The sequence below is a fragment of the Nocardia sp. IBHARD005 genome (assembly GCF_052814245.1).
In genome coordinates this window covers 803,883-1,265,255 of record NZ_CP199935.1, presented here as the reverse complement: position 1 = coordinate 1,265,255, position 461,373 = coordinate 803,883, and the positions used below count along the sequence as shown (strand labels likewise).

379 protein-coding genes, 3 tRNA genes, 1 rRNA gene, 5 pseudogenes and 1 riboswitch (2 of these 389 running past the window's edge) are annotated in these 461,373 nt (G+C 67.4%); of the genes and pseudogenes, 166 read left to right on the top strand and 222 right to left on the bottom strand.

All coding sequences use genetic code 11. From position 1 onward, the window contains the following. From ACTWPB_RS05710 to argS, 24 genes are all read right to left on the bottom strand, one after another. Positions 1-36 (bottom strand): 16S ribosomal RNA (locus ACTWPB_RS05710); it reaches 1,481 nt to the left of the window's first position. 437 nt (positions 37-473) lie between these two features. After that, on the bottom strand, positions 474-1,763 hold the full coding sequence (gene murA, locus ACTWPB_RS05705; RefSeq protein WP_446224650.1) for a UDP-N-acetylglucosamine 1-carboxyvinyltransferase: 1,290 nt from the start codon (positions 1,761-1,763) through the stop codon (positions 474-476). A gap of 91 nt (positions 1,764-1,854) precedes the next feature. Further along, complete coding sequence (locus tag ACTWPB_RS05700; protein ID WP_446224649.1) at positions 1,855-2,433, bottom strand: cob(I)yrinic acid a,c-diamide adenosyltransferase; 579 nt, start codon at positions 2,431-2,433, stop codon at positions 1,855-1,857. A gap of 70 nt (positions 2,434-2,503) precedes the next feature. Next, a complete protein-coding gene (locus tag ACTWPB_RS05695; protein WP_446224648.1) occupies positions 2,504-2,932 on the bottom strand; it encodes a DUF2550 domain-containing protein in 429 nt (142 codons plus the stop codon). Positions 2,933-3,114: 182 nt separating this feature from the next. Then, complete coding sequence (locus tag ACTWPB_RS05690) at positions 3,115-3,492, bottom strand: F0F1 ATP synthase subunit epsilon (protein ID WP_358179681.1); 378 nt, start codon at positions 3,490-3,492, stop codon at positions 3,115-3,117. 6 nt (positions 3,493-3,498) lie between these two features. Further along, entirely contained in the window at positions 3,499-4,947 is a 1,449-nt protein-coding gene (gene atpD, locus ACTWPB_RS05685; RefSeq protein ID WP_446224647.1) for a F0F1 ATP synthase subunit beta, read from the bottom strand. A 25-nt stretch (positions 4,948-4,972) separates the two neighbouring features. Further along, on the bottom strand, positions 4,973-5,944 hold the full coding sequence (locus ACTWPB_RS05680) for a F0F1 ATP synthase subunit gamma (protein WP_446224646.1): 972 nt from the start codon (positions 5,942-5,944) through the stop codon (positions 4,973-4,975). Positions 5,945-6,002: 58 nt separating this feature from the next. After that, entirely contained in the window at positions 6,003-7,643 is a 1,641-nt protein-coding gene (atpA, locus tag ACTWPB_RS05675; RefSeq protein WP_446224645.1) for a F0F1 ATP synthase subunit alpha, read from the bottom strand. Between the two features lie 67 nt (positions 7,644-7,710). Next, positions 7,711-8,523, bottom strand: coding sequence for a F0F1 ATP synthase subunit delta (locus ACTWPB_RS05670; protein WP_446224644.1), 813 nt, complete (start codon positions 8,521-8,523; stop codon positions 7,711-7,713). A gap of 19 nt (positions 8,524-8,542) precedes the next feature. Beyond that, entirely contained in the window at positions 8,543-9,097 is a 555-nt protein-coding gene (locus ACTWPB_RS05665; protein WP_446224643.1) for a F0F1 ATP synthase subunit B, read from the bottom strand. A 5-nt stretch (positions 9,098-9,102) separates the two neighbouring features. Further along, complete coding sequence (locus ACTWPB_RS05660; protein WP_056817903.1) at positions 9,103-9,351, bottom strand: ATP synthase F0 subunit C; 249 nt, start codon at positions 9,349-9,351, stop codon at positions 9,103-9,105. A 73-nt stretch (positions 9,352-9,424) separates the two neighbouring features. Continuing rightward, a complete protein-coding gene (gene atpB / locus ACTWPB_RS05655; RefSeq protein ID WP_446224642.1) occupies positions 9,425-10,279 on the bottom strand; it encodes a F0F1 ATP synthase subunit A in 855 nt (284 codons plus the stop codon). A gap of 286 nt (positions 10,280-10,565) precedes the next feature. Continuing rightward, a complete protein-coding gene (locus ACTWPB_RS05650) occupies positions 10,566-11,024 on the bottom strand; it encodes a hypothetical protein (protein WP_446224641.1) in 459 nt (152 codons plus the stop codon). Between the two features lie 28 nt (positions 11,025-11,052). Continuing rightward, positions 11,053-12,183, bottom strand: coding sequence for an MraY family glycosyltransferase (locus ACTWPB_RS05645; protein WP_446224640.1), 1,131 nt, complete (start codon positions 12,181-12,183; stop codon positions 11,053-11,055). Between the two features lie 13 nt (positions 12,184-12,196). Next, entirely contained in the window at positions 12,197-12,862 is a 666-nt protein-coding gene (locus ACTWPB_RS05640; RefSeq protein ID WP_446224639.1) for an L-threonylcarbamoyladenylate synthase, read from the bottom strand. Between the two features lie 312 nt (positions 12,863-13,174). Further along, a complete protein-coding gene (gene prmC, locus ACTWPB_RS05635; protein ID WP_446224638.1) occupies positions 13,175-14,044 on the bottom strand; it encodes a peptide chain release factor N(5)-glutamine methyltransferase in 870 nt (289 codons plus the stop codon). Between the two features lie 150 nt (positions 14,045-14,194). Then, positions 14,195-15,274: a peptide chain release factor 1 gene (gene prfA / locus ACTWPB_RS05630; RefSeq protein ID WP_446224637.1), complete on the bottom strand. Its 1,080-nt coding sequence runs from the start codon at positions 15,272-15,274 to the stop codon at positions 14,195-14,197. A 237-nt stretch (positions 15,275-15,511) separates the two neighbouring features. Next, complete coding sequence (gene rpmE / locus ACTWPB_RS05625) at positions 15,512-15,748, bottom strand: 50S ribosomal protein L31 (RefSeq protein ID WP_301905193.1); 237 nt, start codon at positions 15,746-15,748, stop codon at positions 15,512-15,514. A gap of 290 nt (positions 15,749-16,038) precedes the next feature. Continuing rightward, positions 16,039-18,084 (bottom strand): transcription termination factor Rho, encoded by a 2,046-nt coding sequence (gene rho, locus ACTWPB_RS05620; RefSeq protein WP_446224636.1) that lies wholly within the window; start codon positions 18,082-18,084, stop codon positions 16,039-16,041. Positions 18,085-18,445: 361 nt separating this feature from the next. Beyond that, entirely contained in the window at positions 18,446-19,372 is a 927-nt protein-coding gene (gene thrB, locus ACTWPB_RS05615; RefSeq protein ID WP_446224635.1) for a homoserine kinase, read from the bottom strand. Between the two features lie 25 nt (positions 19,373-19,397). After that, positions 19,398-20,492 (bottom strand): threonine synthase, encoded by a 1,095-nt coding sequence (thrC, locus tag ACTWPB_RS05610; protein WP_446224634.1) that lies wholly within the window; start codon positions 20,490-20,492, stop codon positions 19,398-19,400. Between the two features lie 94 nt (positions 20,493-20,586). Further along, positions 20,587-21,927: a homoserine dehydrogenase gene (locus tag ACTWPB_RS05605; RefSeq protein WP_446224633.1), complete on the bottom strand. Its 1,341-nt coding sequence runs from the start codon at positions 21,925-21,927 to the stop codon at positions 20,587-20,589. Beyond that, positions 21,924-23,345 carry a diaminopimelate decarboxylase gene (gene lysA / locus ACTWPB_RS05600; RefSeq protein ID WP_446224632.1) on the bottom strand — a complete coding sequence of 474 codons (1,422 nt, stop codon included), beginning with the start codon at positions 23,343-23,345 and terminating at the stop codon, positions 21,924-21,926. Before lysA ends, ACTWPB_RS05605 begins: the two co-directional genes overlap by 4 nt. A gap of 34 nt (positions 23,346-23,379) precedes the next feature. Beyond that, positions 23,380-25,041, bottom strand: coding sequence for an arginine--tRNA ligase (gene argS / locus ACTWPB_RS05595; RefSeq protein WP_446224631.1), 1,662 nt, complete (start codon positions 25,039-25,041; stop codon positions 23,380-23,382). Positions 25,042-25,130: 89 nt separating this feature from the next. On the opposite strand from argS, the gene ACTWPB_RS05590 reads away from it, so the two are divergent. The 10 genes from ACTWPB_RS05590 (at position 25,131) to ACTWPB_RS05545 (ending at position 33,434) form a co-directional block, all read left to right on the top strand. Then, positions 25,131-26,018, top strand: a complete 888-nt coding sequence (locus ACTWPB_RS05590; protein WP_446224630.1) for a DUF3105 domain-containing protein — start codon at positions 25,131-25,133, stop codon at positions 26,016-26,018. Beyond that, positions 26,018-26,740 carry a DUF305 domain-containing protein gene (locus ACTWPB_RS05585; protein ID WP_446224629.1) on the top strand — a complete coding sequence of 241 codons (723 nt, stop codon included), beginning with the start codon at positions 26,018-26,020 and terminating at the stop codon, positions 26,738-26,740. Before ACTWPB_RS05590 ends, ACTWPB_RS05585 begins: the two co-directional genes overlap by 1 nt. Before the next feature lie 112 nt (positions 26,741-26,852). Beyond that, positions 26,853-26,925: transfer RNA gene (locus tag ACTWPB_RS05580), tRNA-Arg, on the top strand. Positions 26,926-27,043: 118 nt separating this feature from the next. Further along, entirely contained in the window at positions 27,044-27,604 is a 561-nt protein-coding gene (locus ACTWPB_RS05575; RefSeq protein WP_446224628.1) for an Rv0361 family membrane protein, read from the top strand. 238 nt (positions 27,605-27,842) lie between these two features. Further along, the gene (locus ACTWPB_RS05570) at positions 27,843-28,865 is read left to right on the top strand and encodes an iron ABC transporter substrate-binding protein (RefSeq protein WP_446224627.1); all 1,023 of its coding nucleotides are present in this window, start codon (positions 27,843-27,845) and stop codon (positions 28,863-28,865) included. Next, positions 28,866-30,419: an ABC transporter permease gene (locus ACTWPB_RS05565; protein ID WP_446224626.1), complete on the top strand. Its 1,554-nt coding sequence runs from the start codon at positions 28,866-28,868 to the stop codon at positions 30,417-30,419. Between the two features lie 109 nt (positions 30,420-30,528). Further along, positions 30,529-31,605 (top strand): ABC transporter ATP-binding protein, encoded by a 1,077-nt coding sequence (locus ACTWPB_RS05560; RefSeq protein WP_446224625.1) that lies wholly within the window; start codon positions 30,529-30,531, stop codon positions 31,603-31,605. A gap of 48 nt (positions 31,606-31,653) precedes the next feature. Continuing rightward, positions 31,654-31,725: transfer RNA gene (locus ACTWPB_RS05555), tRNA-Cys, on the top strand. Positions 31,726-31,765: 40 nt separating this feature from the next. Next, entirely contained in the window at positions 31,766-32,353 is a 588-nt protein-coding gene (locus tag ACTWPB_RS05550) for a MarR family winged helix-turn-helix transcriptional regulator (protein ID WP_446224624.1), read from the top strand. 25 nt (positions 32,354-32,378) lie between these two features. Beyond that, the gene (locus ACTWPB_RS05545) at positions 32,379-33,434 is read left to right on the top strand and encodes a hypothetical protein (RefSeq protein WP_446224623.1); all 1,056 of its coding nucleotides are present in this window, start codon (positions 32,379-32,381) and stop codon (positions 33,432-33,434) included. Here the strand turns inward: ACTWPB_RS05545 and ACTWPB_RS05540 are convergent. Continuing rightward, positions 33,431-34,225: an enoyl-CoA hydratase gene (locus ACTWPB_RS05540; RefSeq protein WP_446224622.1), complete on the bottom strand. Its 795-nt coding sequence runs from the start codon at positions 34,223-34,225 to the stop codon at positions 33,431-33,433. The two genes, ACTWPB_RS05545 and ACTWPB_RS05540, sit on opposite strands and share 4 nt — an antisense overlap. Before the next feature lie 179 nt (positions 34,226-34,404). On the opposite strand from ACTWPB_RS05540, the gene ACTWPB_RS05535 reads away from it, so the two are divergent. Further along, a complete protein-coding gene (locus ACTWPB_RS05535) occupies positions 34,405-34,953 on the top strand; it encodes a hypothetical protein (RefSeq protein WP_446224621.1) in 549 nt (182 codons plus the stop codon). Positions 34,954-34,965: 12 nt separating this feature from the next. On the opposite strand, the gene ACTWPB_RS05530 is transcribed toward ACTWPB_RS05535, so the two are convergent. Beyond that, a complete protein-coding gene (locus tag ACTWPB_RS05530; protein WP_446224620.1) occupies positions 34,966-35,925 on the bottom strand; it encodes a DUF2157 domain-containing protein in 960 nt (319 codons plus the stop codon). Positions 35,926-36,061: 136 nt separating this feature from the next. Here ACTWPB_RS05530 and icmF point away from each other — a divergent pair, with 136 nt between their 5' ends. From icmF to ACTWPB_RS05515, 3 genes are all read left to right on the top strand, one after another. After that, positions 36,062-39,271 carry a fused isobutyryl-CoA mutase/GTPase IcmF gene (gene icmF, locus ACTWPB_RS05525; RefSeq protein WP_446224619.1) on the top strand — a complete coding sequence of 1,070 codons (3,210 nt, stop codon included), beginning with the start codon at positions 36,062-36,064 and terminating at the stop codon, positions 39,269-39,271. Between the two features lie 82 nt (positions 39,272-39,353). Continuing rightward, positions 39,354-40,421 carry an amidohydrolase family protein gene (locus tag ACTWPB_RS05520; RefSeq protein WP_446224618.1) on the top strand — a complete coding sequence of 356 codons (1,068 nt, stop codon included), beginning with the start codon at positions 39,354-39,356 and terminating at the stop codon, positions 40,419-40,421. A gap of 53 nt (positions 40,422-40,474) precedes the next feature. Then, the gene (locus ACTWPB_RS05515; RefSeq protein ID WP_446224617.1) at positions 40,475-40,882 is read left to right on the top strand and encodes a DUF3224 domain-containing protein; all 408 of its coding nucleotides are present in this window, start codon (positions 40,475-40,477) and stop codon (positions 40,880-40,882) included. Positions 40,883-40,985: 103 nt separating this feature from the next. Here the strand turns inward: ACTWPB_RS05515 and ACTWPB_RS05510 are convergent, their stop codons facing one another. After that, positions 40,986-41,735 (bottom strand): SWIM zinc finger family protein, encoded by a 750-nt coding sequence (locus ACTWPB_RS05510; protein ID WP_446224616.1) that lies wholly within the window; start codon positions 41,733-41,735, stop codon positions 40,986-40,988. After that, complete coding sequence (locus tag ACTWPB_RS05505) at positions 41,736-44,693, bottom strand: SNF2-related protein (RefSeq protein WP_446224615.1); 2,958 nt, start codon at positions 44,691-44,693, stop codon at positions 41,736-41,738. 199 nt (positions 44,694-44,892) lie between these two features. On the opposite strand from ACTWPB_RS05505, the gene ACTWPB_RS05500 reads away from it, so the two are divergent. Together ACTWPB_RS05500 and ACTWPB_RS05495 are read left to right on the top strand one after the other, a co-directional pair. Further along, the gene (locus tag ACTWPB_RS05500; RefSeq protein WP_446224614.1) at positions 44,893-45,255 is read left to right on the top strand and encodes a hypothetical protein; all 363 of its coding nucleotides are present in this window, start codon (positions 44,893-44,895) and stop codon (positions 45,253-45,255) included. Positions 45,256-45,412: 157 nt separating this feature from the next. Next, positions 45,413-46,099 carry an HNH endonuclease family protein gene (locus ACTWPB_RS05495; RefSeq protein ID WP_446224613.1) on the top strand — a complete coding sequence of 229 codons (687 nt, stop codon included), beginning with the start codon at positions 45,413-45,415 and terminating at the stop codon, positions 46,097-46,099. Between the two features lie 49 nt (positions 46,100-46,148). Here the strand turns inward: ACTWPB_RS05495 and ACTWPB_RS05490 are convergent, their stop codons facing one another. Further along, on the bottom strand, positions 46,149-46,868 hold the full coding sequence (locus ACTWPB_RS05490) for a helix-turn-helix domain-containing protein (protein ID WP_446224612.1): 720 nt from the start codon (positions 46,866-46,868) through the stop codon (positions 46,149-46,151). Between the two features lie 72 nt (positions 46,869-46,940). Here ACTWPB_RS05490 and ACTWPB_RS05485 point away from each other — a divergent pair, with 72 nt between their 5' ends. Continuing rightward, positions 46,941-47,834 carry an alpha/beta fold hydrolase gene (locus ACTWPB_RS05485; protein WP_446224611.1) on the top strand — a complete coding sequence of 298 codons (894 nt, stop codon included), beginning with the start codon at positions 46,941-46,943 and terminating at the stop codon, positions 47,832-47,834. 42 nt (positions 47,835-47,876) lie between these two features. On the opposite strand, the gene ACTWPB_RS05480 is transcribed toward ACTWPB_RS05485, so the two are convergent. Then, entirely contained in the window at positions 47,877-48,683 is an 807-nt protein-coding gene (locus ACTWPB_RS05480; RefSeq protein ID WP_446226244.1) for a sulfurtransferase, read from the bottom strand. Between the two features lie 345 nt (positions 48,684-49,028). Between ACTWPB_RS05480 and ACTWPB_RS05475 the strand changes: the two genes are divergently transcribed. Both ACTWPB_RS05475 and ACTWPB_RS05470 read left to right on the top strand, forming a co-directional pair. After that, complete coding sequence (locus tag ACTWPB_RS05475) at positions 49,029-50,231, top strand: benzoate/H(+) symporter BenE family transporter (protein ID WP_446224610.1); 1,203 nt, start codon at positions 49,029-49,031, stop codon at positions 50,229-50,231. A gap of 209 nt (positions 50,232-50,440) precedes the next feature. Next, the gene (locus ACTWPB_RS05470) at positions 50,441-50,719 is read left to right on the top strand and encodes a CopG family ribbon-helix-helix protein (RefSeq protein WP_446224609.1); all 279 of its coding nucleotides are present in this window, start codon (positions 50,441-50,443) and stop codon (positions 50,717-50,719) included. A gap of 9 nt (positions 50,720-50,728) precedes the next feature. Here the strand turns inward: ACTWPB_RS05470 and ACTWPB_RS05465 are convergent, their stop codons facing one another. Further along, positions 50,729-51,223, bottom strand: a complete 495-nt coding sequence (locus tag ACTWPB_RS05465) for an Lrp/AsnC family transcriptional regulator (protein WP_446224608.1) — start codon at positions 51,221-51,223, stop codon at positions 50,729-50,731. Positions 51,224-51,394: 171 nt separating this feature from the next. Between ACTWPB_RS05465 and pdhA the strand changes: the two genes are divergently transcribed. From pdhA to ACTWPB_RS05450, 3 genes are read left to right on the top strand one after another with little or no spacing between them, the layout of a single operon-like run. Beyond that, positions 51,395-52,477, top strand: a complete 1,083-nt coding sequence (pdhA, locus tag ACTWPB_RS05460) for a pyruvate dehydrogenase (acetyl-transferring) E1 component subunit alpha (RefSeq protein WP_446224607.1) — start codon at positions 51,395-51,397, stop codon at positions 52,475-52,477. Then, entirely contained in the window at positions 52,474-53,448 is a 975-nt protein-coding gene (locus tag ACTWPB_RS05455) for an alpha-ketoacid dehydrogenase subunit beta (protein ID WP_446224606.1), read from the top strand. Before pdhA ends, ACTWPB_RS05455 begins: the two co-directional genes overlap by 4 nt. Positions 53,449-53,487: 39 nt before the next feature. Then, positions 53,488-54,822 carry a dihydrolipoamide acetyltransferase family protein gene (locus ACTWPB_RS05450; RefSeq protein ID WP_446224605.1) on the top strand — a complete coding sequence of 445 codons (1,335 nt, stop codon included), beginning with the start codon at positions 53,488-53,490 and terminating at the stop codon, positions 54,820-54,822. A 308-nt stretch (positions 54,823-55,130) separates the two neighbouring features. On the opposite strand, the gene ACTWPB_RS05445 is transcribed toward ACTWPB_RS05450, so the two are convergent. Beyond that, positions 55,131-55,274 carry a hypothetical protein gene (locus ACTWPB_RS05445; RefSeq protein WP_446224604.1) on the bottom strand — a complete coding sequence of 48 codons (144 nt, stop codon included), beginning with the start codon at positions 55,272-55,274 and terminating at the stop codon, positions 55,131-55,133. Positions 55,275-55,292: 18 nt separating this feature from the next. Here ACTWPB_RS05445 and ACTWPB_RS05440 point away from each other — a divergent pair, with 18 nt between their 5' ends. Together ACTWPB_RS05440 and ACTWPB_RS05435 are read left to right on the top strand one after the other, a co-directional pair. Next, positions 55,293-56,096, top strand: a complete 804-nt coding sequence (locus ACTWPB_RS05440; RefSeq protein ID WP_446224603.1) for an SDR family oxidoreductase — start codon at positions 55,293-55,295, stop codon at positions 56,094-56,096. Between the two features lie 126 nt (positions 56,097-56,222). After that, positions 56,223-56,441 carry a hypothetical protein gene (locus ACTWPB_RS05435; protein WP_446224602.1) on the top strand — a complete coding sequence of 73 codons (219 nt, stop codon included), beginning with the start codon at positions 56,223-56,225 and terminating at the stop codon, positions 56,439-56,441. 443 nt (positions 56,442-56,884) lie between these two features. Here ACTWPB_RS05435 and ACTWPB_RS05430 read toward each other — a convergent pair whose 3' ends face one another. Both ACTWPB_RS05430 and ACTWPB_RS05425 read right to left on the bottom strand, forming a co-directional pair. Continuing rightward, a complete protein-coding gene (locus ACTWPB_RS05430; protein ID WP_446224601.1) occupies positions 56,885-57,301 on the bottom strand; it encodes an acyl-CoA thioesterase in 417 nt (138 codons plus the stop codon). Positions 57,302-57,359: 58 nt separating this feature from the next. Continuing rightward, positions 57,360-58,310 carry an AraC family transcriptional regulator gene (locus ACTWPB_RS05425; protein WP_446224600.1) on the bottom strand — a complete coding sequence of 317 codons (951 nt, stop codon included), beginning with the start codon at positions 58,308-58,310 and terminating at the stop codon, positions 57,360-57,362. Between the two features lie 80 nt (positions 58,311-58,390). Here ACTWPB_RS05425 and ACTWPB_RS05420 point away from each other — a divergent pair, with 80 nt between their 5' ends. Continuing rightward, positions 58,391-59,233 (top strand): NAD(P)H-binding protein, encoded by an 843-nt coding sequence (locus tag ACTWPB_RS05420; protein WP_446224599.1) that lies wholly within the window; start codon positions 58,391-58,393, stop codon positions 59,231-59,233. Between the two features lie 144 nt (positions 59,234-59,377). Next, a complete protein-coding gene (locus tag ACTWPB_RS05415) occupies positions 59,378-60,664 on the top strand; it encodes an MFS transporter (RefSeq protein WP_446226243.1) in 1,287 nt (428 codons plus the stop codon). Here the strand turns inward: ACTWPB_RS05415 and ACTWPB_RS05410 are convergent. Then, on the bottom strand, positions 60,654-60,866 hold the full coding sequence (locus tag ACTWPB_RS05410) for a hypothetical protein (RefSeq protein WP_446224598.1): 213 nt from the start codon (positions 60,864-60,866) through the stop codon (positions 60,654-60,656). The two genes, ACTWPB_RS05415 and ACTWPB_RS05410, sit on opposite strands and share 11 nt — an antisense overlap. A gap of 37 nt (positions 60,867-60,903) precedes the next feature. Then, positions 60,904-62,061, bottom strand: coding sequence for a DUF5925 domain-containing protein (locus ACTWPB_RS05405; protein ID WP_446224597.1), 1,158 nt, complete (start codon positions 62,059-62,061; stop codon positions 60,904-60,906). A gap of 97 nt (positions 62,062-62,158) precedes the next feature. On the opposite strand from ACTWPB_RS05405, the gene ACTWPB_RS05400 reads away from it, so the two are divergent. Further along, entirely contained in the window at positions 62,159-63,724 is a 1,566-nt protein-coding gene (locus ACTWPB_RS05400; protein WP_446224596.1) for an MFS transporter, read from the top strand. A 117-nt stretch (positions 63,725-63,841) separates the two neighbouring features. Here the strand turns inward: ACTWPB_RS05400 and ACTWPB_RS05395 are convergent, their stop codons facing one another. Further along, positions 63,842-64,558 carry a hypothetical protein gene (locus ACTWPB_RS05395; RefSeq protein ID WP_446224595.1) on the bottom strand — a complete coding sequence of 239 codons (717 nt, stop codon included), beginning with the start codon at positions 64,556-64,558 and terminating at the stop codon, positions 63,842-63,844. A 152-nt stretch (positions 64,559-64,710) separates the two neighbouring features. Between ACTWPB_RS05395 and ACTWPB_RS05390 the strand changes: the two genes are divergently transcribed. The 7 genes from ACTWPB_RS05390 (at position 64,711) to ACTWPB_RS05360 (ending at position 70,914) form a co-directional block, all read left to right on the top strand. After that, on the top strand, positions 64,711-65,709 hold the full coding sequence (locus ACTWPB_RS05390; RefSeq protein WP_446224594.1) for an iron chelate uptake ABC transporter family permease subunit: 999 nt from the start codon (positions 64,711-64,713) through the stop codon (positions 65,707-65,709). Next, a complete protein-coding gene (locus tag ACTWPB_RS05385) occupies positions 65,706-66,761 on the top strand; it encodes a FecCD family ABC transporter permease (protein WP_446224593.1) in 1,056 nt (351 codons plus the stop codon). The genes ACTWPB_RS05390 and ACTWPB_RS05385 overlap by 4 nt, the downstream gene beginning before the upstream one ends. 12 nt (positions 66,762-66,773) lie before the next feature. After that, the gene (locus ACTWPB_RS05380) at positions 66,774-67,580 is read left to right on the top strand and encodes an ABC transporter ATP-binding protein (protein WP_446224592.1); all 807 of its coding nucleotides are present in this window, start codon (positions 66,774-66,776) and stop codon (positions 67,578-67,580) included. Between the two features lie 67 nt (positions 67,581-67,647). Beyond that, complete coding sequence (locus ACTWPB_RS05375) at positions 67,648-68,643, top strand: ABC transporter substrate-binding protein (protein ID WP_446224591.1); 996 nt, start codon at positions 67,648-67,650, stop codon at positions 68,641-68,643. Continuing rightward, positions 68,640-69,860: an enterobactin transporter EntS gene (gene entS, locus ACTWPB_RS05370; RefSeq protein WP_446224590.1), complete on the top strand. Its 1,221-nt coding sequence runs from the start codon at positions 68,640-68,642 to the stop codon at positions 69,858-69,860. The genes ACTWPB_RS05375 and entS overlap by 4 nt, the downstream gene beginning before the upstream one ends. After that, positions 69,857-70,696: a siderophore-interacting protein gene (locus tag ACTWPB_RS05365; RefSeq protein WP_446224589.1), complete on the top strand. Its 840-nt coding sequence runs from the start codon at positions 69,857-69,859 to the stop codon at positions 70,694-70,696. The genes entS and ACTWPB_RS05365 overlap by 4 nt, the downstream gene beginning before the upstream one ends. A gap of 2 nt (positions 70,697-70,698) precedes the next feature. Continuing rightward, the gene (locus ACTWPB_RS05360) at positions 70,699-70,914 is read left to right on the top strand and encodes a phosphopantetheine-binding protein (RefSeq protein WP_446224588.1); all 216 of its coding nucleotides are present in this window, start codon (positions 70,699-70,701) and stop codon (positions 70,912-70,914) included. 40 nt (positions 70,915-70,954) lie between these two features. On the opposite strand, the gene ACTWPB_RS05355 is transcribed toward ACTWPB_RS05360, so the two are convergent. Next, positions 70,955-72,610, bottom strand: a complete 1,656-nt coding sequence (locus ACTWPB_RS05355; protein ID WP_446226242.1) for a (2,3-dihydroxybenzoyl)adenylate synthase — start codon at positions 72,608-72,610, stop codon at positions 70,955-70,957. An 87-nt stretch (positions 72,611-72,697) separates the two neighbouring features. Between ACTWPB_RS05355 and ACTWPB_RS05350 the strand changes: the two genes are divergently transcribed. The 5 genes from ACTWPB_RS05350 (at position 72,698) to ACTWPB_RS05330 (ending at position 86,393) form a co-directional block, all read left to right on the top strand. Beyond that, positions 72,698-73,498 (top strand): SDR family oxidoreductase, encoded by an 801-nt coding sequence (locus tag ACTWPB_RS05350; RefSeq protein WP_446224587.1) that lies wholly within the window; start codon positions 72,698-72,700, stop codon positions 73,496-73,498. After that, positions 73,495-74,643, top strand: coding sequence for an isochorismate synthase (locus ACTWPB_RS05345; RefSeq protein WP_446224586.1), 1,149 nt, complete (start codon positions 73,495-73,497; stop codon positions 74,641-74,643). The genes ACTWPB_RS05350 and ACTWPB_RS05345 overlap by 4 nt, the downstream gene beginning before the upstream one ends. 31 nt (positions 74,644-74,674) lie before the next feature. After that, positions 74,675-75,331 carry an isochorismatase family protein gene (locus ACTWPB_RS05340; RefSeq protein ID WP_446224585.1) on the top strand — a complete coding sequence of 219 codons (657 nt, stop codon included), beginning with the start codon at positions 74,675-74,677 and terminating at the stop codon, positions 75,329-75,331. Positions 75,332-75,536: 205 nt separating this feature from the next. Continuing rightward, on the top strand, positions 75,537-85,361 hold the full coding sequence (locus tag ACTWPB_RS05335) for an amino acid adenylation domain-containing protein (RefSeq protein ID WP_446224584.1): 9,825 nt from the start codon (positions 75,537-75,539) through the stop codon (positions 85,359-85,361). A gap of 33 nt (positions 85,362-85,394) precedes the next feature. After that, positions 85,395-86,393, top strand: a complete 999-nt coding sequence (locus ACTWPB_RS05330; protein WP_446224583.1) for an ABC transporter substrate-binding protein — start codon at positions 85,395-85,397, stop codon at positions 86,391-86,393. 307 nt (positions 86,394-86,700) lie between these two features. Here ACTWPB_RS05330 and ACTWPB_RS05325 read toward each other — a convergent pair whose 3' ends face one another. The 3 genes from ACTWPB_RS05325 to ACTWPB_RS05315 are packed head-to-tail and all read right to left on the bottom strand — an operon-like array spanning position 86,701 to position 89,557. Next, positions 86,701-88,119, bottom strand: coding sequence for an NAD(P)(+) transhydrogenase (Re/Si-specific) subunit beta (locus ACTWPB_RS05325; protein ID WP_446226241.1), 1,419 nt, complete (start codon positions 88,117-88,119; stop codon positions 86,701-86,703). Between the two features lie 17 nt (positions 88,120-88,136). After that, positions 88,137-88,439 carry an NAD(P) transhydrogenase subunit alpha gene (locus ACTWPB_RS05320; RefSeq protein ID WP_056818017.1) on the bottom strand — a complete coding sequence of 101 codons (303 nt, stop codon included), beginning with the start codon at positions 88,437-88,439 and terminating at the stop codon, positions 88,137-88,139. Further along, on the bottom strand, positions 88,439-89,557 hold the full coding sequence (locus ACTWPB_RS05315; RefSeq protein WP_446224582.1) for a Re/Si-specific NAD(P)(+) transhydrogenase subunit alpha: 1,119 nt from the start codon (positions 89,555-89,557) through the stop codon (positions 88,439-88,441). The genes ACTWPB_RS05320 and ACTWPB_RS05315 overlap by 1 nt, the downstream gene beginning before the upstream one ends. Positions 89,558-89,960: 403 nt before the next feature. Between ACTWPB_RS05315 and ACTWPB_RS05310 the strand changes: the two genes are divergently transcribed. Genes ACTWPB_RS05310 through ACTWPB_RS05300 form a run of 3 tightly spaced genes read left to right on the top strand, consistent with a single transcriptional unit; the run spans position 89,961 to position 91,965 of the window. After that, positions 89,961-90,488, top strand: a complete 528-nt coding sequence (locus ACTWPB_RS05310) for an HIT family protein (RefSeq protein WP_446224581.1) — start codon at positions 89,961-89,963, stop codon at positions 90,486-90,488. Next, the gene (locus ACTWPB_RS05305; protein WP_446224580.1) at positions 90,485-91,324 is read left to right on the top strand and encodes a maleylpyruvate isomerase N-terminal domain-containing protein; all 840 of its coding nucleotides are present in this window, start codon (positions 90,485-90,487) and stop codon (positions 91,322-91,324) included. The genes ACTWPB_RS05310 and ACTWPB_RS05305 overlap by 4 nt, the downstream gene beginning before the upstream one ends. Further along, positions 91,324-91,965, top strand: coding sequence for a Type 1 glutamine amidotransferase-like domain-containing protein (locus ACTWPB_RS05300; RefSeq protein WP_446224579.1), 642 nt, complete (start codon positions 91,324-91,326; stop codon positions 91,963-91,965). The genes ACTWPB_RS05305 and ACTWPB_RS05300 overlap by 1 nt, the downstream gene beginning before the upstream one ends. Before the next feature lie 33 nt (positions 91,966-91,998). Here ACTWPB_RS05300 and ACTWPB_RS05295 read toward each other — a convergent pair whose 3' ends face one another. Together ACTWPB_RS05295 and ACTWPB_RS05290 are read right to left on the bottom strand one after the other, a co-directional pair. Continuing rightward, complete coding sequence (locus ACTWPB_RS05295) at positions 91,999-92,499, bottom strand: GtrA family protein (RefSeq protein ID WP_446224578.1); 501 nt, start codon at positions 92,497-92,499, stop codon at positions 91,999-92,001. A gap of 65 nt (positions 92,500-92,564) precedes the next feature. After that, positions 92,565-92,876: a hypothetical protein gene (locus ACTWPB_RS05290; protein WP_446224577.1), complete on the bottom strand. Its 312-nt coding sequence runs from the start codon at positions 92,874-92,876 to the stop codon at positions 92,565-92,567. A gap of 352 nt (positions 92,877-93,228) precedes the next feature. On the opposite strand from ACTWPB_RS05290, the gene ACTWPB_RS05285 reads away from it, so the two are divergent. After that, entirely contained in the window at positions 93,229-94,602 is a 1,374-nt protein-coding gene (locus tag ACTWPB_RS05285; protein WP_446224576.1) for an FAD-binding oxidoreductase, read from the top strand. 38 nt (positions 94,603-94,640) lie between these two features. After that, a complete protein-coding gene (locus ACTWPB_RS05280; RefSeq protein ID WP_446224575.1) occupies positions 94,641-94,925 on the top strand; it encodes a GNAT family N-acetyltransferase in 285 nt (94 codons plus the stop codon). Positions 94,926-94,936: 11 nt separating this feature from the next. Here ACTWPB_RS05280 and ACTWPB_RS05275 read toward each other — a convergent pair whose 3' ends face one another. The 7 genes from ACTWPB_RS05275 to ACTWPB_RS05245 form a co-directional block, all read right to left on the bottom strand. Next, positions 94,937-109,000, bottom strand: a complete 14,064-nt coding sequence (locus tag ACTWPB_RS05275; RefSeq protein WP_446224574.1) for an amino acid adenylation domain-containing protein — start codon at positions 108,998-109,000, stop codon at positions 94,937-94,939. Then, the gene (locus tag ACTWPB_RS05270) at positions 108,997-109,686 is read right to left on the bottom strand and encodes a DUF6875 domain-containing protein (protein ID WP_446224573.1); all 690 of its coding nucleotides are present in this window, start codon (positions 109,684-109,686) and stop codon (positions 108,997-108,999) included. Before ACTWPB_RS05270 ends, ACTWPB_RS05275 begins: the two co-directional genes overlap by 4 nt. A 531-nt stretch (positions 109,687-110,217) precedes the next feature. Beyond that, positions 110,218-111,375 carry an acyl-CoA dehydrogenase family protein gene (locus tag ACTWPB_RS05265; RefSeq protein WP_446224572.1) on the bottom strand — a complete coding sequence of 386 codons (1,158 nt, stop codon included), beginning with the start codon at positions 111,373-111,375 and terminating at the stop codon, positions 110,218-110,220. 172 nt (positions 111,376-111,547) lie between these two features. Next, positions 111,548-112,210 (bottom strand): TetR family transcriptional regulator, encoded by a 663-nt coding sequence (locus tag ACTWPB_RS05260; protein ID WP_446224571.1) that lies wholly within the window; start codon positions 112,208-112,210, stop codon positions 111,548-111,550. A 62-nt stretch (positions 112,211-112,272) separates the two neighbouring features. Continuing rightward, a complete protein-coding gene (locus tag ACTWPB_RS05255) occupies positions 112,273-113,139 on the bottom strand; it encodes a hypothetical protein (RefSeq protein ID WP_446224570.1) in 867 nt (288 codons plus the stop codon). A 210-nt stretch (positions 113,140-113,349) separates the two neighbouring features. Then, the gene (gene purE, locus ACTWPB_RS05250; protein ID WP_446224569.1) at positions 113,350-113,856 is read right to left on the bottom strand and encodes a 5-(carboxyamino)imidazole ribonucleotide mutase; all 507 of its coding nucleotides are present in this window, start codon (positions 113,854-113,856) and stop codon (positions 113,350-113,352) included. Between the two features lie 119 nt (positions 113,857-113,975). Further along, the gene (locus tag ACTWPB_RS05245) at positions 113,976-115,199 is read right to left on the bottom strand and encodes a 5-(carboxyamino)imidazole ribonucleotide synthase (protein WP_446224568.1); all 1,224 of its coding nucleotides are present in this window, start codon (positions 115,197-115,199) and stop codon (positions 113,976-113,978) included. Between the two features lie 39 nt (positions 115,200-115,238). Between ACTWPB_RS05245 and ACTWPB_RS05240 the strand changes: the two genes are divergently transcribed. Continuing rightward, positions 115,239-115,787: a GtrA family protein gene (locus ACTWPB_RS05240; RefSeq protein WP_446224567.1), complete on the top strand. Its 549-nt coding sequence runs from the start codon at positions 115,239-115,241 to the stop codon at positions 115,785-115,787. Between the two features lie 51 nt (positions 115,788-115,838). Here ACTWPB_RS05240 and ACTWPB_RS05235 read toward each other — a convergent pair whose 3' ends face one another. From ACTWPB_RS05235 to ACTWPB_RS05225, 3 genes are all read right to left on the bottom strand, one after another. Further along, a complete protein-coding gene (locus tag ACTWPB_RS05235; protein WP_446224566.1) occupies positions 115,839-117,146 on the bottom strand; it encodes a sensor histidine kinase in 1,308 nt (435 codons plus the stop codon). A gap of 6 nt (positions 117,147-117,152) precedes the next feature. Continuing rightward, positions 117,153-117,851 carry a response regulator transcription factor gene (locus ACTWPB_RS05230; RefSeq protein WP_378919890.1) on the bottom strand — a complete coding sequence of 233 codons (699 nt, stop codon included), beginning with the start codon at positions 117,849-117,851 and terminating at the stop codon, positions 117,153-117,155. A gap of 106 nt (positions 117,852-117,957) precedes the next feature. Continuing rightward, complete coding sequence (locus ACTWPB_RS05225; protein WP_446224565.1) at positions 117,958-118,491, bottom strand: PH domain-containing protein; 534 nt, start codon at positions 118,489-118,491, stop codon at positions 117,958-117,960. Positions 118,492-118,618: 127 nt separating this feature from the next. Here ACTWPB_RS05225 and ACTWPB_RS05220 point away from each other — a divergent pair, with 127 nt between their 5' ends. After that, positions 118,619-119,587, top strand: a complete 969-nt coding sequence (locus ACTWPB_RS05220; RefSeq protein ID WP_446224564.1) for an acyl-ACP desaturase — start codon at positions 118,619-118,621, stop codon at positions 119,585-119,587. 35 nt (positions 119,588-119,622) lie between these two features. On the opposite strand, the gene ACTWPB_RS05215 is transcribed toward ACTWPB_RS05220, so the two are convergent. After that, complete coding sequence (locus ACTWPB_RS05215; RefSeq protein ID WP_446224563.1) at positions 119,623-120,411, bottom strand: biotin--[acetyl-CoA-carboxylase] ligase; 789 nt, start codon at positions 120,409-120,411, stop codon at positions 119,623-119,625. A gap of 259 nt (positions 120,412-120,670) precedes the next feature. Between ACTWPB_RS05215 and ACTWPB_RS05210 the strand changes: the two genes are divergently transcribed. The 3 genes from ACTWPB_RS05210 (at position 120,671) to ACTWPB_RS05200 (ending at position 123,486) form a co-directional block, all read left to right on the top strand. Continuing rightward, on the top strand, positions 120,671-122,311 hold the full coding sequence (locus tag ACTWPB_RS05210) for an acyl-CoA carboxylase subunit beta (protein ID WP_446224562.1): 1,641 nt from the start codon (positions 120,671-120,673) through the stop codon (positions 122,309-122,311). Positions 122,312-122,440: 129 nt separating this feature from the next. After that, a complete protein-coding gene (locus ACTWPB_RS05205; protein ID WP_446224561.1) occupies positions 122,441-122,770 on the top strand; it encodes an acyl-CoA carboxylase epsilon subunit in 330 nt (109 codons plus the stop codon). Positions 122,771-122,850: 80 nt separating this feature from the next. Further along, on the top strand, positions 122,851-123,486 hold the full coding sequence (locus tag ACTWPB_RS05200; RefSeq protein WP_446224560.1) for a Maf family protein: 636 nt from the start codon (positions 122,851-122,853) through the stop codon (positions 123,484-123,486). On the opposite strand, the gene ACTWPB_RS05195 is transcribed toward ACTWPB_RS05200, so the two are convergent. Then, positions 123,412-124,176 carry a helix-turn-helix transcriptional regulator gene (locus ACTWPB_RS05195; protein ID WP_446224559.1) on the bottom strand — a complete coding sequence of 255 codons (765 nt, stop codon included), beginning with the start codon at positions 124,174-124,176 and terminating at the stop codon, positions 123,412-123,414. The two genes, ACTWPB_RS05200 and ACTWPB_RS05195, sit on opposite strands and share 75 nt — an antisense overlap. 148 nt (positions 124,177-124,324) lie before the next feature. Here ACTWPB_RS05195 and ACTWPB_RS05190 point away from each other — a divergent pair, with 148 nt between their 5' ends. From ACTWPB_RS05190 to ACTWPB_RS05175, 4 genes are all read left to right on the top strand, one after another. Then, on the top strand, positions 124,325-125,275 hold the full coding sequence (locus ACTWPB_RS05190) for a sulfurtransferase (protein WP_446226240.1): 951 nt from the start codon (positions 124,325-124,327) through the stop codon (positions 125,273-125,275). 188 nt (positions 125,276-125,463) lie between these two features. Further along, positions 125,464-127,263: an acetyl/propionyl/methylcrotonyl-CoA carboxylase subunit alpha gene (locus ACTWPB_RS05185; protein WP_446224558.1), complete on the top strand. Its 1,800-nt coding sequence runs from the start codon at positions 125,464-125,466 to the stop codon at positions 127,261-127,263. A gap of 127 nt (positions 127,264-127,390) precedes the next feature. Further along, a complete protein-coding gene (locus ACTWPB_RS05180; protein WP_446224557.1) occupies positions 127,391-128,362 on the top strand; it encodes a patatin-like phospholipase family protein in 972 nt (323 codons plus the stop codon). A 77-nt stretch (positions 128,363-128,439) separates the two neighbouring features. Beyond that, positions 128,440-128,796 (top strand): hypothetical protein, encoded by a 357-nt coding sequence (locus ACTWPB_RS05175; protein ID WP_446224556.1) that lies wholly within the window; start codon positions 128,440-128,442, stop codon positions 128,794-128,796. A gap of 77 nt (positions 128,797-128,873) precedes the next feature. On the opposite strand, the gene lat is transcribed toward ACTWPB_RS05175, so the two are convergent. Together lat and ACTWPB_RS05165 are read right to left on the bottom strand one after the other, a co-directional pair. After that, entirely contained in the window at positions 128,874-130,214 is a 1,341-nt protein-coding gene (lat, locus tag ACTWPB_RS05170) for an L-lysine 6-transaminase (RefSeq protein ID WP_446224555.1), read from the bottom strand. Positions 130,215-130,280: 66 nt separating this feature from the next. Then, positions 130,281-130,733, bottom strand: a complete 453-nt coding sequence (locus ACTWPB_RS05165) for an Lrp/AsnC family transcriptional regulator (protein ID WP_428393377.1) — start codon at positions 130,731-130,733, stop codon at positions 130,281-130,283. Positions 130,734-130,851: 118 nt separating this feature from the next. Here ACTWPB_RS05165 and amaB point away from each other — a divergent pair, with 118 nt between their 5' ends. Beyond that, entirely contained in the window at positions 130,852-132,369 is a 1,518-nt protein-coding gene (gene amaB / locus ACTWPB_RS05160; RefSeq protein ID WP_446224554.1) for an L-piperidine-6-carboxylate dehydrogenase, read from the top strand. 109 nt (positions 132,370-132,478) lie between these two features. Next, a tRNA-Met gene (locus tag ACTWPB_RS05155) sits at positions 132,479-132,552 on the top strand. Between the two features lie 43 nt (positions 132,553-132,595). Here ACTWPB_RS05155 and ACTWPB_RS05150 read toward each other — a convergent pair. Further along, entirely contained in the window at positions 132,596-133,144 is a 549-nt protein-coding gene (locus ACTWPB_RS05150; protein ID WP_446224553.1) for a histidine phosphatase family protein, read from the bottom strand. Positions 133,145-133,280: 136 nt separating this feature from the next. Between ACTWPB_RS05150 and ACTWPB_RS05145 the strand changes: the two genes are divergently transcribed. From ACTWPB_RS05145 to ACTWPB_RS05135, 3 genes are all read left to right on the top strand, one after another. Then, positions 133,281-138,701 (top strand): Lhr family ATP-dependent helicase, encoded by a 5,421-nt coding sequence (locus tag ACTWPB_RS05145; RefSeq protein WP_446224552.1) that lies wholly within the window; start codon positions 133,281-133,283, stop codon positions 138,699-138,701. 4 nt (positions 138,702-138,705) lie between these two features. Continuing rightward, a complete protein-coding gene (locus ACTWPB_RS05140; protein WP_446224551.1) occupies positions 138,706-139,479 on the top strand; it encodes a DNA-formamidopyrimidine glycosylase family protein in 774 nt (257 codons plus the stop codon). 115 nt (positions 139,480-139,594) lie between these two features. Next, positions 139,595-139,975: a VOC family protein gene (locus ACTWPB_RS05135; RefSeq protein ID WP_446224550.1), complete on the top strand. Its 381-nt coding sequence runs from the start codon at positions 139,595-139,597 to the stop codon at positions 139,973-139,975. 3 nt (positions 139,976-139,978) lie between these two features. Here ACTWPB_RS05135 and ACTWPB_RS05130 read toward each other — a convergent pair whose 3' ends face one another. Continuing rightward, the gene (locus tag ACTWPB_RS05130; protein WP_446224549.1) at positions 139,979-141,763 is read right to left on the bottom strand and encodes a glycerol-3-phosphate dehydrogenase/oxidase; all 1,785 of its coding nucleotides are present in this window, start codon (positions 141,761-141,763) and stop codon (positions 139,979-139,981) included. 324 nt (positions 141,764-142,087) lie between these two features. Between ACTWPB_RS05130 and glpK (ACTWPB_RS05125) the strand changes: the two genes are divergently transcribed. Then, positions 142,088-143,584, top strand: a complete 1,497-nt coding sequence (gene glpK, locus ACTWPB_RS05125; protein ID WP_446224548.1) for a glycerol kinase GlpK — start codon at positions 142,088-142,090, stop codon at positions 143,582-143,584. A gap of 44 nt (positions 143,585-143,628) precedes the next feature. Beyond that, entirely contained in the window at positions 143,629-144,201 is a 573-nt protein-coding gene (locus ACTWPB_RS05120) for a TetR/AcrR family transcriptional regulator (protein ID WP_446224547.1), read from the top strand. On the opposite strand, the gene ACTWPB_RS05115 is transcribed toward ACTWPB_RS05120, so the two are convergent. The 7 genes from ACTWPB_RS05115 to ACTWPB_RS05085 form a co-directional block, all read right to left on the bottom strand. Beyond that, positions 144,160-145,020 (bottom strand): alpha/beta hydrolase, encoded by an 861-nt coding sequence (locus tag ACTWPB_RS05115; protein WP_446226239.1) that lies wholly within the window; start codon positions 145,018-145,020, stop codon positions 144,160-144,162. The genes ACTWPB_RS05120 and ACTWPB_RS05115 overlap by 42 nt on opposite strands. Positions 145,021-145,229: 209 nt before the next feature. Continuing rightward, positions 145,230-145,625 (bottom strand): hypothetical protein, encoded by a 396-nt coding sequence (locus ACTWPB_RS05110; protein ID WP_446224546.1) that lies wholly within the window; start codon positions 145,623-145,625, stop codon positions 145,230-145,232. Then, positions 145,618-146,088 (bottom strand): hypothetical protein, encoded by a 471-nt coding sequence (locus ACTWPB_RS05105; protein ID WP_446224545.1) that lies wholly within the window; start codon positions 146,086-146,088, stop codon positions 145,618-145,620. Before ACTWPB_RS05105 ends, ACTWPB_RS05110 begins: the two co-directional genes overlap by 8 nt. A gap of 232 nt (positions 146,089-146,320) precedes the next feature. Next, positions 146,321-147,496: an aminotransferase-like domain-containing protein gene (locus tag ACTWPB_RS05100; RefSeq protein ID WP_446224544.1), complete on the bottom strand. Its 1,176-nt coding sequence runs from the start codon at positions 147,494-147,496 to the stop codon at positions 146,321-146,323. A gap of 91 nt (positions 147,497-147,587) precedes the next feature. Then, a complete protein-coding gene (locus tag ACTWPB_RS05095) occupies positions 147,588-149,036 on the bottom strand; it encodes a hypothetical protein (RefSeq protein WP_446224543.1) in 1,449 nt (482 codons plus the stop codon). A gap of 69 nt (positions 149,037-149,105) precedes the next feature. Continuing rightward, a complete protein-coding gene (locus ACTWPB_RS05090) occupies positions 149,106-150,185 on the bottom strand; it encodes a hypothetical protein (protein ID WP_446224542.1) in 1,080 nt (359 codons plus the stop codon). A 255-nt stretch (positions 150,186-150,440) separates the two neighbouring features. Beyond that, complete coding sequence (locus ACTWPB_RS05085; protein WP_446224541.1) at positions 150,441-151,841, bottom strand: NAD(P)H-quinone dehydrogenase; 1,401 nt, start codon at positions 151,839-151,841, stop codon at positions 150,441-150,443. Positions 151,842-152,141: 300 nt separating this feature from the next. Here ACTWPB_RS05085 and ACTWPB_RS05080 point away from each other — a divergent pair, with 300 nt between their 5' ends. Continuing rightward, positions 152,142-152,603, top strand: coding sequence for a gamma-glutamylcyclotransferase (locus ACTWPB_RS05080; protein ID WP_056819179.1), 462 nt, complete (start codon positions 152,142-152,144; stop codon positions 152,601-152,603). A gap of 193 nt (positions 152,604-152,796) precedes the next feature. Here the strand turns inward: ACTWPB_RS05080 and ACTWPB_RS05075 are convergent, their stop codons facing one another. The 3 genes from ACTWPB_RS05075 to ACTWPB_RS05065 form a co-directional block, all read right to left on the bottom strand. Then, on the bottom strand, positions 152,797-153,960 hold the full coding sequence (locus ACTWPB_RS05075; RefSeq protein ID WP_446226238.1) for a M20 family metallopeptidase: 1,164 nt from the start codon (positions 153,958-153,960) through the stop codon (positions 152,797-152,799). 125 nt (positions 153,961-154,085) lie between these two features. Beyond that, positions 154,086-155,288: a M20 family metallopeptidase gene (locus ACTWPB_RS05070; protein WP_446224540.1), complete on the bottom strand. Its 1,203-nt coding sequence runs from the start codon at positions 155,286-155,288 to the stop codon at positions 154,086-154,088. A gap of 49 nt (positions 155,289-155,337) precedes the next feature. After that, on the bottom strand, positions 155,338-156,039 hold the full coding sequence (locus tag ACTWPB_RS05065; protein ID WP_446224539.1) for an enoyl-CoA hydratase-related protein: 702 nt from the start codon (positions 156,037-156,039) through the stop codon (positions 155,338-155,340). Between the two features lie 232 nt (positions 156,040-156,271). Here ACTWPB_RS05065 and ACTWPB_RS05060 point away from each other — a divergent pair, with 232 nt between their 5' ends. Further along, entirely contained in the window at positions 156,272-157,051 is a 780-nt protein-coding gene (locus ACTWPB_RS05060; RefSeq protein WP_446224538.1) for a purine-nucleoside phosphorylase, read from the top strand. After that, entirely contained in the window at positions 157,052-158,560 is a 1,509-nt protein-coding gene (locus ACTWPB_RS05055) for a phospho-sugar mutase (RefSeq protein ID WP_446224537.1), read from the top strand. Between the two features lie 29 nt (positions 158,561-158,589). On the opposite strand, the gene ACTWPB_RS05050 is transcribed toward ACTWPB_RS05055, so the two are convergent. Beyond that, complete coding sequence (locus tag ACTWPB_RS05050; RefSeq protein WP_446224536.1) at positions 158,590-159,033, bottom strand: DUF4913 domain-containing protein; 444 nt, start codon at positions 159,031-159,033, stop codon at positions 158,590-158,592. A gap of 41 nt (positions 159,034-159,074) precedes the next feature. Next, a complete protein-coding gene (gene upp, locus ACTWPB_RS05045) occupies positions 159,075-159,698 on the bottom strand; it encodes a uracil phosphoribosyltransferase (RefSeq protein WP_446224535.1) in 624 nt (207 codons plus the stop codon). Positions 159,699-159,844: 146 nt separating this feature from the next. On the opposite strand from upp, the gene ACTWPB_RS05040 reads away from it, so the two are divergent. From ACTWPB_RS05040 to ACTWPB_RS05020, 5 genes are read left to right on the top strand one after another with little or no spacing between them, the layout of a single operon-like run. Further along, positions 159,845-160,177, top strand: coding sequence for a hypothetical protein (locus ACTWPB_RS05040; protein ID WP_446224534.1), 333 nt, complete (start codon positions 159,845-159,847; stop codon positions 160,175-160,177). Beyond that, positions 160,174-161,319, top strand: coding sequence for an NlpC/P60 family protein (locus tag ACTWPB_RS05035; RefSeq protein ID WP_446224533.1), 1,146 nt, complete (start codon positions 160,174-160,176; stop codon positions 161,317-161,319). Before ACTWPB_RS05040 ends, ACTWPB_RS05035 begins: the two co-directional genes overlap by 4 nt. Then, positions 161,316-161,669 (top strand): hypothetical protein, encoded by a 354-nt coding sequence (locus tag ACTWPB_RS05030; protein WP_446224532.1) that lies wholly within the window; start codon positions 161,316-161,318, stop codon positions 161,667-161,669. Before ACTWPB_RS05035 ends, ACTWPB_RS05030 begins: the two co-directional genes overlap by 4 nt. After that, complete coding sequence (locus ACTWPB_RS05025; protein WP_446224531.1) at positions 161,666-162,025, top strand: YbaB/EbfC family nucleoid-associated protein; 360 nt, start codon at positions 161,666-161,668, stop codon at positions 162,023-162,025. Before ACTWPB_RS05030 ends, ACTWPB_RS05025 begins: the two co-directional genes overlap by 4 nt. Before the next feature lie 14 nt (positions 162,026-162,039). Next, positions 162,040-163,278 (top strand): primosomal protein, encoded by a 1,239-nt coding sequence (locus tag ACTWPB_RS05020; protein ID WP_446224530.1) that lies wholly within the window; start codon positions 162,040-162,042, stop codon positions 163,276-163,278. 147 nt (positions 163,279-163,425) lie between these two features. Here the strand turns inward: ACTWPB_RS05020 and ACTWPB_RS05015 are convergent, their stop codons facing one another. From ACTWPB_RS05015 to ACTWPB_RS05005, 3 genes are all read right to left on the bottom strand, one after another. Continuing rightward, positions 163,426-164,523, bottom strand: coding sequence for an adenosine deaminase (locus ACTWPB_RS05015; RefSeq protein WP_446224529.1), 1,098 nt, complete (start codon positions 164,521-164,523; stop codon positions 163,426-163,428). Positions 164,524-165,590: 1,067 nt separating this feature from the next. Further along, the gene (locus ACTWPB_RS05010; RefSeq protein ID WP_446224528.1) at positions 165,591-166,958 is read right to left on the bottom strand and encodes a thymidine phosphorylase; all 1,368 of its coding nucleotides are present in this window, start codon (positions 166,956-166,958) and stop codon (positions 165,591-165,593) included. 19 nt (positions 166,959-166,977) lie between these two features. Beyond that, entirely contained in the window at positions 166,978-167,391 is a 414-nt protein-coding gene (locus ACTWPB_RS05005) for a cytidine deaminase (RefSeq protein ID WP_446224527.1), read from the bottom strand. 290 nt (positions 167,392-167,681) lie between these two features. Between ACTWPB_RS05005 and sdhC the strand changes: the two genes are divergently transcribed. The 5 genes from sdhC (at position 167,682) to ACTWPB_RS04980 (ending at position 171,729) form a co-directional block, all read left to right on the top strand. Continuing rightward, positions 167,682-168,086 carry a succinate dehydrogenase, cytochrome b556 subunit gene (gene sdhC / locus ACTWPB_RS05000; RefSeq protein ID WP_446224526.1) on the top strand — a complete coding sequence of 135 codons (405 nt, stop codon included), beginning with the start codon at positions 167,682-167,684 and terminating at the stop codon, positions 168,084-168,086. A gap of 1 nt (position 168,087) precedes the next feature. Then, positions 168,088-168,522 carry a succinate dehydrogenase hydrophobic membrane anchor subunit gene (locus ACTWPB_RS04995; protein ID WP_446224525.1) on the top strand — a complete coding sequence of 145 codons (435 nt, stop codon included), beginning with the start codon at positions 168,088-168,090 and terminating at the stop codon, positions 168,520-168,522. 16 nt (positions 168,523-168,538) lie between these two features. Beyond that, positions 168,539-170,308, top strand: coding sequence for a succinate dehydrogenase flavoprotein subunit (sdhA, locus tag ACTWPB_RS04990; protein WP_446224524.1), 1,770 nt, complete (start codon positions 168,539-168,541; stop codon positions 170,306-170,308). Beyond that, complete coding sequence (locus ACTWPB_RS04985; protein WP_446224523.1) at positions 170,308-171,078, top strand: succinate dehydrogenase iron-sulfur subunit; 771 nt, start codon at positions 170,308-170,310, stop codon at positions 171,076-171,078. Before sdhA ends, ACTWPB_RS04985 begins: the two co-directional genes overlap by 1 nt. A gap of 141 nt (positions 171,079-171,219) precedes the next feature. Beyond that, a complete protein-coding gene (locus ACTWPB_RS04980; protein ID WP_446224522.1) occupies positions 171,220-171,729 on the top strand; it encodes a DoxX family protein in 510 nt (169 codons plus the stop codon). Between the two features lie 70 nt (positions 171,730-171,799). Here ACTWPB_RS04980 and ACTWPB_RS04975 read toward each other — a convergent pair whose 3' ends face one another. Next, complete coding sequence (locus tag ACTWPB_RS04975; protein ID WP_446224521.1) at positions 171,800-172,690, bottom strand: fructosamine kinase family protein; 891 nt, start codon at positions 172,688-172,690, stop codon at positions 171,800-171,802. A 204-nt stretch (positions 172,691-172,894) separates the two neighbouring features. Between ACTWPB_RS04975 and ACTWPB_RS04970 the strand changes: the two genes are divergently transcribed. Then, positions 172,895-174,124 (top strand): cytochrome P450, encoded by a 1,230-nt coding sequence (locus tag ACTWPB_RS04970; RefSeq protein WP_446224520.1) that lies wholly within the window; start codon positions 172,895-172,897, stop codon positions 174,122-174,124. A gap of 28 nt (positions 174,125-174,152) precedes the next feature. Continuing rightward, the gene (locus ACTWPB_RS04965) at positions 174,153-174,869 is read left to right on the top strand and encodes a TetR/AcrR family transcriptional regulator (protein ID WP_446224519.1); all 717 of its coding nucleotides are present in this window, start codon (positions 174,153-174,155) and stop codon (positions 174,867-174,869) included. A 68-nt stretch (positions 174,870-174,937) separates the two neighbouring features. Here the strand turns inward: ACTWPB_RS04965 and ACTWPB_RS04960 are convergent, their stop codons facing one another. Both ACTWPB_RS04960 and ACTWPB_RS04955 read right to left on the bottom strand, forming a co-directional pair. Further along, complete coding sequence (locus ACTWPB_RS04960) at positions 174,938-175,609, bottom strand: JAB domain-containing protein (RefSeq protein WP_446224518.1); 672 nt, start codon at positions 175,607-175,609, stop codon at positions 174,938-174,940. Between the two features lie 114 nt (positions 175,610-175,723). Continuing rightward, positions 175,724-176,014: a type II toxin-antitoxin system VapB family antitoxin gene (locus ACTWPB_RS04955; protein ID WP_446224517.1), complete on the bottom strand. Its 291-nt coding sequence runs from the start codon at positions 176,012-176,014 to the stop codon at positions 175,724-175,726. Positions 176,015-176,261: 247 nt separating this feature from the next. On the opposite strand from ACTWPB_RS04955, the gene ACTWPB_RS04950 reads away from it, so the two are divergent. Together ACTWPB_RS04950 and ACTWPB_RS04945 are read left to right on the top strand one after the other, a co-directional pair. After that, positions 176,262-177,158, top strand: a complete 897-nt coding sequence (locus ACTWPB_RS04950; protein WP_446224516.1) for a phenylalanine 4-monooxygenase — start codon at positions 176,262-176,264, stop codon at positions 177,156-177,158. Positions 177,159-177,312: 154 nt separating this feature from the next. Next, on the top strand, positions 177,313-177,996 hold the full coding sequence (locus tag ACTWPB_RS04945) for an ester cyclase (RefSeq protein ID WP_446224515.1): 684 nt from the start codon (positions 177,313-177,315) through the stop codon (positions 177,994-177,996). Here the strand turns inward: ACTWPB_RS04945 and ACTWPB_RS04940 are convergent, their stop codons facing one another. Both ACTWPB_RS04940 and ACTWPB_RS04935 read right to left on the bottom strand, forming a co-directional pair. Beyond that, complete coding sequence (locus tag ACTWPB_RS04940) at positions 177,997-178,581, bottom strand: TetR family transcriptional regulator (RefSeq protein ID WP_446224514.1); 585 nt, start codon at positions 178,579-178,581, stop codon at positions 177,997-177,999. It abuts the gene before it with no gap. Further along, entirely contained in the window at positions 178,571-180,082 is a 1,512-nt protein-coding gene (locus tag ACTWPB_RS04935) for an MFS transporter (protein WP_446224513.1), read from the bottom strand. The genes ACTWPB_RS04940 and ACTWPB_RS04935 overlap by 11 nt, the downstream gene beginning before the upstream one ends. Positions 180,083-180,235: 153 nt before the next feature. Between ACTWPB_RS04935 and ACTWPB_RS04930 the strand changes: the two genes are divergently transcribed. Continuing rightward, positions 180,236-181,558, top strand: a complete 1,323-nt coding sequence (locus ACTWPB_RS04930) for a D-alanyl-D-alanine carboxypeptidase family protein (protein WP_446224512.1) — start codon at positions 180,236-180,238, stop codon at positions 181,556-181,558. A 111-nt stretch (positions 181,559-181,669) separates the two neighbouring features. Here the strand turns inward: ACTWPB_RS04930 and yhjD are convergent, their stop codons facing one another. From yhjD to ACTWPB_RS04915, 3 genes are all read right to left on the bottom strand, one after another. After that, complete coding sequence (gene yhjD, locus ACTWPB_RS04925; RefSeq protein WP_446224511.1) at positions 181,670-182,692, bottom strand: inner membrane protein YhjD; 1,023 nt, start codon at positions 182,690-182,692, stop codon at positions 181,670-181,672. Positions 182,693-182,733: 41 nt separating this feature from the next. Then, positions 182,734-183,765, bottom strand: a complete 1,032-nt coding sequence (trpS, locus tag ACTWPB_RS04920) for a tryptophan--tRNA ligase (protein WP_446224510.1) — start codon at positions 183,763-183,765, stop codon at positions 182,734-182,736. A 65-nt stretch (positions 183,766-183,830) separates the two neighbouring features. Further along, positions 183,831-184,808 (bottom strand): oxygenase MpaB family protein, encoded by a 978-nt coding sequence (locus tag ACTWPB_RS04915; protein WP_446224509.1) that lies wholly within the window; start codon positions 184,806-184,808, stop codon positions 183,831-183,833. A 103-nt stretch (positions 184,809-184,911) separates the two neighbouring features. Between ACTWPB_RS04915 and ACTWPB_RS04910 the strand changes: the two genes are divergently transcribed. Then, on the top strand, positions 184,912-185,550 hold the full coding sequence (locus ACTWPB_RS04910) for a TetR/AcrR family transcriptional regulator (RefSeq protein ID WP_446224508.1): 639 nt from the start codon (positions 184,912-184,914) through the stop codon (positions 185,548-185,550). A gap of 10 nt (positions 185,551-185,560) precedes the next feature. Here ACTWPB_RS04910 and ACTWPB_RS04905 read toward each other — a convergent pair whose 3' ends face one another. The 4 genes from ACTWPB_RS04905 to ACTWPB_RS04890 all read right to left on the bottom strand — a co-directional run bounded on the left by ACTWPB_RS04905 (position 185,561) and on the right by ACTWPB_RS04890 (position 187,793). Then, the gene (locus ACTWPB_RS04905) at positions 185,561-185,947 is read right to left on the bottom strand and encodes a hypothetical protein (RefSeq protein WP_446224507.1); all 387 of its coding nucleotides are present in this window, start codon (positions 185,945-185,947) and stop codon (positions 185,561-185,563) included. Between the two features lie 96 nt (positions 185,948-186,043). After that, positions 186,044-186,523, bottom strand: a complete 480-nt coding sequence (locus tag ACTWPB_RS04900) for a barstar family protein (RefSeq protein WP_446224506.1) — start codon at positions 186,521-186,523, stop codon at positions 186,044-186,046. Further along, on the bottom strand, positions 186,523-187,017 hold the full coding sequence (locus ACTWPB_RS04895) for a ribonuclease domain-containing protein (protein ID WP_446224505.1): 495 nt from the start codon (positions 187,015-187,017) through the stop codon (positions 186,523-186,525). The genes ACTWPB_RS04900 and ACTWPB_RS04895 overlap by 1 nt, the downstream gene beginning before the upstream one ends. Next, positions 187,014-187,793, bottom strand: a complete 780-nt coding sequence (locus tag ACTWPB_RS04890) for an exodeoxyribonuclease III (RefSeq protein ID WP_446224504.1) — start codon at positions 187,791-187,793, stop codon at positions 187,014-187,016. The genes ACTWPB_RS04895 and ACTWPB_RS04890 overlap by 4 nt, the downstream gene beginning before the upstream one ends. Positions 187,794-187,860: 67 nt before the next feature. Between ACTWPB_RS04890 and ACTWPB_RS04885 the strand changes: the two genes are divergently transcribed. Further along, entirely contained in the window at positions 187,861-188,715 is an 855-nt protein-coding gene (locus tag ACTWPB_RS04885) for an alpha/beta fold hydrolase (protein ID WP_446224503.1), read from the top strand. Positions 188,716-188,772: 57 nt separating this feature from the next. Here the strand turns inward: ACTWPB_RS04885 and ACTWPB_RS04880 are convergent, their stop codons facing one another. The 5 genes from ACTWPB_RS04880 to glpK (ACTWPB_RS04860) form a co-directional block, all read right to left on the bottom strand. Continuing rightward, positions 188,773-190,002 carry an acyl-CoA dehydrogenase family protein gene (locus ACTWPB_RS04880; protein ID WP_446224502.1) on the bottom strand — a complete coding sequence of 410 codons (1,230 nt, stop codon included), beginning with the start codon at positions 190,000-190,002 and terminating at the stop codon, positions 188,773-188,775. A 287-nt stretch (positions 190,003-190,289) separates the two neighbouring features. Further along, entirely contained in the window at positions 190,290-191,048 is a 759-nt protein-coding gene (locus ACTWPB_RS04875) for an SDR family oxidoreductase (protein WP_446224501.1), read from the bottom strand. Between the two features lie 83 nt (positions 191,049-191,131). Further along, a complete protein-coding gene (locus tag ACTWPB_RS04870; RefSeq protein WP_446224500.1) occupies positions 191,132-191,647 on the bottom strand; it encodes a hypothetical protein in 516 nt (171 codons plus the stop codon). A gap of 69 nt (positions 191,648-191,716) precedes the next feature. Next, positions 191,717-193,408 carry a glycerol-3-phosphate dehydrogenase/oxidase gene (locus tag ACTWPB_RS04865; RefSeq protein WP_446224499.1) on the bottom strand — a complete coding sequence of 564 codons (1,692 nt, stop codon included), beginning with the start codon at positions 193,406-193,408 and terminating at the stop codon, positions 191,717-191,719. 32 nt (positions 193,409-193,440) lie between these two features. Then, a complete protein-coding gene (gene glpK, locus ACTWPB_RS04860; protein ID WP_446224498.1) occupies positions 193,441-194,943 on the bottom strand; it encodes a glycerol kinase GlpK in 1,503 nt (500 codons plus the stop codon). A gap of 133 nt (positions 194,944-195,076) precedes the next feature. Here glpK (ACTWPB_RS04860) and ACTWPB_RS04855 point away from each other — a divergent pair, with 133 nt between their 5' ends. Together ACTWPB_RS04855 and glpK (ACTWPB_RS04850) are read left to right on the top strand one after the other, a co-directional pair. Continuing rightward, a complete protein-coding gene (locus ACTWPB_RS04855) occupies positions 195,077-195,829 on the top strand; it encodes an IclR family transcriptional regulator (protein WP_446224497.1) in 753 nt (250 codons plus the stop codon). Positions 195,830-196,094: 265 nt separating this feature from the next. Continuing rightward, positions 196,095-197,591, top strand: a complete 1,497-nt coding sequence (glpK, locus tag ACTWPB_RS04850) for a glycerol kinase GlpK (RefSeq protein ID WP_446224496.1) — start codon at positions 196,095-196,097, stop codon at positions 197,589-197,591. A gap of 34 nt (positions 197,592-197,625) precedes the next feature. Here glpK (ACTWPB_RS04850) and ACTWPB_RS04845 read toward each other — a convergent pair whose 3' ends face one another. The 3 genes from ACTWPB_RS04845 to ACTWPB_RS04835 form a co-directional block, all read right to left on the bottom strand. After that, entirely contained in the window at positions 197,626-198,528 is a 903-nt protein-coding gene (locus ACTWPB_RS04845) for a hypothetical protein (RefSeq protein WP_446224495.1), read from the bottom strand. A 41-nt stretch (positions 198,529-198,569) separates the two neighbouring features. Beyond that, positions 198,570-199,718: an MFS transporter gene (locus ACTWPB_RS04840; protein ID WP_446226237.1), complete on the bottom strand. Its 1,149-nt coding sequence runs from the start codon at positions 199,716-199,718 to the stop codon at positions 198,570-198,572. 359 nt (positions 199,719-200,077) lie between these two features. Then, entirely contained in the window at positions 200,078-201,295 is a 1,218-nt protein-coding gene (locus tag ACTWPB_RS04835) for an NADP-dependent isocitrate dehydrogenase (protein WP_446224494.1), read from the bottom strand. A 565-nt stretch (positions 201,296-201,860) separates the two neighbouring features. Beyond that, positions 201,861-201,971, top strand: a riboswitch (SAM riboswitch). A gap of 82 nt (positions 201,972-202,053) precedes the next feature. On the opposite strand from ACTWPB_RS04835, the gene ACTWPB_RS04830 reads away from it, so the two are divergent. After that, on the top strand, positions 202,054-203,370 hold the full coding sequence (locus ACTWPB_RS04830) for a bifunctional o-acetylhomoserine/o-acetylserine sulfhydrylase (RefSeq protein WP_446224493.1): 1,317 nt from the start codon (positions 202,054-202,056) through the stop codon (positions 203,368-203,370). After that, the gene (metX, locus tag ACTWPB_RS04825; protein ID WP_446224492.1) at positions 203,367-204,512 is read left to right on the top strand and encodes a homoserine O-acetyltransferase MetX; all 1,146 of its coding nucleotides are present in this window, start codon (positions 203,367-203,369) and stop codon (positions 204,510-204,512) included. Before ACTWPB_RS04830 ends, metX begins: the two co-directional genes overlap by 4 nt. A 270-nt stretch (positions 204,513-204,782) precedes the next feature. Here metX and ACTWPB_RS04820 read toward each other — a convergent pair whose 3' ends face one another. Then, positions 204,783-205,109, bottom strand: coding sequence for a DUF3017 domain-containing protein (locus ACTWPB_RS04820; protein ID WP_446224491.1), 327 nt, complete (start codon positions 205,107-205,109; stop codon positions 204,783-204,785). Positions 205,110-205,155: 46 nt separating this feature from the next. Here ACTWPB_RS04820 and ACTWPB_RS04815 point away from each other — a divergent pair, with 46 nt between their 5' ends. Further along, positions 205,156-205,638, top strand: a complete 483-nt coding sequence (locus ACTWPB_RS04815) for a tRNA (cytidine(34)-2'-O)-methyltransferase (RefSeq protein ID WP_378766625.1) — start codon at positions 205,156-205,158, stop codon at positions 205,636-205,638. 98 nt (positions 205,639-205,736) lie between these two features. Here the strand turns inward: ACTWPB_RS04815 and ACTWPB_RS04810 are convergent, their stop codons facing one another. The 5 genes and pseudogenes from ACTWPB_RS04810 to ACTWPB_RS04790 form a co-directional block, all read right to left on the bottom strand. Continuing rightward, entirely contained in the window at positions 205,737-205,961 is a 225-nt protein-coding gene (locus ACTWPB_RS04810; RefSeq protein WP_446224490.1) for a DUF167 domain-containing protein, read from the bottom strand. Continuing rightward, complete coding sequence (locus ACTWPB_RS04805) at positions 205,927-207,321, bottom strand: DUF4349 domain-containing protein (protein WP_446224489.1); 1,395 nt, start codon at positions 207,319-207,321, stop codon at positions 205,927-205,929. Before ACTWPB_RS04805 ends, ACTWPB_RS04810 begins: the two co-directional genes overlap by 35 nt. 959 nt (positions 207,322-208,280) lie before the next feature. Then, positions 208,281-208,796, bottom strand: a pseudogene (locus ACTWPB_RS04800) (OB-fold nucleic acid binding domain-containing protein); the annotation flags it as partial. Positions 208,797-209,003: 207 nt separating this feature from the next. Then, positions 209,004-212,024, bottom strand: a pseudogene (locus tag ACTWPB_RS04795) (error-prone DNA polymerase); the annotation flags it as partial. A gap of 58 nt (positions 212,025-212,082) precedes the next feature. Continuing rightward, entirely contained in the window at positions 212,083-212,538 is a 456-nt protein-coding gene (locus ACTWPB_RS04790) for a hypothetical protein (protein ID WP_446224488.1), read from the bottom strand. Positions 212,539-212,671: 133 nt separating this feature from the next. On the opposite strand from ACTWPB_RS04790, the gene ACTWPB_RS04785 reads away from it, so the two are divergent. Further along, a complete protein-coding gene (locus tag ACTWPB_RS04785; protein ID WP_446224487.1) occupies positions 212,672-213,622 on the top strand; it encodes an SDR family NAD(P)-dependent oxidoreductase in 951 nt (316 codons plus the stop codon). A gap of 115 nt (positions 213,623-213,737) precedes the next feature. Here the strand turns inward: ACTWPB_RS04785 and ACTWPB_RS04780 are convergent, their stop codons facing one another. The 4 genes from ACTWPB_RS04780 to ACTWPB_RS04765 form a co-directional block, all read right to left on the bottom strand. After that, on the bottom strand, positions 213,738-214,187 hold the full coding sequence (locus ACTWPB_RS04780) for a GNAT family N-acetyltransferase (protein WP_446224486.1): 450 nt from the start codon (positions 214,185-214,187) through the stop codon (positions 213,738-213,740). Between the two features lie 116 nt (positions 214,188-214,303). Beyond that, positions 214,304-215,230, bottom strand: coding sequence for a sucrase ferredoxin (locus ACTWPB_RS04775; RefSeq protein ID WP_446226236.1), 927 nt, complete (start codon positions 215,228-215,230; stop codon positions 214,304-214,306). Positions 215,231-215,349: 119 nt separating this feature from the next. Beyond that, complete coding sequence (locus ACTWPB_RS04770; RefSeq protein ID WP_446224485.1) at positions 215,350-216,921, bottom strand: DNA polymerase Y family protein; 1,572 nt, start codon at positions 216,919-216,921, stop codon at positions 215,350-215,352. Positions 216,922-217,018: 97 nt separating this feature from the next. Then, positions 217,019-217,759 (bottom strand): hypothetical protein, encoded by a 741-nt coding sequence (locus tag ACTWPB_RS04765; RefSeq protein WP_446224484.1) that lies wholly within the window; start codon positions 217,757-217,759, stop codon positions 217,019-217,021. Between the two features lie 207 nt (positions 217,760-217,966). On the opposite strand from ACTWPB_RS04765, the gene ACTWPB_RS04760 reads away from it, so the two are divergent. Then, entirely contained in the window at positions 217,967-218,584 is a 618-nt protein-coding gene (locus ACTWPB_RS04760; protein WP_446224483.1) for a TetR/AcrR family transcriptional regulator, read from the top strand. A 37-nt stretch (positions 218,585-218,621) separates the two neighbouring features. Here the strand turns inward: ACTWPB_RS04760 and ACTWPB_RS04755 are convergent, their stop codons facing one another. Then, positions 218,622-219,155 carry a lipase family protein gene (locus tag ACTWPB_RS04755; protein WP_446224482.1) on the bottom strand — a complete coding sequence of 178 codons (534 nt, stop codon included), beginning with the start codon at positions 219,153-219,155 and terminating at the stop codon, positions 218,622-218,624. Further along, positions 219,137-219,532, bottom strand: a complete 396-nt coding sequence (locus tag ACTWPB_RS04750) for a hypothetical protein (protein ID WP_446224481.1) — start codon at positions 219,530-219,532, stop codon at positions 219,137-219,139. Before ACTWPB_RS04750 ends, ACTWPB_RS04755 begins: the two co-directional genes overlap by 19 nt. A gap of 175 nt (positions 219,533-219,707) precedes the next feature. Between ACTWPB_RS04750 and ACTWPB_RS04745 the strand changes: the two genes are divergently transcribed. After that, the gene (locus tag ACTWPB_RS04745; protein ID WP_446224480.1) at positions 219,708-220,838 is read left to right on the top strand and encodes a serine/threonine-protein kinase; all 1,131 of its coding nucleotides are present in this window, start codon (positions 219,708-219,710) and stop codon (positions 220,836-220,838) included. 20 nt (positions 220,839-220,858) lie between these two features. Here ACTWPB_RS04745 and ACTWPB_RS04740 read toward each other — a convergent pair whose 3' ends face one another. Further along, positions 220,859-221,494, bottom strand: coding sequence for a response regulator (locus tag ACTWPB_RS04740; protein ID WP_378929110.1), 636 nt, complete (start codon positions 221,492-221,494; stop codon positions 220,859-220,861). Between the two features lie 110 nt (positions 221,495-221,604). Then, on the bottom strand, positions 221,605-223,011 hold the full coding sequence (locus tag ACTWPB_RS04735) for an ATP-binding protein (protein WP_446226235.1): 1,407 nt from the start codon (positions 223,009-223,011) through the stop codon (positions 221,605-221,607). 752 nt (positions 223,012-223,763) lie between these two features. Between ACTWPB_RS04735 and ACTWPB_RS04730 the strand changes: the two genes are divergently transcribed. The 5 genes from ACTWPB_RS04730 to ACTWPB_RS04710 all read left to right on the top strand — a co-directional run bounded on the left by ACTWPB_RS04730 (position 223,764) and on the right by ACTWPB_RS04710 (position 231,536). Then, positions 223,764-224,393 (top strand): MspA family porin, encoded by a 630-nt coding sequence (locus tag ACTWPB_RS04730; RefSeq protein WP_446224479.1) that lies wholly within the window; start codon positions 223,764-223,766, stop codon positions 224,391-224,393. Positions 224,394-224,493: 100 nt separating this feature from the next. After that, positions 224,494-228,294, top strand: a complete 3,801-nt coding sequence (locus ACTWPB_RS04725) for an NACHT and WD repeat domain-containing protein (protein ID WP_446224478.1) — start codon at positions 224,494-224,496, stop codon at positions 228,292-228,294. Positions 228,295-228,359: 65 nt separating this feature from the next. Further along, a complete protein-coding gene (locus ACTWPB_RS04720; RefSeq protein ID WP_446224477.1) occupies positions 228,360-230,126 on the top strand; it encodes a PspC domain-containing protein in 1,767 nt (588 codons plus the stop codon). Beyond that, a complete protein-coding gene (locus tag ACTWPB_RS04715; protein WP_446224476.1) occupies positions 230,119-230,331 on the top strand; it encodes a hypothetical protein in 213 nt (70 codons plus the stop codon). The genes ACTWPB_RS04720 and ACTWPB_RS04715 overlap by 8 nt, the downstream gene beginning before the upstream one ends. Positions 230,332-230,735: 404 nt before the next feature. Next, positions 230,736-231,536, top strand: coding sequence for an anti-sigma factor antagonist (locus ACTWPB_RS04710; RefSeq protein WP_446224475.1), 801 nt, complete (start codon positions 230,736-230,738; stop codon positions 231,534-231,536). A 66-nt stretch (positions 231,537-231,602) separates the two neighbouring features. Here ACTWPB_RS04710 and guaA read toward each other — a convergent pair whose 3' ends face one another. Next, positions 231,603-233,177, bottom strand: coding sequence for a glutamine-hydrolyzing GMP synthase (guaA, locus tag ACTWPB_RS04705; protein ID WP_446224474.1), 1,575 nt, complete (start codon positions 233,175-233,177; stop codon positions 231,603-231,605). 131 nt (positions 233,178-233,308) lie between these two features. Here guaA and ACTWPB_RS04700 point away from each other — a divergent pair, with 131 nt between their 5' ends. Further along, positions 233,309-234,109 carry an alpha/beta fold hydrolase gene (locus tag ACTWPB_RS04700; RefSeq protein ID WP_446224473.1) on the top strand — a complete coding sequence of 267 codons (801 nt, stop codon included), beginning with the start codon at positions 233,309-233,311 and terminating at the stop codon, positions 234,107-234,109. Here ACTWPB_RS04700 and ACTWPB_RS04695 read toward each other — a convergent pair. Continuing rightward, a complete protein-coding gene (locus ACTWPB_RS04695; protein ID WP_446224472.1) occupies positions 234,106-235,332 on the bottom strand; it encodes an IMP dehydrogenase in 1,227 nt (408 codons plus the stop codon). The two genes, ACTWPB_RS04700 and ACTWPB_RS04695, sit on opposite strands and share 4 nt — an antisense overlap. 276 nt (positions 235,333-235,608) lie before the next feature. Next, entirely contained in the window at positions 235,609-237,153 is a 1,545-nt protein-coding gene (gene guaB, locus ACTWPB_RS04690; protein ID WP_378921926.1) for an IMP dehydrogenase, read from the bottom strand. 223 nt (positions 237,154-237,376) lie between these two features. On the opposite strand from guaB, the gene ACTWPB_RS04685 reads away from it, so the two are divergent. Continuing rightward, positions 237,377-237,790 (top strand): DUF5319 domain-containing protein, encoded by a 414-nt coding sequence (locus ACTWPB_RS04685; RefSeq protein WP_022567296.1) that lies wholly within the window; start codon positions 237,377-237,379, stop codon positions 237,788-237,790. 183 nt (positions 237,791-237,973) lie between these two features. Here the strand turns inward: ACTWPB_RS04685 and ACTWPB_RS04680 are convergent, their stop codons facing one another. From ACTWPB_RS04680 to ACTWPB_RS04670, 3 genes are all read right to left on the bottom strand, one after another. After that, on the bottom strand, positions 237,974-239,080 hold the full coding sequence (locus tag ACTWPB_RS04680; RefSeq protein WP_446224471.1) for an anti-sigma-D factor RsdA: 1,107 nt from the start codon (positions 239,078-239,080) through the stop codon (positions 237,974-237,976). Beyond that, positions 239,073-239,651 (bottom strand): sigma-70 family RNA polymerase sigma factor, encoded by a 579-nt coding sequence (locus tag ACTWPB_RS04675; RefSeq protein WP_378921924.1) that lies wholly within the window; start codon positions 239,649-239,651, stop codon positions 239,073-239,075. The genes ACTWPB_RS04680 and ACTWPB_RS04675 overlap by 8 nt, the downstream gene beginning before the upstream one ends. Before the next feature lie 156 nt (positions 239,652-239,807). Continuing rightward, entirely contained in the window at positions 239,808-240,641 is an 834-nt protein-coding gene (locus tag ACTWPB_RS04670) for a hypothetical protein (RefSeq protein WP_446224470.1), read from the bottom strand. A 621-nt stretch (positions 240,642-241,262) separates the two neighbouring features. Between ACTWPB_RS04670 and ACTWPB_RS04665 the strand changes: the two genes are divergently transcribed. From ACTWPB_RS04665 to ACTWPB_RS04655, 3 genes are all read left to right on the top strand, one after another. After that, positions 241,263-241,556 (top strand): WhiB family transcriptional regulator, encoded by a 294-nt coding sequence (locus ACTWPB_RS04665; RefSeq protein WP_022567299.1) that lies wholly within the window; start codon positions 241,263-241,265, stop codon positions 241,554-241,556. Positions 241,557-241,703: 147 nt separating this feature from the next. Further along, a complete protein-coding gene (locus tag ACTWPB_RS04660) occupies positions 241,704-242,321 on the top strand; it encodes a sigma-70 family RNA polymerase sigma factor (RefSeq protein ID WP_378921921.1) in 618 nt (205 codons plus the stop codon). Position 242,322: 1 nt separating this feature from the next. Next, entirely contained in the window at positions 242,323-242,574 is a 252-nt protein-coding gene (locus ACTWPB_RS04655; RefSeq protein WP_446224469.1) for an RskA family anti-sigma factor, read from the top strand. Positions 242,575-242,903: 329 nt separating this feature from the next. Here ACTWPB_RS04655 and groL read toward each other — a convergent pair whose 3' ends face one another. After that, positions 242,904-244,514, bottom strand: coding sequence for a chaperonin GroEL (gene groL / locus ACTWPB_RS04650; RefSeq protein ID WP_446224468.1), 1,611 nt, complete (start codon positions 244,512-244,514; stop codon positions 242,904-242,906). Between the two features lie 84 nt (positions 244,515-244,598). Then, positions 244,599-244,898 (bottom strand): co-chaperone GroES, encoded by a 300-nt coding sequence (groES, locus tag ACTWPB_RS04645; RefSeq protein ID WP_056818214.1) that lies wholly within the window; start codon positions 244,896-244,898, stop codon positions 244,599-244,601. 351 nt (positions 244,899-245,249) lie between these two features. Between groES and ACTWPB_RS04640 the strand changes: the two genes are divergently transcribed. Next, a complete protein-coding gene (locus ACTWPB_RS04640) occupies positions 245,250-246,677 on the top strand; it encodes an Hsp70 family protein (protein WP_446224467.1) in 1,428 nt (475 codons plus the stop codon). A gap of 29 nt (positions 246,678-246,706) precedes the next feature. Here the strand turns inward: ACTWPB_RS04640 and tsaD are convergent, their stop codons facing one another. From tsaD to ACTWPB_RS04605, 7 genes are all read right to left on the bottom strand, one after another. Then, the gene (tsaD, locus tag ACTWPB_RS04635; protein ID WP_446224466.1) at positions 246,707-247,753 is read right to left on the bottom strand and encodes a tRNA (adenosine(37)-N6)-threonylcarbamoyltransferase complex transferase subunit TsaD; all 1,047 of its coding nucleotides are present in this window, start codon (positions 247,751-247,753) and stop codon (positions 246,707-246,709) included. Between the two features lie 52 nt (positions 247,754-247,805). After that, positions 247,806-248,300, bottom strand: a complete 495-nt coding sequence (rimI, locus tag ACTWPB_RS04630) for a ribosomal protein S18-alanine N-acetyltransferase (RefSeq protein ID WP_387216822.1) — start codon at positions 248,298-248,300, stop codon at positions 247,806-247,808. A 34-nt stretch (positions 248,301-248,334) separates the two neighbouring features. Then, positions 248,335-249,027 carry a tRNA (adenosine(37)-N6)-threonylcarbamoyltransferase complex dimerization subunit type 1 TsaB gene (gene tsaB / locus ACTWPB_RS04625; protein WP_446224465.1) on the bottom strand — a complete coding sequence of 231 codons (693 nt, stop codon included), beginning with the start codon at positions 249,025-249,027 and terminating at the stop codon, positions 248,335-248,337. 65 nt (positions 249,028-249,092) lie between these two features. Next, positions 249,093-249,548: a tRNA (adenosine(37)-N6)-threonylcarbamoyltransferase complex ATPase subunit type 1 TsaE gene (tsaE, locus tag ACTWPB_RS04620; protein WP_056818220.1), complete on the bottom strand. Its 456-nt coding sequence runs from the start codon at positions 249,546-249,548 to the stop codon at positions 249,093-249,095. Further along, positions 249,541-250,617, bottom strand: a complete 1,077-nt coding sequence (locus ACTWPB_RS04615; protein ID WP_446224464.1) for an alpha/beta fold hydrolase — start codon at positions 250,615-250,617, stop codon at positions 249,541-249,543. Before ACTWPB_RS04615 ends, tsaE begins: the two co-directional genes overlap by 8 nt. After that, positions 250,614-251,777 (bottom strand): alanine racemase, encoded by a 1,164-nt coding sequence (gene alr / locus ACTWPB_RS04610; protein ID WP_446224463.1) that lies wholly within the window; start codon positions 251,775-251,777, stop codon positions 250,614-250,616. Before alr ends, ACTWPB_RS04615 begins: the two co-directional genes overlap by 4 nt. A 511-nt stretch (positions 251,778-252,288) precedes the next feature. Next, positions 252,289-253,740, bottom strand: coding sequence for a bifunctional ADP-dependent NAD(P)H-hydrate dehydratase/NAD(P)H-hydrate epimerase (locus ACTWPB_RS04605; RefSeq protein ID WP_446224462.1), 1,452 nt, complete (start codon positions 253,738-253,740; stop codon positions 252,289-252,291). A gap of 70 nt (positions 253,741-253,810) precedes the next feature. Here ACTWPB_RS04605 and ACTWPB_RS04600 point away from each other — a divergent pair, with 70 nt between their 5' ends. Further along, positions 253,811-254,233, top strand: a complete 423-nt coding sequence (locus ACTWPB_RS04600) for a cupredoxin domain-containing protein (protein ID WP_446224461.1) — start codon at positions 253,811-253,813, stop codon at positions 254,231-254,233. Between the two features lie 37 nt (positions 254,234-254,270). On the opposite strand, the gene glmS is transcribed toward ACTWPB_RS04600, so the two are convergent. After that, complete coding sequence (gene glmS / locus ACTWPB_RS04595; protein ID WP_446224460.1) at positions 254,271-256,151, bottom strand: glutamine--fructose-6-phosphate transaminase (isomerizing); 1,881 nt, start codon at positions 256,149-256,151, stop codon at positions 254,271-254,273. A 36-nt stretch (positions 256,152-256,187) separates the two neighbouring features. Here glmS and ACTWPB_RS04590 point away from each other — a divergent pair, with 36 nt between their 5' ends. Then, positions 256,188-257,042, top strand: coding sequence for a poly(ethylene terephthalate) hydrolase family protein (locus ACTWPB_RS04590; RefSeq protein WP_446224459.1), 855 nt, complete (start codon positions 256,188-256,190; stop codon positions 257,040-257,042). Positions 257,043-257,059: 17 nt separating this feature from the next. On the opposite strand, the gene ACTWPB_RS04585 is transcribed toward ACTWPB_RS04590, so the two are convergent. From ACTWPB_RS04585 to ACTWPB_RS04560, 6 genes are all read right to left on the bottom strand, one after another. Continuing rightward, the gene (locus ACTWPB_RS04585; protein WP_446224458.1) at positions 257,060-258,256 is read right to left on the bottom strand and encodes a protein kinase domain-containing protein; all 1,197 of its coding nucleotides are present in this window, start codon (positions 258,254-258,256) and stop codon (positions 257,060-257,062) included. Positions 258,257-258,427: 171 nt separating this feature from the next. Next, the gene (locus ACTWPB_RS04580) at positions 258,428-258,721 is read right to left on the bottom strand and encodes a hypothetical protein (RefSeq protein ID WP_446224457.1); all 294 of its coding nucleotides are present in this window, start codon (positions 258,719-258,721) and stop codon (positions 258,428-258,430) included. A gap of 73 nt (positions 258,722-258,794) precedes the next feature. Then, the gene (locus ACTWPB_RS04575) at positions 258,795-260,366 is read right to left on the bottom strand and encodes a hypothetical protein (protein WP_446224456.1); all 1,572 of its coding nucleotides are present in this window, start codon (positions 260,364-260,366) and stop codon (positions 258,795-258,797) included. A gap of 48 nt (positions 260,367-260,414) precedes the next feature. Then, entirely contained in the window at positions 260,415-260,729 is a 315-nt protein-coding gene (locus tag ACTWPB_RS04570; protein ID WP_446224455.1) for a hypothetical protein, read from the bottom strand. A gap of 130 nt (positions 260,730-260,859) precedes the next feature. After that, a complete protein-coding gene (locus ACTWPB_RS04565; protein WP_446224454.1) occupies positions 260,860-261,168 on the bottom strand; it encodes a DUF6802 family protein in 309 nt (102 codons plus the stop codon). A gap of 91 nt (positions 261,169-261,259) precedes the next feature. Further along, positions 261,260-261,451 (bottom strand): PspC domain-containing protein, encoded by a 192-nt coding sequence (locus tag ACTWPB_RS04560; RefSeq protein ID WP_063057023.1) that lies wholly within the window; start codon positions 261,449-261,451, stop codon positions 261,260-261,262. Between the two features lie 198 nt (positions 261,452-261,649). Here ACTWPB_RS04560 and ACTWPB_RS04555 point away from each other — a divergent pair, with 198 nt between their 5' ends. Together ACTWPB_RS04555 and ACTWPB_RS04550 are read left to right on the top strand one after the other, a co-directional pair. After that, a complete protein-coding gene (locus tag ACTWPB_RS04555) occupies positions 261,650-263,236 on the top strand; it encodes an ABC-F family ATP-binding cassette domain-containing protein (protein WP_446226234.1) in 1,587 nt (528 codons plus the stop codon). Positions 263,237-263,240: 4 nt separating this feature from the next. Beyond that, positions 263,241-263,666, top strand: coding sequence for a hypothetical protein (locus ACTWPB_RS04550; protein ID WP_446224453.1), 426 nt, complete (start codon positions 263,241-263,243; stop codon positions 263,664-263,666). Here ACTWPB_RS04550 and ACTWPB_RS04545 read toward each other — a convergent pair. The 7 genes from ACTWPB_RS04545 to ACTWPB_RS04515 all read right to left on the bottom strand — a co-directional run bounded on the left by ACTWPB_RS04545 (position 263,663) and on the right by ACTWPB_RS04515 (position 270,909). Next, a complete protein-coding gene (locus ACTWPB_RS04545; RefSeq protein WP_446224452.1) occupies positions 263,663-264,025 on the bottom strand; it encodes a hypothetical protein in 363 nt (120 codons plus the stop codon). The two genes, ACTWPB_RS04550 and ACTWPB_RS04545, sit on opposite strands and share 4 nt — an antisense overlap. A 132-nt stretch (positions 264,026-264,157) precedes the next feature. Continuing rightward, complete coding sequence (glmM, locus tag ACTWPB_RS04540) at positions 264,158-265,495, bottom strand: phosphoglucosamine mutase (protein ID WP_446224451.1); 1,338 nt, start codon at positions 265,493-265,495, stop codon at positions 264,158-264,160. Positions 265,496-265,660: 165 nt separating this feature from the next. After that, positions 265,661-266,185, bottom strand: coding sequence for a 30S ribosomal protein S9 (gene rpsI, locus ACTWPB_RS04535; RefSeq protein ID WP_446224450.1), 525 nt, complete (start codon positions 266,183-266,185; stop codon positions 265,661-265,663). After that, positions 266,182-266,625 carry a 50S ribosomal protein L13 gene (rplM, locus tag ACTWPB_RS04530; RefSeq protein WP_194825954.1) on the bottom strand — a complete coding sequence of 148 codons (444 nt, stop codon included), beginning with the start codon at positions 266,623-266,625 and terminating at the stop codon, positions 266,182-266,184. Before rplM ends, rpsI begins: the two co-directional genes overlap by 4 nt. Before the next feature lie 269 nt (positions 266,626-266,894). Next, complete coding sequence (locus ACTWPB_RS04525) at positions 266,895-268,253, bottom strand: hypothetical protein (RefSeq protein ID WP_446224449.1); 1,359 nt, start codon at positions 268,251-268,253, stop codon at positions 266,895-266,897. Further along, positions 268,250-268,402: a hypothetical protein gene (locus tag ACTWPB_RS04520; protein ID WP_446224448.1), complete on the bottom strand. Its 153-nt coding sequence runs from the start codon at positions 268,400-268,402 to the stop codon at positions 268,250-268,252. Before ACTWPB_RS04520 ends, ACTWPB_RS04525 begins: the two co-directional genes overlap by 4 nt. Continuing rightward, positions 268,399-270,909 (bottom strand): ATP-binding cassette domain-containing protein, encoded by a 2,511-nt coding sequence (locus ACTWPB_RS04515; RefSeq protein WP_446224447.1) that lies wholly within the window; start codon positions 270,907-270,909, stop codon positions 268,399-268,401. Before ACTWPB_RS04515 ends, ACTWPB_RS04520 begins: the two co-directional genes overlap by 4 nt. 107 nt (positions 270,910-271,016) lie before the next feature. On the opposite strand from ACTWPB_RS04515, the gene ACTWPB_RS04510 reads away from it, so the two are divergent. After that, positions 271,017-272,462: a metallopeptidase gene (locus tag ACTWPB_RS04510; protein ID WP_446224446.1), complete on the top strand. Its 1,446-nt coding sequence runs from the start codon at positions 271,017-271,019 to the stop codon at positions 272,460-272,462. A 216-nt stretch (positions 272,463-272,678) separates the two neighbouring features. Here ACTWPB_RS04510 and ACTWPB_RS04505 read toward each other — a convergent pair whose 3' ends face one another. Next, positions 272,679-274,001, bottom strand: coding sequence for an FHA domain-containing protein (locus ACTWPB_RS04505; protein WP_446224445.1), 1,323 nt, complete (start codon positions 273,999-274,001; stop codon positions 272,679-272,681). 211 nt (positions 274,002-274,212) lie between these two features. Between ACTWPB_RS04505 and ACTWPB_RS04500 the strand changes: the two genes are divergently transcribed. The 10 genes and pseudogenes from ACTWPB_RS04500 to ACTWPB_RS04455 all read left to right on the top strand — a co-directional run bounded on the left by ACTWPB_RS04500 (position 274,213) and on the right by ACTWPB_RS04455 (position 285,955). Further along, entirely contained in the window at positions 274,213-275,412 is a 1,200-nt protein-coding gene (locus tag ACTWPB_RS04500) for a DUF7373 family lipoprotein (protein ID WP_446224444.1), read from the top strand. Between the two features lie 83 nt (positions 275,413-275,495). Further along, positions 275,496-275,960: a DUF7373 family lipoprotein gene (locus tag ACTWPB_RS04495; protein WP_446226233.1), complete on the top strand. Its 465-nt coding sequence runs from the start codon at positions 275,496-275,498 to the stop codon at positions 275,958-275,960. A gap of 128 nt (positions 275,961-276,088) precedes the next feature. After that, a pseudogene (locus ACTWPB_RS04490) lies at positions 276,089-276,256 on the top strand (DUF7373 family lipoprotein); the annotation flags it as partial. A gap of 173 nt (positions 276,257-276,429) precedes the next feature. Further along, positions 276,430-277,635: a DUF7373 family lipoprotein gene (locus ACTWPB_RS04485; RefSeq protein ID WP_446224443.1), complete on the top strand. Its 1,206-nt coding sequence runs from the start codon at positions 276,430-276,432 to the stop codon at positions 277,633-277,635. An 8-nt stretch (positions 277,636-277,643) separates the two neighbouring features. Next, a complete protein-coding gene (locus ACTWPB_RS04480) occupies positions 277,644-278,831 on the top strand; it encodes a DUF7373 family lipoprotein (protein WP_446224442.1) in 1,188 nt (395 codons plus the stop codon). Positions 278,832-278,904: 73 nt separating this feature from the next. Further along, positions 278,905-280,113: a DUF7373 family lipoprotein gene (locus ACTWPB_RS04475; protein WP_446224441.1), complete on the top strand. Its 1,209-nt coding sequence runs from the start codon at positions 278,905-278,907 to the stop codon at positions 280,111-280,113. A gap of 78 nt (positions 280,114-280,191) precedes the next feature. After that, positions 280,192-281,784, top strand: coding sequence for a serine/threonine-protein kinase (locus ACTWPB_RS04470; RefSeq protein ID WP_446224440.1), 1,593 nt, complete (start codon positions 280,192-280,194; stop codon positions 281,782-281,784). A gap of 83 nt (positions 281,785-281,867) precedes the next feature. Continuing rightward, positions 281,868-283,415, top strand: a complete 1,548-nt coding sequence (locus ACTWPB_RS04465) for a protein kinase domain-containing protein (protein WP_446224439.1) — start codon at positions 281,868-281,870, stop codon at positions 283,413-283,415. 174 nt (positions 283,416-283,589) lie between these two features. Further along, the gene (locus ACTWPB_RS04460; protein ID WP_446224438.1) at positions 283,590-284,699 is read left to right on the top strand and encodes a DUF7373 family lipoprotein; all 1,110 of its coding nucleotides are present in this window, start codon (positions 283,590-283,592) and stop codon (positions 284,697-284,699) included. Between the two features lie 26 nt (positions 284,700-284,725). Next, complete coding sequence (locus tag ACTWPB_RS04455) at positions 284,726-285,955, top strand: DUF7373 family lipoprotein (RefSeq protein ID WP_446224437.1); 1,230 nt, start codon at positions 284,726-284,728, stop codon at positions 285,953-285,955. 100 nt (positions 285,956-286,055) lie between these two features. On the opposite strand, the gene ACTWPB_RS04450 is transcribed toward ACTWPB_RS04455, so the two are convergent. The 6 genes from ACTWPB_RS04450 to eccCa form a co-directional block, all read right to left on the bottom strand. Continuing rightward, the gene (locus ACTWPB_RS04450) at positions 286,056-286,343 is read right to left on the bottom strand and encodes a WXG100 family type VII secretion target (protein WP_446224436.1); all 288 of its coding nucleotides are present in this window, start codon (positions 286,341-286,343) and stop codon (positions 286,056-286,058) included. Between the two features lie 36 nt (positions 286,344-286,379). After that, a complete protein-coding gene (locus tag ACTWPB_RS04445; RefSeq protein WP_446224435.1) occupies positions 286,380-286,712 on the bottom strand; it encodes a WXG100 family type VII secretion target in 333 nt (110 codons plus the stop codon). Positions 286,713-287,655: 943 nt separating this feature from the next. Next, complete coding sequence (locus ACTWPB_RS04440) at positions 287,656-288,273, bottom strand: hypothetical protein (RefSeq protein ID WP_446224434.1); 618 nt, start codon at positions 288,271-288,273, stop codon at positions 287,656-287,658. Between the two features lie 161 nt (positions 288,274-288,434). Beyond that, a complete protein-coding gene (locus ACTWPB_RS04435) occupies positions 288,435-288,803 on the bottom strand; it encodes a hypothetical protein (RefSeq protein WP_446224433.1) in 369 nt (122 codons plus the stop codon). Further along, positions 288,800-290,239, bottom strand: coding sequence for a type VII secretion-associated protein (locus ACTWPB_RS04430; RefSeq protein ID WP_446224432.1), 1,440 nt, complete (start codon positions 290,237-290,239; stop codon positions 288,800-288,802). Before ACTWPB_RS04430 ends, ACTWPB_RS04435 begins: the two co-directional genes overlap by 4 nt. Next, complete coding sequence (gene eccCa / locus ACTWPB_RS04425; RefSeq protein WP_446224431.1) at positions 290,236-294,273, bottom strand: type VII secretion protein EccCa; 4,038 nt, start codon at positions 294,271-294,273, stop codon at positions 290,236-290,238. Before eccCa ends, ACTWPB_RS04430 begins: the two co-directional genes overlap by 4 nt. 185 nt (positions 294,274-294,458) lie before the next feature. On the opposite strand from eccCa, the gene eccD reads away from it, so the two are divergent. Together eccD and mycP are read left to right on the top strand one after the other, a co-directional pair. Beyond that, a complete protein-coding gene (gene eccD / locus ACTWPB_RS04420) occupies positions 294,459-295,925 on the top strand; it encodes a type VII secretion integral membrane protein EccD (RefSeq protein WP_446224430.1) in 1,467 nt (488 codons plus the stop codon). Continuing rightward, positions 295,922-297,340, top strand: a complete 1,419-nt coding sequence (gene mycP, locus ACTWPB_RS04415) for a type VII secretion-associated serine protease mycosin (protein WP_446224429.1) — start codon at positions 295,922-295,924, stop codon at positions 297,338-297,340. Before eccD ends, mycP begins: the two co-directional genes overlap by 4 nt. A 196-nt stretch (positions 297,341-297,536) precedes the next feature. Here mycP and ACTWPB_RS04410 read toward each other — a convergent pair whose 3' ends face one another. Beyond that, complete coding sequence (locus tag ACTWPB_RS04410; RefSeq protein ID WP_446226232.1) at positions 297,537-298,718, bottom strand: IS701 family transposase; 1,182 nt, start codon at positions 298,716-298,718, stop codon at positions 297,537-297,539. 620 nt (positions 298,719-299,338) lie between these two features. Here ACTWPB_RS04410 and ACTWPB_RS04405 point away from each other — a divergent pair. Then, positions 299,339-299,734: a S8 family serine peptidase gene (locus ACTWPB_RS04405; protein ID WP_446226231.1), complete on the top strand. Its 396-nt coding sequence runs from the start codon at positions 299,339-299,341 to the stop codon at positions 299,732-299,734. A gap of 62 nt (positions 299,735-299,796) precedes the next feature. Further along, the gene (locus ACTWPB_RS04400; RefSeq protein WP_446224428.1) at positions 299,797-300,564 is read left to right on the top strand and encodes a potassium channel family protein; all 768 of its coding nucleotides are present in this window, start codon (positions 299,797-299,799) and stop codon (positions 300,562-300,564) included. Here the strand turns inward: ACTWPB_RS04400 and eccB are convergent. Then, complete coding sequence (gene eccB, locus ACTWPB_RS04395; protein ID WP_446224427.1) at positions 300,561-302,039, bottom strand: type VII secretion protein EccB; 1,479 nt, start codon at positions 302,037-302,039, stop codon at positions 300,561-300,563. The two genes, ACTWPB_RS04400 and eccB, sit on opposite strands and share 4 nt — an antisense overlap. Positions 302,040-302,153: 114 nt before the next feature. On the opposite strand from eccB, the gene eccE reads away from it, so the two are divergent. Continuing rightward, on the top strand, positions 302,154-303,797 hold the full coding sequence (gene eccE, locus ACTWPB_RS04390) for a type VII secretion protein EccE (RefSeq protein WP_446224426.1): 1,644 nt from the start codon (positions 302,154-302,156) through the stop codon (positions 303,795-303,797). Between the two features lie 119 nt (positions 303,798-303,916). Here eccE and ACTWPB_RS04385 read toward each other — a convergent pair whose 3' ends face one another. Further along, positions 303,917-304,477: an NADPH-dependent FMN reductase gene (locus ACTWPB_RS04385; RefSeq protein ID WP_446224425.1), complete on the bottom strand. Its 561-nt coding sequence runs from the start codon at positions 304,475-304,477 to the stop codon at positions 303,917-303,919. 105 nt (positions 304,478-304,582) lie between these two features. Here ACTWPB_RS04385 and ACTWPB_RS04380 point away from each other — a divergent pair, with 105 nt between their 5' ends. Beyond that, on the top strand, positions 304,583-305,566 hold the full coding sequence (locus ACTWPB_RS04380) for a GAF domain-containing protein (protein WP_446224424.1): 984 nt from the start codon (positions 304,583-304,585) through the stop codon (positions 305,564-305,566). On the opposite strand, the gene ACTWPB_RS04375 is transcribed toward ACTWPB_RS04380, so the two are convergent. Continuing rightward, entirely contained in the window at positions 305,567-306,373 is an 807-nt protein-coding gene (locus ACTWPB_RS04375) for an S-methyl-5'-thioadenosine phosphorylase (RefSeq protein ID WP_446224423.1), read from the bottom strand. A gap of 134 nt (positions 306,374-306,507) precedes the next feature. Here ACTWPB_RS04375 and ACTWPB_RS04370 point away from each other — a divergent pair, with 134 nt between their 5' ends. Continuing rightward, the gene (locus ACTWPB_RS04370) at positions 306,508-306,843 is read left to right on the top strand and encodes a metal-sensitive transcriptional regulator (protein ID WP_063004986.1); all 336 of its coding nucleotides are present in this window, start codon (positions 306,508-306,510) and stop codon (positions 306,841-306,843) included. Positions 306,844-306,884: 41 nt separating this feature from the next. On the opposite strand, the gene ACTWPB_RS04365 is transcribed toward ACTWPB_RS04370, so the two are convergent. The 10 genes from ACTWPB_RS04365 to infA form a co-directional block, all read right to left on the bottom strand. Continuing rightward, entirely contained in the window at positions 306,885-307,844 is a 960-nt protein-coding gene (locus tag ACTWPB_RS04365) for a nitrilase-related carbon-nitrogen hydrolase (protein WP_446224422.1), read from the bottom strand. Positions 307,845-308,099: 255 nt separating this feature from the next. Beyond that, entirely contained in the window at positions 308,100-308,582 is a 483-nt protein-coding gene (locus ACTWPB_RS04360; RefSeq protein ID WP_446224421.1) for a helix-turn-helix transcriptional regulator, read from the bottom strand. Between the two features lie 152 nt (positions 308,583-308,734). Continuing rightward, on the bottom strand, positions 308,735-309,547 hold the full coding sequence (truA, locus tag ACTWPB_RS04355) for a tRNA pseudouridine(38-40) synthase TruA (protein ID WP_446226230.1): 813 nt from the start codon (positions 309,545-309,547) through the stop codon (positions 308,735-308,737). Between the two features lie 91 nt (positions 309,548-309,638). Continuing rightward, complete coding sequence (rplQ, locus tag ACTWPB_RS04350; RefSeq protein ID WP_446224420.1) at positions 309,639-310,154, bottom strand: 50S ribosomal protein L17; 516 nt, start codon at positions 310,152-310,154, stop codon at positions 309,639-309,641. Between the two features lie 21 nt (positions 310,155-310,175). Further along, positions 310,176-311,234, bottom strand: a complete 1,059-nt coding sequence (locus ACTWPB_RS04345) for a DNA-directed RNA polymerase subunit alpha (RefSeq protein ID WP_056818293.1) — start codon at positions 311,232-311,234, stop codon at positions 310,176-310,178. Between the two features lie 91 nt (positions 311,235-311,325). Beyond that, positions 311,326-311,931 (bottom strand): 30S ribosomal protein S4, encoded by a 606-nt coding sequence (gene rpsD, locus ACTWPB_RS04340; RefSeq protein ID WP_446224419.1) that lies wholly within the window; start codon positions 311,929-311,931, stop codon positions 311,326-311,328. A 24-nt stretch (positions 311,932-311,955) separates the two neighbouring features. Beyond that, complete coding sequence (gene rpsK / locus ACTWPB_RS04335; RefSeq protein ID WP_019045110.1) at positions 311,956-312,369, bottom strand: 30S ribosomal protein S11; 414 nt, start codon at positions 312,367-312,369, stop codon at positions 311,956-311,958. Positions 312,370-312,378: 9 nt separating this feature from the next. Continuing rightward, positions 312,379-312,750 (bottom strand): 30S ribosomal protein S13, encoded by a 372-nt coding sequence (rpsM, locus tag ACTWPB_RS04330; RefSeq protein ID WP_378598303.1) that lies wholly within the window; start codon positions 312,748-312,750, stop codon positions 312,379-312,381. Positions 312,751-312,962: 212 nt separating this feature from the next. Beyond that, the gene (gene rpmJ / locus ACTWPB_RS04325; protein ID WP_056818299.1) at positions 312,963-313,076 is read right to left on the bottom strand and encodes a 50S ribosomal protein L36; all 114 of its coding nucleotides are present in this window, start codon (positions 313,074-313,076) and stop codon (positions 312,963-312,965) included. A gap of 145 nt (positions 313,077-313,221) precedes the next feature. Further along, positions 313,222-313,443: a translation initiation factor IF-1 gene (infA, locus tag ACTWPB_RS04320; protein WP_003418601.1), complete on the bottom strand. Its 222-nt coding sequence runs from the start codon at positions 313,441-313,443 to the stop codon at positions 313,222-313,224. Between the two features lie 338 nt (positions 313,444-313,781). On the opposite strand from infA, the gene ACTWPB_RS04315 reads away from it, so the two are divergent. Continuing rightward, entirely contained in the window at positions 313,782-317,231 is a 3,450-nt protein-coding gene (locus tag ACTWPB_RS04315; protein WP_446224418.1) for a nucleotide-binding protein, read from the top strand. Positions 317,232-317,328: 97 nt separating this feature from the next. Here ACTWPB_RS04315 and ACTWPB_RS04310 read toward each other — a convergent pair whose 3' ends face one another. Beyond that, entirely contained in the window at positions 317,329-317,829 is a 501-nt protein-coding gene (locus tag ACTWPB_RS04310; RefSeq protein ID WP_446224417.1) for a DUF4254 domain-containing protein, read from the bottom strand. A gap of 170 nt (positions 317,830-317,999) precedes the next feature. Here ACTWPB_RS04310 and ACTWPB_RS04305 point away from each other — a divergent pair, with 170 nt between their 5' ends. Both ACTWPB_RS04305 and ACTWPB_RS04300 read left to right on the top strand, forming a co-directional pair. Continuing rightward, the gene (locus ACTWPB_RS04305) at positions 318,000-318,812 is read left to right on the top strand and encodes a GntR family transcriptional regulator (protein ID WP_446224416.1); all 813 of its coding nucleotides are present in this window, start codon (positions 318,000-318,002) and stop codon (positions 318,810-318,812) included. Next, on the top strand, positions 318,809-319,405 hold the full coding sequence (locus ACTWPB_RS04300; RefSeq protein WP_446224415.1) for a GNAT family N-acetyltransferase: 597 nt from the start codon (positions 318,809-318,811) through the stop codon (positions 319,403-319,405). The genes ACTWPB_RS04305 and ACTWPB_RS04300 overlap by 4 nt, the downstream gene beginning before the upstream one ends. Before the next feature lie 69 nt (positions 319,406-319,474). Here ACTWPB_RS04300 and ACTWPB_RS04295 read toward each other — a convergent pair whose 3' ends face one another. After that, a complete protein-coding gene (locus ACTWPB_RS04295) occupies positions 319,475-319,969 on the bottom strand; it encodes a hypothetical protein (RefSeq protein ID WP_446224414.1) in 495 nt (164 codons plus the stop codon). Between the two features lie 224 nt (positions 319,970-320,193). On the opposite strand from ACTWPB_RS04295, the gene ACTWPB_RS04290 reads away from it, so the two are divergent. Continuing rightward, positions 320,194-321,441 carry an IS256 family transposase gene (locus ACTWPB_RS04290; protein WP_446224413.1) on the top strand — a complete coding sequence of 416 codons (1,248 nt, stop codon included), beginning with the start codon at positions 320,194-320,196 and terminating at the stop codon, positions 321,439-321,441. A gap of 69 nt (positions 321,442-321,510) precedes the next feature. Here the strand turns inward: ACTWPB_RS04290 and ACTWPB_RS04285 are convergent, their stop codons facing one another. From ACTWPB_RS04285 to ACTWPB_RS04275, 3 genes are all read right to left on the bottom strand, one after another. Beyond that, the gene (locus ACTWPB_RS04285; protein ID WP_446224412.1) at positions 321,511-322,053 is read right to left on the bottom strand and encodes a hypothetical protein; all 543 of its coding nucleotides are present in this window, start codon (positions 322,051-322,053) and stop codon (positions 321,511-321,513) included. Positions 322,054-322,124: 71 nt separating this feature from the next. Next, on the bottom strand, positions 322,125-322,871 hold the full coding sequence (locus ACTWPB_RS04280; protein WP_446226229.1) for an alpha/beta hydrolase: 747 nt from the start codon (positions 322,869-322,871) through the stop codon (positions 322,125-322,127). Continuing rightward, entirely contained in the window at positions 322,759-325,740 is a 2,982-nt protein-coding gene (locus ACTWPB_RS04275) for a WXG100-like domain-containing protein (protein WP_446224411.1), read from the bottom strand. The genes ACTWPB_RS04280 and ACTWPB_RS04275 overlap by 113 nt, the downstream gene beginning before the upstream one ends. Positions 325,741-325,961: 221 nt before the next feature. Here ACTWPB_RS04275 and ACTWPB_RS04270 point away from each other — a divergent pair, with 221 nt between their 5' ends. The 5 genes from ACTWPB_RS04270 to ACTWPB_RS04250 all read left to right on the top strand — a co-directional run bounded on the left by ACTWPB_RS04270 (position 325,962) and on the right by ACTWPB_RS04250 (position 330,964). Next, positions 325,962-326,834, top strand: coding sequence for a hypothetical protein (locus ACTWPB_RS04270; protein WP_446224410.1), 873 nt, complete (start codon positions 325,962-325,964; stop codon positions 326,832-326,834). 65 nt (positions 326,835-326,899) lie between these two features. Then, positions 326,900-328,426, top strand: coding sequence for a hypothetical protein (locus ACTWPB_RS04265; protein WP_446224409.1), 1,527 nt, complete (start codon positions 326,900-326,902; stop codon positions 328,424-328,426). 57 nt (positions 328,427-328,483) lie between these two features. Continuing rightward, entirely contained in the window at positions 328,484-328,786 is a 303-nt protein-coding gene (locus ACTWPB_RS04260) for a hypothetical protein (protein ID WP_446224408.1), read from the top strand. 4 nt (positions 328,787-328,790) lie between these two features. Further along, positions 328,791-329,297, top strand: coding sequence for a YbaB/EbfC family nucleoid-associated protein (locus ACTWPB_RS04255; protein ID WP_446224407.1), 507 nt, complete (start codon positions 328,791-328,793; stop codon positions 329,295-329,297). A gap of 167 nt (positions 329,298-329,464) precedes the next feature. Continuing rightward, positions 329,465-330,964, top strand: coding sequence for a hypothetical protein (locus tag ACTWPB_RS04250; protein WP_446224406.1), 1,500 nt, complete (start codon positions 329,465-329,467; stop codon positions 330,962-330,964). A gap of 1 nt (position 330,965) precedes the next feature. On the opposite strand, the gene ACTWPB_RS04245 is transcribed toward ACTWPB_RS04250, so the two are convergent. From ACTWPB_RS04245 to ACTWPB_RS04225, 5 genes and pseudogenes are all read right to left on the bottom strand, one after another. Then, positions 330,966-331,565, bottom strand: coding sequence for a hypothetical protein (locus ACTWPB_RS04245; RefSeq protein WP_446224405.1), 600 nt, complete (start codon positions 331,563-331,565; stop codon positions 330,966-330,968). 302 nt (positions 331,566-331,867) lie between these two features. Then, positions 331,868-333,013 (bottom strand): annotated as a pseudogene (locus ACTWPB_RS04240) (IS3 family transposase). Positions 333,014-333,123: 110 nt separating this feature from the next. Further along, entirely contained in the window at positions 333,124-334,110 is a 987-nt protein-coding gene (locus ACTWPB_RS04235; protein WP_446224404.1) for a DUF7373 family lipoprotein, read from the bottom strand. Then, positions 334,101-334,364: a hypothetical protein gene (locus tag ACTWPB_RS04230; protein WP_446224403.1), complete on the bottom strand. Its 264-nt coding sequence runs from the start codon at positions 334,362-334,364 to the stop codon at positions 334,101-334,103. Before ACTWPB_RS04230 ends, ACTWPB_RS04235 begins: the two co-directional genes overlap by 10 nt. A 155-nt stretch (positions 334,365-334,519) precedes the next feature. After that, the gene (locus tag ACTWPB_RS04225; RefSeq protein ID WP_446224402.1) at positions 334,520-334,732 is read right to left on the bottom strand and encodes a hypothetical protein; all 213 of its coding nucleotides are present in this window, start codon (positions 334,730-334,732) and stop codon (positions 334,520-334,522) included. A 149-nt stretch (positions 334,733-334,881) separates the two neighbouring features. On the opposite strand from ACTWPB_RS04225, the gene dtd reads away from it, so the two are divergent. Beyond that, positions 334,882-335,325 (top strand): D-aminoacyl-tRNA deacylase, encoded by a 444-nt coding sequence (gene dtd, locus ACTWPB_RS04220; RefSeq protein WP_446224401.1) that lies wholly within the window; start codon positions 334,882-334,884, stop codon positions 335,323-335,325. A 5-nt stretch (positions 335,326-335,330) separates the two neighbouring features. Here dtd and ACTWPB_RS04215 read toward each other — a convergent pair whose 3' ends face one another. The 12 genes from ACTWPB_RS04215 to ACTWPB_RS04160 form a co-directional block, all read right to left on the bottom strand. Then, complete coding sequence (locus ACTWPB_RS04215; protein ID WP_446226228.1) at positions 335,331-335,675, bottom strand: type II toxin-antitoxin system PemK/MazF family toxin; 345 nt, start codon at positions 335,673-335,675, stop codon at positions 335,331-335,333. Continuing rightward, positions 335,672-335,890, bottom strand: a complete 219-nt coding sequence (locus tag ACTWPB_RS04210; RefSeq protein WP_446224400.1) for a ribbon-helix-helix protein, CopG family — start codon at positions 335,888-335,890, stop codon at positions 335,672-335,674. The genes ACTWPB_RS04215 and ACTWPB_RS04210 overlap by 4 nt, the downstream gene beginning before the upstream one ends. A gap of 91 nt (positions 335,891-335,981) precedes the next feature. Next, entirely contained in the window at positions 335,982-336,779 is a 798-nt protein-coding gene (gene map / locus ACTWPB_RS04205) for a type I methionyl aminopeptidase (RefSeq protein ID WP_446224399.1), read from the bottom strand. Positions 336,780-336,838: 59 nt separating this feature from the next. Further along, complete coding sequence (locus tag ACTWPB_RS04200; RefSeq protein WP_446224398.1) at positions 336,839-337,384, bottom strand: adenylate kinase; 546 nt, start codon at positions 337,382-337,384, stop codon at positions 336,839-336,841. Further along, entirely contained in the window at positions 337,381-338,703 is a 1,323-nt protein-coding gene (gene secY / locus ACTWPB_RS04195) for a preprotein translocase subunit SecY (protein ID WP_446224397.1), read from the bottom strand. The genes ACTWPB_RS04200 and secY overlap by 4 nt, the downstream gene beginning before the upstream one ends. Positions 338,704-338,858: 155 nt before the next feature. Beyond that, positions 338,859-339,302 carry a 50S ribosomal protein L15 gene (rplO, locus tag ACTWPB_RS04190; RefSeq protein WP_056818375.1) on the bottom strand — a complete coding sequence of 148 codons (444 nt, stop codon included), beginning with the start codon at positions 339,300-339,302 and terminating at the stop codon, positions 338,859-338,861. Positions 339,303-339,304: 2 nt separating this feature from the next. Next, entirely contained in the window at positions 339,305-339,484 is a 180-nt protein-coding gene (gene rpmD / locus ACTWPB_RS04185; protein WP_071931163.1) for a 50S ribosomal protein L30, read from the bottom strand. A 1-nt stretch (position 339,485) separates the two neighbouring features. Next, complete coding sequence (gene rpsE / locus ACTWPB_RS04180) at positions 339,486-340,145, bottom strand: 30S ribosomal protein S5 (protein WP_446224396.1); 660 nt, start codon at positions 340,143-340,145, stop codon at positions 339,486-339,488. A 31-nt stretch (positions 340,146-340,176) separates the two neighbouring features. Then, complete coding sequence (gene rplR, locus ACTWPB_RS04175) at positions 340,177-340,584, bottom strand: 50S ribosomal protein L18 (RefSeq protein ID WP_266296784.1); 408 nt, start codon at positions 340,582-340,584, stop codon at positions 340,177-340,179. Between the two features lie 2 nt (positions 340,585-340,586). Then, on the bottom strand, positions 340,587-341,126 hold the full coding sequence (rplF, locus tag ACTWPB_RS04170; protein ID WP_446224395.1) for a 50S ribosomal protein L6: 540 nt from the start codon (positions 341,124-341,126) through the stop codon (positions 340,587-340,589). A gap of 15 nt (positions 341,127-341,141) precedes the next feature. After that, entirely contained in the window at positions 341,142-341,540 is a 399-nt protein-coding gene (gene rpsH / locus ACTWPB_RS04165) for a 30S ribosomal protein S8 (protein WP_056818383.1), read from the bottom strand. A 269-nt stretch (positions 341,541-341,809) separates the two neighbouring features. Continuing rightward, positions 341,810-342,541: a YoaK family protein gene (locus ACTWPB_RS04160; protein ID WP_446224394.1), complete on the bottom strand. Its 732-nt coding sequence runs from the start codon at positions 342,539-342,541 to the stop codon at positions 341,810-341,812. A gap of 361 nt (positions 342,542-342,902) precedes the next feature. On the opposite strand from ACTWPB_RS04160, the gene ACTWPB_RS04155 reads away from it, so the two are divergent. The 6 genes from ACTWPB_RS04155 to ACTWPB_RS04130 all read left to right on the top strand — a co-directional run bounded on the left by ACTWPB_RS04155 (position 342,903) and on the right by ACTWPB_RS04130 (position 349,947). Further along, positions 342,903-344,462, top strand: coding sequence for an alpha/beta hydrolase (locus ACTWPB_RS04155; protein WP_446224393.1), 1,560 nt, complete (start codon positions 342,903-342,905; stop codon positions 344,460-344,462). 349 nt (positions 344,463-344,811) lie between these two features. Beyond that, on the top strand, positions 344,812-346,644 hold the full coding sequence (locus tag ACTWPB_RS04150; RefSeq protein ID WP_446224392.1) for a sensor histidine kinase: 1,833 nt from the start codon (positions 344,812-344,814) through the stop codon (positions 346,642-346,644). A gap of 85 nt (positions 346,645-346,729) precedes the next feature. Then, positions 346,730-348,304 carry a protein kinase domain-containing protein gene (locus ACTWPB_RS04145; protein WP_446224391.1) on the top strand — a complete coding sequence of 525 codons (1,575 nt, stop codon included), beginning with the start codon at positions 346,730-346,732 and terminating at the stop codon, positions 348,302-348,304. Between the two features lie 157 nt (positions 348,305-348,461). After that, positions 348,462-349,115, top strand: coding sequence for a Uma2 family endonuclease (locus ACTWPB_RS04140; RefSeq protein ID WP_446224390.1), 654 nt, complete (start codon positions 348,462-348,464; stop codon positions 349,113-349,115). Positions 349,116-349,324: 209 nt separating this feature from the next. Next, entirely contained in the window at positions 349,325-349,549 is a 225-nt protein-coding gene (locus ACTWPB_RS04135; RefSeq protein WP_446224389.1) for a type II toxin-antitoxin system VapB family antitoxin, read from the top strand. After that, positions 349,546-349,947 carry a PIN domain-containing protein gene (locus ACTWPB_RS04130; RefSeq protein ID WP_446224388.1) on the top strand — a complete coding sequence of 134 codons (402 nt, stop codon included), beginning with the start codon at positions 349,546-349,548 and terminating at the stop codon, positions 349,945-349,947. Before ACTWPB_RS04135 ends, ACTWPB_RS04130 begins: the two co-directional genes overlap by 4 nt. Before the next feature lie 99 nt (positions 349,948-350,046). Here the strand turns inward: ACTWPB_RS04130 and ACTWPB_RS04125 are convergent, their stop codons facing one another. The 4 genes from ACTWPB_RS04125 to rplN are packed head-to-tail and all read right to left on the bottom strand — an operon-like array spanning position 350,047 to position 351,490. Then, the gene (locus tag ACTWPB_RS04125) at positions 350,047-350,232 is read right to left on the bottom strand and encodes a type Z 30S ribosomal protein S14 (protein ID WP_056818387.1); all 186 of its coding nucleotides are present in this window, start codon (positions 350,230-350,232) and stop codon (positions 350,047-350,049) included. Positions 350,233-350,236: 4 nt separating this feature from the next. Further along, positions 350,237-350,800 (bottom strand): 50S ribosomal protein L5, encoded by a 564-nt coding sequence (gene rplE / locus ACTWPB_RS04120; protein ID WP_056818389.1) that lies wholly within the window; start codon positions 350,798-350,800, stop codon positions 350,237-350,239. Between the two features lies 1 nt (position 350,801). Continuing rightward, positions 350,802-351,119, bottom strand: a complete 318-nt coding sequence (gene rplX, locus ACTWPB_RS04115; RefSeq protein ID WP_056818391.1) for a 50S ribosomal protein L24 — start codon at positions 351,117-351,119, stop codon at positions 350,802-350,804. Positions 351,120-351,121: 2 nt separating this feature from the next. Further along, complete coding sequence (gene rplN, locus ACTWPB_RS04110) at positions 351,122-351,490, bottom strand: 50S ribosomal protein L14 (protein WP_056818394.1); 369 nt, start codon at positions 351,488-351,490, stop codon at positions 351,122-351,124. 303 nt (positions 351,491-351,793) lie between these two features. Here rplN and ACTWPB_RS04105 point away from each other — a divergent pair, with 303 nt between their 5' ends. The 9 genes and pseudogenes from ACTWPB_RS04105 to ACTWPB_RS04065 form a co-directional block, all read left to right on the top strand. Then, positions 351,794-353,827 carry a M13 family metallopeptidase gene (locus ACTWPB_RS04105; protein ID WP_446224387.1) on the top strand — a complete coding sequence of 678 codons (2,034 nt, stop codon included), beginning with the start codon at positions 351,794-351,796 and terminating at the stop codon, positions 353,825-353,827. Positions 353,828-353,909: 82 nt separating this feature from the next. Continuing rightward, the gene (locus ACTWPB_RS04100) at positions 353,910-354,887 is read left to right on the top strand and encodes an ABC transporter substrate-binding protein (protein ID WP_446224386.1); all 978 of its coding nucleotides are present in this window, start codon (positions 353,910-353,912) and stop codon (positions 354,885-354,887) included. Between the two features lie 37 nt (positions 354,888-354,924). Beyond that, positions 354,925-356,274, top strand: coding sequence for a SagB family peptide dehydrogenase (locus tag ACTWPB_RS04095; protein ID WP_446224385.1), 1,350 nt, complete (start codon positions 354,925-354,927; stop codon positions 356,272-356,274). Positions 356,275-356,427: 153 nt separating this feature from the next. After that, positions 356,428-357,888 carry a phospholipase D-like domain-containing protein gene (locus tag ACTWPB_RS04090; RefSeq protein ID WP_446224384.1) on the top strand — a complete coding sequence of 487 codons (1,461 nt, stop codon included), beginning with the start codon at positions 356,428-356,430 and terminating at the stop codon, positions 357,886-357,888. A gap of 25 nt (positions 357,889-357,913) precedes the next feature. Further along, the gene (locus ACTWPB_RS04085) at positions 357,914-358,309 is read left to right on the top strand and encodes a hypothetical protein (protein WP_446224383.1); all 396 of its coding nucleotides are present in this window, start codon (positions 357,914-357,916) and stop codon (positions 358,307-358,309) included. 783 nt (positions 358,310-359,092) lie between these two features. Further along, complete coding sequence (gene rhuM, locus ACTWPB_RS04080; protein WP_446224382.1) at positions 359,093-360,160, top strand: RhuM family protein; 1,068 nt, start codon at positions 359,093-359,095, stop codon at positions 360,158-360,160. Positions 360,161-360,175: 15 nt separating this feature from the next. Continuing rightward, positions 360,176-360,682 (top strand): YbaB/EbfC family nucleoid-associated protein, encoded by a 507-nt coding sequence (locus ACTWPB_RS04075; RefSeq protein ID WP_446224381.1) that lies wholly within the window; start codon positions 360,176-360,178, stop codon positions 360,680-360,682. Next, on the top strand, positions 360,679-360,999 hold the full coding sequence (locus tag ACTWPB_RS04070) for a type VII secretion target (protein WP_446224380.1): 321 nt from the start codon (positions 360,679-360,681) through the stop codon (positions 360,997-360,999). The genes ACTWPB_RS04075 and ACTWPB_RS04070 overlap by 4 nt, the downstream gene beginning before the upstream one ends. Then, positions 361,000-361,392, top strand: a pseudogene (locus tag ACTWPB_RS04065) (WXG100-like domain-containing protein); the annotation flags it as partial. On the opposite strand, the gene ACTWPB_RS04060 reads toward ACTWPB_RS04065, so the two are convergent. Next, positions 361,294-361,917, bottom strand: a complete 624-nt coding sequence (locus tag ACTWPB_RS04060; RefSeq protein WP_446224379.1) for a hypothetical protein — start codon at positions 361,915-361,917, stop codon at positions 361,294-361,296. The pseudogene ACTWPB_RS04065 and the gene ACTWPB_RS04060 overlap by 99 nt on opposite strands. Positions 361,918-362,551: 634 nt before the next feature. Beyond that, on the bottom strand, positions 362,552-362,926 hold the full coding sequence (locus ACTWPB_RS04055; RefSeq protein WP_446224378.1) for a hypothetical protein: 375 nt from the start codon (positions 362,924-362,926) through the stop codon (positions 362,552-362,554). A gap of 358 nt (positions 362,927-363,284) precedes the next feature. On the opposite strand from ACTWPB_RS04055, the gene ACTWPB_RS04050 reads away from it, so the two are divergent. The 5 genes from ACTWPB_RS04050 (at position 363,285) to ACTWPB_RS04030 (ending at position 366,755) form a co-directional block, all read left to right on the top strand. Continuing rightward, the gene (locus ACTWPB_RS04050; RefSeq protein ID WP_446224377.1) at positions 363,285-364,271 is read left to right on the top strand and encodes a hypothetical protein; all 987 of its coding nucleotides are present in this window, start codon (positions 363,285-363,287) and stop codon (positions 364,269-364,271) included. Between the two features lie 23 nt (positions 364,272-364,294). Continuing rightward, positions 364,295-364,684, top strand: coding sequence for a hypothetical protein (locus ACTWPB_RS04045; RefSeq protein WP_446224376.1), 390 nt, complete (start codon positions 364,295-364,297; stop codon positions 364,682-364,684). 405 nt (positions 364,685-365,089) lie between these two features. Continuing rightward, on the top strand, positions 365,090-366,190 hold the full coding sequence (locus ACTWPB_RS04040) for a hypothetical protein (protein WP_446224375.1): 1,101 nt from the start codon (positions 365,090-365,092) through the stop codon (positions 366,188-366,190). Positions 366,191-366,326: 136 nt separating this feature from the next. Next, positions 366,327-366,494: a hypothetical protein gene (locus ACTWPB_RS04035; RefSeq protein WP_446224374.1), complete on the top strand. Its 168-nt coding sequence runs from the start codon at positions 366,327-366,329 to the stop codon at positions 366,492-366,494. 27 nt (positions 366,495-366,521) lie between these two features. After that, positions 366,522-366,755, top strand: coding sequence for a hypothetical protein (locus ACTWPB_RS04030; RefSeq protein WP_446224373.1), 234 nt, complete (start codon positions 366,522-366,524; stop codon positions 366,753-366,755). Between the two features lie 19 nt (positions 366,756-366,774). Here ACTWPB_RS04030 and ACTWPB_RS04025 read toward each other — a convergent pair whose 3' ends face one another. Together ACTWPB_RS04025 and ACTWPB_RS04020 are read right to left on the bottom strand one after the other, a co-directional pair. Next, complete coding sequence (locus ACTWPB_RS04025) at positions 366,775-368,040, bottom strand: ATP-binding protein (RefSeq protein WP_446224372.1); 1,266 nt, start codon at positions 368,038-368,040, stop codon at positions 366,775-366,777. Positions 368,041-368,344: 304 nt separating this feature from the next. Next, entirely contained in the window at positions 368,345-369,493 is a 1,149-nt protein-coding gene (locus ACTWPB_RS04020; RefSeq protein WP_446224371.1) for an RNA-guided endonuclease InsQ/TnpB family protein, read from the bottom strand. A 25-nt stretch (positions 369,494-369,518) separates the two neighbouring features. Here ACTWPB_RS04020 and tnpA point away from each other — a divergent pair, with 25 nt between their 5' ends. After that, positions 369,519-369,965, top strand: coding sequence for an IS200/IS605 family transposase (gene tnpA / locus ACTWPB_RS04015; protein WP_446224370.1), 447 nt, complete (start codon positions 369,519-369,521; stop codon positions 369,963-369,965). Positions 369,966-369,972: 7 nt separating this feature from the next. Continuing rightward, positions 369,973-370,362, top strand: a complete 390-nt coding sequence (locus ACTWPB_RS04010) for a VOC family protein (protein ID WP_446226227.1) — start codon at positions 369,973-369,975, stop codon at positions 370,360-370,362. Positions 370,363-370,600: 238 nt separating this feature from the next. On the opposite strand, the gene ACTWPB_RS04005 is transcribed toward ACTWPB_RS04010, so the two are convergent. Both ACTWPB_RS04005 and ACTWPB_RS04000 read right to left on the bottom strand, forming a co-directional pair. Further along, positions 370,601-371,524, bottom strand: a complete 924-nt coding sequence (locus tag ACTWPB_RS04005; protein ID WP_446224369.1) for a M48 family metalloprotease — start codon at positions 371,522-371,524, stop codon at positions 370,601-370,603. Beyond that, complete coding sequence (locus ACTWPB_RS04000; RefSeq protein ID WP_446224368.1) at positions 371,521-371,919, bottom strand: BlaI/MecI/CopY family transcriptional regulator; 399 nt, start codon at positions 371,917-371,919, stop codon at positions 371,521-371,523. The genes ACTWPB_RS04005 and ACTWPB_RS04000 overlap by 4 nt, the downstream gene beginning before the upstream one ends. Positions 371,920-372,051: 132 nt before the next feature. Here ACTWPB_RS04000 and ACTWPB_RS03995 point away from each other — a divergent pair, with 132 nt between their 5' ends. Together ACTWPB_RS03995 and ACTWPB_RS03990 are read left to right on the top strand one after the other, a co-directional pair. Further along, complete coding sequence (locus tag ACTWPB_RS03995; RefSeq protein WP_446224367.1) at positions 372,052-373,977, top strand: ArnT family glycosyltransferase; 1,926 nt, start codon at positions 372,052-372,054, stop codon at positions 373,975-373,977. A gap of 171 nt (positions 373,978-374,148) precedes the next feature. Continuing rightward, positions 374,149-375,573, top strand: a complete 1,425-nt coding sequence (locus ACTWPB_RS03990) for an ATP-binding protein (RefSeq protein ID WP_446224366.1) — start codon at positions 374,149-374,151, stop codon at positions 375,571-375,573. A gap of 1 nt (position 375,574) precedes the next feature. On the opposite strand, the gene ACTWPB_RS03985 is transcribed toward ACTWPB_RS03990, so the two are convergent. The 8 genes from ACTWPB_RS03985 to ACTWPB_RS03950 all read right to left on the bottom strand — a co-directional run bounded on the left by ACTWPB_RS03985 (position 375,575) and on the right by ACTWPB_RS03950 (position 393,366). After that, the gene (locus ACTWPB_RS03985) at positions 375,575-375,853 is read right to left on the bottom strand and encodes a DNA-binding protein (protein WP_446224365.1); all 279 of its coding nucleotides are present in this window, start codon (positions 375,851-375,853) and stop codon (positions 375,575-375,577) included. 125 nt (positions 375,854-375,978) lie between these two features. Next, positions 375,979-376,248 (bottom strand): hypothetical protein, encoded by a 270-nt coding sequence (locus ACTWPB_RS03980; protein ID WP_446224364.1) that lies wholly within the window; start codon positions 376,246-376,248, stop codon positions 375,979-375,981. 51 nt (positions 376,249-376,299) lie between these two features. After that, positions 376,300-377,250 carry an AraC-like ligand-binding domain-containing protein gene (locus ACTWPB_RS03975; RefSeq protein ID WP_446224363.1) on the bottom strand — a complete coding sequence of 317 codons (951 nt, stop codon included), beginning with the start codon at positions 377,248-377,250 and terminating at the stop codon, positions 376,300-376,302. Positions 377,251-377,620: 370 nt separating this feature from the next. Then, complete coding sequence (locus ACTWPB_RS03970) at positions 377,621-382,486, bottom strand: condensation domain-containing protein (RefSeq protein WP_446224362.1); 4,866 nt, start codon at positions 382,484-382,486, stop codon at positions 377,621-377,623. A gap of 100 nt (positions 382,487-382,586) precedes the next feature. Continuing rightward, positions 382,587-387,881 (bottom strand): amino acid adenylation domain-containing protein, encoded by a 5,295-nt coding sequence (locus ACTWPB_RS03965; protein WP_446224361.1) that lies wholly within the window; start codon positions 387,879-387,881, stop codon positions 382,587-382,589. Between the two features lie 13 nt (positions 387,882-387,894). Beyond that, on the bottom strand, positions 387,895-391,311 hold the full coding sequence (gene nbtC / locus ACTWPB_RS03960) for a nocobactin polyketide synthase NbtC (protein ID WP_446224360.1): 3,417 nt from the start codon (positions 391,309-391,311) through the stop codon (positions 387,895-387,897). Beyond that, complete coding sequence (locus ACTWPB_RS03955) at positions 391,304-392,617, bottom strand: beta-ketoacyl [acyl carrier protein] synthase domain-containing protein (RefSeq protein WP_446224359.1); 1,314 nt, start codon at positions 392,615-392,617, stop codon at positions 391,304-391,306. Before ACTWPB_RS03955 ends, nbtC begins: the two co-directional genes overlap by 8 nt. Continuing rightward, positions 392,614-393,366 (bottom strand): thioesterase II family protein, encoded by a 753-nt coding sequence (locus ACTWPB_RS03950; RefSeq protein ID WP_446224358.1) that lies wholly within the window; start codon positions 393,364-393,366, stop codon positions 392,614-392,616. Before ACTWPB_RS03950 ends, ACTWPB_RS03955 begins: the two co-directional genes overlap by 4 nt. 256 nt (positions 393,367-393,622) lie before the next feature. Between ACTWPB_RS03950 and ACTWPB_RS03945 the strand changes: the two genes are divergently transcribed. Next, positions 393,623-394,285 carry a GNAT family N-acetyltransferase gene (locus ACTWPB_RS03945; RefSeq protein WP_446224357.1) on the top strand — a complete coding sequence of 221 codons (663 nt, stop codon included), beginning with the start codon at positions 393,623-393,625 and terminating at the stop codon, positions 394,283-394,285. A gap of 74 nt (positions 394,286-394,359) precedes the next feature. Here ACTWPB_RS03945 and ACTWPB_RS03940 read toward each other — a convergent pair whose 3' ends face one another. Beyond that, the gene (locus ACTWPB_RS03940) at positions 394,360-395,631 is read right to left on the bottom strand and encodes a SidA/IucD/PvdA family monooxygenase (protein ID WP_446224356.1); all 1,272 of its coding nucleotides are present in this window, start codon (positions 395,629-395,631) and stop codon (positions 394,360-394,362) included. 157 nt (positions 395,632-395,788) lie between these two features. Here ACTWPB_RS03940 and ACTWPB_RS03935 point away from each other — a divergent pair, with 157 nt between their 5' ends. Next, the gene (locus ACTWPB_RS03935) at positions 395,789-396,496 is read left to right on the top strand and encodes a siderophore-interacting protein (protein WP_446224355.1); all 708 of its coding nucleotides are present in this window, start codon (positions 395,789-395,791) and stop codon (positions 396,494-396,496) included. 97 nt (positions 396,497-396,593) lie between these two features. Next, the gene (locus ACTWPB_RS03930) at positions 396,594-397,805 is read left to right on the top strand and encodes a pyridoxal phosphate-dependent aminotransferase (RefSeq protein ID WP_446224354.1); all 1,212 of its coding nucleotides are present in this window, start codon (positions 396,594-396,596) and stop codon (positions 397,803-397,805) included. Between the two features lie 147 nt (positions 397,806-397,952). On the opposite strand, the gene ACTWPB_RS03925 is transcribed toward ACTWPB_RS03930, so the two are convergent. Together ACTWPB_RS03925 and ACTWPB_RS03920 are read right to left on the bottom strand one after the other, a co-directional pair. Continuing rightward, complete coding sequence (locus ACTWPB_RS03925; protein WP_446224353.1) at positions 397,953-399,689, bottom strand: ABC transporter ATP-binding protein; 1,737 nt, start codon at positions 399,687-399,689, stop codon at positions 397,953-397,955. Further along, a complete protein-coding gene (locus ACTWPB_RS03920; protein WP_446224352.1) occupies positions 399,686-401,518 on the bottom strand; it encodes an ABC transporter ATP-binding protein in 1,833 nt (610 codons plus the stop codon). Before ACTWPB_RS03920 ends, ACTWPB_RS03925 begins: the two co-directional genes overlap by 4 nt. Positions 401,519-401,699: 181 nt before the next feature. On the opposite strand from ACTWPB_RS03920, the gene ACTWPB_RS03915 reads away from it, so the two are divergent. From ACTWPB_RS03915 to ACTWPB_RS03895, 5 genes are all read left to right on the top strand, one after another. Beyond that, positions 401,700-401,891, top strand: coding sequence for a hypothetical protein (locus tag ACTWPB_RS03915; protein WP_266296828.1), 192 nt, complete (start codon positions 401,700-401,702; stop codon positions 401,889-401,891). A gap of 141 nt (positions 401,892-402,032) precedes the next feature. Next, on the top strand, positions 402,033-402,974 hold the full coding sequence (locus ACTWPB_RS03910) for an RluA family pseudouridine synthase (RefSeq protein ID WP_446224351.1): 942 nt from the start codon (positions 402,033-402,035) through the stop codon (positions 402,972-402,974). A gap of 128 nt (positions 402,975-403,102) precedes the next feature. Then, positions 403,103-403,837 carry a CPBP family glutamic-type intramembrane protease gene (locus tag ACTWPB_RS03905; protein WP_446224350.1) on the top strand — a complete coding sequence of 245 codons (735 nt, stop codon included), beginning with the start codon at positions 403,103-403,105 and terminating at the stop codon, positions 403,835-403,837. A gap of 183 nt (positions 403,838-404,020) precedes the next feature. Then, positions 404,021-405,976, top strand: a complete 1,956-nt coding sequence (locus ACTWPB_RS03900) for a hypothetical protein (RefSeq protein ID WP_446224349.1) — start codon at positions 404,021-404,023, stop codon at positions 405,974-405,976. Between the two features lie 194 nt (positions 405,977-406,170). Continuing rightward, the gene (locus ACTWPB_RS03895) at positions 406,171-407,301 is read left to right on the top strand and encodes a hypothetical protein (protein ID WP_446224348.1); all 1,131 of its coding nucleotides are present in this window, start codon (positions 406,171-406,173) and stop codon (positions 407,299-407,301) included. 117 nt (positions 407,302-407,418) lie between these two features. Here ACTWPB_RS03895 and rpsQ read toward each other — a convergent pair whose 3' ends face one another. From rpsQ to rpsJ, 11 genes are read right to left on the bottom strand one after another with little or no spacing between them, the layout of a single operon-like run. Beyond that, the gene (gene rpsQ, locus ACTWPB_RS03890; RefSeq protein ID WP_056818470.1) at positions 407,419-407,688 is read right to left on the bottom strand and encodes a 30S ribosomal protein S17; all 270 of its coding nucleotides are present in this window, start codon (positions 407,686-407,688) and stop codon (positions 407,419-407,421) included. Continuing rightward, entirely contained in the window at positions 407,685-407,924 is a 240-nt protein-coding gene (gene rpmC / locus ACTWPB_RS03885) for a 50S ribosomal protein L29 (RefSeq protein WP_056818473.1), read from the bottom strand. Before rpmC ends, rpsQ begins: the two co-directional genes overlap by 4 nt. Beyond that, the gene (gene rplP, locus ACTWPB_RS03880; protein ID WP_056818475.1) at positions 407,924-408,340 is read right to left on the bottom strand and encodes a 50S ribosomal protein L16; all 417 of its coding nucleotides are present in this window, start codon (positions 408,338-408,340) and stop codon (positions 407,924-407,926) included. The genes rpmC and rplP overlap by 1 nt, the downstream gene beginning before the upstream one ends. A gap of 3 nt (positions 408,341-408,343) precedes the next feature. Next, positions 408,344-409,138, bottom strand: a complete 795-nt coding sequence (rpsC, locus tag ACTWPB_RS03875) for a 30S ribosomal protein S3 (RefSeq protein ID WP_266296840.1) — start codon at positions 409,136-409,138, stop codon at positions 408,344-408,346. Then, the gene (gene rplV, locus ACTWPB_RS03870; protein WP_067448312.1) at positions 409,139-409,540 is read right to left on the bottom strand and encodes a 50S ribosomal protein L22; all 402 of its coding nucleotides are present in this window, start codon (positions 409,538-409,540) and stop codon (positions 409,139-409,141) included. Then, the gene (rpsS, locus tag ACTWPB_RS03865) at positions 409,537-409,818 is read right to left on the bottom strand and encodes a 30S ribosomal protein S19 (protein WP_056818481.1); all 282 of its coding nucleotides are present in this window, start codon (positions 409,816-409,818) and stop codon (positions 409,537-409,539) included. The genes rplV and rpsS overlap by 4 nt, the downstream gene beginning before the upstream one ends. A 14-nt stretch (positions 409,819-409,832) precedes the next feature. After that, positions 409,833-410,669 carry a 50S ribosomal protein L2 gene (rplB, locus tag ACTWPB_RS03860; protein WP_378953642.1) on the bottom strand — a complete coding sequence of 279 codons (837 nt, stop codon included), beginning with the start codon at positions 410,667-410,669 and terminating at the stop codon, positions 409,833-409,835. A 32-nt stretch (positions 410,670-410,701) separates the two neighbouring features. After that, entirely contained in the window at positions 410,702-411,007 is a 306-nt protein-coding gene (rplW, locus tag ACTWPB_RS03855) for a 50S ribosomal protein L23 (protein WP_194825858.1), read from the bottom strand. After that, positions 411,004-411,678, bottom strand: coding sequence for a 50S ribosomal protein L4 (gene rplD, locus ACTWPB_RS03850; protein ID WP_378953637.1), 675 nt, complete (start codon positions 411,676-411,678; stop codon positions 411,004-411,006). Before rplD ends, rplW begins: the two co-directional genes overlap by 4 nt. After that, a complete protein-coding gene (gene rplC, locus ACTWPB_RS03845) occupies positions 411,675-412,340 on the bottom strand; it encodes a 50S ribosomal protein L3 (RefSeq protein WP_378915814.1) in 666 nt (221 codons plus the stop codon). Before rplC ends, rplD begins: the two co-directional genes overlap by 4 nt. 17 nt (positions 412,341-412,357) lie before the next feature. Then, positions 412,358-412,663, bottom strand: a complete 306-nt coding sequence (gene rpsJ, locus ACTWPB_RS03840; protein ID WP_040804197.1) for a 30S ribosomal protein S10 — start codon at positions 412,661-412,663, stop codon at positions 412,358-412,360. 555 nt (positions 412,664-413,218) lie between these two features. Here rpsJ and ACTWPB_RS03835 point away from each other — a divergent pair. Further along, complete coding sequence (locus tag ACTWPB_RS03835; protein ID WP_446224347.1) at positions 413,219-413,695, top strand: hotdog fold domain-containing protein; 477 nt, start codon at positions 413,219-413,221, stop codon at positions 413,693-413,695. 182 nt (positions 413,696-413,877) lie between these two features. Further along, a complete protein-coding gene (locus tag ACTWPB_RS03830; protein ID WP_446224346.1) occupies positions 413,878-415,065 on the top strand; it encodes a lycopene cyclase family protein in 1,188 nt (395 codons plus the stop codon). 71 nt (positions 415,066-415,136) lie between these two features. On the opposite strand, the gene ACTWPB_RS03825 is transcribed toward ACTWPB_RS03830, so the two are convergent. From ACTWPB_RS03825 to ACTWPB_RS03815, 3 genes are read right to left on the bottom strand one after another with little or no spacing between them, the layout of a single operon-like run. Continuing rightward, positions 415,137-415,982 (bottom strand): ABC transporter permease, encoded by an 846-nt coding sequence (locus ACTWPB_RS03825; protein ID WP_446224345.1) that lies wholly within the window; start codon positions 415,980-415,982, stop codon positions 415,137-415,139. Further along, positions 415,979-416,788: an ABC transporter permease gene (locus ACTWPB_RS03820; RefSeq protein ID WP_446224344.1), complete on the bottom strand. Its 810-nt coding sequence runs from the start codon at positions 416,786-416,788 to the stop codon at positions 415,979-415,981. Before ACTWPB_RS03820 ends, ACTWPB_RS03825 begins: the two co-directional genes overlap by 4 nt. After that, positions 416,788-417,789: an ATP-binding cassette domain-containing protein gene (locus tag ACTWPB_RS03815; RefSeq protein ID WP_446224343.1), complete on the bottom strand. Its 1,002-nt coding sequence runs from the start codon at positions 417,787-417,789 to the stop codon at positions 416,788-416,790. Before ACTWPB_RS03815 ends, ACTWPB_RS03820 begins: the two co-directional genes overlap by 1 nt. Before the next feature lie 309 nt (positions 417,790-418,098). Here ACTWPB_RS03815 and ACTWPB_RS03810 point away from each other — a divergent pair, with 309 nt between their 5' ends. Continuing rightward, the gene (locus ACTWPB_RS03810) at positions 418,099-419,610 is read left to right on the top strand and encodes an aldehyde dehydrogenase family protein (RefSeq protein ID WP_446224342.1); all 1,512 of its coding nucleotides are present in this window, start codon (positions 418,099-418,101) and stop codon (positions 419,608-419,610) included. A 4-nt stretch (positions 419,611-419,614) separates the two neighbouring features. On the opposite strand, the gene ACTWPB_RS03805 is transcribed toward ACTWPB_RS03810, so the two are convergent. The 7 genes from ACTWPB_RS03805 to ACTWPB_RS03775 form a co-directional block, all read right to left on the bottom strand. Beyond that, positions 419,615-420,853 (bottom strand): TetR/AcrR family transcriptional regulator, encoded by a 1,239-nt coding sequence (locus tag ACTWPB_RS03805; RefSeq protein ID WP_446224341.1) that lies wholly within the window; start codon positions 420,851-420,853, stop codon positions 419,615-419,617. Positions 420,854-420,998: 145 nt separating this feature from the next. Continuing rightward, positions 420,999-422,021 carry an alpha/beta hydrolase gene (locus ACTWPB_RS03800; protein WP_446226226.1) on the bottom strand — a complete coding sequence of 341 codons (1,023 nt, stop codon included), beginning with the start codon at positions 422,019-422,021 and terminating at the stop codon, positions 420,999-421,001. Between the two features lie 244 nt (positions 422,022-422,265). After that, complete coding sequence (locus ACTWPB_RS03795; RefSeq protein WP_446224340.1) at positions 422,266-439,557, bottom strand: amino acid adenylation domain-containing protein; 17,292 nt, start codon at positions 439,555-439,557, stop codon at positions 422,266-422,268. Beyond that, positions 439,554-439,679, bottom strand: a complete 126-nt coding sequence (locus ACTWPB_RS03790) for a hypothetical protein (protein ID WP_446224339.1) — start codon at positions 439,677-439,679, stop codon at positions 439,554-439,556. The genes ACTWPB_RS03795 and ACTWPB_RS03790 overlap by 4 nt, the downstream gene beginning before the upstream one ends. After that, a complete protein-coding gene (locus tag ACTWPB_RS03785; RefSeq protein ID WP_446224338.1) occupies positions 439,680-447,260 on the bottom strand; it encodes an amino acid adenylation domain-containing protein in 7,581 nt (2,526 codons plus the stop codon). It lies immediately after the preceding gene. Positions 447,261-447,401: 141 nt separating this feature from the next. Beyond that, positions 447,402-453,689, bottom strand: coding sequence for an amino acid adenylation domain-containing protein (locus tag ACTWPB_RS03780; RefSeq protein WP_446224337.1), 6,288 nt, complete (start codon positions 453,687-453,689; stop codon positions 447,402-447,404). 62 nt (positions 453,690-453,751) lie between these two features. Further along, positions 453,752-461,373 carry the 3' portion of an amino acid adenylation domain-containing protein gene (locus tag ACTWPB_RS03775; protein WP_446224336.1) on the bottom strand. Its footprint extends 25 nt past the window's final position, so only the last 7,622 of its 7,647 coding nucleotides appear in the window; the start codon falls outside the window, past its right edge; the stop codon is at positions 453,752-453,754.

Genomic DNA, 461,373 nt, shown 5'->3' with positions numbered 1-461,373 from the left:
GCGTTCGTCCTGAGCCAGAATCAAACTCTCCGTTGAAGACTCTTAACTCACTCCCGAAGGAGCAAATCAGAAATATCTAAACTAGAGTCCGAAAACCTAGCAAAGCCAAACACCAGCAAAAAATTTCGCTGTTGTTTTTCAATGTCCAACCTCCCACGACCGGGGGGTACATGAAAGATTGGAACCAATATAAAATATTGGCACTGACATTCATCGACACACTATTGAGTTCTCAAAGAACACACGCACACACTTCCGCCCACAACATCTAGTAGGGGTTTCGGTGAGGCAAGGGTTCAAACTTAGCTCAGACAACCGGCCGGAAGCAAATCCGATCCGAGTTCCTCCGAACACATGATCAGTCAGGCGCTCAACGTCCTACCTCGTGTCCCAGCCAGTGGCTGAGTCGGTGTCCGTGTCGCTCTGACTCGAATAAAGTTACGTGCCGACAAACACGAAGTCAAATCGGCTGGTCAGAGGCCCAATTTTGGCGCATCGACTCGTTCGACCTGTCCCCCGAGCGCCTGCATCTGCTCCACGAACCTCGGGTAGCCGCGGTCGATGTGATAGACGTCGTGCACTTCGGTGACACCGTCGGCGACGAGGCCGGCCAGTACCAGGCCCGCACCCGCGCGGATGTCGGAGGACCAGACCGGTGCACTCGACAACCGCGGGATCCCACGGACCACCGCATGGTGACCGTCGGTGCGGGCGTCGGAGCCGAGCCGGATCATCTCCTCCACGAAACGGAACCGCGCCTCGAAGACGTTCTCGGTGATCATCGAGGTGCCGTCGGCGATGGCGGCCAGGCCGATGGCCATCGGCTGCAGATCGGTCGGGAAGCCGGGGAACGGCAGCGTCGCGAAGTTCACCGCGCGCGGACGCTCGGCCTGCACGACCCGGAAGCCGTTGGGCTCGTAGGAGATTCGCGCGCCGGCCGAGCGCAGCTTGTCCAGCACCAGGGCCAGGTGCTTGGGGTTGACGCCGGTGACCCGGACATCGCCGGTGGTCATCGCGGCGGCGATGCCCCAGGTGGCGGCGACGATACGGTCGCCGATCACCCGGTGCGTGGTGGGCGAGAGGCGCTTGACCCCCTGCACGGTGAGCACCGAGGAACCGGCACCCTCGATCCGCGCACCCATCTGGACGAGCATGGTGCACAGGTCGACGATGTCGGGCTCGCGCGCCGCGTTGTCGATGACCGTTTCCCCTTCGGCCAAGACCGCGGCCATCAGGATGTTCTCGGTCGCGCCGACCGACGGGAAGTCGAGGCGGATCCGCGCGCCCTGCAGCTCGTCGGCGCGGGCGACGACGCACCCGTGCTCGATCTCGCTGGTCGCGCCGAGCAGGCGCAGGCCTGCCTGGTGCATATCGAGAGGACGCGATCCGATCGCGTCACCACCGGGTAGCGCCACCACAGCACGTTTGCAGCGCGCCATCAGCGGACCGAGCACACACACCGACGCGCGGAACTGGGTCACCGCGGGGAAATCCGCGTGGTACTTGGGTTCGGCGGGGGTATCGATGGTCACCACCGAGTTGTCACCGCCGACATCGTCGGAGATCGTCACATCGCAGCCGAGGCCGCGCAGCACCTCCGCCATCAGGGGGACATCGAGGATGTCCGGGCAGTTGGTGATGGTGGTCGTGCCCTCGGCCAGCAACGAGGCAGCCATCAGCTTCAGCACGCTGTTCTTCGCGCCGCCGACCGCGACCTCGCCGACGAGTCGATTGCCGCCGGAGACCAGAAACCGTTCGCTCACCACGCCAGCTTATCGACCGTCTCGCGACGACACGCCCCCCTGCCACGAAAGAACAAGAAACCGACCGATTCTTCGCCTCGGAGAGTCGCTTTCAGCGTGGCAGTCCGCCACCGGGCTGCCACAACACGTCGCCGGCGGGGTTGGTGGCCCGGCTGAGGATGAACAGCAGGTCCGAGAGCCGGTTCAGGTATTTCGCGGGCAGCACACTGGTGTCGTCGGGGTGGGAATCGACGGCCGCCCACGCGGATCGCTCGGCGCGGCGCACCACCGTGCGAGCTGTGTGCAACAACGCAGCCAACGGCGTGCCGCCGGGCAGGATGAACGAATTCAGCGGTGCCAGACCGTCGTTGAACTCGTCGCACCACTTCTCGAGCCGGTCGATATAGGGCTGGGTGATGCGCAGCGGCGGGTACTTCGGTTCGGCGACAACCGGGGTGGACAGATCGGCGCCCGCGTCGAACAGATCGTTCTGGATCTGGAGCAGCACCGTGAGCACCGCGGGTTCGGGCGCACCGAGGGCGACGGCGACACCGAGGGCGGCATTGGCTTCGTCGCAGTCGGCGTAGGCGATCAGCCGTGGATCGTTCTTGGCGACGCGGGAGAAGTCGCTGAGACCGGTCGTACCGTCGTCACCCGTGCGGGTGTAGATCCGGGTCAGGTGCACACTCACACTGTGTCCAATCGGCATGATCGGGCGCCCTGCGTGGTGACGCAAGCTGCCGCCTCCGGGCGCTGACCGCTCATGCGGGGCCTCCACGAGTACGGCGGGCGCGATCGGACGGTCGCGACTCCACCCAGGACAGAAAAGCCGCCATCGAACCGCGGTCGAGGGCTAGCTCGAAACTGCTGTGCGGATCGGTGACGGCTACCACCACGATGTCATCGCTCATGATGTCGAATTCGTCGCCCTGTGGCGCTCGGCGCTCGACGATCTCGAGGCCCTGCCGATGCACCGTGGAGTCGGGACCGAATTTCAGGCTGGTCAGTTTGAAGAAGACGAGGCGATCCTCGTCGTAGCGAATGAGCCCGTGCCGCCAGCCTTGGCCGCCGCGCGCGGGCAGTGTGCGTAGTAGCGCGGCCGTGCCCCCGCGGCGCAACATCACCAGGCGATAGGTCGAGGCACCTGCTACGAACACGAGCGTCAGCACCAGAATGATCAGGAGAACCATCCCGGTTTGCAATGCCGTACGCCCTTTCGCTCTTGCCGGTGGCACAAAACCCCCGCTCCTCCATTCAATCACGCCCGCTGGCCAGCGCTTCGGCCGGATCGTTGAATGTGCACAGACAGCACAAACAACTCTGCCGGCGAGGAACCGAAGTTCCTCGCCGGCAGAGCGTTGTTCTACTGCGATCAGTCGGTCACGGTCGCTTCGACCGCACGCACCTGGCCCTGGGCCGCGCGCAGCTCCACTTCGGTGGCGCTCGCGTCGGCCAGCACCTTGCGTGCCGCGTCGACGTCGACCTCGCCCGCGAGTTCCGCGGACTCGGCCAGCACCCGCACGGTGTCGGCGGTGACCGAGAAGAAGCCGCCGTGCACCGCGGCGACGATCCGCTCGCCGTCGGTCGACACGATGGAAACCGTGCCGCCCTCGACGAGCTGACCGAGCAGCGGCTCGTGGCCTGCCATGATGCCGATCTGACCTTCGGTGGTCTGCGCACTGACGAACGAAGCCTGGCCGGACCAGAGCTTGCGTTCGACAGCTACGAGATCAACTGTCATCTCCGCCATAGTGGACTACTTCCCGAGGATCTTCTTCGCGGCTGCCTCGACGTCGTCGAGACCACCGCAGGAGTTGAACGCCTGCTCCGGGTAGTGGTCGAACTCGCCCTTGCAGACACGGTCGAAGTCGTCGATGGTCTGTTCCAGCGGAACGACCGAGCCGACCTGGCCGGTGAACTTCTCGGCGACGATGAAGTTCTGACCGAGGAACTTCTCCAGGCGACGGGCGCGACCGACGAGGACCTTGTCCTCTTCGGAGAGCTCGTCCATGCCGAGGATGGCGATGATGTCCTGCAGTTCCTTGTACTTCTGCAGGATCCGCTTGACCTCGTTGGCGACCCGGAAGTGGCGCTCGCCGACGATCGAAGCCTCGAGGATACGAGAGGTCGAGGTCAGCGGGTCGACGGCCGGGTAGATGCCCTTCTGCGAGATCGGGCGCGAAAGCTCGGTCGTCGCATCCAGGTGGGCGAAGGTGGTCGCCGGCGCCGGGTCGGTGTAGTCGTCGGCGGGGACGTAGATCGCCTGCAGCGAGGTGATCGAGCGACCCTTGGTCGAGGTGATGCGCTCCTGGAGCTGACCCATCTCGTCCGCCAGCGTCGGCTGGTAACCCACGGCCGAAGGCATGCGACCCAGCAGGGTCGAGACCTCGGAACCGGCCTGGGTGAAACGGAAGATGTTGTCGATGAACAGCAGCACGTCCTGGTGCTTGACGTCGCGGAAGTACTCCGCCATCGTCAGCGCAGACAGGGCGACGCGCATACGCGTGCCCGGCGGCTCGTCCATCTGGCCGAAGACGAGGGCGGTGTCCTGCAGGACGCCCATCTCTTCCATTTCCAGGTGGAGGTCGGTGCCCTCACGAGTACGCTCACCGACGCCCGCGAACACCGAGGTGCCCGAGAACTCGCGAGCGATACGGGTGATCATCTCCTGGATCAGCACGGTCTTGCCGACACCGGCACCACCGAACAGACCGATCTTGCCGCCCTTGACGTACGGGGTCAGCAGGTCGATGACCTTGACGCCGGTCTCGAGGATCTCGGTCTTGCCCTCGAGCTGGTCGAAGCTCGGCGGCTGACGGTGGATGCCCCACTGCTCGCCGTCGCGGCCGAGGCCGGGAGTGTCGAGGCAGTCACCGAGGGCGTTGAACACGTGACCCTTGACGACGTCGCCGACGGGCACCGAGATCGGCTTGCCGGTGTCGGTGACGGTCGCGCCACGGACCAGGCCGTCGGTCGGCTGCATCGAGATGGTGCGCACGATGTTGTCGCCGAGGTGCTGAGCGACCTCGAGGGTGAGGGTCTTGGCCACCGAAGGGAGTTCGATGGCGCAGTGCAGAGCGTTGAACAGCTCGGGGATGGCGCCACGCGGGAACTCGACGTCCACGACGGGGCCGATGACACGGACGACGCGTCCAGCGGTTTCGCCCGCCTTCTTCGCGTTGTCCTGAGTGACAGCTGCGGTCATTAGATTGGTTCTCTTCCTGCGCTACTTAGTCGCTGTCCGAGCTCGACGCCAGCGCGTTGACGCCGCCGACGATTTCGCTGATTTCCTGCGTGATCTGGGCCTGACGCACCGAGTTCGCCTCGCGCTGGAGCACATTGGCCAGCTCGTTGGCGTTATCGGTCGCCGCCTTCATTGCGGTGCGCCGAGCCGCGGACTCGGATGCCGCTGCCTCGAGCAACGATGCGTAGATACGCGTGTTGATGTACTTGGGCAGCAAAGCCCCGAGCAGTACATCGGCGTCCGGCTCGAACTCGTACTGTGCCGTGACAACCACGTTCGGCGAGTCCGACATCATGTCGTCGCCGAGCTCGTAGTTCTCGTCGACGTAGCTGACCTGGATCGGCGCCAGACGGCGCACCTCCGGGTTCTGGGTCAGCATCGACACGAACTTGGTGTACACGATGTGCAGCTCGTCGACACCCTCGATGGTTCCGGTGTCGTCGAGCGAGGCGACCTCGCCGTCGGAGCCGGCCATGAAGGCCTCGACCAGGTGCTTGCACGCGGACGACGCATCGGTGTACTTGGGCTGCTGGGAGAAGCCTGCCCACGATGCCTGGAACGGACGGTTGCGGAACTTGTAGTACGTGATGCCCTTACTGCCCATCACGTACAGAACGGGTTCCTTGCCGTCGCCACGCAGCGAGGTCATGAGCTCCTCGGCACGCTTGAGCACGTTCGAGTTGTAGCCACCGCACATACCGCTGTCACTGGTGATCACCAGGACAGCGGCCCGACGAGCGTTGGGACGCTCGGTCAGCAGCGGGTGCGACAGGTTCTTCGAAGCGCTCGCCAGTTCACCGAGGACCTTGGTGATCTCCTCGGCGTACGGCTTGGCAGCCGCAACCCTGGCCTGGGCCTTGGAAATTCGCGAGGTCGCGATCAGTTCCTGAGCCTTGGTGATCTTCTTGATCGAATTCACACCACGAATGCGGGAGCGCAATTCACGCAAACTTGCCACTAGCGGTTCACACTCCCTTCATTCGCCAGATCGGAAATTGCCGACATCATGACCCGGCTTACTTGTCGACGTGCTTGCGAGTGACCGACAGCGACTCGACCTCTTCGTGGTCCAGATCGCCCGCGCCGGCCTCGTTCACGATGCGGCTGCCGTCGGAAGCCAGGAAGCCCTGCTTGAACTTGTCGGTCTCCGACTTGATCGCGTCGGCGGCCTCGCCCGCGAGCGGCTTCTTGCCACCCTCGAGCGCGTCGAACGAGCTCTGGGTCGCACCGTGCAGGTACTCGAGCAGCTCGGCGGTGAAGCGACGCACGTCGGCGACGGGCACCGACTCGTAGTAGCCGGCGTCGACCAGGAAGATCGAGACGACCTGATCCTCGACCGAGACCGGGGAGTACTGGTCCTGCTTGAGCAGCTCGACCCAGCGGGCACCACGCTCGAGCTGCGCCAGCGACGCGGCATCGAGGTCGGAGGCGAAGGCGGAGAACGCCTCCAGCTCGCGGTACTGCGCCATTTCCAGACGCAGCGAACCGGCGACCTTCTTCATGGCCTTGGTCTGCGCGGCGCCACCGACACGGGAGACCGAGGTACCGACGTTGATCGCCGGGCGGACACCCTTGTTGAACAGGTCGGACTCGAGGAAGACCTGGCCGTCGGTGATGGAGATGACGTTGGTCGGGATGAACGCCGAGACGTCGTTGGCCTTGGTCTCGATGATCGGCAGACCGGTCATCGAGCCGCCGCCCATGGCGTCGGACAGCTTCGCGCAACGCTCCAGCAGACGGGAGTGCAGGTAGAAGACGTCACCGGGGTACGCCTCGCGGCCCGGCGGACGACGCAGCAGCAGTGAGATGGCGCGGTACGCCTCGGCCTGCTTGGTCAGGTCGTCGAACACGATGAGGACGTGCTTGCCCTGGTACATCCAGTGCTGGCCGATGGCCGAACCGGTGTACGGAGCCAGCCACTTGAAGCCGGCGGAATCGGAGGCCGGGGCCGCGACGATGGTGGTGTACTCCATCGCGCCGTGCTCCTCGAGCGCGGTCTTGACGCCCGCGATGGTGGAGCCCTTCTGGCCGATCGCGACGTAGATGCAGCGAACCTGCTTGTCGGCGTCGCCGGTCTCCCAGTTCGCCTTCTGGTTCAGGATCGCGTCGATCGCGACGGCGGTCTTGCCCGTCTTGCGGTCGCCGATGATCAGCTGACGCTGGCCGCGGCCGATGGCGGTCAGCGCGTCGATCGCGGTGATACCGGTGGCGAGGGGCTCTTCGACCGGCTGACGCTCCAGCACGGACGCGGCCTGCAGCTCCAGCACGCGGCGCTCGTCGGTCTCGATCTCGCCCAGGCCGTCGATCGGCTGGCCGAGCGGGTTGACGACGCGACCGAGGAACTTGTCACCCACGGGAACGGAGAGCACGTCGCCGGTGCGACGGACCTGCTGGCCCTCTTCCAGCGAGGAGTACTCGCCGAGGATGACGGCACCGATCTCGGTGTCCTCGAGGTTCAGCGCCACGCCGAGGACCCCGCCGGGGAACTCGAGCAGCTCGTTGGCCATCGCCGAAGGCAGACCGCTGACGTGCGCGATGCCGTCGCCGGTGTCGGTCACGAGGCCGACTTCTTCGATGGAGGTTTCCGGGGTGTAGCTCTGGGTGTAGCTCTCGATCGCGCTACGGATCTCGTCGGAGGAGATCGTCAGCTCCGCCATGTTGTTCCTGCTCTCGCTGTGGTCTCGAATGTCGGGGGTCGGAAAATACTGCGAAGAACTGCCCTTTTCAGGACAGCGCCCGGCGCAGCTTCTCCAGTCGGCCGGTGGCGCTGCCGTCGATCACGTCGTCTCCGACGCGGACGACGACGCCGCTCAGCAGCGTCGGGTCGACCTGCACGTGCACGGTGACCGCCTTGCCGTAGATCCGCTGCAGGGAAGCCGAGAGCTTCTCCTTCTGCTGATCGGTCAGCTCGACCGCCGAGTGCGCGTGGGCGACGATCTGGTCACGACGGGCCGCCGCCAGATCGGACAGGGCGTCGAGGGCGACGCCGATGTTGTTGGTCCGCAGGCGGGTGACCGCCTGCTCGGCCAGCGCCAGGGTGACCGGCTCGACCTTGCCGGTGAGCAGCCGCTCGATCAGTTCGCGCCGCGCCGAGGCGGGCTTGCCCTGATCGGAGAGTGCCTGCTCCAGCTGCGCGTTGTCGGCGACGATGCGTCCGAGCCGGAACAGCTCGTCCTCCACCGCGTCCTGCCGGCCACCGACGGCGGCCGACTCCAGCAGAGCTTCCTGCCCGAGCAGCACCAGGGTGTCGACCAGATCGCGGGTGCGTGACCAGTTCTGCGCCACCGCGGTGGTCAGCACTGCCTGCGTGGCAATGCTGACCTTGCCGCCGAAGACCCGCTCACTGAGTTCAGCGCGCGCCGAACCCGGCACCGAGGCGTCCGCGAGCGCCACACGCAGCGAACGCTGGTCGTCCAGCACGGCGACAACGGCGAACAGTTCCGACCCCGTTGTGGCCGCAACAGTTTCGCTTCCGGTCAGAGCGACCCGAAGCGCCTCGCGAGACCGGGTACTGGCCTCGCGGCTCGCTGCGTACATGCTTCTCACTTTCGCGTCGCTACCTTCCGACCCCGATGGCGTCGGTGTCGTCGAGTTCGCTGAGGAACTTGTCGATCGACGCCGCCTGCTTGGCTTCGTCCGAAACAGACTGACCGATGATCTTCTCGGCCAGGTCGACGGCCGTACGGCCGACCTCGGAACGCAGCTCCGTCAGGATCTGCTGGCGCTGGGCTTCCAGCTGGGAATGACCGGCGGCGACGATGCGGTCGCTTTCGGACTGGGCATCCGTGCGCATCTGCGCGAGGATCTGCTGACCCTGAGTGCGTGCTTCCTCACGGATGCGCGCGGCCTCGAGCCGGGCGTCGGCCAGCTGCTGCTGATACTGCTCCAGCGTCTGCTGTGCTTCGGCCTGGGCTGCTTCGGCCCTGGCGATACCGCCTTCGATCTTGTCTGTGCGGTCTTCGAGTGTCTTGGTCACACGCGGGATCACGTATTTCCAGAAGAGCACGCCGATGATGGCGACACAGACGATCGACCAGACGATGTCGTACGTTGCGGGGAGGAGGGGATTCACATCCTCTCCCTCTGCGGCGAGCGTGATGATTTCGCGCATCGGAATCAGAAGATGAAGCCGGCGACGAGGCCGATCAGCGCCAGGGCCTCGGTGAACGCGATACCGAGGAACATGGTGGTACGGATCTGGCCGGACAGCTCGGGCTGACGAGCGATGCCCTCGATGGCCTTACCGACGACGATACCCACGCCGATGCCGGGGCCGATCGCGGCCAGACCGTAGCCGATGGCGCCGAAGCCCTTGAAGGTGCTCTCGGTGGTCGCGGCTTCCTGGGCCAGGTAAGCGAGGCTCATGAATCTTTCCCTTTCTGTTGCTCACCCGCCGGTCGGCGCGTGTAGCAGGTTTCCGGTAGTTGGTTCAGTCAGGTCAGTGGTCGGCGGCGTGCTGGGCCTCGCCGATGTACACGGCGGCCAGCAGTGCGAATACGTAGGCCTGCAGCGCGATGACCAGCAGCTCGAACAGCGTGAATCCGATGCCTGCCAGCAGCGAGAAGGGCGAGAAGACCTTCATCCACGCGGTGGCGTCGAACAGGAAGTACCAGGTCGCGCTGAAGAACAGCACCAGCATGATGTGGCCGGCCAGCATGTTGGCCATGAGTCGCACGGTCAGCGTGAACGGGCGCAGGATGAAGGTCGAGATGAACTCGATCGGGATCAGCAGCACGTGCAGCGCGACCGGAACGTCGGGAACGACGATGCTGTGCCGGATGTAGGAGAAGAACCCGTACTTCCGGATGCCGACGAAGTTGTAGGTGATGTAAACGATCGCGGCCAGGACCAGCGGCATGCCGATGCGCGCATTGGACGAGATGTTCAATCCTGGAATCACACCGGAGAAGTTCAGGAAGAGAACCGTGAAGAAGATCGTCGCCAGGAGCGGGAGGAACTTCTTACCGTTTTCCTTGCCGAGTACTTCGTCGGCGATCTGCTCCTTGACGAAAACCACACCGGCTTCCATCACGTTCTGCAGGCCGCGCGGCACGATCTTCGGCGAGCGGAAAGCCAGCAGGAACACGATCACCACAACGGCGGTCATCAACAGGCGGACCAGCATCAGACGATCGAGTTCGAACGGCGTACCCTCGAACAGCACTGCTGGAGGGAAGAAGTCGGACAGCGATGGCGCGTGGAACTCGCCCGCCGCCAAAGTGATGACGCTCAGCGTTCTCTCCCGTGTTCGGGCCGCGGGTACGACGGTCATTCCCGCGGTTCGATCGGACATTTACGATCAATGGGGTCGACTCTGGTCGGCTCGAAATTCGACAGCCGCTCGTACGGTGTAACCCGTATCGGCTTCTGTTCGGGCGTCGGCGACATCGTCGACATGCTTCAACCGGGCACATTTCACCCGGATCGGCAGTAAGCATAGCGGCACCGGGCGGGATCGTCATGATCCCCCCTGGTAACTCGAGGCAATGCCCCGAGTTGGTCGGGCCGAGCCTCTAGCTTGGGCGCTTGCTTACCAAGACTTTACCAAGCTATCTACGACAGTGCGTAGCTGGGTGGGATTATTCCTGCTCGGAAGCCGTTTCGCCGTCTCCCGCGCGTGTCGTGACGTACGGAACCTTCTGGCTCACAACGCCGTACGTCTCGGCACCGAGAACGATCAGCAGGGCTCCTACCACCGTAAAGAACAGCGCGGGCCTGCTGTAGAAGTCGAATTGGTTGAGCACCACGATCACCAGCAGCGCCACCAGCATCTTGCCGACCCAGCTGACCAGCATGACCGCGCCCGCCATGGTGGGCGGCAGCTTGGCGCCGAGCAGCACCGCGACGACCGTGGTGAGGATGAACCCACCACCGATCGCGGCGCCCAGCAGCGCGCCCCACAGACCGGGCATCCCGGCCACCGCCGCGGCGATCGCCACGGAGACGACCACGAGCACGCCGAGGCCGATCAGGCCGTAGCGCAGCGCGGCGCGCAGGGGGGCGTCGGGGCCTGGCACGGTTTTGGGTGTAAAGCTCACGGCCCGAACTTTACCTTGCACGCCGAACTCAGTGCTGCGTCGACTCTGTTCTGCGCACGGACGGGATCGCGGTCACTACCAGCGCGAACACCAATCCGCCTGCCACCAGCAAGACAACAAGACGTCTATCCATCAATGAAGTTCCCACCGCGCCGAACGCGAGAACGCCGACCCATAAATAGATCAGCAAGACCACGCGCCGGTGCGAATGTCCGATCTGGAGCAATCGATGGTGCAGATGCATTTTGTCCGGTGTGGAGAAACTCACGCCTGCGCGCACCCGGCGCACGATCGCCAGCAACAGGTCGAGCACCGGAATGAACATCACCGCGCCGACCAGCAACAGCGGCGACAGCAAACCCACAATGTCGCGCGGGCCGTACCCCTGCAGCGGAATTCGGCCGGAGGCGCCGGTGGATACCGCGGCCAAGATCAAACCGATCATCATCGAGCCGGTATCGCCCATAAATATTCGGGCGGGCGAGAAATTGTGCGGCAGAAATCCGAGGCAGGCGCCCGCCAGCGCGGCGGCCAGCAACGCGGGCGGATAGGTGTCGACCGAGCCGCCCTGGTCGTACAGCAAACCGATGGAGAACACGAAAACAGCGGTCGCGCAGATCAAACCGAGACCGGCGGCCAGGCCGTCCAAACCGTCGACGAAGTTCATCGCATTCACGAGGGTGACGGTGATGCCGACGGTGACCAGCCCGCCCTGCAACGCGTCGAGCACGACGGTGGTGTCGTTGAAGGGGTTATAGATCACGTACCAGCTCAGGCCCATCACCGCCATGACGCCCGCCGCGGTGATCTGGCCGACGAACTTGGTGAGCGCGTCCAATCCCCATCTGTCGTCGACGATGCCGACCAGCACGATGATCGTCGCGGCGACCAGCACCGCCGGAATGTCCGGGGCGTAGTCGAAACCTCTTCGCAGCGCAGGCAATTGGTGCGCGAACAACACCGCGGCGACGACGCCGACATACATGCCGACACCGCCCATCCGCGGCACCGGCTTCACGTGCACATCGCGCTCACGTGGCACCGCCACCGCGCCGAACGCGATGGCGAGTACCCGGACACCGCCGGTGGCCAGGAAGGTCACCGTGGCCGAGACGAGCAGCACGAGCAGTAGCTCGCGCAGGGGAACGACTGAGCTCATCAGCGGCGTGCGATCACCGCTGCGCGGAGCTGATCAGGGCTTCCGGCACCATCCCGAGCACCTCCGCGATATCGGCCACCGGCACAGCGCCCTCCCGCAACACCCGCGGCTGATCCGCGGTGAGGTCGACGATCGTCGAGGCGAGGGCGTGCTCGGCCGGACCGCCGTCGAGATACACACTCGCCAGCGACCCCAACTGCTCACGCGCCTGCGCGGCGGTGGTCGCGGGCGGCCGCCCCGACACATTGGCGCTCGAAACCGCCAGCGGGCCGACCTCACGCAACAATTCGAGCGCCACCGGATGCAACGGCATCCGCAACATCACCGTGCCACGGGTATCGCCGAGATCCCACGCCAGTGAAGGCGCTGCCTGCACAACAAGACTCAGCGCACCGGGCCAGAACGCGCGAATCAGCTCCCTGGCCTGCGGCCGCACCGAGAACACCAGTCCATCGATCGTGTGCCACGACCCGACGAGCACCGGCACCGGCATATCCCGCCCGCGCCGCTTGGCGGCCAGCAGATCGCTCACCGCGGCGGAGTCGAACGCGTCGGCAGCGAGTCCGTAGAGCGTGTCGGTAGGCATCACGACCAATCGCCCGGACTTCAACGCGCTGGTCGCCGCCGTAATCCCAGCGGCACGCGAGTCGCTCTCGGCACAGTCATAGACGGTACTCACTGTTCCGCCTCTCCGGGTATTTAGCGGGTCGTAGGTGCGGCAAGAGTGTAGCTGTCGAGGCTCCCCCGCCTCTCCGCGCCTATTGGCCAGACCGGGTGCGAGTCGATTTGCGTTGGCGGCCAGACGATGGTCTGGGCCGGGTCAGCCCGTACCCGGCGAGTTACCCATGTTGGTACGAGATCAGCTATCTCGATAGATGCTCGGAGTGTGCTGGATGAAGGGTCGCTTGTTGGACCTTGGGATTCGACTGCGGCCGGCGTTTGCCGGTCACGAACGACAGAGGTCGACTGACGTCTCGGCGTCGGTCAGGAATCAGCGGCGCGCGACGACGAAGCGGGGCTTGTCGGCGAGGTCGGTGTGTTCGACGATGTCGGTGAAGTCGGCTGCCGAGAGCAGGGCTGCCACTCCCCCGCCGTTGGTGTCGTCGTGTTCGACCGCGGTCGCGCCGCCGGGGCGGAGGAGCCGCGCGATGGTGGGGACCATGGCCCGGATGACGTCGAGGCCGTCGGGGCCGCCGAAGAGGGCGCGGTGGGGATCGTGGTCGGCTACCTCGGGGTCGAGGATCGCGGCTTCGGGGATGTAGGGCGGGTTGGAGACCACCAGGTCGACGCGACCCGTCAGCGGGGTGAGCAGGGCCGGGTCGGTGACGTCGTCGGCGTACAGGGTGATCGGGGTGTCGCCCTCGGCGATGCGGGTGTCGGCGTTGCGGCGGGCCCAGGTGAGGGCGCCAGGGTCGAGCTCGACGGCGTGGACCACTGCGTCGGGGCGAGCGTGGGCGATGGCCAAGGCCAGTGCGCCCGAGCCGGTGCACAGGTCGACGACGATCGGTGCGTGGTTGTGCGGGAGCGTCTCGAGGTAGGCAAGCGCCCACGCGAACAGCAGTTCGGTCTCCGGGCGCGGCACGAAGACCCCGGGGCCCACAGCGAGGTCGATCTCGCCCATGACAGCCGTTCCGGTCAAGTGCTGCAAGGGAATTCGCGCGGCCCGCTGCTCGATCAGCGCGCGATACCGGTCGGCGATCTCGGGCTCGACCATGGGGATCAAGGCCAGCCGCATGCGCTCGGTACCGAGCACATGGGCGGCCAGGCTCTCCGCGTCGGGCAGGGGCGAACCGACGCCCGCCTCGGCCAACCGCGCGGCGGCCTCGACGATCAGCGGCCGCAGCCCAAGGCGTTCGGTCATAGCGCTCCTCCTCGGTGTGCTCGGGCGTGCTGTGTGGTCGCGCGAGCTACTTCCGGCGGGCACTGACCGCTCGTGCGGGGTCCGGACGGCAGGCTCGGAAGCGCTGTGTGGGTACACACGCTGTTGCCTCCGGGCGCGCTCACGCTCGGATTACTCGGCCGCCATGCGCGCTTCGCGGTCGGCCTTGCCGAGCGCGTCGAGCAGGGGGTCGAGATCACCATCGAGGACGGCGTCGAGATTGTGCGACTTGAAACCGATGCGGTGATCGGCGATCCGGTTCTCCGGGAAGTTGTAGGTGCGGATCCGCTCGGAACGGTCGACCGTGCGGATCTGGCTGGCGCGCCCGGCCGCGGCTTCCTGGTCGGCCTGCTCCTCGGCCAGAGCTTGCAGCCGGGCGGCGAGCACCTGCATGGCGCGCGCCTTGTTCTGCAGCTGGGAGCGTTCGTTCTGGCAGGTCACCACGATGCCCGACGGCAGGTGGGTGATACGGACCGCGGAGTCGGTGGTGTTGACGCCCTGGCCGCCCTTGCCGGAGGACCGGTAGACGTCGATGCGCAGGTCGGTCTCGTCGATCTGCACCTGCTCGACCTCGTCGGGCTCGGGATAGATCAGCACGCCCGCGGCGGAAGTATGAATGCGGCCCTGCGATTCGGTCACCGGCACGCGCTGCACCCGGTGCACCCCGCCCTCGAACTTGAATCGCGACCACACCCCGTCGCGCGCGGCGTCCTTGCTCTTGATCGACAGCGTCGCGTCCTTGTATCCGCCCAGGTCGGAATAGGTGACGTCGAGCGTCTCCACCTTCCACCCGTGCCGCTCGGCGTAGCGGATGTACATGCGCGCCAGATCCGCCGCGAACAGCGCCGATTCCTCGCCACCTTCGCCGGACTTCACCTCGAGCACCACATCGTCGCCGTCGTGCGGGTCGCGGGGGGCGAGCAAGTCGGCAAGAGCCTGCTCGAGTTCCACGAGCTGCGTCTCGAGCCCTGGCACCTCCGCGGCGAACGAGGCGTCGTCGGAGGCCAGCTCACGGGCGGCCTCCAGGTCGTCGCGCACGGTCTCGAGCTTGCGATAGGTGCTCATCACCGGCGCCAGCTCGGCGAACCGCTTCCCCACCCGCCGCGCCGCACCCGCGTCGTTGTGCAACGACGGATCGGCGAGCTGAGCCTCGAGGCCCGAGTACTCGGCTAGCACGTCATCGATGGCGGAAGGGGCCGTCTGATCGGCCATGCGTTGAGCTCCTACTGGAATGGACGGCTGGAATATCTCTTGGAATGCACGGCCGGGAGGTCTTTCAGGCCGAAGGCCGTTTCTCGGCCGCCTCGATCTGGACTGAGCGGAGGGTGCGACGAAGGAGTACCCGGAGGGAGGGAAGATCGAGGCCTCGGGGCCGAGAACCGCGGCGCCCGCGCCGCCAAAAGGTGACGCCCGGCCTGCGTGAGCAGTACCGGGCGTCGGGGGAGGTAACTAGGAGGCGTCTTCGGCCTTCTTGGCACCCGCGCGCTTGCCGTAGCGAGCCTCGAAGCGAGCCACGCGGCCGCCGGTGTCGAGGATCTTCTGCTTGCCCGTGTAGAACGGGTGGCACTGCGAGCAGACCTCGACCGAGATCTGGCCGGACTCCTTGGTGGAGCGAGTCTGGAAGGTGTTGCCGCAACCACACACAACGGTGGTGTCGACATACGTGGGGTGGATTCCTGCCTTCATGGGCGTCCTCTCGATAATGGTCGCCGGGTCGTAGCTCCATGGAGTGGAGTACGTGAACCGGAACCGACTAGGCGGGAGTCTGCGAGACCTCGCAGACACACAGCGGTCCAGTATGCCAGATCAGGCCGCACCCCTTCAGAACACCCCCCACCTCCGCTTTGTTCCCTGTTACATCGCGGCTGGCGCCGCGGGTTCTCGGCCTGTTCCCCTCCACTCAGTCCAGATCAAGGCGGCCGAGAACGAGCAAGGGCCCCGCCGAAGCGAGGCCCTTGCTGCTGAATGTCAGACGATCACTCGTCGAGAGCGCTCGGTGCGGTCTTGGAGACCGTCATCAAGAACTCGAGGTTGTTCTTGGACTTGCGCAGACGATCCATCAGCAGATCGATCGCCTGGTGCGAGTCCAGACCCGACAGCACGCGCCGCAGCTTGTGCACGACCGCCATCTCGTCGGGCGAGAGCAGCAGCTCGTCGTGCCTGGTGCTCGACGGGTTGATGTCCACCGCGGGGAACACGCGCCGCTCGGCGATCTTGCGGTCGAGCTTGAGCTCGGCGTTGCCGGTGCCCTTGAACTCTTCGAAGATCACCGTGTCGCCGGTGGAACCGGTCTCCACCATCGCCGTGGCGATGATGGTGAGCGAGCCACCGTTCTCGATGTTGCGGGCCGCGCCGAGGAAACGCTTCGGCGGGTACAGCGCGGTCGAGTCGACACCACCGGAGAGGATACGACCCGATGCGGGCGAGGAGTTGTTGTACGCACGACCCAATCGGGTGATCGAATCGAGCAGCACCACAACGTCTTTGCCCATTTCCACCAGACGCTTGGCACGCTCGATGGCGAGCTCGGCGACGGAGGTGTGGTCACCCGGCGGGCGGTCGAAGGTGGAGGCGATGACCTCACCCTTCACCGAACGCTGCATGTCGGTGACCTCTTCGGGACGTTCGTCGACCAGCACAACCATGAGGTAGCACTCGGGGTTGTTGATCGCGATCGCGTTGGCGATGTCCTGCATGATCGTGGTCTTACCCGCCTTGGGCGGGGACACGATCAGCGCACGCTGGCCCTTACCGATCGGCATGATCAGGTCGATCACGCGCGTGGTGAGCTTGTTCTGCGCGGTTTCCAGGCGCAGCCGCTCGTTCGGGTACAGCGGGGTGAGCTTCTGGAACTCCGGCCGACGACGCGCCGCTTCCAGCTCGCCACCGTTCACGGTGTCGAGGCGAACCAGCGGATCGAACTTCTGTCGCTGGTTGTTCTGCTCGCCGTCGCGCGGGGCGCGCACCGCACCGGTGATCGCGTCACCGCGGCGCAGGCCGTTCTTGCGAACCAGGTTCATCGACACGTACACGTCGTTGGGGCCGGCGAGGTAGCCGGAGGTCCGCACGAACGCGTAGTTGTCGAGGACATCGAGAATGCCCGCGACCGGCTGCAGGACGTCGTCCTCGCGAATGTCGTAATCGCGGGGCTCGGTCTGGCCACCGCCGACGGGACCACCATCGCGGTCACGACCACGACGACGCTCACGGAATCGACGACCCCGGCGACCGCGGCCGCCTTCCTCGTCGTCACCACCGCGGTCGTCGCGGGGACCGCGATTACCGCCGCTGTTGCCGTTCTGGCTCTGATTCTGGTTGCGCTCGTTCTGATTACGGTCGCCACCGGTGCGCTCGCCACGGTCGTTGCCGCCACGGTCGTTACCGTTGCGCTCGCCACGCTCGGCGCCGTTGCGCTCGCCACGATCGCGCCGGCGATCGCCGGAGTCGCCGCCCTCGGCCTTGTCGGCCTGCTTGGTCTCCTCGGCGCGGCTCTCCGCGGAGGCGCGGTTCTCGGCGGGGGCATTGTCGCCACCACCGGAACGAGCCTGGTCACGCCCGCGACGCTGCCTGCCACGACCACGCTGGCCACCATCGCGACCGGAATCCTCGCCTGCGTCGGCGGGGGCATCGGTCTTGACCTGCTCGGTCGCGGCCTGTTCGGCCGGAGCCTCGACGGTCTTGGGCTCGCTGGCCTTGACCTCGGCGGGAGCCTGCTTCTCGGCGGGCGCGGCCTGCTTGTCGGCCTTGGCGGACTTGTCCACCTTCGCGGGCGCTTCGTTCTTGGCAGGCGCGTCGTTCTTGGCGGGAGCGTCGTTCGCGACAGGCGCGGTGGCCGTCACGGCGGCGGCAGGCTTGTCGCCCTTGGCAGGCGCTCCGGATTGATTTTCCTTGATAGCGGCGATGAGATCGCCCTTACGCATTCCGGAGGTACCTCGGATACCGAGCTCCCCCGCCAGTGCGCGCAACTGCGGCAACAGCATTCCAGTCAGCCCCGATCGTGCGACGTCGGTTTGTTCGCTCATTTTCGAAATCTGTCCGGATTCACTTTCGCGGCTGCCCGAGTTCGTAGGGTTGGAATCCACCCCGGGTGTCGCGAGCAGGTCCGTTTCTGTCACGGAAGTCCTTTCCTTCCCTCGAATGCCGTGTGCTGATTCGAGGGTTCCGTTCCGTAGACCCGGCAACATATGCCGAGCTCGGATTATGCGTCCATGTTCGACGCCTGTGCCGTACTACCCGCCGCGGGAGGACCGGAGGCCTTCGCCACCAGAAGACAGTGGTGAGGGGAGCGATTGCCCTGATGAAGCACCGGCGTCTGATGCGCACGATGTACGGACTTGCTCAGAATAGCTGCCTTTTGCGAACAACGGCAAGGCAGGCACGCCGTCAGTCGATCGATACCCCGTCCGCGATGCCGGGTTCGACCACGCGCAGACCGTCCGATTCTGCCTGTTTGCGCAGGTCATCGGGGAATTCTTCGGTGGTCAAGGCGAGAATTGTCGGGCCGGCGCCCGAGACCGTCGCCGCGATACCCGCGGCGCGCAGCCGCTCGATCCACTGGGTTGTCAGCGGTAGCGCGGGGGCACGCTGGGTCTGGTGCAACCGGTCGGCGGTGGCCGACATGAGCAGATCGGGGCGTTCGGTGAGCGCGACGACGGCCAGCGCCGCCCGGCTGACGTTGAACACCGCGTCACCGTGGGGCACCTGCTCGGGCAGCAGCCCGCGGGTGTGGGCCGTGGAGGAGCGTTCCTGGGGGATCAGCACCACCGGGCGCAGCGCGGGCGCCGGGGTGAGCCGCACGGCCCGGTAGGCGCGCGGCTGCGCGGCATCGGTTTCGGTCCACGACACCACGATTGCGCCGAGCACGCTGGCAGCGGCATTGTCGGGGTGGCCTTCGAACTCCGAGGCGAGCTGCACCAGCCGGTCGTCGTCCATGCGCAGTGCCGGGTCGAACTTCGCGGCCAGCCCGGCGCCCGCGGCCAGCCCGCCGACCACGGCCGACGCGCTCGAACCCAGCCCACGCGAGTGCGGAATCACGTTGCGGCACACCACGTCGAGACCGTCGGCCCACACACCAAGCGATTCCAGTCCACGCTCGATCGCGCGGACCACCAGATGTGTTGGACCCCACGGCACGTCGTCGGCGCCTTCACCCTCCACCCGGATGTCGAGTCCCGATTCGGTAGTGCGCACCACGATTTCGTCGTAGATGCCCAATGCCATTCCCAGGCAATCGAATCCGGGCCCGAGGTTGGCCGTGGAGGCGGGAACACGCACGGTCACTTCGAGACCGGCGGGCAGGGTCGCTGTCATCAGCGTGGGCTCGGGTGCGGCCAACTCAGGCCAGCTCGAGTGCACGGGCGATGGCGACCGGGTCGACGGCGATCGGCTTGACCTCGGGCATGCCGGCCAGCGCGTTGTCGGGATCCTTGAGACCGTTGCCGGTGACGGTGCACACGACGGTCAGCCCCGAATCCAGCCAGCCTTCCTTGCGCGCGGCCAGCAGACCGGCCACGCTCGCGGCCGACGCGGGCTCGACGAAGACGCCCTCTTTCGCGGCGACGAGGCGGTAGGCGGCCAGGATCTCCTCGTCGGTGGCCGCGCGGAACGCACCACCGGACTGCTCCTTGGCCTCCATCGCACCGTTCCACGACGCCGGGGCGCCGATCCGGATCGCGGTCGCGATGGTCTCCGGGTCCTTCACCGGCGCACCGTTGACCAGCGGCGCGGCACCGGCGGCCTGCACGCCGAGCATGCGCGGCAGCACCGAGGTGATGCCGTCGGCGTGGTACTCGCGGTAGCCACGCCAGTAGGCGGTGATGTTGCCCGCGTTACCGACCGGAAGCACGTGCACATCGGGCGCCTTGCCGAGCACATCGCAGATCTCGAACGAGGCGGTCTTCTGGCCTTCGATACGCGCCGGGTTCACCGAGTTCACGAGGCCGACCTGCGGGAACTCCGCGGTCACCTTGCGTGCCAGTTCGAGGCAGTCGTCGAAGTTGCCCTCGACCTGGATGATCTTGGCGCCGAGCATCACGGCCTGGGCCAGCTTGCCCATCGCGATCTTGCCCTGCGGGATCAGCACCGCGCACTCCATGCCCGCGCGGGTGGCGTACGCCGCGGCCGAGGCCGAGGTGTTGCCGGTCGACGCGCACAGCACGGCCTTCTGGCCGCGGTACTTGGCGTCGGTCATCGCCATGGTCATGCCGCGGTCCTTGAACGACCCGGTGGGGTTGGCACCCTCGACCTTGAGATACACCTCGCACCCGGTGAGCGCGGACAGGTGCGGCGCGGGGACCAGCGGGGTACCGCCCTCGAACAGGGTGACCGGCTCCCAGTCGGCCGCACCGGCCAAGCGGTCACGGTAGGCAGCGATCAGACCGGGCCAGCGCGAGTGCACGCCCAACTGCGGTGCGATTCCAGTCGTGCTCATGCAATCGCTCCCTGCGTCGCGGCGCAACCACGCGCACACGTGTTGTCTGTATACGATGCGGTGCGAATGTCGGCGACGCCGCGCACATTCCGCGTCATTCTTCGGTGCCTTCCAATCTCAAAACGCTGGTCACAGCTGTGACGGATTCCATCTCGGCCAGTACTGCGACAGTATCTGCCAGCGACGACTCCACCGCATGGTGGGTGACGACCACAAGCCGGGCGCCGTCGCCGTGGCCCTGCTGACGCACGGTGGAGATGCTCACCCCGTGCTGGGCGAAGGTGTCGGCGACCGCGGCGAGTACGCCGGGACGGTCCTCCACCTGCAGGTTCACGTGATAGCGGGTGGGGGTGTCGCCGATCGGCGCGATCGGCAGTTCAGCATAAACCGATTCGCCGGGTGCGCGACCACCGTAGAACTTGTTACGCGCGGCCATCACCAGGTCACCGAGCACGGCCGACGCGGTGGGGGCGCCACCGGCACCCTGGCCGTAGAACATCAGGCGACCGGCGTTGTCGGCTTCGACGACGACAGCGTTGAACGCACCGTTGACCGAGGCCAGCGGGTGCTTGCGCGGGATGAGCGCCGGGTACACGCGCACCGAGACGCGATCCTTGCCGCCTTCTTCCAGTGTCGGCTCGCCCGGACCGGCCGAGACGCGCTCGCAGATGGCGAGCAGCTTCACCGTGCAGCCGACGGCCGACGCGGTCTCCAGGTCCTCGGCGGTGATCTTGGAGATGCCTTCGCGATAGACATCGGCCGCGGTCACACGGGTGTGGAACGCCAGCGAGGCCAGGATCGCGGCCTTGGCGGCGGCGTCGTAGCCCTCGACATCGGCGGTGGGGTCGGCCTCGGCGTACCCGAGGGCGGTGGCCTCGGCGAGCACGTCGTCGTAGGCGGCGCCGGTCTCGTCCATCGCGGAGAGGATGAAGTTGGTGGTGCCGTTGACGATGCCGACGACCTTGTTCACCCGGTCACCCGAGAGCGACTGGATCAGCGGGCGAACCACCGGGATCGCACCGGCGACGGCGGCCTCGAAGTACAGGTCGGCGCGGCTGCGCTCGGCGGCGGCGGCGAGTTCACCGGTGTAGTCGGCCAGCAGCGCCTTGTTGGCGGTGACGACGGATTTGCCCGCGTTGAGCGCGTCGCCGATCAGCTTGCGGGCGGGGTCGATGCCACCCATGACCTCGACGACCAGGTCCACGTCGTCGCGGGCGACGAGCGCGGCGGCGTCGGTGGTGAGCAGCTCGGCGGGCAGACCGCGGTCCTTGCTGAGGTCGCGCACCGCGACACCGCGCAGCACGAGCGGCGCACCGACGCGCGAACGCAGGTCATCGGCGTGCTCGCACAGCACGCGAACCACCTCGGTGCCGACAGTGCCCATCCCGAGCACGGCTACGCCGAGCGGACGCCCCGCATCTTTGGTGCCGTTCATTCTTCCACCTCCAGGCTGAGCAGGTCCGCCACCGTTTCCCGGCGCAGAATCAGTCGCGCCGCACCGTCACGCACCGCGACCACGGCGGGCCGGGTGAGCAGGTTGTAGCGGCTCGACATCGAGTAGCAGTACGCACCGGTCGCCGCCACGGCCACCAGGTCACCGGGGGCCGCGTCGGCGGGCATCCAAGTGTCACGAATGACGATATCGCCACTCTCGCAATGCTTTCCGACTACGCGCGCGACGACCGCATTGGCGTCCGAGGAGCGCGAGACCAGACGGCAATCGTAGTCGGCCTGGTACAGCGCGGGGCGGATATTGTCGCTCATCCCGCCGTCCACGCTGACGTAGCGACGGCGCGCGCCACCGTCGAGTTCGACATCCTTGATGGTGCCGACCTCGTAGAGGGTGACGGTACCGGGGCCCGCGATGGCGCGACCCGGTTCCACGGCGATGGTCGGCTCCGGCAGCCCGGCACGGGCGGCCTCGGCGGCCACCAGGGCGCGCAGGTTGGTGGCGAATTCGCCCAGCGGCGGCGGGTTGTCGCTCGGCAGGTACGAAATGCCGAGACCGCCACCCAGATCCAGGGTCGAGATCTGCGCGGTACGTTCGATGCCGAACTTGTCGATGGCCTCGCGCAGCAGGCCGAGCATGCGGCGCGCGGCGATCTCGAAACCGTCGAGTTCGAAGATCTGCGAGCCGATGTGGCTGTGCAGGCCGACCAGGCGCAGGTTGTCGGCCTCGAAAACGCGGGCAAGCGCCTCCATGGCGTCGCCACCGGCGATCGAGAAGCCGAACTTCTGGTCCTCGTGGGCGGTGGAGATGTATTCGTGGGTGTGGGCTTCGACGCCGACGGTCACGCGGACCAGCACGTCCTGCACCACACCCGCCGCACCGGCGACCGCTTCGAGCCGCTCGATCTCGTAGAGCGAGTCGACGACCACGTGCCCCACACCGGCCGTGACGGCCGCTTCGAGCTCGGGCACCGACTTGTTGTTGCCGTGCAGCGCGATCCGCTCGGCCGGGAAACCGGCGTTCAGCGCGACGGCCAGCTCGCCGCCGGAGCACACGTCGAGGGAAAGGCCCTCGTCGCGGATCCAGCGCGCGATCTCGCCGCACAGGAACGCCTTGGACGCGTAGTGCACGCGGGCGTTGAGCCCGAACGCGGCGACCATGTCGCGGCAGCGCGAGCGGAAGTCGTCCTCGTCGATCACGAACAGCGGTGTGCCGAACTGCTCGGCGAGCTCGGTGACGGGCACGCCCGCCAGCGCGACCACACCGTCGTCAGCGCGCGAGGCATTGCGCGGCCAGACGTTCGCGGGGAGGTCGATCATCTCCCTCGGGTCGGTCGGGCGCTCGGCCAGACTCGGTGCGTGTGCGATCTCTGCGTGCCGGGGACCGGCCGGGTGTGCACTCATTGCGGTGCGTCCTCTCTGAAAAGAATGCCGGTGTTCACATGCGCTCCGGTGCGCTCACGCCGAGCAGAGCGAGGCCGTTGGCCAGCACCTGACGGGTCGCTTTGACCAGTTCGAGCCGGGCGGCGTTGAGCCCGGTGACCGCGTCGTCACCCTTGGGGAGCACGCGCATGTCGTCGTCGGACTGGAACGGGTGGTAGACACCGGCCAGTTCTTCGAGGTAGCGGGCGATGCGGTGCGGTTCGCGGGTATCGGCGGCGGTGGCGACCACGCGCGGGAAGTCGCCGAGGGTGCGGATCAGATCACCTTCGCGACCGGACGTCATCAGCGCGAAATCCGGTTCCACAGAAGCGAATTCGGCGTACTTCGCGGCGTTGCCGATAATGCTGTTCGTCCGCGAGTGCGCGTACTGGACGTAGTAGACCGGGTTCTCGCTGCTCGCCTTGGTCCACAGGTCGAGGTCGATGTCGATGCTCGAGTTCACCGAGGAACGCACCAGCGAGTAGCGCGAGGCGTCGACACCGATCTGCTCGACCAGGTCGTTGAGGGTTACCACGGTGCCCGCGCGCTTGCTCATCTTCACGGCGACGCCGTCGCGCACCAGGTTCACCATCTGCCCGATCAGCACCTCGACGGTGTCGGGGTTGTCGCCGAACGCGGCCGCGGCGGCCTTCAACCGGCCGATGTAGCCGTGGTGGTCGGCGCCGAGCATGTAGATGGCCAGGTCGAAGCCGCGGCCACGCTTGTTCTGGAAGTAGGCGATGTCACCGGCGATGTAGGCGGCGTTGCCGTCGCTCTTGAGAACCACGCGGTCCTTGTCGTCGCCGTATTCGGTGCTGGCGATCCACCACGCACCGTCCTTCTCGTACAGGTTGCCCGAGTTCTTGAGCTGCTCGACGGCCTGTTCGACGGCACCGGAGGCGAACAGTTCGCTCTCGTTGAAGTACACGTCGAAATCGGTGCCGAACTCGTGCAGGTCCGCGCGGATCTGGGCGAACATCTGCTGCACGCCCTCGCTGCGGAACACCTCGTGCCGCTCGTCGGCGGGCAGGGTGAGCACGTCGGGCTGCGCGGCGACGATGCTCGCGCTGATCTCGGCGATGTACTCGCCCGCGTACCCGTCTTCCGGGGTCGGTTCGCCCAGCGCGGAGGCGACCAGCGACTTCGCGAAGCGGTCGATCTGCGCGCCGTGGTCGTTGAAGTAGTACTCCCGGGTCACGTCGGCGCCCTGAGCGGCCAGGATGCGGCCCAGCGCGTCACCGACGGCGGCCCAGCGGGTGCCACCGAGGTGCACCGGACCGGTCGGGTTCGCGGAGACGAATTCGAGGTTGATCTTGGTGCCCGCCAGCGCGAACCCGGTGCCGTAGATCTCCCCCGCGGCCAGGATCTGGCTCACGATCGCGCCCTGCGCCGAGGCGGCGAGGCGGATGTTGAGGAACCCGGGGCCGGCGATCTCGGCCACATCGATACCCTCGGTCGCCGACAGCGCCTCGGCCAGCCAGCCTGCCAGCTCGCGAGGGTTGGTTCCGACCCGCTTGGCCACCTGCATGGCCACATTCGTGGCATAGTCGCCGTGTTCGGGGTTGCGCGGACGCTCCACTGTGACCTGCTCGGGCAGGACCGACGAGTCCAGTCCGCGTTCGACAAGCACCTTCGCCGCGGTGGTACGAAGGAGATCTGCAAGGTCAGCTGGAGTCACGAGTCTCTATCCTATTGGCTGGACCCCTTGCAACCACGACCGCCCGCCATGAACCCACCGATCCACACGTCGAAAGAGCACAACGAGCGATGCCTAGCAGGACCAGCGCCACATCAGCCAAGGCCGTGCGGGCCGCGGGGAAGTCGTCTCCGTCCCGCAAGACCCGCAAGGGCAACCTTCCGGGCAAGCAGCGCGACACCCCATGGGTGCTGCTCGGCGCCGGCGTCGCCATCGTCGCGCTGATCGGCCTGCTGGCCTACAGCCTGGTGCCCAAGTACCTGGACCAGTCCGCGATCCGCGACGCCCAGACCGACCTCAAGGAATGGGTCCCCTCCAAGGAGAACCAGGACCCGTCGGCGAAGATCGACGGCGTGGTGAAGTCGGAGTACCCGGCCGGCCTGCACGTGACCGCCAGCCAGCGCGTGGCCTACGACAAGACCCCCGCCTTCGGTGGTCCGCACGACGGCGCGTGGGCCAACTGCACGGGCACCGTGTACGCCAAGCCGATCCGCATGGAGAACGCGGTGCACTCGCTCGAGCACGGCGCGATCTGGATCGCGTACAACCCCGACAAGGTCGACGCGGCCGGTGTGGAGAAGCTGTCGAACTTCGTCAAGGGCCGTCAGTACTCGCTGATGTCGCCGTACCCGGGTCTGGAGTCGGCGATCTCGCTGCAGTCGTGGGGCCACCAGCTGAAGCTGGACAACGCCGACGACGCGCGGATCAAGCAGTTCATCTCCGCCCTGCGCGAGAACCCCTACGCCTACCCCGAGGTCGGCGCGAGCTGCTCGAACCCGATCTTCGACGCGAACAACCCGCCGCCGTTCGACTCCACGCCCTACGGTCCGGAAGCGGTGCCGATGGACGGTAAGGGCCTGACCCCTGACACGACCGAACTCGGTGGCGGCGGCATCGGCTCCGGCATCCCCGGCCTGCCGAACATCCCCGTGCCGGGCGGCCTGCCCTCGGGTCAGTAGTGAGCGCGCCGGAAGAGAGCACCGTCGAACCCGACGACACCGCACCCGAGCCGAGCGCGCGACGCCCGGCCGGGGCGGTACTCGTCCTCGGCGCGATCGGTCTGCTACTGCTTGGCGCGGTGGCGGGCGTGCTGTTGCGGATGCCGCTGGAGCAGAACTCCGAACCCGAGCCGAGCGCTGTCGACATCGGTTTCAGCCAGGACATGGCGGCCCACCACGCGCAGGCCGTCGACATGGCCGGGGTGGCGCTGATCGCCTCGACCGACAACGACGTGCGCCGCCTCGCCTACGACATCCTGACCACCCAGCAGAACCAGATCGGCCGCATGCAGGCCTGGTTGCAGCTGTGGGGCGAGTCCAACCAGAACGTCGACGGCTACATGGGCTGGATGACCGACGACCACGGCAGTACCGGCCACCACGGCGGCACGACCGAACCGGCGATGTCGGGCCCGATGCAGTCGATGCCAGGCATGGCGAGCCAGGAGGAGATGACCGCGCTCCGCCAGTCCACCGGCCCCGCCCTTGACACGATGTTCCTGCAACTGATGCTGCGCCACCACCAGGGCGGCGTCCCGATGCTCGACTACGCCGCCGAGCACGCCGACACCACCGCGGTCCGCACCCTGGCCGCGACCATGTCGAAAACCCAAGAGGGCGAATCGCAGCTGATGACCACCATGCTCGCCGCGCGCAACGCCACCCCCCTCCCCTTCAACTGACCACCGCGGCCGGACCGGTCCATCCCCCGGTCCGGCACAGTTTTTGGCGCACCGCACTCGATGCGATACGCTGTCGCTGCCCGATCGCCTCACCGCGACCGGCATCTATCCCGCCCTCGTAGCTCAGGGGATAGAGCGTCTGCCTCCGGAGCAGAAGGCCGCAGGTTCGATTCCTGCCGAGGGCACAGATTCGAGGCCCCGTCCGTTCGGTCGGGGCCTCGTTTTTTCGATAGTCAGGTTTGATCTCGCACGGTTCCACACGTTGTGGGGGCAGGCGCCCCCGATGACATCAGGAGCGTTGCCATGACGAATCCACAAGAACCGCCCGTCGAGCCGGGGATGCCGTCCGGGCCGCCGGGGTCCGACTATCCGGGTGGGCCGGATGTGCTCGCGCCGCCGCCCGCGCCGAAGAAGAAGCGGACCGGGTTGTTCATCGCGCTCGGTGTTGTCGCACTGGTGGTGATAGGTGCCCTGGTCATGGGCGTGGTGCTCACGTTGCAGGGGCGTACGCCGTTGTCGTCGGACGAGACGCAGATCGATGTCGCGGTGCGCGATTTCTACGACACGCTCGATTCCGAGGGTTTCATCGCCGCCGCGCAGCTGGCCTGCCAGGCCGACCGCACCGAGATCGACAATCTCACCCCCGAGCAGCGCGAGCAGTTCGACAAGGCGACGGTCCAGGTGACCATCGACGATGTGAAAGACATCGTCATCACCGGTGACGATGCGAAGGCGACGGTGGTCGGCAAGCTGACGCTGTCGGTGGAGGGCGAGCAGCCCAATACCGAGTCGAGCACCGAGGAGCACCTCACCAAGGAGGACGGCACCTGGAAGATCTGCTCGGCACCGGCCAACAAGCACTGACCGAACACCCGATGGCGCTCCCGGTATCGCCCGCAACCGCGGTTACCCTCGTGGGCACTTCGTGACGGAACCGCACCGGACCAGCTACTTGGCACGATGTCCGACCGCAATCACGTCGTCGCACGGGATTTCTCCGGCCCCTGATTCGCCCGTTCGTGCACATCCCCGCACGTCAGGCGGGGTATCTTCCTTAGGTAAGCCTCATCATAGGATGGGGAACCTTGGTGGAAGGACGCGAATGACCTCGCGCAGTTGGAAACCTCTGGCCGGGCTGATGGCGGTCGCTGTGGCGACACTGGGCCTGGGCGCCTGCTCCTCCTCCTCGGGCAGCGCCGACGAGATCACCGTCTACAACGCCCAGCACGAGTCGCTCACCAAGGAGTGGGTCGCGGCGTTCACCGAGGAGACCGGCATCAAGGTCACCCTGCGGCAGGGTGGCGATACCGCGCTCGGCAACCAACTCGTCGCCGAGGGCGCCAACTCCCCCGCCGACGCTTTCCTCACCGAGAATTCCCCCGCCATGGCGCTGGTGGAGAACGCGGGCCTGTTCGCCGATGTCGACAAGGCCACCCTCGACCAGGTGCCGGACCGGTACCGTCCGTCGACCGGTAAGTGGACCGGAGTCGCTGCTCGCGCAACGGTTTTCGTCTACAACAAGGACAAGCTCCAGACCGCTGGGCTGCCCGCCTCCCTGCTGGATCTCGCGCAGCCGCAGTGGCAGGGCCGCTGGGCGGCGGGCACATCCGGCGCCGACTTCCAGGCGATCGTGGCGGGTTTGCTCGCGCTGAAGGGCGAGGACGTCACCCGCGCCTGGCTGCGTGGCATGAAGGCCAACGCGACCAGCCTGCAGAACAATGTCGCGACCATGAAGGCGGTCAACGCGGGCAATCCCGATGGTGGCGTGATCTACCACTACTACTGGTACCGCGACCAGGCCAAGACCAAGGAGGGCAGCGCGAACACGGCGCTGCACTACTTCAAGAACCAGGACCCCGGCGCCTTCGTCAGTGTGTCGGGCGGCGGCGTGCTGAAATCGAGCAAGAAGCAGGAGTCCGCGCAGAAGTTCCTGGCCTTCATCACCGCAAAGAAGGGCCAGGAGGTGCTGCGCGACGGCGATTCGATGGAGTACCCGGTGGCCGGCGATGTCGCCGCGAACCCCGCGCTGCCGCCGCTGGCCGACCTGCAGGCACCCGCGATCGATCCGAGCAAGCTCGACGCGAAGAAGGTCACCCAACTGATGACCGAGGCCGGGCTGCTGTAAGTGCGTGCCGCCCTGGCGAAGTCGACACCTCGGGTCGGTCGGCCCGGGGTGTTCGGCACGCTCCTCGCACTGGTGCTGACGGCGGCGACGTTCGTGCCGCTGGGCTACATCGTCTCGGTGCTGTTCGACACCGGGCTGAGCGAGGCTGCCACACTGGTGTTCCGGCCGCGGGTGGGTGAGCTGCTCGAGAACACCGCGCTGTTGGTGCTGTGCACGGTGCCGGTCTGCGTGGTGCTCGGGATCGGGCTGGCCTGGCTGGTCGAGCGCACCGAGGTGCCGGGACGGGCCTGGTGGGGACCGGTGCTGGTCGCCCCGCTCGCGGTGCCCGCGTTCGTCAACAGCTATGGGTGGGTGAGCGTTTTCCCGTCGATGCACGGGCTGCCGGCCGCCGTGATCGTGGCGACGATGTCGTATTTTCCGCTGGTGTACCTGCCGGTCGCGGCCACGCTGCGCAGGCTTGATCCGGCGATCGAGGAATCGGCGCGTGCGCTCGGCTCGGGGCCGGTGGCGGTCTTCTGGCGGATCACGGTGCCGCAGTTGCGATTAGCGGTGCTCGGCGGCGGACTGCTGATCGGGCTGCATCTGCTCGCCGAATACGGCGCGTTCGTGATGCTGCGTTTCGACACGTTCACCACGGCGATCTTCGAGCAGTACCAGAGCAGTTTCGCCGGTCCGGCGGGCAGCATGCTCGCCGGAGTGCTCGTGCTGTGCTGTCTGGCACTGCTCGGTGGCGAGTCGCTGCTGCGCGGCGATGCGCGCTACGCGCGGCTGGGCGGTGGTGCGGCGCGGGCCGGGCGGCCGATCGCGTTGGGTGGGCTGCGGGTGCCACTGTTCGGCGCGCTCGTGGCGGTGGTCGTCGGCGCGCTCGGCGTGCCACTGTGGACAATCGGGCGCTGGCTGTGGCTGGGCGGATCGGCGGTATGGGATACCGCGGAAATCGGTGCGGCACTGGGCCAGACGATCAGCCTGGCCGCCGTGGCCGCGCTGGTCACCACGCTGTGCGCCTTCCCCGTCGCCTGGATCGCGGTGCGCTCGACGGGCACGTTCGCCCGGCTGATCGAGGGCGCCAACTACATCACCAGTTCGCTGCCAGGCATCGTGATCGCGCTCGCCCTGGTGACCGTCACCATCCGCTGGACACCCCCGCTCTACCAAACGGTGTCGCTGGTCGTGATCGCCTACGCGCTGATGTTCCTGCCCCGCGCGCTGGTGAGCGTGCGGGCCGGACTCGCGCAGGTACCGGTCGGCCTCGAAGAGGTGTCACGGTCGCTGGGCGAATCGGCCTCGACCACCTTCTTCCGGGTTACCCTGCGCATGACAGCGCCCGCCGCCGCTTCGGCCGCCGCGCTCGTATTCGTCGCGGTGTCAACCGAACTCACCGCGACCTTGCTCCTGGCACCCACCGGCACCCGCACTTTGGCGATGCAGTTCTGGGCGAAATCGGGCGAACTCGATTACGCCGCCGCCGCGCCGTACGCCCTGATCATGATCATCGCCGCTGTACCGGTGACGTATCTGCTGTTCACGCAGTCACGCAAGGCGGCGGGCGTATGAGCACGGCGGCGGTAGCAACCACGCACGACGCCCGATCGCGTCGGATGAGCGGTCCGCGTCCGTCCGTCACCGGGCGTGGTGGATCTCGGGCATTCCGAAAGGACGCAGGATGAGCCGGCTTGTCGTCGAAGGGGTTTCGAAGAGTTTCGGTGCCACCAAGGTTCTCGATCACCTCGACCTCGACGTACCCAACGGCACGGCTGCGGCGGTGGTCGGCGCGTCCGGCTGTGGCAAGACCACCCTGCTGCGGGTGATCGCCGGATTCGAGGGCCCCGATACGGGTTCGGTGCAGCTCGGATCGGAAACCGTTGTCCGTCAGGGTCTTTGCGTACCGCCGCAGCGCAGGCGAATCGGTTACGTCGCCCAGGACGGCGCCCTGTTCCCGCACCTGAGTGTCGCCGACAATATCGCCTACGGCCTGCGCACCGGCCTGCGCGGCGCCGTCGACCGCCAACGCCGCGGCCGCGATCGCCCGCGCGTCATCGAACTCCTGGCCATGGTCTCCCTCGACCCGGACTACGCCGACCGCAAACCTCATCAACTCTCCGGCGGCCAGCAACAGCGTGTCGCGCTGGCTCGCGCGCTCGCCCGCAAACCCGACCTCATGCTGCTCGACGAACCGTTCAGCGCACTCGACACCGGACTGCGCGCCACCACCCGCCAGACCGTCGCCGACACGCTGCGCGCCGCGGGCATGACCAGCATCCTGGTCACCCACGATCAGGAGGAAGCGCTCAGCTTCGCCGAACAGGTCGCCGTCATGCGCGCGGGCCGGTTCACGCACGTCGGGCCGCCGCAGCAGGTCTATCACCAGCCCGCCGACCTGTTCACCGCCCGCTTCCTCGGCGATTGCGTCCTGCTCGATGCCCTCTGCGAAGCCGACATCGCCAAGTCCGTGCTCGGTCCCGTTCCGGTCCAGCCAGGCGCCCCCACCGGCGAAGTGACCCTGATGATCCGCCCCGAACAGCTCGCCGCCCAGGTGATCGGCGCCGACGAACCGCACTCCGGCCGCGTCACCGCTGTCGACTTCCGCGGCCCCGACGTCATCTTGACCATCGATCTCGCCGAGGGCGCGGGCACCGTGCGCGTGCGCCGCACCGGCATCGCCGCCCCCATCACCGGCGACCGCGTCCGCCTCAGCATCCACGGCCCCGCCGTCGCCTACTGCCCATTGCGATCACACTGATCCAAACTATCGCCGTGAGCACCGGCGCAGGGCACTATCAATGGCGAGGCGGGCGTGGCTGAGTGGTTGAGGCAACGGTCTGCAAAGCCGTTAACGCGGGTTCAATTCCCGCCGCTCGCTCTGTGGGGAAAAGCGGCTGGGTCGTGGAATGATCGTTTTCATGTCACGGCCCAGACCGCTCTCCCATGACCCGATCGCCGAGGCTTACCGGCAGTGGGTCGCCCACGGCTGGGAGTCGGTCGCCGATGGTATGGCCCTGGTGACCTCGCTGGTTCGGGCGCAGCAGATCGTGATGGCGCGGGTCGACGAGGCGCTCAAACCTTCCGGCCTGACGTTCTCCCGCTATGAACTCCTGCAATTGCTCAGTTTCAGCCGCACCGGCGCCCTGCCGATGGCCAAGGCGAGTGCGCGGCTACAAGTGCATCCGACGAGCGTGACCAACACCGTCGATCGACTCGAAGCCGCCGGGCTGGTGGTTCGCGTCCCGCACCCCAGTGACCGCCGGGCAACTCTCATCGAAATCACCAGCGCGGGAAGGAAATCCGTGGCCGATGCCACGGCGGCGCTGAACACCGAGGTGTTCGCCGAACCCGGGCTGCCACCCGACCAGGGCCGCGACCTGGTACGACTGCTGGCACAGTTCCGGCACGCCGCGGGCGATTTCGACGCCGACGACCCGGAAAACCTCGCATTCCACGCGACTTGGCAAGTGACTGGGGAATCTTCGGCCGATTCCCTTGGCAGCTAGCGCGAAAAGGTCCACGATGTAGCCCATGGTGCTGATCCTCGGGGTATCGGCGGGCGCGGGTGGAGCCCGTGCCGTGCTGACCCATTCCGATCAGCCCCACATGCCGCCCATCGACCGGATCCAGGTGCCGCGCCGGGCCGGGGGGTCAGTGGAGGAATCGGTACTCACCGCGATCCACCGCATGCGCGCGGCGGCGGCAGCACGCGACGAGTACATATCCGGTACCGCTGTCACCTGCCGTAGCGAACTACAGGCCGACGCGATCAGAGCCGCCGCGGGTCAGGCCGACTTCGCGATCGTCGACGAACCACTGGCCCAGTTGCGCTATCTGCGGTTCACCGGCCTGCTACCCGCCACCGAGTCGGTGATGCTCTACGACCTCGGCAGCTCCGGTTTGACCATCACCCACGCCGATTGCCGCACCGAAACCATCCTCGCGGGCAAACACAGCACCGTCCTCAGCGGCAACGGCTACGACGCGCTCCTGCGCTGGCAACTCGCCCGCAGTGGCGTCTGCGCCGACACACACGCCAGCCGCGAACACCGAGAATCGTTGAGCCGCACCAGAGTCGTCACCGCCGCCGATGCCGGCACCGGTGGCCGTGCGGTGCTGACCCGCAGCGACCTGGCCACGCTCTGCGAAGCGGGACTGCATCATTCGGCCTCGTTCGTGCGCCTGCTGATCGAGGAGACGGGGGTGCAGCCGGGAGCGCTGGCACTGCTGGGCGGCTGCACCCGCAACCCGAGTCTGCGCGCGGATCTGGCCCAGCTGATCGGCTTGCCGATCGTGTACGACCCTGAGCCGGAATATGTTTCGGCGCGCGGCGCGGTGCTGCTGTGTGCCCGCCGTCCCTCGGCGCGCTTGCGCATGCCGCGCCGGGGTACGGGTGCGATAGCGGTCCCGCCGCGCGCGGGCAGCCGCCGAAAACTTCTCGCCGCGGTCGCGGTGACCGCCACCCTCGGTGGCACGGTCGCCGGCCTGCTCAGCAACGACAACACCGCGGCGAGGTCCCCTGAACAGGGCACCGCGCCGACGACGGCGGAGTTCCTCGACGGCGCGCCGCGTTGGAAACCGAACTAGCGGTTGCTGAAGTTCGGCGGCCGCTTCTCGACGAAGGCGGCCATGCCTTCCTTCTGATCCTCGGTCGCGAACAGCGAATGGAACACCCGGCGTTCGAACAGCAGCCCCTCGGCGAGGGTGGTCTCGAACGAGCGGTTCACCGCCTCCTTGGCGATCATCGCGACCGGCAGCGACATCGACGCGATGGTCTGTGCGGCCTCGAGCGCGGTGTCGAGCAGTTCGTCGGCGGGCACCACCCGCGAGACGAGCCCGGACCGCTCGGCTTCCTCGGCACCGATCATGCGGCCGGTCAGGATCAGATCCATCGCCTTGGCCTTGCCGATCGCGCGGGTGAGACGCTGCGAGCCGCCGATGCCGGGGATGACGCCGAGCGTGATCTCGGGCTGACCGAACTTGGCGTTGTCGGCGGCGATCAGGATGTCGCACAGCATCGCCAGCTCACAGCCGCCACCGAGCGCGTAACCGGCGACGGCGGCGATGGTGGGCTTGCGGAAGCCGGCCAGGCGGTCCCAGCGGGCGAAGAAGTCGGCCAGGAACATGTCCATGTACGACTTGGGGGCCATCTCCTTGATGTCGGCGCCCGCCGCGAAGGCCTTCGCCGAGCCGGTGATCACGACGGCACCGATGGAATCGTCGCCGTCGAGTTCGTCGAGCGCGGCGATGACGTCGTCGAGGACCTGGGCGTTGAGGGCATTGAGGGCCTTGGGCCGGTTCAGGGTGATCCAGCCGACCCCGCCCTTCCCGTCGGTGCCGCCCTTGCGCTCCAGCAGAATCGTCTCGAATTCGGTCACGGCCACCCTCTTGTCAATCAACGGTCACGGATGGTGCTGACGATACCGAGGCGGATCGCTTTCCGGTGACACGTCCCTCCGGTCATGCGCAACGGCCGACGAATGCGCTCTGCGCTGACACTGTGGCACGCCGTCTGTGACGCATTCCACCACGTGCGATGTGCGGCACAATCGTCGACATGGGCAACGACCACTTCGTGCGGATCACCCGCCTGCGCGCACTGATCGACCACGAGAACACCGGCGAGGGCGAGCGCGCCACCGCGGAGCGCATGCTCGACCGGTTGCTCCGAAAATCTGTGGGCCACAACACTTCCGGTGCCTCGGACCGCGTCTACGGCTCGCGCCACCACCGTGCGGGCAGGCATGCGAGCACCGCGTCGATCGTCGAATCGGTCCGCGAGGACATTGCCTTCGCCCGCACGTTCGCCACCGCGGGCGCGCCCGGCGAGGTCACCGTCCACAGCCCCCTCGCCGCGGCGCCCGCCGAGCTCACCGTCGCCGTCACCACCCCGTTCGCCGACCAGATCGTCGTCACCATCACCGACATACCGCCGTCGTGGGGCTGGGAGCCCGACGAGTTCGACCGCATCACCGCCACCGAGGACCTGCGCCGACTCGCCGACGAACTCGCCGAGATCATCGACAGCTACAACCACGACGGCGCCGATGTGGGCCCCAGATTCTTCCGCACGATCCGAGCGCAGGAAACAACCCTGATCCGCTGATCCGAACCGGGGTCATCGCTTCCTGCCGACCAGCACGACCACCCCGGCAGTGAGCACGAGCGCGCCGATCCCCAGCACCACACAGGCGACGACCGGGCCACCAGCGGTGTAATCGGCCACCACCTGCACCACCGCGACCGCGATCCCGGCCGCCCCACCGAGCACGAGCACGGCGTCGCGCCCAAGCGCGTACAGCACGAAGCAGAGCACCCCGATCAGCGCGGTCAGGCCGGGCCGCCACAGCGATTCGCCGAACGTCACCGACTGCGCGCCGATCACCGCGATCACCCCGCCGAGTAGATATCCGGCCCATTCGGCCACCAGCAGGCGAGCCAACGCGAGGCCGAACCACAGCGCGCCGAACACCATCAGCGCGATCGCCTCCCACGGCGATCGGACGTCGAACAGCTCCGAGCTCACGCTCAGGATGCTCACGACGCCGAAACCGGCCACGGCGACCATGCCGAGCAAGCTTGGCACCAGCAGATACCCGAGCGCCGCGACAAGCAGTCCCGCGATCGATGCCGCGATCGCCGTTTCGTCGCCGTGGTGGGCACCGAACGCCGTCGCCACCGCCCCGGCCGACGCTCCCGCCGCCAGCACGAGCAGCACCGCGGCCAACCGCACCCGCCCGGGCGACGCGATCGGCACCCGCCGGAACACCCCCGCGCACCCTCCGGCCAACGCCACCGCTGCCCACATCGCACATCCGGCCACCACCACCAGCAACACCACCCGCCCCGACTGCGCCACCTGTGCCCACGCTTTGTCGACGAACAACCCCAGACCGGCGGCCACCAGACCGGCCCCCACGTAGGCCACGATCTCGGCGGCCACCCGTCCCCCGCTCGCGCGACCGGCCCGCTCCTGCTCGTCGACCGCCCGCAGCACCGCTGCCCGCTGCTGTCCACTGATCACCCCGGACGCCACCAGCCGCTCCAGCGCCACGTCCACCCGATGCTCGCGAACCATTCGTCGAGTATGTCGACCTGCGGCACGATTCCGCCGAAAATCTGGGTGGGGCGTTTCGCGGCAGAGTGACGCTGTTCACACTAGAATTACTTTGATGTCCTAGTATTGGGCGCTCTATTACATGACGGAGGCAGTCATGAGCCTGCATGTTCCTGTGAATCCGGTGCGGTTCGTGACCTCGGCGGCTCTCTTCGACGGACACGACGCGGCGATCAACATCATGCGGCGGATTCTGCAGGCCCAGGGCGCCGAGGTGATCCACCTCGGGCACAACCGGTCGGTGCGCGAGATCGTCGACGCGGTGATCGAGGAGGACGTGCAAGGCGTCGCGGTCAGCTCGTATCAGGGCGGGCACATCGAGTTCTTCGAATACCTGGCGCAGACATTGCGCGAGGCGGGGGCCGGTGATGTGCGGATCTTCGGCGGGGGCGGCGGGGTGATCGTCGCCGAGGAGATCGAGCGGCTCGCCGCCAGTGGCGTGCGGATCTTCTCCCCCGAGGACGGTCAGCGCCTCGGCCTGCCCGGCATGATCAACGAACTGATCCAGCTCTGCGATATCGACCCCGCGCGAACCGCCCCCGACCTCGACGCGCTCTACACCGGCGATCGAAATACCTTGGCGCGCACCATCACCTGCTTGCAGCAGGGCGCACTGCCGGCCGCCGACCGAGCCGCGATCGTGGCGGCGGCAGCCAAGCGACGCGTCCCGGTGCTCGGCATCACCGGCACCGGTGGCTCCGGAAAGTCTTCCCTCACCGATGAATTGGTGCGCAGACTCCGCACCGATCAGCAGGACAAACTGCGCATCGCCGTCCTCGCGGTCGACCCCACCCGCAGGCGAGCCGGCGGCGCCCTGCTCGGTGACCGCATCCGGATGAACGCCCTCGACGGCGATCACGTGTACTTCCGTTCGCTGGCCACCCGCGGCAATCACGAACTGCCCGACGATATCGACACCATGATCGCCGCCTGCCGGGCCGCCGGATACGACCTGGTCATCCTCGAGACCCCCGGCATCGGCCAGGGTGACGCGGGCATCGTCGACCACGTCGAGGTGGCGCTGTATGTGATGACGCCGGAGTTCGGCGCCGCCTCCCAGCTCGAGAAGATCGACATGCTCGACTACGCCGATGTCGTCGCGATCAACAAGTACGAACGCCGTGGCGCGGCCGACGCGGTCCGCGATGTGGCGCGCCAATTGATCCGCAACCGTGCGGAATTCGGCGCGAGCCCCGCTGACATGCCCGTCTTCGGCACCAGTGCGGCGACTTTCGACGACGACGGCGTCACGGCGCTGTACCAGCACCTCACCGGCCTGCTCACCGAACACGGCCTGACCCTCGAACCCGGCGCGCTACCCCGCGTCGACACCTCGGTCTCCACGCGCTTCGCCCAGCTCGTGCCCGCGTCGCGGGTCCGCTACCTGGCCGACATCGCCGACACAGTACGCGGCTACCACGCCGATACGCAGCGCGAAGCCGCTGCGGCCCAGCGGATTCAACGGCTGGCGCTGGTCCACGACGAACTCCCCGACGACGCGGCGGTCGCCGACCTGCTCACTCGGGCCCGCCCCACGCTCTGCGCGGCCTCGACCACAGCGCTGGCCGAATGGCCGATGGTCGCCGAGAGCTATCGCGGCGACGAACAGGTGGTCCGCATCCGCGATCGCGAACTACGCACGCCGCTGCGTCGCGAATCCCTCTCCGGCACAAGTATTCCCCGCGTCGCGCTTCCCCGATTCACCGACGACGGCGAACTCCTGCGCTTCCTGCGCGCCGAGAACCTCCCCGGCCGATTCCCGTTCACCGCGGGCGTTTTCCCCTTCAAACGCGAGAACGAGGACCCCGCCAGGATGTTCGCGGGCGAGGGCGATCCGGCCCGCACCAATCGTCGTTTCAAGGTCCTCAGCGCCCACGCCGCGGCCACCCGCCTGTCCACCGCGTTCGACTCGGTCACCCTCTACGGCCACGATCCCGCCGAGCGTCCCGATATCTACGGCAAGGTGGGCACCTCTGGCGTCTCGGTGGCCACCATCGAGGACATGCGCAGCCTGTTCGGCGGTTTCGATCTCGGTGCCCCGACCACCTCGGTCTCGATGACCATCAACGGCCCCGCCCCGACCATCCTCGCCTTCTTCCTCAATGCCGCGATCGACCAAGCGCTGCAACGCTTCTCCGAGAGCGAAGGTCGCGAGCCGACATCCGGGGAGGCCGCCGGGATCCGGGCACGCACGCTGTCGACCGTGCGTGGCACCGTGCAGGCCGACATCCTCAAGGAGGATCAGGGCCAGAACACCTGCCTGTTCTCCACCGAGTTCAGTCTGCGCATGATGGCCGATGTGCAGGAATGGTTCGTGCGCAACGACGTCCGAAATTTCTATTCGGTCTCGATTTCGGGATATCACATCGCCGAGGCGGGCGCGAACCCCATCAGTCAGCTCGCCTTCACCCTCGCCAACGGATTCACCTATGTGGAGACCTATCTCGCGCGCGGGCTGGCGATCGACGACTTCGCCCCGAATCTGTCGTTCTTCTTCTCCAATGGCATGGACCCCGAATACACGGTGATCGGCCGGGTCGCCCGGCGGATCTGGGCGATCGCGATGCGCGACCGGTACGGCGCGGGTGAACGCGCCCAGAAACTCAAGTACCACGTGCAGACTTCGGGTCGCTCGCTGCACGCACAGGAAATGCAGTTCAACGACATTCGCACCACCCTGCAGGCGCTGATCGCCGTCTACGACAATTGCAACAGCCTGCACACCAATGCTTTCGACGAGGCGGTGACCACCCCCACCGAGGACTCGGTGCGCCGGGCACTGGCGATTCAGCTCATCATCGCCAAAGAATGGGGGCTGGCCGTGAACGAGAATCCGCTCCAGGGCAGTTTCATCGTCGACGAACTCACCGATCTCGTCGAGGAAGCGGTGCTTGTCGAATTCGAGCGGATCAGCGAACGCGGCGGGGTACTCGGTGCCATGGAGACCGGCTACCAGCGTGGTCGCATCCAGGACGAGTCCATGCGCTATGAGCAGCGCAAACATGACGGATCGCTGCCGATCGTCGGGGTGAACACCTTCCGCGGCCGCGACGACGACACCACGCACGCACCCGTGGAGTTGGCCCGCGGCACCGAAACCGAACGCCGCTCCCAACTGGACCGGCTGCACAGTTTCCAGACCGAACACAGCGAACAATCCCATCGCGCGCTGGCCCGGCTGACCGAGGTCGCCCACACCGACGGCAATATTTTCGATGTGCTGATGGACGCGGCGCGGGTATGCACGTTGCAGCAGGTCACCGATGCCTTCTTCGCGGTGGGAGGGCAGTATCGGCGCACAGTCTGAGCAGCGTAATCCTCTCGCTCTCCGCCGCTGGCGTGTGACAATCGCCGAGAGCTCTGCCAGCGGCGGCGATGGGACGCACAGCATGGATCTGACCGACTTCGACATCATCGATGCCCATATGCACCAGTGGGATCCGCATGCCACGCCACGCGAGTTCAGCAAGGTGGCGAAACTGATGCGCTATCTGCCTGTGCCGGTCGATATCGCGGCACGGCTGGCCTCGCGCGGTGACCGCGAATTCGTCGGCGCCCCCAGCGCCTACCTACAGCCCTATCTGCCTGCCGACTACCGGAACGACCGGGGAAACACACCGGTCGAATCGGTCGTGGAAATGGAGGCGCATTGGACGGGCTGGAAGCCCGACGAGACGCGGTGGGTGGCGAGCCTGCCCTTCGGCGTCGACACACCCGCTCTGGCCACGATCATCGGCTCGGCCGACCCCGCCGCCGGCGACTTCGGTGCGGTGCTCGATGCGCATCAATCGGCGTCGCCGCTGTTCCGGGGTATCCGGACCATGGTCGCCTACCACTCGGATCCCGCCGTGAAGTCGTTCGCCGCGCACGACGGCGCGCTCACCGCCCCGGCCTTCCTGAACGGCTTCGGACAGCTCGCCGAGCGGGGGCTCTCGTTCGACGCGTGGGTGTATTCCGGGCAGCTCCCCCAGGTGACGGCGCTGGCCGAACGGTTTCCCGAGGTACCGATCGTGCTCGATCACCTGGGGACGCCGGCGGGGATCTTCGGGCCGGTCGGCAAGGACACCGGGCACACCGCCAGGCAGCGCGAGGTCGTGTTCGATCGGTGGCGTGCAGACCTCACCGATCTGGCCGCGCAGCCGAACGTGGTGGCCAAGGTGAGTGGGCTGATGATGCCGGTGCTCGGGCATCCGGTACCGCCACGCGACACCCCGACGCCCGTGCCCGCGCTGCTCGGGCGGGTGGGTCCGTTGCTGGCACACGCACTGGCGGTCTTCGGTGCCGACCGGCTGATCTGGGGGTCCAACTTTCCGGTCGACAAGCCGATCACCAGCCTCGGTGGGGCCGCCGAGACGGTGGCCACCGGCCTGAGCGACGCGGGTGCGAGCACCGACGACCTGCGGAAGGTGTTCGGCGGCAATGCCGTCCGGTTCTACCGGATCGAGCCGACCGCGTGAATCGCCACGCCCGCCCGCCGGTTTCTGTCGGTGGGCGGGTCTAGCATCGGCGCATGAAAGCCATCGGCACCTTCGAGGTCACCGCGTTCGATCCCACCGAGCTGACGCCGCAGCCGCCCATCGTCACCGGGATGCCGGTCGGCGTCTCGACCATGACGAAGGCCTACGCCGGCGAGATCGAAGGACTCTCGGCCACACTGTTCACCGCCGCCTTCGACATGAACACCGGTGCGGGCACCTACCTCGCGATGGAGTCGTTCGAGGGTGCGCTCAACGGTAAGACCGGTGCGTTCAACTTCGTCCACTCGGCCACCACCGGCGGCACCGACCGCACCGCCGAGTTCTTCCACATCGTCCCCGCCAGCGGCACCGGGGAGCTCACCGGCATCACCGGAACCGGCGCTTTGTCCGTGGATGCCGAAGGCGGACATCACATCTGGTTCGAGTACGAGGTCAGATAGGTGGCGGCGTGACCGAGGTGGGGCCGGTGAGGTCGCGCCGACTGGGCTGAACCGCGCCGCGTGGACCAGCTCCGCTGATCGGAGCTGCCTTGCCTCGCACGACTCAGTTGTCGAATTCGGTATAGAGCGAGCGTAATTCGCGCAGTCCGGTTGCCGCGGTCGGCTCGTCCTCGGCCGACATGCGGAGTGCGCGACGTAGCACAATCGCGTCGAGGTCCTCGATGACCGCGTGGAATTCGATGCGGGGCAGCTCTGGCAGGACGAGTTCGTCGCCGTAGGGGTCAGCGGAATCGGCGGTGCGCGCGGACTTCTCGACGCCGCCGATGAGGGTGTCGAGGTCGAGCCCGCGCAGGGTGAGGATCTCGCTGGGCTGTTCGTCGAGGCGCTCGGCGAGCAGGTAGCAGACCGCGGCGACGTGCTTGCACGGCCAGCCCATGTCCGGGCAGCTACAGGTGAAGTCCAGTTCCGAGGCGGTGGTCGGTAGCAGGTGCGGGCCGAGCGCGGGTGGGAGCGCACCCGAGGCGATCTCGGCGAGCATGCCGGGTGCCTCCCCGATCTCGGCGAGCAGCAGGTCGATTTCCTCGTCGCGCAGTGGCCGGATCGACAACACCGAGGTGAACGGGCTGGGCTGGCTGCCCTGCACCTCCGCGGTCACCGCGCCGCGTTCGATCCGGTAGTTCACCACCTGCCCTGCCCTGGCGTAGGTGCGTCCGCGCGAGAGTCTGCCGGCGTCGGCCACCTGCTCCACCGCGTCGAGCAGCGACTTGCCCCACCAGGTGCGCCCGAAACCGCCGCGAGCCCGGGCGCCGCCGCGGACCGGTTTGCGCGGACCGAACTGGCTGAAGTCGGCCATCTACTCACCCACCGCCTCGGCGCCGAGGGTGAACAGCTCGCGCAGTTCGTCGGTGCTCATCTCGGTGATCCAGTTCTCCCCCGCACCGACGGCCAGATCGGCCAATTGCTTTTTCCCGTTGATCATCTCGTCGATCCGCTCCTCGATGGTGTCGACGCACACCAGCTTGCGGACCTGCACCGCGCGCTGCTGGCCGATCCGGAACGCGCGGTCGGTGGCCTGGTTCTCGACTGCCGGATTCCACCAGCGGTCCAGGTGGATCACGTGATTGGCGGCGGTGAGGTTGAGGCCGGTGCCGCCGGCCTTGAGTGAGAGCAACATCAGCGGCGGGCCGTTCTCGCCCTGGCTGTTGTCTCCCTGAAAGCGGGTCACCATGTCGTCGCGTCGCTGCTTGGTCACACCGCCGTGCAGGAACGGGATCGGGGTGCCGAAACGTTCGGTGAGGTAGGGCAGGATCAAGTCGCCGAATTCGCGGAACTGGGTGAAGAGCAGGGCTTTCTCGCCCTCGGCGAGCACCGCGTCGAGCACGTCCTCGACCAGGGCCAGCTTGCCGGAGCGATGCCCGCCGCGGCGCAGGATCGGCGAACCGTCGCCCAGATAGTGCGCGGGGTGGTTGCAGACCTGCTTGAGCCGGGTCAGCGCGCCGAGCACAGCGCCCTTGCGCGCAATGCCTTTCGCGTCTTTGAGTTTGTCCAGCATGTCGTCGACAACGGCCTGGTAGAGGGCGGCCTGTTCGACGGTGAGGTTGGCCCGCACCGTCATCTCCAGCTTCTCCGGCAGGTCGCTGATCACCGTCGGATCGGTTTTGAGCCTGCGCAGGACGAATGGATCGGTGATCAAGCGCAGTCGGTCGATGGCTTGCTGGTCGCGTTCGCGTTCGATCGGCACCGCGAACTTGGCGCGGAACGATTGCGGGCTGCCGAGCAGTTTCGGCATGGCGAAGTCGAACAGGGCGCGCAGTTCTTCCAGGCGGTTCTCCACCGGAGTTCCGGTGAGCGCCAATCGATGTCGAGCCGTGAGCGCCCTGGCCGCACGCGCCTGCCTGGTCACCGCGTTCTTGATGTGCTGGGCTTCGTCGAGCACGATCCGCTCCCACCGCTGTTCGTTGAGCAGGGTGATGTCGCGGGCGAGCAGGGCGTAGGTCGTGACAACCAGGTCGCAATCCCGCACCGCGACAGCGAATTCCGCGCCGGACAGTCGGCTCGGACCATGGTGGACCAGCACCCGGAGATCGGGCGTGAACCGCTGTGCTTCCCGCTGCCAGTTACCCACCACCGACATCGGACACACCAGCAATGTCGGCCCGACACCGCCGATCGATGCCACACCCTGGTGGACGACTACGTCTGCGGTGTCCGCCGAACCGCCCTGCTCGGCCGTGCCGACTTCGCGCACCGCCGAGTCACCCACCTCAACTCCCCGAACCCCACCTGCCGTCGACGCACGAGGCGCCCCGGCCTCCGCGGCCTCGCGTTCGTGGGCCAAGAGCGCCAGCACCTGCACGGTCTTACCCAAGCCCATGTCGTCGGCGAGGATCGCGCCGCAGTTCAGTCTGCTCATCGTGGCCAGCCAGCTCAGACCACGCTCCTGGTAGGGGCGGAGCTGGGCTTTCAGGCCGACCGGAACCGCGACCGGCTCGGGTTGGGCTTCCCTGGCGAACAATTCGGCCGCCCAGCCGTCGGCGGTGACCTCGGTGACCGGCACATTGTCGACCCGCTCGGCGGCGAGTTCACCGATCATGTCGGCCAGGGTGATCGGGCTGTCGTCGGCGTGCTGTGCGACGTAGCGGGCGGCCGCGGCCAAGGCGCGATGGTCGGCCTGCACCCACTCGCCGCGCAACTGGACCAGGTCCGATTTGCTGCTGATCAGCCGCGCCATCTCGGCCGGGGTGAGCACCAGATCGCCGAGCGCCAATTCCCAGCGGTAGGACAGCAGTCCGCTGAGGCCGACCGTGGATTCGGCGGCGGCGGGGCTGCTCACCCGCAACCGCATGCTCGGTTCGGCGATGTTCCAGGCGCGCGGCAGGAGCAGTCGGATTCCGGCTTCCTGCAAGGCATGTGCGCCGTGGGCCACCAGGTCGGCGACCACCTCGGTGGGGAGCAGCAGGTCGAGGCCGCGCGGATCGGTCGGCAGGTCACGCAGGCGCGGGTAGGCCTTGCGCGCCTGGCCGAGTTTCTCCGCCGCCGTCCGCACGAGAACCGGATCATCTTCGAAGACAACAGGTTTGGGTGCGTCGTCGACCGGGCGCAGGCACACCTGCAGCCGCCACAGCGCCACCGATTCGTCGGCGGTGCCGAATTCGCCGTCGGGTTCGCACAGGCGCAGCACGAGTTCGGGTTCGTCGGCGGCATAGCCTTCCCGCCACTGCGACAGGGTTTCGGACAGGCGGTAGGAGCCGACGTCCAGCGGGGTATCGGCGACGAGCGCGGCCAGCAGCGGGTGTGTCAGCGTGCGGTGCGCGAGGTATTCGCGGGCGATCGGGTCGGTGAGATGGGTGCACAGGTCATCGAGCACGGCGGCGGGCGGACCGGCGACCCGCAGCGCCGGTGGCATCGCGGCGGCCAGCTCGGCCAGCCACGCCCGTTGACGTTGTCCGCCGACCAGCCGCCAGCGCACCCACCATTGACCGTCGGCCCGCTCGATGTGGGGCACCACACGCCCGGCCCGCACCCATCGTTCGATGCCGCGCGCGACATGGGCGAGGAACCGCAGATCGCCGGAGATGTGCTCGCGCGGCAGTCGGCTGCGCAGCACGACGGCCGCCGTCGGTGGCGCGAGCGCGTGCGCGCGCACCTCGGCGGTCCCGGACTGCCCCGCGGCATCGACGACCAGCACCTGGGCACGGTGCCGGAACCTGGCGCGATCCAAGATGTCGCCGAGCACCGACCCCACGGCGACCGGCTCCGCGTCGTGCCACAGCAGTAGACCCGATTCGGGGGACCACAGACCGTGCAGCATGGGCACCATCCAAGCAGGCGGCACCGACACCGATCGCGGCCGCCATCCCCCTGGATTTCTCGCCGAAACGAGACCATAATTGAATAACCCCTGGTCACGGCCGGAACACCCACCGGCGACAACTTCATACCGACCCAGGCGAACCGGGCTGTATCCGGTTCGGCCGATGACCCCCTTGTAATTCGTGCGGAGGGCAGCGATGACGATTCTGCTCCAGGTTCTCGAGCAGAGCTACACACCCAATACCCCATGGGAACGGCGCAAATTCACCTTCATCGACACCACGAAAATCCTCGGCATGCGACTGGACGGCCAAGCAGGCGTCTGGCTCGATCTGTCGCGGCCCGGCGAATCCCAGCGCCTGGCCCACACCATCGACCCCCGGGAATCCATCACCTTCCTGCTCACCGTCTTCGCCAAGATCGCCGAATGCGAAGACCGTGGCGGTTCCTGGCTGGTCGGCCACGACGGCAGCCATGTCTCCTCGATCGCCGCGACGCGCTTCCCGCCGATCGCCAGCGAACTGGCCGCCGACGACTTGCTGGCCCGAGCCTGGTTATAGACCGGTGCCGCCCCATCCACGGGCGCTGACACGGGCCGTCTCGAACGTCGAGGACACCACCGCAGGACGGCCCGCCTCGCCACGAATGCGGGTCTTGCCCGCCCAGCGCTGACCCATCGACGGTTGTTGTCGGTGCCACCGGCTACAACCTGCGGGTATGGGGAAACGTGCGTGGTTGCTAGTGGTGGTGCTCGCGATTGCCGGGTGCGGGGTGATCGGGCCGGATGAGCCGGTCACACCCGCACCGGGCAGTCCGGCGCGCGCCGAGGTCACCGCCTTGCTCGACACGGTGCGCGTGATCGCCGCGCGTCCTCGGCCGGGCGGCTACGAGCGTGGGTGCAAGGCGGGTCAGGCCTGCGTCTTCGGCCCGGCCTGGACCGACGATTCCGACGCACCGGGCAGCCACGACGGCTGCGACACCCGCAACAACGTCTTGGCGATGCAGTTGCGCGAGGTGGTGCACCGCGGCCGCTGCGTGGTGGTGGAAGGCATCCTCACCGACCCCTACACCGCCACCGATATCCGCTTCAGCAAGTCCGACGCCGGCCGGATCCAGATCGACCATGTGTATCCACTGGCCGCCGCCTGGGACATGGGCGCCGCCACCTGGACCCCCGACAAACGGCGCCGCTTCGCCAACGACCTCGCGGTGAACCTCCTCGCGACCGGCGCCGCCACCAACCAGTCCAAGGGCGACGACACCCCCGCCCAATGGCTGCCGCCCGCGCGCCCCAACCACTGCTTCTACGCCGCCAAGTACCTCACCGCGGCAGTCGACTACGACCTGCCCATCACCGCCGCCGACAACGCGACCCTGCACGACATCGCCCGCCACTGCCCGTGAGGATCGAGCGACCGCAGCTTGCGCGCCGTGCCCTGTGGTGTGCGTACTGTCAGTCCAGGACGTTGATCCGCGCGCCGGCGCTGAGCAGATCACTGGCGGTGAGCCCGCACATGGCGTGGAAAGTGTCGCTGAAGTGTGAGGGGCTGGCGAAGCCCGCGTCGACCGCGGCGGTGGTGAAATCGGCGCCTTCGGCGACGGCACGACCGACCGCGAGCATTCGCGCCCAGATCCGATAGCGACGGAAGGTTGTGCCCGCCTGCTCGGTGAACAGGTGCAATAGCCGAGATTTCGACAGATGCACCTCGGCCGCGAGTTCTCCGGCGGTGATCGATCGAGTCGGGTGAGCGCGCACGATCGCGGTCGCGGCGGCGATCCTCGGATCGAGTCGGATCCGCGTGTGACCGCACGCGATGTCCATCACCTCGGCCGGGTCCATGTCGTCCTGGTCGGCGAGGCGGACCAGAGCGGTTTCGCGATCGTGGTGGACGCCGAATTCGTGCGCGTGCTCGGTCATCTGCTCCCAGCAAGCGTGTGCGCGGGGTGATCCGGGGTCGATGTAGCAGAACAGCATTCGGGTCTGATGCGCGACTACCTGGTGGAGAGTGCGTGGCGGAATCAACGCGCTGCGCACTGTACGCCGACCGAACGAATCGGCGTGCACGGTGAACGGGCCGTCGACGCCGACGGCGAGACAGTGCACCGACCCTGAATGGCGGTCGAGCCGCAGCGACGGACCGCGGTAGACGGCGTGACCGATCCACAACCACAAGTCCGCGCTCGCTGCTGGCGGGTAGCACGTTTCTGGAAGCGGTCGCTCACCCATGCCCACCATGCTTGCACGATGAGTGTTGTCACCGAACTCGGCGAGTCTCGCCTGGTACACCTGCCCCAGGGCACCGTCCGGATCTATGAACGTGGAGAAGGTGAGCCGGTGATGTTTGTTCACGGTTTATTCGCCAATGCGGCGGCATGGCGCAAAGTCGTTCCACGACTGGCTGATTCATATCGGTGTATCACCGTCGACTGGCCTTTCGGAGCACACCGGATTCCGATGGCTCCCGATGCGGATCTGACTCCGCTCGGGATCGCCCACACAATTGCCGATGTGCTCGAGACCGTCGATCTCAGTGCGGTGACGCTGGTCGGCAACGACGGCGGCGGCATGCTCTCCCAACTCGTCGTGACCCACCGACCCGAACGAATCGCCAGGCTGGTCCTGACACCGTGCGACGCCTACGAGAATTTCCCGCCGCCCCTGTTCGACTACATGTGCTGGATGGCCCGGACACCGGGCGCCGGAACACTCACAGGTCGGCTCCTCCGGCTCCCCAAGGTCGGGCAGACGTTCGCGCGCTCGCGGTTCGGATTCGGCGGCCTGTCCATCAACCCGATCTGCGAGGAGTTGATAGACCACTACCTGCACGGGATAACACACGATCGCGGTGTCCTACGCGACAGTCTCAAATTCCTTCGCGCGGTGGACAAGAAGTACACCGTTGATGCTGCCGCTCGTTTCGGGTCAGCCGGTCTCCCGGTTCTCATCGCCTGGGCGGAGCAGGACCGGTTCTTCCCGTTCGATCACGCGCGACGACTCGCCGAAGACTTTCCGAACGCCCGCCTCGAATCGATCACGAACTCGCTGACCTGGGTCGCCGAAGACCAACCCGCTCGCACCGCGGCAGTGATCGATGAGTTCATCAGGACGACACCTCTGCACGCCGAGCAGCCCGGTTAGACGAGTCGAGACCTTGGCTGTTCCCGCGGGTATCGGCGGTGCTCACTCTCCGGTCGCCACGGCCCGTTTCGGGTCGCTCGACCACTGCGAGTACGAGCCCGGGTAGAGGGCGGCGTCGATGCCCGCGACAGCGAGGGCCGCGATCTGGTGGGCGGCGGTGACGCCGGATCCGCAGTACACCGCGACCTGGCCTTCGCCGAATCCGGCGAAGCGCGCACGCAGGTCATCGACGCTCCGGAAATGCCCTGTGTCATCGAGGTTTTCGGCGGTCGGTGCGCTCACCGCGCCAGGGATGTGACCGGGACGCGGATCAATCGGCTCGACCTCGCCGCGATACCGCTCGCCGGCTCGCGCGTCGAGCAGCACGCCCGACCATCTCGCGGCGGCGTCGGCGTCGATCACCGGCAGCCCGCCGGGACGCACCACCAGGTCACCGCCCACCGGATCCGATTCGGCGCCGGTCACGAGTTCCCCACCGGCCGCGATCCAGGCGGGTAGCCCGCCATCGAGGATGCGCACGTTATGCACACCCGCCCACCGCAGCAGCCACCATGCCCGCGCGGCCGCCGTCGCACCGGTCGCGTCGTAAACCACCACCGGATCCCCGGCGCTCAATCCCCAACTGCGCGCGCACTTCTCGAAGGTGCCCGGGTCGGGTAGCGGATGCCTGCCGCGGGCAGGCGACGGCGCACCGGCCAGCTCGGTCTCCAGGTCGACGAACACCGCGCCGGGAATATGCCCGTCGAGATAGTGCTGCGGCCCATTCGGATCACCCAGCGCCCACCGCACATCGAGCAGATGAGTCGCCTTGTCCGCCAGCTCTTCCCGAAGCTCAGCCGAGGAAATCAACACCGCGCCCAATCCCACTCCTCCTGAAGCCCCCGCCTGCGAAACCGTTCCTGACACCCTACGCATCGAACAGACTCCGCGGAACCTATCGGCGCACGGTTTCGCCCCTGCCGAACGCCACTCGGCCGCGATCGCCAGGAACTCGCCTCCGCTCGACAACGCAGGGCATACCCGCCGACAGCATGACGCGCATGCGAGCACGGCGCCCCGCTCGAACGGGACCGCGAAGTGGAGCCGTTCACCGGCCGATCGCACAACTGGACCGGCCCGCATCCCGCGCGAATCAGGCCACTTTCGCGAGACTGGCAGGCGACGGTGACCATTTCGTCGGGCAGGATCGGCACAATGTCGCAGGTCTCCACCACTTCTCCCGATCTTGCCGGCAAACCGGCGGGCATCGGACAGCCGCTCGGTGCGGGTGCGATCACCGCGTTGGTCGGGTTCACCAGTTCGTTCGCGGTGGTGCTGAGTGGTTTGCGCGCGGTGGGGGCAAGTCCGGCGCAGGCCGCGTCGGGGTTGCTGATCCTGTGCTTCACCCAAGGCATCGGCATCTTGCTGTTGAGTTTCCGGTACCGGATTCCGATCACCCTGGCCTGGTCCACGCCGGGTGCCGCCCTGCTCGCGAGCACTGGACTGGTCGCCGGTGGCTGGCCCGGTGCGGTCGCGGCCTTCGCGGTGACAGGGGTGTTGATCGGGATCACCGGGCTGTGGCAACGGCTCGGCTCGCTGGTCGCCGTAATCCCGGTACCGATCGCCCAGGCGATGCTGGCCGGAGTCCTCGTCCCGCTGTGTTTGGCCCCGGTGCAGGCGGTGGGCACCTCGCCCGCCGTGGTCGTCCCGGTCATCGTGGTGTGGCTGGTCCTGCAACGGTTCGCACCCACATGGGCCGTGCTCGTCGCCTTCGCCACGGCGGCCCTCGGTACGGGCATCGATATCGTCGTGAACAACCGGCACCTGGAGTTGTCCGCCATGGTTCCGACGGTGGAATGGACTGCACCCCAATGGCATTGGCAGGCCCTTATCGGCATAGCCGTGCCGCTCTACATCGTCACCATGGCCTCCCAGAACATCCCCGGCGTCGCGGTGATGCGCTCGTTCGGCTTTCAGGTCCCGTGGCGCCCGGCCATGCTCGTCACCGGCATCGGCACCATCATCGGTGCCACGGCGGGTGGCCACGCGATCAACCTCGCCGCCATCAGCGCCGCCTTGGCCGCCGCCCCCACCGCGAGCCCCGACCCCAAGCGACGCTGGATCGCCGCGGCCACCGCAGGCGCCGTCTACCTGGTCCTCGGCCTCGCCTCCGCCGCCCTGGTCACCCTCATCGCCGCCGCCCCCGCGGGCACCATCGAAACCGTCGCGGGCCTGGCCCTGCTGGCCACCCTCGCCGCCGCCCTGACCGGCGCCCTCAGCGACCCCACCCACCGCATGGCAGCCCTGGTCACCTTCCTCGTAGCCGCCTCCGGCACCACCCTGTTCGGCATCGGCGGCGCCTTCTGGGCTCTCGTAGCGGGCCTGGTCGTCCGCCGTTTCCTCCCCACCGGCACCTGACATGGCTACGAATCACTCCTGACCAGGACTTACGCTCACCTCGAGGTCGCGGCGGAAGCCGTGGACCCTCTTGGTGGGAGGTCTTTCACGCAATGATCCTCACACCGAGGGTGGCAACCGAAGTCCGCGTGACATCGGCGGGCATCATCCTGCCCACGATCACCGGGCAACGCCCGTTCAAGCAGTAGGCACGAAAGAGAGGTTCAGCGATGACAAAGCGAAGCGATGATGAGTACGCGGAGCTAGCTGCCGATTTCGAGAACGGTGACTACGCCGTCGTCGGTCCGGTCGAGGTCGGGCCAGGCATGGCATTGGGACGCCCCGCGGGCACCGAACGGCGAGGCAACAGTCCAGTCCGGACAGTTCGGCTCCCCACCGAACTCGACGAGCGACTGGCTGCCTACGCCGCCGAGACCGACACCACACCAAGTGATGTTCTGCGACGCGCAGTAGTCGAATACCTGGCCAGGCATCCGTTGAGTGCGTGACCGAACACCCTAGTTCGGACCAGCCAGTCGATCGAGCAGGGGGCCGGTTCGGGGGCCGACGAGTTCGCGCATGACCAGGGCCATATTGGTGCGCTCCACGCCGGGGATCTTCAGGATCGCGCCCGCGATGCGGTAGAGGTCGTCGGCGTCGCGGGCGACTATGCGGACGGTGAGGTCGGTGGCGCCGGTCATCCCGCAGACCTCGGTGACCTCGGCGACATCGGCCAGCTCGTCCACCACGGCGTCGAGCTGGTGCTGGTCGACCACGACCGCCACGAAGGCTGCCAGTGGGTAGCCGAGGGCACGGGGTTCCACCCGGCGTTCGAAGCTGCCGAGCACCCCACCGCTGTCCCACCGGGCCAGCCGCGCCTGCACCGTGTTGCGCGACAGGCCGAGGCGCGCCGCGAGCTCAACCCCCGTGGCGCGCGGGTTGGCGATCAGTTCACGCAGCAGCCGAGCATCGGTGGCGTCGAGCGTCACGGCGTCGGGTTCGCGACTGGTCATACAACGCAGTATGACAGCGCTGGACCGGCGTAGACCATGCATTCTGCTCATAAGCGCGCGTAGCGCTTGCGCACACCGCGTAATCGTGGATGCTGAGTGATACACATCGCACTCAGCGGAGTGGCGTACCTGCACCGGCTCACAAGGCACGGTGGCGAGGAGGCGATCACGATGTCGCAGAAGCAGACCTACCCGGTCCAGTTGATTCAGCCCGACGGCCGTCGGGTGTTCGACAAGGAGCACGGCGCGCTGGTCGCCGACATCGATGCCGAGCGGTTGCGGCAGTTGTATCGGGACATGGTCCTGACCCGCCGGATCGATGTCGAAGCGACTGCGCTGCAGCGCCAGGGCCAGCTCGGACTGTGGCCGCCGCTGCTCGGTCAGGAGGCCGCGCAGGTCGGCTCGGCGCACGCACTGCACCCCGACGACTACGTGTTCTGCTCCTACCGCGAAACCGCCGTCGCCTTCTGCCGCGGCGTTCCACCCGAGCAGCTCACCGCCCTGTGGCGCGGCGTCTCCCACCACTGCTGGGACGCCGGCGAGGTCAATATGACCAATGCCAATATCGTCGTCGGCTCCCAGGGGCTGCACGCCACCGGCTACGCCTTCGCCGCGCACCTCGACGGCGCCGATATCGCGACCATCGCCTATTTCGGCGACGGCGCGACGAGCCAGGGCGATATCGCCGAGGCACTCGGATTCGCCGCGGTGTGGAGCGCGCCGGTCGTGTTCTTCTGCCAGAACAATCAGTGGGCCATCAGCGAACCGGTCGCGGTACAGAGCAAATTCCCCCTTGTACGCCGTGCCGACGGCTACGGGATTCCGGGCGTGCAGGTCGACGGCAACGATGTGCTCGCCGTCCTGGCCGTCACCCGCCAAGCCGTTGAACGCGCCCGCACCGGCGGTGGCCCCACCTTCATCGAGGCGATGACCTACCGGATGGGCCCGCACACCACCGCCGACGACCCGAGCCGCTACCGGACCGCCGCCGACACCGAGTACTGGGGACAGCGTGACCCCATCGAACGCGTGCGTTTGCTCCTCGAACACGAGGGCCACGTGTCCCCCGAGTTCGCCCAGCAGGTCACCGACGAGGCCGACGATGTCGCCCGCCGCCTGCGCACCGCGACGATCGAGATGCCCGACCCCGATCCCGAGCGGATGTTCGACAACGTCTACGCGACCGAACACCCACTGATGACCGAAGAGCGCCAACAGTTCTCGGCCTACCTCGCCGAAGGAGCGCAGTCATGATCACCACCTTCGCCGCCGCCCTCAACACCGGCCTGCGCAACGCGATGGAAGACGACGCCAAGGTCGTCTTGCTCGGCGAGGACATCGGCAGGCTCGGTGGCGTGTTCCGCGTGACCGACACCCTGCAGAAGGATTTCGGCGACAACCGCGTCATCGACACGCCGCTGGCCGAATCCGGCATCGTCGGAACGGCTTTCGGGATGGCGCTGCGCGGATACCGGCCGGTGGTGGAGATCCAGTTCGACGGTTTCGTCTATCCGGCCTTCGACCAGATCGTTTCCCAGGTAGCCAAGATCCACAACCGTACCGGCGGAAAAGTGAAGGCCCCGTTGACGATCCGCATTCCGTTCGGCGGCGGCATCGGCGCGGTGGAACACCATTCGGAATCACCGGAGGTGTATTTCGCGCACACCGCGGGCCTGCGCGTTGTCTCACCGAGCACCCCCGCCGACGCGTATTCGATGATTCGCCAGGCCATCGCACTCGACGATCCGGTCATCTTCTTCGAGCCGAAACGTCGCTATTGGGACAAAGCCGACGTAGATTTCGAAGGCGAACCGGATCTGCCACTGCACAGGGCCAGGGTCTGCACCCGCGGCGTCGATGCCACCGTCGCCGCCTATGGCGGCACCGTCGCCACCGCGCTGACCGCGGCGAAGATCGCTGCCGAGGAAGGACATTCGCTCGAGGTGATCGACCTGCGCAGTCTCTCGCCGATCGACGTCGACACGATCGCCGAATCGGTGGACAAGACCGGCAGGCTGATCGTCGTGCACGAGGCGCCCGTGTTCGCCGGGCTCGGCGCCGAGATCGCCGCCCGCGTCACCGAACGCTGCTTCTATCACCTGGAGGCGCCGGTGCTGCGCGTCGGTGGCTACGACATCCCCTACCCCCCGGCTAAGCTCGAAAAGCACCACCTGCCCGACCCCGACCGCATTCTGGCGGCGGTCGACCGCTGCCTTTGCGCCTGATCCGTCATGGCCCGGTGGCGGTAGCTTGCCAACAGAGCGATGAAAGGTGCCCTCGTGCCGGAACCAGCCGCCACCGACGACGGTCATGTTCTCGAATTCCGCCTCCCCGACCTGGGTGAAGGCCTGGCCGACGGCGAGCTGGTGTCCTGGGCCGTCGCGGTCGGCGACACGGTGGAACTGAACCAGACCATCGCCGAGGTGGAGACCGCGAAGGCGGTGGTCGCGCTGCCGTCACCGTTCTCCGGGGTCGTGGTGGAACTGCTGGCTCAGCCCGGCGACACCGTGCCGGTCGGCGCGCCGCTGATCCGGGTGCGCAACGACCTCGAGGTGACGGCACCGCCAGCCGCCGAGCCCCGCACGAACGTGCTGGTCGGCTACGGGCCCGAGGCCGAATCGACTTCGCGGAGAGGGAAATCCATGCCGTCGATGGCCGCGAGCACCCCGAGCACCCACCGCGCCGCCGCGACCCCCGCGGCACGCAAACTGGCCAAGGAACTCGGCATCGACCTGTGGTTCGTCGCGGGTTCGGGGCCCGAGGGCGCGGTCACCGTCGAAGACGTGCGCTCTGCCGTGCCGGTGACCCAGCCGCGCACCCCAGCCCGCCTCGGTGACATCGCGCCCGCGCCGTCGTTCGGCCACGTCACCGACGCCGACGGCCTGATCGAGCCGACCGCCCGCGAAGAACGCACCCCCATCGCGGGCATCCGCAAGCGCACGGCCGCTGCGATGCAGGCCAGTTCGCGCACCATCCCGCAGGCCAGCACCTTCGTCACCGTCGACTGCACGGCCTCGATGGAACTGCTCGACCACCTGCGCACCACCAAATCCTTCGAAGGTCTCACCCTCACCCCGCTGGCCCTGGTCGCCAAGGCGACGCTGGCGGCGATCGCGGAGTACCCGGGGATCAATACCGCCTGGGACGAGCAGAACCAGGAAATCGTCACCAAGCACTACGTGAATCTGGGGATCGCGGTCGCCTCCGACCGCGGCCTGATGGTGCCCAATCTCAAGGAAGCGCAGTCACTGAGCCTGCGCGAGCTGTGCCGCGAGATCAGCTGGGCGGCCGATACGGCCCGCTCCGGCAACGCCACCCCCAACGACCTGCGCGGCGGCACCTTCACCCTCACCAACGTCGGGGTATTCGGCGTCGATTCCGGGATTCCCCTGGTGAATCCGGGTGAGGCCGCGATCCTGTGTATCGGCTCGATCCGCAAGCGCCCGTGGGTATTCCGCGACGAGCTGGCGGTCCGCTGGGTCACCACCCTCGGCCTCAGCTTCGACCACCGCATGGTCGACGGCGAACTCGGCGCCCGCTTCCTCGCCACCACCGCGGGCTTCCTCGAAGATCCGCTGACGCTACTCAGCCGCATCTGAGAGCGCCCAGTTCGAGTGGTGATGCTCGCCCTGGCCGCGGCACCGTCGACCGGGCGCTGGATCCGTGCAGCACAGCGGCGACCGAACTACCCGCAGGGCAACTACCAGCGGTATTAACCGTCCGATTGATATATCCGACTTGCTATATCCGACCCGCAACGCCGGCGACCGACAAAGGCGGCTGCTCCCGCCGCACAACCGGCCACCGCGGAACCGGCGGTCACCATCTGACCGGGGTGGGCCGGCTGCCAAGGCAGGCTGGTTGCGCTGCGGATGCGGTCTTCGCAGCGAGCGCGGCGCCGGTGCCGTCACTCCAGGTCAGGGACCTGACCGCGTGTGGTGGTTACGAAGGCGGTCACTCGCAGCTTGCCGACCTCGGTGAACCGGTCGCCGTAGGTGTCAGGATGAGCCCACCGCGCGGCAGTGCGGATCGGGTGCGAGGCCGCGGGCATCGCCGCTAGGGTGCGGGGATGGAAATAGCAGGCAAGGTCGCGATCGTCACCGGCGCGGGTGCGGGTATCGGTGCCGCACTCGCTTATCGTCTCGTCGCCGGTGGCGCGCGAGTTGTCGCCGCCGATCTCGATGCGGACAGCGTGGCGAAGGTGGCGGCCGACCTCGGCGACCAGGCGATCGCGGTGGGTGGCGATGTGGCCGATGAGCGGGTAGTCGCGGAGTTGATCGCCACCGCCGAGCGCGAATTCGGCCCGGTAGACCTGTATTTCGCGAATGCGGGCATCGGCGGCGGGCCCGGTCTCGACAGCACCGAGGCGCAGTGGGCGAGCACCATCGACATCAACGTCATGGCCCACGTGCGGGCCGCGAAACTACTCGTTCCCGGCTGGCTGGAGCGCGGCAGCGGCTATTTCGTCTCCACCGCGTCCGCCGCGGGCCTGCTCACCCAAATCGGTTCTGCCCCTTACTCGGTGACCAAACACGCGGCGGTCGGTTTCGCCGAATGGCTCTCGGTTACCTACGGCGACAAGGGCGTTCGCGTGAGCTGCCTGTGTCCGATGGGTGTGGACACCCAGCTGCTCACCGATGCGCTCATCCCCGACAACCCGCAAGCAGCCGCGCTGGCGATCAAAGCCGTGAAGACGGCAGGCGCGGTGCTCTCGCCAGAGGAAGTCGCCGATACCGTCGTCGAGGCGATGGCCGCCGAGCACTTCCTGATCCTGCCGCACCCCGAGGTACTCCAGATGTACCGCAACAAGGGTTCCGACTACGACCGGTGGATTTCCGGCATGCGCCGGTTCCAGACCATGCTGCGCGCGTGAACACCGGACGGTACGCCCGAAGAAATTCGGCGAGGTAGCGGCGCGATCGCTCGATTCCTGCCACGATGGTCGGTAGCCGCCGGTCACGATCCGCTGACCGGCGGAGGTCTACGCGGAGATCCGGCGATGGCACACCTGATGTATTTCAAGAAGGTTCGCGACGAACTCACCGAGGTCGAGTACGTCTGGGGGCCGAGCCGCGACGAACTCGACTCGTCGGTGGTGATCGACAAAACCACCTTCGCCGCCCTCCCCGGGCCACCGGGCTACTCGCCGACGGGCCAGATCATCCTGCGCGCCCGCCGCGGCAGCGAATGGCCCGAGGTAGGGGTTATCGCCTCCTGAACCCCACACCGCGACGAGCTTCAGAGCAGCCGACTCCCCGAGGTAGGGGTTATCGCCTCCTGAACCCCACACCGCGACGAGCTTCAGAGCAGCCGACTCCCCGAGGTAGGGGTTATCGCCTCCTGAACCCCACACCGCGACGAGCTTCAGAGCAGCCGACTCCCCGAGGTAGGGGTTATCGCCTCCTGAACCCCACACCGCGACAGGCTTCAGAGCAGCCGACTCCCCGAGGTAGGGGTTATCGCCTCCTGAACCCCACACCGCGACGAGCTTCAGAGCAGCCGACTCCACGAGGTAGGGGTTATCGCCTCCTGAACCCCACACCGCGACAGGCTTCAGAGCAGCCGACTCCACGAGGTAGGGGTTATCGCCTCCTGAACGCCACACCGCGACGGGCTCCGGAGCAGCCGACTCCCCGAGGTAGGGGCATAGCCTTCTGAGCGTTAGCCGGTGACTAGCTCCGCGGCGGCCGTGCGCACCACCTCGGGGATCGCCACCGGTTTGCGGGTGTCGGCGTCGACATATACGTGGACGAATTCGCCGGTCGCGGCGAGCTCGAGACCGGCGTCGCCCTCACGGAAGATCGCCAGGTCGTAGGTGATGCTGGAGTTGCCGAGGCGGGCGATCCGGAGCCCGACCTGCAACTGGTCGGGGAAGCTCACCGACCCGTGAAATCGGCATGAAGTCTGCGCTACGACGCCGAGCGCGGGCAGCGCGGTGATGTCGGTGCCGGTGGCGCGCAGCAGCCAGGCGTTCACGGCGGTGTCGAAGTAGGAGTAGTAGGTCACGTTGTTCACGTGGCCGTACTGGTCGTTATCGGCCCACCGGGTCGGCATCGGCCACAAGACGGGATAGCTCATCGGGCCATCATCGCAGCCCTGAGTGATCACGCGAGCGACTCCTCCGGGTGCTGATCGCTCATGCGGACGACGACAACGCGGCCGTGCTCGCCTGCCGGTGGTCGCGCGGACTCACCCCGAAGTGCCGTTTGAAGGCGGAACTGAGGGCGAAGGCGCTCCCGTACCCGACCTGGTGGGCGATGGCTTCCACGGTCGCATCGGATTCGGCGAGTAGGTCGGCGGCCAGTGAGAGCCGCCATTCGGTCAGGAACGTCATCGGGGGTTCGCCGACGAGTTCGGTGAACCGGCGGGCCAGCGCGGCACGCGACATGCCGACCGCCTCGGCCAGCGCGACCACCGTCCACGGATGCGCCGGATTGTGCTGGAGCAGGCGAAGGGCCTTGCCGACCAGCGGGTCGCTGTAGGCGTGGTACCAGGCGGGGGCGTCGTCGCGGGCGAACCACGCGCGCAGGGCGGCGATGAGCAGCAGGTCGAGCAGACGGTCGAGGACGGCGGTCTGCGCGGGCAGGTCCTTGGTCGCTTCGTCGACGAGCAGGTCGAGCAGGCGGGTATCGAGCTCACCGCGCGGCAGCACCGCGACCCGTGGCAGCGCGCGCAGCAACCGTCGGCTCACCGCGCCCGCCGATTCGTAGGTTCCGGTGACCATCAGCGTCTCACCGTCGGGATCGGTGCCCCACTGTCGTACACCGAGACTCAGTGTCTCGCACTGTATTTCGCCATCGGGCGTGGTGGTGACCTGACCCGGCTGGATGACGATCTGGGGTTCGGTCGCCGGATCGTCGGCCACCGTATAGGGCTGTGGCCCACGGAAAACCGCGACATCGCCCGGGCCGAGTTGCCGCGGCGGCATCGAATCCGTACTGACCCAAGCCTTTCCGCGGATCATCGCGAGCACCGTGAGCGGGGCTTCATCCTGCACGCGCAGCGACCACGGCGGGTTCAGCAGCGAACACATGAGGAACGCACCGCGGGCGCGTGGACCTTCGAGCAGACCGGCTAACGCATCCACCCCTTCACAGTAGACGACAACGCATGTTCGTGAGCGGCACGACGATGTCGCCGCGAGCCGGGCGACGGTGTACTTATCTCATGACAAACACCGCTTTTCACCAGCAGCTTTCCCTCATCACCGGCGCTACGGGCAAGACCGGCAGCCGGGTAGCGGCGCTCCTCGAGGCCGCCGGCGCACCGGTCCGCCACGGCTCGCGCACCGCCGCGATCCCCTTCGACTGGACCGACCGCGAGACCTGGGCACCCGCCCTCGCCGGTGTCGGCTCCGTCTATCTCGCCTTCCAGCCCGACCTCGCCGTCCCCGGCGCCCCGGACATCATCCGCGCGTTCACCGCCGCCGCCGGATCCGCGGGCGTGCGCTCGGTGGTGCTGCTGTCGGGTCGCGGCGAACCCGAGGCACTGGAATGCGAAGAGATCGTGCGGAATTCGAGCCTGAACTGGACCATCGTGCGTTGCGCCTTCTTCGCCCACAACTTCAGCGAGGGCGCCTTCGTCGACGACGTACTCGCCGGTGCGGTGGCGCTGCCCAACGGCGATGTGCCGGAGCCGTTCGTGCACGTCGACGATATCGCCGAGGTGGCGGCGGCGGCGCTCACCGACCCGCGCCACGCGGGTCAGCTCTACGAGCTCACCGGCCCACGCGCCCTGACCTTCGCCGACGCGGTCGGCGAGATCGCCGCGGCCACCGGCCGCGAGATCGCCTTCATCCCCGTGTCCCGGCCGGAATTCGTTGCGGCCCTGAGTGAATATCAGGTCCCCGATGACGTGATCAGCCTGCTCGACTACCTCTTCGGCACCATCCTCGACGGCCGCAACACCCCCACCGCGGACGGTGTCCGCCGCGCCCTCGGCCGCGAAGCCCGCGATTTCACCGACTACGCCGAGGAGACCGCCGCCACCGGAGCATGGACACCCCGGTAACAGCAGTTGGACAGTTGATCACCAGGCCATCACGGCAGCGTCGCCCGAGAGGCGATCTACACCAGGGCCTGGTGATCTTGAATTGCCAGGTACCCCGCGATCGGCGCGAAGGCCGGTAGCGTCGACGTGGTGGGTTCAGCGACGATCGACCGCAGGGTTGCGATGGCCAGGGCGGCGGTGTTCGCGGCTTTTACGCTGAACGGGGTGCTGCTGGCGATGTGGGTGGTCCACATTCCGGCGATCACCGACCGGACGGGGGTGTCGGCCTCGACGCTCAGCGTGCTCGTGCTGCTGATGGCGAGCGCCGCGCTCGTCGGCATGCGGCTCGCGGGCCCGGCCGCCGACCGGTTCGGCAGCCGCACCCTGGTGGCCGTGGCCGCATCGGCCATTTCGGTGACGGTACTCGGCCCGGGACTCGCGACCGATCCAGTCACCTTGGCGATTGCCTTGGCCTGCTTCGGGTTCGGGATGGGCGCCCTCGACGTGTCGATGAACACCCAGGCGGTGCACGTGGAACGTGCGTACCGCCGGCCGATCATGTCCTCGTTCCATGCGATGTTCTCGGCGGGTGCCTTCGCCGGCTCCCTGGTGGGCGCGGCTGCCCAGCACGCGGGGTGGACGACGCAGCTGACGCTGCTCTGCTCCGGGATAGGCGGACTGGGCGTCACCGCATTGCTGGTACCGCACTTGCTCGGCGAGAGCCGACCCGAATCACCTTCGCACCCAGAGCATTACGACAGGGTCGGTGCGCAGACCGGGAACAGCGCGAGCCAGCATGCGACAGCTGACGCCCGCACAATCGAACCCGACGCGAGCGACCAGCGACCCGGCGGCGCCGTTCCCACCGACTCGGCGCGGCCGCGCGCCGACCAGCGCGGTGAACGGCGCCGGCGAACACAGAAGGTGTTCGCACTCGGGTGCATCGCGTTCGTCCTGCTGCTCGCGGAGGGGGTGGCGGCCGACTGGAGCGCGCTGCAGGTCCGCGAACACCTCGACACCTCCGAGGCGGGTGCCGCGCTCGCTTTCGGCGCCTTCTCCGCCACCATGACCCTCGGTCGATTCCTCGCCGATCGGGTGAGTGGCGCCATCGGCCCGGTAGCTATCGTCCGCTACGGAACCTTGCTCGCCGCAGCGGGATTCGCGGTGGTCATCGCCTCGCCCTGGTTGCCACTCACCCTCCTCGGCTGGGCGATGTGCGGCCTCGGCCTGGCGGGTGGTGTCCCCCAGATCTTCTCCACCGCGGGCAATCTCGGCGGCACGACAGCCGCCACGGATATGTCGCGCGTGTTCACCATCGGCTACCTCGGCCTGCTCGCTGGCCCCGCGATGATCGGCTGGCTCACCGCCGTGATCCCGCTGACCGCGGCGCTGGCCGTTCCGCTGATGCTCACCCTGGCCTGCGCGGCCGCGGCGCACGTCGTCAGTCGGTGACGGTGATCCGGACCGAGACCGGCGTGCGCTGCAACGCGCGCAAGGTCGCCGCGGTCAGCCTGGCAAGCACCGGATTGGGCGCGAGCGCGCGACGACATCGCCGGCGGGCGCATCTCGGCGGCCCCGGTCTGGCGCCATCGGCCCGGTAGCGATCGTCCGCTACGGAAACCTTGCTCACCGCAGCGAGATTCGCGGTGGTCATCGCCTCGCCCTGGCTCCCCTCCGGGTCTCCTGGAGCACTAGAGGTACATACCGACATCGGTCGAGTGGTCGTTGGTGGCTCGGATCTGGATCCCGCCGTCGCGGTGGGCGACCAGTTCGGCCAGCGTCGCGCCGTCCGGGAAGCTCGACGCGGCGGGGGCACCGTCTTGGCGGGCCAGCCACTCGCCGGCTTCCGCCGCTGACAACCGGCCGACCTCGAGTTGGGCCAGGCAGCGGCCCGGCCGGACGACCGCGGGGTGCAGCCGGGAGAGGTCCTCGTTGGTGGTGATCGCGATCAGCACATTGCGGCCCTGGCCCAGCATGCCGTCGGTGAGATTGAGCAGGCGCGAAAGCTTCTGGCCCGCCGCTTCTTTCGCCTCACCGCGGATCAGTTCATCGCAATCCTCCAGCACGAGCAGCCGCCACCGGCCGTCCTCGTCGTCGCCGTCGGCACCCGCCGCGACTTCCATCAGATAGCCGGGATTGCTGAACAGTTCTTCCGGATCGACGACACAGTCGACCTCACACCATGGCGCCCACGACCGCGCGAGCGCACGCAGCGCGGTGGTCTTGCCGGTGCCGGGCTCGCCGTGCAGCAGCACCAGCCGCCCCTTGATATCGGCGACACCGAGCCCCATCAATCGCTCCATGCCCGCGGCCACCGAGCCGGTGTAGTTGCCACGAATCTCCGCCCACGCGGGCGCCGCGATCTGGCGCCGTCGGCGCGCGGGGCGGCGAACGTCCATGTGCCAGAAGCCCATCTCGACCGTGGCCTCGCTGTCACGTGACAGCGCCGCACCCTCGGTGGCCTGTGCCAACACTTCGACAGCGAGTTCGTCGCTCGCCGCGGTCACTTCGATCGTGGCCGAACCGCTCGCCCATCGCACAGCCCGCAGCGCCCAGCCGTCACCGGCCGCGAGCAACGCACTGCTGTCGTCGTCGGCGACCGCGCGCACGATCCGCGAGTCGGCGGGCAGTAGCGCCGCGTCGGGGCGCACCCGGTCCAGGTGGGCCTGGCGGGCGAACGGCTGATCGCCGCGCAGGAAGGGGGCAAGGGCCAGTGCGTCGATCGCGTCGCGGGTCGAATAGGTGGAGTCGATGGTCGCCGACCACGGAAACGGCTCGCCCTGATCCTGCGGCTGACGCGGCGAATCGACGAGCCTGAGCTGTTCATTGCGTGTGGACACCGAGCCCATGATCGTGGTCGCCTGCCCGGAATGTCCAATGACTTACGGCGAGCGTCACTGGAAAACTCACTGGCACCGGAGGTGAATCCGCCGGTACGGTCGTAGAGTGACGTCCACCCAGCACGACCAGTCCTCGCCCGAATCCACTACACGGGCCGGGATCAGGGAGTGGATCGGGCTGGCCGTCCTCGCCCTGCCGACGCTGCTCATCTCGATGGACCTGAGTGTGCTCTACCTGGCGATCCCCCGCATCAGCGAAGCACTCGAACCGAGCAGCTCACAACTGCTGTGGATCCTCGACATCTACGGCTTCCTGGTGGCCGGTTTCCTCATCACCATGGGCACCCTCGGCGACCGCATCGGCCGCCGCAAACTCCTGATGATCGGCGCACTGGCCTTCGGCGTCGCCTCGGTGATCGCCGCGTACTCGACCAGCGCGAACATGCTGATCGGCACCCGCGCGCTGCTCGGTATCGCGGGCGCGACCCTGATGCCGTCCACACTGGCGCTGATCCGCAATATGTTCCACGACGACCGCCAGCGCACCGCCGCGATCAGTGTGTGGATGACCAGTTTCATGGTGGGCATGGTGATCGGACCGCTGGTCGGTGGCGCGATGCTCGAGAACTTCTGGTGGGGTTCGGTGTTCCTGGTCGCGGTACCCGCGATGGTGTTGCTGCTGGGCAGCGGCCCGTTCCTGCTGCCCGAATACAAGGACCCGAACCCGGGCAAGCTCGACATTCTCAGCGCGGTCCTGTCGCTGCTGTCGGTGATGGCCGTTATCTACGGCATCAAGGAGCTGGCCAAGGACGGCTGGTCGATCGAGGCCGTCGGCGTCCTGCTGGCCGGTCTGGTGCTCGGCGCCGTGTTCGTCCTGCGCCAGCAGCGCCTGACCGATCCGCTGATCGACCTGCGGCTGTTCGGCAATGTCCGGTTCAGCGGGTCGCTGGTGGCGTTGATGGTCGCCATGCTGGCGATGGGCGGGCTGTTCCTGTTGCTCGCGCAGTATCTGCAACTGGTGCTCGGGCTTTCGGCGTTCGAGGCCGGACTGTGGACCGTGCCGCAGGCGGCCGCGATGGTCGTGGCCGCGGGCGTGGTCAGCGCACTCGCGCCCAGGATCCGGCCCGCGTACCTGATGATCGGCGGCCTGCTGATCGCGATGGCGGGGTTCGCGCTGTTCACCCAGCTCTCCGGCAGCGATGATCTCGGGTTGATCGTCACCGGCATGGTGGTGTTCTCCCTCGGCCTGAGCCCGATGTTCGTGCTCGGCCTCGACCTGATCGTCGGCGCGGTCGACCCAGCGCGCGCCGGTGCCGCCTCGGCGATCTCGGAAACGGGTCAGGAATTGTCCACGGCGCTCGGCGTCGCGGTGATCGGCAGCATCGGCACCGCCGTCTACCGCGGACAGATGTCGGAGCAGCTGCCCGCCGAACTGCCACCGGAGATCGCGCATGTCGCCGAGGACACGCTCGCGGGCGCCCTGCACGTCGCGGCGGCACTGCCCGAAACGCTCGGCGCCGAGTTGAGCGCGGTCGCCCGCGAGGCCTACACCCAAGCGCTGCAAGTGAACTCGGTAGTCGGCATCGGATTGACCGCCGTCGCCGCCGGGCTGGTCATCGTCCTGCTGCGACATATCCCGGCACCGAACGAGAAAGCACAAGACACCGACTGACCAACGCGGTTCGGACACAGCGAATCCCGCCCGATGCTGATCGGGCGGGATTCTCTTCTCGCTGAGTTGTCCCCTCCGCGAGGTTCTGATTCGGCCGATTCGGCCGAGGTCTCATCCCTACTTGGCTGCCGGGGCGGGGTTGTTCGGCATCGGGGAGTTGATCGTGGTGAAGTACTGCACGGCGGCCATGATCGCGACGGGAGCGGTGACGAAGATCTGGCCCGCGAGGGTGCCGAGCGCGCCGATAGCCATGATGCCGGCGAGGCAGCCGACGGCCGCGGCCGGGATGAACGGGCCGAACATGCCGACGATGGTGGCCGCGGCGATGGTCGCGCCCGCGAGGCCGCCGAGCACACAACCGACCGCGCCGCCGCCGAGACCGCCGACCAGGGTCGCGATGCCGGCACCGAGGGAGATGGTGCTGCCCAGACGGCTCCAGGCCGCCTGCTCACGGTCGTATTCGCTCTTCCACGGCGCCTTGTCCTCGTAAGGCAGCGCGACCGGCTTGTAAGCGGCGTGCGCCACGTCGAACTGCGGGGTCAGCGTCGCCGTGCGACCCGAGATATCGGCGGCGATCGGGAACACGAATTCGTCTACCCGGAAGGACAATTCGCTACCCGCGACGGTGGCGCCATTGGCGGCCTTGATCTTGAACACACCGTCCTCGACCACCATCGAGCCCACGTCGGTGCCGATGATCGTCGAGGTCTCGGTAGTGGTCGAGGTGAAGTTGATCGGCGCATCCGCGGCGGGTGCTGCGTGGCTGGTTCCGGCAGCGATGCCGAGGGCAACGCTGACGGTGGATGCCAGCAGAGCGAACTTGGTGATTTTCACGGGGTGAACCTTTCGTGTCCTCATCATGAGATGCGCGGCGCGCAGACTGCGGTCCGAACGAGAAGGACCATAGCGAGGTAAGCCTCACCTATCAAGACCTTGCTTAGGCTAACCTCCAAGATGACCGAGTTCGCCGTGAGAGAGAACCCCTGATGAGAAATCCGCGTTGGTGCGGGTGGCTTCTTGCCGTTTTCGTGCTGGTCGCAGCCTGTGCGCTCAGTCTGTTGATCGGCACGAAAGCTATTGCCATCGGCGATGTCTGGCAGGCGCTCTTCGGTTCGAGCACCACCCCCGACCACGTAACAATCACCGAATACCGGGTGCCGCGCACCCTGCTCGGCCTGCTCGTCGGGCTCGCGCTCGGTGTGGCGGGCTGCCTGATGCAGGGACTGACCCGCAACCCACTGGCCGATCCCGGCCTGCTGGGCGTCAACGCGGGCGCGGCCTTCGCGATCACCATCGCGGTGGCGCTGTTCGGTGTGAGTGAGATCACCTCCTACGTCTGGTTCGGATTCCTCGGCGCCGCACTGGTGTCGGTGGTCGTCTACCGGGTGGGCACCGCCGGACGGTCGGGCACCGATCCGGTGCGGCTGACCCTGGCCGGCGTCGCGGCCACCGCGGTTCTCGGCGGCCTGACCAGGGGCTTGATCCTGTTGCACCCCAAGGCTTTCGACGAGATGCGGCACTGGGATTCCGGCGGCCTCGCCGGACGCGGATTCGACATTCTGATCGGCGCGACCCCGTTCATCGCGGTCGGCCTGATCATCGCGATGGTGTGCGCGCGTTCACTCAACGCGGTCGCGCTCGGCGACGATCTGGCCCGCTCACTGGGTGTGCACGTGGGGCGCACTCGCCTGTTCACCGCGCTGGCGCTGGTGCTGTTGTGCGGCACCGCGACCGCCGCGGTCGGCCCGATCGCGTTCGTCGGGCTCGCGGTCCCGCATGTGGCCCGGTGGCTGATCGGACCCGATCAGCGCTGGATCTTCGCCTATTCGCTGGTGCTCGCGCCGATCCTGGTGCTGTCGGCAGACATCCTGGGCCGGCTCATCATTCGTCCGGATGAAGTCCCCGCCGGCCTGGTCACCGCGTTCCTCGGCGCGCCGGTGCTGATCTGGCTGGCCCGTCGCGCGAAGGTCGGTGCCGCCGCATGAGTTCGATGATCGATTTCGGTCGCGCGATGCTGGTGATCCGGCCGCGCGGAGCACGGCTGTCCGCGCGGATCGGCATGCGCACCCTCGTGGTATGCGCTGTCCTGCTCACGATCTCGCTGGTGACAGCGGTACTGGCGCTCGGCAGCGGCGACTACCTGATCCCCCCGCTGCGCGTGCTGCGCGCGCTGGTGATCGGCGACGAACGTTTCGACCGGCTGGTGGTGTGGGACTGGCGGCTGCCGCGCATCCTGCTGGCCCTGATCCTCGGCGCGGCACTGGGCGTGAGTGGCGCCATCCTGCAATCGGTGACCAGGAATCCGCTGGGCAGCCCCGACATCGTCGGGTTCAACACCGGGGCCTACACCGGCGCGCTGATCGCCATCCTCACCTTCGGCGGTGGGCACCTCCAGACCGCGACCGGCGCGCTGATCGGCGGGCTCGGCGCCGCCTTCGTCATCCATCTACTCGCCTTCCGGCACAATGTGACCGGGTTCCGGCTGATCATCGTCGGCATCGGTGTGAGCGCCATGCTGGCCTCGATCAACACCTGGCTGATTCTGCGCGCCGATCTGGACGCGGCGATGTCGGCGGCGGCCTGGGGCGCGGGGACGCTGAACGGACTCTCGTGGCCGCAGGTCGGTCCCGCGGTGGTGATCCTCGCCGTGCTGGCGATCGCGATCGTCCCCGCGGCTCCTCGATTGCAGATCCTCGAACTCGGCGACGACACCGCGCGCGCGCTCGGCATCGACGTCAGCCGGGCGATGCTGTGGCTGATCGTGCTCAGCGTCGCGTTCACCGCGGTGGCGACGGCGGTAGCCGGTCCGATCGCGTTCGTCGCGCTCGCCGCACCGCATCTGGCGCGCAGGCTGGCCCGCACGCCGTCGATCGCGCTCGCGCCCTCGGCGGCGATGGGGGCGATGTTGCTGATCACCTGCGACTGGATCGCCCAGCACGCGTTCGCCCCCACCACCGTGCCGGTCGGCCTCGTCACCGTCTCGATCGGCGGTCTGTACCTGGCGTATCTGCTGGTCGCCGAGGCACGACGGACTTAGGAAAGCGAAAAGATGAACGACACTTCACGCCTGCGCGCCGACCGGGTCCGCTTGGGCTACAAGGGCACCACGATCAGCGACCAGCTGTCGGTGGACATCCCGGACGGCAAGTTCACGGTGATCATCGGCCCGAACGCGTGCGGCAAGTCCACCCTGCTGCGCGCGCTGGCCCGGCTGCTCACCCCCGAATCGGGGACCGTGCTGCTCGACGGCAAACCGATCGGTTCCTACCCGGCCAAGCAGGTGGCCAGGCAGATCGGCCTGCTGCCGCAGACCTCGACCGCGCCGGACGGCATCCGGGTCGCCGATCTCGTCGCGCGCGGGCGCTATCCACATCAGACGCTGTTGCGGCAGTGGTCGAAGGCCGACGAGGAGGCCGTCGCGTCGGCGATGGCGGCGACCAGGGTCACCGAGTTGTCGGCGCGCATGGTCGACGAGCTGTCGGGCGGTCAGCGCCAACGCGTGTGGATCGCGATGGTGCTCGCCCAGGACACCCCGTTGATCCTGCTCGATGAGCCGACGACCTATCTCGACATCGCCTATCAGATCCAGCTCCTGGATCTGTGCCGATCGCTGAACCGGGATTCCGGGCGGACCGTCGTGGCCGTGCTGCACGACCTCAACCACGCCTTCCGCTACGCCGATCACCTCATCGCCCTGCGCGACGGGCGGGTGATCGCGACGGGTACGCCCGCCGACATCGTGACCGCCGAGCTGGTCGAGAAGGTCTTCTCGCTGCGATGCCGGATCGTCGACGACCCGGAAACCGGTACGCCACTGGTGATTCCACTCGCGGAGAACGCCGCCGAAGTGCACTGAGCGCTCGCGGTCGTCGCCGCCCGCCACCACTTTTCCCCGTTAGCCAGAGATGAGGAAATCTCCCTCCATGTTCACCAAGCGATCATCGGGCCGCCTGCGTGCCGCCCTCGCCCTGCTGATCCTCGCGCTGGTCGCGGTGCTCACCGCCTGCGGCGACTCGTCCTCCGAGGCCGCCGACACGGGTCCGCGTGAGGTCCCCTCCGCCAAGGGCCCCGTCAAGGTGCCCGCCGTCCCGCAGCGCATCGTCGTGCTCAACGGCAACCTGGGCGGTTACCTCTACGACCTGGAAGCCCCGGTGGTGGCGGCGGATCCGCGCCTGCTCGGTGTTCCCGCCAAGCCGGGTGAGTTCCCCGCCGCCTGGGCCGAGGACGCGAAGAAGCAAGGCACCAAGGCCGTGCCGTCCGGCGAGAACATCAATCTCGAGTTCATCGCCGCCCAGCGTCCCGACCTGATCATCGGCGGTGGCCAGGGCTACCCCGGCCAGCAGTCGGTGAACGCCTACGACCAGCTCAGCGCCATCGCCCCGACCGTGCTGATGCCGACGGAGACCACCTACTGGCAGGACCAGCTCCGCTTCATCGCCGCGGCGGTGAACAAGCCCGCCAATGTCGACACGCTGATCGCGAACTACCAGGCCACGCTGACCGAGGCCAAGAACAAGATCAAGGCCCCGCAGGGCGGGACCGTCGTCATCCAGTCGATCAAGAGCCAGAAGCCGACCGTCTTCCTGCCGACCGCCGCGCTGCCCACCCTGCTCTCGGAGGTCGGCTTCACCCTCGACACCCAGATCCTGGCCAAGGCGGGTAACCCCACCCTGGAACAGAGCGCCGACTTCATCAGCTTCAGCCCGGAGCTGATCAACACCGTGATCGACGCGCCGGTGCTGTTCACGATTCCGCTCAGCGGTGGCCGTTCCGTCGAGGAGCTGCGCAACGACCCGCTCTACGCCTCGCTGCCCTCGTTCCAGGCGAACAAGGTCTTCGAACTGCCCGCGACCAGCTCGCGGCCCGACTACCGCACCGTCATGACCACTCTCGATCTGATCGTCGAGCGGTTCCGGTGACATCGGGTCTGCTGATCGACATCAGCCCGCTGCGGACCTCGCGCCCCTTCCGATGCGCCTTCGCGGCCCGGCTGGTGTCGGTGCTCGGCATCGGACTGCTGATGGTGGCTCTGCCGCTGCAGGTCTACCAGCTCACCGGGTCGAGCCTGCAGGTCGCCGGGGTCGCCACCACGACCGCCGCGGCGCTGTTCGTGGGCAGTCTCGCGGGCGGGGTGGTCGCCGACCGGTACGACCGCCGCGCGGTGATCCAGTGGTCGCGCAGTGCCGCCGGCGTCGGCTTCCTGCTGCTCGGGGTGAACGCGCTACTGCCGGACCCGATCGTGCCCGTGATCTACCTCGCCGCCGTGATCGACGGCCTCGCGGGTGGGGTGAGCGGTTCGGCGCTGATGGCCATGGTTCCGGCCCTGGTCGGCCGGGAGAAGGTGGCGGCCGCGGGCGCGCTGGTCTCGCTGACCACCGACCTCGGCACGATGATCACCCCCGCGATCGCCGGACTGCTCGTCGCGAAAACCGGTGTGGCCACGGCGTATTTCCTCTGTGCCCTCGCCACCACCGCGACGGTCGGGCTGATCACCGCGATCGGACCGTCACCGCCACCGCAACGCGACCTGCAGAATCCGGTGCGCGAGCTGGCCGCCGGTATCGGCTTCGCGGTGCGCCACGAATCCATCCGGCTCATTCTGCTGACCGGGCTGATCGGCATGCTCGTCAGCGGACCGCTGGTGCTGCTGCCTGCCTTCGCCGACGTCGAACTCGACGCGGGGCCGGGCACGCTGGGCCTGCTCTACGCGGCACCCGGTGCCGGTGCGGTGCTCGGCACGCTCACCAGCGGCTGGATGAGCCGCGTCAATACCGGTCGCGCGCTACTGATCTCGCTCGCGATCATGCCGATCGGGGTGATCGCGGCCGGGCTGTGGTCGCACGCGGCGCTGGTGTTCCTCGGGCTGGCCGGGTTCGGCCTGGCCAGGGCGGTGAACATGGTGCTGCGCTACGCCATGTTGCAGCAGGCCGCCCCCGACCACATGCGCGGACGCATGTCGGGACTGCTGATGGTGCAGTCGGTCACCGGTACCGCGGTCGGCTCCATGGTGGCCGGTTTCGCCGGCCAGATGTTCGCTCCTGGACGCGCGCTCGTGCTCTACGGCGTCGCGGTCCTGGTACTCACCGGCCTGATGGCGCTCGCCGCCGGGCCGCTGCACAGAAAGGAACAGCAGTGAAGGATCGCAGTGACTACGCCGGCAACATCGCCGAGGTACTCGCCGGGGAACACAGCGCGAAGGTGCCGTACCCGATCGGCCTGCAGGAAGTGGAGGTGCTGCGGGTCGCCCCCGTCGGCTCGGCGCTGCGGCGGATCACCTTCGGCGGTCCGGATATCGCGCGATTCCACAGCCACGTGGCGGATGAGCATGTGCGCCTGATCTTCCCGGATGCGAACGGCGTGCTTCGGCTGCCCACGCTCGACGGCGCGATGCTCGACTGGGGTAACCCGCGACCGGTCTCGCGCGAGTACACCGTGCGCCGCCACAGCATCGCCGACGGCGAACTCGACATCGATTTCGTCATCCACCCGGGCGGTCTGGCCTCCGACTGGGCCGCCTCGGTGACCCCGGGCACCAAGGCGCACATCGCGGGCCCGCCCGGTGGTGTCGTGATCCCGCAGACCTACGACGACTACCTGCTCGCCGGTGACATCACCGCGCTGCCCGCCATCGCCCGCCTGCTCGAGCACATGCCGCGCGACACTACCGGCTGGGCGTTCATCGAGGTGGCCGAGCCCAGCGAGGAGATCCCGCTCGACCCACCCGCCGGCGTCAGTGTGCGCTGGCTGCACCGCGGCGACCTCGCCCCCGGCACCAGCGACATCCTCGAGCAAGCCGTGCGAGAGGTGAAAGTGACTGCCGGACACCGTGTTCACGCGTGGGTGGCCGGGGAGGCGGGCTGCCTGCGCGGCATCCGCAAGTTCCTCCGCAACGACCTCGGCATCGGGCCCAAGGACTCGCTCATCGCCGGGTACTGGAAGCGCGGCGTCGCCGACTTCGATCGAGAGGAATGACCATGACCGACGAACAGGTGATCGCCGATGTGGCCACCGCACTGGGTGTCGAGGTGGCCGAGCTGAGCGCCGAGACCGATCTGCTCGACGCCGGACTCGATTCGGTGCGCATCATGTCGCTGGTGGAGAAATGGCGGGGGGCCGGACATGCCGATATCGACTTCCCCACGCTCGCAGGCGATCCCGTCCTCGGGTCCTGGATCGAACTGCTGGCCTGAGCCGTGGGGTGGCGTGTCCGGCACGCCACCCCCGGCGGGGTCAGTTGCCGTGCGCGCCCTCGGCCAGCAACCGCCGCAGCTCCTTGCGACTGGTCTTGCCGACGCCGGTCTCGGGGAACTCGTCGACCACGACCACCGCGTCGGGCATCTTCCAGGCCGCCACGCCGCGGCGGCGCACGAACGAGCGCACCGCGGTCAGGGTGGGCCGTTGCGTGGGGTCGGCGGGCTGGACGAACGCACAGATACGCTGTCCGAGAACGGGATCCGGGGTGCCGACGATCACCGCGTCGCGCACGTCGGGATGTTCGAGCAGATGCGCCTCGAGCTCCTCGGCCGAGACCTTCTCCCCACCCCGGTTCACCCAGTCGCCCGCGCGGCCCGCGACCACCAGGTTCCCGTCGGGCCGGACCGCGACGACATCACCGGTGCGGTACCAGCCCTCGGCGGTGAAGCTGCGGGCGTCGGCCTCGGGGTTGTCGTAGTAGCCGCGAATCGTGTACGGGCCCTGGGTGATCAGGTTGCCCGTCGCGCCCGGTGCGACCTCGGCGTCGTTGTCGTCGACGACCGCGATCTGGTCGAACTCCGACATCGGCCGGCCCTGGGTGCTCACCACCACGTCGATCGGATCGTCGAGCCGGGTGTAGCAGACCAGGCCCTCGGCCATCCCGAACACCTGCTGCAGGGTGACACCGAGCGCGGGCCCGATCCGGCGGGCCAGCTCGTCCTGGCAGCGGGCGCCACCCACCTGCAGCACCCGCAGACTGGTCAGATCGGCCGTCGCGCCCGCTTCGGCGCGCTCAGTCCACAGCCGCGCCAGCGGGGGCACCAGACCGGTGATGGTGACGCCGAACCGCTCGATGAGCGGGAACGCCGTCGCCGGAGTGGGATCGGGGGTCATCGCCACCGCGCCACCGGCCCACAGCGCGCCGAGGATGCCCGGCGAGCTCATCGGGAAGTTGTGGGCGATCGGCAGCGTCGCGAGATAGACCGTGTCGCTGTCGAGTTCGCAGATCTCGGCGCTGCGGCGCACGCTGTAGAGGTAGTCGTCGTGGGTGCGGGCGATGAGCTTCGGTATCCCGGTACTGCCACCCGAGAGCTGCAGGAACGCCACATCGCCCGCCGAGGGACCCGGCAAGTCGACCGGCTCGTCCCGGAATTCGGCGATGTCGAGTGCGCCGTGCGGCAGTTCCTGCCCCGCGTCGAGGACGAGCAGTACGTGGCGCAGGCTCGACACCTCGCCCCGCACGGTCGCCGCCAAGGCCGGATAGTCGAAGCGCTGATGGACCCCGCAGGTGATCATGGCGGTCGCCGACGCGGCCTCGGCGATCGGCACCAGCTCGGCGGCGCGATGCGCAGGCAAGCAGAACACCGGCAGCGCGCCCAGCCGGAACAGCGCGAAGACGACCTCGACGAATTCGGCGCGATTGGGCAGCTGCACCAGCACCCGATCGCCCGGCGCGATGCCGAGGCGGGCCAGACCGGTGGCCAACGACCTCGATCGGTGGTCGAGTTCGGCGTAGGTCCAGCGGTTGGCGGTGTCGAGGACCGCGGTCCGGTCCGGCGTGGCGCCCGCGCGCGCGGCGAGCAGGTCGCCGAATGTCTCACCGGTCCAGAGCTTGTGGTCCCGATAGCGTTGCGCAAGGTCAGCGGGCCACGGCGTGAGGCCGGGCAGCACGGGGTCGGTCAAGTCGAGCACCTCTTTCCAGCGGATCTTCCGGCGTTCCGGTCGGTGGTTGTGAGGGAAGGTAACCAACCGACGCACATTTCAGGTTAGGCTAACCTCATGTCTTATGGGGATTCCAGCGGCCGCATCGTCGTCGTCACCGGCGCGGCCGGGGGTATCGGCGCCGCGATCGCGGCGCGATTCGTGGGCGAGGAGCGGGTCGTCGCGCTCTGGGACCGAGATCCCGCGGTGCTCGAAACTGCAGCAGCCCTTGATAATTCGCAGAAAACCACGGCTGTTCACGGTGCCGTCGTGGATATCACGAACGCCGACGCCGTGCACGCGGAGTTCGACCGGCTCACCGCCGCGCACGGTCGCGTCGAGGTGCTGGTGCACGCCGCGGGCGTGCTGGTGGGCGGCAGCGCGCTCGAGCTCGACCCGGCGGACTGGGCGCGCTGCCTGACCGTGAACGCCACCGGAACCATGCTGGTCACCCAGCGCGCCGCCACCGAGATGGCCGCCGCGGGGAACGGATCGATCGTCGTGGTGTCCTCCAATGCCGCCGCCACACCGCGCGTCGCCATGGCCGCCTACGGCGCCGCCAAAGCCGCCGCCACCGCCTTCACCAGATCGCTGGCCCTCCAGGTGGCGCCGCTGGGCGTGCGGGTCAATCTGGTCTCCCCCGGATCCACCGACACGACCATGCTGCGCGACATGTTCGGCGGCGCACCGCTGGACGACGCCGCCGAGACCGCGCTGCTCGACGGCGATCCCGCCGCCTACCGGCTCGGAATCCCGTTGCGCCGCATCGCCGCTCCCGCCGACATCGCCTCGGCCATCCACTTCCTGGCGTCCGACGGCGCCCGCCACATCACCATGCACGACCTGCGGGTCGACGGTGGCGCGACGCTAGACATGTGACCGAAAGGGTGATCACCATCAGTACCGACAGTTCAGACCCCGCTTTCGTGCTGTCCCGTCCGGATCGGACCGTTTCCGCGTCCGCGGGCGCGACGATCTTCCGTTCGGCGCACGACGCGGTGACCGCGCTGCGCAGTGGGCGGATCAGCCACATCGTCGGCGCACTGCCCTTCACCCCCGGCGCGCCGACCGCGCTGTGGGCGCCGGACTCGGTGACCGTCACCGACTCGCCGTACCTGCCCCGGCCACACACCTCGGTGCCACGATTCGAGGTCGACGCCGCCCTGCCCGCGCCGGAGGAGCACAAGCACCGGGTGGCCACCGCGGTCGAACTGCTCGCCGATCCCGCCCATCCGCTGCGAAAGGTGGTGCTGGCCAGGGCGATTCGCGCGGTGTCGGCACAACCGGTGCGCGCACTCGACATTCTCGACCTGATGGTCGGCTCGGATCCGCACTCCAACGGCTTCCTGGTCGACCTCTCGGCCGCCGGTGGCCGCTATCCGGGCCGTCACCTCGTCGGGTCGAGCCCGGAGATCCTGGTGCGCCGCACCGGCCGCGCGGTGCTGAGTCATCCGCTGGCGGGCTCGGCGCGGCGGGTGCTCGACGACGCCACGGCCGACCGCCTGGCCGCCGATACGCTGCTCACCTCGGCCAAGGACCACGCCGAGCACCGCTATGTCGTCGATCAGGTCGCTGCCGTACTCAGCGACCGGTGCGCCGAAGTGGTCACGCCCGCACCGGAACTCACCTCGACACCGGCGATGTGGCACCTCGGCACGCCCCTTTCGGCGACCGTGCCGCTCGCCGGCCCCTCTGCCTTGGAACTCGCGGTGGCCCTGCACCCGACACCGGCCATCTGCGGCACCCCGACCGGGGCCGCCGCGCGGCTGATCGCCGAACTGGAGGGCGAGCGCGGTTTCTACGCGGGCGCGGTCGGCTGGTGCGATGCCGACGGCAACGGCGAGTGGATGGTGAGCATCCGCTGCGCCGAACTGTCCGCGGCGGGCACCACCCTGCTCGCGCACGCGGGCGGCGGGATCGTCGCCGCGTCCGATCCGGGCGCCGAACTGGCCGAGACCACCGGCAAATTCCAGCGCATCCTCGGTCCGCTCGGTATCGCGGATCTGCCCGTCACCGTCGGCTGACGCCGACTTCCCACCCGAACGAGAGACCGTCATGCCTATCCCCCCGATCGCGCCCTATCCGATGCCCGGCGCCGACGAGTTCACCGCCGACCAGGTCGACTGGACCGCCGAACCCGGGCGCTGCGCGCTGCTGATCCACGACATGCAGCAGTACTTCCTCGACGCCTATGACCTGTATCGCGATCCCGCCCGCACCCTGCTCGCCAACATCGCCCGGCTGCGCGACCGCTGCCACGAGCTCGACATCCCGGTGATCTACACCATGCAGCCCGGCAACCAGCACCCCTCCCGGCGCGGCATCCTCGCCGACTTCTGGGGCAGCGGGATGGCCGAGGGCGCCGACACCCAGGTCATCAACGCCCTCGCCCCCGAACCGCAGGACATCCAGGTCACCAAGTGGCGGTACTCGGCGTTCCAGCGCACCGATCTGCGCGAGCTGCTCGGCTACCACCGGCGTGATCAGCTCCTGGTCACCGGCGTCTACACCCACATGGGCTGCATGCTCAGTGCCGCTGAGGCGTTCATGGGGGACGTGCGCCCGTTCCTCGTCTACGACGCGACCGCGGATTTCAGCCGCGACGAGCACGTGATGGCGCTGAACTATGTCGCCCGGCGGTGCGGTGCGGTCACCGGCACCGACGATCTGCTGCGTCAGCTCGACGCTGCCCGGCTCGAAGCGGACGCCTGATCGGGACCCGCCCCACCGGTACTTCCGATGGCCGAGAACGCCACGGGGGTGCGCTGTTCCGGCTGCGGATCCGGTGAGGCGGGCCACAATCCGCCATTGGAAGCAAAGTTAGGCTAACCTAATTCAGCCTCTCGCCTGCCGGCTCTCATCGAGCCCGGGGAGCACGAGGGAGCGCTCGGAAAACGTTGATAGTGAGGGAGTTGCTGTGGGATCGGTGGAACGGGACGACGTAAGCGCCGACAATCCCGGATTGCCGCTCACCGGAGCACAATTGGGCATCTGGAACGCCCAGCGCCTCGACCCCGACTCGCTCAGCTACATGGTCGGCGAGGTGCTCGAGATCTCCGGGCCCGAGCCCCTCGATGTGGCGTTGCTGGACACCGCGATTCGACGCACCATCGCCGACACCGACACCATGCGACTGCGATTCGCCGACACCGCCGACGGCCCGCGCCAGCGGATCACCGAGCCGGAACCCGAACTGCGCCCGCTCGTCGATCTACGCGGCGAGACCGATCCGGTGGCCGCCGCGCACCGCCTGGTCGCGGCCGAACGCGAACGCTCCGCCACCTACTGCCGAGCAATGGTCGACCGGCAGCTCTACACCTACACCCTGCTGCGCCTGTCCGACAACGACGTGTGGTGCATCCAGCTCTACCACCACCTGATCATCGACGGCTACAGCGCGGCCATGGTGTCGCGCCGGGTCGCCGCCCACTACACCGCGCTGCGGCACGACGCTGACGTGCCACGCCTGCGGTGGGGTTCGATCGAGACGCTCGTGGCCGAAGACCTGGAATACCGTGCGAGCCAGACACATCAGCACGACCGCGACTACTGGCGCGACCGGCTCACGCCGCTGCCGCCGCTGGACGGTCGCGGCCGCGCACCGGAGGGCGTGGTCGAGCAGACGCACGAGGCCCGCGCCGTCCTCGACGCCGACCTGGTGGCCCGGATCAAGGCGGCGGCCACCGCGGCCGACATCACCTGGGCCGACGTGCTCGTCGCCGGATACGCGGGATTCGTGCACCGCGTGCTCGGCGAGACCGACGTGGTGATCGCGCTGCCGGTGATGGCTCGAGTCGGCAAGACCGCGCTCACCACACCGTCGATGGCGGTCAACGTACTGCCACTGCGCATTCCGGTTTCCAGCTCCGATCACCTCGGCGACCTCGGGAAGCGGGTAGCCGACGCGCTGCGCGAGGTGCGCGCGCACCAGCGCTTCCGCGGTGAGGACCTGGCCCGCGAATTCGGCGGTACCCAGACCGGCGCGCTGCTGCACGGCATCGGCATCAACCTCAAGGCCTTCGACTTCGCCCTCGACTTCGACGGTGCCACCGGCACGCTGCGCAATGTCGCCGGTGGACCACCGGAGGATCTGGGCCTGACCGTCACCCCGCTGTCGCAGGACCGCATCCAGCTCGGATTCGAGGTGGACGCGCGGTCCATGGACGCGGTCACGGTCCAGCGGCGGATGAACGCACTGGTCACCCTGATCACCGAACTGGTCGACGCGGCGGACCGACCGCTCGGCGCGATCACCCTGTACCCGACCGAGCTCGACGCGAGCATCGCCGCCGAACGGGCGGGCGCCGCACTGCCCGGTCTCCCCGAGGACACGGTCGAGGTCTTCGACACCATGGTCGCGGCGCGGCCGGACGAGGTCGTGCTCGTCGACGGCGCCGACCGCCTCACCGCCGCCGACCTGGGAGCACGGGTGCACCGACTGGCGCGATACCTGCGCGGCCGGGGCGTTGGCCCCGAGGACATCGTTGGCATCGCGCTCCCGCGCACCGCCGACCTGGTGATCGCGCTACTCGCGGTGCGGCATGCGGGCGCGGCCTTCCTGATGCTCGACATCGGCCATCCCGCCCAGCGCCTCGCCGACATCGTCGACGACGCCGCACCGGCGCTGATCCTCACCGACGACGCGGTCGCGGACACGGTGTTCGCCGATCGCTCCGGATGGCTGGCTCCAACCACCGACCCGACCACGAACCAAGCACCCGCCAACCACTCCGGATCGCCGATCCCAACCGTCGACGCGGCCACAAACCAGGCACCCGCCAACCACTCCGGATCGCCGATCCCAACCACCGACGCGGCCACAGTGCCCGCCAACCGCTCCGAGTCGTCGGCCCCGATCGCCGACGAATCGTCGGGCGGCGGGGTGTCCGCCGACCGGTCGGCCGCGCTGATCCCGCACGCCGGCGCGGTGCCCGACCGTCGGGCGGGTGCACTGATCCGGCTGTCGGACAGCGAGATTCAGGAGGCGGTAGCCGGCCTGGCGAGTGGCCCGTTGACCGCAGCCGAACTCGCCGCGCCGCGCTCGGCCGGGCAGCTGGCCTATGTCGTGTATACCTCGGGCTCCACCGGAAAGCCCAAGGGTGTGCAGATCTCCTGTGGCGCGATGGCTCAGTTGCTCCACCATCACCGATCGACCGTCTACGCCGCGGCCGCCGAGCGAGCGGGCGGGCGGCAACTGCATATCGCGCACACCTACTCCTTCGCCTTCGACGCGGCCTTGGACCAGCTGTTGTGGCTGTGGTGCGGGCATCGGATCCACCTGTACGGCAACGATATCCAGAAGGATGCCGCCGCACAGGTCGCCGCGTTCGGTGCCGACCGCATCGATGTCGTCGACACCACCCCGTCGATGGCAACCGCCCTGATCGACAACGGGTTGCTCGGCGGCGCGCACCGTCCTGGATTGCTGCTGCTCGGTGGCGAGGCGACCCCGCCCGCCCTGTGGTCGGTCATCGTCGAGTCGAAGGTGGCCGCTCGCAATATGTACGGCCCGACGGAGGCCACCGTCGACGCGCTCAGCGCACCGGTAACCGGAGCGTATCCGCATGTGGGCGGCCCGATCCCCGGCACCCGCGCCTATCTGCTCGACGGCGCGCTGCGACTCGTACCGGACGGCGAGATCGGCGAATTGTATTTGTCCGGGCCACAATTGGCGCGCGGCTACCTGGGGCGCGAGGTGGTGACGGCGGAACGGTTCGTCGCCGATCCGTTCGTGGCGGGTGAGCGCATGTACCGATCGGGCGATCGAGCGCGCTGGCTACCCGGCCACGGCTACGACTACCTCGGGCGCGCCGACCAGCAGATCAAGGTGCGCGGGTATCGCGTGGAACTGGGCGAGGTAGAAGCCTCGCTCGGCGCGCTGCCCGGCGTGGCCGCCGCGGCCGCCACCCTCCGCACGTCCGGCGACAGCACCCGATTGGTGGGCTACCTGGTCCCCGAGGCGGGCCGCACCCTCGATGCCGACCAGCTGCGCCACCACCTGACCACCCTGGTCCCCGACCACCTGGTCCCCTCGGCGCTCGTCGTGCTCGATGCCCTCCCGATCACCGTCAACGGCAAACTCGACCGCGCCGCCCTCCCCGCGCCCCAGCTGACCTCGACCGGGCGCGCACCCCGCACCGACCAGGAGCGCGCGCTCTGCGGTGTGGTCGCGGAGGTGCTCGGCGTGGCGCGGGTCAACGCCACCGACGACTTCTTCGGGCTCGGCGGCGACAGCATCACCGCCATCGGCGTGAGCAGTCGCCTGCGCGTGCTCGGCTTGGCGGTGCCGCCGAAAGCCCTTCTGGCCCAGCGTGATCTGGCGACTATCGCGGCGACGGCCCAAGCTGTGGAACACGAGGCCGGACCTTCGACCCCCGATGAGGCCACGGGGCCGGTCCCGATCCCGCCCATGGTCGCCGCACTACTCGCGGCGAACCCCAGCCACCCGGCCATCGCCGGGTACGCCCAGTGGACCGCGCTGACTCTGCACGAGGATCTCTCCCTCGACGACCTGACCAGCGGCCTGCAAACCCTGCTCGATCACCACGATGCGTTGCGCTTGGTCCTCGATGAATCCGACACCGGTCCCACGCTGATGGTCGCGGGAGTCGGCACGGTCCACGCCTCGGACCTGGTCCACGAGATAGCGCTCCACGACCCGCTTTCGAACGGCGCGGCAACCTCCGCGCCTTGCGTGAGTGCGGCAACCTCCGCGCCTTCCGCAAGTGCGGCAACCTCCGCGCCTTCCGCAAGTGCGGCAACCTCCGCGCCTTCCGCAAGTGCGGCAACCTCCGCGCCTTCCGCAAGTGGGGCAACCTCCGCGCCTTCCTCGAGTACGGCGACCTCCGAGCCTTCCTCGAGTGCGGCGCCCGCTGTTCGGTCGGGGGATGCGGTGGCCCTTCCGACCGCTGGTGCGCTGTCGACCCAGGCCCGCACAGGCAGCAGCGCAACAGGTTCGGTGGATTCCATTCATGGCGGCGCGGTCGGTTCAACAGCCGATGTCACGTCGGCGCGTACCGAAACGGCGGGATCGACATCTCGATCACCGCTCGGGGACGCGCTGGAGGTCGACCCGCCTTCTACTGCCCCCCAGTCAGTTTCGGCCGAGACTATGGACACGCTGATCGAGTCGGTGGCGGCCGATCTCGCGGCGCGATTGGATCCTGCCGCGGGTGTGGAGCTTCGCGCCGCGCTGGTGCGGACCACACCGGGAGTGGCCGACCGTTTGGTTCTGGTAGCCAATCACCTGGTGGTGGACGGAGTTTCGTGGCGGATCCTGGTACCCGAGCTGTATGAGGCGTGCGCGGCGGCGCGGGAAGGGCGTGCCCCACGGCTGTCCTCGAAGGGGAGTTCGTGGCGGCGCCATGCCGGCCTGCTCGCCGAATCAGGCACCGCGGGCGATCATCGCGCGGAGCTGGCGCACTGGGAGCACGCCCTCGGTGCCGGGCCGGTCGTACCGCTGGGCGAGCGGGCGCTCGATCACGCGCTCGACCTCGTCGAAAGTGCGCATCGGACAAGAACTTTCGCCGCCCCGGAGATCACCGAGGCCCTGCTCACCACGCTGCCCGCGGCCTATCTGGCCAAGACCGACGAGGTGCTGCTCGCGGCGCTCATGCTGGCGATCAATGCCTGGCGCCAAGAGCGCGGCGAGGCACTCGAATCGGGGCGGCCGGTCACCGTGGAGGGCCACGGTCGCGAGCCGCTGCGCGCCGACACCGATTTCGCCGGCACCATCGGCTGGTTCACCAGCGAGTTCCCGGTGTGGACACCCGCGACCGGCATCGCCGACCCGGACGGGCTCGCCGACGCCATGGCCGGTGGCGCGGCGGCCGGACGGCTGTTGCGCGCGGTCAAGGAGGCCAAGCGCGCCGTGCCCGGCAACGGCGTCGGCTACGGCGTGCTGCGCGGGCTCGACCCGCAGACCTCCCCGCGGTTCACCGGGCGGCGCGCGCCCGAGGTACTGCTCAACTATCTCGGGCGATTCGGCGGTGGCGCGGCGCTCGGCTGGCGCCTGCCCGAGCACGATGCCTTCGCGGTGACGGAGTCGCCGGACAAGGCGCTCACGGAAGTCCTTTCGCTCAACGTCTTCGTGCACGAGCCCACCGCCGCGCAGCCGGGTGCGCCAAGGCTCGCGGTGGAGTGGACCGCGGCGGGCCGGATTCTCGGCGCGCACCAGGTCACCGAACTCCAGCGGCACTTCGCACTCGCGCTGGAGGCGTTCGCCGCCCATGCGCGGTTGTTCGCCGGCGGTCTCACACCGTCGGACTGCCCCGGCCTGTCCGTCGATCAGGAGAGCATCGACGCGCTCGAGGCGACGCACGGCCCGCTGGCCGAGCTGCTGGCGCTGTCGCCGCTGCAGGAGGGCTTGCTGTTCCACGCGATTCGCGATGGCGCGGACGATGTCTACACCCTGAGCGCGCGCGTCGACCTGCACGGCCCGCTGGACGGCCCCCGGCTGTCGGCGGCGTTCGACACCGTCGTGGGCAGGCACCCCACCATGGCCGCGGCCTTCCACTACGCGGGCCTGGATCAGCCGGTGCAGGCAGTGCCCCGGGCGGTCGCGATGCCGTGGCGGGAGGTCGATCTGTCCGGGTTGCCGCTGCGCGCCGCGCAGGCCGCCGCCGACCGGCTCGAAGCCGAGGCGACCCGGCACCGGTTCGCGGTGGATCGGTCTCCGATGTTGCGCGCCACGCTGATTCGCATGCCCGACGACGCGCACCGGCTGGTGCTCAACACCCATCACCTGGTGATCGACGGCTGGTCGACCCCGATCGTGTTGCGCGAGGTGCTGGCCGTCTACCACGGTGACGAGCTACCCTCGCCTGCCCGCTACAGCGACTATCTGTCCTGGATCGGCACCCGAGATCGCGACGCCGTCCGCGCGGCTTGGGCGCGGCGACTGGCCGGTTTCACCGAGCCGACGCTGGTGCGCGCCAACACTTTCCGTGAGCGCGAGTTCCGGCAGTGGCAGGTGCCGCTGCCCGCGTCGCTCGCCACGGCGCTGGCCGAGCTCGGCCGCCGTCGCGGCCTCACGATGAACACGCTGGTGCAGGGCACCTGGGCGCTGACACTCGCCGCGCTCACCGGCCGCACCGATGTGGTGTTCGGCGCGACTGTGTCCGGTCGACCGGCTGAGCTGCCGGGCGTGGCGGGCATGGTCGGCCTGTTCGCCAACACCGTGCCGGTGCGCTGCGCCTTCGACCCGGATCATGCGCTGCTCGAGCAGTTCGCCGAACTGCAGGAACAGCAGTTCGCCATGCAGGAGTTCGACCACGCGGGGCTGGCGGAGATCGAACGGATCGCCGGCACCGGAACCCTCTTCGACACCCTGGTCGCCTTCGAGAACTTCCCGAATTCCGGTGCGCAACAGCCACAGTCGCACGAGTTGCGACGTGGCGAGTTCCACAATCACGGCAACACGCACTATCCGATGACCCTGATCGCCCCGCCGGGAGACCGCCTGGAACTGGTGATCTGGTACGACCGCGCCGCCGTGCTCGACACCACGCTCGCCCGCATCTCCGATCGGATCGGCGCGATCCTCACCACCCTCACGACCGCCACGGACTCCGCCCCAACGATGTTCCTCGAGCCGCTCGCCCCAGCGGTCACAACTACACCGGACTCCGCACCGGGATCAGCCCTCACGAGCGCACCAGCGTCCGCACCGAACCCGACGGGCACGAGCGCACCAGCCTCCGTCCCGAACCCGGCAGGCACGACCGTACCGGACTCCGCGCCAGAACCCCATGCCACGAGCACACCAGCCTCCGTCCCGAACCCGGCAGGCACGGCCCCAGCGGCCTCCGTGGTGGAACCGCCTGTCACGAGCGCACCTGCTCCATCGTCCGCAGCTGGCGCCGCGAGCCTGTCGACCGTCGCCCGACCCAGTACCGAACAGCCCGATCCGCGCGGTAGCACGCTGGCCGACTGGGGTACGCCCGTCGATCCGGCGGCACCGGCCATCACGGCCGAAGCGGTCACGATCGACTTCCGCGAATTCGACTCGCGGACGAATCGGCTGGCACGCTGGCTCGTCTCGCGCGGGGTCGGCCCCGAAACCGTGGTGGCCGTGGCTATGCCACGCACCATCGACTCGGTCGTCACCGCGCACGCCATCTGCCGGGCCGGCGGGGTGTACCTGCCGATCGATCCGCAACAGCCCGCACAGCGCATCGAGCAGATCCTCGAAACAGCTTCCCCCGCACTGGTTCTGCACTCGCTCGACGATGTGGACACCAGTGGGTTCGTCGATGCGCGGCTCACCGACGCGGACCGCGCCGCACCGCTGCGCCCCGCCAATACCGCCTGCCTGCTGTTCACCTCCGGCTCCACGGGTGTGCCCAAGGGCGTGAGCCTGACGCACGCCGCGATCATCTCCACTTTCCGATGGCTGCAACGTGAGTGCCGATTCGGCCCGGGCGACACGATGCTCTACCGCACCCCGCCGATCTTCGACGCCTCGCTCATGGAGATGTTGCTGCCGCTGCACGTCGGCGCTCGGATCGTGCTGACCAGGCCTGGCGGCCACCGCGATCCCTACTATCAGGCACAGCTCATGAGCGCGGAGCGGGTGACCGCGATGTGGATGACCACCTCCATGCTGACCGTGCTCGCGGAAGAGGCCGACTTGTCGGGATGCGTGGATCTGCGCTGCGTCCTCACCGGCGGTGAGGTGTTGCCGCCCGCGACAGCGCACCGCATGCGAGCGCTCACCGGCACGGCCGTCTACAACTTCTACGGTCCCACCGAGGCCGCGATCGGCTTCACCTTCCACGAGACCGTCGACGCCGACACCGCGTCGGTTCCGGTCGGTGCGCCCGCCGATGCCGTCCGCGTTCTCGACGACCGGTTGCGACCCGTCCCCGCGGGAACCATCGGCGAGCTCTACATGACCGGTGTCCGGCTGGCACGCGGCTACCTGGCCCGTCCCGATCTGAGCGCGGGCGCCTTCGTGGCCGACCCGCGCGGTAACGGCGAAAGGATGTACCGCACCGGCGATCTGGTGCGGATGAACCCGCACGGGGAACTCGACTACGTCGGCCGCACCGACTCCCAGGTGAAGTTGCGCGGCCAGCGCATCGAGCTGGGCGATATCGAATCGGCCCTGCTCACCTGCGCCGGGGTGGCCCAGGCGGTGGTGCTGCTACGCGAGGACACACCGGGTGATCAGCGCCTGGTCGCGTATCTCATCGCCAAGTCCGCAGTCGCCCTCGATACCGCGACGGTGCGCGAGGAGCTGCGAAAGATACTGCCCGCGTACATGATTCCCGCCGCCTTCGTGGCGCTGGATCACATCCCGCGCACCGCGACCGAGAAGATCGCCCGCCGCGAGCTGCCCGCCCCGGAGTCCACCGCGGTCTCGGCCCCCGAGCCGCGCTCGGCCACCGGTTCCGCACCCACCGGCGCCGTCACCGCGCCCGAAGCGACCGCAACCGCAACAACGCACGATGGGTCCGCCACCGGGTCCGCCGCCGCGCCCGAAGCGACCGCAACCGCAACAACGCACGATGGGTCCGCCACCGGGTCCGCCGCCGCGCCCGAAGCGACCGCAACCGCAACCACGCACGAGGGGACCCTCACCGGATCCGCACCGGACGCGACCGCGACCGCAACCACGCACGATGGGCCCGTCACCGGATCCGCCACCGCACCCGCACCCGCACCCGCACCCGAAGCGACCATCACCGGATCCGCACCCGCACTCGAAGCGACCGCCACCGGGTACACCGCCACCGCCCACGATGGGACCGTGACCTCAGCGGACGCCGGGCCGCTCGACACCATCCGTGAGGCCATGGCGGCGGTCCTGTCTGTCGCCGAAATCGGCGCCGACGACGACTTCTTCGGCGCGGGCGGGCATTCGCTGCTCGCGGTGCGGCTGGTCGGCCGGTTGACCCGCGCGGGCCTGCCGGTGGTGCTCGACGATGTCTTCACCGCTCCCACCCCGCGTGGCCTCGCGACCCGGATCGGTGCGGTCGATCCCCGAGCGCCGCGACCGGCCGACGGTCTCGCCAGTCTGGGCCGTCGCCTCGACCCGGTCCTGGAGCTGCGCGCCGAGGGTTCGGTCCCACCGCTGTTCTGCATCCATCAGATCGGCGGCACCGCATGGAAATACGCGCCGCTGGCTCGATTGCTGCGCGCCGAGCGGCCGATCATCGGCCTGCAGATGCCGCAGCTGACCGGCCGGGAATTCGATGGGCGCACGCTCGACGATCTGGCCCGCTACTACCTGACCGCCATCCGGCGTATCCAGCCGCAGGGTCCGTACCATCTGCTCGGCTACTCGCTGGGCGGCAATCTCGCCCACTCGGTGGCGGCGATCCTGGAAGCCGAGGGCGAACAGGTCGGCTATGTGGGTCTGCTCGACTCGCATCCGTTGTCGAACCTGACCGACCGGGCCGCCGCGACCCTGGCCGATCCCGCCGGGATGGCTGCCCTGCTACCCGAAATCGGCGAGTACGCACCGGAATTGGCGGCGGTCGTGCGCAATGCCGCGACCGAGCTGCTCCGCATGGTCACGCAGTCGCAGTCCCCACGCTATCGGGGTCCGATGGCCCTGTACTGCGCCGACGCCGGCGACGAGCCCGAACGCGTGCACGCCCAGCTGACCGGCTGGAAGGCGGCGGGCGCCCAGCTGGTGATCCGGCGACTTCCGTACTCGCACAACGACATCGCGATGCCGACCGGCTGGACAGAGGTCGCCGCGCTGCTGGATGTGGATCCCGCGATCCGCACCTGAACCTCCACCTGGAAGAAAGAAGGAAAACCCTCCATGTCAGCTCTCCGAATGACGGCACGCATGCGTGCCGCCGTCGCACTCCTGATCGTCGCGGCAACCGCGACGGCAACGGGCTGCGGCAGCTCCACCGCCGATGAGGCGGCCGACACCGGCACGCGCCAGGTAGTAACCGCCAAGGGCCCGGTCACCGTGCCCGCCGACCCGCAGCGCATCGTGGTCCTCAACGGCGCCCTCGCCGGATACCTCTTCGACCTGGACGCCGAGGTGGCCGCCGCCGATCCGCGGCTCGTCGGCGTCACGCTCGCACCCGGCGAGTTCCCCGCCGCCTGGGCCGCGGAGGCCAAAGAACAGGGCACCGTGGCGGTGCCCTCCGGCGACGACCTGAACCTGGAGTTCATCGCCGCCCAGCGGCCGGACCTGATCATCGGCGGCGGGCCGGGCTACCCGGGCCTGCAGACGATCAAGAACTACGACAAGCTCGCCGCCGTCGCGCCCACCGCACTGGTGGCATCCGACGCCGCCAACTGGCAGGACCAGTTGAAGTCGGTGGCCGACTTCGTGAACCGCCCCGAGAAGGTGGGCGCCATGATCACCGCCTACACCGACAAGGTCGCGAAGGTGAAAGCAAGCCTGAAGCTGCCGCAGGGCGCGACGGCGGTGATGCAGTCCCAATCGGACGGCAAGCCCATCCTGCTCGCCCCCAACACCCCGCTGGCCGCGCTGCTCGCCGAGGTCGGCTTCACCATCGACGACAAGATCGAAGCGAAGGCAGGCAACCCGCCCCGGACCCAGGCAAGCGACTGGGTGACCTTCAGCCCGGAGCTGCTGAGCACCGTGATCGACGCTCCGGTGCTGTTCGTGATCAAGCTCGACGGCGGCCGCGACATCGCCCAGCTGAAGCAGGATCCGGCGCTGGCCATGCTGCCCGCCTTCCAGAAGGGCCAGGTCTACGAGCTGCCCGCGACCGCAAAGCGCCCGGACTACCGGGAGGCCATGGCCACCCTCGACCTGCTGGCGGGCCGCTTCAAGTGACATCCACCGGCGGCTGATCGACTCCTCGCCGCCGCACGACACCACGATCACCCCGTTCGCCGGAAGTTCGGCGGGCGGGGTGATCGCGTATCCGGACCATGCGTCAGCTCGTGGACCGCGATCCTCGCCGTCCACCACCTGCCCGGGAACTCCACGAGCGGCGATCGGTCACCCGGAACGGGACAGGCACCACAGCCGACGGACTGTCATGGGAACAGGCACCACAGCCGGCGGACTCTCGGCGGAAACAACGTGGGCCCCGCCGTTTCCGAGGAACGACGGGGCCCACGCGGGGTATTCGCTTGTCTTACAGCGCCTTCAGTTCCTCGGTGACCGCACCGACGGACTTCTTCGCATCACCGAACAACATCGAGGTGTGGTCGGCGTAGAACAGCGGGTTGTCGATGCCGGCGAAGCCGGAGTTCATCGAGCGCTTGAGCACGATGACGCTCTGCGCCTGGTCGACGTTGAGCACCGGCATGCCGTAGATCGGGCTCGACTTGTCGTCGCGGGCGGCCGGGTTGGTGACGTCGTTGGCGCCGATGACCAGAACCACATCGGTACGGTTGAACTCACCGTTGATGTCGTCCATTTCCTTCATCGCGTCGTAGGACACCTCGGCCTCGGCGAGCAGCACGTTCATGTGCCCGGGCATGCGACCGGCGACCGGGTGGATCGCGTACTTGACCTCGACACCCTTGGCTTCGAGCAGCGACGCCATCTCCTTGACCGCGTGCTGGGCCTGCGCCACGGCCATGCCGTAGCCGGGGACCACGATCACCTGGTTGGCGTAGGCCATCTGGATCGCGGCGTCGGCGGCGGACGTCGACTTCGCGGTCTTGGCCTCACCGTCACCGGAACTGGCGACCGCGCCGCCGCCACCGAAGCCACCGGCCACGATCGCGGGGATGGAGCGATTCATGGCCTTGGCCATCAGGTTGGTGAGGATGGTGCCGGACGCGCCGACGATCATGCCCGCGACGATCATCGCGGTGTTGTTCAGCGCCAGACCCGCGGCCGCGGCCGACAGACCGGTCAGGGCGTTGAGCAGTGAGATGACGACCGGCATATCCGCGCCACCGATGGGCAGCACGACCATCAGGCCGAGCACACCGGCGAACAGCAGCAGGCCGATCATCCACAGCTGCGAGACGCCACCGTTGTCGGCACCGAGGCCGATCACCACGGCACAGGCGATCGCGCCGACGAGCAGGATCAGGTTCAGCGGCTGCTGCAGGCGGCCGACGCTGATCGGCTTGCCGGACAGGATTTCCTGCAGCTTGGCGAAGGCGATGATCGAGCCCCAGAAGGAGATCGAGCCGATCACCGCGGCGAACAGCGAACCGATGATGATGTGGATGGTCGGTTCTTCGTGCAGCTGCGAAAAGCCCGCGCTGTCGACGAATTCGGCCCACGCGATCAACGCGACGGTGCCACCACCGACACCGTTGAACGCCGCGACCAGCTGCGGCATCTCGGTCATCTTGGTGCGGATGGCGGGCGGAACACCCAGTGCCACACCGACGATCAGACCGGCGGCGATGAGAATCCAGTTGAGCAGGGCAGCGTGGCGCACCGAGATCAAGGTGGCCACCACGGCCAGACCCATACCGACAGCGGCGATCTGGTTGCCACGGACCGCGGTCTTCGGGCCGGTCAGGCCCATCAGGCCGTAGATGAACATGGAGAAGGCCACGATGTAGAGGCCGTTGACCAGGTAGGTCATATTGTCGACTGCGTGCATCACTCGGCCGCCTTCTTCTTACCCTTGAACATGCCGAGCATGCGGTCGGTGACCACGAAACCACCGATGACGTTCAGTGTTCCGAACACCACCGCGACGAACAGGATCACCTGCACCAGCAGCGACGGGTCTTTCACATTGCCCAGGGTCACCAGCGCGCCGAGCACGACGATGCCGTGGATGGCGTTGGTGCCCGACATCAGCGGGGTGTGCAGGGTGTTGGGCACCTTGGAGATCACCGCGAAGCCGACGAAGCCGGACAGCACGAGGATCGCGATGTTGGCGAGCAGTTCGGTGTACATCAGGCTTCCACCTCACGGGTGACACAGGAGTCCGCCAGGACCTGATCCTCGAAGTCGGGGGCGAGCTTGCCATCGACCAGCATCAGTTCCAGCAGCGCCGAAATGTTCTTCGAGTACAGCTCGGACGCGTGCTCGGGCATCGTGGCGGGCAGGTTCAGCGGCGAGGCGATGGTCACCTCGTGCTTGACCACGACCTCGCCGGGCTCGGTGAGCTCACAGTTGCCACCGGTCTCACCGGCCAGGTCGACGATCACGCTGCCGGGCTTCATGCCCTCGACAGCGGCGGCGGTGACCAGGCGCGGCGCGGGGCGACCCGGCACCAGCGCGGTGGTGATCACGACGTCGAAACCCTTGATGGCGTTTTCGAGGGCCTGCTGCTGCTGGGCCTTCTCCTCGTCGGTGAGTTCGCGGGCGTACCCGCCTTCACCGGCGGCGTCGATCCCCAGGTCCAGCCACTGCGCACCGACCGAGCGCACCTGATCGGCGACCTCGGGGCGCACGTCGTAACCGGTGGTCCGGCCACCGAGCCGCTTGGCCGTTGCGAGGGCCTGCAGACCGGCGACACCGACACCGAGCACCAGCACGGTGGCCGGCTTCACGGTGCCCGCGGCGGTGGTGAGCATCGGGAAGAACCGGGTCGACTCCGACGCGGCGAGCAGCACAGCCTTGTAGCCGGCCACGTTCGCCTGCGAGGACAGGGCGTCCATCACCTGGGCGCGCGAGATACGCGGAATCGCCTCGACCGCGAAAGCCTGCACACCGGCAGACTTCAGCGCGCCGATCTGATTCTCGGCATTGCGCGGCGCCAGGAAACCGATCAGCGTCTGGCCCGAGGACAGCTTGGCAACCTCGGCATCGCTGGGCGGGGCGACCTTGACGACGACCTCGGCCGACCACGGGTCACCGATGGTCGCGCCTGCCTCTACGTAGGCAGCGTCGGGAATGAGAGCGCCGAGGCCCGCACCGGCTTCCACGATCACCTCGACACCCTGCTTGGACAGGGTGGGGATGATCTTGGGCACCAATGCGACTCGCCGCTCACCCGGGCCGGACTCGCGAACGACTCCGACACGCGCTCCGCGCGGCGATCCCTCGCCCACGTTTTGCGTTGTCTCCACTAGTCAGACTTCCTTTTCGTGCTGGCTTCGAGCCTGGGAACAACGGGGTGCCGAAGTTACCTGTGAGTAAGTTCGACTGAAATCCTGGCAACTGTACTCGGCTCGCGGTGAGCCTAGCGGAGATGCCCGTCACAACGGAGAACTGGACTGACGACTACAAATCGGACACCTCGGACCTGATCGACCGTGACAACGGCCGCCCGACCCGGTGGACACCGGCCGGCGCGCGCCCCCGGATTCGTCGCCGCAGGTGGGACACAAGAACACAGGTCCTGATCGATCACTCACGGCGAGGTCCGATCGCCGACCGGGCACCGCCGCGTCACACCGGACGTGACGCGGGTCATGGCGATCGCCCCTTCGGGCTGTTGCGCGACCCAGATCACACCGTAGGGTCGAGGCCGTGAACGACTGCGCCTTCTGTCTGATCGTTGCGGGTGCCGCGCCGGCGACCATGGTCTACTCCGATGACGCGGTGTGCGCGTTCCTCGACATCCGTCCCATCACCCGCGGCCACACCCTGATCGTCCCCAAGGTCCACGCGACCGAGCTCGACGATCTCGACCCCGAACTCGGCGCTCGGATGTTCCGCACCGGCCATCGCCTGGCCCGTGCGCTACGCGTCAGCGGGCTCGCGAGCGATGGAGCCAATCTCATCCTCAACGACGGTACCGCCGCGTTCCAGACCGTCGGCCATGTCCACCTGCACGTGGTCCCCCGCAAACACGGTGACAAACTCAGCTTCGCCAAGGGATTCCTGTTGCGTCGTCCGCACGAACCGAATTCGACCGCAGCGGCGATCCGCGCGGGCCTGTCCGCACTCGACGCGGGGCAGCCGGCGGGCCCGGAGGAGGCAGCGGAGCGTAACCACGTAGGGCCCTCGGCGGTCCCGCCATCGAACACAGCCGAAGCAGAAGGAGCACAGGGATGACCGAGACGCCGGGGCGCGAACAACTCACCGATCTGCTCGCCGAGCAGTGGGAAGCCATCGCGCTGCTGGTCACCGACCTCGACGAGAAGGCTTGGCGCCGACCGTCTCCGCTGCCCGGCTGGACGCTGTTCGACGTGGTCGCCCACGTGATCGGGACCGAATCGTGGTTGCTCGGCGAAACACCGCCGCCGCATGATCCGTTGCGCCCCAAGACCGATGTGCGAACGCTGCCGCATGTGCGCAACGAAGTGGCTGTGCTCAACGAGATCTGGGTCGACCGGTTGCGCCCGCTCTCCGGCAAGCGACTGCTCGCGCTGTTCGACGAGACCACCGAGCGTCGCCGGGCCGCCCTGGCCGCGATGGACGACGAGGCCTGGCAGGCCACGACCGTCTCACCCGTCGGGCAGGTGCCCTACGGGCGGTTCATGCGGGTGCGGCTGTTCGATTGCTGGATGCACGAACTCGACCTCGCCGACGGGATCGGCCGCAGTGTGCCCGAGGGTGGTGCGCGCGCCGAGGCCGCGTTCACCGAACTGACCATCGGTCTCGGTCGCGCCGTGGTGAAGGGTGCCAAAGCGCCGGATGGTTCGCTGGTCACTCTCGATCTGACCGGGCCGGTGACCAGGCAGGTGCATCTGTCGGTCGTCGGTGGGCGCGGGACTGTGCTCGACGAGGCTTCCGGGGAGCCGACGACCGTGCTCCGGTTGGACTCCGGGCTTTTCGCGCGGTTGCGCGGTGGGCGCACGACGGCGGACCGGCACCCCGGCGAGGTTGTCGTCGAGGGCGATACGACCCTCGGGGAGCGGCTCGTGCGGAATCTGGCGTTCACCATCTGATGCGACTTTTCCTGGCGTCGTACCGGTTCGGTGGTTTCGCTGATCGGCTCGTCGGGCTCGTCGGCGCGCCGGGGCGGGTCGCGGTGATTCCGAACGCGTGTGACGCGTGGCCGGATGCCTGGTCGTCGGCGGTGATGAGTGATGTGAAACCGCTGGAGCAGCAAGGTTATTCGCCGGAGGTACTGGATCTGCGCGAGTACGCCGGACAGCCGGAACGGCTGGAACGGCACCTGCGCACGTTCCCGATGGTCTGGGTGCGCGGCGGCAACACTTTCGTCCTGCGTGCCCAATTCTCCCGCAGCGGTGCCGATTCCGTGTTCGCTACCCTGTTGCGCGAGGACGCGCTGGTCTACGCGGGCTACAGCGCGGGCGCGTGCCTGCTCGGACCCGACCTGCACGGGCTGGAAACCGTGGACGATCCCGCCGAGGTGCGGCCCGCCACCGGAATCGAACCGCTATGGGACGGACTGGGTGTGGTAGATCGTCGCCTGGTCGTGCACCTGGACTCCCCCACCGACCCGGACGGCGACTCCGCCGCGATGCTGGCCCGCTGCGTCGCCGAGCAGATCCCGCACTGGGCCCTCACCGACAACGACGTCGTCCTGGTCGACGGCGACCGCACCGAGGTGCTCCGGGGCTGACCCCGCGAGTCCGCCACCCCGCCGGATCGCCGGTCACACCGCGGTCGGCGCGGTCACCGCCGGTGTGCGACGGAAGACGATCCAGCGCATCGCGCTGTACATGTACACGGCCTCACAACCGCCGGCGAGCAGCCTGGCCAGGTGGTATTCCACGCCGAGCGCGGTGAGACCCGAGCCGACGCCGAGGATGAACGCCAGGTAGTTCACCAGCACGACAACCACATACACCGCGGCCTGCTTGCCCATCGGCGCGTGGGAATGGAAATTGAAGGTGCGGTTGAGCAGGAAGCTCAGCCCGAACGCGGCGAGGTAGGCGAGGGTGATCGACAGCCAGACCGGCAGGCCGAATCCACTGTGCAGCAGGGTGAGCAGCAGCAGGTCGACGCCGAACGTGAAGCTGTTGATCAGCCCGAACCCGAGCAGGGTCGCGGGCATATACCGATCGAGGCCCCACGGCAGCCGGGCCACGACCGCCTCGCACCAACGGGTGAATCGGTCGGCCACCGACTCGGTGACACTCGCCTGCTGCTCCACGCGGCCAGCCTGCCAGCGGCACATGAAGCCAGGGTGAGCAACCGGCAAACGGGTGAGCCGAGAAGCTAGCGGCCGACCGCCGCGAACGGGCGAGTATCGAACGCGGCCCATGCGGCGAGGCAGCGGCGGCGGGTGAGCTCGTCGGCCTCGGCGAGCAGGGCATCACGCAGCAGCGCGGGGTCGGCCGCCCAGCGCTGCGCGATCTCGGCCATCGCGCGGACGTCGAACATCCCGGTCGATTCCAGAGCGGACAGCCATTCGTGGTGTGCGCCGGTGTGGACACTGCGCATCGCGTCGGTGTCGATGCCCGCGTCGGCGAACTCCGCGGCCAACAGGGCACCCACCAGCTCACTGCGGTCCTGCGGTTCCATCGACATCGCCAGTCCTCCCTGCGAAAAACGGTGCGGCGCAACAGCGTCGCATGATCGATGCGCGCGAAGCGCACCCGTGGAGCAGAACTCGAAACACGCTGGGCGGCGAGGCGATTCACCATCGAACACACCCTGTACGGGCATTGTGAAGCATTGGACGCCGTATACACCAACTGGGCACACCAGATCACAACGATGCCGGAACCCACCTCGTCCGGACCCACATCACATCTGGTCAAGTGATCACCAGGCATCTGTGGATTTTTCTTCTCGGGCGATGTTTACGTGAGGGCCTGGTGATCAATCGACCAGGGCGAACTGCCCGCGGCGGGCGGGGTGCGCGCGATAGCGTGGACAGGTGGACGAGCGCAGCGGTGACCTCGATTCGTTGATTTCGGCGTTGTCGGACGGGGCGGTCGTCATCGACCCCGATCTGCTGGCCGGGTACCGGCAGGATTGGGCCCGCGATCCCGATGCGGGCACGCCGCTGGCGGTGGTGCGGGCGCGCGGTACCGCCGATGTCGCCGCCACGCTGCGGTGGGCGCACGCGAACAAGGTGCCGATCGTGCCGCGTGGGGCCGGGACGGGTTTGTCCGGCGGGGCGACCGCGGTGGACGGCGGGATCGTGCTCACCACCGAGTTGATGCGGGAGATCAGCGTCGACACGGTGACCCGGATCGCGGTGGTGCAGCCCGGGTTGCTCAATGCCGAGGTGAAGCGGGCCGTAGCGGCCGAAGGGCTGTGGTATCCGCCGGATCCGTCCTCGTTCGAGATCTGCTCGATCGGTGGCAACGCGGCGACCAACGCCGGCGGGCTGTGCTGCGTGAAGTACGGCGTGACCACCGACTACGTGCTCGGCATGGAAGTGGTGCTGGCCGACGGGACCGTGGTGCGGCTCGGCGGGCCACGGCTCAAGGATTCGGCCGGGTTGTCGCTGACCAAACTGTTCGTCGGGAGCGAGGGCACGCTCGGCGTGATCACCGAACTCACCCTGCGGCTACTGCCCGCACAGCCACCGCAGTCGACCGTCGTCGCGAGTTTCGGCTCGCTCACCGCGGCGACCGACGCGATCCTGGCGATCACCTCGACGCTGCGCCCCGCCATGCTCGAATTCATGGACACCGTCGCGATCAACGCGGTCGAGGACGAGATGCGCATGGGATTGGACCGCACCGCCGCCGCCCTGCTCGTCGCCCGCTCCGACGCTCCGGGCGAATTCGCCGCGCACGAAGCACAGCTGATGGTGGGGCTGTGCGAGAAGGCCGGGGCGACAGAGGTTTTCCACACCGCCGATCCCACCGAAGGTGAAGCCTTCACCGCCGCACGCCGATTCGCGATTCCCGCGGTGGAGAAGATCGGGCCGCTGCTGCTCGAAGACGTCGGCGTGCCGCTCCCCCGCCTCGGCGACCTGATCGCCGGGGTCACCGCGATCGGCGAGCGCAACGATGTGCTCGTGTCGATCATCGCGCACGCGGGCGACGGCAACACCCACCCGCTGATCGTGCACGACCCCACCGACCCCGACAACACGGCCCGCGCCCACCGTGCCTTCGGCGAGATCATGGACCTGGCCATCGCGCTCGGCGGCACGATCACCGGCGAACACGGCGTCGGGCGCTTGAAGAAGGCGTGGCTGCCCAACCAGGTCGGCCCCGACGTCATGGCGCTGACCCGGCGCATCAAGGACGCCCTTGACCCGGAGGGCATCCTCAATCCCGGCGCGGTCCTCTAGCGGAACATCGCGCGCGACGGCAGGGTTAGCATCCGACTATGACCACCAGGCTCGAGCACAACGTCGCCGACACCCGTTTCGAGATCTACCACGACGACATCCTCGCGGGATACGCCGACTACGCCGAACGTGAAGGCGCCAAGGTCCGCGACTTCCACCACACCATGACGTTTCCGGAGTTCCGGGGCCGTGGGGTCGCGGCGGAGGTCGTGAAATACGGCCTCGACGATTCCCGCGAGAACGGCTTCAAGATCATCCCGACCTGCTGGTATGTCGAGAAGTACATCGCCGAACACCGCGAGTACGCCGACCTGGTTGGCTGATCCAGGTACGCCTAGTCGCGTAGGTATCCGGCCAGAATCGGGCCGATCACATCGAGCGCGTCCGGGCCGGTGAGCCGGTTGTGCTCGTGGCCGGTCTGGTTGTCGATGATCTCGCCGCTGACATAGGGGCGCCAGGTATCGGCGTTGGGCTCGTAGCCGGGACGGGCGGTGGTGCTGCTGAAGAACAGCAGATCACCGTCGAACATCTCGGGTTCGTACTCGGCGGCCTCGCGCACTATCTGCTGGTAGTCGGCGTAGAGCCGCTGCAGATCCGTCGCGGTGATCGCGCCGAGGAGCCCGTCGGCTCGGCTACCGGCGCCGACGTCGTTGTCGGCGCCAGGCAGCGGTGCGGCGGTATCGCGAACCGCCGCGGAATCGGCCGGCGACGCTGGCGGCACGATTCGATCGGGAGCGCCGGCGACAGCGCCGGCGCGGAGAAGTTCAGCGGCCTGTTCGGCCTGCGGCCGGTCGCCGTCGAGCATCGCCGGGTCGAGGCCGCCGAACTCGGCGAGCAGCACCTCCGGCGGCGGCAACTCGGCGGCGCCCGCCGGGTCGACATCGGCGCGGCCGTCGAGAATGGTCAGCGCGTCGACTCGGGCACCGCGGCGCTGGAGTTCGACAGCGACGGCGTGCGCGATCGGCCCGCCCGCGGAGTAGCCGAGCAGCCGGTACGGTCCGTCGGGCTGGGTCGTTTGGATCTCGTCGGCGTAGTCGGCGACCCGTTCGCGCAGCGGCCGGTCGGGGACCTCAGCCGCGATTCCGGGCGACTGCAGACCGTAGACCGGGAAGCCGGGGTCGAGGTGCCCGACCAGACCCGTGTAGCACCACGCCACCCCGATCGCCGGGTGCACGCAGAACAACGCGGGACCGCCCCCGCCCGCGCGCAACGGCAACAGGGTTCGCAACGCCGGGTCGACCGTGTCCCCGTCCCCGGCGATGAGCTGGGCGAGCGCGCCGGGGGTCGGATCGCCGAACATCCACTGCACCGGCATCGCGACATCGAGGCGGTCACGGATCCGGGAGACCAGCCGGATGGCGATCATGGAGGTGCCGCCGAGTTCGAAGAAGTTGTCGTCCAAGCCGACTCGCTCGATATCGAGAACGGATTCGAACGCGGCGACGACCGCTTCCTCGACGGGTGTCACCGGCGGCCGATAGGGCAGGTCGACGCGGTGCGCCGGTGTGCGCACGACCGGATGTACGACGGTTCCCGGCGGCGCGGTGACATCGATGTCGCCCAGGACAAGGCCCGGGTCGGCGGTGAGCGCGTCGAGCACATCGACGAACCGGTGCGCCAGCGTCCGCGCGGTGGACACCTCGAACAGGTCGAGCGCGAAGGTGAGCATCCCTGACATGCCCGCGGGCGCGCCATCGGGGCCGAATTTCTCGGCCAGCAGCCATTCGAGATCGAATTTCGCGCCGACAGGCGGCATCTCGAGCGGGCTGACCCGCAGGCCGGGCAGCTCCAACTGCTCCCGCTCGAAGTTCTGGAAGACGAGCAGCACCTGGAACAGCGGGTGGCGCGAAGCCGACCGAGTCGGCGCCAGCACCTCGACGAGCCGTTCGAAGGGCACGTCGGCGTTGCCGAACGCGTCCAGGTCGCCGTCCTTCGTCGCGGCGAGCAGCGTGTCGAAGGTTTCCTCGGGGTGGACGCGGCTGCGCAGCACCAGCGTGTTGACGAACATGCCGACGAGGTCGTCGAGTTCGCCGTCGCCGCGGCCCGCGATGACCGAACCGATCGCTACGTCGGTGGTGCCGGACAGCCTGGCCAGCAGGACCGCCAGCGCCGCGTGGGCCACCATGAACACGCTGACACCGTGCCAGCGGGCCAGCTCACGCAGCCGCACCTGGATCGCGGTGTCGATGTCGAATTCCACCAGGCCCGCCCGCGGGGTGCGCACCGCGGGCCGGGGATGGTCACTGGGCAGCGTCGAGACCTCGGGCAGCTCGTCCAGCGCGGTGCGCCAGTACTCCAGCTGCTGGTGCGACACGCTGGCCGGATCGTCCTCGGCGCCGAGCAGCTCGTGCTGCCACAGCGCGTAGTCGGGGTATTGCAGCGGCAGCGGGGCCCAGGTGGGCTCGGCGTCGGCCCGCCTGGCCACGTATGCCACCAGCACGTCGCGGGTCAGCGGTGCCAGCGACCAGCCGTCGGAGGCGATGTGGTGCAGCGTCACCGCCAGCACCGACCGGTCGTCGGTGATCCGGAACAGCCGCACGCGCAGTGGAAGTTCGGTGGTGAGGTCGAATCCCCGCGTGATTTCGGCGGCGACCTCGTCCCGGACCTGTTCCGGCTCGATCGGTGCGACCCGAATCGGCACATACGCCGCGGCGACGGCACGCACGTCTTGATACGGCTCGCCGTCGGCGTCGGTCGGGTACACCGTGCGCAGCGATTCGTGGCGGGCCACCACATCCATCAGCGCGGTCTGCAGCGCCGCGAGGTCGAGTTCGCCCTCGACCGCCAGCGCGATCGGCACATTGTGGGCTGGGGAGGTGGGGTCGTACCGGTTGAGGAACCACATGCGCCGCTGCGCCGCCGAGAGCGGGATCCGTTCGGGGCGGTGCCGGGGGCCGGGGCGCGGGCCTGATGCGGTGGCCGCGGTGCGGACGGCGGCGGCGAGTTCGGCCACCGTCGGCGAGTCGAAGACCACGCGCACAGGGATGCGGGCGCCGAGGGTGGCGCCCAGTCGCGCCGCGATCCGGGTGGCGATCAGAGAGTTGCCGCCCAGTGCGAAGAAGTTGTCGTCGAGCCCGATCTCGGGGACGCCGAGCAGCTCGGCGAAGGTGTCGGCCACCGCCTGCTCGGTCGGGGTGACGGGTGCGCGGAACCGGCCGGACCTGATGTCGGGGGCGGGCAGCGCACGGCGATCGAGTTTGCCGTTATCGGTGCGTGGCAAGGCATCGAGGACGATGACCGCCGAGGGCACCATGTAGGACGGAAGACGTAGCGCCAGAGCTTCTTTCACCGCATCGAGGTCGAACTGTGCCGAGTGCTCCGGTACCAGGTAGGCGACGAGCAGTTCGCCGAGCGCGGCGTCGGTGTGCACGGTGACCACAGCTTGGTGCACCGCCGGGTCGGCGGTGAGGGCCGCTTCGATCTCACCCGGCTCGATCCGCAGGCCGCGCAACTTCACCTGCAGATCGGAGCGGCCCAGGTACTCGAGGCCATGAGCGCGCCTGCGCACGAGATCGCCGGTGCGATACATCCGCTCGCCCCGTGCGCCGTACGGGTCGGCGACGAAGCGCGCGACGGTGAGGTCGGGGCGGCCGTGGTAGCCGCGGGCGAGTGCCGGTCCGGCCAGGTACAGCTCGCCCGCTACGCCGTCGGGAACCGGGTGCAGGCGCCCGTCGAGGACCAGCGCGGCCATGCCGGGAACCGCTGTGCCGATGGTGATCTCGGCACCGGGACCGAGTGGTCCCGCGCCGGTGGCCCAGATGGTGGCCTCAGTCGGGCCGTAGTCGTTGAAGTGCACACGATCGGGCGCCGCCCACCGCTGCACCAATTCCGGCGGGCAGGGTTCGCCGCCGGTGATGATCGCCCGCAGGTGCTCGTGCGCCACGATATCCACCGAGGCCAGCGCCGAGGGGGTGAGCGCGATGTGGGTGACCTGTTCGTCGGCCAGCAGCTCGCCCAGTTCCGCGCCGCCGTACGCGGTCGGTCCCGCGACCACCAGCGTGGCGGCGGCGCCCGCGGCCAGCAACAGTTCCAGCACTGCGGCATCGAAGCTGGGTGAGGCGACGTGCAGCACCCTCGATTCGCTCGTGGTACCCAGCCGTTCCTGTTGTGCGGCAACCAGGTTCGCCAGTCCGGCATGCGTGACGACTACGCCTTTGGGACGGCCGGTGGACCCCGACGTGAAGATGACGTACGCAGGGTGCGCAAGTTGCGGTGTCGCATGGCGTTCGCCGGGATCGATGGGCGCGCCCGAGGGGGCGGAGTCAAGGGCGGAGGCCGGATCGTCCAGCAGCAACCAGCGCACACACCGCAAGCCCGGGTGCGCGCCATCGTTTCGCACCGCATCGTCCACCGAGCCATCGGCACGCCCCGGCTCCGCAAGCGCATCCGCAAGCCCCGTATCCACGGGCTCGACATCCGCGGGCTCGGCATCCACAGGCCCGGCATCCGCACGCCAAGCGTTCGCAGGCCCGGCATCCGCAGGCCCAGCGTTCGCAGGCTCGGCATCCACAGGCCCAGCGTTCGCAGGCTCGGCATCCACAGGCCCAGCGTTCGCAGGCTCGGCATCCACAGGCCCAGCGTTCGCAGGCTCGGCATCCGCAGGCCCAGCGTTCGCAGGCTCGGCATCCACAGGCCCAGCGTTCGCAGGCTCGGCATCCACAGGCCCAGCGTTCGCAGGCTCGGCATCCACAGGCCCAGCGTTCGCAGGCTCGGCATCCACAGGCCCAGCGTTCGCAGGCTCGGCATCCACAGGCCCAGCGTTCGCAGGCTCGGCATCCACAGGCCCAGCGTTCGCAGGCTCGGCATCCACAGGCCCAGCGTTCGCAGGCTCGGCAGCCGCAAGCGCGACACCGGTGCGCGGGGCGTCGGTCCAGGGGCGGATCGATTCGGTGTCTGGTGTGGTGATGCCGAGGGTCGCGCCGGAGTCGGCGATGATCTGGGCTATGCGTTCGGCGGGATAGGCGGGGTCGACGGGGACGAACGCGGCGCCGGTCTTGGCTACCGCCCAGACCGCGAGGACGGACTCGGCGCTGCGGCGTACGGCGATGATGACGAGCTTCTCGGGGCCTGCTCCGGCCTGGATCAGGCTTCGGGCCAAGCGGTTCGAGCGTTCTTCGAGCTCGCGGTAGGTGAGTGTGGTCGAGCCGTCGATGATGGCGATGCCGTCCGGATTGCCGGTGACGGCGGTGGCGAGCAGGTCGGGCAGGACGGCGGGTTCGGCTACGACGGGTGATGCCTTGCCTGGCAGCTCTGCCTGTTCGTGCGCGTCGAGCAGGTCGATATCGCCCACCGGCACAGCGGGATTCGCCACTATGGCGCGCAGGAGGCCGAGCCAGCGGTCGGCGAAGCTCGCTGCGGTCCCCGCATCGAAAAGGTCGGTGGCGTAACCGAACCGGACCGACAGACCGTCCGCGGCGTCGGCACCGACCGTGACACTCAGGTCGAAGCGCAGGCTCTGCTGGTCCAGGTCCACCGCTTCGACGCGGAGCCCGGGCAGCGCGATCGCGGTGTGGCCGAGGTTCTGGAACACCAGCATGGCCTGGATCAGCGGATGTCGCGCCGCCGAACGCGCGGGTTCGAGCAGGTCGACAAGTTGTTCGAAGGGGACCTCGGCGTGCGCGAAGGCGTCGAGGTCGGTGCTGCGCACGCGGTCGAGCAGGTCGGTGAACGGCAGCGCGGCAGGCACTTCGGTGCGCAGTACCGCGGTGTTGACGAACATGCCGACGACGTCGTCGAGTTCGGCGACACCGCGCCCGGCGATCGGGGTGCCGACGGCGACGTCGGTAGTGCCGCCGAGCCGGGCGAACAGCACGGCGAGCGCGCTGTGCAGCACCATGAACAGTGTGCAGTGACGCTGGGCGGCGAGGTGTTCCAGTCCGGTTCGCAGGTCGGGCTCCACCGTGCGCACGACGGTGCCCGCGCGCAGTGACGCGACGGCGGGCCGGGGGCGGTCGGCGGGGAGTTCGAGCCGATCCGGCAGTCCGGCAAGGGTTTCGGTCCAGTACGCCAGCTGCCGGGCCGCCAGCGAATCGGGGTCGTCGGCGCTGCCGAGCCGATCCTGTTGCCAGAGTGTGTAATCGGCGAACTGCACGGCGGGCGCGGGCCACTGGGGTGCGGCGCCGGTGGTGCGGGCGGTGTAGGCGGACATCACCTCGCGCGCCAGCGTTGCCATCGAGAAGCCGTCCGCGCTGATGTGGTGCACCACCACCGCGAGGACGTGTTCGGCGGGGGCGAGCCGGAACAGCCGCACCCGCATCGGGACCGCGGCGGCGACGTCGAAACCCTCTGTGACGCAAGCAAGTACGGCAGTGTGCAGGTCGCCGGGGGCGATTGTGATCGTTTCGACGTGGCTGTCGAGTGCGGTCGGCTCGACGACGACCTGATAGCCGATTCCGTCGTGATCGGGGTACATCGTGCGCAGTGCCTCGTGGCGGCCGACCACATCGATCAGCGCCGCCCGCAACGCGGCGATGTCGAGCTGTCCCGTCAGGCGAAGGACGACCGGAATGTTGTAGGCGCCGGAAGACGGGTCGTACTGGTTGACGAACCACATGCGCCGCTGGGCGGGCGCGAGCGGAATCCGTTCAGGACGCGGCCCCGCGTGCGGGCCGCCGAGCGCACCGGCGGGGCGCACGGTGTCATCGCTGAGCCGGGCCGCGAGGCCGTGCACGGTCGGCGCTTCGAACAGCAGCCGCACCGACACCTCGACGCCCAGTTCGGCGCCGAGCCGGGCGGCCACCCGCGTCGCCGACAGCGAGTCACCGCCGAGGGCGAAGAAGTCGTCGTCGGCGCCGACCTCGGGGTGCTCGAGCACCGCCGCGTATGCCTGCGCCACCAGCCGTTCGGTGCCGACCGGCGCGATGTAGGGCGCGGCCGTGTACCGGGGTTCGGGCAGCGCGCGCACGTCGACCTTGCCGTTGCCGGTGACCGGCAGCGCGTCCAGCACGGTCAGTGTCGCGGGCACCAGGTGCCGGGGCAGCCGCCGCACCAGGAACTCGCGCAGCGCTGTCGGGGTCAGCTCGACGCCGGTGACCGGGGCGACATAGGACGCCAGCGTCTGCTCGCCCTTGGGTCCCCGCCACGGAACCGTGACGGCCAGCGCGACACCGGGAGCCGCGAGCAGCGCCGCGTCCACTTCGCCCGGCTCCACCCGGATGCCGTGCAGCTTGATCTGGGAGTCGTTGCGCCCCAGGTAACTCAGCCGGTTCGTCGCTGACAGGCGCACCAGGTCGCCGGTGCGGTACATGCGTTCGCCGGGCGCGCCGAACGGGTCGGCCACGAAGCGTTCCGCGGTGCGCGCGACCGCACCCACGTACCCCCTGGCCACCCCGGGGCCCATCAGATACAGCTCCCCGACCGCGCCCGGCGGTACGGGCCGCAGCCACCGGTCCACGACCACGAGGCCGCAACCCGGCAGCGGCGCACCGAGATCGGCCGTGTCGTCGGCGGTCAGCGGGTCGCTCACCGTCACCGCCACGGTCGACTCGGCCGGACCGTAGGAGTTGAGGATCGTCCGGCCATGGCCCAGCCGCGCGACCAGCTCGGGCGGGCAGGGTTCACCACCGGTGACGATCGCGCGCACCCGGGCGACGGCGGCGGTGGGCAGCGTGGTGAGCACCGCGGGCGGTGCGATCAGGTGGGTCACCGTGTGGGTGGCGATGACCTCGGCGAGTGGTTCGCCCGCCACGGCCTGCGGCGGCGCGACCACGAGCGTGGCTCCGGTGTGACATCCGGTCAGCCACACCAGGATCGAGGCGTCGAAGGCGGGATTCATACACAGCAGGAGGCGATCGCCGGGGCCGGGGCGCAGGCGGGCGCGGACGCCGTCGACCAGTCCGCTGAGCCCGGCATGAGTCACCATCACACCTTTGGGGATGCCGGTCGATCCGGAGGTGTAGATCAGATAGGCGGGATGCCCGGCGTGGAGCGAACGAACCCGTTCGGCATCGCTCACCGGCCCCTCGGGGCGGCCCGCGATGCGGGTGGCCGTCGGCTCGTCGTCGAGGACGACCCAGGACATCGTGTCGGGCAACGACTTCCGATACGCGGCGAGCGTAATGCCAAGGCGGGCACCGCAATCGTGTGCGACGGTGGCGATGCGCTCGGCCGGGTGGTCGATGTCCACGGGGACGAACGCCGCCCCGGACTTGGCGATCGCCCATGCGGCGAGCAGCCATTCCGGCGAGCGCGGCACCGCGATCAGCACGGCGCCTTCCGGTCCACCACCCGCGGCGATCAGCGTGCGCGCCAACCGATTCGACTGCTCATCGAGCTCGGTGTACCCGAGCTCCGCGCTCGCACCGACGACGGCGACCCCACCACGCCGGACGCCGGCGGCCAGCAGCTCGGGCAGCAAGCGCATCGGCACCGGCTCGGTCCGGACGACCTCGGCGCCGTCGACGCCGCGCACCGCCGCGACCGGCAGCGCCGGATCGGCGAGCCGGGCAACGATCCTGGCCAGCCGATTCGCCAGCGCGGTGGCCTCGGCGTCGTCGAAGAACCGGTCCGAGCAGGTGAGGTGGAGCCGCAGTCCGTCGCGCGCCTGCGCGGCCAGGCACAGCGGATAGTGGGTGCCGTCGCGGCCGCGGAAGTCGCGGATCCGCAGACTGGCCTGCTCGGAGGCCGCCCGCAACGCCTCGATGTCCATCGGATACGACTCGAAGACCATGCTGGTGTCGAACAACGGGCCCACCCCGGCGAGCGCCTGTATCTCGGTGAGTCCCAGGATATTCCGGTCGACGAGGGCGCCCTGTTCCCGCTGCACCCGGGCCAGCAGCTCACCGACCGGCTCGTCCGGGACCAGCCCGATCCGCACCGGAACCGTGTTGACCAGCATGCCGACGATCCGCTCGGCCCCGGGAAGGTCCGGCGGGCGACCCGACACGGTGGTGCCGAAGACGACCTCGGTGTGCCCGGTCAGCTCGGCCAGCAGCAGCGCCCACGCGGTCTGCACGAGCGTGTTCATCGTGACGCCGCGTTCGGTGCGATGGCGGGCGAGCGCGGCGCGGGCGTCCTGTGTCAGCGGCACCTCGCGACGCAGCTCGCCGGGTTCACCGTCGTGGCCGCGCGGGGGCCGGACTGCCGTGATCAGGGTGGGACCGGCCAGCCCGGCCAGCGCTTCGGACCAGGCCACGCGCGCGGCGGCCGCGTCCTGGCGGTCGAGCCACTCCAGATACCGCAGGTACGACACCGGCTCACCGAGCCCGCCGTCCTCGCCTTCGTACAGCGCGAGCAGCTCACCGAGCAGCAACGGCATCGACCAGCCGTCGAGCACCAGATGATGATTGGTGACGATCAGGCGGACATCGCGCGGTCCGCAGCGCACGCACAGCAAGCGCAGCAGCGGCGGCTGTTCCGGGTCGAACGGGCGGGCGAGTTCACGCGCGGCGATCGCGGCACAGTCGGCCGGGCTCGCCTCGAGCACCTGCCACGGCACGGCGACCTCGGCGAGCACCAGCTGGGCCGCCGAGTCCGCGGTGGTGACGAAGGCGGTGCGCAGCGCGGGATGCCTGCGCACGAGTGCCGTGGCCGCCGATTCGAGACGAGCGAGATCCACCTCGCCGTCCAGCTCGAAGACGGCCTGCACCGCGTACTTGTCGGTGTGGCCCGCGGTGAGCCGGGTGTGGAACAGCAGACCCTGCTGCAACGGTGCCAGGGGCCAGACGTCCTCGAGGCCGGGATAGCGGCGCTGCCAGTCGGCCAGTTGCCCACCGGTGACCGGCACCAACGCGATATCCGACGGTGTCAGGCCACCGGCGCCCGGCTCGGCGACAGCGTCCGCGATCGCGGTCACCGTCGAAACCCAGTGCCGAACAATCTGTTCCACTGCCGCGCGATCGATCACTTCGGACGGGAACCGCCACACCGCGTGCACCACGGGCCCGTCGGGCTCCTCGATCGTCACCGTGTCGATGGCGAGCACCGCCGACGCGGGCAGCTCGGCATCACCCGCCCCACCGAGCCGGTCCGCCACGCCGACCGGCAGCCACGGAATGCCTGCGTCGGTGCCGGAGATCTGGCCCAGATAGTTGAACCCGACCTGTGGCGTACCCCCGGACCGCAGTCGGTCCAACTGTTCCTTCACCGCGGCAACCGGATCCGCGCCGGTGCTCAGGTGACGCAACAGGCCGTAGCCGAACCCGCCGTGCGGCACCGCGCGCAGCTGCTCCTTCACCGTGGCGACCGCGTTCACCGGATCGGGGTCGGTGCCGAGGTCGAGCGCGATCGGGAACTGGCTGGTGAACCAGCCGACGGTGCGCGAGAGGTCGGCACCGGGCACGGCGGTCTCGTCGCGGCCGTGCCGCTCCAGCATGAGCAGCGCGGGTCCCGGCGCGCCGCGGTGCTCGGTCAGTGCCGAGACCAGGGCGGCGAGCAGCGCCTCCTCGACGCCGCAGCGCAGCGCGGTCGGCAGGAATCCCACCAGCCGGGCGCTCGTCTCGGCCGGAATCCGGATCTCGATGCGGTCGAGTGCCGCTCCGATATCCCGGGCCGGATCGAGTGGGCGATCGCCGAGCCGCGGGTCCGGGGTATCGAGCACGCGGCGCCAGTAGTCCAGCTCATCGGTCCATTCCTCGGTGCTCGCGGCGACGTCGAGCGCGTGCGCCCAGGTGCGCATGGACGTGCCGACCGGTGGCAGCTGCGTGGCCGCGCCCTCGGTCACCGCGGCCCAGGCGGCCATCAGATCGGCGACCAGGATGCGCCAGGACACCGCGTCGACGGCCAGGTGGTGCACGGCCAGTACGAGTCGTCCGCCGGGACCGCCGGGGTCGAGCCAGGTAGCGGTGAGGACCACCCCCGCTGCGGGGTCGAGCCGCTCCACCGCCGCCGCTGTCGCCCTGTCGAGGGTCGCGGAATCGATCCGCTCGCACACCACCTGGTCGACAGCCGTGGCCGCGTCGATCGTCGCGGGCGAGGCGGCCTCGAGCCGCGCACCGTCGACTACCCGCACGCGCAGCATGTCGTGGTGGTCGATGATCGCTTGCAGGGTGCGCTGCAACTGGACACGCTCGACGGTGTCCGGCAGCGCCAGCACCATCGTCTGGGCGAACCGCTGCCAGCCGGGCTGGGTCAGGAGCCAGTCCACGATCGGCGTCCGCGGCACCGGACCCACACCGCCGCCGGGCATTTCACGCAGGACCGTCCGCTCCCCCGGTGCCCCGACGACCGCGGCCAGCCCGGCCGGGGTCGGATGCTCGAACACATCGCGCGCCGAGAAGACCAGGCCGGCATCCCGCCCCCTGGCCACCAGCTGGATCGACAGGATCGAGTCGCCGCCGAGCGCGAAGAACGACGTCTCGGCTCCTACCTCCGGCACGCCGAGCGCCTCGGCGAACAACGCGCACAGCGCCCGCTCTACCTCGGACGCGCCCGCCCGCGGCGTCGGTGGTGTGATGTCGGGCTCGGGCAGTGCCTGCCGATCGACCTTGCCGTTGCCGGTCAGCGGCAACGCGTCCAGCACCGTGACGGCGCCGGGCACCAGGTGCGCGGGCAATCGGTGCAGACAGAACTCCCGAAGAGCCGTGCTGTCGAGCCGACCCGCCGCGTAGGTGGGTACCACGTACGAGGCGAGCATGGCGCGGCCCGAGGAACCGGTCCGCACCACCGTCACCGCGAATTCCACGCCGGGACAGGTGGCCAGCACCGCATCGACTTCGCCTGGCTCCACCCGCATTCCACGCAGCTTCGCCTGGAAGTCGCTGCGGCCCAAGTACTCCAGGACGAACGGCACTGCGGTCTCATCGGCACTGGCCAGTGCCGACGCGCCTATCACCTCGCCGCCATTGCCTTGACGCCGCCGATCTGGATCCACGGTGAGCCGAATCCCCTTCTCGGCGAACGGAACCGGGGCGCCGTCGGGTCCGGTCTCCGCGTCCGGGCGCCAGCGGACAAGATCGCCCGTGCGATACAGGCGGCTGCCCTCGGCGCCGAAGGGATCGGCGATCAAGCGCAGCGCGGTGGCGCCGGGACGGCCCGCATACCCGCGAGCAAGGCCGGGGCCCGCGATGTACAGCTCCCCGGGAGTTCCGGCCGGCACCGGCCGCATCCGGCGATCGAGGACGTGGAGCGTCACGCCGGGCACGGGCGATCCGATGCCGGCACAGACACCGGTCGCCAGCGGTGCCGTGAACGTGGCCGCCACGGTGGTTTCCGACGGACCGTACGAATTCACCAGGGCGCGACCGGAACCGAAGTGCGCCACCACCTCCGGCGGGCATGCCTCGCCACCGGTGGATACCGCGCGCACGCCGTCGAGCGCGCCGGGCGGCAGCGTTGTCAGCACGGCGGGCGTCGAGCACAGGTGGGTGATCGACGACTCGCGGATCACCGTGGCCAGATCAGCACCCGCTACGGAGTCGGCGTCGGCGATCACCAGCGTCGCGCCCGCGGTGAAGGCGACCAGCAGCTCGAGCAGGGACGCGTCGAAACTCGGGTTGAGACAGTGCAATACGCGCGAGTGCCGATCCGCACCGTAGGCGTCGCGCACCGCCGAGGCCAGCGTGGCGATCCCCGAGTGGGTGACCACGACGCCTTTGGGAGTGCCGGTGGAGCCGGAGGTGAACACGATGTAGGCGGGATTCTCGATCCGCGGGCGTGGCAGCGGCCCGGTGGCAGCGTCGTCGCCGAGGTCTTCCAGCACGATCCAGGTCACCGAATCGGGCAGCTCATGTACCCGGCTCGCCGTCGTGATACCCAGCTGCGCACCGCATTCCGATGCCATCACCGTCAAGCGCTCGGCCGGGTTCGACACGCCGACCGGCACATACGCCGCCCCCGATCGGACAACACCCCAGAACGCCACCACCGACTCCACCGACCGCGGCACCGCGACGAGCACCGCCGACTCCGGACCCACACCCGCCGCGACGAGCCGACGCGCCAGCCGGGCCGAAACCTGTTCCAGCGCACCATAGGTGAGCTCGCGCTCGCCGGACACCACCGCTGTCGCCGCATGACCCGCAGCCCGCATGCCCTCGTCGAGCACGTCCGCGAGCAGCCGCGGCGCGGGAGCGGGCGCTCCACGCAAACCGGCGCGTAGCGGCAGTTCATCAGGGAGAAAGTACTCGAGCGAACGCACCGCGGTGTCCGGTTCGGCGTCGATCATCGCCTCGAGCAGCGCGAGGAATCGGCGGTGATGCCGGGCCAGGGTCTGCGAGTCGTAGAGGTCGGGGTTCGCGGTGAAGTCCACGTGGATGGGACTGCTCTCGCCGTATTGATAGAAGTTGACGAACAGGTCCTCGATCGGCCCCGAGGTGAGCACGTGCAGGCTCGTCTCGACGCCGGTGAACCCGACCTCGGTCGGGAAAAGCATGATATTGACCACCGGACCGACGAAGCCACGCCCGCCTGCCGAGTCGCCATCGGCCCCACCGTGGCGGATCTCCTCGTGCCGGAACTGCTGATGGCGCAGCGCACCCGAGACTTCCACCCGGATCGCGTCGACCAGGTCGGCGATGGTGCTCTCGGCACGGACCGGCAGTCGCAAGGGCACCACGTTGGCCAGCATGCCGCCGGACCGGCGCAGCACCGCGGTGGTGCGGCCCGACACCGGCAGGCTCAGCACGATGTCCTCGGTGCCGGTCGCCTGCGCGTAATACACCGCCAGTGCCGCCATCGCCAGCCCCGGCGTCCCGACGTCGAAGCGCGCGGCGGCCGCGTCCAGGCGTGCCTTCGTCGCCGCGGGCAATTGCGCGCGGTGCTGGCGGCCGAGCGCGTGTGCCGGTGCGGCGGCGTCGACCAGACTGCACCGCTGCGGCATGTCCGCGATCCGCTGCGCCCAGTATTCGGCGTCGGCGGTGAAGCGCGTGCTGTCGCGGTAGCGCAGCTCCGCCTCGTGCATCGTGCGCAGGCTCGCGGCCGTGCACGGCGGCGGATCCTGCCCGGCCAGCGCGGCGTTGTAGAGCTCGGCTACCCGGTACAGCGCCGTCGCGGAGGCGAAGCCGTCGACCACGATGTGGTGCGCACGCGAGTACCACAGCACCCGCTGCGGTCCGATCCGGATCAGCACCGACGCCCCCAGCCGGTCACCGAGCAGATCGATCGGCGCCGCGACGTCGGCGCGCATCCAGCGGATCGCCGCGGCTTCGGGGTCGGCGGCATCGCTGAAGTCCAGGTGCGACATCGTCAGCTCGATCCGCCGGTCCACGATCTGGTGCGGTCCGTCGGCGGTGTCGACCAGCCGCAGCAGGGCCGACTCGAACTCGCGACCCACCTGCTGTGACACCGCGACGAGAGTGTCGATGTCGAGCGGGCCGCGCATGTCGATGTACTGCGCCTCGTACAGCGGCACTGCCGGGTCGAACTGCTGGGCGTACCACATGCCGAGCTGGGCGGGAGAGAGCGGAAACTCCTCGACCGCTGCCGGTTCGATAGCCGGCGCGGTGGACAGTTCGCGGGTCATCGCTGTCGTCTTCCGGCGCCGACCTTCTGCGGTACCGGGGGCCCGTCGAGGTGATACTCGGGCACCTCGGCGCCGTTGCTCGCGATGAGCCTGTCCACCACGACACTGCGGACGTGCGCGGGCAGGCTGGGCGCGAATTTCCTGACGTAGGCCGACATCCACTCCGGGCGCGAGAGCAGGAACGGGAAGTCGGTGGCCATCATCGTCCGCACCACCAGCATCGGAATCGGCGCGTCGAGCGGGTGGTAGTCCTTGTTCCACAGGCCGGGCTGGGTGCACCCAGGATAGAACTGCCCGAGCATCAGGCCCTGTTCGACGAACTCCGATTTGAGCTCGTCGTGCAGGTCGTCGATCAGCGAGTAGTCATGCAGATCGGGCAGGGCGGTCACCAGGCAGCGCAGCACTGTGGAGCCGCCCGTGTCCGGCGGCAGGGTCGGGAACAGCTCCAGCGCGTCCGCGAGGACCAACCGCACATAGGGCGACCATGGCTGTGCGCCCGCGACCCGGCCGACCCAGGTCAGGTCCCGGCGCAACGATGGTCCGACATACGGACACACCGGGCCCTCACGGCCGATCACGTCCAGCGGCTGGGTCAGATGATCCTGCGCCCACCCACGGAGCCGATCCAGCAGTTCCTGCGTGAACCGCGAGCCATCCCCCGAACTGGACAGCGGAAGCCAACTCATTCCCGAACGTGTTCCAGAAATTGCACAGCTCATAGTTCACCTCGCTACTTCACGAGGTCGAGAATCCCACGGGGGCGGGATTCCGCACGCGAGTAGTGGACCACTCGAATTGTGTTCGAGCCCGTCATACTCAAAATTTCAGCGCAGCAAAACATGTTGCCGACTCCTGCGATAGATGGACTAATGGCCAGTTCACAGCCACTATCTAGTCAGGAGGATCGACATCGGCCACATACATTCGCCCCAACCGGCTCAGATTGATCCTACCTGTCCCGGTATATGGCACGGAAGGCGCGAAACGAATCGCCGATGAGCTACGAACGAATAACCCTACGATATCGGTTCGATTTCCCGATACATCATCCGTTCACACTGCGGCAACATTTCGGTCGTTATTACCCCGGCAAGCGGCCACGATCGAGGTAACACTGCGGCATCGGCCGGGATCCGGCGCCCGGTAGCCGTCTGGCCTCAGGAAAAGACGCGTCCCCCCGACGAGGTTCCGTCGGGGGGACGCGGCGTGCTGGGTGATCAGCGCAGGATCTGGCGAGCCATCACCAGACGCTGGATCTGGTTGGTGCCTTCGTAGATCTGGGTGATCTTGGCGTCGCGCATCATGCGCTCGACCGGGAAGTCGGTGGTGTAGCCGGCGCCGCCGAAGAGCTGGACGGCGTTGGTGGTGACCTCCATGGCCACGTCCGAGGCGAAGCACTTGGCGGCGGCGGAGATGAAGCCGAGGTTCTTCTCGCCACGCTCGGCGCGGGCGGCCGAGGTGTAGACCATCAGGCGGGCGGCCTCGATCTTCATGGCCATGTCGGCCAGCATGAACTCGGTGTTCTGGAAGCTGGCGATCGTCTTGCCGAACTGCTTGCGATCCTTGGTGTAGGCGATCGCGGCGTCGAGCGCGCCCTGAGCCAGGCCAACGGCCTGCGCGCCGATGGTCGGGCGGGTATGGTCGAGGGTCTGCAGCGCGGTCTTGAAACCGGTGCCGGGCTCACCGACGATGCGGTCGCCGGGGATGCGGCAGTTCTCGAAGTACAGCTCGGCGGTGGGCGAACCCTTGATGCCCAGCTTGTGCTCGAGCGGGCCGACCACGAAGCCCTCGTCGTCCTTGTGGACCAGGAACGAGGAGATGCCGTTGGCGCCCTTGTCGGCGTCGGTCACGGCCATCACGGTGTACCAGGACGACCTGCCACCGTTGGTGATCCAGCACTTGGAGCCGTTGAGGATCCAGTCGTCGCCGTCGGCCTTGGCGCGGGTGCGCATGGCGGCGGCGTCGGAACCGGCCTCACGCTCGGACAGGGCGTAGGAGGCCATCTCGCCGTTGACGATGTCGGCGAGGACCTTGGTCTTGAGCTCTTCGGAGCCGTTGAGGATCATGCCCATGGTGCCGAGCTTGTTCACGGCGGGGATCAGCGAGGAGGAGCCGCAGACGCGGGCGACTTCCTCGATCACGATACAAGTGGCCACCGAGTCGGCACCCTGGCCGCCGTAGGCCTCCGGCACGTGCACGGCGTTGAAGCCCGCGGCGTTGAGCGCGGTGAGCGCCTCCTCCGGGAAGCGGGCGTTGCCGTCGACGTCCTTGGCGTAGGGAGCGATCTCCTTCTCCGCGAGGCCGCGAATGGCGCCGCGCAGCTCGTCGTGGAAGTCCTCGAGCTTGAACAGTGCGAAATCGGGGTTTCCAGCCATCGGGGGCACACTCCTGGTCGTGGTCGTGATCGCTGCTGCGGTCTCACAGCGCGTGGTGCGTCGGCACGCAGTGCCAATCTACCGAGGATTATACGCGCGGCACTCCATCGCTACATGCGGATATATGGGTGGCACTCAGTGTCATCGCCTCGTGCGCTGGCGCGCGCGGCGCTCACAGGTTACCGAGGCGGGCGGTGAGTAGATCGGCCACCTTGCGTGGCGGCATGTCGCGGGGAAACACGGCGAGCACCAGTTCGCCGGGCTCGGTCTGCGCGCGTCTGCCGCGCGGGATCATGGCCAGCTCGGTGCGCAGATCCCCCACCGTTGCCCCCGATTCGCCGCGCACCATCCGGCGCAGCAAGTAGTTGTGCGTGGCGGTGACGGCGGCCGTGTACTGCACCCGGACCAGGTCGGGCACCTCCGGCAACCGGTCGCGCAGGAACTCGGTGAACAGCCGCTCGTACCGGAACACCGTGACGATCTCGCGCTCACGCAACGCGGGCACCCGCCGCACCACCTGATACCGCCGCGCCGCGATGTCACGCCACTGCGTGAACCGCTCGAACACCCCGATCACGGCCTCGCACACCGCATCCCACGGATCCCCCTCGCCGACCCCGGCCAGAAATTCCTCGGCCGAGGCCAGCTGGAACTCGTGATCAGCGAAGATCACATCCTCTTTGGACCGGAACTGCCGAAAGAACGTCCGCCGCGAAATCCCCGCCGCCACCGCGATCTCATCCACCGTCGTCGCCTCATACCCCCGCTCGGCGAACAACCGCAACGCCTGATCAACCACCGTGAGCCGAAACTGCGCCGCATCATCGTGTGCCACGGGGGTCAACGGTAGTCACCGCGATACAGACGCCTTCACGCGACATCGCCGCCGGCGCGGGGCTATGTCAACAGTTCATCCACCGATGACACGTCCAGAGATCGACGGAGCCAGGTGGCCAACTGCACTTCGTCGTGGCATGCACGGATCCGATCCGCCGCGTCCTCAGTGACTACAACACCCCTGTGCCGCAGAACCATCAGCACATCCTCGACTCGGCCTTCCGCCCGCCCCTGCGCCCTGAGCTTCTGCGCGGATTCGGAACGGAAGAACGAGAGATCGGTAGCCATGTGCTTCCTCCAGGTCTCGGCTGCGTCAGTATGGGAGATGCCCTGCTCGATCAACTCGACGTAGAACTCGGTCGTCTCGTTTCCGCCCAGCCGACGAATGCCCGCGACGATCGCTCCCAGTATCGCACCGATCTCCGGCTCGCGAGCGTGGGTGACGGCCGACAACGCCGCCAGGGGCAGATCCTGAACAACCGCGGCCGGGTCGATGATCGCCGGCACATTGTGCGGGCCGAGCACCAACGGATGCAGCGTGATCGTGGTCCAGAAAGTGTGCCCCAGTTTCATCGGAGTCGTCGCCCACCGCGCGGTGGCGTGGTCGTGGCAGATGACGACGAGGATGACCGGCAGCTTGTACTTGTTGCGTAGGAAGGTCACGTAATACGACCAGGCATCAGGTCGTGAATTGTCGGCCGAGGACTGCGCCTCGACCACCATCAGAAATCTGTCGTCGACAGTCGTGATATCCAAGATCGTGTCAGCGCGCCGCTCGACCGGAGTCGTCTCCGTGAGGTCTACCGAAACCTGCTCTACCGCAGTCGGTTTGGCGAAGGGCAGCTTCAATACGGCGAAGGCATGAGCGATCGCCGCCGCATCATGCTGGAAAATCCGATGCATCGCTTCATGCGATGAGGTCACCATGCACGGAACGTACGCCCGATCGAACATCAGTGCGAAATCGGCGGCGATTTCCCCGAATTCGGCGATTCGGACACGTCACCCACTCAGAGGCTCGACGAACTCGAACGTGCGGGGTTGGTCGAGGCCGTAGCCGCGCTGCGCGAGGGGCGTTGCGGTTCTCGAGTTCTGATCGGCCCCGCCCGCCGGTTCGCCGACGGGGCGCACGTCACCTCAGCCGAGGAGTTTGTTGCGCAGCGCTTCGTCCTTGGCGAGGACCATTTGCTCGAGGCCGGCCTGGAACTGTTCCATGCGGGTGCGCAGGGACTCGTCGGAGGCGCCGAGGATGCGGGCGGCGAGTAGGCCTGCGTTGCGGGCGCCGCCGATGGAGACGGTGGCGACCGGGACGCCTGCGGGCATTTGGACGATCGACAGCAGCGAGTCCATGCCGTCGAGGTATTCGAGGGGGACCGGGACGCCGATGACGGGGAGGGGGGTAGCCGAGGCGACCATGCCGGGGAGGTGGGCGGCGCCGCCCGCGCCCGCGATGATCACCTTCAGGCCGCGGCCTGCCGCGTCACGGGCGTAGTCGAGCATGCGCTGGGGGGTGCGGTGGGCGGAGACGACGCCGACCTCGAAGCGGATGCCGAATTCGGCGAGTGCTTCCGCGGCGGCTTCCATGGTCGGCCAGTCGGAGTCGCTGCCCATGATCAGGCCGACCTGGGGTCCGTTGGTGCTCACGTGGGTTCCTTAGGGTTGGCGGCTCACGCCGCGGTGTCGGCCTCGCATCCGAGGGCGCCTACCCGTCCCGGCTCGCGGAGCTGAGGCGGTCGAAAAGCATTGTCGCTGTGGAGAATCGGTCACGCTCCGTGCGGGTCCCAGCCGTCGGTCCAGACGGCGTGCGACATCCAGTGCGCCGCCCGCTCGGCCTTTTCGCGCACCTCGGTGGCGTCGTCGCCGAGGATGTTGATGTGGCCGATCTTGCGGTCGGGGCGTTCACCCTTGCCGTAGAGGTGCACCTTGGCCTCGGGCAGGCGAGCGAACAGGTGGTGCAGGCGTTCGTCCATCGACATCTCGGGAGCCTGGGCAGCACCGAGGATGTTCGACATCACCGTCACCGGGGCGAGCGGCGTCGTATCACCGAGCGGGTAGTCGAGGACGGCGCGCAGGTGCTGCTCGAACTGGCCGGTGCAGGCACCGTCCATGCCCCAGTGCCCCGAGTTGTGCGGGCGCATCGCGAGCTCGTTCACCAGGAGTTCGCCGTCGTGGGTTTCGAACAGCTCCACGGCCATGACACCCACCACACCGAGACCAGCGGCCAGCTCCAGCGCCATCGTCTCGGCGCGGGCGGCCAGGTCCTCGTCCAGGTCCTGGGCGGGGGCGATCACCACCGCACACTGGCCGTTGCGCTGCACGGTCTCCACGACCGGCCAGGTCGCGGCCTGCCCGAACGGCGAACGCGCGACCATCGCCGACAGCTCACGCTTCAAGTCGACCTTCGACTCGGCCAGCAACTGCACACCGTGCGCGAGCTGGTCGGTGACCAGCTCGGTGGCCTCGGCGGCATCGGCGGGCATCCAGACGCCACGGCCGTCGTAACCGCCGCGCACGGCCTTCAGCACGAACGGCCAGCCGTGCTCATCACCGAACGCCACCGCGTCCGCGGGCGCGGTGACCTCGACGAACGCGGGAACCGGCAGACCGAGCGCGGACAGCTTCGTCCGCATGGCCAGCTTGTCCTGGGCGAAGATCAGCGCCTGCGGCGGCGGCGCCACGTTCACACCCTCGGCGACCAGCACCTCGAGGTGCTCGGTGGGCACGTGCTCGTGGTCGAAGGTCAGCGCATGCGAGCCGTGGGCGGCTTCGCGCAGCGCGGACAGGTCGTCGTGACTGCCGAACACGACGTCGGGGGTGACCTGGGCGGCCGGGTCGTCGGGGCGCTCGGCGAGCACCCGTAGGCGCTGGCCAAGGGCGACCGCGGCCTGGTGCGTCATGCGCGCGAGCTGGCCTCCACCGACCATCGTGACGGTGGGCATGGCTGACGGATCGAATGAACGTGCACTCACGTCGTGCAATGTTGTCATGTCGGATGCGAATGTTTGCGACCGGTACACTCGGAACTCGTGTCAATCGTCGACGACGTGGTCAGCGTCCTTCCCCCGCGCCTTCGCGAAACCGCGATCAGGCACAAAGAGCTGATCAAGTTCGCCCTCGTCGGCGCCACGACGTTCGTGATCGACAGCGGCCTGTACTACCTCTTGAAATGGACGGTTCTCGCGGACAAACCGCTCACCGCCAAGATCATCTCGGGCGTGGTGGCAGTGATCGCGTCCTACATTCTCAACCGAGAATGGTCGTTCAAGAATCGCGGCGGCCGGGAGAAACATCACGAGGCGCTGCTGTTCTTCGGGGTGAGCGGGATCGGGGTGGTCCTGGCCAATATCCCGCTGTGGATCTCGATTTATGTGCTCGACCTGCGCGAACCCCATGTGAGCTTCGCCGTCGCGAACATCGCCGACTTCTTCAGCGCGTTCATCATCGGCAATCTGCTGCAGATGGCGTTCCGGTTCTGGGCGATGCGGCGCTGGGTGTTCCCCGACGAGATGGACGAGATCATCGCCGAGCTAGAGGACCTGATCGAAGAGGAACAAGAGCACCTCGGCCACAGCTGAGTTCGACCTGGGCCCGAGGAACAAGGCAGCGCCCGTTGGGCCACAGCTGAGTCAGCGCGGCTCGGTGAGGGTCGCGTTCTGCGGGCGGTTCAGCTTGGAACCGAGGAACACCGCGAACAGGGCAGGGCGGCGACGCTGCAGCTCGAGACGACCACCGTCGGCCTCCACCAGCGCGCGAGCGAGTGCCAGACCCACACCGGTCGATCCGCCCGCGGAGAAACCACGATCGAAGATGTGCGGTGCGAGTTCATCGCGCACACCCTCGCCTTCGTCGGACACTTCCACACAGATCAGCGGGTCGCGTGAACTCATGGTCGGGACCGTGCGCACCGAGATCGTGCAGGTGCCCGCGCCGTGCATCAGGGCGTTGTCGACCAGCACCGCGACCGCCTCACGCAGCCGCGAACCGGTGATCGGGGCCTGCAGGGATTCATCGCCGAGCAGGAGCAGTTCGCGTCCGGTCTCGTGGAACGGGTGGGTCCACTCGGTGACGACCCCACGCAGCTCCGCCATCACCGGGACCGGATCGCGGTCGGTGGCGTCTTCGTCGCGGGAGGCGCGGACCAGGTCGTCGATGGCCTCGGTGAGCCGGTCGACCTGCGCCATCGCCTCCTCTGCCTCGTGCACCACCTCGGGGTCGGCATGGGTGGACAACTCGTCCAGACGCAAACGAACGGCGGTCAGGCGGCTGCGCAGCTGGTGGGAAACGTCGGCGACCAGCGCGTGCTCGCGTTGCAGGCGGCCCGCGATCTCGACGGTCGCCGAATCGAGCACATCGGAGACGCGGTCGAGTTCGGCGATGCCGTGGCGGCGGGGATCGGGCCGGAAGTCGCCCATCGCCAGCCGGGCGGCCCGCGCGGCGACATCGCGCAGCGGATCGGCGACCCGGCGCGCGGTCACCACGGCGACCGAGAACGCCGCACCGAGCGAGGCGAGCACGGCCAGCGCCACCGCGGCGACTGCCTGCTCCTGCCTCGAATGCATCGGCCCGGCGGGCACCTCGAGCCGCAGCGAACCCGACGTTCCCATCGACAGCGATTCGACCAGCGGATCGGCGAGCTCCCCGACACCGATATCGGTGCGCGCGGCATTGTCTTGCGGGGTCGGATAGACGATCGTGAGCCTGCCGCCCTCGGGGACCAGCGCGCTCATGGCTCGCACGTCGAGGCCGTCGTGGACGGTCCCGTCGACGCGTTCCTGGGCGATCACCTCCGTCGAGATCCGTTCCAGGCGACTCTGCAGATCGTTGCGGGTGATGTCCTCGACCCACAGCCAGGCGGTGTAGATCAGCGGCACGCCGAGCACCACCGTGGTGATGGTCAGCACGGTCAGGATCGAACGCAGGATTCGGCGGCGCACTGCGCGTCAGCCTCGGTGCGAGGTGGGTCCGTCGGTATTGAGCCGGAACCCGACACCGCGCACGGTGACGATCCGGCGCTCCGCCATCGGGCCCTCGTCGCCGATCTTGCGACGCAACCAGGACATGTGCATATCGAGGGTCTTGGAACCGCGCAGGTCGGCGTCGCCCCAGACCTCGCGCAGGATGGTCTCGCGCGCCACCACCTGACCGGCCCGGTCGATGAGGACCTTGAGCAGCTCGTACTCCTTGTTGGCCAGGTTCACCTCGGACCCGTTGACCAGCACGCGCCGGGCCGCCGGCTCGAGCCGGATCGCGCCGACCTCCACCGCGTCGTCACCGATTCCACTGCGCCGCAACAGCGCTCGCACCCGGGCGAGGAGTTCGGCCAGCCGGAACGGTTTGCCGACGTAGTCGTCGGCGCCCGCGTCGAGGCCGACGACGAAGTCGACCTCGTCGGTGCGGGCGGTGAGCATCAGCACCGCCAGATCGGCACCGCTCGCGCGCACCTGCCGACACACCTCGAGGCCATCCATGCCGGGCAGGCCGAGGTCGAGGATCAGCAGGTCGTGGTTGCCCTCGAGGGCGCGGCGCAGCACCGCAGGGCCGAAGCGCTCGACGGTGACGGTGTAGCCCTCACGCCCCAGTGCACGCGATAGCGGTGCGGCGATCGCCTCGTCGTCTTCGGCCAGCAGTACTGCGGTCATGTGCACAGGTTAGGCGAAACCTACGCCTGCGCTGCGGCCATGCGCAGCTGAGGAACGCTGCGCGTCGGCGCCTGATCTGTGTTTCCGATCAGCGAGGAGGGGCAGCTCACCGGTAGCCGCCACCCCAATGCTGCTCGTTGGCGGAGCGTCCCGCCTCGAACACCTGGTGATAGAGCAGCGAATGCACCTGCTGCACCTGGGGCACGTCGTCGTACTCGAGCGGCTCCTCCGACGAGGAACCGATGATCAGCGTGCCGGTGCCGAACAACCGGTCCCAGAGACCGTGGCTGAACTGCACACTGGAGATCCGGCTGAGCGGTATGTCGATGCCGGTGTGGGTGAGCACGCCCTGGCGCACCAGCACCCGCCGCCCGGTGACGATGAAATGCGTCGACTTCCAGGCGATCACGCGCGCGACGACCCGCCAGGCGATCAGCCCGAGCCAGACCAGGCCGATCAGGATCAGCAGCACCGTGCGCACGTGTCCGGTGGTATTGCGCCAGGCCAAGCCGCCGAGGAAACCGGCGATCGCGGTCACGGCGATAAGAGTGACGATGGGCCACACCAACATCTTCCAGTGTGGGTGGCGGTGCAGGATCAGCTGCTCGTCGGGCGCGAGGACATCCTCCGGGTAACCCATGACCGAACAGTACCGCGCTCGGACACCGCGTTTCTCGATGCCACGACCGAGGCGATACTGTGGATTACACGCTCGATGCCAGGTTTTGCCCATATCTGCTTGCTCGACACCAACAGTGGAGGCACGCGTGACCAAAGATCTGACTCAGCTCGAAATCCTCACGGCCCTCGAACCGGTGGCCGAACAGAACCTCAACCGGCACCTTTCCATCGCCAAGGACTGGAATCCACACGATTACGTGCCGTGGGAGGAAGGCCGCAATTTCGCCGCGATGGGCGGAAGCGATTGGGAGCCATCGCAATCGCGGCTCACCGATGTCGCCAAGGCCGCGATGATCACGAATCTGCTCACCGAGGACAACCTGCCGTCCTATCACCGCGAGATCGCCGAGAACTTCTCGCTCGACGGCGCGTGGGGCACCTGGGTGGGCCGCTGGACCGCCGAGGAGAACCGCCACGGCATCGTGATCCGCGACTACCTCGTCGTCACCCGCGGCGTCGACCCGGTGGCGCTGGAACAAGCGCGGATGATCCACATGACCCAGGGCGCGCACGCGCCGGCGAACTGGGGTGGATTCCTGGTCAATGTCGCGTATGTGACGTTCCAGGAGCTGGCCACCCGGGTGAGCCACCGCAATACCGGTCGCGTGTGCGAGGACCCGGTCGCCGACAAGATGCTGGCCCGCGTCGCCACCGACGAGAACCTGCACATGATCTTCTACCGCAACCTGTGCGCGGCGGTTCTCGACCTCGCCCCCGACCAGGCGATGCCCGCGATCACCAAGGTGCTCACCAAATTCCAGATGCCGGGCGCGGGCATGCCCAACTGGCGGCGCAACGGCGTGCTGATGGCCAAGCACGGCATCTACGACCTGCGCCAGCACCTCGACGAGGTGGTGCGGCCGGTGCTCAAGCAGTGGAATGTCTTCGACCGCAACGACTTCGGAGCGCGCGGCGAGGAGGCGCGCGATGAACTCGCACTGTTCCTCGACAAGCTGGAGAAGGACGTGCTGCGGTTCGAGGAGCAGCGCGACCGGTTGCTCGCGCGCGAGCGCGTGGTGGCCGAGCGTGCGATGACGGGTGCGGCCGCCCGCTGATCCGTCCTGGCGACGGGCCCGGCTCGGGCCCGTCGTCAGTACTGTCCGCGCAGGTGCGACACATCACCCGCGGAGACAGCCCGTTCGCCGATGAGCAGCCGGCCGGTGTCGTCGACGCCGGTCGCCACCCCGGTGAGCACCGTCCCGCCGGGCAGTTCGGCGCGCACGTCGATACCGATGGTGGCGCACCGCTCGCGGTATTCGGCCACCAGATCGGCGGTACTCCAGCCCGACCGCTCCCACGCGGTGAAGCGGCGCGCGAACTCGGTCAGGATCGCCGTGGCCAGCGCGGTGCGGTCGACATTGCGCGCACCGGCCAATGCCAGCGAAGTCGCATGCGCGACAGGCAGTTCCGACTCGTCGAGGTCGACATTCATGCCGATGCCGACCACCACGGCCGGCGAGATCCCGGTCGCGGCGACCTCGGCGAGAATGCCCGCGAGCTTGCGGCCGTCGAGCAGGACGTCGTTGGGCCACTTCAATTCCGGCGCGACCCCGGCCGTGCCGCGCAGCGCGTCGACCACCGCGATACCGGTGAGCAACGGCAGCCAGCCGAGTGCGGCGGGGTCGATGCCCGGCAGGCGCACCAGGATCGACAGCGAGATCTGGGCCAGCGGCGGACTCACCCAGGCGCGGGCATGTCTGCCGCGACCGCTCACCTGTTCCTCGGCGAGCAGGGCCTGGCGGTCGGCGGACGGGTCGGTGGCGCGGGCGACCAGATCGGCATTGGTCGATCCGGTCGACTCGACCACATCGATCCGCTCGTAGAACGACAGCGCGGGTGAGCTGCTCAGACGCGGCGCGTCGATCGGTGCCCTGTTCATTCCGGGCACGCTACCGGGAGCCGACAGTGAACGATCACGACGGCACCGAAGCGGCGCTGTGGGCGCAGCCCATCCGCAGACCGCGCCTGACCGGAGCGAAAGCGGAGGTCCGCAGCAAAGGCGCTGCTGGGCGCAGCCCATCTTCAGACCGCGCATGGCCGGAGCGAATGCGGAGGTACGCCTAGCTGGGGTTTCTCTACTGGCCGGTAAGCCGGACTGCCGTGGTGCGTGACGGTGTCACTCGTTACACTCGCAACCCATGACGAGTGTCCAGCAGCAGCCCGCATCGGAATCGGCGGGCACCCCCGATATCCACACCACCGCCGGGAAGCTGGCTGATCTGCGGAATCGGCTCGAAGAAGCGCAACACCCGATGGGTGAGTCCGCGGTCGACAAGGTGCACGCCAAGGGCAAGATGACCGCGCGCGAGCGCATCCTCGCCCTGGTCGACGAAGGCTCCTTCGTCGAACTCGACGCCCTCGCCAAGCACCGCAGCGTGAATTTCGGCCTCGAGCACAACCGCCCGCTCGGTGACGGTGTCGTCACCGGTTACGGCACGATCGACGGCCGCGACGTGTGCATCTTCTCCCAGGACGTCACCGTGTTCGGTGGCTCCCTCGGCGAGGTCTACGGCGAGAAGATCGTCAAGGTGATGGACCTGGCCATCAAGACCGGCCGCCCGCTGGTCGGCATCAACGAAGGCGCGGGCGCGCGGATCCAGGAGGGTGTCGTCTCCCTCGGGCTCTACGGCGAGATCTTCCACCGCAACGTGCAGGCCTCCGGCGTGATCCCGCAGATCTCGCTGATCATGGGCGCCGCCGCCGGTGGTCACGTGTACTCCCCCGCGCTCACCGACTTCGTGGTGATGGTCGATCAGACCTCCCAGATGTTCGTCACCGGTCCCGACGTGATCAAGACCGTCACCGGTGAAGAGGTCTCCATGGAGGACCTGGGTGGCGCGCACACCCACATGGTGAAGTCCGGTGTCGCCCACTACGTCGCCTCCGGCGAGCAGGACGCCCTCGACTACGTCAAGGACCTGCTGGGCTACCTGCCGAGCAACAACCGCGCCGAGGCCCCGCGCCACGCGCCCACCGACCCGATCAACGGTGCGATCGAAGAGTCCTTGACCGACGAGGACATCGAGCTCGACACGATCATCCCGGACTCGCCGAACCAGCCCTACGACATGCACGAGGTCATCCGTCGCCTGCTCGACGACGACGAGTTCCTCGAGGTCCAGGCCGAGCGCGCGATGAACATCATCTGTGGCTTCGGTCGCGTGGACGGCCGCAGCGTCGGCATCGTCGCCAACCAGCCCACCCAGTTCGCCGGCTGCCTCGACATCGACGCCTCGGAGAAGGCCGCGCGCTTCGTGCGCACCTGCGACGCCTTCAACATCCCGATCATCACCCTGGTCGACGTCCCCGGCTTCCTGCCCGGCACCGGCCAGGAATACAACGGCATCATCCGGCGCGGCGCGAAGCTGCTCTATGCCTACGGTGAAGCCACTGTGGGAAAGATCACGATCATCACTCGCAAGGCCTACGGCGGCGCCTACGACGTCATGGGTTCCAAGCACATGGGTGCCGATGTGAACCTGGCGTGGCCGACCGCGCAGATCGCCGTGATGGGTGCCTCCGGCGCCGTCGGCTTCGTCTACCGCAAGCAGCTGGCCGAGGCCGCCAAGAACGGCGACGATGTCGATGCGCTGCGCCTCGAGCTGCAGAACGAGTACGAGGACACTCTGGTGAACCCGTACGTCGCCGCCGAGCGCGGATACGTCGATGCGGTCATCCCGCCCTCGCACACCCGTGGCCAGATCGTGTCCGCGCTGCGGCTCCTCGAGCGCAAGATGGTGACATTGCCGCCGAAGAAACACGGCAACATTCCGCTGTGAAATCGCGATATCCCGGATAGGCCGCGCACACTTGTTGTGGAAGACAACTATTGATCAGCGCGGCCACACCGGGAATGATCGCGGCAACCGCACTGTGAAGCGAAGTAAGTGCAGGAAGGATCTGGCACTGTGACAACTGTGGCAGAAGAGGACGTGTTGACAGTCGCCGAGCTCGAGCTCGCCGTCGAACCACTCGTCGAAGAGGCCGAACTGACGGTGGACGCGGTGGCGCAAGCCCCCGTCGACGCCGCGGGTGAGCCGCTGTTCCGCGTTCTCAGGGGTTCGCCCACCGATCAGGACATCGCGGTTCTAGCCGCCGTCCTGAGCGCGGCGGCGGCCAACGCGCCCGTCGGCGGATCGAATGGACCGGCCGACGCATGGGGCGTATCGACGATCATGCATCGGGGTACGAACCCGTTCTCGCCGTACGTGTACCCGATGCTGTCGCATCTACGCTGAGTATTTCGAGCTGGTGCTGAGTGTCTCGAGCTGGTGCTGAGCGTTTCGAGGGTGCTGAGGCGACCGAACCTGGTACTGCGGTGACCCGGCTGGTTCTGGCGTCCGCATCGCCCGCCCGGCTCGGGATCCTGCGCACCGCGGGCATCGACCCCGTGGTGCGGGTCTCGGGCGTGGACGAGGACGCGGTGTCGGCGGCACTGCCCGCCGGCACCTCCTCGCACGATGTCGTCGTCGCCCTGGCGCACGCCAAGGCGGTCGACGTCGCCGCGTCGATTCCCGAATTCAGCGCCGACTGTGTTGTCGTCGGCTGCGATTCGATGTTGCTCGTCGACGGGCAGCTACAGGGCAAACCACACACCCCCGAGGTGGCGCGCGAGCGCTGGGCCACGATGGCGGGCCGCAGCGCGGACCTGATCACCGGGCACAGCGTGCTGCGGCTCCGCGCGGGTGAGATCGTCGCCGAGTCGGCCGAATGCAGCAGTACCACGGTGCATTTCGCCAAGCCGACGCCGGACGAGCTCGATACCTATATCGCAACGGGTGAACCGCTGAAGGTCGCGGGCGCGTTCACGCTCGACGGCCTCGGTGGCTGGTTCGTCGACCGGATCGAGGGCGACCCGTCCAGCGTCATCGGGATCGGATTACCGCTGTTGCGCCGACTGCTCGAAGACGTCGGTGTCGGTGTCACGCAGCTGTGGCGGGATCCGCGGGACTGACGGCGCGATCACGTGCTGATCCCCCGGCTCCTTGGCCGGGGTGCGATCGGACGCGGTCATCGTCAGGTCGAGCCGGGCCGTACACAGTTCGGGCTCGATGAAGGGATGCAGCTGCACGTCCACCCGGCCACGGGCGCCGTTGCGCTCGAGCACCTCCCGCATGAGACCCATGTGCACACCGCACACCACCTCGGCGTGTGAGCGGGCCAGTTCACGCAGCGGGCAGGCGGTCAGGTTGATCTGGACGTGTTCGGTCGTCTCACCGGCGGGCTCCTTCTCGGGCGCGAACCCGAGCTCCGACATCAGCGACATGGTGATGTCCCTGGCGTCGGCGAGGGTTTCCACCGGAGACGCGCCGATATCCATCCGCGCACCCCACGCGCGGCCCGCGGCCACGGCGGCGGCGGATCGGGCGACCGGATCGGGACCGAGATGGTCGGCAAGTACCTGCGCGAGCTCCTGATATCCCACCGAGCGCTGCACCGCGCGATAGCCGATGCGCGGGCGTCCGCGACCGCGTGGCGGTTGCTGGAACTGGCGAACCAGCGATTCACGGGTGAGGACATCGAGGTGGAACCGGACGGTGGTGACGTGCTGTCCGGTGATGCGGGCCAGTTCCTGGGCATCGAGGGGCTCGGTGGCGCCACGTAGGATCGCGAGCAGTCGCCGTCGCGGCCAAGAATCGGACATAGCTCACCCCTCCTCTCCAGAGACTTTATCGGACATCCGTGCGCTTTATTCGCCCATTGTGTCGATTCGTGATGTGCCACCACACACTTACCATCGGTTGCGACCACAGAGTGCTCGCACCCACCCAACTCGCGTGAAGGACCACACCGTGCCCGTCGCCCCGGATCCGCACCCCGCCTTCGGTTCCTACGCAGTCCCGCATCGATTGGTAACCACAGAATGGCTGTCCGCAAACATCGGCGTGAGTGGTTTACGGATCATCGAGTCCAACGATGACATCCTGCTCTACGACATCGGCCATGTCCCGGGCGCGGTCAAAATCGATTGGCGCGGCGATCTGAGCGACCCGGTGACCCGCGATTATGTCGACGGCAAGCGCTTCACCGAGCTGATGCGCGCCAAGGGTATCGAGCGCGAGGACACCATCGTGATCTACGGCGATCGCGGCAATGCCCAGGCCGCGCACACCGCCTGGATCTTCTCGCTGTTCGGCCACGAGGACGTGCGTCTGCTCGACGGCGGCCGCGACGCCTGGATCTCCGAGGAGCGCGACACCACCTTCGACCAGCCCCACCCCACTCCCAGCGACTATCCCGAGGTCGTGCGCGACGATTCGACCGCGCGCGCGTTCCGCGAGGAGGTGCTCGGCAGGCTGGGCAAGCCGCTGGTCGACGTGCGCTCGGCGCAGGAGTACTCGGGCGAGCCCAGCGACCAGGACAACGCGGCTGATACATCGGCGTCCACGCGAGGGCCCGCGTGGTTACGCTCGGCTGCCTCCTCCGGCCTGCCGTCTTCGACGCTGCGCGGCGGACACGTGCCGACCGCGGTGAACATCCCGTGGACCGACGCCGCCACGATCGACGGCCGCTTCCGCTCGCGCGCCGACCTCGACGAGGTCTACGGCGCGCTGCCCGCCGACGACCTGGTCGTCTACAGCGGCGTTGGCGAGCGATCCAGCCACACCTGGTTCGTCCTGACCTTCCTGCTCGGCCGCAGGTCGGTGCGTAATTACGATGGTTCGTGGATCGAATGGGGAAACTCGGTGCGCGTGCCGATCGCCACGGGCACCGCACCAGGTGTCGCGAATCAGATCATGTGAAACATGTTCACATCAGTTCACGCCGCGTAATGTGACCTGTGACCTACTCGGCAGTAGGGCTAGCCGAGTTCGAGCAGTGTTGGCACACTGCCTACACTCGCCCGAGACGAAAGTTGTCGATACCGGGCACGGGGCCTAACCGGCGACCCGTTCCCCGACGCGACCAGAGATTGCACACAGGAGGCTCAGTGCCAAGCCATGCCAGCGCACGGATCACAAAGGTACTCGTAGCTAACCGCGGCGAGATCGCGGTTCGCGTGATCCGGGCTGCCAAGGACGCGGGAATCACCAGCGTCGCGGTGTACGCCGAGCCCGATGCCGACGCTCCCTTCGTGAAGCTCGCCGACGAGGCGTTCGCCCTCGGCGGCCAGACCTCCGCCGAGTCGTACCTCGTGTTCGACAAGATCCTCGACGCCGCGGCCAAGTCCGGCGCCGACGCGATCCACCCCGGCTACGGTTTCCTCTCCGAGAACGCCGACTTCGCCCAGGCCGTCATCGACGCCGGGCTGATCTGGATCGGCCCGTCGCCGCAGTCCATCCGCGACCTGGGTGACAAGGTCACCGCGCGCCACATCGCCGAGAAGGCGAAGGCGCCGATGGCCGCGGGCACCAAGGACCCGGTCAAGAACGCCGACGAGGTCGTCGCGTTCGCCAAGGAATACGGCGTCCCGGTGGCCATCAAGGCCGCTTTCGGTGGTGGTGGCCGCGGCATGAAGGTCGCCCACACCATCGAGGAGATCCCCGAGCTGTTCGAGTCGGCGACCCGTGAGGCCATCGCCGCCTTCGGTCGCGGCGAGTGCTTCGTCGAGCAGTACCTCGACAAGGCCCGCCACGTCGAAGCCCAGGTCATCGCCGACCAGCACGGCAACGTGGTCGTCGCCGGTACCCGCGACTGCTCGCTGCAGCGCCGGTTCCAGAAGCTCGTCGAGGAGGCGCCGGCGCCGTTCCTGTCCGACAAGGTGCGCGCCGCCATCCACGAATCGGCCAAGCGCATCTGCCGCGAGGCGGGCTACTACGGCGCAGGCACCGTCGAGTACCTGGTGCAGGGCGAGACCGTGTCGTTCCTCGAGGTGAACACCCGCCTGCAGGTGGAGCACCCGGTCACCGAGGAGACCGCGGGCATCGACCTGGTGCGCCAGCAGTTCGCGATCGCCAACGGCGACGAGCTGAGCATCAAGGAAGACCCCACGCCGCGTGGGCACTCGTTCGAGTTCCGGATCAACGGTGAGGACGCCGGCCGCGGCTTCCTGCCCGCTCCCGGCCCCGTGAACGTCTACCGCGAGCCCTCGGGCCCCGGTGTGCGCGTCGACTCCGGTGTGGTCCAGGGCAGTGTCATCGGCGGTCAGTTCGACTCGATGCTGGCCAAGCTGATCGTCACCGGCGAGAACCGCGAGCAGGCGCTGCAGCGTGCCCGTCGCGCGCTGGCCGAGTTCGAGGTCGAGGGCCTGGCGACGGTGATCCCGTTCCACCGCGCGGTCATCGAGGATCCGGCGTTCATCGGTGACGGCCAGACGTTCGAGGTCTACACCAAGTGGATCGAGAACGAGTGGAAGAACACCGTCGAGCCGTACACCGCCGGTGGCGCGGCCGACGATGACGACGACGATCTGCCCCGGCAGAAGGTTGTCGTCGAGGTCGGTGGACGTCGCGTCGAGGTGTCGCTGCCCGGTCAGTTCACCCTCGGTGGCGGTGCGGCCGGTTCGGCCGGTAACGGTGTGGTCCGCAAGAAGCCGAAGGCGCGCAAGCGTGGTGGCGCCGGTGCCGGTGCCGCGTCGGGTGACGCGGTGACCGCGCCGATGCAGGGCACTGTCGTGAAGGTCGCGGTCGAAGAGGGCCAGACCGTCGAGGTCGGCGACCTGATCGTGGTGCTCGAGGCCATGAAGATGGAGAACCCGGTGAACGCGCACAAGGCCGGTGTCGTCACCGGGCTGGCCGTCGCGGCGGGTGCGGCGATCACCCAGGGCACCGTCCTGGCGGAGATCAAGTAGGAGAACTCACCAACGGGCGCTGGTCTTCGCGGACCGGCGCCCGTTGTCGTTCGCCGGGGTGAACGGCGGACGACAATCACCTGTCCGCGCAGGATGGGTGCCCGTGTTCTGTCGTATCGTGGATCGGGTGACCAGCACTGCGCACACCGATCTGGACCCGCTCTCGACGCCGGGTTCGGCAACGGTGGCCGAAGTGATCCAGGGCAGGCGGGCAGCCGGTCATCGCGCCGACGGTCATCGCCTCGCACTGGTGATCGAGGGCGGTGGCAGCCGCGGTGTGTACTCCAGCGGCATGGTGCAGGCGCTCGAGGAGCTGGGTCTGTCGAAGGTGTTCGACGCCGTCTACGGCACGTCGGCCGGGGCGATCAATGGTGCGTGGCTGCTGTGCGGGCGCGCGGCGACGGGGATGCGATCGTGGACCGATCCGGCGATCATGCGCCGTGTGGTCGATCCGGTGCGCATCTTCCGCGGTCGCCCGGTCTTCGATCTGCACTATCTCGTGCATCGGGTGTACGACGGCATCGAGCCGATGGACTTTCCGGCCATTCTGGCCAATCCGACCACCTTCCACCCGATCGCGACCGATATCCGCACTGGGCAGTCGGTGGACCTCGGGCCCTACATCACCGACAAACAGACCCTCATGACGGCGCTGCGGGCCTCCGCGGGCCTACCGCTGCTGGCGGGACCGCCGGTCGCCCTCGGGGGCGGCAACTACTTCGACGGCGGGCTCACCGAAACCGTGCCGATCCGCACCGCCGTGGCCGCGGGCATCACCCACGCCTTGGTCCTGCGGACCCGCCGGACCGATGAACTGCGCCCGCCCGCTCCCCTGCTGCATCGGGTGGTCGGCGGCGGCTATATGCGTGCCATCGCGCCCGGCGCGTTCCGGGCGTGGAGTAAGCGGCCAGGCCAGCAGGCGATGGAGGACAGCTACCTCGACGGTCTCGGCGAGCAGGTCCTCCAGGTTCATCCACCCGCCGGTTCGCCCGCCATCGACAGCGCGGCCCGCGACACCGACCTGCTCACCCGCGCCCTCGACATCGGCCGCACCGCTGTCCACTCGCTCCTCGGCGGCGCCACCCTCCGCACGGCCTGAATCCGGCGAGCCGTTGCCGGGCGTGCTCGCCGGGGACCGTCGGCGACGGCCACACCGGTCGGCACTAGGCTGCGGGCGTGGAACCGATCGAGATCAACGCAGGGTCCTGGTATCTGCGCGCCCTACGCGCCGACGAGCGCATCGACGATCGACCCGCGCTGGCCGACGGCGGCATCACCGATCCCGGCTACGTGACCACCCGGTCGGCGCAGTGGGCCGATGAATCCCACTTCTCCTGGGCGGTCTGCGTTCCGACGACGGCCGAGCTGGTCGCCGAGATCGGCGTGACGCCGGGCCCCGACGACACCGCGACCGTCACGGGATGGGCGCGACCCGGCGAGGACGAGGCACTGGCCGCCGGCGTCGCCTCGGTCCACCGCTTCGTCGCGGGCGCACTCGGATTGACTGTCGTTCCGCCTCTCCGCGACTCTTAGCCAGATCGAGGCGCGGGGAGGCTCAGCTACGCGGGCGGCGGTGAGCCTGGCGGTCGGATCAGCCGGTGCCCGATGAGTTACCCATGTTCTCGCGTGAGCACCGCGTCGAGTGCGTCGACGGCCTGACTCAGCTCGTCTTCGGTGACCGTCAACGGCGGACGGAACCGGATGCCGCGCTCCCCCGTGCCGAGCAGCAGCACGTGTTCACGTTCCCGCAGCTCGGTCACCACCCGATCGCGCAGCTCCGGCGTCGCCAGGGTGATCGCGCACATCAGCCCACGCCCACGCGCCTCGCAGGCCAGGTCCGGGTGTGCGGCGGCGAGGTTAGCGAGTCGGTCGAGCAGGAACGCACCGAGCGGACCCGCGCCCTCGATCAGCCGATCCCGTTCCAGCACTTCGAGAATGCGCCGAGCTCTGACCATGTCGGTGAGGTTGCCGCCCCAGGTGGAGTTGAGCCGGGAGCTCACCCGGAAGACATTGTCGACCACCTCGTCGACCCGCCCGCCTGCCATGATCCCACAGACCTGGGTCTTCTTCCCGAAAGCCACCACATCGGGCCGCACGTCCAATTGCTGGTAGGCCCAGGTGGTTCCGGTCATGCCGGCACCGGTCTGCACCTCGTCGAGGATGAACAGCGCATCGTTGGCATGGACCAACTGCTGCATGGCGGCGAGGAATTCCGGTCGCAGGTGGCGGTCACCACCTTCGCCCTGGATCGGCTCGGCGATGAAGCAGGCGATGTCGTGCGGGTTGTCGGCGAAGGCCTGTGCGGCCTGGGCGATGGCCCGCGCCTCGAGGGCGGCGATGTCGGGCCCGGCGAAGGTGTGCGGTGTGTCGATTCGCGGCCAATCGAATTTCGGGAATCGCGCGGTCTTGATCGGGTCGGTATTGGTGAGCGACATCGTATAGCCGCTGCGACCGTGGAAGGCGCCGGTGAGGTGCAGCACCTTGGTGCCGAGTTCCGGTGCGCGGCCGTGCAATTGGTTGTGCCTGCTCTTCCAGTCGAAAGCGGCTTTCAGCGCGTTCTCCACCGCGAGCGCACCACCGTCGACGAAGAACAGATGCGGCAGGCGCGGATCGCCGAGAACGCGGGCGAAGGTTTCGACGAAGCGGGCCATCGCGACGGTGTAGATGTCGGAGTTACTCGGCTTGTTCAGTGCGGCGGTGGTCAGTTCGGCGAGGAAGCTCTCGTCGCCGGCCAGCGCGGGATGGTTCATCCCGAGCGCGTTGGAGGCGAAGAAGCCGAACATGTCGAGATAGCTGGTGCCGTCGCGTTCATCGACAAGCGTGCGGCCATGCGACTCGTGTAGGTCGAGCACCAGCTCGAAACCGTCCGCGAGGATATGCGAGGACAGGATTTCGTGGACCCGGTCGGCGGGGATGACCGCCGCGCCAGGGCGCTCCAGTTCGATGGTCATGAAACCGACGATACGCAAATATTTACGGAAGTTCCACGGAATCACGAATCAAATTACGGAAGATCACTACCTGTCATAGAATGTCTGCAGGATGATCGTGCTGCGGGTGTGCACGTTGGCCGTGGCCCTGATCTCCTGCAGCAGATGTTCCAGATGCCGCGGCGAGGCCACCCGCACCAGCAGGACGTAGCTCTCCTCGCCCGCCACCGAGTGACACGCCTCGATGCCGGGGATGTGCTGCAACAGGGCGGGTGCGTCATCGGGCTGGGACGGATCGAGAGGAGTGATCGCGACGAACGCCGACAACAAGTGCCCGAGCGCTTCGGGGTCCACCTGCGCCGCGTACCCGCGGATCACCCCGCGCGCTTCGAGCCTGCGCACCCGCGATTGCACCGCGGAGACCGAAAGGCTGGCCTTCTCCGCAAGATTCGACAATGTGGCGCGACCGTCTGCCATCAGTTCTTTGATCAATAGCCGATCGATATCGTCGAGCTGGGGTCGAGCCGGTGTGTCCGCCATCAGCGAAGGCTAACGCAGCGTGGGGCTCGCGCGGGGGAAACTTCTTTCCGTTCCCCACCGAATTCTCCCGAACTTTTCCGTGAGCCGAACCGAACAGCAGAAGGTGAGCAGAGTACCGATGACGCAGACCGTGAACTTCTCCGAGCAGCTCTCGCTGCGAGCCAGGGCGCTACTGCACGGCCTCGGCGCCGCTGTACCGGAACCCGGCCCGCTGCTCGCGCGCACGCCGATCTCCGGCGGTGTCCTGCTGCCACTGACCGCAGGCACACCCGCGCAAGTCGATGCCGCGATCGGCCGCGCCGCCACCGCGTTCCAGGCATGGCGCACCGTCCCCGCGCCGGTGCGAGCGGCGCTGGTGCGCAGGCTGTCCCAGTTGCTGGTAACCCATCAGGACGAACTGGCCGAGCTGGTGACCCTGGAAGCGGGCAAGATCGGCCCCGAGGCGCTGGGCGAAGTGCAGGAGATGATCGACGTCTGCGAGTTCGCGATCGGGCTGTCGCGCCAGCTCTACGGCGCCACAATGCCTTCCGAGCGCCCCGGCCACCGGCTCATGGAGACGTGGCATCCGCTCGGTGTCGTCGGAGTGATCTCGGCATTCAATTTCCCTGTCGCGGTGTGGGCTTGGAATACCGCGATCGCGCTGGTGTGCGGCGACACGGTGGTGTGGAAGCCGTCGGAGACCACGCCGTTGACGGCGTTGGCGTGTCACACGCTGCTGCGCCGTGCGGCCGTCGATGTGGGGGCGGATCCCGCAGTGCACCAACTGATTCAAGGCGATGCCGCCGTCGGCTCCGCCCTGGTCGACGATCACCGGGTCGCCCTGGTGAGCGCGACCGGTTCGGTGCGGATGGGCGCCACCGTTGCCCCGCGGGTGGCCGGGCGATTCGGGCGGTGCCTACTCGAGCTGGGTGGCAACAATGCCGCGATCGTGGCGTCGAGCGCTGATCTGGAACTGGCGGTGCGCGGCATCGTCTTCTCGGCGGCGGGGACCGCGGGGCAGCGGTGTACGAGCCTGCGGCGGCTGATCGTGCATCGTTCGATCGCCGACCAGCTGGTCGACCGGCTCGCCGCGGCGTACAGCCAACTGCCCGTCGGCAATCCGCTCGACGACGGGGTGCTGGTGGGGCCGCTGATCAACGAGCGCGCCTTCGCGGCGATGCAGCAGGCACTGGTCGGCGCGGTGGCCGAAGGCGGCGACATCATCTGTGGCGGTGAGCGAGTCGAGACGCTCGGACCCGACGCCTACTACGTGCGACCCGCCCTTGTTCGCATGCCCGCGCAGACCGAACTCGTGCGCGAGGAGACCTTCGCACCGATCCTGTACGTGCTGACCTACGACGAACTCGACCAGGCCATCGCCCTCAACAACGGTGTGACCCAGGGACTTTCCTCGTCGATCTTCACCCTCGACCAGCGCGAGGCCGAACAGTTCCTGGCCGGCTCCGACTGCGGCATCGCCAATGTCAACATCGGGACATCGGGCGCGGAGATCGGCGGGGCGTTCGGTGGGGAGAAGAACACCGGCGGCGGCCGGGAGTCGGGCTCGGACTCGTGGAAGGCCTACATGCGCCGGGCCACCAACACCGTCAACTACTCCACCGAACTCCCGCTCGCGCAGGGGATCCATTTCGGCTGATCAGGCAGGCGTACCTCCGCCTTCGCTCCGGCCATGCGCGGCTGAGGAACGCTGCGCCCACCAGGCGATTTCGCCTTCCGCCCCACCCCGTGTAAAGTGGTATTTGCAACGCGGGATGGAGCAGCTCGGTAGCTCGCTGGGCTCATAACCCAGAGGTCGCAGGTTCAAATCCTGTTCCCGCTACTACGAAGAAGGCCCCGGAGTTTTCACTCCGGGGCCTTCTTCGCTATCCGTTGCCGAGCCGCAGGGTCCAGTTCCCCCGATAGTGCAGCCGGGTGACGCTCGCGGGCGGAACATCCATGCGCCAGAACGACTTCGCCGGTGCGTCGAGCACCACGAGCAGCGCCGCCCGCACCACGGCCGGATGCGTCACCGCCACGGTGTCGCGCCCCGACGACGCGATCTCGGCCAGCCAGAACCGCACCCGATCGACCAGATCGGTGATCGATTCCCCACCGTGCCCACGGAATTCGGGATCGGTCAGCCAGGCGAACAGCTGATCCTGAGCGAGTTTGCCCATCTCACTGCCCCGCCACGACCCGGCGTCGAGATCCCGTAATCGCATGTCCTGTTCACCGACGAGGCCCAATTCCTCCGCCGTCGCGCGAGCCCGCCGCTCCGGTCCTGTCCGCACCAGCGCCTCATCGAGGGGCACACAGGCACGCACAGCGGCCAGCCCCGACTTGTCCAGGGGTTCATCGACAGGAAAACGCGCCTTACGTACCGCCTCGGTAAGGCCATGGCCGACAAGGTCGACTCTCAGCACCGTTTGCACGAGAGTCGAGGGTAGCGACGAGTGCGATCCACGCCACAACCCGGGCTACACGCCGCCCCGGTCATCAGCATGTTCACGCAGGTCGGGGTACACGATGCCGGCGAAGTTGTCGGAGGGTCGGTGCACACTTGGTGCTATGGATCGGTTCTCCCCCGCGACGGCACAGTGGTTCGACGGCGCCTTCCCCGGGGCGACATCGGCCCAGCTCGGCGCGTGGGACGCGATCGCCGCCGGGGAGAACACCCTGGTGATCGCGCCGACGGGTTCGGGAAAGACCTTGTCGGCGTTCTTGTGGGCGATCGATCAGCTGGCTCAGCGGGAGCCACCAGAGCCGGGGGCGCCCCGTGGCACGTCGGTGCTCTACGTGTCGCCGTTGAAGGCACTGGCTGTGGACGTGGAGCGCAATCTGCGGGCACCGCTGGTCGGAGTGACGCAGACGGCGAAACGGTTGGGACTCGACCCGCCGGATATCTCGGTGGGGGTGCGCTCCGGTGACACTCCACCCGCCCAGCGGCGGGCGATGCTGCGCACGCCGCCCGACATCCTCATCACCACTCCCGAGTCGCTGTTCTTGCTGTTGACCTCGGCGGCCCGCGAGACGCTTGCCCAGGTCAACACTGTGATCGTCGACGAAGTGCACGCCATCGCCGGGTCAAAGCGCGGTGCGCACCTGGCGCTGTCGCTGGCCCGGCTGGACCAGCTCACCGACAAGCCCGCGCAACGGATCGGGTTGTCGGCGACGGTCCGCCCGCCGGAGGAGGTCGGGCGGTTCCTGGTCGGGAACGCGCCGATCACCATTGTGCGCCCGCCCGCGCCGAAGACCTTCGACCTGTCGGTGCGGGTGCCGGTGGCCGATATGACCGATCCAGGAGGCGACTCCGATCAGCCGGGGTCCATCTGGCCGCATGTCGACGAGGCCATCGTCGACCTCGTGCTCGAGCATCGGTCCTCGATCGTGTTCGCCAACTCGCGGCGGCTCTCCGAGCGGCTCACCGCGCGACTCAACGAGACCTACGCCGCCCGGCTCGGCGAGCCGGTGGAGACCGAGCACAAGCCACCCGCCCAGCTCGGACCGTCCACCGAGGTGATCCACGGAGCCGACCACCTGTTGGCGCGCGCGCATCACGGGTCGGTCAGCAAGGAACAGCGCGCCATCATCGAGGACGACCTCAAGACCGGTCGCCTGCGTTGCGTGGTGGCCACCAGCAGTCTCGAACTCGGCATCGATATGGGCGCGGTGGACCTGGTGGTGCAGGTGGAGGCGCCGCCGTCGGTGGCCAGTGGCTTGCAGCGAGTCGGCCGCGCCGGGCACCAGGTCGGTGAGATCTCGCGTGGCGTGCTGTTTCCCAAGCACCGCACCGACGTGATCCACTGCGCCGTCGCCGCCCAGCGCATGCTCGCGGGTGAGATCGAGCAGCTCCAGATCCCCGCGCACCCGCTCGACATCCTCGCCCAGCAGACGGTGGCGGCCTGCGCGCTCGAACCGATCGACGTCGACAGCTGGTTCGATATCGTCCGCTCCACCGGCAGCTATGCGAACCTGCCCCGCTCGGCCTACGAATCGGTGCTCGACCTGCTGGCCGGGCGCTATCCGTCCGACGAGTTCGCCGAACTACGCCCGCGCGTGGTGTGGGACCGCGATGCCGGCACCATCACCGGCCGTCCCGGCGCGCAGCGGCTGGCGGTGACCTCCGGTGGCGCGATTCCCGATCGTGGGATGTTCGCGGTGTTCATGGTGGGTGAAAAGGCTTCTCGGGTAGGTGAACTCGATGAGGAGATGGTCTACGAATCGCGCGTGGGTGATGTGTTCGCGCTCGGTGCGACCAGCTGGCGGATCGAGGAGATCACCTTCGATCGGGTGCTGGTCTCGCCTGCGTTCGGGCTGCCGGGCAGGTTGCCGTTCTGGCATGGCGACGGGTTGGGACGCCCGGCCGAATTAGGTTCTGCGCTGGGCGAATTCGTGCGGACGGCGGGTCGAGTGCCTGCCGATGAGCTGAGCCGGATCGTGGCGAAAATGGGCGCAGGGCCGACCGCGGTCGTCGCTGCATCGGCGGTTTCGGACCCGGTGTCGCTGGTCGAGGCCGTGTCGGAAGTTTCCGGCCTCCCGGTAGCCGGGGTGGAACCGAGCGCGAAGAAGATCGGCCGTACGAGAGCGTCGAGCAACCGCACCAGGCCCGCCGATGCGCCGACCGGCGGTCGCGGAAAAGCTGCGGCGCCGAATCCGTCGCCGGTCGAGCAGAGCAAGCCCGCGGCACGGCTCGAACAGTTGGTGCGGACAGCCGGGCTCGATCAGAACGCGACAGCGAATCTTGTCGGTCTGCTCGAGGAACAGCGCAGTGCCACAGGTCAATTGCCCACCGACCGGACGCTGGTCGTGGAACGGTTCCGCGACGAACTCGGTGATTGGCGGCTGGTCCTGCACTCGCCCTACGGCACCCCGGTCCATGCACCGTGGGCGCTGGCGGTGGGCGCGCGGCTGCAGGAACAGTTCGGCATCGACGCCGCCCCGACCGCTTCCGACGACGGCATCGTGGTGCGCCTGCCCGACACCACCGATCAGCCGCCCGGCGCCGAACTGTTCGCCTTCGAGCCCGACGAGATCGACGACATCGTCACCGAACAGGTCGGCGGCTCCGCCCTTTTCGCGTCCCGATTCCGCGAATGCGCCGCCAGGGCGCTCCTGCTGCCGCGCCGTGATCCCGGCAAGCGCGCACCACTGTGGCAGCAGCGGCAGCGCTCGGCCCAATTGCTGGACGTGGCACGCAAATTCCCGCAGTTCCCGATCCTGCTGGAAACCGTCCGCGAATGCCTGCGCGACGTATACGACCTGCCCGCCCTGCGCGACCTGCTCACCAAGGTCGCCCGGCGCGAGATCCGCCTGATCGACGTCGAGACCGCGAGCCCGTCGCCCTTCGCGGGCGCCCTGTTGTTCTCCTACATCGGCCAATTCCTCTACGACGGCGACAGCCCACTGGCCGAACGCCGGGCCGCCGCACTGGCCCTTGACTCCAGCCTGCTCGCCGAACTCCTCGGCCGCGTCGAACTCCGCGAACTGCTCGACCCCGCCGTCATCGCCCTGACCGAACAAGAACTCCAGCGCCTCACCCCCGAACGCCGAGCCCGCGATCCCGAAGGTTTGGCCGACCTCCTGCGCCTCCTCGGCCCCCTCACCCCCACCGAAGCCGCGGCGCGCTGCGTCCCCCGCCTCGGCACCCAGTCGGCTGCCCGCTATGCCGAGGCGATGGAAAGCCGCGCACCGGACGAATATCGCACGCACGAACGCGCCTCGGAGTCCGGCCAACTCGGTGCTGGACCCAGCGGAGACGCTCTCGGAGCCGAGCGGTCTGGTATCGCACCACGCACTGGGTGCACTGGACTTGCGGATCACGCGGCACCTGTCAGCGTGCGCCCGGACAACGGAACCCGGTCCGACGACGAATCTCGCGACGGCACGGCCGACGATGACGGCTTCGATCGGGGCGAGGGCGACCTGCTCGCCGATTCCGACGCGCCTGCCTGGTTCGCGGAGCTGCGGGATTCGCGCCGGGCGCTGGAGGTTTCGTTCGCGGGACGGACCTGGTGGGTGGCAGTCGAAGACGCCGCTCGCCTCAGGGACGCGCTCGGAGTTCCGCTGCCGATAGGGGTGCCCGCGGCGTTCATCGAACCGGTGCCCGATCCGCTGGGCGACCTCGTCGGCCGCTACGCGCGCACGCACGCGCCGTTCACCACGGCGGCGGTCGCTGCCCGCTTCGGCCTGGGTACTGCCGTGGCCGCGACCTCGCTACACCGTCTGCTCGCCGAGAAACGGGTCGTGGAGGGCGAGTTCACGCCGGGTGCCGCCGGCGGCGAGTGGTGCGATACCCAGGTCCTGCGCAGGTTGCGCCGCCGGTCGCTGGCTGCCGCCCGGCACGAGGTCGAGCCGGTCTCCACCGCGGCCTTCGCACGCTTCCTGCCCGCCTGGCAACACGTCGGTTCCGGCGAGCTGCGCGGCGTCGACGGCGTCGCAACCGTGGTGGAACAGCTTGCGGGCGTGCCGATTCCGGCCTCGGCATGGGAGTCGCTGATCCTGCCGACACGAGTCAGCGACTACTCCCCCGCCATGCTGGACGAGCTGATGGCGACCGGCGAGGTGGTGTGGTCGGGCCACGGCGCCATCACCGCCCGCGACGGCTGGATCGCCCTGCACCTGGCCGACCAGGCACCGTTCACCCTGCCTCCCGCCGACGAGATCGACCCCACCGACATCCAGCTCGGGCTACTGGCCGCTCTCGGCGCGAACCTGGAGCCATGGCCCCCACCCGACACCGCCCGGGGTTCAGTGGTCGACTCGGACACACCCGCCACCAGTCCGAAGGCCGCCCGGAGCCGAAAATTCTCCGCAGATCCGGCGACGACGCAAGCAAGCGGGCTCTCGCGAACCGGCGAACGCGAGGTTGTCGACCTCGACACACCCGATCCCGCCGCGGCGGCGACCAGCCAAGGCACCAACTCGGCGACCGCGCCGGCAAGCAGTGAGTCGGCTCGACGACCCCCTTCCACCAGTCGGCGGCCCGATCCGAAGGACTACGCGCCCAGCGATTCCGGCAACCCGATAGCGGGACACGCTCCTGACCTACCGCGATTGCCTGCCACATTGAGCGGGGGCGGTGCCTATTTCTTCCGGCAGCTCTCCGATGCCGCGGGTCTGCTCGACGACAAGGCCGCCGGCGACGCACTGTGGCAGCTGGTCTGGGCCGGATACGTCTCCGGTGACACCTTCGCCCCCGTGCGCGCCCTGCTGTCCGGCACCGCCCGCGCCACCACCGCGCACCGCACCCCGCGCCGCGCCCCCCGCGGCCGCGCGTACCTGCCGCGACCGTCGATGCCGACCCGGTCCGGCCCGCCGATGCTGGCCGGCCGCTGGTCGATCCTGCCCGAACGCGTGCAGGACAATACTGTTCGCGCCCACGCCACCGCCGATCAGCTCGTCGAACGCTACGGCGTGCTGACGCGCGGTTCGGTGCAGAACGAAGGGATATCCGGCGGTTTCCAGCTGATGTACCGGGTGCTCACCGAGTTCGAGGATCGCGGCCGATGCAGGCGCGGCTATTTCGTCGACACGCTCGGCGGCGCCCAGTTCTCCACCACCGACACCGTCGATCGCCTGCGTTCGTTCGACACCGACCGTGACAACACCAGAGCGGGCGTCGCGCTCGCGCTCGCGGCGTGCGACCCCGCCAACCCCTACGGCGCCGCCCTGCCGTGGCCGAAGGGTGACGCCGAAGGCGGTCATCGACCGGGCCGCAAAGCGGGCGCCGTGGTAGTTCTGGTCGGCGGCGAACTGGTGCTCTACTCGGAGCGCGGCGGCAAGACGCTGCTCAGCTTCACCGAGGACATCGGCCTGCGCCGGGCGGCGGCGCTCGCGCTGGCCGGGCTGGTGCGCGACCGCAGGGTCGACAGCTTGGTGATCGACAAGATCAATGGAGAGACCGTGCACGGCAACCTTTTCGTCGAAGTCCTGCTCGAAGCCGGTTTCTCGATGACCCCGAGCGGTCTGCGGCTGCGCAGGCAGGTGTAGCCGAATGCCCGAGGGCGACACCGTCTTCCGCACCGCGCAGCGTCTACGCACGGCGCTGGCGGGTAAGACCTTGACCCGCAGCGATTTCCGGGTCCCCCGGTACGCCACGGTGGATCTGGTCGGCGATCTCGTGGAAGAGGTCGCCAGCTACGGCAAGCACCTGTTCATCCGCACCGACCGCTCGAGCATCCACACCCATCTGAAGATGGAGGGCGAGTGGCGGGTGTTCCACTGCGGCCAGCGCTGGACCAAGCCGCGGGTTACCGCACGCCTGGTCCTCGCCAACGACGAGGTCGAGGCCGTCGGATTCTCGCTCGGCAAGGTCCAAGTTCTGCCGCGCGCCGAGGAACACACCGTCATCGACCATCTCGGCCCCGATCTCCTCGGCCCGAACTGGGATCCGGCCGAAGCCCTGCGCAGGCTCACCGAATACCCCCGCCGCGCCATCGGTCTCGCCCTCCTCGACCAGCGCAATCTGGCAGGCATCGGCAATATCTACCGCAGCGAGATCTGCTTCCTCCGCCGAGTCCACCCCACTACCCCCGTCGGCGAGATTCCCGATCTCCCAGCACTCGTCGACGAAGCCCACCGGGTCCTCGGCAAAGCCGCACACCAACCACCGTGGCGGCCCATGGTCTACGGCCGAACCCGTCGGCCCTGCCCCCGCTGCGGCATCGCCATCGCCTCTGTGCTCCTCGGCGAGGACGACCCGGCCGACCGCATCAGCCAGCGCGAACGCGGCATCTACTTCTGTCCGCGCTGCCAGCCCCGCCCGTGAAATCACCTCGCCCGTGTGCGAGGGTGTCCGATACGATCTCTGGATCGTTTTCACCACTGAGGGCCCTTCGCGGGTGGGCTGGCCGACGGTTACCAGGTCGAAAGCAGGTTTCGTGATGGCATGTCGGATCAGTGAGCTCGTGCTCGGTTGCCGCGACCCCGAGGCGCTGGCCCAATTCTGGTGCGCGGTACTCGACTTCGTCGTGCTCGATCGCGAAGACGACGGGACGCTGGAGATCGGCCCGCGCGAAGGGTTCGGCGGTCCGCAGGCGACGATCATCCTCAGCCGCAGGAAAGAGCCCGAGCCCGGGAAATCCCGCCTGCACATCGACGTCAACCCCACCGACCGCGATCAGGACGCGGAGCTCGACCGCTTGCTGGAACTCGGGGCGCGCCCCGCCGACATCGGCCAGACCGGCCAGGAGCAGTGGCACGTGCTGGCCGATCCCGAGGGCAATGAGTTCTGTCTGCTGAAGGCCCGCATCGACCCGGTCTGAGGCTCAGCGGTCCTGTGGCACCGGTTCCAGCAACTGCGGACGCGGCTCCGGAGCGGCAGCCCGCAGTGCGTCGGCCGACTTGTCATCGGGCTGGGTCTGCGATTCGATCTCGGCCCGTACGCGCGCCTGGTACGTGGACACCTCGCGGTCGATATCGTCGGCATCCCAACCGAGTACGGGTGCCACGAGGTGGGCGACCTGCTCGGCACTGTTCGCGCCGCGATCGGAGTATTCGATCGAGATGCGGGTGCGACGGGCCAGGATGTCGTCGAGGTGCAGCGCGCCCTCCGCGGCGGCCGCGTAGACAGCTTCGACTTGAAGATATGCCGGAGCGTCGGTAATCGGTTGCAGCAGTTCGGGTTTGCCCGCCGCCATCGCGAGTACCTCATCGACCAGCGAGCCGTAACGGTCGAGCAGGTGCGTCATCCGGTACGGGTGGATGCCGTAGTGCTCGGCGAGCTGCACCGTCTGGTTGACCAACGCGAAGTAGCCATCGGCGCCGAGCAGCGCGACCTTCTCGGTGATCGAGGGCGAAACCCGCACCGGAATGTCTTGTGCCGCTTCATCCATCGCGTCGGCCGCCATCACCCGGTAGGTGGTGTACTTGCCGCCCGCGATGCTCACCATGCCGGGCGCGACCCTGGCCACGGCGTGTTCGCGCGAGAGCTTGGACGTCTCGTCGTTCTCACCCGCCAGCAGGGGGCGCAGGCCCGCGTAGACGCCATCGATGTCGGCGTGGGTGAGCGGGGTGACCAGCACCTCGTTGACCCGGCCGAGCAGGTAGTCGATATCGGCCTTGGTCGCCGCGGGGTGGGCCAGGTCGAGGTTCCAGTCGGTGTCGGTGGTGCCGACGATCCAGTGCGCGCCCCACGGGATGATGAACAGCACCGAGCTGGAGGTTCGCAGGATGATCGCGGCGTCGCTGACGATCCGATCACGCGGCACCACGATGTGCACGCCCTTGGACGCGCGCACATGGAATCGGCCGCGCTGTCGCGACAGACTCTGCACTTCATCGGTCCACACGCCCGTCGCGTTGATCACCACGTTCGCGCGCGCCTCGCCGGTGCGCCCGTCCTCGGTGTCACGCAGTTTCACCCCGACGACCCGGTCGGCTTCGCGCAGCAACCCGACTACCTGCGTCGACGTTCGGATGACCGCGCCGTAGTGGGCGGCGGTGCGGGCGACCGTCATGGTGTGACGTGCGTCGTCGACGACGGTGTCGTAGTAGGTGACGCCGCCGATCATCGAATCCCGACGCAGGCCAGGAGCCAGCCGCATCGCGCCGTGCCGGGTCAGATGATGCTGTCCCGGAACGGATTTCGCGCCACCCATGGTGTCGTACAAGGCCAGTCCCGCGGCGACATACGGCCGCTCCCACCCGCGATGGGTCAGCGGGTAGAGGAACCGCAGCGGCTTCACCAGGTGTGGCGCGAGCGTCGACAGTGCCAGCTCACGTTCCTTCAGCGCTTCCCTGACCAGGCCGAATTCGAGCTGTTCGAGGTAGCGCAGGCCGCCGTGGAACATCTTCGACGAGCGGCTCGACGTGCCGGAGGCGAGATCGCGGGCCTCGACCAGCGCGACCGACAGCCCGCGGGTCGCGGCATCGAGCGCGATACCGGCGCCGACCACTCCGCCGCCGACGACCAGGACGTCGAACTGATCCTTGCCCAGCCGTTCCCAGGCGGTCCGCCGATGTTCGGGCCCCAGGTCACCGGGCCCGAGCCGGTCCCGCTTCCCGCCCGCGACCAACTCACCCGGGTGCAGAAACTCCGGTGTCTGCGACATGCTCGACTCCTCGCCGCCGACCGATTCCGGCCGGTCCCAGCCGACAGTGGGGGCGAGCGCCGCGTTCGGCGGCGCCGCTGCGTACAGGCTAAACGTACTGCGCGCTCGTCACCCGGGACGTGCGCGGCGAGGCGTGGGAGCGGAATTCGGTGCGGATGCCGAACTTGACGGTCGATCGGCTGGTTCCGGCCACAACACCTCTGCGCGGTCAGCAGGGCGAATTTCACCAGGGTTCTCGCGGCTGTCGTATGCCAACGGCATTCTGCGGTACCCGTCATCGCCGAGGACAAGGCTCGCGGCCCACGCTTTCGGTAGCCTGCAGCAATGCGTCGCTATGTGGCTGCCATCGATCAGGGCACGACTTCGAGTCGGTGCATCATCTTCGATCGGCAGGGCCGAATCGTCGGGACCGCCCAGCGGGAGCACCGGCAGATCTTTCCGAAGCCCGGCTGGGTGGAGCACGATCCGGCGCAGGTGTGGCGCAATACCGAGTCGGTCCTCGGCGCGGCGCTGGGCAACAGCCGGTGCTCGGCCGTGGATCTGGCCGCCGTCGGGATCACCAATCAGCGCGAGACCACCGTGGTGTGGGACAGGGCGACCGGCGAACCCGTGTACAACGCGATCGTCTGGCAGGACACGCGCACCGATCGACTGTGCACCGAGCTCGCCGGTGCTCGAGGGCCACAACGCTATGCGGACCGCACCGGGCTGCCGCTGTCGACCTATTTCGCCGGTCCGAAACTGCGCTGGATCCTCGACACTGTCGACGGCGTTCGGGAACGCGCCGAAGCCGGTGACCTGTGTTTCGGCACCATGGACAGCTGGCTGCTGTGGAAGCTGACCGGTGCACACCTCACCGACGTCACCAATGCCTCACGCACCATGCTGATGGATCTTCGCACCCTGCAATGGGATTCACAGATCTGCGCCGATTTCGGCATCCCGATGTCACTGCTGCCGCAGATCCGTAGCTCGTCAGAGGTCTACGCCGACATCGCCTCCGGGCCGTTCGAAGGCATCCCGGTCGCGGGAATTCTCGGCGACCAGCAAGCAGCCACCTTCGGCCAAGCGTGCCTGACCCCCGGCGAAGCCAAGAACACCTATGGCACAGGCAATTTCATGCTCCTCAACACCGGCACCACCCCGGTCTTCAGCAAGCACGGCCTACTCACCACCGCCTGCTACCAACTCGGTGACGCCCCAGCGGTTTACGCGCTGGAAGGTTCCATCGCCGTCACCGGCTCCCTCGTCCAGTGGCTGCGCGACAACCTCGGCATCATCTCCTCCGCCGAGGAAGTGGAACCACTGGCCCGCAGCGTCGAAGACAACGGCGGCGCCCACTTCGTTCCCGCGTTCTCCGGCCTGTTCGCCCCCCGCTGGCGCCCTGATGCCCGCGGTGTCATCGCCGGACTCACCCGCTTTGTCACCAAAGCCCACTTGGCAAGAGCCGCACTGGAATCCACCGCCTTCCAAACTCGCGAGGTGGTAGACGCCATGCGCGCCGACGCGGCCGCCCAACACCTGGACCTCGAACTCACCACCCTCAAAGTCGACGGCGGCATGACCGGCAACAACCTCCTCATGCAGTTCCAAGCCGACATCCTCGACGTCCCCGTCGTCCGCCCGGTAGTCCGCGAAACCACCGCCCTCGGCGCCGCCTACGCCGCCGGTCTGGCCGTCGGCTTCTGGTCCGGCCTCGACGACCTGCGCGCCAACTGGTCCGCCGATAGAACCTGGACCCCCTCGATGCCCGAAGACGAACGCACCCAGCGCTACGCGGACTGGAACAAGGCCGTCGAACGCACCTACAACTGGGTATGAACCGACCACGCAAGCTGCCTCGCCAACAGCGCTCCAGGAACACCGTGGAAACGCTGCTCGAAGCGGCCGCCCAGGTGTTTTCCCGCGAGGGCGCGACCGCGACCACCAACCGCATCGCCGAACGGGCGGGCTTGTCGATCGGCACGCTGTACCAATATTTTCCGAACAAAGAGGCCATGCTGCACGCGCTGGCCGAGCGCCATCTTCTCGATGGCGGGCAGCGCCTGAGCGAGGTGTTCTCGCGTTTGCGTGTCGAACAACCGCCGTTCGACGAGAGCATGCGCGCGATCATGGAGGTCATCGCCGACCTCCACCGCGATCGACCGGCCCTGCACGCGCTGATGCACCGGGTCGCGTTGAGCGTGCCGATCGAACTCGCGGCGGTCCGGGCATTCGAGGACTATCTCGTCGCCGAGGTGGAACATCAGCTACGGCGCTGCGACCGTGGCGGACCGGACCCCCTGCTCACCGCGCGGACGCTGGTGCACGCGGTAGACGCGCAGGTACATCGCGTCCTCACCCGCCACACCGTGAGCGCCGACAGCTTGACGGCGCTGGCGTCGGCCCTCACGCCGTCACCGCCGAGCGCCGCCGACCTCGGCGAGGAGCGTCCGTAGCGCGTCGGCGAGCTGCGTGACGCCCGGTTCCTCCACCGGGAAATGCCCGCAGCCGTCGAGCAGCGTGACAGTGGTCGGTGCGCTGATGCGCTCGAGGAAACGCAAGCTCAGTTCCGGCGGCGTCCATCGATCCGCGGCGGGGTGAACCAATGTCACCGGCGCCGCGAAGAACTGCTCCGGCGGCGTGTGCTGAAACCGCAGGAAGTCGACGAGAAACCCGAGCGGAATCCGGACTCCCCCGCCCCGCGGATCCGTCGCACACATCCGCGACAGTGCCGGGTCCAGGCTCATGTTCGCAATATCGACCAGCCACCGAACCGGCAACCGGACCCTCCCGAAGAGAGCAGCGGCGCCGCCGTACAACACCGGCGGAATCGCCCCGCCCAACTCCCATCGCGCAGCCGCCCGCCGCGCCGCCGGATCGGCCGGATCGAGTAGGCAGGTCGCTACCACGTGCGCGACCCGCCTCGTCCGCGCGGCAACTTCATAGGCGAGTATCCCACCCAAGCTCGCCCCGAAGATTACGAGCGGCCGATCATCGGCCTCGGCCACCACGAAGTCACATACCAACTCCACCCAGTCGCGATAACGCACCGCCCCCGGATCCTCCATCACCGTATCGCCGTACAACGGCAAATCCATCGCTGCCACCGAAACCCCTTCGCCCGCGGCGATTCCGAGCCCCGGCCACACCAACCCCGCATGCCCACCCGCACCATGCAGGGCCAACACCCGCACGGGCGCATCATCGGCACCGGCCCGCGCGACATGAACCCGATTTCCGCGCCACGAAAACCAGCTCGGCACCGGTTCCAACATCACCTCGTCGCGATACCGCCGAGGAAGAAACCGCACATACTTCGCATATTCCATACGTCCAGCATCAGCCCCACCAACCCCGCTGCCAACTCGCATCCGCCCCAGCACCACGTTCGAATTTGCCATCCCTGAACAGGGTAAATGCGCTCCCGCACAGCCGATCCCCGCCTTGCTCGCATTCGGCGCACGAGTGGACACTGCCGACTGCTTCAGTGACTTCCGAGCGCGATCGTCAGAATCTTGACGACTGCGTGGGCGTCGCCTCGGTCGCCTTCCTTCGTCTCACTGCAGTACTGGTAGTCGATTCGGCCCGCGCCGCTGATCTCGTAGTGGATGGTGCGCGAATACCCTGCCCACTTCGGGCCGTGGTGTTTGCCGCGTAGGACGGTCGACGATCCGACTGCGGGCGGCCGTCCCGGATCGGACGATACGTGCTCCCAGAATTGCTGTGCTGATGCCAATCCGACCCGGTCAGCCAAGCGGTTCCACACGTCGAGGTATTGCCGGTGCACGAGAACTCGGTAGACCGGCTTGGCATCGGGTCGACCACCGGGCGAACGTGCCGCCACAAAGGGCCGATAGGCACCCGGTTCGGGGTCAGGCATTGTCGCTCGACCGGGGTGCATCCACCTCGACGAACTCTGAATCCTCTGCTGAACCGATATGCACGGCGCGACGGGTCTCGTCGCGCATGACCGCGGCTGTCGTTACCCAAGCGTGCAGCGCTTCCCGGAGCGGTGCCGGATCTTCCGAAGCCACGGTCAGCACAACAGCATTCCGGATCTCGGCCAATGCCTCGGCCCGATCATCGGAGTCGAATTCCGCGAGCCATGCGAGGCCACCGAGCTCGACCGGGGTGGGTGACGATGTCCGCGCCAGCACAGCCTCCGCTGTGAACAGCTGTGTAGTGACAGCTACTGCTTCGTGCAGGGCCGCGATGCGCTGTGCCGCGAGCATGATCAGGACAGAACCGTCGGTGTCGCGTAGCGAGGCCGACGAACGCTTGGCCTCGTCCAGGAACTCGCGGCGTCGCGCGCCTGCGAGATCGCTGACCTGAAACATCACCATGCCATGATTCTAGCAGGATCATGGCAGATGATGGCCGCGTTCAGCTGTGGGCAGTGCGGCCTTGGACAGCCGGGACCGCTTCCGTCAGGGTGGCTTCGTCGGATCTGGTGAAGCAGAGGATGCCCACCCACGCCATGCAACGCCAACACCCGCACGGCGCGTCGTCCGCACCCGCCCGCGCGATATGCACCCGCTGCCCGCGCAACCAGGCCGCCGACTGACTTCGGACTGGTCAGGAGGCAGCGGCCGCGAGCCGGTTGACCGCTTCAGCGAGGGTTGCTTCGTCGGAAGTGGTGAAGCACAGGCGCAGGGAGTGATCAGCGGTGCCGGCGACGGCGAAGGCTGCGCCAGGGACGTAGGCGACGCCGGATTCCAGAGCGGTGGGGAGGAGGGTGGAGGTGTTGGTGTTGTCGGTGAATTCGGCCCAGATGAACATGCCGCCGGTGGGGTCGGTGCAGCGGATGCGGTCGGCGAAGGTGGCACGCAGGGCGGTGGTCAGTGCTCGGGCCCTGGTGCCGTAGGTGGTGCGGATCGCAGCTATGTGGGGCGCCAGCCAGTCGGTGTCGGTGAGCAGGTCGGTGGCGATCTGCTGGGTGAGGGCCGAGCCGCAGAGGTCGGCGCCTTGTTTGAGGAGTTCTACTGCGCGAGAAACCCTTTCGGGGGCGATCATCCACCCGACACGCAGCGCGGGGGAAAGGATTTTGGAGACGCTGGACAGGCGGATCACCTGGGGCGAGTGCGAGGCCACCGGCGCCGGGGCTGGGGTGTCGAACCAGAGTTCGCCGTAGGGGTCGTCTTCGATGACCCAGAAGCCGTGGGCCTCAGCCAGTTTCGCGAGGCGACGGCGACGTTCGGCGGTGAGGGTGACACCGCCGGGGTTGTGGAAGGTGGAGACGGTGTGGACGACGGCGGGGCGTTCGCCTGCGGCCAGGAGGTCTTCGAGGATGTCGAGGCGCATGCCGTCGCTGTCGAGGGGGACGGCGACGATTCGGGCGCCCGCTGCTCGGAAGACCTGTAGCGCGCCGACATAGGCGGGGTCTTCCACGATCACGAGGGCACCGGGATCGAGGAGAACCTCGGCCAGCAGTGAGAGTGCCTGCTGTGAGCCATGGGTGATGAAGACTTCGGCGACGGGCACTGTGCGGCCGATCTTGGCGGATTCGCGGGCCGCGATCACCGCACGCAGGGCAGGCCAGCCGGACGACTCGGTGTACTGGAGAACGGCGGGGTCGCACAGGGCGGTCTCGGCGGCGAGGGCGATCCGTTCGCGCGGCATCAGGGCCGCGTCGGGCAGACCGCCGGCGAGGCTGATGATGTCGTCACGGGCGGTGAGTTTGAGCAGATCCCTGATCGCCGAGCTCTGTAGATCGGCGAGCTTGCCCGCCAATGCGGGAGTGGTCAGCGACATGGGAACCTCCGGGGACGCCACGAGAAGCAATCATCCCACGATTGCATATCGTCCACCAGAATGTGAAATTATGGTCTCATACAATGAGAAGCTACCGCGCGGCGATGGACTTGACCTGCCACTTTCCGCCGGTGTTCGTGGTGATGATCTCCTGCTTGTAGACCACCGCCGAGCCATCGGGATGCATTTCGCGCAGTTCCACGTCGTAGCGGCCCACAGTGGTCTCGCGCATCTTCACGCAGTGGGTGGTGCCAGCGGGAATCTGCCCGTCGATCGCCTGCTGGATCGTCTCGGCAGGCGAGATGTTCTCGGCGTCGGGCGCCACGAATTCGCGCACCTTCGCCCCGGACCGGTCGGTGTAGAAGGCGTACTGGAAGCCGAGGATGGCCCTGGCGCCGGTGGTGGTGTCGCCCGGTCCATTGCCGACGGTGACGGATTGTTCGGCGACGGACTGACACTCGGTGCCCGACGCGATCGAGGGAACCGGCGCAGCCGTGACACCGGGATCGGCACCGCCGCCGCGCTTGACCAGCCCGATCGTCAGAACAAGCGCCACCACGAGCAGGACAGCCGCAGCCACACCGCCGATGACCCAGCGCAGGCGCTTGTTGTCGGGTTCCTTCTCCACCGGCGCCGGGGTGGCCGGCATCTTCGGCGCGAGACGGCGCGCGATCGGATCGTCGGCCCACGACAGGCCGGGTTCGGACGGTGGCTTCGGGATCGCGCCGTCATCGTCCGGGTTGTCCCACCACGCTTTGTCGCCTGCGGGCCTCGGCTTATCGGGGACCAGCGGGGTGCGGCTGCCCTCGGGCGGGCGAACCTGCTCCGGGGAAGGCCCGGTATCGCGCGAAGGTGCCTGCGGCGCGGGATCTTTGGGACCGGGGCGACCACGACGGATCACCTCGGTGAGCTCACGACCGGAGGTCACCGGCACGGAATCACCGAACACCGAGCCGCCGAACACAGAACCCTCATCGCGCGGCTGCTCGCCACCGAAACGTACCGTCGGGTCGGCAGCGGGCGGACCGCCCGGAGTCCGACCACCGAACGGCGCGGATTCCCGCGACCCGGGACCGGCGGGCGCATCCGGACCGGCGGTAGTGGGACCACCGAACGGCGTGTTGCGCGGCGGCGGGGTTGCCAGTGCGTCACCGAAAACAGAGGTCGGCGCGGAACGGCGACCATCGGGTAGCCCAGGGGGCGCTTGACCGGCGGGCGGTCCCGGTGGCACCGAACCGGCTGACGGAGCACCGGGCGGCGGAGCAACAGGCGGCTGACCCGCGACAGGCCCACCGAACGGACCCGGCGCGGGTGCACCGGCGGGCGGACCGAACGGGCCGGGCGCAGGCGCACCGGCGGGCGGACCGGCCGGTCGCCAACCCCGCTCCGGAACCCCGGACGGCGCGGGCGGCGGCGCGGCGGGAACCGGCCCACCGAAACCAGCGTCGTCGACCGGCGGCCCGAAATCGCTTACGGGAGGACCGAATTCCGCAGCAGGTCGTTGATCGCCGCGTTCGTTGTCGTCGCCCTCGGTGCCCACGTCAATCCTTTCCCCAGGACACACGTGTGGGGCGGTCGAAGGCGACCGCCCCACACGACGTACTGCGTGTCAGTACTGGATCGAGCCACCCCACTGGGTGTTCACACCCGCGACGTTCAACGTCTGAAGCAGCTCTCCCGGCACGGGCAGTGTAGCCTTCGCGGCCGCATCGAGCGCGGCGGTGCCGCCCGGCTGCGCCTTGATCCAGTTCTCCACCGCGGCCTTGGCCAGGTTGGCCTGCGTGGTGTCGAGCACGGTCACCGTGGTGTTGTCACTGCGGCCGTCGCCACCGTTGAAGGTGGTGACCTTGACCGAGTTCGCGCCGACGTACTCGACCGCGACACCGGCGTCACCGAAACCGCCACCCGGCGTCCGGTAGCCGACGGTGCCGACGTAGCCCGAGGCGTTGTTGTAGTGGTGGGTGTTGGCCAGGATCCCGGCACCGTCGATGGTGACGCCGACTTCCTGGCGCGGGCCTTCCATCTCGACGACGGGCGCGGCGGGCGCGTTGGCCAGGCGCGGTGCCTGCCAGGACGGTTCCTTCGGCTCCTGGATGAGGGTGTCCGGAGACTCGACCTCGGCCTGGGTGCCGGTTCCGGTGCCCCGATCGGACGGCACGGTGGGCTGCGTCTGCTGCTGGCCCGGCGTGGCACCCGGCTGGCTCGGCGTGGCGCCCGGCTGGCTCGGCGTGGTGCCCGTCTCGGGCTTGGTGGTACCCGGCTGGTCGGGCGTCGCGCCTGCGCGCTCCGGCTGGACCGCGGGCTGTGCCTGGCCCGGCACGGGCAGCGGCGCGACACGCGGGCTGGTGACGCCCGGCTGGCTCGGCGTCGGCTTGGCGGGGGTGCCCTGCTCCGGCTGACCCGGCGCGGGGCTGGTGACACCCGGCTGGGCCGGCGTCGGCTTGGTCTCGCCCGGCTTCGTCTGACCCGGCTTGACGCTCTCCGGGGTATCCGGGGTCTCCGGAGCTTCTACTTCGCCCGAAGGCTGGCCTGGCTGCGCAGGAGCCGGAGTCGCGGGCGTGGTCGGCTGGTCACTGGGGACCGCGCCTGCCGGTGCCGCGAGAAGGGTTGCCACGGCTGCCGCGGCGGCCAAAGGCAACGACGTGCTCGCCATCGCTCGCTGCGCCCGACTCGGCTTACGATGCTTCACTTTTCGTAATCCCTTTCCCGGAGGGAATCCCCCACTGCTCCACCACGCGATCTACATCTGATCACGCCTCGGCGGTGAGTCAACCACATGAGCGCGGGACAGGCAACGCAGCACCAGGTTTCGAGTTCACCCGGCGCCGCCTGCGCAAACATCTTGTGCGCAGGGTTGCCGGGAATCGACGAGCAGCGTTGGTGAACAACACAATTCGAAACCCGAAACCCATTGTGATTCGTTTCACATTCTGACGTTACGGCCTCAGTCGAGGTCGTCGTGGCGCATCAGCAACCGTCCGGCTTCGGTGAGCGAACCGGTGAGCGAGGGGTACACCGAGAACGTCTGGGCCAGGTCGCTGACGGTCAGATTGTTCTGCACCGCCAGCGCGATCGGCAGGATCAGCTCCGAGGCGATCGGCGCGACCACCACACCACCGATCACCACACCGGTCGCCGGGCGGCAGAAGATCTTGACGAAGCCGCGCCGCAGCCCCGACATCTTCGCGCGCGGATTGGTGTTGAGCGGCAGCATCACTGTCCGCGCCGGGACCTCGCCGTTGTCGATCGCGGTCTGGCTGACACCGACGGTCGCGATCTCCGGGCGGGTGAACACCGCCGAGGCCACCGTCTTGAGCCTGATCGGGCTCACACCCTCGCCGAGCGCGTGGTACATCGCGATCCGCCCCTGCATGGCGGCCACCGAAGCCAGCGGCAGCAGACCTGTACAGTCGCCCGCGGCATAGATGCCGGGCACCGACGTGCGCGAAACCCGGTCGACGCGAAGGTATCCGCCGCGATCGAGTTCGATGCCGACCCGGTCCAGGCCCAGGTTCTGGGTGTTCGGGGTGGAGCCGACGGTCATCAGCGCGTGCGAGCCGGTGACGGTGCGGCCGTCGGACAGTTTCACCACGATGCCCTCGGCGGTGCGCTCCACGGCATCGGCGCGGGCGTGCTTGACCAGCTCGACGCCACGTTCGGCCAGTGCTTCCTCGAGCACGAGGGCAGCGTCGGCGTCCTCGCCGGGCAGCACGCGATCACGGCTGGACACGAGCTTCACCCGCACACCCATCTCGGTGTACGCGGACACGAATTCGGCGCCGGTGACACCGGATCCGACGACGACCAGCGTCTGCGGCAGTTCCGGCAGGTCGTAGAGCTGTCGCCAGTTCAGGATCCGCTCACCGTCGGGCTCGGCACCAGGGAGCACCCGCGGGCTCGCACCGGTCGCGATCAACACGACCTCGGCTTCGAACTCCTCGGTGCTGCCGTCGGTCAGCGCCGCGCGCACACGATGCGCCAAACCCGGTGCGGGCCCGACCAATTCGCCATAGCCCGGAAGTAGTTGCACGCCCGCGGCCTGCAACTTGGTGCGGATATCGGAAGACTGCGCCAGCGCGAGCGCCTTCACGCGAGCGTTCACCTCGGGCAGATGCACCTTGGCCTGGTCGGCGTCGAGGGTGATGCCGAGATCGCGCGCGCGGCGCAGATCGGTGCGCAGGCCGGTCGAGGCGATGAACGTTTTCGACGGCACGCAATCCCACAGCACACAGGCGCCACCGATGCCGTCGGCGTCGATCAGGGTCACCGTGGCCCCGTGCTGGGCGGCTACCAGTGCCGCCTCGTATCCGGCCGGTCCACCGCCGATGATCGCAATCCGTGCCACCAGTCACGCTCCTTGTGCTCGCCTGATCGGACCTGCCCCTTGTGAGGGCTCGTCCGTGCTGTCGAGGCCATCATTTCAGGTGCGATGCGACACGTCCGGGTCGGATCGGTGAACCACAGTGCGCGTGTTCTGTGCCACTTTCCCGGCGTGACCAGCGGGCTGGGACACGCAAGCCAAGCGTGACCACGCAGGGCCCCCGGGAACTCCGGCGGGCGCCAGAGCGCCTCCGGCAAGTGTGACCGTCAGCCGATCTGGGTGGGAGACAGGAATTCCGCCGTGATTATTGGCTACAGTTCCATGGTGCCGATCTATGCCGCCTACGGGTCCAACATGGACTCGACGCAGATGCTGGAACGCTGCCCGCATTCGCCCATGTCCGGGACCGGGTGGCTGGAGGGTTGGCGCCTGACCTTCGCCGGTGACGACATCGGCTGGGAAGGGCCGTTGGCCACCGTCGTCGAGGATCCCGGCTCGCGGGTATTCGTCGTGCTCTACGACGTCTCCCCCGAAGACGAGGACAGCCTCGACCGCTGGGAGGGCTCCGACTTCGGGATCCACAAGAAGATCCGAATCCGGGTCACCGGCACCCAGGGCGAGTCCCGCCTGGCGTGGCTCTATGTCCTCGACGCCTACGAAGGCGGCCTCCCCTCGGCCCGCTACATCGGTGTCATCGCCGACGCGGCCGAAAAAGCAGGCGCCCCCGAGGACTACGTCCACGCCTTGCGCACCCGCAACAGCAAAAACGTCGGCCCCGGCGCTTGACCGCCTCTCCGCGTATTCAGGCCAGACTTGCCGGCCGCTGACTGTGGGTCGGCGGCCGGCGGTCGTGGGGTGGGCGGGCTAGCTCGTACCCGGTGAGTTACCCATGTTCTTCTGTGCTGCTGTGCTGCTGTGCGTTCTTCTGTGCTGCTCTGCGTTCTTCTGTGCTGCTCTGCGTTCTTCTGTGCTGTTGTGCCTACGCCCGGAGGATGAGGTTCGTCAGGGTTCGCACGCCGACGGCCAATGCGCGTTCGTCGATGTCGAACGTCGGCTGATGCAGGTCCAGCTGCTCGCCGACGCCGGACCAGACGCCCAACCTGGCCATGGCGCCTGGCGCCTCCTCCAGGTACCAGGAGAAGTCCTCACCACCGCCGGACTGCGGGGTGTCGGCCAGGGCGTCCTCGCCCATAGCCAGCACCGCGTCCTCGAACATCAGCGCCGAGGTCGGATCGTTGACCACCGGGGGGACGCCGCGCTTGTAGTTGAGCTGGTAGCGCACGCCGGTCGGCGCGAGTAAGCCGTCGACGATCTCGCGGACCAGCGGTTCCAGCAGCAGCCAGGTGGCGTGATCGCCGGTGCGGACCGTGCCGGTGAGCATGCCCGTCTGCGGAATCGCATTGGGCGCCTTGCCCGCACTCACCGCACCCCAGACCATGATGGTGCTGGTGCGCGGGTCGACGCGCCGGCTCAGCAGCCCGGGCAAGCCCGTGATGACCGTTCCGATCGCGTAGACCAAGTCACTGGTCAGATGCGGCCGCGAGGTGTGCCCACCGGGCGAGTCGAGCACCAGCTCGACGGTGTCGGCCGCCGACGTGATGGCGCCGGTCCGCACGCCGACCTTGCCGACCGCGAGACGCGGATCGCAATGCAGCGCGAAGATCCGGTCCACCCCGGTCATTCCGCCCGTCGCGACCACGTCGAGCGCACCGCCTGGCATCACTTCCTCGGCAGGCTGGAATATCAGCCGCACCCCCACCGGCAGGCTGTCCTCGGCCTCGGCGAGCGCGAGAGCGGCACCGAGCAGCACGGTGGTGTGCGCGTCGTGCCCGCAGGCATGCGACACACCGGGCACGGTCGAGGCGAAGGTCAGGCCGGTGAATTCCTGCATCGGCAGCGCGTCCATATCGGCGCGCAAGGCGATGCGCGGACGATCGGTGGGGCCGAAGTCGCAGATCAAACCGGTGCCACCCGGCAACACTTCCCAGCTCAGCCCGGCCTTGGTGAGCCAGCCCGACACGAACTCGGTGGTGGCGAACTCGGCACGGGACAACTCGGGGTTGGCGTGGATGTGTCTGCGCCATTGCACCAGGTCACCGGAGTGCTCGGCCAGCCATGCGTCGACGATCTCGATTCCCGACATCAGAGTTTGTTCGGTGTCCGGCGTGGTCGGACACGCTGCGTTCTCGCGCGCCATCGAGTGGGTGCCCACACCCATCGATAGCGCGTCGGAGCCTGCGCGTGCGGTGCCCGGATGGCCGGAAATGGTCACCGAATGTCCTCCTGTCGTTCGATCAGCCGTTGCAACAACCTGTCCCTGTGTACTTCATCGCCCGCCACGGCGACAGCGGTACGTGCCAACGCCAGCGCGCCGTCGAGCACCGCCCGGTCCGCCGAGGCGTTCACCGCGGCGGCGGCGAACTCCGGCTGATGGGTGGCCGCGCCGCCGGCATCGATGCCGATCACCGGGTGGATGCCGGGGATGACGTTGGTGACGTTGCCCATGTCGGTGCTCCCGAGCGGTCGCAGTACCTCGAGCTCGGGCGCGATCGGCGTCCGTCCCAATCCGGTGATCTGGGCGCGGTAGGCAGCGGAAAGAACCGGATCGGGGGTGAGCTCGGTATAGGTGGGCGCGAGCGTCCGTATGTCGTGGGTGCAGCCCGTCGCCAGGGCGCCCGCTTCGAAACACGCCTTCGCTCGGCGCATCAGGTCGTCGAGGGAGCCGGAATCGGCCGCGCGGAGGTAGTACAGCAACTCCGCACGTCCGGGCACGATGTTGGGGGCTACGCCACCGTCGGACACTATACCGTGCAGCTGCTGACCCGGGCGCAGATGCTGCCGTAGCAAGCCGACAGCAACCTGGGTCAGGGTCACCGCGTCGCCCGCGTTGCGGCCCAGTTCGGGCGCGGCGCTGGCATGGGCCTCACGGCCGTGGAAGACGATGGCGAGATCGGCCAGCGCCAGCGACCGCGCGCCGACGATATCGCCGGGCCCCGGGTGGACCATCATCGCCATCGCGATGTCGTCGAAGGCGCCCGCTTCCAGCATGAGCACCTTGCCGCCGCCGCTCTCCTCCGCGGGCGTGCCGAGCACCACCACGGTCAGGCCGAGCACGTCGGCCACCGCGGCCAGCCCGATCGCCGCGCCGACGGCGGACGCGGCGATGATGTTGTGCCCGCAGGCGTGCCCGATCTCGGGCAGCGCGTCGTACTCGGCGCAGATGCCGACCGTCAGCGGGCCGCTGCCGTAGACGGCCCGAAAGGCCGTCGACAGCCCGGCGACGCCCGTGGTTACCGCGAATCCGCGCTCGACCAGCGGCGCGAGGACCTTCGCGACGCTACGCGTCTCGGCGAAGGCCAGCTCGGGTTCGGCGTGGATCGCGTGCGAGAGCCCGATCAGCTCGTCCGAGGCAGCCACGATCGCGGCGTCGGAGGCGGTGGCTGTGAGTTCGCCGGTGCGCGAGGGTGCCATACCCCCAGTCTTGCATCAGTGCCCGGCAGCGGCGCACCGGCGAGCGTGGTCAGTTGCCGAAAGGGAGGTTCTCCGGGGTGACCGGGGTGGCCAGCGCGGCGAGGGTCTCGGCGTGCAGCGCGGTCTTGATGATCGGAGTGATCGGCTTGCGCAGGCTGGTCAGCGCGGCGGCGCGCGCGATCGCGGCGGGCAGCACCTCGTCGGCGTCGGCCTTGGCATCGGCGATGCCGGCGGCGATGGCCTCGTCGGCACCGAAGCGGTGGCCGGTGGTCATCGCCTGGACGCACACCTGGTTGCTCAGGCGACCCTTCAGCAAGCCGTTCATGCCGATGGTGAACGGCATGCCGAGGTGCACCTCGGGCAGCGACCAGAAACCACGGTCACCGCGCATCACTCGGAAGTCGTGGGAGGTGGCCAGCATGGCGCCCGCGCCGAACGCGTGGCCGTTGACCGCGGCGACCGTCGGCATCGGGAAGGTCAGCAGACGGGTGTAGAGGGAGTGCACCCGGTCGAGGTAGCCGTGGATCTTGTCGAGGTTGCCGAAGACGTAATCGGTGTCGAGGCCGTTGCTGTAGTACTTGCCGGTCGCGACGGTGACGAGCGCGGCAGCACCCTCGGACGCCTCGACCTCGTCGAGTGCGGCGTGGAAGGCGTCGATCCAGTCCGGCGAGAAACGGTTCTCGTTGTCGGTCTCGCCCTCGTTGCCGAGGTACAGGACGAAAACATCACCAGAGCGCTCCAAATACGGCATGCAGGGGAGAATAGTCCGCACCTGAAACCCTGCCCTACTCGCGGGTAGGCACCTTCCCAGCCCCGCACGACCCGACCTCGAGGAGGGTCCGCCGCGCAGCGTCGGTACGCGGGGAGTCCCGACGATCAGGTGCCGTTGCGTAGGCGACGAAGGAGCAAGCAACGGTGCCTGATCGTCGGGACCGGCGGGGCCGCGAACCTCGAGCGCGCCAGCGCTCCAATAAACTCAGCTCATGACTGCCGAACAGGCCGCTGCGGCGATTGCCGAACGTACGGGAGTGCCGCGTCATCGCGTGGCCGTGGTGCTGGGATCGGGGTGGCAGGAGGCAGCAGCCGAGATCGGCGCGCCGCATGCCTCGATCCCCATGACGGAGCTACCCGGCTTCGGTAAACCCAGCGCGCAGGGTCACGGCGGCATGGTGCATTCGGTCACTGTGAACGACAACAATGTGCTGCTGCTGATGGGTCGTCAGCACCTGTACGAGGGCTACACACCCCAGCAGGTGGTGCATCCGGTAACCGCGGCGATCGCGGCGGGCGCCGAGATCGTGCTGCTCACCAATGCCGCGGGCGGACTCAGGGCCGGGCTGCAGGTGGGTGAGCCGGTGCTGATCGCCGACCACATCAACCTCACCGCGCGCACCCCACTGGTAGGCGCGCGGTTCGTCGACCTGGTCGATGCCTGGGATCCCGAATTGCGTTCGCTGACAAGGGAAATCGACCCGCGCCTGACCGAGGGTGTGTACGCCGGGCTCACCGGACCGCAGTACGAGACGCCTGCCGAGATCCGCATGCTCGCGACCATCGGCGCCGATCTGGTCGGCATGTCGACGGTGCTAGAGGCGATCGAGGCGCGCTCGCTCGGCGCGAAGGTGCTCGGCATCTCGCTGGTCACCAATATGGCCGCGGGCGTTACCGGGGAACATCTTTCGCACGCCGAGGTGCTGGCCGAGGGGCAGGCCGCGGCGCCGCGGCTCGGCAAGCTGCTGCGCGGCATTCTGGAGCGCGTGTAGATGCTGCGCTTCGGGACCGCGGGCCTGCGTGGACCGTTGCGCGAAGGCCCCGACGGCATGAACGTGACAACGGTGTCGCGGACCACGGCCGGGCTGGCCGACTGGTTGCGTGAGCGGTGCCTCGGCGGCGGGGCGGTTGTGGTCGGGCGCGATGCGCGGCATGGTTCTGCCGAGTTCGCCACCGCGACGGCGGAGATCTTCGCCGCCGCAGGGTTTCCGGTGACGGTGCTGCCCGATCCGGTGCCGACTCCGGTGGTGGCGTTCGCGGTGCGTGAGCTGGGTGCGGTGGCAGGCGTGCAGATCACCGCCTCGCACAACCCGCCCGCCGACAACGGGTACAAGGTGTATCTCGACGGTGGGTCGCAGCTGATCGCGCCCGCCGACAGCGAGATCGAGAAGGCCATCGAAGCGGTAGTCGAACCGATTGCGCGGGAAGCTGTTTCGATGTCCGGCGCCGACCTGGTCGATCGGTATCTCGCACGGGTCGCGCAATTGCCCGGCCTGCTCGGCGGGCCAGGAGCACGAGCGGATGTGCGGATCGCGCTCACCGCGCTGCACGGTGTCGGCGGTGCGCTCGCGGTGCGCGCGCTGGCCGCGGCGGGGTTCACCGACGTGCACGTGGTCGATGAACAGTTCGCCCCCGACCCCGACTTCCCCACCGTCGCCTTTCCCAATCCAGAAGAGCCCGGCGCTGCCGATCTACTGCTCGCGCTGGCCGAGCGGATCGACGCCGATGTAGCGATCGCGCTCGATCCCGATGCCGATCGCTGCGCACTCGGCCTGCCTGGTCCTGGTGGCTGGCACATGGTGCGTGGCGACGAAACCGGTGTGCTGCTGGCCGATTACGTGCTGCGGACGCGTCCCACCGATCCGCTGGTCGCCACGACCATCGTGTCCTCGCGTCTGCTGTCGAAGCTGGCCGCCGCGCGAACGGCGCGCTACGCCGAGACCCTCACTGGCTTCAAATGGCTGGCCAGGGCGGGCGATGGACTCGTATACGCCTACGAGGAGGCCATCGGGCACTGCGTCGACCCCACGAAGGTCCGCGACAAGGACGGCATCTCGGCCGCTGTCGCCGCCGCGGATCTCGTAGCCCTGCTCAAGGCTCAGGGCGCGACGCTACAAGACGAACTCGACTCCTACGCAGTGGAATTCGGTCTACACGCGGGAGATCAGGTCTCACTGCGCCTGCCCGATCAAGCCGCCGCGAGCGTGCTGGTCGCCGCCCTTCGCGCGGACCCGCCCAGCGAAATCGCGGGTACCCCGGTGAAATTCACCGACCAGGCGCAGGTCCGCGGCCGGCTACGCACCGACGCGCTGATCTTCGACGCCGACGACTTCCGCATCGTCGTCCGCCCCTCTGGCACCGAACCCAAACTCAAGTGCTACCTGGAGGTATTCGCCCAGGTATCCGAACCCGACGACCTGAACAACGCGAGACAGCTTGCCGCCCAGCGACTCTTCGAGCTCGCCACATTCTGCCGGTCGCTGGCAGGAGGCAAGGAATAGTCGTCCACCGTTGGCCCGGCCGCGCTGAGTCAGCGTGGGCCCAACGTGGGGTCACCCGCGTCGTCGAGGCCTGGACCCGGCTTGCTGCTCGGAGGGCCGAATATGTCGTGCGCCGCAAGCCCCGCCGTGGGCAGCGGCCACGTCTCCCGGTGTCCACCCTCGATCGAACATCGACGGAAAGGTCCGTTCTCCTCGGTCAGCGCCCGCAAATGAGGATCGGCATGGTCCAGAAACCAGAGACTGATGCCGAGCCCGCCTTCGAGCCGGTGGCGTTCCCACACCCACCACAGCGCGTCCAGCCGGATGGCCGCGCTCGGGTGCCGCCACCACTCCGGACACCAGTTGAGCTGATCGCCCGGCTGATACCCCAACGCGTCACCGAACACTGGGACGAAATAGCCGTCTACCCAGGCCGCCACATCGCTGTAAACCAGCTCGAACGACTTCTCGTGCCCGGTAACCCCACTCCCCATATCCGTAGGATCTCACGAAAACCGGCTGGCGGGAGGGTGATTCAGCGTGGGCCGAACTGGCGGTCGCCCGCGTCGCCGAGCCCTGGGACGATGTAGGCGTTCTCGTTGAGGCGGTCGTCGATGGCGGCGGTGATCAGGCGGACCGGCAGGCCCGAGCCTGCCAGGGCGGCAACCCCTTCCGGGGCCGAGACGACGCAGATGGCGGTGATGTCGGTGGCACCGCGGGCCACGAGGAGTTCGATGGTGTGGCGCATCGAACCGCCGGTGGCCAGCATCGGGTCGAGGACGAATACCGGCAGGCCGGTGAGGTCGGCGGGCAGGGATTCGAGATACGGCACCGGCTCGTGGGTCTGCTCGTCGCGGGCGATGCCGACGAAACCGACGCGGGCTTGCGGCACGAGTTCGGCTGCGGCATAGACCATGCCGAGCCCGGCCCGAAGCACCGGAACCAGCAGCGGAGGCGCCGCCAATCGGACACCTTCGGTGACCGCGACCGGCGTGTCGATCGGCTCGCGCACCACCGGCGCGTCGCGCAGCGCCTCGTACATGAGGATGCCGGTGAGATCGGCCAGAGCATTGCGGAAGGTGGCGTTGTCGGTACGAGCGTCCCGCATCGTGCTGAGCAGGGTCGCGGCGAGCGGATGGTCGACGGTGTCGGTGCGCATGAAAAGACGATAGGGTCGCTTGGCGCTTCGCGCCTACGACCGCTGGGGAAATATTTCGCAGTCGAGGGAACCGAACGCGGAGTCGGTGCGTCCAAGATAATGAGTGACGTACTCTGCCCGGGAACTCGAGGATTGGGGGAAGTTCGATGACGAGAAAGATGTCGGCCGATGCCGAGGGCATCGTCGCGTACAGCGCGGCTGCCGAGGTGATGGCGACAGAACTGGCCACGGCGGCAGCTGGTTCGGTCGCCTCCGACCCCACCCTGCTCGGCCCCATCATGGGTCTCATCGGCGGCGATTTCACCGCCGCCTACTCCGCCGCCCATGCCGGTCACGTGGCGTCGATCGCCCAGCTGTCGGCGGTCATGGGGAGCATGGGGCTGGCCACCGCCAGCGCCGCGACCACCCTGGTCGAGACCGACCTGAACAACGCGGCCCCGCTCACCGCGGCCGCGGGCGATCTCGGTACCGGCGCATGATCGACCTCAGCGGGCTGGCGCAGCCCCTCCTCGATCTGCTGTCGAGCTTCGGCACCGGCGTGCTCGGCACCGGCGGCGCGTCCGACGGCTTGCGCTCGACCTCGACCAACCTCGACCAGATCTATCAGCAGGGTCGCACCAGCATCAACAACGTGAACACCGCGTGGGACGGTCAGGCCGTCGACGCGGCCACCGCCAAGGCGCTGCGCGTACAGACCTCCTCGGCCACCCTGTCCGACACCGGCACCGAGATGGCGACCGTCGTCGACCAGGCCGCCGCCTATGTGGAGACCGGGCAGAAGGAACTCGACGGGATCGTCAACTCGTTCCTGTCCCAGGTGTCCGCGCTCGGCCCCACCCTCGGCACCCCCGCCGGTCTGACCGCCGTGGTGAGCTCCGCGATCGACCACATCGGTCAGGGCATGGGCGTTGTCGGCCGGGTGCAAGACGAAATGAGCACCCAGACCGCCGCGATCCAGGAACTCACCCCCGCACCATCGAGCACGTCGCTGGCGGGCATCTCGTCCGGCGCGAGCAACCTCGTGTCCTCGGCGTCGAGTTCCGGACTGCTCTCGACCGCGGCGAGCACCGGCAGCACAGTGCTCAGTGCCATGGGATCCGGACTGTCGACGGCGATGGGTGGCGGCAACAGCAGCGGCTCGAAGTCGACCACCACCGGCGGAACCTCCGCGGGCACGGGCGGATCGACGGGGTCATCGGCCGGTTCGTCAACCGGGTCCGGCACCGGCGTCAAGATCACCCTGCCCGACGGCAGCACGGTCGAGGCGCCCAACGAGGAGGCCGCGACCGCGGTCCGCTCGGCCATCGGCGCCGTCGGCACCCCGTACGTCTGGGGCGGCAACGACCCACAATCGGGCATCGACTGCAGCGGGCTCACCAAGTACGCCTACGGCGAGGCCGGAGTCGAACTCCCCCGCCTCGCGCAGGAACAGCACATCGGAAATCCCCAGGTATCCCCCGGTGACCTGATGCCGGGCGATCTGGCCGTGTGGGACGGCCATGTCGCCATGGTGGTCGGCAACGGGCAGCTCGTCGAGGCCGGCGATCCGGTTTCGATCAGTTCCATCCGAACGGAGAACAGTGGCATGGAGTTCTACGGCTTCTACAGGCCTACCTCATGACCGGCACGCCGATCCCCGAGGTCCCGAATGTGGAGTCAGCGGTCAGCAGTAACCGCTCTGGCACGATCTCGGTCCGCGCGACCAGCATGGGTCTGCCGATCGCGCTCAAATTCGAACGCAGCGAATACCAGTTCGGCGCCCAGGCGCTGGCCGACGAGATCCTGCGCCTGACCCGGCGCTCGACCATCGCCGCCGCCGCCCGCCTGCGCGAGGTCTACCGCGAGCAGGCCCAGATTCCCGATGAGCTGCTCGACAAGATGAACCTGCCCACCCGGCGGCAGGCGGTCGACGAGCTCGATCGCATCGACGATGCCGACACCGGTCAGACGAGTTGGATGAGGCCACTGTGAGTGCGGAAATGGATGCCCTGGTCGCGGGCGTCACCGGAAAGCTCGAGGCGCTCGAGGCTGCCCTGTACGGGTTGAAGCAGGTCAACGGGCGTTTCACCACCGAGGACGGGCTGGTCACCGCCGAGGTGAACAGCGACGGAGCCCTCGTCGGCCTGACGCTGGACGAAGCCATCACCACGCTGGCGCCCACCGAGGCCGCCGCGCTCATCCTGGCTGCCTGCAAGCAGGCCACCGCGACCGCAGGAGAGGCACGTTCCAACATCATTGCGACACTGAACGAATCGCTCACCGGTTCGAGTGCACAGCCCGGCGGGCAATTAGCACCCGGGCCGGATAGTGCCCGGCGCTCGAGCTAGCTAGGCTTCGCGTCATGGCTTCTGGAGACATCGTCCCGATCGAGCTCGGTCTGACCGATGGCGATCTCGTCACCCTGTGGGCACCGCGCTGGCGCGACGGTGACGACGAGTGGGAGGCGTTCCTCGGTCACGAGGACGACCTCTACGGATTCGAGTCCGTTGCGGAGCTGGCGGCGTTCATCCGCACCAACTCCGACAACGACCTCGTCGACCACCCGTCCTGGGCGGTCATCGCCGGCCTATCGGCCGCTGAGCTGGAGCCGGAGGAGAATTTCAGCTTCGATCTGGTCTCCGTGCCGGAGCTGGCCGCGGGCGACCCGGACGTCGACGTCGTCGGCGAGCTCGAAGACACCCTGGCGATGGTGCGCAATATCGCCGAGGTGTGCGAACTCGACGTGGTGACCAAGTTCTTCGGCAACAACCCGGTGCTCGGCGCGCTGGCCAGCGGGGCGAGCACCTTCGTCGGCCGCGACGGCGAAGAGCTGTGGGACCAGGTCGGTGCCGCGATCGTCAAGGGCTGGGACGACGTGCTCGACGCGATCGACAGCGTCGTGAGCTCACCCGAGGTCGACGCGGCCGCGGTCGCCGTCGCCGAGGCGGAGCTGCTGGCGGCCGAGGAGAACGAGGTCGACGCCGACGATGTCGCCGAGGAGGAAGAAGAGTTCGAGAACGTCGATCTCACCGCCTCCGACGACGACGAGGAGGAGTCCTTCTGGGACGAGGTCGGCATCGACCCCGTCAAGATCGTCACCTCCGACGGCGAGCAGTTCACCCTGCGCTGCTACCTCGACGACGAGCCGATCTTCCTCGGAAACGGCAGCACCATCACCGTCTTCGGTTCCGAACGCGCACTGGCCCGCTACCTGGCCGACGACCACGAGCACGAGCTGGCGCGGGTGTCGACCTTCGCCGAGGTGCAGACCGCGGCGGTGGACGGTTCGCTCGAGGTCGAGGTGACCGACGAGAACGTCTATGTGCTCACCGGTTTGGTCGACGATCTGGCCGAGGGGCCGGAGGCGGTCGACGTCGAACAGCTCGATCTCGCGGTCGAACTGTTCAGCGACGCGGCCGACTACGCCGATGACGACAGCGTGGAAACGGCTCTCGCCCAGTCGAATCCGCTCGGCTGGTACGTCTCGTACCTGCTGAACCCGGATCCGAACCGGATGGCACCGAACCCGCCGTACGCGACGGAAGCCCAGCAGTTCCGCGACTTGCAGCGTGCGTTCGAAGCGCGGCTCGTCAGCGAATAAGTGGTCCGCAGTCGGCGGTGAGAACATGGGTAACTCATCGGGGACGGGCGAACCCGACCCAGCGTTACCGGTAGCCGCGTCGCTACCGGTAACGCGCCAGGGTCTGGCCAGAAGTCGCGGAGAGGCGGGAAAGCGAGGCGGAACAGCCTAGCCGAGAAGCACTGCGTAACCCGGCTTGATCACTTCGTCGATGATCGTCAGCCGGTCCGGGAACGGGATGAAGGCCGACTTCATGGCGTTGATGGTGAAGCGTTCCAGGTCGCTCCAGCCGTAGCCGAAGGTGTCGACCAGCTTGCGCATCTCCTCGCTCATGGAGGTGTCGCTCATCAGGCGGTTGTCGGTGTTGACGGTGACCCGGAATCGCAGGCGAGCGAGCAGGTCGAACGGATGCTTGTCCAGCGAGGGCACCGCGCCGGTCTGCACATTCGACGAGGGACACAGTTCCAGCGGCACCCGCATGTCGCGCACATAGTTCGCGACCAAGCCGAGCTGCGCGTCCTCGATCTCGCCCGGGACGCTGATGTCGTCGGTGATCCGCACCCCGTGGCCGAGCCGATCACAGCCGCAGAACGCGAGTGCCTCGTGAATCGACGGCAAGCCGAACGCCTCACCCGCGTGAATCGTGAAGTGCGCGTGGTTGGCTCGCAGATACTCGAACGCATCGAGATGCCGGGTGGGCGGGAACCCCACCTCGGCCCCCGCGATGTCGAACCCGCCCACACCGCTGTCACGGAACCGCACGGTCAACTCCGCGATCTCCCGCGATCTGGCCGCATGCCGCATAGCGGTGAGCAGACACGTCACCCGAATGACATTCCCCTGCTCAGCCGCGATCGCCTCCCCCTCCCGGAACCCCGCAAGTGTGTGCTCGACAACCTCGTCGAGCGTGAGGCCCTTCTCGAGATGCTGCTCGGGCGCAAACCGCACCTCCGCGTACACCACCCCGTCAGCGGCGAGGTCGATCGCACACTCCCGCGCCACCCGACGCAACCCTTCGGGTGTCTGCATCACCGCGACGGTGTGCGCGAACGTCTCCAGATACCGCTCGAGCGATCCACTATCGGCAGCGTCCCGAAACCACGCCCCCAAACTCGCGGCATCGGAAGCGGGTAATTCGTCATAGCCGCAATCAGCAGCCAGCTCTAGCACCGTCGAGGGCCGCAGACCACCATCGAGATGATCATGCAGCAAAGCCTTCGGTGCGCGTCGGATCGAAGCAAGGTCTAGGGGCGCCGGTCCATTCATGTAAAGACGGTAGCTCCCCCCGCCGATCCCGGCAGCGAAGTCCTCACGTGGCAACCATCTCGTTGATCAACCGCCCCCCAAAGGACTATTACGAGCCACCCACCACATTCCACACACCCAACCCACACCGCACCCCGAGATCCCGCCATACCGCACTACCAGCGTCTACATCCCGATCCCGCACGACCAGCCACACCGTCTAACCCCAAGCCCGCAGGCCCACCGCACGACCAGCCACACCGTCTAACCCCAAGCCCGCAGGCCCACCGCACGACCAGCCACACCGTCTAACCCCAAGCCCGCAGGCCCACCGCACGACCAGCCACCCCGTCTAACCCCAAGCCCGCAGGCCCACCGCACGACCAGCCACACCGTCTAACCCCAAGCCCGCAGGCCCACCGCACGACCAGCCACACCGTCTTAACCCAAGCCCGCAGGCCTACCGCACGACCAGCCACACCGTCTGCTCCCAATCCGCAGGCCTACCGCACTCCCAGCCACACCCGTAAACCTCAAGTCCGCCATGACCGCACTCCCGGCCCCGCACCCGCGACCCCGAGGGAGCGGCGGCCACGAAGTGGCCGGTCGCGGCCGGGTCGCCGGTTAGGCGCCGGTGCGCAGGCGACGAAGGAGCAAGCACCGGCGCCTAACCGGCGGCCCCTCAGGGCCGCGACTCGAGCGCGCCAGCGCTCCAATAAACACAGCGTCAAACCCGCCTGGGACTACTCAAACCCAGGTCATCCCTTCCCGCCCGGACTACCGAATCCCGGTCATCCCCAACCACCCGAACTACCGAACCCCCGTCATCCCCAACCACCCGAACCACCGAACCCCCGTCATCCCCAACCACCCGAACTACCGAACCCCCGTCATCCCCAACCACCCGAACTACCGAACCCCCGTCATCCCCAACCACCCGAACCACCGAACCCCCGTCATCCCCAACCACCCGAACCACCGAACCCCCGTCATCCCCAACCACCCGAACCACCGAACCCCCGTCATCCCCAACCACCCGAACCACCGAACCCCCGTCATCCCCAACCACCCGAACTACCGAACCCAGGTCAGCCGATGCGCCCCAGAATCAGCTCGCCAGGTTTCCACTCGGAGCTGGTTTCCATGGTTATCGCGTCCGTGAGTGCCGCCAAAGCTCCCGCGAAAGCCGCCGGAGTGTCGGTATGGAGGGTGAGCAGCGGCTGCCCGGCCACCACCGAATCACCGGGTTTCGCATGCATCTCGACACCGGCCCCCGCCTGCACCTTCTCTCCTTGCCGAGCACGCCCCGCCCCCAACCGCCAAGCAGCAACGCCGACCCCCATCGCATCGAGCCGAGTGAGCACCCCACTCGATTCGGCCCGCACGATCTCGGTATGCCGGGCGACAGGCAACGCAGCGTCCGGATCCCCACCTTGCGCCTGAATCATCGCGCGCCAGTGGTCCATGGCCCGCCCGTCCGCGAGCACATCGGCGGGATCGACATGCAACCCAGCCTGCGCGACCATCTCCCGAGCCAGCGTCAACGTCAGCTCGACCACATCGGCAGGCCCCCCACCAGCGAGAACCTCGACCGACTCGGCCACTTCCATCGCGTTGCCCGCAGTTCGCCCGAGCGGAGTATCCATTGCGGTCAGCAAGGCGACTGTCTGCACACCCGCATCGCGCCCGAGTTCGACCATCGCGGTGGCGAGTTCGCGAGCACCGTCGAGGGTCTTGAGGAAGGCCCCCGAGCCGACCTTCACATCCAGCACCAGCGCCGCCGTCCCCTCGGCGATCTTCTTGCTCATGATCGAGCTGGCGATCAACGGGATCGACTCGACCGTCCCGGTCACATCCCGCAGCGCGTAGAGCCGCTTGTCGGCCGGGGCGAGATCGGCACCCGCGGCGCAGATCACCGCACCGATCGCCGGATCGGCCAGGATCTCGCGCATTCGGGAGACAGTCACGTCGGCCTGCCAGCCGGGGATCGACTCGAGTTTGTCCAGCGTTCCGCCGGTGTGCCCGAGCCCGCGGCCCGACAGCTGGGGTACCGCGGCGCCGCAGGCCGCCACCAGCGGGGTCAGTGGCAGCGTGATCTTGTCGCCGACACCGCCGGTCGAATGCTTGTCGACGGTCGGGCGCGGCAGATCGGTGAAGTCCATTCGGCTGCCCGACCCGATCATCGCCGCCGTCCACCGCGCGGTCTCGCGCCGGGTCATCCCCCGCCAGACGATCGCCATGGCCAACGCCGACATCTGCTCGTCGGCCACGATCCCCCGGGTGAACGCATCCACCACCCAGTCGATCTGAGCATCGGACAGCTCTGCGCCGTCACGCTTGGCGGTAATGACCGAAACCGCTTCTAATCCGTCTCCCCGCGCCTTCGGGCCAGACTCAGTTGTGGCGACCGGCGGCAAGTGGGTGGAGCGTTCGTTCGTTCCCGACGAGTTACCCATGTGCCCACTAAATCAGTGGTTACGCGCCTTCGCCAGCCCGGCCGGCGGCCAGATCATCCGGTCCGAAGGCGTCGGGCAGGAGGGCCGACAGCGGCTTGGGCCCGTCGGCGTGATCCACCAGCAGTTCGCCCCCGCCGTGTTCGAACAGCAGCTGGCGACACCGTCCACACGGCATCAGGATTTCGCCGCGGGAATCGGTCACGGAGACGGCGAGGAGACGCCCGCCACCGGAAGCGAATAAGTTACCGACGAGTACACATTCGGCACACAGGGTTAGCCCATATGAGACATTTTCCACATTGCATCCGCTCACAATTCGGCCATCCGCGCTGAGAGCAGCGGCGCCGACCGGGAAACCCGAGTACGGGGCATACGCCGACCCCATAGCGCGAATTGCCATGTCATGCAACGTATTCCAGTCGATTTCGGGCATCGGAAACCTCCAGCTGATCCCGCCGAACACCGGGAAACAGGGGCCGCAACACCAGTATCCGGCAATGGGAAAGGTAAACCTAACTCGCCTGTTTTACGCGCAACGCACGGCACGCCGAATTAGTTCCGCGAAACAGAGGGGATTAGAGTTCACCAAAGATCGGTTCAGGTTCCCGGCGGCGGGCCAGCGCTCGAGAATACAGCGCAGCCACCTGGGCATTTGCCTCTCCACGCATGCCGGCGTCGGATCTGTGACCGGGTCCATCAACGACGTTGGAGGCACCGCACTCTATGACCACGATAGAAGCTCCGGCTCCGGCCCAGCCGAAGCGGAAGACGCTGTACCGCGGCGACCCCGGCATGTGGTCCTGGGCGCTGCACCGGATCACCGGTGTCACGCTGTTCTTCTTCCTCTTCGTCCACGTGCTGGACACGGCACTGGTCCGGGTCAACCCGGACACCTACGACCACTCCATCGCGCTCTACAAGAACCCCGTCGTCGCGTTGATGGAGATGGGCCTCGTCGTCGCCGTCCTGTTCCACGCCCTCAACGGCGTCCGGGTCATTCTGGTCGACTTCTGGTCCCAGGGTCCGCGATTCCAGAAGCAGATGCTGTGGGTTGTTCTCGCCATCTGGGTTCTGGTCTCCGCCGCCGGCGTCGGCCGCCAGTTCTTCTACCTGCTGACGGAGCACTGATATGTCTGCACCTGTCCTCGGCAAGTCCTACGATCGCCCGGCCAGCCTCGACTCTCCCCGCTCGCCGCGTGGCAAGTCGAACGGCAACTTCGAGAAGTACGCGTGGCTGTTCATGCGCATCTCGGGCCTGTTCCTGATCATCCTGGTGCTCGGCCACATGTTCATCATGTTGATGATCGACGGTGGCGTGAACCGCCTGAACTTCGCGTTCGTGGCCGGTCGCTGGTCCAGCCCGTTCTGGCAGTTCTGGGACCTGTCCATGCTGTGGCTGGCTCAGCTGCACGGCGGCAACGGTCTGCGCGTCATCATCGACGACTACTCGCGCAAGGACTCCACCCGGTTCTGGCTCAAAGTCATCCTCGTGGTTTCGATGGTCGTGATCGTGAGCGTCGGCACGTACGTCATCTTCACCTTCGACCCCAACATCACAGGTTAGGAACAGGCCACCTCGCATGAGTGAATCCCGTCCGATTCAGGAGCATCGCTACGACGTGGTCATCGTCGGCGCCGGTGGCGCGGGCATGCGCGCGGCGATCGAGGCCGGCCCGCGCGCTCGCACCGCGGTCCTGACCAAGCTGTACCCGACCCGCAGCCACACCGGCGCGGCCCAGGGTGGCATGTGCGCCGCGCTGGCCAACGTCGAAGAAGACAACTGGGAATGGCACACCTTCGACACCGTCAAGGGTGGCGACTACCTCGTCGACCAGGACGCCGCGGAGATCATGGCCAAAGAGGCCATCGACGCCGTCATGGACCTCGAGAAGATGGGCCTGCCGTTCAACCGCACGCCCGAGGGCAAGATCGACCAGCGTCGTTTCGGTGGCCACACCCGTGACCACGGCAAGGCGCCCGTGCGTCGCGCGTGTTATGCCGCCGACCGCACCGGTCACATGATCCTGCAGACGCTCTACCAGAACTGCGTCAAGCACGACGTCGAGTTCTACAACGAGTTCTACGTGCTCGACCTGGTGATGACCGAGTCCGATCGTGGCCCCGTCGCCACCGGCGTCGTCGCCTACGAGCTGTCCACCGGCGACATCCACATCTTCCACGCGAAGTCGATCGTGTTCGCCACCGGCGGCTCGGGCCGGATGTACAAGACCACCTCGAACGCGCACACGCTGACCGGTGACGGCATGGCGATCGTGTTCCGCAAGGGCCTGCCGCTCGAGGACATGGAGTTCCACCAGTTCCACCCGACAGGCCTCGCGGGCCTGGGCATCCTCATCTCCGAGGCTGTTCGCGGTGAGGGTGGCATCCTGCGCAACGCCTCCGGTGAGCGCTTCATGGAGCGCTACGCCCCCACCATCAAGGACCTCGCGCCGCGTGACATCGTCGCCCGCTCGATGGTGCTCGAGGTGGCCGAAGGCCGTGGTGCCGGCCCGAACAAGGATTACGTCTACATCGACGTGACCCACCTCGGCGCCGACGTGCTCGAGGAGAAGCTGCCCGACATCACCGAGTTCGCGCGCACCTACCTCGGCGTGGACCCGGTGACCGAGCTGGTGCCGGTCATGCCGACTTGCCACTACGTCATGGGCGGTATCCCGACCAAGATCCGTGGCGAGGTGCTGCGCAACAACACCGACGTGGTTCCCGGCCTCTATGCCGCCGGTGAGTGCGCCTGCGTCTCCGTTCACGGCGCGAACCGCCTCGGCACCAACTCGCTGCTCGACATCAACGTGTTCGGCCGTCGCGCCGGCATCGCGGCCGCCGAGTACGCCAACCGCACCGAGTTCACCGAGATGCCGGAGAACCCGTCGCAGATGGTGATGGATTGGCTCGCGCTGATCCTGTCCGACCACGGCAACGAGCGCGTGGCCGACATCCGCACCGAGCTGCAGGCCACGATGGATGCCAACGCGGGCGTGTTCCGCACCGAGGAAACCCTCAAGAAGGTCCTCACCGACATCCACACGCTCAAGGAGCGCTACACCCGGATCACGGTGCAGGACAAGGGCAAGCGCTACAACAGCGACCTGCTCGAGGCCGTCGAGCTGGGCTTCCTGCTCGAGCTGGCCGAGGTCACCGTCGTCGGCGCGCTCAACCGCAAGGAATCGCGTGGCGGCCACGCCCGCGAGGACTACCCGGATCGCGACGACACGAACTTCATGCGGCACACGATGGCGTACAAGGAGGGCCCGGAGCTCATTTCCGAGATCCGCCTCGACTTCAAGCCGGTGGTGCAGACCCGCTACGAGCCGATGGAGCGTAAGTACTGATGACTGCTGTAGTCGATACCGCCAAGCAGAAGCCGGCGCCGGTGCCGGAGGGCTCGGTCATGGTCACCGTCAAGATCGCCCGGTTCAGCACCGAGGACGACAAGGGCGCGCACTGGGACTCGTTCCAGGTGCCGGTCCTGCCGACCGACCGCTTCCTCAACGTGCTCATCTACATCAAGTCCTACCTGGACGGCACCCTCACCTTCCGGCGCTCCTGCGCCCACGGTGTGTGTGGTTCCGATGCCATGCGGATCAACGGCGTGAACCGGCTGGCCTGCAAGGTCCTGATGAAGGACATGCTGCCCAAGGGCGACAAGACCCTCACCATGACCGTCGAGCCGATCCGCGGCCTGCCCGTGGAGAAGGACCTCGTGGTCGACATGGAGCCGTTCTTCGACGCGTTCCGCGCCGTGAAGCCCTACCTGATGACCTCGGGTAACGAGCCCACCCGCGAACAGATCCAGAGCCAGGCCGACCGCGCCCGCTTCGACGACACCACCAAGTGCATCCTGTGCGCCTGCTGCACCACGTCGTGCCCCGTCTACTGGACCGACGGCAGCTACTTCGGCCCGGCCGCGATCGTCAACGCCCACCGCTTCATCTTCGACAGCCGTGACGAAGGCGCCCGCGAGCGCCTCGACATCCTCAACGACGTCGAAGGTGTCTGGCGCTGCCGCACCACCTTCAACTGCACCGACGCATGCCCTCGCGGCATCGAGGTCACCAAGGCGATCCAGGAAGTCAAGCGGGCACTGCTCTTCACCCGCTGATCTTTCCGCTCGGCACAGGCCGTCTACACCGAAAGGTGCAGGCGGCCTTTGTCGTTCGTCGGGACTTGCGGGAAATGGCGAAAGGATGGATAGTGTTACTATCCATAGTAGATAGTGTCAGTATCCATTCTGGGAGTACCTATGATCACCCTTATCGCTCTCGTCGGCTCGCTCGTCGTCTTTCGCACGCTCGGAGTGCTCGGCGTGACCCGGTTCGCCTCGTGGCCGGTCAGCGCCGCCCACGCGCTGGCCGTCATGCTGGTGATGACGGGAACCGCGCACTTCATGCCCGCGAGCGTCACCGTGATGCCCAACTACGCCGACATGGTCGCCATGATCCCGCCATTCGTCCCGTTCCCTGGCTTCATGGTCCTGGCCAGCGGCGTCCTGGAACTTCTCGCGGCACTCGGCCTGATCCTCACCCGCACGAGATGGATCGCGGGCTGGGCCCTGGTCCCCCTGTTCCTCCTGCTACTGCCCGCCAACATCTACGCGGCCATCGACGACGTCCCCTTCGCGGGAGAGCCCGCATCGCCTCTGTGGCAGCGAATCCCGGAGCAGGTGCTGTACATCGGGTTCGCCGTGTGGGCTACCCGTTCAGCACCTCGCGTCCTACCTGTCGTGCGGGGACGGGAACCGTCGACGGTCTGAATACCGATCCACTGGCGGCCGCCACCGTCGAAAGATGTTGGCGGCCACTGTCATTCCCCAGCGACAGGAACTAGCGGTAGTGGGCTGCGGCGTCCAGGACAGCGGTTCGGTAGGAGCCGCCGAAGAGGACGGCATGAGCCAGCAAGAGGTGGAGCTGATGGAGCGGGATTCGGGTGCGCCAGTCAGGGGCCAGGGGATGGATTTCGTTGTAGGCGGCAATGATTCGGTCCGAATAGGGCGCACCGCCGAAGAGGAAGAGCGTGGCCAGGTCGGTTTCGCGGTGACCCCCGTGGGCGGCGGGGTCGATCAGCCAGGGGGTGTCGGCTGAGCCCCAGAGGATATTGCCCGGCCAGAGGTCGCCGTGGATTCGGGCGGGGGGTTCAGTGGGGCCTTCGAGGTGGATTGATTCGATGTGGGTGGCGTCGGCGGGGTCGAGGGCGCCCGCGTCGACGGCGAGTTTCAGGTACGGCAGGATTCGGCGTTCGCGGTACCAGGTGGGCCAGTCGGCGCCGGGGGTGTTGTCCAGGGGTAGTCCGGCGAGGAAACCCTCGGTGGCAGCGCCGAATTCGGGGGCGCCCGCATCGTGGGTGACGGCCAATCCGGCACCGAAGCGTTCGGCGGCAACGGCGGTCGGTTCGGCGTGGTCGACCCACTGCATCAACAACAGTTCGCCGGTCTGGGCATACAACTCCGGCACCGCGACCCCACCGGCCGCCCGCAACCACTGAAGCCCGTCCGCTTCGGCCTCGAAAAGCCCTGGCGGAGCGGGCGCGGGCTCGGCGGTCGGGACGGCGGATACCCCGCCCGGCCAGGTCTTCAGGAACAGATGGGTCCCGTCATCGAGCATGATCCGCTCGGCGACACTGATCGACCCACCCGCGACAGGCGTAGTCCGCAGCCGCTGATGAGCGAGAAACGTCGGCAGCAGGTGCGGGTTCGCACGCAGAAACGGCAAGTCCACGCCGCTATCTTGCCCAGCACGGCCGATGATGGTCGGCGAATCGGGAGATCCCAGGCCCGCACCCCGCGTCCCGAAGCGATCCAGCCAGTTTGTAAACAGGTATTACTAAACACTGTTCATAAACGGTGTCGACGTGGTCTTATCGTGGAGAACGTGTTCCACATCACGGTGCGACATCCGCGCACCGGATCGAAGGAGACTGCCGTGACCAGCACAAACATTCCCGCGGGGTTCGATTTCACCGATCCCGACCTGCTCGCCAGCCGCTTGCCGATCGAGGAGTTCGCGCAGTTGCGGCGGACCGCGCCGGTCTGGTGGTGCGCGCAGCCCGACCGCGCCAGCGGGTTCGACGACGGCGGGTACTGGGTGGTGTCCAAGCTGGCCGACATCAAGGAGATCTCGAAGAATCCGGAGGACTTCTCCTCGCACGAGAACACGGCGATCATCCGGTTCAACGAGGAGACCACGCGCGAGCAGATCGACATGCTCGCCAACATGCTGATGCTGAACCTGGATCCGCCGCAGCACACCAAGATCCGGCGGATCGTATCGAAGGGCTTCACCCCGCGCGCGGTGGAGAGCCTGCGGGCCGCGCTCACCGAGCGAGCCGAACGGATCGTGTGGGAGGCCAAGAAGTCCGGTCGCGGCGACTTCGTCGAGCAGATCGCGTGCGAGCTGCCGCTGCAGGCCATCGCCGAGCTGATCGGCATCCCGCAGGAGGACCGCAGGAAGCTGTTCGACTGGACCAATCAGATGATCTCCTACGACGATCCGGAGTTCGAGGGCAACCACCACACCGCGACCGCCGAGGTGATGGGCTACGCCTGGAACATGGCCGAACAGCGTCGCGGCTGTCCGGCCTCCGACATCGTCACCCAGCTGGTCAACGCCGACGTCGACGGCGAGCACCTCGGCTCGGACGAGTTCGCGTTCTTCGTCATCCTGCTCGCGGTCGCGGGCAACGAGACAACCCGCAATTCGATCACCCACGGCATGAAGGCCTTCGTGGACAACCCGGAACAGTGGGAGCTCTACAAACAGCAGCGCCCGCGCACCGCACCCGACGAGATCGTGCGCTGGGCAACGCCGGTGACCGCCTTCCAGCGCACCGCGACGCGCGATCTGGAACTCGGCGGGCAGCAGATCAAGCAGGGCCAGCGGATCGGATTGTTCTACAGCTCGGCCAATTTCGATGAAACGGCCTTCGCCGACCCGTTCCGGTTCGACATCCTGCGCGACCCCAACCCGCACGTCGGCTTCGGCGGCACCGGCACGCACTACTGCGTCGGCGCGAATCTTGCCCGCCTCGAGATCGACCTGATGTTCAATGCCATTGCCGACGCGATGCCGAACCTGCGCCAGGTCGCCGACCCGGTGCGGCTGCGCAGCGGCTGGCTCAACGGCATCAAGCGCTGGGAGGTCGAATACGCTTGAACCGACATGTGATCGAGGGGGTGGCCGGGTGACAGGCAAGGTCCGTGGCCGCGCGCCGGTGGTGACCGATGCCGATATCCGGCGGGTCACGCGGGCCCTGCTGGCCGAGCAGGGCGCCGACGCGGTCACCCTGCGGGCGATCGCGCGCGAACTGGGGGTCACGGCGCCCGCGCTGTACCGGCACTATTCGTCGCGCGATGACTTGATCGAGCGGATGCGGGTGGAATTCTGCGCCGATCTCGCCGAGTTCCTCTCGACCGAGATCGAGCCGCTGCCCGACGACGGCGCGGTGCAGTTCCTGGCCATCTGCCGGGGCTTCCGGCACTGGGCGCTGGCGAACCCGAGGGAATTCACCCTGGTGTTCGCCTCGCCCACCTCGGAACGGTCGATGATGCGCCGCTTCGACGAACCCTTCGGCCGGATCTTCCTCGCCGCCGCGGGCAGGCTCCTGGCGAACTTCGAGATCGCCACCCCACCCGGCGAGACCATCCCGGCCGCGCTGCGCAAGGACCTCATCGGTTTCCAGACCGACCTGCTCGCCATGCTCTCGGAGTCGGGCCAGAAGTTCCCCGCCGAAAAACTGGACCTGGGCGTGACGTACCTGATGGTGCAGATCTGGGCCCGCTTGTTCGGCCATGTCACCCTCGAGGTGTTCGGCAACTACCCGATCCCACTGGCCGACCCGGAGATCATGTTCGATGCCATGCTCTCGGACCTGGCTCGCACCACCGGTTTCGCCGACTGAGAACGAGCCGCGATCGGCTGGGTTGCCACCAGCCTGATAGCAGCGCACGTCCGCGTCGCACCCGTCGGTCAAGGGAAAGGTGGTGCGGTGGACCAGGTTTCGCCTGCTACGACGATGTGGTCGAGGTAGCGCAGGCCTACCGTGCGGGCGGCTTGGTGCAGGAGGGTGCTGGCTCGGCGGTCGTCGGTGCTCGGGGTTGGGTCGCCGGAGGGGTGGTTGTGGACGACGGCGAAGGCTCGGCCGTCGTGGCGGAGGATGGTGTTGAGGATTTCCCGGACGGGGACAGCTACGTGGTCGATGGCGCCTTCGGCCACGAAAGCGCGGTGGCGTAGGCGGTTTTGGGTGTCGCAGATGAGAACCAGGAGGCGCTCAACACGGGCGCCCGCGAACAGGGGAATCGCCACGGCTGCGATGGCTTCGGGGGTGCTGAGCTGGGGTAGCGAATCGGCGGGGATGCGGGAGCGGGTGCCGAGGTGGAAGGCGGCGACGACCGTGGCGGCCTTGGCTGGGCCGATGCCGGCGCGGGCGGCCAGTTCTTCGGGGCGAGCGGAGGCGAGTTCGGCCAAACCGCCGTAATCGCCGATCAATTGGGCTGCGACTTCCAGTGCGGACCGGCCGCGAGTGCCCTGGCCGAGCAGCAGTGCCAGTAGTTCGCCGTCGCTGAGCGCGTGTGGGCCGAGCATGAGCAATCGCTCGCGCGGGCGTTGGGCGACAGGCAAACTCGCGATCGGAACCGACATCGTTTCCCCCTGCGGATCGGTGACTGACTCCGATAATCGCAGGGGGTACCGACAGACTCGGGCTACCCCTCGGTCACCACTTCGGTGACGCAACCCGAACCTTGACCTACCCCACTAGGTTGGCTCCGCGCTGAATACCGAATCAGGATCAAGGGCACTGCCCTGGCCGGTAGACGGATCTGCGCTGAATACCGAATCAGGATCAAGGGCACTGCCCCGGTCGGCAGGCGGATCTGTGCTGAATACCGAATCAGCCATCAACCGTTCCAAATTGCGTAGCTGACGTTCGTGCGCCACGATGCGGCGCAGCGCCTCATTGACGGTGGTATTGCTGTCAGCGGTGCCCATGATGTCGGCGGCAGCGGCCAGCAGTCGCTGATCGAGATCTATTCGCAGGGTGCGCACACAACCTCCTCTTCTTACGAACGCAATCTTGCGTGATCCCCGCTCGGCGCGTCCGCTAATTCACCGCGTCGTTACCGAAACCACGCGTTCGCAAGTCCGCACAGCGGCGGTCGGTATCAGTCAGCAAGCACACAGAAAACACAGTTCACCGCCGGAATCCGACCGCGACCCACCCTGCAACTGTGCAGTTTGCGCAGTTGTCGGCGTGGTTGTTGTCGCGACGGGAATGCGGTGCTTGCCTGGAGTCATGTTCACCGAGGCCCAGCTCTACTCGCCGGTGACGCGCGAGCGTGACGGCGACGTGACAGTGCATCTGAGCGATGACCATCCCGGCGTGCACGACGAGCACTACCGCGCGCGCCGTAACGCCATCGCCGCGCTGGCACTCGACTACTCCCCCGGTACTCCCACACCACACATCGACTACACCGACGACGAACAGCAGGTGTGGCGGATCGCCTCGGCGGAGCTGGCCCGCAAACACGAGGTCTACGCCTGTCGCGAGGTCAGGCAAGCAGCCGACGACCTCGCCCTTCCGCACGATCACATCCCGCAACTCGACGAGGTATCGCGGCTGCTCAGCCCGCTCACCGGCTTCCGGTACGTGCCCGCCGCCGGCTTGGTTCCGTTGCGTGAGTTCTTCGGTTCCTTCGCCGAGCGCACCTTCCACTCCACCCAGTACATCCGCCACCACTCCGCCCCGCTCTACACCCCGGAACCCGATGCGATCCACGAGATCATCGGCCACGCCAATCAGATCGCCAGCCCGCGTTTCGCGGCACTGTACGAGACGGTCGGTGCCGCGGTGGCCAGGCTGGAGACCGACCTCGCGCTGAAATTCCTCGCCGATGTCTTCTGGTTCTCGCTGGAGTTCGGCGTGGTCCGTGAGAACGATGAAATCCGTTGCTACGGCGCAGGACTGCTGTCGTCTTATGGCGAGATCGACGAATTCCGGCACGCTCGGCTGCGTCCGCTCGATGTCGCGGAGATGGGCACCATCGCCTACGACATCACGCACTATCAGCCGGTGCTGTTCTGTGCGGATTCGGTGGATCAGATCGTCGGCGTGCTCGGCGAATTCTTCGCGACCATGGACGACGAGACGCCGGCCAGGCTCGGTCACCCCGCCCAGCCGGCGGCCTAGCTATCTGCCGAAAACCTTGCTACAGAACACAGTTCAACATTTCGTGTTTCTCACTTGTTGAGACCTGACACCCGCGAGCGATGCGTGACTGTTACTTTCGACCCGTTCTTCAAGCTTTGTGAAAGGGTCGGGTAGACCGAAAATGACTGTGGACGTGACAGATACGCAGGCCGAGCAGAACCCGGAACCGGAGGCGCCCCTGTGGCTGCAGGGCCGGGAAGCCGTGATCGCCGCCGCGGCGCCGGAGGAATGGCGCGGCAACGTTCCCGACTATGAACTGAGCCACGAGGTGATCCCGCGCGAGCGCAGCGTCGAGCACGCGCCGGGCTCGCTCGAGGCGATCGTCGAAGATCTGGTGAAGGTCTTCGAGATGGAGGTCTCGCACAAGGCCGACCCCGCGACGTGGCTGTCGGTGGTGGCCGAGCAGTACCGCGGCCGGGTCAACGGTGGTGCGTGGCAGGACGCCGAGGAGTTCGCTCGCATCGGCAGCTACAACATCCTGATCGGCGACAACCCGTTCTACGATGCCGAGAACGAGACCTTCGATTCCTCGCACCACATCTTCCACACCGCCTTCCCCGGCGGCTTCTTCTGGGAGGTCCTTGAAGTGCTGTCGGGTCCGCCGACCGTGAGCGTGCGGTGGCGGCACTGGGGCAAGTTCGAGGGCGAGTACAAGGGCCACCAGCCCACCGGTGCGCAGATCGAGATGTTCGGGGTGACCATCGCGCGGGTGAGCGAGGATCTGCGCATCCTCGAGCTGGAGCACTTCTACGACAACAACAAGCTGCTCGGCCCGCTGGCGCACGGCTGCCCGGTGCAGCACGGCACGCCGCAGTGATCAGGACCGATCATCGAAGGGCAGGCCTGCCTGCAGGAATGCCAGGGCGTCACCGACGTTGGTGACATTTATCGGGGTGGCGGGCGCGATGGCGAGCATGGCGCCGATCATCGCGCCCGCGGCCACCCGAACATCGAAATCGTCGGCGGACCGGCCTGTGTAGTCGGCCAGCAGCTGGGCGCCGAGTTCGATACTGCGCAGGAATTCCAAACCGATCGCCGAGCGAAGTTCCGGCACGTGGAACAACAGCGCCTGCCGTTCCTGCTCGAAGGCGAGATCGGTGGGCGACATCCGCCCGAACACCGACACGGTCGCCGTGCGGATAGCGGTGATCGGATTCAGGCCGCGCGGGAGCGAGGCCAGCTCCTCGATCATCACCGCGTCCTGATCGTCGGCGATGACCAGCTGTTCCTTGGTCGGGAAGTAGCGGAAGAAGGTGCTCGGGGATACCTCGGCCGCCGCCGCGATCTGCTCCACCGTCGTCTCGGTATAGCCCTGTTCCCGGAACAGCCGGAACGCCTCGACTCTGATGGTTCGGCGGGTCCGCTCCTTCTTGCGCTCGCGCAGCGACATCTCAACCGACATGCATCGATTCTGCCCCATCCGTGTCGGTAACCGGTTGCGTCGGTTGCCGCAGCCACAGCGCGGTGACGAGGCCGGCGACCAGACACAGCGCCGCGCAGAGCCCGAGCATGGTGTCCATGCCCGCGACGAAGGCCTGCTGGACCTGGGCCAGCATCGCCGGATCACCGGTCTCCCGCGCCAGGGCGACGCCCGCGTTGACACCGTCGGAGATCGGCGTACGGTCGAGCTCGCCGAGGTCGGCCCGGTACCGGGTGGACAGCACGGTGCCGAGCACAGCGACACCGATGGTGCCGCCCGCCTGCCGAAGTGCTTGCAGCAGAGCCGAACCCGAGCCCGAACGGGCGGCGGTCAGCTCACCCATCGCCAGGCCGACCGCGGCGGGCATAACCATGCCCATCCCGGCACCGAGCACCGTCGTCCACAGCGCGGTCAGCCCGTAACCGCTCTCGACCGTGGTGAACGCGCCGAGTCCGAGGCCGCCCCCGAGCACGAGCAGTCCGGCGGTGATCACCACCCGCACGCCGAGGCGGGGCAGCAGCAGGTCGACCAGTCTGCTGCCGATGACGAGTCCACCGATCAACGGCAGCAGTCGCAGCCCGCTGCCGAGCGCGTCGACGCCGAGCACGGCCTGGAAGTACTGCGGGACGGTGAAGAACATGCCGAACATGGCGAAGCTGACCAGCAGCGAGATCGCGGTGCCCCAGCGGAAGCCGGGCGCGGCGAACAGCGCGAGGTCGATCAGCGGATACTCGGTGCGGCGCTGCCACCACCCGAACACGGCGAGCGTCGCCACCCCGGCCCCGACGACGAGCCAGCCGACCAGGTCGTCCCAGCCGCGTTCGCCGAGCCGGATGAAGCCGTAGGTCAGCCCGAGCATGCCTGCCGCCGAGAGCAGTGCGCCGAGGAGATCGACGCGAAAGACGGTGTCACTGCGCGATTCCGGCACCAGGGTGGCGACGGCCAGCGCGCCGATGACAACCAGTGGCACATTGATCAGGAACACCGAGCCCCACCAGAAGTGCTGCAGCAGCCAGCCGCCGAGGATCGGGCCGAGTGGCAGGCCGATGGCGGTCGAGGTGACCCAGATCGTCAGCGCGCGCTGCCGCTGGGCGGGGTCGGTGAACAGCACCGGCAGCACCGACATCGACAGCGGCACCAGCGCGGCGGCGGCGATGCCGAGCACCACCCGCGCCACGATCAGCTGCCCGGCGGATGCTGCGAAGGCGCAGGCCCCCGAGGCCGCACCGAACAGCATGAGCGCGGCGAGCAAGACCTTCTTGCGCCCGTACCGGTCGCCGAGCGCGCCCGCGGGCAGCATCAGCGCGGCAAGGGCCAGTGTGTAGGCGCTGCTGAACCATTGCAGCGCAGCGGTATTCGCGTCCAGATCGACCGCGAGCGTCGGGATGGCGACGGTGAGCACGGTGACGTCGAGTCCGATGGTGAGCATCGCCACGGCGAGCGCGCCGAGCGCGAGCCAGCGGCGAGTGTCTTCCGTCCGCATATCTCCTCCACAATGAGAGTGTCTACTTTTTGATAGTAACTCTCATTTGAGAGATGGTGTCAATAGTTGCCTCGCTCGGGTGGCGCCCCGGGCGAGGCGACTCGCGAAAGACCGGGAAACACTCTGCGGCAGCGGCTACTAAGCTGCGGGGCGATGAGGATTCGTGAAGTCGGCCTGCGCGCCGCATGCTTTCTCGGCGCTGCCGTCACTGTCACCGCGCTCGCAGGCGCTCCCGCCGTCGCCGTACCCGCCACCGACGCGCCGCCGACCAGCGCACCCGAGCCGGGCGCCCCGAACACGACGACCACACCCCCGTTCACCACGCCGAACACCGACGACTGCCCACAGAAGACGCAGCCGCCCGCACCGATCGACACCTCCGAGGTGCCTGCCCCCGGCGAACCGACACCGGGTCAGCTCCCCGTCCCCTCCCCCGCGATCGGTGGTCAGCGGATGGGCGACTGCGGCGTAGTCGTGCCCGACGGCGCGCCCCCGGTTCCCGCCGAGATCTCGGCCACGGCATGGATGGTCTCCGACCTCGACACCGGTCGCGTGCTCGCGGCCAAGGACCCACACGGCCGGTACCGCCCCGCCAGCACCATCAAGGTCGCCCTCGCCATCGTGGCGCTGCGTAGCCTGGATCTGGACAAGGTCGTGATCGGGACACAGGCCGACGCCGACGTCGACGGCACCCGGGTCGGCATCGGCCCCGGCGGGCGCTACACCAACCGCCAGCTCATGCAGGCCCTGATCATGTGCTCGGGCAACGACGCCGCGCACGCCATCGCCACCCAGCTCGGCGGCGACAAGGCCACCGTGGCGAAGATGAACGAGGTGGCGAAGTCGTTGCGCGCGTTGGACACTCGCGCGGCGACCCCGTCCGGCCTCGATGGGCCCGGCATGAGCACCTCGGCCTACGACCTGTCGGTGCTGTTCCGCGAGGCAATGAATATCCCGTTGTTCGCCGAACTGATCCACACCGAGCAGGTCGACTTCCCCGGCTTCCCCGCCGACCCCGAGATCCCCGGCGACAAGGATCATCCCGGCTTTCCGATCGGCAACGACAACCAGTTGCTCTACAACTACGAGGGCGCGATCGGCGGCAAGACCGGTTTCACCGACGACGCCCGTCAGACCTTCGTCGCCGCCGCCGAACGCGACGGACATCGCCTGGTCGTCACCCTGCTCAAAGCCGATGTCCGCCCGATCCGGCCATGGGAGCAGGCGGCGCGACTGCTGGACTACGGTTTCGCCCTCGACCCCGATGCCAGGATCGGCAAGCTGCCCGAATCAGGCAGCGAGGCAATACAACCCAGCGTTCCCCTGGCATCGCCGCCACCGCGCGCCGACGGTTCCCAGGCCGAGCCGGAGCGGTCCGCACACGAGGGCGCGCGCCTGGCCACCGTGATCGGCGGCTCCGTACTGGTCGTCGTGCTCCTACTATTGGCCCGCCGCGCATTCCGGCGCAGGCGCTGACGCCGTCGATCGTCGCGCCGCACGACATGGACGATTGATCACCAGGCCCTCACGTCACTATCGCCCGAGAAGAAAAATCCATAGGCGCCTGGTGATCATCTGTCCAGGTGATCACCGGCGCTTGCCGACCAGCATCAGCGCGAGCGTCGCGGCGGCACCGGCGCCGAAGTAGGCCGCGCCTGCACCGGTGGACATCCCGTGGTCGACTGCCCGGGGGCGGATGATCACCGCGTTCGGCGGGGCGATGTCGGCGGCACGCTCGTTGTCGGCGGAGGTCGCCGCCCACGCCGTCGCGAACAACAGGATCCGGTAGGACATGTAGCTGAACACCATCAGGCCGATGATCGAGCCGAACGTCGCCCCCACCGGGCTGGACAGCACCACCCGCAGGTAGATCGCAGCGATGATCTTGAAGATCTCGAAGGCCACCGCCGCCAGTACCGCCGCCCTGGCCGCGCTGCGCAACGACACCGGTTCGCGCGGCAGCCGCGCGATCATCCACGCGAACACCGCCCACGACGCGAGCAAGGCGAGCGCCACCGATACCAGCCGCAATACCAGCCCCGCCCCGGGGAGATGATCCGCCCCCAGCAGCTCGAGTACGCGCTTGCCGAGCCCGCTCGCGGAGATCGCCGACAAACCGAGCGAGACCACAAATGCCAGACCGAGGCCGATCAAGGCACCGAGATCCGACAGTTTGGCCAGCCACCAAGGCTTTTCGGGGCTCTGACTCGCCCACTGCTCGGTGAGCGCGGCCCGCAGGTTCGTCATCCAGCCGAGTCCGGTGTAGAGCCCGACCAGCAGGCCGATGACGCCGACCGTGCCGCGAGAGTTCATCGCCTGGTCGATGAGATCGTTGATCTGGGTGCCGAAGGAGCTGGGAATCTTCTCGACGACCTTGTCCTGCAACTCCGTCAGCAGATCCGGTTGTCCGGCCAGAATGAATCCAGCCACCGAGAAGGCCACCATCAGCAGCGGAAACAGTGACAGCACAGTGAAATACGTGATGCCGGCGGCATAGAAATCACCGCGCTGACTCTGGAACCGCCCACCCGCCCTGACCAGATGGTCCAGCCAGGGCCTGCGCCCGATCTGCTTCTCGATCGCACCCGAGATGTTGTCGATCAACTGCATAACGCGCGCCCCTTCAACGAAAACCTCAGGTGCGCAACGGGTCAGCGAGCGAGGAAGCCAACCCGGTCGTACACCTGAGCAAGTGTGTTGCCTGCGATCTCACGCGCCCGCTCGGCACCCGCGGACAGGGTCCGGTCCAGTTCTGCCTGATCGGACAGGTATTCCTGCACCTTCTTCTGCACGGGCGTGACGAATTCGACCAGCGCGTCGGCCACCTCGGCCTTGAGATCACCGTAGCCCTTACCCTCGAAATTCACCTCGAGGTCCACGATCGGGGTTTCGCGCAGCGAACTCAGGATCACCAGCAGATTGCTCACTCCCGCCTTGTGCTCCGGGTCGTAGCGGATCTCGCGCTCGGTGTCGGTGACCGCCGAACGCACCCTCTTCGCGGTGATCTTCGGGTCGTCGAGCAGGTTGATCAGCCCGGCGTCGCTGGCGGCCGACTTGCTCATCTTCGCGGTCGGATCCTGCAGATCGAAGATCTTCGCGGTGCCCTTGACGATGTGGGGCTCGGGCACGACGAAGGTCTTCTTGTAGCGAGTGTTGAAGCGCTGGGCCAGGTTTCGGGTCAGCTCGAGATGCTGGCGCTGGTCCTCGCCGACCGGCACCTGGTGCGGGCGGTAGAGCAGGATGTCGGCGGCCATCAGCACCGGGTAGGTGAACAGGCCGACGGTCGCGTTGTCGGCGCCCTGCTTGACCGACTTGTCCTTGAACTGGGTCATCCGGCTCGCCTCACCGAAACCGGTGATACAGCTCAGCACCCACGACAGCTCGGCGTGCTCGGGCACCTGACTCTGCACGAACAGGGTGGACTTCGCGGGGTCGATGCCGAGCGCGAGCAGCTGGGCCGCGGCGGACTTGGTGCGCGCGCGCAACGCCTTGGGATCCTGGCTGACGGTGATCGCGTGCATATCCGGAATGAAGTACAGCGCGTCGTACTCGTCCTGCATCGTCACCCAGTACTGCAGCGCACCCAGGTAGTTGCCGAGGTGGAAGGAGTCGCTGGTGGGCTGGATGCCCGACAGCACCCGCTGCTTGCGTTCGGCCGTCGCGGCCGGGGCAGGACTGGACATACCCCGAATCTTTCCATGCCGCTCAACCGGTATTTTCTGGCGGCCCTCCCGAGGCCCCTCCGTGGTTATGCTGTGCTGCCGCCGCCGGGGCCGCCGGTTCGCACCGCGGCATTTCGCTGCACCCAGTTGCGCGGATCGACACCGGGCATGCTCGGGTGCCCCGTCTTCACCATGCGCTGTTCACGACGGGCAAGCAGCTGGTAGGAGGGGGCGCTCGGCCCGGCGAGGGTGCCCGCGAGTACCCGGGGCGCCAACGGTGGGGTGCGGTGGGCGGTGCGGATGCTGCGGCACAGGCCACGATGGGCGAGTTCGTCGGCGATGCCCCACTCGATGCCGTACATCTGCCGGATCCGGGCCGGGAGACTGCCCTGCACCAGCAGATACAGCGCCGAGCCGACCTGCTCGGCGGGCGGGCGCAGCCGGTAGGCCTTGCGGTGGCCTGCCAGATACGAACCGACAAGGGCCGCCTCGTCGGTGAGGAACAGCTCGGTCGAGTTCAGATAGCTGTCGAAGTAGCGGCGGAAGGCCGGGTAGTCGGCGGGCGCGGCCTCGCGCGGCATGCCGAACAGCTCGCCCCAGCGGACATAGTCCTGGTAGAGGTCTTCGCGTTCGGTGGCGGTGAGTTCGCGCACCAGGCGGTCGTACATCGCCTCGGCCGAATCGAAGGTGAAGGCCATCGTCATGAACATCAGGTGCGGATCGTGGGCCGCGTAGGCGGTACCCGCGGGGTGGGCGCCGGCGTCTTCGGGCAGGGTGCCGACCACTGCCTCGTGCTTGCGCCGGGTGAAGGCCAGCGCGCGATCGGCCTCGGCCTTGCTGCCGAGGAACACCGCTTCGAACAGGGCACCGGTGATGGCCAGGCGGGTGTAGGGGGTTTCCCGATGCGCGGTGTGCTCGCTGGTGCCGACGAACAGCAGCGGATGCACCGCGCCGATCACCAGCGCCCGCACGCCGTAGGTCAGACCGACCGCGCGCTTGCTCATCACCCGCCGGATCATCGAATCGTCGGCGAAATATCCGGGTTCGCGCTGTCGTACAGCCATGCTGCGTCTCCTCGTCGAGTGCATCTGGCAATAGAATCCTCCAGAATTGATATTCTGGCAAGAGCCTCTACCAGAACACCACAGGAGGACGGCGGCACGCACAATGGACGCCGTGGCAGCACAACGGACATACGGTGGCGTTTCGGCGCAGGAGCGCCGATCCCAGCGGCGCGGCGCGCTGCTCGACGCGGCGCTCGACATCGTCGCCGAGGACGGGCAGGCCAAACTCACCGTCGCTGGGCTGTGCGCCCGCGCCGGTCTCAACGAGCGCTACTACTACGAGAGTTTCGAACATCGCGACGGCGTGCTGGAAGCCCTGCTCGACCGCATCGCCGAGGAACTCACCGGCGCGATCGCCACGGCGCTGGCCACCGCGCCCGCCGACAGCCGCGACCAAGCCCATGCCGCGATCGACGCGGGCATCTCGGTACTCACCGACGATCCACGCAAGGCACACGCCGCGCTGATCGCGGGCATGGCGACGCCGGAATTGCGTGCGCGCACCGCCCGCACGGTGCGCGCGTTCGCCCGGCTCGTCGCCGCGGAAGGCACCGGCTTCTATGGCGGCGACGTACCACAGAACCTGGTCGACTTCCGGGCGATCTATCTGGTCGGCGGATTGACCCAGACCCTCACGACCTGGCTCGCCGGCGACCTCGACCTCACCCGCGAGGAACTGATCGACCAGATCACCGACGTTTTCGTCCTCCTCGGCGACGACCTGGCCCAGCGCTACCGCTGACGCGCATCGACTAGAACGGGCCGCAAAGACCGGTACAGGGCGCCGACGACCCGTTGCCCAGCCAACCGAGCAGGTAGAAGATCCGGTCGAGCACGGGGTTCATGGAGGTGCCGCTGTCCACGATCGGCTGCGCCTGGGCCGCCTGCGCTGGGAATTCGTTGCAGACGTCGGTCTGGAGGCCGTCGCACGGCTCGGCGGAGCCGGTGGCCAGCACAGCGATCACGTCGAAGAAGTCACCGCCCATCGCCTCGCCGGAACCGGAAGACGGTTGCGCGATCAGCACATTCGCCTGCTGGGTGTAGGTCTGCGGTGCCAGGCCCGCATCGGCCGCGGCCATGCCCGTGGTCGCGGCCATCATCGCGCCGAAAATGCCCGCGCTCACCAATACTCGCTTCATCACGTTCTCCTCACCGGCAACCCGGGATGGCCGCACGGCGACGACGTTAACCGGACCGATCAGGCGAGGACAGCCGTCAATTCCGGTGGCAGCCGATCAATCGGTCAGTGCGACCGCGCCGAAGGTTTCCGCCTCACCCTGCAGGACAACGCGGAAGGCGACATCGCGGCGGGTCCAGTAGGCGGCGCAGTCGCGCATGGCCGCGTCGAACCAGGCGCGTTCGGTGGGTTCGGCGGCGAGCAGGTCGTCCGCGGTGCGCACCACCGCCACGTAGCCGGGGGCGTCGCCGACGAAATCGTCCAGGTCACGCAGACATTCGTCGAAGGCGTCCTTGTTGGCGCCGAAGTAGTACGGGAACTGGAAGGCCGCGGCGAATTCGTCGAACAGCTCCGCCATGGTGCGCATCTTGGTGCCGCGCAGTTCGCGCACGCGGTAGTCGGCGGGTGAGTCGTAGCGGACGCCGCTGAACTGGTTGGCATCCACCGGCAACGCACCGAGCACCGGTGCCGTAGCGGCGGTCGGCGCCTCGGCGCTGGGACGAGCGAGAAACTGCGACAGCGTCATTCGCGAAGTCATCAGCGCATCCTCGTGAAGGTCTCGTAGTGGTCGCCGGTGTACCAGGCCGAGCCGTCGCTGCCGGTGACGATGCGTTCGGCGTCACGACCGCGATTGCGCTGCTTGGGATTGACATCCCACTCCTGGTACTTCACCGGATTGCCCGCCGAATCCTTGGGCGGCAGTGTGGTTCCCCGGTTCATGAACTGCTCGCCGCCCTTGGTGCCCTGCGCGTTGGCCGAGCCGGGCCAGCGACCCGCATCGATCTCGACGAGGGTGGCGTAGGCGCGGTCGGGCACCCCCGCGGTCTTGGTGACGGGCGAGGCCGGCGAATTCCCGGCAGGTGGACCGGGTTTCGGCGCGTTCGCGGTGGTGGTGATCCCGGCGACGGCACGCGTGGTGGTCGCCGTGGTCGCGCTGTCGGTACCGCGACCACCGAACACGGTGAGGCCGATGGCCGCCAGGACGAGAACGAGACCGCCGAGCAGGCTGAGAGTCTTGCGTGAGAGTTTCATCGGTACTGGACAGTAACCGGCGCGTGGTCGGACCAGCGCTGATCGTAGGCGGGGGCACGTTCGACGACGGCCTGCTTGGCGCGCCCGGTCAGCTCACCGAGCGCGAGCTGGTAGTCGATTCTCCAGCCGGAGTCGTTGTCGAAGGCGCGGCCGCGGTAGGACCACCAGCTGTAGGGGCCCGCGACGTCGGGGTGCAGGGCGCGCACCACGTCGACGTAGCCCGCGGCGAGCAGTTCGGCGATCCAGGCGCGTTCCTCGGGCAGGAAGCCCGCCGACTTCTGGTTGCCCTTCCAGTTCTTCAGGTCGACCTCGGCGGGGGCGATATTCCAGTCGCCACTCACCACGAACTCGCCGGTGCACGACTTCAGGTAGGCGCCGAGCTCGGCCATGAACCGGTACTTCTCGTCCTGCTTGGGGGTGTTCTCCTCCCCCGAGTGCACGTAGACGCTCGCCGCGGTGACGTCGTCGAAATCAGCCTCGATATAGCGGCCGGCCTCGGCAAACTCGGTGCTGCCGAACCCGATACGCACGGCATCGGGTGCGCGCCGGGACAGAATCCCCACGCCCGCGCGCCCCTTGGATTCGGGCTCGGCATGGGAGAGCACCCACCCCGCGTCGAGCGCGGGGGCCAGCGCCGCCGCGGTCTGCGCGTCGGTCGCTCTGGTCTCCTGTAGGCAGACGATGTCGGCTTCGGTCGCCGCCAACCAGGCCAGCATGCCCTTGGTCGACGCGGCCCGGACCCCGTTTACGTTCACAGTGGAGAGGATTATCGGCACCGTACGACCGTACAATGCAGGCAGGGATGCTCCCCCGGACACCGTCGTCCAGGAAGGGGTGATGACGATGACGTCACGCACCACCAAGTCCACCGCCCGCCCCACGCCCGTCGCGGCGCTGCATATCGGGTCCGGCGACCCGGTCTTGTTGCTCCACGGGTTCCTGCTGTCGCCGCACTGCTGGGAGCAGGTCGCGCAGCGGATGTCGGCGCATTGCGAGGTCTACGCGCCCGCGTTCGCCGGGCACTGGGGTGGCCCGAAGGTCGAAGGCTGGGCACTGGATGTGTATGCCCTGGCCGATCAGATCGAAGACCAGCTCGACGAACTGGGCTGGCGCACCTGTCATATCGCGGGCAATTCGCTCGGCGGCTGGGTGGGACTCGAGTTGGCGCGACGCGGCAGGGCACGCACGCTCACCACGATCGCCGCAGCGGGTGGTTGGGCGTCGCCGTCGCTGAGTCAGGTCAGGATCGGCATCAAGTTCGCGTCGATGATCCCCTTCATCGAAATCGGCAAGCGGCTCGGCGGTGCGGCGATCAACAACGCGCTCGTGCAACAGGTGGCCGCCTTCCTGGTCACCAAGCACACCAGCGCCGTCGCCCGCCGTGACCTCGCGACCACGCTCACCGCGGTCCTGCACTGCGACGCGATGATCCCGCTGATCCTCGGCAGCCTGCGGGCGCCGGGCATGGACGACCTGAGTGAGCTGACCACCCCGGTGCGGATGCTGCTCGCCGAATACGACCGGATCATCCCCAACAGCGTGTACGCCACCCGCTACCTGCGCGAACTGCCCGAGTCGGCGGATCGGATCCTGGTGCACGGGGTGGGGCATGTACCGATGCTGGAGGCGCCGGACCGGATCGCCACGCTGATCGCCGAACACATCTACGCCAGCCGCGGGCACCTGCGCGCGGTGTGAACACGCGAAACCCCGGTCGCGACAACACTGTTCGCGGCCGGGGTCGGCGGCATCGTGCTACTTGCCGAGCAGGCCCTTGGCGATGTGGGTCACCTGGATCTCGTTGCTGCCCGCGTAGATCATCAACGACTTCGCGTCACGGGCCAGCTGCTCGACCCGGTATTCGCTCATGTACCCGTTGCCACCGAACAACTGCACCGCCTCCATCGCCACCTCGGTCGCGGCCTCGGAGCAGTACAGCTTCATCGCCGAGGCCTCGGCCAGGCTCGGTGGTTTGCCCGCGCGAGCACGCTCGAGCACGTTGAACACCATGTTCTGCACATTGATTCGCGCCACTTCCATCTTGGCCAGCTTGAGCTGGATCAGCTGGAAGCGACCGATCTCCTGACCCCACAGCGTGCGGTTGCGCGCGTAATCGACACAGAGCCGGTGACATTCGTCGATCACGCCCAGCGCCATGAACCCGACGCCGATCCGCTCGGCGGTGAAACTCGCTCTGGCGCTTTCTCTTCCGTCGCCACCCTGGTGTTCCTCGGTCTCGCCGAGCAGCCGGTCCTTGCCGAGCCGGACATTGTCGAAGAACAGCTCGCCGGTCGGTGAGGAGTGCAGGCCCATCTTCTTGAACGGTTTGCCCTGGGTGAGGCCTTCCATGCCCGTGTCGAGCACGAAGGTGAGCACCGTGCGGTCGCGCTTATCGGTGCCGTCGCGCTCGTCGAGCTTGGCGTAGACGATCATCACGTCGGCGCACGGGCCGTTGGTGATGAACGTCTTCTGGCCGTTGAGGATGTAGTCCTCACCGTCGCGTTCGACGCGAGTCTGCATGCCGCCGAACGCATCCGAGCCGGAGTCGGGTTCGGTGATCGCCCAGGCCGCCACCTTGCGCAGGGTGACGATGTCGGCCAGCCAGCGCTGCTTCTGGGCCAGGGTGCCCCGCGACATGATGGTGGTGGCACCGAGCCCGATGCTCACCCCGAGGGCGGATACCAAACCCATACAGACGCCGGACAATTCGCTGATCAGCACCGCCATCATCGACTGCTGATCACCGAACGGGCTGCCCGGCTTCTTGCCACCCTCGCTCGGACCCGCCGCCTCCTTGGCGAGCATCTTCGCGACGGCGTCCTCGCCCATCGCATCGATCCCGAACTGGCTGAACAGCTTGCGCAGGATCGGATACGGCAGCATCTCACCGCTGTCGAGGGCGTCGAGGTTCGGCCGGACTTCCTTGTCGATGAACGCCCGCACGGCGTCGCGGATCATCAGATCGGTCTCGGACCATTCGAACACTCTCGTCTCCTGACGCTCGCTCCATCCAAAAACATACATGCGTGCTTGTTTTTGCGCGGCGATTTCGGTGACCCCGGTCACCATTGGAGGAGCCCCGCGGTCGTCGGCACGGCATGGACTTCGAGCGACCGGACATGATCGCCTCGGCGGTGCCCGGTCCTGAAGGCGAGATCCAGTCCATCAGCTGGCTGGCAGTGTCCACGGACAAGGACGGCGAGCACCTGCTGCCCCGGCAGGACCGAGATCCCACGCGAAGGCCGTGCCCGACGACACGGCCGTCGTCGTGTTCAGATCAGTTTGCGGACCAGCGGCAGCGGCAGGATCCGCAGCGCGAAACCCACCGGCACCCACGGCCAACCGGGAACATAGGCATTGGCACGACGCTTCTCGATCGCGGCGACCATGGCGCGGACCCCGGTTTCGGTGTCCACCATGAACTTCGGCTGATGCTTGACCCGGTCGTTCATCTCCGAGCGAATGTATCCGGGGTAGATCACCGAGACATCGATGCCCGGAATCGCTTCCGCTCGAACGCCTTCGGCAAGCGCTGCGACACCGGCTTTGGTGGCCGCGTAGGTGGTGAGCGTCTTGGGCATGCCGCGCAGGCCGGAGATCGAGGAGATCATTACCAGGTGGCCGCGGCCCTGCGCGCGGAAGATCTTCACCGCCGCCTCGCTCTGTGCCAGGGCGGCAAGGAAATTCACCACCGCGGTCTCGCGATTGGCCTTGTGATGGCCGGTGCCCAACGGTGCGCCCTTACCCAGGCCCGCGTTGACGATCACCCGATCGATGGTGCCGAATTCATCGGCGAACTCGTCGAAGACGGTGAACACCGCGGCGTCATCGGTGACATCGAGTTGCTTCACCGAGACGACGCGGTCGGGGTATTCGGCGAGGATCTGCGTGCGCAGCTCATCGAGACGCTCGGTCCGGCGAGCACACAGGCCGAGGTCGTACCCCAGCGCGGCAAACTGGCGGGCCATCTCGGCGCCGAGCCCGGAGCTGGCGCCGGTGACCAGGATGGTGCCCTGGTTTCGCGATTTCATGCGCTCACGCTAACCGTGTGTGACTTGTTCGGTTGACCGGACGGGCCGGATCGAGATATCCGGGCCGTCCGGTCAGCGGGCGATCAGCCCTTTTTGCTGAAGTCGCCGCGCCAGATCAGGTCACCGGAGGTGACAACAGCAGGCTTCAACTTGTCGACGGGCACCGAGTAAGCGATCTTGATGGTCTGCTTGGAACCGGGCGGCAACTTGCCTTCCAGGCCGTACTTGTAGTTCTTGTCCAGCGACAGCACCGATTCGGCGGCCGTACCCTCCTCGCCGTAGACCAGGGTCGGGGACGACCAGCGGTCCAGTGCCTTCGTAGAGGTGTTGTTGAGCTGGAAAGTGAACACCGACACGATGCCTTGCCGCTCGACCTCGTCCGCTTCGACCTTGACGATCGACAACTCGACGCCCGATTCGAGCTTGCCGACGTCGCCGGGGTTCAGCACACCGTCCGCGTTCGGCGTGGCAGGTGCCTGCGAGGTCGCCGAGGTCGTGGCCGGCGTGACCGGCTTGCCACTCGGTAGGTCTTCCTGACATCCGGCCAGCAACAAGCTCGCCGCGACAACGGCGGTGGACAGCACAATGCGGAACTTCACGAACTTCCCCTCCTTCAAGGAGCTCGCGGGGTCTCCATCCGAGAACTTCCCCCGAGCACAGCGGAAGGATCATATACGCGACATGCGAACCGGGTGCAGACGAGCAGTATTCGCCGCTTCGTCGTCGACCGCCTCGTTGGCGGCGAGTTCGGCGTGGACCCGGTCGTAGTACCGGTTGATCTCGATGTTGGTGGTCTCCTCGTTCCAGCCGAGCAGGGGCGCGATCAAGCGGGCGACCTCCGGTGCGGCCGCGAGGCCGCGATCGGGGACCTCGATGGAGATGCGGGTGCGGCGGGTGAGGATGTCGTCGAGGTGCAGCGCGCCCTCGTGGGTGACGGCGTAGACGATCTCGGCGGCGATGTAGTCCGAGGCGCCCGGAATCGGTTGGCGCAGTGCGGGATCGGCGGCGATCAGGTCGAATAGGTCGGTGCTCAGCGAGCCGTAGCGGCCGAGCAGGTGTTCGACGACGTCGACGGGCAGTCGCTGCGATACCGCCAGTGCGGGCACCTCGGCGAGCAGGTCGAAATAGCCTGCCGCGCCGACGATGGGCAGCTGCGCGGTCGAGGAGGCGGGAATCTGTCCACCCAGGCGCGCCACGGCGGCGTCGACGACATCGGCGGCCATCACCCGGTAGGTCGTGTACTTGCCACCCGCGATCACGAACAGGCCAGGCGCGGGTTCGGCGACGGCGTGTTCGCGCGAGAGCTTCGCGGTTTCCTTCGTGGCACCGGTCATCAGCGGGCGAAGGCCGGCGTAGGTACCGACGATGTCGGCCCTGGTCAGCGGCTCACGCAGCAGCGAATTGACGTGGTCGAGGATGTATCGCACGTCGGCGGCGGTGGCCGTGGGGTGGTTCTTGTCGAGTGCCCATTCGGTGTCGGTGGTGCCGATGATCCAGTGCTCGGCCCACGGGATCACGAACAGGACCGACTTCTCGGTGCGCATGATCATGCCGGTGTGCAGGTTCAGCCGGTCGCGCGGCACGAGGATGTGCACGCCCTTCGACATCTGAACGTGGAACGGGAAGTCCACGCCGGTCATCGTGATCATGTCGTCAGTCCACACGCCGGTCGCGCTGATCACGGTGCGGGCCCGAATGGTGTGCGTCAGACCGGTTTCCAGGTCTTGCACGCGCGCGCCGACGACCTTCTCGCCGTCGCGTGCCAGCCCGATCACCCTGGTCCGGGTCAGTACCGTGGCACCGTTGTCGGCGGCGGTCCTGGCGATCATCATCGTGTGGCGGGCGTCGTCGACCTGCGCGTCGTAGTAGCGGATGGCGCCGGTCATCGCGTCATCGCGCAGTGCGGGCGCGAGTTCCCTTGCGCCGGAACGGGTCAGGTGCTTGTGCATCGGCACCGTGCGCGCGCCACCGAGCGTGTCGTAGAGGGCGATACCGGCACCGATGTAGGCGCGCTCCCACACCCGGTGCTGGAGGGGAAACAGGAACGGCACCGGATGCACGAGGTGCGGTGCGAGCGTATTCAGCAGCAGCCCACGCTCTTTGAGCGCCTCACGCACCAGCGCGAAGTCCAGCTGCTCCAGGTAGCGAAGGCCGCCGTGGATGAGCTTCGAGGATCGGCTCGAGGTGCCCGCGGCGAAATCGCGTGCCTCGACCAGCGTGACGGAAAGGCCGCGCGAGGCGGCGTCGAGGGCGGCGCCGGCGCCGGTCACGCCGCCGCCGATGACCAGGACATCGACCTCGGCGGTGTCGAGCGTGCCGACAGCCTGCTCACGGTAGGTGGGGTCAAGTCGCACAGGCACGATGATCTCCTTCTCGAAAGTGTTGGGGTTTATCAGATTTCGGCCCAGTCGAGGGTGCGCTCGACGGCTTTGAGCCAGCGGCGGTAGCCGTGTTCGCGTTGCTCCTCGGACCAGGCCGGGTACCAGCGGATGTCCTCGGACCAGTTGTCGAGCAGTTCGTCGGTGCTGCCCCAGAAGCCGACGGCCAGTCCGGCGGCGTACGCGGCACCGAGGGCGGTGGTTTCGGCGACGACCGGTCGGGAAACCGGGACACCGAGCAGGTCGGCCTGGATCTGCATGGCCAGCTGGTTCACCGTCACGCCGCCGTCCACCCGCAACGTCGCCAGCCGCACACCGGCATCGCGCTGCATGGCCTCGACCACATCGCGGGTCTGGTAGGCGATGGATTCCAGGGTGGCCCTGGCCAAGTGGGCGTTGTTGCTGTAGCGCGACAGGCCGACAACCGCGCCGCGGGCATCGGGTCGCCAGTACGGCGCGAACAGACCGGAGAAGGCGGGCACGAAGTACACGCCGCCGCAATCCTGTACCTGCCCGGCGAGGTCTTCGATCTGCGCGGCGCCGGCGATGATGCCCATCTGGTCGCGCAGCCACTGCACCGCGGATCCGGTGACCGCGATCGAACCCTCCAGCGCGTAGGTCGGCTTGTCGGCGCCGAACTGGTACGCGACGGTGGTGATCAGGCCGTGGTTCGAGCGCACGATCTCGATGCCGGTGTTGAGCATCAGGAAATTGCCTGTGCCGTAGGTGTTCTTGGCCTCGCCGGGCTGGAAGCACACCTGCCCGACACCCGCGGCCTGCTGGTCGCCGAGCACGCCCGCGATGGGCACCGAGCCTTTGAACGGGCCGTCGGGTGTCGTCGTCCCGAACAGTTCCGGGTTCGACGACGGTGCGATGGTCGGCAACATGGCGCGCGGAATCCCGAAGATCGCGAGGAGTTCGTCGTCCCAATCGAGGGTTTCGAGATCCATCAGCATCGTGCGCGAGGCATTGGTCGGGTCGGTGACGTGCGCGCCGCCGGTGAGGTTCCAGATCAGCCAGCTGTCGAGGGTGCCGAACAGGGCGTCACCGCGCTCGGCGTCGGCGCGCACGCCCGCGGTGTTGTCCAGGATCCACTTCAGCTTCCCGCCGGAGAAATACGGCGCGGGCGGCAGACCGGTCTTCTCGCGGATGAACGCGCTGTGCCCGGCGGCGTCGAGGTCGGCGATGATGCGGTCGGTGCGGGTGTCCTGCCAGACGATGGCGTTGCCGTAGGGGCGGCCGGTGCGGCGGTTCCACACGACGGTGGTCTCGCGCTGGTTGGTGACGCCGATGGCGGCGAGATCGTCGGCCGTGAGATCAGCGAGCGAGAGGGCGGTCGTGACGACGGTGCGGGTGCGTTCCCAGATCTCGTCCGGATTGTGTTCGACCCAGCCCGGGCGCGGCATGATCTGGGAGTGTTCGAGCTGATGGCGGGCCACCACGGCGCCTTTGTGGTCGAAAACCATGAATCGCGTCGAGGTCGTGCCCTGGTCGATCGCGCCCACATACCGGTTCATTTCTCGCCCTTCCCGGAACTCACCGTCGAGTCCGCAGATCGGGCACCGCGGCCCGGAATCCACGCTAGGAACCGCGGCTATCGGCCGCTATGCCTGCCGTTCGACAATGCTGAACGGTGGTAGGTTCGGCCTCATGCCTGGCCCGATCCAGTCGATCGAACGCGCCGCCGCCGTGGTGCGTCTGCTGGCGCGTGGGCCGGGGCCGCTCGGCGTCGGCGAGATCGCGACCGCGCTCGACCTGGCCAAACCCACCGCGCACGGCATCCTGCGGACGCTGCTCGGGGTCGGATTCGTCGACCAGGACGCTCTCACCGGCAAGTACCTGCTCGGTCCCGCCATCGACCGGCTCGGGACCGATCGGCTCGATGTGAACGAGTTGCGCTCGCGGGCGATCCACCGGGCCGACGCACTCGCCTCCCGGTCCGGGGAATCGGTCCGCATCGCGGTTGCGCGGGACGACGGAATCACCGTGATCCACCACGTCTTCCGGCCCGACAACAGCGTGCAGGCCCTTGCGGTCGGCGAGGTACTTCCCGCCCATGCGACCGCGCTCGGCAAGGTGCTGCTCGCCTACGATGCCGCGGCGGAAGCCGGTGCGCTGCAAGGCTTCACCCGCCGGACGATCACCGGCAGCGAGGGGCTCGACCGTGCGATCACCGAGGTTCGACGGCGGGGTTGGGCAGACGAGGTCGAGGAGTACCGCTCGGGCGAAGCGGGGATCGCCGCGCCCATTCGGGCCAGGGGTGGGCTCGTCGTCGCGGCTATCGGCATCACCGGGCCGACGGATCGGCTGTGCGACAACCGGTTACAGGTGCGTTCGGCCGCGATCGAGCAGGTGCGCGCCGCCGCTCTCGCCGTGCACCGTGACCTGACGGCAGCTCGATGATCTGGGACAGCGTGGCTTTCGCCGACATGGCCCAGGCGGGCAGGCTCACGACCAGCAGGGCTGCTGCCCCAACTCGACCGAACACCACTCGACAGGCACGCGATCACGGGACCACCATCCTCGGGAGTCCACACCAGCAGGCTTGCGACACAGCACCTTTCACAGATCGGTGGACCCATGGTGGCGCGATCCCCACGAAGACACGCACGCCTGTATGGCCTGCTGGCGCACATCAGCAGCAGCTCGACGACGAGAGCAGCTGCCGATGACTCAACGTTTCGTGCTCGCCATCGACCAGGGCACTACTTCGAGCCGCTGCATCGTCTTCGACCAGCACGCGCGGCTCGCCGGGATGGCACAGCGGACTCATCGGCAGCATTACCCCAGGTCCGGGTGGGTGGAACAGGATGCGCTCGAGATCTGGCGGACGGTCGAGCGGATCGTGCCCGCGGCGCTGCGCGATGCGGGGATCACCGTGGACCAGGTGGCCGCGATCGGCATCGCCAATCAGCGCGAGACCACTGTTGTGTGGGATCGGCGCACCGGGGTGCCGGTACGGTTGGCCATCGTCTGGCAGGACGTGCGCACCGAAGAGCTGGTCGATCGGATGAAGGAACTGCCTGGCGCCCAGCGCATTTCGGAGTTGAGCGGGCTGCCCCTGGCGACCTACTTCGCCGCACCACGCCTGCGCTGGCTGCTCGACAACGTCGTGGACCTGCGCGCCAGAGCCGAACGCGGCGACGTTCTCTTCGGCACCATGGAATCCTGGCTCATCTGGAACCTCACCGGCGAGCACGTCACCGACGTCACCAACGCCGGCCGCACCCTGCTGATGAACCTGGCCACCCGGCAGTGGGACGAAGAACTGCTGCGGTTCTTCGATATTCCGCGCGTCATGCTCCCCCGCATCGAACCGTCGACCGGCGATTTCGGCACCGCCCGCACGGTCGTGCCCGGCGTGCGGATCGGCGCCGCCCTCGGCGACCAGCACGCGGCCCTGTTCGGCCAAACCTGCTTCGCCCCAGGCGAAACCGAATGCACCTACGGCACCGGCGGCTTTCTCATGATGAACACCGGCACTGAACTCATCCGCTCCGAACACGGCCTGCTCACCACCATCGGCTACCAGGTCGGCCCCGAACCGGTCTACGCCCTCGAAGGCCCGATCGCGGTCACCGGCTCACTGGTCCAATGGCTGCGCGACATCGTCGGCCTGATCGCCACCGCCCCCGAAATCGAAACTCTCGCAAGCACAGTCGACGACAACGGCGGCTGCTACCTGGTCCCCGCCTTCTCCGGTCTCTACGCACCCCACTGGCGCAGCGACGCCCGAGGTCTGCTCATCGGCCTGACCTCCTATGTCACCAAAGGCCACCTGGCCCGCGCCGTCCTTGAGGCCACCGCCTGGCAAACCCGTGACGTGGTCGAGGCCATGAACGCCGACGCAGGCCTTCAGGCGAAATCCCTGCGCGTAGCAGGCGGCATGGCCTCCAACAACCTGCTCATGCAGATAATCGCCGACGTCCTCGACACCCCCGTCATGCGCCCCCTCGTCACCGAAACAGTCTCCCTCGGCGCCGCCTACGCAGCGGGCTTGGCCGTCGGCTACTGGCCCGATCTCCAAGGCCTACGCCGCAATTGGAAGGTCGCCGCCCAATGGATCCCGTCCCCGGACCGCCGAATTCGCGAAGAAGAATACGAACGCTGGCAACGCGCCGTCCAGCTCAGCGTCGGCTGGGCCCGCCCGGCCACGGCGGACTAGATCCGTCGAAGAAGCGCTCGCTGGAGGCGCGCAGTCAGCCGAAGAGTTCGTCGGTGCGAGTAGCGGTGACGGCCTGCGTCAACCACGCGTCGAGCTGGCCGAGGTCGGCGCAGGCGGCGAGCTGCGTCCGTTGCGCGGCAGACAGCTCGAGCCCGCGGGCAGTGAGCACAGTGAGCACGGCGTGCGCGGCAGTTTTGGCGACCTTCGCGTCCACCTCCGCGCGCCCCTCCGCGCGCCCCTCCTCGCGCCCTTTCGCGATGTACTTGGTAGCGATGCGGCCGTGGTACTGCGGGGTGCTCTCCATCAGTTCCTCCAAGCGTCGGCATGCCGAGACGGTCAACGCGTCATCGACCAGATCAAGATACATTTTCGCATGTTCGTCGTCGGTTTTCATCAGCCCGGCCAGGAAGGCCGCAAGGACCTCCTCCATGTGGGGGCCTGCGCCGTGGGCGATCGCCGACAGCGTTGCCCGCTCGGGGCACCGCCTGGCCTCATCTATATCGGTGACGACGGGGAAGCGGTCGGGGCCTAGCACCAGCGGTTGGATGACCGATCCGACGGTATCGAGCTCGATCGGCTGCTCGGCCCACTTCGCGACCTTCCTGCTCGGCGTCACCACCAACAGAACCACCGGGCAACACAGCCGCGATCGCAGCGTGGTCAGGTAGACCGGCCATTTCCAGCGGCGCACATCCGCCTTGGACAACTGCACCTCTACGCACACACCAAGAACAGGAATGTCGCGATCGTCATGAGTGCTGAGTGCCAGGTCACCGCGAAACTCCTTGGGCCCGACGTCAGTGAAGTCACACGGCTCTGCCCGCATTTGGGATAGGCCCGGCAGCGGGACACTGAACTCCTCCGCCAGCAATGACGGGGCCAGCAGGAGATCCGTGCGGAACAGGTCAAGCAAACCCTCGTGCAGGTGGCTCGGCATGCGGGGCACCGTACGACGAACTGAGGAAGAGCCCCAATCTGTTACGGCATGTTGTAGGCGGTGCGGCGTTGCAGGAACACCGTGAGGGTGAATAGGAGAACGCCGGCTACCGCGAGAACTGCGCCGACCATAGCCGGTGCGGTGTAGCCGAGGCCAGCGGCGATGACGAGGCCGCCGAGCCAGGCTCCCGCGGCGTTGGCCATGTTCAGGGCGGCGTGGTTGAGGGCGGCGGCTAGGGTTTGGGCGTCGGCGGCTACGTCCATCAGGCGGGTTTGCAGGCCTGGTGCCAGGGCCGCGCCGGAGGCTCCGACGAGGAAGGCGCCGATCGAGGCGGTGATCGGATTGTGGGCGGCCAGGACGAAGCCGGCGAGGATGACCACCATCGCGATCATGGCGACGAAGATCGAGCGGTCGACGCCGCGGTCGGCGAGGACGCCACCGCCGATATTGCCCACGATCATGCCGAGGCCGAACAGCGCGAGCACGATCGGCACCGCGCCGATGGGCATGCCCGCGACGTCGGTCATGGTGGTGGCGATGTAGGTGTACACGGCGAACATGCCGCCGAAGCCGATCGCGCCGACAGCCAGGGTGAGCAGCACCTGCGGGCGCCGCAACGCACCGAGTTCGGTCATCGGGTTGGTGATCTTCATACTGGTCAGCGCGGGAACATAGCGCCACAGGGCGGCCACCGTCGCCACGCCGATCACGGCGACGACCACATAGGCGTCACGCCAGCCCAGATGTTGACCGAGCCAGGTCGCGCCGGGCACCCCGATCACATTCGCCACACTGAGTCCGAGCATCACCGCGGCGACCGCCTTGGCCCGCTGGCCTACCGGCGCGAGCGTGGCCGCCGCCAGCGAGGCGACACCGAAGTACGCCCCGTGCGGCAGGCCGGACACGAAGCGGGCCAGCACGAGCGTGCCGAAAGTCGGTGCGAGGACCGTGGCGATATTGCCGATGGTGAACGCGACCATCAACACGATGAGCAATTTCTTGCGCGCCACCCGCGCGCACAACGCGGCGATCAGCGGCGCGCCGACCACCACACCCAGCGCGTACGCCGACACCGCGTGCCCGGCCGACGGCTCCGAGATATCGAATGCCCGCGCGATATCGGGCAGCAACCCCATGGTCACGAACTCGGTGGTCCCGATCCCGAATCCACCCAGCGCCAACGCGAGCATCGCCGGGACGTGCCAGCTGCTGCGTGGCGCGTCGAGGCGATCGGGGGCTGCAATGGAAGTCACGCTTCCATGCAACGGGCCACGGGTACCCGTTCGCTACCCGAGCAGAGCGTGAGTTACCCCACCCCGCAGAAAACGACCAGGCAAGCAACCCACCGATCTCGCAAGAACATGGGTAACTCACCGAGCCGAGCAAACCCGCCCATCGCCCTCCCACCGGCCGCCAACGCAGGTCTCACCCCACTCGAGTCCGGCTTGAATACGCGGAGAGGCGGAACAGAACAGAAGACGCCCGCACCGGATTCGGTGCGGGCGTCTTCACAGCCGTGCAGATTCGCGGTTGCGAACCGGGGCTCAACTCACTTCAGCGCGCGAGCCAGGTTCACGTCCAGCGCACCCAGGAATTCCTCGGTGCTCAGGTAACCCTGGTCCCCGCCGACGAGTGCCGCGAGGTCCTTCGTCATCTGACCGCCCTCGACGGTCTTGATGACCACGTCCTCGAGCGCCTGCGCGAAGCCGATCACCTCGGGGGTGTTGTCCAGCTTGCCGCGGTGTTCGAGGCCACGGGTCCAGGCGAAGATCGACGCGATCGGGTTGGTCGAGGTCGGCTTGCCCTGCTGGTGCTGGCGGTAGTGCCGGGTGACCGTGCCGTGCGCGGCCTCGGCCTCACAGGTCTTGCCGTCCGGGGTGAGCAGCACCGAGGTCATCAGGCCGAGCGAGCCGAAGCCCTGGGCCACGGTGTCGGACTGCACGTCGCCGTCGTAGTTCTTGCAGGCCCAGACGTAGCCGCCCTCCCATTTCATGGAGGAGGCGACCATGTCGTCGATCAGGCGGTGCTCGTAGGTGAGGCCCGCCGCGTCGAACTCGGCCTTGAACTCGGCGTCGAAGACTTCCTCGAAGGTGTCTTTGAACATGCCGTCGTAAGCCTTGAGGATGGTGTTCTTCGTGGAGAGGTACACCGGGTAGTTCTGCTGCAGGCCGTAGTTGAACGAGGCCCGCGCGAAGTCCTCGATGGACTTCTTGAAGTTGTACATACCCATGACGACGCCGCCGTCTTCGGGCATCTTCACGACCTCGTGGATGATCGGCTCGCTGCCGTCGTCCGGGGTGAAGGTCAGCGTGACGGTGCCCGCCTCGTAGACCTTGAAATCGGTGGCGCGGTACTGGTCGCCGAAGGCGTGACGGCCGATGATGATCGGCTTGGTCCAGCCGGGCACCAGGCGGGGCACGTTGGAGATGATGATCGGCGCGCGGAAGATGGTGCCACCCAGAATGTTTCGGATGGTGCCGTTGGGCGAGCGCCACATCTTCTTGAGGCCGAACTCTTTCACCCGCGCTTCGTCGGGGGTGATGGTGGCGCATTTCACGCCGACGCCGTACTTCTTGATGGCATTGGCCGCGTCGACGGTGACCTGGTCGTCAGTCTTGTCGCGGTACTCGATGCCGAGGTCGTAGTACTCGAGGTTCACGTCGAGATAGGGATGGACCAGCTTGTCCTTGATGAACTGCCAGATGATCCGGGTCATCTCGTCGCCGTCGAGTTCTACAACGGTGCCTTCAACCTTGATCTTGGACATGGATCTTCGTGTCCTCCTCGGTGGGTGCCCTTATTGCACGGCTAGGCGAACACGCTTGTGAGCGGACCCCAGCAGTTCCAACAGACAACGTATATGCCCCGCGTTGTCTGCGGGACGTGTGGTGCAAACAAGACGAGCGTACTGCTGTCCTCCACCTCACCGCGATGGGAGGGCCCGCTGTGCGGGACTGGGTAGAAACTACTCCGCTCCGACTACCCGTCGACACCTGATCGGGCCCTGACCGGCTACTGAGCGGTAACACAGCGGGGCCCGACCAGGTCAGACCGCGATCGGCATGTTCGTCTTCACGGTGGAGCTGGTGGCGGGCATCTGGCAGACTTCTCGGTCGCCGACACCGAGGAAGCGCTGCTGAGCTCGAGCCCGGCGGCGGCCGTATGGGTGACCCGCGCCGCGGTTCTGCGCACCTACCACGGCCTGCGCGAGGCCTGCGGCGCACCGGTGCACGACACACCCGGCTTCGGGACACCGTCGAACGAGTGATCTTCAGCGTGAAATGCGGGGGAAGTTTCCGCGCGCGGGAGATGTCCGGTTAACATGACGACAAGGTCATGAGTACCAGCGCGAAGCCCCGGCTCGCTGGTCGGCAACCCTCCAGCTGCGGTGGGGTGCTCCGGGTGATGACCGGGCTCTCGAAAGTCGAGAGCAAGCGCGCGTTGCAGGAGGCCCCCATGTGTTGTTGCCCGTCGATCCGACCCAGTTGACGAGATCTCCCGGCTGACACCCCACTGGAGCACGACATGACCGACTCTTCCCTGCCCGAGAACTGGTCCTTCGAGACCAAACAGGTCCATGCGGGCCAGACCCCCGACGCGAGCACCAACGCGCGGGCGCTGCCGATCTACCAGACCACCTCCTACACCTTCCGCGACACCGATCACGCCGCCGCGCTGTTCGGTCTCGCCGAACCGGGCAACATCTACACCCGGATCATGAACCCCACCCAGGACGCGGTGGAGCAGCGGGTAGCCGCGCTCGAAGGTGGCGTCGCGGCGTTGCTGCTGGCCTCCGGCCAGGCCGCGGAGACCTACGCGATCCTGAACCTGGCGAGCGCGGGCGACCACATCGTGTCCAGCCCGCACCTCTACGGCGGCACCTACAACCTCTTCCACTACTCGCTGCCCAAGCTGGGGATCACGGTCTCGTTCGTCGAGGATCCCGATGACCTCGCGCAATGGGCGGCGGCGATCGGGCCGAACACCAAGGCGTTCTACGGCGAGACCATCGCCAACCCGAGCAGTGCGGTGCTCGACATCCCCGGCATCGCCGGTGTCGCGCACGCGAACGGCATTCCGCTGATCGTCGACAACACCGTCGCCACCCCGTACCTGATCCAGCCGCTGGCCCACGGCGCCGACATCGTCGTACATTCGGCGACGAAGTACCTGGGTGGGCACGGTGCGGCCGTGGCGGGCGTGATCGTCGACGGCGGCACGTTCGATTGGACCGTGCGCGACGCCGACGGCAACGCGCGCTTCCCCGGTTTCACCGAGCCCGACCCCAGCTACCACGGTGCGGTGTTCGCCGATCTCGGCGCGCCCGCGTTCGCGCTCAAGGCGCGCGTGCAGCTGCTGCGCGATCTGGGTGCGGCGGTCTCGCCGTTCAACGCGTTCCTCATCGCGCAGGGCATCGAGACGCTGAGCCTGCGCGTGGAACGGCACGTCAGCAATGCTGAGACGGTCGCGAAGTTCGTCGCCGAGCAGCCGGGCGTCGACGCGGTGTTCTACGCGGGCCTCCAGTCCTCGCCCTGGCACGCGCGGGCCAAGGAGCTGGCGCCCAAGGGGGCGGGCGCGATCGTGGCGTTCGAGCTGGCGGGTGGTGTCGATGCGGGCAAGAAGTTCGTGGACGCGCTCAGCCTGCACAGCCATGTCGCTAACATCGGTGATGTGCGTTCACTCGTGATTCACCCGGCGTCGACCACGCACTCGCAGTTGACGCCCGAAGAGCAGCTGGCGGCCGGCGTCACTCCCGGCCTGGTCCGGCTCGCCGTGGGCATCGAGGGAATCGAAGACATTCTGGCCGATCTGCGGGCCGGGTTCGCGGCGGCGACGACGTGACTGTGAGCACCGAATCGCCGATCGCCCGACCCGGAACCGGGGTGGCCCTGCTGCCACCGCCGGACGGGCGTGTCGGCGTGGTCGCCATCGGGGACATGACGCTGGAGAACGGCGCCGTCGTCGGTGATGTGCGGCTGGCGGTGCAACGCTGGGGCGAGCTCTCGCCCACGCTGGACAATGTGGTGCTCGTCGAACACGCGCTCACCGGCGACTCGCATGTCGTCGGTGGGCCCGACGGGGCGCCCGGCTGGTGGGAAGGCATGGTCGGGCCCGGCGCGCCGATCGACACCGACGAGTGGTGTGTGATCGCGACCAACGTGCTCGGCGGCTGCAAGGGCAGCACCGGCCCGTCCTCGCTGGCCGCCGACGGAAAGCCATGGGGCGCACGGTTTCCCGAGCTGACCATCCGCGATCAGGTGAACGCCGAAGCGCGGTTGTTCGAGGTGCTCGGGATCGAGCGGCTCGGCGCGGTCGTCGGCGGCTCGATGGGCGGCATGCGGGTGCTCGAGTGGATCATCGGCCTGCCGGAGCGGGTCAGCGCCGCGCTCGTGCTGGCCGTGGGCGCCCGCGCCACCGCCGATCAGATCGGCACCCAGACCACCCAGATGGCCGTCATCACGGCCGATCCCGACTGGCAGGGCGGCGACTATCACGGCACCGGTCGCGCGCCGATGACCGGCATGGGGCTGGCCCGGCGCATCGCGCACCTGACCTACCGCACCGACGGCGAACTCGACCACCGCTTCGCCAACAAGGCCCAGGGCGAGGAGGACCCGTGGACCGGTGGACGGTACGCGGTGCAGAGCTACCTCGAGCACCAGGCCGACAAGCTGTGTCAACGCTTCGATCCGGCCACCTATGTACTGCTCAGCGAGGCAATGAATCGCCACGATGTGGGTCGCGGGCGCGGCGGTGTCGCTGCCGCGCTGGCGTCGACGTCGGTGCCTTGTGTGGTCGGCGGGGTCGACTCGGATCGCCTGTACCCCTTGAACACTCAGGCCGAGCTGGCCGAAGGTCTGCCGGGCTGCGCTGGTCTCGAGATCGTGCATTCGCGCGACGGGCACGACGGGTTCCTGACCGAGGCGGCCGCGGTGTCGAAACTGCTCACCGAGACGATGCGCCTCGCGCGGGAGAACCGCTGACCTTCACGCCCCCGCCAGCCGGGTGACGATTCCTCGGGCAGCGTATCGGCGATCCGTTCCAGGCCGCGTTCACGTTCGCGTTCCAGCAACGCTTCGACGAGTTCGGCGCGGGTCATGAACGCCGCGTACAGCACAGGCGCCGCGCCGCCGCGAACCCGGTCGACGATCAGCCCGAGCGATGCTCGCGCGCACCCGCAGCCTGTGGGACAAGACCTCCGTCTGAACTCCGAAACAGAACCGGCCGCGTCGAACGAGGCGGCCGGTTCTGTTTCAGCTCACGCCGAGGGTGTTGATCGTGGCGGCCAGGAACACGATGGCGCTGCCGAGCACGGTCAGCGCGGCCACGTCGAACGGGCGGCTGCGCACGGCGAGCAACCCCACCTGCACGGTCGGTAAGCACAGCCGGAACGCGGCGGCCACCAGCGCGGCACTGCCGAAGATCAGCGCGCCACGGCGCCACCGATCCCACGCCACGAAGCCGACCGCGATCACGATCAGCGCGGTCACCACGGTCATCGGCAGATGACTGCGCAGGTACTGCTCCCCCGCGCTCAATCGCGCGACCCGGTGCTTGCCGGTCGTCTCCGCCTCGTTCACGGGGCCGATTGTTCCAGATACCACCTGCGCGCGGGCGGGGTGGCGCATGACAGAGTGGTCCGCTGTGCTGCACCTGATCTTTCACGAGCCCGTGATTCCGCCCAATACCGGCAATGCGATCCGGTTGGCCGCGGGGACCGGCTGCGCGCTCCACCTCATCGAACCGCTCGGCTTCGACCTGTCCGAGTCCAAGCTGCGGCGAGCGGGACTGGACTACCACGACCTCGCGGTGGTGACCGTGCACCCCGATCTGGCGACGGCATTCGCGGCGATCCGGCCCGGCCGCGTGTTCGCCTTCACGACACAGGCAACGACCCGTTTCACCGATATCGCCTATCGCGACAACGACGCGCTGCTGTTCGGCACCGAGCCGACCGGATTGCCCGAGGAAGTGCTGGCCGATCCGCAGATCACCGACCAGGTGCGCATTCCGATGCTGCCGGGGCGTCGCTCGATGAATCTGTCGAACGCGGCGGCGGTGTCGGTGTACGAAGCGTGGCGCCAGCTGGGATTTCCGGGCGCGGTCTGATCCCACGGCCTATTCGGTCACGTGATCACCAGGCCACCATGGCGGCATCGCCCGAGAGCGAAAATCCCTGATGGCCTGGTGAACATCTGTCCAGGCTCTCAGTCGATGTCGAAGCGCTTGAAGCGTGAGGTGGCGCCGGCGGTCAGCCGGACGGCGGACTTGGCTACGCCGAAGTGGTCGGCGAGTAGTTCGATGGCGGCCTTGTTCGCCTTGCCCTCTACGGCGGGGGCGCGGATGTAGAGAGTGAGGGTGCCGTCTTCGGCGGTTTCGACGAGTGGGCCCTTACGGCTATTCGGTTTGATCGTCGCCCGCACTGTGGGCACCGGGGGTCTCCTTTTCGGACGCTGTCGACTCGGTCGTGCCGGATGCGCCGGCCCCGGATGCTGTGGCGCCGGATGCGGCGGATGCGGGTGCTGTGGCGCCGGATGCGGTGGTTGCGGGTGCTGTGGTTGCGGGTGCCGTGGTAGCGGGTGCCGTGGTAGCGGGTGCCGTGGTAGCGGGTGCCGTGGTAGCGAGTGCCGTGGTAGCGGGTGCTGTGGCGCCGGATGCGGTGGTTGCGGGTGCCGTGGTAGCGGGTGCCGTGGTAGCGGGTGCCGTGGTAGCGGGTGCCGTGGTAGCGGGTGCCGTGGTAGCGGGTGCCGTGGTAGCGGGTGCCGTGGTAGCGGGTGCCGTGGTAGCGGGTGCCGTGGTAGCGGGTGCCGTGGTAGCGGGTGCCGTGGTAGCGGGTGCCGTGGTAGCGGGCGCTGTGGCATCGGGTGCGGTGGTCGCCCGCGCGGCGGGCGGCGGGGTCGTGGCTGCTGGTGCGGTGGGCGCGTGTGTTCCTGCGCGACGGCGCCTGCGCAGCAATCGCAGTGCGGCGTACAGCAATCCGCCGATCACCGCCAGGAAGCCCAGCCACGGCACCGCCTTGCCGACGAAGACGATCGCGTCCTGCAACCAGTCGATCAGCGAATGCCAGCCGGAGACGATGCCGTCCCAGAAATTGTCCGGGTCGCCGGGTGCGTTCTTGTCGTCGGCGGTGAGTGTGATGGTGAGCGTCGAGAGCGCGACCTGATCGTCGAGGCTGCGTTTCTGCGCGGTGAGGCTGTCGAGTTCGCCCTGCCTGCTCGACAGCGCCTCCTCGGCGGCGATCAGGTCGGCGGTGTTGGTGGCACCCGTGATCAGCGCTTTGAGCCGGTCGACGGAGGCTTGCAGCGCGCGGATGCGGGCGTCGAGGTCTTGCCACTGCATGGTGACGTCGTCGCGATTGGTGCTGACCCGGGTGACCGTGCCGACCCCGCCGAGGCCGGTGATGAAGGCGTCGGTCTTGTCAGCGGGCACCCGCACACTGAGCACGGCGCGAGCGGCGCGCTTATCGGTGCCTGGCTGCTCGGTGCGGCTGTCGATCCGGCCGTCGACGGCACGGACCTGCTCGGTGACGGTCGCGGCGGCGGCGATCGGATCGCCCGAGGTGACATCCACCGACCCGGTGATCACCTCTTTCCGGTTCGATTGATCCGTCGGCGCCGGGCTGTCCTTCTGCGGAACACCTTCCCGGAACCCGGGCGTCATCGCGGGTGCGGGACCGCCTAAGACGGTGGGCGCCGACGCCCGACCGGCCTGATCCTCGCTGTCGTCATCGCCGCACCCGGCCAGGAACAGGAGTCCGAGCAACGCGATCATCACCACGACAAGCTTGCGCATGTTCGCAGCGTAGTGCGTGGCATGGAGCCCCGGCTTGCGTTCCACTCGGAGCGGGCGACAACCGCCGGGCGCGCTGGGGCGGCGCCGTCAGGTGCGCCACGTGGGCCACGGCGCTCGAGGCGGCGCTGTCCGGTTAGGCCACGTGGGCCACGGCGCTTGCGGCGGCGCAGTCCGGTTACACCACGTGGCCACGGCGCTTGGGGCGGCGCTGTCCGGTTACGCCTCGTGGGCCACGGCGCTTGGGGCGGCGCTGTCCGGTTACGCCACGTGGGCCACGGCGCTTGCGGCGGCGCTGTCCGGTTACGCCACGTGGGCCACGGCGCTTGCGGCGGCGCTGTCCGGTTACGCCACGTGGGCCACGGCGCTTGCGGCGGCGCAGTCCGGTTACACCACGTGGCCACGGCGCTTGCGGCGGCGCAGTCCGGTTACACCACGTGACCACAGCGCTTGCGGCGGCGCAGTCCGGTTACACCACGTGACCACAGCGCTTGCGGCGGCGCAGTCCGGTTACACCACGTGACCACAGCGCTTGCGGCGGCGCAGTCCGGTTACACCACGTGACCACAGCGCTTGCGGCGGCGCAGTCCGGTTACACCACGTGACCACAGCGCTTGCGGCGGCGCAGTCCGGTTACACCACGTGACCACAGCGCTTGCGGCGGCGCAGTCCGGTTACACCACGTGACCACAGCGCTTGCGGCGGCGCAGTCCGGTTACACCACGTGACCACAGCGCTTGCGGCGGCGCAGTCCGGTTACACCACGTGACCACAGCGCTTGCGGCGGCGCAGTCCGGTTACACCACGTGACCACAGCGCTTGCGGCGGCGCAGTCCGGTTACACCACGTGACCACAGCGCTTGCGGCGGCGCAGTCCGGTTACACCACCGTTGCCGCGGGCAGTTACGGCCTGCGTGCTCGGCACGAACGGCGCGTCGCGGGCCGACCGATCCGGCGGGCTGTCAGCGGAAGTCGCGGGAGCGGGCGACGATGGTCAGGTCCAGGTGTTCGAGGTGGTCAGCGACCAGGCTCGCGGCGCCCTCGGCGTTTTGGATGCGGCCGCGGATGAGCAGGGCGGTGGCGCTCTGTGCGAGGCGGCGGTAGCGGGTCCACAGGCCGACCGAGCAGACGACGTTGACCATGCCGGTTTCGTCTTCGAGGTTGAGGAAGGTGACGCCCGCGGCGGTGGCGGGGCGCTGGCGGTGGGTGACAGCGCCTGCCACCAGGATGCGGGCGCCGTCTTCGACGAGCAGCAGGTCGCAGGCGGGGACGACACCGAGCGAATTCAGGTGGGCGCGAAGGAATTCGGTCGGATAGGTATCGGGCGAGATGCCGGTGGCCCAGACGTCGGCGGCAGCGAGTTCGAGTGCGCTCATGCCGGGCAGGGACGGGGCGACGGTGGCGGGGCCGGTGCCGGGCAGGCGGTCGGGGCGCTCCACCGCTGCCGCGCCCGCCGCCCATAACGCAGCCCTGCGCACGCTGCTTCCACGCGAATCCCGTTGTGCGTTAGGAGAATCCGCGACAGCTTGCCCGAGCACTCGCTGATCCGTATCCGCCGACACAGCCCCCGAGTCCTGGGCGCCCACAGCGACGGCGCCATCGCGGCCCTTGCCCACGCCCGTGAACGGTCCGCTCGTCGCGGCGACGCGGCCGCGCCCGGCGGGTTCGGCGTCGACCAGGACATCCAAGGCCCCTGCGGTAGCCAGCGATTCCGATTGGGCGACAGTGAGTTCCACACGGCCGGTGAGGTCGAGCATCGAGGTGAAAGGGCCGTGCTCGGCGCGGGTAGCGACGATGCGGTCGGCGAGGTCGGTGCCGATGTGGCGCACACCCGACAGACCGAGCCGGATCTCGGCGCCCGCGTTCTCGAGGGTGGGTTCGGCGCGGCTGGCGTTGATGTCGGGGCCGTGCACGCGAACTCCGTGGCGGCGGGCGTCGGCGACCAGCGACTGCGGTGAGTAGAAGCCCATCGGCTGCGCGCGCAACAACCCGGCGCAGAACGCGGCCGGATGGTGCAGCTTGAACCACGACGAATAGAACACGATCGAGGCGAAGCTCTGCGAATGGCTTTCGGGGAAACCGAAATTGGCGAAGGCGTAGAGCTTCTCGTAGATGCGATCGGCGACCTCGTCGGTGATGCCGTGCAGCTCACGCATCCCCTGGTAGAGCCTGGCCTTCAACATGGCCATCTTCTCCGGCGACCGCTTCGACCCCATCGCCCGCCGTAACTGGTCCGCCTCGGCCGCACTGAAACCGGCGACATCGACCGCCATCTGCATCAACTGCTCCTGGAACAGCGGAATGCCGAGCGTGCGTTCGAGCGAGCGCTCCAGCGACGGATGGTCGAACACCACCGGCTCCTTGCCATTGCGCCTGCGAATATAGGGGTGCACCGAGCCACCTTGAATCGGTCCCGGCCTGATCAGCGCCACCTCGACGACCAGATCGTAGAAATTGCGCGGCTCGAGCCGGGGCAGCGTCGCCATCTGCGCACGCGACTCCACCTGGAATACCCCGATCGAATCCGCACGCTGCAACATCTCGTAGACGCCCGCTTCGGTGAGGTCGAGCGCGTGCAGTTCCACCGTCTCGCCTTTGTGCTCACGCACCAGGTCGATCATGTAGTGCAATGCGGAGAGCATGCCGAGGCCGAGCAGGTCGAACTTCACCAAACCGACTGCGGCGCAATCGTCTTTGTCCCACTGCAACACGCTGCGTCCGGCCATCCGCGCCCATTCCACCGGACACACATCTGCGATCGGCCGATCGCAGATCACCATGCCACCGGAGTGGATACCCAGATGCCTTGGCAAGCCGTCCAGTTCGCCCGCGAGTTCGAGAACCGCGTCCGGGATATCGGTGCCCGTCTCGGCAGCCACCCCGGACCAGCGACTCACCTGCTTACTCCACGCATCCTGCTGCCCGGGCGAAAAGCCGAGTGCCCGTGCGGCATCGCGTACCGACGACTTGCCACGATAAGTGATCACGTTCGCCACCTGTGCGGCGTAGTCGCGGCCGTACTTGGCGTAGACGTGCTGGATGGCTTCCTCGCGCCGGTCGGATTCGATGTCGACATCGATGTCGGGCGGGCCGTCTCGCTCGGGCGAAAGGAACCGTTCGAACAGCAGTTTGTTGCCCACCGGGTCGACGTTGGTGATGCCGATCGCGTAGCAGACCGCGGAGTTGGCGGCCGATCCCCTGCCCTGGCACAGGATGTCGCTGTCCTTGCAGAACTCGACGATGTCGTGCACCACCAGGAAGTAGCCGGGGAAGTTCAGGTCGGCGATCACCGCAAGTTCGTGGTCGATCTGCTGATACGCCTTGATATTTCGTTCCGGCGGACCGTAACGTCGCGCCGCTCCCGCATAGGCGAGGCGGCGCAGCCAGGAGTTCTCGTCATGGCCGGGCGGCACCGCGAACGGGGGCAGGTTCGGAGCGATCAGGCCCAGATCGAACGCGCATTCCCTGGCCAGCGTCGCCGCGTTCGCCACCGCGTGCGGGTATTCGGCGAACAGGTGCGTCATCTCCGCGCCCGAACGCAGGTGCGCGCCGCCGGTGGGTGCGAGCCAGCCCGCCATCTCATCGAGACTGCTCCTGGCGCGGATCGCGGCCAGCGCCATCGCCCGGCGACGCTGCGCCGGGGAGGCGAAATGCGCGCCGGTAGTGGCGAGTACGGGAACATCGAGCCGATCAGCCAGGGCGACCAACAGTGCGTTGCGCTCATCATCGGTGGCGATGCCGTGGTGGGTGAGCTCCACACTCACCCGGTCGGCGCCGAATCGTTCGATCAGATCCCGCAGTGCCGCTTCAGCTTTCGGCAACCTTGCATCGCCTACGCCCAGATCCTGCTCGAGTGCGGTGCGCAGGTGACCTTTTCGGCAGCCGGTGAGAATATGCCAGTGCCCACCCGCCGCCGCGGCGAGTGTGTCGAGGTCATAGCGCAGCACACCCTTCTCCCCTGCGGCCATATGCGCCGCCGCCATCTCCCGGGAAAGCCGCCGGTAGCCCTCCTGCCCCCTGGCCAGAATCAGCAGATGGGGGCCGAGCGGGTCAGGAGAACCGGTGCGCGGCAGCGAGTCCGGTGCGAGAACGTGTCCGCCGGTCGGCACGGCCGGTCCATCGTGCGCAACGCCGGGCGCCGGGCCGAAGCCGACTGCGTGCGCCTGCCCGTAGTCCGGCGCGGCCGATGCGCCCGGATCAGACATATCGTCAGCCGTACCATCCGGTACACGGGTTCCCCGCGCGACACGTCTTCCGCCCCGAGGTACAGAACGGCGCCGGACCGCATCCCCTCGGCCCGGCGCCGCCTCCGCATCGGTTCCCAGTGACAGTTCGGCACCGAAAACCGTTGGCATTCCCCATTCCCTGGCCGCCTCGGCGAACCGGACGGTCCCGTAGAACCCGTTGTGGTCGGTGAGCGCGAGCGCTTCCAGACCGAGCCGCACCGCCTCCTCCACCAGCTCCTCCGGCTGACTCGCGCCGTCGAGGAAGCTGTAGGCGGAGTGCGTGTGTAACTCCGCGTAGGGCACCGTCTGGCCGGTCGGCCGGTCGAGCCCGGCGGCGTGGTACTCGCCCCGCTTGCGCGACCAGGCCGGACTGTCGCCGCCGTCGCCGGGGTGCATGCCTTCCGCGGGCCTGCCGCTCGGCTTGCCCGAGAGTACCCGTTCCAGCTCCGACCAGGTCGGCGGACCGTTGCTCCAGCCCATGCACCCACTCCTCTCACGACCCCCGCATCACCGAACCCCTTTCCTGGTGCCGGACAACTCAATGCGCGGGCAAGCGCTCCATGGACCGCGATTCCAGCGCGGACTCCACATGACCCAGACCCGCGCGGATCACCGCACCGTAGGCATCGTTGGCGAGCACGTCCAGATGCCCGCGCGCGATGGCCAATTGCATCCGCGCCATCTCGAAGTCACCGACGCGGCGATGACTGTCGGCCAGGTTCAGATACAGCGAGGGCAGAAACCCGCGCAGCCCCTCATCGAGCGGGATACCCGGCCCGAACACCGCGGCCAGCGCCCGCTGATCCCACAGCAACGCACCCTCCGGCAACTCCTGCACATCGGCCAGGTGATGTGCCACCACGCAGCGATGCAACGGGTCGCCGCCTTCCCCTATTTCGCTCCACAGCCTGGTCAGCGCCGCGCGCGCCGCATCAGGGTCGCCACCGCCGAGCCGCACCGCGGCATAGATGTCCGCCATCCGATCGTCCGCCATGTGCACCAGTATCGCACATACGTTCGAATATTAGCGAGAGGCATTCGAACATATTTTCGAGTTTCCCGAAGGGCCTGGCTCTGGAACTTACTTCGGAGTAAGTTCAGGGGTAACGAGCTGCAAAGGAACAGTGATGTCTCAGGTTTCCCCAGGTGACCAGGGCCGCAAGCGGCGCGATCTCACCGGCAGACACATCGTGATCACCGGGGCGTCCTCCGGGATCGGGCGGGCCGCCGCACTCTCGGTCGCCGACAAGGGCGGTGTCGTGTTCCTGCTCGCGCGCCGCGCCGACGAACTCGCCGCGGTGGTCGCCGAGATCGTCGACGCGGGCGGACAGGCCTACGGCTACCCGTGCGATGTCACCGATTCCGAATCCGTGGATTCGGTCGTCGAGGCCATTCTCGACCAGCACGGCCACGTCGACATGCTGGTCAACAACGCGGGCCGTTCCATCCGCCGCGCCATCCACCGCTCCACCGACCGCATGCACGACTTCGAACGCACCATGGCGGTCAACTACTTCGGCGCCCTGCGGATGACCCTCGCACTGCTGCCACAAATGCGGATGCGCGGCTTCGGCCACATCGTCAACATCTCCAGCGCCGGCGTGCAGGCGGCCACCCCCCGCTTCGCCGCCTACCTCGCCAGCAAGGCGGCCCTGGATAAGTTCACCGAGGTGGCCGCGGTCGAAACCCTCGCCGACGGCGTCACTTTCACCACCATCCACATGCCGTTGGTGCGCACGCCGATGATCGCCCCCAGCGGCGATCAGGGCCCCTCCGAATCCCCCGAGTGGGCCGCGGGCACGATCGTGCGCGCCCTCGCCGAACGCCCCAAACGCATCGACGTCCCCCTCGGCACCATCGCCGAATACGGCGGCATCCTCACCCCCAAACTCCGCGACCGCATCATGCACCGCTACTACCGCGCGCTGCCGGATTCCCCTGCGGCCAAGGGTGAGCCGGCCGAAGACACCTCAGCCCCGACCCCCCTATCAGATCCGAAACCCCGTTCCGCCGCCCGAAAAGTCACCGGCACCGCCCTGCGTCGCGCGGCCCGCTGGGTACCCGGCACACACTGGTGACACCGGCGTAATCGCCCGATCCGTGGGCGATTACGCCAGCTCTCGGCCTGTCGTAGCGTCGGCCGCTACTACATGATCCCCACGACCGGTGACAAGGATGTCGTGCTCGGCGGCACTAGTTCGCGGGCTCGAGATCGAGGGTGAAGTGGTGGGCGGTGATGGTCAGGTGGTGGCGCATGTAGAGGCGGTGGGCGGCGGCTCGGGTGGGGCCGACGCCGGAGTCCAGGTGGATCGCCGCGCAGTCCAGGCGCCGGGCCTCGGCGGTGAGCCAGCCAAGCAGTCGGTCGGCGTGGCCTCGACCGCGCACCGAGGGAAGGGTGGAGACATCGTCGATGTAGAGGTGGTGGCCCCAGGCGGTGGAGTGGGATTCGCGGAACCCCGCCACCGAAAGCGCTGCCGGAGAACCTGGTTCGAAGCTGCCGACCAACCGATAGCCCGCGGGGCGCAGTTCGGTGTCGATGAACTCGGCCAGCCGGGTTGCCGTCGCCCACTGTGGGCGAAGCTCCAGTAGAGCCGGGCCCGCCAGCTCGGTGTCGTCCTTGCCGATTTCCCGGATGTCGATCATGGAGTCGACGTTAGGGCCGTCGGGTGATCGCACGGGAGAGCCAATCCGCCGCAGTTCCGATAGTCCACCGATGTCACCGGCCATCCGGCGACCCGACCTGATCGTCCCCGCGGCCGTCAGCGGTCGGCGGACTGTTCGGGCTCGGCGGCGGATGGCTCGCAGAGTTGTTCCACCGCAGCGGGTTCCAGGTAGGTGGCCGGTTTGGGGGCGGCGCCGCAGCTGGCTTGGCGAGGGGCGGCGGGGACGGTGCGGGCGGTGACGCGCCAGCGGCGGCCGTCACGATGGGTGACGATGGCGGCGCCCGCCATGGTCGGGTCGTGGGTGGGAGCCCGGTCGGGGTGGACGGTGAGGTCGGTGGCGTTGGCCGGGAACTGTTCGCGCACAGCCACTTCGGCGAGCTGGGAGATCGGGGGGTAGCAGCCGCGGCCGCGGAGACCGGTCAGGGAGACCTCGCCGACGTCGGCCGCTTCGAGCATCGCCTTGGCGGCGGGGGCGTCGACGCGGCCGTAGGTGAGGCCGGAGGGAAGCAGGACGACCGCGGGGGCGAAGCGGTGACCACCGGTGTGCGAGGCCTCCCAGACCCGGCCCGGGTAATCGGCGGCCATGGCGGCGGCGATCGGGCGGCCCAACAGGGCACAGCACTGGTCGCGTTTGCCGTGGGCGCAGACCAAGACCACTGAATCATCCACGCGCACACCGATTCCCGGGGGCGGTCCGTCGACGAGTTGCAGGTCTATGTCGAAGAGCTGGCGCAAGTCGGTGATCTCGAACCGCTCACACCAGGAACCCTCTGGCCGCGAACTGACCAGCAGCACCGTGCGGGTACCGGTGAACTCGTTGCGGCCGGGGCGGCGGATCAGCGTCGGCCGAACCTGCGCCGCTGACGTACGCGCCGCCAGCTCGGCGGTGATCTCCGGACCGAGCACCGCATCACCGATCACATCACCGCCCCACGCACCGGGATGCTCGATACACAGCCATCCGGTGAAGTGCCCCGCGGTACCGAGCAGCGGAAGGTCGGCGGCGGCCGCCGTACACAACATGCCCTCGAATGGGTTCACAGCGCTCCTCCCGCGACCGAGCCTTCCGGGGCGATCCCCCGGACAGGCGTCGTTTCACTCTAGAACCGAGCTACGAGCGGAGGTGACAGCGGTTCGGTGGGCTACTCGTAGACGCCCTCGGCGTGCCATTGCGCCGCGTCGTAGACGAGGAGGACGGCGCGGATCTCGGTGGGGTCGGCGTCGAGCTGGACTTGGACGCGCACGGCCAGGGCGGCGGGTTCGGCGGTGGACCACCATCGTTCGGTGATCGGCCATGGGCCCGCCCAGCCCAGTAGCGCCCACTGCTTGCTGCCCCAGCGCAGGCTGGTGGGGGTGGCGGTGAACAGGCCGCGGTCGGTGACCAGGACGGGGGCGCCGTCGGCGGCGGTCAGGTGCACGATCGGGCGGTGCAGCAGGAGCAGGGTGGGGGCGGGTTCGGGGAGTCGACCCGGCCAGGGCTGGGCGGGGTCGGCGGCGGGGGTCAGTTCGTCGCCGAGGGCGATCATGGTGATGCGTTCGGCGGGGCCGCGGCCGCCGCTGAGCACTCCGATGCGGACCGCTTCGCCGCCGAGCAGACCCTGCACACGGACCAGGGCGCGGCGGGCACGTTCGGTTTCCTCGCCCTCGCCGCCCCACAAACCCAATTGCAGGGCACCGGCGGCGACCACCTCGACCGGTTCCAGCGCGAGCGCCACGATCGGGCCGGTGGGGCGGGCGCGGTGGGTGAGCCAGCCGTCGAGTTGCCAGCGGACGCGGTCGGCGGTGTCGGCGGGGGTGAGCGGGCGGGCGCAGCGCCAGATCCTGGTCAGCTCCTCGCCCGTCTCGGTGCGCGCGGTCACGGCGAGCCGGGTGCAAGCCACGCCCGCCGCCGACAGCACCGCGTGCAGCCGGGTGGACAGCTGCCTGCCCGCGAACGCGGCCGCGTCGACCCGGTCGATGGGTGGATCGCAGGCCAGCTCGACGGTCAGTTCCGGGGCGGGGCGGCGCGCCGACGGTGGGCGTTCGGGCAGGGCGCGGGCGGTGCGATGGGCGAGCACGGCGTCGGCGCCGAATCGGGAGGCCACCTCGGCGGGAGACAGGCGCGCGAAATCGCCGATGCGGCGTAAACCCAGGCGGCGCAACAGATCTACCAGGTCTTTGCGCTCGGGCGCGGCCAGGCTCGGTTCCACCGCGAGCTCCGAGACCGGGAGCGCAGCGAGGTACCGCGCGCCCTCCGCCGGCGCCACGATCGCCCCGCGCCTGGCCGCGATCACCGCTGTCGACATGGCGTCGGCGATCCCGACCTGCGCCTCGGCTCCCGCCGCGGCGACCGCATCGATCAACCGCACCACCGCGGCCTCCTCCGAACCGAAGTACCGTGCGGCACCGCGTGCCCCGAGCACGATGAGCCCCGGCCGCAACACCTCCACGCCCGGCACCGTCGCATCGACAGCACCGACCACCGGCTCGAACAATCGCGCATCCCGATCCGGATCATCCTGCACGACAACGAGTTCCGGACAGCACCCCTGCGCATCCCGCCGCCGCATCCCCCGCCGCACCCCGTCGGCCCGCGCGATCGCCGAGCACGCGACCACCGAACTCCCCCGCAACACCGCGATCGGCCGATCCGCCCCGACCCCGGCCACAGCGGCTGCCGCGACCGCGGGCCAGTCCGGGCACCACACCGCCAGCACCCGATCAGCGCGCGTCACAACGACACCACGCCCATCAATCCCACTGCCCGCGCGCGCACGCCCCACACGGCACCGGATCCGGCCTGCGCACGATCCCCGGACAACGGGCCAGCGGTCATGAGACCGCCTCGCGTAATGCGGTGACTTTGGTTGCGCCGCTGACGGTTTCGCGAGGCAACCATTCGGTGCGGCCGGCCTTGGCGCACAGGTCCATGTGGCCGTGGCGGGTCTGGCCCGCCTTGGCGCTGACGCGCACGTCGAGGCAGACCGAGCGCAGCCGGCCGCGACCGGAGCCGAGGCCGCGGTAGCCGGTGACGCGGGAGTCAAGGCGCAGGGTCGGGTTGGCCCATTCGCCCGCGACGACCAGGGTGGCGCCACGGTTGCGGGCACGGGCGGCGAGGACGCGACAGCGGGCGGGTGGGACGACGAGGCCGCCGAGTCCGAGGACCACCAGGTCGAGGCCGTCGAGCAGGACCGCGGCCACCTCGGCGGGATCGGGGCCGGGGTCGGCGATCACCGCCAGGTGGGACAACTGGGCGCCCATCTCCGCGGCGGCCAGCAAACCGAGCCGGGGCAGGCCGACCACCGCCGCGTGACCGCCGTTTCCGGTGACCGCGGCGAGCAGCCCGGTCAGCAGGGAGTGCGCGCCGGTGTAGGCGACCACCGCGCCTTTGGGCAGCCCACCCTCGGGCAGCAGGTCGGCCAGCGGTGGTGGTACCGGCAACAGATCACGGCGCAATGGCTGCTCACGCGGTATATGCCCGGTCGCGGACTCACCACGTCCCGGCACTGCGGCCATCCGCCTGCGCAGCTCGTCGAGCATGCCCCGATCGGGCGGCAACGCTTCCGAACCCATCAACACCACCTACTTCCACGATGGACCCGCGAGCGGAAAACCGCCCTGCGCCGAAACAGCAGCACCGTTTCAGCTATCGATCGTATTCGAATATACGTTCGATAGCGACCAGCGTGACACCCACCCCCTCCCCGTGTCCACCGGAGATTTCGGACCGGGCTGATACGGTATTTTTCGACTGACTGGTCGATATCAAGGGGGAGCGTGGTGGCCGAAATCCGGCGAACACAGGCGCAGCGGCGCGCCGAGACCAGTCGTGCGCTGATCGACGCGACCATCGACACCATTGTCGAGAAGGGGTACGCACAGGTCAGCGTCAAGGAGATCTGCCGCCGCGCCGGGGTTTCACATGGGGGGCTGTTCGGCCGGTTCAGCACGTTGTTCGATCTGGTTGCCGCGGCGGCGGCGGAAGTCGGTGTGCGCCAACGTGAACAGTTCGTCGCGAAGATGGTCGAGCTGCCCGATCGTTCCGACGTCCGGGCGTTGCTCACCGTGTGGCGTGAGGTGGCTCGCGATCCGATCAACGCGGTGTGGCGCGAACTGATCGTCGCCGCACGCACCGACGTGGCGCTGCGGGAGAAACTCGCGGTCGTCCGCTACGACTACGGTGCCGCCATGCTGGCCGATGGTGTGAAAAATCCTGTTCTGGAAGGACTTTCGCAGGAACAGGCGTTCGCGCTCGGCTCGATGGTGCTCTTCTGTCTCGACGGCGACGCGATCAACGCGGGCCCGTTCCCCGAACCACAGTTCGAACAATTGCGGCTCGACGCGTTGACCACCATGGTCAACGGCTATCTCGCCGCGCAGCGCGAACCACGCCCGTAGGCGGAACGCCCCCAGCACGTCCCGCCCACGGGTGCCCTCAGCGCTGGGCGCCCAGCGCCTGTCCGACCAGCGTCGCCACCATGGCGTTGGCGAACTCCGGCAATACGGTGGCGTTGGCCGGGTCGTTCGCGGTCGTGGCAACGGTGGTCGTCGTGCAGCCGGGGCCTTGGACCGGGCCTTCACCATCCAATGCCCTGGCGACCCACGCCATCACACCGCCTGCCGCGGTGAGCGCGACAACGCCGTGCGTGCCGACGATGCTGTCGGGTGTCGCATCGCGCACGTACGTGATCGACGCGCCGTCGGCGCAGTAGCGGGCGACCAGGTCGTCGATGCCGCCGATCCAGCTCACCTCGTCGTTGACGCCGTTGACCACATACAGTGGCGCGCTCGGTGTTTCCGCGCCCCGCTTGCGCGCGTCGACCTCGCGGCCGAGGACCGGGTCGGCCAGCATCACGTCGATCGGCGCGTTCAGCCATTCACTCACCCGCTTGAAACGGTTCGCCGACACGGTGGTCGCGGTGCATTCCACGCCGGCGAGATTGCCGTGGGTCAGGGTGTGCGACGGCATGCACTCGCGTTGGACCGCGTCATAGGCCACTGGAACGACAGCAACGGTCGCTGTTCGGCGGGCCCCCGCGGAATCAGCACCGTGGTGACCGCGGCGTGAGGACGTCCTTCCCCGTCGGTGGTGCGGTACAGCAACTGCCAGGCCTGCGCGTTGACGGGGAATTGCAGCAGCATCTTCGTGGCGACAGGTCGGCTCGCCAGGATCGCGCCCGGCGCGCTCGACTCGAAACCCGCTGGTGGCGTGTAGAAGTCGTCGACCACCTCGGCGGCGCCGTGCCCCGCCGCTGTGATCGATCCGACCGCGATCAGCGCGCTGACCAATAGTGCCGACCAGCGCGTTCGCCGTCCGACGCGGCCTGTCCGTCTGGGAAATCTCATCAATCCAACTCTCGATCCGACAGCGTTGTCATCAGGCGGGCGCGCACCGCTGTCCGGACGCTACGTGACCGCGCTCACGGAATCAAGATTTCGACCGATCGAAATATTAATACCGCTGAACCGCCACCCTCGAGATCCCGGCCAGTCAGCGTTATATTCGGCTACCCTCGCACCCGTGACCGAACGTGCTCGTCCCCATATCGGCCCCGACTACCTGGTCGCGGGCCGCTACCGCCTGCAGTCCAAGCTGGGCGGGGGTGGCATGGGTGCGGTCTGGCTCGCGACCGATCGGTTGCTGAACCGCGAAGTCGCGATCAAGCAGGTGCTGTCCACCGCGGGACTGAGCGCGGCCGAGGCCGAGGCACTCCGCAGCAGCATCGTGCACGAGGGCCGGGTGGCCGCCAAGCTGTCGCACATCCACGCCGTCGCCGTGCACGACGTGGTGATCGAGGCGGGCGAGCCGTGGCTCGTCATGGAGTACTTACCCTCGCGCAACGTGGCCAAGGCGCTCGCGCTGGTCGACACCTTGCCCGCGGTCGAGGTGGCCCAGATCGGCGCGCAGGTGGCCGACGCGCTCGCCGCCGCGCACGCCGCCGGCATCGTGCACCGCGATATCAAGCCGGGCAACATCCTCGTCGCCGACCGCGGCAACAGTGTGGGCCTGGCCAAACTCAGCGACTTCGGCATCTCGCGCGGCGCGGGCGACACCCACGGTGACGAACCCGACGGCGTGATCACCGGCACCCCCGCCTACCTCCCGCCCGAGGTCGCGCGCGGCGCCGAGCCCACCGAGGCCAGCGACGTGTTCTCCCTCGGCGCCACCCTCTACACCGCGCTGGAAGGCCAGCCGCCGTTCGGTTTCGACTCCGACGAGCACGACGTCGTCGCCGCGGCCGCGATGGGCCGGATCATCCCGCCCACCCGCAGTGGCATCCTCACCCAGCCGATCCTGCACATGCTCGAGCCCGCGCCCCAGCGTCGCCCTACCATGGCCGAGGCCCGCGACGAAATCCTCACCGCCGCCTTCGGCCCCGGCACCGGCGCCTACATCCTCGGTGTGCCGCTGCGCACCGAAGACGGCACCATTCCCGCCTGGTCCACCCGCAACTCCGCCAGCGGCCTTCGTAGCCCCAACTCCTCCCCCCTTCCGCGCCCGCACCGCGCCCCGCTCGCCGCAACCGCCGCACCCCAGCAGCGCGGCGGCGGCTTCATCGACAGCCTCCCCAACGGCGCCCCCCTCGCCATCGGCGCCGGCGTGCTGATCGGCCTGATCATCCTGATCGCGATCATCATCGCCGTGATGTAGAGCCGCGGCCCTACCGCGCTTCACTCGATGCGGCGCCGATGCGCCCATCGAGTCAGCGCGTTCCGGTTCGACTGTTGTGTCTTACGAAGCACATTCGACGCGTGCGTCTCCACGGTCTTCACCGAGATGAACAAGGATTCGGCGATCTCCCGATAGGTGTAACCACGCGCCAGCAAGCGCAGCACCTCCAGCTCACGCGGGGTGAGCGAGTCCAATTCGGGATCCAGTGGCGGCTCGGGAACCGGTGAGCGCCCGGTGAACGAGTCGAGCACGAACCCGGCCAGCCGCGGACTGAACACCGCGTCCCCGCCCGCGACCCGGCGGATACCGTCGGCCAGCTCGGCACCGGAAATCGTCTTGGTGACATATCCGCGCGCCCCCGCCCGGATCACCGCGATCACATCCTCGGCCGCGTCGGACACGCTCAACGCCAAACACACCGGCCCCGCGGCGATCCCGCTCAGCACCGCCACTCCGCCGCCATCGGGCATGTGCACATCCAGCAGCACCACGTCCGGCTTCGCGGCATCGATCCCCGCGACCGCCTCTGCCACCGCCCCGGCCTCACCGACGACCTCCATATCGGTCTCCCGGCTCAGCTCGGCTCGCACCCCCGAGCGGAAGACCGCGTGATCGTCGACCAAGAACACCCGCACACTCACTACCAGACTCCTCGTTCGAACCGTCTCGATCGACCTGCTGTCATCGGTACCACACCGCGGTGTCCGGGCGTCGAAATCGGCTCGGGTTGGGTGCGGTCGCGCGCTCAGCGATCGGTGGGATGGTCCCGCGTCGGCGTGCGGTCATCGGGGCGGGGCGCGGTGGCGGCAGTGTCGGCCTCGGGCCGGTCGACCCGGGTGCCGGAGTCGATAGGACCTGCGTCCGATCCCGATGTCGCGTCGTCGCTCGCGACCTCCTCCGGCTCGGAGGTCCCGGAGTCGGTGCGCGGCATGACAATCCGGACCTCGGTGCCACGCCCGAGGGTCGAGTCGATCTCGGCGGTGCCGCCGCGGCGCTCGATCCTGGCGCAGATCGACTTGGCCACCCCGCGCCGGTCGGCGGGCACCGCCGACACATCGAAACCGGCGCCGCGGTCGCGCACGAAGATGCTCACCTGGTGGGGTTCGGTCTCGGCGAACAGGTCGATCTCGGGGGAGTCGGCGTGTTTGGCGGCGTTGACCAGCGCCTCGCGGGTGGCGCCGAGCAGGGCGGTGAAATGCTCCTTGGGCAGGCCGGCGCCGGTGTCGCCGGGATCCATCGCGACATCGCCGACGGTGACCGGGGTGACCTTCACCCCGTGCTGGTCCTCCACCTCGCCCGCGATGGTGCGCAGCGCGGTGGCCAGGCTGGACTGGGCGGGCGCGGTGTCGTCGAAGAGCCACTTGCGCAGTTCGCGCTCCTGGCTGCGAGCCAGACGAAGCACCTCCTGGGGGTCCTCGGCCTGACGTTGGATCAGCGCGAGCGTTTGCAGCACCGAATCGTGCAGGTGGGAGGCGATTTCCTCGCGTTCCTCATTGCGGATGCGGGCGCCGCGCTCGGCATTGAGCGCGCGGACCATGCGCAACCACAGCGGCACCGTGAGCAGACCCGCGCCGACCAGGGTGACCGCCACCGCGATCAGTGCCGACCCGAGCGAACTGAGATCGATCCTGGCCAGCACCACCACACCGAGCCCGACCACGATCAGCGTCGCCCCGGCCACGATGCGCGACCAGGTGACCACCGAGGGTCGCGCGGGCAGCCCGAACAGGGCCCGTGGCCCCGGCGCGGCGACATCGTATTCGCGCCACACCAGCGCGGCGCCGACCGCGACCACCACGATCGGCGCGATCACCTTCGCCGCTGTCCCCTGGAACAGCCACCCCACCGTCACCGCGAGCCCGAGCCCGAGCAGGGCCAGCCCGATCGCCTGCCTGCGCTCGTCACCGGTGGGTTTCACGGCGTCCGCGCCACCAGGAGTGAAGATCCACAGCAACCCGTACGCCACCAGCCCCGCACCGACCAGCGCGGACAGCAACACGAACGCCAGCCGCACCTTGATCACATCGACACCGAGATGGTCGGCCAGACCACCCGCGACACCCCCGACCACCCGCCCACCGCTGCGGCGAACCAGGCGCGGGGTCTGCGGCACCGGCGCGCCCATCGGCTCAGGACCGGGGACGGGCAGCATGGGCCGATAGCCACGGGGCACGCCATAGCCCTGCGGATACTGCGTGTAACCCGGCGCGGTCCGGTACTGCTGCGGGGGAATGTATGGCTGCGGCGGCCCATAAACCACCGGCTCACCCCCGAACGCGCGCGCTACGAAACGATGCGGACCGCGCAGCCGGTGCCCACCGAACCACGGATTCGCCGCGGCCCCCGGCCCATCGGAGGGCCCCGCCGATCCGCCGGGCACATTCGAATGGCCGGGCGCGGCGGCAGGCGGATACCCACTCGCGGCAGCCATCGGCACACGAGCCGCCGCGGCCGTCGCTGGGTTACCGACCCCCGGCTGGTGGCCGAGCGCGGAGTTCGGGCCGCGGGTCGCGTTGTTCCCCGGGACACTGCCGTACCCGTAGGGGTACCCCTGGGTGGCGTCGCGGGCGGGAACAGACGGATCCATGCTCTCGATAGTGGCACGCGAGACGGTGTGCCGACATCAGGAAAGTCCCTGATCTCGTCCCCGATGTCGACGATCCGGCCCTGACCTGCGCGGCAGCTGTCCGGTCCGGACAGAAATCAGGTCCTACCTGGGCGTATGCCCGATCCGGTGGCGGACCGCGACGACCGCACCGGACCGCCGGACCGGAAACCCCACCCCAGGGTCCTCAACAGGTCCTTTAAGCCGATGCGCGGTCGCTCCGAAAGCCCGGCCGCACAGGCTCTTCCTACGTTGATGGCGGGCCGGAACTGCGGCCGCCGCTTCAGGGGAGGAACTACGTGAACATCATCACCACCGTGCTGGGTGCCGCCACTATCGGACTGAGCACCCTCGGGATGACACCGATCGCTTCGGCGACGCCGATGGCACCGCACGAGAAGACCTACCACGGGCCCGCGGGCTTCGAACTCACCCTCGGCCATACCGAGGAGTCCTACCGGCTGGTCCCCCCGCTCAACGCGATGCCGACCAATCGTGAGGTGTTTCTCGACAACACCGCCTACGTCACCGCACCGCCCGGCGCGACCGGTGAAATCACCTCCGGCTATCTCGTCGCCTGCGCGGTGGACCTGACGCTGTCGGTCGGGCTCGACGGTGGCATCTCGGTGGACGCGGGGGCGAGCATCGGGTTCGGCTCGTCCGGTCCCGATGCGTCCGCCGACATCGGTCCGTCGATCTCGGCCGGTATCGATCTGAGCCTGTCGCTCGCACCGGGCGAGATCAAGAAGATCGACGTGGGATCGATGTCCCTCGGTGCGGGCACCACCTATCTGGTGAACCGCGACTTCCATCTGATGGTGGGCAACTGTGGTGGGCCGCTCAACATCTATTCGTGGGCGACCGTCACCGCGAGCACCGGACAGGTGAGCGCGACGAACTCGATCTTCGGCGACACCATGTTCCTGTGAGCCGACCCGGGACCCGGCCAATCGCCGGGTCCCGGCCGAGCCGAATACCATGTCCCTCAGTCGTTTTCATCGAACGGGGGGTTCCTTGACCATCAGTGATATGCAGAGCTCTTCGCCGCGTGCGCATTTCGCCCAGCGGTTCGCCGAACTCTATGCGGCAGCGGGCAATCCGACCTTGCGTCGAGTCGCAGCGGCCACCGAACGTCGGATGCGCGGCGCCAAAGCGGGCACACCGTCACCGCAGCGGATCAGTGATTGGAAGGCCGGGCGCAATGTGCCCGCTCGCTTCGAATCACTACTGCCGGTAGTCCTCACACTCGTCGAGATGACCGAGAAGTCCCAGCGCGACCTTCCGCGCGCACTGGCCGATCCGCACGAATGGCGACGGCTGTGGCAGGAGTCGGTCACCTGGACCGCGGCCGCGGGCGACGGCGAGACCTGCCCATACCCCGGCCTGCGGGCCTACCTCCCCGAGGAGCACACCATGTTCTTCGGACGCGAGCAGGCCACCGCCGAATTCGTCGAACTGGTCCGCGCTACCACCGGCATCGTCGTATTGATCGGCGCGTCGGGCGCGGGCAAGTCCTCGCTGCTGGCGGCGGGCCTGCGACCGGCGATCGACCTGCCCGCCGCCACCATGACACCGGGTGCGACGCCGACCGCCGGACTCGCCGCGACGCTGACCGACGACCTGCGGGTCCTGATCGTCGACCAGTTCGAGGAACTGTTCACCCTGTGTCAGGACGAGGCCGAACGGGTGGCATTCCTGGCGACGCTCGCCGACCAACCCGATTCGCCGACGGTCGTGCTGGCGCTGCGCGCCGACTTCTACGAACGATGCCTGCACTATCCGATATTGCGGAACAGCTTGCAGCGCAACAACTACCTCCTCGGCGCGATGTCCATGGACGAGGTGTCGCACGCGATCACCGGACCAGCGGCCGCCGCCGGTCTCACCCTCGAACCCGGTTTGGAAGAGCTGGTGCTCACCGAACTGCGCGGGCTCGGCGGGCACCTCAGCACCGACGGCTACGACCCCGGTGCCCTGCCACTGCTGTCACATGTGATGGCCGCGACCTGGCAGCAACGCGAAGGCCGCAAACTCACCGTCGCCGGTTACCGCAAGACCGGCGGGGTGGCCGGGTCGGTCGCCGAGACCGCCGAACTGGCCTGGAGCGAGCTCACCGCGGCGCAGCAGGACGCCGCGCAGGAGTTGCTGGGCTCGCTCGTCACGGTCGGGCAGGACGCGCGCGACACCAGACGAACCGTCGACCGCGCCGAATTGCTCGGCCGCAGCGGCGATCCCGACGCCACGGCGCAAGCGCTCGAAGTGCTGGCGGCCAGCAGGCTGATCGCTCTCGACGCGGGCTCGGTGCAGTTCTCCCACGAGATCGTGCTGACCGCATGGCCCCGGCTGCGCGGCTGGATCGACACCGACCGGGTCGGGCATCTGGTGCGTCAGCGGCTCGAGCACGATGCAGCCGAATGGGAAGCAGCGAAACATGATTCGGCGCTGTTGTATCGCGGCACCCGGCTCGACAATGCGACCGAACACACCGGAGGTGCCCCGATCAGTCCGCGGGTGCGCGCCTTCCTCAAAGCATCGCGGCGGGCCGTCCGGATCGGTGGGCGCTGGCGGATCGGGGCGATCGCGGTGGTGCTCGCGCTGCTTGCCACCGGTGTGATCGCCGTCGACCGCAGCAGGCTCGCCGATCAGCGTGCACTGGACCGCGACTACGCCGAACTGGTGGCCGCGGCCCACCGGACCAGGAGCAGCGACCCATCGATCTCGGCCCAGTTCCTGTTGGCCGCGTATCGAATCCGGCCCGACGATGCGACGCGCACCCAGCTGTTGAACAGCCAGGATTCACCGCTGGCCGTCACCGTGCCCGCCCACGAGCGGGGCGTCTCCGTGCTGGCTTATCGCCCGGCCGACGCGCTGCTGGTCTCGATCGACTACGTGGGCGACACCGCCTTCTGGGATCTGCGCGATCCCGCACGACCGCGCCGGCTCACCACCTCGCTCGGCACGAGGACCGACCACCTCGAATTCGTCCCTGGTAGCTCCGACGCGGTCACCATCGGTAATTCCGGTACCCAGCTATGGGATCTCGCCCGCCCCGAGTCTCCCCGTCTGATCAACACACTCGATACCCTCCGCGGCGACACGATCGCCGTCGATCCGAGCGGAACGCGACTCGCCGAACTCGACGGCTCGACGCTCACCCTCTGGGACATCCGCGATCGGTCACGGCCGTCGCGCACCGCCACCCGTGCACTGTCCGGTGACAACCACACCGTCGAATTCGGTCCAGGCGGCATGCTGCTCGCCGTCGGCACCGTCACCTTCGAAGCCGACAGTCCCGACACCGTGCAGTTGTGGGACACAACGGCCGCGCGTCCCCTCGGCCCGCCGATCTCCACGACGGGCAGAGACGTCCTCCGAGCCGTCGCCCTCAGTCCGGACGGCACCCGGCTGGCCATCGGCACGCACGGTTCGAAGGGCGCTGGCAGCGCACCGTCCGGCCAGTTCGAACTCTGGGACATTACTGATCCGCACCACCCGCGCGCCTTCGCCTCGACCCGAGTCGACAACGATGCGCTGGCCTCTATCACTTTCCACCAGGACGGAAACCTCCTCGCCACCGGCTCGGACGAGGCCGCACGACTGTGGAACATCGCCGACCCGGACCAGCCGATGCAAGCAGGCCCCACCCTGTCAGTGAGCCCGGCCGCCTGCCCACAGGCCCGGGTTTCCCTGTGCAGCGGCGGGCCGACGTCGTTGCTCTTCATCCCCGGCGAACCGATACTCCTCGGCGCGGGACACGACGGACTGCTGCGCACCTGGACACTGCCCCGATCGACGGTCGACGTGATTCCCAGCATGCCCTCGGGTCCGACGTTCGATCGAACCGGCGATCGGATGGCCATGCTGGCCCGGACCGGCGACGTGGTCGTCTGGGACACCACCGATGCCCGTCGCCCGGCCCGGCTGACCACGATTCCGGGCGCACCGGGGCTGTCGAACCTGGCGCTGAGTTCGGACGGACACACACTGAGCCTGCACGACCTGATGGGCAATCGACGGATCGTCTACGGCCTCGACGATCCACGTCATCCGCGCCCATTGCCCAACTGGCCGACCGGCGAGGCCGAGTACTCGACGATCCAGGGCAACCGGATGCTGCTGACCTTCACCGACTCGGTCCAGATGTGGGATGTCACCGACCGCAGCGCGCCCAAGCCCCTCGGGCCGCCGATCACCGCGCGGGTCGGGAAGGTCATCGGTGGCAGCTTCAGCCCGGATGGCAGCCTGGTCGAAGTGGTAATCTCCGACCGCCGTGGCGACTGGGATGATCACCTCTTCCTCCAGATCTGGAATCTGGACGACCCGACGCGCCCACGCTTGATCACCGAAACCGACGTGGAACCCTCTACCGTCCCACAGTCCCAATTCCTGCCCGACAACCGAACCATCGCCCTCACCAAGGGCGATCACTTCGGCCTGTGGGATACCGACGCACCGGAGAGGTTCATCGCGCTCAACGACGCGGTCCGCACCGAAATCGGACCGATCAGCTGGATATCGGCGTCAGCGGACGGCACCGAGCTGGCCGTGTCGAGTGACGACGGCACGACCGGCCTGTGGAACCTCGACGACCCACACGCACCGCGAAAGTACAGCGGCCCGCTCGGGCCCGCCGACGGCCGCTACCGGCAGGTGACCATGCACCCACGCGGCGAACAGCTCATGATCGTCACCGACAACGGCCAGCTCGGCGTGTGGGACCTCGACGCCGAGACCGTCGCCACCCGGATCTGCGCGTCCACCGGCCAACTCACCGAAGCCGTCTGGCGCGGTCACATCGCGAACGTGCCCTACCGCTCCCCCTGCCCCTGAACCCGGGAAATTCTCAGGGTTACCCCCGATGTGCGAAAGGGGTCGCTCGGCACACCATGGATGGCATGAGCAGAACGAGCTTCGCCGACCAGGTTCACCAGATGTGGCAGACGCGGCCCGTCCGGCTGCCTCGGCAGGGGCCGATCGCCGGGGTGTCGGCGGGGTTCGGGTTGCGGTACGGGGTGGATCCGGTGCTCGTGCGGGTGGCCTTCGTGGTGTCGACGATCTTCGGTGGGGCAGGGATCATGCTGTACCTGCTGGCCTGGCTGGTGCTCGGGTCGGCGGGGAACGAGGTGTCGGCGGCGCAGGCCTTGTCGGCGCACGATCGGGGGTCGCATTCGCAGACCAAGACGATCGTGCTGATCGTCGCGCTGGCTATCTCCGTGTCGACCATGGGGCCGATCGGGCTGGGGATGGGCGGGGCCGGAGTGGTCAGCCTCGGACTGATGCTCGCCGGCTGGTGGATGCTGTATCTGCGTCATCCCGAGCTGCCGGCGGGGTTCGATGCCTACCGCGCTCCGCTCGGTACGACGGGCTACCCGGGTGCGGGCTACCCGACCGGTGGCCCGGTGCGCGGCTATCCGTACAGCCCGGAAGTACCGCCGACCGGGATGTACACGCCCTACACCAAACTCCCCGACGCCTACGTCCCCGATCCGGTGACGACGGTCATCCCCCGCGCCGAAAACCGCACGGCTACCGCCGAATCCACCCCGCTGCTGCGTGTCGACGCCACCGAGACGGTCGTCCTGCACAAGGACATCGACGAAACCGCCGCGGATTCGGACGACACCGCCCGGATGCCGACAAGCTCGGCCGCGCTGGGGGAAGAGGAGTCGACGCCAACGGTTCGGATCGAGGCCGCCTCCGTTACCGCAGGCGCAGCGGAGGCGCCGGATTCCAGCGCACCCCGGGCCGTCACGAGCCCGACCGCGGGAACAGTGGATCCGATTCGCCCGGTTGATGATTCGGCCGCACCCATCGATCTCGGCAAGCGCGCGGACAGTACCGAGGCCGAGATCGTCGAGGTTCCTGACGAGACCACGTCGCCCGTCGAGGAACCGCGCGCGGAGGAGACCGGCGCAACCGCGGTTCTGCACAAGAACCGACCCGGAACACTCTCTCCCGCACCGGAACCCCCGCGCATCAACGCGCAGGTGCCCAACGGCTGGGACCCGCTCGCCGTGGCGCCACTGGCCTGGGAACTCCCGGAAGCGGTACCCCACTACGCACCCGTCGCACCACCCGTCGCGCCGAAACGTCCACGCTCCCGGCTGACTCCGGTCACCATCGGCCTGGCGATCCTGGCCGCGGCACTGGCAGGTGCCGCAGCGGCGTCGGGCGTCGAATGGATGACCCCCGCGCGAATCGCGGCATTCGCCTTGGCCGTGGTCGGCCTCGGCCTCGTCGCGGGCGCGTTCCTGCGGCGCGGATACGGGCTGCTGGTACTCACCGCCCCGCTGGCCGGGTTCGTAGTGCTTGCCTCCCTGATCGGGCCGATCGAATTCGACAGCGCCACCATGGGCGACCACACCTGGACACCGGTCGCCATCACCGAACTACAGCCGAGCTACGCGGTGAACATGGGCTCGGGCACGCTGGACCTGCGCGGGCTGAACCTCACCGAATCGCGCAGCGTGGAGGTGTCGGTGAACATGGGCGAGGCCAACGTCCTGCTCCCGGCGGACCTGACCGTGAAAACTACTTGCGAGGTCGATATGGGCGAATCACACTGCACCGATGGCATTTCCGGGCCGAACACCCCCGGCGCCCCGGTTCTCGATCTGCGCGTCGCCGTGCACATGGGTGAGGCGGCGGTGCATCGTGGCTGAGCAGAAAAGCGTCGAGACTCGGCGCCGACCCGCGTTCCCCCTGCTGATCATCGGCCTGATCGCACTCGCGGTGAGCGTCTGGGCACTACTTGGCGCACCCACCCCCGACGGCGGCGGGATCCTGCCCATCGGCTGGAGCGTGGTGATCGCGGCCATCGTCATCGGCCTGTTACTCACGCTGACCCCCAGCCGCAAACACCACTGACCGAAGGACAACCCCAGAAACCAGCAATGGCCCGTCACCGTGACGGGCCATTTCTGTATACGGGACCAGTTGAAAGACAAGGGCAATGGACAAATCCGAGAAGCAACCGGAAACCCCACTGGCGAAGGTCCTGCCACCAGCCACCCACCGACCGCACACCGGCGGCTTCCTCCTGGGCAGGCTCCTGCTCAGCCGAGCGCGACCGTCCTGAACCCTTCACCGCGTCGAACAGTCCCGCCCGAACCATGCGCCAGAACGGGATGATTCGGGCATCTACCTGCAATTATCCTCTACACCAACGGTTTGCGAACACCACAACCTGTCAGCTACTTTGTGGCCATGGCAGGCATCCCGATGGGTGAGCGGTTGCGAAGCGTGACTCCGACATCCACCGAGAGCAGCCGGTGATCGACATCGAAAATCAAGCCATCGCACTCGATCTGGTCATCAACGGACCAGACCAGATCGCCCAGGCCTCGGCGGCGGTCGATGCCGCGCTGTCGACACTGTGGCCGGACACGGTGATCGCGAATCGGATGACCCTCGCCGTCCACGAGGCCATCGTCAACGCCGTCCGCCACGGCAATCGCGGCATTCCCCTGGCAACCGCCGAGATCACCCTGCGCGTCATCGGCGACGAACTGGTGGTCGAAATCAGTGATCAGGGACCGGGATTCGACCCCGCACAGGTGCCGAACCCGCGTCTACCGGCGGCACTGCGGTTGCCGCACGGGCGCGGCGTCCTTCTCATGCGCACAGCGATGGACTCGATGTCGGTTACCACAAGCCCCGCAGGAAGGTTCGTCGTCACCCTGCGGACCGTGCTCCCGGCCGGGAGCACGAACACCACAGCGAGGAGAACACCCATGAACGTCGAAACGCGTGTGATAGACGGAGTTACGGTGGTCGACTTGTCCGGGAAGCTCACCATCGGGGTCGGTGACGTCAAGCTCCGTGAAGCAGTTCAGGGACTGCTCACCGACGGCCGTAAGAAGATCGTGATGAACCTCAGCGGCGTGACCGTCATCGATTCCTCCGGGCTGGGGGTACTCGTCGGCAGCTACACGTCCGCGACGAGGTCCGATGCCCTGCTCAAGCTGTCCGACGTGCCGCCCAAGGTGCGGGACATTCTCCACATTACGCAGCTGAGCACCGTGTTCGAGACCTTCGACAGCGAGAGCGACGCGGTCGCCTCTTTCGCCTGACCCAGGCGCGGAAACGACGAGGCGGTGCCGACCCCTCGGGTCAGCACCGCCTCGGCGGAAGTCAGCTCACTCCCACTCGATGGTGCCCGGCGGCTTGCTCGTCACATCGAGGACCACGCGGTTGACGTCGGCCACCTCGTTGGTGATCCGGGTCGAGATCCGTTCCAGCACGTCGTAGGGCAGCCGGGTCCAGTCCGCGGTCATCGCGTCCTCGCTCGACACCGGACGCAGCACAATCGGGTGACCGTAGGTGCGGCCGTCGCCCTGCACACCGACCGAGCGCACGTCAGCCAGCAGCACGACCGGGCACTGCCAGATCTGCTTGTCCAGACCGGCGGCGGTGAGCTCCTCGCGGGCGATGGCGTCGGCCTGGCGGAGCAGCTCGAGCCGGTCGGCGGTCACCTCGCCGACGATGCGGATGGCGAGGCCGGGGCCGGGGAAGGGCTGGCGGGCAACGATTTCCTCGGGCAGACCGAGTTCGCGGCCGACCGCGCGGACCTCGTCCTTGAACAGCAGGCGCAGCGGCTCGACCAGGTCGAACTCGAGGTCGTCGGGCAGGCCACCGACATTGTGGTGGCTCTTGATGTTCGCGGTGCCGGTACCGCCGCCGGATTCGACGACGTCCGGGTACAGGGTGCCCTGGACCAGGAATTCGACCTTCGGGGCCGCACCCGCGGCAGCGCCCTCCTCGAGCACGATGCCCGAGACCGCGTCCTCGAAGGAGCGGATGAACTCGCGCCCGATGATCTTGCGCTTCTCCTCGGGATCGGAGACGCCCTTCAGTTCACCGAGGAACTTGTCCACCGCGTCGACGGTCACCAGCTTGGCACCGGTCGCGGCGACGAAGTCCTGCTGGACCTGCTCGCGTTCACCGGCCCGCAGCAGACCGTGGTCGACGAACACACAGGTGAGCCGGTCACCGATCGCGCGCTGCACCAGCGCGGCGGCCACGGCGGAATCGACACCACCGGACAGACCACAGATGGCGTGGCCGTCACCGATCTGCTCGCGCACACTCTCGATCAGCGAATCGGCGATATTGGCCGGGGTCCACTGCGCGGGGATGCCCGCCAGCTCGTGCAGGAAGCGGCTGAGCACCTGCTGGCCGTGCGGGGAGTGCAGCACCTCGGGGTGGTACTGGACGCCTGCCAGCCGACGCGCGCGATCCTCGAACGCGGCGACGGGAGCGCCCGCGGTGGTGCCGGTGACCTCGAAGCCCTCGGGGGCGTCGGTCACCGCGTCACCGTGCGACATCCACACCGGCTGGATGGTCGGCAGGCCGCCGTGCAGCACACCGCCGTCGATGTTCAGTTCGGTGCGGCCGTATTCGCGGGTGCCGGTGTGCGACACGGTGCCGCCCAGCGCCTGGGCCATCGCCTGGAAGCCGTAGCAGATGCCGAACACGGGCACGCCGAGATCGAACAGCCGCGCGTCGAGTTGCGGTGCGCCCTCGGCATACACGCTCGACGGACCACCGGACAGGATCACCGCCAGCGGCTGCTTGTCGGCGATCTCTTCCACTGTCATCGTGTGGGGAATCACCTCGGAGAACACCCGCGCCTCACGCACCCGTCGGGCGATCAGCTGGGCGTACTGCGCGCCGAAGTCGACGACGAGGACCGGTCTCTGAGTATCTGCCACCGCCACAGTTTAGTGACGGGGTACGACGAGCAAGCAGCGGGCATCGCCGGAGCCGGATGCGCGGTAGTGACTGGGCACGACGCACCCCCAATGTTGGGCGTGGCGCGGTGGCTCTGGCTATCCTCGTGCTCGTGCCATTCGCCCGCGCGATCGATGCCGACATCTACTACGAGGACAGCGGTGGCACGGGTCCGGTGGTGTTGCTCGCCCACGAATTCTTCATGGACCGCACGATGTTCGCCTCGCAGCAGGCCGCACTCGCTCCCGAATTCCGGATTGTCGCCTGGGACGCGCGCGGTCACGGCCGGACCAGAGACCAGCGATTGCCCTTCACCTACTGGACCGCGGCGCGTGACGCGCTGACCGTGCTCGACTCGATCGGCGCCGAACGCGCCATCGTCGGCGGGACAGCGCAAGGGGGCTTCACAGCATTGCGGACCGCGCTGGTCGCGCCGGAACGGGTCGCCGCGCTGATCTTGATCAGTACCGAGGCGCACGGGCCGACCCTTGACCAGTCCACCGCCACCCAGCGGTTCCTCGACGAGTGGCACGACCGCAGCTCCCGCGAGGAAGCCGCGGGCCGCCTGGCCGACTGGCTCATCGGCGACGATACCCGGCACCGCGACATCTGGACCCGCCGCTGGGTCGGCGACGCCCACAGCGGGCTCGACGCCGCCGTCGGCTGCCTGCTCGGGCGCGATTCGGTCCTCGACCGGCTACGCGAGATCACCTGCCCGGCACTGATCATCCACGCCACACGCAGCGGTATCGCGGGCGATCGGGCCCGCACGCTGGCCGACGGGCTCACCGCCTCCACCCTCGTGGAGATCGATGGCGCCCGCCTGGCCGTCACGATGACCCACCCGGAACCGGTCAATACCGCGATCTCCCGGTTCCTGAAGGATCGGGTCTCACTGACCCACGTTCGTTAGCGGACGCTCAGCCCGACCTTCTGGAATTCCTTGAGGTCGGAGTAGCCGGCCTTGGCCATCGAACGACGCAGGCCGCCGACCAGGTTCAGCGAGCCGAACGGGTCATCGGAGGGGCCGTAGAGCACGCGCTCGAGGCTCGGGCGGGTCACCGCGCCGTCGGGACCGTCGAGCCAGGCCTCGTCGACCGGCAGGAACGAACCGCGCGGCACCGAGGGGTGCGCGGTGGCCGAGGGCCAGTACCAGCCGCGACCGGGCGCTTCGGCCGAGGCCGACAGCGGCACACCGAGCATCACGGCGTCGGCACCACAGGCGATGGCCTTGGCCAGCTGACCCGAGGTGGCCACGTCACCATCGGCGATGACGTGCACGTAGCGGCCGCCGGTCTCGTCGAGGTAATCGCGACGGGCCGCGGCCGCATCGGCGATCGCGGTCGCCATCGGGACACCGATGCCGAGCACCTCGCCGGTGGTGGTGGCGCCGGGGAACGAGCCGTAGCCGACGATGACGCCCGCCGCACCGGTGCGCATCAGGTGCAGGGCGGTGCGGTGATCGCTCACGCCACCGGCAACGACCGGCACATCCAGCTCGGCGATGAAGGTCTTGAGGTTGAGCGGCTCGCCAGCGCGAGCGACGGGCCCGGAGGAGGCAGCGCGCGTAACCACGGAGGGCCCCGTGGACGCTGCGAGGACACTGTCACCGACGTGCTCGGCGGAGATGATGGTGCCCTGCACGACCAGCAGGTCGACACCGGCCTGGAGCAGCGCGGGGGTCAGCGCACGGGCGTTCTGCGGGCTCACGCGCACCGAGGTGGTCACCCCGGCCGCACGGACCTGGGCGACGGCGGCGGCCAGCAGATCGGGCTGCATCGGCGCGGCGTGCAGTTCCTGCAGCAGCGAGATGGCCTTTTCGTAACCCCCCTTGTCGACCAGATCCAGCAGCTGGTCGATCTTGGCCTGCACGTCGGCGTGGCGCGCCCACAGGCCCTCGCCGTTGATCACACCGAGGCCGCCCTGGCGACCCAGCTCGATCGCGAACTCGGGCGAGACCAGTGCGTCGGTGGGGTGCGCGAGCACCGGGATCTCGAAACGGTAGGCGTCGAGCTGCCAGGCCAACGAGACCAGCTTCGACGACCGCGTCCGCCGCGAGGGCACGATATCGACGTCGTCGAGCTCATAGGTCCGACGGGCGACCCTGCCCATACCGATTTCGACCATGTCACGCACAGTTGCCTTGCTTTCTGCGCGCTGGCGCGCGCGTGTTCGCGGCCCCGAGGGGTCGTCGGTCAGTCACCGCGGCTTGCTCCTTCGTCGCCTACGCCGCGGCGCCTGACCGACGACCCGGCCGCGAACCGGCCACTTCGTGGCCGCCGCTCCGCGAGGTCGCCGGTGGTGGGGACGTAGTTTTCGAAGGTGGCCATGTCAGGTCAGCCTTCGCTATCGGCCTGCGAACCACAAGCACATGCGTAGCCAAGTGGTCCGCGACAAACGCATCTATTGTACTCAGCCGCGCCCGGAGTAGTTCGGGGCCTCGACGGTCATCGTGATGTCGTGCGGGTGGCTCTCCTTGAGACCCGCCGCGGTGATCTGCACGAACTGCGCGCCCTGGAGGTGCTCGATGTTCTGCGAACCGGTGTAACCCATCGCGGCGCGCAGGCCGCCGACGAGCTGGTGGATCACCTGGTTGACCGGGCCACGGAACGGGACGCGGCCTTCGATGCCCTCGGGGACGAGCTTGTCCTCGGCGAGCACGTCGTCCTGGAAGTAGCGGTCCTTGGAGTACGACTTCGCCTGGCCGCGGCCCTGCATGGCGCCGAGGGAGCCCATGCCGCGGTAGCTCTTGAACTGCTTGCCGTTGACAAGGATCAGCTCACCGGGCGACTCGGCCGTGCCTGCGAGCAGCGAGCCGAGCATCACGGTGGACGCGCCCGCGGCGATGGCCTTGGCGACGTCGCCGGAGTACTGCACACCGCCGTCGGCGATCACCGGCACACCGGCGGCCTTGCAGGCGGCGACGGCTTCGAGGATCGCGGTGATCTGCGGCGCGCCGACACCGGCGACCACACGGGTGGTACAGATGGAGCCGGGGCCCACACCCACCTTCACCGCGTCGACGCCCGCCTCGACGAGCGCTGCCGCACCCGCACGCGTGGCGACATTGCCGCCGACGATCTGGATCCGGTCACCGACCTCGGCCTTGACCTTGGCGACCATCTGCAGCACCTGCGACTGGTGGCCGTGCGCGGTGTCGACGATCAGCACGTCGACCCCGGCGTCGGCCAGCGTCATGGCACGCGACCAGGAGTCCTCGCCGACACCGATCGCGGCACCGACCAGCAGGCGGCCGTCGCGGTCCTTGGTGGCGTTGGGGTACTGATCGGTCTTGACGAAGTCCTTGACCGTGATCAGCCCGCGCAGGCGGCCGTTGCCGTCGACGATCGGCAGCTTCTCGATCTTGTGGCGGCGCAGCAGACCCAGCGCGGCCTCGGCGGTGACACCCTCACGGGCGGTGATCAGCGGCGCCTTGGTCATCACCTCGTCCACGCGGCGGTCCTGATCGACCTCGAAACGCATGTCGCGGTTGGTGATGATGCCCACCAGCGCACCGGTCTCGTCCACCACCGGCAGACCCGAGATGCGGAAGCGGGCGCACATGGCGTCGACCTCGGCGAGGGTATCGGTGGGACGACAGGTGACCGGATCGGTCACCATGCCCGCTTCGGAGCGCTTCACCGTCTCCACCTGGGCGGCCTGATCGGCGGCCGATAGGTTGCGGTGCAGCACGCCCATACCGCCTGCACGCGCCATGGCGATGGCCATGCGCGCCTCGGTGACGGTGTCCATGGCCGAACTCACCAGCGGGGTACGCAGGGTGATGTCCCTGGTCAGCCGGCTGGACGTCTCGACCGAGCTGGGGATGAGATCCGAGGCGGCAGGCAGCAACAGCACGTCGTCGAACGTGAGGCCGAGCATGGCGATCTTGGTCGGATCGTCGCCCCCCGTAGGAGGGCGCACCGCGATTCGTTCGCCCGACACGGGATTACTCATTCGGATCGACCCCTCCTGGTCGTCATAGCTACCGACGCGACTGAACACAATGCGTCGGTGCTCGAGCGGAAAAAAGCTTTCGGATGGTCGGCAAGAACAAAGTCGCCGACGCCTGCATTCCATGGTATCCGGCGCCCGGACACGCCTGTGAAGTGAGCCCTTCCGCAAAACTTGCCCGGTGCATCGCTGGCGCGATGCACCAAGTACTGCGTACCGTGGGGATGTGCGTGACCATCTACCACCTGGCCTGCCGCCGGATCCCTTCGCCGGAGACCCCTCCGACCCGTCTGCCGCGCTCGATGCGATCGAGCCCGGTGAGCCGTTGGATCCTCACGAGCGCCTAGCGGTCGAGGAAGATCTCGCAGACCTCGCCGTATACGAAGCCCTGCTGGCCCATCGCGGCATTCGCGGCCTGGTCGTCAGCTGTGAGGATTGTCGGCAAGATCACTACCACGACTGGGACATGCTGCGGGCAAACCTGCTGCAGCTGCTCGTCGACGGCACCGTCCGTCCGCACGAGCCCGCCTACGATCCCACCCCTGAGGCCTACGTCACGTGGGACTACTGCCGCGGTTACGCGGACGCGTCGATGAACGAGGCGTTCCACGGCGACGGGTTCGACGGGTTCGACAACTGAGCTCTGGCGGCGACTCGGCACAGCTGAGCCTGTCGTAAGGCCCCGCTCCCCCGCTCCCGGTCACGCGTGCGTGGGGGATGACGGGGGCCCGCACCGACAACGCCCCCGAACAACGACGAAGGCCCCGAACCTGTTCGGGGCCTTCGTCGTTGGTTCAATTCATCGTTGCTCAGAGAGCGTCGCTCAGGAAGACGGCACGCGCGGCGGCGCGGGCACGATCGTCACCGCGGGCGGCACCTGCAAGGTGGGGGGCACAGTCGGGGGCAGCGTTGCCGATGTCGGGACCACCGTCGGCACGATCACGACCGACGGTGGTTCGACGATGGTCGTCGGCGGTGTCGTCGGATCGACCGTGACCGGCGGTCGGGTCACCGGCGGCGCGGTGGTCACCGGCGGTTGCGTCGACTCGACCGGCGGAACGAACGGCTTGGTCTCCGGGCCCGGCGTCTGCAGGATCGCCGGCGGCTGGGTGGACGGATCGGTGGTGCTCTGGCCGGGAGCTGTCGGTGCCACCGGCGCGGTGGTGCCCGGGTTGGTCGTCGGGGGGACCTGCACGGGAGAAGTCGGCTTGCCCGCTTCGGACGTGACCGGCGGCAACTGCGCGCCTATCTCCGGCGCGACCTTCACCAGCTGATCACGAAGCAGGTTCCAGCGCGCGATCAGATCCTCGCGCTTGCCCTTGTCGTCGACCTGGCCCGCGTTGGCCGAAGCCTGTTCCAGCCTGGCCTTCGCCTGTTCCGGATTGCCCGAGGTGAGCAGGTTCTCGGCGGCCAGCAGATCCTCGTCGGCGTACTGTACGACGGTGGACTGCGCCTGCTCGCTGAACACGACCTCCTTGACCCGCCACAGCGGATCGCCGGGAGCCGCGCTGTAAGCGAAGGCCGTAATACCGCCGAACACCAGCGACAATGCCGCTGCTGCCCCGAAAATCGGGCGGACCAGCCGTAGACGTCCGCGCGAGGAAGCTCCGACTCGAACCTGCCGCGCGCCGATCTCCTGATTGACCGCTGCGAACACGGTGTCCAGATCAGGGCCCGCGGGCATCGGCTCGGCCAGAAGGTCGGCCCGCCAATCCGCGAGTAACGACGCCAGCTGGAACTCTTCGGGACTGTCGGTACGCACCGGACCATCGCTGGCGATCGCGTCGATCAGCGCATCATCGCTGCGCACCGCCGCAATGTCGACCGGTCCGGAGTCACCGGCATCCTCGGCGGCGTAGGGACCGCTGTTGTGCGATCCGCGCTGCCACACTTTCCGGTCGCCTGGACCGCGCTCGCCATCCCTAGCCATACATTTCACCTGCCCTCGCCACTTGTGACTTCAGTTTCGCGAGCGCCCTGTGCTGGGCAACCCGTATCGCCCCCGCCGTGCTGCCCACGGCGACTGCGGTTTCCTCTGCTGACAGACCCATGACCAAGCGCAGGATCAGGATTTCTCGATGCTTCTCGGGGAGCGTTGCCAGCAGCGTGTTCATCTGCCTGCTCGTCTCCGAGTCGAGAGCCCGCTGTTCCGGTCCCTGGTCGGTGGATATGACATCTGGTACTTCGGCCATCGCCTCCGCCTTGTTACGGGCGGCGTTGCGATGGGCGTCGGCGACCTTGTGCGAAGCAATCCCGTACACGAAGGCCATGAAGGGCCGACCCTGATCCTGATAGCGGGGCAGGGCGGTCATCACAGCCATACAGACCTCTTGCGCAACATCGTCCGCGGAGAGCTGTCCGCGCTCCGCGGCTCCGATCCGTGCCCTGCAGTAGCGAACCACCAAGGGACGGACCAGTTCCAATACCCGAGCTAAAGCGGTCCTGTCGCCCTGCGCAGCCGCAGCGACGGCGAGGTCCAACTCTTCGCCCATATGCGTCATCGTCAGAGATTTTCCTGGCGTTACGAGTGGCGCGGCCGGATGTGACCGAGCTTCCACCGAAAAGGCGGAACGGACTAACAATACCGACCCCCGGATCGGTCGCCAGCGGGCGTGGCCGCTTCTCACCGAGCTCTAAGAAAGATCATCCGCAGCGAATCACGCACCCAGCGGGGCGATGTCGCCACCCCAGGCCCGTAGAACGGCGCCATGATCTGCGGCTTCGCCGGCCGCGGCGCGCGCGTGCGCCGGTGCGGCGACTCCCGAGCGCAGCATCGCGGTGGCCCAGCGCAGTGGGAGAAGGCCGTTGTCGCGGCAGCGCGCGTCGACCCGGCCTGCCAGTTCCGCGGACTCGGCGAGGTCACCGGTCGCGGCGGTCGCGGCCGCGACGAGCAGTGCCGATTTCACCTGGTGGCGCACCGAGGGCAGCGCCGCGGCGAGGTCGACGGCCGCGACCGCCTCGCGCAGCGCTCGGCCCGCTTCACCGCAGGCGAGGGCGGTCTCGGCGCGCACCCAATGCCAGCGCACCTCCGCTCGCGGGGGCGCGTCGGCGAGCAGTGGCCGCACGCGGCCGAGCAGTCTGTGGGCCAGGCCGAGCCGGCCGGTGCCGAGCGCGTCGGCGGCTAGCCCCGTATACGCGTCGGCGAGTGCCTCGGCGCGGGCAGCTCCGCGGGCACCGAGTGCGATCGCCGCGGCGCGGCCGTCGAACGCCGCCGCCGCCGCGTGGTCACCGAGCTGGCGCAGCAGCGATCCCCGGGTGCTCTCGACGAGGGATCTCAGGCCGGGATCCGTCGCGGTTCGGGCCGATACCAGCAGGTCAGCACGGGCGGCGGCGTAGCGGCCCTGCCCGCCGAGCGTGACCGCGCGGTACCACCGCGACAAGGGGTCCGCTGGCTCCGGCAACTCCGTAGCGGCCAAGCCGGGATTGGGGCCGAAGGCAGTCGAAACGAGTATTTCGGAACCGATATCCGCGGGTGAGGCCTTTGTCTGCACGACGAGACTCTAGCCGCCACCGGTCCGGGACGGTTCGCGTGTTATGGCGCCGGAACGCCTATCCAGCAAACAAACAGCATTTATCGCGAGCGCCGATGTTGCCATCAGGTAAATCTCCGCTCCCCGATGCAGCTCCCGCAAAGTCTCGAATTCACATGTGTTCCGCGCAATTAACCTTCGCGCCCCGTTTACGCCATCTACGCGCAGTCCGCCCGCGAGGACCGTTGTGATCCGGCACACCCGCTCACGAGGAGCACCCTCCGCGCGAACCGGGCCCCTACCGGCGCGACCTGGGAAAACCGAGGGTGTCCGGGAGACAGGAAGACACCCGATCCATAGCCAACCAAACAGTATGGAGGGATCGGGTGTGAAATGTAAATAGTGAGTAGGTTAAATTTCAGCGTTGCAGATTTACTGAACTCATGCGCCGAACTATTGACGGAATTTCCCGCCTGCACCTAACGTAGCTCATCGCCACGGTTGGCGCCGCGCGAAATCGCAGCGACCTCCGAGCGGCACCGTCAGGCACCGTCGAGCCGGCCACCCATCGTCGGGTGGCGCGAAGACCTGCCGCACCACTCGCTCGACAACGCCGACGAGCTCTCGCCTCAAGGAGTTCACATGCCCATGCCCACCCACCTCCCCGGACCGAACGCCGATGTCTGGGACTGGCAGATGCGTGGCTCGTGCCGCGGTCAGGACTCCGCGGTCTTCTTCCACCCCGACGGCGAACGCGGCCGTGCCCGCACGGCGCGTGAGATGCGCGCCAAGGAGATCTGCCGGGCCTGCCCCGTCCTCATGCAGTGCCGGACCCATGCCCTCAAAGTCAGCGAGCCCTACGGCATCTGGGGTGGCATGTCCGAGACCGAACGCGAGATGCACGCCCGCCGCAACCGGCGCCGGATGGCCGTCTGAGACCTCACCGAGCCCGTCTGGTGGGGTTGGCAAATCCGTTCCAATCCGCTGACCGTGGCGCGCCGAATCCCTAGCAAACAGCTGGCACCCGAATAAAGACACCCCCGGTCGCGGGGAGGTCATAGCCTCGGGCTAGATTCGTGACCGATGACACAGAATGGGTTCCGAAGCGAAGCCTTTCCACCGAGCGTGGATTCTGCGGTTACCGCACGCGCGGCAGAAGGAGTCGAGCTAGCTGCACTGCTGGAACGATGCGGTCTGTCCGACCAGCAGGCCTTTGCCGAGCTGTACGACCGAACGTCCGCGCGCGTTTTCGGCCTGGTCCTGCGGGTGCTCCACGACCCCGGGTACGCGGAGGAGACCACTCAGGAGGTCTATCTCCAGATCTGGCGTACCGCCACGAGTTTCGACCCCGCGAAGGGGTCGGCGGTGACCTGGCTGATGACGCTGGCGCACCGGCGCGCGGTCGACCGGGTTCGCGCCGAGCAAGCCCATACCCAGCGCGAGGTCGCGTACGGGATCCGGGTGCTCGGCCACGAATTCGACGAGGTCACCGAGGAGGTGGAACGCAGACTAGAACAACAGGCCGTCCAGCGCGGACTCTCGACCCTCACCGAGACTCAGCGCGAGGCGATCTCGCTCGCCTACTACGGCGGGCGGACCTACGCGGAGGTAGCTCAATACCTCGGCATCGGATTACCGACCGTTAAGTCCCGAATTCGGGACGGATTGACACGACTGAAGAAAAGTTTGGGGGTGACGTGAGATGAACGAAGCCCAGATCGATCTCGCGCACACCGTCGCGCTCGGATTGATCGACGACGAAGACCATCACGCGATCCAGACCATCATCGATACCGAAGACCCAACCCTGTGTACCGAGTTCCTGCGAGAGCTGCGCTGTACCCGCGCAGTGCTCGCCGAACTCGCGTCCGCAACCCCCACCCCACCGCCTCCGTCGCTGCGCGGCCGTTTACTGGCCGCGCTCGAGGCCGAAGATCCGCCGGTAGCCAGCTAGCGACAAACGAAAGGCCCCCAGATCGCACAAGCGATCCGGGGGCCTTCGTCGTAGACCGACCAATACCTACCAACAAACCCAGCCCGCACCCGCGACCCCGAGGGAGCGGCGGCCACGCAGTGGCCGGTCGCGGCCGGGTCGCGAGTTAGGCGCCGTTGCGTAGGCGACGAAGGAGCAAGCAACGGCGCCTAACTCGCGGCCCCTCGGGGCCGCGACTCGAGCGCGCCAGCGCTCCAATAAACACAGCGTTAAACCTGCCTGGGACTACCGAAACCACAAAGGCCCGCCGCTGACGCAAGGTCAGCAGCGGGCCTCAGTCATTCACAACCTCAGTGCGAGTGACCGTGGTGGCCGTGGTCGTCGTCGGCCTCGGCCGGCTTCTCCACGATGGCGCTCTCGGTGGTCAGGATCATCCGCGCGACCGAGGCGGCGTTCACCACGGCGGAGCGGGTCACCTTGACCGGGTCGACGACACCGTCGGCGAGCAGGTCGCCGTAGGTCAGGGTGGCGGCGTTGAAGCCGTCCTTGCCCTCGGAGACCTTGGCGACGACAACCGCGCCGTCGAGACCGGCGTTGCTGGCGATCCAGTACAGCGGCGCCTCGAGGCCCTTGCGAACCACCTCGACACCAACAGCCTTGTCGCCGGTGAACGAGTCACGCAGCTCGACCAGCGCGGCAGCGGCGATAACGAGTGCCGAACCACCACCGGGGACGATGCCCTCCTCGACCGCGGCCTTGGCGGCGGCGACCGCGTCGTCGACGCGGTACTTACGCTCCTTGAGCGCGGTCTCGGTGGCAGCGCCGACCTTGATCACCGCGACGCCACCGGCCAGCTTCGCCAGACGCTCTTCGAGCTTCTCGCGATCCCAGTCGGAGTCCGAGGCCTCGATCTCGCGACGCAGCTGCGCGCTGCGGCCCTTGATCTCGTCATCGGAGCCCGCGCCGTCGATCAGCACGGTCTCGTCCTTGGTGACGACGACGCGACGCGCCTGACCGAGCTGCTCGATGGTGGCCTCACGCAGGGTCACGCCGAGATCGGGGTTGATCACGGTGCCACCGGTGACGACGGCCAGGTCGTCGAGGAACGCCTTGCGACGGTCACCGAAGAACGGCGCCTTCACCGCGACGGCCTTGATGGTCTTGCGGATCGAGTTGACCACCAGGGTCGACAGCGCTTCACCGTCGACGTCCTCGGCCACGATCAGCACGGACTTGCCGGACTCGGCGATCTTCTCCAGCAGCGGCAGCAGATCGGGCAGCGAGCTGATCTTGTCGCGGTGCAGCAGGATGTAGGTGTCCTCGAGGACGGCCTGCTGGGTCTCGGGGTCGGTCTGGAAGTAGGGCGAGAGGTAGCCCTTGTCGAACTGCACACCCTCGGTGATGACGAGCTCGGTGTTCGTGGTCGAGGACTCCTCGACGGTCACGACGCCGTCCTTGCCGACCGTGGTGAGCGCCTTGCCGACCATCTCGCCGATTTCGGAGTCCCGCGAGGAAACGGTGGCGACCTGGGCGATGGCCTTCTCGCCGGAGACGGGGGTGGCCAGCGCGAGCAGCACCTCCGACACCTTCTCGGCGGCAGCGGCGATGCCCTGGCCGAGGGTGATCGGGTTGGCGCCCGCGGCGACGTTCTTCAGGCCGCCGCGCACGAAGGCCTGGGCCAGCACGGTGGCGGTGGTCGTACCGTCGCCCGCGACGTCGTTGGTCTTGGTGGCGACGCTCTTGACGAGCTGTGCGCCGAGGTTCTCGAAGGGGTCCTCGAGGTCGATCTCACGCGCGATGGTGACACCGTCGTTGGTGACGGTCGGGCCACCGAAAGCCTTGGCCAGCACCACATGCCGGCCGCGGGGGCCGAGGGTTACCTTGACGGCGTCGGCCAGCTTGTCGACACCGCGTTCCAGAGCCCGGCGAGCCTTTTCGTCGAACTCGATCTGCTTGGGCATAAGAGGATTCAGCTCCTGTTTGTGAACGCAATCCGCCCCGGGCCTGTGAAGACGCCGGGGCGGAACGCTGATGCGGCGTTGGCCTTACTTGGTGACGACGGCCAGGATGTCGCGCGCCGAGAGGATGAGGTATTCCCCACCCTGGTACTTGATCTCGGTGCCGCCGTACTTGCTGTAGATGACGACGTCGCCTTCCTTGACGTCGACCGGGATGCGGTCACCCTTATCGGTGACGCGGCCCGCTCCGACGGCAATGACGGTGCCCTCCTGCGGCTTCTCCTTGGCCGTGTCCGGGATGACCAGGCCGGAGGCCGTCGTCGTCTCGGCCTCGTTGGCCTGGACGAGGATCTTGTCCTCGAGCGGCTTGATGTTCACGCTCGCCACGTTGAGCCCTCCACTTTCAGGGGAAATTCGGTTGTCCGGAACTGGTGTCCCGGACCGGTTTCGGTCAGCTCGCGACCCTGCGCACAGCCCCGTCGTCGCGGGTGCCGGAGCCGAAGCCCAGAAGTCGACTTGACACAAGTACAGCTACACAGTGCCGACTAGCACTCTATACGCGAGAGTGCCAGCACTCAAGGTCGGGTTCTGCCGATGTCGCATTCTCGACACGCCCACACTGGCCAGTGATCTTCACATCGCCTGCCACAATCTGTAACGTTCGCATAACAGGCTGTGACATAGCACAGGAAGGCGCCATCCGCTCGGAGAGCACCATCAGCTTGAAGGGAGGTGAACATGCGAACATCCCTCGGCATCTCGGCCGGGAACGAGGTGGTGTGCTCGGCACTGGTCGCTACCGGGCCCGCGGGCGAGCAGACTTTCGACTACCGCGTAGTTTCCGCCGATGAGGCACATTCCGACCTCGGCGATCTCGTGGCGTCCTCGATCGAGTTGATGACCACCCAGTTACCGGTTTCCCAGGCCTCGATGGCAGGCGAACCGCTCGGGCGCTATTCCGGCGGCCACCGTCGCGCCGAGTCGGCCCGTTCACGGCCACCGACCAGCGTCGCCGTCGCCTACCGCAACAAGGAACAGGCACAGGCCATTCGGGCCGCCTGCGCCCGCCACCGTGATCTGCGGTTGGTCACCGAGGGCGCCGCCGCCCTGGCCTACCTGCGCCACACCGGACTGCTCGACCGCTACGCCACTGTCGCCGTGATCGACCTGGGCGCAACCGGACTCACCGTCACCGTCGCCGATTACACCGACAACGTGGTCCTGCACAGCGAACGGACGCCGACGCTGAGCGGCAACGCAATCGACGAGCTGATCTACCACCACCTGGTGGACCTGCACTACGCCCGTCGCGGCACCAGGCCCAACCGCACCACACTGACCAACCGTGGCCGCGCCGCCAAGGAACACCTGTCGCTGGCACCGGTGGTCACCGTCGATCACATCGCGGGGCAGGGGCTCGAGCTCACCCGCCCCGATTTCGAGGAGCTCATCGGCGGCCTGCTGCGCAATATCGCGCTGTTCTCGTCGTCGGTGTTCACCCGTGCGCCGAAGTACCCCGACGCGGTCGCCGTGATCGGCGGGTGCGCCAATATCCCTTGCGTCATCGACATTCTCGACTCGCGCCTCGACGTGCCCGTGCTCACCGTGCCCGACCCGGAGGCGGTGATCGCCAAGGGTGCCGCGCTGGTCGCCGATGCCGCGGCACCGTCCGGTGTGTCCGGCGGCGCGGCCACCGACGCACCGAGTGGCACCTTCGTCAAGGTCGTCGGCACCCTCGTCGGCGCGGTGGTGGTGGTCGGCCTGGTGATCGGCTACGGCGTGCAAGCCGTCACGCCCGATACCCCCGATGTCACTCCGGCCGGTACGAGCAGCACCGTGCGTCAATCCCCCTTACCGTTGGTGCCCTCCCCGGCACCCACCCCCGCCAATCGCCAAAGCACCGAGCGCACGGGCGCCACCAACGCCCCACCGCCCATCGAAGCAACACCCGCGGTCACTACCGGGGCGCCGACCACGAACGCCCCCAACCCCTCCGCGCCCAACGCGACAACGGCTCCCACCCTGCGTCCCGACCCGAATCTCCCGCAGATCCCTTACCCCGAGTCCCCCCTCGGCACCGTGGACAGCGGCTCCTCCGGCGGCGGCAGGCCACAACGCCCCTCCACCCCCAACTCCGTTCCGGCGCTCCGGGTATTCAGCGAGTAGGCCCGAATCTCGGCTGTCGGCGTGAATGGCTATCCCCGCAGAGCGCTCACAGAAACCGGCAGCCCCGGATCCGTCGCGACAGTCAGGGCGGCGGGTTGCGCACCCGCCGCGATCACATGCGCACCCAGCGCCGCGATCATCACACCGTTGTCCGTGCACAGCCGTGGCTTCGGCACGCGAAGCGTCAAACCCGCCGCAGCGCAACGCTCTTCGGCGAGCGACCGAATGCGTGAGTTGGCGGTGGCACCGCCCCCGAGAACAATCGTGTCGACACCGATATCGGTGGCCGCGCGTACGGCCTTCATCGTGAGCACATCAGCCACCGCCTCCTGAAAGGACGCGGCGATATCGGGAATCGGCAGCTGGTCGGCAGTGATGCCCTGACGCTGCGCGGCCTCGACATAGCGGGCCACCGCAGTCTTGAGGCCGGAGAAGGAGAAGTCATAGCGCGCGTCGCGGGGCCCGGTCATGCCACGAGGAAAGGTGATCGCCCGCGCGTCACCCGAGGCGGCGGCAGCGTCGAGGGCGGGCCCGCCGGGATAGCCGAGACCGAGCAGCCGCGCGACCTTGTCGAACGCCTCCCCCGCGGCATCGTCGACCGTGCTGCCGAGTTCGGTGATCGGCTCACCCAGATCCGTGACCTGCAGCAGATGCGTGTGCCCACCGGAAACCAGCAGTGCCACCGCGGGCGGCATCGGCCCGTGCTCGAGCGTATCGACCGCCACATGCCCGCCGAGGTGGTTGAGCGCGTAGAACGGCACATCCCACGCCGCCGCATAGGCCTTGGCCGCGGCCACCCCCACCAGCAGCGCACCGGCCAGCCCCGGCCCGATGGTGACGGCGAGCGCGTCGGGCTTGCTGATTCCCGCGGTCGCCAGGGCCCGTCGCATCGCGGGCACGATCGCCTCGAGATGGGCGCGCGAGGCGATCTCGGGCACCACCCCACCGAAGCGCGCGTGCTGGTCGACGCTCGAGGCGACCTCATCGGCGAGTAGCTCGACGGAGCCATCGGAATGCCGGCGCACGATGCCGACTCCCGTTTCGTCGCACGAGCTTTCGATCCCCATGACAATCACGACAATGCCTCGCTCCGCTGGTCGCCCGCTGCCCGGTCGAATCCGGCGACGATCACGACAACACCTCGTCCTGCCGGCCGCGTGCGGCCCACTCATCGGCCGCGGCGGTCAGTTCCGGGCGCCGCATCGTATAAGCGTCGGCACCGCTGGGGTGGTAGTAGTTCTTGCGCAATCCGATGATGTGAAAACCGTGCTTGGCATACATCGCGATGGCGGGTGCGTTGTCGGTGCGCACCTCGAGGAACACCGGCCCACCACGTTCGGCCGCGGTGGCCAGCAGCGCCTCGAGCAGCAGCGTGCCGATACCGCCCCGATGACATTGCGGGTCGACGCCGATCGTGTGCACCTCGGCCTCGGGATGGGCGTCGTCACCGAGCAGCGCGATGCCCGCGTAGCCGACCATCACCCCGTCGGCATCGCGCGCGGTGATGTAGCGATTGTGCCCACCGGCCAGCTCGGACCGGAACGACACCGCCTGCCACGGGTCGTCCTCGGGAAACAGCAGGTGCTCCAGTTCGACGCAGCGGTCGATATCGGGCAGCGTCATGGGAGCGATCAGGTAATCGGTCACAGTATCCTTCTCACGCCCCGGTCCGGTCGAGGGTGCGGAAGCTGTTCTCCACCGCATCGGGCCTACGCAGATACAACGGCACCAGCGCCTCCGGCACGTCTCCGGCCAACAGCACGGGCGCGGCGACGATGACCAGCCCGGCAGGCGAGGGCGTCTCGCTGGGCAGCACCGGTAGATCGAAATAGTCGACATGCGCGGCCGACCCGGCGATCGCCGCGGCTTCACCGACCGGCACGTCGGCTGCCTTGTTCACCTCGGGACCGGCCACGCGCGCCCCGTTCAGATACTTGGCCCAGTACACCTCACGCCTGCGCGCATCGGTGACCACCAGCAGTTCGCCGGGATCGCGCTTCTCACCGAGGGTGTCGGCGGCGATCGCGTCGAGACTGCACACCCCGTGCACGGGTAACCCGAGCGCGTCACCGAAGGCGGCCGCGGTGGCCATCCCGACGCGCAGCCCGGTGAACGGTCCCGGTCCGAGCCCGACGACGACCGCGTCGAGCTCGCCGCGGCTCACCCCCGCTTCGGCCAGACATTCCAGGATCTGCGGGGTGAGAACCTCGGCGTGGGCGCGGGCGTCGACCTTCACGCGGGCAGCGAGCGTCGCCACGGCGGGCCGGGTGCCGGGTTCACCGGCAGGTGACAGGTGCACCAATCCCGCTGTAACGGCGGGTGTCGCGGTGTCGACTGCTAGTACGAGCATGATTGTCTCAACAATACCGGGTGGTATCGGCGCTCGGCGCGCACCGGTGCGCGGGTGATCGCGCGTTATTCGATCCATTCCCAGATCGCCGTGCGCACATCGGATTCCGGCTCCCGGGCGAGTTGCACTCGCAGGTGCCGGTCGGCGAGGTGTTCGACGACCCCCTTGCCCCATTCCACGACGACGACCGCGTGATGCAGGTCGGTGTCGAGGTCGAGTGAGTCCAGTTCGTCGAGGTCGCCGGCGAGGCGATAGGCGTCGACATGCACCATCGCCACCCCGGGCGTGCCGTCCGGGCGCACCCCGGCCTTGTGTGCTCGCGCGATGATGAACGTCGGGGAGCTGACCCGGCCCGCGACCCCGAGCCCGGCAGCGATTCCCCTGGTGAGCGCGGTTTTCCCGGCGCCGAGCGGGCCGTCGAGAACGACCAGGTCACCCGGTCGCAGGGTGGCCGCCAGTTCGCGGCCGAACGCTTCGGTGTCCTCGACCGTGTCGAGAACGCGCTGGTGTGGGTCAGCCACCGACGGCCTCCTCGCCGCGTGTGCCGGTGATCCCCGCGCGCGCAAGCAGCCGGTCGAGTGCGGCCAGGCTCACCTCCGGGAACTGCAGGTGCGGCATGTGCGCCGCCGCACGCACCCGGACCAGCTCGCTGCCCGGCAGTTCCGCCGCCAGTGCGCGGGAGTTGCGGAAGGGGATCACCACATCGTGCGCGCCGCCGAGAATCAGCACCGGCAGTTCGCTCAAGACCGGCAAGGCGGCCGATTCATCATGCAGCTCAATCGCTTTCAGGAATTTTTCGATCGTGCCGACCGGTGTGCGGTCGATCATCATCGTGGTGAAACGCGACAGGGTCGGGCTCACCCGGCCATGGAACGAGCTGACGTGCAGGATCGGCGTCACCACCTGCTTGCTCGCGCTGCGGCTGAACTGCACCAGCGTCGGCGCCGTTCGCGCCGCCAGCCGGAACCCGTCGACCGCGGGATGCCGGATCAGTTGCGAGATCCCGGTCGCGGTCACCTCCGCGGCCGCGGTGCTCAGCAGCCCGACCGCGCGCACCCGCGACGCGAACAGCTCGGGGAACTGCGCGGCGGCCGCGAGCACCGCCATCCCACCGAGCGAATGCCCGACCAGCACCACCGGCCCGGTCGGCGCGCACTCGCGGATGACGGTGGCGAGGTCGCGGCCGAGCTGGGCGACCGTGCAGCTCCCGGTGCTCGGCGTGCCGGAGCGTCCGTGTCCGCGCAGATCGAACAGGACCATCCGCAGCCGCGACCCCCACTGCTGCGCGAGATCGCGGCGCTGGAAGTGGAAGGACTCCATGCTGTTGCAGAATCCGTGCACGAAAACGACCGTGACCTCGGCGGAATCGTCACCGAAGGTGCGGGTGGCCAGCGACACACCGTCGTCGGCGAGCACCACACCCGGTTCGTCCTCATCGATCAGGGCGAAGTTCTCCTCGCGATATTCGTCGCGTTCGGCAGGCCACATCACCCGCGCGCCGATCTGGCGCAGGGTGTGGGCGATCGCGAGCCCCGCGAGCAGCCCCGCGGTCGCCAAGCCGCCGCGGCGGATCACCGAGCGCCTGGTCATCGGCCGGTCCCCACGTAGCGGCGGACCGTGCGACCACGCGGTGCGCAGACGACCTCGTAGTCGATCGTGTCCAGCGCCCGCGCCCAGTCGAGCGCGTGTGGCTGTCCCGCGCCGCCGCCGAACAGCACCGCACGGTCGCCCTCCCGCACGCCGCCCGCGTTCTCGCCGAGGTCAACCATGAACTGGTCCATGCACACCCGCCCGACATTACGGTGTCGCGCCCCGCCCAACCACACCTCGAATCGCCCACTCAGCGACCGGAATACACCGTCGGCATACCCCGCGGGCACCAGGGCGATCGTGGTGTCGCGCGGTGCCACCCACCGATGCCCGTACGACACGCCCTCCCCCGCCGCCACCTGTTTCACCAGCGCGACCTCCGCCTGAAACGTCATCGCCGGCTTCAACCCGAATTGTCCGAGCTCGGGGATGGGCGAGAGCCCGTACACCGAGATGCCGGGCCGAACCATGTCGAAATGCAGATCAGGCCTGGTCAACGTGGCCGCCGAATTCGACAGATGCACCAGCTCGGGTTCGAGCCCGTGCTCCTTGGCCAGCGCGATCGCCTCGATAAACCGTTCCCGCTGCCGATCCAGCATCGGATGCCCCGGCTCATCGGCATGCGCGAGGTGGGAGAAGATCGCCCGAAACCGCACCACCTGCCCGTCGACGAGCCCCCGCAAGGCCCGCAAGACCTGCGGATACTCCGTCACCGACACCCCGTTGCGATTGAGCCCCGTATCAACCTTCAACGTCACCGTCGCCATCTGCCCCACGACCAGCGCGGCCCGCTCCACCGCCCGCAACTGGGCCAGCGAAGACACCCCGATCTCGATATCCCCCGCGATAGCCGCCGCGTAATCAGCATCAACGGTATTGAGCCAGCAAAGAACAGGCGCGGTAATCCCCGCCGCCCGCAACGCCAGCCCCTCGGCAACCGTGGTCACCCCCAACTCCCGAGCCCCCGCCCCCAACGCGGCCCGAGCCACCTCCACCGCACCATGGTTGTACCCGTCAGCCTTGACCACCACCATCACAGCGGCCCCCTGCGCGTACTCCCGCAACACCCGCACGTTGTGTGCAATGGCATCCAAGTCGACGACCGTCTCCACTTGCGCATTCACACCCCCGATCGTGCCAGGACCCGCGGAATCCCCCATACCTGGGGCGCAACACCAACCCACCCGACTCCGCCACAACCGCACTCCCAGCCACACCACACACCCGAGCCCGCCGACCACCCAGCACGACCCCATCCCTGCCCCGCAACCCTCCGAACCACCAGCCCACCCGTCGAACCCCAGGTCCGCACCGCTCCCATACTCCTAGCCAGCCCGGCACCCCAAGTTCACAGCCCTCCCGCACACTCCGCCCTAGATCCCAGCCCTCCCGCACTCGCAGCCAACCCAGCACACCCCAGGTCCGCCCCCTCCCGCACACCCAGCCACACACCGTTCCGCCCGAGACCGCCATGACCACACTCCCAACCCCGCACCCGCGACCCCTGGGGAGCGGCGGCCACGAAGTGGCCGGTCCGCGGCCGGGTCGCCGGTTAGCGCTCGAAAGCGCTGAGCCGAAGGCTCTAGTCTCGAGCGCTAACCGGCGGCCCTCAGGGCCGCGGACACGCGCGCGCCAGCGCGCCAATAAACACAGCGTCAAACCTGCCTGGGACTACCAGCCCTGAGATCCACCACCAACCTCCCGCAACACGCGCACCGCCCCCCGAACATGCCCGAGCAAAGGCGTAGCGGAAATAGGCGCCCCCGCCTCCCACCCCTCATAAGCAGCCAAGTTAGCCGCCAAAGCATGCACCCGGGCCCCCGCAGCAGCCGCCCACCCCGCCTCCCGCCCCGCGGCGAGCAACGCCCCGATAACCCCGGACAACACATCCCCCGACCCCGCGGTAGCCGCCCAATCCCCACCCGCGTCATTCACAAACGTCGCTCCCCCCGGCGAAGCAACAACCGTCGCCCGCCCCTTCAACAGCACAGTCACCCCCCACTCCTCAGCGAACCTCCGCACCGCACCCACCCGATCAGCCCCCACCCCAGCACCGGTCAACCGCGCGAATTCCCCCGCGTGCGGCGTCAGCACCGTAGGCGCCGAGCGCCCACGAACCAGCCCCGGCTCGGTGGAAAGAATCGTCAACCCATCCGCATCGACAAGCACCGGCAGATCAGTAGCCAACACCTCGGCCAACCGATCCCGCGCCCCCGAATCAGTACCCCCGCCCGGCCCGAACACCCAGGCCTGCACCCGCCCCGCCTCCGAAATCGAAGTACTGGCAACAACTTCCGGGAACTTCTCCAACACCTCGGTATCCGTCCCCACATACCGAACCAGCCCCGAAGTAGCCACCACCGCCGCCCCCGTACACAACACCCCCGCCCCCGGATACTTCGAACTCCCCGCACAAACCCCCGTCACTCCCTGGCTGTATTTGTCATCAGCAGGCCCCGGCACCGGCCAACCAGCCCCCACCGCCCCCGGATCGAGCTGCACCAGCCCAGCCTCCGGAAGATGTAACCCGATCGGCACCAACACAATTCGCCCACAGTGCGGCACAGCCAACGCATGCACCGGCTTGAAGGCACCGAACGCGACCGTCACATCCGCCGTCACCGCGGGCCCGTCCACAGCCCCCGTATCAGGATCGACCCCACTGGGCAGATCAGCCGAGATGATCGGAATATCCAATGCAGCAACAATTTCCGCAGCCTCGGGCCGCAACGGACCACGCCCGGAAATCCCCACGATCCCATCGATCACCAGATCAACAGCATCGAGCCGATCGACCACCCGTCCCCCAGCCGCCCGCAACCCCGCAAGCCCCTCCCCATGCGCCCGTTCAGGATTCAACAGGACTGCCGATACCCGAACCCCCCGCCGGCGCAGCAAGGCCCCCGCCCACAACGCATCCCCACCGTTATCCCCCGACCCCACCAGCAACCCCACCGCCCGACCGACCACTCCACCGGTCCGCGAACGCAATTCGTCGACAACCACCCCCGCCAGCCCGAAAGCCGCCCGCCGCATCGGCATTCCCGCAGGCACCCGCGTGAACAGCTCGGCTTCCGCGGCCCGAACCTCGTCGACGGTGTAGTAGCCACGCCGATCCGACATAGTCGCCTCCCAGCTGCCCGAACGGGCCGCCGACCGGCCCAGGATCGCTCGCAGACTACGCTCCACACCCATGTCGATGGTTCGTCACCGCGCCGCATCCGCCCGGTTTGTCGCCGGATTCGTCGTGGCCGCCGCCCTGTTGTCCGCCGGCTGTTCCGGCGACTCGGGAAACGCCGCCACCACCACAACCCGCAAACCCCGCCCGGTCAGCACCACGACCAGCCAACAGCACGCGCCGACCAACCTCACGGTCGAGGTCGGCGACATGAAATACGCCCCCGCCGACGCCACCATCAAGGTCGGCGAGACGGTCACCTGGAAGTTCTCCGACAAGGTCCCGCACAACGTGCAGGGCATCGGCGACAAGGCGATGGGCCTCAACAGCCCCATCATCGACAAGGGCGAATGGTCCTACACCTTCACCCAGCCCGGCACCTACCGCTACATGTGCACCCTGCACCCGGACATGCGCGGCAGCATCACGGTCAAGTGAACCCTGCCGGCCTCGCGACGAGGCCGGCACGCCAGCCTTATTCGACGGTGACCGACTTGGCCAGGTTGCGTGGCTTGTCCACGTCGTAGCCCAGCGTCTGCGCCACCTCGGCGGCGAAGATCTGCAGCGGCACCGTGGACAGCAGCGGCTGGTACAGCGTGGGCGCGGCCGGGATCTCGATCAGGTCGTCGGCGAAGGGCCGCACGGTGTCGTCGCCCTCTTCGGCGATCACGATCGTGCGGGCCCCGCGCGCCTGGATCTCGCGAATGTTGCTGAGCAGCTTGGAATGCAGCACCGCGCGCCCCTTCGGCGACGGCATCACCACGATCACCGGCAGACCTTCTTCGATCAGCGCGATCGGCCCGTGCTTGAGCTCGCCCGCGGCGAACCCCTCGGCGTGCATGTAGGCCAGTTCCTTGAGCTTGAGCGCGCCTTCCAGCGCCACCGGGTAGCCCACGTGGCGGCCGAGGAACAGCACCGTCGGCACATGCGCCAGCTCGCGCGCGATGGCCCGCACCTGCGGCGCGGTTTCGAGCACCCGGGCGATCAGCTTCGGCATCGACTCGAGCTCGGCGAACTCGCGAGCGACCTCGTCGGGGTACTTGGTTCCACGCGCCTGGGCCAGCGCCAGACCCACCAGATAGTTGGCGGCCACCTGCGCCAGGAACGCCTTGGTCGAGGCGACACCGATCTCTGGCCCGGTCCGCGTGTAGATCACCGCGTCGGATTCGCGCGGAATCTGCGCGCCGTTGGTGTTGCAGATGGCCAGCACGCGCGCCTTCTGCTCCTTGGCGTGGCGCACCGCCTCGAGAGTGTCCGCGGTTTCACCGGACTGCGAGATCGCCACCACCAGCGTCGACCGGTCGAGAACCGGGTCGCGGTAACGGAATTCGCTGGCCAGCTCCACCTCCACGGGCACCCGGGTCCAGTGCTCGATCGCGTACTTGGCGAGCAGTCCCGCGTGATACGAACTGCCACACGCGACGACGAACACCTTGTCGAACTCGCGTAGCTCCTGGTCGGTGAGGCGCTGCTCGTCCAGGACGATCCGGCCGCCCTTGTCGTCGACGACGAAATGCCCGAGCAGGGTGTCGGCGACGGCGGTGGGCTGCTCTTCGATCTCCTTGAGCATGAAGTAGTCGTGGCCGCCCTTCTCGGCGGCGGCGAGGTCCCAGTCGATGGTGAACGGCCTGCTGACCACACCGTCGGTGTTGCCCGCGAAGTCGGTGACGCTGTAGCCGTCCTTGGTGATCACCACGGCCTGGTTCTGGCCGAGCTCGACCGCCTCACGGGTGTGCTCGATGAACGCGGTGACGTCGGAGGCGATGAACATCTCGCCCTTGCCGACCCCGACGACCAGCGGCGTCGACCGGCGGGCCGCGACGATCGTGCCGGGATGATCGGCATGGGTGAACACCAGCGTGAACGCACCTTCGAGGCGCTGCAGCACGGCCAGCGCGCTCGCGGTGAAGTCACCGGCGGTTGGTCCTTCGGCGTAGGCGCGCGAGACCAGGTGTACCGCGACCTCGGTATCGGTGTCGCTGAGCAGCTCCACACCCGCGTCCTCGAGCTCGCGGCGCAGCGGCGCGAAGTTCTCGATGATGCCGTTGTGGACGACGGCGAGCTTGTCGGAGACGTCGCGGTGCGGGTGCGCGTTGCGGTCGGTCGGCGCGCCGTGGGTGGCCCAGCGGGTGTGACCCATGCCGGTCGACCCGGCGAAACGCCCGGTCCCCGCCTCGTCCAGTTCGGCTTCCAGATTGGCCAGCCGCCCGGCCTTACGTTCGACCGCGAGAGCGCCGTTTCCGTCGAGGATCGCGACCCCCGCCGAGTCGTATCCGCGATACTCCATGCGTCGCAGCGCGTCGACGACAACGCCGAGCGCATCCCGGTATCCGACGTACCCCACGATTCCGCACATGGTCCCCCACAGTACTGATCGGATAGTCTTCTGGCCGTGTCGGTGTCTGTGAAATCGCTCCTGAGCACCCTGTCCGTCCGTGGCCCCCACCGGGTGTTGCGCGGGAATTTAGGGATCGCGGGTCAGCCGGGTGTGGTGTACACACCCGAGTCAGGGCTGAACCTGCCTGCTGTCGCGTTCGCGCACGGCTGGCTGACCAGCGCCGAGAACTACAAGAGCTTGCTCGAGCACATCGCGTCGTGGGGTTTCGTGGTCGCCGCGCCCGACACCGAGCGCGGCCCGATCCCGTCACATCTTGACCTCGGCACCGACTTGCTCACCACGCTCGACATCGTCAGCAAGGTCCGGCTCGGTGACGGCACCATCACCGTCCACCCCGACCGCCTGGCGCTGGCCGGCCACGGCATGGGAGCCGGTGCCGCCGTGATCGCCGCAGCTCAACGCCGGGTAGCCGCCGTAGTGGCGCTCTTCCCCGCCCCGACCTCCCCCGCCGCGGAGAACATCGCCCCCGACATCGACACGCCCGCCCTGATCCTGACCGGCGACGACCTCGCCTCGGTCAGCTCCAACGCCCGCGCCCTCGCCGCCGCCTGGTCGGGCCCGTCGATCCTGCGCACCATCGACAACGCCTCCCACAACGGCATCATCGAAGGCCGCCGCCTCTTCGCCGCCCTCGGCGCGGGCCGCTACGAACACAAAACCGACAAGACCACCCGAGCATTGGTCACCGGCTACCTCCTCGCCACCCTCCTGGCCGACAAGAAGTACGCGATCTTCGCCGACCCGGAAGCCGAGATCCCGCATACAAAGGTGGTCGACCCGCACGCCGAGATCGAAGTCGAGGCGCCGAAATTGTCCATCGGCACTGTTGCCAAATTGATCCGCGGCTAATAATCCTCCGACGTCGCCTACCAGTTGGTGATGTCGGTGAAGACCAGGACGAACAGCACGGCCAGCACCGCCACGTAGATCAGGATCAGGATCTGCCGTGGTTGTAACGGCGGTTCACGGTGTGGCGGGCCGGGCGCATCAGCATCGCGCTGCACCGTTATCGCAGCCCACCCCGGCCTGCCTTTGACGACAGGCGGCCGCACCGGCCCAGAGTCGACTGCCGCACGGTCGACCACTGGGACTGCCGTCATCGCAGGTCGTGGCTCCGTATCCGGGAGGAGCGCAACAGGACTGAGCGGCACCGGCATGGGCTTGACCGATCGATGCGCACCGGCCGGCACTTCGGGCGCCGCCGTCACGGCATGTCCCGGGACAGCCGGACTCGACATGTCGCCCGGCACCTCGAACGCGCGGCACACCGCGTCCGCGAACTCCCCGCAGGAAGCGAACCTGTCAGCTGGACGCTTGGCCATCGCCCTAGCCAGCACCGCATCCAACGCCAACGGCAAGTCCGGCCGCAGGCGCACGATCGATGGCGGCGGAGCGGACATGTGTGACTGGATCACCATCACCGGGTTGGTCGCGTTGAAGGGTGCGGTACCCGTCAGCATCGCGAAAAAGGTACAGGCCAGCGAGTATTGGTCGCATCGGGGATCGAGCGCCGATGCCGCCAACTGCCCAGGGGACGCGAATGCCAAGGTGGCGGTGAACGATCCGGTGCGCGTGAGCGGACTCTGATCGACACGCAGACGCGCGATACCGAAGTCGGCGAGCAGCACTCGCTCCGGCAGCCCGTGCACCGATTCGCCGAGCAGGATGTTGCCGGGCTTGATGTCACGGTGCAGCACACCGTGTGTATGCGCGAAATCGAGTGCCGTGGCAAACTCGGTCACCACCCGCACCGCCCGCAGCGACTCGAACACCCCGACCTCGGCACCATCGGTCCCGCGCACATACTGCATGGCGATCCAGGGCCGATTCCGCTCCACCCCGCGGTCGTACACCGCGACAATGTTCGGATGGTCGAGCCGTGCGGCGAGATCAGCCTCCCGCTGAAACCGCGCCTGCACCTCCGCGTCCCCGAACATGTTCTCATCCAGCAACTTCAACGCCACCGACCGAGGCAGCCGAGGATGCCGGGCCAGATAAACCGTCCCCATCCCACCCTGCCCGAGCACCCGCTCAACCGCATACCCGGCGATGAACTCGACCACAGCCACCCCTACCCACGTGTCGGCGGCGTCATCGTATCCAACAACGGCCCCCCACCGCCGGGTACAGAACTCACCCCCTAGTCGAGGGCCGATCCGACCGGAATCCGGGCGCCCGATCGCACCGGCTTCCCACGCACCACCACCACCCGTATCCGGCGCTGCCCTGCGTACTCAGACCAACCAGCTGTTACGGCGGTAGTAGTCCCCTTCTGGATCGTCGTCATCCAGCGGAGCAGCACGGTCATTGGCCCGTCGAGCGGCGATCGAGCGTGCGATGGCTTCGCGTTGTTCTCTGGCCGCGGCCTCCTGACGCTCGCGTTCCTCCGCCTCGAGCCGCTCCCGCGCTTCGGCTTCGGCAGCTTCGCGCTCCCTGACCGCTTGAATCTCGGCGAGGATCTCGTGACCGTTGTTGTGGACGGCGAGGCTGTTCCGCATCTCGTCGTATTCGTCGTCCAGAATCCGCACCCGTCGAAGGAACTCGTAGGCGCCTTCATCGATCCGCGATCGACTCATGACGAAACCCCCTCAATTCGTTGATTCACAGCGGTCCTGCCTCGGCCAAGACCGCACCGGTGTCACCCGGATCGGGTTGCGGGCTCACCGGATATTGCTCCGCCCAATGTTCGCCGTCGGGCTCGTTGTCCGCACTCGGCGTCGAGCCGGCCCCCGGCATGTTCTCGGCGGCATAGCCTTTGGCGTTGAGTGAACCGGTCGGGTTGGGTGTAGCGCCCGAGGACGTCCCCTCATCATCGGTATCCCCGAGACCGGTCGGCCCCTGGCCCGTGCCGGTCTCCGGTGTGCCCGAACCGATTTCGCCGCTGGACTGATCGTCGCTGATCACCGGAATGCCGTTGGCATCGAGCGTCATGCCGTACTCGTGTGAGTTTCCGGCGGAGTCGGTAGTACTCACTGTCAGTTGGCCGTTCGCGTCTGTTCCCACGCTGACCTGCGTCCCGTTCAGATCGAACGTCGCGCCACCGGACATCAAGCCAGTCAACTGGCTCGAAATCGATGCGAACCCTTCTTGGATCGAGGTGCTGAGTGACGTGAGGCCGGAACTAATCGTCTCCGCCGTAGTTGTGACGAGCGATTCGAGTTCACTGACCGATGACACGAGTGAAGTGAGGCCTGTTATCACCTCGCTGACCGTATCGGTGATTTCACTTATCGTGTCGGTGATGTCATCGTCATCATCGTCATCGTCATCCTTGGTGGTCGACGGATCCTCGGTGGTCGCCGGCTTGGTCGACGTGTCCTCTGTTGTCGACGGTGTGCCACCGGTCGACGTATCTTTTGTCTGGGGCTGCTGTGTCGTCACGGGTGTTTGTTGCTTACTGGAATCCTGTGGCATGGGGTATACGGCGGTATCCAGGCCATTCAAGGCTTCAACAAGCACGCCGTAAACCCGACGCACCTCTGTGTCGACTTCCTTGCAGAGCTGAATGAATTTGTCGTACGTTGCGTGGACGTGAGGTACGAAGATATCAACGAGCCACTGCTTCGCCTTCTTGCCCTCGTCGGATTCAGCGTCGCGGATCACCTCTCCAATGAGGTCATCGATCGCCGTGCGACTCATCCCGCTGCTGTTCTGCTGCGGGATATCGGGCGTATTGGGAGACCAAAAGCTCTGGACCGTAACTGCTTTGTGTCGCACCGCAGTGCGCAGTGCAGTCGAAACATAGTTGAGCTCGAGCGATATAGTCGCGGCTTCGATGCGATCTTGCTCAGCACGAATAATCTGTGTATTCAGCATGTTGGATGCCGAGTCGCCTGCTTGCCCTTGCCATATAGACGGCAAGGCCGAGAGTTGCCGGCGCTGTTCGTCAATCTCGCCTGGCACCTTTGCCATTACCTTGGAAAGGGCTGCAGACATTCGGTCGATCGCGCCTATATCCATACCACGTTCAGCGTCAAATTTCGAGTAGATCAACGTGTTCAAATCGGCGCCCATGAGTTCCCGTCTGGCGCCCGTCGTTTTCGTGACAACAACCGCCTTCTCGTAACGAGGCAAGTACTGCACAAAGTACTGCAGCCCATTCGCTCCGATATCGAGAATTTCGTCCGCGCTGCCATCAGTCGGTATATTCGCCCAAGTCGGAGATTCAGTCATGAATGGCCCCCTCGAATACGGCGGACGGCGTAGAGACTGCTATGCCCATCAAAGATTCACCCCAGCGGCTGTTATCTTCTTAACGTTCGCATCGTCGACAGTTGCATAAGTATCCGCGCTCGTACCGAATTGAGCGCCTGTCTTGTCGACCGCGGTCTGCCAGTTCTTCAACCAGGTCTCGACCTTGCCGATCACACCCCCAACCTTCGTCCCCTCGGCGCCGTACTCCCGACCGGCTTGCGCAGCCGTGAAGGACCAACCCTTGACGTCGACCGAGCAAGTCCCGATGTCGGCGGCCGACGTCTTCAAGTTCGACCCGGCCTTGCGCAGAGCTGTCGGATCGACCGTAACTGAATCGCCCACTTCCCCCTCCTTCTGGTCAAGCGCCGGCAGGCGCACTACTCCCTTAGACGCGCCACGACCCGGATCGGTTCCACGATCACACGACGAATGCCGCTGTGCTCGGATTCGATCACAGCGGCACCCTCGTGCGCTACTTCTCCAGGTTCCCCTGGTCGGTCCGCCGCCACTCCGACGTGCCGTCGGGATGGCGGTGGTACTCCCAGGCGGCGTAGTCGCCGTCTTCCTCGACGACGGTGACGTGGTCGGCTAGGCCGTCGTGGTCGTAGTCGGACCAGATGCTGGTCGAGTCGGTGTCGCCGGTGGAGAGGGAGTCTGCGACGCCGTCGTGGTCGAGGTCTAGGGATGGGTTGTTCAGTTCTACGGGGCCGAGGCCGCCCAGGGATGAGTGGGCGTCGATGTCGGGTAGGCCGAGGCCGGGGAACTCACCCGAGGTGACCATGACTGCTCCTCCAACGGAAAGCTCGCGGATGACGACGTGGCGGGGTTGCCACCATCTTGTCATCCGCGAGCGGGCGCCGGGGGGTTCGGGGCTACTTGTTCGGGATGAGGATCCACATCGCCAGGTAGATCAGGAACTGGGGGCCGGGCAGCAGGCAGGAGACGACGAAGACCAGGCGGACGACGTTGGGGTTCCAGCCGTAGCGTTCGGCGAGGCCGCCGCAGACGCCTGCGATCCACTTGTTGCTGGTCGAACGGGTGAGGCGGCGAGCGGGGGCGGTCATGGTGTGGCCTTCCTGTGGAGCGGTGATATCTCCACTGTGCCGCCGGAGCACCCTCACCCGCATCGGTCCACAGACCTATCCGCACCCTGATTTCGACAGGCCCCGACATCAGGGTCAGACCCCGAGACGGGCACAATTGTCGAGGTGAGCACGACATTGCACGCCAGCGGCCTGTCCGCGGGGCACGCCGAACGAACCCTGTTCGCCGACCTCGATTTCACTCTCGCCCCCGGCGATGTGATCGGGCTGGTCGGGGTGAACGGCGCGGGCAAGTCGACGCTGCTGCGGATGCTGGCCGAGCGCGAGCCGGGCGAGGGCACCATCGCGCTGAGCCCGCCCGATGCGACCGTCGGCTATCTCACGCAGGAACCGGAGCGCATCGAGGGCGAGACGGTGCTCGAATTCCTTTCGCGCCGAACCGGAGTCGCGCACGCCCAGCAGGTGATGGACGCGGCCGCGGAACGCCTCGGCGATGGTGGCGACGACGATTACTCACCCGCGCTGGAACATTGGCTGGCCTTGGGCGGCGCGGATCTCGATCAGCGTGCCGAAGAGGTCGCCGCGGATCTGGGGCTGACCAGCGGCTTGGCCAGTGGGCTCGACACCCCGATGACTGGCCTGTCCGGCGGTCAGGCGGCACGTGCGGGGTTGGCCTCGGTGTTGTTGTCGCGCTTCGACATTCTGCTGCTCGACGAGCCGACCAACGACCTCGACCTCGACGGCCTCGACCGGCTGGAACGGTTCGTCACCGGTGTGCGGGTGCCGCTCATGGTGATCAGCCACGATCGAGAGTTCTTGGCGCGCACCGTCAACAGCGTCCTCGAACTCGATCTGGCTCAGCAGCAAACAGGCTTCTACGACGGCGGCTACGACGCCTACCTCGCCGAACGCGAGATCGCCCGCAAGCACGCTCGCGAGGCCTACGACGAATTCGCCGACACCAAAGCGGGTTTGGAGTCGCGCGCGCAGATGCAGCGCAATTGGCTCGAGCACGGCGTGCGCAATGCCCGCCGCAAGGGCAAGAACGACTCCGACAAGATGGGCCGCAAGACCCGCGCGGAATCCACCGAGAAACAGGCCGCCAAGGCCCGCCAGACCCAGCGCCGCATCGAACGCCTCGACGTGGTCGACGAGCCGCGCAAGGAATGGGAACTGCGGATGGAGATCGCGACCGCGCCCCGCAGCGGCGCGGTCGTCGCGACAGCCAACAACGCCACCCTCGCACGCGGCGAGTTCAGCCTCGGCCCGATCACCACCCAGATCGACTGGGCCGACCGGATCGTGCTCACCGGCGCGAACGGCTCGGGCAAGTCGACCCTGCTCGGACTGTTGCTCGGCAAGATCGCGCCCGACGCCGGTTCCGCCGCACTGGGTTCCGGTGTCGAGATCGGCGAAGTCGACCAGGCCCGCGGGCTGTTCCGCGGTGACGACGCGCTGGCCGACACCTTCGCCGCGGCGATGCCCGACTGGCCCGACGCCGAAGTCCGCACGCTACTGGCCAAGTTCGGCCTGCGCGGACCGCACGTGACCCGCGCCTGCGACACCCTGTCCCCCGGCGAACGCACCCGCGCCGCCCTCGCCCTGCTCCAGGCACGCGGGGTGAACCTGCTCGTCCTCGACGAGCCGACCAACCACCTCGACCTGCCCGCCATCGAACAGCTCGAGCAGGCGGTCGAATCCTTCACCGGCACTTTGATTCTGGTAACCCACGATCGCCGGATGCTGGATTCTGTTCGTGCGACCCGTCGTTGGCACATGTCCGGTGGGCTACTCACCGAGGGATAGGCGCATGGACTACGTATTAGGCATCGACACCCGGATCACCCTGCTCATCACCGGATTCATCTTCCTGAGCGCCTTGTTGCTCGGGGTCTGGAAGTACCACGGCATCCGGGTCAACGGGGCGGCACACGTCTATGTCGACATCGCCCACCGCGCCGCGCTGATGTACTCCTTCGCGGGGATCCTGCTCGCGGTGTTCACCGAGCTCAGCGCCTGGCCGTCGATCGTCAACCTGACCGCTGACCTGGTCGTGCTCGCGTTCTTCGTCGGCGCGATCGCCAGTTACGTCCTGCACGGGCTGCGCCGTGACACCACCAACCAGTTCGGCGGGCAGATCCCCGCCGCACTACGCCTGTCGATGTATGGGCTGATCGCGGGCGAGATCGGTGGTTTCGCAGTGCTGTTCAGCGGTTTCGTCGCCGGGCAGTTCTAGAACGACTGCACCACAACAGGTTCGCCTGCACCGAACAGTGCGATATCGGAGCCGAGCTTGGCCCCGATCAGTCCGGCACCGAGGGTGACACCGAGCACGGCGACCACCGCGATGAACGATCGCGAGCGTGGCACCCGCGGCGCCGCGAACGGACGCGTGCGTGGCGCCTCGGCGACCCGCTCATAAGCGGACTGGCCGTAGCCTTCGTCGCGGATCGGGACCGTGTGCGAATACCCTTGCGGCACTTCGCGGCAGCCCGGTCGTCCACAGGCCCCACCACAGCGGTGCGGCTGGTCGGCTTCGCCGTACTCGTACGGGTACTGATCTTGATAGTTGCGGCCAGGCAGCGGCGGAACCATGATCGGCCCCCTTCGAATCATGCTGCGCGCCAATATAACCGCCTGCGCCGAGCAGCACACACGCACCACGGGCACACAGGTCCTTACGGCGTATCTCGATACTAGTTGTACCGGACCCGACCCGCCAGACAACTAGACCGCAGCGACCTGCTTCGCCAGATCGTCGGCCAGCTGACGTGCCTGCGCCGGATCGGTGGCCTCCACCATCACCCGCACCAACTGCTCGGTCCCACTGGGCCGCAACAGAACCCGCCCGGACTCCCCCAGGACCCGCTCGGCCTCGGCGACCGCCTCACGCACCTCGGGAGCAGCCGCGACGGCGGCCTTGTCGGACACCGCGACGTTCACCAGCACCTGCGGCACCGTGGTCATCACCGAAGCCAGCGAGGCCAGCGAGGTCTGGGTCTGGGCCATCCGCGCCATCAACCGCAGGCCGGTGAGCACGCCGTCGCCGGTGGTACCGAACCGCGGGAACACCACATGCCCGGACTGTTCCCCACCCAGGCTGAACCCACCGCGCCGCAGTTCCTCCAGCACGTACCGGTCGCCGACAGCTGCGGTGATCACGGTGATCCCGGCGGCGCGCATCGCGATGTGCAGGCCGAGGTTGCTCATCACGGTCGCGACCAGTGTGTTGCCGACCAGCTCGCCCGCGTCACGCATCGCCAGCGCGAGTACGGCCATGATCGCGTCACCGTCGACGATCTCGCCGGCGGCGTCCACCGCGAGGCAACGATCGGCGTCACCGTCGAGCGCGATGCCGAGGTCGGCACCGTGTTCGAGAACCGCGCGCCGCACAGTGTCCAGATGCGTCGAACCGCAACCGTCATTGATGTTGAGCCCGTTGGGTTCGGCGTTGATCGCGATCACCGTCGCGCCCGCCTCCCGGTACACCTGCGGCGCCACCTCGGCGGCCGCACCGTGTGCGCAGTCGACAACGACAGTCAGCGCGGACAGGTCCTGCCCGGTGGATTCGAGCAGATGCTCGACATAGCGTTCGTGCGTGCCCTCGACGGTGTAGTCGCCACGTACCCGGCCGATGCCCGCGCCGGTCGGGCGCACAGTGACGCCTTCGGCGATCAGGGCTTCGATCCGTGCCTCGATGGTGTCGTCGAGCTTGTGCCCGCCCGCCGCGAAGATCTTGATGCCGTTGTCGGGCATGGGGTTGTGCGAGGCCGAGATCATCACGCCGAAGCACGCGTCGTACAGGCCGGTCAGATAGGCCACGGCCGGGGTGGGCAGCACACCCACCGAGAGGACATCGACGCCGACGGAGGTCAGGCCCGCGGTCACCGCGGCCTCTAGCATCTCGCCGCTGGCGCGGGGATCGCGACCGAGCACCGCGACCGGGCGCTTCTTACCGCGCGAGAGCACCTGCGCTGCCGCAGCGGCGACGCGCATCGCCAGTTCCGGGCTCAGCGACTCGTTGGCGAGCCCGCGAACACCGTCTGTGCCGAATAGCCGTCCCATAAAAACCCTCTACCAGTAGTAGGTCCCCGAATACAGCACAAGAGCAGGCAACCAGCGGTGCTGGAAGCCTGCTCTCGCACACACGCTCCGCCGACCAGGCTCATCCCCACTCGCGCGGGGAGCATACCTAGCGTATGCGAAAGCCAAGAGCCGACAGTGCGTAAATCAGCGCTTCGAGTACTGAGGCGCCTTACGGGCCTTCTTCAGACCGTACTTCTTGCGCTCGGTGGCACGCGGGTCACGCGTCAGGAAGCCGGCACGCTTGAGGGCGGGACGGTCGTCCGGGGTGACCACGATCAGCGCGCGGGCGATAGCCAGACGCAGGGCGCCTGCCTGACCCGACGGGCCGCCACCGACCAGGCGAGCGAAGATGTCGAAGTTCTCGACACGCTCGACCAGAACCAGCGGGGACTTCACGAGCTGCTGGTGCACCTTGTTCGGGAAGTAATCCTCGATGGTGCGGCCGTTGAGCTCGAAGTTGCCCGAACCGGGCACCATGCGAACGCGAACGACGGCTTCCTTACGGCGGCCGACGGTCTGCACCGGGCGGTCGAGGCCGAGCGGCTCGAAGGCCAGCTCTTCTTCGACGTACTCGGCATCATCGTAGGCTTCGCCATCTTCGACGATCTCGACGACGACCTCTTCGGCGGTGTCGAACTCTTCGGCTGCGAACTCTTCAGGAGCGGTCACTGGGCCACCTGCTTGATCTCGAACGGAACCGGCTGCTGCGCGGCGTGGGGGTGGTTCGGGCCTGCGTAGACCTTCAGCTTGCCCGCGATCGCGTTACCCAGCTTGTTCTTCGGGATCATGCCCTTGACGGCCTTCTCCACGAGACGATCGGGACGGGTCGCCAACACCTCGCCGACAGTGCGCGACTTGAGGCCGCCCGGGTGTCCGCTGTGGTGGTGGATGAGCTTGTCCTGCTTCTTGTTGCCGGAGATGGCAACCTTTTCCGCGTTGATGATGATGACGAAGTCGCCACCATCGACGTGGGGTGCGTAGGTCGGCTTGCCCTTGCCGCGCAGCAGGCCAGCGGCCTGCACGGCGAGACGGCCGAGGACTACGTCAGTGGCGTCGATGACGTACCACTTGCGGGTGACGTCACCCGCCTTGGGGCTGTACGTAGGCACAGTCGTTCCCTGTCTGTCGTCGGTGTTGCCGGCCCTGATGTGTGGATCGAGGCTGTCCTGGCGGCCGGTGGAGACCCAGGACATCGAGGAGACGCCGACCCGCGAACGGTTCGGCGTTCCACACGCCAACCGGCAACGATACCAGCCACGCATCACCGACCCACAATCGGGCGATGGGCGACCACCACCGCCGAGCCTCGATCCCCTCGGCGAAGCAACGTGACCGCCGATGCCTGATCGCTACCGGCGAAGCGAGGTCACCGTTGGCGCTAGATCACTACCGGCGGACCTGGGTCGGTCGCCCGCGCGGGACCGGGAATCAGGTAACGCAAAGTGTCGATGCCGGGGGTGATGCAGGCGCCGTCGTCGACGAGCAAGCCGCGCGCGGTGGCGATGCCCTCCCGCGGGACCGTGTTCGTGTACGGGGTGAACGCGCAGCTCACCGATTCGGCGGCCGAGGCGACGGCGGGATCTGGCTGGAATGCGACCAGCGCCAGCGCGCCGACCACGGCCGGTGCGCCGAAGAAGCCCTTCTTCACCTTGCCGAGCAGTTTGCCGCGGCGATCGTCGTCTTCGGAATCGTCGTACTCGAGCGCGTGCCGCGGTGCGCGGGCGGGCGGACCGGAAGGACGCGGCGGGTGCGCGGCAGGTGGACCGGCGACGAACCCGGCCGGTCCCGGCGGTTGGGCGGTGGGCGGTGCCGTGGGTTGCGCACCCCACCCGACCTGCGCGGCGACCGCCTGACCTGGATGCCCGGAGTCCGGATAGTCGTCCTCCTCGTCGTCGAGGTCGGGCTCGGTGACCAGCAGATGCGCGGCACCGAGTACCAGCGCGTGCATCGGATGGTCGGCCACGTGCAGTCGCTGACCGAGATGGTTCTGGAAGGCGAAGCGCAGCGCGTCGTTGAAACAGACATTGCCGGCCAGCAGCACCGTCGAGGTGTCGGCGCCGATCGAGCGGGCCGCGGCCATCGCCTCGATCACCACGTTGTCGGCCGTGCGGGCGTCGCGCAGCGCCTCGGCACCGACCGAGACCTCCGTCGATTCGGTCGGCTGTTCGTCGTCGCCGTGCACCGCGACCACCAGCAGCGAGCGGCCGTCGGAATAGATCCCGGTGGCGCCGACGCCGTCGCGATGCCGCTCGCTGGGCGGGGACACCAGGCCGAGCGCGCGCACATAGCCCGAGAGCGCGACGCTTTCCGGGAGTGGTTCGACGATCACGTCGAGCTGCTCGACGAGCGCCGCGTACACGTCGACCTTGTCCTCGGGCCAGCTGTCCGGATACGGCAACGCGACCACCTGCGGCTTGCCCTGCAGGTGCTTGCCGATCGCCGCGAGCGGGTTGTAGAGCCGGGCCCGGAAGACGAGCTCGGCCGGCCAGGTGGCACCGGCGATCACGATCTGCGGATGGCCGAGGATGTCGCGCACATCGGCGATCGCCATCCCCAGATCCGGTCGCTGCCGGTCGACACCGGCGGTGTGCAACCTGCCCGCGGCATCGGCGAGCAGGTAGGCAGGCGGGGTGTAGGTGCCCTCGACCTGTACCGGGCGGACCGGGATCGCACCGCCACCCGCGGCCACGGACACCACGTCCCACCCCAGATGTAGGGCCCCAACTCGAACGGTCACAGGATCAAGTGTGCCCGGTCGGCGACAGACACGCGCATCTTGCCCACCGAAATGGTGCTGACCTCGCCGATCATGCTCGGTACCGCGAGGCATGCTCGGGCGCCCAGCGTGGTTACGCGAGCTGGCGCCTGCTGGCGCTGACCGCTCATGCCTGTGACTTCTTCAGTCGTAGCCGGCTCCAGGTGATCAGCGCGAGGATCGAGGTGATCACGATGACCATCACGATGTCGAGGATCCAGATTCCCGCGTTGTGGTCCCAGAGAGTGTCCGGCTGCGCGCCCCAGAAGATGTCGCGCAGATTCACCGTCGAGGCGCCGGATGCGTAACCCCAGCGGGCCGGGAACAAGTACGACACCTGCTCGAGGCCGGGACGGTCGGTCACCGGGATAAGGCCGCCCGCCATCACCAGCTGCACCATGATCATCACCACGAGCATCGGCATGACCTGCTCGCTGGACTTGGCCAGGCTCGACATCAGCAGGCCGAACACGACACAGCACACGGCGGTCATCGCGATGTCGATGTACAACTCGATGCTGCCATTGGGGATCAGCGAACCGCCGCCGGGAGCCTTCTTCCCGAGCAAGGTAATGCCGATCAGCACCGCCGACTGCAGGAACGCGACCGCGCTGAACACGGCGATCTTGGCCAGCAGATACGCCGAGGGCAACAGCCCCACGGCGCGTTCCCGGTGGAAGATCGACCGCTCACCGACCAGGTCTCGCACACTCAGCGTGGCACCCATGAAGCACGCGCCGAGAATCAGCACCACCAGCAACTGCTGGGTTTCGCTACCACCGGAACGAGCGAACGAGCCGTCAGGTTGAGCGACGAGCGGGCCCGGTGCGAACCCGTTCGCACCTGGCACCACCAGCGACAACGCGCCGAGAATGAACGGCAGCACCAGCAGGAACACCAGATAGCCGCGATCGGCGAAAATCAATCGCACCTGTCTGCGGGCCAGCGTCGAGAACTGACGTGTCCCGTTCGACTGCGGCGGCGCACCCACATTGCCGCGATTCGGTTGCGCGGGCGGCGGTGGCGGCACATACGCCTGCCTGGACCGATACTTCGCGAAAGCCTGATCGGGGTTGGCCGCGACCTCGGCGAAGATCTCCGCCCAGTCGCTGGTACCCATCGCGGCACCGACACCACCCGGATGACCGGCGAACGCCGTCTTACCGCCGGGAGCCAGCAGCACCACCTGGTCACACATATCCAGGCAGGCGACCGAGTGCGTCACCACGATCACCACGCGACCGGCGTCGGCCAGCTCGCGCAGCATCTGCATGACCTGTCGATCCAGCGCCGGGTCGAGGCCCGAGGTGGGCTCGTCGAGGATCAGCAGCGACGGACCGGTGAGCAGCTCCATCGCCACCGACGCGCGCTTGCGCTGACCGCCGGAGAGCCGGTCCACCCGGGTATCGGCATGCTGAGTGAGCGAAAGCTCTTGCAGCACACCGTCGATCACCTTCTGCCGGTCGGCCTTGGTGGTATCCGGCGGCAGCCGCAGCTCGGCGGCGAAGCCGAGCGCCTGGCGAACGGTGAGCTGACGGTGCAGCACGTCGTCCTGCGGCACCATGCCGATGCGCGAACGCAGCGCCTCGTACTCGGCGTGCAGGTTGCGACCCTCGAAGGTCACCACACCGCCGGAGGGCTGGGTATTGCCCGCGATCAGCTTCGACAGCGTCGACTTGCCCGCGCCCGACGGTCCGATCAGCGCGGTCAGCGTCCCACGCCCCGCCGTCATGTTCACATCGACGAGCAGTTGCTTGTTGCCCTCGACCGTGAACCCGACCCCGTGCACCGACAGCCCCTGCTCGGCGACCGGCTTCTGCCGATGCGCCAGCGCGCCCTGGGTGACAACGAAGTCGATATTGCCGATGGTGACGATGTCGCGCTCGCGCAGCACCGAGCGCTGCTGGCGGTGACCGTTGACGAAGGTGCCGTTGGCCGAGCCGAGGTCCTCGATCACCAGGCCCTCTGGCGAGGACAGCAGCTTCGCGTGCGCGCGTGAGGCCAGCGGATCGTTCACCACGATCTGGTTGTCCGAGGTGCGGCCGATGCTCAGGCCACCCGGCGGAATACGGTCACCACGCGCGACCGGTTCGGTCGAGGCGGCCTTGCGGACCGGCGGCAGCATCGACGAATCGGCGCGGCGGGTCATATTGATGTTGTCCTGCGGCTGCGCGGGCAACTGCGAGGTCGGCACGTAGTGCGGTTGCGGTGGTTGCGGGCGCGACGGCGGCTGGAAACCGGGTCGCTGCTGCTGCTGCGGACGTGGCTGTTGCTGGTGCGGCTGCGAAGGCGGCGCGACCATGGTCGCCGCGTGGCGCGCCCCAGGCGCCGCGGGGACCAGGTGCAGCAGCGGCCCGGTGATCGCGTCACCCAGGCGTACCTGGGTGGGCCGGTCGACCGATACGGGCTGGTTCAGCCTGCGCGCGTCGACGAAGACGCCGTTCGTGCTCCCGTTGTCGGCGAGTACCCAGGCGCCGTTGCTGAATCGCAGAGTGGCGTGCACACGCGAGACCAGCGGGCTGTCCACGAACAGGGTGACCTCGGGCGCACGGCCCATGGTGATCTGCTGGCTCGCTTCGAAGACTCGTTCGGTTCCATCATGGCGCACGGTGATGGTCTGCGCCCCCGGTGAAGACATGGAGCGGATACTATGCCATCGCCCGGACATCGGCGGTGCCCCCGAGACGGCTTGGAGCCCGATCCGGCGATCGACCTGCACGTGTATCCGGCCGACCAGGGGGACAGATGCCGAAAGCCCAAGTGTTCGTTGCGATTTCTGTCGTGCTATGCGCGCTGCTGGGTGTCGGCTGCACACGGGCGGTCGACGGGCACGGAGTCTCCATCTACGACGACCCGTTCCAGGTGGCCGGATTGCCGACCACCGGTGGGCCGAACGGTCCGCGAACCGGCATCGCCGATTCGGCCCTCACCGCGGAAAATGGTGACGGCGGCGAGGTGGACAAGTTGGCCCTCAACGCGATCGACGACATCCAGGCCTACTGGCAGGCAGGCTTCGCCACCGAATTCCCCGGCGAGACCTTCGACCCGGTCGAGAAGCTGATCTCCTGGAACGCGCGCGCCGCCCGCAGCCAGGCGGTCGAATTCTGCTCCGAAACCACCTACCACCTGGTCAATGCCGCCTACTGCCGCAGCGACAACTCCATCGGCTGGGACCGCGAGATGCTGCTGCCCACCATGAGTGAGACCTTCGGCACGATGTCGGTGGTGATGGTGCTCGCCCACGAGTACGGCCACGCCATCCAGACCATGGCCAAGATGGTCACCAAGAAGACGCCGGTCCTGGTGAAGGAACAGCAGGCCGACTGCTTCGCCGGGGCGTTCATGCGCCACGTCGCCGAAGACAAGTCGAAGCACTTCACGATCAACACCTCCGACGGGCTGAATTCCGTACTGGCCGCGACTGTTTCGATTCGCGACTCCGATCCCGACGACCCGGAGAGCGTGCACGGCTCGGCCTTCGAACGGGTCACCGCCGTGCAGATCGGGTTCACCGACGGACCGCGCGGCTGCAAGGGCATCGACGAGAACGAGATCAACTCGCGCCGCGGCAACCTCCCGCAGAGCTTCGCCGACGACAGCGGTCGCGGCGAATACCCCGTCTCCAAGGAAAACCTCGTCGAGCTGAGCAAGGCGCTGCAGGCAATCCTGCCGGTGAAGGAGGCGCCGACCTACGACTACGCGGGCTCACGCATCGACTGCGAGGACGGCACGGTCACCGACCCGGTCACCTACTGCCCCGCCAAGAACACCATCGCCACCGACGTCGCGGGCCTTGCCGACCGCGGCGCCACCGATACCGACGACGACGGCCCGCTGCCGGTGAAGGTCAGCGGCGACTACAACGGCTACGTGGTGTTCATCTCCCGCTACACCCTGGCCGTGCAGCGCAGCCACGGCCAGCAGCTGACCGGCGCGAAGACCGGTCTGCGCGCGGCCTGCCTGTCCGGGGTCGTCACCGGCGCGCTGGCCCGCTCCGACCGTCCCGTGAGCCAGGGCGACATCCAGCTGTCCGCGGGCGACCTCGACGAAGCGGTCTCGGGCCTGCTCACCGACGGCCTGGCCGCCAGCGACACCGAAGGCAACACGGTGCCAAGCGGATTCTCCCGCGTCGACGCATTCCGCGCAGGCGTCCTCAACGGTGAAACCACCTGCCTGTCACGGTATAGCTGAGTTTTTGGCGCGCTGGCGCGCGCGTGTCCGCGGCCCCGAGGGGCCGCCGGTCAGGCACCGTTGCTTGCTCCTTCGTCGCCTACGCAACGGCGCCTGACCGGCGACCCGGCCGCGGACCGGCCACTTCGTGGCCGCTGCTCCCTATGGGTCGCAGGTGGGGGGTGGGAGTGCGGTCATGGCGGACCAGGGGTTTGTCGGGGTGGCTGGTCGGGGATGTCAGCCGAACGGCGGTGGTGCGGCCGGTTCGTAGCGCAGCACTCGGTTGCCGATCATGACCTCGGTGCCGGGTACCAGCACCATCGGCTGGTTCGGCGTGAGACGCACCCAGTCGCGGTAGCCAGGGTGCCTGCTGCGGGTGCCGTTGGTGGAACCGCGATCGATGAGCTGCACATCCCAATTCACCAGGTGCACTTCGGCATGCGCGCGCGACATGCCACCGGAGGTGTCGTCGATGCGCAGCGGGATGAGGCCACGCGTGGCCGCGTCGGAGTTCTCCGGGTCACGCCCGATCACCGAGTCGGCGGCCATCAGGTAGGTCATGCCGTCGTCGAGCACGAGCATGCCAAGCGGCGGGCGAACCACCTCGGCGAGCGCCTGGGTCTGGTCGACCGGCATGCCGCACACCGTGCAGAACGCCGAGCGCGGATCGCTGGGGTGCGCACGCGCGCACTTGAATCCCATCACCTTCACCGTCAGCACCGTCGACTTGGCCGTGGCCTCGAGCCTGCGCTGCAGGTTGGGATCCGGCTCGGGCGCGGGATTGGTTCCGGCGTGCTGGGTTTCGGCGGTGTGCGGGTCGGGGACAGGTGTGTCGACGGTGCCGTGTGCGGTGCCGGTGACCGCGTCGAGCATCGAGGTAGCCGGTTGCATCCCCGTCGCGGGCTGCTCGGAAGGTCGTGAATCCGGTTGCGGCGCACGTGGTTCCCGGTCGATGCGCGCGGTAGGCGGTGGCGGCCTCCGGGTCCGGCCCGCCGGTTCCGCGGTCCGCACCCGGCTGCGCACATCGTTGGACCACATCACGGCCCCGCCCGCCTGCGCGATTCCTTCGACGAGCCAACCGATTCCGCGCTCCGGCGGTAGATCCGGGATGCGCCCCTTGGCATCGTCGACGAACAGCGCGACCGCCTTCGCCGGCTCCGAAGCCACCCGATCGACGGTGAACGCCGCGTCGCTACCGCGGTAGTACTCCGGGCCCCGATCATCGGCGAGAACAGCGGTCACCGAACCGTGCAGGAAGATCGCCACGCCACCGTTGTCCGCGGCCGAGAGCACCCCGAAATCGATCGGCACCCCCGGCGAGATCTGCTCGGCGTACTTCATGAGCCAGCGGGTCGCCTCGCGTGCCACCACCGAACCCGGCCCCGACGGTGCCTGCTCGTGCGCGTCACGCACCAGCTCCGCCAGCGATTCCAGCGCGACCGCCGCGGTATCACCGGGCGTGAGCTTGCCCTGCCCGCGATGCGCGACCACGATCACCGCGCCCGCGACCCGTGCGACCGCGTGACTTCCGAGCACCACTTCGACCTGCCGATCCCTCACAGGTATCGGCCTCTACCGGAACTGCACAGCAGGGGGGTCGCCATGTCATCCAGAGTATGGCAAGCACCCCGCATCAGTCCTCCTGGGCGGGTTCGGTCCGGTAACTTCATACCTAGTGGGCGCAGCCGCGAAGCGTTCGTCACCTCTCTTGCGCATGGCCGCAGCGTTGGCGGAGGGACGCATATCGCGGGAGGACATCAAGGGGCATGTGATGATCGATTCGACCAAAATTCGCATCGCGCTCGCCTTGGGTGGGGCCCTGATCACCCTCACCGGCTGCGCGGTCAGCGGCACGGCTGTCGCCGGTGAGCCCGATGTGCGTGGCCTGGAGACCGGCACCTTCGCCACCGACCGGCACACCTACACCGACACCGCGGGCAACAAGGGTGCGCTCGTCGAGGGTGCGCGGATGTCGGCGGCGGTGGTGCCAGCGGTGCGGATCGATCCTTCGCTGTCGCACGGTCGAGGCGGTGTTGTCGTCCCCGATATCGAACGCGCGCTGGATTTCGTCGCCAACGTCTCCAAACCTGTTCTGGAGAACCGCAAATTCATCACCGGCTACGTCGCCCTCGGCGCCGACAAGGCCGATCCCGACGGCGAAACCCGCCCCGGCCCCGAAGCCACCGCACTGACCACCGCCCTGTTCCGGTTCCCCACCACGGCCGCCGCGACGCTCGCCGCGCGCGAACTCGAGGACGTCGACCTGGCCGTCTCCCCCGACAACCGCAAACTCGCCTCCGCCAAATACCCCGACGCCTACCTGCATTGGCGCCCCGGCATTCCCACCATCGGCGCCTTCCTCGCTCACAAAGAGTTCGTGATCTCGCTGTTCATCCAGCGCCCCCGCGCCGACGCGACCGACCTCATCTCCTGGATCGACAAGAACCTCGCCGCCGAACTCGCCCAGCTGGCGAAGTTCGCACCAACGCCAACGGCGAAGATCTCCGACCTGCCCGTCGACCCCGCCGGACTACTCGCCCGCGCCGTCGTCGATGACCGTTCCGCCATGCAGCCAGGCCAGTACTCCTTCGCCTCCTACGCCCCACAACACCTCGTCAACAAGGCAGCCGACCTCACCGCCCGCCAAAACCTCGTCGACGCAACAGGAGTCGAAGCCCACGCGGTCGTCGACGGCGGCGCCGTCACCCGGGTACGCGACCAGTCCGCCGCCCAATCCCTCATGCAGGGCCTCATCGATTCAGCGGGCCACTACGACCCGATCACCGCCCCCGCCGACGTCCCCACCGCGACCTGCCTGAAACTCAACGACAACGGCAACATAGAAGACGACTACGTCTACCGCTGCTACGTCGCCTACAAGCGCTACCTGGCCATGGTCAGCGCCGACGGTGAGCCCGAGGTCCGCCAGAAGATCACCGCCCAGTACGCCCTGCTGGCCAACAGTCTGTGACTTCGCTCAGCCCCCACTCCTCGAATGCGGTGACGTAGGATTTCGCCGACAATGTCGGCAACTATCCGACCCAACCCCGCCAGATCGGCACGGTCGCGAACCTCGACCAGGGCCGCTTCATCGAGGCCGAGCACCTCGGCGACTTCGTGCCAACGCCCGCCGATATCGATCCCCGGTTCGTCCACACCAATCCGTCGATCGCGTCGGTCTTCCTCGACGCCGGAGCCGCGCTCGGCAAGATCATGGCCGTCGACCGCTTCGCCGAGGTCGCCCCTGATTTCGTCGGCGGATTCGTGAGCTCGGCGGAGACCGAGCCCAAGAATATGGGCATCGACATGGTGAACGCCGTCATGATCTTCCCCGACGCGCAGAAGGCCACCACCGCCGCCATCGAGCTGGAGAAACTCGATTTCGGCTACGCCCCGAACAATCAGCGCATCGAAATCCCCGGTTACCCCGCGGCGACCGCCCACTGGCAGCCCGACCAGCAGTCGATCGGATCCTGGTTCGCCACCGGTCATTTATCGACGAGCAACTCACCAAGATGAGCGCCCATCAGGTAGCCCTCTCCTGGGGCGCGATCGCCGTCCGCACCCCTGACGCATCCACCGCCCGCCGCGCGGTCACCGAGAAGATGTTCCCCTGGTAGGTAGAAGCCGACGCCGCCAACACACCCAACCTTCCCGATTCCGCCTGCGTGGAGAACAAACGCCCCGGCGCCTCCAAACGCTTCAGCTGCATCCTCGCCTACAGCGAATACGTCGGAATCGTCAGCAGCAACCAGCTTTTGGATGCCCACCAACGCGCGGCGGCGCAGTATGCGTTATTCGCCAATACCCGGTAGTCCACTACCGGCCTCGCCGGTCGACGTCAGGTCCTGCGCACAGCGCGGCCGTGCGACGGTCGAGTAGTATCCTCGCCGAGCACTAGGCAAGACACGGGCGACCAGCCCGACAACACGACCACAGTGTGCGGCCTGGCACTACGAAGGCACGGAGTAATTGCGGGGGGGATCCGATGAAGTTGCGAACAAGGCTGCTCATACTGGCCGTGGTCGGTACCGTCGCGGCGGCGGGCTGTGCGTCAGCGGTGCAAGGCGCTGCTGTACCGGGCCAAGCGCCCGTCGACATATCGAAGTTGAAGCTCGGCAGTTTCTCGCCCGAGCCAACCTCCTACGGGCTGCCCGAATCGTCGGAACCCGATGATGTTCGCCGACACGAGTCGAAGCGGATGCTGAACTTCGTCATTCCCGCGACCGATGTCGACCCGGAGATCAATGCGCTGACCGGTGTCGAGACGTTCACCGTTCCGAGTGATCCGTTTCGTTCGCCGGTCCTGCCCGACAAGTACCGACCAGCGATGTTCGACAACAAACTGGTGGCCGGCGTCTACGTCGTGCGAACCAACGGCAACATGCGCAGTCTCAAAAAGCTGATCATCTCGGTTCTCCGATTCCCCACCGAACAAGCCGCGAGCAAGGCCGGGGACCAGATGGTTCACGCATCTCCGGAAGAGCCGACGCACGTATTCGCTGTCGCGGGTCACCCAGATATCCGGGCATCGTCGAAGGACTGGGCATCCAGCATTGCCTATGTGACCAGGGGAAGCTACCTGGTCATCGCCAATTACAGTCAGCCCCAACCGGATGAGACCAAGGTCAAGGCAAGCCTCGAGAAGGCGCTCGACCTACAGCTCGCCGAAATGGCCGAGCTGACACCGACACCGTTCGAAGACGTCCTCGACATCCCGTTCGACCCCGACGGCATCATGCGGCGAGCTCTCCCCGAGGCGTCGGACTACTCCGATCCGTTCTCGACCGACATCGACTTCTACGCCTACGAACCGTCAGGTCACTTGCACTACGAGCGGAATCCGGTGGTGATGAAGCAGGCCTATGCCGACAGCGGCGTCGACCTGATCGGAAGACGCGCTGGAATCGTATACCGGACACAAGACCTCGCCGGAGCATTTCGCCTGCAATCCGCCTTGGTGACCCTAGGCAAGAACGATGAGGAGATCGACCCGCCACCCGGGCTCATGGACGCTCGGTGCATAAAGCTGTACGAAGCGGATGCGCTCCGCAACTACGACCTGTTGTGCGCGGTAGTCCGCGACCGTTACGTCGGCGTCGTGCTCGCCAAGACCAAGGCGGGCGGAAGGATCGACCCCGGTCTGTACGAAAGGGCGGCAGCCCAATACGCGGTCCTGGCGAAGAGCGAGTGAGAAGAACCATGAGACTTGATCTGCGACTCTGTGCCGCCCTCATCGCGATGGTCATCGTTACCACTGGATGTGGAAGCGATAGTCAATCCGATACGCCCACAGTAGATTTGAGCCAGCTCGACACAGGGAATTATCAATCAACGCCCCGTGACCCGAATACCTCCAAGGCTGACGACACCGGCCTGGCGATCGAAGCTGTCCGCCTCGGCGCAGCTGTTCCACTTCCCTACGATGTGGACCGCAGCTACGGGTTCCAGCGTCTGAGCAGCCCAGTCGTGCGAATGACCTCGAAAATCCCCGGGACGATGACCAGGATCGACGACGAAGTGTTTCCGGAGCTGACCAAGGGCCTCATCGTCGGATGGGAAACCATGGGCGAACGGCGCATCCAACCATTCCTCGGCCGCCAAGCCTGGATTTACGTCTATCGCTTCGGCACAGCTGCCGAGGCCGCGACAGCAGCGCAGCGCATCCCGGAGAAGCAGCAAGAGCGCGGCGCGGGTATCGCCGTGGAAATTCCGGGTTTTCCGAAGGCCCGAAGCAATTGGGCCCGCACCGCACTGGATTCGTGGATGGCGCAGGACACGATGGTTTTCGGGGTGCGACTGGATGATCCGATGACCGAACCAGCGGATCCAGCCGCGGCGATCGAGTTCACGAACAAGGCGTACACCAAGATCATCGAGATGCTGCAGGGTTATTCCCCTACCCCCGCCGACAAGATCGCCGCGCTGCCGATCGATACCGACGGAATGCTGAGTCGGACCCTGCCGAGCGACAAAAACTACTGGGTCGGCAATCTCCCCGTCGGTGCCGTAGAACCTGCACAGGCCGCGCTGGCATACGACAACACGCCAGGAACCACCAAACCCGCGTTCATCGACGCCGGTGTCGACCTGGTCTCCAGCGATTCCCCCTACTTCCGCGTGTACCGGGCAAAAGACTCGAAGGCAACCGAACGCCTCCAGGCTGCGCTGTTAGCACCACATCTCGACGATCTGAAACCTGTCGACAGCCCCCGGAACCTTCCCAATGCCGCCTGCTACGACCGCAAGGAAGACCTCAAGAAGACCGGTGTCAAAGCGACCTGCTACGTCGCCTTCGACCGGTACCTCGCGCGCATATCCGGCTTCAATATCCAGGAAGTCAGGCAGCAGACCTCCGCCCAGTACAAGATGCTCGCGGCCGACCGATGACTACGGTGCGTCCCCCTTGGAGAATCGAGAGACCACAATGATCGGATTCGGCGGCGACATGAACCGTCGCATCGTGACGGCGATATTCACGGCGTGCGCGCTGGCAACCGCGTCCGCCGGTTGCGGTTCGACAGTGTCCGGCGAGGCGCAGCAGGCCACGCCACCCAAGACCACCCTCGATGTCGGAAACTATCCGTCGGCACCGCGGACAATCGGTAATGCCAAGAACGACAAGCAAGCCCGTGCTCGCGAGTCCCAACGACTCGGGGACTACGTCATCCTCCCTTTCGAGGCCGACCCGGCATACATCTCGTTGAGCGGGTTCTTCCCCACCCCGATCGTCCTGAACCGCAAGGGCCTCGGCGGAATGGTTATCAATGACACCTTCGACGATGTCGCCAAGGACCTCACCGCGGGGTGGGTGAACTCGTGGTCGACGGTCGACAATGCGCTGAACAAGGGCCGACAGGTGGACATCGCCGTCCTGATGTTCCCGGATGCCGCGACGGCAAAGGTGGTGGGTCCGACGCTCGAGCACGACGACTTCACCTACAACACCGACAACCAACCGGTCGAGATCACCAAATACCCTGGGACCAGCGCGCATTGGCGCCCCGGCATTTCATCCATCGGGTCGTGGACTGTCCACGACCGATATGTCGTCTTCATCAAGCTCGATGACGAGAGCCAGCCAGCCGACCTCCCCTCCCTCACCGGCCATGTGGAGCGCATGCTCGAAGTCCAGTTGCCGTTGTTGGACAAGTTCACGCCTACGCCCACACAGGACCTACCGCACGTAGCACTCGACGTCGACGGATTGTTGGGTCGCACGCTGCCGAGCAGCTCGGAGAACCCGACGAGGGCGCAACCCGACGGGCTGTTCACCGGCCGTGGCTATTTATCCCTAGTGGTCAATGCTGGGCCCAAGGCCCTCGCCAGGTTGGACGAGTTCGAGATCGACCTCATCTCCTTCGGCGAGGCAGTGATCTTCCGCAGTCGCACACCGGAGGGCGCGCAACGTCACTTCTCGGATCGATTGAAGGCAGCCGAGTCGATGGCCACAGGTAGTCGTGTATTCAAGCGGATCAGCCCGCCGCCCGGTCTCAGCGAGAATGTCGCCTGCTACACATTCATGACCACAATCGACGGCAAAGAAGTGAGCGCCTCGGCAAACTTCTGTGGGTTCCAGACCGATCGGTACTACGTCGAGGTCGAAAGCACCCAGGTCCAGGACGTGTACCAACAGCTCAACGCCCAGTACGCGATGCTCACCGGCAAGTAAGCGGGACTTGTCGCTTACTTGCTAGATTGCGTCCGAAGGCTCGTTGTCCGGGCGTTCTACAACGAGAAGGAGTACCGAATGGCGTTGCGGCCCGGCGCAATTGTCGGCGGCTACCGAGTGATCAATGTACTCGGAAGTGGGGGCATGGGCACTGTCTACCTGGCCCAGAACCCGATCCTGCCCCGAACCGACGCGCTGAAGGTACTCAGTGCGGACCTCTCGACCGACGCGGAGTTCCGCGCCCGGTTCGAGCGCGAAGCCAACCTCGCCGCAGGGCTGGACCATCCGAACATCGTCGCGGTGTACAACCGCGGCGAGGAGGACGGCCAACTCTGGATCGCCATGCAGTACATCGACGGCGTCGACGCGAGCGATGAGGCGAAGAAGGGCCCCTCGGTGATGACGCCCGTGCGCGCGCTGCGGATCGTGTCGGAGGTCGGCAAGGGCCTCGACCACGCGCACCGTCGCGGTCTGTTGCACCGAGACGTGAAACCCGCCAACTTCCTGCTGGCCAAACCCGAGGACCCCGGCGAGGAAGAGCGCGTGCTGCTTACCGACTTCGGCGTCGCCAAGTCCGCGGAGGACAGCCAAGACCTCACCGCGACCGGCAGTTTCATGGCCACGGTCGCCTACGCTCCGCCGGAGCAGCTGGTCGCGAACAGACTCGACCACCGCGCCGACATCTACAGCCTCGGCTGTGCCTTCTTCAAGCTTCTCACGGGGCAAAACCCTTATCCGTCGACCGTTCCCGCGGTAGTGATGATGGGTCATCTCCATGAACCCCCGCCGCGGGTTACAGCAGTTCGACCCGATCTGCCGCCTGCCCTCGACCGCGTCATCGCCAAAGCAATGGCGAAAGAACCGGCCGATCGGTACAACACCTGCCGGGAATTCATCCGCGAGGCCGAAGCCGCCCTGCTCGGCACGCCGAACCAGGCGCCGGGACCACACTCGACGGATCCGCGATACCCAACGCAAGGCGCCTTTCAAACAGGCGGCTCATACACGACCGCTCGGACCGACGTCCACGGGAACTACTCGGCACCACAGGGTTTCACTTCGCGAGTCGGCGCTCCCGATCAACACCTTGTCGATACCCTGCGTCGCACCGACGGTGGCGCCAGGAGTAAACGCCGCCGGTTCCTCCTGCCTGCGATCATCGCAGTCGTTGTCGCCGTCGCAGTCGGCTCGGCAACGTACTTCCTCACCAGACCGTCCGCCGATGCGACCGCGACCGACCAGAGCATGCTCGCCGACGTCCGGAAACAGCACCCGCAGTTCGACAACAAAACCGTCGCAGCGGTGAACTTCACCGGTTCCGCGATGGCGGTCTACCTCGGCGGGAGCCCGCAGGCGGATTTCTTGCAGGACATCGGCTTCCGCTACACCTCGAAATTCAAAGCCGCCGGCAGTGAGACCGCCCCACGCTCGGTCTCGCTCAACTCGTCGTCGTCGGATCTCGATGCCGAAATCGTCATCGTCCTGCGAACCGACAACCAAGCGGGCAACGGCGGACTGCGCGGCCTACCGTCCGGGCTGATGTACGGCTCCGCCAAACTTGTCATCGTTGACGACCTCAATGCGATCCAGCCATTCCAGGTCTGGACCGAACAGTCGCCACAGCGCCTAGTCGAAAAGCTCGTTCCTACCATCGCCAAGACCGTGACCTAGGCTGATCCGGTGGAAACGCTGCAGTATGCGGGAGCCCTGCTGAAAGTGGCTCCGTTCTATGTCGAATCAGGAGTTAGTGGGACATGGCGTTGAATCCTGGAACCATCGTGGGTGGATATCGCATCCAACGGATCCTCGGCGCGGGCGGCATGGGCACTGTCTACCTCGGCAAACACCCGAGCCTGCCTCGCATGGACGCACTGAAGGTCCTGAGCGCCGAGCTGAGCCGTGATCCGGAGTTCCGGGCTCGATTCGAACGCGAAGCGAACCTGGCCGCAGGTTTGGACCACCCGAACATCGTGTCGGTGTACAACCGCGGCGAGGAACACGGCCAGCTGTGGATCGCCATGCAGTATGTCGAAGGCACGGACGCGGCTGCCGAGCTCGCTCGTGATCCGCACGCGATGACGCCTCTGCGCGCTCTGCGGATCACCACCGAAGTCGGCAAGGGTCTGGACTACGCGCACCGTCGCGGTCTTCTGCACCGTGACGTGAAGCCGGCCAACTTCCTCCTGTCCACCGCGACCGACGACGACGAAGAACGCATCTTCCTTACCGACTTCGGTGTCGCGAAGTCCACCGACGACGCCACCGAACTCACCCAAACCGGCAGCTTCCTCGCCACCATCGCCTACGCGCCACCCGAGCAGCTCAGTGGCGCCTCCCTGGACCATCGCGCCGACATCTACAGCCTCGCCTGCGCGTTCTACAAACTCCTCACCGGCCAAAACCCTTACCCCGCAGCCCAACCCGCGATGGTCATGATGGGCCACCTCCACCAGCCCCCGCCCCAGGCCACCGCCGTCCGCCCAGGCCTCCCCCACGCCATCGACCACGTCTTCGCCCGAGCGATGGCCAAGAACCCCGCCGAGCGGTACTCCACCTGCCGTGAGTTCACCGACGCCGCCGCGAACGCGCTGGTACCGGGGTTCGACCCGGTCGGCCACAACACCTCACCGACATACCCGATCCAGGTGATGCCGCCGCGCGAGTACACCGACCCGCGAGCAAACACCTCCCTCCCCGGCCTCACCGCCGCCACTTCCCCGAACAAGACCAAACGCCTCGCAGCAATAGGCGGGGCCGTCGCGCTCGTCGTCGCCCTCGGCGCCGGAGCAGGCATCTGGGCCACCAGCGGATCGGGAACCCCCACCGACAGCCCCCCAACCACCAGCGCACCGACCGCCGCCCTGTCACCTCTCGAACAGGCGCGCAAGGACAATCCCGCGTTCCAAGGCAAGACGGTGACGCTCCTTGACGTCACGCAACAGAAGTTCAAGTTCGGAATCTATTTGTCAGGCAGCCCGCAGACGCAGTTCATGGAAAAACTTGGGCTCGTCTACAACTTCGAATACACGAATACCGAGGGTATTCCATCACCCAAAGAAGTAACGGACGGATCGGGCGCACTCGAGGCGCCCGATGATAGCTACGTCATCGTACTGCGAAGCGATGAGAAGGCCGGCGGGGGTGGCCTACTGGGACTCCCGTACGGAATAACCAGCTCAAGGGCCGTTGTGATCCCCGTCGATGATCCCAGCACGGTGTCCGCCATGAGAAATTGGTCGCCGGAATCCGAGGCGCTACTGGTCAGCAAGCTAGTACCGATACTTAAATCAAAAATACGTTAGAAATCGTCTTTCTACCATGGGGGATGCTTTGCATTTCGTACGGAGCTCATCGAAGTGACTAATAAAAATGCATACCGAGGAGCGGTAAGCGCAGCACTTTCTATCGCATGCCTGCTCGCGACGGGTTGCGGAGGTGGCGCTAGCCCTGCGGCGGCCCCTGAACCCCAGATCGACGTGAGCCAACTCGACCTGGGAAACTACCCGGGCAAACCAGTTCCGTTGGGAACGGCCAAGACTGACGAAGAGGCAGCCCTGGTCGAAGCACGACGCCTGGCCGAGTTCGTTCCCTTGCCAGCAGAGATCGAACCGGCCTTGAATTTCACCTACGGGTTCAATCAAAGCCGCACGTTTACAGACGTCTCACAGCAACCGATTTCTCGTGAACTGACTTTAGGCCGTGATGTGTTTGAAACAACAGCGCCAGGATTCATCTCAGGATACTACAGCGAAGCAAGAACGAACGCTGTCGCAAACCTCTCTTGGCAGCTGAACAACTTCACACTGCTATTCACAGACCCCACGGCAGCGAAGAATGCAGTTCCCGCATTGGGAGACAAGCATTTCCAAGTCCTCGGCGAGAAATATCAACGCACCCAACTCGAAAACTATCCAGATGCTTACGCCTTTTGGTCTCCGGAATATCATTCACTTTTCGCGTGGCATTCGTTCGGGCACATTGCGACTTTGACAATAATACGAGACCATCTCAACCACCAAATCGGCTCTGAAGATCTCACAGGAATGCAGGCGAAGGCCGAGAAAGTCGTCGCTGCGATGCCTGGGAGGTTATCGAAGTTCACACCGACCTCTCGCGAACAATGGGGCACTCTGGATCGGGACATCGACGGCATGCTTGCGATGACAGTTCCCGCGACCAACGACTCGGTGACTAACAAGGTCACGATACCGGCGGTGTACGAGAAGCATGGCGCATTGCAGATCTCACCCGACACTAATGCAGACAAGAAATTGTTTGACGAAACGGGCGTTGATCTAGCTGCATTCAACGGCGGAGCGCTGTACCGGACAAAGGATCCCGAGTCCGCGCGATTGCTGGCAGATCATCGTGCCCATTTCGGTCGCATGTTCGTGGTAGCACCGAGTCCGACCGGTCTTCCGACAGCCACTTGCCACGAAAGTCGCGAGCAATTCCGTGGCGCTTCCCCTCGGTATCATTGCTCAGTCAGCTTCGGCCGATACGCAGCCAATATTGCCGCTAATCAGCTCACTGACGCACACCAGCGGATCTCCGCACAGTACTCACTCTTGGCCAACGGCAAATAGCAACCCGATGGAAGCGAGGACAGATTATGCGTAAATCTTTAATGAAATCGGCAGCCTTTGCAGCATTTTCATCGGTGTTGGTGACGGGCTGCGGCTCAGAGGTCGGTGGAACAGCGCTCGCTGGCGAAATCGATGTCCGCACGCTCGACGTCGGCAAGTATCCGACGCTTCCAGTGAGCGCGTATTACGAGTACAAGAACAGCTTCACGAACGGCCAGGCTCTTGCATCTATGCGTCTCGCAGACAATCTAGTGCTCGGAACCGAGGTGGATCCGAAACTGAAGTACGGGGCTTGGGACTCGTTCGCTCCCGAACGCTTGCCTTACGCGATGGGCAACAGACTCCAGCCGATACTCAAAGAGCACCGAATGTTGTACGGGTTCAGCACTGCAAGCTCAGACAAAGAGTATTTTACCGGGTTCGCCTTGGCTCCCGGCGACGATGAGCTCGCAGATATCCAACGCTCGCTTCAGCCGACCTATTTCGGCATTCGTGTAATGCAGTTTCCCAATCAGGTTGCTGCGGCGCGCGCTGCTGAGTCGATCGAGTCCTTGGATTTTTCGGTTGCCCCCGACCAGAATCAAAAAGTATCCCTCGACAAGTACCCAGCCGCCCAAGCGCATTGGCGTCCAGGCATCCCCACGATGGCTGTAACCATTGCGCGAGGCAGTTATGCGGCAATCCTGAATGTGGGTGTTCCATCACCCGATTTGGCACAACTGAAAGATCTCGCAGATAGAGTTCTCGACATCCAATTGCCAGCATTAGACAAACTGCCACCGCTCACACCGATGGAAATTCTTATGCTCGACAACGATCCCGCCCGCCTTTTGGAACGCGCGCTCAACCGCGAACAGTTGGGCGGCCCAGAAACCAATCGGTCGGCATCGTACGGTCTCAAAGGTTTCCTGCATGTCCGACGAGATGAACAGGAGCACCAGGCCCTCTACCAGGAGAACGGGGTAGAGCACGTCGGAATCGGCTGGGAAGCAACTGTTTTTCGAGCACGCGATACCCTCTCCGCTGAGAAGTTTCAAACTGGTTTGTTCGAGGGACCTCGATTCGGACCAGCAGCCCCGCCTACCGCAGTACCCAATACTACGTGCATCGAGAACAAAGTTACGTCCAGTGACACCAAGCGGTTCTCATGCTCGGTCCGCTACCGTCAATACGTAGCGGTCGTCAGCAGTCACCAGATCAATGACGCCTACCAGCGTGCAGCGGCGCAGTACGCCGTCTTAGCTAATGCCCAATAGCACGCGATCTTGGCAAACAGCCAGTAGAAGCGTAACGAGCAACTACTGAACGAGTTCGGGCCCCTGCACAAACTGTGCAGGGGCCCGAACCAGTTCGAGATCAGAACAGGCCAGCGAGTGCCTTGTCCTTGTCCTGAAGCTCGGAGTTACCCTTGTCGACCAGACGACCGGCGCCCTGAAGGGTCTCGGTCAGCTGCTGTACGTGCTGGTTCCACGTGGTCTGGTAGGCAACGACGGCTTCCTTGGCCTGGCCGCCCTGGGCCTGGAAGAAGGCGTCGACCTGCCGGTGGAAATCCTGGAGGTCATTGGCAAGCGCCTCACCATCGGCGACGAGCTTCTTGGCGTTCTCGGCGACGCCATCAAAGTTGGCAGAAATCACACTAGACATGGGGATTTATCCTTTCGGAGTAGGAGAGATACCGGATTAGACTGCGGGAAGATCCAGGCTGGACATCTGCGCATCAACCTGACCCTTGAAGGCCACGTCGTGATCGGTCAGAGTCCCACTCATCTTCCGCAGATTCTCTGACGTCTGCATGAGCTGATCGTTCATCTTGTCGGCCTGGAAGTAGAACCGCTCCATGAACGCGTTGAATGCATCACGTGCAGCACCCTGCCAGTTGGACCCGGTGGTGATGCCGTCTTCGAGTGCCTTGAGCGCCTTGATCGCAGCCGCGATCTCGTCGTGGCGCTGGACGAACCGTGCGACCTCTGAATCGAGGCCGTCGATTTCGGTAGTGAAGTTCGTAGTCGTCATTGCACTGCTCCCTGCTCACGGCCAACGTCGCGGGTCGGTTTGGCCTCGTTCATATAGTTGGACGCGCGCGGTGCCCGATCGGTTCCATCGATTCGAAAAAACCTTGGCGCACGGTCGCGGTAGCCCCCGTTGTCAGCATGTAGGTGCGCGTCGAAGACAGGACCACATGGTCAGAGGCATGTACGGGGCCGACTGGTACGGCCTCGGACTTGACGTTCTGCACGTCGTTCATATCTCCCCCCGTTACTCCCCTGGCGTGTGTCCGGCTCCGTAGTGCACGAGCCAACGAGGCCACCTTAGCTGAACCCCCGCTTTCGCCGCTACGGCTCTTCTCCCTGACATCACGCGCTGGAGGTGGTGCGCCGCTCTGAACACAGACCCGTCAAGGGTGCAGACCCCGCCGGACTGCGCGGTGGTCCGCAGAGCTACCTCCGGCCTGTAGTACGCGGCATCGAAATATCCTCTACAGCAACAATTCCCGTCAGCCGCCTGGACATCGCACTGTCGATCAAGACCTCCGTCACCGCCCGTCGCGGCGACCACTTGGCCATCACATGTGTCGTTGCAAGAAACTTTGCATGTTCGCGTGACATGTAAAGAAATCGCCGGAAACTTTACATATCACCTCGGGGCGAGGCCGCTATGGCTATGCCGAACCCCACAGTCTTGATCAACACGATGACACGAGGGCTGACCACATCGACGGCGGTGCGGGTGTGCAGCACGATCAAGATCGGAGCTCGAGGCCGTGCTGTTCGAACAGCCGTAGTACCGGATCGCCACAGTCATCGCTGCAACGTCTCTCGCCCCACCGCGACCAGTTGGCTCAGCGGGCCGGCCGCGGCTGGGATGTTGCAGGACGAGCGAATCGGGCGGGACCGGGTATTCATAGTCCGTGAGTTTCTTGCAGTTGCTCACCCGGCCGTGGGCCGACTGATCCCCGTCAGAACCCCGCGCGCTCGAGATACTTCAAGGCCGAGTCTTTGTCTTTGAAGCCCGACATCGAGGTGTAGAGCCTCGTCGCGGTGTTGAAGGTCTCCACTGTGGCGCCGCCGCCTGGGATGGTGTCGTCGACGCGGAACTTCTTCTCGCCCTTGTCGATCAACCACTCCGGGTGCTGACTGCTCCACATACGCAGTAGCTTGTCCGGGTTGGTGTCGAGCCAGGCGATCGGGTAGCGGTCGATGTCGACGGCGGTTCGCAGGAGTCCCACTGTCAGGCTGTTCTTCGCCGGCACCGTGAACACCACTCTTACCGCGTACGGGTCGTTGCCGATCGGAGCCTTCTCGGTGATGTTGTTGACCGCGACGACTTCACGCAGAGGTGCCGGCAGCGCCTCCAGGACAGCCTTGGCGTCTGTCGAAACAGGTTGCGGGGCAGCTTTGCTCGATGGCGGCACCGCCTTGGAGGTGCTCTTTGCGGAGGTGGGAGCCGAGGGCGCTTCCTGGACTGCCGACGAGGATGCTGCGACCGTACCGGCTTCGGCGTCTCCTCCACTGGAGACCGCGACAACCCCGACCACCAGCGCACCGATCACAACAACAACGCCGCCGACCAACACGAGCGGCGACTTCCACCACGGGTTCCGCTGCGGAGGCTGGGGCGACCATCCCTGCTGCGGTGGCTGACCCCACCCCTATCGAAGAAACCCTCGCCTGAGCGTCGGCTACGGGCTGATGCGGATGCCGCTCAGGGTCAGGTGGGCCGGTTTGCCGCAGATCTCTACGTCGTCGGAGCGTGATTGCTGCTGCCAACCGGCGGCGCGGGGGCCGAGCTTCCGCAAGGTGTTGTAGGCGTCGTCGGCGGTTTCGCGGGGAAGAAGGTTACGGCGGTGACGGTGGCCGCGGCGAAGGACGGGTTGTCGCCCTCGGTGGTCTCGAAGTGGTGGAATACGAAGCCTCCGCCGCCCTCGACCTCCCGCACCTTCCAGCCCGGGAGTTGTGGGGCATGGATGGTGAAGCCGTCGGGGTGTTCGGTGGTGGCAAATGGGATGCCGGTGGGGCACGACGGGGCGTTCGAGGTCGACAGGTCCGGCGAACTGCAGGCTAGCGTACTGATTACCGGCAGCGCTGCGAGGAGCGTGCGTTTCATTGGCCTACGCGCACCGCTCCGACGACCTGCTCGCAAGCGGACATCACACCGTCCCAACCGTTTTCGGCATGCTGGCAGCCGATGCTGACCTGGACTCCGCGTTCGACCAATACCTGCCATCGGACGGTGGACCCGTCTGCGGGGTGTTCTTCGTAGGCAAGGCCGGGGCGGCCGGCGAAGACTACGTCTCGGCGGACGGGGGTGACTGTTCCAGCGGGTTTTTTGGCGATTTGGGCGGTGAGGGTGGCGGCGACCTCGTCGTAGCCCGCGCCTGCCGAGACCGGTTGCTGGGTGATAGTGATGCGTTGGCGGGTGGCGTCGTCGGGGGCCAGGTCGGTGCGGGTCTCGGTGGCGGTGGTGCTGTGCCAGCCCGACGGGATGGTGACGACAACTCTGCCGAGGGTTTGGGGAGCGGGTTGGGGTTTGGGCTTCGAAGATATCGTCGGCGGTTTGGCGGCCGAGGTAGGAGCCGGTGGGGCTGTGGTGGTGGTCGCGACGGCGGCGGTGGCTTCCTGGTGGCTGGACCCGAACAGCAAGAAACCGCCGATTGCTGCTGCGGCGACGACCGCGACCAGTGCTGCGGCGCCGAGATAGAGCGGGCGGCGGTCGACCGGGTTGGTGGCCGCGGCGCGCTCGCGCAGGGGTTGCATCCACTCGGCGGCTGGCGGGATGGTCGGGGTGTAGGCCGGAGCCTTCTGGACGGGGCGGGCCAGATCCGTTCCCGTCAAAGGGCTCACGACTACTCCTGCGCCGAAGACACCTTCGACGACTGCGGTGACCGCTGCCAGCACGGCCGGGTCGGTGGTTCCGAACACCTGGACGACGTCGACGGGGCACTCGGTCAGCAGGCGGCCCAGTAGCACCGCCAGGTGGCCGAAGCCTTCCTCATCGGCGAGCTCAGAGGCGGCGAGGTTGGGTTCCACCTCGACCGCCCCGACATGCGTGCCATTGATGTCGTAGATGACCGACGACGCGGAGGTCGACAGCATCCCGAACTCGATGATCACCGTGCGGCGGCTACGGCTGGCGGTGACATCGATCGCGGAGGCTCGTAGCGCGCACGTCTCGAACTCGACCTCGTGCGTGAACTGCCCAGCGGCAGTACCGAAGAGGTCGAGTTCGGGCTGACCCCACGAGGTGGGGTGCACTACGACTATCCGCTCGCACAACGGCGTGACACGCAGGGAGTCCATGATTGCCCCGAGCACCGCGGACAGCGCCTGGCCCACCGTCGGCATCCGAGGTGGCAACGCGATCACACCGCCAGCCACGTACTGCACCGCTGAAACCGCCTGGGTGGGCGGGGTCAACGGTTCGCCGACGACCAGATCGGAACCGTTGCTGCCCAACATGATCGACGGCGCGACGTCCCAGTGGGTGGTCGTGCCGCGCGCCCATATCTTGGCTTCGCTGACAACCAGCTCGACGACGGTCATTCCGCTTGCGGCATCCAGGCGGTCTGGACCAGGCCCTCGGAATTTCGCGTGACGAACGTGCCACGCCCGGGCGGCTTGGGGCCGGGGCGGGTGGTACCGACCATGACACCTTCGTCTTTGCTGCAGCTCATCACCAGGGCGGCCGAACCGAGGTCCTTCATCCGCGCCAGCGTCGCCTCGTACATGGCGCGGCTGGCACCACCGGAGCGGCGAGCGATGATCAGGTGGAAGCCGAGGTCGCGGGCGTGCGGCAGATGCTCGACGAGTGCGGCGACCGGGTTGCCCGATGAGGTAGCGACCAGGTCGTAGTCGTCGACGAGCACATACAGCTCGGGGCCGGTCCACCACGAACGCTCACGCAGCTGCTGTGGCGTCACCTCCGGACCGGGGGTCCGCTTGGCGACATATGCCGCGAGATCGGCCATGTTCTGGGTGAATTGCGGTGCGGTGGAACCGTATCCTGCCTGGTACCCCTCGGGGATGATGCCCAGCATCGAGCGGCGGTAGTCGCCGACGATGAAGCGCGCCTCGTTCGGGGTGTTCGACGCCGCGATGCCCTCGATGATCGAGCGCAGCAGCGTGGTCTTCCCGGACTCGGAGTCACCGATGATGATGAAGTGCGGGCTCTCCGCGAAGTCGATGTAGACCGGGGCGAGCTCGGCCTCGTTGATACCGATCGGGATGCGCATGCACTTGGTCGAGGGATCGACGCGCGAGGGCCAGTTGCCTGCCAGGTACAGCAGCTGTTCGCGGGGCAGACTGTCGGGCAGCATGCGGACCTGCGGTGCGGGACGTCCCGGTGTCATCCGGGCGATCGTCTCCACGGCGCTCGCCACAGCCTGACCCAGGTTCGACGGATCGGCAGAACCGTCGATCCGCGGCAACGCGGTGAGCATATGCAGGCACTCGGCGGTCATACCGCGACCCGGCCGACCCTGCGGAACCAGCGACGCGAACTTACGGCCGAGGTCGGAATCCATCGGGTCACCGAGGCGAAGCTCGATGCGGGTGCCGATCTGGTCTTTGAGCGCCGGCCGGGCTTCCGCCCAGCGGGCGAGCGCGATCACCACGTGCACGCCATACGAAAGACCCTGCACCGCAAGGTTCATGATGACTTGCTCGAGCGCGTCGAAGTCCTGACGGATCGAGCCGTAGCCGTCGATCACCAGGAACACATCACCGAACGGATCCTCGTGCGCGCCCGCCGCGGCCGGGCTGGAGGCCGGGTCCATCGAACGCAGGCGACGGAACTCGACCATCGACTCGATGCCGAGCTGACGGAACTTCGCCTCACGGGTGCGCACGATCGTGGTCATCTCGGCGACGGTGCGGCGGACCTGGTCCTCGTCGAGACGGCTGGCCACCGAACCGACGTGCGGCAGGCCGAGCAGGCTGGTCATCGTGCCGCCACCGAAGTCGAGGCAGTAGAACTGCACCTGCTCGGCGGTGTGTGTCAACGCCATCGCCATGATCATCGAACGCAGGGCGGTCGACTTGCCCGACTGCGGGCCACCGACGATCGCGACGTTGCCTCGTGAACCCGACAGGTCGACGACGAACGGGTCGCGACGCTGGTCGTAGGGGCGGTCGACGATGCCCATGGGGGCACGCAGGGTGGCGATCGCGGAGTACTCGCCGGTGAGGATCGAGCGCGGCACAAGCTGATCCATCGTCGGCGCTTCGTCGAGCGGCGGCAGCCAGATCTCATGGGCGGGCCTGCCGTGGCCCGAGATGCGCGAGACCAGCATGTTCAGGTTCGACATCTGCTCGTTCTCGTCGCCGACCGGCTCCGGCTCGAACTCGGCCTCCACCGGCAGCGGGACCCGATCGGCGGCACGGAAGCCGACGTGGGTCGCGGCGAAAGGCCGGGCGTTGACGTCGATTTCACCGCCGACGATGCCCGCGCTGGTGACCTCACGTGCCGATCCACCACCGACATACGCACCTGACACATACGAGGCCTGAAAGCGCTGGATCTCACCCGAGTCGGACTTGAGGTAACCGCCGCCGGGGGTGCTCGGCAGGTTGTAGGCGTCGGGGACGCCGAGGACCTGGCGGGACTCGTTGGCGGAGAAGGTCTTCAGGCCGATGCGGTAGGACAGGTGCGATTCCAGGCCCTTGAGCTTGCCTTCCTCCAGACGCTGCGAGGCGAGCAGGAGGTGGACCTGTAGCGAGCGTCCGAGGCGGCCGATCATCACGAACAGTTCCGCGAAGTCGGGGTGCTGGGTGAGCAGTTCGGAGAACTCGTCGAGCACGACGAACAGCGCGGGCAGCGGGTCAAGGTCGGCGCCTGCCGCGCGGGCCTTCTCGTATTCGGAGACGTTGGCGAAGTTACCCGCCTGGCGCAGGACTTCCTGGCGGCGGTTCATCTCGCCCGCCAGTGCGTCCTTCATACGGTCGACGAGGTCGGCTTCGTCCTCGAGGTTGGTGATGACCGCGGCGACGTGTGGGACGCCGTCGAGGCCGAGGAAGGTCGCGCCACCCTTGAAGTCGACCAGCACCAGGTTGAGCTGGTCGGGCGAGTGGGTGGCGAGCAGGCTGAGCACCAGGGTGCGCAGGAATTCCGACTTACCGGAACCGGTCGCGCCGATGCACAGGCCGTGTGGGCCCATGCCGTTCTCGGCGGCTTCCTTGATGTCGAGTTCCACCGGGGCACCGTCGGCGCCGATGCCGAACGGCACGCGCAGACGCTCGCGGCCGTAGCGGGGACGCCAGGCGCTGGCCGGGTTGAAGTTACCGATATCGCCCAGGCTCATCAGCTGCGACCAGGTGGAGATCGTCTCGGTCTCGTCGGTCTCGACGTCGCTGCTGCGCTGGGTGGCCGCGCGGTAGGGCGCGAGCCTGCGGGCGAGCTGCTGGGCCTGCTCGGCGCTGACGCGGTCGATGGTGGCGAAGCGTTCCTGGTTGCCGGTGGCGCCACGGCCGAGGCACTCGCCGTCTTCGACGACCATCTTGATGCCGCGTGAAACGGCAAGGCGCGGTGCGTAATTGCACAGGTCGATGATGGTGACACCCTCGTACCCGGACTCGCGCAGCTGGTCGTCCTCGGCCTCGAGCAGACCGCCGTCGACGACGATCACCACGTGCACCATGTTCGGGTTGTTCGGCTGGTTACGCGAGTAACGCACCCGGTTGCCGAGCAGTGGATGCAGGCCGCTCATGGCCTCGCGGATGGAGCCGTAGAACATGCGCTGGGTGCCGATGCCGTCCTGCACCTCGGGGTGCTGGGTGTGGGGAAGCCACTTGGTCCACTCCCACTCCCGGGCGGTGTCCGGGCCGCAGACCACGGCGACGAGCACCTGGTCGGGCGCCTGGAACATGCACAGCTGCAACAACATCGCGCGCGTCATGTCGCGCGCCTGGGCGCGGTCGCCGTCAAGGGCGACGGTGCCGAAGCCCTTTACCGCGATGGCGGTCGGCAGGTCGGGGACCGTGGAATGCGCGCGCACGAAACGGCGCAGCGACACCGCGGCGATGGGCTCGAGTTCTTCGACGGGGCCGGTTTCGGGGGCCACCAGCCTGGTCGCCAGACGCTGACCGCCGAGGCCGATGCGCGCGTGGCAGAAATCCTTGTCGCCGGAGCGGCGCTCCCACATCCGGCTGGTGCCGGCGAGCATCCAGATCAGGCCGGGCTCGGGGTGGCTCCACTCGACGGCGGCACGCTGCTGCTTGGCGGTCTCGTCGACATCCTTACGGACCTGATCGAGGTAGCGCAGGTAGTCCTTGCGGTCCTCGTTGGCCTCGGCCGCCTTGGCGCCCTTGCCACCACCCTGTCCGAACATGGTGACCATCGACATGATCATCATCATCGGGAACATCATCGACATCGGGTTGGACAGCATGCCGCTGCCCTGGGTGAACATCAGCGCCATCATGCCGACCATGCCGACCACCATCACGACGGGCATCAGCTTCTGCAGCAGGTTGCCCGGGGTGATCCGCGGGATCTCCGGCGGCGGCTGCAAGGTGACCTCGCCACCCGGTGTACGCGGCATCTCGCGCCGGGCACGGCGCTGGAACCTGACGGTGCTCATGGTCGAAGACTCCCCCTGCTTGACTACTCGCTGTCCTTCGTCGCGACGGGCTCAGTGTAGAGGTCGCGGCCGACATGTCGTATGGTTCGTCAGGCATTCTGCTGTCCGAACGGTGGGTTCCGCAAACTGTCGACCTTCTGAGCGGTCGAGCGGAAACACGAGGTAGAGACGGAACTGGGGGAGTTTTGACGCACGCGCGACTCGATCATGTGGAAGAGGACTCCGCACGCGGCATCGTTCGCGCGCCGGACCTTGCCCGAGTAACCATCCTGGCCAAGCACACGCAGGTAGACATGGCTATTCCAGTCGATGTACCGGTTGCCCTGGTCATTCCCAGCGTGGTCGACATGGTCGCGCAGCACAGCCGGTCGAATGATTTCGACAACGACGGCGAACGCTACGAGCCTGCCGAATGGGTGCTCGCGCGCATCGGCCACCCACCGTTCTCGAACTCGCTGAGCCTCGGCGAACAAGGCGTGCGCGACGGCGAGCTGCTCATGCTGGAGAGCGCCTCGCACGCGGCGCCGACGCCACTGTTCGACGACATCATGTACAACGTCGCGGTCGCCGACGCCGAGCACTACCGCAGCTGGACGCCGAAGACGGCCCGCATCACCGGTTCGGTGCTCGCCGCGCTCACCATGCTGGTGGGCTGCTTCGGCCTGCTGGCCGCGCCGGACGCGTTGCCGTTCTGGGTTTCCGGGTCGCTGGCGCTGTTCGTCTCGATCCTCTGTGTGGTGGCGGGCACCGTGCTGAGCCGCATGTACCGCGACGCCTCGGCCGCGCTGGTGCTCGGTGGCTGTGCGCTGCCGACCGCGTTCACCGGCGGCATGCTGCTGGTCCCCGATCACTACGGCGCGGCGCATCTGCTGCTCGGATTCGCACTGCTCGGCGCCATCGCGGTGCTCGCTTGGCGGGTCACCGGCATCGGCCTTGCGCTGTTCATCGGGGCGGCGACCGTCTCGGTGTTCGGCGTACCCGCCGCGCTGGTGGGCTTGCTCACCGATCAGCCGGTCAAGGCGATCGGCGCGGTCGTCGCCGCGCTCGGTTTGGCCGGACTGTCACTCTCGCCACGTGTTTCGATGCTGCTGGCCAAGCTGCCGCTGCCGCCGGTCCCCTCCCCCGGCACCCCGATCGACCCGACCGAGGACGATCCGGACGACCACCGCGCCCTGCCGACCCTCGACGCACTGCGCGCGCGGTCGGAGCGGGCCCGTAACTACCTCGCCGGCCTGGTCAGCGCGACCACGCTGGTCACCGTCGCCGGCGCGCTGCTGGCGATCAACGCCGGTGCCGAGGATCCCTACTGGCCGGGTATCTCGATGGCGCTGGTGTGCGCGGTGGTGCTGATGTTCCGCAGCCGCACCTACGCGGGCGCCGAACAGGCCATCGTGCTGATCGCGGGTGGCTCGGCGATCGTGCTGATGATGCTGATCGGCGTCGCAGTCGAAATGCGCCAGCCCCTGGTCGTTTTCGGCGCCGCGCTGGTGATTCTGATCTCGGCGCTGGTGATGGGCTTGATCGTGCCGAACCAGTCCGCGACCCCGCCGATGCGCCGGGCCGTCGAGCTGCTGGAGTACGGGTTCGTCGCCGCGGTGCTGCCGCTGGTGTTCTGGGTCGCCGATCTCTACTCGCTGGTTCGCGGGCTGTGAGGCTCGGCTTTCGACTGACGGCCGTTGCTCTGGTCGTCGGGCTGAACGCCGGATTCGGCCTGTACGGCACCGCACACGCGGATCGGCCGCCTGCGATCGATCCCGGGATGCTGCCCGCTGGTGATCCGGCCGCGCCGCCGGACAAGACCGAAAAAGGCAGCGGTGCGAACGGCTTGTGTTTCCGCACGCAGGCGAGTAACTCGCTCGCGGTCATTCCGACCAGCCAGCGTTCGCTCGACCTCGACCGTGCGTGGCAATTCTCCCGTGGCGCAGGACAACTCGTCGCGGTGATCGACACCGGCGTACAACCGCATCCCCGGCTGCCCGACCTGTGGGCTGGCGGCGATTACGTGGCCGCCGGGGGCAACGGCACCGAGGACTGCGATGTGCACGGCACGGTGGTCGCCGGGATCATCGGGGCGACTCAGGTCGAGGGCCACGGCTTTTCCGGTGTCGCACCCGAGTCACGGATTCTCAGCATTCGCCAGACCAGCTCGCTATACCAAACCGAGGGCGCCGGGCGGGACAAGACGCCCGAAGACCGTCCCGATGGCTACGGAAAGGTCTCCTCACTCGCGAGTGCCATCGTGCGTGCGGCCGATTTCGGCGCCAGCGTGATAAACATCTCTCTGGTCTCGTGTTTGCCTGCTTCCCCAGCGGACGTGCCCGCGTTCCGTGCGCTTGGTGCGGCGGTGCGATATGCGGCGGTCGAACGGGACGCGGTGATCATCAGCGCGGCGGGCAACACCGACGATGCCTGCAAGTCAAGCAATCCCGGCACCGACCCGCTCAAGCCGACACAGGATCTCTGGAGCACGATCCGGACCTACGTAAATCCTGCCTGGTACGACGACTACGTGCTGTCGGTCGGCGCGATCGGCGCGGACGGCGCACCGTCGTCGTTCTCGGTGCCCGGCCCTTGGGTCGGCATTGCCGCACCGGGAGAGGGCATCACCTCGCTCGACGCGAGGACCACCGGCATCTCCGACGGCAAGTACGACAACCAAGGCAAGTACATGGCTTACAGCGGAACGAGTTTCGCCTCGCCCTACGTCGCCGGTGTCGCCGCGCTGGTGCGAGACAGGTTCCCCGATCTGACCGCCAAACAGGTCATACAGCGGCTGCAGGCCACGGCCCACGCACCGGCCGAGGGCTGGAATCCGTACATCGGCTATGGCGCGGTCGACCCCGTCGCGGCGCTGACGAACGAAGTGCCCAAAGAACTTCCGCCGAAGCAGGCCATCCCGGCCCGCAGTCAGCAGCTCGCGGTGCCCGCGCCTCCACCGCCCGCGGACAACACCGCGCGCAATGTGGCCCTGATCGGTTCCGGTGCCATCGGCCTCATCCTGGTCCTCGGCGTGCTGGCGTCGTTCCCGATCCGCCGCAAGTTCGGGATGTCGGCCGACGATCTCTGACCGGGCGACATAAGATGTCGCGCGCCTGTTAGGCGGGTCTCACACTTGTGCTGAGGGAAGCCCTAGCACGACAGTTGTATTTCGTTGTCTCGTAATCGTTTTCGCTGGTAGCGGAGTTTCCGTGCGTGGGCTTGGTGGCGTCGTGGCGAGTGGCAGGCGGCGAGGGCGTGAGTGAGGGTGCGGACTGGGTGGAGCACTATCGCCAGGAGACGGCGGACGTCGGCGACTGTGATCGGGCCCAGCCCGCGTGGGCTTTTGGGTCGGTGGCGGCGGTGACTGCGAGGAAGGCGTGCGCGAGCATGGCGAGGGTGATGTGCCGGTACCAGGGGTCCCATTTGCGGACCTGGTAGTGGTCCAGGCCGCATTGGTCCTTGGCGGCTTGGAAGCATTCCTCGACCGCCCACCGGGCTCCGGCGATGGAAACGATCTGTTCCCGGGCCACGGTTTCGGGGTGAAAGCACAGGTAGTAGGCGATATCGGTCGGGTCGTCCAGTGATCGGCGCGCCAGCAGGGTGCGTACGAATCCGGCGGGCAGGTCGTCGTCGAACGCGGGCAGAGTGGCCCAGGCGAAGTCGTATTCGCGTTCGCCGCGCACGCCGGGACCGCACGAGGCCCGATGCCAGGCGTTGGTGGGGGCGCGGCCGATGAGGGTGTCGACGCGGCGGCGTCCGTCGAGGTCGGGCACGGTCTGCTTGACCGGGACCTCGACCACGTAGGACAGGCGGCGGGCCTCACAGAAGGCCCGGAACTTCCCGTCCCTGCCGTAGGCGGAGTCCGCGGCCACCCACCCGGCGACAACGCCGGCGTCCAGGGCCCGGCCGATCATCGCCTCGGCCAGTCGCGGTTTGGTGAGAACACCTTGCTCGCAACGGGTTTCGGGAACACCGGCCTGGGCGCAGCGGTCTGGTTCGCTGATCCAGGACTCGGGGAGATAGAGCTCGCGGTCGATCAACGCCCGACCCAAGGGACTGGCGTAGGCCAGGAACACGCCCAGTTGGCAGTTCTCAATACGACCCGCAGTGCCTGAGTATTGCCGTTGTACGCCAACGGATTTCGCGCCCTTCTTGAGGAATCCAGTCTCGTCGACGACCAGCACGCCATCGGGGCGGGACAGTGCCTGCGCCACATACGACCTGACCCGGTCCCGCAGCGAATCGGCGCTCCAGCGGGACCGGTTCAGGAAGTGCTGCAACCCATCCGGCTCCACCACGCCGGCCGCCTCGGACAGCTGCCAGGAGTTCTTGCGCTCCACCGGCGCCAACAGCCCCGTCAGGTAGGCCCGCGCCCACCGCCGCGGTTCCACACGCCCGAACAGGTCGGCCACCTGCCCGAACGTCTCATCGAGACCCGCCCTCCATGCCGAAACATCCTCGGCCACAACATCATCCAGCACGCGTGACAAGATAACGGATAATCAAACATCCTGCAGTGCAACGAAATACAACTGTCGTGCTAGTACGACAAACCGTACATATGCCATACACCCTCGCGCGCCCACTCACAGCTGTAGATCGGGTCAGTAGATGCTTTGCGAGGTGGTTTAGCCGCCTGACATGCTTCTTCGGACGGATAATCCACCCAGTCGGCGACCGCCACCCCTGAATTGACGACGCCGATTCCCCCCGCTGCGACAGCTACTGCCACAAGCGCCATTCGGGCACGCATACTGAAGCTCATTCTTTCCCCTATTTTCTGGTTACTGATGGCGCGTATGCCTCATCAGATGTATTCGTCATCGGCCACGCTAACGCGGTGCCGCCTGTCTACTTTTGCTCGCACGCCAATCTCGTTGGCTTACATACTGATTAGACGCAGCGTGGACAAATCTGGTTCCACTTCAACGCTAACGACATTGCATGATCTAGATCACACTTATCCGGTAGCCGCCGGACCCCTGCTTACGGCGACTGCGGTGGCAATCGGGATCGGGATCGCGGCGCCCGGTGAGGGCATCACCTCGCTGGACGCGCACACCGGCGGCATCTCCGACGGCAAGTACTGGCTTACAGCGGAACAAGTTTCGCTTCGCCGTACGTCGCCGGTGTCGCGGCGCTCGTGCGCGACAGGTTCCCCGACTTGTCCGCGAAACAGGTCATCTCGCGATTGGAAGCAACTGCCCACGCACCTGCGGAAGGCTGGAATCCGTACATCGGATACAGCGCGGTCGACCCCGTCGCGGCGCTGACAAACGAAGTTCCCGAACAACTTCCGCCCATGCAGGCCAGTCCGGCCCGCAGCCAGCACTTCGCGGCACCGGCCCCGCCACCACCTGCGGATAACACCGCGCGCGTGGCACTGATCGGTTCCGGTGCGATCGGCCTGATCTTGGTCCTCGGCGTCCTCGCGTCGTTCCCAATCCGACGCAAGTTCGGGATGTCCGCGGACGATCTCTGACCTGCCGCACCACAGAGCAGGGTACGGTCGGCGGGCCAGAGCCCGTCGACCCAGGTAGCCGCATGAATTCGTCAATGATCGAACGTCCGCTCACACGCCGACAGCGGTGGGAGCGGGCAACCAATCTGCCGCTGATGGTGCTCGCGGTGGTGTTCGTCGTCATGTACGCGTGGCGGGTGCTCGACACCGATGTGTCACCTCGGCTCGACAAGAGTCTTGTGCTCGCGGATATCGCGATCTGGGCGGTGTTCTTCATCGATTTCGCGGTCAGGTTGTGGCTGTCGGGCGAGCGGCTGCGCTTCATTCGTAAGCATCCACTCGACCTGCTGGTCGTGCTCGTGCCGCCGTTTCGGCCGCTGCGCCTACTCCGGGCCTCCCTGCTGCTGCTCGACGCCCTCAACCGCGCGACGCACCCGCGCACCCGCCTGGTCACCTTTGTGGCCACCAGTTCCGTGCTGATCCTGCTGCTGTCGAGCCTGGCCTTCTTCGACGCCGAATACGGCGCACCCGACTCCAAGATCGAGACCTTCGGCGACGCACTGTGGTGGTCGGCGGTCTCGGTCACCACGGTCGGCTACGGCGACGTCTACCCGGTGACCACCGAGGGCAGACTGGTCTCGCTGGTCCTGATGACGTTGGGCATCGGCCTGATCTCCTTCGCCATCGGCACCATGACCAGCTGGGTCGTCGAACAACTCAAAACCGTCGACGACACCGCCGACCGCGCCGAGAGCATGCTCCGCGAGCTGGTCGTCGAGGTCAGAGCCCTACGAACCGAGGTCGCCGAACTTCGCTCCGATTCCGCGAAGCCGACGACCCCACCCGACTAATTCACCGCGGCGACAGGCTTTTTCGCTGGCGACGGATCCGGTGCGACACCATCGTGCGCGACCATCGCCTCTTCCCGGCCCATCGTCGGCCCACCCGCGAGCAGTCCGATGATCGGCCACGGCGCCGGTTCGGCCTTGACTTCCTCGAGCCCGAGCGCCTTGACCGCGTCGGCGTTCTTGATGCCGAAGCGGACGCCGGTGTCGGCGATGTAGAACAGGCTGTCCTTGCGGCGGCTGTTCGGCTCGATGCCGGTGGACTGCACGTAGGCGCCGGAGGCGGGCGGGATGAAGACGGTGTCGGCGTTGGGACCGGTGCCGTCGGCCTGGGCGAGATCGACCGTCTTCGCCTTGTCCGGGATCGGCAGGTCGATGCCGGTGAGCAGGGTCAGTTCGGCGCGTGCGGTCGCGTCGGCATTGTCGGTGGCGCCCGCGATCGGCTTCCACGACATGCAGCTCACGGGCTGGTCCTTGGCGGTGATCAGCGTCGGCCGGTCGCGCGGGTAGTCCTGCACCTTCAGGGTCTCGACATGCGGCGCGAAAGTGTAGTCAGTGGACTGAATCGTGGTGCCGTTCATCATCGTCGGGTAGAAGTTTCGGATGATCTGCGCCGTCATCGCCGAAATCGACTGCAGACCCTCCTGCAGCACTACGAAGTTCTGATTCGGTTCGTTGAAGACCTGGACCACGTCACCGATCTTGTGGCCGCTCACGTTGTAAGACGGTGTGCCACCGGGATTGGCGATGGTCGGCGTGATCAACGGCAACACCTCAGGAATCGCGTTCAGCAGGCCCTCGCTGATCGGGCGCGGCGTCGTTCCTCCGACGCCGAGCGCCAGGGTGACGGCCGGATCGTCCATCTTCACCCGGGCACGCTTGCCTTCGTAGACCAGATAGGTCGCGTCCTTGCCCTTCACCAGCAGCGCCTTGCCCTCGTCGACCTTCGACGCCTTGGCGCCCAGACTCGGGTCACCGGCCAGCACCGACGTGGTCAGATCGGCGCTGCCGTCGGACTTGAGCTGATCGCACACCGTCCACGTCCGCCCCGTGCCATTTTTGTCGTAGAGGATCGACGACGGGGCGCCCGGAATGCCGATCAGCTGACCGCGCGGCTTCTTCCCGAGCTCGGACTCCTTGACGATCGCCGCCTTGGACGCCTCACCGGCCGCCAGCCGGGCCGAGGCCAGGTTCAGCGCGGGGTGCACGACATTGTCGACGACCACGTAGACGCCGCCGGATTCCTTGGCGATCAGGATCTTGCTGTCGCCGATCTTGTCCTGCGGGCGCAGCAGTGCGAGTACACCGCAACCGGCGAGGACCACGATGCCGAGCACCAGTCCGACCACGTAGGCACGGGTCTGCGCGCGCATCGGGTCGTGCAACATCCGCACATCCCGGCGCACCAGGGCGTGCTCCATTCGCCGCACCAGGAAGCGGTATCCGCTGACCTGCCAGCGCGTTGTGGGTTTTGAAGGCATTGGTTCCTCCCCCGAACAGTGCTCTCGTCCGGGCAACACAGTACAGTTCCCGGCAGCAGTTGTTCGCATTCGGCCATCGGTCGATCGACAATCGGGTACCTGGGGGAGGAACGAATGGCTGAGTTCACCGGGGCGGGACCGCGCCCGCTGTTCGGTCGGATTTCGCTGCCGCACCTACTCATTGCGCAGGTCCTCGGCCTGATCGCGGGGGTTGTTGCGCTGATCTGCGGGCTCGATCCGCTGCCGTCGCTCGGCATCGCCATCGCGGTGGCGCTGGTGCCGCTGATCCCGATCGGCAAGCGCACGATCCTCGACTGGATCTCGACCATTCGCCGATATTCCGGCAAGCGCGAATACACGCTCGGCGACACCGTCGACTTCCGTGACACCGACGGCCGCTCGCTCGGCCTGTACTGGGACGGCAGTCGCGTGGTCACCGTTGTCGAGGTGCTGCCGCCGCGCGGCGGGCTGACCAGAATCGCCCGCACCGCCGTGCACGCCTCGCACCTGTTGCCGCTGCCCGAATTGGCCGCGTGCCTCAACCAGCACGACATCCTGCTCAGCGGGATCGACATCATCAGCCACGGTCACCGCAGCCGGTCCGGCACGCCCGCGGGCGCGATCTACGAATCGCTGCTCGGTCCGCTGCCCGCGACCGCGCACCGCACGGTGTGGCTCGCGATCAGCTTCGACGCGGTGGCCTGCCCGGACGCGACGGCTCGTCGCGGCGGTGGCACCGATGGCGCTTCCCGCTCGGTCACCATCGCCACCCAGCGGATCATGCGCACGCTCGAAGACGCCGATTGCAACGCGCGCATCCTCACCGCGCCGGAGATCCGCAAGGCCGTGCAGCAGATCACCGCGGGTCTCGATCCGCGCACGCTGAGTCAGCGGTGGAAGTACGCCGAGATCGGCAACGCGGTGAATATCGGCAGTGCGGTGGATCCCAAGCAGCTGGGTTCGGATCTGCTCGCGCAGCTGTGGGTGGCGCCGTCACGCGGTACCACGGTCGCCGTGCGGCTTCGTCCCGGTAGCGATGCCGAATCCGTCAACGTCGGTGCCGCATGGCGATTGACCGCGCGCGAACTTCCCGAGAAGACCAAGGCCAAGGGCATGGTGTCGATGAGCGGTCGTCATCGCGACGCGCTGCTGGCGCACCTGCCGATCGCGGTTCCCGGTGTCGACGACACGATCCCGACCATCGAGTACCCGATCGATGTCATCGGCGCGCTGCATCTTCCGTCTTCGGGCTGCGGGCAGCTGCTCGGCTCCGACGACGAGGGCAACGGCGTCGCTACCAGGATCGTTGGCCTCGGCATCTCGACCGTGTATGTGGCCGGTGAGCTGTATCTGGCCCAGCAGTTGGTGTTCCGCGCGCTGGCCGTCGGCGAGCGGGTACTGGTGCGCACCGACCGGGCGCAGGCCTGGGAGCAGCTGGTGACTACCGTCGGCAATCCGGAGCGGCTGACCATCGCGGTCGAAACACACCAGTCCGACGCGGGTTTCACCGCGACGGTCGTCGACGGTGTGCTCGCGCCTGCCCCGCACGCCGGTGTCACCACGATCTACCTCACCGGCGATCCCAACGGCTGGCCCGCTTCTCGTCCCGACCTGGAGATCTTCCAGCCGGGCGCGATCGGCAACCGGGTGGTGCTGCGCACGGGAACGACCAGGGTGAACCTGACGCTGGTCTCGATTCCGCGCGAGTCGACCTACATCGGCCAGCCGCGTGGGCAGCGTGCCATGGCCTCCGCCTGATCAAATCCACCCGGCGTAATCATGCAATCGGGCGTCGTTTAATCAGAAAACTGATTGAAATGGCGCGAATTGCACGATTACGCCAGTCGGACCAGTCGACGGAGATCCCGCCCAGTGGCTCAGCCCGGATAGGGCTCGACCGTGCGGGCTGCACGCAAAGTGGTTCCCCACCAGGCCAATTGGTTCAGCATGCGGTCGCACGCGTCGATCGCGGCGTCGTCGTCGGTCATGCCGGTCTTGTCGAAGCGGCGTTTGGCCTGGGCGAAGCTCACCGATTCGCGCACCGACACCATGTGCAGTTCCGCAATCACCTGACGCAACTGCTCGACCGCGCGCAACCCACCCGACAGGCCGCCATAGGACACGAACCCGATCGGCTTGGCCCGCCACTCGTGCTTGGCGCTGTCGAGCGCGGTCTTCAGCGACGCCGGGTACCCGTGGTTGTACTCGGAGGTGACCGCGACGAACGCGTCCGCCACGGCCAACCTGGCCCGAAATGCCTCGACCTCCGCCGTTTGGGTGAGGTCGACGGGCAACCCGAGATCAAGCAGATCGAGCACCCCCACCTCGAATTCCGGCCGCTCGCCCAGCGCGGTGACCAGCCAGCCGGCCACCACGGGCGCGAATCGCTCGGGGCGCGTACTGGCGACGATGATCTCCAACCGCAGCGGTGCGTTCATGCCGCCGAGCTTATCGACACCGGAATGCCCCGGTCCCGGAGCCGCTCGTCGACTCGTGCACGATAGGGCTGTCGGTTTTCGTTCATGGGGCGCAGGGGGTCGCGCGTGATTGTCGGACGTTGGCAGTTGGTGGAGACGTTGGGGACACCGCAGACTTGGTCGATGTTGACCGCGGGCACCACACCGCGGGAGTGGGCGTCGTATCAGCGGGCGATTCCGGCGCGGCTGCAGCCGTTGGTCGCGGCCGCGCACGATACGGGCGCGCCGGTGGAGGAGGTGCTGCCGAAGTCGCGTAATCCTTGGTCGGAGCTGCGGTTTCGCGCTGTGCCGGTGCTGTGGCCCGGATCCACCGCGCATGCGGTGAAGGTGTGGGTCGGGCCGGAGGTACCGCGCGACGAACTGCGCGTCGCCCCGTTCCAGGTCGACGCGCGCGCCCGCGTCATGCGCACCCATCCCGCCGGACTCGGGCCCCACTTCGGTTCGGCACCAGTCGAATACAGCGGTGCCGAGCCGTTTCAGCGGATCGAGCGTTTCGATCAAGCCCTGGAATTCGTTGCCACGCTGTACCGTTCGGATCCCCGGAGCCGATGGTCGGGAGTCGCGACCGTCCACTCGGGGATCGGCCCACGGTCACTGTTGGTGGCCGCGCGCAACGGCAGTGGCGACCAGCAGCGGTTCGCGTGGCGTGGGGTCGCCGTCGATGTCACCGACAGCATTGCCCCACAACACAAGTCGTTCGAGGCCGCAACCCTCGAGTTATTGCGCGAATCCCGGCCCGGCCTGTATCTGGTCATCCTCGACACCGCGCAGGTTCGCGCGGTGCGCTGGGTCACCGAGCCGATGCCGGGGCTGACCTGGCGCGGGGTCGACGAGCGAACCGTCCCGCATCCCGACGACCGGCCAAGGATCGCCGCGCTGCGCGCCGAGGTGCTGGCCGGTGCCACGCACGCCGGGCTGAGCGGGTTGCGGCTGGCGGCCGAGGCGGGTGGCTGGCTCACCGTCGACGTCGAGGTGTCACCGCTGCCCAGCGGCGGCGCGGCGCCTGCCTTCATGCTCGCTCAGTTGCAGGTCACCGCGCCGCCGGGATGATCAGGGCAGTTCGAAGGGCAGCGATACCCCGGCGTGCACGCGGCAGCGCTCGCAGGTGTCGGTGCCGTCGACCGCGGTGACCGCGCGACGCATGAGCTCCTTGAACGGTCCGAGGTTCTTCTTGAACTCGGCGAACACGTCGACCGCGTGCACCCCGGTGCCCTCTTCGAGACCGGCGTCCAAGTCGGTGACGAGAGCGACTGCGGCGTAGCACATTTCGAGTTCGCGGGCGAGGACGGCTTCGGGATGTCCGGTCATGTTGACCAGGTCCCAGCCCTGCCCGGCGAACCAGCGGCTCTCGGCGCGAGTGGAGAAACGCGGGCCCTGCACCACGACCATCGTGCCGGAATCCTCCACCCGTAGCTCACCTGCCGACTTCACCGCGGTAGCGCGCAGGTCGTCGCAATAGGGATCGGCGAAGGAGACGTGGACGCCGCCACCGTCGAAGTAGGTCTGTGGGCGACCCGAGGTCCGGTCGACGAGCTGATCCGGCACCGCCACGGTGCCCGGACCCCAATCGGCGCGCAGGCTGCCGACCGCGCACGGCGCGAACACCCGGCGCACCCCGAGCGCGCGCAGCGCCCACATATTCGCCTGGTAGGGCAGGGTGTGCGGCGCGAACTCGTGCTGCTTGCCGTGCCGCGGCAGGAAGGCGACGGCACGGCCTTCGACCTCTCCGATCGCGACCGGCGCGCTCGGCGCGCCATACGGTGTGTCGACCTCGACGTGCACCGCGTCATGGTCGAAGAAGTCATAGAAACCGCTGCCGCCGATGACGGCGAGTGCGGGCCGGGGAAGCGAACTCATAGCGCCGATTCTTCCGTCCGAGCCGACGGCGCGCAGCACCGGGGACCTGTCATCTGACAATTCCACCGCGAAACTGTACCCTAGGGGGGTATTAGTTCGCCCCGCGAGCTACCAGGCAGGCGAGGAGACCTTCGGTGACAACACCCACCCCCGACACCGCGACCGGCGACGAGCACGCGGGCCACGCAGGCCACGGCTACATCACCGCCAAGGACGACTACCTCAAGCGACTGCGCCGCATCGAGGGCCAGTCGCGCGGGCTCCAGCGGATGGTCGAAGAGGAGAAATACTGCATCGACATCCTCACCCAGGTCTCCGCCATGACCAAGGCGCTGCAGGCCGTCGCGATGGGGCTGCTCGAGGACCACATCTCGCACTGCGTCGTCGATGCCGCGGTGGCCGGTGGACCCGAGGCCGAAGCCAAGATCAAAGAGGCCACCGACGCGATCGCACGGCTGGTCAGGTCCTGACGGCAGACGCGGCCCGACCTCGTCGCCGCGCTGGTGCACGGCTAGCGCCTCAGGCCCGGCGTCAGTCCGGCGTGCACCGGTGCGCGCCGCACGACTCGACCGCTCGGCACCCGATGGGGCTGCAAACGCTCGCCACGCGGTACAGCCGTCGCGGCCGTGCGTACCGTGCGGCCGAGATCGAGATCGGCGTAGAGCAGTCCCTCCTGTTCTTCGGCGAGTGGCGTGGCGAGTTCGAGCCCGCCGGGTCCGAAGATCCGCGAGACCCCGCCACCGCCACGCAGCAGGCGCCGGTCGGGCGAACGCGCGTCGACAACCTCCCAGCCCGCCACGGGCACGACCGCGACGGGCGCGATGACGTGGGTCGACCCGTCCATCGCGTAGCGGACACTGGCGGCGGTATTGAGATCGGGCCCCCATTCCTTGCCCTCCCCGTAGTACACGGTGAAGCCCGACCACGCCGCCACATGGATCTGCTCGCGCTGTTCGTGCAGCTGTCCGCGCAGGTCCGCGCGGAGATGATCGGCGCCGCCGAGCACACCGATCCGGCCGTGCACGGTGTCGCGGACCAGCGGTCCCCGGCCCGGCGAGACACTGAAGACAGTGCGATCGAGCCCGGTCGGTTCAGCCTTGCGAGCGACGGCGATGGTGCCGTCGGTATCGATCAAGGCCTGAGACATGAAGACCTCGCGTCCGGCACGCTCGGCGAAGCCGATCGAGACGTGCACGCCCTTGCGGCGGGCCGCGTACGCGATGGCGCGCAGTTCGGGGCCGTCGGCGGTCAGCGCGTTGGCCAGGTACCTGGCCAGGAATTCTTCACCCCAATCGACCGAATTGAGCCACATCCACCACGGAAATCCGGGCAGGAACGTCTCCGGAAAAGCAATCAGTTGCGCGCCGCCACGTTCGGCCGACTCGATATATTCGATTGTCTGTTCGACTCCGGCGGACAGATTCAACCATTTCGGCTCGGCCTGCACCGCTGCCACGCGTACCCGACTCATTGGGCCCCCTTGTCACTCAACCAGTGAAGTGTGTTCAATTCACTCTCTCGCAGAATGGCGCGATTCAAACTGTCATCCTGTGCCAGCCGACTGACCGTCTGTGCCAATCCACCGCTTACGGCCGGAAACCCTTTCAGCGCACGCAATTCGGGTTGGCCGCAACCTCAGCAGTCCCGTCACGGCACTCCGATGTCGAAAACCAGCCGGGAAAGGGCGCCTGACGATGGACAGACGGTCTTGCGATGAATGGCGCGATCAGATCGGCAGCGCACTCGTCGCGATCATCCGGAATTCGCCGGGGGTCATCCCCGTCTCCGACCGGAAGGCACGGAAGAAGTGCCGCTCGGAGGCGAAGCCCGACGCGAGCGCGACGGTCGCCGTCGCCCGGTCGGGACAGCGGGCGAGCAGCGTGCGCGCGCATTCCACCCGCATACGCCGCAACACGGCACTGAGCCCGTCCTCCACGTCACCGAACAGCCGGTACAGCGTTCGTCGCGACACCAGACAGGCTCGCGCGATGTCGTCGATCGTCAGGCTCGGGTCGGCGCATCTGGTCCGCATGAAAGCGAGCACCTGCTCGCGGGACAGCGCCTGCGCCGGCTCACCCGACGGAATGTCCCCCGAGGCCAGCCGGACCGCGGAGGCGAGCAGTTCGACACCGCTGTCGGCCAGCACGGTCGCGTGGCCAGGGGCGCTCTGCTGGATGCGGGCCAGATCGCGGAAGAACCCGGCGACCACACCGCCCGCACTGATCGTCGACAGATCGAAGCCGGGCTGGCTGGTGCGCTCGATCCGGAAACTGTCCTTATCGATGAGGAAAGTCTCGAATCACTATCGAATCGCCACTCGAGAGATCCGATGTCACAGAATTCGGAGAACGGAGACGGCAATTAGTCACCGCAGCAGCCGCCTTCAGGTGCCGGCACCGTTCTGGTCTCTCGGGTTTGGATGTTGCGGGCGGCGAGGTCGGCGTCGGCGGGGTAGTCGACGGCGATCAGGCTCAGCCCGTGGGCGGGGGCGACGGTGACCGAGCTGGAGCGTTCGGTTTCGGCGAGCAGGGTCGAGGTCCATTCGGGGGTGCGGCGGCCTTCGCCGACCGCGAGAACGGCGCCGACCAGGCTGCGCACCATCGACCAGCAGAAGGCGTCGGCGCTGACGTAGGCGGTGAGCAGGTCGCCGTCGCGCTCCCAGTCGAAGCGCTGGAGTTCGCGGATGGTGGTGGCGCCCTCGCGCCGGCGGCAGAAGGCGGCGAAGTTGTGCAGGCCCAGCAGGTTTCGGGACGCGGCGCGCATAGCCTCGAGGTCGACGCCGGGTTTGCACGGCACCACACCGCGCGCCTGCAACGGCTGCGCGCCGTAGGGGGCGGTGGTGAGCCGGTAGGCGTAGTGGCGGCGCATCGCGGAGAAGCGGGCGTCGAATTCGGGCGGTGCGGTGCGGATTTCGGTGATCCGCACGTCCTTGGGCAGGAACTTGGCCATGCGGTACAGCAACTTGTCGGCGTCGAATTCGGACTCGGTGTCGAAGTGCGCGACCTGCCCCTCGGCGTGCACACCGGCGTCGGTGCGCCCGGCGACCGTCAACTGCAGCGGCTCACGCAGCACCTTCGACAGCGACTCCTCGAGCACACCCTGCACCGTGCGCAACCCCGGCTGGCGTGCCCAGCCGGTGAAATCGGTGCCGTCGTAACTGATCCCGAGCCGCACCCGAGTCATGCCATCCTCCTGATTTCGCGCACGGAAAAGAACCGAGCCCGCCACCCACGAAGGGTGACGGGCTCGGCAGAACTCCTGAGAATCAGGCGTCCTTCTTGTCCTCGGTGGCCTCGTCGGCGGCCGGGGCATCAGCCACGGTCTCTTCGACGGCGGTCTCCTCGACGACCTCAGCGGCCGGAGCCTCTTCGGTCTTCTGCGAAGCGGCGACACGACGGGCCCGATCGGCCTCGTTGGTCACGGTCTTCTCGCGAACGAGCTCGATGATGGCCATCGGCGCGTTGTCACCCTTGCGCGGCAGCGCCTTGGTGATACGCGTGTAGCCACCCTCGCGACCCTCGAACGAGGGGCCGATGTCGGCGAACAGGACGTGGACGACGTCCTTGTTGCGGATGTCCTTCATGACCTCACGACGGTCGGCAAGGCTGCCGGCCTTCGCCTTGGTGATGATCTTCTCGGCGTAGGGACGCACCGCCTTGGCCTTGGCCTCGGTGGTCGTGATCCGACCGTGCTCGAAAAGCGCCGTGGCCAGGTTGGCGAAGATCGCCTTCTGGTGCGACGCCGAGCCGCCGAACCGGCGGCCCTTCTTGGGCTTGGGCATTGTGGGTTTCTCCTGGGCGTATTAAAGCTGTTCGGTTTCGGCGTAGTCCTGCTCGCCGCCGTCGGTATCACTGAACGTGCCGCTGTCGCTCCACGTTCCGGTGCTCGCGTCATAACCCACCACGGAGGACGGGTCGAACGACGCCGGGCTGTCCTTGAGCGAGAGGCCGAGCGTGTGCAGCTTGACCTTCACCTCGTCGATGGACTTCTGGCCGAAGTTGCGGATGTCGAGCAGATCCGACTCGGTACGGGCGACAAGCTCGCCCACCGTGTGCACACCCTCGCGCTTGAGGCAGTTGTAGGACCGGACGGTGAGGTCCAGGTCCTCGATCGGCAGACCGAAGGAGGCGATGTGATCCGCCTCGGCCGGGCTGGGGCCGATCTCGATGCCCTCGGCTTCGACGTTGAGCTCACGGGCCAGGCCGAAGAGCTCGACCAGGGTCTTACCCGCCGAAGCGAGCGCGTCCCGGGCCGTGATGGAGTTCTTGGTCTCCACGTCGAGGATGAGACGGTCGAAGTCGGTGCGCTGCTCGACACGGGTGGCCTCGACCTTGTAGGTCACCTTGAGCACCGGGGAGTAGATCGAATCCACCGGGATCCGGCCGATTTCCGCGCCGGTCGCCTTGTTCTGCACGGCGGGCACGTAACCGCGACCCCGCTCGACGACGAGCTCGATCTCGAGCTTGCCCTTGTCGTTGAGGGTGGCGATGTGCATGTCCGGGTTGTGCACGATGACGCCGGCGGGCGGGACGATGTCACCAGCGGTGACGGTGCCCGGGCCCTGCTTACGCACGTACATGGTGACCGGCTCGTCCTCTTCGGAGGACACGACCAGACCCTTGAGGTTCAGGATGATGTCGGTGACATCTTCCTTCACGCCGGGGACGGTGGTGAACTCGTGCAGGACACCGTCGATGCGGATGCTCGTGACCGCGGCCCCCGGGATGGAGGACAGCAGGGTACGACGCAGCGAGTTGCCGAGGGTGTAACCGAAGCCCGGCTCGAGGGGTTCGATGGTGAACTTCGAGCGGTTCTCCGCCACAACCTCTTCGGTCAGTGTCGGACGCTGGGAAATCAGCATGAGGATCTACTTCCTGTTCAGGGCATCCGCTATTTGATGCCTCGTCAGTGATTGCGGGGGCCGCCGCGTGGCGACCCCCACCGTTAAGCGATTACTTCGAGTAGTACTCGACGATGAGCTGTTCGGACAGCGGCACATCGATCTGCGCGCGCTCGGGCAGCTGGTGCACCAGGATGCGCAGGCGGCCGGGGACGACCTGCAGCCAACCGGGAACCGGACGGTCGCCGACGGTCTCGCGAGCCACCTGGAACGGCAGCGTCGGGAGCGACTTCTCCTTGACATCGATGATGTCGTACTGGGAGACCTGGTAGCTGGGGACGTTCACCTTGACACCGTTGACGATGAAGTGACCGTGGCTGACCAGCTGACGGGCCTGACGACGGGTCCGAGCCAGACCGGCGCGGTACACGACGTTGTCCAGACGAGCCTCGAGCAGACGGAGCAGGTTGTCGCCGGTCTTACCCTTGAGACGGTTGGCCTCTTCGTAGTAACGACGGAACTGCTTCTCCATGACGCCGTACGAGAAGCGAGCCTTCTGCTTCTCCTGCAGCTGCATGAGGTACTCGGATTCCTTGATCCGCGCGCGACCGTGCTGGCCGGGCGGGTAAGGACGACGCTCGAACGCCTGGTCGCCTCCGACGAGGTCGACGCGCAGACGACGCGACTTGCGGGTGATGGGGCCTGTATAACGTGCCATTTGAAGCTTTTTCCTTTCCCGCTGTTAGACGCGACGCCGCTTGGGCGGACGGCAGCCGTTGTGCGGCTGCGGAGTGACATCGGAGATCGAGCCCACTTCCAGGCCTGCGGCCTGCAGCGAACGGATCGCGGTCTCGCGGCCCGAACCCGGGCCCTTCACGAACACGTCGACCTTCTTGACGCCGTTCTCCTGCGCCTTGCGGGCAGCGTTCTCGGCAGCGAGCTGCGCGGCGAACGGGGTGCTCTTACGCGAACCCTTGAAACCGACGTGACCCGACGACGCCCACGAGATGACATTGCCCTCGGGGTCGGTGATCGAGACGATGGTGTTGTTGAACGTGCTCTTGATGTGCGCGTGGCCGTGCGGGATGTTCTTCTTATCCCGGCGACGCGACTTCTGAGTCTTCTTCGGGCCAGCGGCCCGGCTCTTCGGAGGCATACGCTATCCCTACTTCTTCTTGCCGGCGACGGTCTTCTTCGGACCCTTGCGCGTACGCGCGTTCGTCTTGGTGCGCTGACCACGAACGGGCAGGCCACGACGGTGGCGGATGCCCTGGTAGCAGCCGATCTCGATCTTGCGGCGAATATCGGCCTGAACCTCGCGGCGCAGGTCACCTTCGACCTTGTAGTCCGAGGCTTCGATGTAATCGCGAAGCTTCGACAGGTCGTCGTCGCTGAGATCCTTCGAGCGCAGGTCCGGGCTGACGCCCGTCTCGGCCAGGATCTGGGTGGCGCGGGTGCGCCCGATTCCGAAAATGTAGGTCAGCGCGATCTCCATGCGCTTTTCGCGCGGGAGATCAACGCCCATCAGACGTGCCATGTGGCAGGTTCCTTAATGGTTGCGGAGGTCTGCTCCCCGTCCGTCCCCCCGTCTTTACAAGGTGGGGGCACCGGCCTCCGTGCCGGTGGATGGCGCGCACAAGTACGTGCGCGCTGGAGCTGGGAGTGCTTCTTTCGGTCAGTCCGATCAGACGATCGGTGCCCGGTGGTGCTGCGTAGAACGGCCCCTCGGCAAGCCTCGGGAACGCTGTATCAGCCCTGACGCTGCTTGTGGCGCAGGTTGTCGCAGATCACCATGACCCGACCATGACGGCGGATCACCTTGCACTTCTCGCAGATCTTCTTGACGCTCGGATTAACCTTCACGTCAGTCCAATCTTGTATTGGCCCACACAGGTGGTGTGAACACAGTTTTTCCCCAGCCAGAGGACTGGGGAAGTCTGGTGTGCGCCCCGTTGCCGGGACACTGTGCGACGCCGCGCGCCGGTCGGGCTCGCGACGCCGTCAGGCATCACTTGTAGCGGTAGACAATCCGGCCGCGTGAGAGGTCGTACGGCGACAGCTCGACGACCACGCGGTCTTCCGGAAGGATACGAATGTAGTGCTGCCGCATCTTTCCGCTGATGTGCGCGAGAACCTTGTGACCGTTCTCGAGCTCGATCCGGAACATCGCATTGGGCAGCGGCTCGACAACTCGACCCTCGACCTCGATGGCCCCGTCTTTCTTCGCCATATCCTCCGCGATCCCGGTTACGCTCAACCTGAGTTTGGATTACTCGTGCTGTTCACTGGCAACGGCCGACGAACGGTCGACATGCATGCGAACAGTCGGCGCATAGGTGCACCGCCGCTCAAGCTTACCGGGCCGGGCGGTCTGTGGCAAAAGTGCCCCGAACCGTACACCTCGATCGCGCCTCGTGCCGAACAATCCGGCAGGCTGGGGGCGTGCGATCAGAGGTCCGCGTCGAGAGCTGAGGCGCCGACCACGGGGCGGGGGTTGTCGCGTAAACTCCACGGCGTCGGAGAAGTGGGTCGATCAGATCGGGGGACCCTGGTGAGCGAGGCGTGCCGGTGAGCCGCAACAACGACAGCCTCCCCATGCTGCCGCCGTGGCTGTCGGAGAGCGACGTCACACAGGTCGGTTACGAGGCTCCGGTCGAGAACCTGCCCCAGGACGACGAGATCGATGAGGCACCCAAACGCCGCCGCTTCATGGGCCGTGGTGACGATGCTGCGCGCAAGGACAAGGGCAGGCGCCGCCGCAAGGATCGCGAGTCCGAGGAAGAAGCCACCGCACGTCCGGCCGAACCTGTCGACCAGCGACGCCCTGCCGAGCAGGCCCCCCAGTCCGGTTCCGGCTGGGCCACCCCGCAGCAGCCCGCGGACCCGCTGATTCCCGGGCCCTCCCACCAGCAGCCGCGCGGCGAAGAACAGCCACGTCAGCAGCCCACCTACGACCAGCCGCCCCACCAGGCCGCCCAGGGTCAGGGGACGTACCAGCAGCCCACCCAGGGTCAAGGGTCGTTCCAGCAGCCCACCCGCGAGCAGCCCCCACACCAGCAGGCAAGCCGCGAGCCGCAGGCGGGCCGCGATGCGTCGCAGTATCAGCAGCCGCACCAGCAGGCTGTGCCCGAGCAGCCGAGCACGGGCTGGCAGGCCGGCCCGAACCCGCTGACGCCACCGACCAGCGCACCGCCGTCATCGACCGAGCCGGCACCGCGGCCGGACGCCCACGGTTCGTCGCCCATCCCGGGGCCTTCGGCGGCGGATCCGGCCCCGTGGGCCGGCGGCCAGGCGTCGTCGACCAGCTCGGCCCCCTGGCCGACTGGTCAGCCACCAGCAGATCCCGCGCCGACCTCCGCTGGCGCGCCGCTCCCGTCTTCGCCCACCAGCGGGCATCCGCACGCCGGGCCTGCCACACCCGCGTCGGCCACCGAGGCGGCCGATCACGCCGCGAACGCGCTCCCGACGCGCACGCCCGCAGCGCCGTCGACCGGCTTCACCGCGCTGGGCCCGAACCAGCAGCGCCCCGACCTCCCACCGCCCCCTCCCCTGCCGGACCCGCCCGCGCGGCCGACCCAGGCCCCACCACGCCTGACCGTCCCGCCCCCGCCGATCACCGCCGAGCAGCGGCCGGTCGCCGCGGACCGGGACGTCGAGCAGGCAGGCCACGCGGCACCCCAACCGGTGCCGCCTCGCGAGGAAGCCGGACAACCCACCACCGACACGGGGTCGGCCTCCGCGCGCCGTGCGGCCGAGCAGGAATCACGACCAGCGCCGTCGTTCCATGCGGCCGAGCAGGCCACGCCGTCTCGCCAGGCTGCCGACCAGGTGCCCGAATCAGCCACGGCGACAACACCAGCGCCCCCGGAATCGCAGACGACCGGCGCGCCTCATGCCTCCGGCGGATGGGCGATGCCCGACGAGGACGCACCCGCGAACACCGTCGCCGCCGACAGCGCCGCGCAGCCGACCGCGGCCGAACCGCAGACAGCCAGGGACTCGTTCGCCGATCACGCGCAGTCGCCGACAACGGCAGACCGTGCCGCATCCGAGCCTGCGCCCCACGCGGGGCAGAGGCCGACGACGACCGCCGCGATTCCCGACCCACTGGCGGAAATCGCGCAGGCAGGACCCCGATCCCCGCAGGCTACAAGCGATTCCGCACCGCAGCACCACACGGCGCAGACGCCGCCGGACTACTCGACTCCCGAAACATCCCTTGAAACCGGGCGCTCGGATGCCCGCTCCCCGCACGCCGCAAGCGAATCCGCGCCACCGCACGGGTCGCCTTACAGCTCCGGCGAGTCCGTAGCTCCGCAGCGGCCACCGGGTACCGAGCAGCGGTCGCCGTATGCGTCGGGCGAGAACGCTCGGCCTCCGGCTTATCCTGCGACGCAATACAATTCGGTTCCCGGTGATCCCACGCCGGTCGTACCGGCGCATGCACCGGATGGGCGGACCGAGGTCTTCCGATCCGATGATCCCCGACTGCAGAGCCGTCCGCCTGGCGTTGAGGCGAGCCGGCCGAGTGGCGCGAACGCGGCGGAACAGGCACGCGCCGCGCAAACCGGTTATCGCTCGGGTGAATTCGTGCAAGCGGCCGACACCGCGTCGCCGTATCCCCGCCCGGACGGCACCCCGGCCCAGCACCAGCAGCCCGACGGTCTGCCCACCTACGGTCCCGATGGCGTCGCCCAGCGACCCGACGGCGCGGCACCGCAGTATCGGCCCGATGCCGCTCCCGCGCAGCACCAGTACCCCGACGGCGCTCCCGCGCCGCAGTATCGGCCTGACGGGTCCCCGGCTCCGCAGTACCAACAGCCGAATCAGGGCACGCAGCAACAGTTCCCCCCGAACGGCCCGGCCCAGCAGTACCAGCCCGACGGCTCCCCCGCGCAGCAGTACAACCAGCCCAACGGCCCCGGCCAGCAGTTCCGGCCCGACGGCACGCCCGCGCAGCCGCACAACGGCCCCGGCCACCAGTACCAGCCCGACGGCACGCCCGCGCAGTACCAGCAGCCCAATGCGGCCCCGCAGCAGTATCAGCAGCCGGCCCACGGCCAATCTGGTTGGGGCGCACAGCCACAGGGCCAGCAGCCCTCGCTCGACAACGTCCCGGTCAAGCGCGCCAAGAAGGCCCCGGGCAGTGGTTGGCGCAAGGCCGTGCACCACGCGTCCGGCGGCGCGATCAACCCCGGCATGTCCGCTGAGGAACTGCGCCTGCAGGAACTCGTGGCCCGTATCCGCCAACCCGTGCGCGGCGACTACCGGATCGCGGTCCTCTCGCTGAAGGGTGGCGTCGGCAAGACGACCACAACGACCGGCATCGGCTCGATCTTCGCCTCGATCCGCGGCGACCGAGTCATCGCCGTAGACGCCAATCCCGACTTCGGCACCCTGTCGCAGCGAGTGGCCATCCAAACCCGCTCGACAGTGCGCGACCTGCTGCTCGACCCCTCGATCCAGCGCTACTCCGACGTTCGCAGGCACACCTCCCAGGGCTCCAGCCGCCTGGAAGTCCTTGCCAGCGAACGCGATCCGGCCGCGTCGGAAGCATTCAACGACGAGGAATACCGGGCTGTCGCCCGCATCCTGCAGCGCTTCTACAACATCATCCTCACCGACTGCGGCACCGGACTGATGCACTCGGCGATGAGCGGGGTCCTCGACCTCGCCCACTCCCTGGTGCTGATCTCGTCGGCCGCCATCGACGGTGCCCGCAGCGCCGCCGCGACCCTGGACTGGCTGTCGCTGCACGGCCACGACCACCTGGTCCGCAACGCGGTGGTCGTCATCAACCTGCCCCGCGAGGGCTCACCCAACGTCGGCATCCAGCAGCTGCGCGAGTACTTCCTCTCCCGCTGCCGTGCCGTCCACATCATCCCCTTCGACGAGCACCTCTCCGAGGGCGCCGAAATCGACCTGCACCGCCTGCACAAATCCACCAAGCGCGCCTACGTGGAACTGGCGGCCACGGTGGCCGACGAGTTCGGCGTCGACCACCGCCGCATCGGCTGACCTCGCGCGCTGCGGCTGCCACGCCGCAGCGCCGAAAGAAGGCGGTGAAAGCGCTGTCCAGATCACCTGACGGTGCCCGAGTGGCGGCGGAGCTGGTTCACCACTCCGGCAACCTGCGACGACCGGCCAGCACGTCACGCACCAGGTCGTCGTAGGCGTCGGCCAGTTCGGCCAGGTGGTGCCACGCGCAGTGCAGCAGCTCGTCGTTGGCGGCCAACGTCATCAGGGCATGGTGGGCTCGCACCGAAGCCTCGGCCATGCGGTCGATGACAGAGCCGACTGTCTCGGTGTGCAGCGTCGCGCCGAGGCGGTGCTGCGGTACTCCTCGCAGCACCCAGTCGTCGATCGCCAGCACCAGTTCACTACGGCGACAGTCGATTTCGCGCAGGACTACCGGATCGGTGTCGACCCGTCCGCCGCGCCCGACAATCCGTTTCTCGTGCAGCACGGCCAGATCGCGTGCGAACCAGAGCAGCGGCCCACCGATCACCCGATGTCCGCGACACGCCCGGACGAGAATGTCGGAGAGGGGTAGCAGACCGGTAGCGGCCGGGAGCCCGGCGGTATCGACACACCGCACTGTGTCGGGGAAAGCCATTACAACTGTTGAACTCTCCGAACCAGCCACGTTGCCTCGCCGTCATCGCCGCAGAGCACCGGATCAGGACGTTCATTACAATAAACCTCGCAAGCTTTCTGTCAAGCATTACTCGGCCGTAGGTAACCGATACGAGTACACTTCGTTACCTGCACGACCTACCGAGGAGCATGATGGCGGACGGTCCGACCTATCTCCGGATCGCGAACCTTCTCCGTGAGGAGATCCGTGCGGGCACATGGAAACCGGGCGATCGCCTGCCCAGCCACTCCGAGCTCGCCGCCCAGATGCAGGTCTCGATCACCACCTCGCGCAACGCGATTCAGGTGCTGGTCGCTGAAAATCTTGTCTACACAGCGACTTCCCGCGGCACCATCGTGCGAAACCAGGAAGTACTGGAATCGGTGGTCACCGACCACATCCGTCGCGATCGGCCCAAGTCGGCGCACGACATCTTCGAGGAGATCGCGCGCGCGGCCAACCGCGAACCGTCCAAGCAATTCAGCACCAGAATGGAACCCGCGAACACCGAAGTCGCGCGCTGGCTCGGAGTCGCCGCCGACTCCTGGGTGCTCGCGCGCACGGTCGTGCAGTACCTCGACCACGAACCATGGTCGTGGGAGGTGAGTTTCTACCCCCGCGACCTCGCCGAAGCCGCGGGCATCGACTCCCCCCACGATATCCCCGAGGGCACCACCCGCCGCCTGGCCGACCGCGGCTACGGCGAGACCGCCCACCGCGATACCGTGCTGGCCCGCGCCGCCACCGCCGAAGAAGCGGCGGTACTCGGCGTCGCCACCGGCACCGTCCTGCTCGACCACCTGCGCATCGGCGCCAACCACGAACGCGTCACCCGCGCCACCCGCCACCGTTCCCTGGCAGGCCGCAATCAGCTGGCCTACCAGCTCGGCGACACCACCGGCACCGACGTCATCGCCCGCACCCTCGGCATCGCACCCGGGTTGGCCGTCGCGCTGCCATGACGGTGCGCCTGCGCCCGGCCACCCTGGGCGACCTGCCGCTGATCTGCCGCCTGCGCGTCCAGCGCACGTCGTGGCTGACGGCACGCGGGTCGGATCAGTGGACGGTAGCGGGCCGCGGGCGGCCGATCGAGATCTTCGCCGGTGCGGTCGGGCGGGCGTTGGATCGGGGTGAGACGTGGATCGCGGAGGTGGACGACGAACCTGCCGGCACGATCACGGTCAACCATCGGGCCGATCCGGGGCTGTGGGCGCCGTGGGAATTGCAGGAGTCGGTGATCGTGCATTTCATGATCGTCGATCTGCGGTTCGCGGGGCGCCGGGTGGGTGACCATCTGCTGGCTAATGCGGCGCGATTGGCGGATCAGCAACATCGGCCGTGGGTACGGCTGGACGCTTGGACGACCAACACCGAACTCCATGACTACTACCGCCGTGCAGGTTTCGCGATGGCGCGGATCGCGGGCCCCGGCGCGTGCGGGCCGTCGAAGGCGCTATTCGAACGGCAGACCACAGCATGGCCGCACCGATTACCGCCGAACCTCGCCGAATCTGGTGCTCAGCGGAGGTTCCCAGCGGCCTCTATGCGGGAGTGACTGCGGAGCTCGACGAAGGACACCAGTGCAGAAGATGCTATCGGCCGAATCCGCCAGCACTCACTTCGCTCAGATCCCTCTCGCATTCGCGATCTGCACCATCTCCTTGCCTCGATTGCGCGAGATGAGCATCCCTCTACCCGGTGGCAACTTCTGCGGACGTTCATCCGCGAACAGTTTGCCTTCGTCACGCGGCCCACTCATCATCAACACATCGACGGAGAGATTCTTCATCGCAGCGAGCACCCCATCGAAGAGTGCGCGCGAGACTCCGCCCATGCGGCGGGTGACGATGACATGGAGGCCGATATCTCTAGCGTGCGGCAAGTACTCGACGATCGGCGCCAGCGGATTCTGAAGTCCGCCCCCGCCCACCACCATGTCGTAATCGTCAATCACGATATAGATCTCGGGTCCGGACCCCCAGCTTCTGTCTCGGATCTGTTGGGGTGTGACATCAGCTGGTGCCATCCGCTTCGACAGATAGCTCGCCACCTCGGCGATCATGCCGGTACAGGTCTGCGCAGAAGTGGAGTAGCCGGCCAGCTGCTCCCCTTCGAGCACTCCCAACAAGGTCCGACGATAGTCGACGAGAATTACTCTGGCCTGGTCTGAGGTCGAATAGTCAGCGATGCCGGGGAGAGTCCCCTGGAGTGGTGGGAATCGGATCAGTAGCCCCGCAACAGGTTTCGGGCGTGTCGCTCCCGACCTGAAGGCGGGCCATCGCGTAGTGGTGAACGAGTTACCTACCACAGTGACTCACCCACAGACCCACGAAGGACTACGCGATGACCCACGACCATTCTGCACTGCTGACCCAACTTGATCAGCTCAAGGGCGCCGAAATCGGCACCGTGTTCGCTGAACTGATCCGCGCTGGTTTGCAAGCGTTGATCGAGGCCGAAGCCACCGAAACCCTCGGCGCTGCCCGCTACGAACGCAGCACCGACCGCACCACCCACCGTAACGGGCACCGCACCAAAACCGTGGCCACGACCAGCGGCGACGTCGAGTTGAAGATCCCGAAACTGCGGGCGGGGTCGTTCTTCCCCTCGCTGTTGCAACGCCGCCGCCGCATCGATCAAGCGTTGCACGCGGTGATCATGGAGGCCTACGTCCATGGCGTTTCCACCCGCAACGTCGATGACCTCGTCGCCGCGCTCGGCGTCGAGTCCGGGATCTCGAAATCGGAGGTCTCGAGGATCTGCGCCGGGCTCGACGCAGAGATCGCCCGGTTCCGCGACCGCACTCTGACCCACACCATCTTCCCGTATGTGTTCCTCGATGCCACCTACTGCAAGGTCCGCGTCGGCGCCCACGTCGTGTCCCAAGCGTTGGTCGTCGCGACCGGGGTCTCGATCGACGGCGGCCGGGAAGTCCTCGGCACCGCCGTCGGTGACAGCGAATCGTTCGAGTTCTGGCGCGAGTTCCTGGTCAGCCTGCGTAATCGTGGCTTGTCGGGGGTGCATCTGGTGATCTCTGACGCGCACTCAGGCTTGAAAGCCGCTGTCGCTCAACAGTTCACCGGTGCGGCGTGGCAGCGGTGTCGGGTGCATTTCATGCGGAATCTGCAGGGTGCGGTGGGTTCGAAGCACGTGCCGGCGGTGATGGCGGCGGTCAAGACGATCTTCGTCCATACCGATCCCGAGGAGGTCGCTACCCAGTACGACCAGGTCGTCGAGACCTTGTCTGGGTCGTTTCCGAAGGCGGCGGCGATGCTGACCGCCGCTAGACACGACGTGTTGGCCTTCGCGGCGTTCCCGCGGGCGCATTGGTCCAAGATCTGGTCGAACAACCCGATCGAACGGTTGAACAAGGAAATCAAACGCCGCGCCGACGTGGTCGAGATCTTCCCGAACTCGGCGGCGTTTCTGCGGTTGGCGACCGCGGTCGTGATCGAGCAACACGACGAATGGCAGGTCACCCGCCGCTACGTGTCCGATGTCAGCATGGACGAGCTGCGAGCGGTGATCGTGGCCAAACAACACGCTGCCGAAGCGGTGCCGGCGCTCGCGGAGAGTGTCGAAATCGGCTAGCATTCAACATGACTCGTTGATCACTACGCAGTTTGGCGGTTGATCCGAAGTCCACCACTCCACGGGACACTATCTGATCGGGTGTTTAGCCACATACTCCTGCGTGGCGCTGCGATCGACGAAATGAGGATTCGCGTAGTAGGGCCGGTCCATGACAGGTAGTTTCGGACGGACCGGGGCTTCGGGTGAGGAACTGGAATGTGGCGCGTGCCCTCCAACAGGCTGATGGTCGGGCTGGCCGATTCGCGATTCGGGGCCGGGGTCGTGTGCCCGCGCCGACGTTACAGGATTATCGGCGTCAACAAGGCGAGCCGGAGTACCGTCCGGTTTGAATATGATCGCGTGCGTGGACGCGACATTCGTACCATCAGGCGGGAACCGAAGCGGGCCGCTACCCAATGCCTTGTCAAGGACGACCATGCGGCCGTTCTCATTCGTGATCACATAGGCGTGTGCGCCGACACCGTTCTCATCAGACGGACCGTGAAACTCATCGACCACGATCGCCGTCGCGCCGTTGCCGAGCTCCCCCAAGCGTCCTGCTACCGCTCCATACGTTTCGAACCGTTCCAACCGGCTGCCGGCAGCGTTCTCGAGCTCGGCTGCGGACATCCCTCGTTCAGCGATCGAAGGATCGTTAGGAACCTCGATGTTCTCGTTGCGAGTGATCTCGCGAACCTGACTCAGGGCTTCGGGTGCGCAGTTCTTGACGTCGCTGTGTGGCGGTGCGTCAGGGGTGGCTCGGCAAGCTGCACGCGGTGTTCGGCAACAAGATCATGGTAGCCCTCAGGTATACCGCCGTCACGCATATTGGAAACTGGCTCGCGGCCTCGCGCCGGATCATTCGGCAATGACGCGACCTTGCCCTGCCACGAGTTCGGCTCTTGGTGTCCCGGACGGGCGAACTCGGGCAGCACAGTGTCCTGCAGTCCAGCGGCGATCCGAGCGAAATTTTGCAGCGACTCGCTGGGGCCTTCACCCGGTAAACGAGCGGCGTCAGCGCCTGGAAATGGCGCTTCCTGATATGTGTAGTAGGCGGTATGCGTGTTGATGTTTCCTCGCAGCGTACTAGCGTCCGCTGAGAACTCTGCGGCAACTCGAGTTGCACCGAATGCTGCAATCGATGGGTCCATTCCTTGACCCAACCGACCGCCGGGCAGAAACCGCCCAACACCGCCATCCGTGTTGGCGCCGACAAAGGTGACGGGGTCCTTTGATGAGGTCGCCACGAACACGTTGTCTTTACCGATACCGAAGTCCGTGGCATGATGGAGGGGACCAGCTCCAGGCGAACCCAACAGCGTGATAGTGGAAACATCACCAGACAATCGACCATACTGGCCGGCGTGACTCGTAGTCGTTGAGCCATAGCTGTGCCCGAATAGATGAGTCCTTGGGACATCTGCCCCGCCGAGAGCGGCGGCCTGCAGTCGACGTTCCTGCCCGAAGGCAGCGACATCCCGGGCTAAAAGTTGGCCGCCCTTCTTCGCCAACTCTTGATTTCGCGTCTCCAGAGCAATCCTTGAAACCGCTGGGGGCGTCATAACCGATCCACGCAATCGATGCGATCAACACCGGGTTATGCTTGACATCCAGAAGCGCAGATGTCTCCCATAGATGGTTGAACGCATTTCGGAGATTGGTATCCAAACTGCGGATGGTTGTGGTGATACCGGGGATATGCCAGGAAACACTCGATGCGCGCGCAACGTCACCGAAAGCCACGACTGCCCGTCCTTCACCGTTGAATAGCGATGAATCGTAGGACAGAACATGCACCGGCGGTCGGATCCCAAATTCAGACTCATATAGCGCGGCCCGCTCTTCTACATTGGTCAGCGCGGCAATTGTGTCTTCGAGATTCTTTCGATGCACTTCCGACATCGGTTCGGGCCCACCGAACATTTTGCTCCATAGCCCTTTGGGTCGCTCCGGTGGAGCGTCACCCAGTGCGGCGAGGTCGCGAGCCATTGAGAGTCGGTTGGCCTCGTCACGCACGTGACGAGGAATGCCTCCGTCGGGATTGCCCACCTCATGGGGATGTACCCGAACCATCGCATTTTGTTGTTCTGGAGTCAGCGAACGCCACCACTCGTGGTTTTCATTCGTACGCCTGTGGGTCGACTCGACGCCGAGCACAGCATCGGGGTTGAATTTCAGCTGCGCGAGAAAGTCATCCGATCCTGCTGCTTTGAGTGCCTCGGCGGCAAGGGCACGTTCTCGATCGGTGAGCGGCGGGTCTTCGGGGAGAATCGACTGACGAGGTGCCTGTTCTACGCCTGGACCCTGTGCACCTTGATCCAGATCGCGCTCAGAAGAAGGCGGCAGATCGTCTTGCGGGCTGCGAATCTCACCTTCCACACGACCTGTCGATTGGTCGTTGTTGCCTGCCGTTCGATCGTGGGCATCTCCGGCTGAGTTGTCGGGACGTGCACCGATGCGTGGAAGCTGTCGGTCGGTCGGCTCCGATTGTGGAACAGCGTGCTCGACCACGGCCTCGCCCGCGCGTACGGCTTCCCTGCCATCGATAAGTGGCCGTGCTGTCGCCTCGATGCCAGTGCTTCGAGCGCTGATCGGCGCCACCGAACTGCCACTCTCACGGGCCGGCGCCGCACTGGCCCGCACTTCACCGGGCAGCACCGGCGAAGCTTGGCTAGCGCGACTAGCCGCCGCAGGTTCTGGGCGACTCGCGGTGTTCGGAGTTTCCGCACGTCCGGGAGGAGCCGAGGCTTCGGCTCGCACCGACTTACTCGGAGCGTCTGTTCGCGGAGACTGCGGAGTTGAATCAGCGCGGATCGGCGCCGCAGTCGACTCACCGCGTGGCGAAGCGGCAATGGGGTCAGTTCGGCTGGTGGCGTTTGACACCTCAGAGTGGATGACCGCACTGGGTGACTGCGTTGGCGTAGCCGCGCTGTGGGCGGGAGTGGTTGCAGCGGGAGACTCAGCGTGACCAACGGTATTCGCCGAGTGCCCAGCGACTTCTCCCGAGCCAGGGGCTTGTGGATGTCCGGCGGCAGACTGGCCGTTCGTTGCCGAGTGCGACGGCGTTTCCGCGGCGCCGTTCACCGGCACCGAAGCACCTGCGGAGTCTCGTGGTCCGGCGGCAACTGGTGACTCCGACACACTCGGCTGCGCCGCCTCACGCGCGCCGGGCTGGGCATGATCAGCCGAACCCGGGGCCGACTCGGGTTGGGAAGCGTCACCCGCACGCCCGCTCGACAAGCCCTGCCCCTCGGATGCCTGGTCACCCAAACCTACTGAATCGCCTTGTCGACCTGATGCATCAGGACTTGTGCCTGCCGGCGATGGGTCGGATGGGTTCATGCCGCCCTTCGTCGGCGAGTTACCCAAGGAGTTTCCGGCCATCGGTGCGTCACGGCCGAACGCCGACGGTAGGTGCGACGCACCGCTCGGCAACGCACCCCCGGCGACGCCGGCCGACAGCACCCGTGGATCGAAGTGCCAGTCCCCAGTTACCGCGGCATTTGCCGCCCATCCCGCCAACCCGGCGCCGGCACCCGATACACCTCCGATCAGCAGATTCTTCGATACGGTGGTCAGCGACTTCTGGGCGGCTCCCTCCACCTGCTCCTTGAACAACATCCGACCGCCGACTATGCCCATCGGACCGGCGACCGCACCACCAGCCGCTCCACCGAGAGCAGTCAATCCCAACTGCTTCATGTCGATGCCATCGCGGCGACCGTTGAGAGCTTGATAGCCCTGAACGCCTAGATCCTGAACGGCACCGAGCCCACCACCGATCGCCGCGGTCCGAACAGCGAATTTCAACATCGACGCCGAGGCGAGCTTGGGCACCTCTTTAGCGATCTGTTTGACCGTCCCCGTCGTTATGAACCTGACAATGACCCGACCCAACCCCAAAATCGCGCCCTCAGCAGCTGGCGCTGTCGGCGGAAACAACCACGCGGCTGCGATGTCGGCGGCCAGCATCACCAACGTGGTGTGGAACATCAACTTCGTGTATTCGATTTGAGTACCGGTGCGGTCCGCCGATCCGGCGACACTGTCGAACCACTTCGCCAGCTCGAAAATCGAGCTCTCGCCGGTGCGCAGACTCTGCAGCTGGGCGATCATTTTGTCGCCGCCGTCACCCGTCGGGTAGGCCTGCCGGACCGCGTTCATCGCCGCGACGATTTCCGAATCGACCGACTTCAGATTCGTTGCGGCGCCCTTCCAGTCATCAGCAAGGCCCCACAGCAGATCCTCGTTGCCCTCCGGCCACTGCATCCCGACCAGATACCCAAGGATCCCCGCCAACGGCGGCTCCCAGATCACCGGAGAACGCCCGAAACACGCGACAGCCCCGCTGATCCCGCCATCTGCGCCCCCCGGGCATCGAACCATCTCCACACGAACTGGCTGCGCCCCAACCTATCTCGATCGCTGAGGGCAACCCCAGCCCACGGTGCCACACCGACGGGGGCCGATCAACCGCGACGGCCCATATAAACCGATTTCCGATACCGTCACGGTGCGAGGCCTGAAAGGAGCCACCCGTGCGTTCTCTATGGTTCATCCCCCAAGCCAACGACTTCATCCCTGCCGATCCCGAGACCGGATACCGCGGCGGATGGGTATCCAGCATCTGCCCTCTGACCAGACGACAAGCCGACGAAATCAGCACCCGCGGGCGACGGCGCACCCTCGAGCTGACCGCCCTGCTCGAAGGAGCGGGACTACACCCCACCGGCAACCCTCGCGAGCAGTGGACCGCCGGGCAACTCGTCGGCGAAGGATTCGACCGATGGCACCACGCCGACAACGGACGCGCCTACCACGTCACCAGGCAATTCCAAACCGACATCCCCATCGAGAACCCCGCCGCGTTCACCGAACGATTCCGCCAGATGCCGCCACAGATAGTCGTCACCGTTCGGAAACAACGAGAGGTCGGCGTCAGTGTCACTGTCAGTTTCAAGCCCGAATACGGTCACAGGGCCTGGATCTCGATGAACTACGTAGGCAAGATCGATGGCTTCCACGGCCTCCTCAGAGTCGACAGCGACGCCTACTTCTTCGGCTGGGCCAAACCAGAACTCTACTGGCGTCAACGCCGCCGCACCCAACTCTCCAACCCCCAATACCGGGCCGACCTCGAACGAAAACGACTCGGCTTCACCGGTGCTCGCGACTTCGACCCGCACGAACCCCACCCCACCGGCATCTCCCGAACCACCGCCGAAAAGCTCGTCCGCTACTACCTCATCGGCGCCGGAGTCGACCCCGAACAGCTCCGACTCGACCTCGCACCGACCACAGCCGGGTTCACCGCGCGGTTGGAGAACGCACACACCGAACTTGCCCTACACATCGACAACGGTGGCCGGATCACTCCCGCACCACCGGACGACCCGACCTCACACCACTGAATGTGTAAGGTCGAACGGGAATGGCCGGGCACACGATCGGCCCCGGTTGGGCATGGGGAGGCCGCATGAACAGCACACCGAACAACCCGGACGCCGAGTTCATGAAAGCGTTCAAAGATGCGTTCGACCAGGCCGGTGGTAACCCAGATGTCGGATTTTCCTTCGTCGAGAACCCCTCCGCAGCAGACGCAGATGAGTTGATCGCGCGAGCCCGCGAGCTATCTCAGCAAATCGCGCACGAGTTGGCTGCAACGGCACCGGCGGGGTGGGAACGCGTCGACGCGGTTTTCGCGTGGACAGTCGCCATGAAGAGTTGGCACGTGGCATATTCGGCCGGAACCAATGCGGTACGGGTCGAGCCGTCGGAGGCAGTGCTCGAGCTAGTTCAGCAACAACGTGAGATCGCAGCGCAGATGCCCGAGGGGCCCTGGTGGCGAATGGGACTCAGCCTCACAAACGAGGGTGTAGTCGAGACCGAATACGACTACGGCGACGTGCCCTTTCCCGAAGGTCAACTCTTCCCGCCCGAGTCCTATGCCGCCGACCTAGCGCAGTACCCGCGCCCCAGCCTTCCGGTCTGGTTGGCTGCCTATATCGGCCACAACGGTCGCCTCACACGCTCGCCGCGCGTCGCGGCCGAGCAGGTCCGGTTCGACCGCGAACACAACGTCCGACCGCGACCCGGAGGTGACGCATTCCCTCCCTTACCTCTCCTGTGGGCGCGGTGGGCCACCGTCGCGGCGGCGATGGTGGCGCTACAGGTCGAGCGAGGACCTCGAATCCTTCCCTCGCTCGCCTGGTTCGAGAATCGCAACCTCAGCGGAAGCACGCTCTATCTGCTGCCCGGTGACCGAGCGTTGATTTCGGGAGGGGTATGGAACGCACCCGCCCTGGACGCGGCGTACAACGGCGGTGCACCACTCCCCAGCCTCTACGCGGGCGCTCCCGATTGGGTGACCGACGCAATCTTGAATCCGCGAGCGGGTACCGGCCAGCTGAGCTTTTGTTACTGGTGGGATCAGCAGGCATGGTTCCGCGGCGAATCACCGGACGGCCCCGCGCTCACTGAGACAGTACCGGGCGTGTGGACTACCGAAACCACAGTGGGAGTCATCACCGCCGCGATGGAGACAGCCAATGGCCATCCGCCATCCGAAGACACGATCACCACGGTCGAGACACTGGTACTCGCCACCGAAGCGGGCGTCGTCACCTGGGAGACGCTCGCCGCGGTGTTCACCCCAGAAACCCACGATATAGACGGCGCACTCAACCAACTCACCTTGGCAGGGCTGCGCGCAGACGTCGTCGCACCACCATTGAACAGGATCGATGCGATCGATCAGGTACGCAGACACATTCAATTGCAGGGTACCGATACCACCGGTTACCCACTGGACAAGCTGACCGCTTCACGCATCGACAACGGTTGGATGGTCTACTGCCCGACCGAGCCAGGCCAGATCATGATCGGACGAGCGATCTACTACATCGCCGACGACGGCATCGTCGAAACCGCTTCTTCCTCGGTTGCACCTACCGTCTACGCAGCCGGGTTCAGCCAGAGATATCAGGAACGCACTCGACGTTGACGCGACTGCGTCAACGAATTACGCTGGCTGAACATACTTTTCGGGAGGGGAGTCGATATGGCCGACCAAGTCGAGGTCAGTCCGGAACTGCTGCGTCAGGCATCAGCCAAGGCAGACGCGATCAACACGAGCATCATCGGCATCGTCAATTCGCTCATGGGTTCGACCAATGGCAAGGGCAAGCCGTGGGGCACGGATATCTACGGCCGCGACTTCGACAAGGCCTACACCGCCGCTGAGACCAATCTGGGGAAGCTGTCGGCCTCACTTGCCCAGTCAGCGGCGAACAATGCTGACGGCCAGCAGCAATCCGGTAAGAAGCTGACCAACACCGACCAAACCAGCGCCGGCGCGTTCTGAGACGATGGCAAACGAGCACAACAAGGCCGAGCTCGCGACGGCCATCGACGAATTCCAGCAGCAAATGGCGGTGATCGCCGATATCCAGCAGCGTCGGGCCGAGCTCGTGGCCACGGGAACCGCACTTCGTAAACGTGTATCCGTGACGGTCAACGGCGATGGTGTGGTCATCGAAACCCAACTCGACCTGGACCTCGACGATTACACGCCCTCCGAGATCGGCAAGGCCGTCACGGAGGCAGCGCAGACTGCCACGGCAGAGCTCGGCAAGAAGAATGCCGAGCTGATGGCACCGATCCAGCAACGTCGCGACCGGATGCCCAAAATGTCGGACCTCATCGAGGGTTTGCCCGATCTAACGGGCTCGCTCCCCCAACCGGTCACTGCCTCGATCACCCCACCGAACGCACCTGAGCGAGCTCGAACAGATGAGCCCACAATGGAATTCGATGATGTTGAGCAACTCGAGGATCTTCAGTCAGGCCAAGTCAACGCCGACACTCGATGGTGAGGACCATCGCCGACCATCGAGACAGCACCAAACGAGTGTGAGCGGCGGGCATGATCGCCCCGGCGGACGTCACCGATCTGTGACAGACTTGACCGACTGCACAACGGCCGCGAAAGGCCACGCACAAACGATGATGGGGCCGAATTGACGTCGCGATGGAACTGCTCATGACCGACCTGAGCGGCCTCGAACGGCGCGTAGCGGCCAACCGTGCCAACACCCGAAGCCAGCACGCCGACGACTACCTGCGCTTGGCCACGTCGTTGACCGAGCTGGCACAGGCACTACTGGCCACCAGGGACGACCCGTCGGGGCGCGACCGCACGGCGGAGGCGCTGGAGCCCGCGCAGGAATCGGTGGCGATCCGGCTGCACTGGCTGGTGGGCGGGTACGTCTCCTACGAGTACGCGGGCGCGTTGCAAGACGCGCTGCGGTTGTTCGAGCAGGCGACGCGACTGGTCGGGCATCGTCAGCTCGCCACCAACACCATCCGCAGCGCGTGTTCGGCGTATCGGCAAGTCGCCCAAGACTACCCGGACGTGTCGGCCATGTGTGCCGACGGGTTGTCCAAGTGCGGTGTGTGGTTGATGCGCCTGGACCACGACGCGGCGGTCGCGGCGAGTGAGTCGGCGGTGCGGATCCGGGCGGCGATGTACGCGCGCGATCACGAACAGCCGGGCAAGTACCTGGCCAGCTTGAGCACGCTGCTGCGGACCATGATGGTCGGGCGTTCGCGCAAACAGGCCATCGCCAGCTATCGCACACTGTATTCGGAGATCACCACCACCGCGAGTACCGCGAAACTGCGCGAAACCCGGGTCGAGGAACTCGATCTCACGGTCAAGGCCAGGCAGGCGCTGGTGAAGTTGGGTGCGCAGACCCTCGAGCGCGCGGGGCGGCTGACCCAGCAGCAGATTCTCTACCAGTCGGGTGGTGACCTGGCCACGATCGACGAGATCAACTGGCGGCTGGCGCTCGTCGGACTGAAACCTCTTGCGGCAGGGGCGATGCCGGAGCCGCCGTCGCGCCCGGTGGAGATCTCCGCGACGTACGGCGCGATCGCTGTGCGCTGCTCGGCACCCGATGGACTCGCTCAGGTGCGCGCGGCGATCGTCGCCGCCTACGCCGGCGACGGCGTCGAACCGGTGGAAGCCGGACGGTTCGCCGGGGTCCACGACAAGCACTGGGGTGTCAAAGAACCCAAGACCAACCTCGACACCGACCTCGGCGCCGACGTTGTGCTGATCGAAAAGGCCTCGGGCAGTTGGATTTCGGTGAAAAGCCTCAACTGGGAGATCGGCACGCTCGGCAAACATCCGCTCGCGGTTGCCCTTTCCGCGAAGTGGCCGGTCCTCACCGTCGCCACCATCGAGAACATCTCCTACGAACTATGCCTCTACGACAACGGCATCGCCACTCAGTACGCCGCCCTCGGCCGTCCCGCGGGTCAGGCACCGCTCGAAACACCACTTGCCCCACTAGATTTCGCCACCCTGGCCGACTACGGCGCCGACTACGCTTCCGAAACCCAGGTCAGGGCCGCGTTCGGCAATGCCGAGATGTTCGCGAAGTTCACCGAACTCCCCGGCGCGGGCATCCGCCAAGCCGCCGAGAAGGCTCCGCTCACCGACTTCGGTCCGAATATCCTGTTCTTCGGTAAGAGCTGACTCAGGTGATGTGGCGGCGCAGGATGGGTACCAGCGACTCCAGCGCCTGCTGATCCGACCCTGCCACGTAATTGCGCAGCGCGACAACTGCTTTTGAGTCGTCGACCACAATGACCTTCGCGGATACAGAGGTGATCTTGTCATCGAGCCCGAGCAGCGAACCAGCTCCAGAGCCCGGATCACTGCGGATTACCAGCACATAGTCGGCCGCGTAGTTCTTGCCGAGCGTGTCATACCTGCCCATATTGTCGAGAACGCGCGGTGACACCTCGTCCCCGACACGGGCGAATCCGCTGTAGTACACGAACCCGATCGACTCGAGCAGCGCGGGCAGCGGTGTTCGCGTCAGGTGGATCGCGGTCGACAACACGGTGGCCGCGCTGGGATTCGCGCGTTCGCCCGCGGTGATATCGATGATCCCGATCGACTTGCCCGCGAACTGCGGATTGTCGGCGCGGACCTGCGCGGCGGATACCGGTCCCGTGGCTACCGGTGGCGTGGTGCTCACAGCCACCGAGGCCGGTTCCCCACCGCTCGGCCGAAGCGCCAGCACACTCGTGCCGACAGCCAAGGCACCGACAACCATCGCAACGATTAGCACCCGCCTACCTCGTCGTCGGACGCGCTGAGCGCGAACCGGGACAACGGGGCCAGGAGTCGACGCGGCGGCGGGGCCTACGCCGGTCATCAGTGCCTGATGTGTCGCGTCGCTCAATTCGCGGCAACTGTTGAACCGATGCGCGGGGTCTTTGGCCATCGCGATCGCGATCACATCATCGATGGCTCGCGGCAATCGTGGATTGATAACACTGGGCCGGGGTGGCGGCTCATAGAGATGCCCGGCCATGACAACAGCGGGGACGGGACTGCCCCGGAATGAGTTGACTCGCGGGTTGTAGTGGTTCAGGCCGCGAGTGGGGCCTGGTTCAGAATCTCATACTCGACCGGAGTCAGTCGTGACAGGCCACGCTGACGGCGCCGCCGATGGTAGGTCCGCTCGATCCACGACACCATCGCCAGGCGGAGTTCTTCCTTTGTCGCCCAACGTTTTCGGTCTAACACATTGTGTTGTAGCAGCGCGAACCATGATTCCATCGCCGAGTTGTCCGCGCATGCGGCTACCCTGCCCATCGAGCCGCGTAATCCGTTGTGTGACAACAGATGCACGAACTTTCTGGAACGAAATTGGCTGCCTCTGTCCGAATGTACGATCGTGGCGGTCGGTGACCGTAGCCCGATCGCGTTGCGCAGCGCTGAACACGCGAGTTCGGCGGTCATTCGGTCGTCGATGCTGTAGCCGACGATGCGGTTGGACCACACGTCCTTGACTGCACAAATGTAGAGCTTGCCCTGGTCGGTGCGGTGTTCGGAGATGTCGGTTAGCCATAGCTGGTTGGGGCCAGAGGCGGTGAAATCCCGCTGGTCCAGGTCGTCGTGGACCGGCGGACCCGGCCGGGTGACCATGGCGCGTCGACGGGCGAAAGCGCTGTAGATCCCTTGCAGCGAGCACAGGCGTTGGACACGGTTTTCGCCGGGCTTCGAAACCGAGGTCAGCGAGCTCGTCGGCGATGAACCGGTACCCGAACTCGGGATCATCGGCGTGGATATCGAGCGCGGCGTTGATCAAATGGGTGTCATCCCAATCGCGTTGGGACACCGGGTCTTTCACCCATTTGTAGAAAGCTTGTTTCGAGAATCCCAATACCAGGCAGGTCACCGCGACCGGGATGCGGTCAGCGGCTAGATCAAGGACCAGCGGATAGGTCATTTTGGGGGCAGCTCCCTGGCGAAGAACGCGGCCGCTCGTCGCAGGATCTCGTTTTCTTGTTCGAGCAGTTTGGTTCGTTTACGCAGTTCACGGAGCTCTTCGGTCTCGGCTGTGGTCAATCCTGGCCGGTTGCCGTCGGCGACGTCGGCCTTCTTGAGCCAGCCCGCGAGGCAGCTTTCCGAGATGCCGAAATCCTTCGCGATTTGCTTCAGCGGTGCTTGGCCCTTGCGGGCCACAGCGATGACGTCACGACGGAATTCGTCGGGGTAAGCCTTGGGCACGGTGGTTCATCCTCTCACGGAGGAGACTCGCTGGACTCCTCAGGGTAGGAGTCAACCAAACCCGGGGCAGTCCCCTACACAGCATCCCGCAATTCGCTTACGCATGCCGCTCATCCGACGCTGACCAAGATCGCATACTGGGCCGAAATCGCTTGCTGCACATCAGTGATCTGGTCCGATGACACAACTGCGGCGTAGCGGTCATAGCTCACGCCGCAGAAGTACCGAGAGCCCGTATTCGGCCTGAGGCTCTCATAGCAATCCGCTGCGGCGAGCCCCACCGGGTCCTCGATCCTCCGCAGGAACTTGTCGTGACCGGCTTCAGCGAGGAACCATCGCGCGCTCGCCGCGTCCTTGGTGCGGTAAACGGTGCTCTTGTCCTCGGACACGCGGTCAACTCCGGCCGCCTCGTTCATTCTGCGGGTGTCGATCAAATCGATCGTTCCGTGCAGGGCCCCGTGCGCGTCCCGAACACTGGGAAATGCTGGACCGGTGCCACTTTCGCGTCCGATCGGAAGGGTACGAGCGAACATCTTGTCGGGGTCCACCGGTATCGACTGCAATCGATCCAAGGGCGTCGGCGTGTGAGCGGCGAGTCTCTCGGCTGTGACCGTGAGTGCCTTGTCAGCCATCGGGAGCACTGCCGCTCGATCCGAGATCTTCAGTTCCTCGTTCTCGCGACTGAACGAGCTCACCTTGATGACGAATCGCCCCGTCGCCATCCACGCGGTGACACGCTGATCGTCGTCGCGCCACAACATCAGTGCGTCGTGATGGCATGCCGACTTGATCGCCTCTACGACAACGTCAGGGCCGTGGCCCCGTCGATGGAGCGTTGCGGCGGCCGACTGTGCCGCACTGACGGATTCGAACACCATCGCCTGGATGAAGAGTTCTTGCGAGACGGCTAAATCCTTGTGCGACCTGCCCCACGTAGTGAAGCCGACCACCAAGCCTTTCGCGTCCTCCTCGAACGTGTCTCCGAACCGCTTGGCCAGGTTCTCCTGCGGCTGAGGAAAGGCCCGGCTGCCAGTTTGCGGCACGACGAACATCGGATCGACCTCCACCGGCAACGGCAGCACAGAACTCAGCCGCATGCCTCCAGATACCGAGCCAACGCCCACGACGGCGTCGTAGTGATCTGCTGTGCGATCTTGGGATACGGACCGACATCCAGCTTCGCGAGATCGACAACAGGTTCAGGTGGTGACGCATCCTCCGCGGGATCGGTCGAACATCCAGCCACCACCAGCATCGCCGCGGCAATGATCCCCGAAAGTATTGCAGTACTGCGCATTCCCCGCTGTTCCCCATCTGCTGGCGCCGACCTTCGCACGGTCGGCAGCGCCACCTACCCGCCTTCAAGGCAGGCTAGCGCGAACATACCGCAGACCAGCGCCGGACGCCCACCGGACATCCACATTCTGGAATCTGCTGCAGCCCTAGCTAATTGATCCTGAAGACGATGGCCGCTGCGGACCCACCGGGACGCAGCGGCCTCGAAACTCAAGAGTTGCGCCGCGCGTCCCGCTTGATCCTGGCCGCGCTAGCGAAACAGCCTGCCGCGGTGACCAGCAGGCCCGTGGTGACCGCACCGGTGAATCCGCTCGGCTCCACGCCGAACACCGAGAACAAGAGAATGAAAAGGCCAACGCCCCCCAGTGCGGCAATACCCCCCATGAATAGATTCTTACGTTGCTGCACTTGATCTTCCGTCATGAATGCCAAGCTATCCCACCCGCGGCGCCACGTAAATTTCTGCACCACAGGGTATTACACTACTCAATCTGAATATCTCATGCCGCTGACGCGGGAATGAGACGCCCCGGAATGCCGCTGAGCGCACGCACCCGGCATGATCGGTGGCTGTGCGAGTACTACTACAGCGTGTGACCAGCGCCCAGGTGAGCGTCGACGATCAGGTCGTCGGGCGCATCGACCCGGCGGCGGCAGGTGTCCCCCACGGCCTGCTCGCCCTCGTCGGCGCCACGCATACCGACACCGAAGCCATCGCGAAAGCGTTGGCCGACAAGGCCTATCGGCTGCGCATCCTCGACGGTGAGCGCTCCGCCGCCGACCTGGACGCCCCGATCCTGGTGGTCAGCCAGTTCACCCTCTACGCCAACACCGCCAAGGGCCGCCGCCCCTCCTGGAACGCCGCCGCCCCAGGCTCCCTCGCCGAACCCCTGGTCGACACCTTTGCCGAAACACTCCGAGAATTGGGCGCCACCGTCGCCACCGGGAAATTCGGCGCCCACATGCAGATCGATCTCACCAACGACGGCCCGGTGACAGTCCTGCTCGAAGGCTGACCGACTCAGAGATCCAGGTGTAGCCGAAGCGCGCGATCGAGATCCGTGGCGAGTGCGGCGGTCAACCGCCCGACTACTCGGCCGACCCGATCGACCGACACCGATCGGACCTGCTCTGCCTGTGCTTTCGACTTCACGCGTAATCCGACGTCGTCGAGCAGAACCTGAAACGGGAACACCTGATCGACATTGCTGGTGACGGGCACCACCGTGATCACGCCACGCCGCAATTGGTCCGCCCGCCGATTCGCGCCGTCATTGCTGACGATCACTGCAGGACGAACCTTGTTGACCTCGTTGCCACGAACCGGTTCGAAATCAACGAGCACGATGTCGCCGCGGCGCATCAGGAAAGGCCGTCAGCGAGCGTTTCCGACCACGCCGCTTCCTCGCTTGCCGTATCCCACTCTTCCCACGCGGACTCGTAGGCATCTTCGAGCGCGCGGGCGCGCAGCAACGCGATCGCCCGCTGGATAGCCGCCGAACGCCCGGGCAGCCCCGACCGGCAGACTTCCTGGTCGAGCACCTGCAGATCTTCCTCTGAAAGGCTCACGCTCAGCTTCATACCGATAATGCTACCAGGGTAGGAACTAAAGTGGCACTGACCTGAGGGCTTCTCGCCAGGTCGATGACCATCGCGAGAACTCGTCGGTGAATTACTCGGGGCGCAGGGTGAGGATGCGTGGCCCGTCCTCGGTGACAGCGACGCTGTGCTCCCAATGCGCCGCGCGCGTCCCGTCGGTGGTGACCACGGTCCAGTCATCATCGAGAGTCTTGGTGTCGGTGGTGCCGAGCGTCAGCATCGGCTCGATCGCCAACACCGACCCGACCACCAGGCGCGGGCCCTTACCGGGCGCGCCTTCGTTGGGCAGGAACGGATCCATGTGCATCTCGCGGCCGATGGCGTGGCCACCGTAACCGTCGACGATGCCGTACTTGCGGCCATGCGCCTGCTCGGCCGCGCGAGTGCCCAGCTCGATGGCATGGGAGACGTCGGTGAGCCGGTTGCCCGGCAGCATCGCCGCGATGCCGGTCTCCATCGAGAGCCTGGTCGCCTCGCTCAGCAGGTGATCGGCCTCGATGATGTTGCCGATACCGAACGTCCACGCCGAGTCGCCGTGCCAGCCGTCGAGGATGGCGCCGCAGTCGATGGACACGAGATCGCCCTCGGTGAGAATGTCACTCGCCGAGGGGATCCCGTGGACCACACGGTCGTTGACCGAAGAACAGATCGAGCCGGGGAAGCCGTGATAACCCTTGAACGACGGGACAGCGCCCGCGTCGCGGATCGTCGCTTCGGCGACCTCGTCGAGCTCCAGCGTCGAAACACCGGGCTTGGCCGCCGCGCGAACGGCGACCAGCGTCGCACCGACGATCGCGCCGGCTGCCTGCATGGCATCCAGCTCGCCCGCCGAACGAAACGGCACGACCTTCTTCTTACGGTTGAAGACCATCCGGCCTCAGTACTCCGATCCGCTGGGGCTCATCCCCGCTCGCGTGGGGAGGTGAAGAGCTACTGACCGAGCGCCTTAAGCGCCCGCGCGTTGACTTCATCGACCTCGCCGATGCCGTCGACAGTCACGACCAGACCGTCGTAGTACTCGAGCAGCGGCTCGGTCTCCTCACGGTAGACCCGCAGCCGGTTGCGGATGACGTCCTCGGTGTCGTCGGCGCGCCCACGGGAGAGCATGCGCTCGACCACGGTGTCCTCGGCGACCACGAAGCACAGCACGGCGTCGAGCGTGGTGCCGTTGTGCTCGAGGATCTTCTTCAGCGCGTCGGCCTGGTCGACCGTGCGCGGGTAACCGTCGAGCACGAAACCGTTCGCGGCGTCGGGCTCGCCGACGCGGGCCTCGACCATGCGATTGGTGACATCGCTGGGGACGAGGTCGCCCGCGTCCATGTACTTCTGTGCCTCGCGACCGAGGGCGGTCTGCTGGCTGATATTCGCGCGGAAGAGGTCTCCGGTGGAGATGTGCGGAACGCCCAGCTTCTCTGACAGCAGGACGGCCTGAGTACCTTTGCCGGCACCCGGCGGACCGAGCAGAACAACTCTCACTTGAGGAACCCTTCGTAATTTCGATTCATCAGCTGGCTCTCGATCTGCTTGACCGTGTCGAGACCCACGCTGACCATGATGAGCACCGCGGCACCGCCGAAGGCCATGTTCGCCGACTGGCCCGTACTGCCCGCGCCGAGGAACAAGCTCGGAAGCACGGTGACCGCACCGAGGTAGATCGAGCCAGGCAGGGTGATGCGGCTCAGCACATAATTCAGGTAGTCGGCGGTCGGCTTACCAGGGCGATAGCCAGGGATGAAGCCACCGAACTTCTTCATCTCGTCGGCGCGTTCCTCCGGGTTGAAGGTGATCGCGACGTAGAAGTAAGTGAAGAACACGATCAAACCGAAGTAGATGGCGATGTAGACCGGGTTGGTCGGGTCGACCAGATACTTCTGGATGATCTCCTGCCACCAACTCGGATCCGTGGTGGTACTCGAGGAGGTGAGCTGCGCGACCAGGTTGGGCAGATAGAGCAGCGAGGACGCGAAGATCACCGGGATGACACCGGCCTGGTTGACCTTCAGCGGCAGGTAGGTGGACGAACCGCCGTACATCTTGCGGCCGACGACGCGCTTGGCGTATTGCACCGGAATCCGGCGCTGACCCTGCTCGACGAAGATCACCGCGACGATGATCGCCAGCACCGCAGCGCACACCAGGCCGAAGACCAGGCCACCGCGGGTGTCCAGAATGGCCTTGCCGTCGAGCGGGATACGCGCGGAGATACCGGCGAAGATGAGCAGCGACATGCCGTTACCGACACCGCGCTCGGTGATCTGCTCGCCGAACCACATGACCAGGCAGGCACCGGCGGTCATCACCAGCACGATGATGATCATGCCGAAAATGCTGGTATCGGCGAGGATCGGCTCGTTGCAGCCCTGCAGCAGCTGACCGCGCGAGGCGAGCGCGACGAGACCGGTGGCCTGCAGGACCGCCAAGGCGACCGACAGGTACCTGGTGTACTGCGTCATCTTGGTCTGGCCGGATTGGCCTTCCTTGCGCAGTTCCTCGAACCGCGGGATGACGACGGTCAGCAGCTGGATGATGATGCTCGCGGTGATGTACGGCATGATGCCGATCGCGAACACCGACAGCTGCAGCAGCGCGCCACCGGAGAAGAGGTTGATGAGCTGGTAGATACCGGCGGATTCACCGCCGGAGACCAGCTTCACGCACTCCTGGACGTTTTGGTAGTCGACGCCGGGGGACGGCAGCGCGGCACCCAACCGGTACAGCGCGATCAACCCCAGCGTGAAGAGAATCTTCCGCCGTAAGTCCGGAGTCCGGAAGGCCGATACGAAGGCGGAAAGCACAAATCCTCCTGGCGAACGACATGGTCATGCCATGCGACATCGGTTTTACGGAAACGTCAGCCCATGACAGGGTTTGGCAGCCAACGACTGAACTCTAACAGTGACACCGGACGAGTTTGCCACTCGTCCGGTGTCGACTGCTATTCAGAGTACCGTCAGGCCAGTTCGGTGACAGTGCCACCGGCTGCGGTGATCTTCTCCTTGGCGGAGCCGGTCACCTTGTCGGCGGTCACCTGGATGGCGACACCGATCTCGCCGTCGCCGAGAACCTTGACCAGCTCGTTCTTGCGAACGGCACCGGCCTCGACGAGCTCGGCCTTACCGATGGTGCCGCCCTGCGGGAACAGCTCAGCGATGCGGCCAACGTTGACAACCTGGTACTCGACCCGGAAGCGGTTGGTGAAGCCGCGAAGCTTCGGCAGACGCATGTGCAGCGGCATCTGGCCACCCTCGAACGCCGCGGGGACGTTCTTGCGTGCCTTGGTGCCCTTGGTACCGCGACCGGCGGTCTTACCCTTGGAACCTTCACCGCGACCCACACGGGTCTTCTCGGTCTTGGAGCCAGGGGCGGGACGCAGGTGGTGCAATTTGATGGTCATGTCTAGACCTCCTCAACTGTTACGAGGTGGCGCACGACGTTGATCAGACCGCGGTTCTGAGCGTTGTCCTCACGAACCACCGACTGGCGGATCTTCCGCAGGCCGAGGGTCCGCAGGCTATCGCGCTGGTTCGCCTTGGCACCGATCGTGCTCTTGATCTGAGTTACCTTGAGATCGGCCATGTCAGGCTCCCTGTCCCGCACGCGCACGCAGCATGCCCGCCGGAGCGACATCCTCGATCGGCAGACCGCGACGTGCGGCAACCTCTTCGGGACGCTGGAGCATCTTGAGCGCGGCGACCGTCGCGTGAACGACGTTGATCGCGTTGTCGCTACCGAGCGACTTCGACAGAATGTCGTGGATACCGGCACATTCGAGCACGGCACGGCACGCACCACCGGCGATCACACCGGTACCGGGCGAAGCCGGACGCAGCATGACCACACCGGCCGCCGCCTCACCCTGAACCGGGTGGACGATGGTCGAGCCGATCATCGGGACGCGGAAGAAGCTCTTACGAGCCTCCTCGACACCCTTCTGGATGGCCGCGGGAACTTCCTTGGCCTTGCCGTAGCCGACGCCGACCAGACCGTTGCCGTCACCGACGATCACGAGGGCGGTGAAGCTGAAGCGACGACCACCCTTCACGACCTTGGAAACACGGTTGATCGCGACGACGCGCTCGAGCTGGTTCTTCTCGGCTGCGTTGTCACGACGGTCGCCGCCACCGCGACGATCGCCACCGCCACGACGGTTGCCCTCAGGGCCTCCGGCGTTGGGGTTGCTGTTGCTGTTGGGTCCGGCGGGTCCGCTGCCGCCGTCGCGCCGCTGACGTCCCGGCATCAGACGTTCCTTCCGTTGGAAATAATGGTCATCAGAACTTCAGCCCGCCTTCGCGAGCGGCATCGGCCAGCGCCGCGATACGGCCGTGGTAGTCGTGACCACCACGGTCGAACACGACCGCCTCGATACCGGCAGCCTTGGCACGCTCGGCGATCAGCTGACCGACCTTCGCGCCCTTGGCGGACTTGTCACCTTCGAGCGCACGCACGTCGGCCTCGATCGAGGAAGCGGCGGCAATGGTCTTGCCCACCGAGTCGTCGATCAGCTGAGCGTGCAGGTGGCGCGCGGAGCGGTTGACCACCAGGCGCGGACGCTCGGTGGTGCCTTCGACCTTCTTACGAAGACGGAAGTGACGGCGGGTCTTCGACAGGCGACGCTTCGTGGAAGCGTCCTTGCCCAGCGGAATCCGCTTCGCCTTCTGGTTAGCAGTTTGCGCCATGATCACTTACCCGTCTTTCCGACCTTGCGGCGAACGACCTCGCCGGCGTAGCGGATGCCCTTGCCCTTGTACGGGTCGGGCTTACGCAGTCCGTGGATGACAGCGGAGATCTGACCGACCGCCTGCTTGTCGATGCCGGACACCGAGAACTTGGTGGGCGATTCCACCGCGAAGGTGATGCCTGCCGGAGCCGTGATCGGCACCGGGTGGCTGTAACCGAGGGCGAACTCGAGGTTCGAGCCCTTGGCCTGAACGCGGTAACCGACGCCGAAGATTTCCATCTTCTTCTCGTAGCCCTTGGTGACACCCTCGATCATGTTGGCGATCAGGGTGCGGGAAAGGCCGTGCAGCGAACGGTTCGCGCGCTCGTCGTTGGGACGAGCAACCTCGAGCTCATTACCTTCACCCTTGGTGACGGTGATGGGCTCGGCCACGGTGTGCGACAGGGAACCCTTTGGCCCCTTGACCGTGACAACCTGGCCGTCGATGTTGACGTCGACGCCGGCCGGAATCTCGATGGGCTTCTTACCAATACGCGACATTAGTCCTGACCTCCCTTACCAGACGTAGGCGAGGACTTCGCCCCCGACGCCCTGCTTGGCCGCCTGACGGTCGGTGAGCAGACCGGTCGACGTGGAAATGATCGCCACGCCGAGGCCGCCGAGGACCTTGGGCAGATTGGTGGACTTCGCGTACACACGCAGACCCGGCTTCGAGACGCGACGCAGGCCCTGCAGGCTGCGCTCACGGCTGGGGCCGTACTTCAGATCGACGACGATGGCCTTGCCAACGGTCGCGTCTTCGGTGCGGTAATCGGCGATGTAGCCCTCACGCTTGAGGATCTCGGCGATGTTCACCTTGATCTTCGAGTGGGGCGCCTTCACCTGATCGTGGTACGCCGAGTTGGCGTTGCGCAGACGCGTCAAGAAGTCTGCGATCGGATCAGTCATGGTCATGGTTAGACCTCGACACCTTTCTCGCTGCGGTTCCCATGCAACATCTCCCGCACGCTCGCGCGCAGGGTGACCGTGGGCCTACAACAATTCGGCTGGTCCGGTCGGCACTTACCGACCGGATGAGTTCTCTTGCGAGCTCTCGGCGCCTGGCACGGTCCCACCCGCGCCGAAGCGCGCAGCGGACACAGATCTGCCCAGGCAACCGCTCTAGTGTAGGCAATGCCGTGGTCAGGACCAAACCCGGGGGCGCCGGACCGGGGCGATATCCGTCACGCGGCGGTGTGATCCGCCTTCGTGCCCGTCTTGTAGGTGATCAGGATCGCCGACGCCGAGACACCCGTGGCGACGATCAACATCATCTCACCACCCACCACCATGCTCATCAACCCACCGAGCAGGGCGCCGACAGCGAAGGCCGCGTACTGCAGGCCGTAGCCGAGCCAATCGCGCACGCTACCCCCGCTGACATGGCTTTCGATGCCCTGACTCAGCTTCACGACCGTTCCGGTGGCATAGCTGAGCGGCACGCTGGTCTCGCCGTTCTTGACGAACGCGGTGTTGAGCGCGCCCACCGCGAAGGCGACGAACGCGATCGGGACGAACCCCACCTCCTGCCCGCCGGTGCGGTCGAGGAAGTAGTCGACGACCGCGGCCACGGCGAGCGCCACGGTGGTCACCACGGTCGCGCCGTAGTGGCCGCTGCGCCACAGCCGCCGCCGGAGCATCGAGGCCACGAACACACCGAGCCCGAACGAGAAAAGCAGCGTGATAGCCCCGGTGGCCAGTAGCTGATCATTGTCGAACCAGCCGAGAACGGCACGCTCGGTATTACCGGTCATGAATGTCACGAAATATCCGGCGGAATGCGTATATGCGGCGGCACCGATAAATCCAGCCAATATCGAAAGAAATGCCACCATCGACATCGCGCCCGCGGGAATCCCCCGTAGCGGCGCCCGGTGGGCCACGTCACGAGGCTTGCCTTCTGTTGTCAGGGTCACAATTTCACATCCTCTGCATTCACTCCGGCAAGGGATCGACACTGACGCCCATCTGCACGCTGCATTGTCGTGCAACGATCTCGACAGTAGCCACTGATCAATTTTCGGACCAGCATGCAGATCACATTCTCGGGAAAGACACAGGATTATGAGGTGCCGGCAATACCGCGGTAACCGGGAATTCGAAATAGATTCCGGGAACAGCCGCGCAAAGACCGGGGGCGATGCCGCCGCAGGATGGCCTCCGATCCGCACCATCGATCGAATTGTGTTCGATACCAACCACTTTGCGTTCGTGAGCGCTGCTCACGAGTGTGGTAGCTTCGCGAGGTTCGTCGGATCTACGCAGGAGGCTCGGCCGTTGTCTTCCCACCGTGCACGCCGCCGGGGGTCGGTCTACCTGCTCGCCGTACTGCTCGGGATCGGCGCGCTCGCCACGCCTGCGCGCGCTTCGGCCGATCCCTACGTCGACCGGCTCGCCGACGCGGCGGCCACCCCGACGCTGGGGTGGGAGGGTTGCGCGGACGGATTCGAGTGCGCGCTGGCTCAGGTGCCGCTGGACTACAACAGCCCGCAGGCCGCGCAGATCGAGCTGGCGGTCATCAAATTGCCCGCATCCGATCCCGCACGGCGTATCGGAACGTTGTTCGTCAATTTCGGTGGGCCCGGCCCGTCCGGCGTGGACCGGCTCCGCGAGCGGGCCCGCTGGCCGTGGCTGTTCTCCGGCGAACTGCGTGCCCGGTTCGACCTCGTCTCCTGGGATCCGCGCGCGGTCTCGCGCAGCGCGGGCACACAGTGCTTCGCCGGTGCCGCCGAGCAGGCGGCCTACCTCGGTTCCTTCCCCGGCACCCCCACCGATCCGCGCGACGAGCCCGCGTTCTTCGCCGCCTCCGCCGATATCGCCGCCCGCTGCGCCGGGAACGCGGGCCCGATCCTGCACCACGCGTCCACCGCGAACACCGCTCGCGACCTGGACCTCTTGCGCCGCGCGGTCGGCGATCAGACCCTGACCTACCACGGCATCTCCTACGGCACCCAGGTCGGCGCGGTCTACGCCAACATGTTCCCCGGCCGGGTCCGCGCGATGGCGTTCGACGGTTCCCTCGACTTCGAGGGCAATGTGAACGGCCACGGCACCGATGGCCTGAATCTGCCCCTCGACACCCGCCAGGGCGTAGCGGCTGGCATCGCCGAAACCTTCGACACGTTCCTGCGCGACTGCTCCGCCGCGGGTCCACGCTGTGCGTTCGCCACGGGCGACCCGAAACTCAAGTGGATCGCGCTGGCCGAACGAGCGCGCCTGGAGCCGATCACGGTGGACGGCACCCCGTGGACCTTCTCCCAGGTAGTGAGCGCCGCGGGCAGCCTCTCGCGCCCTGACACTTATCCTGACCTGGCGATTCTTCTCCAAAGCCTCTTCGACGCGGCAACGGTGCTCCCCGCCCGCGTCCCCGACGCCCTCTTCGCCGAGAACCACCCGGCCAACCGCGTCGAGGCCTTCTACACAATCCAATGCTCCGACAGCACCGTGCCCACGGATCCCGCCGTCTACAGCCGAGCGGCCGCCGCTGAAGACCTCCACTCCCGGTACTTCGGCCGAACCGCCGTCTTCAACGCCACCCCCTGCGCTTTCTGGCAGGCCGAGGACCGGGACCGCTATACCGGCCCGTGGAACCGCGAAACCGCCGCCCCGATCCTCGTCCTCAACAGCCGCTACGACCCGGCCACTCCGTTGAGCGGCGCCAAAGCCGGTGCGGCCCAGCTGAACCGGGCCCAGGTAGTCGTTATCGAAGGCGCGGGCCACAGCTCCATGTACGTCCAGAGCACCTGCGCCGAACACCTCAAACGCGACTACCTGTTCACCGCCCAACTCCCGCCCGCAGGCGTCAGCTGCGGAATCGACCGCTCTCCGTTCAGCTGAGCAGGCAGATCGTAGAGCGGCGGCTTCTCCACGCTGCCCGTGGCGAACAACAACTGCGCGATCGGCGAACAGATCAACTCCGTCTCCGACGACCCCGACCCACCCCCGGACCCGGAACCGGAGCTGGGGGCGGCGGATGCAACCGCGGGCGTCCCGAGGAGCGCGACGGAAAGTACAGCGACTGTGGCGAACTTCTTCATGCGCCAAGAGAACACATCGGCACCCGCGTCAGCAGTGAAACGCAAACATTTCACCCAACCTCGTGACAACACAGCACGGATTCCGCAGGCGGTTGTGCACCGGTTTCCCGCAGAGGATCCTGAGTAGGTCGGTAGTTGGAGGCTGTTCGATGACACCTCGTACGATCGCGCTCATCGGTGGGGTGACGGCATGTGCCGCCGCGTTGAGCGTCGCCGTGGTGTTGTCGGTCGACTGGTCGGAGGCCGCCCTCTACGACCCGGCCCGGATCCTGCTGCTCGGCCCGCGCGAGGCGTTCTCGGCGGCTCAGCATTCGCCGGTGTTCGGGCGGGTGGAGCTCGTCCTGTTCCTGCTGGCCGGGGCATCGTTCGTCGCGTCGGGGTTGTTCACCTGGACGAACCGGCCGCGCGACCTGGCCGGACCGCTGTTCGTGCTCGCCGGCCTGGTGTGGCTGGCCTGCGGTGTTCGCCGGTCGAGCGACCCGGTGCTGTTCACCGCGGGCGCGGTTCTCACGAATATCTATCTGCCGGTGATGATTCCGGTGCTGCTCGGTTTCCCGTCGGGACGCCTGAACCGCTCGTGGGAACGCTGGTGTGTGCGGGCGTGCTGGGCGCTGGCCGTGTTCGGGGTGTCGGCCGAGTGGATGTTCTTCGATCCGCGGCTGGTGCCCGCGCCGCACCGGTCGACCTCGGTGAATCTGTTGCTCATCCGGCACGATCCAGTCCTGGCCGATCGCATCCAGCTCACCGTCGGAGCGCTCGCGTTCCTCATCGGCGTTGTGCTCATCACGATCGTGATCACCCGCTGGCGGTCGGGGACCGCGGCCTACCGGTCAGGGTTCGCACCGGTTCTGGTCTTCGCGACGATCGCCGGGCTGATCATCCTGTGGATCTTGTCGACCGCGGTTCTGTCCCCGGGTTCACTGCACAGCTGGACGCTGGACCTGCGCTATATCCCGATTGTGCTGCTGCCCATGGCCATCGCGTACGGGCAGGTGCGCTATCGAATGGCGCGCGCGGCGGTCGGCGACGCGATGGTCGAGATCGGGGCAACCCCGATCAACTCGGGCTTCGTGGAGGCGCTGCGCCGCGCACTGCACGACCCCACTCTGGAGCTGTGGAGCTTCGATGCCGAACGCGGCGGCTACGTCGACGACAACGGGGCACTCCGGAAACTGCCGCAGGGCACCGGGCACCGGGTGGCGACGATCCTCGAGCTGGACGGCGCCGCGGCGGCCGCCCTTGTCTACGACAAACAGTTGCAAACCGAACCCGAGCTGCTGGCTGCCGTGCGCGGTGCGACCGAGCTCGCCCTCGGCCACGAACGCCTGCGCAACGATCTGGCCGCTCAGCTCGCCGAAGTGCGCCGCTCGCGCGAACGCATCGTGGCGGCGGGCGATGCCGAGCGCCGCCGAGTCGAACGCGATCTGCACGACGGCGCCCAACAACGCCTGGTCGCGGCGGCGCTCCTGCTGCGCAGGGCGCAGCGCACCGTGGACACCGAAACACGAGGCGATCTGGTGACGCTCGGCGCCGCCGAACTCGACACCGCGCTCAGCGAGCTCCGCGAGCTGGCACGGGGCGTGTTCCCGCCGATCCTCGCCGAACGTGGCCTGACGGCCGCGCTGACCTCGCTCGCCGAACGCGCCCCGATCGCCGTGCGGATCCACGGCGCGCTCGTCCCGAGGCCACCGGCCGGAGTGGAGCTGGCCGCGTACTTCATCGCCGCCGAGGCCGTCACCAACGCGGCAAAGCATTCCGGCGGTACGCATGTCGATATCCAGGCCGACATCGTCGACGGGGCCGTGCGGCTCGTGATCGCCGACGACGGCCGCGGCGGAGCCCACATCGGACCGGGCGGCGGACTCAGTGGCTTGGGCGATCGAGCCGCGGCGCTCGGTGGACGCCTACGGGTGGACAGCCCGCCCGGTGCGGGCACGGTGCTCACCACCACCCTTCCACTTCGCCCGGAGGACAGGTCATGACCGCCACCTGGTCGTCGTCGCTGATGGCGGACACGCAGCGGGTGTTCGATGAGCACTCGCGAAACGCGCGACCAGGGGGTGGCGCATGAGCGGGTCCGACCTGGAACCAGGGACAGTGTTCGCGGGCTACACCATCGAGCGGGTGCTCGGTGCGGGCGGCATGGGCTGCGTCTACGCGGCTCGGCACCCCACACTGCCACGCACCGTCGCGCTCAAGGTCCTGCATCCCGCGCTCACCGGAGACGACTACGTCCGTACGCGATTCGAATTCGAAGCCGACCACGCCGCCCGGCTGGAGCACCCCGCCATCGTGGCGGTCTACGACCGTGGCCGCGAGGGCGACCGCCTCTGGATCGCGATGCAGTTGGTGCCGGGGACCGATGCGGCGCGCCTGGTACGGGAGGGGCCGGTCGCGCCGGAGCGGGCGGTGCGCATTATCGAAACGGTCGCGGCGGGCCTGGACTACGCGCATCGGGCAGGTGTGTACCACCGCGATGTCAATCCGTCGAACATCCTGCTGGCCGCACCCCGTCAACCGGGCGAGCCCGAACGGGTGCTGCTGACGGATTTCGGCATCGCCAAAGCGCTCGACGACACCGTGCACCTCACCACGGCCGGGATGATGGTCGCCACCATCCGCTACGCGGCCCCTGAACAGATCGAAGGACGAACCATCGATCATCGGGCAGATCAATACTCGCTGGGCTGCACCCTGTTTCATCTGCTCACCGGCAGCCCGCCCTATCCAGGACCGAGTCAAGCGGCCATTCTCAACGGCCACCTCAACGCGCCGATTCCGCGGCCGAGTGCACTGGTGCCCACCCTGCCGAGGGCCTTCGACGCGGTCATCGCCCAGGCGATGGCCAAGCTTCCTGGCGACCGCTATCCGGACTGCGCCACGTTCGCGGCCGCCGCTCGAGCGGCACTCACTGCGGGAGCCGACGCCACCGCCGAACAGGAGACGATCCGCCACACCCAGGCGCCCGACGGGGCAACCGCATCCGGTTTGCGCGTGGTGCTCGCCGATGACTCAGCGCTGCTGCGCCAGGGAATCGCCCGACTGCTGGAGGACGAGGGAATGGAGGTGGCGGGGCAGGCGAGTGATGCCGCGGCACTGTTGAGCCTGGTCCGCGCGCACCGCCCCGATGTCGCGGTCGTCGACATCCGGATGCCACCGACCTGCACCACCGAGGGCATCGATGCCGCCGTGGCCATCCGCCGCGACTTTCCCGATACGGCGGTGCTGCTGCTATCGCAGTACATCGAAACCGAGAGCGTTCTCGACCTGCTCTCGGGCGGCGCGCGCAGCCTCGGCTACCTGCTCAAAGACCGGGTCTCCGATATCGACGAGTTCGTGACGGCCCTGCAGCGGGTCGCCGCGGGCGGCTCGGCGATCGATCCCGACCTGGTCGGCCGCTTGGTCTCGCGGCCCCACCACGGCGCCCTCCCGCTCGACGAGCTCTCCCCCCGGGAGCGAGAAGTGCTGCGGCTCATGGCCGAAGGGCGCTCCAACCGCGCGATCGGCGCCGCCCTGTTCCTCGGCGAGCGCACCATCGAAACCCACGTGCGCAGCATCTTCGTCAAACTCGGTCTACAGCCGGAGCCCGACGACCACCGCCGCGTCCTCGCGGTACTCACACACCTGCGGGTCGAGAACTGACTCAGCTGAACAGGCAGAGCAGATCGTACGAATACATCCCCGAGATCGCGCGCTACGAGACCATCTATCACGCCCCCGACACCTGGGAGACCTACGCGGCAGTGGCGGCCCTGCGCGACGAGGCGTGGGCGCAATGGCACCGGACTATCATCGAGCCATGAAGAACGCGCATCACCAGCGCCCCGACCTGCCTGAATTCATGACGTGGGAGGAACTCGAACAGCTACCCGCCGAAGTCGCCGGGCAGATCGAGTTGTGGGACGGACGCGTGGTCTGGACGCGGCGCGGGCCAGGAGAACATCAGGAAGCCAGCAACCTGCTGTGGAGTACTCTCCGCCGAGACGCCGAGCGCGCGATGGACAACGCGCACGGAGAGTGCTGGCGAGTTCGTACCGAGACGAACGTCTTCTTCGGCCAGCATGGCAAATCCGATTTCGTGACTCCGGATTTCATGATCCATCGATGCCTGGACAAGGCGTACGCCCACGTTCGCGCCGACGATGCGCTCCTGGTCGGCGAGGTTCTCTCCCCGTCGAACACTGCGGCCGAAATGGAAGCCAAAAGAGCCAGATACGCGGCTGCGGGCATTCCGTGGTACTGGGAAGTGACCCTACATCCGCGGCGCAGCGAGATCGCGTATGTGCAGGCATACGGCCTGGCATCCGGAACCGGGGTCTTGCCGGCGGGCGTATCACCGCTCCACAAAGCCAACTACCTCCTGGCCGGCACTTGGTCGCCCGCCGACTCCTCCGAAATCACCATCGACTTCCCGTTCCCGATCACCATCCCGTGGTCCGACTTGTCGCTCTGACCACCGTTGGCGAGCAGCGCCGAACGCACGAAGACACGGACTTCACCCCGGCGGCGCGGCCGGCGCGTCGATCCCCAACTCCGACGTGTCTGACCAGTGGGACTACCAGCAGGAGTGCCAGGGCAGTGGAGAGTACCGTTTCTGCTGGTAGACCGCTAGCCGCTGCGTGGATATACTATTCGAAAAATAGATATCAACCGGAGGTACAGATGGCACGGACAGTGGTCGATCTCGATGACGCCGCGCTAGCCGAGGCGGCTCGATACCTGGGAACATCGACCAAGAAGGACACAGTCAACGCCGCGTTGCGCGAGATCATCGATCGCCGCCGCCGCGCTGAGGCGATCGCCCGGATGAGGGCGCTGGTAGCCAATGGCGAGATCGATCTTCCCGAAGTCGAGCCAGCACGCCCAGGTCATGAGTCGGCGGCGTGACCGAACGGTTCCTCGCCGACACCAGCGCCCTGGTGCGATTCTTTCGAGGCCAGACCGGTGCGCAATGGGACCAGTTGGCCAGCTCCGGCCTGTTGGGGATCTGCGAACCTGTTCGCCAAGAATACCTGCGTGCCGCGGGTGGACGTCCCGCTTACTATGAGGCGGCCAGTCTGCTACACGAGATTTTTCCCTACTTCTCGATGCCCGATTCCTGCTGGGAGCATTCCGCTCAGCTGCAGGATCGCCTCGCAGAGAAGGGCTGGCATCAGTGCGCGAGCCCAGTCGATCTACTTGTCGCGGTAACCGCCAGTCACCACAAATTGACTGTGCTGCATGCAGATTCGGACTACGAGACCATCGCCCGTCTCACCGGACAGCCCGTTCAACGCATCGACTGACATCCACGAAAACGCCGACAGGGCACGGACTCTCAATCGAGAGTCCGTGCCCTGATTCGATATTCGCCTAGGCGGGTTGGCTCACTGAAGAGCGCAAGCTCACCAGGAGCTCTTGTGCACGCCCGGGAGCTCACCGCGGTGCGCCATTTCGCGGACGCAGATACGGCACAGGCCGAACTTGCGGTAGACCGCGTGCGGGCGACCGCAACGCTGGCAGCGGGTGTAGGCGCGGACGGCGAACTTAGGCTTGGCCTCCGCCTTGATGCGCAGTGCTTTCTTAGCCATGTGCTCAGTTCTCCTTGAACGGGAAGCCGAGGTGCTTCAGCAGCGCGCGGCCTTCTTCGTTGTTGGTCGCGGTGGTGACCACGGTGATGTCCATACCGCGCGGGCGGTCGATGGAATCCACGTCGATCTCGTGGAACATCGACTGCTCGCTGAGGCCGAACGTGTAGTTGCCGTTGCCGTCGAACTGCTTCGGCGACAGGCCGCGGAAGTCGCGGATACGGGGCAGCGCGATGGACACGAGACGGTCCAGGAACTCCCACATCCGGTCGCCACGAAGGGTGACCTTCGCGCCGATCGGCATGCCCTCACGCAGCTTGAACTGCGCGATCGACTTGGTGGCCTTACGGATTTCGGGCTTCTGGCCGGTGATCAGCTCGAGGTCCTTGACGGCACCGTTGATCAGCTTCGCGTCACGGGCGGCATCGCCGACACCCATGTTCACGACGACCTTGACGACGCCGGGGATCTGCATCACGTTGGCGTATTCGAACTCGCCGTTCAGCGCGTCCTTGATCTCGGCGCGGTAGCGCGCCTTCAGCCGGGGCTGAGTCTGCTCAGAGGTGGTCATGTCAGATGTCCTTCCCGTTTTTACGGGAGATCCGGACGCGCTTGCCGGACTCTTCGTCGGTGCGGTAGCCGACGCGAGTCGGGTTACCGTCGGAGTCGACGACCATCACGTTGGAAACCTGGATGGGGGCTTCCTGGGTGACGATGCCACCCGAGGACGCGCCACGCTGGTTCGCGGAGTCCGCGACGTGCTTCTTGATGCGGTTCACGCCTTCGACGAGAACCTTGCCGGTCGCCGGGAAGGCCTGAATGACCTTGCCCTTGGCGCCCTTGTCCTTGCCCGAAATGACGAGCACGGTGTCACCCTTGTGCACCTTCATAGTCAGAGCACCTCCGGGGCCAGCGAAACGATCTTCATGAAGCGCTTGTCACGCAGCTCACGGCCGACCGGGCCGAAGATGCGGGTGCCACGAGGGTCGTTGTCCGGCTTGATCAGCACGGCAGCGTTCTCGTCGAACTTGATGTAGGAACCGTCCGGACGACGACGCTCCTTGGTCGTGCGAACGACGACAGCCTTGACGACGTCGCCCTTCTTCACGTTGGCGCCGGGGATGGCGTCCTTCACGGTGGCGACGATGATGTCACCGATACCGGCATAGCGACGCGACGAGCCACCGAGCACGCGGATGCAAAGGATTTCCTTCGCCCCGGTGTTGTCGGCGACGCGCAGTCGCGACTCCTGCTGAATCACTTCAGCACCTCCTGGACCTGGATGTATACGTACGCCGGATTGCCGACCCGACGCACATGGTCAGTCACCCTCCGGACGCGCGCCTGCCAGCGGAAATACCTTCCACTGGGGGTTCACTGCCGGATTGCGAGCGCAGAGCTCCCGCAGGCAACCGTTCTAGTGTAGGCGAACCCTCGGGGCGAACCGAATCGGGGTCGACCCGCGTCGCAACCCCGCCGAAGACAGCGTCGCGCCGGTAGCCTGTGCGAGCTGGATCGCAACAAGCATCGGGGTGCGGGCATCGCATCGGGGAAGGAACACTCTGTGACATCGTCCGGTCGTCCGTCGTTGGATCGTCGCGCATTCCTGATCGCCATGGGCCTCGTCCCGGTGGCCGCAGCGCTGGCCTCGTGTTCCTCCGACGCTCCCGAAGTGCGGCTTACCGGCGTCGACCTGGGCGGCGGCGACCCCACCATCCGCCCGCAGGACGACCTGTACCGCCATGTCAACGGCACCTGGCTGCGCGATTACCAGCTCCCGCCCGACAAGGCCTCGGTCGGCGCGATCACCGACGCCAACGACCGGACCCTGGACCAGCTGCGCGCGATCATCGAGGGCATCTCCGATCCCCAGCACGGCTCGGAGGCGCAGCAGATCAAGGATCTCTACGACGCGCGCCTCGACCTCGATGGGATCGAACGCCTCGGTATCACGCCGCTGACCGGCCTGTTCGCCGCGATCGACAAGGCGGCGGGCAAGCCCGAGCTGGCGAAGGTGATGGCCGAGGCGCCGATCGCCGGGCTGGTCGGGATGGGTATCAGCATCGACCGCAAGAACTCCAAGGCCTATATCCCCAGCGTCGGCCAGTCCGGGCTCATCCTGAGCGAGCAGTACTACCGCAAGCCCGAGTTCGCCGCCCAGCTCGTGGCCTATCAGACCTACCTCGAGCAGCTGGCGGCCGGCCTGGGCCTGTCCGATCCGGCCGGGGTGGCGCAGCGGATGCTCGATCTGGAGAAGCGGATCGCCGCCGCGCACTGGGACAGCGTGCGCCTGCGCAATACCGACGCCACCTACAACCTGATGAGCTGGCAGGAACTCACCGCGCTCGGCCCGCAGTTCGACTGGGATCCGTGGCTGGCCGGGATGACCGACCGGCCCAAGTCGCTGTTCGACAAGATGGTGGTCGGTCAGCCCTCGTTCGTCTCCGCGGCCGCGCAGCTGTGGGCCGAGGTCGATATCGCCCAGTGGCGCGACTACCTCAAGATGCACGTGGCCGATTCCTATGCCCGCTTCCTTCCCAAGGCCATCGCCGACGCGCGCTTCGAGTTCTTCGGCCGGGTGATGAGCGGGCTGGAGGAGAAGCCGGAAATGTGGCGCTCCGCGGTGGGTGTGGTCGACAGCAATCTCGGCGAACCGCTCGGAAAACTGTACGTGGACAAGCACTTCCCGCCCGCGGCCAAGGAGCGCGCGCTGGAGATGGTCGCCGACCTCACCGCCGCCTACCGCGACAACTTCACCAATTCGACCTGGATGACCCAGCCGACCCGCGAGGCCTCGATCGCCAAGCTGGACAAGATCGCCACCCAGATCGGCTACCCGGACAAGTGGGTCGACTACTCGCCGGTGCAGATCACGCGCGGCAAACTGATCGAATCCCTGTTGGCCATCAACGCTTTCGAGTCCAAGCGCGCGTTCGCCCGTCTCGGCACCGAGGTGGACAAGATGGAGTGGAGCATGTCGCCGCAGACGGTGAATGCCTACTACAGCCCGACCACCAACCAGATCGTGTTCCCGGCCGCCTACCTGCAGCCCCCGTTCTTCGACAAGGACGCCCAGGCCGCGGTCAACTACGGCGCGGTGGGTTCCACGATCGGCCACGAGATCGGGCACGGCTTCGACGACCAGGGCTCCAAGTACGACGGCGACGGCAACCGTCGTGACTGGTGGACGCCAGAGGATCTCGCGGCGTTCGGCGCCAAGACCCAGCAGATCATCGCCCAGTACGACGTGCTCGTGCCCGAGGGCGCGCCCGAGGGCCAGCACGTGAACGGCGCGCTGACCGTCGGCGAGAACCTGGCCGACCTGCGCGGCCTGCAGATCGCGCTGGCCGCTTATGAGAAGGTGGCCCAGCGGTCCGGCGAGCAGCCCGACTTCCGGAGCATGTTCTTCTCGTGGGCGCGGCAGTGGCGCGACAAGCAGACCGAGGAGGCGACCCTGCAGGGTTTGCAGGACACCCACTCCCCCAACGAGTTCCGCTGCAACCAGGTGGTCCGCAATATCGCCGAGTTCTACACCACCTTCGAAGTGAAGGAAGGCGACAAGCTGTTCATGCCACAGGACCAGCGCGTCACGCTCTAGGGGCGACCGCTTCCCTCCGGCAAGCGACGTAGGTTAGCCTAGGCTGACTTATGCTGGAACTTGCTCTACGGAGGGTGCACCCATGACGACTGTTCGGACTTCGCGCGGCTGGCGGCGCGCGGCGGTTGCCGCGCTCGCCGGTGCCCTCGCCTTCGGCGTCCTCGCCTGCGGTTCCACCGAGGACGAGGCCGCCTCGGGCGAAGCGGTGACCATCACCCACGCCCGCGGCGAGACCACCGTGCCCGGTACGCCGAAGAAGATCGTCGCCTTGGGCAACCAGTGGCTCGACAGCTCGCTGGCGCTCGGCGTGGTGCCCGTCGGCTACATCGACAACGTCTCCGCGGTGTCCAAGAGCACCCCGCCGTGGACGCCGGAGTCCCTGAAGTCGGCCACCGCTCTCAACACCACCGGCAATATCGCCGAGCAGGTCGCGGCGCTCGAGCCGGACCTGATCCTGGCCGACCCGTTCATCGCCGACCAGAAGACCTACGACGACCTGTCCAAGGTCGCCCCGACCCTGCCCGCGCTGACCAAGGACGCCGTCACCCCGTGGCAGGACCAGGTCACCGCGCTGGGCAAGGTGCTGCACAAGGAGTCCGACGCGAGCGCGGCGATCAAGAAGGTCGACGACAAGATCGCCGCCATCGTCACCGCCAACCCGGGCCTGAAGGGCAAGACCTTCGCCAGCACCTGGCTCGCGAGCCCCGCGCAGCTGATGGTGCTGACCGACCCCAACGACGGTTCGGCCAAGGTGTTCACCGCACTCGGCATGGGCATCCCGGCCAACCTCACCGCGCTGCCCGCCAATCAGGGCCGCCTGGCGCTGTCGCCGGAGAAGGTCGACGAGCTCACCGCCGATCTGCTGCTGGCCGGTTACTCCCCCGGCCTCGACGAGAAGTACCGGCAGCTGCCGGGTTACGCCGATCTGCCGTCGGTACGCAAGGGTTCGGTCGTGTTCCTGACCACGCAGGAGATCAGCGCGATCAACCAGCCGAGCGCGCTGTCGGTGCCGTACATGCTGGACAAGCTCGAGCCCGCCTTCGCCGCCGCCGCGAAATAGGTTCTGCCCAGACCGGTTCTACCCCGAGGATTTCACCGTGCTCGCCTCCGCTTACCCCGCCCAGACCCGCTTCGCCCTGCGCGCGGGCGTCACCTGCCTGACGACTCCCGCCGGCGCGGTGCTGCTGAACCCGCCGCGCAACGAGAAGCTGACCGGTCTGGGCGCGGGGGCGCTGCGGGCGCTGAAAACCCTGAACCAGGGCCCGGCGACCGCGGCGGAGATGGCGACCGCGGCGGCGGGCGACGACATCACCGCCCTGATGCGCAAGCTCACCGACGGCGGCTGGCTGTCGGTGACAGTCCGCGACGGCGGCCGCGATCTCTACAGCATCCGGCCCTTCGCCGACCCCGCCCCGCGCCCCGCGGTGGCCTTGCCCACCTGGTCGGCGACCCTGTCGAAATTCGCTGTCCTGCACCGCGACAACCAGGGTTTTGTGCTCGAACACCCCCAGTCGTGGTGCGACCTGCGCATCCACGACCCCCGCCTGCTCGCCCTGCTCGACGGCCCGCTCGCCGCCGATTCCCCGGTCCCCGCCGCCGTGAAAACCCAGTTCATGGCCGACCTGCAGTGGTGCGGTTTCCTGGTCGACGGCGACGAGGAGGAGCGCGAGTTCACCACCCGCTCCTGGAACACCCCCGACCTGTGGTTCCACCGCCGCAGCACCCTCGGCGCCCGCACGGTGACCTGGGACGACTTCGGCCCCACCCGCTGGGCCGACGGCCAATTCCCCGAATTGCCGTTGCGCCGTGCGTCGTTCGACGGCGAACCGGTCGCCTTGGCGAAGCCGGACCTGGTGTCGCTGCGGGTATCGGATCCGAGCCTGGCCGCCGCCATCGAAGACCGCGTCTCCACCCGTGCCTTCGACGACGCCGCCCCCATCACCTCAGTTCAATTGGGCGAGTTGCTGTTCCGCACCGCCCGCACCCGAGACGACGGCTCCCGCCCCTACCCCTCCGGCGGCGGCGCCTACGAACTCGAGATCTACCCCGTGGTGCGCACTGTCGCAGGCCTGGAAAACGGCATGTACCACTACGATTCGACCGACCACGCCCTGCGCCCGGTCGCCCCCACCGACGCCCCCGCCGTCCAGAAGCTCCTCAAATCCACCTCGGCGACCTTGGCGGGCGGCGCACAACCCCAAGTCCTGCTGCTGGTTTCGGCCCGCGCGGGCCGCGTCATGTGGAGCTACGAACAGGTCGCCTACGCCAACATTCTCAAACACGTCGGCGTCCTCATGCAGACGGTCTACCTGGCCGCCACCGCCATGAACCTCGGCGTCGTCGCCCAGGGCTTCAGCGACACAACCGCTTTCGCCGCCGCTACCGGCCTCGACGAACTCGAAGAGTGCAACGTCGGCAGCATCATCGTCGGCTCACCGACCCGCTGATCCGGTCATCGCATCGGGTATCGATGATCCGGGTTGCCCGACACCACACCCCGATCGGCCGCGCCCCGACCGACCGAACCGCCGGAGTCGTGGCCTCGCGGGCGACCGTTTTCGAGGATGGTCGGCCGGGGCGCCCGTGAGTAACCTGTCGGGGTGAGTGGCGGCGATGAGATCGTGGTGGCGGGGCAGACGTGCTGGCGGATCGAACAGGCGAATCGGGTACGCCCGATCGTCGACGCGGCTGACTATTTCCGGACCGCCAAGGCGGCGATGCTGGGTGCGCGGCATCAGATCATGTTGATCGGGTGGGATTTCGACAGCCGAATCGAACTCGAGCGCGGCGTGCCCACGGTGCCGGGGCCGAACCGGCTCGGTGACTTTCTGGCCTGGCTGGTGCAGCGGACACCCGGACTCGACGTGTATCTGCTCAAATGGAATATCGGCATGCTCTACGGGCTGCAACGCGGGATGGTGCCGATCAGCATCACCAACTGGTTAACCGGACAGCGACTGCATCTGATGGCGGATTCGCGGCATCCGGTGGGCTCCGCGCAGCACGAGAAGATCGTGGTGATCGACGATGCGTTCGCGTTCTGCGGTGGCATCGACATGACGGCGCAGCGGTGGGATACGCGTGAACATCCCGCCCACGATGCGCGGCGTCGTGACCCCGGAGAGCGTGAGCACGGACCATGGCACGATGTGACCACCGCCGTGGAGGGGCCGGTGGCGCGTGCGTTAGGTGAACTCGCACGGGAACGGTGGGTGAGCGCGGGTGGTTCGCCCGTGGAACCGGTGCAAGGGGAGGTCGGGGAGATCTGGCCGGCCTTCCTGGTGCCGACCTTCACCGATGTGCGGGTCGCCATCGCGCGCAGCAGGCCGGAATACGGGGATTGCGCGGAAGTCAGGGAAATCGAAGCCTGCTATCTGCGGCTGATTCGGTGCGCGCGTTCGCTGATCTACATCGAAACCCAATACCTGGCGTCGCGGGTGATCGTGGAGGCGATCATCGAGCGACTCGCCGACCCCGGCTGCCCGGAGATCGTGCTCGTCTTGCCCCGCAATGCCGGCGGGTGGCTCGAGCAGAAAGCGATGGACGGTGCGCGGCAGCGGCTACTGCGGCTGCTCTGGCATGCCGATGCGCACCAACGTTTCCGCGTCTACTACCCGGTGGCCGCGGACGGTAGCCCGATCTATGTGCACGCCAAGGTATTCGTGATGGACAACCGGGTATTGCGGATCGGGTCGTCGAACCTGAACAACCGGTCGATGGGGTTCGACTCGGAATGCGATCTGGTGATCGACGGGGAATTGCAGGACCACGACGTGGCGCCGGAGATCCGGGAGTTGCGTACGGATCTGGTTGCCGAGCATTTGGGCTGTCGGGCCGAGGATATCGGGGACGGGTCGTTGATCGAGGTCATCGAGCGGTTGCGCGGCGAGACGGGCCGGACTTTGATGCCGTTCGATCGCGAGGAGATCGCCGAGGAGGAGAGCATCTTCGCCGACAGTGAATTTCTGGACCCGGAAGGCCGGGCCGAAGCTGGGCCGACATGGGCGAAAAGGTTGCGGCGTAAGGCGAAGGGACGTCTGGCGGGCGATGCCGACCGCTGAGGGGGTCGAATACTTCGAGGGTCTCATGGACGACGACTGGTCGGCGCCGACGCGGGCTTCCAACGATGCGTTGCGCGCGCAGATCGATTCGATGCTGGACACCTTCAACGCCGAGAAGTCGGCCCTGCTCGACGCCCATCAGAGTGAACTTCGTCGATGTTGCTCGTGGTGCCGCTACTCGGAAACGTTGATTTCAGCGGATTGGAAGCGGGACAATTATTCACCGACCGCAATTGAATACACTCAAGGCGACCAAAAGTATGGTACCAGCGTGCACCGCAGCGAGTTGTTCAGCGGTCAGGTTCCACTCTTCTTTTCCTGGTCGAACACTTGGCGGTGTAAGGAAAGCGATCGAAGCGCCGCATTCATCCGAACGCTCCCCGAACGCAACGACGGTAGTTTCCCGCTTCATCCCAGATAGTTCTGGCCTGACTTCCCGCGGCTCGAGCGTAATCGTCGGCACGGACACAAGCGCGAGCATGTCCGGCCTCGGCGCGGCGCCGATGAAGTACGCACTCGCGCGAGTCGCGTGGCTATCAGGCAGAGTCTGTACTGACGTACGCGAAAAACCTTGAATGATCGCAGCATCGGCAATACGGCGAGCCTCACCCGGCTTATCCCGCCGTATCTCGTGGAAACCGACGACCAACACCGCGCTCACAACGACAATCGCCCCCACAATTCCGACTACCCACCGAACACGAAAGCGCATAGCGCGCCCGACCATCATCGATACGCTCCCGTACCACCCCCACGGATGCTCACGGGGTTGATGGTATTCGGCAGGAGGGACGCGACCAAGGCATCGGGACTGTGGGACAGGCGTCACAGGACTGACGACGTGGGCGATGCTGACCCTCTTTCGGGCCGGGCCAGTCGAACATGCCGTCGAGCGTACGGGCGCAGCAAGATGTTCATGCGTTTCCTGGGTGAAGTCTGCCCGGACGACGGGCTACCTGTGTCGTGTCCTGGGCCTGGCCGCTCCTGTCGGTCGTTATCGGAGAGCCCGACCGAGGGACAGACAACCCTGACACCCAGCCTCCTGCGAGAACCTTCGTCGTACGCCTCGCACGTACGCACCTGGTCGGTTCGGGAGTGCACACCTTCGACCGGGTCCAACATCGCCACACGCCGAAACAGGCGTGGGGCCACTCGTGTTGGCCGAGGACGCAAATCGGGGTTCGGTGCGGGGAAGCGGGCAGGGATGGTTACGACACCGGCACCCTTGGGTGCTCCTCATGGTCCAACGCAGTGCGGGCGAAGCCCGGTCCTCAACCGCACTTGTCAGCACAGTCCGGTACACATCAAGCAGGAGGAATCGATGACGAACTCTGATGAACCGAACACCCACAACGCTCCGGCTCCGGTCGGGGTCGGCGATTTCATCGTCTACAACACCGAGGACGGACGCGCCGAAGTGCAGCTACGCACCGTCGACGGGACGGTCTGGCTCACCCAGCGTCAGATGGCCGATCTATTCGCCCGAGATGTGCGAACGATCAATGAGCACATCAAGACGATCTACGACGACGGCGAATGTGTGATCGGGGCAACTATCCGGAAGTTCCGGACTGTTCGGGTCGAAGGTGATCGAGAGGTGACCCGGGAGATCGATCACTACAACCTCGATATGATCCTCGCGGTCGGCTATCGCGTGCGATCACCGCGGGGCGTGCAGTTCCGTCGCTGGGCGACCACCGTTCTCCGTGAGTACCTGATCAAGGGCTTTGCGATGAATGACGCACGCCTCGAGGACCCTCAGGGCCTCGACTACTTCGACGAACTGCTCGAACGTATCCGCGACATCCGCGCGTCCGAGAAGCGTTTCTACGTCAAGGTCCGTGATGTTTTCGCGGCGTCGAGCGTCGACTACAACCCGAAGTCCAAGGTCGCACAGACGTTCTTCGCCACCATCCAGAACAAGCTGCTGTACGCGGTGTGCGGGTGCACCGCGGTTCCTCGACTTCAACGAACGCAACGTGCTGCGCAACGCGGGCAGCGTTTCGGCAGACGAAGCAGTCTGCATCTCGACCGAGAGGTACGAGAAGTTCGACGATGCTCGCCGCCAGATCGAGGAGCACGCAATCGGCCTCGCCGAACTGGAGGCGATCCAGTCCGAGATCCAGCGACGAAACCGCTCATCGGACTGATCAGTGGGGTCGAATACTTCGACGCCGTGAAGATTGAAGATCCCCATCCCGCGGGAGATGTACGTCACATCACGCAACCTCCGGCGCCTCCCGCGCGTCCAATCTATCGACGTGCATTCTGACAGATCGAGGGTCTCATGAACGACGACTGGTCGGCGCCGACGCGGGCTTCCAACGATGCGTTGCGCGCGCAGATCGACTCGATGCTCGACACCTTCAACGCCGAGAAGTCGGCCCTACTGGACGCGCAAGCCCAGGCCACGGAGCTGGTGAGTGTGTGGTCCGAGGACGGAATGGTTCGCGCGTCCGGGACGATCGCGGGCGTATCGGAGGTTCACATCGCGGCCGACGCGTTCAAACGAGCAACCCCGGAGTCGCTGGGCCGTTCGGTCACCGAGGCCATCACCGAGCTGTCGCGTCAGACCTCGCAAACCCAAGAACAAGCGTTGGGCCCGCTGACAGCATCGATGCCGGATCTGTCCGATCTGGTCCCCGGCGCTCCGAGCATGAAAGACCTGATCGCCGGGCTCACTCCCCCACCGCCGCCGCTGCCCGAACCGGTGGTGGAGGCGCCCGAGCGCCTCGTCGATGACAGCGACGACGACGAGGGCGACTACTTCCGCAACCGAAGCTACCTGCGATGAGTTCGGTCAACGTCGACCCCGAAGCCCTGCGCAATACTCAGCCGGGGTTCGCCGCGGTGGCGTCCACGATCACGACCGCGGCCCAGGCTCTCGCTGCGGTGATCGCGGCGGAGGGTGAGTGTTGGGGTGGTGACGAGATCGGTGCCGCGTTTGCCAAGAACTACACCCCCGGTGTCGATCCCGGTCAGAAGGCGGTGACCGGATTGGCGACCACGATGACCCAGTTGGGGGAGAACATGGTCACCGTCGCCAACACCTTCCAAACCCAGGACACCAACCAGGCCGGTGCTCTCGGTCAGGCAGCGAGTTCGCTGTAAATGGGCATCAACATCCCCGACGAACTCCAATGGGTCGCGAAATACATTCTCGGAGCTGGCGATTGGCCCGACGGTGACGAAACCGCCATGCGTCGAGTGGCCGACGGATGGTCTGCGATGGCCAACACCCTCAACACCGTCGACGACGACGCCGCCAAAGTCTTGAACGTGGTGTTGGCGGCGATCTCCGAGGGCGAAACCCACACCGCGATCAACGCTTTCCGCGACAAACTGTTGTCCGGCGACCAGGCCGCCTTCGCCGCGGTCCGAAAATGGTGTGCGACGCAGGCAGAGTTACTCGACGACGGTGCCAACGACATCGAGCACACCAAGCTCGTGATCATCGGCACGATGATCGTGACCGCGATCGAGATCCTCGCGACCGCGTGGACCGGTGTCGGATTGATCGCCTCGGCCGGCGCGCGGATCGCCGGGCAGATCGCGGTCCGGATCGCGGTGCGTCAATTGATCGCCCGCATGCTCACCCGTGGTGCGGCCAAAGCCGCAGCCCGACTCGCGTTGCGCGGCGCTTTCTGGGAGGCCCTCGAAGAAGGCGGTGTCGATCTCGCCGCCCGGATGATCCAGGTCTCCAACGGTGATCGCACCCTGGACAAGTTCGGGTTGACCGATCTGGGGTTGGCGACTCTCGGTGGCGCGGTCGGTGGCGCGGTCGGTGGCGTATTGGGTGGTGGTACCGGCGCTCTCGGTGACGCGGCATCCTCGGCAGTGGGTCGCGCGGCGAGCAAAGTCGTGGGTGGCGCTGTCACCGAACTGGGTGCCGATGTCTCTGCTCAGGTCGCGGCCGCAGGTGTCGGTGCGGCGTTTTTGGGCCGAGAATTCCAACTCGATATCGGCGTGGATACGTTCACCAGTGCCGGTGCGGGTGGTGTGCACAGCGCGATCGATTCCAGCGTTCATGGTGCAAGTGCCACGGCCCCAACAGTTCCCGAGCTGGGTAGTGCCGCTCCTGGTACGACCGCACCCGCGGGGACCGACGCACCATCAGATGGCGGAAGCCAGTCGCCGGCCGGAACCGACACCGCAAGCCCAACCGACGGCGCGGCCCCCACCACTCCAGCAGGAACCGACAGCGGCAATCCAACGAACGGCGCGCCCACTACCCCAGCCGGAACCGACAGCGGCTCCCCGACCGCACCGGCATCCACAGGCGAGCAAGGCACAGTGGGCAACGAGGCGCCTTCACCCCAGAACGGCAACCCGCCACCCCACCTGGGGACCCTACCGCGACTCCGAACAACAACGGCGCGAACGGAACTCCGCACACGGGCGACCCCGCACCATCGAATACTGACGGCGACAGGGCCTCCGACTCCGCAGCGCCTCCGACCACGAATAGCCCGGCAGCCCCGGAGAACTCGCCTGGCTACACCGAGCCATCCGACCCCAACAGCAACAGCCCTACCGAAACTCCGTCGATCGGCGACACGACCCAGCCGAACCCGAACACCAACGCGCCCACCGAAACCCCTGACCAGAGCAATGCCACACCATCGAGCGTCACTGACTCATCAACACCGACCAACAGCAACCCTCAGTCGACGAACCCAACCACTGAAACGCCCACCCTCAGCGACACATCCTCACCGAATCCCCCGAGCCCCACCGGATCATCACTGGACCTCCCTTCCCAGGATCTCCCAACCCCGTCGAACACTCCCGCCGAGAGCACCCCGCCGAATTCACCACCAACACAGCAGAATCCGACTCCGCCGACGGCCGAGAACGGCACCACCCCGACAGCGCCCGCCAACCCGCAAACACCGGAGTCAACCGCACAGCAACCCCCAACCTCGACTCCCGCCGCGCCCACCAATTCAACCCCGCAACCGGCAACCCCAACGAACATCCCCACCCACACGTCTTCCGACACCACCGGCCCGACCACTTCGGAAACCTCAACAGCCACGGCGACAACCGCGACGGCTCCCCCAACTCAAACCGCAAACCCGACGCCCACAACAACTCCCAACCCCTCTGCCCCACCCAGCACGCCGCCGATGTCCGCACCCACGCCGTCGGTCAACCCGGCCCCGACCTCAACGCCGTCATCGCCAAGGCCTACCGCAACACCCCCGGCAACTACCGGGGCCCTACCGGCGAAAACGCCGTCGAACACCCCCGGCAGAACACCCAACCCCGCCCCTGCCGCTGCCCCGGACACACAACAGCCGTCTTCCCTGACCCATCAGCAGGCTTCGACGACAACCGACATCACCCCTGAAGTTGCGCCCACGGCAAGACCGTTGACTCCGAGCAGCCATCAGATGACCGATGCCAACCGATCCCGCAAGGCGCGAGACAAACTGCGGGCACAATATCCAGACGGCGGCGTCCACCCCGTCACCGACAATCAAGGTCGCCGCCGTTTCACCTGGGGCAGATATACTTCGGCGTTCAACGCGCCCGTGTCTGTACTTCGCATCAGCTTCCGCATCAGCGGTATTTCCCATTTCGATCCGGCGGTGGTCGATGCGTTTATCCAGAGAGCCCAGTTCGCCCTCGATCTACATTTCAATAACAGCGGACAGCTATCGTTCGGCGACCGGATGATGGCCGATCTAGTTCCGGCCACGGGCTCGGAGTTGCCAGATATGACCATCGACCTCGATCCCAACAATCCCGATGGCGTTAGCCCGATTGCCGACCTGGACATGCTTGTAGAATTGTTGCGACAACAGGTTGGACTAACGGGAAATGGTGAAAGTGGGCTTACATCGCATGATCTCGAAAACCTCGGTGGAACGCATCCTCTAGACCCCCAGAGTACGGCAACTACTACGATTCCGATCACCCCATCACTGTCTCCAGAACTTCAACAAATATTCGATATCGGCCTGGATACGCCTGCTGGACGGGCATACTATGCACCGTCGGACACTCGGCTACGCAATTCGGCGCTATCGCTATCGCCAACGCCTGGGCGGTACACGCTAGACCTCCACGGCAGCCCTCAATCAGCATCCGTGGACGGGACCTCGCTCAGCGCAGCCGATCTGGCCGCACTGGTTCGCGCCGACCCCAATTGGAACGGAGAGCCGATCCACCTGTTCTCCTGCAACACGGGGCAAGAGTCAGACGGCTTCGCTCAACAACTTGCCACTGAGTTGGGGGTCGATGTTTACGCTCCGACCGAGTTGGCCTGGGGGTATCCAGATGGGTCCAGCGTCGTATCGTCAGGTTATACCGACTCCAACAACCAGACCTGGCCGAGAATCCCGCCCGACGGAACGTGGCAACTGTTCAATCCCTAGATCACCCAATATCGAGGAGACCCATGAAACTCGCACGACTGTTCGACGGATCCGATTCAGATGGACATCCAGAGTTCGAACGCCGTAAGAAAATCACTGACCACTCAGAACGAGAAAAGATTGCCACATTCCTGGATGGTGGACTTCTGGTAATCAGAACAACCGGCCTATCCGCGGACCAATTGAGCTCGAACGCTAAACAGATAGTGCCCATGTCTTACGCCTCCGATGGGACCTGGGTATGGCACTGCGGAGCCAGCTACTACCTCAGGAAATACGGAATAGGACCGCATCCCGAACTACTTCGACATATTGAAAGTTGCGAGTATGTCGCCAATATTCCAAGCAAGGAAGAGCTGATGTCTGCGATGACTTTGCTCCAGCAGGAAATGAATTCGCAGCGCGAGCCGTAAAGCGGAACTCCTGATCCCTGATCCTCACTGCCTGGTTCGGAGCGAAGACCTTTGGCTGTCATGCGAGCTCCGCTGCATGATAATGCGGCGAAGGCAAAGGCCAGCCATAATCCTGGATCACTGATCCACGACTTACGAAAGAGGAGGAGGGTTGGCGATCTACCCGGTCTTTCGACTCGAGCCCGAAACCGAGTACGAAGTGACGTATTAAATCCTGCGGATTATTTGGTGACGTGCGCAGACAGGAAGGAAGCCAGTATGGCCGTACTGGTAGCTGGGATGGCTATGCCCGTCACCGCGCCGATCGGACGTGGATGAAGTTCGGTAGCCGTCAGCCCTAAGAACTGTATCGACTAGTACGTTCAGTATATTGGCGTGCAAGCGCAGGTATGAGATGGAGTTTGAGTGAAACCAGGTTGGCGGGGGATAGTTACGGTCATCTTCTATTGGGTCCAATTCGAACCAAAACTAAGCGATGACATCGTCGCCAGAATTGCTAACGCACTCATCGTGGAGCCGATCGGAACACTGACAGCCGAAGAAGAGTACACGGCCATCCACGCCGGGCTCAGGATCCATTCGCCATTGCCGACTGTAGTGGAAATGAAGCAGAGCCCCCGCGAGCTGTACAAATTTCTAATCCGTGTTGTCGATCATATGGACGCACTACGACCTTGGGCCGATCCAGAGTATGTACCGCTTCCGAGCGATTGGGTTTCGGCCTTCGAAGGAGCGAAACCGATCGCGCGCATCGCGCTGATGGCACACGAGCTTGCAGGTCGCCTTGGCCGCGGATTCGATCAGTACAGCGGCGGTGTACCATTCCTCCTGCTACGCATGCGGTCAGGTGCCGTCATCGGCTTCTTCTCGCCATATTGGGAAGGCAGCTATGACGTCATGCTTGCCAGCGGAAGCCCGGACCGCGACCCAATGGATATTCTCCGCGAGTTGACCGGCACCGGACGACTCGGGTGGGAGAATATTTTCCTGCTCGGCGACGACGATCCGCGGTCTTCACCACTTTCGACTCGTTACGAGACGACAACGATACAGTCCACATTCCGAGGCGAGCATCTTGCAGGAAATTCCGTTTGGGATGGCAAACAGGTCGAATATCTCGGTGACGAAAGGCGCAGGCGCTTTCGGTTGTTCGGCTACGACGGATTACTACACGATGAAAAGCAGAACTTGTTCGACACCACGTCAGCACAAACCTTGTGGACTCCACAGGGAGGCCGAGCCATCTTTGCCATGGACCATAATGGCAGCCTATATTCCGCACCTTTCCATATCCTCGGAAAATTCCATCATTCGAGCTTCCTGGCGGGAGCACCTGTCGCGGGAGCCGGGGAAATCGCGGCACACCAGGGGAAAGTCCTGATGGTCAGCGACCACAGCACCCACTACCGACCTGCCCGAAAATTCACCCGGCAGGTGCTGGACAGTCTGCGTCGCCAGGGTGCAGAAATCAACGACCACCAAGTTGAGTATCACTCCGCAGTTTGATCGACGCGAACAGACTGACAACAAAGAATCCGAACAGGCTGAATGATGAACCTTCTCCCCCACTTTTCCGAGGACCCTCGCGAAGAGATCGAGGGCTGGCCAGAGGTCGGCTTGGCCGAACGAGTAGGACATCTGGATGGCGAACTCCGCCAACGAGGGAGATGACGGGTGGTGGGATGTCTCTACTACGAGCGCGGGCGCCCGAACCACCAAACTCGGCCGCGCCAAAACCCGCCTCGCCGCCCTCCGGCTACACGGAGGGCGTCTGCTCTACACCGACATCCTGAATCGGTCCAACTCCTGAGGACCGTGACGCCGAAAGAAGGCCACCATGGCGATTTACCTGGTCGTCCGCCTCGCCTATGAGACCGAGGACGAGGTCACGTATCAGTTCGGGGGTGCGGACCATCGGTTCGACCGGGCGGTGACGATCCGAAAGGCGGACTATTCGGTGACGGTGGTGGATGGCAGGCAGGACGCGATGGCGGTGGGAGCAGCGGGCCTGGCGATGCGGCGCCACCGTATCGACGGGGTCTGGGCCAAGAGTGAGATCCGCCAGTCCTAGCCTCGACTGGTCCGGGAGGTCAGCCCACGTTCCAGAGAGCCGCGACCGGCACGGCGCGAAACTTGGGACCGAATGGGAGTGTTTCGTTGCCGGTGTAGAGGACATAGCCGGCGATAAGGTCCTCACCCAATCGGTCGGCGACGTGGCGCAGGCCCCGGAAGTCCTCGCCGCGCACGGTGGCGGCGGCTTTTACTTCGATGGCGATCACTTCGCGGCGGTTGTTCTCGAGAATGATGTCTACCTCTACGTTGTCTCGTGTTCGGTAGTGGAACATTCGTGCCTGCTGATCGCACCAGGTGAGCTGGCGGGCAAGTTCGGACATGACGAACCCTTCGAGCAGGTTGCCGAGCGGGCTGCGCTCCCCGCGCAGCGATCGGGTGTCCGCGCCGCACAGGTTGGTGGCGATGCCGGAATCAACCATGATCACTTTGGATGTCGACGTCGCACGGGTCGTGAGATTGCGCGACCAAGCTGGGATTCGTTTGATCAGGAACACTTCTTCGAGCAACCGTAGATATCGGGTGATCGTGTCGCGGGTGAGGCCGAGCTCGTTGCCCAAAGTGCCGGGCACCAGCAGCTGGCCGGACCGAGCGGCAACCAAACTGGTCAAGGTATGCATCTGCGATGTCCGTTCGATCTCTGACAGCTGCATCACATCGCGATTGATCAGGTCGGCGACGTAGGACTGGAAGAACTGCGACCGCCGCTTGCCGGTTCGGGCGACTGCCTCGGGAAATCCACCCCGGGAGATTCGTTCCAGGTAGCTGTCGCGATCGTCGACTCCGCCGTAACGCAGGTTCGGCCCTTGCTCGAATGCCGCATCGATGAATCCATCTGGCGCACCATCTATTTCGCCCTGGGACAGCGGCCAGAGTTCGATCGTTTCCATGCGGCCGGGCAATGCGTCGGGTACCGCGCGTAGCGCCATCACGTGGGCTGATCCGGTCAGAAGGAATCGTCCAGGCCGACCGTCCGCGTCGACTGTTTCTTTGATGGCCAGCAGCAGCTCAGGCACACGCTGAACCTCATCGATCACCATCGGGGATGACTCGGCGACGAATTGGGTCGGGTCGAAGCTCGCGGCCTCGCGAGTCCGTGACCGGTCCAGGCTGTGCCAGGTTGCCCCGACTTCGCGGCCGATCTGGGACACCAGCGTGCTCTTCCCGCATTGACGGGCGCCGTTGACCAGAACAACCCTCGTATCTGTCATCGCCGCACGGATTGCGGACTCGGCGTGCCGAGGGAGGATCCGACCGATTGGCGAAGAGGAGAAAGTCGAGGTCACAGGCTCATCCTGCCACAACTGTGCGTGTTTCGCCGCTGCCCACATACGTGTTTCGCCGCTATCGGCGTGCGTGTTTCGCCGCAACATACGTTCGTGTTCTGCCGCAAGGTTCCGTGTGCTCGCGGCACGATGGACAGGGTCCGGCATACCGTTTCCGGGGCGGGGATTCGGGCGTACGGTCGGGTGCATGGCATGCAAGATCACCGAACTTTTGACATCCTCCCGGCCCTGAAGGGCCGGGATTCCTACCAGCGCCCCGCGGGCGCTCTCGGTGGGTTCCTGTTTCACCGGGACGTGCCTTCCGCTACGCGACCGGACTTACAGCCCCTCCGCAGGCGATTAACCTCTCGACCTGTCCGGCCGCGAGGATGTTGTGTGCCGCGTTCAAGTCGCGGTCGTGGCTGGTGCCACACGTGCATGTCCATTCCCGGACGTGCAACGGCTTCTTCTCGCCGATCGCACCGCACACCGAGCACATGCGGGTGGACGGAAAGAACCGGTCCACGCGGGCGAAGGTGCGCCCGTACCGGTTCGCTTTCTCCTCGAGCATGCGAGTGAACATGCCCCAGCTCGCGTCGTGAACCGACTTCGCCAACCGGGTCCGAGCGAGACCTTTCACGCATAAATTTTCGACATACACCGCTTGGTTGTCGCGGATGATCTGTGTCGAGTGCTTGTGCGCCCAGTCCCGGCGTGTGTCGGCCACGTTCGCGTGCGCCTTGGCGACCTTGATCCGAGCCTTGGCCCGGTTCGCGGAGCCTTTCTGTTTGCGCGACAACGCTTGTTGCGCCTTGCGGAGTTTACGTTCGGCTTGTCGCAGGAACTTCGGCGAGGCGATCGTCTTGCCGTCCGACAGGACCGCGAACGTGGTCAGTCCCAAGTCGATACCGACTTCGGAATCGACCTGCGGCAGCGACTCGGTGATGGTCTCCACCACAAACGACGCGAAGTACCGGCCCGCCGCGTCCTTGATGATCGTGACCGACGACGGGTCCGACGGCAGTTCCCGTGACCAGCGGACATCGAGTTCGCCGATCTTCGCGACATACAGTCGCCGGTTCGGGCGCACCGTGAACCCGTTGCGGGTGAACCGGATCGCTTGGCGGTTGTCCTTACGGGAGCGGAACCGTGGCGGCGCTACCCGCGCACCCTTGCGTTTGCCGGTGACCGAGGCGAAGAAGTTGCGGTACGCGGTGTGCAGGTCCCCCAACGCTTGCACGAGAGCGACGCTGGAAACCTCGGCGAGCCACGCCCGTTCGGGGGTTCGCTTCGCCTCGGTGATCACCCGGGTTTGCAACGCCGAGTCCTTGATGTACGGCAACCCTGCCTCGCGGGCCTGCTGCCGCATGCGCAACCCGTCGTTGTACACCACCCGCGCACACCCGAACGCCTGCGCCAGCGAGGCCTGCTGGCCGGGCGCCGGGTAAACGCGGAAGTTGTACCGGAGTTGCACGAGATCGAGTGTACCGTATCGGTCTATGGTTTCCGAAGGTGAGTATCGACGTGGTCGTAGCGTTGTTTCCGCAATGCATGTCCATTTGGTCTTTGTTACAAAATTCCGGCGTGGAATGCTCACCGACGACATGCTCACCGCGTGCGAACGGGTGATGCGAGACGTGTGTACTGACTTCGGTGCCGTCCTTGTCGAGTTCAACGGCGAACGTGACCATGTCCACCTGTTGGTCGAATACCCGCCCAAAGTCGCGGTGTCGAAGCTGGTGAACAGCCTTAAGGGGGTGTCGGCCCGTCGCCTGCGCGAGGAGTATCGGCACTGGGTGAGCCAGCACAGCATGAACGGGCATCTGTGGTCGCCCAGCTATTTCGCCGGTTCCTGTGGTGGTGCGCCGATCGCGATGATCCGGCAGTACATCGAGCAGCAGCAGCGCCCGCCGCGTGCCCCAGGAAGGCCGAAATTGATGCGCTGACCCGGCCCTGAAGGACCGGGCTTGCGCGCTACGTTTTCTGGTCATCGATTGCGCTGACCCGGAGCTGCTGGCGGGCTTCTGGTGCGAAGTGCTCGGCTATGTCGTGCTCGACCGGGACGAGGGTGACGTCCAGATCGGGTCGCCGGGAACCGAATTCGGTGGGCCGCAGCCCACGCTGCTCTTCAGCCTCAGCACCGATCCCCGGCGGGGGAAATTGCCGATGCACCTCGATGTGAACGCCACCGACCGCGATCAGGACGAAGAACTAGCGCGTCTGCTCGCGGCGGGTGCCCGCAAGGTCGACATCGGACAGACCGGCACCGAACCCTGGCACGTGCTGGCCGACCCCGAAGGCAACGAATTCTGCCTGCTGCGGCGGCGAGTAGGGGTGGCGTGAGCAACCGGCACCTGGAGGTTTCGGACAGACCGGCCCGGACCTGAAATCCGCTACTCATGGGCGTCGGCGGAAACGGGACGGTGGGCCCGCGGGTGGTCGTGTGATCGCGTGGACTTGGGATCACGAAACTGGGTGCGGCCTGGAGGGTTCGGGTTTGCCAAGCGATCGTTTCGAACTGATTCGAGGGCATCTCGGAGATGCAACTTTGTTGGGGTGAGTCGCTGGTCTCGATCTCCCGCTACAGGGGAAGGAGGTAGAGGCTGATGGGGGTGGCCATCAATGCGGTAGCTGCGGTTATCGCGATTAGTGTGATCGCAGCGGGTAGCGGCTTCGGCGGATGCGCCAGGCGGGAGCAGCGTTGAGTGACAGCGATGTCGGCGGCGGCCAGCATACCCTTCGGCGAAGATCCAATATCGTTGTGCTGGAACGTCATCAACGCCGTGCGAAGCGCACTACGGCCGTGACGGCGTGCGGCGCGGTCGTCGGCGCACATTTCAATCAGTAGTTGCATTTCAGCGAGCACGCGGCCTGCGGCACGGTGATGGCCAAGGAGTTGGTAGAGGGTCACGAATGGGAATAGCGCGAGGTCGTGCCGCATCGCAACGTGCGCGCGCTCATGGGCGACGACAGCGCGGAGTTCGTCAGGTCCCAGAGCCTGGAGTGTTCCCTGGCTGATCACCACATTCGAGTGCCGACCGGGGATGCAGTATGCGGCCAGGGCCGGGTGGTCGATCACCTGTACGCCCATTCCGGGCAGCGCGTCGGTTCCGGTGGACACAACCGACAGCAGTGCACGAAGGCGACGACGGCGGCGATGAGTGCGGTACCCGCACCAGGTGACGGTCACGAGCAAGCCTGCCGCGACGACGCATCCCGCGCCGATCAGGCACCGATGAGCGATGCCGAGGGAGGCGCGGCTGGCGGCGTCGGTGACCAGCGTTGCCAAGCCAGGGACGACGCCCTCGCGATACGGAGCGAGTCCGGCACTGAGAAACAGGCCAATCACCGCGAATACGGCGGCGAACATCGTCAACTGTCCCGCGATGAGGGTGACGTGGGGTGAGCGATGCCGCCAGGATCGGCGCACCCAGAGCAGCGTTGTCGCGGCGCAGAGGCCGAGGGTGATCAGGTGGTGCAGCAGGTAGATCATCGGCTCGCTCACTTTCGTTTTCCGCGCCTCCGGAGCTGGGTCGGCAACGCGGCCCGCAACGTTTCGATGTCCGGATCGGACACGGACTGGGCGAACCGCACCAGCGCGGCGTCTCGGTCACCGGACTGCCGTAACGCCTCGAGCATCAACTCCGCCACGTACGCATCGCGGGTCGCTGCTGGGCGGTAGAGCATCGCGCGGCTGGCTTTGTCGGGTTCTCGTATCACGAGTTCCTTTGCCGTGAGCCGATCCAGCACGGTGCGCACGGTGTTGTACGCCAGAGCGCGGGCGGACAAAGCCGCACAGACCGCTCGCGCGGTCAGTGCGGTCGACTCCGCCCAGAGCGTGTCCATGACTGCCCGTTCCAGCTCGCCCAGGTTGCCCGTACCCTCGCCGCGCACTGTCATCGCCTCCACCCTGGCTGTGCTCCGATTTGGCCTTGCGCGAAGGATAGCCCGCCGTCGGCATCACTGCTACCGCCTGTAGTGCTACGTTGCGTAGTGCTACGTTGCGTAGCACACCAGCGAAGGAGTTCACGAGTGGCGACGACACCCATCGAGGACACAGGCCGCCCATCGGGCAATCCCGCGATGCGAGCGGCTCGGCTCACCGTCGCCGTGCGCGCGAACTGGACCTTGCCGATGCTCACACTGTTGGCGACCGCTCTACACGTGTGGGGATTGACCAGGGGAAACACCCATTACTACTACAGCGCGGCGGTGCGGAGCATGAGTGAGGACTGGTCCAACTTCGCCTTCGGTGCCTTCGACCGAGCTGGGTCGATCACCCTCGACAAGCTGCCCGGCGCGTTCTGGTTACAGGCGCTGGCAGTACGGGTGCTCGGCTACCACGACTGGGTGATGCTGCTACCCGGCACGGTGGCCGCGATCGTGACGGTGCCGATGCTGTATCTGACGGTGCGCCGGTGGGCCGGTTCTCTCGCCGGGATTGTGGCGGCGGTGTTTCTTCTGGTCAGCCCGGTCACGTTCGCGGCGGCGCAAGTTAACCTCGCGGATCCGCTGCTGGCGTTCTTGCTCGTCGCCGCCGCCTACACGCTCACCCGGGCGATCGATGACGGCCCGCGGTGGCTGATTTTCGCCGCAGTGTTGGTGGGCGCGGCGTTTCAGGTGAAGATGCTGCAGTCCTGGCTCGTGATGCCTGCCTTCGTCGCGGCCTACGCCGTCGGGTCGCCCGCGCCCTTCCGCGCGCGGGCGGTCCACCTGTCCGGTTTCGTTGTGGGCACGGCGACACTGTCGCTGTCGTGGATCGGCGCCGTCGCCCTGATCCCCGCAGCGCGGCGCCCATATCTCGACGGCAGCACCACCAATTCGCCGTGGCAGATGGTGTTCTCCTACAACGGTTTCAGCCGCGCGGGCGGCGACCAGGGACCGATGGCGGTGCCATTCGGGGGTGTTTCAGGGCCGCTGCGGTTGCTCAACGAGCAGTTCGGCGGCCAAGTCGGCTGGATGCTGCCCTTCGCGATCGTCGTCGCTTTCGCCGGGGCCGTGCTGACTCCACGGGCACAGTCGCGGGTGACTGCTGGATGGGTGCTGTGGGGTGGGTGGCTGCTCGTGGCCGGCGCGTCGATCAGCGCGACCCGCGGGGCCCACCCGTACTACGCGACCATGCTCACTCCCGCGATCGCCGCGCTGGCCGGCGGCGGGCTGATCGCGCTGGCCACCGAGACCCGATACCGGCGCCCCTGCGACCTCGTGTTGCTCTCGGCACTCACGGTCGCCGCGGTGACAGCGACGATTCAGGTCGGGCGCGTGGAGTCGGTGTCGTGGACGATGTCACTGGTCGCGGTGATCGTGACCCTCACCATCGTGAGCGTGGTCGCGGTGATCGTTCGGCGACCCGAGACACAGGTCACCGTCCTCGCGGTGGTCGTCGTCGCCGTCGGGCCTGCCGGGTGGATAGTGGCGTCACCGGCCATCCCTCCGTCGTCGGCGCTGACTGCCAACCCCGTGGCGGGTCCACAGACGACGCTGGCGGTCTACGGCACCGAGGCCGGCAGTGCTGGGCTGACGATGATGTTCGGCACACCCCCTGGTTCGCCGCCGCCGCCGGTCGCGACTCCGCTGCTGGGAACCACCCCGGACGGTCGCCTCCTGGAATACCTCGAACGCGAATACCACGGCGAGAAATACTTGTTCGCGGTCGGTGACGCCAGTAGCGCCGCAACATATATCGCTGCCGGGCACAGCGTGCTGCCGATGGGCGGCTTCACCGCCTCGATGCCGTATCCGACCGCGACGGGCTTGGCTGAACTCGTCGACTCCCGGCAACTTCGCTTCGTCTTACTGATCCCCATGCCCGGAACCGACGGTCCCTCCGGCACCCGGCAAGCCTGGGTCGCCGGTCACTGCTCAACCGTCGATCCCCGTACCTATGACGCCGCTCCGTCCTACACGGTGCTCTACGACTGCGCCCAGTCGTCTACCCCCACGGCGAGCGCGCCGTAGATGCGCCTCTCACACACTCGACAGGCCGCGTCAGCCGTCGACGACTCGAATCTGATCGCGACCGCGGGACTGGTGCCGGTGGTGCAGTTGGGCCGGGCCCGACGCACCGATAACGCCCACAGATGAAGGTATCTTCAATGTTACTATCATGAATGATACTAAGGGGCATCGATGGACTTCGTCGGACGCCGGCACGAACTGAGATCCCTGGACGCCGTGGTGGCAGGCGTCCGCTCCGCGATCGGCACCTCGAAACCTGGCCGGTGCCTGATCCTGCGCGGCCGCCGCCGCATCGGCAAGTCCGCGCTGATCGAGGAGTTCACCCAGCGCAGCGGTGCGCCGAATGTTTTCTATACCAGCGAGATCGGGCTCGGAACCGACCCCCTGATCGAATTCTCCGACACGGTTGCGGATTCCTCCCTGCCCGACGCGGAGATCTTCGAAGAGGCGCGTCCGGCCAACTGGACCGCAGCCCTGCGCCAGCTCGCCGGCATTCTGCCCGACGACGAGCCGAGCATCGTCGTTCTCGACGAGTTGCCGTACTTGATGGACGAGTCCGGCGCGTTCGAGAGCGTTCTCCAACGCGCGTGGGACCGCGAACTGTGCCGCAAACCGGTTCTGCTGATCCTGATCGGCTCCGACCTGGCCATGATGGCCGCGCTCACGTCGTACGGTCGCCCGTTTCATCAACGCGGCACCGAGATGCGATTGGGCCCGCTCAACCCCGCCGACGTCGCCGAGATGACCGGCTCCGATGCCGCGGCAGCCTTCGACGCCACGCTCATCACCGGCGGGTTGCCGATCATCTGCGCGCGATGGCGCACAGGCGAGGATGTGTGGGAGTTCTTGGCCAGGGAACTGGCCGACCCGGTCAGCCCACTGATCGTCTCCGCGCAATTGTCCTTGGCGGCCGAGTTCCCCGATCAGACGTTGCCGCGCCAGGTCCTGTCCGCGATCGGTAGCGGCGAACGAACCTTCACCAATATCGCCCGCGCCGCCGGTGGCCTGGCCGGCACCAGCCTCTCGCGCGCGCTGAACCTATTGGTGGACAAGGGAATTGTCGCCGGGGAACTACCGATCAGCCTGACCGCATCGAAGGATCGCCGCTACCGGATCACCGATCCCTACCTACGGTTCTGGCTCACCTTTCTCGGCCCCTACCTGCCCGAGTTGGATCGTCTGCGCGGCGACCTGACGGTGGATCGAATCCGCCGTGGATGGACAAGTTGGCGTGGCCGTGCGGTCGAACCGCTGATCCGTGAATCCCTCGCCCGGCTCCTCCCGGCCGAAGGCATCCCCGCGGTCCCAGCCATCGGCGGATATTGGACTCGAACCAACGACATAGAGATCGACATCGTGGGCGCCGACCGGGAACCCGTAGCCAAAGAGCTCGCCTTCCTCGGCTCCATCAAATGGCTCGAGAATTCACCCTTCGACACCCATGACCTCACCGCCCTCCAGAATCACCGTTTCCGGCTGACCGACGACCCCGTTCCGTTGATCGCCGTCAGCCGCTCCGGCATCGCCACCGACCACCTCGCCGCCACCTTCACCCCCGCCGACCTGCTCACGGCGTGGCGACCACCACCCACCTGAGCTATACGTCGACGATCAGGACGCGATCACCGCAAAGCCGCTCCCAATCATCACGGTCGGATGTGAGAACCACTGGCGGTCCAGGGTTGCGCAGCGCCATCGCCGCTACCAACGAGTCGATCGCGTACTTATGCCCGTGTAAACCGTCGGCCTCCGGCAGCAGACGCACCGCATCGAGCGAATCGGCCTGGGTTACCTCCTCGACTCTCAGCCGCGAAAGCAACCAACTCAGCCTGCCCATGTCCGTTTTTCCATGAACGGCTTCGACGATTGTCAGCACCGATACTCGTACCGGAATGCTGTTCCGCCTGGCCGCTTCGATGTGGGCGGTGAGCGCCCTGTCATGTCGTAGCAGCAGTGACAGCGCCTCGGAATCCAGGACTACCGACCGAACGTTCCGTTTCGTCACGCGGCTCCCTGGTCGGAGCCCTGCGCGCCGCGACCGAAAAGCTCCTCAGCTGCGGCTTGCACCTCCGCGTCGGTGAGCGGTTCGTGGCTCGACTCGAAGTCCGAGACGATCTCCCCCAGGCCGTCCATCTCGAGTTGGTGCCGCACCGCTTCGGCAACGTAGGCCGAGAGACCGCGCTTGCCCGTCCGGTCGCGGACCGCGGACAGGAGATCCGATGGCATCGACACCGAGACGTTGGTGGTGGCGCCGGGACGAGCGGTAGTCATAGCCAAACTGTACTACATGAACTATTACAACTCTACTCGCCGCGCGGTGCCCTATCCGCAGCGCAGAGGATGCCCGCTGATGGCCAGCTCGTCCCGGAACTGCCCGGGCGTGCGCCCGGTCTGCGCCCGGAACACCCGGTAGAACTGCCGCTCCGTACTGAACCCGGCTTGCGCCGCGATCGCTGCACACGACCTGGTCGGATCGGCGCGGAACAACGCTTCAGCCCGCGTAACCCGCATACTCCACAGTCGGCCCATCACACCGGTGCAATCGCCGTCGAACAACCGATAGAGCGCGCGCCGCGAGAGCAGACAACCACGGGCGATGTCGTCGACCGTTAGCGCCGGATCGCCACAACGGCTCGACATGAAGGCAAGTACCTGCTCCCTGGCCAAGACCTGCGCGCCGGGCCCGACCGGTAACTCCCCCGCGGTCAACGCCATCGCCGAGACCACCATCGGCACGGTGTGGATCGCCAGCTCAGCGGCCTGTTCTGGATGCGAGCTCGGCAGCGCGACAATCTTGCGCAAGTAGTCGGCGACAATCCCGGCCGCCGAACCGGGCTCGATGGTGACCGCCGTCGGGGTCAGCGAGTTCGTCCACCCGCCGCGCTCGGCCAGCGCCGACACCGGTATCTGGACCACGATCTGTTCGTATTCGCCGTAGGATTCACTCCAGCTCGGACGCCGGCTGTCGAGGAAGACCATGTCGCCCGGCCGCAGCTCCGCCAGCCGATCATCCTGGCCCACTCGGCCGCCGCCGGCGACGCAAATCGTCGCGTAGAGCGCTTCGTCATTCGATCGCGCGATCATGCGCTGGGTGCGAGACATCCGCTGACCGCTGGCGCGCAGCGAGGTGAAATCGATATCGCCGTAGGCGCGCGCGACGAGTTCACCGCGGAAGGCGGTTTGCTGGGGCAGTGGCTCGACGGCGGTCGGCACATACGCGCTCGACATCGCCGCTTCCCATTCGCCGAATGATTTGAAAGACAGGTTAACCATCGAACAGACCTACGCCTCCCATGGGACGGCCAGAGCATCGCCCTGTCGAACAGGGTTGCGTGTGGGATCGCAGCCGGAAACCTTCGATTGCCGAACCATTGCCCGCATCGTGGAATTTATCATCACCGCTCGTCCATTTCCAGACGAAGGAGCATTTTCCGGGTTTCACCTGGGCCGACAGCACCACCTCACGAGCGATCGGCCCCCAGGGAGAGAATTAGCTACCTAATTGCTTCTTCTCGTCGCCAGGGCCGAACATCTCCGATAACAGGCGTGGCGACCACCGCCCACCCCGACACCCAGGAAGGCGGCTCCATGCTGTGCCACGTCCTCTCCACCGAAGCACAGAGGTGTCTCCCGTGCTGATCGCCTAGCGGTCCAGCGCCTCGGCGAGGGTGGTGATCGCCTGCTCCCAGAGTTCGGCGAAGCGGGCGGCCTTGGTTTCGGTGAAAAGGGCTGCGCTCCAGCGGAAGTTTGTGGTCAGGGCAGAGCCTTCGGGGGTGGTGCCGATGCCCGCGATGACGTCCACGGCGTAGCGCAGGGGTAGGTCCGGTTCCGGGTCGAGCGGAAGTGCGGTGTCGTGTTGACCGACGAGCAGCGACCATGGTTCGTTCGTGTTGCCGCTCAGGTCGATTCGGCCCAGGTAGTTGAACTCGACCTGGGGTTCGGCTGCGCTGCGAAGCTCTGCGGCACAGGTGACGTAGCGCAGGAGGCCGTAATCGAGTCCCTGGTTGGGGATTTCGCGCACGTGGGTCAAGACGGACGTCAGCAGCGCACGTGCCGCTGTCGGATCATGCTGCGCACGAGCGATATCCACCGCACGGTCCCCGACGCCGAGGCGGACGGGGAAGACGCTGGTGAACCAGCCGAGGGTGTTGGCGGTGTCGGTACCGAGTTCGGCATCGGCTCGGCCGTGCCCCTCCAAAGCGATCAAAGCGCCTGCGGTGGGGTCGTTTCCGTTCTCGGCGTGCAGCGAGGCCATGGTCATGGTGAGGGCGGTGAGCAGGAATTCGCGGACGCCCTCGTCCTTGCCGACGCGGTTGAGGAGACGTTCGGTGACCGCGACGGGGGTCGCTACCGTACTCACGCGCAGGCTCGACCAGGTGTCGGTGGCCGGTGCGGGGTGCCGGGAGCCGAGTGCGGCGTCGGGCTCGCGGACTTGCGCGGCCCAATAGTCGCGCTGAGCGAGGACTTCCGGCTCGGACGCGCGCTGCCACATGGCCTCGGACCACTGCCGATACGAGGTGAACTCGGGCAGCATCTTCGGCGTCACGCCTGCTTGGAGCTGTTGCCAGGCGGCAGCAAGGCCGTCGAGCATGATGTGCCAGGACACGACGTCGACCGCGAGGTGGTGCACAGCGAGTAGCAGGATGTCTCCACTACCGGCTTCGGCGTCCGAGGTGGACACCACACCGGCTGATTCCGCGCCATCGGCATCGATCCGGGCAGACGCAGCGCCCTGGAACCACACGGCGCGCACCATGTCACCCGCGCGGGGATCGATAGCGTCGTTGGCGATCCGCGCGAATTCGGTGATGGCCGAGTCGAGTTCGGATCCGGCAAGCCCCCGGGGCGCCTCGATCACGAGGTCGGCCGCATTCACCACGCCGGGCACCCGGGTGACCATGCGCGGACCGTCGGACGTATCGGTGAGCACCGCGCGCAGGGTGTCGTGCGCGTCGAGCAGCGCCTGCAGCGTGGATTCCAGTGCGGCCCGGTCGATTCCGGCGGGCAGGCGCAGCAGTGCGGTCTGGGTGAAGCGGCGGTAGTTGCCGTATTCGTACATCCAGGAGACCACCGGCAGCGGCGGGATCACACCGTAGGCGTCGGCGCCGGATTGAGCGGCGGCGGCCGGTGCGTCATCGACGGCGGCGGCGAGTTCACGAATAGTCGGGCAGGCCAGCACCATTCGCGGATTGAGCGCGAGGCCGCGGCGACGGGCCTTGTTGACGAGCGAGATCGCGACGATGCTGTCGACGCCGAGTTCGTAGAAGTCGGCGTCGATACCGGGTGCGCGGCCATCGAAGAGTTCGGCGAAGAGCTCGCTGAGCGCGATCTCCGTGGGTGTCTCGGCGGCCGCGTTGTTGTCGGCGACCGACAGCGACTGCTCGGCGAGCTCGTTGAGCGCGTGGCTGTCGAGCTTGCCGTTGACGTTCACCGGCAGCTGGTCCATGACGAGGATGCGCGCGGGAATCATGTACGCGGGCAGGCGTTGTGCGAGGTCAGCACGGACCCGGCTGACGATCACGGCGCGACCGGCCTTGCCGACGACGAAGCCGACCAGCGACGCACCACCGGCACGGCGCACCACGGTCACCGCGGCGGTGTCGATATCGGCGGAGCGCCGCAGCGCGGTCTCGATCTCGCCGACCTCGATGCGATAGCCGCGCACCTTCACCTGGGCGTCGGCCCGGCCGAGGTAGCCGAAACGGCCACCGGCAAGCCTGCGTACGAGGTCACCGGTGCGGTACATGCGCTCGCCGGGGCGCGACGGGTCGGCGACGAAACGGTCCGCGGTGATGGCGGGTTTGCCGAGGTAGCCGCGGGCCAGCTGCCCGCCGGACAGGTAGAGCTCGCCGACGATGCCCCGCGGGACCGGTCGCAGCCGGGAGTCGAGCACGTAGCCGACCATGCCGCCGTTGGCGGTGCCGATCGTCGGGATTTCCGAGGTGGCCACGGGTGCGACCACGGCTTCGACGGTCGTCTCGGTGGGCCCGTAGCAGTTGTACACAGCTGTCCCCGGCAGGGCGCGCAGTCGCGCCCACAGCGCGGTGTCGATGGCCTCGCCGCCGAGGGCGAGCACCGGCAGTGCGCGGTCGAGCAGGCCCGCTGCCGCCAGCTGCGCGAGCATCGACGGGGTCGTGTCGATCATATCGATGTCGAATTCGGCCATGCCGGAGACGATTCGGTGCGCGTCGCGCATCTCCTCGGCATCGAACAGGTGCAGGGCCTGACCGGCGAAGAAGCCGACCATCGGCTGCCAGGAAGCGTCGAAGCCCAGCGACCACGCGTGCGCGATACGCAACGGGCGGCCGAGCTTGGCCATCGCGGGCCGGTAGAAGCGCTCCAGGTGATCGGCGAAATATCCCGCCAGCGCGGCGTTCGTGCCGACGACGCCCTTGGGTTCGCCCGTCGAACCGGAGGTGAAGATGATGTAGGCGCTGTGGTCGAGTTCGCGACGCACAGTGGGGGCTTGGGCGGGCCGGACCGCCATCCGCTCGACGACGGCGCGATCGTCGAGTACCAACACCCGCACAGATTGCCGACCGATGAGCGCCCCACCGGCTGAATCCGAGTCACCGTCTGTGTCGCCATGCCGGTTGACCGAGGCAGAAGCCCCTGCCGCATCCGGCGCCCCGCTGCCCTCGGCGACGACCGCGACCACGTCGTCATCGGTGGCCGCCGAACCGACGGCCGCGTCATGCCGATCAGCCGTCGCCGGGTCGCCAACTGTCCCACCGGCGACCTCGGCCGAGCCGATGACAGCGGCGCTGCCAGGCACACTGTCCATCGAGAACGTGTCGATCGACGTGCTGTCGAGCAGTGCGCGGTCTGCGCCGATGACGACAACGAGAGTCGGGTTCGACTGGCGCAGAATCGATTCGATGCGGGAGGCCGGGAGGGTGATGTCGACCGGGACGTAGGCAGCGCCCGCGGCGAACGTCGCGAGAATGGCGATGATCGAGCGGGTACCACGCGGGAGCATCAGGGCGACAACGGTTTCCGGGCCGACGCCGTGGGTGACGAACTCGCCCGCCATCCGGCACGCCTCGTCGTGCAAGGCGCGGTAGGTGAAGACCTCACCCCTGGTTGTGGTGAGCGCGATCGCGTCCGGGGCCGCCGCGGCCTGCTGCTCGAACAGTTCCCACGGGGTGGCGGTCGGGGCGGGAGTCATATCCGTTGCGGCGCTGCGGAGTTCGCGGTGCTCGGCCTCGGTGAGCAGGTCGATCGCCTCGGTGGTCGCGGTGGCGTCGAGGGTCGACAGGGTGCGCAGGACGGTCAGCATGCGCGCGCCGAGGTCGGCGGGGTCGAGGTGACCGAGCAGGGCGGGGATCGCTTCGACCAGGACGAGGAGTTCGCCCTCGCTCAGGTGCGAGACCACGGTGAGCGGGTAGTGGGCGAGGCTTTCCATCTCGATCGGACGGAACTGGGCGCCGTCGGGGGCGGTGACCGTCTGGATGGCGTCGTCGATGGGTGCGTTCTCGAAGACGAACAGGGTGTCGAACAGGGCGCCGTGGCCCGCCGCGCGCTGCAGGGCCGAAAGGCTGAGGTAACCGATATCGCGCATGGTGGCCGAATCGCGTTGCAGGCGTGCGCATTGCGCGACGACCGGCTCGGCGGAATCGAGACGGTGCACCACAGGGACCGTGTTGATGAACAGCCCGACCATGCCTTCGACGCCCGCGAGCTTCTCGGGGCGGCCGGAGATCGTGGTGCCGTAGACGACATCGCGGCGGTCGGTGATGCGGCCGAGCAGCAGCGTCCAGGCGAACTGGACAGCGGTGTTGAGCGTCATCCCGTTGGTGCGCGCCCACTGCTGCAACTGCTCGGTTTCATTGGCGGACAACCGAAGTCGCGTGGCCTGGGGAACACCGGCGCCACCGGTGCCGTCGGCCAGCACCAGCGGCGCACTCACCTGCTGCAAGTACTCGGCCCAGCGGCGGGCCGCGGCGTCGTGGTTCTGGGCACCGAGCCAGCCGATGTAGTCACGGTAGGGACGGGGCGCGGGCAACCCGCCGAGGTCCCCGCCTGCCCGGTAGACGGCGAGCAGTTCGGTGAAGAACACCGCGACAGCCCAGCCGTCCATGAGGATGTGGTGGGCGGTCAGGATCATCCGCCTGCGCGGAGCGGGCGCATCGGTGACGTCGAGCAGCAGCACCCGCAGCGCGGGACCGCGACTGAGCACGAACGGGACGCGGCGCTCGGATTCGGCGATCGAGTCGAATTCGGTGGACAGCGCGGCCCGTTCGGCCCACGGCAGCTCCGCGCGCGACGGGATGATCTGCACCGGCTTGGGCACATCGGTGTCCCAGAACGCGGCACGCAGGTTCGGATGACGGTCGAGCATGGCCTGCGCGCTGCGGTGGAGCAGGTCGGTGTCGAGCGGGCCGTCGATATCGACCACGAATTGCATCGTGTACAGGTCGATCTCGGTGCCCGTCAGCCGGGACAGGGAGAACAGCCCCTCCTGCAGCGGGCTCAGCGCGAGTACGTCTTCGATCTGCGGCGCACTCATGCTGCGTCCTCTCCTAGCTTCGTGGTCGTGCGGTGAAGCGAACCGATCGCCGGCGCCGAAAGGCTGCCCGGCGCCCGGTTGCTCCGGCCGATGTCATTGCTCATCCCTGTGCGGACCAGGCGGCCGTCAGCGCGGACAGGGCATCGGATTCCAGGCCCGACGCGCTCATCGGCGCGTGCGAAACCTGTTCGGGCTCACCGACTTGCGCCGCGGCGGCAGCCGCGTCGACCGCGGCGGCCAGCTCGGTGATCGTGGCGCACTCGAACACCAGCTGCGGGGTCAGCGCCAGGCCGAGTTCCGCGGCGCGGGCCGACCACTGGATCGAGATGACGCTGTCGCCGCCGATGGCGAAGAAATTGTCCTCGCCGGTGACGTCCTCCGTCTCGAGCAGTTCCTCGATCAGCGTGATGAGGGTGCGCTCGGTGTCGGAGTCGGCTGCCGCATCCGAGGCCACGACGTTCGCGGCGGCCGGAGCCGGTGCGGCCAGCAGCCGCTCCAGGTCAGCGGCGGGCAGCACGCGCAGATCGGCGACGGGCAGGTCAGGTGTCGCGGCGAAGGCGCGCAGCGTAGCGGCCAACGCGTCGGCGATCAACGCGGCGGTGGTGGGGTCGTACAGGTCGGCGTTGACGACGACGCGCACGTCCATGCCACCCTCGGCGGTCACATTCAGACTCAGATTGAGGTCGAGGAACGAGACATCGAAGTCGGCGGGCAGCACCGTGACAGTGCTCTCACCCGAGGTCGCGAACGGCACGGTGGTGGGCGCCCAATCGGCACCGCGGAAGTGGATCATGCTCTGGAACAAAGGGTTCCGCGAGCGCGAGCGAGGCGGGTTGAGGGTTTCGACCAGACGCTCGATCGGCAGTTCCTGATGTGCGTTGGCATCGAGCACCACGTTGCGCGCGCGAATCACGGTGTCGCGCAAGGTCGGTGCGTTCGACAGGTCGTTGCGCAACACCACCATGTTGGCGAACAGGCCGATCAGGTTCGTGGTGGCCTGGTCGGTGCGGGCCGCCACCGGCGTGCCGAGGGTGATGTCGTCACCGCCGCCGAGGGCATGCAGCGCAGTCGCGACAGCGGCTTCACAGACCATGAATTCCGTTGCGCCGCTGCGCATCGCCAGCTGCTCGAGGCCGGACCGGACCGAGACGGGCAGGGTGAAGGTGACCACTTCGCCGCGCTTGCCGAGTTCGCGCGGACGGGCGCGGTCGTGGGCGACCGAGATCTCGTCGGGCACACCCGCCAGCGCGGTACGCCAGTATTCGATCTGCGCCCGCGCGAACTCGCTCGGGGCGCAACGGTCGAACAGTTCCTGTTGCCACAGGGCGTAATCGGCGAACTGGATGGGCAGCGGCGCCCAACCAGGTGCCTCGCCGGAATCGCTGCGTGCGCGGTAGGCGGTGGTGAGGTCGTCGAGCAGCACGCCGAAGGACGCGTGGTCGGCGACGATGTGGTGCACCAGCAGCGACAGCACGTGGGTGCTCGCGTCGAGCACGAGCAGTTCGGCGCGGATCAGCGACTCACCGTCGAGAGTGAAGTGGTAGTCGGCGATCTCGGCGAGTGCCTCGGTGAGCTGGCCGGCGGCGATCTCACGCACCGGCAGCGGGACCGGAGCGGCGGGGTGCACCACCTGGAAGGGCACGCCATCGTGTTCGGGGAACGTCGTGCGCAGCGACTCGTGCCGGGCAACCACGTCATCGAGCGCGGCGCGCAGGGCCGCGATGTCGAGTGCGCCATCGAAGCGCATGGCCAGCGGTAGGTTGCCGACCGAGCCCGCACCCTCCATCCGATACTGGAACCACATCGCCAGCTGCGAATACGACAGCGGAATGCGCTCGCCACGCGGGCGCCCGCCGATCGCTGGTCGGCTGGATCGGCCCGGTCCGGCGGCTACCGCTGCCGCTGCGGGTGATCCAGCGGAGGTGGCAGTGCCGACGCCGCGATCAACATCACCCGCAGCGGAACCGGTTGAGCCGACCGCCGATGCCGAACCGTCCGCGGTAGCCGCGGTCGCGGTGTCCGCGGTCGCACTGTCCGCGGTCTCGCTCGCGGCGGGCGCGTCATCGAAATCGTTGTCGACGGCGTCGAGGTCGATGTCGAATTCGGCCAGGAAGCGGGCGACCAGGTTGGCGGCCAGGGCCGCGGGGGTCGGGCTGTCGAACACGACGCGCACGTCCAGCTCGATGCCGAACTCCGCGCGGACCTGGGCGACCAGGCGGGCCGCGAGCAGCGAGTGGCCGCCCAGCTCGAAGAAGGAGTCTTCGGCGCCGACCTCGTCGAGGTCGAACAGGGCGCCGAACAGGGCGCAGACCTTGTGTTCGGTGGCGGTTGCCGGAGCGCGGTGGGTGCGGACGGCGGCGGAGGTCGCGGCGGGCAGCGCGCGCTTGTCGAGCTTGCCGTTCACGGTGAGCGGGATCTCGCCGATCACCGCGAAACCGCTGGGCACCATGTATTCCGGCAGCGCGTTCGCCGCGAAGGCGTGCACCTGCTCGAGGTCGACGGTCTCGCCGGCGGGCACCACATAGGCGGCCAGCATCGCGCCGATGGCCGGATCCTCGGTCACCACCACGACACAGTGCGCCACGTCGGGGTGCGCGGCGATCGCGGCCTCGACCTCGCCGAGTTCGATGCGGAAACCACGCACCTTCACCTGCTCGTCGGCGCGACCGACGAACTCCAGTTCACCGAAGCTGTTGCGGCGCACCAGGTCACCGGAGCGATACATGCGCGCGCCCGCCGCGGGGCCGCCCTCGGCCGCCGCGAACGGGTCGGCGACGAACCGCTGCGCGCTCAGTGCGGGACGGTCGAGATAGCCGCGGGCGAGCTGTTCGCCACCGAGGTAGAGCTCACCGACGACACCGTCGGGCACCAGTTGCAGTGCCTCGTCGAGGACGTAGGTGTAGACATTGCGGTTGGGGATGCCGATCGGCACCACACCGGTGCCCTGTGGGCCCGCGACCGGCATATGGGTCGAGCAGACCACCGCCTCGGTCGGTCCGTAGTGATTGCGGAGTTCGGCCTCCAGTGTGTTGAAGAACCGGTCGGCGACCTCACCGGGCAGCGCCTCGCCGCCGACGGGAATCTGGCGCAGCGACTGCCATTCGCTGATCTCGGGCAGCAGCAGGAACGTGCTCAGCATCGACGGCACCATGTGCAGCACCGTCACCTGGCGGCGGGTGATGAGGTCGGCGACATAGCGGATATCGCGGAAAGCGTTGGGCTTGGGCACGATCAGCTGCGCGCCGACGGTGAGGGTGATCGCGATGTCGACCAGTGAGGCGTCGAAGCTGACCGACGACGACTGCATCAGCCGGTCGGCGGCGGTCATGTTCCAGTCGGCGGTGAAGCAGACGATGTGTTCGGCGATCGCGTTGTGCGGCACCGGAACACCCTTGGGCTTGCCGGTGGAGCCGGAGGTGTAGATGACATAGGCGAGGTTCGCGGGCAGCAGCGGACGCAGACGCTGCGCGTCGGTGGGTGCGGTCGCGGGCAGCTGCGCCGCCATCTCCTCCGCGGCGGCCAATTCGACCGCACCGAGCAATAGTCGAGGGTTCGCGTCCTCGACCAGGTACTCGATCCGATCGTCCGGGTAGGCCGGGTCGATCGGCAGGTAGGCGCCACCGGCCTTCAGCACCGCGAGCACCGCGACGATGAATTCCACCGAGGTGCCGAAGCGAAGGCCGACGAGATCTTCGGTACCGATGCCCTGCCCGATCAGCCAGTGCGCCAGGCGATTCGCTCGGGCGTGCAGCGCGGCGTAGGTCAGCTCGGTGTCGTCGGAGAGCAGGGCGAGCGCGTCGGGGGTGGCGGCCGCGGCCGATTCCAGCAGGGTGACAAGGGTTTTCGCCGGTTCGTCGACGCGCACGCCGTGCGAGCGGTCGAGCAGCACCGCGCGGTCGGCGGCACCGAGCATGTCGAGGTTGGCGAGCCTGCGCCGCGGTTCGCGCAACGCGCTGTCGAGCAGCTGGCCGAAGTGCGCGAGCAGCTGGTCGATGAGGGCTTCGGAGAGCACATCGGTCTGGTACTCGGCCTCCACCACCGCGGTGCCGTCGGCCTCGAGCACGATGGCGAGTGCCAGCGGCACCTGCGCGCTCGCCGCACCGAGTTCGAGCTGGCTGGAGGTAACACCGTCGATGGCGAAACCGTCGGCGCTCTTGCGCACCGAGAAACCAAGTCGGACCAGCTGATCCAGGCCGTCGCGACCGGCCACCCGATCCGGGTTCGCTTCGCGGACAACACGATCGATGCCGACGCCGCGGTGGGCGAAGGCGCCGGTGCAGGTGTCGCGCACCGAGGCGACGAGCTGGGCGAAGTCGGCCTGGGCGCCCATGGTGGCGCGCAGCAGCAGGGTGTTACCGAAGTAGCCGATGAGCTGTTCGGTGCCCGCGGGGCGGTCGGTCACCGGGATGGAGACGAGGAAGTCGGCGGCGGCGGTATAGCGGTGGATCAGCGCGTCGAAACCGGCGAGCAGCACCATGAACGGGGTCGCGGCCTGCTCACGCGCGAACTGTTCGGTGCGGGTGACGAGCTCGGCCGGGAGACGGTGGGTGCGGCGCTGGGCGTTGCGGCCGGGGGCGGCCGAGGCGGAGCCGGGCAGTTCGAGGGGTTCGGGCGGTGGGCGCAGTGCGTCGCGCCAGTACGCCACATCGGCCTCGGCGGGTTCCGCGGTCGGCGCGACGGCCGCGAATTGCACGGTGTCACGGCCGACGCCGTGGCCTGCCGCGTTCGCTTCGTCGGGCGAGGCCAACGCGGCGCCGCTCGGTGTGGACGATCCCGCGGCGCTCGGCTGCCCGGCCCGGTACGCGGCGTTCAGTTCGGCGAAGAACACCGCCCAGGAGTCGTCGTCCCAGGCGATGTGGTGGATGGCGAGGAGCACGATGTGCTCATCGGTCCCGGTGCGGATCAGCGTCGCGCGCAGCGGGAGCTCGGTGCCGAGAGCGAAGGGGCGGCCGAACTCGCGCTGGGCGAGCACCTCCACCCGCAGGTCGCGACCCGACTCCGCGAGGTCGGTGATGTCGTGGGTCGACCAATCGGCGCGTGCGTCGGCGGTGAACACCTGGAACGGCGAGCCGTCGGCATCCGCGCCGTAGGTGGTGCGGAGGATGTCGTGGCGAGCAACCACCGTGTCGAACGCGGCGTGCAGGCGGTCGGCGTCGAGCGGGCCGGTGAGGCGGTAGGCGACGCAGATATTGAGGGCGGTGTCGTCGGCGTCGCGGGTTTGCAGGAACCACATGCGGCGCTGGCCGGGGGTGAGCGCGCGCCGCTCCCCCGCCGGAATCCGCGGTACCGCGACGGGTTCGGCGTGCGCAGCCGACATGCCGCGTTCGCGCAGCTTCTGCTGGAGCAGCAGTTTGCGGCGATCCGCGACGGACAGGGTGGCTTCGGTGTCAGACATGTTCTTCGGCCCCTCAGCCCTGGTTGGTGTTGCGTGCCATGAGCAGCACGACATCGTCGAGCGATGCGCCGCCGAGAATCGCCGCGACCGGCAGATCGCGATCCAGCTCCGCCTTCACGCGCTTACGGAAGTCCAAGGCCTGCAAGGAATCGAGGCCGAGCGCGACCAATGGCATGGTGGCGTCGATGGATTCGGCGCTGTCGCCGCCGATCACTTTGAGCAGCTCGGTGCGCATGCGCAGGTCGAGTGCGACGCCGTGCGGTGCGGCGTCGGCCGACACCGGCGTGGTCGATTGCGCGGCGGGCAGGTCGGCACCACGGCTGCCCGATGGCGTCGCAGTCACTGCGGACGCACTCGCGGCTGCCGTGCTCGAATTACCCACCGGCGTTGCGGATTCGAGCCCGGTGAGCACGCCGGCCTGGCCGAACGCCCCCAGCACCTCACGCAGGAAGTCCCAGTCGGCGGCGATGATCATGCCGTCGCGAACCGGCGCGGCGAGCCCGGCCTCGATCGCGTCGGCGGGCACCATCGGGAACACACCGGCCTCTTCGACCCGGGCGAACCCGGCATCGTCGAGCGGACCGGCCACACTCCACAGACCCCACTGCAGGCTCGCGGCGGCGATGCCACGGGCGCGTAGCCGGCGGGCCGCCACGTCGAGCATGCGGTTGGTCACCGCGTACAGGATCTGCCCGCGTCCGCCCAGCGTCGCCGCCATCGACGAGCACAGCAGGACCCGGCAGTCCACCGTCAGCCCGACCGCGTCGATCAGGTTGTCCAGGCCGCGCAGCTTCGCGGCGGCGGCGGTGCGCACGGCGTCCTCGGTGATCTGCTCGAGTTCGGCGTCCACGTAGTTGACCGCGGCGTGAATCACCAGATCCACGGGGCGATCGGCGATCTCGGCCCCGAAGGACGCCGCGGCGTCGATGTCGCTGATATCGCAGGACCGCACCACGATCTCGGTGGCGCCGATACCACGCAGCCGAGCCAGTTCCGGTGCCAGCGCGTCGGTTTCGCCACTGCGGCTCAGCAGCGTGACCCGGCCCGCGCCCGTGCGCGCCAGCTGATCGGCGAACCGCAGACCCAGCTGACCGGTACCACCGACGATCACCACATGATCGAGCTCTGTTGCGAGCGAACCGGTTTCGCTGGTCGGGTCGACCACCAGCCGCTTCACGAACAGCTTGCCCGCCCGAAGGGCCAGCTCGGCCTCGCCGCTGGAGTGCACCGCGCCGACGATCTTGGCGGCCTGTGCGGGAGCGGATTCGTTCGCGGCGAGATCGAGATGCCGGAAGTGGATGCCCGGGTGTTCGATTCCGGCACTGCGGAATCCGGCGCTGACGCCCGACTGGAACAGTCCGGGAATCGGGTCAGCGTCGTGCACGGCCTCGCCGCCTACGGTCAGCAGCCAGCACTCGCCACCGGGACGCAGCGCGGAGAGAGCTGGGGCCCAAGCACGTTCGGCGTAGAAGTCGACCAGGGCTTCGATCGCGTGGGAGCTGTCGTCGTCGGCAATCGAGGGAAGCAGCACGATCACCGCATCGGTCGCGACTGCGCCGCTATGAGGCGACACGACGCCCGCCGAAGCAGTAGCACCCGCGATTCGCTGGTCAGGCTCGGAGCTGTCGTCGCCGCCCGGCGCGCCGAGGTCCGGCGCAGCGAGATCTTGTCGCGCCCCCGACTGACCCAGCTCACCCGGGCCTGCGAGACGCGCGTCGGCGCCGTGCCGGTCGGCAGCGGCGACAAGCGCCGCGGCCATCTCGGAACATTGGCCGGTGTGGTCCACGATCAGCAGGCTGCGTGGCGCGGTCAAGGACCGGCGCTGCAGCGGGATCCACTGTTCCACCAGCCGTTGCGGTTTCGGGGTGGTGACCGCGAGTTCGGCAGGGGTTTCGTTGGCGCCGAGCGGGGCCCACAGGCGCTTGGGGTTGGTGACCGTGTGCGGGAAGTCGCGCAGCGGGAGAGTAACGGTGTCGTCGACTCGCAGTGCGTCCCAACGGTAGTCGACGTCGAGGACGGCGACCTGGGCGAGATTGCGGGTGAACTCCGACAGGCCGTCCGCGGTGCGCAGCGAGGTGCCGAGGACGCGGAAATCCCGCGCGGGCAGGCCGGGACGGTTCGGGACCAGGCCGAGGTTCTCCTGGATAGCCAGTTGCAGCACCGGGTGTTCGGCGACCTCGATCAGCAGGTCGACGCCGTCGGAACCCGCATTGATGACCGCGCGGTCGAAACGCACGCGGTTGCGCAGATTCCAGTACCAGTAGTCCTCGTGGGTGAGGTCGGACGCGATCGCCTCGCCGAGTGTCGCTCCATAACAAGCGATCTCGGATTCGGCGAAGTGGGTGCTGCTCATCTCGTTGCCGAGCAGGCCGACGAAATCCTCGCGCAGCTCGGCGACGATCGAGGTGTGCGCGGGATAGGCGACCCGGATCTCCCTGGCGAACTGACCACGCGCGGTAGCCGCGGCCACCAGGTCGACGACTGTGTCGCGGTCGCCGGAAATGGCCAGGATGTGCGGCGAATTGATGACAGCGAGCTCGGCCCAGCCGGAATGGCGGGCCAGCAGCGCTTCCACGCCGTCGCGATCCATGCCGAGCACCGCCATCGAGTAGCCACGCGGCGAAATGCGCTCGACCAGGCGGGCGCGATGGGTCACCGCGAGGACCGCGTCACGCAGGGTCATCACGCCCGACACCGCACCGGCGGCGAGCTCACCCTGGCTGTGGCCGATGGTCGCGTGCGGGTCGACGCCTGCGGCACGCCACAGCGCGGCGAGGCCGGTCATATGAAACATCAAGGCGGGCTGGACTTCCCAGACCGTGTCCTCGAACTGGCCCTCGTGGCCGAGCAGGTAGTGCAGCGGCTGCGAGTGCCCGAAACGCTCGGCGTGCAGGGCCGCGCATTCGTCGACGACGGCGCGGTAGGCCTGCGACTGCGCATAGAACAGCGCGCCCATGCCGGGGCGCTGACTGCCCTGGCCAGGGAAGACGAAGCCGATCCGGCGCGCGCTCGCGGGTACGTCGCCGTGCACGACGAGTGCGTGCTCGGCGCCGGTCGCGATCGCGTCGAGCGCGGACAACAGCTCAGCACCCGCCCCTGCGGCTTCGTCCACGACGGTCACCGACGCGACGGTGCCCGGCGAGGATCCCGCGCCGGCCGCAGCCGGTCCGGCCCCGGTACCCGAAGCGACACCGTCCATGTCAGCTGTGGCGACCGGTCCCCGCGCTCGACTCGAAGGTGCCAGGATCAGCGCGCGCCGACGACGGGGCACACGGGTGCGCAACAGCATGTCCGCCAACAGTTCCGGGGTCACACCGGGGTGCGTGGCAACGTAATCGCGCAGCGCGGCCGCCTCGGCGCGCAGACCGTCGACACTGTCGGAGGACAGCAGGACGGGAACGCTGCCGTCCGGCAAGCGGTACTCAGCCATGGTTGGTCTCCTCCAGCACCGGCAGGCCGACGATGGCGTGCGCATTGGTTCCCGCGACACCGAACGAGGACACCGCGGCGTAGCGCAGGCCGTCCGCGCGTGGCGCCCAGTCGGTGAGTTCGGCCGCCAGCCGCAAACTGGTTGCGTCCCAGTCGATATCGGTGGTGGGCGCGTCGGCCCACAGGCTCGGCGCGATGGTGCCGTGCGCACCGCACAGCAGCACCTTGATCAGCCCGAGCATCCCCGAAGCCGCCTGAGCGTGCCCGGTGTTGGACTTCACCGAACCGAGCAGCGGGGCGTCGGTGCGGTCAGGATTGCCGTATGTCGCTGCCAGCGCGGTCAATTCGAGCGGATCACCGACGGCGGTGCCGGTGCCGTGACCTTCGATCAGGCCGATGTCGCCGGCGCTGATCCCGGCCGCGGCGACAGTGTCCTCGATCAGCCGCTGCTGAGCGCTCGCGCTGGGTACCGCGATCGGCGCACCCGCGCCATTGTGGTTGACCCGCGAACCGAGCAGCTGCCCATAGATCCGGTGGCCAAGCGCCTTCGCCCGCGATTGCCGTTCCAGCACAATGACTCCCGCGCCTTCGGCCCACAGGGTCCCGGTCGGGTCGGCGGCGTAGGAACGGCAGTGACCGTCGGTGGCTAGGGCATTGTTCTTGGAGAACTCGTAGAACGCGCCCGGCGAACCCATCACGCACACCCCGCCCGCGAGCGCCCAGTCGCACTCGCCAGCGCGGATCGCCGAGGCCGCCTGATGCACGGCGGTGAGCGACGACGCGCACGCGGTATCCACGCTGATCGAGGGACCGACCAGACCGAGCCCGTGCGAGATCCGCCCGGCCACCGCACCGAGCGCGGTGCCGGTCGCGCGATAGCCGCTGTACTCGTTCACCGAACCCACCCGCGGCCCGTACTCGACCGTCGAGACACCCATCCACACACCGGCCGGATCACCGTCCAGCGCACCGGGATTGATGCCGGCGTGCTCGAGCGCCCGCCAGGCCACCCGCATGGCCACTCGCTGCTGCGGATCCATGGCCACCGCTTCGCGCGGGGTGATGCCGAAGAACTGCGCGTCGAACTCGGTCGCGCCGTCGAGGAACCCGCCCGCGTCGCGGACCGGCGCCCAGCCCTCCAGCCTGCCGAGGGCGAACAGTTCGTCGAGCGGCCAGTCACGGTCGCGCGGGAAGGGGCCGATCAGCTCACGTCCGGACGCGAGGGCAGACCAGAAATCGGGCAGATTGTCGATGCCGCCGGGGGCTTCCACACCCATCCCGACGATCACGATGGGATCAGAGTTCATCGCGCGAGCGCCTGGCCGACGAGCGCCTCGGCGATGCCGTCGATGTTCTCGTCGAGGTAGAAGTGGCCGCCCGCGAACAGGTTGACCTCGATCTCGGCGGTGGTGCTCTGCTCCCAGCTGTAGAGATCGCGCGGGCCGACGAACGGGTCGTCGTCACCACCGAGGACCAGCACGGGCGTCGCGACAGCCACGTCGGGGCCGCACGAATAGGCGTCGAAGGCGCGGTAGTCGGCCTTCAGTACCGGCAGCGCCATCCGCATCACTTCACGGCTGGCCATCACGTCGGCGCCGGTGCCGTTGAGCGCGGCCATGTGGTCGAGCAATTCGTCATCTTCGGTGGGATGGCCAGGGAGCTCGGCGATTCGGTGCGGTGCGGCGGCCGCGGAGACCACCAGCAAACGCACGGACAACCCCGCCGCTTCGGCCAGACGGAGGAACTCGAACGCGACAATGGAGCCCATGCTGTGGCCGAAGACGGTCAGCGGCGCGCCGGTGTTGTGGGCGCAGTCACGGAAGGCTTCGAAAGCACCGGCGGCCAGCTCGGGCAGGGTCTGCGCGGCGGCTTCCCGCGCACGGTCCTGGCGGCCGGGGTATTGCACGATCACGGTGTCGAAGTCGGCGGCCATACGCTTGGCGAATACCCGGTAGGCCGAGGCGCCGGCACCCGCGTGCGGGAAGACGATCAGCGGCGGTAGGGAATCGGTCCTGGGGGCCTGAAATTGCCTGATCCAGCCGAGTTCTCTTGCCATGTCGCTCTCCCTCACCGGCCGCGCAAAGCTACGCGGCCGTTTCGCACTATCCAACGCCGCACTCACGCACGGGCCCGCCCGGCGCAGTCGTCCGGGACCGGGGCGAATCCTGTTGTACCCGAATCCGACCCCGAATCGGAGACGGCCCGGCTATTACCGGGCGATCGGTCGGGCAACAGTAACACCCAGCCATTAGTATAGGCTAGCCTTACCAATTGAGGTGACCAAGGTAACGATTGAACGGAGCACCGAGCAGATGATCCCCGCCGGGACCCCCACCGCGCTGCCCCGCGAGCAGACCGATCTGCCCGCCGAGGTGGCCGCTACGCCCGCGCCCGTGCTGCCGGTCTTCGCGGCCCCGTTCAGCCTGCGCCTGGCCGATCCCGACGGCACCGACCCCGAGCTGCTCGCCGAATGGATGGCCCGCCCGCACCTGCTCGAATCGTGGGAGCAGGACTGGGACGCCGAGCGCCGCCGGGAGAACTTCCACGTTCAGCTGGCCGGAACCTATTCCCGCCCTTGCATTCTCAGCCTGGACTTCGCCGTGCTCGGCGAGCCCGAACACGGTGTCCGCGATATCGCCTACCTGGAGTTCTATCGCGCCGCCAAGGATGAGGTCGGCCGCTTCTACGACAGCGACCCCGGCGATATCGGCTTCCACATCGCCACCGCCGACACCGCGGTGATCGGCAAGGGCATCATGTCGGCCTGGATCTCCACCATGACCACCGCAGTCTTCGCGGCCGATCCCGATTGCCGTCGTATCCTCGGCGATCCCGACCACCGCAACGTGGCGATCGGGCGCAGTCTGGCCAAGGCCGGGTTCCAGCTGATCGGCGAGATCGATGTCCGCCCCGATCGGCGGATCGCCTTGCATTATGTTCCGCGCACTCCGGACGACATGGTCGCGCCGCGCTGAGACACACAGCCGAGCACAGGAAAAGAGCCCCTTTCCGTCGAGTTCTCGACCGGAGGGGCTCTTTTCGTGCGAGCTCAGCGAGCGATAGCGGTAGCCCGTGCCCGGGCGGGCACCGTCTGTAGCACCCGGTCCGAGAGTTCGCCGAGGCAACTGAGATTCGGGAATCCCGGCCCCTGCGCCATCGCGGCCATATTCGGGAGATAGAGCTTCCCGCCGAGCCCGGTGACGGCCAGGTCGTAGCCGATCGACGATTCGATCCGCGACTGCGTCAACGCTCCGCCGACAGCGAGTTCGAGCAGATCCGCGGTTCGCTGATCGAACATCTCGAGGAACCACAGCGGCTGACCACCGGTGGCATCCACCACCAGATCGAAGTTGTGCACCTGATCGGCCCGCAACTCGTTGCTCAGCGTCAAGGCCACCGATTCACCCTGCGGCACGATCTTGGTGACCCGGCCCTGCAAGTGGTGAACGCGGTTGTCGCCCAGCAGGCTTTCCTGCACGCGCACCGAGAACACCCCGCGGTCGGTGCGCCGGATCACGTCGCGGCGTTCCTGAATACTCAGCGCCGCCCACTTCACGGGATCGCTGAACAGCGAGTTCTCGAAGAAGCTCTCGCCGCGGGTGTAGAGGGTGGCCAGCGGGGAGATCACCGAGATGGTGAGCATCTCGTGGCGAACCAGCTCGTCCAGCGCCGAGCCGCCGGTCTCGCCACCACCGATCACCGCGGCGCGCGAGGCCGCGGGCAGCGTGCGTTTGCCCGCCCGGTCCCAGAATTCGGCGATGCTGAGCACGCGCGGATGATCGAGGAGCGCGCGGCTGCTGCGGCCGGGGCCGGTGATCATCAGGCCGTCGGCGGTCAGCTCACTGCGCGCGCCGTCGGCGTCGACCACGTCGACCTGCCACTGCTCACCATCGCCGTGACTGATTCGCGCCACGCGCCCGAGCACCAACTCGAGGTCGATGGACTTCGCCACCCACTGCAAGTACTTGGCCCACACATGGTGCTGCGGGCTCGGCCTGCCTCGGTCGATCCACTCGGCGTAGGTGCCGTGTTCGATCAGGAACGTGGTCCAGCTGAAAGCGGCCATGGCATGGTCGATGTCGCGGTTGCGCCCGCGCGCCCAGGTGGAGTGGTACGGAAAGCCGATGTCCTTCTCGGGGCTGGTGCCCAGACGGTGCTGTCCGTCGGTCCAGCCGCCGGTGGGCAGCCAGTTGCCGCCGACCGCATGCGCCTCGACCACGACGACGCGCGGAGCGGGCATCCCCAATGAGCGCAGAACGTGCGATTTAGTCGCCACCGCAAGGGCTTTCGGCCCTGCGCCGACTACCAGGAGGGTTTCCACCGGTTCGTTCTCCACTCTCTCACGCACAGCCAGGAAACAGGGTCAGACCCCGGATGCAGTTCATAACTCGCCCGTCTACCCAGCCTACCTTTGCATAGGCTTACCTTATTTAACCACCGAGGCGGACAAACAAGTGTCGTTAGGCTAACCTAACGATATGGGTAAGGGATTGAATGGTCTGATAACCAAGGCCTGGGGCGGCGCCGACTACCGGCTGACGGTGACGTCCAACGAGCAGATCACCGACAAGTTCATCCGCATCGGCTTCACCGCGGGCGGCCTGCTCGCCGACCACCCGGTGCATCCGACCCAGTGGATCCGCCTGTGGATTCCCGACGCGACCAGCGACAAGCTGCATCACCGCGGCTTCACCCTGGTCGACCAGAACCCCGCCGACGACACGATGAGCATCGACTTCGCCCTGCACAACGGCCCGGCGGCCGACTGGGCCCGCCGCGCGAAGCCGGGCGACCTCCTCGATGCCACGGTGCTCGGTTCGGACTTCCAGCTCCCCGAGCAGACACCCAGCGAGTACGTGATCTTCGGCGACACCGCCTCGCTGCCCGCCATCAACTCGCTGCTCGACGCCATCGGCGACACCCCCGCGCGCGTCTGGCTGGAATGGCAGTACGAGTCCGACCAGACCATCCCGGTCAGCAACAAGCCCCACCACACCCTCACCTGGCTCCAGCGCGTCGACGACGGCCGCCTGCTGCGTGAGGCCGCCCAGGAAATCACCTGTGTCCCTGGCACTTACGGATGGGTCACCTGCGACGGGCACACCACCCGCTCGATCGTGAAGACCCTCAAGACCCAGCACGCCCTGCCCAAGACCTCGATCAAGGCGCAGGCCTACTGGAAGTAACGGTCTGCCTGCGCGGCTTCTGAACCGCCGCGGTGCGTGCGCCGGATCCCGGCGAGTACTGTGGCGAGCTCCGTCCGTATCACGGTGGGGAGCCGACATGCAGTTCAAACAGTCGAGCAAGCTGGGCAACGTTTCCTATGAAATCCGCGGCCCGATAGCCGAGCACGCCGCTCGGCTAGAGGTCGAGGGACACCGGGTGGTCAAGCTCAATACCGGTAACCCGATGCAATTCGGGTTCGACGCACCGTCGGAGCTGCTGCGCGACATCATCGCCAACCTGCCGGCGTCGGCGGGCTACGCGACCTCGAAGGGGTTGCTGTCCGCCCGGCGCGCGGTGGTGCAGTACTACGAGGGCCGCGGGGTGGACGACCTCGAGATCGAGAACGTCTTCCTCGGCAACGGGGCCTCCGAGCTCATCATGATGGCGATGACCGCGCTCATCGAGAACGGCGACGAAGTCCTCGTCCCCGCACCGGACTTCCCGTTGTGGACCGCCGCGGTGCATCTCAACGGCGGCAAAGCGGTGCACTACCTGTGCGATGAGGGCGCCGACTGGTATCCCGACATCGCCGATATCGCGGCCAAGATCACCGACCGCACGCGGGCCATCGTGATCATCAACCCGAACAATCCGACCGGCGCGGTGTATCCGGCCGAGGTGCTCGAGCAGATGCTCGAGCTCGCCCGCCAGCACAATCTGATCGTGTGCTCCGACGAGATCTACGACAAGATCCTCTACGACGACGTCACCCACACTGTCACCGCCTCGCTCGCGCCCGATCTGCTGTGTCTGACGTTCAACGGTTTGTCGAAGGCCTACCGCCTGGCCGGCTTCCGGTCCGGCTGGCTCTCCGTGTCCGGGCCGACCCGTCATGCCGAGAGCTACCTCGAAGGCTTGACGATGCTGTCGGGGTTGCGGCTGTGCGCGAATGTGCCTGCGCAGCAAGCCATTCAGGCAGCGCTCGGCGGGCATCAGAGCATCCACGAACTCACCCTGCCCGGTGGGCGGCTACTCGAACAGCGCGATCGCGCCTGGACTGCCCTCAATGCGATTCCGGGTGTGTCGTGCGTGAAGCCCAAGGGCGCGCTGTACGCCTTCCCCAAACTCGACCGTGCGACCTATCGGATCGACAACGACGAGAAGTTCGTGCTGGATCTCTTGCTGGCGACCAAGATTCACGTGGTGCAGGGCACCGGCTTCAACTGGCCCGCACCCGACCACTTCCGCATCGTCACCCTGCCGCAAGCCGATGAACTCGATCAGATCATCGGCCGGATCGGCGAATTCCTCTCCACCTACCAGCAATAACATCAGCGGCTGGCGCCGCACTTCTCGGCCCTGTTCCCCGCCTCTTCCCTCCCTCCGGGTACTCCTTCGTCGCACCCTCCACTCAGTCCAGAGGCGGGCGGGCCGAGAAGCCTTGGCGGTGTCGCAACACCGCCAAGGCGCTCGTCGTCAGGCCGGGGACGGTTCCAGGCGCCAGCCGGTGGCCCGTTCGCGCTCGTTCCAGAAGGCGGCGTAGCGGCCGTTCAGGGCGAGCAGCTCCGCGTGGGTACCGCGTTCGGAGATGCGGCCGGAGTCCAGGAACAGGATCTGGTCGGCGTGGGCGATCGTCGAGAGACGGTGCGCGACCACGAGAACTGTTTTGTCCCTGGTGAGTTCGTGGATGCCACGGACCACGACGGCTTCACTGTGTGGGTCGAGCGCGCTGGTCGCCTCATCGAGCAGCACGATCGGGGCGTCCTTGAGCAGGGCACGTGCGATCGAGACCCGTTGACGCTCACCACCGGACAGCGAGGTACCACCTTCGCCGACGGCGGTGTCGAAACCGTCGGGCAGCCGCTCGACGATCTCGTCGACCCTGGCGGCTGCGGCCGCGCGCCGCAGGTCGTCGTCGTCTGCGTCGGGTTTACCGATGCGGATGTTCTCGGCGACCGAGCGGTTGAACAGGTAGACGTTCTGGAAAACCAGGGCGAGCTGGTCGAGCAGGGTGTCCGACGGCTGTTGACGCACATCGTGTTCGCCGACCGACACCACGCCGGAGTCCACGTCGTAGAAGCGGGCGGCGAGTCGGAGCAGGGTGGTTTTGCCGGAGCCGCTCGGACCGACGATGGCGGTGGTGGTGCCTGCCGGGACGGTGAAGGTCAGGTCGGACAGGACCGGTTCGTCGGGACGGTAACCGAAGTTCACCCCGTCGAAGACCACCGCGGGCGCACCGGGCGTGACCGGCTCGGTGGGACTTGGCAGCGGCGATTCGGCAAGCAGGTCGGTGATGCGGTCGGCGGCCGCGGCGGCCGAGCGCAGGGCGGTGCCCAGCTGGGCGGCCTGGTTCACCGGTTCGATGAAGCGCGCGCTCACCGCGATCAGCGCGATCGCCGCGGCGGCCGAGACCGAACCGTCGGTCACCTGCACGACCGCGATGTAGGCCAGCACCAGGAACACGGCCTGGACGAACAGCGCGAAGACGATCAGGCCGGGCACTGTCGCGACCATCATCTTCAGCACGGCCGAACGTTGCTGCACCAGTGCGGAATCCAGCTTCTTGTTCCCGGTTCCGACGGCACCGAATGCCCGCAGCACCGGCTGCGCCTGCGCGAATTCGACCACCCGCGAATCGGCTTCGGCCGCGGCGGCGTGCAGGCGCGCGTCGGCGCCGGTGTAGGCGCGGTTCGCGAGATTGTTCACCAGGTAGAGCACCGGCGCGGCGAGCAACATCGCCACCCCGATCCGCCAGTCGATGAACAGCATGCCGATCGCGACGACCAGCGGCACGATGATGCCGGTGAGCACCTTGGCGAGCAGGTAGGCGATCAGGCCCTGCATTTCGCGGACCTGCTCGACCATCACCCGCGAGAGCGGGCCCGCGTCACGGTCTTCGAACCAGCCCAGCGGCAACGCGTTCAGCTGATCGCCGAGGCGGGTCTGCAAACCGCGCTGCATGCCGAGACCGATGCGCAGACCGATCACAGCCTGCAGGAAACCGAACACGACCACACCGGCAACGGCGGCGGTCATCGCCAGCGCCCACAGCCAGGCGTCGCTCAGGTTGTCACCGAACAGCGCCTCCAGCACGGGGACCAGCAGCAGATAGGCGATCGCCTGGAAGAACGCCTGGAGCACGATAACGGCGAGCAGGCGCGGGATCAGCGGGGCGAACTCGTCGGGGACGAGGCGGAAAACCTTGCGAATCATCGTGTTTCCTCCACCAGGGCGAGCGTGCCGAGCGCGGCTTCGTTGATCTCCCACAGCTGCTGGTACAGCCCGCCCGCGGCGCGCAACTCGGGGTGGGTGCCCTGTTCGACGATGGCGCCGTTGTCCAGCACCAGGATTCGGTCCACACCGGTGATGGTGTGCAGACGGTGCGCGATCACCAGCACTGTGCGTCCGGCGACCAAGGCCGCCAGCGCGTCCTGGACGGCGGCTTCGGATTCGGGATCGGCGAAGGCAGTGGCCTCGTCGAGGACGAGCACCGGAGTGTCGGCCAGCAGGGCGCGGGCGATCGAAAGACGCTGTGCCTCACCGCCGGACAGGGTGGCGTCGACACCGATCTCGGAGTCGTAGCCGCGAGGCAGCGCCAGGATCCGATCGTGGATCTGGGCTGCCGTGGTCGCGCGCTCGATGGCTTCGTCATCGGCGTCGGGACTGGCCAGCAGGAGGTTCTCGCGGATCGAACCGCGAATCAGGCGGACATCCTGGAAGACGAATCCGACAGTGCGGTACAGCTCTTCGCTGGTGAACTCGCGAATATCGCGGCCGTCGATGGTGATTCGGCCCGCGCCGACGTCGTAGAAGCGGGGCAGCAGTTTCGCCAGTGTCGACTTGCCGGAACCACTAGGGCCGACCAGCGCGGTGATCGTGCCGGGAGTCAGTTCGAGGTCGATGCCGCGCAGCACGTCATGGCCGGTGCGGTAGGCGAATTCGACACCTTCGAAGCGAACGATTCCGGTCTCGGCGGTGGCTTCGGTCGCGACGGTCTCCAATTCCGGTGTCTGCATCAGTTCGTGCAGGCGCAGCGCCGCGGCACCACCAGCGCGCAAGGCCTGCGAACCGTAGCCCAGGCCGAGCAGCGAACTGCCGATACCCAGCCCCACCAGCAGGAACGGCAACATGTCCAGGGGATCCACCCAGCCGAGGCCGACCCCGGCGAGCCCGCCGAGGACCACCACCAGCATGACGAACACCGGCATCACCACGATGTCGGAGGCCGACTGCACGCGGATGATCGGCATCTTCATCCGATGCGCCGCCTGGACCTGGCCGTCGACGGCGTCCTGGAATTCCTTGTGCGCCTTGCCCGCCTGACCGAACGCGCGCACCACCTGGATGCCGTCGACGAACTCGATGGTCGCCTCGACGGTGCGGCGCTCCCAGCGGGTGTAGACCGCGAGACGGTCGCGGCCGTCGCGGTCCATGATCTTGCCGAACAGGACGAAGTAGGCGATCAGCGGAATCAGCAGCACCAGGGTGAGCCGCCAGTCGACGGTGAACAGGTAGCCGAGGGTGACCAGCGGCACCACCAGTGCGCCGACGAACTCGAGCCTGGCATGCGCGACCAGGTAGTGCAGAGCCTCGACATCGTCGCGCAGGTAGTTCTTGACCTCGCCGGAGCTGCGCTCGCCGAACCAGCCGAGCGGTACCCGGGTGAGCTTGCTCGCGAGCAGCCGGCGCAGGGTGAGCTGGTAGCCGGCGTCGACCGCGTGCGACCACGTCAGCGCGAGGGCCTGCAGCAGCGCCCGCGCCACGAGCACGATCACGGCCGCGCCGAACAGCCACCACACGCGGTCGGTGTCGACCGGGGTGTTCAGCAGTTCACGGCAGGCCGCCACGATCAGCAGGAACGGGACCACCGAGCAGACCGACGCCACGGCCACGATCAGGCTCGCCATCGTGAGCATGCCCGATACCGGTGCCAGAATCTCCTTGCGCGCCTGCGCTTCCCGCTGCTTCTGCGCTTTCGCGGCCGCCTTGGGCAGCCGGTTCCCCGACTCCGCCCCCGGCGGCGGCGCTACCTGCACCGTCATATCGTTCTCGCCTCTCGACCTGTCCGCGGCAACTCCGCCAAAGGTAGGTTAGCCTAAGTTGAGCGGTTGTGGCCGACCGGGGAAGGTTGCGTGAACTGCCAGTCAACCCGTCGGCATTTCGCATTTTCGGGCGTAATTTCCTCCCTACCTCTTGATCTCGTGTAGCGGTGGGAGAACGAAAATGTTTGTCACGTCAATCATTTCAGCAATTGCCGACTGCCATTCCGATCCCGGAAAGCTCTCGCCCGAACAAGCGCATCGGGCGATGCAGATACACCTGGAATGCAGCGTCGACCTGTGCCGGGTACGACGGCGTGCGCGCCACGTCCTCGTCGAAGCGAAACTGATGGTGCTCGATCAGCGGGCGGGCTAGCGATTGGTCAGCGGCTTCGACTTCCAGGCCACCCTGGACTACGACGCATCGGGTCTGATCGGCGACTACCCGGGACTCGCCACGCGCGCCGCCTGAACCCCACGGCGAATCACGATCACCGGACAGACCACACTTGCTCCTATGCGACGTAGGCAGCAGCCGCCGCTGCCGAAACGGCACGGCCTAGATCCCGCCCGGCTCCGGCTCCCCGAGGACGGGCAGTGGCCGACCGTGCGCGACCACCTCGTCGAGCGGCTGCCTCGGGTGGATCCGGCCAGAATCGACGCGATGCTGGTGGCGGGCGAGATCGTGGATCTGGCGGGTCCGCTGGCACCGGACGCGCCGTTCGTACCGGGCGGTGCCGTGTGGTTCCACCGCGATCTGCCCACCGAGACCGAGGTGCCCTTCGAGATCGGCATCGTGCACCGCGACGACGACATCCTCGTGATCGACAAGCCGCACTTCCTGGCGACAATCCCGCGTGGCCAGCACATCCTGCAGACCGCGCTGGTGCGGCTGCGCAACGAGCTCGAACTGCCCGACCTGATCCCGGCGCACCGACTGGACCGGGTCACCGCGGGCCTGCTGCTGTTCGTGGTGAATCCGGCGCGACGCGGGGCCTATCAGACGATGTTCCACCGCAAGACCGTGCGCAAGGAGTACGAGGCCATCGCGCCCTACGATCCCGCGCTCGAGCTGCCGCGGATCGTGCGCAGCCGGATCATCAAAGAGAAGCAGGTGCTCGCCGCTTTCGAGGTGGACGGTGAGCCCAATGCCGAGACGGAGGTGGCGTTGGTCGAGCACCGCGACGGGCTCGGGCGCTACCGGCTTCGCCCGCACACCGGGCGAACTCATCAGCTGCGGCTCCATATGAACGGGCTCGGCGTGCCGATTCTCGGCGACGATTTCTATCCGGTGGTCACCGATAAACCGGTCGACGAATACACCCGGCCGTTGCAATTGCTGGCGGCTTCGCTCGAATTCACGGATCCGATCAGCGGAGTGCCACGGCGGTTCGAGACCCGGCGCACACTACAGGCGTGGACCGATATGGCCGGATGGTCCGGATCGGCTGTCGAGTAGCTCACAGCACGGCGAATCCTCCTTGATCTTGGTGGGCGCACTCCGGGCCGCTCAACGCTGGGGTCGGCGCGTTGTCCCGCATTCACCGGACCGTTTTCATTTCGTGATATTTCCGTACACTCGGTCGGGTGCCCGTACCCGCCGTCGCCGATTCCCGGCCGAAGCTGCATGCCTACATCGATATCGCGGTGGTTGTCGTCGTGCTGGCAGGCACCAATCTGATCGCGCATTTCACGACAGCCTGGGCCAATATCGTCATCGTCCCCATCGCGGCATTCGCGCTCTTGGCGCTGATGCGCAAGCGCGGACTCGGCTGGTCCGAACTCGGACTCTCACCCAGGCACTGGAAGCGCGGGACGGTGTACGCGCTCGGCGCGGTCGCGATCGTGCTGACCGCGGTCGCGATCGGCGCTCTCCTACCGCTCACCAGGCCGTTCTTCCTCGCTGATCGATACGCGACGATTTCCGGCGCCCTGATCGCGTCGATGATCGTCATCCCGTTGCAGACGGTGATCCCCGAAGAACTCGCCTTCCGCGGCGTACTACACGGCACCCTCGATCGGGTCCTCGGCGTCCGTGGGCTCTTCGCGGCCGGATCGCTGATGTTCGGCCTCTGGCACATCGCCTCGTCGTTCGGCCTGACCTCCGGGAACAAGGGCCTGGCGGGCATCGTCGGCGGCGGCCTCCTCGGCCAGCTCGCCGGAATCGCCCTCGCCGTCGCCGCGACAGCCGCCGCGGGCGTGGTGTTCACCTGGTTGCGCCGCCGCAGCGGCAGCCTGCTCGCCCCGATCGCCCTGCACTGGTCGCTCAACGGTGCGGGCGCGCTCGCAGCGGCCCTCGTCTGGCACACCGCGCTGCGCTGAACCGCCACGCCGAAAAACGGCTGCTCCGCGACGATTTCCGATTTCTGAATTCCGGCGTGTCGCTGCCGGGAATTCGGCGGAATCGACCCGTTGTCGTTGACCGGGGCACGGTCGGCGTTTACGCTCTCTGGCAATCACACATATGTTCGATAGTCCATATGTTCGAGTGGCGGAAGGCGCGATATGTCCGACGATCGGTTGAGCGAGAATGCCGCGATCGCGCCGAACACCGAGATCACCGCGCTCGCCCAGCAGGTCGCGACGGCTCGCGACAAGCTCCCCCTGCAACACGACACCGCCCTCTACGACGCGCTCTCCGACGACGAGATCCGCGCGGAACGCGAGCTGGCCGAATGGATTCGGGCCCAGCGCCGTCAACAGCGGCGTCGCGCCATCGTCGACGAACTCGCCGCCGATCAGCGCGACCGGCGCACCGGCACACTCATCCGCCGCACCGACGAAGCCGACGCGCGCTGGCATCGCAAGGCATTGGCCGCCCGACGGCGGGTCTCCAGCGCCGATGCCCGGCTCGCGCAGCTGTATCGGCGAGCGGAGTGGTCCTCGCGCGCGCTGATCGGCGTCGTCATCCTCGGGATGGTGTGGGCGGGGGTCAACGTGCAGCACAACCTCGTGCCGAGCGGTGACATGAGCGACCCGCTCTACTGGCTCAGCTTCGGCATCGAGGCGATGATCTCGATCCCGATCATTGTCATCATGATCGCCGCAACCACCGCCGCCCGCTGGGGCCGCGAACTCGAACGCGGCAAGGTACTCGTGTTCGAACTCGCCCTGCTCGGCACCACCGTCGCCCTCAACGCGGGTCCCCACTTGGCCTCCGGATCCTTCGGTCGCGCAGCCGAATTCGCCATCGCGCCGGTGATGGTGGGGGTGGTGATCTGGCTGCACGCCTGGGTGTCGGCGCGGTACGCGTTGTTGATCGAGAGCGCCTCGGTGGAATTGCCAGGCGACACCAGCTACTCCCCCGCTGAGCGGATCATGTCGCCGGCTCTGAGGTCGACGCCGGAAGGTGCGCTGCACGGTGCCGAGCCCGTTGCCGGTGTCGAGACCGCTGCCGGTGTGCAGGCCGTTGCCGGTGTCGAGACCGCTGCCGGTGTGCAGGCCGTTGCCGGTGTCGAGACCGCTGCCCGTGGGGAGGCCGTCGCTCCGCCCGCGGAAACGGCCGCGGTGGATCACGAGACCGTCGAAACACCGGCCCGACCGGCCGCTTCAGAGGCCGCGCCGGACCTGGATCCGCTGGTCGCCGAGGCCGAGCGAATCGCCGCGGCGGCGGCCGAGCGCAGCTACCCGCACGGACTTCGCCGGCCCTCCACCGACAAGCCGAACGCCCCCGGCACTCTCGAACTCATCCACAAGGCGGCCGCCGACCATCGCCGCAACGGCACCGAGCACGCCACCCGAACCAACGGTGCCGCCTCGACCTTGCGGCGAATACCTGTCACCACCGCCACGCAGTCCCCCGCGGGCGAAGCGACCGGCACCGACCCCGTTCCCGAGGCGACGATGCACGCCGGCACCGTCGCCCGTGACCCTGATGGCGACACGGCACCGAGCACCGATCCGGTAGCGGTGCACAATGATCCACAGCCACCCGCCGCGGAGCCGGAGCAGCTGACCCTCACCGCCGAGCTCGCCGAGCAAGTGGTCCCCCACGCCGAGCCCGAGTCCCCTCAGCCCGAGTCCGCCGCGGACACCGAGCCCCCGGCCACGACCCCGCCTGCCGCTCAGCCGGTCCCGGTCGCCGTCCAGCTGGTCCCGGTCGCGCCGACCACACCCGCCGCCGAACCCCCGGCCCCGGGTCCCCCCGTCGACTACCCCGCGGCGAAAACCGCCGACCCGGTTGACGCCGAACTCGACACCGACGAACCCGACGAAGACCTCCCTGCCCCCGACGATGTCGATTTCGACGAGGACACCGAAGTCAGAGCGCTGGCCCGAAAGATCGCCCACCGCAGCCCCTTACGCCTGACCCTCGACCAGATCGAGGAGATCCTCGAACTCACCGACCAGTCCTGGTCGGCCCGCAGCATCGGCAGCGAAGTCGGCGTCCCCAGCAGCACTGTCACCAACATCGTCGAATTCGCCCACAAGATCCGCCAGCCCTACGCCTTCACCGGCTGACACAGCACCGGGCGACCACGCCGATCACCGGCCACAGCGCGCTGACAACCATGCCCCGACATGATGCCGACCCGAGCGGTCCAGCACGCGAACTCGTTTATGCCCCAGTAGCTTTAGAGTTTCACGCACCGAGAATTCGGCGCCGCCGTTGCGGAAGCCGCCTGCCGATATGCGTCCACTCGGAGGGGGAACTGATGACAGACAGCAGCACAGACGAGAGGAAAGCCGCACTCGATGCCGAGCTCATAGCGGCCGGTCAGAGCAGGATCGCCGACAAGTTCACTCGGCAATGGGCGCGCCGTGCGGCCGTGGACCCAACTCAGCTCGCCGCGAACCCGTCCGCCGAGATCTCACCGCGTAGGCGCAGCGACAGGCGCCTGACGATCGCCCGGCGCGAGGAAGTTCCGCGGCTGTTCAAAGGCTGGCTTCTTGCCGCCGTGTTCTTCTCGCTCTGGGCCCTGCCGGTCGCGATCGATCTCTTCGGTGTGGCGCACCCGCTGCTGGTAGCTGTCCTCCTCGGCGCGAGCCTGTGGGGTATCCGCCACATCATGACGCCGCGCGTGTTGAGGCCGTTCAGCTCCACCGAACGGAAGCAGCTCCGATCGGGAGCTTTCAGCTGGCCGACGACACCCGCCCACCTGCACAAGCGATTCATCAATCACCTTGCCTTGCGCGAACAATGGACCGCCGCGGCCGCCCGAAACACCTGCGTCGGCCCTGCCGCCTATGGCGGCACCGCGACCTACGCGTGGCGAGAAGCTCAGCTTGTCGGTCTCGCGGAGGTTGTCGCCGCACAGATCCGCGCGGACCACACATGGCACAGCACCGTAGGCGATGTCCACCGCGCGCGTATCGACCTCAACGGCACCTTGGACGACATCAACGCCAGGGCCTACCGAATCTGGCTCGTCCATGCGAACACGATTCGACCACTTACCGTTAGCCCAGCAGGCCGTGCGGTCACCGCGCATCAAGCCGATCTTCGACGAACCGCCGACGCAGCATGGGACGCCCTGACCGATCGAGTCCTGATCCTCGCCGGGTACCGCGACCAGCTCGCCGCGATCGGACAAACCATCACAGCGATATCGCTGATCCAGAGTGATCTCGATCTACTGTCCACCGTCCGTGCTCGGAGCACCGACGAGCTCGCCCGCCAACTTCACATCGACGCGGCCATGAGCGAACTCGAGAACAGCGATCTAGCGGGCCGAAACCTCGAACTCGGCAACCTCCGCGCGGTCCTCGAAACCCAGCTCACAGACCTGCGCGCGCAACTCCTCGACGCCAACTTTCCATTGCCGTTGGACACTGGTGTCGCATAGCTCGCCGAGCGACCTTGCCGGGAGGACCGCCCAGGGTGCGCGACGACGAAGGCCCGCTTCCCCATCAGGGAAACGGGCCTTCGTACTACAACGATCTCGATGGATCGAGGAGCGACCTTACTTGGCCTTCTCCAGGACCTCGACCAGACGCCAGCGCTTGGTAGCCGACAGCGGACGGGTCTCCATCAGCTGAACGTGGTCGCCAACGTGGGCGATCTCGTTCTCGTCATGCGCCTTCACCTTGGAGGTGGTGCGAATGATCTTGCCGTAGAGCTTGTGCCGGTGACGGTCTTCCAGCTCGACGACGATCGTCTTGTTCATCTTGTCGGAGACAACGTAGCCGCTGCGTACCTTGCGGCTGTTGCGCTCTTCGGTGTTCTCGCTCATGCCGCATCTCCCTTGCCAGCGGGCGCCGTGGCCAGGCCGAGCTCGCGCTCACGCATGACCGTGTAAATGCGCGCGATCTCGTGGCGGACGACGCGCAGTCGACGGTTGTTGTCGAGCTGACCCGTCGCCATCTGGAAGCGCAGGTTGAACAGCTCTTCCTTCGACTCGCGCAGGCGTGCCACGAGCTCTTCTTCGTTGAGCTCACGGAGCTCTGCGGCCGGTGTTTCGGTAGCCATCAGAACTGCTCCTCCCTGGTCACGATCCTGCATTTCATCGGGAGCTTGTGCATCGCGCGGCGCAGGGCCTCACGAGCGGTCTCCTCGTTGGGGTAAGACATCTCGAACATGACCCGACCGGGCTTCACGTTCGCGACCCACCACTCCGGCGAACCCTTACCGGAACCCATGCGGGTTTCGGCCGGCTTCTTCGTGAGCGGACGGTCGGGGTAGATGTTGATCCAGATCTTGCCGCCACGCTTGATGTGGCGGGTCATTGCGATACGCGCCGACTCGATCTGACGGTTGGTGACGTAGGCGGGCTCGAGAGCCTGGATGCCGTACTCACCGAAGGCCACCGCGGTGCCGCCCTTGGCCATGCCGGAGCGACCGGGGTGGTGCTGCTTGCGGTGCTTGACCCTACGGGGCATCAGCATGCGTCAGCCCTCCTTGTTCTCTGCCGGAGCCTCCGCCACTGCAGTGGCGGCGCGACCGACCTCGGTGCTGGTCGCCGTGGTGCCAGTGGCGCCGGACCGACGAGGGCGGCTCGGACGCTCGCGACGCGGGCGTTCCGGAGCAGCGGCGGCGGCGGTCAGTTCACGACGACCACCGACGATGTCACCCTTGTAGATCCAGACCTTCACACCGATGCGACCGAAGGTGGTCTTGGCCTCGTAGAGGCCGTAGTCGATGTCCGCACGCAGCGTGTGCAGCGGAACACGACCTTCACGGTAGAACTCCGAGCGCGACATTTCGGCGCCACCGAGGCGGCCCGAGCACTGCACACGGATGCCCTTGACGTTCGGCGAACGCATGGCCGACTGAATGGCCTTACGCATCGCACGACGGAACGCCACACGGTTGGACAGCTGCTCGGCAACACCCTGAGCAACCAGCTGCGCATCCGACTCGGGGTTCTTGACCTCGAGGATGTTCAGCTGAACCTGCTTCTTGGTGAGCTTCTCCAGCTCGGCGCGGATGCGGTCGGCTTCCGCGCCACGACGACCGATCACGATGCCGGGACGCGCGGTGTGGATATCCACACGGACGCGATCACGGGTGCGCTCGATCTCGACCTTCGAGATACCGGCCCGCTCCATGCCAGTGGCGAGGAGCTTGCGGATCTGAACGTCTTCCTTCACGTATTCCGCGTACTGCTTGTCCGCGTACCAACGCGACTTCCAGTCGGTGGTGATACCGAGGCGGAAGCCATGGGGGTTAATTTTCTGTCCCATTTACTTTGCCCCTCCCTTCCGGCGGCTACGAGTGGCAGCGCCGGTGGTGGGCACGCTCTCGACCTCGATGGTGATGTGGCTGGTGCGCTTGCGAATCCGGAACGCACGGCCCTGGGCCCGCGGCTGGAAACGCTTCATGGTGGCGCCCTCGTCGACAAAAGCAGTCGAGATGACCAGGGTGGCCGGGTTGAGGCCGAGGTTGTTCTCGGCGTTCGCCGCGGCCGAAGCCACGACCTTGGCCACGGGCTCGCTGGCAGCCTGCGGTGCGAACCGCAGGATCGCCAGCGCGTCCTCGACGCTCTTGCCGCGGACCAGGTCCACGACTCGACGGGCCTTCATCGGGGTGACCCGAACGTGCTTGGCGGTGGCGCGTGCAGTCGGGTTCTGAATGGTTTCAGTCATCGCCGCTTGCTCTTCCGGTCGTCCTTGACGTGGCTCTTGAACGTCCTGGTCGGCGCGAACTCACCGAGCTTATGGCCGACCATGTTGTCCGAGATGAACACCGGAACGTGCTTGCGACCGTCGTGGACGGCGAAAGTGTGTCCGATGAAATCGGGGATGATGGTCGAGCGACGCGACCAAGTCTTGATGACCTGCTTCGTGCCCTTTTCGTTCTGCACGTCCACCTTCGCGAGGAGGTGGTCGTCGACGAACGGGCCCTTCTTGAGGCTGCGTGGCATTTCTTACCTCCTCCTTAGCGCTTCTTGCCGGTCTTACGACGGCGAACGATGAGCTTGTCACTCGGGCGGTTGGGCTTGCGGGTGCGGCCCTCAGGCTGACCCCACGGGGAGACCGGGTGGCGACCACCGGAGGTCTTACCCTCACCACCACCGTGCGGGTGGTCGACCGGGTTCATGACGACACCACGGACGGTAGGCCGACGGCCCTTCCAGCGCATACGGCCGGCCTTGCCCCAGTTGATGTTCGACTGCTCGGCGTTACCCACCTCGCCGACCGATGCGCGGCAGCGCACGTCGACACGGCGGATTTCACCCGAAGGCATACGAAGGGTCGCGTACGGCCCTTCCTTGCCCAGCAGCTGAATGCTCATTCCAGCGGAACGAGCCAACTTGGCGCCGCCGCCCGGACGCAGCTCCACGTTGTGAATCGTGGTACCGGTCGGGATGTTGCGCAGCGGCAGGTTGTTACCCGGCTTGATGTCGGCCGTGGGGCCGGACTCGATCGGGCTGCCCTGCTTGATGCCCTTCGGCGCGATGATGTAGCGCTTCTCGCCGTCGGCAAAGTGCAGCAGTGCGATGTTGGCGGTGCGGTTGGGGTCGTACTCGATGTGAGCGACCTTGGCCGGGATGCCGTCCTTGTCCAGTCGACGGAAGTCGATGACGCGGTAGGCACGCTTGTGACCGCCACCGCGGTGACGCGTGGTGATGCGACCGTGCGCGTTACGACCACCGGACTTGGTGAGCGGGCGCAGCAGCGACTTCTCCGGCGTCGACCGGGTGATCTCGGCGAAGTCCGAGACGCTCGAGCCACGACGGCCCGGCGTTGTCGGCTTGTACTTACGGATTGCCATGAGTTCTTCTCGCTTTCTGGAGTCCCAGGCGCTTACGCGACCGGTCCTCCGAAGATCTCGATGGGCTTGCTATCGGCCGAGAGGGTCACGAGTGCGCGCTTGGTGTCCTTGCGCTTTCCGTAACCGAATTTGGTCCGCTTGCGCTTGCCCTGACGGTTGGCGGTATTGACGCTGGTGACCGTGACGCCGAAAACCTTCTCAACGGCGATCTTGATCTGCGTCTTGTTCGAGTCCGGGTGCACCAGGAAGGTGTAGGTGCCTTCCTCGATCAGCCCGTAGGACTTCTCCGAGATGACCGGTGCGAGCAGGATGTCGCGGGGGTCGGCGATGGTGGTCACTTGCTCTCCTCCTGGGCCGCCTCGGCGGGACCGTGAACGAACGCGTTCAGGGCCTCGACGCTGAACACCACGTCGTCACTGTTGAGGACGTCGTAGGTGTTGAGCTGATCCGGGGCGATCGGCAGCACGTTCTCCAGGTTCGCCACGCTCTTCCACGCGGCGACGTCCTCGCGGCCGACGACGACCAGGAACTTCTTGCGGCCCGAGAGCTCGGCCAGGAAGTTCTTGGCAATCTTGGTCGACGGGTTCTGACCCGAGACCAGTTCGGTGATCACGTGGATGCGCTCGTTGCGGGCCCGGTCGGAGAGGGCACCGCGCAGGGCGGCTGCCTTCATCTTCTTGGGGGTCCGCTGGCTGTAGTCACGCGGCTGCGGGCCGTGGACGACGCCACCGCCGGCGAACTGCGGCGCACGGGTCGAGCCCTGACGGGCGCGGCCGGTGCCCTTCTGCCGGTACGGCTTCTTGCCACCACCACGGACCTCGCCACGAGTCTTCGTGGAGTGGGTGCCCTGGCGAGCGGCGGCCAGCTGAGCGATAACGACCTGGTGCATCAGCGCGACGTTGGCGGTCACGTCGAAGATCTCCGAGGGGAGTTCGACGGTGCCTTCGGTCTTGCCGCCTGCGGCCTTAACGGTCAGCGTCAGGTTGGCCTTCTTGTCGAGGCTGGTCATGCGTGCGCACCACCCTTCACGGCGCTCTTGACGATCACGATGTTGCCCTTGCGGCCGGGGATAGCACCCTTGACCAGGAGCAAACCGTTCTCGGCATCGACCTTGTGAACCGAGAGGTTCTGCGTGGTGACGCGGTCGTTACCCATACGGCCCGACATGCGCATGCCCTTGAACACGCGGCCGGGAGTGGCACAGCCACCGATGGAACCCGGGCGACGGTGCACAGCCTGCGCACCGTGCGAGGCGCCCTGGCCCTTGAAGCCGTGACGCTTCATGGTGCCGGCGAAGCCCTTGCCCTTGCTGATTCCGGTCACGTCGACGTAGGTGCCCTCTTCGAAGACATCAGCCGAGAGTTCCTGGCCGATCTCGAAGGTGGAGGCATCCGCGACGCGGATCTCGGTGACGTGGCGGCGCGGGGTGACACCGGCCTTGGCGAACTGGCCGGAAGTCGGCTTGTTCACCTTGCGCGGGTCGATGGCGCCGAAAGCGATCTGCACGGCCGAATAGCCGTCGCGCTCCACGGTACGAATCTGGGTGACCACGTTCGGGCCCGCCTTGATGACGGTGACCGGGACGACGCGGTTCTTCTCGTCGAAGACCTGGGTCATGCCGAGCTTGGTGCCCAGGATGCCGGCTGCGGGCCGGTTCTTGTTGTCAGTCATTGTGTCTCGAGTCCCCGTCACTGAATGTTGACGTCGACGCTGGCCGGCAGGTCGATGCGCATCAGCGCGTCAACCGTCTTCGGCGTCGGGTCGAGGATGTCGATGAGGCGTTTGTGCGTGCGCATCTCGAAGTGTTCGCGCGAGTCCTTGTACTTGTGCGGCGAACGGATGACGCAGTAGATGTTCTTCTCGGTCGGCAACGGCACAGGCCCGACCACGCGGGCGCCGGTGCGGGTCACCGTTTCCACGATCTTGCGCGCTGACGCGTCGATCGCCTCGTGGTCATAGGCCTTGAGCCTGATGCGGATCTTTTGTCCCGCCACGCTAAGTGTCCTTTTCTCCGCTTTCCTTCGTGGTCACAGGAGCTGGCTCCCGCACCACCCTCAATTTGCACAGCCCGAACACAGAAAGACGCCTCAGCGTGGTTTCCCACTAAAGACCCGCAACCAGGGCGCACCAAAAGGCACTACCTAGTCCTCGCCGCTGTTCATCTGTCATGGTTCTCCGGCCCACGCGGTCGGGCGTGTCGCCCTAACGCTTATTCTCCGACCCAGGTCAGTTGCTCACCATCGGCCGGAAGTGCGTGGTACCGAACGTATCCACACCGGCTGACCGGCGAGATACAAACTACTGCTCCCCCCACCCAGGCCATCCGCTCCGAAGAGTGGGGATCCTGCGCAAGGCAACCCGAACAGTATGCACCATGCCGACGACGTCCTTCAAATCGGGGGTCATGAGGTATCGATCACGCCACCAAAGGGGCTACTACCTGGACCGCACCGCCGGCTGGGCTGTACCGAGCAATGGTAGCTGGCTCGTCGCCATACCTGGTCACCGGAGGGTTCCCCGCTACCTTACTTCTGAGTAAGATAGCGGACATGACACAGGAAACCGCGACCTACCGCGGCTGGAAGAAGCTGCCCGACAACCGCATCGGACACGCGCTGTTCTCGCTCGGCATGGTCGCCAGGGTCCCCTACTTCGGCACCGTGCTCCCCCAGGTGATTCGCCTCGAACCCGGCGTCTGCGAGGTGACCTCCCCGAAGTGGTTCGGCATCCACAACCACCTCGGCACCTTCCACGCGATCGCGGCCTGCAACCTCGCCGAGGTGGCGATGGGCATGCTCAGCGAGGCCACCGTTCCCACCACCCACCGCTGGATCCCCAAGTCGATGAACGTCCAGTACCTGGCCAAGGCGGAATCGGGCCTGCGCGCGGTCGCGAAACTCGACGAGATCCCGGACTTCACCGCGATCACCAAGGGCATGGAACTGACCGTCCCCGTCTCGATCTACGACAAGGACGGCATCGAGGTCGTCCACGCCGACATCACCACCTGGGTCTCGCCGCGCTGATTCCGGCCGGGGTAAACCGTTGCGTCGGTACGGTTCCCGAGCAGCCGGTGTTCGACGAGCGCGTGCACCCGGTCGGCTTGCGCGGGCTGCCCGCCCGCGGTGGAGTCGCCGCGCGGGCACCTGAGTGACTACCGGATCACAGGGTGCTTGCGCGGCGCGGACGCTGCCGATTGAATGCGGACGTGAGCGTTGCGCGGGAATTCGATATCTGTGTGGTCGGCCTTGGACCGGCTGGGCGGGGGCTGGCGCATCGGGCCGCGGTGGCCGGGTTGCGGGTCGCGGCGGTGGATCCTCGTCCGGAGCGACTGTTTCCCCCAACCTTTTCCTGCTGGGTGGACGAGCTCCCGGAGTGGTTGCCCGCGAGTGCGATCGCGCAGCGGATCGCGGCGCCGACGGTGTGGACCAAGGGTGAGCATCGGATCGAGCGGCCCTATTGCGTGTTGTCGAAAGCCGGGTTGCACGCGGCGCTGGCACTCGATGACGCGACCGTTTTCGCGGATCGGGCGCGGCGGGTGGATGCGCACCAGGTGGAGCTCGCGGACGGGACGGTGATCGCCGCGGGGGCGGTATTCGATACGCGGGGGCTGCCGACGTTGGGCAGGCGCAGGGCCGCTTCGGCGCACGGGATCTTCGTGGATGCGCAGACGGCGGCGCCGATGGTCGCCGAAGGCGAAGGGCTGCTGCTGGATTGGCGGCCGGAGAACGGGGCCGGTCCTGATGAGCCGCCGTCGTTCCTCTACGCGGTGCCGCTCGGGGACGGGACGGTGATCTTCGAGGAAACGAGCCTCGGGTTACGTGGCGGGATGCCGCAGCACGAGCTACGCAAGCGCACCTTGACAAGGCTCGCGGCCCACGGCATCCAGCTCACCGGCGACGAACCGCACGAAGCCGCCCACTATCCCCTGGATCAGCCGCCCCCGAAGCAGGGCACTGCGGTCGCGGTGCCCTTCGGCTCACGCGGCGGGATGATGCACCCGTGCACCGGCTACAGCGTGGCCGACTCACTCGCGCTGGCCGACACCGCCGTTGCCGCGGTGCAGCGCGGCGAGAACCCGATCGAGGCCTTGTGGCCGTGGCGGGCCAGGGCCGTGTACTGGATGCGCATGCGTGGCCTGTGGGGTCTCGGCCGGCTCACCACCGACCAGTCCATCGCCATGTTCGACGCCTTCTTCACCGAATCCGAACGCGGCCAGCGCGCGCTGCTCTCGGCCCACGACGACTACACCGCGCTCGGCGCCGCCCTGTTCAACACCGTCGCCCACACCTGGCCGTTCCGCTGGCGCTACGACCTCGTCGGCTGGACCAACCGCGACCGCTGGCTCGACTACCCCTTCGACCGCGCCACAGCACTCGACGAGGAACCGGCGTAATCGTGCAATCGGCCGCCAATTAATCAGAAAACTGATTCTCGGAAGCTCGATTGCACGATTACGCCAGTCTTTTACGAGGACTCGGCTGCCTTCTTGTAGCCGACGATCGCCGGATAGGCGAAGACCGCGATCATCCCCACCGTCCACGCGACGGTCTTGAGCAGTGGTTCAGCGACCGGCCCACCGTAGGACAGCCCCTTCATCGCATCGATCGCACAGCTCATCGGCTGATTCGCGACCACATCCTGCAGCCAGGTCGGGTAGGCGAAGACCGGAACGAAGCCGGTGTTGAAGAACATCAGCAGCGTGTTGAGGATGCCGATGAGGCTGATCAGCATCACGCCCTCGGTGATCGTGGCCAGTGCGGTCACCATCACCGCGAACCCGATGCCGAACAGCACCGGAACCAGGACCAGCGCGATATTGGCGAACGGGTCCTCCATGAACAGGAACCCCAGCGGGACCGCGACTCCCAGCACGATCAGCGTGGTGATCAGGATGCGCAGCATCTCGGCCAGCAGCCGACCGGTGAGCAACGAGGCCTTGTTCAGCGGCATCGTATAGAACCGGCTGAGCAGCCCCGATGCCTTCTCCCGCTTGAATCCGAGCGCACTCACCACCGCGCCGGTCATGGCCGCGACCAGGGTCAGCAGCGCGGCCTGGCCGTAGATGCTGGGGGCACCGGTGGCCGCGGTGATCGAGTCACCGAGCACGATGCGGAACATCAGCAGGGTCACCGCCGGGTAGGCGATGGTCTGGATGGTTGTCGACGGGTCACGCAACCACACCATCAACAGCCGTTTGGTCTGGATGAGGCTGTGGGTGAACCACACCGACAGCGCACCCTCCGGCTTGGTATGCACCACCGGCAGGTCGGCCGCGGCCTCCTCGACCGACGCCTTCTCGATTGTTGTCATGATCGCCTCACACTCGCCCACACCGCCAGTGGGAGGAAGAAAACAGCCAGTCCGCCGAGCCACGCCAGCGATACCCACGTGCCTGCCCAGCTCAGCTGGCCTGCGGCCATATCGCTGAGCGTCTGGGCGAACTGGGAGATCGGCTGGTTGCGCGCGAACGGCCGCACCCAAGACGGGAAGCTGGCCTCTGGCACGAACCCGGTCGACATCATGCCGAAGATCAGAATCGGCAGGGTGAGGGCCTGGCTGAGTGCCTCGGGGTTCTTGGTCAGGCTGCCGAGCGCGTCGGCGCCGAGCGTGAGCACCACGCCGACGGTCAGCGCGAAGCCGCAGAACGCGAGCGCCTGCAACCAGCCGCCGGTGAACCGGAAGCCGATCACATAGCCGTAGCCCACCGTCGCGATCAGCGAGACGATCGACCGCACCAGACCCGCGCAGATGCGCGACAGCAGCGGAACCAGCGAACCGATCGGCATGGTCTGGAGTCGGGTACTCAACCCGGTGAGCGCTTCGAACGCCGCGAGCTGCGCGTTCGACATCATCGTCATGGCCATCGTCTGCAACACGACGATCGGCATCACGTACTGCGCGTAGTCGATGCCCTGGACCTTCATCACGTACCGCAAGGGCAGGTAGAAGGCGACGGTGACCACGAGCGGGGTGAGCACCGCGACGATCAGCTCGCCCTTGGTGGCCATGGTGTGCACGATGCGCCCGGTCAGCGCGCGCCACTGCGCGAAGCTGCTCGGGTGCACAGCGGGAAGCTCGGCGAACAACGTGTTCGCCGCGGGGGTGGAGACGCTCACTAGTGGCCGCCCGAATGACCGGTGATCGAGAGGAACACGTCGTCGAGCGAGGGCCTGCGCAGTGCGATGTCGGCCAGGTCGATGCCCGCGTTGTCGAGCCTGCGCAGCGCCTCGGCGAGGGTGGCGGCGCCATCGGGGGCGGGGATGGACACCTTGTCGGCGCCGTCGATATCGGCGGCGACGGCAGCCGGGACCAGATCACCGAGGGCCTGCACGGTCGCCGGGAGGCGGCTCGGGTCCAGCGGGACGATCTCGCAGTAGCTGCCGCCGGTCTTGGCCTTGAGCTGGTCGGCGGTGCCCTCCGCGATGACGGTGCCCTTGTCGATGACGATGATGTTGTCGCTGAGCACATCGGCCTCTTCGAGGTACTGCGTGGTGAGCAGCACCGTGATGCCCTGATTCTTGAGCGCGGTCACCAGATCCCACACGCCCTGACGGCTGCGCGGGTCGAGGCCGGTGGTCGGCTCGTCGAGGAACACCACTTCGGGCCGCACGACCAGCCCGCAGGCGATGTCGACGCGACGGCGCATGCCGCCGGAGTAGTTACGCACCGCCCGCTTACCCGCGCTGACCAGGTCGAATTCTTCGAGCAGCACCTCGGCGCGCTTGCGCGCGGCCGACTTGGTCAGGCCCATCAGGCGACCGAACAGCTCGAGGTTCTCCCGGCCGGTCAGGTTCTCGTCGAGCGCGGCGTACTGGCCGGTCATCATGATCGCGCGGCGCACGCCCGCGGCGTCGGTGAGCACATCGTGCCCGGCGACCACGGCGGTGCCGGAGTCGGGGCGCAGCAGCGTCGACAGGACCTTCACCATGGTGGTCTTGCCCGCACCGTTGGGTCCGAGGATGCCGAGCACACTGGCCTTCTCGGCCTGGAAACTGATGCCCTGCAGGGCGTGCACGTCACCGAACGACTTGCGCACGTCGGACACCAGCACCGCGGGTTCACTGTCGCGCGAGGCGACACCACCTGCGGGCGAATCCACTGAGTTCGAACTCGGCATCAACTCTCCACCATCGGCCGGGTGCGCACGGCCTGAACGAGACGAGCGCACGCGGAAAAATTCTTCCCGGTAAGTGATCCATACCGTTCGGCGCGATGTTACCGGTCCGGCGGTTTTCCCGGCCCGGTCTGCGTTGACGCGCCCGGTTTGCCGGACGTTCCTCGCCGGCCGCAGTGGTGTTGCTCACCTGGGCAGTGCAAGGGCAGTACGCCGACCTTGTCGGCCGGGCTGTGCGCCCATACGCTGACAGCGGGGAAACACTCGTCTCACCGGCCCGCGTGCGGGCATGTTCGATCTGGGGAGGTGACCATGGTCGAGTCGGCTTCTACCGCCGCCGCGCCTACCGGTCGATCCGATGTGCTGACAGCATTCGATCCGCGCACCGGTGAACAGCTCGCGCAGTATCCCGTGCAGGGCACAGCCGAGGTCACCCGTGCGGTGCGCACCGCACGCGCCACCCAGAACTGGTGGGGGGAAATGGATTTCGGTGACCGCAAGCGCCTGCTGCTCGACTGGCGACGCCAGATCGCCCGCAACGCAGGCGAATTGGTGGAGATTCTGCGCAGCGAGACCGGCAAACCGGAAGCCGACGCCACCCTGGAAGTGATGCTGGCGGTGGAGAATCTGGATTGGGCCGCCCGCAATGCCGAGCGCACCCTCGGCAGGCAACGCCTGTCCACCGGCTGGTTGACCCGCAATCAGCACGCCTCCGTCGGCTATCTGCCGCTGGGGGTGATCGGGGTGCTCGGCGCGTGGAACAACCCGGTGTTCACGCCGATGGGTTCGATCGCCTACGCCATGGCCGCCGGTAACGCGGTGGTGTTCAATCCGCACGAACTCAGCACCGGCGTCGGCACCTGGCTAGCCGACAGCTGGGCCGCGGTATCGCCCGAACAGCCTGTGCTGCAAGCGGTTACCGGAAATTCGCGGACCGCCACCGCCCTGTGCAAGGCCGGGGTGAACAAGATCGCCTACGCCGGGCCGCAGGCACGCGGACGCGAGGTGATCGCGCTGTGCGCCCAGACGCTGACGCCGGTGGTGGTGGAGAACAGCGGCAAGGGCAGCATGATCGTGCACGTCGACGCGATGCTCGACGCGGCCGCGGAGGCGGCGGTGTTCGGCGCGATGGCCAATGCCGGCCAGAACTCGTCGGGCATCCAGCGCTGTTATGTCGCCGATTCGGTGTTCGACGATTTCCTGGCCAAAGTGGCCGAGCGGGCGGCGAAGCTGCGTCCCGGCGCCGACAACCGCTCCTCCTACGGGCCGATGATCAATGCCACCCAGGTCGACGTGGTGCGCAAACAGGTCCGCGACGCGCTCGCCCGCGGCGGGCACGCGGTGCTCGGCGGGCTCGATTCGTTCCGCGACCCCTATGTGGAACCGATTGTGCTGGCCGAGGTTCCCGAGGACAGCATCGCGATCACCGGCGAAGGGATCGGCCCGGTCCTCGTGGTGAATCGGGTCGCCGATCTGGCCGACGCGGTCACCCGGGTCAACGCGGCGGGCAACGGCATCGCCGTCACCATCTTCACCCTCGATATCCCCAGCGCCGAGCTCATCGCCGAACAGATCGAAGTCGGTGTGGTGACGGTGAATTCGTCGACCGCGTTCACGGGCATCCCGGCGCTGCCGTTCGGCGGCGTCGGCGAATACGGCCAGGGGCACAGCCACGGTCAGCAGGGTCTGCGCGAATACAGCCGCACGATGTCGATCGCGCGCAGGCGCTATCGGGCGCCGATCCGGTTGTCCACCTTCGATCGTCGCCCAGGGCATTTACAGGCGGCGAAAGCGCTGTTCCGCTTACGCCACGGCCGCGGCTGACCCGCTAGTTCCCGTCCGCCGAGCCGCTGCCGAGCAGCACCGCGCCGGTGAGGGCGGCCAGGCGGGCCAGCTGTTCGGGACGCGAGTCGAAGCGCAGCAGCCGACCGACATCGATGATCTGGCCGACGGCGGCGTGCACGCGGAAGCGGGCTTCGATCTGATCGCCGTCGAGCAGGTTCGCCCATTCGAGGATGTTCTGCCGCTGGATGGCGCGCAGGCGGTGCTGCTCTGCCTGCGGGAGGTTGCTGAACTCCGCGTAGTAGACCGGCGCGATCTCGGGCGTCGCGAAGGTGAGGCGCGCGTGCTGGTCGGCGATGCGGCGGGCGGCGTCGGCGCGATTCTCGCTTTCGGCCAGCGCCTCGCCGATCGCGACCGCGAGCCGGTCGGCGGTGCGATGGAAGGCGGCGGCGAGCAGGTCGGCCTTGCTGTCGAAGTGGCGATACACGCTCGAGGCATTGATGCCAACAGCGGCGCCGATCTCCTCGATACCCGATTCGTGATACCCGTTGCGGCCGAAGATCCGGATCGCCTCAGTGAGCAGCTGTTCACGTTTCGACGTGACCGGCAGGCCACGGGACTGCTTGCCGGGCTCGGCCTCGGCGGGGGTCGGCGGCAGCTCGGCGCGCACGATCGCCCACGCCATCTCGAGCTGCACCGCGAGCATGCGCCCGTGCGAGAGGGTGGTGCGGTGCGCGGCGATACTGGCCAGCGAACTCAGCGCGCCGACCGCGAGCAGGATGACATCGTCGGCGCTCGCCTCCGGCCGCACCTCGGCGACCCGCGCGGCGACGTTCGCCTCGAGTTCGCGATAGAACGCGCGAATGCGCACCCGGTCCTCGCGCTCGAGGTAGCGGCGTTCCCAGCGGTAGAGCCCGGCCTCGCGGCGGATGTCGATATTGCGTTCGGCGACGGCGGTGAGCACTGCGTTGAGCCTGGCCGCTGGGCTCAGCGCCGGATCGTCGGCGGCGGCGGCGACATCGCGCAAACCCCGGGCACCCTCCTCGGCGGCGGCGACGAGCAGCGCGTATTTGTTGGCGAAGTGGCGGTACAGCGCGGGTCCGGAGATGCCGACCTCGGCGGCGATCTCGTCCACCCCGACCGGGTAGTAACCACGCGCGCTGAACGCACGGGCGGCGGCCCGCATGATCTGTATCTTGCGGTCCTTCGGCCTGCGGCGCACGACGCGGGCAGGTGCGATCGCCGGCTCGCGGGCCTGTTCGGCCTCACTGCGATCGGCGACCATGCACTCACTTTCCGTTGCGCGAACCGGATTGGACCAGTCAATCTAAGTTAACCACAATTCGCAAACGGCGAGGGCAGGTCGAGGAAATGGAAACGCCCCGGCAGCGACGTGCTCGCTACCGGGGCGGTTCGGGCGAAACCGGTGTCTAGAGGCCGAGCCCGCGCGCCAGCGTCGGCCACGACAGCTTCAGCTCGTCCTTCCAGTAGCCCCAAGAGTGGGTGCCGTTGGGGCGGAAGTTGAAGGTCGCCGGGATACCGAGCTCGTTGAGCTTGTTCGCCAGGTTGCGGGTGCAGTAGTTGGTGCCTGCCTCGATGACGCCACCGATGACGATCTGGTTGGCCAGGCCGAAGGCACCGGGCAGCGCGTACGGACCATCGAGAGTGTCGTACGGGCCGGGCAGGCCGTTGCCGGTGGAGATGTAGAGATCGACGCCCCGCAAACCTTCGGCATTCACGTAGGGGTCGTTCTTGACCCATTCCGCGGAGCCCTGCGGACCCCACATGTTCATGGTGTCGCCGCCGCCCCAGGTCTCGACCGTGAGCTTCACGAACTCCGAGCCGACCGGATCGGAGGTCTGCGCGCACCCGCTGTAGGCCGCGGCCGCCTTGTACAGGCCGGGCTTGGCGATCGGGAGTGCGAGCACGGTGGTGCCCGAGGTGGACAGGCCCGCGATCGCGTTCACGCCGTTGGTGCCGAGCGCGCCGTCGACCAGCGGGGGCAGTTCCTCGGTGAAGAAGGTCTTCCACTTGTTGCGCCCGACGACCGGGTCGTCGGCGATCCAGTCGGTGTAGTAGCTCCATGAGCCACCGATCGGCTGGATGACGTTGACGTTCTTGTCGCCGAGGAACTCGAGCGCATCGGTCTTGGCCACCCACGAGGCCGAATCCTCGCCGCCGCCCGCACCATTGAGCAGGTACAGGGTGGGGCGCGGGACCGAGGCGTCGGCGGGGCGCTGCACGTCGACGATGATGTTCTGGTCCATGGCCGCGGAGTAGACGTGCAGTCGCAGACTGCGCGAGTCCTTCACCTCGGCCTTGACGATCCTGGAGCCGTCGTCGGAGACGGGGTTGGCGAGCAGGCTCTTGGAATCGATGATCGGGTCAGCTGACGCCGGGCTCGTGCCGATACCGGACATCAGTCCCGCCGCCACTGCCGTTGCCGCGATCATCGCCGCGGCCCTGGAGCCACGACGCCGGGTTGGCCGACGCATCAATTTCGCACCTTCGCTTCGTCTCGAATTCCGACTCGGTCCGTGCTCCCAACAGGGCACGAAGTTGCAACACGCCAGACCCTACGGGTTATCCGGTAGTTACAACAGGGGTAATCGTTACAACAGCGCGGTCACATCATGCCTCACCGGCACCGCTGATGTCATCGCGCCCCCGCGCAATGTGGTTGCGCCCGGCGTGATGTCACCGCGTTCCGGCCGCACGGTCACCCGCGTCGAGCAACTCCGCCAGCCGTGGCCCGATCTCGGCCAGCGCCGGTGGCGAGGTCATCTGATCATGCACCACCGCGACCGGCCGATCACGCACCGTGCCGTCGACATACGGGGCCCAATTCGCCGCCGCCGCCTCGTGTCCGAGCGCGCTGAAGTACTCGAGCCTGCCGCGGAACACCGCTGGACGGTGCTCGGCGATCAACTCGGCCGAGCGCACCGCGCTGCGATAGATCCGGCGCACCCGTTCGGGAGTGAGCACGGCCATGTTGGCCGGGATGATCGCGTGCAGCGCGGCCAGTGCGTCCTCGCTGAGGTCGCGCACGCCCGCGGCGGGCAGCGCCGCGCTGATGTCGACGCCGAGTTCGGCGAGTGCGTCGCGGACCGCGGTGTGGAAATCGGGGACGTCGATATCGGGATGGGAATCCAGCATCGCCAGCAGCGACACCTGCTCCCCCGCCGCCTGGAGTTCGGTGGCGACGGCGTGGGCGAGCACACCGCCGAGCGACCACCCCATCAGCCGGTACGGTCCGTGCGGTTGCTTGGTCCTGATCTCGGCGGCGTAGCGGCGCGCCATTTCGGCGAGCGTGCCCGGCAGATACCCCGCCTCGCTCAGGGCAGGCGACTGCAGGCCGAAGATCGGCCGCCGTGCCGGAATGTATTGCGCCAGCCCGGCATAGCACCAGGACAGCCCGTACATCGGGTGGATGCAGAACAGTGCGCCGCCCGCCTCGGTGCCGTGCGGTACCCGGTTGCGGATGGCCAGCAGGACACCGAGGGCGTCGTCGGATTCGAGGTCGGCGGTGAGGTCGTAGTCGCCGCCTGCGGACTGGGTGGCGTCGATCCGGTCGGCCAGCGCGGCGACGGTGGCGTCGGTGAAGAACCACTGCACCCGCACCTCGGCGCCCACCCTGGTGCGCAACCGGCTGATCGCCTTGGTGGCGACCAGGGAGTTGCCGCCGAGTTCGAAGAAGTCGTCGTCGAGGCCGACCTTGCCCGCGCCGAGCACCTCCGCGTAGACCTCGGCGACGGCACGCTGCAACGGCGTGGTCGGCGGGCGGTAGGCGCGGGTGGTGAAGGCGGGGACGGGCAGGGCGTTGCGGTCGAGCTTGCCGCTGGCGTTGAGCGGCAGCGACTTCAGAGTCACCAGGCTCGCCGGAACCATGTACGACGGCAGTGCCGCCCTGGCATGGGCGAGCAAGGCCGATTGGTCGAAACCGGCCGTGGTGGCGCCACTGTCGATCGAGTAGCCCTCGGGGCGAGCCGACGCTCGAGCTTGCTCGAGCGGCGCCTCGGCGGGCACGACGTAACCGACCAGCCGATCACCCGTCGGGCCGTGCGCCAGCGCGACCGCGGCGTGCCGGACACTGTGATGGTCGCGCAGGACAGCCTCGACTTCACCGAGTTCGATGCGCTGACCGCGCAGCTTCACCTGGAAGTCACTGCGGCCCAGGTATTCCAGGCTCTCGTCGGCGGTCAATCGCACGACGTCGCCGGTGCGATAGAGCCTGCCGCCGCCGGGATGGGCGACGAAGCGTTCGGCGGTGAGCGTGGGGGCACCGAGGTAGCCACGGGCCAGCTGCACACCTTCCAGGTACAGCTCCCCCGCGGTGCCGGGCGGGACCGGCCGCAGCTGACGATCCAGCACATGCACGTGCGTGTTGGCGACCGGTACGCCGATCGGAATGCCCACGGCGGGACCGGCTTCGGCCTGCGCCGCGGTGACCACGGTGGCTTCGGCGGGCCCGTACCAGTTGACCAGCGTCGCCGCCGGTAGCACCTGAGCGAACCGGCGGGCGGTCGAGGATGTCAGCGCCTCGCCCGCCGCGAATACCCGCCGCAGCGAGGGGAATTCGCCGCTGCGGCGATCGGCGAGGAAGGCATCGAGCATCGACGGCACGAAATGCACGGTGGTCACGGCGCGTTCGGTGATCATCTCGGCCAGGTAGGCCGGGTCACGGTGACCGTCGGGGGCGGCGATCACCACCGTGGCTCCGGTGTGCAACGGCCACAACAACTCCCAGGTGGAGATGTCGAAGGTGACCGGGGTCTTGTGCAGGACCACGTCGCCGGGGCCGTGCGGGTAGGTGCGCTGCGCCCAGCGGAACTGGTTGACCAGCTGCCGGTGGGTCAGCATCACGCCCTTGGGCGTTCCGGTGGACCCGGACGTGTGGATGACGTAGGCGAGATTGTCCGCGGTCGGCAGCTCGAGATTCGCCGCTGCACCACTGACAGCGCCGATGTCGATGACCGGAAGGCCCGAGGCGGTCGTGAATCCGGCGGTGGCGAGCACACAGATCGGGGCGGCCGCGGCCAGCACCCGCTCGGTCCGTTCGGCCGGATGGTCCGGGTCGACCGGCACGTAGGCCGCCCCGGTCCGCAGCACCGCGTAGATCGCGGTCACCAGGTCGATGCCGCGCCGCATGGCGACCGCGACGAGCGTCTCCGGCCCGGCACCCCGGGCCCGAAGGGCGCCGGCGAGTTCGCGTGCGCGTTCGTCGAATTCCGCGTAGGTGTAGGTGGTTTCACCGTCGATCAGCGCGGTGGCGTGCGGTGTGCGCTTGACCTGCGCGTCGAACAACGACAGCAGAGTCGCCTCGTCGAGCAGTTCGGGCGCGTCGGTGGCATTGACCGTCGCCAGGGTCGCGCGCTCCTCCGCGAGCAGCACATCGATTTCGGCGATCCTGGTCTGCGGGCCTGCGGTGAATCTCGCCAGCAACATCGAAAAGCGTTGCGCCATAGCGTGTGCGGTGTCCTCGCCGAACACATCGCGCAGGTACTTCACCGAGACCCGGAGCTGGCCGTCGGCGACAACCTGCACGGTCAGCGGGTAGTGGGTGCCGTTGGCGGCGTCCATCCCGGTGACGGCGGCCGATCCGGACGCGGCCTGGGCGAGTCCTTCGCGGTCGACCGGGAACGATTCGAAGACGACGAGCGAATCGAACAGCGCGTCGATGCCGGCGATCTCCTGGATCTCACCGAGACCCAGGTAGTGGTGGTCGAGCAGCGCGGCCTGATCGTCTTGCAGCCCGCGCAGCAACTCGGCGACGGTATCGCCGGGACGCAACCGCACCCGGACGGGAATCGCGTTGAGGAACAGCCCGACCATCCGCTCCACACCGTCGAGCTCGGCGGGCCTGCCCGAGACGGTGGCGCCGAACACCACGTCGTCGCGATCGACCAGCCGGGCGATGAGCAGACCCCATGCCGCCTGCACCACGGTGTTCACCGTGACGCCGAGGCCGGCGGCGAGCTCGCTCAGCGCGGCGGTGTCGGCCGGCGAGAGCGCGAAGCCGGTTTCACCTGTGCCCGTGGCGATCTCGCGGCCCTGATCGACGGGCGCGAGCGGCGTGGGCTCGGCCAGGCCGGTGAGCGCGGTACGCCATGCCGTCCTGGCGGCTTCGAGATCCTGCTCGACGAGCCAGGCCAGGTAGTCGCGGTAGGGCGCGACCAACGGCTGCCGCCTGCTCCGACCGCCGACCACGTACGCGGTGAGCAGTTCCTGCAGCAGCAGTGGCGTGGACCAGCCGTCGATCAGGATGTGATGGCTGGTGACCAGCAGATGCGCGGTCGCGGCGGTGCGTACCAGGGTGAACCGCAGCAGCGGCGCGGCGGCCATGTCGAAGGGCGCGGCCAGGTCGGCGGCGCGAATGCGCTGGTAGGCGGCGTCGGCCGCGTCCCGACCGGCGGGCACGGAGGCGGCAGCGGAGCGTGACCACGTAGGGCCCTCGGAAGAGGCGCCATCGGTCACTGTGTCGATGACCTGCCACGGCACGTCGATGTCGTCGAGCACCACCTGCAGCGGGGTGCCCGCGGCGTCGGTGGCGAACGCGACGCGCAGGTTGTCGTGCCGGTCGAGCACGGCCTGCGCCGCCTCGTGCAGCCGCTCGGCGTCCACGGACAGATCGAGGTCGAGGACGAACTGGGTGATGTAGGGGTCGACCGAGTTCTCCGCGAGCAGCGCGTGGAACAGCATCCCCGACTGCAGCGGGGTTACCGGCCACACGTCACTGAGCAGCGGGTAGCGGCGGGCCAGGCGCGTCAATTCGGTCTGGCCCAGCCGCACCAGCGGGAAGTCCGACGGCGTGAATCCGCCCGCACCGGGCCGCAATCCGTGTTCGGCGAGTCCACCGAGTGCGCGGATCCAGTGTTCGGCGAAGGTTTTGACCGCGTCCGCGGTGAGTACGGCGGTGGCGAAGTCGAATCGGGCGACCAGCCCGTCGTCGGTGGCGTCGACGGTGAGCACCAGTGCCAGGTCGTCGGCGGCGACATCGGTGTGCACACGCGCCGGGCGCAGGTCGCGCAGGCGCACCGCGAATCGGCCGCGGTCCAGCGCGCGGACACCGTCGGCGGTCTCGGTGTCGAGGTAGCGGAGCAGGCCGAAACCGGCACCGTGGGCGGGGACCGCGCGGCGCAGTTCCTTGATCTGGGCCAGGGCCGTCCCCGCGGCGGGACCGCCGACGAGCGCGTCGGCGACATCGACCCCGTCCAGGCGCAGTGCCAGCGGATAGTCGGTGGTGAACCCGCCGACCACGTTCTCGGCGTCGGGCCTGCCGAGCAGACGCTGGTCGGCGCGCAGCCGCACCACCGTGCCGATCACCCGTGCCACGGCGGTGTCGGCCGCGGTGTGCAGGGCCAGCGCGGCGGCGGTGAGCAGCACCTCGTCGACGGTGGCGCGGTAGGCCTCGGCGACCGTGCGCACCGCGGTGGTGCCCTCACCGGTGATGCTCAGCGAGACCCGGTTGCGCTGGTGCAGATCGGCGGATTCGCCTGCCCTGGAACGGATCGCGCGATGCCAGTACGCACGTTCGACGCGCGCCGCGGCCGTGGACGGGTACTCGGCGAGCCGCCGGACCAGGTCGCCGAGTCCGGCATCGGGGGCGGCGGGTGCGGCGTGGCGGCCGCGGCTCCATGCCGAGGTCAGCTGGTCGACCACCGCGCGCCACGAACTCTCGTCGAGGACAAGGGCATTCGCGACGACGACCAGGGTGGCCGAGCTACCGGCGTCGCCGGTGAGCACGAAGTGGATATTGCGGCCCTCGTCCGGGTCGAGCGCGGCGGCGGCCGCGGCGACGATGTCGTCGACGGGCAGCGAGGACTCACCGTCTGCGGAGTCGAGCCTGCGGAAGGCACCGCCGGTGCGTTCGTCGGCAGGCGGGATGCGCAGCACCGGAGTGTCGCCGGTGCGGTCGAGCAGCGCCCACAGCATCGGATGCTGGTTCATCACCGCGGCCACGGCAGCCGCGACGGCCGCGTCCGGGCAGTCGGCCGGCACCTCGAGCACCACCGCGCGGGGTTCGACCGCGGTCTCGCCCGCTTCGGTGAGCTGAGCGGCGGTCGCGGTGAGCGGGAGCGAGGCGGACGGGGCGCTCGGTTCGACGGTGATTTCGGCGCGTCCGGCGAGCGCGGCGACGGTGCGCGCGTCGAACAGGTCACGTGGTCGCAGCGTGACTCCGGCCGACGTGGCCCGCGACACCACCTGGATGGCGGTGATGCTGTCGCCGCCGAGGGCGAAGAAGTCGTCGTCGAGACCGACCCGGTCGTGGCCGAGGACGTCGGCGATCACCCGTGCGATGGTCTTCTCGGCGAGGGTGCGTGGCGGGCGGTATTCGCCGCGGTCGGCCACCGGGTCCGGCAGCGCGCGCCGATCCAGCTTGCCGACGGGGGTCAGCGGAATCTCGTCGAGGACGACGATCGCGGCGGGCACCATGTAGCCGGGCAGCACCTGCCCGGCGAGCGCGGTGAGCTCGGCGGTGTCGAGATATCCGCCGTGGTCGGCCATGACATAGGACACCAGCATGGTCGAGCCGGTGCCGTTGTCGCGGCCGAGCGTGGTGACCCAGGCGACGCCGGGTGCGGCGGCCAGCACGGCGTCGATCTCCCCGAGTTCGATGCGCAGACCACGGATCTTGACCTGGAAGTCGTTGCGGCCCACGAATTCCAGGACATCGCCACGTCGGCGGACGAGGTCGCCGGTGCGGTAGAGGCGCGCGCCCGCGGGCCCGAAGGAGCCACCCACAGCGGAGACTGCCGCCTGGCCCGCAGAACCCGGGGTGGGAGCGGACCCGGTGGACACGGGGCCGAAGGGGTCGGCGATGAAGCGTGATGCGGTGAGAGCGGGGCGTCGGTGGTAGCCGCGGGCCAGTTGGACGCCGCCGAGGTAGAGCTCGCCGGTGACGCCTTCGGGGACCGGGCGCAGACGTTCGTCGAGGATCAGGGCGCGGATGCCACGGATCGGGCCGCCCATGTGGACGGTGTCGCCGGGGTGCAGCGCGTCGCTGATGGAGGTCATGATGGTGGTTTCGGTGGGCCCGTAACCGTTGTGGAAGTGCCGCTGGGGCAGCGTGTTCCAGCGTGCGGCCAGGTCGGCGGGTACGTGTTCGCCGCCGACGATCAGGGCGCGCAGACCGGGGACGCCGTCGGGGTCGAGGGTGGCCAGGACCGAGGGGGTCAGGAAGGTGTGGGTGATGCCCTCGGAGCGGATCAGCTCGGCGAGTTCGGTGCCGCCGACGGATCCGGCGGGAGCGACCACGAGGGTGCCCGCGCCACCGATGGCGAGCAGCAACTCCAGCATGGACGCGTCGAACGACGGTGAGGCGAAAGCCAGTGCGCGCGTGGTGGAGTCGAGGCGGTAGCGCTGTTTCTGCTCGGCGCAGAAGTTGGCGAGTCCGGCGTGGGTGACGACGACGCCCTTGGGCAGGCCGGTCGAGCCGGAGGTGTAGATCATGTACGCGGCATTGCCGGTGTTCGACGGGGCGCGCAGTTCGATTTCGCGCAGGCCGACGGTCGCGCAGCCGGCGATCTCGGCGGTGAACGCCCGATCGTCGAGCGCGACCCAGCCGCCGTCGCCGGGCAGTGCGGGCAATCCGGCGAGTTCGGCGACGAGGGTGATACCGAAGACAGCACCCGAGTCGGTGACCATGTGGCTGATCCGCTCGGCGGGGTAGCCGGGGTCGATCGGCACGATCACCGCGCCGGTGCGCGCGATCGCCCACACCGCGAGCACCGATTCGACCGAGCGCCGAATCGCCACGGCGACAGCGACTTCCGGACCAGCGCCGCGAGCGATGAGACCGCGGGCCAGCTGGTTGGCGGCGGCGTCGAGTTCGGTGTAGGTGAAGCCGCGACCGTCGCCGCGCAGGGCGATGCCGGTCGGATCGGCGCGCACCGCGTCGTCCATCAACTGCGCGAGCGTGCGTTCCGGCTCGGCCGCCGGGCCCGCGAACGTGGTTTGCGCGCGGAATTCGGCGGGGTCGAACAGGTCGATATCGCCGACGGCGAGGTCGGGATCGGCGGCGACGGCGGCGAGCAGCCGGACGAAGCGCTGACCGAAGCCGCGTACGGTCGTCGCGTCGAACAAGTCTGTCGCGTAGCTGAATTCGGCGTGCATGCCACCGTTGTCCTGTTGCTCACGCACAGTGAGCAACAGGTCGAACTTGGCCTCGGCGGTGCGAGCGTCCAGCGCGCCCACCGTGATCCCCGGCAGTGCGAAGGCGACCGGGGCGAGGTTCTCGAACGACAGGGCCACCTGGAACAGCGGATGCCTGCCCGCCGACCTGGTGGGCCCGATCGCGTCGACCACCCGCTCGAACGGGACGTCGGCGTGGGCGAAGGCGCGCAGATCGGTATCGCGGGTCTGCGTCAGCAGCGCGGTGAACGGCTCGCTCTCGGTGATCCGGCTGCGCAGCACCAGGGTGTTGACGAACATGCCGACCAGATCGTCGAGCTCACGGGCGCCACGGCCCGCGATCGGGGTGCCGATGGCGACGTCGTCGGTGCCACTGAGCCTGGCGAGCAGCACCGCGAGCGCGGCCTGCACGACCATGAACACCGTGACACCCTGCGTGCGGGCCAGGCCGGCGAGCTCGGCGTGCAGTGCGGCGTCGAGCTCGAAGGTGCTGGTGGCGCCGGCGAAGGACTGCACCGCCGGGCGTGGACGGTCGGCGGGCAGCGCGATTTCCTCGGGCAGACCGGCGAGCTCGTCATGCCAGTAGGCCAGCTGTGCGGCAGCCGTGGAACCGGGGTCGGCTTCGTCGCCGAGTGAGTCCCGTTGCCACACCGCGTAATCGGCGTATTGCAGCGGTAGCGGCGACCAAGCGGGCGGCGCGCCTGCCGTGCGCGCGGTGTAGGCGAGGACGAGGTCGCGGGTGAGCGGGCCCATGGAGAAACCGTCCGCGCTGATGTGGTGGGCGACGAAGACCAGCACGTGGTCGTCGGCGCCCAGGCGCAGCAGTCGCAGCCGGACCGGCGGCTCGGCGGTGACGTCGAATCCGGTGGCGACGGTTCGGCGCACCTCGTCGGCGAGGTCGTCGGGGGCGAGTTCGACCGGTGTCAGGTCGACGTGCACCGCATCGGGCGCGAGCACATCCTGAACCGGCACGTCCCCGCGCGCCGGATAACGGGTGCGCAGTATCTCGTGCCGGGCGAACAGGTCGCCCACGGCGAGACCGAGGGCAGGCAGGTCGAGGGCGCCGGTGAGGCGGATCGCGGCCGGGATGTTGTAGACGGTGGCGTCGGGATCGAGCCGGTTGAGCAACCACATCCGCTGCTGTGCCAGCGACAACGGCACCCGCTGCGGGCGCGGTCCGGCGAGCAGCCGCGCCGTGGTGGCTTGCGCCGACCGGTGCACGCGCAGTGCGAGATCGGCCACTGTCGGCGCCTCGAACAGCAACCGGACACCGACCGCGCGATCGAGCGCCGTCCCGATCCGGGCCGCCGCCCTGGTGGCGAGCAGCGAGTTGCCGCCGAGGGCGAAGAAGTCGTCATCGGCGCCGACGGAAGCGACACCGAGGATCTCGCCGTAGACCTCCGCGACCAGCTGTTCGGTGGGGGTGGCGGGGGCACGGAAGGTCGCGGCCTCGAAGACCGGCGCGGGCAACGCCTTTCGATCCAGCTTGCCGTTGATGGTGTACGGCAGCTCTTCGAGGACAACGAAGGCGTCGGGCACCAGATACGTCGGCAGCTTGTCCCGCAGCGCGGACTTCAGCTGTGCGACATCGAGATCCGCGCCGACCACATAGGCGACCAGCCGATCACCGAAGTGCGCGTCGGTGCGGGCCAGCACCGCGGTCTGCGCCACCCCGGGCAGCCCGAGAAGGACAGCTTCCACCTCGCCGGGCTCGACCCGGAATCCACGGATCTTCACCTGGAAGTCACTGCGGCCCAGGTAGATCAGCTCGCCGCTCGTTTCGCGCGCATGACCGGGCTCGCCCTGTATCGGAGCGACTTCGGCGAACCTTTGCGCCACTGTCGAGTCGATCGCGGGAACACCGGTGGTGCGGGCGACGAGGTCGCCCGTGCGGTACATGCGCGCGCCGGGCTCGAAGGGGTCAGCGACGAAGCGTTCGGCGGTCAGTGCCGCCCTGCGCAGGTAACCGCGAGCCAGCTGGATGCCGCCGAGGTAGAGCTCGCCCCTGATACCAGGCGCGACGGGACGCAGGCGCTCGTCGAGGACGTAGACGCGGCTGTTCCATTCGGGGGCACCGATCGGAACGGTCAGTACATCGGCGGTGGTGACACGGTGGTCGGTGATCGAGACGGCGGCCTCGGTGGGGCCGTACAGGTTGTCGATCCTGGTGCCGGGCAACGCCTCGAGCAGTCGCTGGGCCAGTGCGGCGGGCAGGGATTCGCCGATCGCGAGGATGCGGGTCAGCCGGGAGCTGGCGGCCTCGGCGCGAATCGCGTTGTGCGGGTCCGATTCCCGGTAGCCGTCGCGAGAACCCTCGGTGTCGGCGGACCTTCCGATCTCACTATCGAGCCCCTGAGCTGCCTGCCCACCGTGCGAGCGTGACTCCCAGTAGCCCGCCAGTGCGTCGAGCAACGAAGGCACGGCGGTCAGGGTGGTCACGCCCGCATCGGTGATGAGGGCGTCCAGGTAAGCCGGGTCGCGGTGGCCGTCGGGGGCGGCGATCACCAGGCGGCCACCGCAGACGGCGGCGGACCAGAATTCCCAGACCGACAGGTCGAAGGTGGCGGGTGTCTTCAGCAGGAAGACATCGGACGCCGTCGTCCCGAATTCACCACGGAGCCACTGCAACTGGTTGATCACCGCCGCGTGCGGCACCGCAACGCCCTTGGGGCGACCCGTAGAGCCGGAGGTGAAGATGACGTAGGCGGTGTTCTCCGGGTGCAGCGGTGCACGGCGGTCGGCGTCGGTGATCGGGCTGGGATCGGCGGCGGCGATCACTGAGTGGTCGACCCGCACCACGGGCGCGGCGTCGGTGCGGAAACCATTGGTGAGCACGCAGATCGGGGCGGCCGTGTGGAGGATGTAGTCGGTGCGATCGGCGGGCTGATCGGGGTCGATGGGCACGTAGGCACCGCCGGACCTGGTCACCGCGTACATGGCGACCACGAGATCGATCGAACGCGGCAGGGCGAGCGCGACCAGCGACTCCGGACCGACCCCGATCGAGATCAGGTGGCGCGCGAGCCTGTTCACCCGCGAGTCGAACTCGGCGTAGGTGAGCTCGAGGCGACCCTCTGGCAGATCGGCGACGAGCGCGACGGCTTCGGGGCGGGCGACCATCGGCAGGTCGGCGAGCGTTCCACCGGGAACAGCGAGATCGGCCGCACCGCTGACAATTTCGGATGCGCGCTCAGCGACGGTACGCAGGTCGACATCGCCGACCACCACGGCGGGCTCACGCACCACCGCGTCGAGCAGCAGCGTCAACCGGTCGGCGAAGGCCGTCACGGTCGCGGCGTCGAAGAGGTCGGTGGCGTAGGTGAAGAAGCCCTCGATGCCGGTGGGCGCGCCGTCGGCGTCGTACCCGTCGCCGACGATCAGGTGCAGATCGAATTGCGACACCGCGAGTTCCGCGGCGACCGGCGCGATCCGCAAGCCGGGCAGCTCCAGTTCGGCACGGTCCACGTTCTGGAAGGACAGACCCACCTGGAACAGCGGATGACGCGCGGTGGAGCGCGGCGGATCGAGCACTTCGACCAGTCGCTCGAACGGAATATCGGCGGCGGCGAACGCGGCGAGATCGCTCGCGCGCTGGGCGGCGAGCAGCTCGGCGAAGGTGGCGCCACCGTCGTAGCGGGTACGCAGGACGACGGTGTTGACGAACATGCCGATCAGCTCGTCGAGTTCGCGCTCACCACGCCCGGCGACGGGAGTACCCACCGCCACCTCGGCGGCACCCGAGAGCCGAGCCAGCAGCACGGCGAAAGCGGTGTGCAACACCATGAATACGGTCGCGCCCCCCGCGCGCGCGATCTCTGCGATCGCGGCATGGGTAGCGGCATCGATGCGCACCGGCACCCGACCACCCGCGAGTGAAGCGAGGGCGGGACGCGGATAGTCGGCAGGCAGTTCCAGCAGATCCGGCAGGTCGGCGAGTTCGGATCGCCAGAACGAGAGCTGCTGGGCCGCAGCTGATTCCGTGTCGTCCTCAACGCCGAGCCGGTCCAGCTGCCACAGCGCGTAGTCGGCGTATTGCACCGGGAGCGGGGCCAACTCGGGAGCGCGCCCGGCGGCCCGTGCGAGGTAGGCGGTGGTCACATCGCGCACGAGCGGCGGCATCGAGGAGGCGTCAGCGGCGATGTGGTGCACCACGACGGCGAGCACGTGCTCGGTGGGCGCGTCGGGCTCGCTGCCGGTGATGTCGAGCAGCCGGACTCGCAGCGGTACCTCGGTCGTCACGTCGAACGCGGTCGACGCGAGCGCGGTCACCTCGGCGACCACAGCGGCCGAGGATCGAGTCGATCCGTCGTGCGCCGCCCCGCCGGGACGCCCAGCCGTTGCCGGGACTTCGCGGGTGGCGGCGTTCGGTGACGCGGGCTCAGCCGCCGTCCGCCCGACACCGATTCGATGAACGGTGAAGTCGAGGTCCACCTGGTCGACCGCCAGGATCTGCTGAATCGGGCCGTCGGCGGTGTCGGGGTAGATCGTGCGCAGAACCTCGTGGCGGGCGAGTACGTCGCGCAGGGCGGTGGTCAGGGCCGCGACATCGAGGGTGCCGGTCAGGCGTAGCGCGAAGGGCAGGTTGTAGGCGGCGGCTCCGTCGTCGGCGCCCTGGTCGAAGCGGTTGAGGAACCACATGCGGCGCTGGGCGGGCGAGAGGGGTAGCGCATCGGGGCGGGGCCGGGTGCCGAGGCCGCTGGTCGGTTCCGTCACCGCATCGGGGTCGAGGACCGCGGCGAGTCCCGCGACGGTGGGGGTTTCGAAGAGGGTGCGCACGGCGACGCGACCACCGGTGGCGGCGCCGAGACGGGCGACCAGGCGGGTGGCGATCAGGGAGTTGCCGCCCAGCGCGAAGAAGTCGTCGTCGGCGCCGATGTCGTTGCGGCCGAGAACTTCCCCGAACAGACCGGCGACGAGCCGCTCCTGCGCGGTGCTCGGCGCCCGGAACGCCCGTGCGGTGAAGCTCGGCGCGGGCAGTGCCTTGCGGTCGAGCTTGCCGCTCGGGTTGAGCGGCAGCTCGCCGAGCACGGTGATCGACGCCGGAACCATATAAACCGGAAGGGTTTTCGAGGCGGCCGCCCGCAGCCGGTCCGGCTCGGTGACATGGCCGGGGGCGGGCACCACGTAGGCGACCAGCTGGTCGCCCAGCTCGGTGGAGACAACCAATGCCACTGCCTGGCTGACGGATTCGTGCGCCAACAGCGCGGTCTCGATCTCGCCGAGCTCGATCCGCTGACCACGGAACTTCACCTGGAAGTCGATGCGCCCCAGGTAGTCGAGCCGGTGGGGCGCGTTCGAGCTAGGCCGACGCCACACCACGAGGTCGCCGGTGCGATACATGCGCGCGCCCATCGCGGGATCGGATCCAGACCCGCTGCCGAAAGCCGAGGCGAACGGGTCGGCGACGAATCGATCGGCGGTCAGGCCGGGTCGCGCGACGTAACCACGGGCGAGCTGATCTCCCGCGAGATAGAGCTCCCCCGCGATACCGGGGGGTACCGGCCGCAGCCGTTCGTCGAGGACGTAGACGCGAGAGTTCCACTGCGGCAAGCCGATCGGCACCGAACGCTCGCCCGGTCGCGCAGGCCAGTAGGTCACCGAGACAGCGGCCTCGGTCGGGCCGTACAGGTTGTGCAACCTGGCCGAGCTGATCGCGGCCACGGCGTCGACGGTCTCCGCGGGCAGCGCCTCACCGATGACGAAGATCTCGCGCAGTGACTCCAGGTCGACGTGGCTCCCGGACCCCGCTGCTGCCTGCGCGGCGAACATCGTGAGCATCGACGGGACGAAGTCGGTGACGGTGACCTTGTGCTCGCCGATCAGCTCGATCAGGTAGGCGGGGTCGCGGTGACCGCCGGGCGTGGCGAGCACCAGTTTCGCGCCGACGCGCAGCGGCATGAAGTAGCCCCACAGCGACACGTCGAAGGTGGCCGCGGTCTTCTGCAAGTACACATCACCCAGTGCGAGTGGGTATTTCGCCAGCATCCAGACCAGCTGGTTGTGGATGGCGGCGTGCGAGATCGCGACGCCCTTCGGCTTGCCGGTGGAACCCGAGGTGAAGATGACGTAGGCCGGGTGGTCGGGGTGCAGCGGAGCGCGCAATTCCGAGGCAAGGACCGGATCACCTGGCACGCCCGCGACATCGAGTTCGTCGAGCAACAGCAACGGGGTCCCTGGCGCGACGGCGATGGCGTCGGCACGGGTGCTCAATACGCAGGCGGGCTGGGCGGTGTCGAGGATGTAGGCGACGCGCTCGGCCGGATGGTCGGGATCCAGCGGCACGTAGGCGCCACCGGCGGTGAGCACCGCGTACATGCCGATCACCAGGTCGGGTGAACGCCGGATAGCCAGGCCGACAAGGCTTTCCGGGCCGACTCCCTGTTCGATCAGCAGTCGGGCGAGGGCATTCACGCGCGCGTCGAACTGACGGTAGGTCAGCTCGGTGTCGGCGTAGACCAGCGCGGTGGCGTCCGGATGCATCTGCACCGCATGGCGATACGCGTCGAGCATGGGTTCCGGCGGCACCGGATGGGCGGTCTCGTTCCAGCTCACCAGGGTCTGCTCACGCTCGACCTCGGTGAGCAGGTCGAGCTCGGCGATCGCGAGATCGGCGTCGGTGGTGACCGCATCGAGCAGGCGGGTGAACCGGGCTGCCAGGGTTTCGATGGTGTCGGCATCGAACAGATCGGTGGCGTAGTTGAACGACGCGGCCATCGGCTCGGCCGGATCGGTGCCGGGCACGATCGTGAGCTGCAAGTCGAAACGTGCTACCGCACCGCCGAATTCGACAGCCGTGGCGTCCAGGCCGGGTAGGCGCAGGTTCGGCAGGTCCAGGTTCTGGAAGAACAGGGCAACCTGGAACAGCGGGTGATGGGCCTGCGAGCGAACCGGATCGAGCAGTTCCACCAGGCGCTCGAACGGCAGGTCCGCGTGGGCGAAGGCGGCGAGGTCGGCGCGTTTGGTCGCGCGCAGCAGTTCGGCGAAGCTCGCGCGCGGGTCAAGGCGCGAACGCAGCACCAGCGTGTTGACGAACATGCCGATCAGGTCGTCGAGTTCGCGGGCACCGCGCCCGGCCACCGGGGTACCGATGGCGATGTCGTCGGTGTGCGCGAGGCGACCGAGCAGCACCGCGAACACCGCGTGCACGACCATGAATTCGGAGGTGCCGCTGCGCTGGGCGAGCGCGGCGAGCGCGGTGTGCACCGGCGCCGGGATCTGGAAGCCGAATTCGGCACCGCGGCCGCTGAATACGGGCGGACGCGGGCGATCGGTGGGCAGGTCGAGCCGGTCCGGCAGACCCGCGAGCGCGCTACGCCAGTGCGAAATCTGTTCGGCGGCAACCGAATCGGGGTCGGCTTCGGAACCGAGCAGTTCGCGATGCCACAGCGTGTAGTCGGCGTACTGCACCGGCAGCGGCTGCCATCTCGGCCGCGAACGGTTGCGACGAGCGAGGTAGGCACCGAGCAGGTCACGCAGCAGCGGTGCGACCGAGGCACCGTCGGCGGTGATGTGATGCAAGGCCACGGCGAGCACATGATCGTGCTGGCCGAGCTCGGCCAGCGCCACCCGGAACGGCACACCAGCGGCGACATCGAAACCGGTCCCCGCGAATTCGGCCAGCCACAAAGGCAATTCGTCCTCGGTGAGCGAGTCGACCAGCACATCCGGCACCGCATCCGCCATCGGCAGGACAACCTGGTGTCCGGCACCGTCGACCACAGCGCCGTGTCCGTCGCGGGGCGTCGCGACCTCACCCAGCGCACCCGCAACCCCATCGTCCACAGCAGCGCGCGACCCGGCGCCGCGCGCATGCTCGGAGGCGTTGAATACCGGGTACCACGTGCGCAGGGATTCGTGCCGGCCGACCAGGTCCGACAGCGCCGCGTGCAGCGCGCGAGGGTCGAACGGTCCGGACAGGCGCAGCGCGAACGGGATCGTCTCGGCTGTGGAACTCGGATCGAATTGGTTGAGGAACCACATCCGCTGTTGCGCGGGCGAGAGCGGAATCAGCTCGGGACGCCCGCGAGGTGTCAGCGGCGCGTGCCCGCCCGCACCCTTCAGCGGCTCGAGCAGCACGGCGAGTCCCGCGACGGTGGGACTTTCGAAGACATGCCCCGCGGGCACCCGCGCCGAGAGCTCCGCACCGAGGCGCGCCGCGGCCCGGGTGGCGAGCAGCGAATTGCCGCCGAGGGCGAAGAAGTCGTCATCGGCGCCCACCGGGTTCGCCGGCGCGAGCAACTCGGTGAAGATGTGCGCCACCAGCTCTTCCATCGCACCGGAGGGCGCACGGAATTCCTCGGCGCGCAGGGTCGGTGCGGGCAGCGCGGCCCGATCGAGTTTGCCGACCGGCGTCAACGGAATGGTGTCGAGCACGGTCAGCGCGGTCGGCACCATGTGCGCGGGCAGACCGGTCTTGGCATGCTCGAACAGCTGGTCGGTGTCGATTCGCGCGCCGGGTGCGGCGTGTACGTACGCGGCGAGAATCGTTGTGCCGTTGTCGAGTTCGTGCCCGATGGTCACCGCGAAGTCGACAGTGCTGTGCTCGGTGAGCACGGTGTCGATCTCACCCAGCTCGATCCGGAAACCGCGCACCTTCACCTGGAAGTCGTTGCGCCCCACGAACTCGATCGCACCGTCCACCCGGCGACGCACCAGGTCGCCGGTGCGGTACATCCGCCCATCGCCCCCGGCGAACGGATCGACGACGAAGCGCGAGGCGGTCAAACCAGGCTGACGGTGGTAGCCGCGCGCCAACCCGCTACCGGCGATGTACAGCTCGCCGATCATCCCGTCGGGCACCCGGACCAAGCGCTCGTCGAGCACGTACTCGGTCACCCCACGCATCGGCGCGCCGATGTTCATCGTGTCGCCGACCATCAGCGGCGCGCTGATATTCGTCACGATGGTGGTCTCGGTCGGGCCGTAACAGTCGTGGAACCGGCGCGAATCCGTGGCCCAGCGCCGGATCAGGTCCGGCGGGCACGCCTCGCCACCGGTGGTGACCACGGCCAGCGCGTCCAGCCCGGCCGGATCGAGCGAGGCCAGCGCGGCGGTGGTGATGAACATGTGCGTGACGGCGTCGCGACGCAGCACCTCGGCCAGCTCGGCGCCGCCGAGAATGCCCGCGGGCACGAGCACCATCGTGGCCCCGGCACCCACCGCCATCAGCAGTTCGAGGACGGCCGCGTCGAACGAGGGCGACGCGAAATGCAGGGTGCGCGAGGTCGGCTCGATCGCGTAGTGCGCGCGCTGCTCGGCGCAGTACCCGGCCAGCCCGGCGTGCGTCACCACCACGCCCTTGGGCAGGCCGGTGGAACCGGAGGTGTACACCACGTAGGCGGGGTGCTGTAGCCGCAGCGGGCGCACCCGGTCGGCGAAGGTCACCGGATCACCGGGCTGATCGTCGGTGGCGCGACGCACGGCGTCGTCGTCGAGACACAACCACTCGAGCGCGCCGGGCAACCGGTCCACCGCCGCACCGACCGCGACGCCGAGCACCGCACCGGAATCGCCGAGCATGTGACTCACTCGCGCGGGCGGATAGTTCGGGTCGATCGGCAGGAACGCCGCGCCCGTCTTGGCCACCGCCCACATGGCCAGCACCGATTCCGGCGAACGCGCAATGCCGAGGGCCACCACGTCCTCTGGGCCGACACCACGGGCGATCAGCAGCCGGGCCAGCCGGTTGGACCGTTCGTCGAGCTCGGCATAGGTCCAGTGCACCGGCGCGGACACGCCGTCGTCCCACGACAGTGCGAGGCCGCCCGGGTTGGATTCCACCGCCACCGACAGCAGTTGCGGCAGCGACTTCCCGCGCTGCCGGGCACGGGCGCCGGACGCCCGGTTTGCCCGGGTCACGACAGTTCCATCCGATCGTCGGAGTCGACTTGCCGTTGCCCGGTCATGCACACCTCGTACCGATATCGACGCGCACTGCCACGTTCGCGCACCGCGCGCGGACCAGTCAGTGTTCGTTCCACCTATCCATCCATCCCGACCACCGTGCGCCGCTCGTGCGGCGGCCCGGCGTTGCCGATCATCTCACTGAGCGCGACAATCCTCGCACCGGTCCCGTCACCGGGTTCGGCGACGGCCACCGCGGACTCGGTGAACACGTGACTCACCTCGTCCGCACCCCCCTGGTCGGCCCCCATCACCAGCGTCGCACCCGCGATCGCGGCAGCGACAATCTCGAGCACGCCCGCCACCGAATCCGGTCTGCCCGTTGCGCGCGTGCGTGATTCGAAGGTGAGCCCGGTGCGCTCGGCGACCTGCTCGGCCGCGGTCGCCAACTCGTCGTAGCTGCGCGTGCGGCCACCGCCGACGAAGGCCACGTCGTCACCGCGCAGGGCGCGGGTGCGGTGGGCGTAGCCGATCGGGCGCGGTGATTCCGCGGCCAGTTCGGCGCGCAGCGCCGGGTCGGCGAGGTCGTACCAGTCCAGGCCGTCGGGGGCGTCGAGGATGTCGATGGTCAGGCCGAGTTTCACCTCGAGGCTGCCCGGCAGGGCCGCGTCCATCGTCATCAGCGGCACCACCGCGGCACCGGCCTTGAGCACCGCCCAGGTCGCGATCGCCGCGTCAACCCCGCGGTCGAGACGGACCGCGACTCCGGTGCCGGGTCCGGCGCCGCGGGCGATCAGCGAGCGAGCCAATTGCGAGGAGCGGGCGTCGAATTCGGCGTACACGATCTCGGATCCACCCAGATCGAGGGCGGGCGCGTCCGGGTCCTCCTCCACCGCCGAGGCCAGTTCCTGCGCCAGCGCGGCACCGTTGGCCGACGGCGCCGGCGCGTAGGCCGCGGCGGTCAGTTCGCGTTCGCGTTCTCTGGCGTCACGCAGGTCGATATCGCCGACTCGCATCGCGGGATCGGCGACGACCGCGGTGACGATCTCGGTGAGCCCGCGCGCGAAAGCCGCGACCGTGTGCTCGTCGAAAAGGTCGGTGGCGTAGGTGAAGACGACGCCGATCTCGTCGGGTTCGCCGGTCGTGGACAGGCGCGGTTCGACATTGACCTGGAGGTCGAACTTGGCGGGGCGGGCCGCGAGGTCCATCGCCTCGATGGTGAGGCCGGGCAGGCGCAGCACGGGTGTCTCGTTGTTGTGGAACGAGAGCACCACCTGGAACAGCGGGTTGTGCGACACGGTGCCGGTCGGGGCCACCTCCTCGACGACGCGCTCGAACGGCAGGTCGGCGTTGGCGAACGCGGCGAGGCCGACTTCGCGTGCGGCGCTGACCAATTCGTCGAATCCGTGTCGCGGGTCGACTTCGGTGCGCAAGGTCAAGGTGTTGACGAACATGCCGACCAGGTCGTCGAGTTCGGGTTCGCCGCGGCCGGCGATCGGGGTGCCGATCGTGATATCGGTGCTGCCGCAGATCCGGGCGAGCAGCACGGCCAGTGCCGCGTGCACGACCATGAACAGCGACGCGTTGTGCCTGCGGGCGATCTCGGCGAGGCCGGCGTGAACGTCGGCGGGCAGGGTGGTGCTCACGTCGGCGCCGCGCAGCGAGGCGTGCGAGGGGCGCGGATGGTCGTGCGGGAGTTCGACCGTGCCGGACTGCCCGGACAGGGTGTGCCGCCAGAATCCCAGCTGCCTGGCGGCGGTGGAATTCTCATCGGATTCCGAACCGAGTACCTCGCGCTGCCACAGCGCGTAGTCGGCGTACTGCACGGGCAGTGGCGCCCAGGCGGGTGAGCGGCCTTCGACGCGGGCCCGGTAGGCGATCACGAGGTCACGGGCCAGCGGAGCGAGCGAGGCACCGTCGGCGATGATGTGCTGCACCACCACGGCGAGCACATATTCCTCCTCCGCGAGCGGGTCGTCGGCGGGGGAGGTGAACAGCCCGGCGCGCAGGGGAACTCGCTCGGCGACGTCGAAACCGCCTGCGAGCAGCCGGATTACCCGCTCGCGCGGATCGTCGCACTCCTCGAGCGCGAGGCCGTTCGGCAACACCGCGCTGACAGGCAGGATCTCCTGGTACGGAACGGCTTGGGCGTCATCGGCCGGGAACCGGGTGCGCAGTGCCTCGTGCCGTTCGAGCAGGTCGGCGACGGCGTAGCGCAGTGCCGAGGTGTCGAGCGCGCCGCGCAGCCGCAGGACCAGCGGGATGTTGTAGGCCGGTGAGTCGGGGTCGATGCGGTTGAGCAACCACATCCGCTGCTGCGCGGGCGAGAGCGGAATGACGCCACGATCCTGCGCCGGGATCAGCGGCGGTCGTGGCGCGGCCACCGAACCCGGGCGAACGCGGGCGGCGAGCGAACCAACGGTCGGCGCCTCGAACAGGTCACGCACCACCAGATCGGTGCTGAGCGCATGGTCGATGCGGGCGATGGCCCTGGTGGCCAGCAGCGAGTTGCCGCCGCGGTCGAAGAAGTTGTCGTCGAGGCCGATCTCGGGCACGCCGAGCAGGGTCGCGAATACTCCAGCCACGCTCAGTTCGATAGGAGTGGTCGGCGCGCGGAAGGTGGTGGCGGCGGTGAACTCCGGTGCGGGCAGCGCGGCCCGGTCGAGCTTGCCGTTGGTGGTCATCGGCAGTTCCGGTACCACCACGACCGCGTCGGGAACCATGTAGCCGGTGAGGAATTCGGCGACGGCGGCACGCACGTGCACCGGGTCGAGGGCGGTGGCCACGCGATCGGCGGGCCCGGTGCCTTCGCCGGCGGACGCCGCATTGCCATCGCCACGTCCGAAGCGCGCCCCGACCGGGCCCTTCGCCACGGCGACAGCGGGTGCGCTGGAGTCCACCACCACACCTGTGGCCGCGACAACGTAGGCGATCAGGCGGTCACCGGCGTGCTCGTCGGCGCGCACGATGACCGCGGACTGCCCGACGCCGGGGACGCGCAGCAGAGCGGCCTCGATCTCGCCCGGTTCGATCCGGAAACCGCGCAATTGGACCTGTTGGTCGCCACGGCCGCCGTATTCGAGGGTGGGGGTGCCGCGGAACCCGATCCAGCGGCCGAGGTCGCCGGAGCGGTAGCGGCGGGCACCCGGCTCGCCGAACGGATCGGCGACGAAACGGGTGGCGGTGAGGCCCGGCTTGCCGAGGTAGCCACGCGAGAGCTGGTTGCCCGCGATGTAGAGCTCACCCGCCACGCCGAAGGGCACCGGGCGCAGACGGTCGTCGAGCACGACCACCGACAACCCGGGCAGCGCGCGGCCGATGAGGCTGCCGGGTAGTTCGGCGGCATAGTCACGCCGCGCTACCTCCGCATCCGATCCTCCGCTGTGGTCGGAGTCGGCACCAGCTCCCGCCCGGTCGGCCACGAGTTCCGCGGTCCGCGAGGTCAGGACCTGGTGGGAGACATGGACGGTGGTCTCGGTGATGCCGTACATGTTGACGAGTTCCGGTGCGCCCGCGCCGTTTCCGTAGCGGTCGTACCAGCGGTTGAGCTTGCGGGGGTCCAAAGCCTCGCCACCGAAGACCACGTAGCGCAGCGGCAGCGGTGTGGCGCCCGCGGCTTGCGCCGCACGGTCGGCTTCGTCGAGTTGGGCGAAGGCGGTGGGGGTCTGGCTCAGCACCGTCACGTGTTCACGGGCCAGCAGTTCGCGGAATTCGATCGGCGAACGGGAGGTCAGGTGGTCGACGACGACGACCGACGAGCCACCCGCCAGCGCGCACCACAGTTCCCAGACCGAGAAGTCGAAGGCGAAGGAGTGGAACACCGACCACACATCGTCGACGTCGAAGGCGAACAGCAACTGGGCGTTGGCGAACAGCTCGAGCACATTGCGATGGGTCACGCCGACGCCCTTGGGCAGGCCGGTGGAGCCCGAGGTGTAGATGACGTACGCGAGGTGATCCGGGCGCAGCGGGGCGCGGCGTTCGCCGGGATGCAAGGGGGCATCGGTGTAGACGGGTTGCTCGTCGAGCAACACCACGGGCAGGTCGGCCAGCGGTGTCAGCAGTTCGCGCTCGGCCGGCGGGGTCAGCAGTTCGCGCTCGGCCGAGGTGGTCAGCAGCACAGCGGGTTTCGCGTCCGCGATAATGTAGCCGAGGCGCTGCGCGGGGTAGCCGGAGTCGATCGGCAGATAGCCCGCACCCGACAGGAGCACCGCGAGCAGCGCGACCGGTAGTTCCTCGGTGCGCGCAACAGCGACGGCCACCAGCTTTTCCGGGCCCGCACCCTGCGCGATGAGCGCACGGGCGAGAGCCGATGCCCGGCCGAGGAGGTCGGCGAAAGTGCGGGACCGCTCCCCCGCCCTGATCGCGATCGCCTCGGGCCGCTGATGCGCCTGAGCGGTGATCAGGTCGGCGAGGGTCACCTCCGGAACCGCGGTGCCGGGCGAATGGCCTTCGCGCAGCACGAGTTCACGCTCACCGGGGGCGAGCACATCGATATCGCCGACCGGCTGTGCCGGATCGGCTATCACCGCGGCGAGGACCCGCGTCCAGCGGTCGGCGAAGTCGGCGACCGTGGCGCGGTCGAAAAGGTCTGTGGCATAGACGAAAGTGGCCGCCATGCCCTGCGGTGCGCCGTCCGCGCCGATGCGTTCGGCGAGCTCCACCTGCAGGTCGAACTTCGCCAGCGGCACCGTGAAGTCGGCGGCCGAGACAGCGAGGCCGGGCAGCGCGAGGTCGGTGCGAGCCAGGTTCTGGAAGGTCAGCATCACCTGGAACAGCGGGTGCCGCGCGGTCGAGCGCACCGGCTCCAGCAGATCGACGAGCCGCTCGAACGGCACATCGGCGTGCCCGAACGCCGCGAGATCGCGCGCTCTGACCTCGGCGAGCAATTCGGCGAAGTTCGCCGCCGGATTCACTTCGGTGCGCAGGACCAGTGTGTTGACGAACATGCCGATGAGCTCGTCGAGCGCCTGTTCGCCGCGACCGGCAATCGGGGTACCGATCGCGATGTCGCGGGTGCCGGCGAGCCGGGCCAGCAGCATGGCCAGCGCGGTGTGCACAACCATGAACAGCGTGGCGTTGTGCTCGCGGGCCAGCGCGGACAGGCCGGCGTGTACCGAGGCGGGTACCTGAACGCTCAGCGACCCACCTGTCCGGTTCGACACGGCGGGACGCGGCCGGTCGGTGGGCAGTTCGAGCTGTTCGGGCAGGCCGGACAGGGTCTTTCGCCAGAAGGCCACTTGCGCGGCGAGCAGCGAATCCGGGTCGTGCTCGGCGCCGAGCAGTTCGCGCTGCCACAGCGTGTAATCGACGTACTGCACCGGCAGCGGCGGCCACTGCGGCGCACCGCCTCCGCGCCGTTCGGCGTAGGCGGTGAGCAGATCCCTGGTCAGCGGCGCGAAGGAGAACCCGTCGGCGGCGATGTGGTGCACCACGCAGACCACGACGTGCTCGTTGTCCGAGAGGGCAAGCACCCGCACCCGCACCGGCGGACCGGCGGTGACGTCGAAGCCGGTCAGCGCCGCGGCCCCGATCGCCTCGGTGAGCCCGTCCTCGGCCACCTCGATGACCTCGAACTCGGGCATCGCGGCGGGGTCGCCCGCCGCCAGCACCAGCTGGTGACCTTCGCCGTCGAGCACCCCGCCGAACCCGTCGGAACCGACGCCGTCGGACACCGGATACACCGTGCGGAGCACTTCGTGGCGGGCGATCAGGTCGGCGATCGCGGCGCGCAGGGCGGGCAGGTCGAGGCGGCCGGAGAGGCGGACCGCGACCGGGATGTTGTCCACCGCCGACGCGGGATCGAAGCGGTTGAGGAACCACATCCGTTGCTGTGCATACGACAGCGGCACCAGCGCGGGGCGCGGACGCGGTGTGAGCGGGAGCGCGTGCGCCGTAAGCCGTTGCTGCTCGGCCCGATTGGCGAGTGCGGCGACCGTCGGCGCCTCGAAGACCGCCTGCACCGGCACCCGCACGTCCAGCGCGGCACCGATGCGGGCGACCGCCTGAGCGGCGAGCAGCGAGTCGCCACCCAGTTCGAAGAAGTCGTCGTCGGCGCCGACCCGGCCCGCACCGTCACACAGCAACAGCGCGGCGAACACATCGGCCACCACCTGTTCGGCCGGGGTGGCGGGCGCGCGGAAGCCGCGCGCGGTGAACACCGGCGTCGGCAGCGCGGCGCGATCGAGCTTGCCGACCGAGGTCAGCGGTAGCGCGTCGAGGACCATGATGACCGACGGAATCATGTACGCGGGCAACGATTCCGCGAGGAATTCCGCCAGCGCCCCGGTGTCGACTGGGTGGCCGGCGCGCGGCAGCACATAGGCGACCAGCGTCGTCGCGCCCGATGACATCGTCTTGCCCAGCGTCACCGCGTAATCGAGGTCAGGATGGGCGGTGAGCGCGTTGTCGATCTCGCCGAGCTCGATCCGGAAACCGCGCACCTTCACCTGGAAATCGGTGCGGCCCAGGTATTCCAGCGTGCCGTCGTGTTCGAATCGGCGCACCAGGTCGCCGGTGCGATACAGCCTGCCCGGCCCGAACGGCGAGGCGATGAAACGTTCCGAAGTGAGCCCCGGCCTGCCCAGATACCCCTGCGCGAGCGCGGGGCCGGAGAGGTACAGCTCGCCGACTACCCCGGCGGGCACCGGCCGCAACCGCGCGTCGAGCACGTACAGGCCCATGCCGGGCACCGCGGTGCCGATGGTGATCGGCGCGTGCGCCCGCAGCGCCGCGGTGCTGGTGGCGAGGATCGTGGCCTCGGTGGGGCCGTACCCGTTGTAGAACGCACGCCCGCCGGTTGCCCAGCGGCCGACCAGCTCCGGACCGAACCGGTCGCCCGCGACGATCACGGTGGCCAGCTCCGGCAGCCCGGCGGGGTCGACGGACTCGAGCGCGCCCGGGGTGATCAGCAGGTGGGTGATGCGTTCGCGGCGCAACAGGTCCGACAGTTCGAAACCGCCGAACACCCGTGGCGGCGAGATCACCAGCGTCGCACCGACACCGAACGGCAGCAGCAGCTCGAGTACCGACACATCGAAGTTCGGCGAGCAAACATGCAGCACGCGCGAATCAGGTTCGACCCCATAGTGTTCGCGCTCGGCGGCGACCAGTGTGGCCAACCCGGTGTGGGTGACCACGACGCCCTTGGGCTTGCCGGTGGAGCCGGAGGTGTAGATGACGTAGGCCGGATGTCGTTCGTCGATCGGGCGGACCCGGTCGGCGTAGCTCACCGCGTGCCCTGGCCGCACGGCGATACGTTCGGCGACGACGGGGTCGTCGAGTTCGATCCAGTACGCGGTGGTGCCGAGGCAGGCGCGATGGGCCGCGGTGGTCAGGCCGATGGTCGCGCCGGAGTCGGCGACGATGTGGGCGATCCGGTCGGCCGGGTAGGCCGGGTCGACCGGCACGTACGCGGCGCCGGTCTTGGCGATGGCCCACACCGCGAGCACGGATTCGATCGAGCGGGCGATGGCGATCGCGACGACGTCGCCCGCGCCCATGCCACGGTCGATGAGTTCACGTGCCAGGCGCGAGGATTGCTCGTCGAGCTCGCGATAAGTGCGGTGTTGTTCCGCGCCGGGCATCCCGGTCGGGTTGTAGCGCAGCGCGATCGCATCGGCCGCGGACTCGACGGCGGCCGTGAGCAGCTGACCGAACAACGGTGCGCCGGTAGCACGTCGGCGGCCTGCACGGCCCGTGCGGCGGGGGGTTTCCACAGACCAATACACCTCTCGCGTCCGGCGGCCGAGTCGGACACAGCATAGCCACACCTACATAGCCATTGCCGACCGTCGCCGAGGTGTGCGCCACGACACACCAACTCTATCGCAACAGGATCGTAGTGCCCATGGAGTCCGTTACGGACGTGTATCGCCAGATCCGCTCGCACCCGCGACGACCTGCGCAATTACCGGTCCGGAGGCGGCTACCGCCACAGTCGCGAGCAGCTGCTGGTGAGTGGCATCGACCGGGTGGTCAGCGATGACCCCGCTGACGAACGGCCGCCATCGCGAGGCGCCGTCCCCCAGCTTTTGGGGGGTCCGCATGGCGGTGAAATAGGTGACGTCGCCCTCGAATCGGGCGTGTTCGAGCTCGGTGAGCAGTGCCACCGAGTGCAGCGCGCCCCGGTACATGCCGACGAATTGGGTGCGCGAGATCGGCGTGTCGCCCGCCAGCGCGGCGTGTAGCGATTCGAGTGCCGCATCGCCGAGGTCGGTGAGCCGCTCGGGCAGCTGCTCCTCGGGAATACCGAGTTCGACGAGCACATGCCGCAATTCGGTACCGAAATCGGCCAGTGCGGCGCCGGGAAGGCTGTCGAGCATGGTCAGCGACGCCACCGTCTCGCCCTCGGCTTGCAGGCGGGTCGCGACGGCCTGCGCGAGCACACCGCCGAGGGACCAACCGAGCAGCTGATAGGGGCCGTGCGGTTGGACGCCACGGATCTCGGCCAGATAACGGTCGACCAGTTCCTCGGCCGATGCGGGCCGGAATCCCGGGTCGCTCAGCGCGGGTGACTGAATGCCGACAACGGGCTGATCGCCGGGCAGATACGGCACCAGGCTCGCGTATGCCCATGCCAGGCCGGAGACCGGGTGCACACAGATCAGCGGCGGGCGGGTGCCGCGGCGGGCGATCGGGAGCACGACCGCGAGTGCGGCTTCGAGGTCGGTGGCGGTGGCTGGGCCGTCGCCGATTCCCGTTGCGAGACCGGCGACGGTCGGGTCGGCGAAGAACGCGGCGACGCTGAGTTCGACGCCGGTGTGTTCGCGCAGGTGGTGCACCACGCGGGTGGCCAGCAGCGAGTTGCCGCCGAGGGCGAAGAAGTCGTCGTCGAGGCCGGGGTTTCGCGCGCCGAGCACCTCGGTGAAGACGGCGGCTACGGCGATCTCGTGAGCTGTCTCGGGTGCGCGGTAGCGGCGCGGTTCGAGTACCGGCTCCGGGAGTGCGGCCCTGTCGAGTTTGCCGTTCGCGTTCAGCGGGAGGTGGTCGAGGACGACGAAGGCCGAGGGGACCATATAGGACGGAAGTACCTGCGCCACAGCGGCTTTGGCATCTGCGGGGGTAAGTGCTCTGTCGTGCGCGGGGACGATGTAGGCGACGAGCCGGTCACCGAGTTGCGGATCGGTCGTGGCGATGACCGCTGCCTGGGCGATCTGGCGCGCAGCGAGAAGGGCGGCTTCGATCTCGCCGAGTTCGATGCGGAAGCCGCGGATCTTCACCTGGAAGTCGGTGCGACCGTGGTATTCGAGTTCGCCGTCGGCGGTCCAGGCGACCAGGTCGCCCGTGCGGTACATGCGGGCGCCGCCGAGTTCTGGGCGCTCGACGGTCGAAGTCGCCGGGTCGTGTGGCCCCCGCCCCTTGGCCATTGGCTCGTCGGCTGATGTGCCGAACCCGGCGAAGGGGTCGGCGACGAAGCGGTCCGCGGTGAGGTCGGGGCGGGCGAAGTACCCGCGGGCGAGCTGCGCGCCCGCGAGGTACAGCTCGCCTGCGACACCGACCGGAACCGGGCGCAGACGGGCGTCGAGAACGTAGACGCGGCTGTTCCATTCGGGTCGACCGATCGGGACCGTGGTTCGATCGGCGGTGCTGACGCGGTGGTCGGTGATGGAGACCGCGGCCTCGGTCGGGCCGTACAGGTTGTGCAGTGCTGCCGAGGATGCCGCAAGGAAACGCTGGACGGTCGAGGCCGGGAGTGCCTCACCGATGGCCAATACGCGGCGGAGCGAATTCGGCAGGGCACCAGCGGATTCGGTGAGCAAGGCGTCGAGCATCGAGGGCACGACGTGCAGGGTTGTCACCGCGTGCGCGGTGAGTACGCGCAGCAGGTAGGCGGGGTCGCGGTGGCCGTCGGGGGCGGTGATCACCAGGCGGCCACCGCAGATCGCGGCCGACCAGAATTCCCAGACCGACAGGTCGAAGGTGGCGGCGGTCTTCAGCAGGACCGAGTCATCGCGGCCGAGCCCGAAAGCGGCTGTCTTCCACAGCAACTGGTTGACGATCGCGCCGTGCGAGACCGCCACACCCTTCGGTGTGCCGGTGGAGCCGGAGGTGAAGATGATGTACGCCGTGCTCTCCGGGCGCAGCACACCGATCCGCTCGCTCGCCGCGACCGGCGCGGTCGAGACCGCGGACAGGTCGATCGGGTGCGCATCGGTGGGATACTGCGCTGAGCGCTCACTGATCGCTGCCGTGGTCGCGATTTCGACCGTTTCGCTGAATAGATCAGCGCGGTCCGCCGACCCGGTGTCGATGACGATCACTGGCACCGACGCGCCGGTCGCCTCGGCCACTCCAGTGTGCGCGAAACCGTCACGCACGGTGGTCAGGACACAGGCGGGCGCGGCGGTGCCGAGGACGTGCGCGATACGGTCGGCCGGTTGATCCGGGTCTACCGGGACGTAGGCGGCTCCGGCCTGGGTCACCGCATACATCGCGACGACCAGCTCGGTGCACCGTCGCATCGCCAGGGCAACGCGGTCCTCGACGCCCACGCCCTGCGTGATCAGGTATCGCGCAAGCTGATTCACGCGAGCGGACAAATCACGGTAGGTGAGCTGTGCGCCCTCGGCATCGATCAGCGCGACGCCATCAGGGTCGGCCGCCGCGGTATCGGCGAACAGCGAGGCCAGCGTCGCGGACGGGCAGGGGTAGTCGGTCGCGTTCCAGTCGTGCAGGATTCGTTCCCGCTCGGCATCGGAGAGCAGGTCGAGCTCGTCGACAGGGCGCTCGGGCGCGGCGGCGATCGCGATGAGAACCCGTGCGAACCGATCCGCGTAGGTCTGGGCGGTCGAGGCGTCGAAAAGGTCGGTGGCGTAGGTGAATACGCCGCTGATCCCCTGCGCGACACCGGCACTGTCGTAGGCATCGGCGACGATGGCGTGCAGGTCGAACTGGGACACCGCGAGGTCCACGTCGACGCCTTCGACCGCGGTCTCGCCGAGTTCGAGGCCGGTCCGGCTGAGGTTCTGGAAGGACAGGCCGACCTGGAACAGCGGATGACGGGCCGTGGAGCGGGCGGGGTTGATCGCCTCGACGAGGCGCTCGAACGGGAGGTCCGCGTTCGCGAACACCTGTAGGTCGGTATCGCGTTGGCGGGCAAGGAGTTCGGTGAACGATTCGCCGGATGCGAGAGTGGTGCGGAAGACCAGGGTGTTGACGAACATGCCGATGAGGTCGTCGAGCGCAGCCTCGCCGCGGCCCGCGATGGGAGTACCGACCGCCAGATCGTCGGTGCCCGCCAGCCTCGCCAGGGTCACCGCTAGTGCGGTGTGCACGACCATGAACAGCGTCGCACCCTGCTTGCGCGCCAAAACCAAGAGAGCGCGATGGGTTTCGGCGTCGATCTCGATCGGCACGCGGCCACCAGCGAAGGACTGCACGGCGGGACGTGGCCGGTCGGCGGGCAGGTCGAGCTGGTCGGGCAGCCCGGCCAACGCAGCACGCCAGTAGGCGAGCTGGGCCGAGGCCAGCGACTGCGGGTCGTCCTCGCTGCCGAGCAAGGCGCGCTGCCACAGCGCGTAGTCGGCGTACTGCACGGTCAGTGGCGCCCACTCCGGCGCGCTGCCCGCCGAGCGTGCCGCGTAGGCGAGCATCAGGTCCCTGGTCAGCGGCGTGAGCGAAGAACCGTCACCGGCGATGTGGTGCACGACTACGGCGAGCACCGATTCATCGGCGTCGAGCTCGAACAGCGCGACCCGCAACGGCACCTGGCCGCGCACGTCGAATCCGGACGAACCGAATTCGTGCATGGCGGCGGTGAGCTGATCGGGCGCGATCGTGTGCACCTCCAGCCGTGGCGTCGCCTCGGTCTCGGCCAGGATCTGCTGGATCGGCCCGTCGTCGGTCTCGGGGTAGATCGTGCGCAAGGTCTCGTGCCGGGCGACGAGGTCGGCCACGGCGGCGCGCAGCGCCTCGACATCGATGGCGCCGTGCAGCCGCACCGCCATCGGGATGTTGTAGGCGACCGATCCCGGGTCGAACTGATTGAGGAACCACATCCGCTGCTGGGCCAGCGACAGCGGGATCCGCGCGGGCCGCTCCCGGGCGGCCAGCGCGGGCCGGGCACCCGCACCGGCGGATTCGGCGAGTCGCCGCGCCAGTGTTTCCACCGTCGACGCCGCGAACAGCAGCCGGACCGGGAAGTCGGTGTCCAGTGCGGCGCCGAGGCGGGCGGCGACCTGGGTGGCCATCAGCGAGTTGCCGCCGAGGGCGAAGAAGTCGTCGTCGAGGCCGAGCTGGGTGTCGCCGAGGTCGAGCACCCGGGCGAAGGTGCCCGCCACGATCTGCTCCACCGATGTGGCGGGAGCGCGGAATTCGGCGACTTCGAGGATCGGTGCGGGCAGCGCCTTCCGGTCGAGTTTGCCGACCGGGGTGAGCGGGATGGTGTCGAGTTCCATCAGCACGGTCGGCACCATGTGCGCGGGCAGACTGCGCTCGGCGAAGGCGGTGAGCGCGGCGGTATCGACGGCCGCACCCGGCGCCGCGTGCACGTAGGCCACCAGAATGGTTGCGCCGCTGTCGAGTTCGTGGCCGACGGTGACGGCGAAGTCGAGACTTTCGTGCGTCGAGAGCACCGCGTCGATCTCGCCGAGTTCGATCCGGAAACCACGGATCTTGACCTGGAAGTCGTTGCGGCCCAAATAGTCCAGTGCGCCGTCGGGGGTCCAGCGGACCAGATCGCCGGTGCGGTAGAGGCGAGAACCGGCCGGGTCGAACGGATTCGCGACATATCGCGAGGAGGTGAGGCCGGGGCGGGCGTGGTAGCCGCGGCTCAGCTGGGCGCCGGTGATGTAGAGCTCGCCGGTGACGCCGGGCGGAACGGGGCCGAGCCGGTCGTCGAGAACATATTCGGCCACACCGTTGATCGGGCCGCCGATGGTCACCGGGTCGCCCGGTTTCAGCGGCGCACTGATGTTGGTGGCGATGGTCGTCTCGGTGGGCCCGTACACGTTCAGGAATCCGCGCAGCGTGCCGTCGGCGAGCGGAATCGCCCAGCGCCGCGGCAGATCCGGCGTTGCGGCCTCGCCCCCGACTGACACCACCCGCAAGTCATCGAGTCCGTCCGGGTTGATCGAGGCCAGCGCGGCGGGGGTGATGAAGGCGTGGCTCACCCGCTCCCGCCGCAGCAGCGCGGCGAGATCGTCACCGCCGTACACGCTCGGGTCGACGATCACCATGGTGGCGCCCGCGCCGAACGCCAGCAGCAGCTCGAGCACCGAGGCATCGAACGACGGTGAGGCGAAATGCAGCGTGCGCGAGGTGGATTCGACGCCGAAGTGCCGACGCTGTTCCGCGCTGAACCCAGCGAGCCCGGCCTGGGTCACCGCGACGCCCTTGGGCAGCCCGGTGGAACCGGAGGTGTAGATCAAGTAGGCGAGGTCCTCGGCCCGCACAGGACGAAGCCGGTCTGGGGCGGTGATCGCCTCCCCGGAGAGGTCGTCGAACAGTTGGCCGGGCTCGACGCCGGCACGCAGCGAAGGGCCCGCTCCGCCAACGCCATCCGCAAATCCCACGTGGTCGCCGGCAACAGGCCGCGCACCCGCGCCGTCACCGCCGCCGAGCAGTCCGCCCACCCGGCTACCCGCATGGTGGCCACCATCGCGCCGCGAGGCCGCATCGGCGTCAGGCCGTGCGGCCCAACGGTTGTCGTCGGCGCGCATATCGCCGCTGGTCAGGGTCCGCGTAGATGCAACTGCTTCGCCGGTCGGCGCGGCGTCGAGTTGGAGCCATGCCACCTGGGCGGGGAGTCCAGCGGCGACGGCGGCGACAGTGAGCCCGAAGACCGCGCCGGAGTCGGTGACCATGTGGGCCACGCGGTCCGGGGGGTAGTTCGGGTCGACCGGAACGAAGCCCGCGCCGGTTTTGGTGACGGCCCAGATGGCGAGCACCGATTCGACCGAGCGTGGGATTCCGATGGCTACCAGGTCGCCCGCGCCGATGCCGCGGCCGATCAGGAACCGGGCGATGCGGTTGGAGCGCTCATCGAGTTCGGCGTAGGTGAGGCTGTCGATGGTGCTGGTGGCATCGGCGAGGACGACCGCCAGACCGTCAGGGTTGGTCTCGACCGCGGTGGCCAGCAGCTGCGCCAAGGCGGTAACGCGCGGGCGACGGGTACGTACCGGTCGGGTTCTCGCCGGTCGTGTCATAGCTGTTCCACCTCACCCATCACCGAAACTTGTTGTCCCGCAGCGGGCCCCGAGCACGGGGCTCACACCGTCGGGGCGCGCAGATCTCCGAGTACCAGCACTACCTCGGCCGCGCCCGGGTTGCCCGGTGCGGCATCGTCGGCGATCAGCGCCTGCAGATCGCCGAGTTCCGGCGTATCGAGCGCCTCGAGACCTGCCCGATCGCCGAACAGGTGGGTCACCCATTCCTCGGCCAATGCCGCCGTCACACCCGCCCGTGCACCGGGAACCGAATCCCGACCCGTGCTCGCCGGAGCATCCTGCCCCACCGACCCCCCACTGGTCGCCGATGAGCCCTCCACGGCCTGTGCCACCGACCGCGCAAGGGCCCCAGCCGACAGTGACCCGTTCGCCATCGGCACCAGAACCATCGATGCGCCTGCGACACCCGCGGCTACCGGCTCGACCAGTGCGGTGAAGCTGTCCGCCGGGCCGTAGCCGAACGTTCTGGCTTCGAAGGTCAGGTCGGTGTCGGCGCGCACCTGCGCACCCGCCGTAGCGAGTTCGTTGTAGCTGCGGGTGCCGTCGGCACCGACGAACGCCGGGTCGCCACCGCGCAGGGCGCGGGTGCGGTCGGCGTAGGTCACCGGGCGGGCGGACTGGGTGGACAGTTCGGTCTTGATCGCCGGGTCGTCGAGTGAGATCCAGTCGACGCCGCGGGGCTCGCCGACGGTGATGCCCAGCTTCGCGGCGGGCTCGGCGGGCAGTTCGGCACCGGTGACCGGGACCACGGCCGCGCCTGCCTTGAGGATCGCCCAGACCGCTACGGCCCAGTCGATGCCGCGCGAAAGATCAACGGCCACCGCGTCTCCCGGGCCGAAGCCCCGGCCGATCAGCAGCCTGGCCAGGCGTGCGGAGCGGGCGTCGAGCTGGTCGTAGGTCAGCGCGTCGTCGCCCCAGACGAGGGCAGGGCCGTCGGGGTCGTCTTCGGCGGCGGCGGTGAAGGCCTGCGCGAGCGTGGTGCCGCCCGACGGTGTGCTCGGCGCGGGCGCCGGTGCCGCGCCGGCGAGCAGCCGGGCGCGTTCGGACTCGTCGAGGATGTCGATATCGCCGATACGGATCTGCGGGTCGGCGGCGACGGCGGTCAGGATGCGGGCGAAGCGGGCGCCGATGCTGCGCACGGTGGCCTCGTCGAACAGGTCGGTGGCGTAGTTGAACAGCGTGATCAGCTCGTCGGGATCACCGGCGGCGGTGAAGCGCGGTTCGACGTCCACCTGCAGGTCGAACTTGGCCGCGACCGCGGTGTCGAGCGCGTTCACGGTGAGACCGGGCAGTTCGAGCGCGGCCGCCTCGTTGTTGCTGAAGGTGAGCGCCACCTGGAACAGCGGGCTCTGCGCACTACCCCGACCCGGCGCGACGACCTCGGCGACCCGCTCGAACGGCAGGTCGGCATTGGCGAACGCGCCGAGATCGGTCTCGCGGGCCACGTCGACGGCCTCGTCGAAGGAACCGGCCGGATCGAGCGTGGTGCGCAGGGTCAAGGTGTTGACGAACATGCCGACCAGCTCGTCGAGCGCCCGCTCACCGCGCCCGGCGACAGCGGTGCCGATGGCGATATCGGAGGTGCCCGACAAACGGCCGAGCAGCACGGCCAGTGCCGCGTGCACAACCATGAACAGCGACGACTTGTGCTCGCGCGCAAGGTGATTCAGCGCGGTGTGCACCTCGGCGGGCAGACGCAGCTCCGTGGTGGCGCCACGCAGGGTCGGCACCGACGGACGCGGGCGATCCTGCGGCAGCTCCACAAGCGGGGGCACATCGGCCAACTGGTTGCGCCAATAGTCGAGCTGAGCGGCGGCCGGCGATTCCGGCTGAGCGTCCTCGCCGACGACGGCCCGTTGCCACAGCGCGAAGTCGGCATACTGGACGTCGAGCGGTGCCCATCCCGGGCTCTGCTGCGCGGCACGGGCAACGTAGGCGGTCATCAGGTCGCGGGCGAGCGGCGCCAGCGAGGCACCGTCAGCCGAGATGTGGTGCACCACAACGACAAGCAGCCAGTCGGCCGAGGTTCCATCGGTCAGCAACGCTGCGCGCAGCGGAACCTCACGCGTCACGTCGAAACCCGCACCGGCCAATTCGGCCGCACGAGTGAGGATATCGGCGGTCGTCTCAACCTGGAGCCCACCGGGCAGCGCATCGGCCGCGGAGAGGATTACCTGGACAGGCATCCCATCGGCCACCACGACGCCACCCGCTGCGGTGTCACCACCGGCTTGTCCACGACCGGCGTCACCGGATGCGACGCCGTCGACCCCTGCGCTACCGCGCGCGGGGCCAGGCTCGTTTCGACCGGAACCCGCGGAGACTGCGATGTCGGCTACGCCGTCCGAGGATGCGCCGCGATCGGCCACAGCCTCGCCTTGGGCATCGACGTCGACTCGACCGGCGACACCCCGGGCAACGGTGCCACCGGCCACCGGGAAGAAGGTGCGCAGGGACTCGTGTCGGCCGAGCACGTCGGTAACTGCGGCGTCGAGGGCGGCCACGTCGAGCTCGCCGGTGAGGCGGATGGCGAAGGGGATGTTGTAGGAGCCCGAGGTGGGGTCGACCTGGTTGACCACCCACATGCGCTGCTGTGCCAGCGACAGCGGAATGCGTTGCGGGCGTTCGGTCGCGACCAGCGGCGGGCGCGCGGTGGCACCGCTCGCACCGCCGATGCGCGCCGCGAGGGCCGACACGGTGGGCGTCTCGAACAGGTCGCGGATGGCGAGGTCGGCGTCGAGTGCCTCGTTGATGCGGGCGATCGCACGGGTGGCCAGCAGCGAGTTGCCACCGAGGGCGAAGTAGTCGTCGTCGGCGCCGACACGGGCCATGCCGAGCAGTTCCGCGAAGACCCCCGCGACGATCTCCTCGGCGGGGGTACCCGGCGCACGGAACTCGCCCGCGGTGAAGGCCGGGGCCGGAAGAGCCTTGCGGTCGAGCTTGCCGCTCGGGTTCAGCGGGAAGCTGTCCAGCACCGTGACAACGGTCGGAACCATGTAGGCGGGCAGCGATTCCGCGACGGCCGTCCGCAGCTCCGCGGGGTCGGGCTGTTCGCCGGGGCGCGCCACCACGTACGCGACCAGGTGCTGGCCCGACGCGGTGTCGAGCACCAAAGCCACGGACTGGCTGATCACGTCCTGCGCGAGCAGGGCGGTCTCGATCTCGCCGAGCTCGATGCGCTGACCGCGGAACTTCACCTGGAAGTCGGTGCGGCCCAGGTATTCCAGCGCGGGCTCGGCCGACGATCCACCCCAGCGGACGAGGTCGCCGGAGCGGTACATCCGCGCGCCGGGCTCGAAGGGGTTGGCGACGAACCGATCCGCGGTCAGACCGGGGCGGGCAACGTAGCCGCGCGCGAGCTGGTCACCGGCCAGGTACAACTCGCCGACCACTCCGGCGGGCACCGCGCGCAGCCGCGAATCCAGCACGTAGACACGGGTATTCCACTCCGGCACGCCCATCGGCACCGAACCACGATCGGAATCGCTTGCGGGCCAACGCGTCACGGTGACAGCAGCTTCGGTAGGTCCGTACAGGTTGTGCACCCGTGCCGTGCAGACGCGGGCCACGTCGGCCACGGTCTCGGTGGGCAGCGCCTCCCCGGCGGCGAACACCGCGCGCAGGCTCGGAATCGAACCGGCGCTGGTGTGCGCGGCGAACACCGAGAGCATCGACGGAACGAAGTCGGTGAGCGTCACACTCTGCGCCGCAATGGTTTCGGCGAGGTACACCGGATCGCGGTGTCCGTCATGGGTCGACACAACCAGCTTCGCGCCGGTCCGCAGCGGCAGGAAGTAACCCCACAGCGACACGTCGAAGGTGGCGGGCGTCTTCTGCAGGTACACATCGGACGGACCGATCCCGTATTCGGCGCCCATGTACACCATCTGGTTGACGATCGCCGCGTGCGAGACCGCCACACCCTTCGGCCGCCCGGTGGAACCGGAGGTGAAGATGACGTAGGCCGGATTCCCGGGCCGGACCACTTCAGCCAACTCGACCGGCGCGGCCGAGAACTCCTCGAGCGCAACGGAATCCACCAGGATCACCGGCACACCCGCGGGGATCTCGATCGCATCCGCGGTGGTGCTCAGGACAGCGGCGGGCGCGGCGGTATCGAGAATGTGCGCGATGCGATCGGCCGGATGATCCGGGTCGATCGGCACATACGCCCCACCGGCGGTCACGATCGCGTACATCCCGACCACCAGCTCGAGCGAGCGCCGCACCGCGAGCCCGACCAGGGATTCGGGACCCACACCCTGCGTGATCAGCAGCCGGGCGAGCCGGTTCACCCGCTCGTCGAACTCCCGATAGGTCAGCTCGGCGCCCTCATAGGCGACAGCGACGGCATCGGGATAGCAGGCCACGGCCCGCCGATAACCGTCGAGCAGCAGCTCCGGTGCGAGGTCGTGGCGAGTGTCGTTCCACTGCACCAGGATTCGGTCCAGCTCGGCAGGCTCGAGGAGCTCGATCGCACCGAGCGGCTCGGCAGGTGCGGCGACGATCCCGGCCAGCAGCCGCTGGAACCGGTCGGCGAACCCGGCGATGGTGTCCGCGTCGAACAGGTCGGTGGCATAGGTGAGCCCGACCGCGATGCCGTGCGGTGCACCGTGGCGATCGGTGTCCTCCACCATCTCGAACTGCAGGTCGAACTTGGCGAACGGCATGGTCAGCTCGACGCCCGCGACGGTCAGTCCGGGCAGCTCCAGTGCGGTGCGCGCCATGTTCTGGAAGGCGAGCATCACCTGGAACAGCGGATGCCGTGCGGTCGAACGGGCCGGGTCGAGCAGCTCGACCAATCGCTCGAACGGCACGTCGGCGTGGCCGAACGCCGCGACATCGACCGCGCGGGTCTGGGCGAGCAGCTCGTCGAAACCGGCTGCCGGGTCGACCTCGGTGCGCAGCACCAAGGTGTTGACGAACATGCCGATCAGGTCATCGAGCGCGGCGTCACCACGACCGGCGACCGGGGTACCGATAGCGATATCGGTACTGCCCGACAGCCTGGCCAGCAGTGCCGACAGCGCGGCGTGCACCACCATGAACAGCGTCGAATTGTGTGTGCGCGCAAGCTGATCCAGCCCGGCGTGCACCTGCGCGGGAATCCGGAAGTCCAGGCTCGCGCCACGGTAGGAGGCGGTCGCGGGTCGCGGCCGGTCGATCGGCAGCTCGAGCTGATCGGGCACACCGGCGAGCTGGGTGCGCCAGAAGTCGATCTGCTGGGTCAGGATCGACTCCGGGTCGTCCTCGGTACCGAGCACCGCACGCTGCCAGAGCGTGAAATCGACGTACTGGACGGCCAATTCGGGCCAGCCGGGCGCGTTGCCCGCACTGCGCTGGACGTAGGCGGTCATCAGGTCGCGAGTGAGCGGGCCCATCGACACACCGTCACCGGCGATGTGGTGCATCACGCACACCAGCACGTGCTCGGTCGCGCTCAGCCGCAGCAGGCGCAGCCGCAGCGGCGGGGCGACGGTGACGTCGAAGCCCGCGCCGACGGTCTCGGTGACCAGGGCGGCGATCGCGTCCTCGGTGGCGTCGCCGGCCGCGAGGGCGGGCACGGCACGCGGGTCCGACAGCGGCAGCACCAGCTGCGTGCCGACCCCGTCGACCGGCGGATACATCGTGCGCAGCACCTCATGGCGCGCCACCAGGTCGGTGACCGCGACGCGCAACGCGTCGACATCGAGCGCACCCGACAGCCGCACCGCGATCGGCATGTTGTTCACCGCACTGGCCGGGTCGAACTGGTTGAGGAACCACATCCGCTGCTGAGCGAACGACAGCGGGATCGAATCGGGGCGCTGCTGCGCGACCAGCTCCTGGCCCGAACCGGTGCCGATATGGCGTTCCACGCGTTCGGCCAGCCCCGAGACCGTGCTGACCTCGAACAGCAACTGCACCGGCACGCGGGTGTCGAGTGCGGCGCCGATGCGCGTGGCGGCCTGCGCGGCCAGCAGCGAGTTACCACCGAGCTCGAAGAAGTCGTCGTCGGCGCCGACCCGGATCTCCTCCGGCGCACCGGCGGTCAGCAACTCGGCGAAGACACCGGCAATCACCTGCTGCACCGGGGTCGCGGGCGCACGGAACTCGCGCACCGCGAACACGGGCTCCGGCAATGCCTTTCGGTCCAGTTTGCCCACCGGTGTCAGCGGGATCCGGTCAAGGACCATGATCGCGGCCGGAATCATGTAGCCGGGCAACGATTCCGCGAGGAACGCATCGAGCGCGGCCACCTCGACTGTCGCACCGGAGCGAGGCATCACATACGAAACCAGCGCTGTCACCCCGGAAGGCAGGGTCTTGCCGAGGGTAGCCGCGAAGTCGATATCGGGGTGCGCGGTGAGCGCGTTGTCGATCTCGCCGAGCTCGATCCGGAAGCCGCGGATCTTCACCTGGAAGTCCGAGCGTCCCATGTACTCGATGACACCGTCACCGGATTCGCTGCGCCGCACCAGGTCTCCGGTGCGGTACAGGCGCGCGTTCGCGTCACCGGATTCGGTGCCGAAGGGGCTGGCGACGAAACGTTCCGCGGTGAGCGCGGGCCGGTTCAGATAGCCCTGTGCCAGTGCGGGACCCGACAGATACAGCTCGCCGATCACGCCCGATGGCACCGGCCGCAGCCGCGAATCCAGCACGAACGCACCGACACCGGCGATCGCGGCACCGATCGTCACCGGCGCGGCCGGGTCCATCGGCGGGGTGCTGGTGGCCAGGATGGTGGCCTCGGTGGGGCCGTAGCCGTTGTAGAACTCACGCTCGCCGACAGCCCAGCGACCGACCAGTTCCGGCCCGAACTTGTCACCAGCGACGACCACGACCTGGAGGTCGTCCAGATCGGCCGGATCGACCGATTCCAGCGCGCCCGGAGTGATGAGCATGTGCGAAACCTGTTCGCGGCGCAGCAGATCCGCGAGCTCGAAGCCACCGAACACGCCGGGCGGCGCGATCACCAGGGTCGCGCCCGCGGAGAAGGTGAGCAGCAACTCCAGTACCGACACGTCGAAGTTCGGCGAACACACGTGCAGCACGCGCGAGTCGGCGGCGACGCGATAGTGCGCGCGCTCGGCGGCGACCAGACCGGCCAGACCGGTGTGGGTCACCACAACGCCCTTCGGCTTGCCGGTGGAGCCCGAGGTGTAGATGACGTAGGCCGGGTGCCGCTCGTCGAGGGTGCGGATCCGGTCGGTGTAGGAGATCGGGTGCGCGGGCAGGGCCGCGATGTGGGTGGCCGTCTCGGCGTCGTCGAGCTCGAGCCAGGTCAGCGCCGTACCGAGCACCTCGCGATGGGTGGCGGTGGTGAGCCCGAGCACCGCGCCGGAGTCGGACACGATGTGGGCGATACGGTCGGCCGGGTAGTTCGGGTCGACCGGAACGTAGGCGGCGCCGGTCTTGGCGATCGCCCACACGGCCAGTACCGACTCGATGCCGCGGGCGATGCCGATGGCGACCACGTCGCCGGGCCCGATACCGCGGGCGATGAGCACGCGGGCCAGCCGCGAGGACTGCTGGTCGAATTCGGAATAGGTGAGCTGACGCTGGTCGGCGGGGTCACCGGACGGGTTGAACCGAACCGCGACCCGATCGGCAGCCGACTCGACGGCCCCCGTCAGCAACTGCCCGAATGTCGGACTGCTCGATCGGCGACGGCGGTTACCGC

Excerpts from the sequence above, each read along its gene's own strand:
- rplX (WP_056818391.1), bottom strand. The coding sequence starts at position 351,119 with ATGAAGGTGCACAAGGGTGACACCGTGCTCGTCATTTCGGGCAAGGAC.
- ACTWPB_RS05590 (WP_446224630.1), top strand. The coding sequence starts at position 25,131 with ATGCCTAGCAGGACCAGCGCCACATCAGCCAAGGCCGTGCGGGCCGCG.
- rpsD (WP_446224419.1), bottom strand. The coding sequence starts at position 311,931 with ATGGCACGTTATACAGGCCCCATCACCCGCAAGTCGCGTCGTCTGCGC.
- ACTWPB_RS04235 (WP_446224404.1), bottom strand. The coding sequence starts at position 334,110 with ATGCGGCTGAGTTCTGTGCTGCCGTTGCCGGTGGAGGTCGATCCGATG.
- ACTWPB_RS05485 (WP_446224611.1), top strand. The coding sequence starts at position 46,941 with ATGAGTGTTGTCACCGAACTCGGCGAGTCTCGCCTGGTACACCTGCCC.
- ACTWPB_RS05405 (WP_446224597.1), bottom strand. The coding sequence starts at position 62,061 with ATGGGCTCGGTGTCCACACGCAATGAACAGCTCAGGCTCGTCGATTCG.
- rimI (WP_387216822.1), bottom strand. The coding sequence starts at position 248,300 with ATGACGCTGCCCGATATCGACCGCTGCGTCGAACTGGAGCACCTGCTG.
- rplD (WP_378953637.1), bottom strand. The coding sequence starts at position 411,678 with ATGACCAGCCTCGACAAGAAGGCCAACCTGACGCTGACCGTTAAGGCC.
- ACTWPB_RS05255 (WP_446224570.1), bottom strand. The coding sequence starts at position 113,139 with ATGGTGACCTCATCGCATGAAGCGATGCATCGGATTTTCCAGCATGAT.
- ACTWPB_RS03800 (WP_446226226.1), bottom strand. The coding sequence starts at position 422,021 with ATGATCGCGGCAACGGCAGTGGCGGCGGGACTGATGTCCGGTATCGGC.
- ACTWPB_RS04575 (WP_446224456.1), bottom strand. The coding sequence starts at position 260,366 with ATGACTGAATCTCCGACTTGGGCGAATATACCGACTGATGGCAGCGCG.
- ACTWPB_RS04950 (WP_446224516.1), top strand. The coding sequence starts at position 176,262 with ATGTTCACCGAGGCCCAGCTCTACTCGCCGGTGACGCGCGAGCGTGAC.
- sdhC (WP_446224526.1), top strand. The coding sequence starts at position 167,682 with ATGACCACGATAGAAGCTCCGGCTCCGGCCCAGCCGAAGCGGAAGACG.
- ACTWPB_RS05055 (WP_446224537.1), top strand. The coding sequence starts at position 157,052 with ATGCTGCGCTTCGGGACCGCGGGCCTGCGTGGACCGTTGCGCGAAGGC.
- ACTWPB_RS03990 (WP_446224366.1), top strand. The coding sequence starts at position 374,149 with ATGGACTTCGTCGGACGCCGGCACGAACTGAGATCCCTGGACGCCGTG.
- ACTWPB_RS04830 (WP_446224493.1), top strand. The coding sequence starts at position 202,054 with ATGACCGACTCTTCCCTGCCCGAGAACTGGTCCTTCGAGACCAAACAG.
- ACTWPB_RS05330 (WP_446224583.1), top strand. The coding sequence starts at position 85,395 with ATGTCAGCTCTCCGAATGACGGCACGCATGCGTGCCGCCGTCGCACTC.
- ACTWPB_RS05230 (WP_378919890.1), bottom strand. The coding sequence starts at position 117,851 with ATGACCGCAGTACTGCTGGCCGAAGACGACGAGGCGATCGCCGCACCG.
- ACTWPB_RS04430 (WP_446224432.1), bottom strand. The coding sequence starts at position 290,239 with ATGACCGTCGTCGAGCTGGTTGTCAGCGAAGCCAAGATATGGGCGCGC.
- ACTWPB_RS04735 (WP_446226235.1), bottom strand. The coding sequence starts at position 223,011 with ATGCTGCCCGTCCCCGGTCCTGAGCCGATGGGCGCGCCGGTGCCGCAG.
- ACTWPB_RS05165 (WP_428393377.1), bottom strand. The coding sequence starts at position 130,733 with ATGGCGGACACACCGGCTCGACCCCAGCTCGACGATATCGATCGGCTA.
- ACTWPB_RS05115 (WP_446226239.1), bottom strand. The coding sequence starts at position 145,020 with ATGTTGGAACCGGTGCCGAGCTGGTTTTCGTGGCGCGGAAATCGGGTT.
- ACTWPB_RS05535 (WP_446224621.1), top strand. The coding sequence starts at position 34,405 with ATGGGCAACGACCACTTCGTGCGGATCACCCGCCTGCGCGCACTGATC.
- eccB (WP_446224427.1), bottom strand. The coding sequence starts at position 302,039 with ATGCCTTCAAAACCCACAACGCGCTGGCAGGTCAGCGGATACCGCTTC.
- nbtC (WP_446224360.1), bottom strand. The coding sequence starts at position 391,311 with ATGGCTGAGTACCGCTTGCCGGACGGCAGCGTTCCCGTCCTGCTGTCC.
- rhuM (WP_446224382.1), top strand. The coding sequence starts at position 359,093 with ATGGTTACGACACCGGCACCCTTGGGTGCTCCTCATGGTCCAACGCAG.
- ACTWPB_RS05065 (WP_446224539.1), bottom strand. The coding sequence starts at position 156,039 with ATGCCGTATTTGGAGCGCTCTGGTGATGTTTTCGTCCTGTACCTCGGC.
- ACTWPB_RS04285 (WP_446224412.1), bottom strand. The coding sequence starts at position 322,053 with ATGTCCGCAGCCGAGCTCGAGAACGCTGCCGGCAGCCGGTTGGAACGG.
- ACTWPB_RS04030 (WP_446224373.1), top strand. The coding sequence starts at position 366,522 with ATGGCGATTTACCTGGTCGTCCGCCTCGCCTATGAGACCGAGGACGAG.
- atpB (WP_446224642.1), bottom strand. The coding sequence starts at position 10,279 with ATGTCCGATCGAACCGCGGGAATGACCGTCGTACCCGCGGCCCGAACA.
- ACTWPB_RS05690 (WP_358179681.1), bottom strand. The coding sequence starts at position 3,492 with ATGGCGGAGATGACAGTTGATCTCGTAGCTGTCGAACGCAAGCTCTGG.
- ACTWPB_RS04125 (WP_056818387.1), bottom strand. The coding sequence starts at position 350,232 with ATGGCTAAGAAAGCACTGCGCATCAAGGCGGAGGCCAAGCCTAAGTTC.
- ACTWPB_RS04260 (WP_446224408.1), top strand. The coding sequence starts at position 328,484 with ATGGCCGACCAAGTCGAGGTCAGTCCGGAACTGCTGCGTCAGGCATCA.
- ACTWPB_RS04905 (WP_446224507.1), bottom strand. The coding sequence starts at position 185,947 with ATGAAGCGAGTATTGGTGAGCGCGGGCATTTTCGGCGCGATGATGGCC.
- prmC (WP_446224638.1), bottom strand. The coding sequence starts at position 14,044 with ATGACCGAACGCCTTGGGCTGCGGCCGCTGATCGTCGAGGCCGCCGCG.
- ACTWPB_RS05545 (WP_446224623.1), top strand. The coding sequence starts at position 32,379 with ATGGTGCTGATCCTCGGGGTATCGGCGGGCGCGGGTGGAGCCCGTGCC.
- ACTWPB_RS05060 (WP_446224538.1), top strand. The coding sequence starts at position 156,272 with ATGACTGCCGAACAGGCCGCTGCGGCGATTGCCGAACGTACGGGAGTG.
- ACTWPB_RS04450 (WP_446224436.1), bottom strand. The coding sequence starts at position 286,343 with ATGTCTAGTGTGATTTCTGCCAACTTTGATGGCGTCGCCGAGAACGCC.
- ACTWPB_RS04225 (WP_446224402.1), bottom strand. The coding sequence starts at position 334,732 with ATGACGGAAGATCAAGTGCAGCAACGTAAGAATCTATTCATGGGGGGT.
- ACTWPB_RS04755 (WP_446224482.1), bottom strand. The coding sequence starts at position 219,155 with ATGCCGTCGCACACCCTGACCCACGGCAATCTCGCCGGCGTGGAATGC.
- ACTWPB_RS04765 (WP_446224484.1), bottom strand. The coding sequence starts at position 217,759 with ATGGGTTCGGAAGCGTTGCCGCCCGATCGGGGCATGCTCGACGAGCTG.
- ACTWPB_RS05105 (WP_446224545.1), bottom strand. The coding sequence starts at position 146,088 with ATGGTGATGTTTCAGGTCAGCGATCTCGCAGGCGCGCGACGCCGCGAG.
- ACTWPB_RS05325 (WP_446226241.1), bottom strand. The coding sequence starts at position 88,119 with ATGACCTACCTGGTCAACGGCCTCTACATCGTGGCCTTCTCCATGTTC.
- ACTWPB_RS05470 (WP_446224609.1), top strand. The coding sequence starts at position 50,441 with ATGACAAAGCGAAGCGATGATGAGTACGCGGAGCTAGCTGCCGATTTC.
- ACTWPB_RS04750 (WP_446224481.1), bottom strand. The coding sequence starts at position 219,532 with ATGAGATTTCCCAGACGGACAGGCCGCGTCGGACGGCGAACGCGCTGG.
- ACTWPB_RS03835 (WP_446224347.1), top strand. The coding sequence starts at position 413,219 with ATGACACAGGAAACCGCGACCTACCGCGGCTGGAAGAAGCTGCCCGAC.
- glmM (WP_446224451.1), bottom strand. The coding sequence starts at position 265,495 with ATGGGACGGCTATTCGGCACAGACGGTGTTCGCGGGCTCGCCAACGAG.
- ACTWPB_RS04435 (WP_446224433.1), bottom strand. The coding sequence starts at position 288,803 with ATGAAACGCACGCTCCTCGCAGCGCTGCCGGTAATCAGTACGCTAGCC.
- ACTWPB_RS03810 (WP_446224342.1), top strand. The coding sequence starts at position 418,099 with ATGGTCGAGTCGGCTTCTACCGCCGCCGCGCCTACCGGTCGATCCGAT.
- ACTWPB_RS04960 (WP_446224518.1), bottom strand. The coding sequence starts at position 175,609 with ATGTCGGTTCCGATCGCGAGTTTGCCTGTCGCCCAACGCCCGCGCGAG.
- alr (WP_446224463.1), bottom strand. The coding sequence starts at position 251,777 with ATGGGGGATTCCGCGGGTCCTGGCACGATCGGGGGTGTGAATGCGCAA.
- ACTWPB_RS04615 (WP_446224464.1), bottom strand. The coding sequence starts at position 250,617 with ATGACCAGGCGCTCGGTGATCCGCCGCGGCGGCTTGGCGACCGCGGGG.
- guaB (WP_378921926.1), bottom strand. The coding sequence starts at position 237,153 with ATGAGTAATCCCGTGTCGGGCGAACGAATCGCGGTGCGCCCTCCTACG.
- ACTWPB_RS05550 (WP_446224624.1), top strand. The coding sequence starts at position 31,766 with ATGTCACGGCCCAGACCGCTCTCCCATGACCCGATCGCCGAGGCTTAC.
- ACTWPB_RS04565 (WP_446224454.1), bottom strand. The coding sequence starts at position 261,168 with ATGGTCACCTCGGGTGAGTTCCCCGGCCTCGGCCTACCCGACATCGAC.
- ACTWPB_RS04790 (WP_446224488.1), bottom strand. The coding sequence starts at position 212,538 with ATGGCGGACGATCGGATGGCGGACATCTATGCCGCGGTGCGGCTCGGC.
- ACTWPB_RS05645 (WP_446224640.1), bottom strand. The coding sequence starts at position 12,183 with ATGAGCTCAGTCGTTCCCCTGCGCGAGCTACTGCTCGTGCTGCTCGTC.
- ACTWPB_RS05465 (WP_446224608.1), bottom strand. The coding sequence starts at position 51,223 with ATGACCAGTCGCGAACCCGACGCCGTGACGCTCGACGCCACCGATGCT.
- ACTWPB_RS04815 (WP_378766625.1), top strand. The coding sequence starts at position 205,156 with ATGACAGAGTGGTCCGCTGTGCTGCACCTGATCTTTCACGAGCCCGTG.
- ACTWPB_RS05665 (WP_446224643.1), bottom strand. The coding sequence starts at position 9,097 with ATGCGCGAAATCATCACGCTCGCCGCAGAGGGAGAGGATGTGAATCCC.
- ACTWPB_RS03825 (WP_446224345.1), bottom strand. The coding sequence starts at position 415,982 with ATGACAACAATCGAGAAGGCGTCGGTCGAGGAGGCCGCGGCCGACCTG.
- ACTWPB_RS05360 (WP_446224588.1), top strand. The coding sequence starts at position 70,699 with ATGACCGACGAACAGGTGATCGCCGATGTGGCCACCGCACTGGGTGTC.
- ACTWPB_RS05500 (WP_446224614.1), top strand. The coding sequence starts at position 44,893 with ATGACGATTCTGCTCCAGGTTCTCGAGCAGAGCTACACACCCAATACC.
- ACTWPB_RS04250 (WP_446224406.1), top strand. The coding sequence starts at position 329,465 with ATGACCGACCTGAGCGGCCTCGAACGGCGCGTAGCGGCCAACCGTGCC.
- ACTWPB_RS05245 (WP_446224568.1), bottom strand. The coding sequence starts at position 115,199 with ATGACAACATTGCACGACGTGAGTGCACGTTCATTCGATCCGTCAGCC.
- ACTWPB_RS04845 (WP_446224495.1), bottom strand. The coding sequence starts at position 198,528 with ATGCCGAGCCACCTGCACGAGGGTTTGCTTGACCTGTTCCGCACGGAT.
- ACTWPB_RS04445 (WP_446224435.1), bottom strand. The coding sequence starts at position 286,712 with ATGACGACTACGAACTTCACTACCGAAATCGACGGCCTCGATTCAGAG.
- ACTWPB_RS04775 (WP_446226236.1), bottom strand. The coding sequence starts at position 215,230 with ATGTTGTGTACGGCGGCCGCCGCCGACCTTCCGCTGCTCGGTACCGCG.
- ACTWPB_RS05320 (WP_056818017.1), bottom strand. The coding sequence starts at position 88,439 with ATGTACACCGAACTGCTCGCCAACATCGCGATCCTCGTGCTGTCCGGC.
- ACTWPB_RS04940 (WP_446224514.1), bottom strand. The coding sequence starts at position 178,581 with ATGTCGGTTGAGATGTCGCTGCGCGAGCGCAAGAAGGAGCGGACCCGC.
- ACTWPB_RS04545 (WP_446224452.1), bottom strand. The coding sequence starts at position 264,025 with ATGGTTCCGCCGCTGCCTGGCCGCAACTATCAAGATCAGTACCCGTAC.
- rplF (WP_446224395.1), bottom strand. The coding sequence starts at position 341,126 with ATGTCGCGTATTGGTAAGAAGCCCATCGAGATTCCGGCCGGCGTCGAC.
- ACTWPB_RS04605 (WP_446224462.1), bottom strand. The coding sequence starts at position 253,740 with ATGTCGGATCGGCGTGGCTACTACACCGTCGACGAGGTTCGGGCCGCG.
- ACTWPB_RS04060 (WP_446224379.1), bottom strand. The coding sequence starts at position 361,917 with ATGAACGCTGGAATCGATCGCGCTGTGCACACCACCCGCACCGGCACT.
- ACTWPB_RS05130 (WP_446224549.1), bottom strand. The coding sequence starts at position 141,763 with ATGTCGCAGACACCGGAGTTTCTGCACCCGGGTGAGTTGGTCGCGGGC.
- ACTWPB_RS05070 (WP_446224540.1), bottom strand. The coding sequence starts at position 155,288 with ATGGCACCCTCGCGCACCGGCGAACTCACAGCCACCGCCTCCGACGCC.
- ACTWPB_RS05660 (WP_056817903.1), bottom strand. The coding sequence starts at position 9,351 with ATGAGCCTCGCTTACCTGGCCCAGGAAGCCGCGACCACCGAGAGCACC.
- ACTWPB_RS04910 (WP_446224508.1), top strand. The coding sequence starts at position 184,912 with ATGGACGCCGTGGCAGCACAACGGACATACGGTGGCGTTTCGGCGCAG.
- ACTWPB_RS03910 (WP_446224351.1), top strand. The coding sequence starts at position 402,033 with ATGCGACGTAGGCAGCAGCCGCCGCTGCCGAAACGGCACGGCCTAGAT.
- upp (WP_446224535.1), bottom strand. The coding sequence starts at position 159,698 with ATGCGCACCGACACCGTCGACCATCCGCTCGCCGCGACCCTGCTCAGC.
- ACTWPB_RS03930 (WP_446224354.1), top strand. The coding sequence starts at position 396,594 with ATGCAGTTCAAACAGTCGAGCAAGCTGGGCAACGTTTCCTATGAAATC.
- ACTWPB_RS05510 (WP_446224616.1), bottom strand. The coding sequence starts at position 41,735 with ATGGCCGACTTCAGCCAGTTCGGTCCGCGCAAACCGGTCCGCGGCGGC.
- ACTWPB_RS04265 (WP_446224409.1), top strand. The coding sequence starts at position 326,900 with ATGAACAGCACACCGAACAACCCGGACGCCGAGTTCATGAAAGCGTTC.
- ACTWPB_RS03945 (WP_446224357.1), top strand. The coding sequence starts at position 393,623 with ATGATCCCCGCCGGGACCCCCACCGCGCTGCCCCGCGAGCAGACCGAT.
- glmS (WP_446224460.1), bottom strand. The coding sequence starts at position 256,151 with ATGTGCGGAATCGTGGGGTACGTCGGATACCGGGATGCGCTCGGCGTT.
- glpK (WP_446224548.1), top strand. The coding sequence starts at position 142,088 with ATGCGTCGCTATGTGGCTGCCATCGATCAGGGCACGACTTCGAGTCGG.
- ACTWPB_RS04980 (WP_446224522.1), top strand. The coding sequence starts at position 171,220 with ATGATCACCCTTATCGCTCTCGTCGGCTCGCTCGTCGTCTTTCGCACG.
- ACTWPB_RS04720 (WP_446224477.1), top strand. The coding sequence starts at position 228,360 with ATGAGCAGAACGAGCTTCGCCGACCAGGTTCACCAGATGTGGCAGACG.
- ACTWPB_RS04665 (WP_022567299.1), top strand. The coding sequence starts at position 241,263 with ATGCCCATGCCCACCCACCTCCCCGGACCGAACGCCGATGTCTGGGAC.
- rpsC (WP_266296840.1), bottom strand. The coding sequence starts at position 409,138 with ATGGGACAGAAAATTAACCCCCATGGCTTCCGCCTCGGTATCACCACC.
- ACTWPB_RS05505 (WP_446224615.1), bottom strand. The coding sequence starts at position 44,693 with ATGCTGCACGGTCTGTGGTCCCCCGAATCGGGTCTACTGCTGTGGCAC.
- ACTWPB_RS05455 (WP_446224606.1), top strand. The coding sequence starts at position 52,474 with ATGATCACCACCTTCGCCGCCGCCCTCAACACCGGCCTGCGCAACGCG.
- rpsQ (WP_056818470.1), bottom strand. The coding sequence starts at position 407,688 with ATGAGCGAGAACACCGAAGAGCGCAACAGCCGCAAGGTACGCAGCGGC.
- ACTWPB_RS04895 (WP_446224505.1), bottom strand. The coding sequence starts at position 187,017 with ATGAAACTCTCACGCAAGACTCTCAGCCTGCTCGGCGGTCTCGTTCTC.
- ACTWPB_RS05350 (WP_446224587.1), top strand. The coding sequence starts at position 72,698 with ATGTCTTATGGGGATTCCAGCGGCCGCATCGTCGTCGTCACCGGCGCG.
- ACTWPB_RS05030 (WP_446224532.1), top strand. The coding sequence starts at position 161,316 with ATGACCGGCACGCCGATCCCCGAGGTCCCGAATGTGGAGTCAGCGGTC.
- ACTWPB_RS05145 (WP_446224552.1), top strand. The coding sequence starts at position 133,281 with ATGGATCGGTTCTCCCCCGCGACGGCACAGTGGTTCGACGGCGCCTTC.
- ACTWPB_RS04985 (WP_446224523.1), top strand. The coding sequence starts at position 170,308 with ATGACTGCTGTAGTCGATACCGCCAAGCAGAAGCCGGCGCCGGTGCCG.
- ACTWPB_RS03980 (WP_446224364.1), bottom strand. The coding sequence starts at position 376,248 with ATGACTACCGCTCGTCCCGGCGCCACCACCAACGTCTCGGTGTCGATG.
- ACTWPB_RS04680 (WP_446224471.1), bottom strand. The coding sequence starts at position 239,080 with ATGGCTAGGGATGGCGAGCGCGGTCCAGGCGACCGGAAAGTGTGGCAG.
- ACTWPB_RS03805 (WP_446224341.1), bottom strand. The coding sequence starts at position 420,853 with ATGGTCGCCGATCGCAGTGAGGCCGAACAGGCCCGCGAGCCGGCGATC.
- rho (WP_446224636.1), bottom strand. The coding sequence starts at position 18,084 with ATGAGCGAACAAACCGACGTCGCACGATCGGGGCTGACTGGAATGCTG.
- ACTWPB_RS04655 (WP_446224469.1), top strand. The coding sequence starts at position 242,323 with ATGAACGAAGCCCAGATCGATCTCGCGCACACCGTCGCGCTCGGATTG.
- ACTWPB_RS03900 (WP_446224349.1), top strand. The coding sequence starts at position 404,021 with ATGTCCGACGATCGGTTGAGCGAGAATGCCGCGATCGCGCCGAACACC.
- rpmE (WP_301905193.1), bottom strand. The coding sequence starts at position 15,748 with ATGAAGGCAGGAATCCACCCCACGTATGTCGACACCACCGTTGTGTGT.
- tsaB (WP_446224465.1), bottom strand. The coding sequence starts at position 249,027 with ATGCTCGTACTAGCAGTCGACACCGCGACACCCGCCGTTACAGCGGGA.
- rplE (WP_056818389.1), bottom strand. The coding sequence starts at position 350,800 with ATGACCACCTCTGAGCAGACTCAGCCCCGGCTGAAGGCGCGCTACCGC.
- ACTWPB_RS05575 (WP_446224628.1), top strand. The coding sequence starts at position 27,044 with ATGACGAATCCACAAGAACCGCCCGTCGAGCCGGGGATGCCGTCCGGG.
- ACTWPB_RS04050 (WP_446224377.1), top strand. The coding sequence starts at position 363,285 with ATGACCGATGCCAACCGATCCCGCAAGGCGCGAGACAAACTGCGGGCA.
- ACTWPB_RS04345 (WP_056818293.1), bottom strand. The coding sequence starts at position 311,234 with ATGCTGATTTCCCAGCGTCCGACACTGACCGAAGAGGTTGTGGCGGAG.
- eccCa (WP_446224431.1), bottom strand. The coding sequence starts at position 294,273 with ATGAGCACCGTCAGGTTCCAGCGCCGTGCCCGGCGCGAGATGCCGCGT.
- ACTWPB_RS04210 (WP_446224400.1), bottom strand. The coding sequence starts at position 335,890 with ATGAAGCTGAGCGTGAGCCTTTCAGAGGAAGATCTGCAGGTGCTCGAC.
- ACTWPB_RS05265 (WP_446224572.1), bottom strand. The coding sequence starts at position 111,375 with ATGGCTGGAAACCCCGATTTCGCACTGTTCAAGCTCGAGGACTTCCAC.
- ACTWPB_RS04915 (WP_446224509.1), bottom strand. The coding sequence starts at position 184,808 with ATGGCTGTACGACAGCGCGAACCCGGATATTTCGCCGACGATTCGATG.
- ACTWPB_RS04480 (WP_446224442.1), top strand. The coding sequence starts at position 277,644 with ATGAGACTTGATCTGCGACTCTGTGCCGCCCTCATCGCGATGGTCATC.
- ACTWPB_RS05015 (WP_446224529.1), bottom strand. The coding sequence starts at position 164,523 with ATGAATGGACCGGCGCCCCTAGACCTTGCTTCGATCCGACGCGCACCG.
- ACTWPB_RS05440 (WP_446224603.1), top strand. The coding sequence starts at position 55,293 with ATGGAAATAGCAGGCAAGGTCGCGATCGTCACCGGCGCGGGTGCGGGT.
- ACTWPB_RS05305 (WP_446224580.1), top strand. The coding sequence starts at position 90,485 with ATGACCGAGACGCCGGGGCGCGAACAACTCACCGATCTGCTCGCCGAG.
- infA (WP_003418601.1), bottom strand. The coding sequence starts at position 313,443 with ATGGCGAAGAAAGACGGGGCCATCGAGGTCGAGGGTCGAGTTGTCGAG.
- ACTWPB_RS04070 (WP_446224380.1), top strand. The coding sequence starts at position 360,679 with ATGAGTTCGGTCAACGTCGACCCCGAAGCCCTGCGCAATACTCAGCCG.
- tnpA (WP_446224370.1), top strand. The coding sequence starts at position 369,519 with ATGGTTTCCGAAGGTGAGTATCGACGTGGTCGTAGCGTTGTTTCCGCA.
- ACTWPB_RS04305 (WP_446224416.1), top strand. The coding sequence starts at position 318,000 with ATGATGGCGGACGGTCCGACCTATCTCCGGATCGCGAACCTTCTCCGT.
- rplR (WP_266296784.1), bottom strand. The coding sequence starts at position 340,584 with ATGGCGCAAACTGCTAACCAGAAGGCGAAGCGGATTCCGCTGGGCAAG.
- rpsK (WP_019045110.1), bottom strand. The coding sequence starts at position 312,369 with ATGCCTCCGAAGAGCCGGGCCGCTGGCCCGAAGAAGACTCAGAAGTCG.
- ACTWPB_RS05140 (WP_446224551.1), top strand. The coding sequence starts at position 138,706 with ATGCCCGAGGGCGACACCGTCTTCCGCACCGCGCAGCGTCTACGCACG.
- ACTWPB_RS04470 (WP_446224440.1), top strand. The coding sequence starts at position 280,192 with ATGGCGTTGCGGCCCGGCGCAATTGTCGGCGGCTACCGAGTGATCAAT.
- ACTWPB_RS03915 (WP_266296828.1), top strand. The coding sequence starts at position 401,700 with ATGTTTGTCACGTCAATCATTTCAGCAATTGCCGACTGCCATTCCGAT.
- ACTWPB_RS03950 (WP_446224358.1), bottom strand. The coding sequence starts at position 393,366 with ATGGCAAGAGAACTCGGCTGGATCAGGCAATTTCAGGCCCCCAGGACC.
- ACTWPB_RS04255 (WP_446224407.1), top strand. The coding sequence starts at position 328,791 with ATGGCAAACGAGCACAACAAGGCCGAGCTCGCGACGGCCATCGACGAA.
- ACTWPB_RS05695 (WP_446224648.1), bottom strand. The coding sequence starts at position 2,932 with ATGGTTCTCCTGATCATTCTGGTGCTGACGCTCGTGTTCGTAGCAGGT.
- ACTWPB_RS04300 (WP_446224415.1), top strand. The coding sequence starts at position 318,809 with ATGACGGTGCGCCTGCGCCCGGCCACCCTGGGCGACCTGCCGCTGATC.
- ACTWPB_RS05005 (WP_446224527.1), bottom strand. The coding sequence starts at position 167,391 with ATGCCCGAAATCGACTGGAATACGTTGCATGACATGGCAATTCGCGCT.
- ACTWPB_RS04875 (WP_446224501.1), bottom strand. The coding sequence starts at position 191,048 with ATGAAATCGCGAAACCAGGGCACCATCCTGGTCACCGGCGCCAGCTCC.
- ACTWPB_RS05435 (WP_446224602.1), top strand. The coding sequence starts at position 56,223 with ATGGCACACCTGATGTATTTCAAGAAGGTTCGCGACGAACTCACCGAG.
- ACTWPB_RS05375 (WP_446224591.1), top strand. The coding sequence starts at position 67,648 with ATGTTCACCAAGCGATCATCGGGCCGCCTGCGTGCCGCCCTCGCCCTG.
- ACTWPB_RS05275 (WP_446224574.1), bottom strand. The coding sequence starts at position 109,000 with ATGACCCGCGAACTGTCCACCGCGCCGGCTATCGAACCGGCAGCGGTC.
- ACTWPB_RS04145 (WP_446224391.1), top strand. The coding sequence starts at position 346,730 with ATGAGCGGGTCCGACCTGGAACCAGGGACAGTGTTCGCGGGCTACACC.
- thrC (WP_446224634.1), bottom strand. The coding sequence starts at position 20,492 with ATGAGCACGACTGGAATCGCACCGCAGTTGGGCGTGCACTCGCGCTGG.
- ACTWPB_RS04100 (WP_446224386.1), top strand. The coding sequence starts at position 353,910 with ATGACGACTGTTCGGACTTCGCGCGGCTGGCGGCGCGCGGCGGTTGCC.
- ACTWPB_RS05520 (WP_446224618.1), top strand. The coding sequence starts at position 39,354 with ATGGATCTGACCGACTTCGACATCATCGATGCCCATATGCACCAGTGG.
- ACTWPB_RS04500 (WP_446224444.1), top strand. The coding sequence starts at position 274,213 with ATGATCGATTCGACCAAAATTCGCATCGCGCTCGCCTTGGGTGGGGCC.
- ACTWPB_RS05445 (WP_446224604.1), bottom strand. The coding sequence starts at position 55,274 with ATGCCCGCGGCCTCGCACCCGATCCGCACTGCCGCGCGGTGGGCTCAT.
- ACTWPB_RS05050 (WP_446224536.1), bottom strand. The coding sequence starts at position 159,033 with ATGGGGAGTGGGGTTACCGGGCACGAGAAGTCGTTCGAGCTGGTTTAC.
- ACTWPB_RS05020 (WP_446224530.1), top strand. The coding sequence starts at position 162,040 with ATGGCTTCTGGAGACATCGTCCCGATCGAGCTCGGTCTGACCGATGGC.
- ACTWPB_RS05420 (WP_446224599.1), top strand. The coding sequence starts at position 58,391 with ATGACAAACACCGCTTTTCACCAGCAGCTTTCCCTCATCACCGGCGCT.
- ACTWPB_RS04640 (WP_446224467.1), top strand. The coding sequence starts at position 245,250 with ATGCGAACATCCCTCGGCATCTCGGCCGGGAACGAGGTGGTGTGCTCG.
- ACTWPB_RS05380 (WP_446224592.1), top strand. The coding sequence starts at position 66,774 with ATGAACGACACTTCACGCCTGCGCGCCGACCGGGTCCGCTTGGGCTAC.
- ACTWPB_RS05210 (WP_446224562.1), top strand. The coding sequence starts at position 120,671 with ATGACGAGTGTCCAGCAGCAGCCCGCATCGGAATCGGCGGGCACCCCC.
- rplC (WP_378915814.1), bottom strand. The coding sequence starts at position 412,340 with ATGACTGACAACAAGAACCGGCCCGCAGCCGGCATCCTGGGCACCAAG.
- ACTWPB_RS05560 (WP_446224625.1), top strand. The coding sequence starts at position 30,529 with ATGAGCCGGCTTGTCGTCGAAGGGGTTTCGAAGAGTTTCGGTGCCACC.
- sdhA (WP_446224524.1), top strand. The coding sequence starts at position 168,539 with ATGAGTGAATCCCGTCCGATTCAGGAGCATCGCTACGACGTGGTCATC.
- ACTWPB_RS05195 (WP_446224559.1), bottom strand. The coding sequence starts at position 124,176 with ATGTCCGATTCTTGGCCGCGACGGCGACTGCTCGCGATCCTACGTGGC.
- pdhA (WP_446224607.1), top strand. The coding sequence starts at position 51,395 with ATGTCGCAGAAGCAGACCTACCCGGTCCAGTTGATTCAGCCCGACGGC.
- ACTWPB_RS05290 (WP_446224577.1), bottom strand. The coding sequence starts at position 92,876 with ATGTCGATGGAACCGCAGGACCGCAGTGAGCTGGTGGGTGCCCTGTTG.
- ACTWPB_RS04290 (WP_446224413.1), top strand. The coding sequence starts at position 320,194 with ATGACCCACGACCATTCTGCACTGCTGACCCAACTTGATCAGCTCAAG.
- trpS (WP_446224510.1), bottom strand. The coding sequence starts at position 183,765 with ATGTCCAGTCCTGCCCCGGCCGCGACGGCCGAACGCAAGCAGCGGGTG.
- ACTWPB_RS04075 (WP_446224381.1), top strand. The coding sequence starts at position 360,176 with ATGAACGACGACTGGTCGGCGCCGACGCGGGCTTCCAACGATGCGTTG.
- ACTWPB_RS03935 (WP_446224355.1), top strand. The coding sequence starts at position 395,789 with ATGGGTAAGGGATTGAATGGTCTGATAACCAAGGCCTGGGGCGGCGCC.
- ACTWPB_RS04600 (WP_446224461.1), top strand. The coding sequence starts at position 253,811 with ATGTCGATGGTTCGTCACCGCGCCGCATCCGCCCGGTTTGTCGCCGGA.
- ACTWPB_RS04935 (WP_446224513.1), bottom strand. The coding sequence starts at position 180,082 with ATGCGGACGGAAGACACTCGCCGCTGGCTCGCGCTCGGCGCGCTCGCC.
- icmF (WP_446224619.1), top strand. The coding sequence starts at position 36,062 with ATGAGCCTGCATGTTCCTGTGAATCCGGTGCGGTTCGTGACCTCGGCG.
- rpsM (WP_378598303.1), bottom strand. The coding sequence starts at position 312,750 with ATGGCACGTCTGATGGGCGTTGATCTCCCGCGCGAAAAGCGCATGGAG.
- ACTWPB_RS04515 (WP_446224447.1), bottom strand. The coding sequence starts at position 270,909 with ATGTCTTCACCGGGGGCGCAGACCATCACCGTGCGCCATGATGGAACC.
- ACTWPB_RS04930 (WP_446224512.1), top strand. The coding sequence starts at position 180,236 with ATGAGGATTCGTGAAGTCGGCCTGCGCGCCGCATGCTTTCTCGGCGCT.
- ACTWPB_RS05110 (WP_446224546.1), bottom strand. The coding sequence starts at position 145,625 with ATGCCTGACCCCGAACCGGGTGCCTATCGGCCCTTTGTGGCGGCACGT.
- ACTWPB_RS05075 (WP_446226238.1), bottom strand. The coding sequence starts at position 153,960 with ATGTCGGGAATCGAGATCGTCGACGCATGGCTGGCCGAGCACTCCGGT.
- ACTWPB_RS05280 (WP_446224575.1), top strand. The coding sequence starts at position 94,641 with ATGACCACCAGGCTCGAGCACAACGTCGCCGACACCCGTTTCGAGATC.
- ACTWPB_RS05495 (WP_446224613.1), top strand. The coding sequence starts at position 45,413 with ATGGGGAAACGTGCGTGGTTGCTAGTGGTGGTGCTCGCGATTGCCGGG.
- atpA (WP_446224645.1), bottom strand. The coding sequence starts at position 7,643 with ATGGCGGAGCTGACGATCTCCTCCGACGAGATCCGTAGCGCGATCGAG.
- ACTWPB_RS05450 (WP_446224605.1), top strand. The coding sequence starts at position 53,488 with ATGAAAGGTGCCCTCGTGCCGGAACCAGCCGCCACCGACGACGGTCAT.
- ACTWPB_RS04140 (WP_446224390.1), top strand. The coding sequence starts at position 348,462 with ATGAAGAACGCGCATCACCAGCGCCCCGACCTGCCTGAATTCATGACG.
- ACTWPB_RS04400 (WP_446224428.1), top strand. The coding sequence starts at position 299,797 with ATGAATTCGTCAATGATCGAACGTCCGCTCACACGCCGACAGCGGTGG.
- ACTWPB_RS05410 (WP_446224598.1), bottom strand. The coding sequence starts at position 60,866 with ATGACCACCGCGAATCTCGCTGCGGTGAGCAAGGTTTCCGTAGCGGAC.
- map (WP_446224399.1), bottom strand. The coding sequence starts at position 336,779 with ATGGTCTTCAACCGTAAGAAGAAGGTCGTGCCGTTTCGTTCGGCGGGC.
- ACTWPB_RS04465 (WP_446224439.1), top strand. The coding sequence starts at position 281,868 with ATGGCGTTGAATCCTGGAACCATCGTGGGTGGATATCGCATCCAACGG.
- rplP (WP_056818475.1), bottom strand. The coding sequence starts at position 408,340 with ATGCTGATGCCCCGTAGGGTCAAGCACCGCAAGCAGCACCACCCCGGT.
- ACTWPB_RS05570 (WP_446224627.1), top strand. The coding sequence starts at position 27,843 with ATGACCTCGCGCAGTTGGAAACCTCTGGCCGGGCTGATGGCGGTCGCT.
- rplO (WP_056818375.1), bottom strand. The coding sequence starts at position 339,302 with ATGACCATCAAATTGCACCACCTGCGTCCCGCCCCTGGCTCCAAGACC.
- atpD (WP_446224647.1), bottom strand. The coding sequence starts at position 4,947 with ATGACCGCAGCTGTCACTCAGGACAACGCGAAGAAGGCGGGCGAAACC.
- ACTWPB_RS04135 (WP_446224389.1), top strand. The coding sequence starts at position 349,325 with ATGGCACGGACAGTGGTCGATCTCGATGACGCCGCGCTAGCCGAGGCG.
- ACTWPB_RS05035 (WP_446224533.1), top strand. The coding sequence starts at position 160,174 with ATGATCGACCTCAGCGGGCTGGCGCAGCCCCTCCTCGATCTGCTGTCG.
- ACTWPB_RS05225 (WP_446224565.1), bottom strand. The coding sequence starts at position 118,491 with ATGGGTTACCCGGAGGATGTCCTCGCGCCCGACGAGCAGCTGATCCTG.
- ACTWPB_RS05530 (WP_446224620.1), bottom strand. The coding sequence starts at position 35,925 with ATGGTTCGCGAGCATCGGGTGGACGTGGCGCTGGAGCGGCTGGTGGCG.
- ACTWPB_RS04835 (WP_446224494.1), bottom strand. The coding sequence starts at position 201,295 with ATGTCCAAGATCAAGGTTGAAGGCACCGTTGTAGAACTCGACGGCGAC.
- rpmD (WP_071931163.1), bottom strand. The coding sequence starts at position 339,484 with ATGGCCGATCTCAAGGTAACTCAGATCAAGAGCACGATCGGTGCCAAG.
- ACTWPB_RS04675 (WP_378921924.1), bottom strand. The coding sequence starts at position 239,651 with ATGACGCATATGGGCGAAGAGTTGGACCTCGCCGTCGCTGCGGCTGCG.
- ACTWPB_RS04035 (WP_446224374.1), top strand. The coding sequence starts at position 366,327 with ATGGCGAACTCCGCCAACGAGGGAGATGACGGGTGGTGGGATGTCTCT.
- ACTWPB_RS04660 (WP_378921921.1), top strand. The coding sequence starts at position 241,704 with ATGACACAGAATGGGTTCCGAAGCGAAGCCTTTCCACCGAGCGTGGAT.
- ACTWPB_RS04900 (WP_446224506.1), bottom strand. The coding sequence starts at position 186,523 with ATGACTTCGCGAATGACGCTGTCGCAGTTTCTCGCTCGTCCCAGCGCC.
- lysA (WP_446224632.1), bottom strand. The coding sequence starts at position 23,345 with ATGAGTGCACACCCGGCCGGTCCCCGGCACGCAGAGATCGCACACGCA.
- ACTWPB_RS05515 (WP_446224617.1), top strand. The coding sequence starts at position 40,475 with ATGAAAGCCATCGGCACCTTCGAGGTCACCGCGTTCGATCCCACCGAG.
- ACTWPB_RS04885 (WP_446224503.1), top strand. The coding sequence starts at position 187,861 with ATGACGTCACGCACCACCAAGTCCACCGCCCGCCCCACGCCCGTCGCG.
- ACTWPB_RS03815 (WP_446224343.1), bottom strand. The coding sequence starts at position 417,789 with ATGCCGAGTTCGAACTCAGTGGATTCGCCCGCAGGTGGTGTCGCCTCG.
- ACTWPB_RS04365 (WP_446224422.1), bottom strand. The coding sequence starts at position 307,844 with ATGAGTCGGGTACGCGTGGCAGCGGTGCAGGCCGAGCCGAAATGGTTG.
- ACTWPB_RS05475 (WP_446224610.1), top strand. The coding sequence starts at position 49,029 with ATGTCGCAGGTCTCCACCACTTCTCCCGATCTTGCCGGCAAACCGGCG.
- yhjD (WP_446224511.1), bottom strand. The coding sequence starts at position 182,692 with ATGCAGTTGATCGACAACATCTCGGGTGCGATCGAGAAGCAGATCGGG.
- ACTWPB_RS04510 (WP_446224446.1), top strand. The coding sequence starts at position 271,017 with ATGCCGAAAGCCCAAGTGTTCGTTGCGATTTCTGTCGTGCTATGCGCG.
- thrB (WP_446224635.1), bottom strand. The coding sequence starts at position 19,372 with ATGACAGCGACCCTGCCCGCCGGTCTCGAAGTGACCGTGCGTGTTCCC.
- ACTWPB_RS05385 (WP_446224593.1), top strand. The coding sequence starts at position 65,706 with ATGAGTTCGATGATCGATTTCGGTCGCGCGATGCTGGTGATCCGGCCG.
- ACTWPB_RS03920 (WP_446224352.1), bottom strand. The coding sequence starts at position 401,518 with ATGACGGTGCAGGTAGCGCCGCCGCCGGGGGCGGAGTCGGGGAACCGG.
- ACTWPB_RS04780 (WP_446224486.1), bottom strand. The coding sequence starts at position 214,187 with ATGATCGACATCCGGGAAATCGGCAAGGACGACACCGAGCTGGCGGGC.
- ACTWPB_RS04520 (WP_446224448.1), bottom strand. The coding sequence starts at position 268,402 with ATGAGCGGTCAGCGCCAGCAGGCGCCAGCTCGCGTAACCACGCTGGGC.
- ACTWPB_RS03955 (WP_446224359.1), bottom strand. The coding sequence starts at position 392,617 with ATGAACTCTGATCCCATCGTGATCGTCGGGATGGGTGTGGAAGCCCCC.
- ACTWPB_RS05390 (WP_446224594.1), top strand. The coding sequence starts at position 64,711 with ATGAGAAATCCGCGTTGGTGCGGGTGGCTTCTTGCCGTTTTCGTGCTG.
- ACTWPB_RS05605 (WP_446224633.1), bottom strand. The coding sequence starts at position 21,927 with ATGAACGGCACCAAAGATGCGGGGCGTCCGCTCGGCGTAGCCGTGCTC.
- ACTWPB_RS05430 (WP_446224601.1), bottom strand. The coding sequence starts at position 57,301 with ATGAGCTATCCCGTCTTGTGGCCGATGCCGACCCGGTGGGCCGATAAC.
- rpsE (WP_446224396.1), bottom strand. The coding sequence starts at position 340,145 with ATGCCGGGACGTCAGCGGCGCGACGGCGGCAGCGGACCCGCCGGACCC.
- ACTWPB_RS05270 (WP_446224573.1), bottom strand. The coding sequence starts at position 109,686 with ATGAGTTGGCTTCCGCTGTCCAGTTCGGGGGATGGCTCGCGGTTCACG.
- ACTWPB_RS05340 (WP_446224585.1), top strand. The coding sequence starts at position 74,675 with ATGCCTATCCCCCCGATCGCGCCCTATCCGATGCCCGGCGCCGACGAG.
- ACTWPB_RS05040 (WP_446224534.1), top strand. The coding sequence starts at position 159,845 with ATGACGAGAAAGATGTCGGCCGATGCCGAGGGCATCGTCGCGTACAGC.
- ACTWPB_RS04550 (WP_446224453.1), top strand. The coding sequence starts at position 263,241 with ATGGACTACGTATTAGGCATCGACACCCGGATCACCCTGCTCATCACC.
- ACTWPB_RS04785 (WP_446224487.1), top strand. The coding sequence starts at position 212,672 with ATGTCTCAGGTTTCCCCAGGTGACCAGGGCCGCAAGCGGCGCGATCTC.
- ACTWPB_RS04805 (WP_446224489.1), bottom strand. The coding sequence starts at position 207,321 with ATGCGCAAGCTTGTCGTGGTGATGATCGCGTTGCTCGGACTCCTGTTC.
- ACTWPB_RS04840 (WP_446226237.1), bottom strand. The coding sequence starts at position 199,718 with ATGCTCGCGTTGGCGCTGGGTGGATTCGGGATCGGGACCACCGAGTTC.
- glpK (WP_446224496.1), top strand. The coding sequence starts at position 196,095 with ATGACTCAACGTTTCGTGCTCGCCATCGACCAGGGCACTACTTCGAGC.
- rplB (WP_378953642.1), bottom strand. The coding sequence starts at position 410,669 with ATGGCAATCCGTAAGTACAAGCCGACAACGCCGGGCCGTCGTGGCTCG.
- ACTWPB_RS05100 (WP_446224544.1), bottom strand. The coding sequence starts at position 147,496 with ATGTCGCTGACCACTCCCGCATTGGCGGGCAAGCTCGCCGATCTACAG.
- rpsH (WP_056818383.1), bottom strand. The coding sequence starts at position 341,540 with ATGACCATGACTGATCCGATCGCAGACTTCTTGACGCGTCTGCGCAAC.
- ACTWPB_RS03895 (WP_446224348.1), top strand. The coding sequence starts at position 406,171 with ATGACAGACAGCAGCACAGACGAGAGGAAAGCCGCACTCGATGCCGAG.
- amaB (WP_446224554.1), top strand. The coding sequence starts at position 130,852 with ATGACGCAGACCGTGAACTTCTCCGAGCAGCTCTCGCTGCGAGCCAGG.
- ACTWPB_RS03780 (WP_446224337.1), bottom strand. The coding sequence starts at position 453,689 with ATGACACGACCGGCGAGAACCCGACCGGTACGTACCCGTCGCCCGCGC.
- ACTWPB_RS04855 (WP_446224497.1), top strand. The coding sequence starts at position 195,077 with ATGCCTGGCCCGATCCAGTCGATCGAACGCGCCGCCGCCGTGGTGCGT.
- ACTWPB_RS04725 (WP_446224478.1), top strand. The coding sequence starts at position 224,494 with ATGCAGAGCTCTTCGCCGCGTGCGCATTTCGCCCAGCGGTTCGCCGAA.
- ACTWPB_RS04455 (WP_446224437.1), top strand. The coding sequence starts at position 284,726 with ATGCGTAAATCTTTAATGAAATCGGCAGCCTTTGCAGCATTTTCATCG.
- ACTWPB_RS04375 (WP_446224423.1), bottom strand. The coding sequence starts at position 306,373 with ATGAGTTCGCTTCCCCGGCCCGCACTCGCCGTCATCGGCGGCAGCGGT.
- ACTWPB_RS03965 (WP_446224361.1), bottom strand. The coding sequence starts at position 387,881 with ATGTCTGACACCGAAGCCACCCTGTCCGTCGCGGATCGCCGCAAACTG.
- rpsS (WP_056818481.1), bottom strand. The coding sequence starts at position 409,818 with ATGCCACGCAGCCTCAAGAAGGGCCCGTTCGTCGACGACCACCTCCTC.
- prfA (WP_446224637.1), bottom strand. The coding sequence starts at position 15,274 with ATGGCCGATCAGACGGCCCCTTCCGCCATCGATGACGTGCTAGCCGAG.
- ACTWPB_RS04085 (WP_446224383.1), top strand. The coding sequence starts at position 357,914 with ATGGACGACGACTGGTCGGCGCCGACGCGGGCTTCCAACGATGCGTTG.
- ACTWPB_RS04150 (WP_446224392.1), top strand. The coding sequence starts at position 344,812 with ATGACACCTCGTACGATCGCGCTCATCGGTGGGGTGACGGCATGTGCC.
- ACTWPB_RS04995 (WP_446224525.1), top strand. The coding sequence starts at position 168,088 with ATGTCTGCACCTGTCCTCGGCAAGTCCTACGATCGCCCGGCCAGCCTC.
- eccE (WP_446224426.1), top strand. The coding sequence starts at position 302,154 with ATGGCTGAGTTCACCGGGGCGGGACCGCGCCCGCTGTTCGGTCGGATT.
- ACTWPB_RS05300 (WP_446224579.1), top strand. The coding sequence starts at position 91,324 with ATGCGACTTTTCCTGGCGTCGTACCGGTTCGGTGGTTTCGCTGATCGG.
- ACTWPB_RS03925 (WP_446224353.1), bottom strand. The coding sequence starts at position 399,689 with ATGATTCGCAAGGTTTTCCGCCTCGTCCCCGACGAGTTCGCCCCGCTG.
- ACTWPB_RS04485 (WP_446224443.1), top strand. The coding sequence starts at position 276,430 with ATGAAGTTGCGAACAAGGCTGCTCATACTGGCCGTGGTCGGTACCGTC.
- ACTWPB_RS03970 (WP_446224362.1), bottom strand. The coding sequence starts at position 382,486 with ATGAGTGCGCCGCAGATCGAAGACGTACTCGCGCTGAGCCCGCTGCAG.
- ACTWPB_RS05215 (WP_446224563.1), bottom strand. The coding sequence starts at position 120,411 with ATGAACAGGGCACCGATCGACGCGCCGCGTCTGAGCAGCTCACCCGCG.
- ACTWPB_RS03975 (WP_446224363.1), bottom strand. The coding sequence starts at position 377,250 with ATGGTTAACCTGTCTTTCAAATCATTCGGCGAATGGGAAGCGGCGATG.
- rplV (WP_067448312.1), bottom strand. The coding sequence starts at position 409,540 with ATGACTGAAACCATTCAGAACCCGACTGCACGCGCCACCGCCAAGCAC.
- ACTWPB_RS04045 (WP_446224376.1), top strand. The coding sequence starts at position 364,295 with ATGAAACTCGCACGACTGTTCGACGGATCCGATTCAGATGGACATCCA.
- ACTWPB_RS04560 (WP_063057023.1), bottom strand. The coding sequence starts at position 261,451 with ATGACCGCCCCCGCTCGCCGCCTCACCCGTTCGACCAGCAACAAGTGG.
- ACTWPB_RS05135 (WP_446224550.1), top strand. The coding sequence starts at position 139,595 with ATGGCATGTCGGATCAGTGAGCTCGTGCTCGGTTGCCGCGACCCCGAG.
- lat (WP_446224555.1), bottom strand. The coding sequence starts at position 130,214 with ATGACCATCGAACTGGAGCGCCCTGGCGCGGCGGTCATCCCCGCCGAC.
- ACTWPB_RS05670 (WP_446224644.1), bottom strand. The coding sequence starts at position 8,523 with ATGTACGCAGCGAGCCGCGAGGCCAGTACCCGGTCTCGCGAGGCGCTT.
- rplQ (WP_446224420.1), bottom strand. The coding sequence starts at position 310,154 with ATGCCCAAGCCCAAGAAGGGCCGCCGGTTCGGCGGCTCGGCGTCGCAC.
- ACTWPB_RS04385 (WP_446224425.1), bottom strand. The coding sequence starts at position 304,477 with ATGAACGCACCGCTGCGGTTGGAGATCATCGTCGCCAGTACGCGCCCC.
- ACTWPB_RS04310 (WP_446224417.1), bottom strand. The coding sequence starts at position 317,829 with ATGGCTTTCCCCGACACAGTGCGGTGTGTCGATACCGCCGGGCTCCCG.
- rpmC (WP_056818473.1), bottom strand. The coding sequence starts at position 407,924 with ATGGCTACCGAAACACCGGCCGCAGAGCTCCGTGAGCTCAACGAAGAA.
- ACTWPB_RS05010 (WP_446224528.1), bottom strand. The coding sequence starts at position 166,958 with ATGGGTAACTCGTCGGGAACGAACGAACGCTCCACCCACTTGCCGCCG.
- ACTWPB_RS04000 (WP_446224368.1), bottom strand. The coding sequence starts at position 371,919 with ATGACAGTGCGCGGCGAGGGTACGGGCAACCTGGGCGAGCTGGAACGG.
- groL (WP_446224468.1), bottom strand. The coding sequence starts at position 244,514 with ATGCCCAAGCAGATCGAGTTCGACGAAAAGGCTCGCCGGGCTCTGGAA.
- glpK (WP_446224498.1), bottom strand. The coding sequence starts at position 194,943 with ATGAACCGGTATGTGGGCGCGATCGACCAGGGCACGACCTCGACGCGA.